This window comes from Desulfosarcina sp. BuS5 (genome assembly GCF_028752835.1).
Taxonomy (GTDB): Bacteria; Desulfobacterota; Desulfobacteria; order Desulfobacterales; family BuS5; genus BuS5.
This window is the reverse complement of the sequence record NZ_CP087952.1, coordinates 1,325,314-1,786,686: the sequence shown is the minus strand read 5'-3', so window position 1 is coordinate 1,786,686 and position 461,373 is coordinate 1,325,314. Positions and strand designations below refer to the sequence as shown.

Here is a 461,373-nt window from a genome sequence, read left to right as displayed (position 1 = left end):
TTCAAAACTTCTTACGGAGAGGGTTTTCGCGCGCCGTCCGTATATGAACTCTATGTATACACTGAAAATTCAAAAGGAGATGTTATCCCGAATCCTGATCTCGATTCCGAAACATCAAAAAGCTACGAAATAGGTTTTGAGGGAGAATACAAAAAGTTAAATGGTAAAATCATGGCTTTTAGAAACGATATCGACGATATGATTTATAAAAAGCCGACAGGAAATTTCCGGATGCAGGGAAAAAAGAGGGTGCTGGAATATCAAAAAATCAATCTTGATGAAGCTTACACGCAAGGTATAGAGATTGAAGCCGGCCTGGCGCTTCCATGTTATTTTAGTGTTTTCGCCAATTCCACTTTTATCGATTCCAAAAATGACGATACGGATGAAGACCTTTTAGAGGTTCCCGAAGTAAAGCTTAATATCCGGCTTTGTTATGATAATCCTGATTTGGGTTTTAGGACTAATATACGTGCCAACTATACCGGCAAGCAATTGATAGCTCCGAAATTTGAAGATGGAAATAAGGATGAAACAGGGGGCTATACAGTGTGGAATATTTATGTTGAAAAAAATATAGGTCAAAATTTAAGTCTGTTTGCCGGAATTGACAATATGTTTAACAGGGAAATGCCCTACAGCGCCTTCAGAGGCGCATTTTTCTATTGCGGGCTTTCAGCCGGTTTCTAAGCTTAAAGACGTTACAAAAAGGAGAGCCGGCATGGCAAGAAAAATGGCAAAATACTTTATTACAGTTGCGATCCTGTTTTTTATAGCAGGATGCTTTGAAGGGATCATGTTTCCGACAAAATTCAGATTCCAATTTTTCTATGCAGCCTTTATGCATATTCCTCCTGAACATCTGAAAAGTTTTTTTTCTCATTTTGTTGTTAAAATTCATACGCATATCAGCCTCGTCGGCTGGGTAACCTCAGCGCTCATGGGCATATTATATTTTATAGTTCCCCAAATAAAAGATCAGGCAAAAGGCCGGGAAAGGTATAGCAAATGGGCGTGTTATGCTAATTTTTGGCTTCATGTTTTTGGAATATTGCTGTTTTGCGTCGGGTTTCATCTAATTGGAATGACCGGACTCAAATCAGGTTATGCGCCCGGAAGCCCCGAATTCAGAGAACTGGAGACCCCTTTTAAATTATTTGTGTTAACAGGCGGTTCTTTTATCTGCCTGTCGTCTCTTCTTTTTTCTTTAAATATTGAAAAAACCCTTTTTGCGACAGAGACATCAAAAGATCACAATGGGTAAGAAGGAATCAATATTGTTGTTTGTACGTTCTTATTTTGGCAGTGTTGATAAAATAGCGCTCTGTCATCTTGAAAAAGTTTGCAGATTTAAAATAATCAAAAAAAAAGGAATTATATTCAATGAAGGACAGACGGGTAATACAGCTTATTTTCTTGCTTCCGGCATGGTCAAACTTTTTAAAACCGATGTTGAAGGCAGGGAAGTGGCTATCAATTTTATAAGGCCCGGACAAATATTCGGGGCGCTTGTTTTATTGTTCGAAGGCCGTTATTCAGTCAGCGCCGTGGCTTTAGAGAAGATAGAAATTTTATCATTTACCACCCGTGAATTTGATGAAATGCTACAAAAATACCCCGGATTTGCACTACGAATGTTTAAATACCTCGCCTCCCGGCACAAATTTTATATCAACAGCATTAAAGACCTGGCGATTTCCACCCCCCGCATACGTCTGTTAAACTATCTTGATTATCTTGCCGAAACCAGCGGGTCCAGAAATTTTTTACTGCCTGTTCCCAAGAAACATATAGCCCTGCTGTTAGGAATAACACCTGAAACACTTTAACGGCTCCTGCACATGCTTGCAGGGGAAGGGGTTATCGAAATGTGCGAAAAAAACATTAAACTGCATGATTCTTTGTCTTAATTTTTCCTTTTTTACATTTAGCCTGTCCGACAGGTTGTTACGGAATGAAAATTTATTCTAAGTTCAAGGCGAAAAATTAATTTAACCGCAGGCATACCCATTGTATTCCGAGGATTAAATTTATTTTTCAACGCAGAAATTGGATAAATTAGCGTTTTGTAACAGCCTGTTGACTTTACATGTCATCTTTGGCCCATTATATTTTGCCGTCAGCGACAAATCGGCAGGGCATACCCAGAACATCCGCCAAATTTGCCAGCACTTCATCACAAGTCACCATGTTTATCCCGGCTCCGAAACAGCATGCCAGGTGCAGGGCATCGAGGGTGCGAAAAGCTGTTTTTCTGGAAGAAATCCATTTTTGCGCCTGTCGATAGTGTTTCGTAGTGATGGAAAGCCGCCTGAATAAACCTGAACGGATATCCTCTGCAAAGGCGTTTTCCACAAGACCGGCCTGCGCCTCAGTGATTTCCTTCATGCGAATCCAACGGGAAAGAGCGGAAGCAAACTCCAATCCGGTAAGATCGCTGATGCCGACAGGAACCCTGAGAGACGACAAAAAATTCTGTATTGCCAGGCTTGTTTTCTCCTCTCTATAATAAGGGAGCAGTGCGCTGGTATCCAGATAGTAGCCGCCACTATCCTCGTTCATCACGCATCTCCCGTATTAATTCTTCTGCCGGCAATTTTGCCGGAGGAAGCATTGCCCTCAAACTGCTGCGGTCAGGGAAACGCATCTTTCCTGTTTCAATCTTTGACGCCGGGAGTAAGCGAGCTGCCGGTTTACCGCGGCGCATGATAACAATTTCTTCTCCAGCCGCCACCGCATCCAGCAGACGGCTGATCTGTTGTCTTGCTTCACGTACATTTACTCTTTGCATTGTTTTTCACCTGTGAAAAATATTATATATTACGACATCCTTTATATCGTTTTAAAAGTACTTTACATTATTTTTTAAAAATAAATTTATTTATGTCCATCAGTGTCCCGTTGTTGTTCCAAAAGTGTAAACTGACAAATGAAGGCTGCCTATATTATTAATGTACACATAAAATGTTGCCACGTCAACATTTTCCCCTTTCCAGCTTCAGTCATTTTGCCGGGGTCTTCAAATAATATTTCGGTTTTACTTTTTACGAGTTTATTAATTTTGCTAAATCTTGATTTTTCAATTTATATTTACTTTGTATAAAAAAGTTTAGTAACCGTTCACGGGTATAAATGCCCCCTTCAAATATTGGAATGGCAGGAAATGGTTGGGCCTATGAATAAACGGTATATAGTATCGCTGTCTTCAAGGATGAAAAAATCTTAGGGATATACTACTACGCCTACCGATTCATCTTTGATGAGGATGTTGGATTATAAAGAGACAAAAAAAGAAATTCTTGCATTTGATCACTACTTAGGAAATCTCGTTCTCATTTCATGATCAGTGTAAGAATAAGCGCATCACCTATGATTGTCCTCTGCGAAATATACACGGAATATTCGAAATCAGTGGCCAGTCGATCACGCAGTGGCGGAATGTCAAATCAACTCCAGGTTTTTTAATAGACTGATTCCGAGGGATTCCTATCGTAAATTCACTATGAGGTATCAGGTATAAGGGATGGGGCGGGATCATTCTTGAAGTACGCCTTAACTGCTTCCAATATAAAATTGAATGCTGATCGGCCTTGTAATGCGCATGTTGCAATTACAGTCCATAACCGTTCGCAACTTTTTCGTCCTTTGATACTGCGTGTACCGTGAGTTACGTAACGATCTATTACGATAAATCGGATTGCCTGTTCTGCCACATTGTTGGTAGGGCCTATTTCGGGAGTTGTGATAAATTCAAAATATTCTTTACCATGCTTGCGGAATCGGTTGGCCATATTTTTGGCTTCCCGTTTTTCTTCTTTACCGTCTTTATTCAGTCGACTCGGAACATCCTCCAAGGCTGCTGTAATAATTCTTGCCTTAGCCTTTTCAAGAGCATTGGTGAAGTCTTCCGGGATTATATTGTCACGATCATGAATAACCTTGAACATATTTCGGACTTCATCCAGAAGTTTTTCGCCATATGCTTTTGTTTCTTTATCTGGCAAAGTTGTTAAAAACCGGATGTCCCGAATCAAGTGGGCGATACAAAACTGTATAGTAACGTTAAAATCCTTCATATACTTGCGATACGCCGAAAAATAATCACAACCCAGTACTCCGTTGAACTCTTTACCCAAAACATCAATTAAAATTTTTGATCCACGGGACTTGTCGATTTTGAACAGCACATACATTTCAGCCTTGAAAACCCATGTCCAAAACTTGTCTTTGTTTTCCTTATGGCCGGTTTCATCGACATTTACTGCTTCCTCGAAAGGTAAACGATTGAGCAATTCACTGTATGGCGCTTCCAGGGACTGACTTACTTTTTCAATTACTTTTCGCAGATATCCACGGGAAACATTTTCTCCAAGGACGTCTCGGATAAATTTTCTGATTGTGGAAAACGATGCATGACAGACATTTTTCATATAGGCAACCAAGGCTGTCAAGCGCTCTTTGAAGAGCCCTTCCTTGACTATATTAGCAGGAAAAGGCATGTAATGAATTTGCTGACATTTCTCGCACCATACCGGATACGAACGATGTTCTTCTTTGATTATCGGCAGCTCCGGCAGTTCCATTTGTTGGATAATACGAGGAGGCGCATCAATTATATGAACTTCCCCATCGCATACAGGGCAAACAGTTAGTATGTATGGATGAGTTTTTTGAAAGCTTGGCAACCTTGACCTCCAAAGCCTTTATCTGTTCTTCCTGAAATTCAATAGTATTGCTTAAATCACACAGGATTTTGACCGTAACTTTCAGCCCGGCATTATACAAAGCCAATGCTTCATCATGCGTCATGACATAACTCCCTGCGAAAGTTTTTAGTCAAGGGATAAACATAAACAGCCTTTTTGGAAAGTAGTGGTTGCTTTGATTTGCTGAGCTTGCCCTGACCGGTTGTCTGCCCCACACAGATCCAATTATCCGCTTTATAACAGGTACCGCGGTAGCGCTCTGTGTCAACAAAGGTTTCAAGCAGATAAACCGGATGATGATATAAAGTTTTCCAATCTTGTAACAAGCGATGACGGTTCAATGCCAATAAATATGATGCCAAACAAGGGACTTGAACCCATGGCAGGATCAAAAAACGGAGATTGTTGGCGATTAGATGAAGATTGTTCTCTCTAATCTTTTTGCTCCAGCCAATGAAACGATCTCGTGCTCCAATATACCATGGCGCTGACCCCCATGCCAAACACGCAATAGGGCGATTATGAGAAAATGCAATATATTTGAGATGCTCCCCAACTGGTTGAGTATAACCAAGATAATGGTACTCACTTACAAGACCATTGAATATCTTCTCAAAAGAAGTTCTGCGAACCTGGTCAAGTTTTATAGGAAACAGGTCTTCGACAGAACAATGAACAGGAGTTTTATCGACTATTACCCAGGATGTTTTTTTTCGCTTTGCAAGAGGGTTGGGAGGGGTACATTTTCGGGCAGGCAGTTTAATAAAACCCTTTGATTCCAAAAGAAGCAGCAGGCTTCGGCAGATCATATCTTTAAGAACACCATTAGACTGTCTCCAGTTCCATTCCCTGCAGACTTCTTGAGAAATGAAGCGTCTGCTTTTGTCAGGATGTGATTCAATAATCCGCCTGACGGTCGCTATATTTTGCCTGGTGACTGATCGCCTCCGATATGTTATGACTGATTCCATTCCTGACACTATAAACCATCAGGCACTGGAACGCAAAATTTTTCTTAAAAAAATTTGCGGTTAGATATTAAATTTTAAACTCAAAACGATTATTGCCCGTGAACGGTTACAAATATTTTAAATTTCAGGCTGTAATTATATTATTTTCCATAGGGGCGAATCTTGTAATTGCCCTAATCAGGGCGATCACAAGGATCGCCACTACATTGTGACCATAAAACAATAACCCTATTACAAAAGGGTGTTGCAAAGATTGCTATTATCGGTAGTTAAAACAAATAGTTACGCCATAATGGAAAAATGGGGTTTTTCTGGGTTAACCAATTGATTTTATTATCAAAGTTTTTTTACTTTGCAACACCCTTTACAAATGATTTTATATTATGAACTTATAAATTTTATTTTTATATAGGATATTTTTTAATGTCAAACAGGAAATTACGATAACAAAACAAGGAAATCTTACATAAAAAATATATAGCCTGACCCGGATAAATCAAAAGGTATGTCGAATTTTATCATTTTCACAGTGACCTGTTCCTTCCTATAGGAAAATTTTAATTGACAAATCGGAAATACCTTGTTAATAATATTTTTTATCATTAAGTCAGTTTATAATTTTTTAATAAATTCTATCTAAAGGTTCACAATATGTTTCAATTTTTCGGCTTTACATGAGTAAAGTTACTACGTTCTGCCAGGATTTGGCAGGCACGGGGTTTGGCCTGGAAATTGAAATACTTCATAGTTTCCATTCCCTTGTTTTTATATCTTTTTTAGTCCTCCCCGTATTTTTCCAGTACATAATTATTTTTATTGGGGGCAATGGCGCTGGGCGCCCCATGGTCTTCAAAACCACTGGCCCGGTCTGCAAAACCGGGAGGAGGTTCGATTCCCCTTGCCCCCTCCAAATTATAATAAAAAATGATCAATCGGAGCCAATGGCCTTGATTTACACTAAAAATGCTTCTTTAAAGCTTAACCCGGCAATGAAGTAATGAAAAAATTTATTACTATCGGAATAGCCGGACATGTGGATCATGGGAAGACCTCTCTGTCGCTCTCTCTGACAGGTATTGATACGGATCGGCTTCAGGAAGAAAAGCGCCGCGGCCTGTCGATTGTCCCGGGCATTGCGCCGCTGGAACTCTCTTCCGGCAAACAAATTGCCCTGGTGGATGTGCCGGGTCATATTGATTTTTTCAAAAACACCATACGTGGTTTAAGCAGTATAGATATGGCTGTCCTGGTGGTCGCGGCAGATGACGGTATCATGCCACAGACCCTGGAACATCTGGAAATACTTAATTTTTATAAGGTCAAAAACGGATTTGTTGTGTTGAGCAAGGCTGACCTGGTGGATGATGAAACACTGGAACTGGCTGAACTGGAAATTGAGGATATGATAAGCGGCACCTTTTTCGAAGGCAAACCGATTATTCCATTTTCAGCGATTGATCTGAGAGGCCTGAATGAAATCCGTCTGACCATGGAGGAGGAGGAGAAAAAAATTGCCGGCAAGGCGATTCAGTCTTCTTTCCGGTTATGGATTGATCAGGTAAGGAGTATTACCGGTTTTGGAACAGTTGTCAACGGAACAGTTCTTTCGGGAATCATCAGGCAGAATGATCTTATTCATCTCCTGCCATCCGGAAAAGAGACAAGGGCACGATTTATAGAGGTTCACCACCAAAAGGTATCCCAGGCCGTTGCAGGTCAGAGGGTCGGAATTAATCTCCACAAGGTCACTCTGAATGAAGTGCAAAGGGGAATGGCCCTGGCAAAGCCGGAATCGGTCAGACCCACCAAGCTTCTCAATGTAGAGCTGCATTTGCTCAAAAGCGCATACAAACCGATCAAAAACCGTCAGAGGGTGAAGCTTTATATAGGAACGTCGATCGTAAACGCTCTGGTGGTTATAATGGAAAAAGAACAACTTGGGCCTGGTGAAAATGGTCTGGTTCAGTTCCGGTTGTTGAAGCATGCGCCGGCCCTTCCAGGAGATACATTCGTGATTTGTCTTCTGAACATACCGGCCGTAATCGGTGGCGGCGCCATCCTGGAGATCCCCCTGGAAAAATATCGGACAGTCAAAGCGAAAAATACTGTTCAATATTTGCAGGCGCTGCAAGAGGGTAACATGAGGGTAGTCATTGATCATTTTTTCAATATGAACCTTAATCATCCGGTAACCGGAGCTGAAATCGCCCAACTGACCGCTTTACCTGATGAAGAGGTTGAGACGGCAATCAGATCAATGGTTGAAAATAGAGAGATACTTTCCTTTGAAGGCCATGGTTTTTTTGGGAAAACACGCTATCAGACCCTGAAAAGAAAGTTGCCGGAAGTTGTTGAAAAAATTTTGACTGAAAATCCATTAAAAATGACTGCAACTCCCGAAGAAATCAAACAACAGTTGGCGCCATCTCTTGATGAAGCGCCTTTTCAAAAGATACTTGCTGAACTTTGTAACGAAAGGAAGCTGATAAAGACCGGCGGAGCCTTTCGAATCCGGAATTTTTCAGTTAAACTCTCTGCTGAGCGTGAGAGACTGATCACCATGTTGCTTGATTATGCACGGGAATCGGATTTTGTCCCTTTCAATGCGCATACGTTCTGGAAACTCCATAAAAGAAAATTCAATAAAAATGAGATACAAAGATTACTTGACTACCTGCATATCAGGAAAAGGCTGATTTGCCTGAATAACAGGCGTTTTTTAACTCCCCAGGCCATGGAGCAAATAAAAAACAGGGTTGAACAAATAATTAAAAAAAACGGAAGCATTACAATTGCAAACTGTAAGGAGATTCTGGGATATGGAAGAACAGTTCCAGGTAGGAGCATCGGTTACCCGACGCCCCCCCTACAGACCCGTACGTGAAGATTTCCCTCATACGGTTCCTCGGTTCAAATCCTTTTTACCGGATTATCAACCAAACAGGCGACACCCCGTTTGGCGTATAACTTTGCAGCCCTTACGGCATCAAATATTATGGACTATTCTGGGTAATGGCAGTGGGTATGTTGTGCGCAAGTCCTCGAACATTACTTCGCCCTTGTGACTTCTTCGGCTTAACCATCGACGCCATGCTTTCTCAGTATATTCAAACACAACTTCCAGCACTTTGTAGTTACTTATTACTCCAAAGTACTGGTAAAAACCTCGCAGTTTACTGCAAAGAATCTCATACTGCTCGGCCATTGGCTTATGACGGTTATCCTTGCACCATATCCATATTCTCTTCATAAAACGGCTTGAACGCTTTCTTGCCGTCTTTTTCTTTATTACCATGTACCCTTTTAATGATTTTGACCAGTAAAATGTAAACCCTAAAAAATCAAACGTCCCGTTTCCCTTTCCGCTAATGCGTTTGGAAAATCGAATCAGTTTTGTCTTTTCCGGGTGAAGTGACAGCTCGAACTGTTCGAACCGCCTGGGTAATACATCCATGACACGCAATGCGTCTTTTTCATACTCGAACCCGAGGATGAAATCATCCGCCCAGCGTATGATGGAGCATCTCCCTTTCATCCGGGGGATCACTTCTTTCACGTACCAGTCATCTAAAACATAATGAAGAAAGATATTACTGAGCACAGGGGAAATTACTCCTCCCTGTGGAGTGCCCGTTTCAGAGTACGTCAGGTTGCCTTCCTCCATTACGCCTGCATTCAACCACTTCCCTATCAGGCGAATCATTCCGCCGTCACTTACTCTCCGACGTATCATGTCTTTAAGTAACTCGTGATTAATATTGTCAAATAGTCCTGTAATATCTGCGCTTACTATCCAGCTGATATTCTGCTTCAAGCATTGCTCACGTAAATCTTTGATTGCCATGTGTTGGCTCCGACCTTTTCTGAATGCATGGGAAAAATTGTAAAAATTCCTGTCAAATATGACATTCAATATGGCTGCTGCTGCTTTCTGGACAATTTTATCCTCAAGTACAGGTATGCCAATTGGACGCTTTTTCCCTCCTTCCTTGTCTATCCAGATACGCTTTACAGGAGACGCAACGTACTGTCCTCTCCGCAGTCGTTCATACAGATTATAGAGGTTTTGATCAAGATTTTCGGCATACTCCTTTGCCGTAACCTTGTCCACTCCTGCAGATTTGCTTTTCCGAATTTTACGAAAGGATTGTTTCAGTAAATCAAAGTCTATCCGATGGACTACTGATGTAAATACCAGTTCAGGATTACTTTGAGCAAGCAGCTCGATTTTGATAAGGGATGACCCACCTGTTAACACCGGTGGTTGTCCCCATTCTATCGGTCTGGAATTGCAAGCGACCGTTCTTGCAATTTCTCGGCTTTTTGTTGATATGGTTTGTGACATCTGTGTATCTCCCATAATTCCTGCCAAAAAAACGTTATACCCTGCTTCACCTTCCCTGCAGTGGGTCGCTTGGGCATCACTTCCCCACCTTTCCGATCAAGATAGTTCAATTCTTAATCATCGGTACTATGATCTGCTAAGACTTCCGAATGTTTATCTCAGGTTCGTTCGCTCTTCGCTATCCTCCCCTGATACCTTGTATCGCCCATCTTTTAATGTTTGTGTTTCTGCCAATGGCAGACTCGTTGCAAGGCGGGACATTCCTATGCAACGCCGGGATTTCGCTTGCGCTGGATTTCCTGTTACCGTTCTTTTTACCCAAGGAAACATCCGGGTCTCCCAAGTTCCCGAGCTACCCCTTTGAGTACATGCCCTGGTCTAAGACCCCGGTGGTGTCCTGAATACTTGCCTTAGCATATTCAGGACTGCTGCCTTCCGCTGTCTCCAAAGCGTCGGCTTTTTCCTGCAAGCAGGATTATCACAATGACCACAACCATACATTTTTCGGGGCTCAATACAGAGCCTGCAATCTTGCTCCGTCCAGCTCCAGACTCCCGTTACCGGGTTTACCTGTGGACTTCGCTACTGACCTGCTGGTTAGTCTTTAGTCAGGTGGGACTATCTTAACATCAATGCCAGAGCAAGCCCTGCAGAGATGAAGGAAACAAACCGTTTCCCGAGCACCCACTTGGTAACAATATCGAGTTTCAAAGACCTTGTGTCTTATCCCAACGATTCGGATTTATCTTGGCACGAGGGGGTGCCGGTTTTTGAATATCTCGACCATACAGGATTTACCATGCGCATGGGAAATAAGCGTATCCTCAAGCATAAGAGCCAATTTCAAAACGCCCCCTTTTGTCCGATCTCTGCGTCAGACAAAAATTTTAATCCTCGAAATACTTAATGTATTCCTGTGGTTAAAATTTTTGCCTTTCTTGACCTCGAACAAAATTGAACATTTTGAAACCGGCTCATAAATAAATATATTTGAAAGGAGTTTTTTATGGCTGAAGCATTCAAGATTACAATTACAGATAAAAACAAATCCATTTTTTTTGAAAAAGTAAAAAAAATGCTGCCCGAAGGCGGAAACCTTAATCTCTGCCTGACCTGTGGAGCCTGCTCTTCAGGCTGTCCGGCTACAGGTCTTGCAAACATGGATCCGAGAAAATTTCTGCGCATGGTTGTCCTGGGGATGGATGAAAAAATCGCAGGCAATCCCTGGGTCTGGATGTGCTCTCTGTGCCAGCGGTGCATCCATGTTTGCCCCATGGAAATCAATATTCCGGGAATGGTTCATGAGGCGAGAAAACTCTGGCCCAGGGATAAAAGACCCAAAGGAATTCTCGGTTCTTGTGACATGGCCTTGAGAAACGACAGTTGCAGCGCGATGGGGGCGCCTCCTGACGATTTTATTTTTGTTGTTGAAGACGTGGCTGAAGAAGTGCGCGAAACACAGCCCGGGTGGGAAAACCTCCATGCCCCAATGGACAAAAAAGGCGCTCGTTTTTTTCTGACCCAGAATTCAAGGGAGCCTGTTACCGAGCCTGACGAGATGATTCCTCTATGGAAAATTCTCAATATAGTCGGTGCCGACTGGACATACGGAAGCACAGGCTGGGGAGGAGAAAACTACTGCATGTTTTTAGCTGATGATGAAAACTGGAAGAAAACCACCGAGTATTCAATCCGCAAAGCAGAAGAACTCGGCTGCGAGGTTTATCTTAACACTGAATGCGGGCATGCTACCTATGCGGTATGGCAGGGAGTAAAAAAATTCGGCATTAAAACCGATCTTGAAATAGCTCCGATTGTGCCATATTACGCAAAATGGATAAGAGAAGGCAAACTTAAGGTAAATTCAGACTGGAACAAGGATTTAAAGATAAAGTTTACAGTTCAGGATCCGTGCCAGCAGGTGCGGAAAAGTTTTGGAGATCCATTGGCCGATGATTTGCGTTTTATAATAAAATCATGCGTCGGCGAAGAAAATTTTATAGATATGACTCCGAACTATTCAAATAATTTTTGCTGTGGAGGAGGAGGAGGATATCTTCAGTCCGGCTATAACAACGAAAGATGGCAGTATGGAAAGCTTAAATATGACCAGATTATTGCTACAGGCGCCGATTATTGTATTACTCCATGCCATAACTGCCATGCGCAAATTCATGACCTGGCCGAACATAACAAGGCAGACTATCACACAATTCATATGTGGACGCTGATTTGTCTTTCGCTGGGAATTCTTGGTGAAAACGAAAGGGAATATCTTGGCGAAGATCTTTTGGAAGTAAATTTGCCGGAAAATTAAGTAACAAGGAATAAAAAATGACAAATAAAGTGATCGGGGCCGTTATTGTAGCAGGCGGCGGCATTGCAGGGATACAGGCAGCCCTGGATCTGGCAAATTCGGGATATTATGTGCATATGGTTGAAAAAACCTCGTCAATCGGCGGAGTTATGGCTCAACTCGATAAAACCTTTCCTACCAACGACTGCTCCATGTGCATTATGTCTCCAAAGCTGGTTGAGGTTGGCCGGAATATAAATATTAAGCTTCATACCTCTTCGGAGATAGAAAAAATAGAAGGGGAAAAAGGTAATTACCAGGTAACCCTTAATACGACTCCGGGATATATTGATTCTGATAAATGCACTGCATGCGGTGATTGCGCTGAAGCCTGTCCTGTTGAAAGGCCGGATGAGTATAATATGAATCTTGTAATTCGCAAGGCAGCTTTTAAATCGTATGCCCAGGCAGTTCCCAATGGTTTTGCCATTGAAAAGCTTGATCGGGCGCCCTGCAGCATGGCTTGCCCGGCAAACCTGAACATTCAGGGTTATGTTGCCATGGTAAAGCAGGGCAAATACAGGGAAGCGATTGAAATCATCATGAAAGACCTTCCGTTTCCAGGCGTTCTCGGCCGTATTTGTCCTCATAGCTGTGAGCAAAACTGCCGCCGGCTTGAGGTAGATTCAGCGATTTCCATTAGGGAGTTAAAACGTTTTGCCGCAGATCAGGTAGATTTAAATGATATTTCCGTTCCTGATATAAAACGGAAAGATAAAACTGTTGCTGTCATAGGTTCCGGTCCTTCGGGTTTGACCTGCGCATACTTTCTTGCCCTGGAAGGATATAGGGTAAATGTATATGAATCAATGCCGGAAGCCGGCGGAATGATGAGATACGGCATCCCTGAGCATCGCCTGCCAAGGCGGGTGCTTAACGCTGAAATTAAAAATCTTGAACGGTATGGAATTGTAATCCATACAAATACAGCCATTGGCAAGGATATTACGATAAAGGAACTTCAGGATAGTGGCGCAAAGGCTGTCTATCTGGCTGCAGGAGCGTGGAAAAGCTTGAAACTGGAAATTTCCGGTGAAAATGTATCTGAAGGTGTTCTGGATGTTACCTCATTTTTGCGTAAAGTTCACCTTGGCAGCCTGAAAAAAATCAGAGGAAAGATTGTTGTTATCGGTGGAGGGCACTCTGCTTTGGACGGTGCGCGGGTTGCTCTGCGTCTTGGCGCGAGCGAGGCTCATATCGTGTACAGGCGGTCCGGCAATGAAATGCCGGCAGAAACTGAAGAAGTGCAGGAAGCTGAAAATGAAGGCGTTAAAATTCATTTTCTTGCAGCGCCTGTTCATATCCTGGCTGAAAACGGCAAGGTTTCAGGTATTGAATGCATTAAGACCAAACTGACCCAGCCTGATTCAACAGGAAGAAGAAAACCTGTCCCGATTAAAGGATCAAATTTTATTATTGAGACCGATTGGGTAATTCCGGCTATCGGCCAGGAACCTGAACTCGATTTTTTGGGTACTGATACCGGTATTAAAGTGTCGAAATGGAACCTGCTCGAAGTAAATAAAGAGACACTGCAAACCAGCATACCCGGAATTTTTGCAGGAGGAGATGTAGTTACAGGTCCGACAACAGTTATAGAAGCGGTTGAGGCCGGGAAACGCTCGGCAAAATATATTGCCCGGTATTTGCGGGGTGAAAAGCTGCCCGAAAAGTGGATAGATGAGTTTCCGATTACTAAAAACTGGACACAGGTACCGGACAATGAGCCTGTCAAAAACCGACTTGATATATCGACCCTGAGTTTTGAAAAAAGACTATCAGGATTTGATGAAGTAAATCTCCGCTCAGATGAAAAGGACGCTCAGGCTGAAGCAGCCCGCTGTCTTGACTGCGGAGGCTGTTGTGAATGTTATCAGTGCGTTGATGCCTGCAAGGCGAATGCAGTCACATTTCCAGGTAGGAGCATCGGTTACCCGACGCCCCCCCTACAGACCCGTACGTGAAGATTTCCCTCATACGGTTCCTCGGTTCAAATCCTTTTTACCGGATTATCAACCAAACAGGCGACACCCCGTTTGGCGTATAACTTTGCAGCCCTTACGGCATCAAATATTATGGACTATTCTGGGTAATGGCAGTGGGTATGTTGTGCGCAAGTCCTCGAACATTACTTCGCCCTTGTGACTTCTTCGGCTTAACCATCGACGCCATGCTTTCTCAGTATATTCAAACACAACTTCCAGCACTTTGTAGTTACTTATTACTCCAAAGTACTGGTAAAAACCTCGCAGTTTACTGCAAAGAATCTCATACTGCTCGGCCATTGGCTTATGACGGTTATCCTTGCACCATATCCATATTCTCTTCATAAAACGGCTTGAACGCTTTCTTGCCGTCTTTTTCTTTATTACCATGTACCCTTTTAATGATTTTGACCAGTAAAATGTAAACCCTAAAAAATCAAACGTCCCGTTTCCCTTTCCGCTAATGCGTTTGGAAAATCGAATCAGTTTTGTCTTTTCCGGGTGAAGTGACAGCTCGAACTGTTCGAACCGCCTGGGTAATACATCCATGACACGCAATGCGTCTTTTTCATACTCGAACCCGAGGATGAAATCATCCGCCCAGCGTATGATGGAGCATCTCCCTTTCATCCGGGGGATCACTTCTTTCACGTACCAGTCATCTAAAACATAATGAAGAAAGATATTACTGAGCACAGGGGAAATTACTCCTCCCTGTGGAGTGCCCGTTTCAGAGTACGTCAGGTTGCCTTCCTCCATTACGCCTGCATTCAACCACTTCCCTATCAGGCGAATCATTCCGCCGTCACTTACTCTCCGACGTATCATGTCTTTAAGTAACTCGTGATTAATATTGTCAAATAGTCCTGTAATATCTGCGCTTACTATCCAGCTGATATTCTGCTTCAAGCATTGCTCACGTAAATCTTTGATTGCCATGTGTTGGCTCCGACCTTTTCTGAATGCATGGGAAAAATTGTAAAAATTCCTGTCAAATATGACATTCAATATGGCTGCTGCTGCTTTCTGGACAATTTTATCCTCAAGTACAGGTATGCCAATTGGACGCTTTTTCCCTCCTTCCTTGTCTATCCAGATACGCTTTACAGGAGACGCAACGTACTGTCCTCTCCGCAGTCGTTCATACAGATTATAGAGGTTTTGATCAAGATTTTCGGCATACTCCTTTGCCGTAACCTTGTCCACTCCTGCAGATTTGCTTTTCCGAATTTTACGAAAGGATTGTTTCAGTAAATCAAAGTCTATCCGATGGACTACTGATGTAAATACCAGTTCAGGATTACTTTGAGCAAGCAGCTCGATTTTGATAAGGGATGACCCACCTGTTAACACCGGTGGTTGTCCCCATTCTATCGGTCTGGAATTGCAAGCGACCGTTCTTGCAATTTCTCGGCTTTTTGTTGATATGGTTTGTGACATCTGTGTATCTCCCATAATTCCTGCCAAAAAAACGTTATACCCTGCTTCACCTTCCCTGCAGTGGGTCGCTTGGGCATCACTTCCCCACCTTTCCGATCAAGATAGTTCAATTCTTAATCATCGGTACTATGATCTGCTAAGACTTCCGAATGTTTATCTCAGGTTCGTTCGCTCTTCGCTATCCTCCCCTGATACCTTGTATCGCCCATCTTTTAATGTTTGTGTTTCTGCCAATGGCAGACTCGTTGCAAGGCGGGACATTCCTATGCAACGCCGGGATTTCGCTTGCGCTGGATTTCCTGTTACCGTTCTTTTTACCCAAGGAAACATCCGGGTCTCCCAAGTTCCCGAGCTACCCCTTTGAGTACATGCCCTGGTCTAAGACCCCGGTGGTGTCCTGAATACTTGCCTTAGCATATTCAGGACTGCTGCCTTCCGCTGTCTCCAAAGCGTCGGCTTTTTCCTGCAAGCAGGATTATCACAATGACCACAACCATACATTTTTCGGGGCTCAATACAGAGCCTGCAATCTTGCTCCGTCCAGCTCCAGACTCCCGTTACCGGGTTTACCTGTGGACTTCGCTACTGACCTGCTGGTTAGTCTTTAGTCAGGTGGGACTATCTTAACATCAATGCCAGAGCAAGCCCTGCAGAGATGAAGGAAACAAACCGTTTCCCGAGCACCCACTTGGTAACAATATCGAGTTTCAAAGACCTTGTGTCTTATCCCAACGATTCGGATTTATCTTGGCACGAAGAGACACACGCCTGGCAGACAGAACATCCTGTAATTAATGTGGGCGCTCTGATATTGGCTCCTGGTTTTAAAAGTTATGATCCGAAAAATCTTGAAAACTACGGATATAAAAATCTTCCTGATGTTATTACCAGCCTGGAGTTTGAAAGGATTCTAAGCGCTTCCGGTCCCTTCGAAGGACATATAGAATGTCTTTCGGACAAATCGCCTCCACGAAAAATTGCCTGGCTCCAGTGTGTGGGATCGCGTGATATGCATAAAGACAGCCATGGATATTGCTCGGGTGTCTGCTGTATGTATGCCATAAAACAGGCTATAATAGCCAAAGAACATGACGCCGACCTTGACTGTTCTATTTTTTACATGGATATGCGCACACACGGAAAAGGTTTTGAAAGCTGCTATAATGAAGCAAAAGATAAACATGGCATCAGATTTATCAGGTGCAGGGTACATTCCGTCTTCTCTCAAACCGGTGAAGAAAAAGGGCAGATTATCGATTATTTTGATGAACAGACAGGTAAAACAATCAGAGAAGTATATGATATTGTTGTACTGTCAGTGGGCATGGAGATAGATAATGAAGTAAAAGCCCTTGCAAAAAAAACAGGAATAAGACTTACTCCCGGCGGCTTTTGCGAAACCGGTTCATTTAACCCTGTATCCACATCAAGAGATGGAATTTATGTGTGCGGAGTTTTTCAGGGCCCAAAGGATATTCCACAGTCGGTTATTGAAGCAGGTTCAGCCGCTCTTTGCGCAGGTTCTGCGCTTATTAAAGCCAGAAACAGTCTTACCAAAGCTTTAATAATGCCTCCTGAAATCGACGTTTTCGGTGAAAGACCAAGGATAGGGGTCTTTATATGTCATTGCGGAATAAATATCGGCGGCGTTGTGGATGTGCCTGCTGTGCGTGATTTTGCGAAAGATCTTCCTTTTGTTGAATTTTCTGATGATAATCTTTATTCCTGTTCACAGGATACACAGGATGCCATTGCCAACATTATCAAAGAGCAAAACCTGAACAGGGTGGTTGTGGCAGCCTGTACCCCGCGCACCCACGATCCACTTTTCCAGGAAACTTTAATGAATGCCGGTTTAAATAAATATCTTTTTGAAATGGTCAACATACGCAATCATGATTCCTGGGTGCATAAAAATTATCCTGAAATGGCCACGAAAAAGGCAAAAGATCTCATAAAAATGGCAGTCGCCAAAGTAGCTCTGTTTGAACCTCTCAGGGAAGCGCAGCTTGAGGTGGATCAGAATGCACTGGTTATAGGCGGAGGCATTTCGGGAATGGCCGCGGCAAAGTCGCTTGCAGATCAGGGATATAAAGTTAGTATGGTTGAAAGGAATGTGAAACTCGGAGGCAATGCAAACAATTTGTATTTAACCTCAAAGGGAGAATCTGTTCAGGACGGTCTTGCCCGCATGGTAAAATCCGTGCAGGATCATGATAATATCACCATATATCTGAACTCTGAGCTTGAAACGGTTGACGGTTTTGTAGGCAATTTTGACTCTGTTGTAAAAACCGGTGAAAAATCGACAACCATTCATCACGGAATTACGATTATTGCCACCGGCGCCCGTGAACATAAACCTGACGAATACCTGTACGGCAAGGATCCAAGAGTATTGACAGGCATTGAACTCGATAAAAGGTTTATTAATAACGAACCGTCGCTGAAAGAGATTAAAACAGCCGTGTTTATCCAGTGCGTTGGATCGCGTGAACCTGACAGGCCGTATTGCTCAAGGATTTGCTGTACCCATTCCATTGTTTCAGCCCTGCATTTAAAGGAGCTTAATCCTGAAATGAAAATCTTTGTTTTGTACAGGGATATAAGAACCTATGGAGAGCGTGAAGAACTTTACACGAAAGCACGCGAAAAAGGTATAATTTTTATCAGGTTCAACATGGAGAAGAAGCCAAAGGTGACGGCTTATGACCATGGCCTTGAGATCGAAGTTATTGATCATGTGTTAAATATGCCGATAACGATTACAGCGGATATTTTAAATCTGGCAGCAGCGGTTGTGCCGTATAAAGACGATAAGCTTGCGCAGTTTTTCAAAATTCCAGTCAATGATGAAGGATTCTTTGCAGAAGCGCATGTAAAACTTGCTCCGTCTGATTTTGCAGTTGATGGTGTTTTTTTGTGCGGCCTGGCGCATTATCCGAAACCGATAGACGAGGCAATTGCCCAGGCCCAGGCCGCAGCATCCAGCGCCACAAGGCTGCTTGCCCAAAAAACCATAAATACCATAGGAACTGTTGCTTATGTGGATACTTCTTTTTGCAGCGGCTGCGGTGTTTGCGTATCTGTTTGTCCTTATAATGCGCCTTTTATTAAAACAGAGGGAGTAAATGCAGAAAAAGCCGAGATCAATCCTGTTTTATGCAAAGGATGCGGTGCTTGTGTGGCATCCTGCAGATCAGGAGCGCTTCATCTTAAAGGTTTTGAGGAATCACAGATAATGGCAATGATAGCCGCTGCATAGGCACGGTTGTCCTTGAACGTATTTTCAATATCAATATTTTTTTCAGGAGGTTAAAATGCTTAAAGTAACTGCAACAGCACAAAAAGAGTTTGATGATTATTTTAAAGGAAAAGAGGTTAAACCGGTCAGGATTTTTTTAGCAAACCAGGGATGTGGGGGGCCTTCAATAGGGCTGGCGGTAGATGAATTAAAAGAGAATGATATTTGTTATGATATAGGGAGCGTTAAGTATATTGTAAATAAAGAGCTTATGTCAGATGCCAGGCCGATTGAGATAGATTATAAAGAAGGAGGCTTTGCAATCACGTCAAACCTGGATTTGGGCGGAGGCTGCTCAGCCTGCGGCACGAAGGGTTCATGCTGTAGTTGAAGGTGAAAGGCTGAAGGTTTTCAGGAACAAACATATGGTCTTGTGAAATTAATTGTCTGAAAATCTGTGTGAAGGAGTTCGGTTATGAAAATCAGGATATCTATTTGGATTTTATCTTTTTTTTACATTATTTTTCTGGCGGATGTTTCTTTGGCAGTTGAAAATAAAAGCGAAAAATTTGCGTCAATTTTTTTACCGTCGGTCATCGGCAGATTTGCACCTGTTGTGGAAGGCGTTACAGTCACACATGATTTTGTTATACAAAATAACGGCGGCGCGCCTTTACAGATAAAAAAAATCAGAACTTCATGCGGATGCACAACCGCTTCATATTCAAAGTCGATTCCGCCGGGCGGCGCTGGAAAAGTTACTGTCAAGTTTAATACAAGAGGCTATGGCGGAAGAAGCGCCCATAAATATATTACATTATATACAAATGATAATAACAGGCCGGAAATCAATTTAACTATTTCCGGCAAGGTTGAAAGATTTGCGGTCATAGAACCACCAAGAGTAATGCTGGCCGGATTTGCCGGTGAATCTGTAAAAGCGGAAGTTTTCATTATTCCTGAAAAAAAATATCCGTTTACTATAGTTGAAACCGGCGCAAAAAACGGGAAAAACTTTAGTTTCAAATTAAAGGAAATTAAAAAATCCGGCAGGTCCGGATATAAGCTTTTAATTAAAAATCTGAAAAAAGAAAAAGGCCGGTACCACGATTATATTTATCTGGAAACCGACAGTAAAATCAAACCGCAGATTAAAATCAGTGTTTACGGCAATATCAAGGCAAAGATGAGGCAAAAAATTCATGCGCAATCAAACTAAAATTTTTATGAATTAAAAATTAATTTTAATTTAGCATAAAGTAGAATAAAATGATTGATATAAAAGACCTGGACCACAGGGAAGATGCCCGCATCGGTGTTTATATATGCCACTGCGGTTTGAATATTGCGCAAACCGTAAACTGCAGTGAGGTGGCTTTATACGCTTCAAATCTTGATGATGTTACTGTTTCAAAAGATTTAATCTATGTTTGTTCCGAGCAGGGGCAGCAGCAGATTAAAGATGATATACTTGAAAACGGATTAAACCGGATAGTTATTGCTTCCTGTTCGCCCAGGCTGCATGAACCGACGTTCCGGCAGATGTTAAAGGACGCGGGATTAAACCCGTATCTTCTGGAAATGGCCAATCTCCGTGAGCAATGCAGTTGGGTTCACATGAATGAGCCTGACGCTGCAACGGAAAAAGCAATAGATCTGGTTAAAATGTCGATAGCGCGGGCGCGGCTCATATGGCCTTTGGAAGAAGAGACTATTCCGGTTACAAAAAGGACACTGGTTATCGGAGGAGGGGTAGCCGGCATACAAACAGCCATGGATCTGGCAAATGCCGGTATAAGTGTGGCTTTAGTGGAAAAAGAACCTTCCATAGGCGGCATCATGGCGCAACTGGACAAAACCTTCCCCACCATGGACTGTTCCATCTGCATACTCGGCCCTAAAATGTCTGATGTAAACAGGCATCCGATGATCAAGCTTTACACAATGAGCGAAGTGGTTGATGTTAAAGGGTATGTGGGCAATTTTGAGGTAAAAATTCTGAAAAAGGCCCGTTATGTGAATGAAAACGAATGCACTGCCTGCGGCGAATGCGCCAAAGTTTGTCCTGTGATCCGGCCGGATGAGTTTAATCAGGGGCTTTCATCGCGAAGGGCGATTTATACCCCTTTTCCCCAGTCTGTTCCTTCTGCATATCTTGTTAATATCAACGAATGCCTTGGGCATAACCCGGCGGTCTGCGCCAAATGTATTGATGCCTGCGAAAAAGGGTGCATCGATTTTCATATGTCTGACGAAGAATTTGTGGAAAAAGCAGGTTCAATTGTGGTTGCCACCGGTCTTGAAGCCTATGACCCGACTGAAATGGACGAGTATGGATATACACGATTTGAAAATGTTTTAACCAGCATTGAATTTGAGCGTTTAATGAACGCCGGCGGGCCTACAAAAGGGGAGCTGATACGTCCCTCAGACAGAAGGCGGCCTGAATCCGTAGGCTTTATACAGTGCGTCGGCTCCCGTTCGACCGGCAAGGGGGGCAAATACTGCTCCAACATTTGTTGTATGAATACGGTGAAAAGCACCTTCATGATTAAGGAACATTATCCCGATATCGATATAAAAGTCTTTTATATTGATATCAGGGCGTTCGGCAAAGGTTTTGAAGACCTGTATATGCGAAGCAAAAAAATGGGAGTCCGATACATAAGAGGATTGCCCGGAACCGTTCAGCAGGAAGATGACGGGAGCATAACGGCAGCCGTTGAGAACACGGTTTCCGGCGGGCTTGAGTTTTTTCATCTGGATATGCTTGTTCTCGCGATTGGGATCAAACCTGCTCCGGCGACCAGAAAGCTCCAAAAAATGTTAGGGCTTCAGCTCAGCCCGGACGGTTTTTTTCTGGAAGCTCATCCAAAGCTTCAACCTGTGGATGCAGCTACCAGGGGGATATATTTTGCAGGGTGCGCGGAAGGACCAAAAGATATCAAGGAGAGTGTAACCCAGGCTTCGGCGGCTGCCGCGCGGGCTATCGGTTTGATGCACAAGGGAGAAATTACAACAGAGCCGATTACCGCTGAAATTTTGACAGATCATTGCAAAGCATGCGGAAAATGTGCGGAAGTCTGCCCGTATAACGCAATTACAGTAGATGTTAAAAAAAAGACTCCAGCGGTTGTAAACAAGGCGGCTTGTTCAGGATGCGGAACATGCGCTGCCGAATGCCCTTTTGGAGCCATAATCATGAACCATTTCACCGATATCCAGATCGCAAGTCAGATCGACGCTCTGCTGGAAGATAAGCCGGAGGAAAAAATTCTCGCTTTTGCCTGCAACTGGTGCTCTTATGCGGGAGCCGATTATGCCGGTGTATCCCGGCTTCAGTATCCTCCCAATGCACGGCTTATCAGGGTGATGTGTTCGGGCCGGGTGGATGAAAAATTTGTCTGGCGCGCCTTTGCCGGGAGAGTCCCTGTTGTTCTTATAAGCGGGTGTCATATCGGAGACTGCCACTATATAAATGCAAACCACTGGACGGAAAAACGGGTTAAAAAGATGCATAAAAAAATGGAGAAATTCAGCATCAACCCGGAGCGGCTTCAACTTGAATGGATCAGCGCCGCAGAAGGAACGCTCTTTGCCGAGACCATGAAAAGGATGGAAACCATCCGCAGGAGCGTGACACAAGAGGAGCTTTCAGAAGCAAGTAATATTTTTTCGAATAAAAAATATATAATGGCATAATTAATAAAAAGGAAAAACCATGGAAAGTTTTGAACCTAAAATTATCACTTTTTTGTGTAACTGGTGCAGTTATGGAGCAGCGGATCTTGCCGGAGTCAGCAGATTCCAGTATCCGCCGAATATGAGGATAATCCGTGTGCCCTGTTCAGGACGTATTACTCCCAAGATGATACTGGCAGCCTTTAGACGCGGCATAGACGGCGTATGGGTGTCAGGGTGTCATCCAGGAGACTGCCATTATTTGACAGGCAATTATTACGCAAGGAGAAAATTTATACTTTTAAAAAATATGCTTGAATACACAGGCCTGGAACCAGGCAGAATCCATTTTTCATGGATATCATCTGCCGAAGGTGTAAAGTTTGCCGAGGTGGCAAACAATGTAATCCAGGAAATCGGGAAGCTCGGGCCTGCAAAATATTTAATGGGACGTAGTTTTTAATTTAAGTTTACTCACCCAGTAAAATAGCATACCCAATTGAGATCATCAAATCAAATAGTTCAAAACCCGCAACATAACCCTTTACATGCCGGTTAAACATATAAGCCCTTGGCGTCAATGCGCTCTTTTTGCAAAGTACCGTCGCTGCTCAGCAGATAAAAATAATCATACAGGTTAAAACAAAGACTTACATTTACAGGGATAATGTTCAGCCGCTGTCCGATCCCGGGGGGGATTCTTGCAATGACTTACATCAAGCCAGCCATATTCTTTGTGAAGGCGAAAAATCCGGGCCTCGGAATAGGCCGGGATATATCCCATTTCAAGGTTATCCCGGCGCAGCAACTGTTTTGCGGAAAACCCTTTTGAACCGACGTCAATGATAACCTGACCTGGAGTCACATCCGAAACAACGGTTGTTACTACCCTGGCGGCACAATTTTCCAGGGCGCAGTGTCCAAACTTTACAACAAAATAATCGTTTAAAAAAGCTGTTCCCACCCTTATGTCATTAACGTGCGAGACAAGATGCGTCTTTTCCAGGGAAGGCGTGGAACCGGATGAAACAATTTGCGGACAGAATCCGGCAGAGTACAGAGCTTCATAGACCGGCTCCCATAACCGATTAATCTGCTTGAAACTTTGCGGATTCCCGGCAGCATCTCCGTACAAATGTCCCAGGCAGAGCCTGTCATTTTTACTTTTATCCTTTATTCATCACTTTGTTTCTGAAAACCAAAATTTAGATAGCGACGTTTGCCACACCGCCGAATAGGTGTTAATTTCTTAATTACCCAATTTCCTTATGATCTTCATGTGGTTTAACGAGATACTCGTAGTGTTCTTGGATGTCGGCAATGTTGTCTTCGTTGTATTGCAGCATCTCATTTGGGTGTTTCTTATTTGCCGTGTTAATTGCTTTTCTTATCTTACCTGTCTTTTCGAGCCAAAGAAGGACTTCGTTGTCATATTTTTTTTCTTCCGGGGTTCGCTCACCAATTATCTCATGAGCTCTGTCAAAATACTGATCTGTCAGGTTCATTGATCTCCTTATTGTTTTATGCACCATAATGACTGAACTCACTGGTTTTTACGGAGCGCAGCGGAGTAAAATTCCAATGAAGTGATTTGGTAGCTCCTCTTGACGACGTAACTAACTACAAAAAACTTATATTTCTGCTTTAAATTCTATCTTCTCGCTGCCAAATGTTGGCTCAATCACTTTCTGTACGCCATGTCCAGGATTGGCCTCTTTAAAAATATTTACCAATTGATATTTTGATAATATTTTTAGATCATTATTCAGACTTACAGGCGTGCGATTCATATCGGACATCAATTCAGAGAAAACAACCCTTCTTTTTTTGCGTAAATATTGAACAAGCTTTGTTCTTTCCGGCTTGAGAATTGACATTAAGTCAACAGGATCGACCCAAATTATATTTTTTCTTGTTACTTTACGTTTCTCATCAATCTCTTTTGCCGTTTCCTTAGCCGAAGAGAAAAAATCTGAAAGTGAGCCTGCTTTTAGTTCGACACTCATTTTATGAACTCCTTTACTTCATTTTCAAAACGTTCCACTAAATCCTGATAGGTTGTGAAATCGAGGACCTCTGATATTTCACCAAAATAGTGTTTGTGATGAAAATCATGGGTATTGTCATAGCCAAGAACCCGACCATTATCTCCTGAAAATATGAGGTGGTTAATATACGCCATGCTGTATTTGACAATTTTTCCTTTTTCATTCTCCCAGGCCTCAATTTTGAGGAGACCGCCACCTCTTTTGGGATTAACGGGGAATTGCTCAGAAACAACTTTTTTAAATTTTATCTTCTTTCTTTTCTTCTTAACCATGTAACTATTATTATCAGGTAGAAAAAATATTGTAAAGCTGTTTTCTTCGTTAATATTTCTATGTTATTCATTGGGCTAATCGCGGTGACGAAGTCAGCGCCGGGAATCATGATTTATACCCACACAGTTAAATCCACAACCGCGAAAGAAGCAAAAAATGGCTTTGAATAAATTTCCTGTTAGTTTGGATCGCTCCCGGCAATATTTCCAATCAGCTTTTGGCTTTGTTAACGCAAAAGACCCCTGCTATGAAAAAGATTACCCCTATTCCTGAGAGAAGAAGATAAGGGAATATATTCGGCATATTGCCGTAAGAAGCATCTCTTATGGCATGGGATGCATGCGTAAGGGGCAAAAGATTTAACAATTTTTGAGCCCGGAAAGGCAAATTTTCAACAGGAAAAAAGGTTCCCCCAAGAAACGCCATGGGAGTTATAATAAAATTTGAAAACAGCGACTGGTCGGCATGAGACTTAACCAGCATCGCCGAACAGATGGCAATGGAGGCGAAGATAAAACTGTTCAGAATTATGATTAACCAGAAAAACAGGCTGTAATGCAGAACTATTCCGAACAGGGCTGCTATCACCAGAATAATGGCCGAAGAGAGCAATGCCCTCGTAATGCCCGCCAGCGTTTCACCGATTACATAAGCGAGATTGGAGACAGGAGCCGATTGAAACTCATCAAAGATGTGCCAGTAAAACCTGGCCACATTAATCTCAACACCGATGGCAAACGCCTGGGTCATGCTGGTCATGGCCACAAGTCCCGGCACCAGAAATTCCATGTAAGAATGACCGTCTACAGTAATGTTCCGCCCCATACCCAACCCAAACGCAATCAGATAAAGCAGGGGAGCAATCGACATGGAGGCAGCCTGCCTGAAAAATTTCCGTCTCAAGATCAAAAGTTCCCTGTAATAGACGGCAAACCAGCCTTTTATCATTTATTTTCCACCTTTTTACCTGTCAGTGAAAGAAAGGCGTCTTCCAGATTAACCCTTCTTAATGTAAAATTTCCTTCCCGATTTCTAATATGATTAGCCGCTTCATCCCTGTTTTTGAAATAGATAGTTTTAATCTTATCGTTCACCATATCATCGAGCGCCCATTTTCCTGTTTGATCCATAAAGTTTTGCGGGGCATCAATTTTCACGATCTCCCCGTTATCAAGAAATGCGACCCGCTCCGCTAAAAACTCCGCCTCTTCTATATAGTGGGTGGTTAAAAAAATAGTTGCGCCATCCTGCCGGATTCTTTTGATCAACGACCATATCCTTCGTCTTATATTCGGGTCGAGCCCCACAGTAGGTTCGTCAAGAAAAAGGATTCCGGGGAAATGCATCATGGCCCTTACTATCACGACCCGCCTCTTCAAACCTCCGGACAGATGTTTTACAAGACTATTTTTACGGTCTCTCATTTCGATATAATCGAGCAATTCGTCAATCCTTTTTTTTCTCTTTTTCCCGGACATGTGAAAGAGCCTGCCGTGGATATCCAGGTTTTCATTGATGGTGAGCTCATTATCAAGGTTTATCCTCTGGGGCACAAGCCCGGCCTGCATTTTTGCCCTTACAGGTTTTTTTTGTATATGAAAATTGTTCAAATATGCATTCCCTGCGGAAAAACCTGACAGTCCCGTTAGAATATTTATGGTTGTTGTCTTGCCGGAGCCGTTAGGGCCGAGATAAGCAAACAACTCGCCTCGAGGAATATGGAGGGTGATCCCTTTCAGCGCCTGAATATTTTTGTAATTTTTTTTGAGACCATCTATTTTTATCAATGCTTCACCTTTTTTAAACAGGATTTTTATCTAAAACCTGATTTCCATGCCGAGCCACCAGCGCCGGCAATTGCCCGGATAACCCCGGTAGATATAATAATCAAAATCGGTTAGATTTTTCACCTCCAGGTGTATATCGACATTTTTTTTCGCGCGATATGTCGCCTTGAGATCCCAATAATGGTACCATAACATTTTATACGTTTCCGCCTGGTCCGCATACCGATCCGCGTAGTAGGTATACCATAGTTGAAGATATAAAAATTCAACAGGCTTTAAAAAAAAGCGGCCCTTAAAGTTATAGGGCGCAAAGTAGGCGAAAGAGCTGTCATGCACCTCATCGCGGGTATACTTGATTGTAAAGCGCGCATCAAAGCCGGTCCATCTGCCATAGATATACTTGAAAATAAGATCGCCGCCGGCCCAATAAGCCTCGTCCAGATTTTCGTACCGGGTGTAATCCACCTTTTTTTTGTTCGTATCAGGATCGACTATCGGCTTTCCATCAGAATCAAGCTTAAAACAGGTGTGGGTATAAAAGCGATTATAGGCCTTATTGAAAAATGGGGCCACCTGCCAGTTGAACCGATTTGAGCCCAGATGGTGTTCTCCGCCGATCTTCAAGGTAACGCAAAGGTTGGTCTGGGGATCAAGATCCGGGTTGGCCCGGCTATAGCTTGTAGAAAAATATTTTTGAAAAAAACTCAGATATTTTTTTGTGGAAGTAAAGGATATATCGAAAAAAAAGGGCTTGAATTGTTTACTGTAAGCTATCTTTGGAAACAAATCAAAGCCGTATTCTTCATGATAGAATATATTGGCGGAAAGGGCAAAACCCCGCCGGCGCCACCCGCTAAATAGATCCAGCAGATATTCATCCGCGTCACCTTTCACGGTTTCACCCGTACTGCCGGTTTTGGAGAAATCAGCGGTATATAAAATAGAGCGGAGTCCATAATCATAGTCCTTCTTTTTGATCCCGACTTTCCCTCCATACTCTTTGACATTCACTTCGTTGCGCCCTTGATATGGAATAGCGCTGACATTTCCAGCGTCGTCCTTTTGATAAATAATGTTCCCTTCTTTGTCCCTGCGAATTCCTGTAGCTTTGTTCTCCTTCCAGTGGTCATTGGTGAAAAATTCAGTATAAAAATCACCTTGACCAAAATTAATCACCCCTCCATACGATTCACGCTTCTTTCTGTAACGGGGTTTGGACGGATCAGGATAATAATCATCGCTTTTTGCGGGGCGCGTCTTTTCCGGCGTGTCATAGCTCCAGATGGCGCTCCCTTTTTCATCTTTGGAATATGAAAATGAACCGTTCAGGAAAAAATCCCTATAATTCTTTATTATATTTATTTATGACACGGATTTCACGGATTTCACGGATTAGGGCTCTTTTATTCGGGCTTTGCAGCTTGAATTTTTGCCTTTACCTCTTTCATCATCTCCCCCCAGTTCTCCACGTCCTCAGACGTGAGGATATCGACTGAGCCGCCCTGGAAGTCTCCTTCAACATCTCCCATTTTTTTTTCTATCCAGCCTTCGACCTCCAGATACTGTTCCTTGAGACCTTCCAGTACCTGCGGGTCTGCATCCCAGAGACCTCTGCTTTCGGCTTCAAGCAGCCTGCGGCCGATCTCCTCAAGAGCCCAGGGATTATTCTCTTCAAAGAATTTGCGGTTTTCCTCGTTTAAAACAAATGTCCTGGTTATATCGTCGAATATCCAGTCGTCCACCTCCTGGGTGGTTGCTTCCCAGCCGTAAACCCGGCCGACCCTTTTTGATATATCCCCGGCTCCTTTATATCCATGACGCTTCATCCCTTCGATCCATTTGGGATTTAAAAGCTTGGTGCGTACGACCCGCCTGACCTCATCGGCCATATCCCTTACTTCCACATGCTCCGGTTCCCGTGTATCTCCATAGTAGGTCTTTACCTTTTTTCCGGAGATGCTTCTCGCTGCAGCGGTCATTCCACCGTGGGTACCAAAATAACAGCAGCAGCCGAACAGGTCGTATTCATCCGAAACCACCTTGTTGTAAGTAACATCGACTGTTTTCAAACTGCCGGCCAACTGGCTCTGTTTTTCTTCGCCGAACACCCCCTTGCCGTAAGCATAGCCGTTCCAGTATACAAAAATATCGGAGAGATCTTTTTCGTCTTTCCAGGCCGAGGCATATACCGCCAGATTTGTGCCTGCCTGATAAGTGCCTGGTTTTGAGGCAAACAGACGGAACGTGGCATCGCGCCAGGTCTTTTCCGAGGTCGGATCATTGCCCGATTCCGCACCTGATTCCGCAATTTGGGCCAGGGTATGTTTTCTGACAAAGTTCATTTCATCAGGTTCGTCCAGAGCCGCTACTGCCTGGACAGCCTCGTCTATGACATCGATACAGTTTGGGAAGTTATCCCTGGTGATGCCGGAAACCCGGATCGTCACGTCGATGCGCGGCCTGCCAAGAGCCTCCAAAGGAATAATTTCAAACCCTTTTAACCTTCCATTGGAGAGCCAGACCGGTTTGACTCCCATAAGGTACATGATCTGGGCCATACCCTCGCCGTCGGCCCACATAATATCGGAGCACATCCAGAAAATTGCCACATTTTCCGGAGTTTTTCCTTCTTCTTTTTCATGTTTCTCAATCACGGCATCAGCCAGTCTCATTCCCACTTTCCAGGAAGCCTTGGTCGGGACCCGATGAGGGTCAAGGGAGTAGAAATTTCTTCCGGTTGGCAGTATATCATCCCTTCCTCTTGTAATCAGGCCGGAGGGTCCGGCCGGAATATATTTTGCTTCAAAACCTGAAAGCAAGGCCTCAACTTCCTTTGAGGCATTCAGCCTTGTATTTAGATCCCAAATTTTGTCTTCAATCAGATGAATTTTGTTTAGATGAGTCTCATCTTTCAGCAAGCCATCCAGAATATTTTTAAGTTTTGTGCCTGCATCATCATCGCCGCCGGCAAGAACCTGGCTGATAAATTTTTTGCTCAAAATATCAATCTCCTCAAGCAGCTCACCATGGCTTTTTTTGTAGAAACAGGAATACGCTCCCCTGTCGCTCAAAAGATCGCCTAACTCCGTACCGATAAGCCTGCAAATAAGCTTACGGAGAGAGATTTCTTCGCCTGCATCATAAGAGAGGATGGAGTTGATAAAATCAACCCGGCGTTCACCCTGCGGCAGCTCGCCGAAGATGTGCATTCCATCCTGTATTTTGGTGTTTCTTGTCAGACTCAGCACATCGTGCGCGGCCCTGGCCTTTTCTTCAAAGGGAGCATCAGGTAAAAGCTTTGCCCCTTCGAGAAGGTTGGTCTTTTGCAAGGAATCGTCGATCAGATGCTCCAGGGCATGGGCGCGGCCTTTATCAATATTTTTTACCTGCTCATATTCACCCAGGAATCGATCAAGTTCCTCCAGATCGTCATAAAGCCCGCCCTGGGTCATCACGGTCTGCATGTGATCAACAAGCGTTGCATAACTGCGGCGCTTGGCGATTGTTCCTTCAGGCGGGTTATCTGCATTATAGATATAGAGGTGGGGCATATCTCCAATGGCTATATCAGGAAGACAGGATTCGGAAAGAGCGGTCGATTTACCGGGCAAAAACTCAAGGTTGCCATGTGTTCCTATATGAACAATGGCATCAGCTCCCCATATATCTTGTAGATAACGATAGGTGGCTATATACTGGTGAGGCGGCGGCACATCAGGATCATGAAGAATTTTGCATACCCGGCCGTCGCATCTCGGCCCGGCGCAGCCCCGTTTGGGCTGGACGCAGACCACTGCATTGCCGTATTCAACCCCTGTAACCAGAATTTTGCCATTATATACCATGGCGGCGGGGACTCCGTTTACTTCCTCGCCCGGAGGATTTCCCCATGCCCCGGATATCCTGTCTCTTACTTTTTCCGGAAACGTGTCGAACCATCTTCTGTACTCATCAACCGAAACATGTGCTAAGACGCCTCCTTTTTTGACGATCTCATCTACAGTAGTCCACCTGAATTCAGAAACAGCCTTTCTCTCCATAATCGTATTGATAAGTTCCTTGCCGTTTTCAGGAGGATCAACCCGATAACCGGCTTCTTTCATCCGGCCCATTATCATGGCAGCGCTCTCGAGGGTGTCAAGATGCGCGCCGCCGCCGACCGTGGCCTCAACCGAGGCGCAGGGATTATTGTGCAGGATAAACGCGATCTTTCGCTCTGCCGGAGGTTTCTTCTTTAACTGCACCCATTTTGCAACCCGCCCGGCAACCTTGCGGCATCTCTCTTCTATCGGCATCCGCACTTGAAGCCCCTCTCCGGTTTTATTCGCGGCCCCGACAATAAAGGGCTCAATCACCCCTTCAAATTCAGGCATGGCCATTGACCACCCTACGCTGCTGCCTATTCCGTCCATCTCGTTTTCCCACTCATCTATGGTCTTGTAGTATGAAGTTACAGGAGATATGACAGGCACGCCGATTTTTTTTAAAATCTCTATGCCTTCCGCCGCGATCTCTTTATTGTCGTGGCCTTTTTCCCGGCTGCTTTGCAAAGGAAAGTTCTGGAGTTTTATCATAATATCTATGCGCGAAGTTCCGTCCGGCCGCAAAAATGTCTCGCAGACCGCCTCCCCGCTCCCCTTGCATCCCCGCTCCTCATCCTTGACCGAATAAGAAAAAACAGGGATAACATCCAGCCCAAGCCGTTCCAGTTCACGGATCAGGGTATCTTCCACCTCCAGATTGTCATTTACCCATTGATGCCGGGTAAAAAGAATGCCCACAGTGGATCTCTGACTTCCGACCTCCGACTTCTGACCTCTGACCTCCGAGCTCAGACCTCTGTATTCTTCGTACCATTCAAGATATTCATCCACAGTAGCAAAATACCCGGTCGGCGCTTCAGGATGATAAAGACCTTCCCAGGGAACGGGCCTGGGTTCCTCTGCCTCTATATCGAGTCCACCGGCCTCGCTGGCAATGTAGCGGAGCATGTTGATAAAGTTCTCCTCGCCGTTGATGACAACGTATGAGTTGACCTCCGCCACTATCTCCGGCCGGACAGTGGAAAGCGTCCAGTATGAAGGATCATACCCGCAGCAGATAACAGGAATATTTTTGCCCAGTTCCTTTAGCTGATTTTCGATAACCTCCCAGAATCCCTCGGATGAGCGGTAAAGAAAGATGATGTCCGCATCCGCAGCCTCTTTCAATACAGCGTCAACCTTTTCCGGGTCTTCTTCAAGAACCTTTGAAGAATAGGCCGAAACCTCCAGAATATCGGCCACATTTTTTGCCGCGCGGACAAGCATGTTGGCATAAGAGCTCCACATTATTGAAACTATTTTCATAATAATTCTCCTTTTTAAAAAAGTGCCTAAAGTCCGTAAAGTGAGCTAAAGTGAGCTAAAGTGCCTAAAGTGAGCTAAAGTGCCTAAAGTTAAAGTATTCTGCCAATTTTTTATATGAAACACACTCCCCTAAAAAAAGCGTAGGGGTACCATTGATTTTAAGGTAATCTTAAAATTATTAATATTATTAGTAAGTTATCAATGTTGTATAAATAAAATCAGTTCCTTGGTTAATAATAAGATTGCGGTAATCAGCTTTTCAATGAATTTAGAAATGTCGGCCTATATCAAAAAAGTTTTATATGCGTAGTTCCTTCTCTGAAGGACTAACAGTTAGTTGTGCAAAAGGCCGACCAGTCATGTTATATTCGCGCTCAAAGGCTTCAGTTGTACTCTCGACTTCATTTTCCAATTCAAAGCAAATCAGATTACTGTAATCCACTCAAACGATTTTATAAATTGCTTATGGCAAAATTAAATTTCACAAGGAACCAGTTTAAGTCCCATTTCTTTGGCTCTTTTGTTTAAATTTCTCAACACTTTTTGTTTGTTTGGAGCTATTAGATAATCTTCGCCAAGATCTCGATAGGTGTCTCCATATTTTATAATGTTAAAAACTGCCTTTCCAATCTTATGCGCTATGGCCACTATGGCCTTTTTTGCACCACGTCTCGCTTTCAGTTTATAGTATTTGGCCTTGTAGTAGGAGCCCTTGGTCTTTATCGCCGCCCATGCGACTTGGACTAAAATGGTTTTCAAAGGATGATTTCTGACACCATTTCTACCATTTTTACGCTTTCCTGCGCTTTCATTATTCCCAGGGCATAAGCCAGCCCAAGACACAAAAGCTGACATGCAGATGAATTCATCCAGTGTAACACCAATTTCGCTTAAAATAGCTTGAGCTGATTTTTTATTTATTCCTGGAATTGCATCTAATCGATCCAATAAACTCTGATGTTCTTTTGTAAGTAAATCCAATCTCTCATTTATTTCATCTATACGTTTTTCAAATGTGCTAATAGTCTCCATCATTCCAATTAGCTGGAAGCGATGGTGCTCTAATTTTAGGCACTTTAAACTTTAGGCACTTTAGGCACTTTAGGCACTTTAGGCACTTTAGGCACTTTCTATTCAATTATAATTAAAAGAAACATAAGAAAAACCACACGGTTGAGCATTCCCAGACCGGTTGAAACAAACAGGATTTTCGATCCCATTAAAAACCCGAAAAGCGATGCATACTTGGCAAAGGAATACCTGACCGCAAAAATCGGGAGCATCAGCAGACTTCCAAGAAGACAGGCTGTAAACCCCTGCAAATCGCTCAGGATGCCGTCTTTAATCATGGCTCCGATTAAGCCGGCGCCTACCAGCGGGCTGAACATATAAGTTCCGACAGGAAGAACAGAGGCCGGGGGGAGTTTAAAAAATTCCGTTAACGGCAGGACATAATCTGCCAATCCTTTTATAATGCCATTATTGATCAACAGAAATATGAAAAAAGTCGTTGATACAAAGATGATGCTTATCTTAAAAAAGATCTTTTTCTGCCGTGCAAAAGATGAAACAAGAGTTTTGCCAAGCTTGCTTCGTGTTATAGTATTCGTATCTACGCGACCCGAATCTACACAATCAGGATCGAATCTATCTGTCCCCGGGTTATTGCTTTGCAGCCTGATTCTTCCATAAATAATAACAAAAAGAACCTTGACTATTCCTGATACGATAAATGTCAAAAAATAAAGGAGCCCTGCCCTGATGCCGAGCAAGGGGATCATTACCGGAATCTGATATGTAAAAGTCTCTTTCAGATAGACAGGGGTTGTGTTGAGGAGGGCGGTCAGCAGTGTCTGGCTGCTGTCTATTTTTTTGTCCTGATAAAGCTTTGCTATCATGGCATTTCCGGCAAGGACAGAGCCGAATGAGGCCACGAACGTTATGCCGGCCTCACGGGGCAGATTGGAAAGGCTTGCCAATGGCTTCCCGATAAATTCAAGTTTTTTGAACAGACCCAATTCTATCAATACCTGAGAAACATACAGGGATATAAACATGATAATTAATACCCTCGGAACAATCCGCCATGTATCGAACAGGCTTTGTATAAAAAGATCAATCATCGAATGTGCCTAAGCTACACGAAAAGGCGGTTGATAAAAAGAAACCAGCAATCACGATAAAAACAAAAAAAGATAAATAAAACCGTGTATTAAAAGCTTGTTTTAAAATATTATCCGTTCCTCCAAAAAAAAAGCCAGAAAGATTACAAGGCATTTTTGCCCTTTAAAACCTTCCTGGCTTTTTTGTTTATATTTTACAGCTTATATATTATAAACTGTTATTAGACCGCTAAAAAAATTTATTTTCGGCTGACTGAACTTTAAACGTGTAACTTAATTTTTTATATAATTTCATATTATATACTTGAATTTATATATTATATTATAGTTGTTATTGTCAATAAGAAATTGGTTTTTTGAAGTCCGAATGAATCATGCTCACCATAATAAATTTTCCCGTAGAACTTCTACCAATGTATCCGCCTTGAGATCTTCAATCTTGAAATATCCGGCCCCCATTCCGACGGATAATTGATGAGACAGTCCAAAGGAGATCAGCCCGGGTTTTTCAACGTCAACCACTACTGTATTGACCCGGGTGTCATTTTTCACCTCCTCGGCCATTTCCATAGCCTCGGCAAAAGGTTTTCCGCCATATTGACTAACATTGGCCTTTCCATCGGAGATAAGTATCAGCAATGGATACGTGTCAGGGTCTTTCCGGAAATGGCCTTGAATAATTTGATAGCCGAGGGATATCCCATGGCAGAGCGGGGTCTTCCCCCCGGTGGGGAGCTCTTCCAAAAGTTTATGGGCAAGCTCCACGCTGCCGGTGGGTGGAAGAAGAACCTCGGCATGATCTCCCCTGAATGCTATCATTGATATCTTGTCCCTTTTCTGATAAGCATCGAGAAGAAGAGAGAGAATAGCCCCTTTTGTTTCAATCATCCGTTTTCCGGCTCCCATGGAGCCGCTGGCATCCACAACAAAGACAATAAAATTTCCGATCCTTTTCTCTCTTACCTTTTCACGAATATCGCTTTCTTCAATGGCAATGGCTACATCTTCTCTTCTTCTTTGTTTCTGATAAGGGGCGGCGGCCCTTATAGTGGCATCCAGGGCCAGATCACTGGTCTTGCGCTGCATTCTGCTCATGATATATCTGCCGGCCTTTGAGGACGACCTTGTCCGGCTTCTTCTGCCCGAACCTTTCCGGAGTACCCTGTCCCTTTCCATCTGAATTCTTTTTGTTTTAAAAATCTCCCCCACAGGGAAGACCATTTCAAGGGGCCGGCCTTTTTCCGGTTTTTCTTTATCTTTTTTTTCTCCCTCCCCCTCATCTGCCTTCTTTCCTTCTTCAGTCTTTTGCTGATTTTGGGTTTCCGGTTTTTCTTCTTCTTTTTCAGGTTCTTTTTCTTCCTCTTTTTCTTCATCGGGTGGAGCCGGCGGATCTTCTTTTTTTTCTTCAGGCTGATGCTGCGGTGGAGAAGGCGGCATCCTTACACGATGAAGCAGCACAAGATCAGCGGCTTCATTAACCTCTTTTTCGGTTACCTCTTTTCTATTTTCACAGGATGCTATGGTGATGGCTGTTTTTCTCATAATAATATCCGCCCGGTGACCGGCCACAAAAGCATCCAGCGCAAGTTTTGAGCAGAGCTTCACCATTTCTTCTGAAATTTTTACATGGGGAAAGCGTTTCCCTGCATGTATAATTTTCTGACAAAGCCTGTCTTGAGAATTTTGATACTCTGCTATAAAATCAGAGCTGTTTTTATCAAAACGGTCTCTTTGTTTGATCAGCCGGATTCTTTCAACCGGGTCTTTTATTCCTTCAACCTGAATGCACATCCCGAACCTGTCAAGGAGTTGCGGCCGCAGTTCCCCCTCTTCGGGATTCATGGTTCCGATCAGGATAAACTCTGCCCTGTGCATGCAGGAAACGCCTTCCCGCTCGACAATATTCATTCCCATACCCGCGGCATCAAGAATAATATCCACTATATGATCATCCAACAGATTGACTTCATCAATATAAAGAATTCCCCTATGGGCTGCCGCCAGCAGGCCGGGTGTAAAAAACGTTTCCCCCTTTTTTACCGCATGTTCAAAATCGAGACTCCCCAATACCCTGTCCTCGGTAGCGCCAAGGGGAAGATCGACAACCTTTATCTTTTTCTTCATTACAGGAAGATTGATGCCCTGTTTCACTTTTTTTCTGCATTCGGCGCACAGGTATTCATATTTATCGGGATCGCAATTAAACGGACATCCGGCAACGATTTCAATCTCCGGTAAAATGGCAGCCAGGCCGCGGACAGCGGTTGATTTTGCAGTTCCCTTTTCCCCCCTGATCAGCAGTCCCCCGATAGAGGGGCAGACCGCGTTTAGAATAAGAGCCCGGGTCATTTTTTCCTGACCCACAATGGCCGCAAATGGATAGATTTCTCTTTTTGTCCAGTCCAAGATATTACCTCTTTTTAAAGTGCCTAAAGTGCCTAAAGTCCGTGAAGTCCGTGAAGTCCGTGAAGTCCGTAAAATGCCTAAAGTTTGTTTGCAATGGAAGTGAAGATAGCCAATAGCTGACTACATTCGTCGTGGGTTCCTTTTACCTGCTCCCATAATAATATTTCGGATTCTACAATTACTTCAAGCCAGTATTGGGTTTCACTGGCTTCACTTTCACAAATCTTAATTTTGTTTTTAAAGTCAGCATTGCTTCAGGCACGATTTGCCTCTCGATAATTAGCGCCAATAGAAGTGCCCGATTTAGTAATTTGATTGCGTATCACATTCCCCTCAGGGGTATTCGGCGACTGTGAAGATAACTGTATGATACTCACCGCAAATTTTCGTGTCCGTTTTTCCAGTTCTTTCGCAAATTCCTTATTCTTCATTTTTGGACATTTCAACTTTAGGCTTTTTTGAAGTTATAAGTGCGCTAAAGTCCGTAACGTGCCTGAAGTTAAGGTATTCTGCCAATCCTATTTAAAAAAATAGAGCGAAGCGATTCATTAACTTTAGGCATTTTAGGCACTTTTTTCATGAGAAATAATTCCAGCTATTTTTTCTTCTTCCACGCCCTGTTTTTGAAACGGTTTTCTACGCATCCTATGCTGAAGGGCCATGTCCGCCGCTGTCTGCACATCCTCTTTTAGGACATCTTTTCGTCCATTTAATGCGGCCAGCGTCCTGGCTGCCTTCATCATTATAATATCCGCACGATGACCGTCCACATTCATTTCAATGGCGATGTGTACGATCAGACGCAGCATATCATCGGAAACGGCTGTCTTTTCCAAAAGTTCTTTGGCCCGGATAACGGAATTTCTGAGTTTTTCCTCCTCCTCTTTCCAGGCATCCTGAAATCCGGCAGGATCATTTTCATAAGATGTTCTTCTTTTTACAACCTCCATTCTCTGCTCAATATCCGCTATCCCTTCAATATGAACACACAAACCAAAGCGGTCAAGAAGCTGGGGCCGCAATTCCCCTTCTTCAGGGTTCATTGTCCCGATAAGGATAAATTCAGCAGGGTGAGAGTATGAAACGCCTTCTCTTTCTATGGTGTTTACACCCATTGCAGCAGAATCGAGGAGAACATCGACGATATGGTCGTCAAGGAGATTCACTTCATCCACATAGAGGATTCCCCGGTTTGCCTCCGCCAGGATCCCTGGCTCGAACCGTTTTTCCCCCTTTTTTATTGCGCGCTCTATATCAAGGGAACCGACAACCCTGTCTTCCGTTGAACCTACAGGAAGTTCGACCACCCGTGTTTTTCTCTTTTTTACGGAAAGCTCTTCCCCGCCATCCTGCCGGGTTATACATTCCATGCACATGCTTCCTTTCTTGTGAGGATCGCATCCGAATTTGCAGTCGGCCACCACCTCTATTTCCGGCAAAAGGGCTGCCAGCGCCCGCACTGCGGTTGACTTTGCGGTGCCCTTTTCACCCCGGATTAAAACCCCGCCGAGTTTCGGATTGACAGCGTTTAAAATAAGGGCCTTTTTCATTATTCCCTGACCAACAATGGCCGTAAAAGGATACGTTAAATTTTTATTTTTCATTTCTCACCTCTTTCATCTTTTCTCCCCAGTTCTTTACGTCCTCAGATGTGAAAATATCGACTGAGCCGCCCTGAAAATCGCCTTCAACATCTCCCATTTTTTCTTCTATCCAGCCTTCAATTTCAAGATAGATCTCCTTTAAATCCTTTAACACCTGCGGGTCGGCTTTCCACAGACCACGCTGTTCCGCCTCCAAAAATCTGCGTGCAAGCTCTTCAAGCGCCCAGGGATTGTTTTGCTCGTAAAACTCCCGCATCTCTTTATCAAGGAGATGTTTTTTTGTCAGCTCATCGAAAATCCAGTCATCTACGACATCTGATGTGGCATCCCACCCGTAAACCGCTGCCGCCTTATGCGCCATGTCCTGCGCGCCTTTGTAGCCGTGCTTTTTCATGCCGTCGATCCACTGGGGATTAAGCAGTTTAACCCTGATAACCCGTTCTATCTCCTCGCTTAACTCACGCACTTTCGGGTTAGCGGGATCTTTGGTATCACCCCAGAGCACTTTTGGTGTTGAATTTGAAAGCGCTCTGACAGCAGCTGTCATACCGCCCTGGAAATCGTTGTAACAACAGCCGAGAGGGTCGGTTTCATCGGTTTCTGTTTTATGAAATACTGTTGTTATAGTCTTTAGATTATGGGCGAACTCGCCGTGAGCCTTTTGACCAAACAGATCTTGGCCGTAAGCAAATCCTCCGTGATCTATAAAAGTCTCGGCTAAATCTTTTATCGTTTTCCACGCGCTTGCCGCTATCATTAGTTTTATACCGTTGCCGTAAGCGCCGGGCTTTGCAGCAAATATCCTGAAAGTTGCAGCGCGGTTCAGCGCTTCATTCGCCAGTTTTGACTTATTTTCTTTTTTTGCGATTTTTTTGTATTCATTTGCATTTTTAAGAATATAATTTTTCGCAGCATCTTCTTTAAGATTTGCTATCATTACAACAGCGCTGTCGAGCAGTTCAACCAGGTTCGGCAATGTGTCCCTGAATATTTCGCTTGTCCTGATGGTAACATCGATACGCGGCCGGTTTAACTCCTGCAAGGGTACGGGTTCAACCCCTGTCACTATGCCGCTTTCGTTCCAGAGAGGCCGCGCGCCAATCAAATGCAGTATCTGGGCTAACTGCTCACCATCCGCCATGTATGCATCCAGACTCCACAATACCATGCCTATCTTTTCCGGATATTTATTTTCTTCCTTGATGTACTTGTTCAGTATTTCATCCGCCAGTTTTACGCCGATTTTATAAGCTGCTTTTGTAGGAATTTTTCTCGGGTCAATACTGTAGATATTTCTACCTGTAGGCAGGACATCTGTTTTGCCGTGCGTCAGTGTTCCGCCGGGGCCGGGACTGATATAGCGTTTGTCCATGGCATTTTCTATCTGCGGTATCTCTCGATCCGTTTTCATCAAGTCCGGATATAGTTTATCTTTTATCCATGTCAGCAGAATAAGCAACCTGTTAATCTTTGATCGATTGAATTTAATATTTTTGAATTGAAGGGCAATAAAGTCTTCATCAACCCGGTTATTCCTTAATAGATTTTCCACAAGCAAGAACGCGATTTTTTCGCATTTATCAAGGAGCTGTGTTTCCCGGGGGTTTTTGATAATCTCATCATAGTTTAAATCCATGATATCAAGGATACATCTCCTGATTGACGGCAGGCTTCCATCATATTTGAGTATCGCCACTATCATCCTGGCTGTTTTTTCATTATCATTGGTTTTGCTCAATATATGCAGCCCGTCGTTTATGCTTGAATCGCGCAGCAAAAACAATTTATCATGAACCTTCTCAACCACCTCGTCGTCCTTCATATTTTCGAGGGGGTGTTTTTCGGAGGCAGTCAACAGCTTTAATTTTACCGCGAGATTGCGTATATCGTCGCATAATATCTTTTTCCTGCCGCTTTCATTTAAAAGGGCCGCATTATTATATTGTAAAAGCAGGTCATCCATTTCACAGAGTTCATCATACAATTTTGCAGACTGCATGTACGGGATAATGTGGTCTGTTATAACAGCGTACGCGCGGCGCTTTGCTATGATCGCCTCGTTGGGGTTTTTGCTTGTATAGATATATATGTGCGGCACATCCCCTGTGATTATCTCGGGAAAACAGTCGGAACTCATGCCGCTTGCCTTGCCCGGGAGAAACTCTATATACCCGTGTGTACCGGTTGAAATAATAATATCCGAATTTTCCTGTATCCATTTGAACACTGCGTAACACTGGTGCGTAGGCGGTATTTCGGGGTTATGCAGTATTTTGCACACTTCGCCGTCACAGCGCGCTCCGTAGCAGCCGCGCTTGGGTTCAGCCATCACTTTTATATTGCCGAAAGTTAAACCTGTAACTACAATTCTATCACCGTACACCATACCCTTGCCTGGCGGCTCTCCCCAGTTTTCAATCATTTTTTTCCTGTTTATTTCGGATAATTGATTGAAATAGTAAGCATATTTATCAGGATCTATAAAAAACGCGGCTCCGCCTTTATCAACTATCTCTTCGACTGTAGTCCACCTGAATTCGCTGACAGCTTTTTTGTCTAAAAATTCATCTGTCAAAGCTTTGCCGTTTTCCGGCATATTTTCTATATGATAGCCCTGGTCAGCGAGATGCTTCATTAGTTTTACCACGCTTTCAAACGAATCAAGCCCGTTGGCTCCACCAAGCGAAGCCTCGGTTCCCGCACAGGGGTTGTTATGAAGCAGAATAGTAATTTTTCTTTTATTTTTCGGCAGTTCTTTCAATTTCAGCCAGTTTTTTATACGCCGCGTAAAAAACTCTATCCGCTCTTTTACAGGCAACAATGAGGCGTATCTGTCTTTGCTTTCCCTGTCCTTTGCGAAGATAACAGTAGGCTCTATTGTGCCGTTAAATTCAGGCTGAGCAACCCAGTAAATCTGGTTCATTGCAGTTATTCCCTGGGGACTGCCACGCCATTCCGCTTCACTTCTGCCGCTTGAAGAGATCGCCTGAAAAACCGGCGCGTCAATTAAATCAAGCACTGTTTTGTTGTTATCGGCTGTCATGTCTGTTTGAAACAGGAAAGATGAAACACAATTGATTATAACGTCGGTGTTTTTCAATTGGTTTAAATCTACATTATACCCCAGACAATCTTCGCTTGCATGTTCCTTTTGCTGCGAAAAGACCGGCACCGGAATTATATTGTATTTTTCAACCTCTTTAATCAAGGCGTCTATACCGCATAAATTTTTTTTTTCAATCTGGTGCCGTGAAAAAAAGATACCTGCTCTATGGCGTTTTTTCTTTTCCGGGTCTTTTAGTTTATTTTTTTCGTACCAATCAATATATCCGGCGATATCTTTATGTATAACCTTGCTGTCCGGATGATAAAATCCTGTATATGGCAAATCCCGGGTCATGATTTTATAACTCCTTTCGTCCTCGTTCCTAATCTCTCAGGAGAATATTTACTGCTCTCTGTTTATTATTGAAAGCGGAATAACGTTCAAACAATTACCTTTACTGCTGCGTCCTATCTCAACTTCTATACCATAAATATCCCTGATATTTTCAATACTGATCACATCTTCCGGCCTGCCGCCGGCAAAAATCCTGCCTTTTTGAAGCATTATTGTTTTTGTGCTGTATCTTGCGGCAAGACTCAGATCGTGAAGCACCATTACTATTGCAAGATTCTCTTCCTCACTCAAAGTCTTAACAAGTTCCAGGATTTCGATTTGATGGTTTATATCAAGATGCAAAGTCACTTCATCTAAAAGAAGAATCTTTGGCTGTTGAGCCAGAGCGCGGGCTATGATAGCTTTTTGGTATTCACCACCCGAAATCTCGGTTATAAGTTTATCTGCCATGTGTGCAAGCCCGATACGGGCAAGGCATTGATGCACAACAGCCCTGTCATTTTCATTTTCTGTGTTAAATCTTCCCATGTGGGAATACCTCCCCATCATAACAAGGTCATAAACCGTAAAGGGGAAAGAAACAGTTGAAACCTGCGGTACAACACCTATGTTTTTTGCCACTTCTTTTCTGTTCATCCGCAAAATATCCATATCATTGACCAGTACGGTGCCGGTTGTCGGTTTCAATTTTTTGTTCATGCATTTAAGAAGGGTTGTTTTCCCGGAACCATTTGGTCCGATAATGCACAGGATATCTCTTCCCTTAATTTTCAGGGCTATACCATCCAGGGTTTTTGCGCTGTTATATGAAAAGCTTAAATCAAGTATTTCCAGTTCCATTGTTTAAAATCCCGATAACTTTTTTCTCTTGCGCAGCAAAAGCAGAAAAAACGGCACCCCGATCATAGCTGTAATAATTCCCACCGGCAGTTCAGTGGGGGAGATAAGTGTTCTTGCAAAAGTATCTATCCATACAAGAAATATACTGCCGCATAAACAGGATGCAGGGAGAAGAATCCTGTGATCAGGGCCTACAACTATTCTCATTATATGCGGAATAATTAATCCGATAAACCCGATAACTCCGCAGGCAGCAACAGCGCCCGCGGTTACCAGGGCGGCAAGCACAAGGATAATTTTTCTTGTTTTCTCAACATTCACACCTACATCCTGCGCCTGTTCTTCACCGAGAAGAAGGATATTCATCTCTTTATAGAAAAAGAGCAGGCATATTGTTCCAAATAAGATTACAGGGATAACAATCTTCACTTTACTCCAGCTGCTTGCCCACAATCCGCCCATAAGCCAGAATATTATCTGACGCAGTTCGCCTTCTTCCGCCAAATATTGTAGAAATGAAGTAGCCGCTGAGAAAAAAAGCGACAGGGCGATGCCTGACAGTAAAAGCGTTTCGCTTGAAACCTTGCTGCCTGTTTTTGCAACATAATAAACAACAAATATCGTAAGCAGGGAAAAGAAAAACGCAACCGGCATTATAAGGCTCTGTGAAACATTAAAAACTATAACTAAAGAAGCTCCGAATGCGCCGCCGGAAGCCACGCCGCATACATACGGAGATGCCATCGGATTTTTAAACAGCGCCTGCATGGAACATCCTGAAACGCTTAATGCACACCCCACAAGAATTCCCAGCAGTATCCGCGGCAGTCTTACATTCAGTATAATCTCCTGAAAATTATCCGGCCATGTTCTATGTATATCAATAATTCCGGAACATAGTATTTTTACTACTGTCAGAACATTTATCCGGACCGGGCCTATGGTTAAAGTTATCAGCAGTGTCAGCAAAAGGCCAAGCCCGAGAAATATTAAAAATAATTTTTTCTTCATTTATTGAACAACTCCGGATAAAAGGATTTTGCATACTCTTCCAGTCCGTCCAGGCAGCGCTGAGTGTATCCGGTATAATATGATTTGCTTTGAAATATCTTGCCTGATTTTACGGCCTTAATATTTTTCCAGCCGTCTCTTTCTTTAACACTGGAAGGTTTGGTGCCCCATTCTTCCAGAATGATGATGTCAGGATTCTTTTTAATTATAAATTCCTGGGAAAGAAGAGGAAAAGGCACCGGCTCGTCTTTTGCTATATTTATCCCGCCGGCCCTGGTGATCAACTCATGGGTCAAAGAACCTTTTGACCTTGTCTTCCCTAATGAGCTTTGTTCAAAATATACCAAAGGCCTTTTTTTCACTTCTTTTACTTTCACTTCAACCCTTTGTATTCTGGCTTTCATTTCAGCGACAATCTTTTTTGCTTCCTTCTCCTTCCCTGCTATCTTTCCTATATCCGTTATAAGTTCCATAATACCTTCGATGTTATAGGTTTTTGTGCAGTATACATTTAATCCTCTGGTTTTTAAAATATCCGCCTGCCCGTACGAGCAAAAAACCAGATCAGGATTGACACCCAGAATCATCTCCAGATTGATATTACTGCCGACACCACCCCCTACAACGGGTTTATTTTTTAAAAAAGTATAGTATGAGTTATGTTTTTGGAACTTTGAAACAGCTGCAATTCTGTCCATCTCTCCCAGATCACAGATTATTTCCGCGGGATAGGTCTCCAGGCAGACAATCCGGCGCGGGTGAGATGGTTCTCCCCCCGCACTTACTATCGCTGCTGTTCCACCAAAAATACCGGCTATTAAAAATATATAAATTACGGCAAATAAGAACTTAAATAATTTAAAGCATTTTGTGCGTATCATTATTAAAACTATTTCCATGATATTTATCTTTTAGGGCACGATGCATCGTGCCCCTACCATAAACCGTGAACGGTTACGTTAAATTTTATTATAGAAATTACCACTTCAGGCTTACCTCTACAAAATAACTACGCTCGCTGCCCACATAATATTCATAATATTCCCTGTCAAAAAGGTTCTCTACGGAAAAGGAGAGTTCAAGATTATCAACAGGCGCCATGCTGATCTTTGTATCCCATAGCCAGTATTTTTCAGTATAGCCGCCGTACACGTCTTTTACATCATCATTCAGCGCACCGCTATAAAACTTCCCCATATACTGGCCTTCCAAGCTCGCGGTAATCCATTTATAAGTGATGTCAACGCCGACATTACCGGTTCTTAAAGGCATATCTTCTATTTTTTTACCCTCGAATTCTGGCTTATAATCGTGTTTTTTGATTTCAGAATCATTATAGGTATAGTTGCCCCAGAGCTTGAGCCAGTTAACAGGTTTTGCGCTGATCCCCAGCTCAATTCCATCGATTTCAGCTTCGCTTGCGTTCTCTTTGTAGTAATGAGTGTGTCCACCAATTTTCTCAGAATGTTTGTAAATCAGATCATCAATATCTGTATGAAAATAGGTGGCGAAGAGTTTTATCCGCCTTGAAAAAAGATACTGATCAACGCCGATTTCATAATTCCACAAGGTTTCAGGATCAAGATCAGGGTTAAAATGATAGGTTTTACTGCCTGACGACCATGAGCTGTAAAGATCATAGATATTAGGAGCGCGAAAAGCCTTGCCAACAGATCCCTTAATTATGGTGTCGGCAACAGGTTTAAATACAAGCGCAACCTTGGGGCTGAAAGCGGAGTCTTCCGGCTCATCGAATTTTTCCACATCACCGACATTGCCCGATTCTCCGTCAAACGCCTCCCAGTAATCAAGACGGATACCCGTAAAAAGGGTAAGCTTGTCTATAATCTGCCATTCATCCTGAAGATAGACCGCATAAAATCGGTCGTTCCCTTCGATGATTGTGGTTTTTTCCGTTTTGCTGTGCTCATCCCGAAAAAAAGAAATATTATAGTTGTCAGTTTCAATATCATCATGCCGGAAATATAAACCGAATGTTAAAAGATGTTCAGCTCCCAAAGGCAGGCTGGCCTGCAGATCAGTAAACCAGGAATCAGAATCGCTTTCGGATAATGTGCCCCTGGCATTATCATAGCTTTGTGTTAATGATGGCTTGGCTGAGGTGTACCATTTCTCCCTTTTTTGATATCCGGCTTTACCGTTAAAGGCAAACGGTCCAAACATCTCTTTGTATACCAGGGAATAGTTGGAATTCTCTTTTTCGCTTATTCCGGAATAGTTGGCATAAATTAACGGCGTTACAGTGGCATACTGGCCTCCGCCAACATCAACGCTTCCGGTGAATGCCGGGTTCCCGTTTTCATCCCGCAAATAAGTATGAGGACTGTCATAGTCATACCGGTGGAGTCCCCTCTGAAAATTAAAAGCAAGACTTCCGGTATCCGTAAGATCGTATTTTGTTTTCAGATTCAAGTTCCATCGTTTGGCTGAATTATCACCCCTGTCGCCGACCACCCATTTGCGGGTTCCCGAGGTGTTTTCAGTTTCCCAGCCGCCTGTAAGGGTTCCTGCTCCGGAACTGATCGAGCTTGTTATTAAACAGGTCGGATAACCGTTTGTCTCTTCACGTTCAAAACCAAGGCCCACGCTAAGTTTGTCCATGAACCTGTCGCCTATATTAATGCTGTACCGGTATGTGTCATCATGGTATGTATCGGAACGGCCGTATCCCAGCTTTGTATTTGCGTAAAACTTATCCGGTGTTTTGGTAATAATGTTAATTACGCCGCCCATGGCGTTGCCGCCGTAAAGAGCGGATGAAGGCCCCCTGATAATCTCGATCCGCTCCACATTTTCCGTGCTGATAGTGTTCCAGTCAACACTTCCGTTGTACCCATCATTCAGCGGCAGCCCGTCCAGCAAAACAAGGGTCATATCCTGTCCGTGCAGCCCCCTGAGTTGAACCTTGGCCATCGATTCGGAAAGTCCCTTGACGCGTTTGGCAAAAACACCGGCTTCATATTTTATAGCTTCATCCAGGGCATAAATCTTATGTTTTTGAATATCCTCACTTGTGATTACGGTAATGCTGCCAGGTGCGCTGTCTACATCCTTTTCTGTTCTTGTTGCCGTGACCACCACTTTGCCAAGCTTGATTACCTCGCCTTCGTTATTATCTTCCGCAATGGCAAGGCCGTGGAGGGTAAAAAACAGAGCGAATATAAATGCCCATAACAAAAAATTTTTCATTTTATCTGTTTCCTTTTTTGAAAATTTTGCTGTTTTTTAACTAGTGTCCATCCATAAATAGGATAGTTTGTTCGAGATCAAGGCGCTCTAAAATTTTAACCACAGGAATACATTGAGTATTTTGAGGATTAAAATTTTAGCGCAACGCAGATATCGGGCAAAATAGCCATTTATGGATGGGCACTAACTATCTTTGACACCGGGCATCCATATCTGTTAAACAGAAAATGGAGGCCCGGTTTGTTTTATGCCGAACCTGTTCTCCGCCGGAAGGGGGATATCTCCATGGCCTGGAACCTCCTTCCGGTTTTTTAAAATCACATCACCTCCTTTTAAAAAGTGCCTAAAGTCCGTAAAGTGAGCTAAAGTGTCTAAAGTTAATGAATCGCTTCGCTCTATCCTTTTGATATAAAATTGCTATAACTATAGATTGTCAGATAATAAATTTCACAAGGCCAGAGGGAGGAAGACGTATTGTAATACTCCGACGACCGATAACGCAGTGAAATTATTTATGTGACAATCTATATATTAATTTCAGGCACGTTCCTTAGCTCACTTGAGGCACTTAGAGATACCTTCCTGCTGATAAAAATAAACCGCCAATCATTATAAATGACAAAAAAAATAAATAAAACAGTATGTTAAAAGATTATTTCAGAATATTACCCGCTCCTCCAAAAAAAAAGCCAGAAAGATTGCAAGGCATTTTTGCCCTTTAAAACCTTCCTGGCTTTTTTATTTATTTATATTTTACAGCTTATATATTATAAACTGATATGAGACCGTTAAAAAAAAATTATTTTCGGCTGAATAAATTAAATACACCACTTCATGTGGCTTCATCTATAATTTCGTATTATATATCAAACTTTATCAGTAGTGTCCGGTTAAGTTTTTGCATATAGCATTTGCTCTTTGATAATCAGATTATTAGACCATACGTTTTTTTCGTCAGTACGTAATTCGTTCTGGATGGTATTTCTAAGCTGACGAATCCTCTTTATTGATACAGGTTCATTAAACTGTTCATGGCAGTATATGGCCATAAGCAGGTAGGTTATTAACCCCGCAAGGATTTGAACCATCAGGCCATATCTACTGTGAGCAATCAAGTGGTACACTTTTAAATGTTTCTTCCACCATTTGAAAAAAGTTTCGATATCCCATCTAAGCTTATAAACGGTTGCAACCTGCTCGGCTGTAAGATCATAACGATCAGTTGCCACAAAATATTTGACACCGGCAATTTTATAACCAACCAGTCGAACCGGCTTTCTGGTCTGGTTTACCCCAGGAGTGCCAAGAAGAACCACAGCATCATAAAAAATATAGCTGTCGGGATCAACAGGCTGCTCTTTGATAATAGTTCTTGTTGTTTTCGCTTTGATGCGGCAAACAAAATGTTTTTTTTCATCCTGAAGAAGATCAAAATCCTTATGTGATTGATACCCCCGATCCATGATTCCTGTTTGGCCTTTTGTAAGGATAGACCTGACAAAGGGGCGTTCAGCGCCATTTCCATTTGTCAGATGAATTTTTATAGGAATCTTGCGATTGACATCAAAGCCGAAATGGCCTTTTGCTTTTTTAGCGCCTTTTCTGTAATCAGCCCAGTACATGGACAGAACTGCATCAATTAAAGATCCATCAATGGAAACGAGTTCACCGAGATCTGAATAATTTGATGGTAAAGCATTTTGTGCCTGGCTGCAAAGAGCTTGAAAAACATATTCAAGCTGTTCAAGCCCTCGAGAATTGATAATTTCGGAAAAACTGCTACGACTGATCCCTCCATCTGGAGCGACACATTCTTTGGCAAAATCGTCTTCTTTAAGGTGTTGAATAAGATCACGAGCTGATTCATGTTCTTGTAGATGGAAAAATATCAGTGCGTGAAGCTGATCTTCAAAAGTCATTTTCAATGGCCTGTGACCTCGGGATTTAAGCTGTGGCGTGTCAGGAAAAATCTTTTGCAAAGGTTTGAGAAATCGAGCATGAGATTGGGGATTAAAATTCTTTTTTGGGATATTGAATATGTCCATTTTTGTCTTAACTCCTTGTTATAATTATATTTTATAACAAAACGATAAAAAATTTTTATTTGGTTTGTCAAGTAAAAAATGAACATTTTTCTAATTTTTTTATCCCATATAACATGCAAAAACCTAACCGGACACTACTGAAACTTTATATATTATATTAATACTTGTTTGTAAATAAGAATATTTCGACAAAGCAATACCGGTTAAATATATAAGCCCCTGGCGTCAATGCGCTCTTTTTGCAAAGTACCGTCGCTGCTCAGCAGATAAAAATAATCATACAGGTTAAAACAAAGACTTACATTTACAGGGATAATGCTCAGCCGCTGTCCGATCCCGGGGGGATTCTTGCAATGACTTACATCAAGCCAGCCGTGTTCTTCATGAAGGCGAAAAATCCGGGCCTCGGGATAGGCCGGGATATATCCCATTTCAAGGTTATCCCGGCGCAGCAACTGTTTTGCAGAAAGCCCTTTTGAACCGGCGTCAATTATAACCTGGCCTGGAGTAACATCAGAAACAACGGTTGCCACTACCCTGGCGGCACAATTTTCCAGGGCGCAGTGTCCAAACTTTACAACAAAATAATCGTTTAAAAAAGCTGTTCCCACCCTTATTTCATTAACGTGCGAGACAAGATGGGTCTTTTCCAGGGAAGGCGTGGAACCGGATGAAACCGTTTGCGGACAGAATCCGGCAGAGCACAAAGCTTCATAGACCGGCTCCCATAACCGATTAATCTGCTTGAAACTTTGCGGATTCCCGGCAGCATCTCCGTACAAATGTCCCAGGTAGATCTGGATGCCTTCATAGCGAAGTCCTGCATGTTTTTCTATATGTTGAGCAAGCCTTATAATTTGTTCCTGATCGGAAACTCCGCACCTGTGAAGTCCGGCGTCGAACATTATATGAATGCCGATGACAGTCTTATGCATGGCCGCTGCTTTTGCAAGCTCGTCGATTCCATATTCGGAATCGACCGCAACTCTTATTTTTTGTTTACAAGAAAGCCCGGCCAATCGCAGCGCACGTTCGTTTCCTATGGCCGGGTAGGCTATGGTAATATCCAGCCACCCAAGTTCCGCCATTTTTTCTGCTTCCCCGACTTTTGCGACTGCAATGCCGACAGCTCCCGTATCAATCTGCAGGCGGGCAAGATAAAGGGATTTGTGGGTTTTAATGTGGGGTCTTACCGCAAATCCATGCAGTCTTGCATAATTATAAATGCGGTTTATGTTTTTTTTTATAATTTTTTCTTCTACAAGGAGAAAAGGAGTCGGAATCGATTTACTGCTATCTAATAATTTTTCCGTCACTTAATCTCCCTTATCTTGCCTGCCGATATCTTTGACCAGAAAGACAGGAGTATTATTAACCGGCGGTTTAGGACGTATGTGTGCATATTCCCTCAATTCATGGGGAATATCCAAAACCGGTTTGTCATCCAGAAGGCGTCTTAAGCCTTTTTCATAGATCCTGTAGGAAAGCTTTGTTCCATTCTCAAGGGTTTTTGCGAGATGTTTAAAAATTTCATCTTTTGGGCAGGCATCAGCGCCGACCATGATCAGTTGAACCTTTTCGTGCGCAGGTAAAGATAAATGGTTTCCTGAAATGATACGAATATAGTCGGTGAGTTCAAGGGCTTTGACAAGTTTTTGGGAAAGATTTGCATATTCCGGAACTTGTTCAATGCCGATGCCTTTAACCCCGTATTGTTTGTAGAGAGAGACAAGACTCATCGGCAAAGGCCCGCTTCCTATAAAAACGACTTTGTCGTCCGGTTTCAGATCCCCTCCCTGATATTCCATACGTGCCAGCTCAAGATAATTGGGATAAAACTTAAAACGCTTAAGCAATCTCCAGGGATCCGGAGCGTCAATAATCGATCGGGCGAACTCAATCTCCATTTTAAGACCGTATATTTTTTTCAGATAGGAGATATGTTTTATGACCGGCTGAAGTTTTTTATCGTAAAGCATTTCTTCAACATCCTGATCATCAACATCCATCGCGGCCAGGCGGTTCAGTCTTTCAAAATGCAAGCGGAAATCATCGTCAGGTTTGCAAAGTATTTCTTCATCCGTAAGATTACAAATTGAAGAATAACTATCTAAAAATTCATCTTTAACGTAATATAGACTGTTTTTTTTCATCCCTCTAATTCCGCAAAAACGGTGGTGTTATTTACCCGCCCGGTGGGAAGAATCTCTTTGACTATTTTAAAGCCTTTGATATCAGCGGGCTGCACAGGCTCATACAGAACAGCGCGCATACCTGTATAAGTTCGAAAAATAACAAAAGCATCTTTCCTCTCTTCCAGGACCCTGCCAAGGCTTTTAAAAATACGCGCCTTAGGTTCCGCCAGGGCAGCGACAAGAGCTATGTCCCAATCTAGTTTTTCAAGATCCAAATCGTCGCTGTGTATGATTTCAACCTCTTTTTCCAGGCCAAGAGCTTGAATCACCTTTGTTGACAGTTTTGCTGTTTCTTTAGAAGACTCCAGACCGATTGAGCGGATGCCGTATAAACGGCTCAACAGGATCAGGCTCATGGGAACAGCACCGCACCCGATGAAGACCAGTCTGCTTTTATTTGTAATATGCCTGGCCTTTACCTGGTTTCTTATCAATGTCTCATAGCGTGGATAAAGCGGAAATGCTTTAAGGATTTCCCACGGGTTGTCGGACTTGAGCAGCTCTTGTGCCAGGTACGTCTCATGAATGTCGAAAAACGTGCTGTAATAGGAACGGATTATCGGAAGCGCTTTATTGATATCAGGTTCTTCAAGAATTAGCCCGGCAAGATGGGTCCCGGTATCCATGTGAGCAAGATCATCTAAAATCTGATAAAGCCTGTAAACTTCATCCGGTTGAAGGGCCGAAAGCATCTCCCTGGTATAACGCTTTATCCGGGCGGCAAACGCCATGATATGCGGTTTAATGATAAGCACGCTTGTATGGCAATCCTTGCAGCAGCCTGAAAAATCATGTTCACCCAGCTCATGCTTGTGTGAATAATTTATATCGTGCATAAGGTATCGATTCGGCTGTTTTTACCCCGTTACCGAAAAATAGAAACGGGGTTGTTTTAATATTGATTAGTATACCCGCTTTTTTAAAGTTTCAAGGGAAATATGCAAGGACGATTGCATCAAAAAGACTTTACCCCGTAAGTTTTTAGTTTTCTTCTAAGGGTGTTTATTCCTATATCCAAAAGTCTGGCTGTTTGTTTCGATATGGTGGTTCTTTCCGTGGGCCTTGCTATCTCGAAATATACCGCCGAATTGGCCGGACGTCTTGATGTGGATCTTGATAAATACAAATTTGCAGTTTCAGAACCGTTTATGCCGGTTAAGACATCACGCCCCGGTGTTTATGCCTGCGGAGTATTTCAGGGACCCAAAGACATTCCGACTTCGGTGATTGAAGCAAGCGCTGCGGCAGGAGCTGCCGGATCTTTTTTGTCGGATGCACGTGATACCCTTACTAAAAGCGTAGAAATTCCCGAAGAAATCGATATCGCCGGGCAAAAACCGAGGATAGGAGTTTTTGTGTGTAAATGCGGGATTAATATTGCCGGGGTTGTGGATGCGGCAGCAGTGGAAGAATACACAAAAACATTACCCAATGTGGAGTATGTCGGTCAAAACCTTTTTACATGTTCCCAGGATACCCAGGAGCAGATGAAAGAAGTTATTGCCGAACATAAGCTTAACCGGATTGTGGTCGCGTCATGTACTCCCAAGACCCATGAGGGTATTTTTATGGATACCCTCCAGGCTTGCGGGCTCAATAAATACCTTTTTGAAATGGCCAATATCAGAAACCAGAATGCATGGATTCATTCAGATCTGCCTGAAGAGGCCATTGAAAAAGCAAAAAGTCTTGTCAAGATGGCGGTTGCACGCGTTGCCACACTCCATCCGCTCCATGAAAAGATAATTCCGGTTACCCGGCGGGCTTTGATTATGGGAGGCGGCGTGGCAGGCATGAATGCCGCTCTTGGTCTTTCCAGGTAGGAGCATCGGTTACCCGACGCCCCCCCTACAGACCCGTACGTGAAGATTTCCCTCATACGGTTCCTCGGTTCAAATCCTTTTTACCGGATTATCAACCAAACAGGCGACACCCCGTTTGGCGTATAACTTTGCAGCCCTTACGGCATCAAATATTATGGACTATTCTGGGTAATGGCAGTGGGTATGTTGTGCGCAAGTCCTCGAACATTACTTCGCCCTTGTGACTTCTTCGGCTTAACCATCGACGCCATGCTTTCTCAGTATATTCAAACACAACTTCCAGCACTTTGTAGTTACTTATTACTCCAAAGTACTGGTAAAAACCTCGCAGTTTACTGCAAAGAATCTCATACTGCTCGGCCATTGGCTTATGACGGTTATCCTTGCACCATATCCATATTCTCTTCATAAAACGGCTTGAACGCTTTCTTGCCGTCTTTTTCTTTATTACCATGTACCCTTTTAATGATTTTGACCAGTAAAATGTAAACCCTAAAAAATCAAACGTCCCGTTTCCCTTTCCGCTAATGCGTTTGGAAAATCGAATCAGTTTTGTCTTTTCCGGGTGAAGTGACAGCTCGAACTGTTCGAACCGCCTGGGTAATACATCCATGACACGCAATGCGTCTTTTTCATACTCGAACCCGAGGATGAAATCATCCGCCCAGCGTATGATGGAGCATCTCCCTTTCATCCGGGGGATCACTTCTTTCACGTACCAGTCATCTAAAACATAATGAAGAAAGATATTACTGAGCACAGGGGAAATTACTCCTCCCTGTGGAGTGCCCGTTTCAGAGTACGTCAGGTTGCCTTCCTCCATTACGCCTGCATTCAACCACTTCCCTATCAGGCGAATCATTCCGCCGTCACTTACTCTCCGACGTATCATGTCTTTAAGTAACTCGTGATTAATATTGTCAAATAGTCCTGTAATATCTGCGCTTACTATCCAGCTGATATTCTGCTTCAAGCATTGCTCACGTAAATCTTTGATTGCCATGTGTTGGCTCCGACCTTTTCTGAATGCATGGGAAAAATTGTAAAAATTCCTGTCAAATATGACATTCAATATGGCTGCTGCTGCTTTCTGGACAATTTTATCCTCAAGTACAGGTATGCCAATTGGACGCTTTTTCCCTCCTTCCTTGTCTATCCAGATACGCTTTACAGGAGACGCAACGTACTGTCCTCTCCGCAGTCGTTCATACAGATTATAGAGGTTTTGATCAAGATTTTCGGCATACTCCTTTGCCGTAACCTTGTCCACTCCTGCAGATTTGCTTTTCCGAATTTTACGAAAGGATTGTTTCAGTAAATCAAAGTCTATCCGATGGACTACTGATGTAAATACCAGTTCAGGATTACTTTGAGCAAGCAGCTCGATTTTGATAAGGGATGACCCACCTGTTAACACCGGTGGTTGTCCCCATTCTATCGGTCTGGAATTGCAAGCGACCGTTCTTGCAATTTCTCGGCTTTTTGTTGATATGGTTTGTGACATCTGTGTATCTCCCATAATTCCTGCCAAAAAAACGTTATACCCTGCTTCACCTTCCCTGCAGTGGGTCGCTTGGGCATCACTTCCCCACCTTTCCGATCAAGATAGTTCAATTCTTAATCATCGGTACTATGATCTGCTAAGACTTCCGAATGTTTATCTCAGGTTCGTTCGCTCTTCGCTATCCTCCCCTGATACCTTGTATCGCCCATCTTTTAATGTTTGTGTTTCTGCCAATGGCAGACTCGTTGCAAGGCGGGACATTCCTATGCAACGCCGGGATTTCGCTTGCGCTGGATTTCCTGTTACCGTTCTTTTTACCCAAGGAAACATCCGGGTCTCCCAAGTTCCCGAGCTACCCCTTTGAGTACATGCCCTGGTCTAAGACCCCGGTGGTGTCCTGAATACTTGCCTTAGCATATTCAGGACTGCTGCCTTCCGCTGTCTCCAAAGCGTCGGCTTTTTCCTGCAAGCAGGATTATCACAATGACCACAACCATACATTTTTCGGGGCTCAATACAGAGCCTGCAATCTTGCTCCGTCCAGCTCCAGACTCCCGTTACCGGGTTTACCTGTGGACTTCGCTACTGACCTGCTGGTTAGTCTTTAGTCAGATGGGACTATCTTAACATCAATGCCAGAGCAAGCCCTGCAGAGATGAAGGAAACAAACCGTTTCCCGAGCACCCACTTGGTAACAATATCGAGTTTCAAAGACCTTGTGTCTTATCCCAACGATTCGGATTTATCTTGGCACGAGGAGACCAGGGGTTTGAAGTTGTTCTGGTGGAAAAAGAGACCAGACTCGGGGGTCTTGCAAACCGGCTGACCACTACCATTGAAGGAGCCAATATCGGAGAATACCTGGATGATCTGACCCATAAAGTTGCTAATCATCCAAAAATCCAGATGCTGGTTCAGTCTCTTATCGTCGGATTTGAAGGGTTCAAGGGTAATTTTACCACAGAAGTGCTGGTGGGGCCTGGGATGTATGAAAGAAAGATCGAGCATGGGGTTATCATCCTGGCAACAGGCGCAAATGAATATAAGCCCCATGAATTTTTATACGGCCAGGACAGCCGTATTATGACACAGATAGAACTCTCGGAGCATCTGGAAAATAATGACACAAAAGATCTTAACCAGGTTGTCATGATTCAGTGCGTGGGCTCTAGAAATGATGATAACCCGAACTGCTCTAGAATTTGCTGCCAGAGCGCGGTTAAAAATGCAATACATATAAAGGAGGATAACCCTGAAACAGATGTTTATATTTTGTACAGCGACGTCAGAATGTACGGTCTTTTGGAAGAATACTACACCATGGCCAGACGTCTTGGAGTTATCTTTTTTAGATACACGCTGGATGACCCGCCGCAAGTGAAATCTTCCGAGGACGGGGTTGAGGTAACTTTTAAAGATCATCTCCTTGGAAAACGGCTTCTTGTTTCCGCAGACCTTCTGGCGCTCAGTGCTGGAATGCGCGCTGAAGATACAGAAGAAGTGGCTTCCATAATAAAACTTGCCCGTAATCCGGAAGGACATTTCATTGAAGCTCACGTAAAGCTGAGACCTGTGGATATGCCTACGGAAGGTGTTTTTTGTATGCGGAACCGCACACAGCCCCTTGTTAATTTCCGAATCGATATCCCAGGCATTTGCCGCCGCATCAAGGGCATCCACATTTTTATCTCAACCGCACCTTACCCTGTCGGCTGTAACGGCCAAGGTTGAAGAAGAAAAGTGCGCAGCCTGTCATGTCTGCGTCAGATCTTGTCCGTACGGTGTGCCTGTAATAAATGATAAAGGTGTTAGTGAAATAGATCAGGCCCTGTACCACGGGTGCGGCGTTTGTGCATCTGAATGTCCGGCCAAGGCTATTGAATTAAACTGGTACGAGGACGATCAAATATTGTGCGAGGTTGAAGCCTTGCTGGAGGGGGTTTTATGAGTAGTTTTGATCCTGTAATTATAGCGTTTTGCTGCAATTTCTGAGGTTACACTGCCGCGGACCTGGCAGGTTCCATGAGATTGAAATACCCGGCAAGAATTAATAGTAAGTTTTCCCCGGCCATCCATCGCATCGGCAGCATTAAGGATCAGGTTCATGCTTATCAAAATCTTTTCCGCCCGCGGAAAGGATTTTAAATTCCGGGGAGATTATCATAATTTTTTTTCTAAAGGCTTCAGACGCTTTTAGCATATAGTAATCAGGATTTTTGTTTGTCTGTTGCATGTTATGGCCTCCATTATAACAAACATTGATCAGCCGACGCTTCTTTAACGGTTGGCTGATTTTGCCTTGTTACGCGCCGGGCACGGCACATATTCTTCAAAGTGAGTCAAACGTATCATTTAGTAAATCGTTTGACAAGTCTTAGGCTTATCCATATAGAGGCTAAGTGTGTAACGGTATTACAATGGGATATCGGTTACGGTACTTCGGAAAGCAGTAGCCCTGCTAAGGACAGGGCGACCTGTTCTGACCGCAGGGGAAAAGTCAGCGGAGGGTTAATATAACCGGAGGAAACGAGATATGAGAGCTATAGACCGTCACATAAATAATTTCACTGCGTTATCGGTCGTCGGAATATTATAATACGCCTTCCTCCCTCTGGCCTTGTGAAATTTATTATCTGACGGTCTATACCTGCGGATGTTGAACAGGGTAATTATGACCTGCCCGGATGTATCTCTTAATTGAGTTGTTCCCGCAATTCAAAATGGTATTGCCAGTACCATACAATAAATAATAAATAAAAAAATGGGGACAACTCAATCTTATTTCAGCAAGGCCCTATGGGTTTTGCTGAGGACGGCCTTATATGTGTACTAAATATATATTTTATACAGATTTTATTATTTAATATAACAATATGCGTAAAAAAGTGCGACCTATATGCGAAAATAACATGTGCTTTTTTACACTTATCGCGGCTGTCGAGTTCCTCCAACGTCCTTGATAGGTTCCCGCTCACGCTCCACCTATCAAGGACGTTGGAGCCGACTGCGATTCTCAGCACTGGCTGAAAAAAAAATGCCTTTTTCAGCCAGTGCCTGCGATTCTCGCGGCTCAACAGCCGCGTTATTAGCCCTAAAAAAATTTCATGACATATCAAATAGATATAAAGATTCCTACATTTTCCCACTATTATTAATTTGACACCAACCCGCTCGTGCCGTATTATATTTAATAAATTACCCGTCACTGTAAAAATGGAGGAAAGCAATGAATACGAAACTCACATTAAGACTTGATGATCATTTAATCGAATCAGCAAAAGAATATTCCGCAAAAACTGGCAAATCAGTCTCAAAAATTGTCTCAGATTTTTTTGTAATTATTAAAAACGAAAAATTAAAAAAGAGTTGTTCAATCACACCAACTGTCCAATCTTTGAAAGGCGTTTTGAAACATTCTGAGTTTTCAGAGAAAGACTACAAAAACTATCTAGAAGAAAAATATTTATGAAAGTGCTTTTTGATACCAATATCATCATAGATGTTCTTCTTGATCGTAAGCCTTTTTCTGAACATGCTTCATATTTAATGTCCAGAGTAGAACGCTCAGAAATTAACGGATTTCTTTGTGCCACTACGGTAACAACAATTCACTACCTCTTGTCAAAGTACCTCGACAAAGAAAAAGCCATTGATAGCATTAATTCTATAATGGCACTATTTGAAATAGCTTCAGTCAATCGATTAGTTATTGAAAATGCATTAAAGTCAAAATTTTCCGACTTTGAAGACTCTGTTTTGCATGAGTCAGCAAGACATGCAGGAGCAGAGTATATTATTACAAGAAATATTAAGGACTTTAAAAAATCCAAAATTCCAGCATACACTGCTACAGAATTTTTAAGTATGCTCGAATCACTATCCTAAAACTGGGCAATTACATTCTCGTGCCAAGATAAATTCGAGACCTTGGGATAAAGATCCAACGATCTTTTGAAATTGGTGATTATTACACTAATGGGTAGTTCGTGTTTTCAGCGAACATCTTTCCCCTGCAAGGCTTGCCTTAGCGTTGGAATTAAGAACAAATCCCATCAAATCAAAGCTTAGCCGGCAGATTTGTAGTGAACTCCGAGGGCAAAACCAGCAATGGAGGTTCGAAGCCGGAGGGAACAAGAATGCTATGATTAGCAATAGTTTCAATTAGTTATGAAAAATCGATATTTTTCTTTAAAAATAACCTATTGATAATAAAGGAAAAAAATTTTGATTTCAAATGTAGTGCCTGTATAAAAAGCTGCGAAATAAAAATATATCTTAACATAATCTATTGCTCTATGGTTAGCTGATATTAATAATATCAGAGGTGGAGCAATGTTTTTCAGAGAAGCAAAATCTAAAAATTCTAAATCACCCGTATTGCAATTAGTCGAAAATATTCGTACTGAAAAAGGTCCCAGGCAACGACTTGTTGTATCTCTCGGAACATATCTCAAAATTCCAAAAGAAAAACGCCGGGAAGTTGCCAGTATAGTAAAGGAACGATTATTTGGTCAACAGAGTTTGTTTGAATATGATTCTCAACTCATTGCTTATGCTGATAAAATTGAAAAAAAAATTCAGACGGAAGGAAAATGGGGTTCAGTTAGAGAGCAGGTAGGTAAATTTAAAAAAGCAATAAAAGACAAAAATACAGCAGAAATTTTCATTGATGATATCCAGCATGGTTATGACAGAGAATTAGGACTGGGGTGTCTAAATCCCCATAATTAGCTTGCTCAGGATTTGCCCCCCCCTTCAGAATATAAGTTATGTATGTCAATTTGCTCCATTTATAAACAAAGCATTAACATGTTGATAATACCCATTATTTATATTTGAATGTGGTTAAACAAATGCTTATTAAGCTGCGGCACGGTTATTATATTCGGCATTATTGGGCGCATAAGGTTGTTTTGTAAACTTATTTACGGGCCCACCTAATTGTTCAAAATTTGCTGTAATATCAGTTACATCTTTTGATTTTTCATCATTTTTTGGCACCGGTAGAAGAGTTAAACCACAGTCAAACTCAGTTGACAAACTATCTGTAAGGCTTCCGGGGGTTGGTAAAATTTTTCGGCGCTGCCGAGTTAAAGACAACAACTTATTTTCAACTTCCTGTTGTTCCTTTACTGTAACGCCCATTGCCATCCGAACGGATTCTCTATTCACAGATCCGCAAAAAGCCGGTAAACGAAGTGCAATTCGGTTTGCATCTTTTACTTCTCCTGTACCATGTGTTTTACCAAGTCCAAACAGGGATTCAATATTATCAGAACAAATAGGCATTCCAGTATTGCCCATGCCCAATGATTCAGCGACTATTAATTGTTTTTCCATCCAGGTAATAAAACCGATACGTACTTGAGAGCTTTGAGGGATATTTTTTAAAAGTTCTTTGCACTCTTTGTAGGTTTTCATATTCAAGCCTTGAGCTTTAAGAATTTCCTGGCTTTTTAAAAGAGGAGATGCATCACGAAGAAATCGCTTGATAAACTGTTTATATTCAGGAAGTTTACCAAGATAATTCCTAAGTTTTGAAACTACAGAGCCCTTTGAAACTCGCCCCCGTGGTGAGTGCTTAAGAACCATTTCAGCCCATTTCACCATTCGATGAATATTCATGAATCGAGCTTTTGTCGAAACCTTTGGGGGTGCAAAAAATGCAAGTACTGTTTGCTTAAATTTTTTTGAGGCTTGTCCGCAAGCAGAGATAAAACAGTCATACGAAGGATGTTTTGTATATTCTTTTTTTAATAGATTGGCAACAACATGAAAAATATCATCAATGGAGAAACTTGAAAATCCTCTTTCATTTAGGAGTCTGACACCTTTTGTTAAGTTCCACGATAAATTGAACAGAAAAAGGGGAAAATTTTCAAATTAATTTGACCAGTTTGAAAATTTTTCATTTTATTTGGCTCATAATTTGGAGTAATTCAACCCCGAATTCTCTGATAAAAGAAAGAAAAAAAGCTTAATATATTTTGGCATGCCGTTCGTTTTTGCTGCAAAGTGCATTATTATGTAAACTTAATTGAACCTAAATATATCAATTAGTGTGAGAATTCCAAAATCTATGACTCTTTCCCCTCTACCCCTTGGAAGGGGGAGCGTGTGTCTTTTAAAAAGTTTTAAAAACAGTAAAAAATATAACAAAACTTATCTCAAATAAAATGGAAAAATCTAAGTCTGGTCAATTTAATTAGGAAATTAATGCCAGAATAATGTGCAACTTAACACTACTCACTGAAGGCGGAAACGACGCAGGAGTAGATGGTATTCACATCAGTGAAGTTGATGACGGAGAATTTGCAGTAACAATTTTTCAGGGAAAATATAAGGTCAAAGACCTGAGAGGGGTTGCTAATTTCCCGGAAAATGGAGTCCAAAAGGCTGTTAACACAGTGGCAACTCTTTTTGATCCGGCAAAAAAAATTGAGTTGAATGACAGAATAGCTCCCAGGGTAGAAGAAATTCGTTCTCTTGTACGTGACGGTTATATTCCAACTGTGCGCGTTGTTTTTTGCAATAATGGTGCAAAGTGGAACGATCAGGCGCAAAACTGGATTGATCAATCAGGCTTTGCTGATGATCAGGTAATTTGGATTCATTACAATCATGACAGTATTGTCGATGTCCTGCAACGCAAAAAAACGGTAGATGATTCTGTTTATTTGCAGGGTAAAGCTGTTATTGAAGACTTCAATTTCCGTCGGGTTCTGGTTGGGAAAGTAGCTGTGACTGAGATTGCTGAATTTTTTAACCGACACAGCGATCTGTTATTGGAACGAAATGTTCGACGTTATCTCGGGTTACATTCCAATCGCGTCAACTCGGCTATTCATGAAACTCTTGTTAATAAAGAAAAAAAGGGGAATTTTTACTTTTTGAATAATGGAATTACGATGATATGCAAAAAATTCCGTCATAATGCGCTGCAAGGAGAAAACTATCAACTAAAACTGGAAGGCATGCAGATTATTAATGGTGGACAAACATGTAAAACAATCCAACAAACGCTCTATCCTTCTCAGAAACAGTTGTTTGATGAATCGTTTGAAAATGTATATGTATTGCTTCATATTTATGAACTGTCAGAGGATGATCAAGACTTTGTTCGTGATATCACTTACGCAACCAACAGCCAGAATCCTGTGGATTTGCGGGATCTGCGGTCTAATGACGAAATTCAGAAACAACTTGAAATAGGCATCAAAGACCTTGGATTCACTTACAAACGCAAACGCGAAGAAGGTGGCGGCGGTTCGTCTGTTATCACCAGTTCCATTGTTGCCGAGTCGGTGCTTGCCATCTGGCGAAAAAGGCCGCAGCAGGCAAAATTTCGCAGAAAAGAACATTTTGGAAAGCTCTACAACGTTATTTTCAATGAGCTAAACGCTGCCCAGGCGCTTTTGGCAACCATGATATTCAGACATGTTGAAAACGAACGAAAGCGCCCAAGTATGGCCAATCCTCCGATTTTTCTTCCATACGCATCCCACTATATTTCCATGCTGGTTGGACGTAAATTGTTGGCGGATAAAAATTTACAACTTTCTGATATTGACCATCGTAATTTTAAAAATATCCATGATCATTTTGAGAGTAAAAAAAGTGACTATCATCTGAAATAAAATACTTAGGCGTAATTAATGCGGCTACAAAAAGAAAATGTCTCCAATTGGAGACAAAGTGCAAATCCTGTAAATTTAGCTTTTTCGAATTTTTTCGACATATAAAGGGTGTTGCAAAGATTGTTATTATCGGTAGTTAAAACAAATAGTTATGTCATAATGGAAAAATGGGGTTTTTCTAGGTTAACTAATTGATTTTATTATAAAAGTTTTTTTACTTTGCAACACCCTTATATAACATGTTATTTTGATCGTTGCAAATATAATTTCAAAAGCCGGGTAATGCGGCGGGATAAGCTGGGTACTTTTTAAATTTCAGCTGGATAAGCGGCGGGATAAAATCCAGCCAAGGCGTTACATTATTTTGTCATTGATTCGGGGGTAAGGCGTTACACTATTTGAATCTTAGCACCAGCATACTATTTTTTAGTAAATAGATATAATTAATTGTATTTATAGTATTTTTATATCCATGACAAAAATAATCATCTTTTACAGAATAAGCGCAGTGTGAGGTTTATTATCCAAATTATGAAAAAAATTATCTTTTTATATAGTAAACTGCATAGTATAATGGGTGTAATGGGTGTAATGGGTAATAGGAAAAAATCTGATGGAGGCGTACTGATATGGGCACGATGCATCGTGCCCCTACGCAGGTTTTGAACGATAACGGAGCGATTAGCTATGGTATTAGCTCTAAAAATGTTTTATAATTAAAATTTGCCCCTGTGCTCGATACTTTTTATCACTTTTTCGGCCTTTTTTTTATATTTTGGATACTTGGCAGCAGATTTAAAGGCATAAGCGGCTTTGGTCATATCTTCCAGATACCATGCGGAATAACCGGCCATTAACCAGGGATAGCCCGGGTGCGGCATTTCTTTTGCTACCCTTTGATAAAGCTGATACGATTCTTTATACTTTTCCTGTTCAAAGAGAATCCGGCCTTTAAGCATGCATATTTTTTTCTCTCTTTTATATTTCAGGGCATGATCAATTATTTCAAGGGCTTTGTAGGGTTTATGGAGCGCCAGGCAGGCTGAAATCAGTTTTTCATATATTTTGGAATCCTTTTTTTTTGCAATCAGTTCTTCGTAATAATTAACAGCCTTTACCGGTATGCCGAGATTAAGATTAAGATCAGCCAGCAACTTTTTTTCCTGTACTGTCAATTCCCGGATATAACTTAAAATTGTTAATGTGGAGAGCGCATCCCGGTAGCGCTCATCCGTCAGGTGAATATGGAGTAATATCTTCCACCACTCCGGTTCTACCGGGTCTTCGTTTATCAGGAAAGTTGCATACTTCAGGGATTTTGATTTCATGTTTAATGATATATACTGATAAAGAAGAATCTTCTGCCACTCTTTCCTGCTTTTACCGGAAACTTCTGCGGCAATCTCTTCGAGATACGGCAGGGCTTTGAGTGCCTGGCCGGTTGACAGGTAAAGCTGCGCCAGGGCCTGCTTCCATTCAAGCTTGATTTTCTCATTATACGTTGCAAAAAGGTTTTCAAATATTTCCAGGGATTTTTTGTTGTTTCCGGCCGCCATAAATGAAACAGCGCTGTAATAGAGTACTTCAGGAGTTTTATCTTCTGCTGTTTCATAACCTTTGAGAAAACAATTTCCGGCCTCATTATAATCTTCCAGGTCATAGTAACATTTTGCAAGGTTCAGCCAGGCAGGTGTAAATTCCGGGTTATTTATTACAGCAGCCCTGTAGAATGTCGATGCTTTTTTTATATTACCCAGAGTGAGCCAGCAGTTACCGATGTTAAAATTAATATAATAATGCTGGTAACCTTTTGGATCCTTGCCGCCCGGTTTTAAATCAGCCGGCTGTTTTGCCTGAAAATCCTCAAGCAGTTTAAGCGCTTCGGAGGTTTTATCCTTTGCCAGCAACTGCTGTGTTTTAAAAAGAATACTGCTTACGGAATACGGAATTTTACCTGCATCTTTACCGGCATATACAGTTATACTCTGCGTTATGTAAAAGAATATAGTGTAAAAGAGTATAATATAAGCAAGTTTAAAAAAACGTACCATCTGTTATTATTCCAGACTAAATCTGATAGTAGTAATAACCTGTGTATTAACAGTTTCTCCTTCAACCGTTCCAGGAGAGAAACGCCATGCGGCCAGGCAGCGTTTAACGCATTTTTCAAAAACACCTTCAGGCACAGCTTTTACTATTTTTATATTTTCGACAAGGCCTTTCCGGTTTACCAGGAATTTTACCTTAACCCATCCTTCAATCCCCATACTTTTGGCACGCATGGGATAAACCGGCTGAACCTGAACTATCGGCACCAGGGTTCCGTCTATTTCTCCAATTTCATAAAAATCTTTCAGGCCTATGTCAGAAAAATCAAACTGCACAGCCGGCGGCGAGGTTAATGTTACCGGACCGGATGGAATTTTGGCATTAATTTCAAAAGGAATCTTTTCAATTTTTATTTTTTTGTGAAATAAAGGCTTTTGTACGCTTAGAAGCTTTGTTTTCGGTTCAATTTTTTTCTTTTGTTTTTCAGGAGGCGGTTTCCTTGGCGGCTTTATCCTGACCATGTTTACGGATAGATACATATCATCCTGAACCCTTTTCAATGAAGATTTACCAACCAGGGAAGGCATGATGCTAAACAGAAAAATATTAAAAACCAGAGATCCCGCAATCCCGGCAAACCATAAAAAAAGCGATCTCTTTTTTGATAAAATATACTCCATCAGTCCCCCGGCAGAGCTGCTGCCAAACTTACATTCTCAGCTCCGGCAAGCCGGCACCCGTCCATAACCATTATAACCGTGCCTGTCAGGCTCTCCTTATCTGCGATGACCAGCACCTGGCTTTCAGGATTTTCAGCAAGCGCTCTTTCCACGTTGGCCCGCACAGCCCGCACATCAATTTCGTGTTTATCAATATAAACCCGTCCGTCGGCAGTTACAGCGACCATGATGCCGGCTTTTTCCTTGCTGACGGCGGAGCCGGCGGTGGGTCTGTTAATATCGACACCGGTTTCCTTTACAAAGCTGGTGGTAACCAGAAAAAATATCAGCAGAATAAATACCATATCTATTAATGGAGCCATGTTAAGCTCCGCGGATTTAATTCTTCCTTTTCTTGCCGCGCTTATGTTTAACATCAAACAAATCTCCTTAAATAATAACCTGTGGAAGCTGCCCTCTGTTTTAGCCGGCCGGCCTTGCGTACAAGAAGGTTATGCATATATAACCCGGGGATAGCCACAAGCAGGCCGGTCTGGGTTGAGATCAGGGCTTCGGAAATACCGCCGGCCATGGCCTTGGCGTTGCCTGTGCCGAACACGGAAATTATGTCAAAAGTAGCCATCATTCCCGTTACTGTGCCCAAAAGACCAAAAAAGGGTGATACGGCAGCCAGAACACCGATATAGGCAAGGTATTGATCGAGCATTGTATTTACCGACATGACGGTTTCATCAAGAATATATTGGTCTATTTCGGATTTCCCGCACCGCTTTTTTAAAAACATTGAGACAAAACGCGCTCTTAATCCTCTGTATTTCCCGGTATCCGGCAGCCTGTCGTGCAGGATGTACTCTTTGGCTTCATGACGTATGATATCGTATTTTTCAAGAGCCCCAAGATAGAGCATCCTGTTGATTATCATGGCCCACATCACTACGGATGATAATAACAGTGGAAGCATTACAATCCCGCCGTCATGAAAATAATTCAGAGTATCCAGCAATTGTTCCCTGATAATCAGTATCAATCTATCCTCCTCAGGAATTGGTTTGTACCCGGCCCTTACAAACGATATTTGTAAGCGCAACCGCCTTTTCTTCCATCTGCCCGATTATGATCTCTGCATTGCGACCTAAAAAAGTATGAAACAGCATAATCGGAATAGCAACCCCCAGGCCCAGCATGGTTGTTGTCAAGGCTTCTGAAATGCCGCCGGACATCATTTTGGGATCCCCGGTTCCGTAAAAAGTTATGGCGTGAAAGGTATTGATCATTCCGGTTACCGTGCCTAATAATCCAAGAAGGGGCGCGATAGCCGCCAGCATACCCAGGGTCGACATGAATTTTTCGATCCTCGGTATCTCCCGCAAAATTGCTTCCTGCAAGACATTTTCCATATCTTCACGGCCTGCGTCTCTTGAATTTATACCGGCCAGAAGGACTCTCGGCACAGGTCTGTTTTGTCCTTTTTCACACAGGTTAATGCATTCGTCCCATTTTTTTTGACTTGCCAGGTTGTTGACCTTTGTCATCATTTTGTCGGCATTTATATGGACTCGCTTTAAAAAGATAAAACGCTCAATGATAATCATAAATGCCAACACCCCTATTCCCAATATAGGCCAGACAATGGGACCGCCGCTCATAATCTGCTGTTTAAGGTCTGCCTTGTGGGTCAACTGCCTTAAGGCCGCTCCATGGGACATGTCTATGGGAACCGCATCTGATTTTCCTTCCATATATTTTTTTATTTTTGAAGTTAAGGAAAAACCTGGGAGTTTTGAAAGGGCAAACAGGCGGCGGCTCTTGTCTGAAAATATGAGAAAACCGGTTTCCTTTTCTTTCCCTTTAAGCCGGTATGCGGCCGTAAAGTTTCCCAGTGTAAGGATATCCGCCTTGACCTCTTCTCCGGATCTGTTAATAATTGTACCTTCCTGTATATTCACTTCCCCTGATTGTTTTATTTCATCAAAGAGAATATCCGTCATGTTTTTTATATCATTCATCCCCGGAAATATGGTTTTATTCAGAACAGGTTTTATTTTTTCAAAAATTCCGGGCGTCAGAGCGGAATGCAGACTCCGGCTCAACAGGTCATCCAGATCCTTGGCTGCAATACGGGTCTGTCCTGTAAGTTCATATATCATGGCTTCCATGCCGGAAAATTTTTCATTCAAATCAGCCCTGATTGGCTCAAGTCTGGTATTTTTTTTTTCAAAATCAGAATTATCCTTTTCCAGGGCTCTGTTCGCGGCTTTAATTTCAGCAATTTTTTTCAGGAGTTCATTTTTATCCGCCAGGATTTTTTTTCTGCTTTCCTCAGCCTCTTTGGCGGCGTTTTCTTTCTCAAGTTTTGCCTTTTGCAGCACTTCCGCTCTTTTTTTTTCAGCCTCCATGACATCAATACGTAAATCTTCTGCATAAGACGGCGCTGCATAAATGAATAGTACAAAAACCACTAATATGAATTTAATAATACCGATAAAAATCTTCATTTGGCTATAATCCTTCCAACCGGCAATGTTACCAGTTCTATTGATCTTCTTCTGGCTGCAATCTCAATAGCATTGCCTATTTCCCGGTTATACTTTTCAGGAAGTTCCACCCATTTGCCTGCGCCGGGATCAAAATATCCTGTCAGCCTGTTATCGGGGGTTTTGAAAAAAAGAGACACCCTGCCCAGCCTGAATATACAGGCCATAATCTGTTTTTCATTTATATCAATTTTTTCACGGTATACTTCCACTGTATTACCGTACTCCGCTTCAACCAGTATTGCTTCCATTATGCGCCTGAACAATTCGGCGCCCGAAGCATCATGTTTTTCTATAAGTTTTCTGAGCGTTTGCAGCCGTGTTTTACGCTCCTGCGCCAAAAAAGGGAGGCTGGTCCGGACTGATGTTTCAAGTCGTTCCAGGGCCTTTGCCAGGTATGGTTCAAGTTCATTCGAGATTACCTCTATAGCCGCTATCTTTGCTTTAAGGGAGGCGATATCCTCCTGGCAGGCCTTGAACTCTTTTTTAAGGTTTCCGTTTTCAATAATCAGGTTTTCGTTTTCCAGGCAAAGATTTTTATATTCAGTTATAAGTTCCGCCTTTTTGTCTGCCCATTGATCTTCTTTTTTTTGAGTTTTCTGCCTTATCTCTATCGATTTTTTAACCGGCTTTTCTATTTTGTCAGCAATGCCTGCCCACGCGACATCCTGTGCAAAAACAGACAACAGAAAACCGCACATTATAGTAATGACCATTAAGATGTCTTTGTTCATTGAATCTCCCTGCCCCTTACTATAGGGGCTGCCTCCATAAAATTTTAAACAGGGGATGAAATGGGGCATGATCCTTTTGATATATCAGATAGAAAATATCACTTTGTATGGATCACTTCCCGCTCCTGTAATTTGCTGCGCCATGGATGATTTGCCTGCAAACTTTTTAAGTTCCGAGATGTAGCTCATCTGTTCATCAAAACCGAGGCCGGCCAGATAATGAGAAACTTTGGTTCTGGAAAAACCGAAAAGAGGACTGGATTTGAGTCCCATTGGAAAGAATGTTTCAAAATCGACCCCGGCATCCCTGGATGCTTTTTTTATATCAAATCCCAAAATGACCCCTTCACAGGTATCCTGAACCTGGTTAACGCGAATTACGGTGGCAAAAGTGACAACATCTTCAGAGATATAATCTGCAAGTTTATCTGCCCCGAACTGCATGGAAAACATCTGTTTTTGTCCGGCAGATGAGGCATAGATCAGTTGGAGGATATCCATCCCGCATGTGGGAGGAGCAAAAACAAAGAGGTAATGATCACTATTGCCCAGCGGTAAATTTTGTTCCAGATATTGATGAACAAAAAAACCTGCAAAATTTCCGGGACAGGCGCCGCCGTGCAGTTCGGCTCCTTTCAGCACATACCAGGGCACCTTCCGGAACCAGAGAGAACCAATGCTGCCGACCTGGTTTAAAGTCTTGGGGCCGATCAGTCCTTTGGCAATGTTTTTCCAGTTTTCGTACTCCAGAAGTGCGGCCGGAGAGGCATCAAAAATCTGGCTTTTGAATTCCGTATTTTCCCATTTGATAAAAATCGTGTTGCCGGTATTCTTTCGGATGGAAAACCAGACCGGTGTATCACAGTCAGTCAATGCCCCCAGCAGAGAGCCTCTGCCCGGGGTGCAGCCGGTTAACTCCGAGACTGTATCTATTAACGGAACAGATCGATTATTATCAATCTGTCCATATACTGCATTGGTAATAACAAGCATTCCGGAATCGCCTTTTTTCGATCCCAGTTTGTCAAGAGCCTCCATAATTGATTTGTTTGCCATCTTGATAAAATTATCCATATTTTATTTACCACCTTGTATGGTCAGTAGGGGCAACCCTTGTGGTTGCCCTTTATAAATTAATCATGCGATAAGGGGCAACCACAAGGGTTGCCCCTGCAAGTATCAACAATTTTTTCTATTTTTCAGTATTACCTGAAGTATGAAAAATGATCGTATAATTGTTTTTCTATTTCCAGGATATCGGGGTTACGCAAATTACGTTCGCCGAGGGGCACCCTGTTTTGAATATATTTTTGAATCCGGGCCGGCTTTTCACTTAAAACAAAAATGTCATCTCCCAGTATCAAGGCAGCGTGGATGTCATGGGTTACAAAAAAAACAGAGCGCTGGTTTATGCCCCAAAGTGCGGTAAAAGATTTAATCAGGGATGCTTTCAGATCAAGGTCCAGGGACTTGAAAGGCTCATCCATCAACATTATTCCGGCAGGAAAGGCAAATGCCCGCGCAATTGCAACCCTTTGTTTCATGCCGCCGCTTAATTTGGAAATATAAAAATCCCGGTACTCCCATAGTCCTACAATTTCAAGGTTTTTTCTGATAACATCCCTTCTTTGTTCCGGTGTCATTTTATCCTTTAATACAAAATCAATATTTTCCTCAACGGTCTTCCATTTCAAGAGCCGCGGTTCCTGAAAAAGATAGCAGGTATTATCCGGCGTAAACCCGGTCAGGCTGCCGGCATCTGGTGTTGTAATTCCTGAAAAAATATTGAGCAGGGTGGTCTTGCCGCAGCCTGACGGCCCCAGCAAACAGACAATTTTGTTATCGTCTACATCAAATGAAATATCTGCCAGCACTTCAAGCTCGTCATAACGCTTGCTTATTTTATTTACAGTAAAAGGCATTATTGATTTGTCCTGATTATTTCCATTTTTCTATTTTTTGTCAGTAGTGTCCGGTTAGGTTTTTGCATGTTATATGGGATAAAAAAATTAGAAAAATGTTCATTTTTTACTTGACAAACCAAATAAAAATTTTTTATCGTTTTGTTATAAAATATAATTATAACAAGGAGTTAAGACAAAAATGGACATATTCAATATCCCAAAAAAGAATTTTAATCCCCAATCTCATGCTCGATTTCTCAAACCTTTGCAAAAGATTTTTCCTGACACGCCACAGCTTAAATCCCGAGGTCACAGGCCATTGAAAATGACTTTTGAAGATCAGCTTCACGCACTGATATTTTTCCATCTACAAGAACATGAATCAGCTCGTGATCTTATTCAACACCTTAAAGAAGACGATTTTGCCAAAGAATGTGTCGCTCCAGATGGAGGGATCAGTCGTAGCAGTTTTTCCGAAATTATCAATTCTCGAGGGCTTGAACAGCTTGAATATGTTTTTCAAGCTCTTTGCAGCCAGGCACAAAATGCTTTACCATCAAATTATTCAGATCTCGGTGAACTCGTTTCCATTGATGGATCTTTAATTGATGCAGTTCTGTCCATGTACTGGGCTGATTACAGAAAAGGCGCTAAAAAAGCAAAAGGCCATTTCGGCTTTGATGTCAATCGCAAGATTCCTATAAAAATTCATCTGACAAATGGAAATGGCGCTGAACGCCCCTTTGTCAGGTCTATCCTTACAAAAGGCCAAACAGGAATCATGGATCGGGGGTATCAATCACATAAGGATTTTGATCTTCTTCAGGATGAAAAAAAACATTTTGTTTGCCGCATCAAAGCGAAAACAACAAGAACTATTATCAAAGAGCAGCCTGTTGATCCCGACAGCTATATTTTTTATGATGCTGTGGTTCTTCTTGGCACTCCTGGGGTAAACCAGACCAGAAAGCCGGTTCGACTGGTTGGTTATAAAATTGCCGGTGTCAAATATTTTGTGGCAACTGATCGTTATGATCTTACAGCCGAGCAGGTTGCAACCGTTTATAAGCTTAGATGGGATATCGAAACTTTTTTCAAATGGTGGAAGAAACATTTAAAAGTGTACCACTTGATTGCTCACAGTAGATATGGCCTGATGGTTCAAATCCTTGCGGGGTTAATAACCTACCTGCTTATGGCCATATACTGCCATGAACAGTTTAATGAACCTGTATCAATAAAGAGGATTCGTCAGCTTAGAAATACCATCCAGAACGAATTACGTACTGACGAAAAAAACGTATGGTCTAATAATCTGATTATCAAAGAGCAAATGCTATATGCAAAAACTTAACCGGACACTACTGATTTTTTGTCGCAAAAAATTTAACGAGTAATCAAAAAAGGAGGATATCAGAATAGCAATAATCGTCCAGGCAAATACTCCGGCCGTATTCAGGTTGATCTGCTCCATATGCAGGCTGGTTCCGATACAGTTTTTGGGCTGGCTTAATACTTCCGCTGCGATAATGACTTTAAGATTCAATCCAAGAGCCGTAGCCGCACCCGCAGTCAGATAGGATGAAAGCGAGGGCAGGTAAAGTTCAGCTATAATTCTTTTCTTTTTAACCTGATACATCCTTGCCATTTCAAGTAATTTACCATCCACGTTTCTGATACCCTCCACAATGTTGGTATAGAGCAGGGGGAAAATAACCAAAAAGCCCACCAGGATCGGCGCAATTTCAGTATGCAGCCAGATCAGTGCCAGGAGAATAATCGACATGGTCGGCGTAGCCTTGGTGATACTCACCAGCGGCTTGAAAAGAATAAACGCGGGTCTGCAAGCACCCCCGATAATTCCCAGAAAGAGCGCTGAAAAAAGAGCAACAAAAAATCCGGTCAGGCTTCTTGCAACCGTATGCCAAACCCTGGTAAGAAAATCGGGTTGAACCAGCAGCGTAAAACAGGCTTTAAGTGTCTCTTCCGGTGAGGGTATGATAATCGCTGCATCCACCAATAAAGAGAGTATTTTCCATAGCGCAAGTAAAACCAGCAGAGAAAAAGCAACAGTAAGATTATTTTTGTAAATAGAAATCCGCATCAGGTATCCTGCCGCCGATGGTTTCCGGAGAAAATTCAAATAGAATCTGAAAAAAGGTCTCCAAATCCTTTTTGGCAGCCAGGGTTGGAACAAATCTCAAACTGCATCAAGGAACCCCTTTATTATATAATTTTGCCCCCATATTGGTGGGCATAATTATAAAATCAACCTCGCCCGAGATGGCTTTGGCCGCGATCAGGTCCGGGGATCTGACAGATTCATATTCAGCAACAACATTTTTTCCCAACGTTGGGTGTTCCACAAACATTTTGATCATGCTTATGGTGCTGTGTCCGTCAACTGCGGCAATTTTCAGGTGTAATGGAGCCTGCAAGGAAGAAGCCATGGCAAATTTAGATATCCCGGCAGGATTTAAGAAAAACAAAAATAAAAAAATCACCTTAAAGACAAGGCATGCCTTGGCTCTAGTGTTTGTTAAATAACAATCTCTTTTTTTCATTATGTTCTATTTTTTTTACCTCAATTGTGTCATTTTTCAGGAGACTCAGGGAATTGGTACCCTTCCATGGGTATAATTTCTATTACGCCCTCAGGAGTTTCCATCAGGACTTTTTCTACCATGGTATTAAGTATGCTCCAGTTTTTTTCTTTTTCCCGGGGTGAAGCATTGCCTTGTAATATTTTTTTTGAAATTTTTTTTATTTTTTTTATTTTTTTTTCAGGAATGAGTTTAAATTTATTATAAACTCCTTTTACTGCTTTTCCTGTATCTTTGCGTTGAAACACCATTACATATTGACCGTATTTTTTTGGTTTTAAAGAAGGATCAATCACCAGGTCGCAAGCATTGATTTCACCACGGCCGTAAAGCGGACGTACTCCTGTGATGTATGAGGTAACCTCCATAAGCTCAGTGGCAGCAGCCGTTGCGGAAACACGGATTTGCCCACGTTGAGGGATGCTGTTCGGATAAAGAGCATCCATGGCCTTTTTTGTAAGCATATATCCGGCAGCCATGCTGGGACAGATACGACCACTGTAAAGAGCCACATCTGTCAATTTAATGGTAAGCATGTTTGCCCCTTCGGGCATTGAACCTGCCATCACGGCCATGGGATCAATGATCAGAATTTCAGGCGCCTGACTGTAAAATTCAGGCCATGGATTGGCAGCCATGGAATAAACAGTTGTTGATATTGCTGATAACGCAATTGCAATTATTGTTAATAGACATTTTTTTAACATAATAAATCCTTTTAAAATTCAATCTTGAGGCCGGCCAGGATATTCAGGCCGGGGCAAGGACTATGGTTATCTTTCACTTTCAGATGCTCATGATATTGTTTATTAAAAAGATTTTCAACATTTAAGGTAAGGGTAATATTTTCAAAATAACCGGCAGGGAGTTTCATTCCGCTTCTTATATTGAAAACGGAATAGCCTGCTGTATCATCCTCCCAGGGAGCCGTGTGATCCTGCTTGTCAAAAATCTGTGCTTCCAGTTCCAGCCAGTATTTTTTCTTGCCATTCTCCAAATGAAACCTTACACCTGCCAAACCATTTAAAGGCGGAATATCTATTAAATAGTCATCGTTCTCAGTATCTTCACCTGTAACGTAGGCCAGGTTGCCGAAAAGCGTCATCCATTCGAGAAGATCATATTCGGAGGAAGCTTCAAAACCATAGAGTTCCGCATCGGCTATATTGATATAGATTTCTTTTTTCTTGCCCATCCAGAAGTCATTGGGAAATATTTTTGCACTTATAAGGTCTTTGACCTGATTGTAATAAATATTAAACATGCCTCTGAATCTCTGATAATTCAGTTTAACGCCAAGGTCAAAATTATATGATTGTTCCGGATCAAGCTCCGGGTTTCCATAATAAGCCGTTGTTGCTCCCCAGCGGATGGCATACAGCTCCATAATCGTAGGCGCCCTGAATCCTGAGTTGGCATTGGCCGTAAGATGAATATTGGGGGTCAATGCGTATAACAGCCCAAGATTATAAGTAAATGCATCGAATTTTTCATCCGACACCTCAATATTATCCAATGTTTCTACAGGCCCTCCCGGGGTATATTTTACAACTTTAAACGGCAAGTCCTTGCTGGACGTTTCAATATGATCATATCTAACTGCAAGGGTCAGGGTGGTTTTATCACCAATGAAAATTTCATCCTGGGCAAAAATGCCATACAAATCAGTTTCTGCATCGGGTATCGGTTCAAAATCCAGATTTAGTGCTTGCGCATCATTTGCAATTTTAAAGCTCTTTAAGGTTTCGTCTGAGTTTGATGTTTCATGTGAATAAGTAAAACCTGTAAGCAGCCTTTGGTTTCCCTTTATATTAATAAAGTTATGCATGTTGACACCGCTTGAGTGTGTATTAACATGGCTTGTTTTCAAAGAATACATCGGCTTGGCATCTGAAAAGGCCTTTCCCTCAACTCTTCTTTCCTGCTCTGTATGGAAAGCATCAAAATGGATGGAATCAAAAAAACCTATATTTTTTCCATCATAGGCTAATTTATAGGTCTGGTTATCATATTCGGTATAACGGAAATAAGGAGAATCCGGTTTAAACGTAACTCCCATATCATCAATCTCATTATCCCTTATGGTCAAGGTTACAAAATGATCCGGATTAAAATAATAATGGGATTTCAAATCAAAAGACTGGTTTTTAAATTGTGAATTATTTACATCATCTCTATTGCCATCCTCATAATTATCATTGTCCCGGCCCGCAGCGCTCAGCATAAAATCAAATCCGTATCCGCCTCCGCTCAAGCGGTATCTGCCGTACCAGCCTTCGTTAACTGAAGAATAGAGGCCTTCCGCTGAATTGCTGAAAGTCCATTCATCCTTAAGCGCAAAAGAGGGCTTTTTGGTAATGATATTTATCACGCCCCCTAAAGCATCGGTGCCATACAAGACCGAAGCAGGGCCTTTTATTACTTCTATTCTTTCAATTTCTCCCATATCAATAATAGGAGCCATCGGATCTGATTGCCTCCAGATATTATTGCTTTCCCGAACTCCATCAATCAAAACAAGTGTCCGGCTCAGACCTAATCCCCTGACGGTGGGAATGGTTGTCCATATCCCCGATGTTGACATGGAAACACCTGGCAGTCTTTGTAAAACCTGTCCCGGAGTTGTTGGTGTGTTTTTCTCAATTTCCCCTGATGTAACCACCTCCATAGGCGCTGCCACATCAAATACTTTTTTTTCATCTTTGGTGGCGCTTACCACCATTTCGTCCATGACATAAGCCTGCTCACCCGCAAAGACGTCAGCAATTATCATGGTACTGATGACTCCGCTGAAATATAAAATTTTCAACCAATTACCACACATACTTGCCTCCTTAATAATTGTGAAAAATTAAACCTGTACCCTGAAACAAAAAATCCCGAAGTCCGGTTAATAAACCAGGCTTCGGGATTCCCATCTTTACCCGATAGCTTATGTTCGGTTCTTACTATTCCCCTTAAAAACCAAACCTATATTCTGTATATCATGAGCAGGTCTTCTGACTTCCGGATCATCCTACTTCCTGCGCCTTCCCGGAATTTATCCAGTGGCCGATTGCAGGTTTCGTTCCCGGTTACAGAGGTGGGTCCGTCCCCGATTCACACGAGGTTCCCTATTAATTCAACACGAAACTCAAGATAAAAAAACGCCCAAATATTATAGGCTATATATTTTACAATATTTTTATAACAAATATCTGTAATTTTGTAAAATAATTTAATAGGATGCGGCTAAGCGGCATAAAGCAGCTTTTTACGAGTGCATCAAAATTAAATTAAGTCCTTAACTTAAGTCAAGTTTATCAGCCAGGCGCGATTTAAGGAATCTCCCATAGGGCTCGATAAAAAATAACTTGGCATTTTTGCATCTTTGCATCCCAACTTCACCCGCCGGCGCCTAAAATCAGCTCAAAATCGACCCTGTCCTGAAAACTTTTTTTCCTGGTTTTGACCGTATCAATTTCGCATGAAAATATTCCAGTACCCTTGAATAATTTTTTTTTCCATAGCAGGTGCCCCTCTGGCGGCATATAAAACGCTGCCCCGTTATTGGCGCAAACAGCCACGGCAATATTTTCGGTGGTTTTAATTCTTGCTGAAAGTCTCTTTTTAAAATCAAGCTGATCCAGGGGCAAGAGAACCAGATCACACCCGGTCTTGGCCAGCGCAAGGGCAAGCTCCGGATGTTTAAAATATTCAAAAGGGACTATTGCAATTTTGGCTGTTCCGGATTTAATAACAGGAAAAGGAATTTCGGTATTCTGCCCGGAATCTCCAATAGTATATTTCAGGATTTCATCATAGGTAACCAGGATATAATCTACCAAACCCTTGCTGCGTTTTACTGCAACTGCAAAGCCGGTTTGATATTTTTCAGCCAGTCTTTTCACTTTGCTCAAATTAAAATCACCGGCGTTCATTTCCGGCAGCAGATAAAAAATCGGGCCTTTATTTCTATATTTTACCATATTCTTTTCAATCGATGCCGCGTCAAATTTTCCATCTTCAGGCACAACAAGTTCAAGATTCAAGGTTCCGGGCTGCGGAAGTTCATAATAATCCGTCAGATCACTGACAAGCCGGCGGTCAAGATAGATTGACCGGTAAAACAATAGGTTCCGCTTTGCCAGAATAGTTTGCCGTTTAATTCCTGCAAGTTTTCCGTTTTTATCAAGAGGAATTTCAGCCATAAATAAACGGGAATCTTCATGCCTCCCTTCAAAAAGAAGATCACCTGCCGGATCAAAAAGATATGAGGCCGATTTACGGCAATCCATTACAAGATCTTGCCCGGTGCGGTTGCATGCAGCCAGGAAAAATCCGTTTTCCATAGCTCTGGCACGCCATAAATCTCCGGGATCAAGATCACCCGGCGGCCAGTTAGCAGGTACCAGCAGCAGGTCAACACCTTTTAAAGCCATGGAACGGGGCAACAGGCCATAATAAGTATCAGAGCAAATCAGCAGCCCTACCCTGCCCCAGCGTGTATCAAAAAAACCCTTCTGGTCCGCGCGGCCAGGACATGACCAGCGTGATTCAGCATTTATCTTTCTATAGGTGCATATCCGGCGGCCGGCCGGATCAATAACAATGGCGCTGTTGTAATAAATCCATGTTGCGTCATCACGTTCTGCCAGGCCGATTATAATATAGGCGCTATGCGCCTTTGCTATCTCAGATAAAGAGGTCAGCAGGCAATCGTCTTTTGATATTGCATATTCGGCAATATCATCCCTGGATGAAAAAGAATATCCGGAAACCGCCAGTTCAGGATTTAAAATCAGATCAGCGCCCCGGTTGGCTGCTTTCCGATTCAACTCAATAATATTTTGGCGGTTTGCCTCCAAATTCTTGTGCCGGACATTCAAATGGATAAAGGCAATTTTCAACTTATTTTCAGTCCGTTGTTTTTTCGAATCATGATCAATAGCCTCAACCTTGGACTTGCTTTGCATGCAGCCACCGGCAAGAATAAAAATTATAAATATTACCAACTTTATTTTTGAAATAGGGGTCAAAAGGCTTACCATATTGCTTTTTCATAATTTTTTAAAATATTTTGATCTTTTGTCACCAAAATATTTTGATTTATCATTGCATTAGCAACAATAATGCGGTCAAATGGATCACGGGTCCAGGAAAAATTTAAAGCGCTGCTTACAATGGTATTAAAGCTTTTGTCGCATATTTTAAGTCCGATTCGATCTGATAGATCAAATACGATTTCATTGGCCTCATCTGTGATACGTTGAATTTCAAACAAATATTGTAACTCCAAACGTACTACAGATGAAATAAAGACTTCATGGTCATTTATCAGTTCCTTGGCCGGTTCACTTAACTTTTCTACTTTTCCTGCATACAGCCATACGACTATGTGAGTATCAAGGTAAATCAAGATTTATCTCCTTTTCCCAACTAATACTTACAAGATCGTTCGGATTTCCTTTAATCACATTTGGCCTTGAAACTAAATTTTGCAGTTTGTTTGTCTTGCCTGCGGGCACGATTCTCAGTTTTCTGCCTCCCTTATTAATTTCAATCGGGATGCCCGTGTTTAATACTTCATCAAGCAGATTGTATATATTTCCTCTTAATTCAGTTGCTGTAATTGTTTTCATCGCTATCCTCCTTACGAAAGGTACGTACGCTACATTGTATAGATACGTTCATCATGAAAGAAAAGTCTATTTAAGTCAAGAAAAAATGGATTAATTCAAAGGAATATCTATGATGCCTCCCGAATTGCCTGACCGGCGCACTTGTCTAAATCCGGATGGTTTCTCATTTTTTTTCCATTTTTCCTCAAACCCCATAGCCATGCAGCAATAAATAAACTCCAGGAAAGCCGACTTTTCCAGCCTTATTTTTTTGTTAGGCAACCTGTTTTTATACAAGATGAACCGGTCGTATTTTCCTGATACCGCTGCTGCCAGGTGTGCTCCGTAAGTGGTAAATATTTCCACAAGGCAGGTTACCGGCAGAATCCGCTGGATAAACTTGTCCCGCATATGCACGAGAGCGGCCGCAGCCGCTACGGTTATGGGATCAGAATTAATGCAATCAAAATTATTCATTAAAAGCGCAGCCTGCTCTTTGGAAAGAAATACGGACATCCCTTCTTTTATACCTTTTTCATCAGCGCCGAACCTCTCAATATGTACCAGTACTGATCTACGGTTTAAAGGAGTAATTCCATTTTGAAGCTCCAGGGCGCCGGCCACCGCCATTTTTACAGTTCTTCCGATCAATTCACCCAGTTTTGTATGTTTGCCGGCTCCGGTAAGAGGTGTTTTTCCGGTCAGCCGGGAGGCCACCGCTATCTGATCTGTGCCGGTACCGGTGGCAAGACCGTCCGAATAGCAGGAATTAACATTAAGATCCTGAAGTGCCGCAGTTTTGGCTTCGGTGGCCATCATAACAGACCGAACCATGGCGCCTGGGGTTAGTTCCATATTTATGCAGAGAATAGTGTTAATTGTGCCGCATGGCTCTTTTGCCTCTAGACCCGCTGACTCAAATTTACCCTCCATTTCGTATAAAGTATAAAAATCTTGAAATAGCTTGCTATTCCTGCAACTTTTATACTTTTAGATCGAACAAACCTAACCTAAATCTGTGCGCCTACTTGTGGAAGTTATTTCGTCCCCGTTCCTTAACGGCGCCGGCATCTTTTCTGATATAATGATATTTTTTTATACTACCCTGTTTATCACCTCCTTTTCTTATCGGCTCTCAATCCCTTGCCTGGTTCAAGAAAAGCGACCCTATCTGCTAAAAATTCCGCCTCTTCAATATAATGGGTCGTCAGCAATTCCCGATGAGGTCATAGCTACTTGATATTATTGCTTTTTTTCAAAAAAATTTTTGCGAGTCCTAATCAGAAAATACTAATAATTTAAATATATTATCTTACTTTTGGTCGGGAATTGCTGATGGGTCGTTAAAAGGATGGTGGTACCTCTATTTTGAATTTTTTTTATCAATCCCCAGATCCGCCTGCGGATTTCGGCATCCAATCCTACTGTAGGCTCATCTAAAAAAAGAATCCGTGGGGAATGAACCATCGCTCTTGCAATCATCAAGCGCCGCTTCATACCTCCGGAAAGCTGTTTTACAAGACTCTTTTTACGGTCAATAAGGTCTACATAGGCCAGGAGTTCGTCTATTTTTTTTCTCCGTTTAGCAGAAGACATATTAAAAAGCCGACCGTGAATATCCAGGTTTTCAAAAATCGTGAGTTCCTGGTCCAAATTAATCGACTGCATGACCATACCGAAATGTTTTTTGGCCTTGAGGCTTTCTTTTTCAATATGAAAACCGCCCAGCCAGGCATCGCCTCCAGAGCGCCTGGTAAGTCCGCTTAAAATCCGGATGGTTGTTGTTTTGCCGGCCCCGTTAGGACCAAGATATGCAAATAGTTCACCTGGAGGAACCCTGAAGCTAACCCCTTTTAAAGCATGAATATTTTTGTATGATTTTTTCAAATTTTCTATCCGGATCATTTTGTTCCCCGCAGGTTTTTCACATTTTCTCCAATCTCCTGGAGCGGCTGACGCCGCACCCTGTGCGGCAAAACCAGTTCCGCTGCAAGCTCGATGTCTGCGGAAACTACTTCCCTTCGGCCATTCCAGGCGGAAAGTGTCTTGGCTGTTTTCAGCATGATGATGTCTCCCCGATGACCGTCGACACCCACGTCAAGGCAAAAAGAAGTGATTTCAAACAAAAGCCGGCGTTCAATGGTTACCTTTGGATAGAGTGTAATTGCCTGCTCAATCTTTTTGGTCAGTTCTTTTGAAGCGGTCTCCCACTCTTTACAAAAAGCAGCAGGTTCTTCATCAAAGGCCGCCCGCCTCTCCATAATAGCCACCCGGTCTTCGGGTTCCCTGGCTCCTTCGATCAATACGCACAGCCCGAACCGGTCCAGAAGCTGGGGCCGCAGCTCTCCTTCTTCAGGATTCATGGTTCCCACCAAGGTAAAGCGTGCGGGATGAGAAAATGAGACCCCCTCCCGTTCAATGGTGTTGACCCCCATGGCCGCAGAATCTAACAGCACATCCACCACGTGATCATCCAGAAGGTTTACTTCATCCACATAGAGGATTCCCCTGTGGGCTGCTGCGAGAATACCCGGTTCAATCTGTTTTTCACCTTTTTTAAGGGCCTGCTCCAGATCCAGGGTCCCTACGACCCTGTCTTCGGTGGCGCCAACCGGCAGCTCCACCACGCGCACTTTGCGTTTCACTTTTTTTATCGATTCCAGCGAAGAAATATTTTTGCCGTACGCGGCCAGCATACATTCCCTGTATAGATCGGATTCATCCTCTGGGGCAAATTGGAACGGATCATTTTCAAAGACCTCGATCTCCGGCAAAACATCTGCCAGCGCCCGCACCGCAGTCGACTTTGCAGTCCCCTTTTCTCCACGGATCAAAACTCCTGAAAGGGTTGGATTTATAACATTTAAAATCAGGGCAAGTTTCATGTTTTCCTGTCCGACAATCGCTGCAAATGGATAAACCAGTTTGTTTTTTCCCATTATTTCTCCTTGATAATATTAACCAGTTGGTCAGCCTTAAGCTCTTCGATTCTAAAATACCGTGCCCCCAGCGCTCCGGCAAGACGACCGGCCAAACCAAAATTAACGAGTCCGGGTTCCTCGGTATCGACTACAATATAGACCACACGCTTATCCGCGGCCATTTTAACGGCAAAGTCAAAGGTCTCTTCAACCGGTTTTTGATCCCCTATGGCCGCATTGCTTTTGCCGTCTGTGATGATAATTACAATCGGCCGGGCAGAAGGATCCCGTAAAAGATAGTTCCTGACCTGTTCATGGGCTGCGGCCAATCCCGCTGAAAGTGGCGTCCTGCCGCCCACGGGCATTTCCGCCAGAAGTTTTCCTGCAAGCTCCACGGAAGAAGTGGGCGGTAAATTGACAAAAGCCTCGTTTTTACGAAAAGAGATCATTGCCACCTTGTCCCGTTTCTGGTAGGCATCGAGAAGCAAAGACATAATTGCGCCCTTAGAGGCCGCCATCCTTCCCCTTGCCCCCATGGAACCGCTGGCATCCACGGCAAAAAGAAGAAAATTTCCGATCCGCTTTTCTCTGACCTTTTCCTGGATATCCTCTTTTTTTAAAACTACTGCCAATCCGTTTTCCTTTTTTCTTGCAAGCTGATGCGGAGCAGCAGCGCGCAGCGTGGCATCGAGAGCAATATCATCGTTCCTGTTTCCGGATACACTCTTGATGTAACGCCCCTGTTTTAAGGAAACACGGGTACGGGATCGTCGTCCTGACCCACGGCGGGAAACCCTGTCCCTTGGGGATACAATTTTTTTTACCGCAAAGGTAGAGCCTACTTCAAATATCTGCTCTGGAGATGTTGTTTCTCCAGGCTGCTCATGATCATCTGTTTTATCCGGGTCGTCCGGCTGTTCGCCGGAAGATTGCAGTTCTTCATTTCTTCCTGTTTCAGACTGCTCATTCTGTTCGCTATCCGATTCGTCAGTTTCAGGCATCTGATCCTGTTTCCGTTCATTTTCATCAGTATCGGCATTCGTCTCTTCAGACGATTTTTCTTCAGACTGATCCGGTGGAGGCGGCGGAGGAGGAGACTGTTGCGCATCCCGTGTCCGATGGACAAGCACAAAAGGGGCAATCTTTACAATATCATCCGTGGTGATTTCAAAATGCCCCTGCAATGCGGCATAGGCCCTGGCCGCCTGCTCCATGACAAGATCTGCCCTATGGCCTGCCACCATATTTTTTGTGCACAGCTCGGAAATAAAAGTTCTTAAGTGTTTAGGACACCTGACTCCGGCAAGAGATTCCATCGCCGTTGCGATCTGCTTTGCGACCTGATGATTTTCTTTTTTAAACCGATTCATAAACCCTTTAAAATCAAGATCAAAGCTCTCACGCCTCTGGATCAGCTCAACCCGTTTTTCAATTTCCGGTTCCCCTGCAACATCAACGCAAAGGCCGAATCTGTCGAGAAGCTGGGGCCGCAGATCTCCCTCTTCAGGATTCATCGTTCCTATCAGAACAAATGAAGACGGATGTTTAAATGAGATTCCTTCCCGCTCAATCCGGTTTTCTCCGGAAGCAGCCGCATCCAGAATGATGTCCACGATATGATCGTCTAAAAGATTTACCTCATCCACGTAAAGGATCGACCGATTGGCTTCAGCCAGAAGTCCAGGAAGAACAGAACGTTTCCCTTTCCTGACCGCCAGGCTGAAATCAATTCCACCGACAACCCTGTCTTCCGTGGCATTAAGGGGCAGGGTTACCACCCTGACTTTACGGTGTTGAATTTTATGTTCGGATTCTTGTTCCCTGCATTTTTCACACATTTTGTCCCGGTCATCCGGATCGCAAAAACAGGGGCATCCCGCAACCACCCTGATATCGGGCAGCAACGCTGCCAGCGCCCGGACCGCAGTCGACTTTGCAGTACCCTTTTCTCCACGGATCAGTAGACCGCCAATCTTCGGGTTAATCGCATTCAGCAGCAACGCAAGCTTTAAATCTTCCTGTCCGACAATGGCTGCAAATGGATATGTTTTTTTAACTTTCGATCTCATAATCATTTTTTTCCGTGTCCCTAACAGTTTTTATTCCGGAATTGCCGTTACATATCCATCTAGCCTGTAAAGTTTGATCCGGATACCAAAAAGGGCTGACAAGTTATCCGGGGTAATCACCTCCATCCCGCCGGAAGCCATGACCCGGTTGCCCTTCAATAAGGTAAAACTGGAAGCATAGCGCAGGGCCAGATTGATATCATGCATAGCAATGACAGTGGTCAGTGCGTACTCGGCGGTTTCCTGCCGTATAATCTCCATAACTTCAATTTGATTTTTCAGATCCAGATTACTGGTGGGTTCGTCCAGGAGCAGAATCTCCGGCTTTTGGACCAATGCCCGGGCAATAATCGTTTTCTGCAGTTCTCCACCACTCAAGTGAGCCAGAGGCCGAAGGGCCAGGTCCCCAAGATCCAGTTTTTTCATAACGGCAAAGACAATTTTTTCATCCTTAATTCCGAAGTTCCATTTCAGATGGGGTTTACGGCCAAGCAAAACATAATCCGTAACCGTTAATTCACATCTTTGCTGTTGCTGCGCGACATAGCTTATGCGCTTGGCAATCTGATTCAAAGTTAGATCGGCCAAGTCTTTACCTGCCATCAGAATGCTACCGGATCGGGGTTTCAATAAACGGTTTAACAATTTCATCAAAGTCGATTTTCCTGCTCCATTGACCCCCAGGATAATATGTACCTGACCTGCATTTAAGCAACAGGTCAAATCTTCCAAAACTACCTTCTGCTCATATCTATAAGCAAGACTATCGATTTCAATTCTCATCAGTTATTCCCTTTGCCAAAAAGCAGAAAGAGAAAAACAGGCGTTCCAAAAAAGGAAGTTACAACCCCGGCCGGCAGCGCCACAGGGTCAAGAACAAACTGGCCGAGCAGGTCGGCGGCCAGCAACATTACAACCCCTGAAACGGCGGCCAGAGGAAAAAGCAAACGATTATCAGAACCGATCAGGCGGCGTCCAATATGAGGAGCAACCAGACCGACAAAACCCAGGATGCCGAAAAACGTAACGATTACCGCAGTTGTCAGGGAAGCCATAAACATGCTGATCAGTCGCAGCCGGTTAACATTGACCCCAAGACTCCGGGCGACATCACCACCAGCCAGCAAAGCATTATAATTATGGCGGTTAAAGAAAAAATAGATAGAGGTTAGAAAAATTACACCAGCCATCAATCGCAGATCGGACCAGGAAGCCCGGGCCAGGTCACCAAAGGTCCAATGAACAATTAAAGCCAATTGGGTTTCATCGGCAAAATATTGAAGGAAAGTAGTACAGGCCATGAACAGAGAGCTTAAAGCCACCCCGGCCAGGATAATTGATTCCGGCCCGGCCCGGCGGAGCCGGGCCAGCAGGATAATGGCAAAGGTTGTCAGCAGGGAAAAAACAAAAGCCGACAGGTTGATAAATGTCGTAGAATCCAGAAAATTGAGATAACCCGGTAATCCGGAAACAGTACCTATTAAAGTAATGCCCAGAGATGCCCCGAAAGCTGCCCCCTGGGCAATCCCTAAAGTCGTTGGTGCAGCCAGTGGATTATGCAGAACCGCCTGGAGCACGGCCCCGGCCAAGGCCAGACCGGTTCCCCCCAGCAACGCCCCTATTAGACGAGGCAGACGGATCTGCCAGACAACCAAAAAGGCCGAGCCGGAATCTTCAAAAAACAGAATATTGAAAATTCTATTTACAGAAATATCGGTAGTTCCGCTCAAGATTACCATAGCAAAAGCAGGCAGCAAAAGCACTGCACCAGCCACTACAATCATTACAAGGCGCCGACGGTTAGAATGATAGGCAATTCTTATCGAGTTCATTGAAGTTCCGCCAGAGGTTTAAATCCGCCAAAGATCTTTGCCATTTTTTTGTAAAGCGGACATCCGACAAAAAAAGTATAGAGTGCATCAGACAACGCCGGGATCCCGATATCCTGAAAACGATCAGGGTATAAGGTCTTGCCGATATAGTAGGTTTCTGCCAATACAGTGGCCGGAGCGGTAGCATAATAATGGGGCATGAGACCGTAGACCTTTCCGGCCCTGATCGCAGGAAGTTCCCGGTATAAAGGCTCTTTCAACTCCCGGGAAACAAGCTCAATGCCGCTTTCACAGATAAAAACCACCTCGGGAGCGAGGTTGATAAAAATCTCTCGTTTGATTGACAAACGTCCTTTAACCAGTTTTTTTGTAATCGGTAGAGCATCAACAACATTATCGGCATGGATCAGTTGAAAAGGAGGATACTCCCGGCTGGTGCCCAGAATGCCGTGCGCCACCTTAAACTGGATACCCCCAAGATAAACCTTCTTTCTCTTTCCCAGAGCAATACCACCAGTCCGCTGTTCAAGATCAACCAGACATTCCTTAATTTTTCCTGTCAAGGAGTTAGCGCGCTTCTCTTTTCCGCAAAGCTCTCCAACCAGTTGCAATGATTTGAGAAATCGTTTACGACCCGCGCCCAAATCACCAAGATCAAGCACAACCACAGGAATTCCAGTCTGACGCTGCAATTGTTTCGCCATTCGCACCGCCCCGCTGCCGATAAAAATTATATCAGGATGCAGCTTGATTATCTTCTCGGGTTGGGGTTTATTACGGGAGCCGATAACCGGGAGATTCCCCAGTTGCGGGTTGGCCATGCGGTAAGGACGGCCCTGGGATCCAACCCACCGGTTAGAGACCGCTTCATGATGTTCAACCCCGACAACCCGGTCGACCAGATCAAGATAGCATACAATACTCAAAGCTCCACGCAGGGCGATAATCTGCCCCACGTTGTCCGGAACCTTAATGGTTCTTCCAGCAAGATCCGTAACGGTCTTAGCCATAACAGGTACCACAGAAAAAATTATCATCATTGCCCATATCAGCAAAACACTGAACCAGACAGATTTAAACCTGGATATCAACATTTAAAAAACCTCCATTATTCGATTTTATTTGATTTAAAAATATATTTTTAACGAAGTGATTACATTAAGTCCCGGTTCAGTAAGAAAGTCCTTATAGTTTAAATGACTGCGATATTTTTTATCGAAAAAATTTTCCACATTCAGTGACAAAGTAATATCTTTCATACCGGCATAATCAAATTTGATTCCACTACGCAGATTAAAAAGGGTATAACCCGGGGTTTTTTCTTCACCATCTGCTGGATGATCTTGGGAATCATACATATTGCTGCTGAATTCAAACCAGTATTTCAGTCCCCTGGATACACCCTTCCAGCGGAGTCCCAAAAGTCCGTTCAGCGGAGGAATCTTGTTGAGACGGCTATGGGTATGACGTTCCCGACCTTCAACATAAGCCAGATTGCCGAAAAGAGTTAGTTGTTTCAGAATATCGAACTCAAGGGAACCGTCGGCGCCATAAAGTTCGGCATCAGAAATATTGACATATTCATGAGCTTCCAGGCCGGCAAATGTTGCCCCCCGATTTACCAAATCAATATAGTCATTGACGCGGTTGTAAAAAGCGCTGAAAGAACCCCGCAAACGGAGATAATTCAGTTTAAACCCTGTATCGACATTATAGGAGTATTCCGGATCCAAATTCGGATCTCCCAACAAGATATAAGATCCTCCCCTGGTAGAATAGAGTTCAAAAATATCGGGGGCCCGGAAACCTGAGGAAAAATTCGTAGTCAAATGAATATTTTCGTTCAAAGCATAGAGCATACCCAGATTGAAAGTGACAGCATCATCGCTTTTACTCTTAAAATGGTTGGGATCACTTTTGACTTTTTTAACGGTTTGCCCAGTCGGATTATACGATTCGGTTTTAAAAATTACATCATCAGCATCAGCGGAAAAATAATCATAACGCAAACCGGCCAGAATTGTAAATGAATCACCCAAATCCAGCTCATCCTGGGCAAAAACACCAAAATGGTCACGCTTGGCATCGGGCAAGGGCTTAAAAGTTAAAATTTTAGCGGTAATATCTTTGTTATTTTTTTTCTTGATCTGCTCTTCATCACCATCACAGTCTTCATGGACATACTCGACTCCAGTGATCAAACGATTATTTTTCCCCAAATCAATACGTGTCTGTAAACTCGAACCCAGAGCGGATGAATCAATATCATTGCTTTTTAAGGTATGCATGGGTTTGCTTGAGCTAAACATTTTACCCTTATATTTTCGTTTCTGATCAACATACCAGGTACGCAACTGCAAATCATCAATCAAGCCCAGATTACGACCATGATAAGCCAATTTGTAAGTATCTGTGTCAAATTGGGTAAAGTGTGAATACTCAGCCCCTTGTTTGAACGGCACTCCCATATCATCTATATTATTACTCCTTACGGAAAAGCTTAAGTCGTTATTATCGTTAATAAAATAACGGCCCTTGAAATCTATGTTAACGGCTTCATATTGACTGTTATCAATATCGTGACCGTCACCATTCTCATAGTCATCGGCGTCCCGCCCTGATACAGCCAGTCCAAAATCAAAACCATAACCACCCCCACTGAGGCTGTAACGGCCAAACCGGCCATCATCAACAGATGAATAACGGCCTTCCGTAGAATTCAGAAAAGTCCATTTATCTTCTTGAGCAAAATCTGGTATTTTGGTAATAATATTGATTACTCCACCCAGAGCATCTGTGCCGTAAAGCACCGATGCCGGGCCTTTAATAACCTCGATCCGTTCAATATTGCCAACATCAACGAAAGGTGTTAATGGAGCACGGCCGGCCCAAAGATTATTTTCCCGGTCACCATCAATTAAAACCAAAACCCGATTACCACCCAGCCCCCGGATTACCGGAACCACCTCCCACATTCCGGCACTGGAAAGGGATACGCCAGGCAGATCTTCAAGAGGTTGAGCTGCCGTTGCCGGGTTGTTAATCTCCAATGTCCGGGGTGTCACTACTTCCACCGGGGCTGATACATCAAAGCTTTTTTCTTTTATCCGGGTTGCAGTCACCACAATCTCATCCAGTGTTGTTTCCCCTCCAAACAACCCGTTGACACCCAAAAATGAAAATAGCACAAATATGACAAAAACATTTACCAAAAAACTTTTTTTCAACCAGTTACCACACATTTCTTTTCTCCTTTTAATAATTGATTAATTCAGCAATCCCTTCTCTTAACTATTGCCTGAAGGAAAACTATCTATCACGTTGATAAAATAACTATTTCCAGCTTTTTTTCTAAACGAAGATTTAAAGCGATTAGCTTTTATGCGTTAGATATTAGCTCTAAAAATGTTCTATTTTTCCTTTAACATTTAAAACCTATAATTAAGACCGCAAATCCAGGTTAGGGGCGGCGCAAGCCAGCCGTCGCCGTAAAGGTATGTTTTGTCCCCGATATTCCTGACCTCTCCAAAAAATTCCACCTGACCGTACCTGCCCGCAGCCCTGACCGGGCTGTACTCAATCCTGATGTTTCCGATAGTCCGTTCCGGCACCGAATTTTTATTGTCAGTGCGGGTGTACTGTTTTGTTTCATACTTCAGGTTAAAAATTATGGAGAGTTCCTTTACCGGTCTATAAGACAAGTCTGTATACACCCGGTGTCTTGGCTTACAGGGCATCCAAAGCCCGGTATCCTCGTTTATGGCTTTAAGATATGTATATGTCGTTTTTAAATACAGATTCTCCATAATCTTTACATTCAAAAAAATATCTCCGCCCTTGTAAGTCACCTCCCCGAAATTTTCATACCTGCCGATGCCGTCGTCTCCCAGCACATAGGCGATTCGATCTGTAATCCGGTTATTAAACAAAGACGTTCCGAAGGAGAGGCGGGGTGATATTTCGGTAAAAAACGAAAGGCTGAAATTGTCGGCGATTTCCATGTCAAGACCCGGATTAGGTTCCTTGGTGGCGGTTTTATCATAGCGCTGGTAAAAAGAAGGGATGTTATTGGTCCGGCTGTAGATAAATGAAAGAGACCATTTATCTTTTTTATATGAAATTTTTGCTTCCGGATTGACGGTATTATCAAATTCCGAATAGACGCTTCCCCGAAGTCCGAAAGAAAAGGTTACCGGCAGCGTTTCAAATGAAACAGCATCTGTGGCAAACAGGGAAGCCGAATGCTCATTTGTGGTGGCAAAACGGCTGCTTTCCGCTTCTCCCCATCTAAAAGCAGCGCCGTAATTTACAGTTCCCAGTTTGTCGAACCGAATCGAAGTGGAAATATCTTCACCAAATTTTTTAACGGTTATGGTGTTGTCAACTGCCCTGTCCGGATCCCGGTTTTTGTTTTCAGCCTTATTATAAAAAGTTTCGCTCGCTATCTCTTTTACTTTTGCAATCAAGGCATAAGAGAACATTTTACTTTTTTTTCGTGAATGGGGGGTAGGGTATTCAGGACGGCCGCTCAGGCCGCGGTCATCTTTCAGATAATCGGCTGAAAGCGCCAGGCTGAATTCATTTCCCGGGGTATATTCAAGTTTGCCGCCGGCCCGTTTTTTTTTCCGATCACCATTATCCTGATATCCTTTGGTGTAATCATATCCCGAGGATAGGGCAACTCCGAAAGCGCCCTTCCTTGCCCGGCAATTACCACTGTAGCTGGAGGTGTCATAATTCCCCCGGTATGACTTTACATTTCCATGGAGGGTATCAATTTTTCCTGTAGTAATCAAAATAACGCCGCCGCTTGCATCATCACCATATTTTAAAGCGCCTTTTCCTTTGTGAATTTCAATTTTTTCTATGGTTTCAATAGATACAAGGTCGAATTTAACAGAGCCGTGACTGGAAGTGGGGTCATTAATCGGCCTGCCGTCAAGCATAACCTTTACTTTATAGGAACCGCGGATCGACACGGAAGTATCCCCGGCCTTTAACCCGGAAACCTGGTTGAGTACGTCGGAAATCTTGCGTACATTCATTTTTTTTATCTCATCGGCAGTTATGACAATAGAGTCCGTATGCTCAAGCGCAAAAACCGGCATGCAACTCCATGAAAAAATCCCAAAAAAAACAACTGCAAACGCACATGACACACGGCCGGGCTGATAGTTCCATCTCCTGTTCCGCAAGTTCTTCAATCTCCCCTTCCATCTTTAGATATGCCTCGCACCTTTATTGTCCTAATACAAAAAACCAAACAACCATAACGGAATTTTATTGCCGATTCCTGCTTCTATGTCATCAATTGCAAGAAAAGAATCGTTTATATTTTTTATCTGCTTAAAGCTTTTATTTTTGCCCCCGATTTCAAAGGTATATTTATTGTCAATATAAAAATCTCCCTTTGGGGGCATTGAAACTTTATGCATAACTGAAAGCATATTGATAAAAAATGTTTCGCGTATGGTTCCCCTGTTTTCTTTATCTTTGCCGCTTATTGCATATATCTGATTCGGGTTGTTAAGATATATTTTTTCCGGTTTTTCCAACGCTCCAAGTCTAGTCCCTTTTTTTGTAAGAGATAAAATTACTCCTCCGTCTTCAAGGTACTTAAGATAATTTTTGAGAGTACGTTCATCTCCAATTTCGACGATTCTTTTGAGTCGTTTTAAATCAGGTGTAAATGGAACGGATTCTGCGATAACGGCAAGGAGTCTTTTGATTTTTTTTATACTGCTTCCATTTAATGTCGGGTATATGGATAAAAGATCGCTTTCTATTGTTGTGCGGATACTTTGTTCCAAAGTTATATAATATAGCGAAATATCGTCAAATTCCGTGAAATAGGGAAAATATCCAAACTGAAGATACTCTTTGAAAAGCGCTAAAATTTTTTTCTTTTTGCTTTCCACTGCTTCAATAATATCGTATGAAAATTTTTCATGCTCTTCTAATATGCTTTTTAAAACAAACGCTTCAATTTTAATGCCTGTTGCCAGGTCTATGTATTCTCTGAAGGAAAGCCCTGTCATTGAATAAACTACGGCTCTTCTGCTCAAATCGTGGCTGCCCTTCTGAATTTCCATGGCGGAACTTCCTGAAGCAAGAATAATCAATTTTTGAAAGCTGTCATAAACACTTTTCAATTCACCTGACCAGCCTGCATATTTATGAATTTCATCAAAACATATCATTTTACCGCCAAGGTTATAAAACTCTTCAGCAATTTCATAAAGACTTCTGCCTCCTACAATAAAATGATCGACAGGAACATAAAGCGCATTTTTGGTAAAAATATCATCATTATTTGCTGATAATATTTTTTGAATCATTGCTGTGGTTTTGCCGACGCCTCTCTGTCCGATAATAATGGAAAACCTGCTCGCAAGCGGATATTTTTCAATAAAATACCGTTTGTAAGGCTTGTTGAAAATTTTTAAAAAATTTCTGCTAAGTTTGAAAACATCATCTAACATTTTTGGGTCCTGAAGTTTTTCCTAAACCGATCAATAGGACTATCATACTATAATAAATAAAAAATAATAGTAACACAGTACTATTATTACCCTATAATTAATGTAATGCAATACGTTTTTAATTTATCTTTCATATACTGTCATTCGGTAAGCTCTTCAATTTCACCTTCCATCTCTAGATATGCCTCACGCAGCTCGTTTTCCATCTCCTTTATCAGCATCTATCATGCCCTATTGGGTAAAACTTTTCTTTGACACGTTATTTATGACTATGATATTATGGTCATAATTTCAATTTGACACAGATAAAATGACACAAATAAAACAGGAGAAATTATGGCAAATTTTATTTCTAAATCTTCTTTCAAACCCCAGGCTCTTAAATATTTTCGTCAAATTCAAGAAGATGGCCGGGAATTAATCATCACTGACCATGCAAAACCAGTGATTAAAATAATTCCTTTCAGGGAAGAACCACATGTCATTTTAAAGGAATTACGAAATTCCATAATACGTTATGATGATCCATTCAAACCAGTCGGCCAGGATGACTGGGAGGCCCTGAAATGATTGTGCTGGACACCCATGTTTGGCTCTGGTGGATCAGCAACCCGGAAAATCTTTCAACCTGTGCTAGTCAAGCTATTGATAAGGCCGTTACAGAAAAAGGCATTATCATATCATCCATATCAACATGGGAGGTTGCCCTCCTGGTTGATAAGGGAAGATTAGAACTTTCGATTGATGTCCGTGATTGGGTGCGCAAAACAGAGGGCCTGCCTTTCGTTAATTTCATACCGGTTGACAACACTATAAGCCTGCGTTCCGTAACTCTGCCGGGCCAATTCCATACCGACCCCGCGGATCGCATTATCACAGCAACCGCGATGACTATGGGATTGCCTCTTGTCACCAGGGATGATAAAATTCTTGATTACCAACATGTCCGGACTATCTGGAAGGAACAGGTATAATTCGCCTGTCCCCTTTTTCCTGTTTTATTCCGTAAGTTCTTCAATCTCCCCTTCCATCTCCAGGTATGCCTCCCGCAGCTCGTTTTCCATCTCCTTGTCAGCATCCCACATGCCCCGGCTGATCGCCTCCAGGAGTTTGTCCAGTATGTTTTGCAAAGCATACGGATTTACTTCCTTCATCCATTCCTGCATTTCCGGATCAAGGGCATATTTTTCCGCAATTTTCTTGTACATCCAGTCGTCTATTACTTCTGCTGTGGCATCCCAGCCGAGAACCACATCCATCATATGGGAAATATCCCCGGCGCCTTTGTAACCGTGGCGTTTCATTCCCTCCAGCCACTTGGGATTGACAAGGCGGGAGCGCAGAACATGCTTTGCCTCTTCAAATGTGGTGCGCATCTTTACCCTTTTGGGGTCGGCGCTGTCGCCCACCATGGCAAAGGGGAGTTTGCCGCGCACGGTTTTTGACGCCACGATAAGACCGCCGTAGTAGTTGTAAAAATCGGTGCATGACATCATGTCGTATTCCCGGGAATCCTCGTTTTTAACAGTCAGATCCATACGGGAAAGGAGGTTGCGGAACGCAGCCGGTTTCTGCTTGCCGTAGCTCCCCTTGCCGTATGCGTGGGCTGTATAGCGGATGTAGTTATTCCCCAGATCTTCCCGGGTCTTCCAGTTTTTGGATTCAACCAGCTCTGAGACTCCTGCTCCGTATGTGCCCGGCGGACAGCCGAATACCCTGAATGTGGCCTCTCGCATAGCCTCTTTTTCCGTCATTCCCTCTTTTATATAGCTGTTAACATCCCGCAAAACATTGCGCCGCAGAATATTCGACTCCGGCGATTCCTTTAACGCGGCCACCATTCTGACAGCCTCATCAATCCGCTCCACGAGGTTTGGAAACGAATCCCGGAAAAATCCCGAGATCCTTGGCGTCACATCAAGGCGGGGGCGGCCCAGTTCAGATAAGGGGATCACCTCAAGACCGGTTACATTTCCGCTTCCCCCGGCCCAGACAGGCTTTACTCCCATGAGGTAGTAAATTTCTGCAATATCATCACCTTTGCTCCGCATGGTGGAACCGCCCCAGACAATGATCCCGATGTTTTCCGGATATTTTCCGGTCTCTTTTAGACACCTTTCAATCAGGGCGTTGCCAAGTCTTTTACCCACATCCCATGCTCCAGGTGTGGGAATCTTGTTGGGATCGACAGAATAAAAATTTCTCCCGGTCGGCAGAATGTCGGCCTGACCACGGGTAGGCGCTCCTGATGGTCCAGGTAAAACAAACCCGCCGTTAAACCCGGTAAGGCTTGAATCAATTTCCTCGGTAACCAGCCTGATATTGGGCGTCAATACTTCACAAATGTAGCTCAAAGATGCGGCCACATTTATATTACTGCGGCCCAGGCAGGATTCAACAATCGTATCAATAAAGGCAGTGTCAAACCGGTTTTCTTCCAGCTTTTTTACCATCTCCAGGCATGCTTCATGGGCGCTCTGTATAATCCGGCCTCCGGTTTGTTCTTTAAAATGGGGAAGTACCCTGCCCTTATTGACCAGAAGTTCATCATAGTCATACCCCAAAGCGCCCAGAACAGATTCACGTAAAGAAGGGACGTCTCCGCTGGAAAGACGGGTGAGCTGCACAAGAAACTCCACCAGCCGGTCATTTTCCGGAGCCTTACCCATAATATGCAGGCCATCGTTGATCATGGTGTCCCCAAGTTCAGACAGGTAAGAGTGAAGTTTTTCCAGAAACAGGTCAAAATCTGAAAATGCCTCTTTTTCATCCAGTTCCAGATCTTTATCAAGATCCGCCTGGCAGACCGCCTCCCAGATCATGGAACGAAGAATCGATATTTTCCCCGGATCCTCTATTTTTGCGTCGGCATATTCTTTCAAGACATTTTCCACCTTTGCCAGATCTTCATAAAGATCGGCATTGGTAAAGACAGGGGTAAGATGATCGATTATGCAGCAATAAGACCGGCGTTTGGCCTGGGTTCCTTCACTCGGGTCGTTGATGATATAAGGATAAATATTCGGCAGATCCATGATGGCAAGATCAGGATAACACTCATCGGAAAGCCCCAGCGCCTTTCCGGGAAGCCATTCCAGGGAGCCGTGTTTGCCCACGTGCATTACGGCATCCGCTCTAAAAACATCCTTGATCCACCGATATTGGGCAAGGTAATGATGGGGCGTGGAAAGATACATATCATGATAAATCTTTTCTATATTTTCAAAATAACCGCGGGGTGGCTGGATGGTAATAAAAAGATTGCCGTTGATCAAACCTGCAAAATGCATCTTTTCTTCATGCACAAAAAGATCTCCGGGAATTTCGCCCCAGTCTGCCGTCATTTTTTTTCTTATGGATGGAGGCAGAGCCTCGTGCCATGGCAAAAACAAATCTCTTCCCGCGTGGGCTTCAGCCTTTTCTGCCATACGGTCGGATGTCAGCCAGCGCTGATCACAGGTCATCCTGTCGAGCAGATCCTTTGCCAGCTCATCGCCGGTTTCATAGGTTTGATCGACCTGAAAGCCTTCTTTTTTCATCCTGTCCAAAAGAAGCTTTACACTCTCAAAACTGTCCAGACCCGCGGCGCAGCCGATCCTGTCGTTCCTTGGTGGATAATGATGAAAAATTATGGCAATCCGCTTATCCTGATTTTTTATTTTACGTAATTTTGCCCAGTTCAAAGAAAGAGAAACCATCTTTTCAACACGGTCGGGTATCGGCATATTTTTCGACAGAAGAGCGCCGGTGAGCGGATCAATCTCTTCTTCTTCACGCGTGGCAACGGGCACGGTAATAAGCGCTCCGTCAAATTCAGGCTGGGCCACTGAATAGGAAACATCCATGGTGGATATCCCTTGCAGGCTCTCTTTCCATTCCGCATAAGGATTCATGGTGGTTATGGCCTGGATAAAAGGAACATTCAGCCACGGCAGCAGGTCTTTATACTCGGGCGCAGACAGGGTCAGGGAAAACATCATGGGACTGATCAGAACATCTATAACAGATTTTCCGTTTTCCATAAAAAATTGTTCCACAACATAGTCAGCTCCCCGATTACCACGATCAGCATCCTTATACCTGAGATGAAACACGCATATAACGTTGGCTCCGCAGCGTTCTACCTCACGGATAACAGCGTCTATGTAGCGCAGGTTATCATTAAGCCAGTAGGATTGATAAAACCAGAGACCGACCGTGATCTTTTTTGGATCTATTTTCTCTTTAAGATACTCTTTCAGATCCGGAATTTCCTGGAAATCAGGATGATAAATCCCCTCCTGAGGAAGAGTTTCCGGAGGATTACAAGGAGCTTTATCCTGGAACAGTAAATTATAAAGATAGCAAAAGAGGTTATAAAAGTTCATCCGCCCGCCGTGCATCAGGTAACGGTTCAAGGTATCCCATCTGTCTGTGCCGAAATCATGGTCATACTCTTTTGCAGCAATAAGGCCGTCTTCATCACTTCCCTGGGGATAAATATGAAAATAAGGTATTTTCTCGCCGTTATTTTTCTTTTTCAAAACAGCTTCCATCAAAGGATCAAAAGCAGGGCAGGATGCCTTGCCGCCATGAAGAATGATCAGAACAACGTCGGACGCAAGGGCATCTTTTACAAAGGCTTTTATGCGCGATTCATCAAAAAGCTGCCGGCCTGTCCTGGCAATAACCCTGATTTTGCCGCACTGTTTTTCATATTGCCGCACACCGGCGCTCAAAGATGGAATCTCCATGGAATGAGCCGTAAAATAACAAAGGGTAAAAGGTTTCATTTAAAACTCCTTGATGCCTAAATTGAGCTATTAGCAGTTAGCCTTATTGACCTGTTGATTAAGTTCTATATATGTTTCATTTCCACCACTTTTCAATGCTAACGGCTAAACGCTAATGGCTAAAAGCTAATCCCAGGTGATACATTTTTTCCATAGGGTCTGATACATAACACATGCCAGACCCCGGGTTTGCTCGTCATTATAATAAAGCCTGCTGAGGCAATCACCGGGACAAAATCCGGAAACAGAACAATCATTACATTGTTCGCTCCGCAAGCTGTATTTTCCCAATACATCAAAACTTTCTTTATTCGGCGCCTCAACGGTTCCGCAGGCAAAACAGGGATCACCCACTGTCTGCGCGCACGGATAAATCGTGCCGTCCGGATGAACTGCCATTGCTTCTCCTTTAGACGCATGACAGAAATGGAACTGATTATCTTTATGGGCAGCCTGCTTTAGTGATTCCAGTTCCCGCAGCTTGATCTGATGGGAACGGTTTACATTGATCCAGCCCAATGTTTGCACCAGTTTTTTTAATCCGTTTTTCAGTTCTGCGGGAGACGGAGGGCTTACACAATCACCTTTAAGTGCATGCCCTTTGCAAACCAGAAGATCTAACGCAATGCCCCTGGCAGTAGGAAAAAAACCGAGAAGCAGCGCCAGTCGATCCATTACAGCTACATTTTGCCCTGTTACTACGCACGTCACCCGAAAGGGGAGATCATGATCCGACAAAAGTTTTAATCCCTTTATGGTTGGGCCTGATTTCCCCCGGAGTTTTTCATGAAAATCCGGGGGCCCGTCCAGACTGACTCCCACCTGAATGTCGTAACGCTTGAACATTCTTATCAGCGAGGCATCCAGAATGGTTCCATTGGTTTGGATTCCGATGGTGGCGGGCAGGCTCTTTTTTCGGATAAACGATGCAATCCATTCGATTAATTCCGGTTCAAGGGTGGGCTCACCGCCTGTCAACTGCACATGAAAAGTATGTCCGGTTGCAGCGGCAAGACGCAAACCTTTTTCAGCGACCTCCCGGGTCATGCTCTGAACAGGGCCGCGTTCTTCCCTGTAGCAATATACACAGTGAAGATTACATTCCGTTGTCAGCAAAAGCACAAGATATCGGGGATATTTACCCCAGGTATACGTAGACATCAAACCTTTCTTTATTCAGCAGATCAACGGTTCCACAAGCAAAACAAGGATCACCCACTGTTTGTTTGCACGGATCAATCGTGCCGTTTCCCTCGTTTCCAGGCTCTGCCTGGGAATGCATACCACAAGGCTCTGCCTTTTTTAGATCAGCGGTTTTACTGCCACCAATCCTTTTAACCCGATATAGTCACGGCCGCTTTACACTTTTTCTCATTAACAAATAAACCTATCTGTGTTTATCTGTGTGCATCTGTGTTCCTTCTTCTTTTTTTCTTGACAATATGTACAAAACAAAATATTTTTTATTAAAATCTGTACATCATAAAGGAGGTTCCAATGAAACAGTCTTTAATAAAACTTAGTATGAGCGAGACTCGCTCCAAACTGACCCGGTTGCACAATCTGCTTGAGCCCGGCCAGATTTTGCAAATTACCAAAAGGGGCAAACCGTACGCCAACATCGAATTGGTGGGTGACACAGACCATTTCGATTCTGTTTTAAAATCCATTGATGCTCTGCCGGAGCCGGAAGAAAAAACACAATCAGTTGCTGAAAATTATAAATCCCTCCTCTATGGAAACAATGATGAAAACATTACAAGGTTTTAACTCTGTCTTTTGTGACGCCAGCTTCTTTGTTGCACTGTTTTCAAAAAAAGACTCAAAACACAAACGCGCTTTAGAACTTTTTAAAGAGATCAAAGAATATCGAATACTGATCTATACGTCATGGTTTATTATTTCAGAGACCATGACCGTTCTTCTTTATAGATACGGTTACACTGAAGCCCTGACGTTCAACCAGTCGATTGATCTTTACAGAATACTCAACTCAAGTGAAAGTCAGCATCATAAGGCCATTGCATTATTCGATCTCTTTGCCGGTGATAAAAAAATTTCTTTTGTAGATGCCCTTTCATATATCCTTATAAAGGCTAAACTCGCAGACATCCCTGCCATCTCTTTTGATAAAGATTTTAAAACTCTTGGACTGACTACCATCTCATGAGCAACTAAAACTTGTACGCCACTCCCCAAAACCAGGTTACTCCGGCGGCAGGATAGAAATAATCCTTGCCATAGCTGGCATATGAATAATTGTCATATTGATAGTCAAACAAATTTTCAGCAGCAACAAAAATATCAAAATGCTTATGGCTCAAATTTAATTTGGAATTAAACAATGTATAGTCCTTATATTCCGAATCATTGGCTTTATCCATTTTATACTTGTCCTGGTACTGCATGTTGACATTCCAGAGCAACTTGTAACCGTTAATATTAAATAAAGTTGTATCCAGATCAGCGCTCACTCTATTAAACGGGATTTTTGTAAGCCTGTTATCACGAATGGAAACCACATTTTTATTGGCATCTTTCACAAGAGTATCACTTTTATAACGCGCATCCGTATAGGTATAGGCAAGCTTGTAACTGAGCCATTTTAAGGGCGCTCCTGTAATTGCCGCTTCAAAACCTTTGATAGTGACTTCACTGATATTCTGTTTACCCTGATATGTGCCGCCCTGATCATAAACCGTATCAAGCATGTCATCAATTTCGATTCTGAAAAGACTCATATCCAGATTGAACCATTCTGTGAAAAACCATCTATATCCGATTTCATATTGAGCAAATTTCTCGGGCTTTAATGTATAGGCGCTTTTTGCTGAATATGACGCACTGTAATAATAATCATATACATTGGGAGCGCGATAGGATTTATTATAGCTTCCATAAATACTAAAATTATTTAACGGTCTGTAATTTATTGCGAATCTCGGATTCCATTTGTCATAATGCGGAGTATCCTCATAATTCAGGGCGCCACCTTTACTAAAATCATAATCCGAATCATTATCATACTCAAAATAATCATAACGGATGCCGGCCGTTAAGGTTAAATTTTCAATAACGGAAAACTCATTCTGTAAAAAGATTCCGAATTCTTCCCTTTTAAAATCACCCGATTTTTTTGGATCAGCGATTGTATATGGCAACCCGACAGTTTTTGAAGCCGCTTTTTTATTTTCAATGTCTATCTGATCATTATCATAATCAAATCCTGCGGATAGCAGGTTTGGTTTGCCTGCAACGGGTTGTTTTAAGGTAAATATAAATTTGGCGCCAAAAACATCTTCATCCAGCTCTTCCTTGTAAGGAGTCTTTGTTGCCATTTTATAGTTTTCGTAATCTTTATCCCTATTTTTGTAATAAAGGGTTGTGGTTAAATCAAAAATATCCTGGTTTACCTTAAGATTCAGACCTGTGATAACATCAGTATTTTCAGTATAACTGTAATCCGTGGCCTGATTGCGATCCTCCTTTACTTCAGCTTCAGTCAGTCTCCTGGCAAGGGTTCGCTCCTTGTCAGCCACGTTGAAATTAAACGCAAGACTGACAGTATCCGCCAGATAAACACCGAACTCACCATTATAGTAATCATTGTCCACCTGAGATTTATTGGAGTATGCGCGTGATCTTCTTGTTTTAGCGTTAAGATTATAAAAAAATTTGTCCCGGCTGCCGTAGATCAAAGCATTATAACGCCTGTCATGGAAATCTCCGGCAGCAAAGCTTACCTTTCCGGCAACAGATTTATCACTTTTTTTGGTTACGATGTTTATAACACCGCGAGCCGAATCACCGCCATACAGGGACGAGAGCGGTCCTTTCACAACTTCAACCCGCTCGATATTTTCCACAGGAATGCTTTCCCAGTCGGTATAACCGAATTTACCCATGGATACCGGAATGCCGTTAAGGATCACCATAGCGCCTCCGCTCATCCCTATTCGTGTGCCGCGCAGGGACAAGTGGGGCTCAAGACCGGATGCATTTGAATAAAAAGCGCCCGGGAGTTTTTTTATTACTTCAGGAAGTGTTTTGGCGTCCATGGATGCAATATCCTTTGAGGTAATAACGGATATATTGGATGGTGTATCGAGCATGCTATGTTCGGTACGGGTGGATGTGACAACCATTTCTTCCATTTTTACAGTTTCTGTATCCTGCCTTCCTGTTTGATCTTCGGCATACAAAGAGCAGTTAAATATCAATACAAATAAAAGACTGAACATTAATACTAAAATTTTATTATAATACTTTTCCATAATACTTTTTTCTCCTTAGGAACGGGGACGAAATAATTTCTTACAATAAAAGCTCCATCTTTTCCAAAATTTCAGTTTCACCGAAGCATTTAATCAATTCTTCGCAATTAAAGCCCTCAAACAAACCATTGCTTTGCCGGCGCATTGTAATAACCCTTTTACTCTGCACCAGGGCATATTTAAAAAGTTCTATATTCCTTTGATTCAAATCTCCGGCCGCGAATCCTGTATCAATTATAAAATCAGCCTGCTTTACCAATGCTGCGGCCATATTAAACTGATCTTCGGAGACCGGTTCCATGGGGGCCTGGACCACACATTCCGCTCCTAATGATCCGGCCACGTAATAATCAAGATCATTGGTATGCAGGACCCCGGTTGCAATCCTGAAACCTTTTTTGGCCAGCAGCCTGTACAATACTGCTCCGGTTCCCATGCCGGCAGCCACAAAGACTTTGCCCCGCCGGCCGTTGCCGCGGATTTCGATACTCCCCAAAGCAGGATTAAAATCAGCATCGTCAAAATCATACAGATCTGCTACGGCATTGCCGCTAAGCATCTTTTCAGGGGGACCCCAGCCTGTTACAGCTCCGTTTTTTACCAGGGCCACACAATCCGAAATCTTGGAAGCAATATCGACATCATGCAGTGAGGCAATAATCGTAATCCCTTTTTTTTGGCACATTCTTCGCAGGATACTCATCACATCCATACGGTGCTTTAAATCGAGATGCATGGTCGGTTCATCGAGAATTATCACCTCAGGCTCCTGGGCCAGCGCCCTGGCAAGATATGTTTTTTGGCGCTCACCGTCACTTAAGCTGCCCAACTGCCGATCAGCAAGATCTGCGGCGTTAACCATCTCCAGGGCGGAACTGACCACGTCCAGATCTTTTTTTTGCAGCCTCCCGAAAAAATCCGTATGCGGGTAGCGTCCCTGAGCAACGAATTCAACAACACTGAAAAGCCCGGGTGAGACTTTTTCCGTCAGAACCACGGCTATGATTCCGGCCAGCTCGGTTCTCTTGAAGTCGGCAATATCTTTTCCGTTTACCAGGACTCTTCCTCTCACCGGGGCCAATAAGCCGGCCAGAGTTTTAAGCAGGGTGGTCTTGCCGGCTCCATTAGGTCCCAAAAGGGAAATAAAGATGCCTTTCCCAAAAGACAGGTTGACCGAATTAAGAACCGGAATATTTTTATAACCAACAGACAGATTCTGAATATCAAGGACAGGGGCGCTATTCTTCATAGGGAGGAACTCCTTTTCAAGAGCAGGATAATGACAATAGGCGCCCCGAAAAAAGATGTAATTGCGCTTATTGGAAGTTCAACCGGAGCAAAAAGAGATCTGGCTATCAGATCACAGAAGCAGGTTATGGCCCCTCCCAATAGTACTGCGCCCGGAATAAGAATCCTGTTATCGGAAGTGGAAAAAATCAGGCGGGTTATATGCGGAACCGCCAGTCCGATAAATGCAACCGGTCCGGCAAAGGATGTTACAAGGCCAGCCAGCCCGCAGGAGCATAACAGGATTAAAATCCGAAACAGCTTTATATTAACGCCCATGGAGCAAGCATACTCTTCACCCAGAAGAAAAGCGTTTAAAGGCTTGCTTAATCCAAAGGCTAAAATCAGCAGTATCCCTCCGGCAAAGATCATAATATTAAGTTCCGATCCTTTGAATCCTGAAAAGCTGCCGAGCTGCCACAGAGTAAAGCCTTTAACGTTTTCAGCCTCCGCAAAGGCGATAATTACACTTGTAACAGCATGGCAAAGATACCCGATCATCAAACCTGCGATGAGCAAAGTCACCCCGCTTTTTACTTTGGAGGCGATGCTCATAATAATAAGCATTGCGCCTCCTGCGCCGATAAAGGCCGCCATGGTAATAAGAAACGGGTTCAACCCCGGTATACCAAATCCCAGTGCCGTCAGCATTACAAGTGACACAACCAGGGTCGCACCGGATGATATCCCCAGGATAAACGGCCCGACAATCGGATTACGGAAAAAAACCTGGAGCAGCAACCCGGCAACAGCGAGGTAAGCGCCGCCCAGGATTGATGCCAGGGCCCTTGGAATTCTTATTTTCCAGACAATGAACCCCTCTGTTGTCCCTGTAAAATGTTTAAAAATAATATTAAAAAAATCAGGCAGGCTTATATTCATTGAACCGGTTGTCATGTTAATTCCACCGGCAGCAATCAAGAAAAAAAGCAGGAGAGAAAAAAAGAGATAGAGTCTCTTCCTGTTATAAAAAATTATTTCCCGTGTCATATTATCCATTTGTTTCAGCATCTTGCGGCAGTTTTTTAAAAAATTTATAGTCAAAACCCCTAAAAAGTTCAGGATGGAGCATGGCCGCCACTTCCATTATAATTTCATCCAGCCGGTCGGCTGACTGGGAATAATTTTTCAATGGAGAAAATACTTTCCCGGAGTTTAAAGGCCTGATCTTGCCGACAAGGGGATTTATCCGTGCAATGGCAGCCTTGGAGGTTGCGCCTGCTTCCGGAGAACGGTAGGTGATAAGGCAATCCGCATCCATTCCGCTGGAAATAAACTTTTCCAGTGTAATCTCAATTCAGGCCGCCCCTGAAACATCATCAAAAATATATTCACCGCCGGCATGCCGAATAATTTCCGCCACCCATGAATTTCCAGGTTCAATCAAAACCCTTTTTTCATAAATATCGCCCCAGATAACTTTGGGGCGCCGGCTGACCGAAGCCGTTATTTGACTTATCTGATCCACTGTTTTATTAACCCGTGCAATGAATGCATCCGCTTCTTTTTCCCGGCCAAACAGATAGGCCAAAAACCTTGTAAAGCCTAAACGGGTCTCAAGATTCATGGCAGTGCCGGATGTGGTTATAATAGCTGGAATTTCCAGTTCATTAAGCATCGGAATTGCAGCTCTGTCCCAGGTCAGGACAAGCTCCGGTGATATTTCCTTGATTTTTTCATAATCAACCGCGCCGGCTTCCCCCACATAAGTGATTCTACCGGCTTCGAACCCTTCTCTGACTTCAGGCATTACCCAGTCCTTATATTCCCTGGTAACCCCGACAAGTGTATCATCCAGAACACCCAGGACCTTCAGCATGGCAATATTATAGGTGGAATAAGCTATTACCCGTCTTACCGGCACCTGGATAATCCGGTTTTTATTATAACCCGCAGGAGCTTTTTTACCTCTTCTGACCAGCACAAATATGCTCCCGTCTCCGTCTCTTATTTCATGGATACCTTCACCTGTTTCTTTTACTGAAAATTCACCAAAAGATTGAAACGAAGGGCTGCATCCTGAAAAAAGGATAATCGTCACCAAGGCCAAAAAGGCTGCCGCAATATTTTTATAAATTAGTAGTATTTTCATTATTATTTTCCATTCAAGTTTTATATAGACTTAAGGTCTATATAAACGGTAAAGATACATCAGCATACCAACCGCAAACATAATCATCCCGCAAAAGTAAAGATGGATGCCTGGATCGCTATGAATAATAAGGTTTACATATTCCTGTTTTTGCATACCTGTACGTGATTTAGGGGCAAAATCATCTAAATGGATACTGTAACCTTTAAACCGTGCCGGCCTGTTAACAGAAACAGTTTTTTTAATGGTAATTCCATTTTTATCCGTCAGTAATATTTCAGCTTCAGGATTGATTGCGCGATCCTGAAAAAAATCGAGCCGCTGCCCTTTATAATATTCTATATTTAATTTATTCAGTTTTATTTTATATCCCGTACCGGGAATAGGTATGCTTTTTTCGGGCAACAGGATATTGGCGGGCAGATTAACGGCAAAGATATAGCTCACAAGATAACCTGCCAGGATAACGACAAAAGAATAATGAATAATGTGGGGCGCAAAATTCAATATAAACTTGATTTGGCTTCGATAACAGGATCTGTTTCCAAAAAGGGTTATAACTTTATCGGTAGTACACACAAAAGTATTGACTGCCAGTAAAAACAGCAAAAATAGAAGCAAAAAAAACCAGGCTGTATATTGCAAATAATTTATTCCGTAAGTATCGAGCCATGCTATCAGCCCTACATCGTTGAGCGGAATAAAGATGCTGATATTAGATTCCAGACAGATAAAACCGGCCGACAAATCAACAACGAGGAGTATAAGCAAGGCGATTGTCAGATTAATGCCACCAGCCAGCTTCCATACTGCTTTTAAAAAATTAACCATCTTAGCCATTTTAAATCGGGCATCCTGAATATCCCCATTTCAGGGTAACAATTAAGAATAAAAACTAAAATTCCGCCGGCAGCAGCAAAGATAAGCCTCTTGTTCAGATTCCAGACCCGGCGCAGGTAGAGATGCAGAAAGCAGGTATAATAAAACCAGGTGGCCATAGTAGTAGTAATTGCGGGATCTTCCCAAACCACGGGGCTGCCCCATCCCAGATATGACCAGATTCCGCCCGCAAACATGGAAATTGTCCAGAATACAAAGCCCCAAACTACAAACTCTACCGTTCCGGCATCGCGTCCCGGGCCATTCTCCTTTGCCTGCTTGTTGGCAGAGATCAGCGCCTGCAATGCTTTCAGGGCAGCGATAAAAAAAAAACTCCGGCCGATAACTCCGCTGACAAAAAAAATATACGAAAAAATGGTCTTGGACATGATAAAAGGAAGGTAGTAGTCCTTGGGGAAAAAGAGCGCCGCAAGTGACATCAGACAGATCAGAACAGGCAGCATGGCTGACCACTGCTCATTCTTGAGCTTTGTCAAAAACAATATCACACCCAGACAGAGCGGAAGCAGATACATGCCGGTATTTAGGGGAAGCATGGGCCAGGCATGGTAATACTTGCCAAGGCAGGCTGATAAATTCGCTGCAAGTCCAACCCCTAAAAGAAATAGAGCAGATTTTTTTTGCTGCATTATTGCCGGAAAAGAACTTGCGGCATAAAAAAATACTGCGATTTGAAAAATGTTTTGTGAAATAAACAATGTTAATAATGCAAAAAAAAACCCGAACCGATATAATATCGATCCGGGGATTCCCTTTTTTATCCTTATAGATCCTGCCAGGCACTTCTGTCCACGAAGTTTGGCGTATATTACCAGGCAGGTCTTCTGACTTACGGATCATCCTACTAACCGCGCCTTCCCATCAAATTGCGACAGTGGCATTAATACGGTGTTCGTCCCCGATTACAGCGACGGGCTCGTCTCCGACTTTAACGGAGTTCCCTTTTAATCTTTAAAAAAGCACCTGAATTATAAAAAATTATATACCGAAATTAAAATAAAATGTCAAGAAAACAATTTATACCACCCCAATTCATGGCTGCAATTTCCTGCCGGATGAGATATATATACCCCTTGCCTTGTTCTTGAAATTACTTATGTGAACATCTATAGCTATTTTTCATCTTGTTCAGGCCTTACAGGAATAAATAATGCTTTTATCTCCGCCAGGCGCATATCCGCCTCTTTACCCAAAGGGCCGGGGGCAGTGGCGACTTTACGGATAATTTCAAAAAATTTCTGCCCCGCTTCTTCTCTTCCCACAAGCAGTTGCGGGATGGCTTCAACAGCACGACGTGCATCCAGCAGGATCATAAAAAACTGTTCACGGCAGGTTTTTTTGAATTCGGACAGATGGTTATCATGATGCTCGGCGCGGATGCGGCGGATCATTTCAAAACCGCGTTCGTCGCATGCGCCCTCCGGTATACGCACATAAATAAATCCGCGAATCAAAGCCTCTCGCGGACCTCCCTTGTCCATACCGGCCAAAATCTCTTTTTTGCGCTGCTCAATAAACGCCAGATGAACCGGATCGTGTCCTGGATGTTTGCGGGGCGGAGCGTCCGATGCGCGCAACCCCATGAGGGCTTGCAGCCAGTCTTGGCTGTAGATGCCAAAAAACATCTGTTCAGTCATCATATCACGCCAGTCCCGAAAAATGTTGAGACTTGTCGCCAAAAGATCGGAATATAGCGTCTGCCACTGAAGAAAGTGGTTATCCGGTTTAACCGGCTGACGATGCTCACTCACCCACTTTGCAGCCCATTCCAGCGGTTTCATCATAGGATTATGATCTGATAGTAGTTCATATCCCAGACGCAGCGGATGCAGACGACGCATCAGTTTGGCATTTTCTTCAGTGGTCATTGCACGCACCATCGGCTGTACCATTATTCGGTACAGACCATAATTGACATCCGAGAGCCGCTTAACTGTGGCGAAACAACGATTATCTTCCAAAGTGTTGCAACCCAAAGAGTGAATATCGTCCAACGTTCGTTTTTCAAAGCGTGAGATGTAGTTGCCTGTCACCAGATCCGGATTGACGGTGTCATAGTTTATTTTTTCGATCACCGCCTCGTACAGACCGGGTGGCAAACAGTCGATGAGATCAATATTGGAGGCAAACTCAAAATATTCCTTGCGAGCTACGTTGCTGGATACGAAGATGCCCAGATGGCCGGTATGTTCATGCACGCAGTAGACGATGGTCTGATTGGAGGCGTAAATATCATCAACACTCTGATACAGGTCTAAAATCCATCCGAGAGCTTGTTGGGGCGGGGTTATATCGTCGCCTTTAGAGCAAAAACAAACGATTGGCGAACTAATTTTGCGCAGATCGACGCTTATGTTATCGGAAGTGACGATCTCAGAACCGCTGAGTTTGTTGCCCAGAAAAAGATTGTCAACTATATACTGGATCTCCGCAGCGCTCAAAAAGACGTGGTCGCCCCACCAGCACTCAAATTCCAGGTAGCGCTTTGCTTCGGTGTCGATCCGGGAATAAAGATTATATTGTTTTTTCCAGAGCGTGTTGGCCGGATTCAGCCCCTCAAAATTTTGCACTAGCCAGGCGCCGTCGAAATTGCCATGTCCCAGATCACTTAATAATGCAGCCATCCAGCTTCCGCCCATCATGCCGCCGGTGTACCGCATGGGATTTTGACCGTGCACGCCTTCCCAATAAGAAAGCGGAGCCCCGGCCACAATTATCGGGCCGCAAAGCTCCGGCCGCGTCGCCGCCAGCAGCATAACCGCCCAGCCCGCCTGACAGTTGCCTATAACAACCGGTTTGCCATCCGCTTTAGGGTGCAGTTCGTTCACATGCGCTAAAAAATGGGCCTCGCCGCGTATAACCGCTTCAATGGTCTGATTCGGTTCAGGCATCGGTGTAAACCCTATAAAATAACAGGGATACCCTTCCGATAAAGCCACACCTATTTCGCTATCCGCCTTAAAGCCGGCAATACCGGGACCGTGGCCGGCGCGCGGATCAATCACCACAAACGGACGCTTACGATTGTCGATAGCGACGCCCTTGGGAGGAAGTATTTTAAGCAAACCGTAGTTAACCGGTTCAGGTAGTGATCGTCCGTTAATAAGCAGTTCATAGTCAAATTTCAGCACATCCGGAATATTTTTCGCCATGTGCTCCAAATACTGGTTCCCACGCCGGCGCATTATATCCCAGTACAAAACCGACCGTTGACCTGCGTCAATCATATATTCGGTCATAGAATTGAAAATTGAAAATAAGTTATCACCTATATTTGCTCCCATTATTTTGACCTCCTGTTAATCAGGAATTTATAAATTCAAAAACATTGTTTCTTTAATCTTATGAATATAATTTCAATGCGCTATGGATAATGTAGAAATCTATATTGATTCCCAAAAAAAATCAAATCCGGGTATATTGAAAGTGTAGTTTCATTATGATAACATTAAAGATAACAGAAAATTCAGTTTTGTAAAGGATATCCGGAAAGGGATAAATATGATAGAAAAAGCGATCATCATGGGAGCGGCCGGCAGAGATTTCCACAATTTTAATGTATATTTCAGGGATAATCCCCGCTACAGGGTCATATGTTTCACAGCAGCCCAGATTCCGGATATTGAAGGAAGACTTTATCCTCCGGAACTGGCAGGCGACTTATATCCCAAAGGGATTCCGATATATCCTGAAGAAAAGCTGGCCGGGCTGATACGGAAACATAAAGTAGATCTGGTTGTATTTTCCTATTCCGATGTTACGCATGAGGATGTAATGCACAAGGCTTCTATTGTTATGGCTGAAGGCGCTGATTTCACCATGATCGGGGCCGCCTACACCATGCTTAAATCAAACAGACCGGTTGTGTCGGTTTGCGCTGTGAGAACCGGATGCGGTAAATCACAGACCTCGCGCAAAGTCTGCGAAATACTGCAAAGAAAGGGCAAAAATGTTGTAACCGTCAGGCATCCCATGCCGTATGGAGATTTAAGGCTCCAGGAAGTTCAGCGATTTTCCGAATACAGCGATTTTGAAAAACATAGATGCACAATTGAAGAAAGAGAAGAGTATGAACCCCTGGTGGAACAGGGAATTGTGGTTTATTCAGGTATAGATTACGAAAAAATTCTCAAAGCTGCGGAAAAAGAGGCTGATATAATTGTATGGGACGGAGGGAACAATGATACCCCCTTTTACGCACCCGCTGTGCATATTGTACTCTTTGACCCTCACCGGGCCGGCCACGAACTTCTATATTACCCTGGTGAGACCAACATGATCATGGCCGATATAGCAATAATAAACAAAGTGGACACCGCCCCCGAGGAAGGGGTGCGGCAGGTTATGAAAAACATCAAGATTCATGCGCCGGAAGCTGAAATAGTCCTGGCTGAATCACCAGTACTGGTTAAGCGGCCCGAAATGATCCGTGATAAAAAGGTTCTGGTAGTGGAAGACGGTCCAACCCTGACCCATGGTGAAATGAAATTCGGAGCAGGCTATATTGCCGCCAAAATGCATAAAGCTTCAAAAATTGTTGATCCCAGGCCTTATGCCGTCGGCACTATTAAAGATACTTTCAAAAAATATCCGCATATTGATTCCGTCCTGCCGGCCATGGGATACAATCCGGAACAGATTCACGACCTGGAACGTACCATTGACAAGGCTGAGTGCGATCTTGTTATTTTTGCCACACCGATCCACCTGCGCCGGATCCTGGATATAAAAAAGCCTGCTCTGCGTGTCCGTTATGAATACAGGGATCATGGTTTTCCAACCCTGGAAGAGGCGCTTATCGGTCAACTGAATATCATGATGAGATTGCCATGAATATTAAAAACAAACAAAAAATTCTGCTGATTGCACTTGGCGGCAACGCCTTGATAGGCAAAGGTCAGGAAGGCAGCATAGAACAGCAGTTTGATAATTTAAAGATACCTGTGCGCCAGATTGCCGGGCTTTCAAAAAAGTTCAGGATCATAATAACCCACGGGAACGGTCCCCAGGTCGGCAATCTGTTGTTACAGCAGGAATCTTGTGCAGAAGTCCGGCCTTTGCCTTTGGAAATCCTGGTTGCACAAACCCAGGGCCAGCTCGGTTATATGATAGAATCGACCCTCGACAGTCAGCTTATGAAACTGGGTATTCATGCTCAGCCCCTGGTCAGTCTGATCAGTTATGTGGTGGTTGACGAGAAAGATCCTGCTTTTCAGAATCCATCCAAGCCGATCGGCCCGGTATACTCCAGGGAGGAGGCGGCCTCAACCCCTTATACTACTCGCAAAACAGCAAAAGGGTACCGCCGGGTTGTTGTCTCACCCAGGCCGGTAAGCATAGTAGAAAAAAATGAAATAAAAAAACTTATTCAAATGGGTTTCATCGTTATCTGCTGCGGGGGCGGGGGTATCCCGGTGATACGTGAAGGCCGCACTTTTTGTGGTGTTGACGCAGTTATCGATAAAGACCTGGCCAGCGCCAAACTTGCCGATGAGGTGGGAGTGGATATTTTTATAATTGCCACTGATGTCAGAGGCGCAGCGCTGAATTACGGCCGGGCCAATGAAAAATTTCTTCGCAAACTAACCCCGGAAAAAGCGGATAAATATATGCAGGAGGGACATTTCCCTGCCGGCTCAATGGGGCCTAAAATTGAGGCGGCCGTGCAGTTTATCATTAATCAGGGGAAGAGGGCTGTTATATGTTCCGTTCAAGAGATTGACGCCGCCGTTGCCGGTGATGCCGGCACAGAGATAAAAACGGTATAAGTGGAGGACGAAAGGGGTCAAGTCTACTTTTGACCCTTATTAATATTGATCTGCTTTTTACATGTATGGTTTTAGTTTTCCAGTTATATTTTTAAGCCTCGAAACTCTCTTTTGATAAGACAAAATCAATGTTTAATCCTTCTCTTTTATCATCAAGGGTCAAACATAGACTTGACCCCATTTTTTGTAGCGTTGGAGTTATTTTTGCGCGAGCCCTTATTTGGCAAAGACTGTCTTAAGCAGATCAGTGACCCGTGCAGCAGGATCGGTCCTGATTTTCTTTTCTTCCTGGCCTACCATGTAGAAAAGCCCGCTTATGGCCTTGTCGGTTACATAGTCATCCAGGTCAAGAGAGTCTTTTTTGATAAAAGGCATGGTGGTGGTGATGATGGATTGATACTTATTCATCATCTCTTTGTATGAGCGTGTCACACCAACTGTATTCATGCTGGATGAAACTGTTGGTTTAAATGCCTCATAAAGTTTGTCCGAGGTTTTATTTTTAAAATAGTCTGTCGCTGCGGTATCTCCTCCGTTAAGGATATTCCCGGCATCTTTAACGGACATCTCTTTTATGGCATCAACAAACAAAGGGGCTGCCTTTGGACCTGCCTTTTCTGCGGCCCGGTTCATGCTGAGTATGAAATTGTCGACATGGTCCTTAAATCCGGCTTGTTTTAAAATATTAGCTACCATCTGAATCTTTTCGGGCATCAGAATCTCAATATCCTTGTTGCCGAAATAACCGTCTGTTTTTGAAACAGTATCGATTGCGTTGCGTGTTCCTATTGTAAGAGCTTCTTTTAAGCCCGGAATTATTTTGCTATTATCTATTGGAGTGGTATTTGTATCTGTTTCCTGACTGGATTTGCCCACTACTCCTTTAAAAATAAAATCAAACAATCCGGCTTGGGCAATGCCGGCAAAGGATAGTATAACCACAATCGTAAAAATATAAATTTTTTTCATTTTCTACTCCCTCATAACTTATTAATCTCAAATCTTTTTTGATTATTTAAAACAACTTAAGGGCTCGCGCCTTGCCAGCCAAGTGCCTCATATTATTACTCACTACCCGTGTTTAGTATACACATATCCAGCATAGCCATGTCAAGGCTTTTAACGGTCTGATATAATTCATTGATAGCGAATGAAGTTTATTATTGTCCGGATAAAAATTTTTAAATTCGTTGACTTGTCTGCCTTATTTAGTATATTAAAAAAATAATGACTGGCTGAAGCCTGTTTTAGTTTTCAATATTTTTTACAATAAATAAAACCAGACCACGAAGGAATGGGTATCACAAAGATGCCACAGGCTCGTGGTTTTTTTTTGCTCTTTTTTGCTCTATAGGGAGGCTCTTATGATAAAAAAACAGGTGGCTTTGATTACTATTTTTTGCGCATTATCTTTCTTTTTTGCAGGAACCGGCCTTGCTCATTTCGGAATGATTATTCCTTCCGACTCAATGGTAATGCAGGATGATAATAAAAATATAAAAATCAGACTTTCTTTTTCGCATCCTTTTGAATTATCCGGTATGGAACTGGTTAAGCCGGATATCTGCAAGGTAATGGCTAATGGAAAAAAGATTGATCTAATAAACGAACTTAAAAAAACCGAGGTGATGGGCCATACCGCCTGGATTATTGATTATAGTGTAAAAATGCCGGGGGTCTACATGTTTTACATGACGCCCAAGCCTTACTGGGAACCGGCTGAGGATTGCTATATCATCCATTACACCAAGACTGTAGTAACCGCATTCGGCGATGATGAGGGCTGGGACGAAGAGATTGGCCTTAAAACGGAGATTATACCCCTTTCAAAACCTTTCGGACTTTATACCGGCAATATCTTTCAGGGCATAGTAAAATTAGACGGGAAACCTGTGCCGTATGCAGAAGTAGAAGTAGAATATTATAATAAAGACGGCAAAATAACAGCCCCAACGGATTATATGGTAACCCAGACTATCAAGGCCGATAAAAACGGAGTCTTCACCTATGCTGCTCCAAAAGGGGGATGGTGGGGTTTTGCCGCGTTAAACACCTCGGATAAAAAGATGTTATTCAAGGGTGTTGAAAAGGATGTCGAGATAGGCGCTGTTATCTGGGTCAAATTTCACGATATGAAATAATGGTAAAGTAACTCAATGCATATTTCAGAAGGCGTATTATCCCCCGGCATACTGGCGGCAGGAGCTGTACTTACTGCCGTCGGTGTGATTATCGGGTTAAAAAAAATTGATACCCAGGAGATTCCTTCAGTTGGAATCATGTCCGCCGCTTTTTTTGTAGCATCCCTGGTACATGTTCCCATAGGACCTGCTTCTGTGCACTTAATCCTGAACGGACTGCTGGGTCTTATTCTCGGATGGCAGGCCTTCCCGGCCATTATGACAGGTTTACTGCTCCAGGCCCTCCTTTTTCAATTTGGAGGAATCACATCTCTCGGAGTGAATACTTTTAATATGGCTTTTCCTGCGATAGTCTGTTTTTATATGTTCGGATGGTGTATCAAAAGTAACAGAAACAGGACTTTATTTATTATGGCTTCATTCGGGTCAGGTTTTTTCGCTGTTTTCTTTTCCGCTATACTCGTAGCCCTGTCTCTTTATCTTACAGGCGAAGCATTTTTACCGACATCGAAACTGATACTTGCCGCTCATCTGCCGGTAATGTTTATCGAAGGCGGATTAACCTCCATATGTACTTTATTCCTTAAAAGCGTAAAACCCGAACTTCTGGAGGGTAGGACTGATGTATTTTAACTTTAATCTTTTCAACAAAAAACTTATCCTTAACTTTACTGCCATCGGGCTGTTGATGCTGCCCTGTTTCAGCGCCACCGTATTTGCGCACAAGGTTATGGTATTTGCGTGGGTCGATGGAGACACAATCCATACCCGGAGCAAGTTCAGCGGCGGCAAAAAAGCAATCAACGCAGATATCCTGGTCTATAACAAGGATAATGAGTTGCTCCTGCAGGGTAAAACAGATCAAAAAGGAGAATTCTCTTTTCAGATACCTGCCCGGACAGACCTGCGGATTGTCTTAAATGCCTCCATGGGACATAAGGCGGAATGGAAAATATTATCTGATGAAATAACAGGCGCTCCGGCTCCGGACCAAAAAAAGTCTGAACATTCAGGTGGTGAACCTTCTGCCGACAGTTTTGTTTATAACGGATCTGATTTGCAACACCGCTCTACATCTTTCACAAAGGAAGAAATCAGAGATATTATCGAAAAAACATTAGACCGTAAGCTTGATCCTGTGATTAAAATGCTGGAAGACTCATATACAAAGGGACCGGAAATAAAAGATGTAATCGGCGGCCTGGGCTATATCTTTGGGCTTGCAGGCGTTGCACTCTATTTCAGCAATGGAAAAAAGAATAAAAATGATTGAAGAATTACTAATACCGGACTCCTTTTTACAACGTGTTGATCCGCGTGTTAAGTTTATTGGTCTATTGGTTTTTTCGATTGTTGTAGCTGTCTCATACAAGTTTGCAACCCTGGTTACAGCACTGTTTGGCAGCCTTATAATTCTACTGCCGGCCGGGGTTTCCCTGAAGGAGATCTGCAAAAGACTGATCCCGGTAAATATACTAATTATATTATTATGGCTGACGCTCCCTTTTACCGTTAAGGGTGATCCCATTTTTTTCATGGGCCCCCTGGCCGCAACAAAGGCCGGAGTGCTTTATGCCGCGCAGATCACTATTAAATCTAATGCCATGATGCTCATGTTTATAGCCGTTATAGCCTCAACCAGGATATTTACTATCGGACATGCCATGCATAAACTGGGCGTTCCAACAAAGCTGGTGCAGCTCTTTTTTTTTACTTTCCGCTATATTCACGTAATTTACCGAGAATATTTACGGCTTGTAAATGCCATGAAAATTCGTGGATTTGCACCCCGCACAAATCTACATACTTATAAAACATTTGCCTATCTTGTGGGTATGCTGCTGGTAAAAAGCTCGGATCGTGCCAAAAGAGTTCACAATGCCATGCTTTGTCGCGGTTTTAACGGGCGCTTTTACAGCTTGAGCACTTTTTCCATGACAAAAAAAGACTTATTCGCTTTTCTATTAATAATCTCTTTTATTATTATCTTGGGTGTAATGGAGTGGACCGGAACAATCTTGTAATCAATCTTACCGATATCTGCTACTCATATCCGGGCGGGAAAAAGGTTCTCGACAATCTTAATCTTGAATTATGCCAAGGCCGGAAACTGGGACTGGTCGGGCCGAACGGAGGAGGCAAAACAACCCTGTTGCATATTATCATGGGTCTGCTGAAGCCTTCCTCAGGCAGTATTGAAATTTTCGGCCAACCGGTTGTTGATGAAAAAGATTTCAAAAAAATACGTCAAAAAACAGGACTTCTTTTCCAGGATTCCGACGACCAGTTGTTCTCACCCACAGTTTTAGAAGATGTTGCCTTCGGCCCCCTAAACTTGGGAAAAACCAAAGAAGAAGCTGTGGAAACAGCCAAAAAAACCTTAAATTTTCTTGGGTTATCCGGTTTTGAAGATCGGGTAACCTACAAACTCTCCGGTGGCGAAAAAAGGCTTGTATCCCTGGCCACCGTCCTTGCCATGGAGCCGGAAATCCTGCTCCTGGATGAGCCGACAACAGGTCTTGACGATGCAACAAAGGCTCGCATTGTAGACCTGCTTGAAAAACTACCACTCTCCCTGATAATGATATCACATGAAAGCGATCTTCTTGAAAGGATAACCGATTCCATTATTAATCTTGAAAATGGCCGCATCATTACCGACAAGGAATTCCATATTCATCAGCATACCCATCCCCACCTCTCACATCTTTAGGGACGTTATTAACGGGTGCAATATGAAAAAGTTATTCGATTATCAGCCCGTAGGGGCGGATTCCATGGAGAGCAGCCCGGTTGCAGATAGATGTTTTGAGGCCGCCTGGGAAAAAACAGATGAATCAATTTCGCGGATAAGATGTAAATCATTTTCGGCATGGCGTATCTGATAATAAAGTCCAAGCATTATTATTGTACCTGAAATCTTTTCTCCTTCAACAACGATTGTCACCTGGCTCTCCCCTACCCCGTCAAGAAATCCGATCCAGGCAAAACCACCGGACGGACTTCTTTCGATTTGACTTAAAATGGCTTTAAGGCGGACATCGTCAAAAAGATTCAGATTAAGGAGTTTTGGAATTTCATCTTCCATGGAAAATATGTCGTAACCGTTCACGGGCAATAATCGTTTTGAGTTTAAAATTTAATATCTAACCGCAAATTTTTTTAAGAAAAATTTTGCGTTCCAGTGCCTGATGGTTTATAGTGTCAGGAATGGAATCAGTCATAACATATCGGAGGCGATCAGTCACCAGGCAAAATATAGCGACCGTCAGGCGGATTATTGAATCACATCCTGACAAAAGCAGACGCTTCATTTCTCAAGAAGTCTGCAGGGAATGGAACTGGAGACAGTCTAATGGTGTTCTTAAAGATATGATCTGCCGAAGCCTGCTGCTTCTTTTGGAATCAAAGGGTTTTATTAAACTGCCTGCCCGAAAATGTACCCCTCCCAACCCTCTTGCAAAGCGAAAAAAAACATCCTGGGTAATAGTCGATAAAACTCCTGTTCATTGTTCTGTCGAAGACCTGTTTCCTATAAAACTTGACCAGGTTCGCAGAACTTCTTTTGAGAAGATATTCAATGGTCTTGTAAGTGAGTACCATTATCTTGGTTATACTCAACCAGTTGGGGAGCATCTCAAATATATTGCATTTTCTCATAATCGCCCTATTGCGTGTTTGGCATGGGGGTCAGCGCCATGGTATATTGGAGCACGAGATCGTTTCATTGGCTGGAGCAAAAAGATTAGAGAGAACAATCTTCATCTAATCGCCAACAATCTCCGTTTTTTGATCCTGCCATGGGTTCAAGTCCCTTGTTTGGCATCATATTTATTGGCATTGAACCGTCATCGCTTGTTACAAGATTGGAAAACTTTATATCATCATCCGGTTTATCTGCTTGAAACCTTTGTTGACACAGAGCGCTACCGCGGTACCTGTTATAAAGCGGATAATTGGATCTGTGTGGGGCAGACAACCGGTCAGGGCAAGCTCAGCAAATCAAAGCAACCACTACTTTCCAAAAAGGCTGTTTATGTTTATCCCTTGACTAAAAACTTTCGCAGGGAGTTATGTCATGACGCATGATGAAGCATTGGCTTTGTATAATGCCGGGCTGAAAGTTACGGTCAAAATCCTGTGTGATTTAAGCAATACTATTGAATTTCAGGAAGAGCAGATAAAGGCTTTGGAGGTCAAGGTTGCCAAGCTTTCAAAAAACTCATCTAATTCCAGCAAACGCCCTTCTTCTGATGAGATCACAAAGCCAAAAAATCAAAAAGAAGGAAATCGTAAGATCGGAGGCCAACCCGGACATGAGAGGCATCTTCGTACTCCCTTCACCGAGGATGAGATAAACAAAACTCATCCATACATACTAACTGTTTGCCCTGTATGCGATGGGGAAGTTCATATAATTGATGCGCCTCCTCGTATTATCCAACAAATGGAACTGCCGGAGCTGCCGATAATCAAAGAAGAACATCGTTCGTATCCGGTATGGTGCGAGAAATGTCAGCAAATTCATTACATGCCTTTTCCTGCTAATATAGTCAAGGAAGGGCTCTTCAAAGAGCGCTTGACAGCCTTGGTTGCCTATATGAAAAATGTCTGTCATGCATCGTTTTCCACAATCAGAAAATTTATCCGAGACGTCCTTGGAGAAAATGTTTCCCGTGGATATCTGCGAAAAGTAATTGAAAAAGTAAGTCAGTCCCTGGAAGCGCCATACAGTGAATTGCTCAATCGTTTACCTTTCGAGGAAGCAGTAAATGTCGATGAAACCGGCCATAAGGAAAACAAAGACAAGTTTTGGACATGGGTTTTCAAGGCTGAAATGTATGTGCTGTTCAAAATCGACAAGTCCCGTGGATCAAAAATTTTAATTGATGTTTTGGGTAAAGAGTTCAACGGAGTACTGGGTTGTGATTATTTTTCGGCGTATCGCAAGTATATGAAGGATTTTAACGTTACTATACAGTTTTGTATCGCCCACTTGATTCGGGACATCCGGTTTTTAACAACTTTGCCAGATAAAGAAACAAAAGCATATGGCGAAAAACTTCTGGATGAAGTCCGAAATATGTTCAAGGTTATTCATGATCGTGACAATATAATCCCGGAAGACTTCACCAATGCTCTTGAAAAGGCTAAGGCAAGAATTATTACAGCAGCCTTGGAGGATGTTCCGAGTCGACTGAATAAAGACGGTAAAGAAGAAAAACGGGAAGCCAAAAATATGGCCAACCGATTCCGCAAGCATGGTAAAGAATATTTTGAATTTATCACAACTCCCGAAATAGGCCCTACCAACAATGTGGCAGAACAGGCAATCCGATTTATCGTAATAGATCGTTACGTAACTCACGGTACACGCAGTATCAAAGGACGAAAAAGTTGCGAACGGTTATGGACTGTAATTGCAACATGCGCATTACAAGGCCGATCAGCATTCAATTTTATATTGGAAGCAGTTAAGGCGTACTTCAAGAATGATCCCGCCCCATCCCTTATACCTGATACCTCATAGTGAATTTACGATAGGAATCCCTCGGAATCAGTCTATTAAAAAACCTGGAGTTGATTTGACATTCCGCCACTGCGTGATCGACTGGCCACTGAATTCAAATATTTCGTGTGTATTTCGCAGAGGACATAGGTGATGCGCTTATTCTTACACTGATCATGAAATGAGAACGCGATTTCCTAAGTAGTGATCAAATCCAAGAATTTTTTTTGTCTCCTTATAATCCAACATCCTCATTAAAGATGAATCGGTAGGCATAGTAGTATATCTCTAAAATTTTTTCATCCTTGAAGACAGCGATACGATATACCGTTTATTTATAGGCTCGACCATTTTCTGCCATTCCAATATTTAAAGGGGGCATTTATACCCGTGAACGGTTACAAATTATATAAAAATGATCCATTCGGCCTGTTTGTTTCAAACAGGATGGTATGTTTACCAAGAACCGTAATTTTTTTGATATCCAGCAAACCATGCAGCCGTTTGTTGAATACAGGGCTGTTTTTATCCGTTATTCTGTCAAAAGTCCATTTAACGGCAGTTGCATCAAAAGAGCTGTTGTCGTGAAACCGCACCCCTTGTTTTAATTTAATCTCCCAGGCCAGGGGAGTTACGTTTTTATATGACTCGGCCAGCCACGGCGCCAGGTTTAAGTCAAAGTCGAGAATAAAAAGGGTTTCCGTAACTCCCGCCTCATTGGTATACCACCCGTTATAACCCTTGGCCGGATCAACAGCTTTTACTGAAGGCCCGAAAGGCATGGCTATAACCAGTTCATTCGCTAAATCCTGTGCATACACGGGTAAAGAGACAAACAAAACCACTAAAAATAAAATTTTATGCTTTTGCAGATGCAATAAAAAATAACGGCTCAATATTGTTCATCCGTTTCTTTTTAAGATAAGGATTTGTGCCAAAGCAGGATGTGTCATGCACTTTGATCTCTTTAAACCGGGCCTCCTGCAAAAGCGAGTCAGCATCTTCAAAACATATCCCCTCATAAAAAGGAAGGCGCTTTTGAAAAGCAGCATAACTTAAGAAAAAACGCGCGGAAATCATACTATCGTTTCTGAATATATTTTTAGCCAGGTTCAAAACAAGATGATGGAGCCGTTTCCATGTATAATTCATCCAGAATCCGTCTGATACTACAAGAACGCCTCCGGGTTTCAGAATTCTGCGCCATTCTTTGACAGCCTTATTCGGATCAGGGAGTGTCCACAAAAGATTTCTTGATACTACAACATCAAAAGTGTTGTCCTTAAATTGCAGATCTTCCGCATCCTGAATTTTAAAATCTATAGCAAGGGCATTCTTTTTTGCATGTTCCATTGCCTGGGATATCATATTTTCGGAAAGATCAATTCCTGTTACACAGAAACCGAGCCGCGCAAGATATATCGCAAACTGTCCCCGCCCGGTACCTATGTCGATAGCACGTTTTCCCGGATCGCCAGGAACCAGACCCTTTAATACCGATTCCCAGCTTTCTGCTGTTTTAATTGATTTATCCTTATCAAAGCCATAGCTCCGGCTTCTCCAGTTCCAGTATTTTTTAATCGAAGTTTTTATTTTTTCCATAAAGAGTATATTTTCCTTAAAAAGAAAGAGTTATATTATACAGCCAGAAACGTCCCGGAGCACGGTAATATTCATAATATTTTTCATTAAAAGATCCGCCACTCCCCCTGGTCTTTATCAGCAGCAGATGAAAACCGTTTTATCTATTCTCACGTTTACCACAGATGGCAATACGGGTAATAATACCATGGCGGATAATACCTGTGGGGATAAGGGTATTTATAAAATTTTTCCTCTTTTTTTGGTCTTAAAAGATGAATTTTCCTGATCATAATAAGAGGATAATGATACTCTATCTCATCAAGCGGAAGGGTTCTTTTCCCTTTTTCCTCTCCATAGAAATAAAACCCCGGAAATTCCAAAAATGATACAGATACCCATAAGAGCCTTTTTATATTTCGACAAGGAGCTGCCTGATGATCTTCCTGTCTGCTCATTTGTTTTCAATTCCATTGCCTCATTCACAGAAACAGGGACATCGAGCCTGTGTCCCATCTCATCATCCACCACGACTTTCCACTCTCCCGGCATATCCGGAAAAAAACAGAATCGGCCGTTTCGATCTGTTCTCCCCGACTGAAAGGTTAATTTTGCGGCAGGGGCTGAAATTTTTACCGTGGCATAGCTCATAGGTTCTCCTGTGTCGTATTCGGCCGTAACTACGATGCCGCCGGAGCTTATTTTTCCTTTTACGCCGTGAGCGCGCGCTAAAACCGGGAGCAAAAAAAATATGGCCCACAAATAAATCGTTAATTTTTTATATTTCATAGCGTTGCTTCCTCTTTTCTTATAGCTGCCCGTTCAAAAGCGCCCTTTATCGCCATTTTCAGCACCTTGATTTTTACAGGTTTAAACAGGTAACCGTTAAACCCGATCTCCTCAAATCTTTCAGGCTTAAATTCAGCAGCATGTCCTGATAATGCATAGATTACAGATTTAGAATCGGTTTTCCTGATACGTTTACACAACGCCATGCCGTCTACTCCCGGCATATTTAAATCCATTATTATAAGCGAGTATTTTTCACTTTCCAGGATTTGCATCGCTTCTCCGGAATCAGCGGCAGTCTTTACAGCATATCCAAACCTTTTAATTATATCATTAATCATTTGCCTTTGAGATTCATCATCGTCAATAAACAGAATTTTTTTTTCATACATTACACCTTTTTCGCTTCACCAATCCCTTACTAAAATTTCTTCAAAAATCTTCTTGCGGTTGAGCTCCAGCCAGTAATCAATGGATAGTTTTCGAATATGGACAAAATATTCCCGATTTACTCCGCCGAATTCTAAAACAGCCGAGTCAATATCCTTTTTTATCATTTCAGATACTTCTTTTTTTATCTTTAATGTCAATTTTCTGCCTTGATATACAAACTCGGCAGCAGGGAAAACTGCTGTGTCTAAAATCCGGATTGCTCCCCTTCCAAGGCTGGCGCCGGTTGCAACCTGGAGTCCGTCATTCATGCAGCTTAAGGGCGGTCTGTTGCCAGCCTTTGAAACAACATGGATGCCGTCCATAGGCGCATGCAGGATCTCTCTGGCCCTTATTCCCATCTTGGCGCCTATGATTGAATATATCCCCAGATGCCGGTGAAACTCATTTGTTAAAAGAGCGGCTTTCCATTCTTCAAGACCATGTTTTTTTATAATTTTTTTTACAAAGGGCTGGATATCCTCTCTAAAAAAAGAAGGATCAGACGGAATCTCCTTTAAGAGCACCGGATGTCGGGAGAGTATATGAGAGTCAGCCGCAAATCCCAAAAGCTTCAGATAGGCGCTATGGACACCTTTTCTGTCATAGGATGAAAGATACATTATCAGGGGATTTTTTTCTGCCGGGATAAATTTGAACAAAGGTGGCCGGTTCATGAAAATTACCGCCAATTCGTCCCACACGTAAAAATGATTTTCAGTCAGCAGCTTTTGTGCGGCAGCGGTTTTATGAATACTCGTTACAAGCCTGGAAGCCGGTGTGTTCAATGCCCCAATCTGTTTATAAAGTTTTGAGTTAAAGTGCGGCAATTTTTTATTCTGAAGACCGAAACAGTAGATTTGCAGACCTGAATTAAATACTACACTGGCCGAGTTCATATCCCTGATTGTATTCCAGCCGAGATATGGGCTTTCAGGAGAAGCGCCAAAATAGATGATCCTCGATATTCTGCTTTTAATCTCAGGCTCTATCAAGAGCGCGTCAGCAAGATTTGTCAACGGACCGAGACACAGGTAAACCACATCGCTATTTCCTGCTTTCAAGCATTTTGCAATCTGATGAGCGCCATTGGCCGGTACAGAATTCAAAACAGAGCGCCTGGTCTTTTCGGGCAGGCAAATATCCTCTGATAAGGTGCGCCATTGCGGAGCGCTCTTTTCCAAAATCCGTCCCGCAACGATTTTTGTATTATTTATCTCAAACTGATCAAGGAGCCGGCGCAAATTTACGGCTCCTGCCATTGGTGACGCCGCTCCGTCGGATGTGACAATCAGCGGGATATCAGCCATACCGGAATTAATCAGCATTATAACCGCCCGAATATCATCAAGAGCAGCGTCAGTATCAACAATAACGGAAATTTTATAAGTGTGTGAATGCGCAAAACACGGGAAGAGGAAAAAAAACAAGATAATAAAAAGACCTGCTTGTTTTCCTGGAAATTTTACAAACTGTATTCTCGTAAAAAATTTAAACATTTCAAGCCATTGCTTTATTTAACGGCCTTGCCGATTATCAAAAGCCCCATCCATTTTTCATCAGTCTTTTTCAGATCATCCAAAATCTTGCCCAATGAGCTCTTTAAAACCTTTTCTTTTTCCGAATACCCCGCATAATAGACAATAGCCATGGGAAGCTCAGCCGGATAATATTTGCTGAATTTTTCCACAAGCCTGTCCATTGATGAAATGGCCATGTAAAAAACCATGGTAACATTATATTTGGAAAGATCCTTTAAAAGCTCATCGCCCTTTTCAAATGATCTTCCGAATATGGAGTGGGGAGCGGTAAGCATGACAAAGTTAATCCCTTCCCCTATCATCGGTTTTTTCAGGGCGGCGCTTGCCGCATTAAATGCGCTTATTCCGGGAATCACTTCAAGATATTGATAATCAAACCCTTTTAAGAGCCAGTAAAGGGAGGGGCCGTAAACACAAGGGTCTCCGCTGTCCAGCATAACCACGGTTTTTTTCTTGTTAATGGCATCCATTACAAAGTTGAAAACCTTTTTCTTTCGTTTTTCCACCCTTTGCAGCCATTTGCCGTGATCGGTTTTACGCAGCTTTATTGCTTCTTCGTCATGAATGCCTTTCCAGGGGTCGAAAGCAACTTTTGCGGGATTGATATACTGTGGAAAATTTTTCTGAATATAAGGCGGACATAAAAAAATATCCGCCTTTTCAAGAACCGCCAGCCCCCTTGGGGCCGTGAGATCAGGCCCTGACGGCCCCATCCCTATTACGTAAAGTTTTCCCTCCTCTTTTGCATGAGCCGGAGGCGCCAAAGAATAAACAAAGATAAATATCGCAAAAAGTAAAACTGCTATAAATTTTGACTTAATCATTTTTCTCCTGAAATTATTTTACCTCAAAGGTCAAAATGGCGGCATATTGATCAACATCACACTCTGATGTCTCTTCGCGCACTTTTTTTAACGGAATTTTTACCCACCAGATACCCGGCTGTGTGATACGGATGTTCACTATTCCATCCGTGTCTGTTTTGGCAGTGAACGGGTATTCCGCCCTTGTTGAAAACCCGACATAAGTGGCATAAACAAGCTCCCCTGCCAGGGGTTTTCCCTTAAAAAGCACTTTTAGCGGAAAATAATCGCCGGCTTTAAGCAGGCAGGGATCTTTTTGCGGAATCATTTCAATGGCATGTCCCAAAACTTTGTTATAGGCGGAGCCGCCCGGCTTTCCCGCATAAAAAATTGCTTTGGTAAAAAATTCCACGTGCCGGCAAGATATCGCGTTTGAAAGCTCTTTTTTACTTTTTCTTTTCTTGCCTTCCGTAGTTTTGCTGACAAATATAGGCTTCATGGCCGCAACAGCAAGATAAGTCCCCTCTTTGCGGATGTTCAAATCGACTCCCACCTCATTAAAAAAGGATTCTGGATCATATTTTTTTAATATAAAATTTTTCTTTTTTCCGGTCGGCTCCAGATAAAAAAAGTCCTTCATTTTTTCAGGCCTTGAAAAATCGGAAAAGGGAAGGGAGTGTCCCATATGCAAAAAGACCTTTGCGGTATCTCCAACCTTTTGATCATAATGATCAAGCCCCAACCACAGGTCGTGCGCGTTTGCCTGTGGCGCAAATATTAACAATGAAAGGATTAATATATACCCTTGCAACCATCTTCTTTTCTCTTTTTCTGTTTTCATTTTTGTTCTCCTTTTTTAAGAAATCATGAAAATTTTGGCATCCTTTATTTGTTCTTGACACTTTTGAAACAACAATGGAACATAGATGCACACAGATAAACACAGATAGGTTTATTTGTTAAAAAAAGTGTAAAGTACTTTTGAAGTGATATGAAGGATGTCAAAATTTTATTTAATTTTTAAAACCACGTCATCTAAAACTTTCCGCTTACTGTGAATATCGCCGTAAAAGGCGATCCGGCAAAGTAGTCTGCACCTGTTCCGGTATCACTTGCTTCAATTGCGCCAACGTATCTTTCATCAAATAAATTACTCAGTTCAAGGCCAACCTTTGCTTCTCTTAATCCCCCAAAATCATCTATTCTATATCCGAAATTCAAGTCAACAACCGCATAATCATCAATTCTTTCTTTGTTCAAGGCATCGCCATATCTGCTGCCAATCCATTTGACTGTGGGGCTGATCTCAAAATTGTTAATCGTGTAGATCAAGCCTGACTTAACAATCCATTCCGGGGTATCGGGAATCTGGTTGTCTTCAATTTTCAGGATATTATCATCTCTCTTAAAGTCATCGTCAAAACTCATATCCGTGTAACTGGGATTAAAATAGACAATCAAATTTTTTGATGGATAAAAATTCAGCTCCAATTCAAATCCATATGAGGTGGCATCGCCGACATTCTGATAATAAGCAACCGGCTTATTGTTTTTAATTATTCTTGGGTCATCAATGCTGGCCAATAAGTCATTATGTTTGCTGTAGAAAAAGACAGGAGCTATGGAAAAATATTTATGACTGTATCTAAAACTCAAGTCAAAATTGTCGGATGTCTCCATTTCCCAATCATCAAATATATCCTGCAATGTCATATTGGCCTTCTTAAACAGTTTTTTCTTCATAGCGTATAGATTTGTAGTGGGGACGTACGCATAAGGTCTCATGTAATTTCTGCCATAATTAAAATACATTCTGGTGTTTTCAGTAAACTCATAGCCGATGCCAAGCGTAGGCAAAACTTCATCGTAATCTGTTTCTTTTAAACTGATGTCAGGGTCTTCTTTCAGGTTAAGCGCTGCATCTGAAGTGTATCCGGTGCTTGCCGGCTCCTCATAATAAAAATATTTCAGCCCTGCCTGAAATTTGAATTTGTTCAGTTCGTAAGATACCTTGGCGTAAGGACTGTGAATTTCCCCGTGCCCGTCATTTTTTGCATAGTACATATACCCATTGTATTCCAATCCAGAGGGAGTAGTGACATATCTTTTAACGTATTTTTCTAAATCGTGAGATTCAAACCAGTAACCGGCTGTTATTCCAAATCCTGAAATATCAAAATTTATTTCAGGTATGACGCCATATCGTTCTAATTCTCTAATTTTCTTTAATACACCAGGCTTCTTTGGTTGGGTATATCCCATCACCGGGAAGCCTTTTCTCCCTTCCCAAAAATTTGCGTCTTCACTGGAATAGTAAGGTTTCAAAGACAAATTAAATTTTTCGGAAATATTTATATCAATAATTGACATAAAGTCTCTGTTTATAAATTTTCCGCGATTGTAATCATAATAATTTATATCTTTCTTAGGGTCTGACGTAAGTTCATTATTGTAATGGTGATAAAAATTATCGTCACGGTTTATATGATCAGCCTGCTCGTAACTAAGATTTTTTAAAAAATGTCTCTCACTTTCATTGAAATTGTAAAACAGGTCTATATTCACCGCATCACCAAATTGCTGATTTAGTCCCAATGTTACATGATCTCTTCCCCCAAGATCCCCTTTCCCTTTCCATTTATCTGCATCTGTATAAGAATATGATCCGAAAAATTTTGTTTTTGTTGGTAATTCTCCTGAATCAATCCTTAAAAATGTTCTGACAAAGTCTTTAGAACCAAAACTTTGACCCAGCTCAATTCCTGCCTTATTTTCGGGTCTTCTTAATTGCAATTCTATTGAGCCGCCTCTATTACCGGAGCCTGTACCCAAATCAGCAGGGCTTGCTCCCTTATAAAGGCTGACGCTTTCCATATTCTCCATATCATATATATCTTCTCTCGCTCCAATAGGCATGATCCCATAATTCGGAATACCTTCAACTGTCATGCCGATATAATATCCTTTTGCCCCCCGTATACGTATGTCTGTGCCGCTTAGCCCGTAAGGGTCTTTACTTTCCACATTAAGACCCTGGATAATATCCAACACATTATAAACGCTTGTTTTGGCAGGTGTGCCCATAAGCTCGATTCCTTTTTTGGTTACAGATGTTCCTGTATAAAGAGAATCCCCCGTTTGTTTGGTTGGACGGATCAATTTGCCGGTAACTGTAATGTCTTCCAATACATATACATCACTTTTTTTATCGCCAGCCATCAAAGCATTCTTCTTTTCTTCTTCCGCATGGCCTGCATATGCAAAAAACAGCCAGACTATCCCTGTGATTATAATCGATAACCTTCTTTTTTTAATACTGCATCGTTGCTTCATTCTTTTTGCTCCTTAGGGCTCACTTAAAAATAAAAAAAGCCAGAAAAATTTTAAAGGTATTTGTACCTTTTAAAACCTTCCTGGCTTTTTTATTTTACAGCTTATACTGAAAGTGATTATTTAAAAATAATAACTTTTAGTTGAATAAATTTAAATACGCCACTTCATGTGATATGATTATATAATTTCATATTATATATTTATATTTATATACTTATATTATCGTTATTTTGTCAATAAAAAATTAATTTTTCGGATTAAGCAGAGATGCCTTTCCTGCCGGATACAGACCGAATATCACGCCAATCATCATGGAAAAAAAGAAGGATAAGCATCTGGTGTCACATCTTGCATAGTGAATAAAATAGTTGATTTTGATCTGCATTTCTTATAAATTTGTCCTCATGGGAAGAGCATGGCGAATAGAATATGAGGGCGGATTGTATCATGTGTTATCTCGTGGAAATGAACGAAAGGACATTTTTCATCCGGAAAAGGTGTTGGAAAAAGCAGCCGGGATTTTGAATTGTGGCCTTGATGAGATCCGCCGTTCACGAAGAATATCCAAGTCAATAAAGGACGACCGCTATTTGCTGGTCTATCTGGTTTGGAAAGAATGCATGCTGCCCAACGAAGAAACAGGTCGGTTGTTTGGTATTACCTATTCAGCTGTAAGTCACATTTTAAAATCCATGCGAGGCAGAATGCAAAAAGAGCATGATTTGCGGGCTAAATACAAGCGCATATATTCACTATGCAAGATGTGACACCATCCCGTATGAGATGTGACACCATCCCGTATGGAATAGGATCAATCGTGTCATTTCTTGCCCCCTTTCTGGTATTTGCTCATGCCACTGGTTTTTATTTTCAAATTCTGAATAGCATATAATATCATGTTCATATCCACTTCCAATCTTAAAATCCCAAGCACTCATTTTCCGGGAGAACCGGAATTGTTTGACCATCACCACAGCCGGATGATTCTTTTCCCGTCTTTAAGTTCACCTCTTATCTTCTCCATGTGTCGGAGGGCTGCAATTTCCCTTTCAAGATCCGATGGTTTTATTTGAAGCTTCTCAGAGATGACCTTTAGCTCTGTCCCTCCGGTCTCCTCCAATATTTTGAGTATCTTCGCCTGGATCTCATTGATTTCAGGGCCAGCAGCCCCCTTTTTTAATAAGGACTTGGCACTGTACACTGCCCATGGATCACAGGCGCGCGCCTGGGAAAGGGCATCCATGTAGCAATCCTCGCATAAGATCTGCCCGTGCAATTCCCTTTCTTCTCCCTCTTCTATCTTAGCTTTACACCTCTCACATTCCATTTCTCAACCTCCTGGCTCAATGAAAATCTTTACCTGGATAAGTAATTTAAGGTTTTTTGAACAATTAAAAATCAATTTTTTGACCAATATTTTTTGGTTACCTCCGTCATTTTACTCTTTGCCCTTAGCCATGGGACAAACATAGGCGTTCCTTTCTTGTATTCAAGATATTCTTTACCAAGACGCTTTTCGAGTTCTGGCTCCTCAATTGCTTTTAACTCCAGCACGCTTAACAGAATAAAAAGTGGAGTAAATATAAAAGTAAGAGAAATAGATTTCAATAAAGTCCCGAGCCCAAGCAGTAAGATGAATACACCAGTGAGCATAGGATTTCTAGCATGAGCATAGGGACCGGTTTTAACTAACGTTGATGGCGGATTGAAAGGTACGGGTGTTCCTTTTACCCTAAAAAAATGAAGAATTGACCATAGCGCCAGGAACAGCCCCACAGTAAGAACAGGAAGAGATATCATTACATTCAATGGGTTATGGAGAAACTGAGGAAGCTTCAGAATGTTATCTATTTGAAAGGAAACCAAAATAAATAGCCCCACAAAAATAAAAAAGAAAAAGCCTCCTATTGGAGTAAGGAGAGTTCGGGCTTTTCTACTGCTTGTCGCTCCCTGATAGAAAAGGTTGATTAATTTGTCGCGTAAGCTCATATTATTCTCCTTTTTAAAGTCGCTTTCAGCATTAACACTTAAGTTCAGCCGATTGCTTGCTTTGTTAAAAGAAAATTGCTCAAGTTGTCAAATCAAAACAGTTAGGTTTAAGTATATAAATCCTCCCCAACCTTCTTCAAATAGTCAGAAAGAAGCATTCCAACGATAGCCAGACATTCCATATCAAGATAATTTTCTGCACGTCTTTCAAAAAGCACAGAGCATTGGGCCGGAAATTCGTCATCTTCATCGTTGAAAAGCAAAAGGATTGGAACTTTCGGTAGAGGGGAAAACTTTATTGAGAGCTGATAGGGAAGCTCAATACCGGCAGGGCGGCCCCCAAGCCCTTTACACGCTTGCTCAAGTTCATCAAGCCTGCATGCAAAATTCCTGGCGATTGGAGCCTCTACGTTATTCACAAATCCACCCACAAAAGGGGCTGCATCTCTGAAATTTTTATAAGAAACCCAATCGTCCTCCTTTGGGTAATCATCCGGGCATAAAAGAAGGTATTTACAAATAACAACAATTACAGAGTGATTCGGCTTATTTCCGTATGGATCAATAATGCCATTTGCAGAGACTTTGTGTGGTCTGCCAAAAAAAGGGATTATAACTTCATCTCCATTTATCTGCACTCCAAGTTTTTCAGTTTTAGATTTAAAATCTATCATGGCAACCTGAGCCAAATATTCTCTATAAATTTTTTCAAATACAGGAGATTTTTCAACCATATTTATAGCTTTATCTATCTGGATTAGTTTCAAGTTTATGTTCAAGGCTAAGATGGAAAGAATCCTTTAAAACTTTATCGAAGCGGTTTCTTCCTCAAATTCTTCCCTTTTTGCCACCCTTTCTCCTATTAACCTGAAATCGGGGATAAGCAATACCATGGGGGGGTCGATAAGTCTTTCCCCATCTAAATAGAGGTCGTTTATCTCTGAGCAGAGTACTTTTCCAATGATAAGAGAATATCTCTCTCCAGTGACTTCCTTTTCCACCCTCGCCTCAATCCAGCCAATAGCGTCTTTAACCCGAGGAGGAGATACCTTCTTTGAAGAAATAGTTTCGAGATCCACCTCCTCAAGTTCATTGATCTCCGGCGGGTAGCTTTTAGCACACTTAATCGCTTTTCTAAAAGAAGGATTTCCTATCACATTGACCACAAACTCATTTGTTTCCCGGATGTTTCTCAACGTATCGCGAGGCAGGGCCGAAGCCAGAGCAATAAGATCAAGTGGCCTCAGTATTGGCATTACGCAACTGTAAGGAGCAGCATTGGGTATACCTTTCTGGTCAACGGTGGTGATGAGTGTAACGGGCAACGGCAAAAATCTTTTAAACATTTCCGGTTTTAGTTCCATAAATTCCTCCTTGATTGTCTAAATATTCCATTTCAATTCTCTATAAGATCAAGTTCTTTCAACACATCAAAAGCAAAGGAAAAAAATGGGGTGCCTCCAATAATCCCTCCGGCAAATAAAGCGTCTTTTATCTCCACTTCAGTCATTCCTCTCTCCAATGCTTCCAAAATATGAAACTTTAAGCAATCTCTGCACTTAGGGTTCGCTCAAAAATAAATTAGCAATTTTAAGTGTTGAGGCGCTTGGCTGGCAAGGCGCGAAAACGCAGGAATATCAAGATATTTCTGCGTTTTCGGAACGTAGCCAGGTGGGATGCATCGGCGCTTAAAATGTAAAGTTATTTTTGAGCGAGCCCTTATAAGCGGATGAAAGAGCTATCCCTATAAGCGCTTTTGTTCCATCCTCGAGAGAACTTGTTTTCCCCTGAATTTCCTTTAGCTTTTTAAACGCGCCGAGAAAATCAGTATTTTCTGACATAAATTTTAGGGCATTTGGTGTAAATTCAGATGGATATTTGTTCTCCCCAACCGATTTTATCTTTTGGAGAAGATTTTTTACTTTTGTCTCCACATTCAAAAGATCATTTTCGTCAGGCCTTCCCTTGATATCTCCCAATGTCCCCTGGGTAGAAAGAACCTCGTTCCCTCTAAATTCTCCCACAATGTACCATTCTCCCAACACCGAAAACCTTAAATGTTCAAAAAACTGTTCCATATTCCCGGGCGCAAACTCACTCTCAGGCCCTTTCCTGTGGTTCTCTCTACAAAGGTGAAAACCTGCTTTCCGTAATCCTTAAAAAGGAGATTCCCTTTTCCAAATGTACAGCTCAGAAAGAACTGGATAGCATCGACACTACAGGAGTTATTTTCTACAATGGCAATCAATTCCTCATTTCTGGCTTTTTTAAAACCACCTTTTTCAATTGCTACCTCGACTACCCGATAACCAATAGCAAGCCCGGGACAAGAATGCCCATGAAACCTTATTAGTTTTTTATAGTCTTCTGAATAAATGATCATCCTTCCTCCTTCCATAAGGTTCATTAGAACTGATAAAAAATTTATTTTTTAAGACCATTAACCAACAATTGAATCATGGTTTCAATGGTGGACATGAACGTATTTCTGTCAGGAATATCCTCGACAGTTACCTCCTGAAGCAGCAGTTGGGTTAACATGGCTCCAAAACCAACCGCTGCATGGTATGGATTAATCTCTATAAAAACACCCTCCTCGATTCTTTTTGAGATGTATTCCTCCAAAATGCTGAACAATCAGGGCCCGGCTCACCCCTGCCTCCCGGGCGATTTCATCCAGAGTTGTTCCGGCAAAGCCCTTTTTGGCACACAATTTCTGGGCTTGCACCAGTATTTGGCGCCGTCGCTCAGGACCCGCAAGCCTGTTTTTTCCTAGTTTGCCAGGGCAGTCTTTAATCTCGCGTTTCCTTCTTCCAAATCACTTTTATACAGTTCCGGTTCTATTTTTGCGACTATATCTCCCTTTTTGACAATAGAATTATAATCAGCAAATAAAAAAATTAATAACACATTCACCTGGTTGATAAAATTGTTTTTCATGATAATGGACTACATACCCCATACAACAATTTCTTTGTCTTTATATATTTCTGAACGCCGAAATATCTTTTTATCCCAACTTATATCTTTTCTTTTATCAAATATAACCAGATGACCATCCGATGTTCCGCATCGATCCATATATTCAGCGGTTTGAAAAGCGCCATCTTTTATAGTCGCCTCAAGGCTCTTGTGTAATACTTTAAGTTCAATAACTATTTTTTGTGTTTCTTTTGCCTCAAGGCTTTGAGCTTTTACCGGCCATATCACAAGGAGATCCGTTCTCATCCGGCCCAATCCGTATTCCCGTTCAACTCTTCCTCCGCTGTTTACTATCCTTTGCAGAAATGCCTGAAGCAAAAGCTGTGGCCCGGCCTCCTTGTACTGAAACCTTTCTATCCAATGCTCTGAATGCTCACGGAAAAATTCCTGAAAAGAGGATAAAAGCTTATTCATATCAAGCAAACCATAAGGGGTAATATACCAGGCGGTTTTCTCCTGAATCCCCATTTGAGCGTTCCAGGTGAGTTCCCTTGGAATTACTTCATGATATATCCTGTTGGCTATATTAAGCTCGCCATTTTGCTCAAGGGATATCAGACCAAGGTCAACCACATATTGAACATCATCGGAACAGAATCCTGTTTCTACTCTTTTGCCTGTTAAAATCGGCTCTACAACCCGTTTGACGCGATTTTCTTTCAGCTTGTCCGTAAGCTGATCAATATGTGTTTCACGTCTTATGATAATGTTTTCCTTTGCCTGCTCAATCATGGAAGATGTGATATGATTTTTTCGATCCCGGCCATTTTTCATTTCAAAGCAAACTTCATAACCGAGTGCATTTACGAGCCAGGGTTGCCCGGAGGTAAGCTCCCAGATAAAATCAATACATCCGGATTCAAACTTCTGGCCTGTTTCCACTGTATGCTGGTTATATAAGTTTCTGATTTCATTTTTGGTGAAATTATCCAAACGAAGAGATTTGGCCTTTATGTTAAAGGCGCTTCCGCCTGTGATTATCACTTTTTCTCGTGACGAATGAATCCTGTAATCACGGACATCCCTGATACCGCATAGTATAATAGATTGAGGAAAGGCATGAGGACGTTTGATATATCCCGAACGAATCTGTCGAAGAACTGAAATGAGAGTATCTCCTACCAGACTATCAATTTCATCAATAAGAAGGATAACCGGTTTTTCACTCCTTTCACACCATTGCCTCAAAAGGCTGTTAAGGGCATGATCCTCCCCTCTCTCCTCCAGGACTTGAGCAAAAATCTTCTCGAGAAAATCATCTTTCAAAAAGAGTTGAGCCCCATCAGCAAGCTCGCTGAAGATCGCCTGGATCCCCCTGTACACATTCTCCCTTGCACCCTGGGCTGATTCCACATTGATGTAGAGGCACTTATATTCTCCTTTTTTGTTCAGATAATCCATTAATGCCAGCAGGCAGGTTGTTTTGCCGGTTTGTCTTGGGGCATGGAGAACAAAATATTTCTTTTGCGCAATCAAGGAGAGAATTTCTTCCAGATCAAACCGATCAAGCGGAGAAAGAGAGTAATGGTCATCGCAATTAACAGGGCCTGCTGTGTTGAAAAATCGCATCTTTATATTCCTCCCTTCTTTTTGAATTAGCGCCATTCGGGCGAGCTTTCAGGCTGTAAATATATTGTTTTTTGTAGGGACGATCCTTGTAATCGCCCTGATTAGGGCGAACACAAGGATTGCCCCTAATGCCATCTAACCTATTAATAATATTGATCAAAAAATGAAAATTCCTATATTATTAATATTATACTACTTCCGTACTGCAAGAAACAACCAGAATTTTCTCTTAGATCTCACGGTTTCAATACTGACCCGCGTGCCCTCACCTTTTTCTATTCATATCTCAGCGCCTCTATCGGATTCAGCATAGAGGCCTTTCTCGCCGGATACAGGCCGAATATCACGCCAATCATCATGGAAAAAAAGAAGGATAAAAATATTGATTGAATAGAGACCACCGAGGGCCATTTTGCAAATATCGATATAAGTTCCGATACGGTAACCCCTGAAAGAATACCCAGAATACCGCCGGCCGAGCAGAGTACCAGGGACTCGATCAGGAACTGAAAAAGAATGTCCCTGGTCCTTGCCCCCACCGCCATCCTGATCCCGATCTCCCTGGTTCGTTCAGTTACCGAGACGAGCATTATGTTCATTATCCCTATTCCGCCGACAACAAGGGAGACCGAAGCGATACTTGCCAGGACAATGGTCATTATCTTCATGCTGGATGCAGCGGCATCCTGGATGTCGGCCATATTCCTGATGATAAAATCATCATCTTTTCCTCCCCTGATGCGATGCCTTTCGCGCAAGAGCAGGGTGATCTCCTCCTGGGCGCTCTTCATCAGCGTTTCGTCTTTAGCTGAAATAACGATCCTCCCCAGTCGGCTGTGCTTGCCGAAGAGCCGCTTTTTGGCGGTTGTAAAAGGGACCAGAATTACATCATCCTGGTCAGTTCCAAGAGCTGATTGCCCCTTTTCCTTTAAAAGACCGATCACCTTAAAGGGAACCCGTTTTATCCTGATAATTTCTCCAATGGGAGATGTTAGTTGAAACAGGTTTTCGGCCACTGTTTTTCCAATTATCGCTACTTTGGTTGCGTACCTCACATCCGTATCGTAAAAAAAATTTCCTGATGCCTTTTCCCATTTCCTGATAGTCATATAATCAGGAGTTGTGCCCTGGACGCGGGTGGACCAGTTCAGGTTCCCATAAACCACCTGGGCAGTAATACGTGCTGCCGGAGACGCCAATGCCACCGAGGGGCATTTTTCAACTATGGCCAGGGCATCTTCCGGCACAAGGGTATTTATAGTTCCCCTTCCGCCCCTGATCCCTCCCCGGGTCAGACTGCCCGGCTCGACATGAAGCATATTACTGCCCATTCCGGCAATCTTGTCCGTGATACTGATCCTTGCCCCCTGACCTATTCCGACCATGACAATTACAGCGCTCACCCCGATGATGATGCCGAGCATGGTCAATAATGACCGGATCTTGTTTCTCAACAAGGCCCGGCAGGAGATCTTAAGGCCGGCAATGAGATTCATGAATTCACCTTGTTTAAGGAATTATCCTCAATGATTACACCATCTTTTAATTTGATCCGCCTTTCAGCAAAACAGGCGGTATCCTGGTCATGGGTAACAAAGATAATGGTTTTTTTTAGATTTTGATTCAGGTTTTGAAAAATCTCCATGATTTCTCCGCCGGTCCTGCTGTCCAGGTTGCCTGTAGGTTCATCCGCCATGATGATGGAGGGTTTGTTTACCAGCGCTCTTGCTATGGCCACCCGCTGCTGCTCTCCCCCTGAAAGCTGGCTGGGATGGTGTTTTTCCCTTCCTTGCAGGCCGACCATTTTGAGCATCTCTTTTGCCGACTCCTGCCTCTGCCTTGAGGATATGTTTTCCATGTAATAAAGAGGCAGCTCCACATTCTCCAGGGCTGTTGTCCGGGGGAGAAGATTGAAGTTTTGAAATACAAAGCCTATTTTTTTGTTTCGGATTCCTGCCATTTCATCCCGTGTCAGATGCCCCACATCAACATCTTCCAGCATGTACATTCCCGCAGTGGGCCTGTCAAGGCATCCGAGTATGTTCATAAGCGAAGATTTTCCGGAACCTGAAGCGCCCATCAGGGCGATAAACTCACCGCCTGAGACAGCAAGAGATATCCCTTTAATTGCTGAGACCTCAACACCGCCAAGAAAATAGGTTTTGCAAAGGTCTTTTACAACAATCTGTTTATTCCTGTCCGGCATTTATGGACGAAATCCTCTGAATCTGACTTTAAGTGGAGGCCCGGCTCCAGGTAACGCCCCCGCTTTTTTGGATATAACCGGTTTGCCGTTTTTGTCCAGCGCCCCTGTCGCCAGTGCATCTCCTTCCTGCACAGCCCCCCGGACAAGTCCGGTATATTCTCCATCCGATATTCCGGTTTTTATCGCAACAGACTCCAGGCTTCCATTTTTGTTCATCCGCCATACATATCTTGAATGCTTGCTTCCAGGCTTTTTCCCGGCCTTTTTGCCTGGTTTTCTATCTTTTGGTTTTCTATCTTCCGGTTTTAAATTTCCAGGCGGGATAAATCTCAAGGCCTCATTCGGTATTTTGATAACATTGCTCTCATGCTCAACCATTATGGTTACATTGGCCGTCATTCCGGGCTTCAGCTTTAGTTCCCTGTTTTCAACTTCTATTATAACGTCATAGGTAACCACATTCTGCACTATTATGGGGGCTATTCTCACCTGCTTCAGAATTCCTTCAAATATGGTATATGGAAAAGCATCGACTGTAAATAATGCCTGCTGCCCTGCCTTGATGCGGCCGATGTCGGCCTCGTCAATACTGGCATTGACCTGCATTTTGGTTAAATCCTCCGCTATCTTGAAAAGGAGGGGAGTCTGCATCCTGGCGGTCAGGGTCTGGCCTTCATCCACCTCTCTTGACACGACTGTCCCATCCACCGGGGATCTGATAATTGTGTAATCGAGATTGGTTTTATCCCTGTCCAGAGCCGCCTCCGCGCTTTTAACCTGAGAAAAGGATGCCTCGTAATCAGCCTTTTTGGAAGAGAGGTTTGCTTTTTGGCCGTTCAGTTCGGCATTTGCGCTCTCAAGCCGGGCAAGCGCTTCTTTATATGCCAATTCTTTTTGATCTCTTTCGCTTGCTGATACAAGGTCTTTTTGAAAGAGTTCAACATATCTTTTATACTCTTTTTGGGCATAGGCAAGACCGGCCGTCTCCTTTTTTATTTCAGCGCCCGCGTTTTTGACCTTTGCTTCAGCATAACTTATATTTTTAGAAATACTTTCCAGATTTGCCAGGGCAGTCTTTAATCTCGCGTTTCCTTCCTCTATATCACTTTGATACAGTTCCGGGTCTATCTTTGCGACTATATCTCCCTTTTTGACAATAGAATTATAATCGGCAAATAGTTTCAAGACCTTGCCTGTTACCTGGGCTCCTACATTTACAATTATTACAGGATTCACCGTTCCGGTGGCAGATATAGTCTGCGCAATATCTCCTTTTACCACTTTCATGGTCTTGAAGGTAAAGCGATCCTCTGATTTTAAATGTATATAAACGCCCAAAAATATTGCTGTAATAATAAAAAACGAAATACTGATAATAATGCTTTTTTTCAATTTTCAGTCCTGATTTTAATCTTAAAGGGGATGGTTCCGACAGCCTTTTTAATTGTTGCCTCTCCAATCTTGTAATCATATAATGCCGTTATCGAATCGGTATTAGATTCAAGAAAGAGTACCCGCGCATCAGTCAGGTCGATAATTGTTGCAAGTCCTACCTTATATCTCCCTTCGGCCAGCTTCAGGTTTTCTTTTGCCTGTTTAACGGCCGATTTTGTGGCAATTACTCTTTCTTCCGCCTCTTTCAGGTTTAGAACCCCCTGCTCCACTTCTTTTTTTATTTTTAATTTCAAGCTGTCAATCCTGCTTTTCAAGCTTATCAGATTTTCGCGGGCCTCCTTTAATTTATACGAAGTATCAAGACCGCTGAATAACGGTACATTCAGGGTTATCCCGGCCCGCCATTCCCTGTCCGGGGGGGATGAATCGCCTTTCCAGTCATAAGACATTTTGCCGGAAATTTTGGGGAGGTATTCACTTTTGAAAAACTTTATTTTTTGCTCACCGGCCCTCAGTCCGGCATTAAGTTCAAAAAGCTCCGGTCTGTTCCGGCAGGCAAGGAAAAACAGGTCATCTATATTATAATCCTGTTTTACAAACTCCGGCTCATCCTTTATTTGATAAAATTCCGGCCCGTCAATCCCGATCCCCATTGCATTATTCAGGCCGACCACGGAAAGTCTTACCCCGTTTTTTGCCTTGATAAGCTCTACCTTTGCCTTTGACAGATCCACCTCTGCCCGGGCTACATCAATTTTCGGCCTGGTGCCGGTCTTATAAAATCCCCTTATCTGCTTCAGATAAAATTCTGCCAGAGCAAATGATTCCTGGTTGACTTTTTTCAGTTTCAATGCCTTGAGATGATCGTAAAATGCCTCTATTACCTGATATACTTTTTCCTGGCCGGTGGTATTCAATACGTATGCTACCGCCTCGGCCTCATTCTTGCTCATTCTCCAACTGGAAAGAGACCGGCCAAAGTCAAAAATATTCTGGGAAAGAGAAAAACCGACAGTATAATTATTTCTGGAATTGACGCCGGTAAGGCCCTGAGTCCTGTCGAATCCTGATTTTGAATAACCGGAAGAGAAATCGAGCTCAGGGAGAAAGCTGGAAAAAGACTGTCTTACTCTTAATTTGCCGGCTTTTGCCTCAGCCATCTTTGACCTGATGTCAGGATGCTGCTCAACTGCAATTCTTATACAATCTTCCAGGGTTAATGTCTTTCCTGTTATATCCGCCGTCTTTTCACCTTGTTGACCCCATGCGATACTCAACATGAAATAGAAAAAAATCAGGCAAACGCTGATAATCAATTTTACAGCATGCATATTTTATTTGACCATTCGATACTGGTAACTGTTCATGGTTAACAGTTGACTGTTTACAGTTATTTTAAGATAAATTTTGTACCAATCAAAGCATTTTTGGCATTCCAGGAAGTTAAGTAATTAATCTGATCAGACAATTACCTTTAATTCCTGATTCTTACTAATTTTTAATTGAATATTCCTATGGGAATGCATACCATATAGGAGTTCCCACGCTGGAGCATGGGAACCAGGCAAAATTGGTTCTTACATATATAGACCTCTTGTTGCTTAAAATGGTAACATTTTTTAGGTTTCCAGGCAAAAATCAGTAAACCAGGATTTGAAACAAAAAGTATTGTCTTTCTACTCTTATACATCTATAAAATTAAGTGATCGTAAATATGAATTAGGATTTAATATGGGTACACATGACAAGCTTTTAATAAAAATCCTTCGAGGCGCTTCAGATGCCAACATTCCATTTCCCGGATTATGCAATTTGCTGAAGGTATTTGGATTTGACGAACGGATACGAGGTGACCATCATATCTTTACTATGAGTGATGTTGAAGAAATTTTGCATTTACAGCCAATAGGTTCAGAAGCACTTTCAAATGTTGATATCATTATAAATGAATGGATTGAAACTGCAAAAAAAATGGGTCGCGAAATCCCACAGGCAAAAGGTCGATTACTGTTTGCATGACATATTATTTCCTGGCGTGAAGTTACTGCAGGATATATAAGTCTATCATGGCACGAATCGCAAAAGTAGTGGCGCCTGCTATGCCTCGTCATATCATCGCTTTATCAAGCAAGGTGTCTTCCTCAATTCCCTCAAAGAAAATTTTTCTTATGGTATTATCATAGAGTTTAAGTCTGCCTTTGAGGGTCTTTTGCTCGCCAAAGATACTGACCAGATAGATCTCATCCTCCCCTTCCCATTTTATGAGATCAACACTTTCCAGGAATTTCTCTTCCTTCCCGTTTTTTAGGATAAAAGCATCGGCTTCACACATAAAAAAATCTCCTTATTTTCTTGATACACTGATTAAATCGTTTAATTTTTAACCAGTAAAATGCGATGATCAACCAGATTCATTTCCTTGATGCGAGCTTTTATCTCAAGTTTTTCTCCAAATATATTCTCAAAATATATATTTTCGCCTTCCGGTTTCATAATATCCACATTCTCCATAATAACCTTTTGGCTTCCATTTTTAACAAGATATACACTTGCTTCGCACATGAAAATTCACCCCCTTTCAATGAAGGCTGCATCTTGCACATCCGGTGTTGATCTGCTGAAAGCACCGCATGCAATAAAGATTATCATGATATTCAACGGCAAAATCAGCCAGCACTTCCTGACCGCAGCTCAGGCAGGTGCAATATAGCGAAGGCATCTCGGCAAACGCCTTTTTCCACTCAACTTCATTTAGATCAAACAGTTCATCAAAGTTCAATTCAAGCAACGTCCGGCTTCGATGGTCAAGAAGTCTTTGGAAATCCACGACTTCATCAATCGTCGCCTCTGAACTTCTGATTTTATTAGAGAGTATCCGGTATTCGTCTCCATCATTATATCGAAGCTTTTTCAAAGAGAGCATGAAAGCTTTTTGTTTATCTTTTAGCGTGAAAGTATAGTTATGTTTGCCAAAGTCCATGACTTTAAGCCGCTGATTTCCTATTGTAATTCCAAGCAGTATCTGGATAGCGTCTATTGCGGACGTGCTGTTTTCCGCAATTAATGAAAAACCGCGGCCAGGAAGAAGTTTTTGGGCATACTCGCTTACCTTTGCTCCGACTACAAGCTCGGGACACAAATGTCCATGAAAATCAACCACTCTTTTAAGGGTCATATTAAGCAGCATTTTTCTTTCCCTCCTGTATAAGGCCATCAATTCGTGATCATGCAAGATCCTGAAACTCAAAACCCAACAGCCGATATTAAAAGGACTTCTAGAGATACTATCCATAAAATGAAAATAGAGGAAATAAACCTCTTCATCCCCGGTTTTTACCAAAAAGGCATTGATGGGCAGGTTTGACCGTGTTCTGAAAAAACCGATCACCTTATTAATATTATGTTTTTTTCTTTTGCGGGCAAATTCAACAGGCAGTCTGCCGTCATTGTCGAAATCTACAATTACTTTTTCCTGAATATATTCAAGCAAATCAAACCGTATAGATCTCAATGCTTCGGCTGCATCCATGATAGCCACCTTAGGGAGTTGGAATAAAATAATTGTCCAAATTTTGTGCAGGATTTTTGTTCGTTTTCAAGGCGTGATGACAGGTTCATAGTTGAACTATGTGCCTGTTATCACAACGTAGAAGACGGGCAAAAAGACAAACAAAATGGGTAATTATTTTATTCCATCTCCCTTATATATTTACAAAAACAAAAAGCCGGAAAGAATTAACAGATTTTCAAACCTGTCAAAGCCTTCCCGGCTTCATTGAATGGTATAATTATTTTTTAGAATTTATGATAAAAGCAGCTTCTTGCTGACTATTTTTTATATAATATATATTTAACTTAAAATCCAAATTGTCAAGAAAAATATAATCCTTTGCCCTTTTCTCCATGTCCGCTACTAATTGTCCCCTTTACGAGATTTAAAATATAGACCGTCACATAAATAATTTCACTGCGTTATCGGTCGTCGGAGTATTACAATACGCCTTCCTCCCTCTGGCCTTGTGAAATTAATTATCTGACGCTCTATAGATTGCAATCCCGGCAAGATCGAGTATGTACCCGCCTCCCCGTTTCTAATCTTTTCACCTTTTTAAAATTAATAATTTAAACTATCCTTTTATTTTGTCCTCGTTCCTTACACTTGAACTTGTTTTCATATAAAAAAAACCTACCAGTTAATGGTAATACCTCCCCAGAACGTTCTTGACCAGGAGACAGCATAATTATTTGTTCCGTAACCATTCCAGGCGGCCTGACTGTAATGTTCATCAAATAAATTATCTACCCGGAAGTTAATTTTATACTCAGTCCCTTTCGAATCGTGGAGAGAATAAAAGAGACTCAGATCAACAACATCGTATCGGGGCTGTCAGAGATAGGCGGAGAGCTTGCTGATTATGTCGGAACGACAGTGCAGAAATCGCAAAACCTCTATGTCGGCATCGATACTGCGGTAGAAAATATAATGTTTACCTTCCACCACATATCGGAAATCGCTGCGCAGCATTGGATGGTTTCTCCCCAGTTCGGGGAATTCAATCAAAAAATTCAGCCGCTTTTCGAGGCGATGCCGGTAAATCTCCAGTTGCTTTTCGCCCCAGGTTTCGAGCGTGTACTTCGTAATATCGGTCAAATCATTCTCAGCCGACCGAGTTAACCAATATCGACCTGAATTCATTCGTCACTCCCGCGGCGCATCCGTGAGATTATATCTCTGACAGAGTGCGGGCTTCGACCACTTGCAACAGATGCTTCCAGGGTGTCATTCAACTCGCCCCAGGCTGCGTCAACGATCGCACGTTCATCCATACGTCGAAGGGCATCCCGGACTACTTCGCTGGCATTTCCGTAGAGACCGGATTGAACCTTGCGTTGAACAAGTTCGTAAAGCTCGGATGTTACTGAAACATTCATCTGCATGACAAGGACTCCTTTCTTCTTTAAATTATAACAAACATAGCGTGATTTTTTATATTAGTCAATAATATAAGAAAAAGTGAGAAAAAGAAGGGGTCAGATACCTTTGCTCCGACTACAAGCTCGGGACACAAATGTCCATGAAAATCAACCACTCTTTTAAGGGTCATATTAAGCAGCATTTTTCTTTCCCTCCTATATAAGGCCATCAATTCGTGATCATGCAAGATCCTGAAACTCAAAACCCAACAGCCGATATTAAAAGGACTTCTAGAGATACTATCCATAAAATGAAAATAGAGGAAATAAACCTCTTCATCCCCGGTTTTTACCAAAAAGGCATTGATGGGCAGGTTTGACCGTGTTCTGAAAAAACCGATCACCTTATTATTATTATGTTTTTTTCTTTTGCGGGCAAATTCAACAGGCAGTCTGCCGTCATTGTCGAAATCTACAATTACTTTTTCCTGAATATATTCAAGCAAATCAAACCGTATAGATCTCAATGCTTCGGCTGCATCCATGATAGCCACCTTATATATTTACAAAAACAAAAAGCCGAAAAGAATTAACAGATTTTCAAACCTGTCAAAGCCTTCCCGGCTTCATTGAATGGTATAATTATTTTTTAGAATTTATGATAAAAGCAGCTTTTTGCTGACTATTTTTTATATAATTATATTTAACTTAAAATCCAAATTGTCAAGAAAAATATAATCCTTTGCCCTTTTCTCCATGTCCGCTACTACTTGTCCCCTTTGCGGGATTTAAAATAGATAGCAATCCCGGCAAGACCGAGTATATACCCGATTCCGCCGAATATCTCCGTGGCTAACATTCCTGTTTTGCGCTGCGATTTTGCAACAAGTTGAATAAGAGGATGGAGTCTTTTTTGTATGACCCTGTCAACAATTAATTCAATCTCTTTGGAATCTATTCGTGCAACAGTTTCCGTTTTTCCCCGGGGTTCAGCGCTTTCAGCGGCAATTCCAGGCAGTTCATCTGCAGACAACAGGTACTCGTCCATATGCCCCATACCCGCGTCAAGCGCTATCTTTAAGTCTGTCTTTTGAGGCGGTTTGAAAGAAAACCCGCCTTTTTCATCGGTTTTACCTTCCAAAAGTTTCTTGCCTGATGGATCAAAGACCTCAATCGCAAAGTGCTTGCAGAGTGTGCCGTCGCTGAAGCCGGCTTCCACAAAAACAGCGTCTCCCTCCACGTAGGCGGTAAGAAATACCCTGTGGGCAATGGTCAGGGAAGGCGTTACGAATAAATACAGCATAACAAAAAGAATAAGTTTTAGTATCCTTGTATGCTTTTTATTTGCAGTATTTAATCTGATCAGAAAATTACCTTTAATTCGTAATTCGTAATTCGTAATTTTACACTGTTTTTCCGCTACCAGGGGTACCAGTACGGATAGCAGCCCCATGGTGGATACCACCAGTAAGGATAGGGATAAGGATGGAATCTTTCCTCTTTTTTGGCCTTAAAGAGATGGATTTCCCTGATCAAGATCAGAGGATATGCATATTCTATCTCACCAAGAGGAAGCGTCCTTTTTCCCTTGATCTCTCCTGCAACAATCGCCTCCCTTCCCCGGCTGTATATAGCTGTATCCAGGTATCCATCGTATAACGCCAGAAACCTTCCCTTAGATTCATCAACGTCCTTCGGCCTTCCTTCCATATCCGCCGGTTTTTGAAGCATCTCGATCAGGGTTCCTTCCTTTCTGTTTTTGGAGTCGAGAATTACCCCGCTTAAAAGGACTACCTTCCCTTTATAAGTTTTCGAATTTTTAATAACCTCTTTAAAGGTTATATCTCTTGATGCCTCTCTTCTAAGTTGCCTGGAGATTATCGGTGCGCAACCGGCGGAAACCAGAAAAAACAGCATTAATGAACAGGAAATCTTTTTCATTTTGAATAACCCTTTCCGGCGTTTTTATTGCTTCTCTTAAGCTGTGAGTAAAGTATACTTGGAGCATAGTATTACTTACGGCGATATGTAAGAAAATCGCCCACATAGATCAGATGTTCAAAGGGAAGCTTTTCATCGTCAACTTTCTCCGCAATGTTCTTTAACGTTCCCCTGATCACCTCTTCTTTTTCCTTATATCCGGCATGGACTACGATGGCTACCGGCGTCATTAACGGATAAACCTCCTTAAGTCTCTTTATAATATCCTTGAATTTACTCCCCATTGTAAAAATAACCATGGTGGGCTGGTGACCTGACATCTTTTCTATGTCGCGTCTTGAGGTTAAAACAACGGAATGAATTTTCTCCCCTGAAGTTATACACTTGCGCAAGGCCGCATTTGCCGCATTAAAACAGCTTACACCCGGAATGACTACCGGGTTTAAATCTTTAAACTCCTCCAGATACCAGGCCATTGGGCCGTAGATAAGGGGATCGCCGCTATCGAGCACCGCAATCGTTTTCCCCCTGGCAATCTACAAGCGAATCCGGGAGACAAGTTTCTCCCGCATTTTTCGCCTTTCTTCCAACCTTGCTTTTTTCTCTTTATCCGTCAGTTTTAAACGGTTTTTTTTAGAATAGTGCCGGCCCCTGGAGCTATCTATAAACTCCTTTCTTTTAAGATACCGGGCAAATTTTTCCTTTGTCTTTTCCCTGCATACGATTACATCCGAATTTTTTATCGTATCTATCGCCCGCACGGTGATCAGGTCGATATCGCCGACCCCAACGCTTACAAGATGGAAAACCGATTTTCCTTTTGCTCCATAAGCATCACTCACAATGCCGAGTTGAAAAACAAAAAACATCATTAAGAGAAAAATTATAATTGCCGGTAATCCTGTCCGAACATGAATCTCTTTTTTATAGGTGTTCAACATAAGTATTTTCTCCTTTCTTAACTTAAGGATATTATTATTTTATCAGTTTTTTTCTATCACCTCCCTGCATATTGCAATTATCTTCATTCGATTTCTGCCGACGTGGATACCGGTATGGATAGTGCCGCCGCTTTTTTTGAAATATAAGTAAATTAATCCGCCGAGCCCTATTGTTCCCAGGCCGAAGAGAGAGACAACAGGCTTTTCCTTGATCGAAAAAAAGATAATCCACAGGTTGCCCAGGATAAAGAAAAACGGTGTAAAGGGATACCCGAATGTTTTGTATCTGCGCTCCAGGGAAGGTTTTTTTATCCTGAGCGCTATCATTCCGGCTACTGTCAGCATGGCAAAAACCGCCAGGGTAAAACCGATGTATAAAAGCAGTTTATCAAACGCGGAGGTGACAACCATGATAATGGCAAGCGTCGCCTGCAGGAAAATGGAATACGCCGGTGTTTTGTGAATACTGTCTATTTTGCCGAAAAGCTTAAAGAATACCCCGTCTTTTGACATGGCGTAATAGACCCGCGGGCCGGTCATGATCATGGCGCTGACAGCGGATAGAATGCCGATGGCAATCGCTGCTGCAAAATATCTGCTGATATTATTCCCGAATAATGAAACCGCCGCTGTTTTCCCCACTTCCAGAACCCCGCTCATCTCTTTTACAGGAAGGGCGTAGATATAGACCATATTCAAGAGAAGATAAAGACCCAGCACCAGAAACGTGCCGGCAAAAAGAGAAAGGGGAATATTTCTGCCGGGGTCTTTGATCTCTCCACCGAGATAAGCGACTACGTTCCAGCCGCTGTAAGCAAAGGAGATGTAGATCAGGGAGACGGCAAAGCTGTCGGAAAAGATCGAGCCCAGGTTCAGTTCCCCTGACAGGTTGGCGGCTGAACCGCTGCCAAAACAGAATCCTGCTATTATAAAGACGCAGATAAGGGTTGTTTTAAAAATGGTTAAACCATTCTGGATGCGGGTTCCCAATAAGAGGCTGTGATAATGAACCAGGGAAAGGATAATAATAATTGCCGCAGCCAATATGGTAACCGGCGATATTATAATGATATCTATCCCCCCCAGGGAAACCGCGGTTTTAAAACTGAACGAGACCGGCAGGGCGCGCAAAAGATAGGTGGCAAAGGCAATGGCCGCGGCGGCAATCGGGGCTGAGAATCCCACGATCAGAGATATCCAACCGGAGAGAAAGGCCATGCCTTTACCATAACTTTCCCGCAAAAAAATGTATTCTCCGCCTGCCTTTGGAAACATGGCGCCGAGTTCTCCATAGCAAAGGGCGCCGGAGAGAGCAAAAAGCCCCCCGACCAGCCAGCAAAGAAGCATGGTCTGAGGGCTGCCGAGTTCTTCCATTATAAAACCGGAGGTGGTAAATATCCCGGTGCCGATTATGTTGGCAACCACTATGATTATTGCTGAAAAAAGACCGATCTCTCTCGTCAGGTTATGGTTATTTAAGTGATTTTTCAGAATTATTTCCTTTATTAGTTTTGTCATATCGGTTTGTTAAAAAATCTCCAACATAGATCAGATGTTCGAATGGAAGTTTTTCCCCCCTGGTTTTTTCCAGGATCGTACCAAGGGTAGCCCTGATAATTTTCTGCTTGTCTTTGTAACCCGCAAAGAGCACAATCGCTACGGGTGTATCCTTTGGGTAATGAGTCTTTAATTTTTTTACTACTTTTTTCAGATCCAGGAACATTGTAAAAAAAACCATGGTCGCCTGGTTCTGCGCAAGTTTTTCAATGCTGTCCAGGCCGATATATTCCTTACGTCCAAACGCGGCAGTAAGGATAACCGAATGCGCCTTTACTCCTGAAGTAACCCCTTTGCGTAAAGCGGCATTGGCCGCATTAAAGCAACTGACACCGGCAATAACCTCAGGGTCAAGATCTTCAAACGCTTCCAGGTACCACATATTCGGCCCGTAAATTGTGGGGTCGCCGCTGCAGAGAACAGATACAACCTTCCCTTCTTTTATTCCATTTCGGATGATTCTTGTGATCTGGTTGAGCTGCTTTATTTTTTCTTCATAATTAAACCGTTTGCTCTTTTTTGCTTCTTCGGGCTTTTTTCCGTATATGGCGAAAAGTCCGAATCCCGGATCGTGAATTTCCTTGCCCTGCAAAAGAACGGGGAATTTGTCGCGTGTCCTTTTGCTGCAAAAAATAATGTCGGAATCCTTTATTGTATTGACTGCCCTCAGGGTAATATTATCCGGATCACCGTTGCCTGTGCTGACCAGGTAGAACTGTGTCCTGTTTCGATTTGCAGCGCCGGCGTCTTGGATAAATTCATCCATAGAGATAAACAGCATAATTACGACAATACTGATCCATATTCTTTTGCACCTAAAAAAATTATTCATGCAGATCTCCTTTATGTAATTAAAATCGGTTTAGGGTTCGCTCAAAAAAATTCTTAAAAACTGAAACTTAAGGCAGCGCCGCAAATGCAGTCGGTCATCGGGTATCCGCGACTGTTTTCATACTCTTCATCAAAAAGGTTATTCACATAGACTTTTAGAACCGCATCTTTGATAAAACCGTACTTTTTGACAAGTGTCTGTTCTATGGCAAAATCGAATACGTGAGAGGCCGCCATCTGATTGTCGTAACAATCCCAGAAATCTGAGCCGGGTGGATTTTCCTCGCATACTTCAGCAATCTGTTCATCCTGAAATTTATAATCCAAAAGGAGCAGTGTTTTTTCAAAAAGATTATACCGAAGCCCTGCATTAACCCTGTTTTTGGCCCGATCTCCCAGTTTTTCACCCGCAACCCCCGCAGGTCCCGTACTTGGGCCTCTATATCTCCAATAATTATAAGCATAACTGACATAGAACGAGAGTGGATCGATAATATGTCCATTCAGTTCCACCTCAACGCCTTCCTTGATAACTTTATCAAGATTGATCTTTCTGCGGCCCCAGGGAGAATTTTTGTAATAGTCGCTGCTTCCGTCAGCAGAAACCACGTAATCTTTTATTTCATAATGGGAATAATCGACCTTCAAGCTGATGTCTTTCCAGATTCTTCTTGTAAGCACTAAATCATATCCAATGCCGTGTATGGAATCGACCTCGACCCCTGATCCCCAACTTCAGATCTGGCAATAGGACTTTGGAGTCCATATCCTGCTGACACCTGCGGATATGGAAGTATCTCTTAATAGATCAGATAAATCATCAAGTTCATATGTAAGAAAAGATTTTGGGACAAATTGATGATAACCTTTTCTTATTTCGTCTTTTTGTATTGCCGGATTGCAGTACTTACCTGTTTTATAATTTTTATTGTTCCACCAGATGTTGATATCCTCATACCTGAGACCGGCGGTCAGGGTAAGCCTCGGTATGATATTCCATCTGTCCTGGATGAATCCTGCATAACTTTCATCCATTTTTTCCCATCCATAGCGAAGCTGCATAAAGTCAAATCCCACAGTTACTAGATGATCTTCGAAAAGCCGGAACTCATTTTGAATATTTGTGCCGTATGAATTCCATTCCGTTTTATAGCGCCATTTCTCCCCTTGCTCGTAATGATATATCTGATCCTCATGACTATAATATGCTCCTATCTTCCATTCGCCGATAGTGGTGGGCTGCTTAATGTTTAATCGAAAAGAATACGGTTCTTTATCGCGCCGGGGTTCATCCAGTGGATTGGAGCCGGATTCGGTTCTGGGATAACTTCCGTCATAATAGTCTTTGTATTTTCCTTTTGGATCGTTATTTATTGGTCGTTCACGTTTTGCGTCCTGATAAGTTACATTCAGACTGATGTATCCATCAGAAGGAAGAATATAACCAAACCGTCCGGATACTGTATCTATATCAGCTCTGTTGTTCCTGAGATAACCATTGGTACGATACTTTTCATATGAAAAATCATAAATAAATGAGTCTGCCCCGCCATCTACATTAAATCGGTGGGTCTGGGTGTTATATGAGCGATAGCTTGTCATCACCTTAAAATTCGGTTTCAATGTTTCACATCTTTTCGGGGTCCTGGTTTTTATGTTAAGCACCCCTCCGAGAGCCCTGCTTGAATAGAGCGCTGAATGAGGCCCGGAAATTATCTCGACACTCTCTATCTGTCCGAACGGGATAGTGGAGAAATCTACAAAATGTCCGCCCTTATATCCGCCGACTTTTTCAACGGATAAACCATCCGTAGCAGTCACAAAGCCGCGAGTGTCAAATCCCCGCATATAGACATTGTCGTTTGTTTCAACCAGATCGCTGCTTCCGCGAAAATCTATTATGGCCCGGTCTTTTAAGATATCGACGATATTTTGCGGAGTGCCGGGTGTTTTGTACTTTTCCACATGTACAATTGTGCTTTGGGGTGTTATTGTAATACCCTCCTTTTCTCCCGGCGCTGTTACGGTTATCTGTTCGAGCCTGACCGCCTTTTTTTCTTCCTGGGCATGGGTTAGGCATGGAATGAGAACAGTTATGAATAAAATAGCTAAATATGGATATCCGATCTTAAGTCTCTTCTTCATGGTTAAGTTTTGTCTCCTTTGACAATGAACTAAAAGGTTAAATATTAAAGGAGATCGCCCTAAAGGTAGTAAACGGAATGGATCTGAATTGACGAGGAAATACTTCGGTGGTATAAAGATGACCGAAGCATTCCTCACCCCGAGGGAGAGCTTCACTCTGGAAGGTAGCCCGCAAACTCTGGCCGAGGGAAAGGCTGCCTTCCTTTTTCAAGATTTTGTAAAAATTATTTTTTTCTGTTCGCCTCCTTTCAACAATTTTTTTTCATTACGTCAACTCAAACAAAATGGTTATTTCAACATTAAGCGGCTCTTTAAACAGGTTCGGCGGCGGCCTTGGAAAGGGGGCCGCTTTTTTCACCGCATCCAGGGCCGCAGTGCCGAGGCTGCTGTGTCTTGCTTGTTTTACGATTTTTAAGGACGATATCTGTCCGTTTGCTGCGATCACAAACCGAATCATAACTCTTCCTTCAATATGTTTTGATTTGGCGGATTCAGGATATTTTTTGCAGCTTTCTATTTTAAGTCTCACCATGTCAAAATAGTCGTTTGATGTTACAAACTCCTCGGATCCGCCTGGATTCCAGCCGGGGTTCCAGTCTGAAATGCTGGGGCCGGCATTGTCGGGGATGTCGGGCGCGCTGATATTTTCCATGAGCGTATTTACAAGGCTGTTTTTAACCGGATCGATTTTTATGCGTGGAACAAGCCGCTTTTGAATGCTCAGCTTTTTAACATTCCTGACTTTCGGGGCATGATGCCTTATCCTGGGTCTTGGGATTGCTCTGCTGAACGGTTTTGAAATATCGCGCATTGCCAGTTCTATACAGGTTAGAGCGTTGGATCGATATATCCCGGCAATATGCATGAACAGCGCTATATGAATAACCAGGGAGATGCCGATCATGGACTGCATTAGCCTGTTGGTTTTTTTTTTGTTTTTAGACACGGATTTCATTTTTTTTAGACGCGGATTACACGGATTTCACAGATTCCTTTTACTAAATACTTTTCGCTTTACTTTGACTGAATGGCCGAAATTGATTAACAGGCCAACTTCAATGTCTGTGGCCTTTAAATAGTTTACAAGTTGGACTTCATGAATTTCGGATAGTTGTTTAACCGCTTTCAATTCGAGAATAACCTTACCTTCAACAATAATATCCGATACATATTGACCAACGATTTTATCCTCATAATATACGCTTATGGGAAACTCGGTCCCAATATCCAGTCCCGTTTTTTTCAATTCGATCGCCAATGCATTTTGATATACCTTTTCAAGAAAGCCGAATCCAAGGGCATTGTGGACTGTATATGCCGCTTTGATTATTTTTTCAGTAAGTTCGGAATATTTCATTGGATCTCCTGCTATTTTTTAGTTTTTAGACACGGATTACACGGATTATAATATTTTTTTCTTAAAAATCCGTGAAATCCGTGTCTAAAAAAATTAAAAATCCTTTTCAGTAGCCAAACACAATCTTGCAGCGCCGGCAGCCTTGGCAAGATCCATAACCTTGACCGCCTTGTTTAATACCACCGACCGGTCAGCCTTCACCACCACCAGCCGGTCTTGCTGCCCGCCGATCATTTCCTTCAGCCTTTTAAATAGCATCTCCTGCGGAACCTCTTTGTTCTCTAAAAAAGCGCGTCCTTCCCGATCCACATAAACCGTAATCTCCTGCTGCGTCTGTGGCGCGGCGGCCTTTGCCTGGGGAAGTTTGATCTTGATGCCCTCATCCACCATAAAGCTGGTTGTCAGCAAAAAATAGATAAGCAGCATAAAAACAATATCTATCAAAGAAGTAAGCGGAGCCTGCATCTGATAGCGGTCCCTTTTTTTTCTGTGAACCAGCATTCCGGCCTCCTATTTCCTTGTAATGGCTTTCATAAAGACTACAGAACCGTTTTGCAGCCTGGCCTCATATTTATCAACTCTGGCCGTAAGATAACTGTGAGCCACCATGACCGGCAAAGCCACGGCAAGACCGAGAGCGGTGGTAAGCATGGCCTCCCAGATGCCGCCTGCCAAAACCGCCGCATTGACCTTGCCGCCCATTTGCTGGATCACCATAAAGGCCTTGATCATTCCGATGACGGTCCCGAGCAGACCTAAAAGCGGCGCGATATTGCCGATTGTGGCAAGGGCCTGAATACCTGATGAAAGACTTCTCACTTCCTCATCGGTTGTATTAACAATCACCGTTTCCAGCATTTCACGATCAAGATTCCCGGCGTCAATAGCCTGAACAAGTATACGCCCCATTGGAGAATCGCTTTCCCCGGCAGATTTCAGCGCCTCCTGTTCACTCCCGTTTAGAAGCAGCCCGGCAACTTTTTCCGCAAGGCCCGCGCCCCGGCTTCGCATCCTTGCAAAACGGATTATCCGCTCGGAAAATATGGCCAGGGCCAGAACCGAACAGAACAGAATCGGAACCACAAGCGCTCCGCCTTTTGATAAAAACTCAAACATATGAACTTTCCTTTTTTAGTTTTCAGACACGGATTTCACGGATTTAGGAAAAATATTATAATCCGTGTAATCCGCGCAATCCGTGTCTAATATAGACTTTAGGATAATGGTTTTGGGAAGGCCAGAGGGAGGAAGGCGTATTGTAATACCCCGACGACCGATAACGCACCCAAAATCTTTATATTAAAGTCTATAAAAAAATTACTGATCAGTCATATCCGGCCGGCCGTCAAAATCAAGATCCTTTTTCCGGCTGACCAGAGCTTCCGCGTCATCATACTCTTCCCAAATATCCGGCTTACCGTCTCCGTTTGTATCCTCTTCGACCGATGTAAGCCTTCCCTGATCATAAAAATACCACGTATCTATCCGGCCATCGCCCTTATTATCCTTTTCCGCCCGCACCGGATTTTTCGAATCATCATAATACCAGACAATATTCAACCGGCCGGTATCTCCATCGTCTTCCTCGCTTTTAAAGAGTTTGCCGTCTTTGGTGTAATGCTCCTTTAAATTTAAACGGCCGTCTCCGTCTTCGTCGATCTCTTTCAGCCTTAAAACTCCATCCTTATAAAAAAAGCGGGCTTCAATATTGTTATCCCGGTTTGCATCCTGCTCCATCACCATAGACCATTCCGGGCGGTCAAACCACTCGGTTATCTCAAAATACCCGTTATGGTCGCTGTCTTTAACCAGTTTTTTCTTTAAACCTTTTTTAAAAAAGACCCTTAAATCGACAATGCCGTTTCCGTTCTCATCTTTTTCAAGTTTAATAATTTTATTATTCTTATAAAACTGCCATGTGTCGGTTTTACCGTTTAAGTCTGTGTCGCTCTCAACCCTTTGCTTTTCTTCTTTTTTGGTGAAAAATATTTTGACATCCGGCTTTTTGTCCCTGTTTTTATCTTCTGTTTGAAGATACAGCTTCCCGTTTTTAAAAAGCGAAACAGTCTCCAGGAAGCCGTCCCCGTCGGCATCATATTCCACCCGGGCAGGCGCTCCCTTTTTAAAAAACCTGATCCGGTCGATCTTTCCGGAATTCCTTGTGTCTTCTTTTATCTCTTTAACCAGGCCGGCCTGATCAAACCGGCTGAAATAATCAATTTTACCGTCAAAATTCGTATCCTTGTTCCGGGTAAAAGCTTGGCCTTGTTTAAAGGTTGTGAAGATGTCAAACTTTCCGTCAAGGTTTGAATCCTTTTCCTGATTGATCGGCCGGGAATCTTTAAAATTTGTGACGGAATCGATCAGCCCGTCAAGGTTGATATCCTTTTGCTGTTTTTTGATCTCGCCATTTTGATAAAAACGAAAGGTTTCCATTTTCCCGTCTATATCAAGGTCGTGGCTGCTTTTTTCCGGAAGCCCTTCCTGGTCATACATGACTATTCTTTCAAGCCTTCCGTCTTCATCAGCGTCCGTCTTTTGCTCTACCGGCTTGCCGTCTTTATATTTTAGCCAGACATTTACCTTTCCGTTTTCATCCGTATCCCTGGTGGAAGATGCAAGCTTCCCTTTTTCAAAATAATAAATAGTGTCAAAACCGCCGCTGTCTGTGGTATCCTTTTTGATCAAAAGTGGCTGTTCGTTTTCATCAAACAGGATGATCCGGCAGACTTTTTCCAACTCGTTAATTTTTTTTTGCCGGATCCTTTTTTCATCTTTAAAATAGTCAATACAGTCAATCTTCTGATCAAAATCAGTATCCCTTTCGAGCCGGATCAGTATTTCATCCTTATAATACTGAAAACGATCCATCAGGCCGTCATTATTGCTGTCGTTTTCAAGCCTTGCAATTTTGCCTTTGGCATCAAAAAACGCGATCCGGTCAATCTTCCCGTCACCGTCAGTATCCTTTTCAACCTGCTTTGCTTCTTTTGCAAAGGCGGTTGATAAAAAGAGACCGCCAATCACTATAAAGACAAAAAAAGATAAATAAAACCGTATGTTAAAAGCTTGTTTTAAAATATTATCCCTTCCTCCAAAAAAAAAGCCAGAAAAATTTTAAAGGCATTTGTGCCCTCTAAAACCTTCCTGGCTTTTTTATTTATATTTTACAGCTTATAAACTGATATGAGACTGCTAAAAAAAATTACTTTCGGCTGAATAAATTAAATACACCACTTCATATGGCTTTATCTATAATTTCGTATTATATATCTAAGTGTTATAATATAGCATATTAATATTTGTTTGTAAATAAGAATCTTTGACAAATTAATCCCGGTTAAACATATAAGCCCCCGGCGTCAATGCGCTTTTTCGACGTAATTAACTAAAAAAACTTATATTTCTGCTTTAAATTCTATTTTCTCGCTGCCAAATGTTGGCTCAATCACTTTCTGTACGCCATGTCCAGGATTGGCCTCTTTAAAAATATTTACCAATTGATATTTTGATAATATTTTTAGATCATTATTCAGACTTACAGGCGTGCGATTCATATCGGACATCAATTCAGAGAAAACAACCCTTCTTTTTTTGCGTAAATGTTGTATTTGACAATTTTTCCTTTTCCATTCTCCCAGGCCTCAATTTTGAGGAGACCGCCACCTCTTTTGGGATTAACGGGGAATTGCTCAGAAACAACTTTTTTAAATTTTATCTTCTTTCTTTTCCCCGTCCCTTTTCTATATCCTGAAAGGAAAGCATGTTTCAGTCGACATAATAGCCACCGTAAACACCTGCCCCGGAAAGAGGCCTTCCGTCAAGATTTACCATATACCTGTCTTCACTCAATCCTCGAATTTTTATCATATTTCGATCCGGTGTGCCGAGACTCGACCTGCTGATATCAATAAGGGAGAAAATTACTTGTAAATTTTTTTTATATGTAATAAATATATACAAATATTACAAAATTTCATAAATGAAATTCTTGTTTTTTGTGACAGAATTTCAGGAGTAAGGTACTAGTATTGCTCTCAAGAAACTGAGAAAACAAAGGGTCTATGTTTGACCCCATTTTGCCCTTACATCCCCCACACTTTTATCTTTCTTTGCCGGTATATTTCTTCTTGCTGAAATATCTTTTTATCCCAGGATTTTTTTTTGGTTCGATCAAAGATAATCAGATGTGCTTCATCTGTTCCGCATTTATCCATATATTTTGAGGTTTGGCTCAGGCCATCCTTAATAGTTTGTTCCATGGAGTCATACAGTATCTTTAATTCCAGCACAATCTCCTGTACACCGTCAGGATACGGCCAGATCACAAGCAGATCCGTTCTCATGCGTCCTATGCCGTATTCTCGTTCTACACGGCCTCCGCCATTAATAATTCTCTGAAGAAATGCCTGGAGCAAAAGTTGAGGCCCGGCTTCTTTGTAATCGAATCTCTCGACCCAGTGTTCTGAGTGCTTTCGAAAGAATTCCTGGAAAGCAGTTAAAAGCTTATCCATATTCAGACGACTGTCTTGAGAATAAATATACCATATTGGATCATGGCTGATAGTCAACTGTGTGCTGTAAGTCAGTTCTCTTGGTATAATCTCCTGATATATCCTGTTGGCAATCCGTATCTGCCCTTTTGTCCGAATCAGCCCCAGGTCGCGAACATAGTAAATATCATCCACTGGAATCTGCTCGGGCTGCTCACCACCTGCCAATATCGGCTCAATAACACGCCTTACACGCTCTTCCTCGAGTTTGTCTGCCAGTTGATCGATATGCGTATCTCTCCTCAGAATGATATTTTCTTTGGCTTTCCTGATCATATCTTTTGTAATCGGTCCGGTTCGATCCCGCCCGTCCTTCATATCAAAACAGACCTCATAGCCAAGTGCGTTTACTAACCATGGCTGCCCCTGTGTCAAGTCCCACACCAAATCCAGCGCTTTGTCTTCAAACACCTGACCGGTCTCCTTTGTATGCTGACTATAAAGGAGAGACACCTCTTTCCTGGAAAAATCTCCCAACATCAGGGATTTGGCTTTGATATTAAAGGCGCTTCCACCGGTAATAATCGCCTTTTCCTGTGTTGAGTGTATCCTGTAATCCCGCACATCCCTAACACCGCACAATACTATGCTTTGAGGAAAGGATGCAGGACGTTTGGAATATCCTGTTCGCAATTGTCGTAAAATCGAAATCAGGGTATCTCCTACAAGCGAATCTATTTCGTCTATGAGAATCACAAGCGGCAGTGAACTTTCCTTGGCCCAAAGGGATAGCATTTTGTTCAGGGCTCCATATTCACCACTTTTTTCCAATACCTGCAGCCAGTGGGATTCAGGAAAATCATCATTTAGAAAATAAATGGCGCTGGATGCCATTTCATCCAGGATTGCCCTCATGCCTTGCCGCACATCCTCTCTTGCAGCCTGGGCGGATTCTACATTAAAGTAGAGACATCGATATTGACTGCCGGCATTCAGATATTCCATCAACGCGAGCAGGCACGTTGTTTTACCGGTTTGTCTCGGAGCATGCAAAACAAAATACTTCTTCTGATTGATCAGAGAAAGTATTTCATCCAGATCAAATCTATCCAATGGAGATAAACAATAATGGTCTATAGAAACAACGGGTCCGGCAGTATTGAAAAAACGCATAGTGGTTTCCTTATTTTAATGTTTGGTTTTCTCTCATTGCTCCAGCGTAAAAACTTACATTTCGTCCTCGTTTTTTAGGGTTCGGCAAAAAACAAGAAGTTTATTGATTGAAAAGCCTAAAACTCAAAACTGCGGTTTTGCCACTTTAGCCATACCAATACCAAGGTCTCTTATCGCCCAATAGCATAGTAAACTTTTTGCTGCAACCCGTTTGCGCTCTTTGCATAAAACGAAGGGGTTTGCTTTGCAAACTCTACTTATACTCTACTTAGAGATGCGGAAAAAAATAATCACCCCAATTATCATCCCGTCTTCAGGCTGCTTTGATTCGATCCCAAATTCCAACATCTTGAAATAGCTCGCTATTCCTGCAACTTTTTTTACTTTTAGATCAAACAATCCTGACCTAAATCTGTGAGCCTGCTCGAGGAAGTTATTTCGTCCCCGTTCCTAAGTTATTTAATCCACGTGCCCTATCCAGTTCGTATATCCTTTTACAGAACAGTCTGACCAGATCCGGATCATGGCTGATAAAGAGGTAACTTACTCCTTTTTGCTTTTGGATTTTTTCCAGCAGCCTAATTATCTGGGCCTGGGTTATATTATCCAGCATGCTTGTAGGCTCATCCAGCACAATAATTGCGGGATTAAGGCTCATAACCCTGGAAATTGCGATTCTCTGGAGTTCTCCGCCGGAGAGTTGTGACGGGTATCGGTTTAAAATTTCGGTGTTAAGTCCCACGCGGGAAAGATGTTTTAAAATAATTTTTTCTGAAAATGGAATCCTGTGAATTTTAAAAGGCTCAAGAAAACTTTGTTTCATCTTCCATTTTGGATTAAAAGTGCTTTCCGGATGTTGAAAGACAACCTGGATTTGACGCCGGTACTCTTTTTTTTCCTCCTTTGTCAGGGAATCGATTTTTTTTCCTTTAAATAAAATTTGCCCTTTATCAGGTTTAATGAGCCCTGCCAGAATTAATCCCAGGGTTGTTTTTCCTGCGCCGCTTTCGCCCACAATTCCAGTTGTTTCACCTTTACGGAGAATAAGATTAATTTTTGATAGAACTACAGCCTGCTTTTTTTTCAGCCGGCCGGTCTTAAATCTCTTTTCCAGATTTTTGATTTCAAGGAGCATAAAGCCAGCACCTTACCTGATGGTCGCCAATTTTAAAAAAGGGAGGCTTTTTAAAGCATTTATCAAAAGCCTTGCCGCATTTTATACGAAAGTTGCACCCTTGTTCATTGCATCTGTTTTGCATTGGAGTAAATCCGGTTAAAACCTGTAAACCATGAGAGGGCATCGCTGCTATCATGGCCTGAGAAAAAGGATGGAGCGGGTTTAAAAAAAATGACTCTTTGGGAGCAGTTTCAACAAGTCTTGATGCATACATAACGGCAATACGATCAGCAAATTTTTCCGCAAACAAGAGGTCATGCGTAACCGCAAGAATGGTTTTTTGGTTTAAATTTAAAAAAATTTTTAAAATATCGTTACATTTATTCCTGTCAAGCCCTTTTGTCGGTTCGTCAGCCAGCAGCAGGTCCGCCTGACCTGCCAGGGCCATTGCGATCAATGCCCGCTGCTTCATCCCGCCGCTGTAATGATGCGGATAATCAAAGGCCCTTTTTTCGGCATTTTCAATCCCCATTTTATCCAAAAGAGCAACAGCTTTTTTAATGGCAGCTTTTTTTTTAAATCCCTGGCCAATCCTGAAAGGCTCGGCCACCTGGAATGCGATTTTTTGCACCGGGTTTAAGGCATTCCCAGTACCCTGGGGAATATACGCTATTTTGCGTCCCCGGACTTTGCGCATTTCTTCATCTGAAAAATTGAAAATATTTTTATTTTTAACCATAATTTTGCCTGAAACCCTTGCATCGGAAGGCAGCAGCCTGAGCAGGGCCAGAAGCAAAATACTTTTCCCGCTTCCCGTTTCTCCTATCAGGGCGATTTTTTCATTTTTCTTTATACCAAAATTAATATTATCAAGTACTTGTAATGTTGCGCCATCACTGTTTTGAAATTTAACATTAAGCTCCTTTACAAAAACCGGATTGTTTTTTTCCGAATCAATTTCGGGTTTGTTGCTTTTACTGATGAACTTGTTCAAACAACCGGATTGAGAAAAATAATGTTCATCATTTTTATGCAAAACAACATAACCTGAAAGCGTAAAACCCAGAACCGAAAGGCAGATACAAAAAATCGGGGGAAGATACCACCAAAAGCGCCCGCCTACCACACCGCCATTTGAAAAAGCATCATTTAACATCATTCCCCAGCTTTTATGAACAGGATCCCCCAGCCCCAGAAAACTTATGCCGGCCTCGGTTAACATGGCGCCGGCAACAGCGAGGGAACCTTTGGCAAATAGGATTTCCAGGGTGTTTGGAAGGATATGCTTAAACATTATGGAAAAATTTCCGGCGCCCAGGCTTTTTGCGCTCATGACAAAGGCTGCTTCGCGTACTTGGAGTACGCGCGCCCTGACTACCCTGGCTGTAGCAGGCCATGACAAAAGAGAAATAACAATAATAATTTTTCCAATTCCAGGTCCAATATAAGCGGACAGGATAATAATAAGGGGCAGACCCGGGATAAGAAGGAATATATCTGTAATACGCATAAGAATATCGTCTATGATTTTTCGGAAAAATCCTGAAACTATGCCGATAAAACCGCCAATAAGCGTAGCGAGAATTGCCGCTGCCAGACCGATAAGCAGGGATACCCTTGCGCCGAATATCAGTTCGCTGAAAATATCCTGCCCAATATCGTTTGTCCCTAAAAAATGGGTGTTTCCCGGAGAAAGAACAGGAGAAAGAAAAGAATCATTCAAGGTTTTTAAATCAAAAGGAGCAATCCATGGCGCGAAAATGGCCATTATAAAAAAAGAGAATAGTATAAACGGACCTATCATTCCTTTTAAATTTTTGTGAAGCCGGATTTTATTAAGCATTGTTAAGCGCTCCATCCCTGATTCTTGGATCAACAACGGCATTAAAAAGATCGGCAGCGGCATTTGCCAGAATTACACAAAGAGTGAGGATAAGAAGGGAACCGGAAAGTAGCGGATAGTCACGGGAAAGAAGGGCATCATATATGAGTGTGCCCATCCCCTGCCATGAAAATAGAATCTCGACAAGAAGCGCGCCTCCTGCCATAAAACCGAAATTTAAAGCAATGACCGCTGCGTATGACGGTAAAGCATTTTTTAAAACATGATAAAACAATATATGTCTTTCTTTTAATCCCTTTGAAACTGCGGTTAATATATAATTTTCTGTTTTAACCTGCATCACGGCGCTGCGCATTATCGGATAATTATAAGCAGTATTATGGCATACCAAGACTGCCAGAGGCAGGGCCAGGTAACGCAGGGTATCTGCAAGATTATGCCCGGCCATACCCCCCAAGGGGAAAAAACCGGCATAAAAACTGAATATAAGCAGAAATAAAAGTCCAACCCCATAACTGGGCATTGCATAAATAACAAGAAAAAGCGGTGTTAATATGCGGTCTGTTTTTTGACCGGATCTCCAGCCGGACACAGCGCCCAGCCATGCGCCGAGGAGAGTGGAGATACAGATTGAAGGAATCAGCAAAATCAGTGTCCATTTCAGTCTAAAGAGAATCACCTGGAATACCGGCCTGCTGTAATGGTATGACCAGCCTAAATCGGCTTGCAAGGTATTTGCAAGAAAAGTTGTATATTGTTTAAATAAGGAACCTTCTAATCCGTATTTGGTTTTTAATTTTTCCATTTCCTGCGGGGTTTGATTATTGATACGCAGATAACCCTCTTCACCGAGAAGATGAACCAGGGGATCTCCGGGCATCAGGTGGATAAGGAAAAAATTCAAAGTTATGACGCAGATAAAGGCGAAAAAATATTGAGATAATTTGTATGAAAAAGATTTCACTCAGTTTTTGAATCCTTTGATTTTGATGAAAGCGACGGTTCTAATGAGTTCCAGGAAAACCGGTTTGCCAGACCGCCTTCCAGTTGATTTATTTTAAAGCCTTGCCGGTTTTCATGGAAAGGATAGATGTTTTTGCTCCAGCAGAGGGGAATGGCAGGCAGATGCCGCGCATAATAGCTTTGCAGGTCATGGTATAGTTGTTCTAAAATTAAAGTATCGGTTGTCGATAATATTTGATCACATAAAAACAGAAAATCCGGATCACTTATATTCCCTATCACACCGCCTCCTTTTCTGCGGGAATCAAAATATCCACTGGAATATCCGGCATGCATCATCATCCCCCATGGTGTAGTCCTGAACAAAACCAGATCATATTTGTCTTGATCAAGAAAATTTATCCATGTGGATAAATCCACGTATTGGACAGCAATATGCAGGCCTACAGCTTCAAGATCGTGGGTCAGCAGCTTTACAAGCTGGTTGTTTCCGGGCAAATTTCCCCTGACCAAAAGATCCAGGGAGATTTTATTGCCACCGGTAAATTCCAGGATTCCATCGCCGTCACGATCTTTAAACCCGCAAGATTCAAGAAGTTTCCTGCTTTTTCCAGGGGTATAGGTTAAGTCAGAAAAATTTTTGTGAAAAGGAAATGCCGGGGGAACAAAACCGGGTCCGGGAAGATAACCATTTCCTCTTAAAAAGCATTGGGTAATCCTTTCATAGTTTATGGCAAGGGAGATGGCTTTGCGGACATCTATCATGTCAAATGGCGTATGCTTCAGATTAAAGCCGAGGGCTGCGGGAACGCCGAGAGCATCAGCCTCAAGCATCTTGAGGCCGTTGGTTTTCTCAAGCTGCTTGATATATTGCAGGGGATAACCGGAAGCATATTTATAAAAAAAATCAACCTTATTTTTGATAAGCGCCATGGTTAATATATCCATGTTTTGGTACAGGTGAAATTCTATCCGGCCGATTTTTGGTATTACGCCGTGATAATCATTATTTACATCAAAAAAAATCCTTCCGGCTTCCCTGTTAAAAGAATTAAAAATATAAGGGCCGCAGCCGATGGTCATTCCATCAGCCGCGGCTTTTTGAGGATCATTTATTTTTTCCCATATATGTTTTGGCAGAATACGGACTATAAAACCGGCATTAATCAAAAAGCGGCTATACGGTTTTTTAAGCCTGAAAATTATTTCACTGCCGTTAATACGTATATCTTCTATCAGATCCGCGGCCCAGCCCGATGTTATGTTATGTCCGGCAAGATAATTAAATGTAAATTTAACGTCTTCGGCTGTAACCGGATACCCGTCATGCCATCTTGCATCGGAAACCAGCCTGAATTTCCATATCTTCCCATCTTTACTGCAAGACCAGGTTTCAGCAAGCTGTGGAACCACATCAAGATCCGGCCCAAAGCGGACAAGCGTGTCATGAGTCATCAGCATTGCCAATATATTATAATAATAATCGGCAAGCGGATTGATTTCTTTTATCTTCATGAAGGCTCCGATCCTGAGCCGGTCTGTTTCAGGCGAAGAAACATCTTCTTTTTTTGAATCTGAACAACCTGAAACAAAGCATGCATAAAGCAACAGGATAAATGCAACGATGTATCTGCAAAAATAATTAAAATATTTACAGTTTTTCATATTTTAAAAAGTAATTTTTACCTCGCCGAAAAATACTGTTCCGGGATCTTCATATATATATAAAGTCCTGTAGTTTTCATCAAAAATATTATCTATACTAAGCGAAAGATCTATGTTTTTCAGATACCCTTTTGAAATCGGGAAATGTTTGACAGCTTTAAGATCCATAACAAAAGACTCTTCCATATACCTTTTTTCTCCTGTGGATGTATATTTTGTATTGTCGTTATTGGTATATTGGTCATCTATATATCTTCCGAATATACTTATGGTAAAATTATCTTTCCGGTCATAAGTAATACCCAGGTTGGCTTTATGCTCCGGGCTGAAAGAGAGCCGGTTATCTTTTTGGTCAGGATTCGATGAATTCTTGTCGATTCTGGCCGTGTTCCAGGTGTAATTTGCATTTATCAACCAGTTTTCAAGAATATGAAGAGCAAAATCAAGTTCAACACCGTAAGATTTTGCGCGGCCGATATTTTTATTAATCCAAATATTATCAGCATTAAACCAGGATACAATCTTGTCATCTGTGATGCTGTAATAACCTGTAATACTGGTTTGCAGGCTCTCTCCAAACCATTGTTCAACACCAAGTTCATACGATTCGGTCTCTTCCGGATCAAGATTCGGGTTTGCCTCCCTGGGATTTCCGCCTGAAGTTCGATCATCATAGAGTTGCGCGGATGACGGAGGCTTAAACCCGACGCTGTAATTCCCCCATATAGAGGTTTTATCAGTAAAATTATACCTTATGCCGAATTTCGGACTCCAGTTATCATCCGTCCTGTCCTTTGGATTCGGAGTATTAAAGTTGCTAAAATAATTGTCATAATTTTTCCAGTGATCATAACGAAGACCTGCGGTAATTATTAATTTTTCAACAGGTTTCCACACATCCTGCAGGTATCCTGCCTGGGTCTCCACTTTATATTTACTCGATGTTCAAGTTTTTGATGATGAACTTGCCAAAAGCACTTAGCAAGGACAATATTTACGTGATAGAGAAGGTGTTGGCCCCAATCTACCTATAGTTCTTCCGCTCATATGTTTTCCCGATGGCATAAGTCGGAAAACTTTTTTGATAACTTGGCCCATTTCTTTAAGTTTTTCACCGGGATCTTGTTGTTGCAGCAAAGATTTGACACATTCCATCAAAACATCCATTTGAGTTTTTCTTTGCAGACTTCCCACGGTAAACACGGGAGTTTTGTTCTCTATGCAGGCCTCCTGCTCAGGGTGAAGGAGGAGGCAATGGTCTAGCAACAGACTCAAGATCAGGCCTCGGCTTGATCCTTCTTCGTCATATTGTTTGGCCTCTTGTCCCCATCCTTCATAAAGCTTCCAGTCTTCAAAAAAAACCTCTACAAGCCATCTCAAAGAATATGCTTGAATAATGTCAACTGTGCGCCAACTCACATCAGTGGCAGCTAAGTAACGGTATTCATCTTCCCCTTCATATTTAAGAGCTATCACAAAAAGCACATTGCCATCGTGTGCATCAACCTTAAGGCGGGCACTGCTCACTGTTGCATTGACTTTTTCACCGCCTCGCACACGAATGGTGCAATTTACACCTTTGTTAATCATGTTGAAATAATCCGTAATTGTCTTTTTTTTACCTTTGTATCGTATATTTTGATTTGACTTTAATTGGCTGATAATTTGCACTCCTCCCAAAATATTAGAGGCTCCATTCATAAATTCTTTTGAACCGTATAAAGCGTCAGCCAATACACATTTAACAGTAATTTTAGGATAATATTTTTTAAAATTCTCAAGTAAGAGCAGGGCTAATTGAATTTTTTTCGGATACTCAGGGTTAAATGCTGGTTTGACAGGACGCTTACTCTTCGGGAGTCCCTTTTTTTTCAATCTCTCTTCTTCTTTTTTCCAGGCACTAACAACTGGATCAGGCATGTAAAACTTAAAACCAATAGGTACGGTTATAGAGTCTGTGACCAAAAGAAGCAAAACAACTGTTTGCCCATTAACATAACCTCCGCTTGCTTTGTGTTTTTGCTTATGAGCCTTGTATATTCGCTTTGTATTCTTAGAACGGGCACGATCAGACTCATCAAAAACAATTACACCATTTGTGATACCATATTTTTTCAAAATACGCCTGACGCTTCCAACAAGTAAATTGTCCCATGAAATCTTACCCTTACGAAACATCCAAGATAGAGCTGCTAATTTATAATTGCCCAGACTCGCCCGTTCAAATTTTGCCCAACATACAGCATTTACCATTAATATACCGGTAAGACAAAAGCTTAGCCATGCTTTCTGGGTAAATGTTAATCCCGCACCAGGTTTGTATTGCTCCAGGCTATTGTTGAGATCTTCAATGTACTGTTTGATAAATGGTGCAGATTCAGTTAATAGCATTATGAATGGACTCTTTCAAAATTATTAATATTTTTCAATGGCCGTGATTATACTCTCAAGCTTAAAATTTAGCTAATCATAAAAACTTGATCATCGAGATTTATTTTCCCGCCAGGGAGTCCCTGTATTCCAGTCAAAATAGTCCTGATCCGTTTTTTGCTTGTTATAAAAATAACCGCCTGTAAGTGTGTGCCCCCAGCCTACATCACCGGTTAACTGTAATTCTGCAGGCATTTCATAATAATCGGTATACCGTTTCCGGTTTTTGGCATAGTTGGTTCCACCCTTGTCATAAAGGTGCAGTAGATCATCATAACGGTATCCTATGGAACCTTTAAAATCAAACCGTTCACCTATGGCCTGATCATAAATGATGCTGGCAAAATGTCGGTCCCAGTCACCTCCGTGATTGGGGCGGCCTCGTGTATATTCATCATGAAAAAAATTATACAGAATCGATATTTTGGATATGTCGGTAAATCTATAATCCGTATTTATCGAAAAAGCATGCTTGTCATAATCGCAGGTATCTATCATATGGATACTCGAAATGATATTATTAGGCACAACCTTGTCACCATCGGAATCTTCATAAGATGCCGCAAGCGAATAACCGAATTTATCTGCACGCCCGCCAAAATAAGCATTTAACCGATACGTATCAAAGGTGCCGTAACCGGCGCTGACACTGTTTTCAAACTCATCTTTTCCTTCTTTTATTATAACATTGATAACGCCGCCGCTGGCATTAGCGCCGTAAAGGGCTGAAGCCGGGCCGCGAATTATTTCGATCCTTTCTATGTTTTCAGGCGGTATGGCCTGGGTGATTTCCCAGTTTGTAGGGATCCCGTTAACCAGGACAACCGTTGCTCCACTGCCGGCGCCACGGATATTGGGATAAGCGGGAAAAGGCCCGTATGCACGGCGCAAAGTAATGCCGGGAACCGAACGTACCACATCTCCTATATCCCCGTTGGGCATGTTTTGATTTTCGATTTCTTTTGATGTGATTACTGTAATGGAAGCCGGAACATCCTTTACAGAAGTCTTGTATTTGGTTGCAGTCACAACCACATCTTCCAGTTTTGTAATTTTTTCCTCTGCCCAGCTTAAAGGAAGCAGTAAAATAAGATTAAAAACGCTAAACAAACAAAAAGAACATAGAATTTTCATATTTGAATCCCCTTTTTTAAAAAAAAATATTTTAAAAACAGAGAAAACCTATCGAAGTTTTAGGCATTGCATCACTTTCTTGATTTTATCTTTACATTTTAGTAAAATAAAAAAGCATGGCGGAAAGTGGAATTCTCTGTCGTGTTCATGGAAGGCAGCCGGGAACCCTTGGCCGGGGGGGCTGCCTTCCTTTACTGCCGGTAAATTTGAGTGTTCACCTCTTTTTTTATGATTTTCCAACAAAAAAAGCCAAGAATGCAAAGTCGGATTTTATTCCGATCAAGCCTTCCTGACTTTTTTATTAAAATGAGTTTTTATATTTTTTTATACAAGCGCAGTTTCATACTGCGCATTTAAATTTAAACAATTCAAATGATAATTAGATAAAATTCATTTATTTGCCAATGCAAATAACTAATTCATTCAGGGTAAGGGCGCACTCACATCAGTAGTTGAGAAGGAAGTCAATACTCTTATAAACCCATTGCATCCTGACATCAAATTTGTAAATCTATCAAATATTGATAAATTTTCATTTGCCTCAAGACTTTTTAAACAACAATAACAGGTTGCTATAGATTGTCAGAAAATAGCCGAAAAGACAGGCGTTTTATTGGCCATGCAGGCGGTCGGAGAAAAAATGAATTATAAAAAACCGAAACGGTACTTTGAAAAGTCAGGTGTGGTTGATCCACGTGCATCCTATTATGTTCCACTGGAGAACGTTACCAATATGGATAATCAGGATATTAAAACCATGGTTGACCTGGGAAGGTACTTTTCCATATTTGCTCCCAGACAGAGCGGCAAGACCACATTTTTTGAGGATTTTTGCGATGAACTTGAAAAAGATACTACCTATGTGGCCATCCTTCTTAGTTTCCAGGATTACAAAAACATCAATCCAAAAAGATTTTATCAATTGATTCAAAAAGATATATATGAGCAACTGCTAAACAGGCTGGATCATGTGAATTGCTCTAAGCTTGATGCTGTGAAGGCATACCTGAATTCGCATAATATTTCCGACCATACCTGCTTTCGCGAATTATTTGAAGAGCTGAACTGCATGGTAAAATTGAAAAAAATAGTTATTTTTATAGACGAGTTTGACGGCATCCCCATAGGCGAATTGGAAAATTTTCTGACCACCCTAAGGAAACTTTATCAAAGATACAAAAAGCAGATCGACAAAGCTCTTTACTCCGTAGGACTAGTGGGCATACGCAATATCACCAAGTTGATTGTAGGGGGTGTTTCGCCTTTTAACATTGCCGATCAGGTAAAACTTCCACCCTTCACCCTAAAAAATGTCCGTGACCTTTATAACCAATACACGGAAGAAACAAACCAGCCATTTACTGAAGAAGCAGTAAAAAAAGTATTTGATGAGACAGCCGGCCAGCCATGGCTGGTGAACCGCATAGCCACTATTCTGACGATTAATATAAAACCCGAAACCACGAATCCGATCACCGCACAAGATGTAGAAAAGGGAATAAGACTTCTTCTTAAGGAAAGAAACAGCCACTTTGACAATCTTCTTGAAAAAGCAAAATTGTACAAAGAAACCTTTGTCAGGATTACATTCAACGGGGTGGACTATAATCCCGATGATAAAGATCAATCCTGGCTTGAACAATACGGTTTGATCAATGAAAAAAATGATAAGGCTGTTGTGGCCAACGCAATATATAAGAAACGATTCTTAAAGGCTTTTTTTCAGGAATCCGGGGCAACCGCAGATACTTCACTTAATGCCTATTTTACTTCTGATGGTTTTTTAAATATGGAAGCCATTCTTTCTGATTTTGAGGAATACATCATCCAGATCGGCGTAAACGCTTTTTACAAAAGCCAAAAGCCATATGAGAAAACAGGACAGTTTCTGCTCACCGCCTGGTTATATCAGTTTGTAGAGGGCAAAAAAGGAGAGCTTCGTTACGAGGTGCCAAGCGGACTGGGAAGAATGGATATTCTTTTGATCTACCATGGTCATAAATACATTATCGAAACCAAGATAAATCGTTCAAACCTTGATAAGACTGTTGAAAAAGCGATTGATCAGCTTTGCAGTAAATATCTTTTAACCGAACGAGCCAATGAGGGATATGCGGTAATTTTTGATCTTAAGACGATGGTGGGTGAGTTATGCACGCCGCAAAAACGCCTGGTAGAGGGAAAAGAGATATTGATTTTTAACATCGGGATAGGAAATGGGGGACATTATAAGTAAAAAATTTGGTAACCGTTCACGGGCAATAATCGTTTTGAGTTTAAAATTTAATATCTAACCGCAAATTTTTTTAAGAAAAATTTTGCGTTCCAGTGCCTGATGGTTTATAGTGTCAGGAATGGAATCAGTCATAACATATCGGAGGCGATCAGTCACCAGGCAAAATATAGCGACCGTCAGGCGGATTATTGAATCACATCCTGACAAAAGCAGACGCTTCATTTCTCAAGAAGTCTGCAGGGAATGGAACTGGAGACAGTCTAATGGTGTTCTTAAAGATATGATCTGCCGAAGCCTGCTGCTTCTTTTGGAATCAAAGGGTTTTATTAAACTGCCTGCCCGAAAATGTACCCCTCCCAACCCTCTTGCAAAGCGAAAAAAAACATCCTGGGTAATAGTCGATAAAACTCCTGTTCATTGTTCTGTCGAAGACCTGTTTCCTATAAAACTTGACCAGGTTCGCAGAACTTCTTTTGAGAAGATATTCAATGGTCTTGTAAGTGAGTACCATTATCTTGGTTATACTCAACCAGTTGGGGAGCATCTCAAATATATTGCATTTTCTCATAATCGCCCTATTGCGTGTTTGGCATGGGGGTCAGCGCCATGGTATATTGGAGCACGAGATCGTTTCATTGGCTGGAGCAAAAAGATTAGAGAGAACAATCTTCATCTAATCGCCAACAATCTCCGTTTTTTGATCCTGCCATGGGTTCAAGTCCCTTGTTTGGCATCATATTTATTGGCATTGAACCGTCATCGCTTGTTACAAGATTGGAAAACTTTATATCATCATCCGGTTTATCTGCTTGAAACCTTTGTTGACACAGAGCGCTACCGCGGTACCTGTTATAAAGCGGATAATTGGATCTGTGTGGGGCAGACAACCGGTCAGGGCAAGCTCAGCAAATCAAAGCAACCACTACTTTCCAAAAAGGCTGTTTATGTTTATCCCTTGACTAAAAACTTTCGCAGGGAGTTATGTCATGACGCATGATGAAGCATTGGCTTTGTATAATGCCGGGCTGAAAGTTACGGTCAAAATCCTGTGTGATTTAAGCAATACTATTGAATTTCAGGAAGAGCAGATAAAGGCTTTGGAGGTCAAGGTTGCCAAGCTTTCAAAAAACTCATCTAATTCCAGCAAACGCCCTTCTTCTGATGAGATCACAAAGCCAAAAAATCAAAAAGAAGGAAATCGTAAGATCGGAGGCCAACCCGGACATGAGAGGCATCTTCGTACTCCCTTCACCGAGGATGAGATAAACAAAACTCATCCATACATACTAACTGTTTGCCCTGTATGCGATGGGGAAGTTCATATAATTGATGCGCCTCCTCGTATTATCCAACAAATGGAACTGCCGGAGCTGCCGATAATCAAAGAAGAACATCGTTCGTATCCGGTATGGTGCGAGAAATGTCAGCAAATTCATTACATGCCTTTTCCTGCTAATATAGTCAAGGAAGGGCTCTTCAAAGAGCGCTTGACAGCCTTGGTTGCCTATATGAAAAATGTCTGTCATGCATCGTTTTCCACAATCAGAAAATTTATCCGAGACGTCCTTGGAGAAAATGTTTCCCGTGGATATCTGCGAAAAGTAATTGAAAAAGTAAGTCAGTCCCTGGAAGCGCCATACAGTGAATTGCTCAATCGTTTACCTTTCGAGGAAGCAGTAAATGTCGATGAAACCGGCCATAAGGAAAACAAAGACAAGTTTTGGACATGGGTTTTCAAGGCTGAAATGTATGTGCTGTTCAAAATCGACAAGTCCCGTGGATCAAAAATTTTAATTGATGTTTTGGGTAAAGAGTTCAACTCCAGGTAGGAGCATCGGTTACCCGACGCCCCCCCTACAGACCCGTACGTGAAGATTTCCCTCATACGGTTCCTCGGTTCAAATCCTTTTTACCGGATTATCAACCAAACAGGCGACACCCCGTTTGGCGTATAACTTTGCAGCCCTTACGGCATCAAATATTATGGACTATTCTGGGTAATGGCAGTGGGTATGTTGTGCGCAAGTCCTCGAACATTACTTCGCCCTTGTGACTTCTTCGGCTTAACCATCGACGCCATGCTTTCTCAGTATATTCAAACACAACTTCCAGCACTTTGTAGTTACTTATTACTCCAAAGTACTGGTAAAAACCTCGCAGTTTACTGCAAAGAATCTCATACTGCTCGGCCATTGGCTTATGACGGTTATCCTTGCACCATATCCATATTCTCTTCATAAAACGGCTTGAACGCTTTCTTGCCGTCTTTTTCTTTATTACCATGTACCCTTTTAATGATTTTGACCAGTAAAATGTAAACCCTAAAAAATCAAACGTCCCGTTTCCCTTTCCGCTAATGCGTTTGGAAAATCGAATCAGTTTTGTCTTTTCCGGGTGAAGTGACAGCTCGAACTGTTCGAACCGCCTGGGTAATACATCCATGACACGCAATGCGTCTTTTTCATACTCGAACCCGAGGATGAAATCATCCGCCCAGCGTATGATGGAGCATCTCCCTTTCATCCGGGGGATCACTTCTTTCACGTACCAGTCATCTAAAACATAATGAAGAAAGATATTACTGAGCACAGGGGAAATTACTCCTCCCTGTGGAGTGCCCGTTTCAGAGTACGTCAGGTTGCCTTCCTCCATTACGCCTGCATTCAACCACTTCCCTATCAGGCGAATCATTCCGCCGTCACTTACTCTCCGACGTATCATGTCTTTAAGTAACTCGTGATTAATATTGTCAAATAGTCCTGTAATATCTGCGCTTACTATCCAGCTGATATTCTGCTTCAAGCATTGCTCACGTAAATCTTTGATTGCCATGTGTTGGCTCCGACCTTTTCTGAATGCATGGGAAAAATTGTAAAAATTCCTGTCAAATATGACATTCAATATGGCTGCTGCTGCTTTCTGGACAATTTTATCCTCAAGTACAGGTATGCCAATTGGACGCTTTTTCCCTCCTTCCTTGTCTATCCAGATACGCTTTACAGGAGACGCAACGTACTGTCCTCTCCGCAGTCGTTCATACAGATTATAGAGGTTTTGATCAAGATTTTCGGCATACTCCTTTGCCGTAACCTTGTCCACTCCTGCAGATTTGCTTTTCCGAATTTTACGAAAGGATTGTTTCAGTAAATCAAAGTCTATCCGATGGACTACTGATGTAAATACCAGTTCAGGATTACTTTGAGCAAGCAGCTCGATTTTGATAAGGGATGACCCACCTGTTAACACCGGTGGTTGTCCCCATTCTATCGGTCTGGAATTGCAAGCGACCGTTCTTGCAATTTCTCGGCTTTTTGTTGATATGGTTTGTGACATCTGTGTATCTCCCATAATTCCTGCCAAAAAAACGTTATACCCTGCTTCACCTTCCCTGCAGTGGGTCGCTTGGGCATCACTTCCCCACCTTTCCGATCAAGATAGTTCAATTCTTAATCATCGGTACTATGATCTGCTAAGACTTCCGAATGTTTATCTCAGGTTCGTTCGCTCTTCGCTATCCTCCCCTGATACCTTGTATCGCCCATCTTTTAATGTTTGTGTTTCTGCCAATGGCAGACTCGTTGCAAGGCGGGACATTCCTATGCAACGCCGGGATTTCGCTTGCGCTGGATTTCCTGTTACCGTTCTTTTTACCCAAGGAAACATCCGGGTCTCCCAAGTTCCCGAGCTACCCCTTTGAGTACATGCCCTGGTCTAAGACCCCGGTGGTGTCCTGAATACTTGCCTTAGCATATTCAGGACTGCTGCCTTCCGCTGTCTCCAAAGCGTCGGCTTTTTCCTGCAAGCAGGATTATCACAATGACCACAACCATACATTTTTCGGGGCTCAATACAGAGCCTGCAATCTTGCTCCGTCCAGCTCCAGACTCCCGTTACCGGGTTTACCTGTGGACTTCGCTACTGACCTGCTGGTTAGTCTTTAGTCAGGTGGGACTATCTTAACATCAATGCCAGAGCAAGCCCTGCAGAGATGAAGGAAACAAACCGTTTCCCGAGCACCCACTTGGTAACAATATCGAGTTTCAAAGACCTTGTGTCTTATCCCAACGATTCGGATTTATCTTGGCACGAGGAGTACTGGGTTGTGATTATTTTTCGGCGTATCAGCAAGTATATGAAGGATTTTAACGTTACTATACAGTTTTGTATCGCCCACTTGATTCGGGACATCCGGTTTTTAACAACTTTGCCAGATAAAGAAACAAAAGCATATGGCGAAAAACTTCTGGATGAAGTCCGAAATATGTTCAAGGTTATTCATGATCGTGACAATATAATCCCGGAAGACTTCACCAATGCTCTTGAAAAGGCTAAGGCAAGAATTATTACAGCAGCCTTGGAGGATGTTCCGAGTCGACTGAATAAAGACGGTAAAGAAGAAAAACGGGAAGCCAAAAATATGGCCAACCGATTCCGCAAGCATGGTAAAGAATATTTTGAATTTATCACAACTCCCGAAATAGGCCCTACCAACAATGTGGCAGAACAGGCAATCCGATTTATCGTAATAGATCGTTACGTAACTCACGGTACACGCAGTATCAAAGGACGAAAAAGTTGCGAACGGTTATGGACTGTAATTGCAACATGCGCATTACAAGGCCGATCAGCATTCAATTTTATATTGGAAGCAGTTAAGGCGTACTTCAAGAATGATCCCGCCCCATCCCTTATACCTGATACCTCATAGTGAATTTACGATAGGAATCCCTCGGAATCAGTCTATTAAAAAACCTGGAGTTGATTTGACATTCCGCCACTGCGTGATCGACTGGCCACTGATTTCGAATATTCCGTGTATATTTCGCAGAGGACAATCATAGGTGATGCGCTTATTCTTACACTGATCATGAAATGAGAACGAGATTTCCTAAGTAGTGATCAAATGCAAGAATTTCTTTTTTTGTCTCTTTATAATCCAACATCCTCATCAAAGATGAATCGGTAGGCGTAGTAGTATATCCCTAAGATTTTTTCATCCTTGAAGACAGCGATACTATATACCGTTTATTCATAGGCCCAACCATTTCCTGCCATTCCAATATTTAAAGGGGGCATTTATACCCGTGAACGGTTACCAATGGCTTAGCTCTTTGCATGCTCCAAAGTTTTCCAAGAGTTACGTCTTTCAGCATACGGTAATTTTTAATCCTGAATCCTTCTATTTTTGCCATAGTTATTCTTCTTCCATTTTCGTTACCGCCTGCTCGTAACCGATAAAAAAAATTGGTCTTTTCCCTGATCCTATTCAGATTCCAGGTGTTTCCGGTAGGCCAGCATCATTCTGATTTCTCCATAAGAATAGTCATCTCCCAGGGCATTTTTTACTTCTTTGAGGGAATTATTGTGATCTACCGCAAGTTCCTTTTCAATGGCCTGTTGTTTTTCAGGTGAAAGGAGCTTGTTGATATCCAATTTGCCTTTTTCTACAAAAAAAGCCAGATGCCCTTCAATTGTAGATTGTACCAGGCCTCTTTCTTGTGCAATCCGGTCAACAGTTAATCCTTTATTGAACATATCAAGGCTTGTCTGTTTCGTGTCGGAAGGCGAAGCCTCTTTGTTTGTAGTGGTATTTTCTCCCGAAAGTGTTTTAATATCCGGCAGTACGACTTCCTTTATCCCGTGTTTTTTGCGATAGGCTGAAACCAGTTTCACAAGTTCTTCGCCGTATTTCTGAATAGTTTTTTTGCCGACCCCATTTATTTTTCTTAAATCAGCAGTATTGTCGGGCAGACATACCACAATCAGGATCAATACCCGTTGATGTAAAACCTGAAAAAGGGCAACTTCTTCCTCCCTGGCCTTGCGGAAACGCCAGTCCTTCAGGGTCTGGAACAGCTCTGGATGGGCAATGTCCGATTCGGTGTAGGCCGGGGTGGTATGTTTTTTTTCTTTTTCAGGGGTAAAGTCAATTTCAGCGCCTGAAACAGCGCGCAGGAAACTGGACGGTGAAAATCCTTTTTCACAGCATTCTACTCCAGCTACCTTTACGGCAACTTCTTTTTTAAGTTTGCCCAAAGCATCCCCAATTTTTTTGCGGAGTTCGGTATTGTCTGTTTCGACATGCAATTTTTGCACTGACTCCTCAAAAATTTCGGCAAACTTTTTCTGAAACCATACGGACGCCTTGCGGATCCGTTCCAAAATAACTGCATCTGACTCGGGCAGGCCTCCATCCGCAAAAATTGTGCGTAATTGCCGCTTAAAATTTTCACTGGTAATAAAAATATCTTTGGCAGCCTTTTGTTCCAGTTGGCGAATATCTTCAACTCCTGATACCTGAACTACTCTGGCGTTACCCAGCAAAAGCCGGGCAAGATAATTGAGAAGGTTACGCAATCGTGAAAAATCAAAACAATCAAGCAATAGCTGCTGCTGGTAGCTGATTTTAGCTGCCTGAAGCCGGCTTTCCGAGGGAGGGTTTTGCTGATTTTTTTCGTCAAAGCTCATTATTGCTTCGTCTGTTTTTATTCCCCTGGATGAGATGGGAGAGCTCAGCACCATGCCCTCGATAGTTTTACAACGGCTCAAGGCCACGTAAATCTGACCATGGGTAAAGGCTGCTTTGGCATCAATAATGGCCTTTTCAAAAGTCAGCCCCTGACTCTTGTGGATGGTGATTGCCCATGCAAGTTTCAGTGGGTATTGCTTGAATGTGCCGATTATATTCTCTTCAATCTCCTTGTTTTTTTCGTTCACTGTATATTTGATATTTTGCCACTCGACCGGTTCAACCACGATTTCCTGCTTGTCGTCGGGGCAGATAACGCTGATGTTTTTGCTCGAAATTGTGCTTATTTTACCGATTTTACCATTATAATAGAGTTTTTCAGCAGAGGGATCATTCCGCACAAACATCACCTGCGCCCCCTCTTTAAGCAGAAGAGTGGATAAGGTCGGGTGTATATGTTCAGAAAAATCTCCGGAAATTTCCGCTTTGAAACGGTGTTCTTTTTTGGTCAGGGCCTTAAGTTTGGTACGATTGATGGATTCTGCGCTACGGTTGTGGGTGCTCAGGGTAATATAGCCCTGATCTTCGCCCGGTTTAAAATCCTGAATGTAACGCTTATTAAAATCCGCTATGGATGATTCATCAAGCCGGTTGTCACGTACCCGATTCAGGAGCTTGATAAAATTGGCGTCTGACTGGCGATAAATATGCTTCAGTTCAATAGTAAGAAATTCAGTAAGAGCAAGCGCTTTGCTGCTGAAGAAATAAACCGAGTCATAATGTTGATTTAAAATATCCCATTCATTTTGCCTTGCCACCGGAGAAAGCTGATGCAGATCACCTATCAGAAGAAGCTGCACCCCGCCGAATGGCTGGTTATTACGGCGATGACGACGCAGCACAGCATCCACCGCGTCGAGTAAATCGGCCCGTACCATACTTATTTCGTCAATCACAAGCAAATCAAGGCTTTGTATAATCCTCTTTTTTTCTTTGCTGAATCTGAACTGGCGCTGCTTATTACTCTCATATGCCTCGCTGCCAGGCACAAACGGGCCAAAGGGCAACTGAAAAAAAGAATGGAGTGTTACCCCGCCGGCGTTGATCGCCGCAACACCGGTTGGAGCGGTGATAACCATCCGCTTAGCCGTGTTCTTATGCAGATTATATAGAAAGGTTGTTTTGCCGGTGCCGGCTTTACCTGTCAGAAAAATATTGGAGCCTGTGTACTGGACAAAGTCGTTGGCGAGTTGCAGTTCATGGTTTACTTGGGACATGGTTTTCCTGGTCATGCGCTTTGTTATCGTTTTTTAGTAATCTGACAGACCCAAACCGGTGCTTCAAGCATGGGCCGGTGATACTGACACTATCAATTCTCTCCATGGGGTTGCTTTGCGGCAAAGATGGTTAATTTAAGTTCCGCATCATCCAAAAGAAGATATTCCGGCCTGCGTCCGGAAAGCTTTGCACTTTCAGTGATGATAATCGGTACTCCTTCGCCGCGTTTATCCATAATAAAACTGCGCTGGCTGCCCATGGCATTAACATTCATTGGGCAGCGGGCCAGGAGAGAGCTGAGCAATTCGTTGCGCGATGATTGCCGTTCTGAAAGGCTGCCCACGGTCATTGTATTGGAAATGCTTCCCGGCGAGAAAATTTCCAGCCTGTCTGCAAAAAGATGCAGCCTGATTTTTGACCCGTAAATGGAGTAGTCCCGATGAACCACAGCGTTCACGACCGCTTCAAATACGGCGTTCATGGAAAATTGAGGAGTTTCGATTCGATTCGGCGCTTTGATGGCATAAATTCGCATGTTACGTTCAATAAATTTGCAAGCTTCTTTAATCTGAACATCTAAAGGTCCGGTAATATCTTTGGCATCCAGTTGATAGGACGCGTTCCGCTCGGTGCCGCGATAGCAGACAGCCTGTATAAAAGCGCTCGACATAAACGATTCTGGAGCATCACTTGCCATCAATACGCCGCTTACCGTAGGGCAAAGAATATTCTCCTCATCCCCGGAAATCAGTTTCATTTTTTCCAAAAACTCTTGATCATCTGTTGGGGAAATAACCGTTCTAAACCGTTTCCATAGTTTAGGGTCCAAGTCATCAAGTTTTGCATTTGGTACCGTCTGCTCGTCGAATCGAATCAACCGGGTCTGGCTGCGTTGTTGAAACAAACGCGCCAACACATCCGGCTTCATCTGACGTTTTGAACTGCCGATCCGTCTGAAATAGCCACCCGGACTTTGATGCACAAAAAGGCTTCTGGGGATATCGACGCGAATAATCACCTTTTCACTGCCATCTTTCGCCGTGATTGGCATCTTGCGAATTACACAATCCAATGGCGGCTCAACCAGATCATTACAAATACTCCGCAACCATGTTTCAACGATATCCAGCTTGTTCTGTGGTATGCCATGTATGGTCTTTGATTTATCATCCACACCCAGCAGGACGACACCTGTATGAGTATTGGCCATGGCCGCGAGTTCATCTGCCATGCTGTTTCGGTGCGGACCGGTGATCTTATCTCCACTGAATTTAACGGTTTTCAGTTCGAGAACGGAATCTTCACCGAGGGAGATTTGTTTTATGATATCTGCCGTATTTTCAAGCATGAGACACCTTCACGTATGCTTTGCTTCCGGAATTCAGGGAAATTCAGGGGACACCATACCTATTTCTTCGGTTTTCGCCCCGGTTTTTTAAGTTTTAGCGTCACACCCAACGATTTTTCCAATTTTTCAATAAATTGGATATTCCCGGCTGGCCGACCGGTTCTCTCATGTTTTTGCAATCGACTCCGCATTTTTGCTGTAATACTTTCCGACAAGAATTGAGCCCAATCCTTATTTACCAATTGAATTAAAGATTGTGTTTTCGCGAAGCTTATTTTCGCCACCATTAATATGAGCGAAAGCACTGCTCTATGTCCAATGTGTTGGATCTTTTACAAGGTTTGCCCTGACTGGATTCATTTCAATATAACGGGCACATGCCAACAAATGAATTTCATCCAAAACATAAGAAGCAAACCTGCCTTGCTACAAATGTCCCTTCCAGCCTTCACGAAAATTGATCATTCGCGAATACCGCCTATGGGCCTCTCCAATTGCAAGCATTAACGATTCTTTGGTTTCAGGGACAGCAATTAAATGGACGTGATTAGGCATCAGGCAGTAGGACCATATTTCTACTCCATGGGCATCGCACCATTCCTTCATCAAATCGATATAGGCAATATAGTCCTTATCAGAAAAAAAGGTTTCTAACCGTCTGTTCCCTCTTTGAGTGATATGATGTGGCATCCCCGGTGCCACTATTCTTGCTATTCTTGGCATAGCCTTCCATAGGATAATTGCAATTTATAGTCAACAATAAATAGGTATGGTGTCCCCCTAATTCTGTCCCCCTAATTCAGAAAAAGATCGGTGCTTAAATATCTTTCTCCTGTACTCGGAAGAATGACGACAATCTGTTTTCCGGTGATTTCCCTGCGTCCAACAACGCTAAGTGCAGCCCAAACTGCAGCTCCGGATGATATCCCGCATAAAATACCTCTTGTTTTTGCAAGCATTCTCGAGGTATCAAACGCGTTATCATTGGTCACAGTGACTACTTCGTCGATAACAGATAGATCAAGTATTTCAGGAATAAAGCCTGCACCGATACCCTGTATTTTATGTGAGCCCGGCTTTCCCCCGGATAAAACAGGAGAATCCGCCGGCTCCACAGCAATAACTTTGAAATCAGGCTTACGTGACTTTATCACCTGCCCTATTCCAGTAATAGTACCGCCGGTACCCACACCTGAAATAATCATATCGACCTTGCCGTTTGTATCATTCCATATTTCTTCCGCGGTGGTTTTCATGTGAATCTTGGGATTTGCGGGATTTGTAAATTGATTCGGCATGAACCCCTTATCTTCAGAAGCAATAATATTATTTGCTTTTTCAATAGCGCCTTTCATACCGTCTTTACCCGGTGTAAGAACGAGTTCGGCACCGAGATGTTTCAAAAGCTTTCGTCTCTCAATGCTCATGGTGTCAGGCATTGTAAGGCAAAGGCGATAACCCCGTTCCGCACATATAAATGCCAGGGCAATGCCGGTATTTCCGCTTGTGGGCTCAACAATAAGCGTTTCCTGATCCAGCAGTCCTTCTTTTTCTGCCGCATCGATCATGGAAGCAGCTATCCTGTCTTTTACACTCCCCAGGGGATTAAAGTATTCCAGCTTGAGAAGGATATTATTATTAAAGCCTTTTTCTTCCTTATTGAGCTGTACCAATGGTGTTGAACCGATGGTGCCTGCGAGATTTGAAAAGATTTTCATAAGCATCCCTCTTTATTAAAATCCTGCAATGATATATGCATAATGTGCTGAATCCCTGCGACACTTTCAATTGGTAATAACCGATAAAAAAGCGATGTTCAGGATTTATATATCAGCTTCGGTTCCTCGAGAATCACTTTTGTATCCTTGGGAACCGATTTTGTAATCCAGACATTACCTCCTATGACAGACCTGGCTCCTATAGTGGTTGAACCTCCAAGAATTGTGGCTCCTGAATAAATAATGACATCGTCTTCTATGGTCGGATGGCGCTTTCTTCCTCGATACCTGTTCCCTGCATCTGCTGGAAGCGAATGCGCTCCAAGGGTTACGCCCTGATAGATGCGCACATTTGTTCCTATTGCCGCAGTTTCACCGATGACAATGCCGGTGCCGTGGTCTATGACAAATCTTTCTCCTATATCAGCCCCGGGGTGAATATCAATTCCTGTGATGCTGTGAGCATATTCGGTCATAATTCTAGGGAAGAGAGGAACATCATATTTAAAAAGCATATTGGCAATCCTGTAAACCGTAATGGCAAAAATCCCCGGATAACTGAATATGATTTCATCATGGCTTTTTGCAGCCGGATCACCTTCATATGCTGCGCGGACATCTGTTGCAAGAATTCTTCGCAAAGCCGGTGTAGCTTTAAAAATCTCAAGGCTGATACTCTGCCCCCTTTCATTACAGTCGGAACAATCTTTATCATATCTTAAACAGTCGCGCCTGATACTGTTTGTGATCTGTTCAGCAAGAATATCAAAAAGTACTGAAACAGATTGCCCGATTCTATACTTAAGATTTGAGGGGTCAAGTTTTCCCACGTTAAAATATCCCGGGAAAAGAATTTCCTTAAATCTGTTTATAATCTCAACAACAGAGTTGTTTGGAGGAATGGGATCATAGTCAATGTAGGTATAGCAGGCTTTATCTTCACAGGTTGCTATAATGGTTTCAGCAATTGACGGTAGCTGTTTTCTATATATTGAAGCATCATATATATCTGTCTTGCATCGCATTTTCTTTTCTGTAGTATGATCATTCATGACACACTATCTCCTATTTATGGCAGTGCGAGTACCGAATATTTTCGGCGATTCGAGGTATCCTATTAAAATTTCGGGGTAAACGCCGTTTAATCTCAAAAATCAAATTTTGAGCATTAATAAAAACAGTAAGTTATAATTTCAACTTTCTGGTTTGCGGTTAATTCGGTAGTCAAAACCCTGAAGGGGGGTTAAATATACCAGCCCAGGGCAACGCCCTGGGAAATATTATATTGTGCCCTTTCAGGGCTAAAAAGCTTTTATAAACTCAACTTTCGGGGTTAAAATGTGCTTCAATAATTTCAATATGTTAGATGTCTAAAATCGCAAATTTTATAGCATTAAAAAGAGTTTTTATAAACTATATTTTAGAGATATTTCTACATAACATCTTGAAGTTATATAAAATTATATATCTGCATCAAGTCCGAAAGTTGAGTTATAATAATATATCATTGATATCATAAAATTCTACCCCGGAATTTGAATAGGATACGATTCGAGTTTAACCTACCATGTTTTATCCAGTAATATATTTTACCATAAACGGAAACGCCTGCATAGACCGGATTTACCAAGACAAAGTTAATAGTCTTACAACTGGCTGTAACTCATTTAATTTTCAATAAAAGATTTGTAACGGACAAAGGAATTTTTCTGATCGAAGAGCCTATCCGGATTCGTACATGAGGCCGGAATGAAAAATCGACTTTTGTCCTCGTTCCTAAGGTGTAACCGGCTGAGAACATCAAGAGATTTTCCTTGTAATAGGTTATTGTTTTGGATAATTATTAATTTTGAAGGGAAGCCCTTGATGTGGGTATTTTAATAACAAGTATGCCGATAAATACATTTATTCCGAATGATCCTGAATTCAGATGACAAAAAAAATCGGGGGATACGGGCATTTGACAGCCGATCAGCTACATTTTACAATTTCCGATAATGCTGAATCCGGCGGAAGAGATTTTCTCAGTCTTTATATCCCATCACGCACAGGGATTGTTCTACAGCCAATATGAAAAAAATTTTTGGGAACATTGCCGGACTTAAGGCAAATCAAATCAAAAAGCTTGAAAGGCTATATCGGCGCCGTGTACCCGTTGAGTTTCTTGTTACGCCGGAACTTGCCCGGGAAATATGCGATCTTTCATTTAAGATTAAAAGACAGGTTGGAATTCTTGTTAACCGGCTCGGAAGGATAGATTATATAATAGTTGGTGATCACCAGCAGATTTTTATTCCCGATTTAAGTGATTATCGAACATATCCTGGGCGCTTAAAGGGACTGAGATGTATACATACTCATTTTGATAATGAGCCCCTTACACGGGATGATATCACCGACCTTCTGCTTCTGAAGCTGGATATAATGGCTACCGTAAATATTTCGGAAGAAGGCCGCCCGGCTATAGTTCATATCGGTCATATCCTTCCGAACAGTACTGACGGTAATTTTTATCGAATCCAGACATTAAGATCTGAACAGCTTAATATAGGATGCCTTGATCTTATTAATGCGGTCGAAGATGAACTCGCCCATGCAAGAACTTTATATGAAGCGGATAAAAACAGGGAGCGCGCTCTTCTTGTCAGCATTACAACAGACTCCTCGGTACATAAAGCCGAAGAAGGTCTGGATGAGCTGCGTGAGCTTGCCAGGACAAGCGGCATTGAAGTTGTGGAGACTGTAATACAAAGGCGCAAAAGAATAGATCCCCGCTTTTTGATGGGACTCGGCAAGCTTCAGGAAATTATTATTATTGCTCTTCAGAATGCTGTTACCATGATCATTTTTGATCAGGAATTGAACCCCTCCCAGACACGCTCATTAACAGATAAAATTGATCTGAAAGTAATAGACAGAACCCAGTTGATTCTTGATATATTTGCCCAGCGCGCTCAAACAAGAGAGGGCAAACTGCAGGTTGAACTGGCGCAGCTCAAGTATCTGCTTCCGCATCTTGTTATAAAAAACAGGGCAATGTCACGCTTGACCGGGGGAATAGGTGGGAGAGGACCGGGTGAGACAAAACTGGAGATCAACAGGAGAAGGGTACGGGACAGAATTGCACGCCTTGAAAAGGAGGTTTCCCGTGTAAAAAAACAGCGCCGCCAGCAAAAAGCCAGGCGCAACAAAAAGGGTCTGCCGATTATATCGATAGTAGGTTATACCAATGCAGGCAAATCTACCCTGTTAAATACCCTTACAAAGAGCAAAGTAATAACGGAAAACCGCCTTTTTGCAACCCTCGATCCTGCCAGCCGGCGCCTTAAATTTCCAAGGGATGTGGAGGTAATTTTAACCGATACGGTCGGTTTTATAAAAGATCTGCCCAAGGAGCTTATGGTGGCTTTTCGAGCAACCATGGAGGAACTGGAGAGCGCCGATCTGCTTTTGCATGTTATAGATATCAGCAACCCGTATTATAATGATCATATCGAATCTGTTGAAAAAATACTTGTCAGCTTAAAACTGGAACATATTCCAGTAATTAATGTGCTTAACAAAAAAGACCTGGTTGACAATGAGACCCTGCTGAACATTAAATCCAGGCTTGACGGAATCCCTATTACCGCCAAATCCGATTCCACCCTGACATCACTTATTAACAAGATGCAGGCTGCTGTTAAGCAGAGAGCCTTTCCAGTATAGTGGATCCCAAAAATATAACAATCATAAAGCATAAAAAGTATTTCACACTTTTTACATTTAAACCGGATTCCCCTGCGGCTATCGTCTCTCTCTGAACCGTCGCTGCTTTCCCTTCGCCCCGTTCTTGAGCGGCATGCGCGGCTCGCCACCACCGGGTGGCAGGATAAGCTTGTCCTCCGAGGCGACCCATACAAAACGTGACTGCGATTTACCCCCCTTATAGGCGGGAACCCGGAAACGGCGCACATGGAAGCTGCAACTCATCAAAATCTGTTCGAATTCCTTACTCGGCTCAGCCGACCACACAGCCAGACAACCCTGTTTGCGCAGCGCTCGGCGACAAGCCAGAATTCCTTCACGATAGTACAAACGGCGGTTAGATGAATCGGTCATCGCGCTGGGATCATTATCGATATCCAGCAGGATCGCATCAAATCTGTCCTTGGAATGTGAAATAAGCTCGACGATATCCCCCGTCTTCAGGTCAACTCGTTGGTCCCCCAACGGCTGGCCGTTGAGTTCCCCGAAAAACTTCCGATTCCACTCGACTACATCAAACCGGCAGAAGACCTTGCAGCGGGAATTGGAATGGATCAACATGTCACCAAAAGGCCGCCAGGCAAAGGGAAAGGCACGCGTTAATGCTTATGAAACACTCTTAAGCCAGAATTATGAAAAAGGGGCCAAGGATCTTGAAATATATATTCCACCAGGACCACGTCTTGGAAAGGTAGTTATTCAAGCAGAAAATCTGAGCAAAGCATATGACGATCGTATTCTCTTTGAAGGAATGACATTTGCTTTACCTGCGGTAGGTATTGTCGGCGTTGTCGGTCCTAACGGCGCAGGCAAAACAACACTCTTTAAAATTATAACCGGTTTTGAAAAACCTGATTCCGGAAGCATTAACATCGGGGAGACTGTTCAACTCGCCTGGGTTGATCAGGAACGTGATATTCTTAAACCAGACAAGACAGTATGGGGATTGATTTCCGGGGGTAGGGATATGGTTGAGCTTGGGAAAATAGAAGTGAATTCAAGGGCATATGTTGCCCGTTTTAATTTCTCGGGATCAGATCAGCAGAAAAAAGTAAAAATGCTTTCAGGGGGCGAGCGCAATAGAGTCCATCTTGCTTGTACGCTCAAAGAGGGCGCCAATGTGTTGCTTTTAGACGAACCTACAAATGATCTTGATGTGAATACAATGCGTGCCCTTGAAGAAGCGTTGGAACATTTTGGAGGCTGCGCAGTTATTATCACTCATGATCGCTGGTTTCTCGATCGCATAGTCACCCATATTCTTGCTTTTGAGGAAAACAGTACTGTCATCTGGTTTGAAGGAAATTATTCAGATTATGCAGAGGACAGAAAAAACAGGCTTGGCAAGGCATCTGAACAGCCCCATCGGATCAAATACAGACAGTTGACAAGAGGATAATACAGAACTGGATGCTGAAAATTGCTATTATTATCGTTTCCTATTTAAATTTCGTGGTAAACGCTGCTCAATACAAAAAGTTAAATTTGAAGTATAAATAAAAACAATGAATAGCTTGGTGGATTCGTAGCTTACGCTCCTTAATCCACCCTACGATTTACAAAATGGAAAAATTTGTAGTTTGTAGGGTGGATTAAGCGTAGCGAATCCACCAAAATTGATCCAACAATCGAAAACGAAATATCTGCTATGGGAAATTATCGTCGCGTTACCACGAAATTTAAACAGGATACGAATTATAAACGATTTCAGTTAGGACGATTTCTTGCAAAGGACAGGCTTTTGTTTTCCGGATTTGCCTTTTCTCTTTTTTTTCCAGTTTTCATTGGCCTCTATCAAGGCCATTACATCATGTTGCCGACTGTGAAGTTCCAGGGTTGCGGTGTAGTCCCGTTTACTCACAGTCATCTGTTCAATGGGCGCGTTCAAAAAATGTTCAATGGCGTCAAGGCCCTCTTTTTCCCCCGGGCTGCAAAAGGATATGGCTATGCCCTTATTAGTGCCCCGGCCGGTACGCCCCACCCGGTGGACATAATACTCGGGTTCTGTGGGAAGGTCGTAGTTGATCACGACGGTTACGTCCGGGATGTCGATACCCCTTGCGCTGACGTCCGTGGCGATCAGAATCCTGCAGGTGCCCTGCCTGAATGCGGCCATGCCTTCGGAACGTTCCGCCTGGTCTTTGTCTCCATGGATGGTTACCGTGGGAATGCTCACCCGTTCCATGGCCTTATATACTCTTTCGGCACGGACTTTGGTCCTGACGAACACGATGATCTTGGCGTCCGGGTTATCGTTGATATAACGTTCCAGGAAAAAGCGTTTGTCATCCATATCCACAAACACCACTGCATGAGACACATTTTTCGACACCCGATCCTCAGGCGAAACTTGAATCCGGATGGCCGAACTTTTCACTTGGGAAAAAGCCAGTTTTTTGATTTTTCTGTTGATGGTGGCTGAAAAGAAAAGAGTCTGATGCTTGCGGGTGAGTTTGTTTTTGATCTGTTTGATATCTTCGATAAAGCCCAGGTCCAGCATGCGGTCCGCTTCATCCAGGACCAGGGTGTTGATGCTGTTAAGCCGGATGTGACCCTGGCTGATAAGATCGAACATACGACCCGGCGTGGTAACCAGAACATCAATGCCGTCCTGAAGTTTTTTTATCTGGGCATCCTGTTCGACCCCTCCGTAAAGGGCGAAAATTTTCACCCGGGTATGTATGGCCAGTTGGTTGAAGACCTCGCCGATCTGCATTGCCAGTTCACGGGTGGGCACCATAACCAGGCATTTTATTCCCATGGACCGTTTGCTGGTTTTGGCCGTATGGATTTTTGCGATCACCGGAATGGCAAAGGCCGCAGTCTTCCCGGTTCCCGTCTGGGCAATGGCCAGCACATCCTCTCCTTTCAGGATTGAGGGAATGGATTTAAACTGGATATCCGTAGGCCGTTTAAAACCCATCCGGGTCAGATTTTTCTTTATTTCGTCTGAAATCGAATATTTGTCAAACTTCATGATACCCTTCCCTCTTTTAAATGTATATCAAATTTAACGCTGAATGCCGATAAATGCAATGTTAAAGTCAAGGTTGAGCCACAACTGTTTTTTAGTATAATTCCTGCACGTGTTGACAGGTATGCACCTTTACATGAAATATTTGAGGATTTGCATTGGGTTGATATTTTTTGGCCTTGTGCAAAATTTTAAAATCAGGTAATTATCTGACAATCTATAAATAATACAGCATAACTTTTTCCATTCTCCCCGGCATAGCCGGAGGTTCAGCCTGGGAATCAATGATCTGACCATATAATAAACAGGAAAAAAAGCATTATCAAAAAAGGAAATAAAAAAAACAGACTTATCACTGCCATTGTGGCGAATCACAAGGGTGAAATCTTCGATCTTGAAGGTTATGCGGCAGTAGGGATGGCAGGATCATCATTTGTTCCACTAAGCACTGATAATACCATCGAGATGCCTTATGGGGGCGAACTTATGCTGCTCCCAGACAGAGGGCCGGTCTTGTATAATATTGAGAAAGGCAGGCTCGAAACCCTTTATGAAAACCCATTTGAGCCGAACAGGCCGATATTTCCGGTGGCAGCATTTAACTCACCCGGATATGTAATATCCTATATAAGCGCTTATCAGGAGAATGAATCCGCCGAATACCTGCCTCTTTTTTCATATGGAGCGGCAGGATGGCATAATGGCGTTTTCAGATCCGCGGCCATCCTTGTGGACAGTGAGCGACGCCAGGATATCAGACTGATGAAACATGAGGATGTAGTCAGCGGAGTCAAAAAAATGCAAATAACGATGCCAGGCAACAGATTGCGGAAGCATCTTGAAAAATGCGCCCTGGAATACGGATGTCCGGCCGGTAAAAATTTTTTTTTAGAAAGATTTGAAGCGCCCTTACCTGTTTCTCAATATTGCAATGCCAGGTGTCTGGGATGTCTCTCTTTACAAAAAAACAGCCAAATTCCATGCAGCCAGAACAGAATAGCCTTTACCCCTGCCCCTGAAGAAATAGCGGAAATAGCAATTACACATATTAAGCGTGTCAACCATAGTGTTGTCAGCTTTGGGCAGGGCTGTGAGGGTGACCCCCTGATGGCGGCAGATGTAATCGAACGGGCAATAAGGATAATTCGCTCAGCCACATCAAAAGGGACAATCAATGTGAATACAAACGGAAGCAAACCGGACGCGGTTAAACGGCTTATAAACGCTGGGCTTGACAGTATCCGAATCAGCATAAACAGTTTTCAAAAAAAATGCTATACTACTTATTTCAGGCCTGTAGATTATTCTTTCTCAGACGTAAAAAAGAGTATAGATACAGCCTTGGGGAAAAAAAAGTTTATATCTGTTAACTATTTAAACTGCCCGGGCTTTACAGATACGCCGGAAGAAATGGAGGCCCTGACCCAATTCATGGAAGAACACCCGGTCAGCATGATACAGTGGAGAAACCTTAACTTTGATCCTGCCCGATACTGGAAAAAAATGTGCAGTAATTCACGGCAGGGTATGCCGGCTGGCGTTGAAAGAGCATTAAGCCGAATTAAAAAAAAATTTCCCAACTTAAAATATGGCTATTTTAACCCTCCCAAAGAACGTTTTAAATGATCAATCTTAATAAAAAAATTTTTTCCACCCTCTTCCTGTCAATCTTTGCTGCCGTAACCGGAGTAGGCATTGTGGTTCCGCTGCTGCCGGTATACGCCCATGACCATGGCGCCGGAGGTTTTTATATAGCGGCAATATTCGGGTCCTTCTCATTTTCAAGAACAATTCTGCTACCCTATTTCGGCAGGCTGTCCGACAAAAAAGGACGTAAAAATATTATTGTAGCCGGTCTCTTCGCCTATGCCCTGGTCTCCGTAGCATTCTTGTTTGCCGACAGTATAAACGCACTTATTATTATACGTCTTTTGCAGGGTATGGGATCAGCCATGATAATGCCAGTCACCCAGGCCTATGTTGGAGATATTACGCCTCAGGGCAAAGAAGGCTGGGTCATGGGATTGTTTAACATGTCGGTATTTTTCGGCCTCAGTTTCGGGCCTTTAATAGGTGGTGTAATTAATGATGCCTTCAGCATTAATGCCGCCTTTATCTGCATGGGATTTCTTGCCCTGGCAGGATTTTTCCTAAGTCTTTTTCTGCTCCCGCCTGTCAAATCTGAAAAAATATCCTGCCGCAAAAAAAAACCTATAGCATGGAAACTTCTCCTTAAAGACCAGGATATTATCGGTCTCTCTTTTTTCAGATTTTCCTATACAACCTGCATTGGAATTATATGGGGATTCCTGCCGGTTTTTGCCGATTTTGAATTTTCCCTCTCCAGTTCATTAATCGGAGTCCTGGTAATGCTGGGAGTAATGGTCAGCGGATTGCTGCAGATCCCCATGGGTTATCTTGCAGACAGGATGAACAAAAAAATAATGGTTGCCTCCGGAGGGATTATAACCATCTACGCTCTCTTGTCTTTTACCTGGGCAAACGGGTTCAGAGATCTTTTTATTGCCGATGCCCTTTTCGGGCTCGGCGGGGGAATCTCCACGCCGGCCTTGATGGCAATGATAGTAATCAAAGGGGAAGAATCAGATGCAATGGGCTCTGTTATGGGCCTGGTAACAATGGCGCACAGCTCCGGTATGCTGGCAGGGGCTTTTCTGGCAGGTTTGATGATGGACTATTTTAAATTGAGTCAGTCTTTCACCCTGGGCGCTGTTGTCATGCTGGCGGGAATTACCCTTTTTACAATTAATACGCAGAATGTCAAGAAGCAAAACCGTATGGCGCCTATCCATGGTAACGTCAAAGTTTAATTACATATCCTCATAACCACGCACCAGCACTTCACGTGGTTTGGCGCCATCTGAAGGTCCGACAATCCCTTCCCGTTCCATCATCTCGATGATTCGGGCTGCCCGGTTATATCCTATACGCATCTGGCGCTGAATCATCGAAATTGAGGCGCGTCCTGTTTTTGTTACAAAAGCGACGGCATCATCATACCGCTCGTCATGCTCCTCGTCATCCGCAAGATCCTCTCCTTCCGGTGAAACTTTGGTAACTTCCATATTGTAGTCCGGTTTTTTCTGACTTTTTAGAAAATCAACAATCCTTGTTATCTCACCTTCCGAAATATAGGCGCCATGAACCCTTTGCATTTTTGAGGTACCTGGAGGCAGAAGGAGCATATCACCGTCTCCCAGGAGAGTCTCTGCCCCGTTTGCATCAAGGATTGTCCTTGAATCGGTTCGGGAGGAGACCTGAAAAGTCAGCCGAGCCGGAAAATTTGCCTTGATAATACCTGTCAGCACGTCCACCGAAGGCCTTTGTGTGGCAAGGATTAAATGCAGACCGGCGGCCCTTGCCATCTGCGCCAGACGTGTCAAGGCAATCTCGACATCTTTGGATGTGACCATCATCAGGTCTGCCAGCTCATCAATAATTATGACAATAAAGGGTAGTTTTTCAGGAGGCTCACCGTCCTCATTTTTATCTTCCTGGTTAATTTTATGGTTATACTGCCTAATATTCCTGACCTTTTTTTCCGCCAGAAGTTCATATCTTCTTTCCATTTCCTGAACAGCCCAGAAAAGAGCATTGGTGGCTTTTTTCACGTCCGTTACCACCGGGGTAATCAGGTGTGGTATGCCATTATACATGGAAAGCTCAATTCTTTTGGGATCCACCATAATCAGTTTGACTTCATCCGGATTAGCCTTGTACAGCAGGCTGCAAATCATGGCATTCAAACCTACGCTCTTACCGGTTCCCGTTGCGCCGGCTATTAAGAGATGCGGCATTTTTGCAAGATCAGTGACAACCGGATTGCCTACAATATCCTTGCCCAAACACAGCGCAAGACCGTTGCTCATCTTTTCAAAATTCTTTGATATCACCACATCCTTAAATATAACCATCTGTCTTGAAGCATTAGGCACCTCAATTCCTATTGCCGCTTTGCCGGGAATAGGGGCCACAATCCTGATGCTGATTGCTTTCAGCGCAAGGGACAGATCGTCTCCCAGATTGACTACCTTGCTGATCTTGACGCCTGGAGCCGGTTTATATTCAAAAGTTGTAACCACGGGCCCCGGAGATACTGTAACAACACTGCCATGCACACCAAAATCTTCCAGTTTTTTTTCAAGCAGTTTCGACTGCACCCGCAGGTTTTCATCATCGCATGACACGAACTTATCTTTAGAATCATCCAGAAAATTTATAGATGGCAGCTTAAAACTATTATCATCGCCCATAAAACCGAACATTTCCTCTTTATTAGGCGGAGCTGTCTTAACCGGCCTATCATCATTTACCCTTATTGTAATTTCCCGCTCTTTGTTAGCGGCCTTGTTATTTTTATCTGTTTCTCTTTTTTTTTTCTTTTCTCTTTTTACCGGCCTGTTTACATAAAAGGTCTTAATTCTATCAGCAACGGCAACGGCCGCCTGCCGGCACTGTTTTATAAAATTAATCATGGAAAAACCGGTAGACATTATTATTCCAATAAGCCACAAAAGTATAAGGACCAATGCGGCTCCAAAATTATTGCAAAACTTTACTAAAAATAATTTCAAGGGAATGCCTATAATTCCCCCGGATGAGAACTCACTTCCGAAGATCGAATAATAATTACCGTAAATCGCAAATAGACTCCCGGTAGTTATAACCAGCAAAAACCCCCCGAACAAGGTGGGAGCCATGCTTTTTGCAGAATGACCGCCAAAGAAATGTATACTCGCAAATAGCAGGATAAGGGGAAACCAGAAAGCTCCCAATCCAAAGAGACCCACCAGGATTCCAGCAAAGTGGGCGCCGAAAAGCCCAAAAAAATTTTTGATATGTTTTGAAGATGTTACGTGGTGAATGGAAGGGTCATGCGGGCTGTATGACAACAGGCTTATCAATGTAAGCACAACTAGAAAAAAATATATAATTCCGATTATTTCTTTACGCATATTGGAAACCGGCTATGGAACGGGGGAATTATTTCGTTCCCGTTCCTATACTTCAATTATAAAAGGCAATATAACGGGGCGGCGCTTTATGGCATAGTAAAAATACTTTTTCAGTGTTTTTTGTATATTCCGTTGAATCTGCTCAACCCTGTCAGGCACATCAGGTCCGATCTCTTCCACGATCTCCAGGATTACACATTCGGCATCCTGAAGAAGATGACCTGTTTCAGTCTCAAACACAAAACCACGGGAGAATACTTCCGGCCCATAAACTATGAAGCCTGTTTCCTCATCCAGAGCCATAGTTACAGCCACAAAGCCTTCCCGGGACAGACTCCTTCTCTCTTTAAGCACGCTTTTCCCCACATCTCCCACGCCCTTGCCGTCAATCAGCACCCTGCCTGTTGTAACTTTCCCACCAAGCATTACGCCGTTTTCATCAAATTCGATTATCTGACCATTTTCTGCAAGCAAAACATTCTCTTTTTTGATCCCCACCTCTTCCGCCAGCCGCGAATGGAGTACCAAATGCCGGTATTCTCCATGAACAGGAATAAAATATTCCGGCTTGGTAAGGTTAATCATCAGCTTCAGCTCTTCCTTAAAAGCATGACCGGAGATATGAATCATGGAAATCTTTTCATAAATAACATCTGCCCCGCGTCTGTAAAGCTTATTAATAATATTTGTTATGTCCCTTTCATTTCCTGGAATGAATTTTGAAGAAAGAATAATTGTATCATCCCTCTTGATCTTTACCCCGGAATGCCTCCCTTCGGCCATACGCGTAAGGGCGGACATCGGCTCTCCTTGACTTCCTGTCATAATCATCAAAATCTTGTTGTTTGCAAGGCTGTTGATCTGTCCCACATCGATTTCCATATTATCAGGCACATTCAAGTAACCTAGTTCACGGGCTATTTTTACATTGGTCTCAATGCTTCGCCCTATGAAGGCTACTTTTCTTCCTCTATATCCCGCTATATCGATTATCTGCTGTATCCTGGAGATATTTGATGAAAAAAGGGCAACAATCACACGCCCCTTAAGGCCTGCGGTAATTGCTGAAAGCGTCTTGGCAATCTCCTGGGAAGATTTTGTATATCCTTCTCTTTCAACATTGGTGGAATCCGAGAATAATGCCAGCACACCTTGTTCGCCGCATCTGGCAAACCGGTTTACATCGGTTTTGATTCCGGCCAGAGAGGAACTGCTGATTTTAAAATCTCCTGTATGAATAATGCGGCCATAAGGAGTCATAATCGATATGCCGACCCCGCCTACAATGCTGTGGTTGACGCTGATGAATTCAAGTTCAAAGTCACCGATTTTAAGCGTTTCATTCGTTGTAATTACATGCAGCAAGGCGGATGCAATCAAACCATGGTCTTCGAGTTTATTCTTTACAATACCTATGGTAAAACTGGTACCGAAAACGGGTACATTAATCTCCTTAATAAGATACGGCAAAGCTCCTATATGATCTTCATGCGCATGGGTTAAAACAATTCCCAGTAATTTTGACCTGTTCGCTCTAATATAGCTCATATCCGGTATGACCAGATCGACTCCCAGCATATAATCTTCAGGAAACATCAGCCCTGCATCTATGATAAACATCGAGTCTTTATACTCAAAGACCATCATATTAAGTCCGATTTCACCGAGTCCGCCCAAGGGAATAACTTTAAGCATAATATTTTTATCTTCTTTCAAGTAGTTATATCAAGCTGTTCGAATATCGAATCTGCAAGCCTGACAATCCAGTTACGCTGTGCCTCGGTTGCATATCCGATACAGTCGCATCTTATCCTGGCTTTAGTGCGCACCAGCAGTTCAAATGATATACAAGTCTCTTCAAGTTCCACAGCAAAAAAGAAAGGCCGGCATTCTGTATGCGCAGCCTGAACATCAGTTAACAAATCATCATCAAGAGGTATCCAGTAAAGACCGCCAAGATCCGAAAAGCTAAAATGATCATCAAAATATCTTTTGATTTTATCGTATTCGACCAGTCTGAGTTCATCAATCCTGTATTGTTTCATGAAAAAATTCCTACCATAATTACTTTTTATATACAAGAAGCATATAGAAATGGTTCATGGTTTGTCTCTTTCCCACGCTTCCAATGTGGACCTGTTACACAAACAAAAAAGCCCCTATGTCTTAAACCGGACACAAGGGCTTTTTTATTACTTTGATAATGGCTTTTTCAGAATAAACGGTTTTACATCATTCCGCCCATTCCACCCATTCCACCGCCCATTCCACCGCCCGGAGGCATCATGGCGCCGCCGCCTGCGCCTTTATCTTCAGGCGTGTCGGCAATCATGGCCTCTGTGGTCAGCATGAGGGAGGCTACGCTTCCGGCATTCTGCAGAGCAAAACGGACAACTTTAGTGGGATCTATTACTCCCGCCTCAATCAAGTCCTCGTATGTATCTGTGGCGGCATTATAACCAAAAGCACCTTCATTCGATTTTACCTTATCGATCACAACTGAACCTTCCAGCCCGGCATTGTTAACAATCTGCCTTAAAGGCTCTTCGATGGCGCGCATAACGACCTTGACACCCATTTTCTGGCTGGCATTGACTTCAATTTTGTTCAAAGCATCAATGCAGCGCACCAGTGCTACACCGCCGCCTGGAACAATACCCTCTTCAACTGCTGCTCGGGTAGCGTTAAGGGCGTCTTCCACACGAGCCTTTTTCTCCTTCATCTCTGTCTCGGTTGCCGCGCCGACATTAATAACGGCTACGCCGCCGATCAACTTGGCCAGACGTTCCTGAAGTTTTTCACGGTCGTAATCGGATGTGGTCTCTTCTACCTGGGCGCGAATCTGTTTTACGCGTCCCTCGAGAGATGCGCGTGATCCGGCACCGTCAACTATTGTTGTATTGTCCTTATCCAGGGTAATACGCTTGGCCGATCCAAGATCATTAATAGTAAGATTTTCAAGCTTAATGCCCAAATCTTCGGATACAACCTGCCCGCCGGTAAGAATGGCAATATCTTCAAGCATGGCCTTTCTTCTGTCGCCGAATCCTGGAGCCTTGACAGCCGCGACATTGAGTGTTCCCCGCAGTTTGTTGACAACCAGGGTTGCAAGAGCCTCACCGTCAACATCTTCGGCCATAATAACAAGAGGCTTGCCCATCTTGGCGATCTGCTCCAGGATAGGAAGAAGATCCTTCATATTGCTGATTTTCTTCTCATTGATCAGGATATAGGGATCTTCGAGAGATGCGATCATTTTTTCAGCATCCGTCACAAAATATGGAGAAAGATAACCGCGGTCAAACTGCATACCTTCAACAACCTCAAGGGTCGTATCCATACTCTTGGCCTCTTCTACGGTAATCACGCCTTCCTTGCCGACCTTGTCCATGGCTTCCGCAATTATATTGCCGATTGTTTCATCGCTGTTGGCTGATATGGTACCGACCTGGGCAATTTCACGCTGATCTTTGGTGAGCTTGCTGATCTTCTGAAGTTCCTTGACGGCAACTTCAATAGCTTTATCTATGCCGCGCTTTATGTCCATCGGATTATTACCAGCCACAACAAGCTTCTGTCCTTCTTTATATATAGATTTGGCAAGTAATGTTGCTGTTGTTGTTCCGTCTCCGGCCATATCACTGGTCTTGCTGGCAACCTCTTTTACCATCTGGGCACCCATGTTTTCAAACTTGTCTTCAAGTTCGATCTCTTTGGCAACAGTTACTCCATCTTTTGTAACTGTTGGTGAACCCCATGATTTATCCAAAACAACATTTCTTCCCTTGGGGCCGAGGGTTACAACAACCGCATCGGCTAATGTTTCAACACCCTTAAGCATGGCTTCACGGGCTTTAACATCATATTTGATCTCTTTAGCCATCTTGTTAGATCCTCCACGATATATTTTAATTGATTTATTATTCGATTATTCCAAGCACGTCATCTTCACGCATGATCAGATACTCTTCACCGTCTATTTTTACTTCAGAACCGCTATATTTTCCGAACATAATACGATCACCCTCTTTAATTTCAACAGGGATCCTTTTTCCATCTTCGTTCATTTTCCCGTTACCAACAGAAATCACCTTGCCTTCGGCAGGTTTTTCCTTGGCAGAATCGGGGATAATTATTCCGCCCTTGGTCTTGGCTTTTTCTTCAACACGTTTTACTAAAATTCGATCATTTAATGGCCGTAGCTTCATTGTGCAAAATCTCCTCTTACTATTAAATTATATTATTAAAAAATCTATGTTCCGCATAAAATATCTATATCCGCATCTGGAATATAAAAAATATAACAGGTGATAATGATATAAATTTTTCCTTCCATAGAAATATCTTTCAAAAAAAATAATCACACTTCTAGGTTTGTAAAGAAAAAAATAAACAAGTAACGTTGATGCTTTTTATGAAGTTTTACCTGAAGATTTTTCAGACTTTTCAGACTTTTCAGACTTTGAAGGCGTCTTTTTCTTAACTGAATTTCCGGAAGAATTATGCTGGGATTTATTTGCATAGTCAGTAACATACCATCCGGTTCCCTTAAGATGGAAGCTGCTGTGCGAAACAAGTTTATGAAGATCCCCTGAACAATGTTTACATTTAATCAGGGGTTTATCAGAAAATTTCTGCAAAACTTCTTCGATTTTACCACATTTTTCACATTCGTATTCATAAAGAGGCATATTCTAAAATCTCCTTCCGGGCTTAAAAAATTTTTATCTCCACGCCCTTTGATAGTTTGTAGTTTGAAAGATAGTCAGTCTTTATATCTTGTCAAGACAGCCTGTTTTAAAATGTTAATTTTGCTTGAAGCCGAGGCTTGTTAATATAAGTTAAGATAAATGATTATGAAAGATTATGCATTCCCTCAACAGGTTCAGACCATTTTTTATAAAACTTCAACACAACATCAATTCCGGGCACCTTCACCCTGTCAAGAATATCACCGGTTTTTTCATGAACCCTGGTTTCTTCCGCCATCTTCTCGGCAGGCGAAGCGTCAAAGCTCTGAAGGAATTTGCTGAAGCGTACTATATGTATCAATTCATGGATTATAATATAAAGGGAAAAAGGGAAAAGCTTCATATCCGAAAACTTTTTCAGAGTGCTTATAATAGCATGATCCTGGATACATATTTTGTAAAAATCATATGTTGATGATCCAAGCAATCTGTTATTACGTTGTCCTTTAAATCGTATGACCTGTGCGAAAGGTCCGTGAACTATCTCATCAAGCTTAAGATCTGTTAAGGTTTTTATATCGTAACGCCGTCTGAGCCACTGGCTTTCCGACATTTTGTAGAAATTACTGACCAGTTCTTCAGCCATGGCAGCCGCATCATTAACAACACCTATATCTTCTGAACTAAATTTTTTCAGCATAGTATTGAAAAAAACATGGACAAACCATAATCAATAATGATAGCAAATAGTTTTCCATATTTCAAATATGATTGGAGGTGATTTGTTGAGCAGCGTCGTAAAAAAACGAAAGAAAAAGATGCGCAAGCATAAACACAGAAAACTTCTGGCACGCACACGTCACCAGAGAAGGAAAGGTAAGTAATGAATTCCGGAATTCTTTCTGCTGTTTTAAAAAAAGCGTCTCTCCCTGTAAAGCAGAGACGCTTACTGATTTATAGATTAATTATAGATTCTCACCTAAATAATTTCATTGCGTTATCGGTCAAAATCTTCTCCAGCAGGGGTTCAAAATCTTGAACCCCTACTATTCGGCATACCCCTTAAAATATTTAAAAAACTCTGAATCGGTTGAAAGTATAATAGAGCTGTTCCGGCCCAAAGCCTGATTATAGATCTCAAGGGTCTTGGTAAAGGAGTAGAATTCCGGATCAACAGAATATGCCTTGGCGAATATCTTTACAGCCCCGGCATCGGCTTTTCCCTTTATTTCCTGAGCGGTCTTATATGCCTGGGATGTTATCTTTTTTAAATCTCTCTCTTTTTCTCCAAAAATCTTCCGCGCTTCTCCCATTCCCTCGGAACGAAACTTTTCCGCTATCTGGTTCCGCTCGGCGACCATTCTTTCATAAACGGAATTTCTAACCTGTTCGACGTAATTAATCCGTTTAATTTGAACATCCACAAGTTTAATACCAAATTTTTCCAGCTTGGGGCTGGCCTGTTTAAGTATCCCCCGGGTTATCTTTTCCCTGCCGGTTGTAACGTTAAACATGGTGCCCTGTTTTTGTTGCGTCTCTTCTAATCCTAACTCATCCATTGTATCAAGCTTGCGGTTACTTGTTCGGACGGTCTCGATCAATCTGTAGGAAGTAATAAAATTTCTCACCGACGGATCTATAATGTCATCCAAACGGCCAAGAGCGCTCACGGTATTATTGACGGTCTGAAAAAATTTTACCGGATCCGTTATTTTCCACCTGGCAAAAGTATCGACCCAGATATATGTTTTATCCAGGGTAGGGATTTGACCGGGATCACCGTCCCATTCAAGGAGATTTTTAGGGAAATAATTGGCCTGCTGAATAATCGGAATCTTAAAATGGAGCCCAGGATCATTAATCGTGTCACCTTTTATCTCTCCAAACTGGGTTATAACCACCTGCTCTATCTCACTGACGGTATAAGCTGAGGCAAAGGCCAAAAGCAACGCTACAATGCAGACAATTATTGCGATATTCTTAATTTTCATTTTTAACACCATTTTTTATACCAAGATTAAGTAAGGGTAAAAGATTCTTCTGGTCCGCATCCAGAATATATTTTTGGCTAAGCTTTGGGAATAAATCTTTCATGCTTTCAAGGTATAGACGTCTTTTGGTAATATCTTTTGCCATGGCATACTCTTTATAGATTGATTCAAACCGGGATGCATCACCCTTGGCGCGGTTTATCCGGTCCAGGGCATACCCTTCAGCCGCCTTTATTGTTCTTTCAGCCTCGCCACGTGCGGCAGGTATGGCCTTATTATAATCCTTCTTGGCTTGGTAAATCATTTTCTCCTTTTCCTGTACAGCCTGATTTACCGCATTAAACGAGGCCTGCACCGGCACGGGCACATTGGTCTTTTTCATCTCTATCGTAACAACATGTATACCGGTTTCAGCCATGTCCAGTTCTTTTTGAAGCGACTCCCGGGCCTCAATCGCAATCTCCTCGCGTTTACTTATAACCTCGTTAATGCTCCGATCACCTACCACCAGCCGCATCGCCGCTTCGGACATATCAATCAGGAGTTTTCTGGGATTCTGGATTTTAAAAAGATAATCACGCGGATTCTTGATCCGATACTGGACAATCCATGGCACCAGCGCCACATTAAGATCGCCGGTAAGCATCAGGGAAACATTTAATTCCTCGCGCCCGTCCGTAAAACGGTTTCTTGTATTACTCCGTTCACCGGTAAAGCCAAATTCTTCTTTATAAACACGCTTTACCTTGACCTTGGTAACCTTCTCTATTCCAATCGGCAGCTTAAAATTAAGACCCGGCTGGCTGGTCCTGGTATATCTGCCGAATCTCTGCACCACGCCAACCTCATCTACCCCAACAGTATAGAAAGTCGAAGAAGCCAGAAAAAGTGCCAGAATAACAATTATAAGAATAGGCCCCCCGGGGAATTTAAAATTCCTGAGCTTGCCGAGTATCTCATCCATTTGCGGCGGCCCTCCGCCACTGTGCTGCTGCTGTTCCTTCAATTTATCCCAGTCCCAGTTCATAAAAAGGATCCTTATCTTAAAAATAAAATTATTAAAAGCAAAACTATTTTTTCTATAAGTTACCTAACACCTCAAGTCAAGGCAATTCTTCTGGATATTTGACATAAGCCCATGCATACCGCGGGGCCAACGATAGTAAAAAAAGTAGCAATCATTTATTATTTCGTTGTTTTTCACTTTTAGTGAATATACAAAGCAATTATCTAAAAAAGGAGGCATATATTGCAACTGGTAATAAACAGCGCCGGCACATATATTACACAAAAAGACGGCATCTTCAGGCTTAAAAATAAAGACCGAAGTTTTGATGTTTCACCTCAAAAAGTGGAATCAATAGTTGTTTCCAACCAGGCCATGATTACCACACAAGCCATTGTTGCCGCTCTCGAAAACAACATAGATATTATTTTTCTTGATGGATATGGAGATCCCATCGGCCGGGTCTGGTTTGCCAAAATGGGAAGCACGGCACTTATACGCAGAAAGCAGCTTGAAATTGCAGAAGATAAAAAAGGGCTTGAACTGGTTACGGATATGATCAGAAAAAAAATAGAAAACCAGACCGGTTTTTTAAAAAAACTTATGTATGCCAGGCCGGGCAAAGAATCTTTTTTTGAAAACCCGATTAAAATTATTGACAGCGCTCTTGCCGGCCTTGATATGTATAACGGAACCGTTGAAGATTCCCGAAACAGCATAATGGGAGTTGAGGGCACGGCATGCAGAGCCTATTTCCAGTGCCTGTCCAGGCTTATGCCGGAAAAATATATTTTCAGAGGCAGATCGCGGCAGCCGGCCAAAGATCCATTTAATGCTGTTTTAAATTACTGCTACGGCATTCTTTACTCCAGGATTGAAAAAGCCTGCATCCTGGCCGGTCTTGATCCTTATGTCGGTTTTCTGCATACCGACAACTACAATAAAAAATCGATGGTATTTGACCTTATAGAGCCTTTTAGAATTTTTGCTGAACAAACGGCCGTTTATCTTTTCACAGGCAAAAAGATTAAAGACGAATATTTTCGCACAACCGACAATGCGGTTTCTTTAAATGACAAGGGCAAACCGCTTGTCATTGACGCGATAAATTCACATATGGATGAAACCGTAAGATACAGAAAAAAAAATGTAAAAAGAAAGTACATCCCCCAGCATGAAGCCCATCGGCTTGCAAATATTCTCCTGGCCGATGAAGGTGAAAAAAGGCCGGAATGGCTGGGGATTAAGGAGTTTTAGTAAAGGATAAAAATGTCCGTTCTTGTATGGGTAATATACGATATTGTCGAGAATAAACCCAGAACCAGGGTTGCCAAAGAGTGCAAAAAGGCCGGCCTTATCAGGGTTCAAAAAAGCGTATTTTTAGGAAAGCTTGAATCAAACCGGTTTGATGAATTATCTGAAAAATGCCTTGACCTGATTGATGAAGAAACAGACAGCGTTTACCTGTTTCCCTTTTGTCAGGAAGATTTTAAAAATATAAGGGTACATGGTCAGGGGTTTGATAAAAAGCTGGTTAATGACGAGATTTTAGCGATGTTTTTTTGAAACAATAATGGGACACAGATGCACACAGATAAACACAGATGGGTTTATTTTTTTAAAAAAGTGTAAAATATTTTTGAAGTGATATGAAGGATGCCTAATATACGGATAAAATGAAAGCCGAAAACATTAATGTTTGCATTATGCTATAAGGCAGATTATCTTAAAAAGTAAGAATATATTAATTTGAAGGGCAAATGTAAAATGTATGCAAAAATATCAAAGAAGGGTCAAATAACGATTCCTAAACCAATCAGGGAAAAATTAAAAATCGAAAAAGATGGCGCTGTGTTGTTTCTTGTTGAAGACAACGAGGTCAAGCTGAAAGGTGTTCCCGGAGTTCAAGCGGAACAATTAGCCGGAAGTCTGAAAAAATATGCAAAGGGATATGTTCCCTTAAAAAAAATAAGAGAGAAAATACAGGATGAAATCGCTGATGAAACAGCAAAAGAAGGTTTATCAGATTGATTTCTATAAAAGTGAATTTGGAAATTTATTATTGATATTTCTATTTTTATAAATATAGTTACTTACAAAATCCAACACAATAAGGATTGAAACTAAATATAGTTTCTTAAAAATAGTTTTTTCATCACATCCATTAAAACAAGGATAAAAAAACATTCTATCTATTTTATGAATTTTATATGACTTCAACAAAAAAAGTGTATCTTATTGATACAAATATTATTCTCAGATACTTGCTTGATGATCATAAAGTGCATAGCCCTAAAGCAGAAGCCTTTATGTCAAAAGTCTTTGAGGGAACAAAAAAGGCCGAAATAAGGTCGTTATTTCATTTGATAACGATATGAAAAAATTAAAAGCGATCTGTGAAACTTTGTAATATCATAAGAAGATATTGATTCCACGCCGATCATTAACATCAAAAATGTGTAAAAATATGAAAAAATCAACTCTGCTGCTGAATAATATCAATTTAAGGCCATCACAGATTCATAAATTCAGAGGGTTTGTGGGAAATGAATTTAAAGAGCATGACCTTATTCATAATCATGATGAAAAAGGGAATCCCATTTATCGTTATCCATTAATACAATTCAAGCTGATCGAAAAAACGCCCGCTATTATTGCAATAACAGACAAGGCTGTAAATATTTTTGCGGAAATCTTCATGAAGCTTGATAAAATTATTATCGAAGATACGGTTATTCCTGTCTACGAAAAGGATCTGAAGGTGGAAGAGGTCGAATTCGGATACTCAGATGAAATATTCATGTATGAGTTTGCCTCGCCCTGGATCGGCCTTAACCAAAAAAATTTTAAAAAATATAATGATGCGGGGAATGATGAAAAGAACGAGATACTGAAAAAAGTAATGACAGGGAATATCCTGTCCATGGCAAAGTATCTTGACTCCTGGCTTTCACAAGATCAAAAAATTAAAATTGCTCACAAATTAAAAGAGATAAAAGTAAACCTTAAAGGCAAAAGCATGACAGCGTTTACAGGAATATTTAAAACCAATTTCTGTTTGCCCGATTATCTGGGGATCGGGAAATCAGTTTCGAGGGGGTTTGGGACTGTAAAGGTGATGATATAAGAAAAGAAGAGAAAAATTAAAATATTTTGAAGTGTGTTAAAAAGATAAAATAAGGTGAATTAAATTATGTCCGAGCTAATTGCAATTGAGGCTGTTGCCAATAAAATATTTTTTATCCGTGGTGTTAAGGTGATAATGGACAAAGATCTTGCAAATATGTATGGGGTTGAAACAAGAGTTTTAAATCAAGCCGTAAAAAGGCATGAAAAACGCTTTCCTGAGGATTTCATGTTTCAGTTTTCAAAAAGCGAATATGATTTTTTGATATCACAATCTGTGACATCAAAAAAGTCAGGCAGAGGCGGTGTCCGGAAAATGCCTTACGCATTCACTGAGCAGGGGGTTGCCATGTTGTCCGGCATTCTAAACAGCGATAGAGCAATTGCTGTTAATATTCAAATCATGAGAACCTTTACAAAGCTTCGTCACATGATTTCTGATAATGAAGATTTGAAGCGAGAACTGGCTGAATTGAGTAAACAGACAGATTAACGGTTTCAAATTGTTTTTGAAATTTTGGATCAGCTTTTGACTGTAGATGTTAAGGAAAAGAAAAAGATTGGATTTATGGTTAAAGAAAAAATCAGCGGATATGGAAAGAAGGAAAATTGATTATAAGGTAACAGAGGTGAAAGTAAACCTTAAAGGCAAAAGCGCGATAGGGTTTAAGGGAATATTTCAAACTAATTTTTTAATCATTGATTGTTTATGGATCAGGAAATAGGTTTCACGGGGGTTTGGGGGCGTGAGGAGGGTAATATAAAAAAATGTGATAAAATAGATATTTATATTGACAATCTCTATATAAACTGGAATCATTTATATGAAAAAGCATATTGATCAATTTGCATATTGATCAATATGCAAATCCAATTAAAGGTGAACTGTGATTTCCATCAAATATCCGGTTAGCGGGAAAGACTTTGTGAATAGAGTTGAACTTCTTCGCAATATCCATAAAATTTATCCTGTTGACAATGTAGCGCTGGTAGGTCCAAGAAGAATAGGCAAAAGTTCCGTTGCAGAACAATTTCTTAAAACATTAACACAGGACAATACCGTAAAATTTCGATTTAATGTTCAAAGGAATATTGGTACTCCAGGAAAATTTGCAATGCGTCTTTTGCGTTCATTTATGTTTGCTTATTATGAATGTTTAAATATTGAATCAGATTTTGCTACAGAGGACATTGTAGTAAATCCCAGAATTTTAATGGATATTTCCGATCACTTGAAGAGTAAAGTCTTTTTAAACCTTTCCCGATTTATAATCTCATATTACCCACCATCGCCTGAAAACGAAAGGGAAGTTTTAGGAAGAATATTAAAATTTATTGATGATTTTTCAATTGAGATGGGAATCAAAAGCGCAATTGTATTGGATGAGTTTCAGGAAATTGTGGATTTGAATAAATATAAAGGGTTTGAAAATGGAAATTTGCTTGGGTTTTTAGAAGATATAATTTCCAGACAAAAAAACACATGGTATCTTTTTACAGGATCGGCTGTTCGATTGATGGAAGATATTATAGCAGGTCATGCTTCGCCATTTCTTGGTAGAATAATAGAGTTTCATGTTAAACCATTTAATAAAGAAGACACAATACAACTTGTTTATAAATGTACTGAAAAACCAATAACATCCGAGGCATTACATTTCTTGTTTACCTTGTCGAAAGGGCACCCGTTTTATACGGTTATTCTTGCTGGAGCGGCATCCGGAAACGCCTCTGATTTTAATATTATTTCAAAACAGCATGTTGAGGAAGCGTTTATCGCAGAGCTTTCAGCCGGAGCGCTCGATATTCACTGTAATTATCTTTTTGAAACATCATTAAGCAGATTAAAAGGACGCGGCACGTTTCTAATGGAGATATTGAGGGAATTGTCAAACGGTAGAGCCACCTTAACTGAGTTGTCAAAAAGGCTTGGAAGGCAGACAGGGTATTTAAGCACTTATTTACGTAATTTGTATACGATAGACCTTATAGATAAAGAAAAAAAAGCCTATTACATTACTGATAGCGTTTTAACATTCTGGCTGAAAAATATTTATGGGAATGAAGAAACAGATTTACAGCATGTAAAAGAGAAAATCCAGGAAAATTATAAAGAGTATTTTGCTTCTTTAAGCTCGGAGGCAGGAATTTTTTTTGAGAGTTATTTGCGGGAGATGATAAGCAGGTTTGACGGCCAATATTATCAGGATATTTGCCTGCCGAAATTTGATGATGTTAACGGAATTAATATGTTTGACAGTAATGGCGATGTGTTTGAACGACCATCAAATATCGAAGTCGATGCTTTATGCAGGGGCGCGAAAAACTGGCTGTTTGAGTTTAAATACAGAAAAAAATCAGTGGGGAAAAAAGATATTGAGCTATTGAAAAGAAAACGGGATTTTGTAGAAAATAAGCTTGAAATCAAGATTCATAAAATTGTTTTTATAGCAAAATCAAGTTTTAGCGAGTATGCATTACAATCAGATGTTTGGTGTTTAACCATGCAGGCTATCAATAACCTTCTATCTTTGCTGAATATGAAAAAAGTATCAGAAATATTTAAGGTGAATGACCTGTAAAGACCATATCAGACAATGGTGGCAAAATGATACAATCTATTATGAAAATCGGCAGATGGGCCAGAAAAAATGATGATTCCGAGGACTTAATCAAAAATTTCATACAAAATCCCAATGAAAAAGGAAATATAAGCAAGGTTTTTGAAATAATTTTAAAACAGCATGAAAAAGACTTTGTTTACGAGAAAGTAAATGTTTCCGAATTCAGTGAAACCAAGCTGATGAAATATCTATACAGGCATGGAAGCTCAAGGGGAAGCGATGTAACCCCTACTTCAAAATTTGCAGGGGACATGGAAAAAACATTTAAGAATAAAATTCATAAATGCATTGGTGATATTGAAAAAGAAAAAACAAGTATTGGTTTAACTTCTGCTGAGCAAAAAATAATTACACAAATCAACAAGGTTCTGTCAGCATCCGAAAAAGATATTATTATAAGCCTGCAAAAACAGTTAGAAGATATTGATCAAAAAGAAGGCTTTATTTTAACACTTGTCTTTTCCGGAAACGAAGACAAGCAATACATAGGCGATATGGAACTGTTCAAAAAAATTCTGCAAAACAAGGGAAAAGAAAAATACTATAAAAAACATGGAAAAAAATCATTGGGTCAGGATCAGACATGTTCGGTCTGTCATGAAAACCAGAAAGAAGTATATGGTTTTGTTAATACATACAACTTTTACACGGTTGATAAACCGGGATTTGTTTCAGGGGGATTCAAGCAGCAGGATGCATGGAAAAACTATCCGGTATGCTGCGACTGCGCTGTAAATATGGAACAGGGAAAAAAATATCTAACTGAAAATCTCAGTTTCAGTTTTTACGGATTTAACTATTTGCTGATTCCCAAATTTATAACCGAAAAGTTAATTAACGAATCAATGGACATCCTTGAAGATGCCTTTGAACAGAAGGCATCGGAAATATTAAAATCCGGATTTGAGAAAAAATTCAGATATTGTCTTACCGATGCGGAGAATGAAATTTTTGATCTCATAAGCGAGCAGGAAGATTACATAAGTTTTGATTTCCTGTTTTATGCGGAAAAGCAGGCGGCTTTCAATATTCTCCTTCACATAGAAGATGTCCTGCCGTCTCGGTTAAAACGGCTTTTTCAAATAAAAACTCATATTGATCAAATTGATATTTTCAAAAGAGTCAAAATAGATAAAAACAATGAGGCTACAAGACTGGTATTTAATTTCGGCATTTTAAGAGATTTTTTTCCGCTAATAAGCAAAAAAAGGACTTATGACAAAAACTTTCTTGAACTTGCCGGTAAAATATTTTCATATAAACCAATAGATTATAATTTTGTTATGCAGGCTATAGTCAGGAAAATAAGGCCGGTATTCATTAATAATAAATCTACAGAAATTTTATGCTTAAAAGGCTACATGCTTTTGAACTTTCTGGCTGAGCTTGGAGTTTTGAGTAAAGGAGGTGTAAAAATGGATATTAAAATTATTGATGATCTTAAGGAAAGTTTTTCTTCTGAAGATAAAACATATTCAGAAAAAATCGAGAGATTCTTTGCTGCTCATGGAGGTTTTTTTGATTGCGCGCCCAAAAAGGCATGCTTTTTAACAGGGGTTTTAGTCAGAAAGGTTTTAAATATTCAGTTCAAAGCAAATAACGCAACTCCATTTCAAAAAAAACTGCATGGTCTAATATTGTCGGAATCAATAATAAAAAATGTTTCCAAAGAAGCTCAGGCTAAACTTGAGCAGTATAAAAAGAATTATTACAGGGAGCTTGAAACAATTATTTCCCAATACATGACTATAGGTGATAAGAATTGGCTAATAACCAATAACGAAATAAGTTTTTATTTTACTACCGGTATGAACCTGGCTGACCTTTTTAAGACAAAAAAAGAGGAGGAAGACAATGACGGACCTGACCAATAAATCCGAGCTGCTTTTTTTATATGATATAAAGGATGCAAACCCCAATGGAGACCCTCTGGATGAAAACAAACCGCGTATTGATGAGGAAACCGGACAGAATATCGTGACTGATGTGCGGTTAAAAAGAACAATCAGAGACTATCTTTTTGCGTGTAAAGGTTATAATGGAAAAAATGATAATAAGGATGATATCTTTGTAAGGGAAATAGCAGATGACGAGGGTAAAATTCAGGATGGAAAGGCAAGAGCAAGAGATTTTGATGGTGATGAGGATACTGTTCTGGAGCGCTGTATAGATATCAGGCTTTTTGGAGCTACTATCCCCAAGGAAAAAGATTCAATAACACTGACCGGGCCTGTTCAATTTAAAATGGGACGATCTTTGCACCCTGTAGTGATGAAGCATATTCAGGGCACAGGCGCATTTGCTTCTAAAGCAGGAGCCAAACAAGCGACTTTTCGTGAAGAGGATATTCTTTATTATTCTTTAATTGCATTTCACGGTATCATTAATCCAACGGCTGCAAAAGAGAGCAACGCTTCAAAAGAAGATGTGAAGCTTCTTCTTGAGGGGATGTGGGAGGGGACTAAAAATTTGATATCAAGGTCAAAATTCGGCCAGATGCCAAGGCTGCTTCTAAAGGTAAATTATAATTCCCCTCTTTTTTTTATCGGTGATTTTGATCGTCTGATAACTTATAAAAGTGATATGCCGTTTGAAAGATTGAGGGATGCACGAGACCTTGCGGTGGATATCAGCAGATTAAATACGGCCTTGGAAGCCAAAGCCGACAGGATATCCTCAATTGAATATATTATTGATTCCAGCCTTGAATTATATGCTGATGGCAAGAAGGTCGGCATCAGTGATTTAGGAAAAGGCATTCAAAAAAATGAAATAGTTTTTGAATTATAGATTGTCAGATAATAAATTTCACAAGGCCAGAGGGAGGAGATAATACTAATCGTATATCTCCGACCGATAACGCAGTGAAATTATTTATGTGACGGTCTATATAAGCGAGGCTGCCATGAACAGCAGAGTACTGATTTTTGATTTATGGGGTGACATAGGCCATTTTAAAAAACCATATTCTACAACTTCGCCCTTAAGTTTTGCCTTCCCCCCAAGACCTACCCTGGCAGGGATTATTTCAGCTCTTATCGGCCTTGGAAAACAAGAATATGCAGATTTTTTTAAAATAAAAAATGCAAATATCGGCCTTGGGATAATAAATCCTGTAAAAAAAATGCGGATAAGTCAAAATCTTATTCATACAAAAAAAGCCATACAGTTTTCCAGAATCAGACGCGGAACCAGGGGCGCCAGGACCAGAATTCGGTTTGAATATGTCAAAGATCCAAAATACAGGGTCTATTTTCAGCATAGCGATCAAAACATTTTTAAACAGGTAAAGACACGACTTGAAAACCATGAGTCTGTTTACTCTGTTTCTTTAGGTTTAAGTGAACTGCTGGCAAATTTTGAATATATCGGGGAGTTCGGTTGCGCAGAAAATTCAAGCACAAGCCCTGTAATGATTAACAGCATTATTCCATCTAATAAGATGAATGATTTCACAATAGAGACTGGAAAAAAATATTTTACAGAGAATATGCCGGTTGAAATGGATAAGCAGCGGATTGTAACCTTGTTTGGCTCGTTTATTTATGAACGAAACGGCAATCCGATTCAAGCGATGATAACAACAAAATACTACAAGGCTGAAAATGGCGACACCTTCCTGTTTATTTAAATTGGAGTCCCGCCCGGGGCAACTCCTTATAGATCATCTTGAAAATACAGCGCAACTTTGTTCGGAAATTCGAAATAAGAGAATCAATTTCAAAGACGCTGATATTGATGTTCTTGGGGATGTTGCATGGTTGATAGGTTTTACTCATGATTTTGGCAAGGCAACTTGTTTTTTCCAAGAGTATCTTAAAGAAAAAGATGAAGACAAAAAACGTTCTTTAAGAAATAAGAAAAAAACCCACCATGGTTTACTCTCGTCTCTTTTTACATATCGTATAGTCAAAGATTTTATTTACAGTAAAAAATTGTCGGAACATCCGATTTACGGTTATTTACCCATAATTTCATATTTAATTGTCAAAAGGCATCATGGCAATCCTCTAAATCTTAAGGATGAGATTATTGACATTGAGCCGGCAAATAACCCTGAAGCGTTTCATGTTATTAAGGAACAGCTTGAAAGTATTGATGCTGATGAGTTTAACCGAATTTTAAAAAAATCCCCAAATACAGCATTGAGTCTAAAAGAGTTCAAATCGCATGTTGATATATTGATCACGGATAACATTTGCAGAGCTGAAAAAAAACAATGGCGAAAATACTGCAAAAATAGTTCCCTGGATATTTATTTTCTGTTTCAGTTTTTTTATTCCGCTCTTCTTGCAGCAGATAAAAATGATGCGGCAGGGCTTAATATACCAAATGGTCATATCTTGCTTTCATCAAATATGGTTGACAGATATATAGAAAAAAAATTTGCAAACAAAGAGAACGATAACCTGATAAACCCTATAAGAAAAGAAATATATGAAACAGTTTGTAACTCTGTATCTTCAATCAATTGCAAGGATAGAATATTATCAATTAACGTGCCTACCGGCACAGGCAAAACTATAACAGGGTTCTCGTTTGCTTTAAAATTGAGAGAAAAGATACTGGCCGAAAAAAAATTTGCGCCGAAAATAATTTATTGTCTCCCTTTTTTAAGTATAATCGAACAGAATTTTGATGTTTTTGAAAATATTTTTATTGTTAACGGCAAAAAGCCTGATAACAGGACAATGCTCAAGCATCATCACCTTGCTGAAATCTCATACAGGTTACATGGCAGCGAAGAGGAATTCCCAACAAATATAAGCCGGTTATTAATTGAGACCTGGGAATCTGAAATAGTTATCACAACATTCATGCAACTGTTTCATACCTTGATATCCAATAAAAACAGAATGCTTAAAAAATTTAACGCGATAACCAATGCAATAGTTATTTTGGATGAAATCCAAACCATCCCCTATAAATACTGGCATTTAATCAGAAAACTATTTACCGGATTTGCAGAGATATTTAATACCCGGTTTATTTTTATGACCGCAACGCAACCCGTTATTTTTAGAAATTTCGAAATCAGGGAACTCGTTCCCCGTGAGAAAAAAAAAGAATACCTTTCCTTTTTTGATAGAATTAAATTCCATAACCGTTCAGATGAAGAATTGGATGTTCCTGCATTTATTCAAATAGTAAAAAAAGATATTGAGAAATATCCTGAAGACGATTTTTTGATCGTGCTTAATACGATTAACTCATCAATAGAAGTTTTCAACGCCCTGAAAAAATTCATGGGGCAAATCGAAAATGAAGGAGTAAAATTATATTACCTTTCGACCAATATCATTCCCATGCACAGGCTTGAGAGGATAGAAGGGAAAGAAGGAATCAAACAAAAAAAATGCAGAAAGATTATTGTATCCACTCAACTGGTGGAGGCTGGTGTGGATATTGATGTGGACAGAGTTTATAGAGACTTTGCGCCCTTTGATTCTCTTAATCAGGTTGCCGGGCGATGTAATCGAAATTTTTCCAAACAACGTAAAAAAGGGGATGTGACTGTTTTTTCATTGTCTAATAAAAAAAAGTATTACCAGTATGTTTACGGAGAAAGAGATCTTTCTATTATAAAGACCAAAGAAACCATAAAAGATGTAGTAGAAATTACAGAAAAACAATTTTTAGAGCTGGGTGACGATTATTTCAAAAGATTAGCTGAGGATAAGGCCGATGATCTTTCTATACAACTTATAGAACAACTGGAAAAATTGAACTTTGCCAATTTGGATGAGTTTAAACTGATTGAAGCAGCTTATCCTGCATGTGACCTTTTTATCGAAATCGATGATAAAGCATCTGTTGTATGGCAAAAATACATATCAATATTTAATGAGGCTGACTTACTTAAAAGAAAGGATTTAATGGACAGCATTAAAGCAGATCTGTATAAATACATTATATCTGTTCCCGCTAAGGGCAGCTATTGTAGTGGATTCGGAAAAAAATCCGAAATTGTTTATATAAATAAAAATCAGGTTGAAAGCGTCTATAATAAAGATACCGGTTTTATCAGAAAAGACCCGGTACAGTGTGTGTTTTGAGATATTAAACATTTATTAAAAAATGCTGAAACAACCCGAAATTGAACCTCTGTCAGATAATCTGATAACCGCGAGCTGGATGCTTGCATATCTGTATTGGCCGAGGTTTGTCTGCTTTGAATATATAATGGATATATCGGAAAAACAGGAAACAAAACACCATGGATTTCAAAGCAGTATTGTCATTACTGTTAAAAAAATTTGACGAAAATAATGTAAATTATGCGCTGATGGGCGGATTTGCTCTTGGTTTGTGTGGAGTTGGAAGAACAACTGTTGATATTGATTTTCTAGTCAGCCGGGACGATGTTAAACAGATTGAAAAAATTATGACGGAAGCCGGGTACGAGTGCAGATACCGTAGTGAAAATGTTTCTCAATATATTTCTCCATTAGCGGTCTTTGGGGAAGTCGACTTTCTCCATGCTTTCAGAAAGACAAGTCTTGAAATGCTGAAAAGAGCTCAAGAAAAGGGAATTTTTAATAATTCCTTGAAAATAAGAGTGCTGATGCCGGAAGATCTTGTGGGATTAAAGCTGCAGGCCATCAAGAATGATCCGAAAAGATTTCAGAAAGATATGACGGACATCGAATCTTTGCTGAATATTTATGGGCGGGAACTTGACCGGTCTTTGCTAAAACAATATTTTTATCTTTTTGATATGCAGGATTTGTATAAAAAATTGATTGAGGAAAAAAACGGATGAATATTTCCGACAAATCCCGGCAGGAACTATTTAAGCTGTCCCAGTCAGATATTTTCAAAAAAGATATAAATACAGTTAACAGGCAAAAACATAATCCTTTTTTAAAAAACGGCAGGGTTGATATTGACGCATATATCGAATTTGTCACCTTGTACAATGAATTTATCAACCACAAACCAAAGCCTTTTGCCCCTATGATAAACAAATTTATGAAACTATAACCCCCGGATATGACTTGACAATATCATAAAATTTATAAAAATTATATTTTAGCAAAATTAAGCGGGACAGCAAATTTTTCCGCATCGTAAATTTTTAAAAAATAATGAGTTTAAATAATTTGGGAAAATGATAAAATAGGATAAACAGATATGGTAATAGATTGCAAGAGAACTACAAGAGAACTAAAGGAGGCGTATCATGAATGTCATAAATGTAGCAGCAAAAGAACTTCAGATGAGCCCGGATATGCTTATAACGGAGGGTGTAAAGACTTATTTACGACAAAGGCTTTCAAAGGTTGAATCTGATATTTTTATTCTTGCTAAAAAATATGGGGTACAAGATGTTTTTGAAATGGACTCCAAAGTAAAAAATGGGTTTATTAGTGAAAAAAATTCATATGAAGATTATTTCGCGCTGGATAACCTTGAAGCAGATAGAGATAAACTAAAAAAATTTTTAAGGGAAATTTGATGGCAACTATCGATGATTTGAGAAGAATAGCTGAAGTAGAATTTTCTGATATTGTTAAAGAAGTTTTCCCAATATCCTATAAAATAAGAATTATTCTGATTGATAATAGCTTTATAGACGCAAATCTTTCAAAAAAGTTACCAGACAGGTTCGGTTATCACTGGGAATGCAAAGATATATCAGACGCTATTTTCAGATACGACAATTTTCCTGACAAAAACTGGGAAAAAATATCTACCTATCCGTTTCACTTTCACAACGGCTCACAAGAAAATGTTGAAGTCACACCTTTTCCTTTAGAGGTTATTGATGGGTTTAGAGCCTTCATGGAATTTGCAAGAAACAAATTAACAGAAAATAAATAAATTTTAAATCAAAGCCTATTTTTCATTTTAACTTTGAAGTTCCTGATTATTAGAAACCGACAAACTATGTTAGCGCGGGTTTAAGTCGCCGAAAAGTAACGGGAAATAATGAATTCATCATACTGTGTAAATGAATCAAGCAGCCAGGCAATGCCGGCGAAATCCGGATGCTCTTTAACCGCCAGCCAGATGATTGAATATATGTATTGCCCCCGCTTCACATACTTTGAATATGTGATGGATATTCCACAAAATGAGGGGCAAAGATTTAAAGTTGAAAAAGGCAGAAATATTCATGAAAAAGTGAGAAAAACGAATTCCGAGTATTTGCGAAAAAAAATTGGGGTAAAAGATAAAAAGTCAGATGTTTACCTTGCATCTCCTTTGGGAATAAGAGGTATCGTGGATGAAGTGCTGTTTATGAATGATGATACGGCAGCTCCTCTTGATTACAAGTTTGCAGAATATAAGGAAAAAATGTTTAAAACTTATCGGTTTCAGCTTGTCTTTTATGCGCGGCTTATAAAAGATAACTTTCATATTCCGGTAAAAAAAGGATTTATAGTTTATACCCGAAGCAAAAACAAGCTCGTGGAGGTTGATATAAAAGATAAAGATTTTATCGAGCTTGAAAAAATTATTAATAATATGGCGAACATTATTAATAATTGCAGATACCCCAAACCGACATCTGTAAAAAGGCGCTGTCCCGATTGCTGCTATAAAAATATTTGCGAAAGCACTATTTAGCAGTGTTCTGCCCGGCCTTATGATATATTTAAAAAGTAATATTGCCGGTATGTTGCTGCCTGGTGACATACACAATATTTAACAATATCTTTGCATGAAAACCATGAATAAAAAAATTAACATGGGATTTTCTCAGCAAACTTTTGCTTTTGAGCAATCCCATGAGCAGAATTCAACAAAAGAAGTTCTTGCCTTTATTGATTCAACGATTGCCGACAACGGTCAAGTTACGTTTGAGCAGGTGGCAAGCCATTTTTCCATGCAATCTGACAGGTGGACAAAACCGCTTATCCGGAATTTGATAAACGACCTGTTTAACGATGATAAAATCCATTTTATCATTGATGGAAAGAAAATTCTGTCTAAAAAGATAAAATCCCTCCTTTCTGAGCATGATCAATCGAAATCAAAATTTATGCAGACGAGAGAGACCCTTTCTATTGTAAAAATTCATCTCTCTGAACCTGCTCAATGGAAATGTATCGAAATTATAAAACCTGAAGTAGTTGAAGAATCTGTTCTGCTAAAAGCACAATATCTGGGCAAAAAACTATTCAAAGATATCGGCCCGGCGAGCCAGAACAGCATGTGCCGAAACCTTCGCAGACATTTACGCATATGGAGAAGCGATCTGGAAGAGTTTCAAAAGGTTGCCGGAACAGGGGGCTATCCCGGGACAAATGAAATCCGGAAGGGACTGGATCTTTTAAATAAGCTTTTGAGTGTCTATGATCCGTATCAATTTATAGAAACTTTTCTCAATAATGAAGACCGGTTTTGCGATGCATATTCTCATTTTGTTATGTTGGAAAATTTTTATGAAAACCAGATTCATATATGGGATGCGTTGATTAAGGCTGTTGATATTTTTAAACTCAACCGGATGCTTCTTGAAAAAGATCCTTATGTGAAAAAAGCGCTTGAAACACTATGTAAAATATTGAAAAATCCGAAACCTTACAGTATGATTAAAAAAATAAGGAGCCTCATATCTATTGTAAAAGCCGCTAATGATCTTATCGTTGAGGAGCAAATAGCTTCTGCAAAAGCTTTGGCCGTTGAAAGGATAGAAAAAAAGATTGATAAGGTCGTTAAAGTTTTGGATGAAAAAAATGCAAATAATGATACCAGGAATAAAGCACTTTTCCCGTTGCAAACTAGCAAGAAAAAAATAAATATGGCTTCAAACTTCCAAACTATTACCGATTATCTGGAAGACGCAATAGATCAATTCTATAATGTCATGGAGATGCTTAACTGATGGAAAAACTTACCGCTCACGGTTTAAAATTCACCGGATGCGTGGGTTTTCCGGAATGTGAAGTTATTTGTGAGCAAGACCTAAGTAATAAAATGGAACAGAAAGATGAAATATTGCGGCTATCCTACACCGACTCCGGTAAAAAAGCACTGCCCAGATTGTTGCTACAAAAATATTTGTAAAAATAGAATTTAGGTTTCTTTGCTAAATAATTACAACCTGTTAATTTTACTCCAGTACGGCATTAAATCACTTTTTCGGTATGATAATTATTAATAAATTAAAAATATCGTTCTTTGATAATCTGCTTAACATGTTGGAATTCAAATATATTTTTGTTATTCCGGCCCAAAGAGCCGCTTCCACCACAACAAGGATTGAAACTCTAATTCAAATTGACTTTTCCCCAAATCCGCATATCCCAAAGAGCCGCTTCCACCACAACAAGGATTGAAACATCGACACGATTGCAACATTGATCCCTTCATTGATTCCCAAAGAGCCGCTTCCACCACAACAAGGATTGAAACCAGAAGAAGGCTATCTGAAGCAAGTAGAGGGAATACCCCAAAGAGCCGCTTCCACCACAACAAGGATTGAAACAAGAAGGAGGGGGAAAATGGAAAACGAAGTGATTGAACCCAAAGAGCCGCTTCCACCACAACAAGGATTGAAACTTAAATAAATCCCGAATCTGTGGGTGCGCTGCTTTACCCAAAGAGCCGCTTCCACCACAACAAGGATTGAAACATGCTTTAATACTGTCAACTATGGTACCGCCAAAACCCAAAGAGCCGCTTCCACCACAACAAGGATTGAAACCGTTCTTAATTTTGCAACAGCGGATAAAACATGGCCCAAAGAGCCGCTTCCACCACAACAAGGATTGAAACAGGAAAGAATATAGGGAAGTCTTTACCGGCAAAGGGCCCAAAGAGCCGCTTCCACCACAACAAGGATTGAAACATACTGCTGATATAGCAGCTTATGGATGCACAAGTGTTAAGTTGCACATTATTCTGGCATTAATTTCCTAATTAAATTGACCAGACTTAAATTTTTTCATTTTATTTGAGATAAATTTTGTTACATTTTTTACTGTTTTTAAAACTTTTTAAAAGACACACCCCCCCCCTTCCAAGGGGTAGAGGGGAAAGAGTCATAGATTTTGGAATTTTCACACTAATTGATATATTTAGGTTCAATTAAGTTTACATAATAATGTACTTTGCGACAAAAACGAACGGCATGCCAAAATATATTAAGCTTTTTTTTTCTTTCTTTCATCAAAGAATTCGGGATTGAATTACTCAAAATGATGAGCCAAATAAAATGAAAAATTTTTAAACTGGTCAAATTAATTTGAAAATTTTCCCCTTTTTCTGTTCAATTTATCGTGAAACTTAACAACAGGTAATGAAGCGCGGCGAAAGCTCACCGTTGGTCAGCCGGGTGACAAATACGAACAGGAAGCAAACGAGGTAGCACGAGCGATTATTCAGAAGGAGCAGCAAGTTGCGCAAAAACATTCAGATGGAGAACTCGTGCGTCGGCAGGTCGAGGAAGAAGTTCAGATGAAGCCTGAATACTCTACGGTACAGCGGCAGGTTGAAGCAGAGGAAAAGGAAGAAGGTTCATCGCGGATTAGTGTAAAAACCAAGTTCTGCAAACACCTGCAATCGAAAATTATTAAAATTTCTGTATCCGAATGCTCTACGGATTATATTTCTTATAGCATTATTTTGCCCTTCAACATAGCCATTGCTTACTCTCTCGATAAAATAATTGAGAATCTCGTCCCACCAATTCTTTAATGTGCCAACAAATTTAATCAGGTATCTATTACCAGTTGCCAAGCATTTTTGTTTTCAGCTATATAAAAATTGCTCTGCTTTTTCTTTGTTATTTATTTTTTTAAAAATAGTTCGGAACTCTTCTTTAAGTAAATATATTTGACGAAGTTCCCGACAATTATCTAATATTTTACAAAGATGGCTTTCTTCTTTAGGTGACAAATCGGATCGGTTCTTTACAAGAAGCCAACGGCTGCCTTTTAATGCCTCTTTCATGTCGGTATCTTTATTTTGAAGTCTTCTACAAACTTGATTCATACGTTCGTTTAATTGTTTCATTACATGAAATCGATCGACAACTACCATTGAACGAGGCAATTTTTTTTTAACGGCTTGTGCGTATGGCCTCCACATATCTATTGATACGTAACGTATAGACTTTTTTTCGATTACTTGATAAGCAAGATTCATAAACATGTCGTTCAAAAGCATGGGTCTGCCTCCGATAGGCATCAATAAAAGACAGCTCCTCAGTGAATACTTTATTACACTGATCACATTTAAAACGGCGGGATATAAAATGAAGAAAGGTTTTCTTCCCCCAAATGTCTAAATGGCGTACACATCGCTTTTCTTCAGCATGTATATTTTCGCAGATTGCCCCACATTTTGGGCAAATAGCAACATCATTTTGATGGATACAGTATAGATGCAATACCTCATAAGTATCTTCACGGCGAACCATGTACATAGTTACAATCAATGCTGAAATACCAAGTAACTCTGTTAATACGGTATCGTTAGCTTTTTTAAATTCTGCTTTACAAATACGTTTCACTGATCGAGCAGCATCCTTAATAAATAAAATTGGCAAAAGTAACATCTGGGAATTACTCCTTATTAGGGTTTTTCCCATTGTTAACTATTACAAATAATTGACTTGGTTTACTTTTTTTTTAAATTTTTTCATATATTTTTCGACATCCTTCATTAAAGGCCAAAAGTAGTTTACACTTTTTAATGTAAAATTGCACTTCTCGTTCCCACGCTGGAGCATGGGAACCAGGCAAGAACCAGCATCTAAAAAGTGTAAACTAAATTTGAAGGATGTCTATTTTTTCACACTATTCCGCGATGAACCATTTTTTTAGCGGCAATTCAGTGTTGCAAGACCTGCAATACATAAAGGTTTTTTGTCATGACCTGCGGAAAACAAGTCTTTCTCCACATTTTACACAATTAATCCGGTATGTTGTCATATCTCTCCGTTGTTAGAATTCTATACTGCCAGGTGTTCTTGGAAAGGGGATTACGTCGCGTATGTTCTTAACGCCTGTCAGCAGCATCAATGTTCGTTCAAATCCGAGTCCGAATCCGCTGTGGGGTACTGTTCCGTATTTTCTGGAGTCGATATACCACCAATAATCTCCAGGGAACTGACCCAGTTCATCCATACGTTCTACAAGAACCTCAGATCTATCTTCTCTCTGGCTGCCGCCTATTATTTCTCCTATGCCCGGCACCAGAACGTCCATGGCCGCGACTGTAAGGTCGTCATCATTCAGCCGCATGTAAAAAGGTTTAATCTCTTTCGGGTAATTGTAAATAATAACCGGTTTTTTAAAATGTTGTTCAGTAAGATAACGTTCATGTTCGGACTGGAGGTCTTTCCCGAATTTCACTTCATATTCAAATTTTTTACCGGATTTTCTCAGGATATCAACGGCGTCGCTGTACGGAAGCCTCAAAAAGGCGCCGGCTCTTATATTCTCAAGGGTTGTCATAAGTTTTTTATCTACAAACTTCGCAAAGAGTTGAATATCCTCGGCACAATTATCGAGTATGTGTGTAATAAGAAAGTTTATCATTTCTTCAGCCAGATCCATATCGTCTTCAAGATCGCAGAATGCCATTTCCGGTTCTACCATCCAGAATTCAGCAGCGTGTCTGCTGGTGTTTGAATTTTCGGCCCTGAAGGTTGGGCCGAAAGTGTAAACATCACCCAGCGCCAGGGCAAACATCTCGGCCGATAGTTGACCGGAGACCGTCAGGTTGGTCTCCTGGCCGAAAAAATCTTCAACATAACCTTTTTTAATCTTTTGATCCGGTTTTAAAGTTGTTACGCGGAACATCTCGCCGGCTCCTTCGCAGTCGGATCCGGTTATGATGGGAGTATGAATATATTTAAAGCCCTTATCCCTGAAAAATTTGTGAATTGCATATGAGAGCTCGGATCTTATGCGGAATATAGCTCCGTACTTGTTTGTTCTGGGACGCAGATGTGCAATTGTTCTTAAAAATTCGTCGGTATGCCGCTTTTTCTGCAAAGGGTAGGATTCCGGAGCAAGACTGATTATCTCGATGCTTTGGGCCTGTATCTCCATGTCCTGGCCCTTACCCTGAGATTTTACAAGTTTGCCTCTTATACCGACGGCTGAACCGATTGTCAGTTTTGTAATCTCCGTATAATTATCTAAAGTACTGTCGGCTATAACCTGGATATTTTTCAGGCAGGAGCCATCATTAATCTCAAGAAATGAAAAGGTTTTTGAATCCCGCCTGGTCCTTAACCAGCCTTTAACCAGAACATTGTCAAGTTGAGATGATCCCTTTAAGAGTTCGCATATTTTCTTGCGTTTCATTTTATTCCTTTGGAAAGTTTTATAATCTGCTCCCTTATATCTTCTGCAGAAGTGCTGTCCGGCATCTGTTGGCCTAATTGCACTGAAACCTTATACGGAATCCTTGCAGGCCAGTCGGATAAAGGTTTTCCTTTATAATAACTGAAGATACTTCCCCAGGTGCCTCCAATATATACAGGTACAACAGGCAGTCCGGTGCCTGTAATTATTCGCTCGCACCCTTTTTTAAATCTGCCTATTTTTCCGGTAAGAGAAACCGTTCCTTCAGCGAAAACACAAACCATACCTTCAGCTTCTATAATTTCCCTTGCCCGGCGTAAAGCATTTTTTATCTGCCCGGGGGTATCTTTTTCCGAAACAGGAACCATCTGCATAAGCCGGAAAAACCAGTTTAACCAGCGAATATTGTAAATTCTTCGTTCAATGAGAAATCTTATTCTGCGCTGCCCGGTCGCCATCAGGATAAAAGGCTCCACCCAGGATGCAATATTGCTTACAAGCAAGACCCCTCCTGCCGTAGGTATGTTTTCAATCCCCTCAATCTTGATTCTATAAAAGATTTTTGTGATGATCAGCATGATAAACCGGACAAAAAAATCGGGCAGCACAATCATGGTGGCAACAGCCAGGATAAAAGTCATAACTCCAAGGAGCATGAAGGCTTGACCAGAAGAGAAGCCCAGTATTTCCTGAAATATTTTGATCATCAGGGTTGCGCCGAGAATCCCCACAAAGTTCAAGAAATTGGACGCCGCCAGCACGGCTCCGCGTCTGTGTCCCGGGGTTTTCCACTGTATAAAGGCATTAAGGGGAAGCAGAAAAAGACCGGCGCTTGTTCCGAGCATAATTATAAAAAAAATGGCCCAGGCAAAAAAATCGGCAGCACTATGGAGCAGTATAAGCGATGCTGATAAACCAAAAGCGCCTATGGGAACAATGCCGAATTCAATATTACGTCCTGACAGCAGACCGGCCAGGATTGCCCCGGTCCCCACGCCGATTGCCGCCACAAGATAAAGATATCCTGCAATATTGCTCTTTTCCGGAGCAAGGTGCATCAGGTCGATGCCGTAAGGGATCAGGTTCATCTGGGCATAGGCCGCCACAAGCCAGAAATAAGATGCAGTCAATACCGACAGAAGCAGATAGCGGTCTTCGGCAACATATTTTACAGTCTTCCATATTCCGACAAAAAATAACGGGTTTATTTTTTCCTTGCCCCCTCCAGGCGATGTTTTATAAATTCTTCGGCTTACAAAAATACCCCCCGTGCTTATAAGGATGCAAGTCGTTCCGCAGATAAGAAATCCATACTCGCCGCCTGCCAGCACGGATGCCATTAAGGTTCCGATGATAATCGACAAAAAAGTGGCCGATACTATATGGCTGTTTGCTTTTGATAGCCGTTCGGCCGGAACCAGTTCAGGAATAATGCCATATTTGGCAGGCCCGAAAAAAGCGCTCTGGGTACACATGAGAAAGAGCACAACATAAAGGCCGTAAGAGGTTTTAAGATAAAAACAAAGTAATCCCGAAGACATAAGGATCAGCTCGATTATTTTTAACCTTGCGATTATAATCTGCTTGCTGATCCTGTCTGCAAGCACGCCGGCTGCATCGGAAAACAAAAGAAAGGGCAGCACAAATATAGCGCCTGTATTGGCCATTACACTGTCGGGATTAATTCCGGGGTTAATGGCTATAAGAAAAAAAACCATCGACAGCTTGTAAAGGTTGTCATTCAAAGCCCCAAAAAATTGGGTGGCATTGAGCCATTTGAAGGTTGCCTGTCTATTATTTTCAGTCATAAAAAATTCTTTTTTTATATATTTCCGGTTCCCATTTTCGGCTTATAGCGGATTAGTGTGAAAAAGATTTATCGCTGTCTTTCAGACTACACGCTTCAAAACTAATATTTTTGTCAAATCAGATATAAATTTGGTAAGTTATCAATGCACTGACCCCATGCCAATACAACAATGTTTTGAAGATTATAGATTGTCATATAATTACACGATTTTAAAATTTGGCACAAGGCCAGAGAAAGGAAGGCGTATTATAATACTTCGACGACCGATAACGCAGTGAAATTATTTATGTGAAAATCTATATGCCGGTTCAACTGCAGTTCGGATAGCATGGGCAATCGCTATGGCAAAAAAGGCATTGGCCTGCAGGCAAATTGTAAACTTTTTTTCAATTGAGGCGACAACTACCTTAACACATAGGGCAGGTGCAGAACCTCTTTCATCGGCCCTGGGCTATCAGGCCTGCCTGAAAGGGAATACCGTACTTTTTATCTCCTCAATCGAAACCATCAATAACCTTTATTCCGCCCAGCAGGTCGGCCGCTTAAAACAGGAGTTAAAAAAATATCTCAAACCGGCTCTCTTGATACTGGATGAATTGGGCTACCTGCCCATTGACAAAATCGGCGCTGACCTGCTCTTCCAGGTTATAAGCCAGCGCTATGAACAAGGTGCCATTATTATAACCACCAATCGCGTTTTTAAAGATTGGCCGCAAATATTTAACAACGACAACATGCTTACTTCTGCCCTGCTGGACCGGCTGCTGCACCACATCGAAGCAGCAGTGGTGGTGGAAGGAAAAGTTACAGGATGAAGGATGTGGTAAAAGAATAAACGCTTGCGGTTCTCCGGGGAAAAAGCCGGTGAACCGCATTTTTTTCTATACATTTTTAAAACGGCGCTTTGGGTACATTTTTACACAGCCGCTAACACTCTTCGTCATATGCTGCTTACAGTACTGTATGCTTTAATATTAAACAGCTCACCTATGTTGTTAAGGTTTTCGCCTCGCATTTGACGTAATAGATAAACTGCAATATTTCGCGGTTCATTAAAAACACCGCGTCTTGTTATCAATAATTCATTAAACGATACACCATAATGTTCACATTTTGATTCAGGTACTTCATAGCATTTTTTCTTAAAATAATATTTTTCTTTTATTCCTGTTATGAAACTTTCCGGATCAAAAAATGATGGAAATTTCTTTAAAAAAAACAGCCTTATAACCTCTTCTGAATCATATTTCAGCATAAACTCAATAAACGGTTTCAGTCGGCCCCGTTTGCAAAGGCAATGGCTGTACGGACAAGTTGGTTGCCTTTAGGAAGACGTTCTTTGAACTCCAGGCGACGGGACTCAGGTTCGTCAAGATATCGGGGGTGTTCTTTACCAATGGATGTCATATAAACTTTCCTTCGGAACCATGGCCTGTGGTCGAAATGTATCAATTACCCAAATGGTCAAAAATCCTGAACTGGGTTTTATCCTTTCCAGGCCCGAAGAGATCCGGGCATAGCCGGGTGCCCCTTCCGATCATCTGTTCAAATTTGGCTCTGGACTTTAATTCTATAAAAAAGGTTTTCTCTGGAACTATAGCCTTGTGCCAAATTTTAAAATCGGGTAATTATCTGACTGTCTATATACCTATAGCCCGGACTATCAAGCCGCTTTCAGCATGAAATCAACATGTACTGATTCAAAGGGGAATTCGATTTGACCTTTACCGGTTTTTTGCAATATTCCAACATTCAAAAGTATGTGTACATCACGATGTACTGCTTTTATGTCTCTGCCCAAACGACGAGATGCTTAACGCATTGATATTGGCCCTGCGTTTGTCATAACTTTAAGTAACTCCCATTGATTGCCCGATAGAATCTTAAAAAGAAGCGCAGGCAACTCGAAGCTGATAAATGTTTCGTGCGGTTTTCCCTCTAAAGCTCCAAGTAATCGTTTGTTAATTTTTCGCGGAAAGAAATCCCCAATATTACGGTACGCATGTTAAAACCCCCGGTTGTCCACATCACTCCAGAAATCTTCAGACAATGCTTTTGGTGTGGTAAAAATGTGTTGTTTTCATCCAAGGTAGTCAATTATTCCCTTTGCGGTTTTTCCGGCGGAATGAATCGCTCTTACAATAAGAGACTGCCCGGTATTCATATCGCCTGCTGTAAAGACTCCTTCCACTTCAGTCATCCTGTTTTTGTTAGACGACAGATTCCCCCGCGTATCTGTTTTTAGTCCAAAATCGTTTATCAGTCTGCTGTTGCCCGCGCCTGTAAAACCCATTGCGAGGATTACAAGATCCGCATCGATTTTAAACTCTGTGCCGGGTATTTCAACCGGTATGTATCTTTCCCCGTTTTTTCCCCATTTAACTTCAGAGCAGTGCAGCTTTTTTAACTTTCCATTAGACCCTTCAAATCTTGTTGTTGTGACGGACCATTTTCTTGTACCACCTTCTTTATGGGCATGGGTGGTCCTGAGAATGGAGGGCCACATCGGCCAGGGGGTTTCGGGCGGCCTTTTTTCAGGGGGCTTTGGAAGAATTTCAAGCTGGGTTACTGTTTCAGCGCCCTGTCTTAATGCGGTTCCAAGGCAATCAGATCCGGTATCGCCGCCGCCGATGATGACCACATTTTTTCCGGTTGCGCTGATCTCATCCTCGAATACAATTTTTTCTCCACTGTTTTTTTTATTCTGCTGAATAAGATAATCGAGTGCAAAATGAATCCCTTTCAGATCTCTTCCTTCAACAGCAAGATCACGTGGTTTTTGGGCGCCGCATGCAAGACAGATTGAATTAAAATGCCTTTTCAGATATCTTGCCGAGATATCCGTTCCTGCTGTTACTCCTGTTTCAAAAACAATTCCCTCCTTCTCCATCAGGCTTATTCTACGTTCGATTATTCTTTTTTCAATTTTAAAATCGGGTATCCCGTATCTCATCAGGCCGCCCGGTTTTTCAGCCGCTTCAAAGACTGTAACATTATATCCGACCCTGTTTATTGTATCAGCAACCGCCAGACCTGCCGGGCCTGATCCTATTACAGCCACTTTTTTGTCGGTCAATCGGACAGGAGAAAAGGGTTTGATATATCCTTTTTCAAAACCTTTTTCAATAAGAGCAAGTTCAATCTGGCGGATTGTTACAGGAGTGCCGTTTATACCTGCGACACATGCAGCTTCGCAGGGAGCAGGGCAGAGTCTGCCTGTAAATTCAGGAAAGTTGTTTGTTGAAAGCAGTATCCTGAGGGCTTCTTCCCAATCACCCCTGTAAAGAAGTTCATTAAACTCAGGGATAATATTGGACACCGGGCATCCGTACCCATGGCAGAAAGGAATTCCGCATTCCATACACCTTGCGGCCTGCTCATAAACATTATCTTCATCCGGTTCCAGTTCGACCGCTCTGTAGTCTTTAAGCCTTTCCTCGCGCGGCCTGTATCCAGGTTCTTTCCTGTTGTATTCTATAAAACCTTTATCTTTACCCATCTTGAACCTCTTGCCTTTCTGTTGCTTCGTCCTCCCTGCTCATTTTACCAAGGACTTTCCGGTATTCCATAGGAAATACCTTAACAAAATAAGGGAGGCTATCCTCCCAGTTTATTAGTATTTCATGCGCTTTTTTGCTTCCGGTATATCCATGATGCTTCTGTATCAGCGTCTTAAGCTCCTCAATATCCTCCTGCTCCCTTATGAGCTCGAGATCTATCATTTCGAGGTTGCAGCGATCATCAAAACGCTGGAAAGGATCGTATACATAAGCTATTCCCCCGCTCATACCGGCCCCGAAATTTATGCCGGTTTCGCCCAGAACCACGACCCTTCCTCCTGTCATGTATTCGCAGCCATGATCTCCTACACCTTCAATGACTGCATTTGCGCCACTGTTGCGTATGGCAAACCTTTCTCCAGCCTTCCCGCAGATATATGCTTCCCCTGAAGTTGCGCCATAGAGGAGAACATTTCCGGCAATGATATTTTCAGAAGGATTAAATGAGGCTCTTTTATCCGGTTTTACAATTATTTTTCCACCGGAAAGTCCTTTTCCGAGATAATCGTTTGCTTCTCCGGTCAGTACAATGGTCAGGCCTTTGGCGGCAAAAGCACCGAAACTCTGGCCTGCTGAACCATTGAAGCTGCAAATAATGGTATCGTGGGGGAGCCCTTCATGCCCATAAAGCGTTGCAATTTTACCGGAGAGCATTGCGCCGACCGTTCTATCGTAATTGTGGACAGGATAGCTGATTTCAACTTTTTTATTTCCTTCAAGGGCATCTTGTGCATCTGCTATCAGTTTCCTGTCTAGTACATTTTCAGTGTCACACGGCTGCGGTTCAATCTGCCTTTTGGGAGAAACCTGATCAGTTTCGTGTGTGTAGAAAATTTTTGAAAAATCAAGTCCTTTTGCCTTCCAGAAGTCTACAGCCCTGTTCATTTCAAGTATATCAGCCCTTCCTGTCAGGTCGTCCATCTTTCGGAATCCGAGTTGAGCCATATATTCACGGGCTTCTTTTGCTACCATATGAAGAAAATTAACGATATATTCAGGTTTCCCCTTGAAAAGATTTCTCAGATCTACATCCTGCGTTGCAATTCCTGCCGGGCATGTGTTTTTGTGGCATTTACGCATCATTACGCATCCCAATGTAACCAGGATGGAGGTTGCAAATCCGAATTCCTCGGCCCCGAGAAGAGCGCCGATGATGACATCCCGGCCGGTTTTAATCTGTCCATCCACCTGGATTCTTATCCGTTTCCGAAGTCCGTTCTGCATTAACGTCTGCTGGGTTTCAGCAAGGCCCAGTTCCCATGGCGCTCCGGCATGCTGGATAGAGGAGAGGGGTGATGCTCCTGTTCCTCCATCACTGCCGCTTATAAGCACCTTGTCAGCCCGTCCTTTTGCTACGCCTGCTGCAACTGTTCCGATCCCTGCCTCTGAAACAAGTTTGACTGAAACATCGGCGGCTGGATTAATATTTTTAAGATCAAAAATAAGCTGGGCCAGATCCTCTATTGAATAAATATCATGGTGGGGCGGTGGTGAAATCAAAGTAACACCCGGTGTTGAATGCCTTACCCTTGCTATCTCCGCATTTACCTTATGCCCGGGCAACTGTCCTCCTTCACCCGGTTTTGCGCCTTGGGCGATCTTGATCTGAAGCTCTTTTGCATTGACAAGATACTGGGCGGTTACACCGAACCTTCCACTTGCAATCTGTTTTATTGCGCTTGACCGGCTGTCCCCGTTTTCCATGGGAATATAGCGGGCAGGGTCTTCACCGCCTTCACCGCTGTTACTTTTTCCTTTAATACGGTTCATGGCAATAGCTATTGTTTCGTGGGCTTCTTTACTGATTGATCCAAAAGACATTGCCCCGGTTACAAAGCGTTGAACAATTTTTTCAGCAGGTTCCACTTCATCAAGGGGTACGGGAGTTCTTTTTTTAAATTTAAACAGCCCTCTCAGGGTCGACTGTTTTTCATTCTGATCATTGATCATATCCGAATATTTGCGGAAGGTATTGTAATCATTATTTCTGACAGCATGTTGAAGCGTACTCAGGGACTCAGGCGTCCACAAGTGCCGTTCACCATCTTTGCGAAACCTGTAATGTCCGCCTGAAGGCAGGATACCTGCGGCCTTGTCCGGCCCTGTTTTGTATGCATTCTGATGCCTTAAATTCGCTTCCTTCGCAATCTCTTCAAGCCCTATACCTTCAATGGTAGAGACGGTGTCTGTAAAATATTTATTAATAATACGACTGTTTATGCCGATGGCCTGGAAAACCTGGGCATTCCTGTAGCTTCTAAGGGTTGATATACCCATTTTTGACATTGTTTTAAGGATTCCCTTACAAACGGCTTTAATATAATTTTCAATTGCTCCTGCTGTGTCATTATTGTTTGAAATTTTGCCGGTAATAGCCATTTCAGCAATCGATTCAAAAGCCAGATAAGGATTTATTGCGGTTGCTCCGTAACCGAGGAGCAGTACAAAATGCATAATTTCTCTTGCTTCACCTGTCTCGACCACAAGACCGGTTTCTGCGCGGGCTCCTTTTTCAATAAGCCTCCTGTTTACTGCTGCAACTGCGAGAAGCGCCGGTATCGGTGTCATATCTTCGGGCAATTCTTTGTCACTGAGAATGATAATCGAATTTCCACTCTTTAAGGTTTTGTTTATCAGGCTGCACATCGATTCAAGAGCTTCTTCAAGATCTCTTCCCGATCCGCCTGCAGGAAACCCGATATGAATAGTGTCACAACTAAACCCTGGTTTTTTAATTTTTCGCAGCCTTTTTAAGTCTTCATTGGTCAAAACAGGGTGCTTCAGTTTTATCAAGCGACTGTCTCCGGGAGTTTCTGAAAGGATATTCCCGCTATTTCCCATGAATGTCATAAGGGACATAACAAGTTCTTCTCGCACCGGATCTATGGGAGGATTCGTCACCTGCGCAAAAAGTTGTTTAAAATAGTTGTACAAAAGCTGGTTTTTTTCGGAAAAAACAGCGAGGGGGCTGTCGTTTCCCATGGAGCCTGTAGGTTCCACACCGCTTGTGGCCATAGGGTTCAATAGAAAATCAAGCTCTTCACGGGTATATCCGAAAAGCTTCTGGCTTTGCAGCAGATTTTTAGAATCAGGTTCAACCCGGTCGACCGCACCGTAAAAACCCCTCAAAGTAATTTGATTCTCAGCAACCCATCTTCTATAAGGCTGCTGCCTGGCACAAAGCGTTTTTACCTCCCCGTTTTTCAGGAGTCGTTTTTTTTCAAAATCGACAAAAATTATGTCTCCTGGTCTTAAAGCACCTTTTTCAGCTACTTCATCAGGGGCAATATCGAGCACACCGGTTTCTGAAGCAAAAACAATAAGACCGTTTTTTGTTAAAGTATAGCGCGCGGGCCGGAGTCCGTTTCTATCTAGCATGGCTCCGGTATGAACGCCGTTTGAGAATACCACTGCGGCCGGCCCGTCCCAAGGCTCCATAATTCCTGAATGATATTCAAAAAACCCTTTGAGATCCGGCCCTATATTATATTTAACTCCCCATGCTTCAGGGATCAGCATCAGCATGGAGTGGGAAATGGATCTTCCAGCGTTAGTAAGAAGTTCCAGTACATTGTCAAGACATGCTGAATCACTCCCGTTTTTATTTATTACAGGCAGCAATTTTTTTATCTCATCGCCGAAAAGATCGGATTTAAAAGATGATTCTTTTGAACAGATCTGATTAAGATTGCCGCGCAGTGTGTTTATCTCACCATTATGCGCAAGATACCTGAATGGCTGGGCCAGCTCCCAGGACGGGAATGTGTTGGTGCTGTATCTCTGGTGGACAAGTGCTAAAGCGCTTTCCATGTCAGTATCATGAAGATCGGGATAAAAGCCGGAAAGCTGGGGAGCTGTAAACATACCTTTGTATATAATGGTCCTGCATGACATGCTGGTTATATAAAAACATCCGGCCTCAGAAGATAAACCGGCGCCCTGTTTTTCGATCAGTCTGCGAACAATATATAGCTTACGCTCAAGGCTCTCTGCATCCAGGCTAGAACCGTCAATAAAACACTGCATCACTTCGGGTCTACTTTTGTAAGCCTGCCCTGAAACTGCTTCACTGTTTACAGGAACATGGCGCCATCCTATAAGGGCAAGGCCTTCGGACACAACAGTTCTTTCAACTATACGGCGGCATTCATCAATAAATTCTGTATCTCGCGGCATAAAGATCATGCCGACACCGTAAGTTCCGCTGTCTGAAAGATTGATGCCTAATGATGCGCATTCTTTTTTTAAAAATTTGTGCGGTATTTGTAAAAGGATTCCTGCACCGTCACCGGTTGCATCGTCACCACCCACAGCACCTCGGTGGATGAGGTTATGCAGGATTTGGATACCTTTCTTAATTATGTCATGATTCCCAACACCATGAATGTTTGCCACAAATCCCACCCCACAGTTGTCATGTTCAAACAGCGGATTATAAAGCCCCTGTGTCTCGGATATGGATCGTGATTGCTTCGATTCCAATTTTTTCATTTGATATTACCTGTATTTTTTTAATTTATTAACACGAAATTAAAACAGCATATTTCAGAAGATGAATATCATACTCTTTTCTTGGTAGTCCCTACAAAACAATGCAGGTTCGAAAAATCAGCTACTTACAAGGTATTGGGACTGTAATGAGATATCTCCAGTTTAGTGGAGAATTCGTAAGTCCCATCTGCATTGCCGGTGTATTATGGTTATACTTTTTTATAAATTTCTCGTTTTCATTGTTAATTCGTATTCGTAAGCTCTTATGAAATTGTATGTAATTATAGTTGAATAAGTTAATCCACATTACATTACTAAAATTCAGCTTGTTCTTGCAATACCCCAGGGTTTTTCTCTGAAGATAGGAGATATGTTGCCTTAGGGTAAGGTTCAGTCTCTCAATAAATGAGGTGTTTTGGCTTTTTCCGGGGAAATCTTTTACAGTACCTTTTACAAAATATTTTTTAACTGTTACAAGCCGACGCTTTATTCGGCGCTTAACAATTTGCAGGTAAGCATAAGGAATTTCAGACATAATGTTTTCGAGCGCATTTTTGTAAGCCGCTAATTTATCTGTAGCGACCTTTAATATATTGTAACCGTTCACGGGCAATAATCGTTTTGAGTTTAAAATTTAATATCTAACCGCAAATTTTTTTAAGAAAAATTTTGCGTTCCAGTGCCTGATGGTTTATAGTGTCAGGAATGGAATCAGTCATAACATATCGGAGGCGATCAGTCACCAGGCAAAATATAGCGACCGTCAGGCGGATTATTGAATCACATCCTGACAAAAGCAGACGCTTCATTTCTCAAGAAGTCTGCAGGGAATGGAACTGGAGACAGTCTAATGGTGTTCTTAAAGATATGATCTGCCGAAGCCTGCTGCTTCTTTTGGAATCAAAGGGTTTTATTAAACTGCCTGCCCGAAAATGTACCCCTCCCAACCCTCTTGCAAAGCGAAAAAAAACATCCTGGGTAATAGTCGATAAAACTCCTGTTCATTGTTCTGTCGAAGACCTGTTTCCTATAAAACTTGACCAGGTTCGCAGAACTTCTTTTGAGAAGATATTCAATGGTCTTGTAAGTGAGTACCATTATCTTGGTTATACTCAACCAGTTGGGGAGCATCTCAAATATATTGCATTTTCTCATAATCGCCCTATTGCGTGTTTGGCATGGGGGTCAGCGCCATGGTATATTGGAGCACGAGATCGTTTCATTGGCTGGAGCAAAAAGATTAGAGAGAACAATCTTCATCTAATCGCCAACAATCTCCGTTTTTTGATCCTGCCATGGGTTCAAGTCCCTTGTTTGGCATCATATTTATTGGCATTGAACCGTCATCGCTTGTTACAAGATTGGAAAACTTTATATCATCATCCGGTTTATCTGCTTGAAACCTTTGTTGACACAGAGCGCTACCGCGGTACCTGTTATAAAGCGGATAATTGGATCTGTGTGGGGCAGACAACCGGTCAGGGCAAGCTCAGCAAATCAAAGCAACCACTACTTTCCAAAAAGGCTGTTTATGTTTATCCCTTGACTAAAAACTTTCGCAGGGAGTTATGTCATGACGCATGATGAAGCATTGGCTTTGTATAATGCCGGGCTGAAAGTTACGGTCAAAATCCTGTGTGATTTAAGCAATACTATTGAATTTCAGGAAGAGCAGATAAAGGCTTTGGAGGTCAAGGTTGCCAAGCTTTCAAAAAACTCATCTAATTCCAGCAAACGCCCTTCTTCTGATGAGATCACAAAGCCAAAAAATCAAAAAGAAGGAAATCGTAAGATCGGAGGCCAACCCGGACATGAGAGGCATCTTCGTACTCCCTTCACCGAGGATGAGATAAACAAAACTCATCCATACATACTAACTGTTTGCCCTGTATGCGATGGGGAAGTTCATATAATTGATGCGCCTCCTCGTATTATCCAACAAATGGAACTGCCGGAGCTGCCGATAATCAAAGAAGAACATCGTTCGTATCCGGTATGGTGCGAGAAATGTCAGCAAATTCATTACATGCCTTTTCCTGCTAATATAGTCAAGGAAGGGCTCTTCAAAGAGCGCTTGACAGCCTTGGTTGCCTATATGAAAAATGTCTGTCATGCATCGTTTTCCACAATCAGAAAATTTATCCGAGACGTCCTTGGAGAAAATGTTTCCCGTGGATATCTGCGAAAAGTAATTGAAAAAGTAAGTCAGTCCCTGGAAGCGCCATACAGTGAATTGCTCAATCGTTTACCTTTCGAGGAAGCAGTAAATGTCGATGAAACCGGCCATAAGGAAAACAAAGACAAGTTTTGGACATGGGTTTTCAAGGCTGAAATGTATGTGCTGTTCAAAATCGACAAGTCCCGTGGATCAAAAATTTTAATTGATGTTTTGGGTAAAGAGTTCAACGGAGTACTGGGTTGTGATTATTTTTCGGCGTATCGCAAGTATATGAAGGATTTTAACGTTACTATACAGTTTTGTATCGCCCACTTGATTCGGGACATCCGGTTTTTAACAACTTTGCCAGATAAAGAAACAAAAGCATATGGCGAAAAACTTCTGGATGAAGTCCGAAATATGTTCAAGGTTATTCATGATCGTGACAATATAATCCCGGAAGACTTCACCAATGCTCTTGAAAAGGCTAAGGCAAGAATTATTACAGCAGCCTTGGAGGATGTTCCGAGTCGACTGAATAAAGACGGTAAAGAAGAAAAACGGGAAGCCAAAAATATGGCCAACCGATTCCGCAAGCATGGTAAAGAATATTTTGAATTTATCACAACTCCCGAAATAGGCCCTACCAACAATGTGGCAGAACAGGCAATCCGATTTATCGTAATAGATCGTTACGTAACTCACGGTACACGCAGTATCAAAGGACGAAAAAGTTGCGAACGGTTATGGACTGTAATTGCAACATGCGCATTACAAGGCCGATCAGCATTCAATTTTATATTGGAAGCAGTTAAGGCGTACTTCAAGAATGATCCCGCCCCATCCCTTATACCTGATACCTCATAGTGAATTTACGATAGGAATCCCTCGGAATCAGTCTATTAAAAAACCTGGAGTTGATTTGACATTCCGCCACTGCGTGATCGACTGGCCACTGATTTCGAATATTCCGTGTATATTTCGCAGAGGACAATCATAGGTGATGCGCTTATTCTTACACTGATCATGAAATGAGAACGAGATTTCCTAAGTAGTGATCAAATGCAAGAATTTCTTTTTTTGTCTCTTTATAATCCAACATCCTCATCAAAGATGAATCGGTAGGCGTAGTAGTATATCCCTAAGATTTTTTCATCCTTGAAGACAGCGATACTATATACCGTTTATTCATAGGCCCAACCATTTCCTGCCATTCCAATATTTGAAGGGGGCATTTATACCCGTGAACGGTTACAAAAAATGAAACCCTTAAAAAGGAAAGATGTATGTTGTAACTTCTCAATAATCTATGGCGGTGAACGTCATTCCCGTGAAGACGGGAATTCAGAAAACCTGTAAAACCGCTGGATTCCCGCCTTCGCGGGAATGACAAGTACCTGATACGATATTTCACGCATAACACGACACTACCAACTTTTATATAAAATTATAGGGTGGATTAAGGAGCCTATCGACGAATCCATCAAAGTTAACAATATCAAACAGTTATTCAGTTTGTAAATTTCTGATAAGTTGTTTTTGAGCGAGCCCTTAACGACTTAACGACATCTGAAGCCCTTTACAACTGAAGAGAATAGATAAGGATTTGTGCAAGATTGACCGCCCAGTATTCCCCAGGCCGGGTAAGATAAAGACATCCGTTGGAAAGTCTTATTAAGCCTACCTTCTCCCACTGGGAGATGAGAGGTCCGACACTGTTTAAAATGTCCAGATTATGCCTTAATGACAGGGTTTTAAGATCACAATAACCAAGCTCTATCTGGCAGGAAATATCTTTGAGCAGCAAGTTCTTTTCACTTCCTTTAAAGCCCATGGCAACAGGCTTTCGATCTGCTTTGACCGCTGCGAGATAGTCTTTAAGATCACCTTCTAAAAAAAACATGTGATTTCCAAGCCATCCACCCGCACCTGAACCAAGCGGTAAACATTCACTGCGTCCACGCGAAAAAATATTGTAAAGGCTCCTTTCCCTGGCATTGTTTGCCCAGTGAGTAAGGGAAAGGCGTCGCTGGTGAGCAGCTTCCATTATCTCTATACCCCGAACAAAATAATCGGCCTGCTCACGCAGGGTGGCCGGTTTTGGCAGCGCCTTTTTCGACACCGATTTTTCCAGAGGTCCGCCGGTAAAAATATTCAGTTGATAAAGATCACAGCCGTCAATATCAAGGGAAAGATATGTATTGATATCCTTTTCCCATATTTCAAGTGTCTGGCCGGGAAGGCCATAGATAAGATCTATAATGGCAGTTGCTTTGCCCATCTCACGAATAAGAGTTAATGTTTCAATTAGTTTTTCTTTGGGCTCTTTTCTGCCGATGGATTTTCTTATCTGAGTGTCAAATGTCTGAACTCCAAGAGAAAAACGGTTTACACCTGCTTCAAGGGCCGCTTCAATCTTATCTTTATCAAAATTAAAAAACCGTCCTTCGAAAGTGATTTCACAGTCATTGGTCAAGGGGTAAAGTTTTTTTACAGTTGAGACCAGTCGTAAAATATCAACGGCGTCAAGAGCGGTCGGAGTCCCCCCACCAAAATATACGGCATGAAATGGTTTAGACTTGATAAAGGATTCCTTTGCTGTAAGTTCCATCTCGCGTATAAGTGCATTTACGTATTGCTTTGCAAGATCCGGTTTATATGCATTTTGATAAAACCCGCAAAAAAGACAGTGCCCCTGGCAAAAAGGAATATGGATATAGATGGTACGTACAGGCTGCCCTTCAAACTTGTTAGACATAGCCTCTGACCAGCGTTTTTGTAATTGATCATTCGGTATAGGATCATTTTTGGGCATGGCATGAACCGCCATTTTACGATCAAACGCTTCATGGAGAGGATCATCGGTTTCATTAGCCAAAAATCTTTGTTCGTCGGTAAGATGCATTGTCTGGCGCCTGTTATAACCGATATTCAGATCTGAGTTTTTACTGTTTTTCCTACCACCAATTCCCATTAAGACATCTTTGGCCTCTTCAAGAATTTCCTGCGTGACAGTGACCATCCCCTTTTTTCTTACATAAGCCTCCACCCCCTTCTGAGCCATATTCTTAACAAACGGAGGCACTTTTTTTAAACCCTCTTTTGCTTCAGGAGTCCATTCCATCAATTTTATCCTTTCATCAAATATCATTCAAACATTTTAAAATCAAAACTCTCGCCGGGTTTTGCGCTGCAACGACCGGTCATGCTATCTATCTTAACTCTGAAAAAGGGCGACCTGTCAGGGTTTATGCAAAACTTTTCTGCGACTTTGCTGTAATCGGTCTGCATAATAGCTCCCAATTTTTCCCAGCCCTGCAAAATCTCCTCTTTATCCTTAATAAAGGAACCTGTACCAAAACAGGAGATCCCCGCCCATCTGGACAGATTTTTATTTGTGAAGGTGATTTTCACCAACACCCTGGGATTTACGGAGACATTTGCCGCCGTAGTCCCTTTAGGATTAATCATAAAACCTATAATATTTTCTTCATAAAGAAAATATGTAGCCTCTATGGCATACGGGCTTTTTTCCGGTGTTACTGAACATATGGTTGCCCATTTGCTTTGTTTCAGAGCCTGATTTATTTCTTCTTGCGTCATTTTTCTCATAAAATTTCCATGCCTGACATTTGCCTGCTGCTTTATGCACCGCTCTCATTAAGTTTATTAACCATAGCCTCAAAAGCTTTCTGCGCATTGAGGCAGTCTGTCTCATCAGGGTGTTTTTTGCCCTCTTCGAGCCTCTCCTTCCTTTCCGGCGTCATTGCGTGATGAGGATCATCTTTCATTCTCTCCTCCATCATCTTTATTAAAGCCGGATCTACCTTGCCCTGGCAAAGAAATGTTCCTAAAATATCGTTTTCCTTCATCAGGTTTTTTATATTGTTAATACAATCTTTTGCGTGGTCTGAATCAGGATAAGCGCCAAGGGTTCCAAAAAGACCAACTTTTTTTCCCTTCATTTTGGCCATGTATTTTCGAGCCGTTGCGTTTGCCGTTCCCTTGTCGATCCAGAAACCCATTGCAATAAAATCATATCCGTCCGCAGGCGGAGCATCCTCAACTTTTTTGATTTCCTTTGGATCAGGCAAGGCTTTATATACAGCTTCAGCCACCTTTTTTGTGTTTCCTGTCCGGCTCGAATATACCACAAGACTTTTCATAGTATAATTTTCCTTTTTTTGGTTAAAGTGGATTTTTCAGGATTCGCTCAAAGAAAAATTAGCTTTGTCAAATCACCAAACTGTTACATTTATTTATAAACTGTTGGAGCTTCCAGTGGAAGTCTTATCTGATAACTGCATGCCTCTGCAATAAGCTCAAGATCATGGGTAATGACAAGGACACATTTCCCCTGCCCTGCAAACTCCTTCATCATTTTAGACATTGTTTTCATATTCATGCCATCAAGACCGCTTGTGGGTTCATCCAGAATTAAGATATCCGGATTCTTGATCAAACCGCAGGCTATTACAAGCCTCTGCTTCTGCCCCCTGATAAAGACTGGGGATGCCGAGTGGCAAGCTCGTCAAGGCTGAAATTATGCATTAAGTCCTTAGCCATTTTTTCACGTTCAGATTTAAACAGGAATCTGGCGGCAACATCAAGTTCGGTACACACGGTCTTCATGTATAATTGATGGTCCATATTCTGCAACACAATGCTCGACTTTTTAAGCAGCGTTTTTAGGGGAATTATTCTGTGATCCAGAAAAATATTCCCCGAAGACATCTTATGAAGACCGGTCAGGAGTTTGGCAAGAGTGGTTTTACCGACGCCGTTACCTCCAACAATAGCAATGACTTCTCCAAAGGGCAGCCTTAACGAAACATTTTCAAACAACGCCTGTCCGTTCCTGCTGTATGAAAAACTCATATCATCAATTTTGAATCCCGGTTTTGAGGTCTCTAACGCATCCGGCAGCATTATTTTTGAGGAAGCGATTTTTGTTTTACGCAAACCATATTTGATGCGAATCGCATCTTCTTTTAAAATTGAGTAATGGCCTGATTCTGCAATCCTGCCGTCCTTGAGAACATAAACCCTGTCAATCAGCTTAGATAACCAGTAAAGCCTGTGATCAACAATTACTATAGCTATCCCTTCCTGTTTCAGTTCTGCAAGAATCAATGCCAGTTCTTCTGTGGCCTTCGGATCAAGATTTGCTGATGGTTCATCAAGAATAATGACTTTGGGTTTCAGGGAAATGATCGAGGCAAGGGCCACTTTTTGTTTTTCCCCTTCCGACAAGTCAAAGATTCGCGAGTAAATGACCTTTTCCAATGAAAAACGCTTAACCATCTTCAGAACGGTAGCGCTGATCTCGGATGGGTCCACACCACGGCATTCATGGGCAAAGGCCAGCTCATCATCGACATTCAGAGCAAAAAACTGATGCTCAGGATCCTGAAACAGGGTCCCCACATCACCGGCAATCTCATGGATCTCCCGGCCGGCATTATCTATTCCGTTGACAAAAGCCTTTCCTGTCAACTCTCCTTTATAATAATGAGGCGCAAGGCCGTTTATAATGCGCACCAGGGTTGATTTACCGCAGCCGCTTAATCCTGTAAACAGAACCGCTTCTCCCGGTCTGAGCTCGAAAGAAACGGACTCCAAAGCCTTTTGGTTTTGAAACGGATATGTATATGATACATTCTCAAGTCGAATCATTTAGACTCTGTGACCTTTCAAACGAAAAGCCTTGCCTGGTATTCCAGCAGGCAGGCAAAGGATAAAAAAATAATGGCCACAGCGCCGATAAAATAATCGACACCTGAAAACCTGTTTGTCTTGTAGTAAGATATCCTTTCATAATAACCGACCCCCTTAAGTTCCGCAGCTACTGCCAGTTCATCGGAAGCACGCAATGCCCTTATTACAGTTGGTACGAACAGCAGCCTTGTGGTCAGAAACGGACGGAAGGTAAGAGTGAACGGATTAATACGATACCCTCTAATTTTAAGACTCTGGTTGATCAGCTTTATGTCGTCAATGAAACTTGGAATAAAGCGAATCATGACCGCAGCAGGCAGATAAATAAACAAGGGCAGGTGAAGAGACCTTAAAGAAGTCAGGATATCTTGAATCTTTGAAGACAGGGCCAATGCCAGAATAACATTTAAAAGTATTACAACCCGAAGAAAGGGAACAAAAAACATTGAAAGATCAAACTGACCCATTTCAGGCATGAAAACAGCCATAATTTTAATACAAAAAAGGGCAATCAATCCCATCAACATGACAGCGCCATAGCAGATAAGCAGGACACCGAATCGTTTTTGAAAGAGCACATAGACAAGGCTTGCAGCAAGAAGAAAAGTCAGCGGGATAACCCCCTTTAAGACAATAACAACAACCGAGCTTAAAAGGCAGATTGCCATTTTCGTGCGGGCATCTAATCTTCGAATACAATTATCAGAATATGTTGTTTTATTATTCCCTGATAATTCCTGCATGCTTTAACTCCTTTACAAAAAAGACGCCGCTTCCCAGACCCAGAAGGCAGCCCAAATAGCCAATAGTTACAACAATAACACCCATAATGAAAAGTTTTGGTTCTTCCCTGAATGTCAGATATGAATAGCCCAGTGTAATAGCCCGCGATAAAAAGTCAAACAGCCCGATACCGGCGATAAGAGACCATGTCCTTTTGTATCCGCCTGCAACAACTATGAGACAGTCGCAGACAAGACCTGCTATGAGCATCCCCGGCACGGTTATCATATTTCCGCCCATTAATAACAAAGAAACAACACTGCTGACCATAACAAACAGGGTAAGCACGCCAAACTTTCTGACTTTGTAGAGAAGCACAACCAGCAAAGATGTTGCGACAATGTTCTTTAAAACCAGTGTAACCGGATTCATACTACCGCCTGCTATGGCAATCAAAAGAGTCGAAACCTTTATCAATGCAGCAAATATTCCGATTACGATTAATTCTCTGACCTGCCAGTATCGTTTTTTAGGCAAATGCTCCGGCATTATCATGCCATCAGAATTGACAGCCGCCGAATCGGATTGTATCATTCTTTTTCTACTCCTTTACGTAGTCAGGCTGAAGCTGTTTAGCTGCCCACCCTCCTATCCTCCCAGCCTCTAAAATGTAGCGCTCAGCTTAACAACAACATGCCGTTCAGCCGCCATAAGGCTTTCAGTCGCATGCGTGTATTCCTTGTCTAATAGATTGTTAAGCTCCAGGCTCAATTTATATTGACTGCGTTTCCCTAAATCAACTCCCAGAGCCAGATTTAGAGTTCCCCATCCGTCAAAATGTTCCACAGTTCCATCGCTTAAGTCTTCTTTATCAGCATCACTGGCTGCCCGAACGAAAAGATCTCCCCACAACGCAGGAATAATTTCAAGATTCTTTTCGTACCGCAATCCAAAGCGGCCATTTAAGTCAGGAAGGCCGGTATCTTTTGTTGGACCAGCATCGGTCTCGAATTTTCTTCGTATCCAGGTACCGTTAATATATGGTGTAATTCCAACAGATTCAAAGGTATATTGCGCCAGCATCTCAACCCCGTATGTAGTGGCTTCATCAACATTATCATACTTATCACCTCCTGTTACCACTACAGTTGTAATATAGTCATCAGCCGATGAATAAAACCCTGTCAGGTCAAGGAGAAACTCTTTGTTGTCAAAACGAACACCTACTTCAAAATTATCGGACGTCTCGGGATCAAGATCAGGATTGGCAAATGTAGGGTCGGAACTCCCGTGCACTGTACCGATAAAAAGCTGCAACAGATTCGGGTACCGGTAACCCTGGGAATACAGAGTGCGAAGTGCCAGGTTATCGATACCTGAATATACCAGGCCAAGGCTTCCTGTGAGATTGGTATCATCACTCGATTCTTCAGTAAGGCCTGGATCGTTTGTTTCTTCCAACTCTGAATCGACCCATGTGTACCTTAAGCCTGCTGTAAGGACAAAGTCATTTATAATATTCCATTCGTCTTGGGCATACAGGGCGTAGGTTTTCATGTTAGCTTCATCATTAAAAAGGTCATCCGTTACAGTTGTAACTGGAAAAGGAAAACTCGTTGTCGTCGTGTCGAACTGGCGTTGGTCAGCATCCAGATAGTCCAGAACAACATCAAGCCCTGTAATGAGGTAGTGTTTTTCAAGGGGAATCCAGTCTAACTGGAGGGTACCGCCATATGCGTCCTGATCGTTTTGCGTTGTAATGCGAAGTTCTTTGTCTATTGTCGCAGGCTTCAAAAAAGACGCCGTACTTTTCCCTGTCCCACTCCGGCAGATCAAGCTGAAATGCTGTGAGCGGCGGGCTTATTGTATCCGGCGATGTATGTACTTCGATTTCGCTGTCATAGCGCTGGTAATTTGCGCCTATCGATATTTTTTCCCAGTCATAGCCTAAAAAAGCGTTCCCGTCTTTAAACTCGTATGCTGAATTATCGAGCTTACCCTTTGGGGTTTCCCTGTCATCATTATCTGAATAATTGCCGGAAAGCCTGTAGCTAAAACCTTTAATTGTTCCAAAAACAGATCCATATCCTGCAACGCCGTCTGTTGATGAGTCGTATGTGCCGCTTAAGGTCAGCCCGACAGGTTTGTCTCCTCCCTTTTTAGTAATGATATTCACAACTCCGCCAATAGCCTCCGAGCCATAAAGCACGGAAGCAGGCCCTTTTACCACTTCGATACGTTCTATATCCCCGGGAGCAATAAATATCGGCGCTCCGTCCATTGATTTTTGTTCAGAAATCTTCTGTCCGTCTATCATGATAAGCACTCTTGATCCGGATTCGCCGCGTATCATCAGTCTCTTTGCACCTGAGGCCGCATTGTCAAAGAGAAACACACCCGGAATATCACGAAGAAGTTCCGGTGTGCTGTTTGTTCCAGTACGATTGATATCCTTTTCATTAACAACAGACATCGAAGTCGGAACATCCATTATATCCTTTTCTGTCCTGGTAGCGGTGACAACCACCTTTTCGATTTTAATTTCTTTCACATCTTTGTTCTGTGCAAAAACTGCTGAAACTGTAAAAACAGTAAAAATCAGCGAAACAAAAACAGGTAATAAACCTCTTGTTTTTTTCATCATTGTCTTATCTCCCATTGTTCTTGGAACCGTTTTATTAAAGCGCAAAAATAAAGGCGCAACCCAAAACCGAATACAAGTTACGCCTTCACTTTCTCCAGCTTTATTATGACGAGAGACCGTAAGACATCCGCACGTATTTCCAATTATTTATTTGTTAGTATCCATCCATAAATGAGGATTTTTGTTCAAGATCAAGGCATGCGAAAAAAATAACCGCAGGCATATGGTTGATATTCCGAGGATTATTTTTTTCGCATAACGCAGAGATTGGGCAGGTAAGCGAGCCTGCGAGACTCCGAAAAGACCATTTATGGATAGACACTTGTTAAATTTCTTCTGCAAGAATACCAGTCAGATGTCTTCTTAACATTTCAATCTTTTTTGATTTGAAGTTCCTGCGAGTTTCTTCAAAAGCTTCTATAGTGCTAATGAGTGTTTCCTTGAACCTGCGCCTGTATGGACAATCGTGACAAAAACATATTTCTCCTTTCTTGCTGATACAGTCCCGAAAAGTTGCGGCACGCAGCAACCGGTGATGCTCATCGAACAGCATTGAAGCTCTTGAGCATTCTTTATAAGTGCATTTTCCGGAGTCATTGAACCAGCTTTATTATCGCCATTCATTTTGAACATAAAAAACCTGGCTAAAACATTTTTTCTTTTTTCCACCCAGGCCGGCACCATTCGTTGGGTAGCCGGTATGCTGCTTGCCCAGGCCGCTCTCATTGCTACCCTGGTAGAACTGCTTTGAGCCGTTTGCCTCCATGCTTTTATTATTTCAGCTAAATCAGATTCCCTTCACCCTTTTTCTTCTTTTTTAAATTATTTGTAATGGTTGAGAAAATGCAATCCATCGCTTCCATGACCATTTTTTTGGTGCCGACAATCTTATTTGGCTTTGCTAAACAAGTTAGGGGCTCTTAACAAATGGGAAGTTCTATGTCAAGGTTTTTTGTTTGAACCCGGAATCGCAGGTAAAGATCGATAACGGGTGAAGGCAGACAAAAGGCAATAAGAGTCAAAAGCTTGCCCTTTACCTGAACAAAGATGGTTTAGAATCTTTGAAAAACTTAACAAGTGTCCGTCCATAAATAGGATGGTTCATTCGAGATCAAGGCACTCTAAAATTTTAACCGCAGGAATACATTAAGTATTTTGAGGATTAAAATTTTAGAGCAACGCAGATACCGGGCGAAATAGCCATTTATGGATGGGCACTAACGAGGTGGTTGGTCTTTCAGATTTTATCTATTGGAAAAGGTGAGCTGGGCTCACAGCCGCAGACTGTACCGTGGGCATGATGATGGCTTGCCTTGCTGAAAAAATTCTTTAGCCTATCGCAAATCGGCCTGACCGACAATGCGAGTAAAATTATGGCACCTGCCAGTTGGCCATAAAAAGGAATGAGTTCAGCCGCCTGGCCGGCCACTGCCCTGGCCGAGAATCCAAACCCTATATAGAGCTGATCCAGGATCAATCCGCAAAACACGGCAAAAACGGCCAGGGTAAGCAGATAGATGGCAGTAGCTCTCTTGCCAAGGAGTCCGAAAAGAACCGATAACGAAGTAATATTGGTTGCCGGTCCGACCAGTAAAAAGACAAGGGCGGCACCCGGGCTTACTCCTTTAAGAATGAATGCTGCCGTAATGGGAGTTGAGGCTGTTGCACATATATAGAGCGGAATGCCCATGGCCAGCATAATAAGCATGGAAGAAAAACCACACCCGAGATATTGGATAAAAAGACGTGAAGGGACCAGCGCAGTAATCAAACCGGCCAAAAGGATTCCTGTAAAAAACCATCCTGCAAGATCTCCCCAAATATCGGTTACTGCAAACTTGAGGCCTGCCTGTAATTTTTCAACAAAGGAATGATGGTGTTTATGCTCATCCGGCGAACAGTCAATCCCGTCACAACACCCATCTATCGGGCAGCTTAAGTCCACCTTTATCTTGTCTTTATCGTTAGCGCTATGAAACAGATTTTCAGTTATTCCGGCGGCAATAGCGGTGAGAAATGCCGCTACCGGTCGGGCCACTGTCATCAGCGGATCAAGCAAAGCATAGGTTATGGCTATGGAATCCACTCCGGATTCCGGTGTTGATATCAAAAAAGCAGTGGTAGCGCCGTTGTTGGCCCCCTGCTTTTTTAGTGATGCTGCCGCCGGCAGCACTCCACAGGATCATAAAGGGATGGGTATTCCGAACAAAGCCGCCTTAAATACGGAAGTAAAGCGTCCCTTTCCCAGATGTCCGGCCACTGTTGCCGGACTGATAAAGACCTTCAGCAAACCACCCACAAGAATACCAAAAAGAATATATATCGATGCTTCCAGTAATAGATGCCAGGACTGTAAAATAATAGTGACTAAAACGTTCATAAGTTTCTCCGTTTTTATTTCCAGATGTAAATAGATTCAAAAGTGACTGACAAGTTTTTCAATAAAAGTGTAAAATTGCTTTGTTTCATCTTCATTCAATGAAGATGTGATTTCACTGGTTAGTTCAAGGTGCAATTTATGGTGTTCTTTAAAATATTTTTGACCCTTTTTCGTGAGGACAAGAACGATGGAACGACGATCGTTTTCATGAGGCTTTCGCAATATCAAATCATTTTGTTCCAGTCGGTCGATCATAACCGTGAGAGTTCCTGTTGTGACACCCAGCTTTTGGGCCAGTTCCTTCATCCGAAGACTCTCCTGATGGCCCATAATTTCGATGGCATGCATTTGGGCAGGGGTTAGACCGCTTTCCTTAACCACGGCATGTTCCCAGGAAGACATCTTTTCATAAAGCTCGATTAAAATTGAAGAAAGTTTTTCTATGTCGGTATGGTGCATGACACCTCGCTTCACCCGTTATTGAAAATTCGTCCACCGCACTGTTTCCCTTTCTTACCACAGTATCGACGGGGATACGCTCGCCAGGTTTAACCAGAAGGATTTCTCCAACCTTAACTTCGTTAATCGGTTTTGTGATCGCCCGGCCATTAATAAGCACTGTGGCTGTTTGCGGTGCGATACCAATTAGAGATTGAATCGACTTTCGTGCTGAACTGCTTGCTGCTTCTTCTATTAAAGCACCCAACATCATAACAAAGCTGACAAAAGCCGCCTCCAGAAAATTCCCCCGAACAAGACATGCTATGATTGCCAGGCTTACGAGTTCATCCACATTCAGTTTGCGCTGTACAAGGCCTTTGATACCACCCCAGATTATGGGAAGTCCGTTTATAGTCACAGATGCCAGGGCAAAGACCATTGCTATTGTGGCTATGGTATCTTCAGATAGGTTAAATGAATGCGTAATTGCCGACGCAGGATATATTCCTCTATCCAGAAGAAAACTCAGCAGGGCAAGAATCCCCGCTAAAATACTCTTAAAAATTCTCCCTGTTGCAGCAGTTCACGATAGACGCCAGGGCGGGAAAAACGACCGATCATGCCTTACCTCCTTATTAGAAAGGTTTTATTGCTTAAAAATTGCGGAAATCACCTTTGTTTGAATCTCAAGCTATTTGAATATAAAATAATTTGAAAATCAAGCTATTATTAAAAAACTTTTTCCTGCTATTTTTTAAAGCTGTCCCGAAAGATTTGGCAAAGTCATGTACCCTTAAAGTGACCCTTAATTTTGTCCTTGATATTGGGGTAAAAAATATGGCAGAATAAACAAAAAATGGGAGGGTGATATGCTGGTTCAGACCAAAGTGCAGATTGACGCAAAAGATCATAATTTCATCAAGAAAACGTATAAGGGCTTTCGCTACAGAAGCCTTAGTGAATATATGCGAGAGGCTATCAACGCCAAGGTTAAAGAAGACCGCAAAAGGCTTCGGGAATTTAAGAGGATGGAAGCCATGGAGATGATCGGCAGGGCACAATATGATAACCTTTTTGAATCGATAGAAGGGGAAGATTTTGAAAGCCGGTGATATCTATTGGGTAAGTCTTGATCCAGCTATCGGGGATGAAATTAAGAAAAGACGGCCTGTACTCGTCTTGAACGGTGGTCATGACAAGCATCTCAAGCTTGCCATTATTTTACCTGTCACTGCCTGGAACCCGTATTGGAAGGAAAATCCTTTTTTCGTTTCTCTGGAACCTTGTACAAACAATGGCCTTCAAAAAAAATCTGTAGTTGACTGTTTTCAGATCAGAGCCATCAGCCACAGGAGATTTGCGGAAAAGATCGGAAACATCTCAAACGATGAAATCAGCCTTGTAAAAAAGTCAATTGCCCTGATTCTTGATATTGAGCCGGAACATTGCGAGTTGGATGATTAGGAATGTTGGCTGGTTTTCATTTCAACAATAGCCACCTGTGATAAAGCGTAAACATACAATTGCTCCTCCCTTCAAAAAAGCTGCAACGCAACATGCTTCCGTACAAAATATACCTTTACAAAACAATATCTTTAGTCTATTTATACCCTTACAAATAAACTAAAAAGGGGACCGCTATGCTGAAAAGATCCGCGTTGCAATATCTCGAAAACTGGAAAGACAAAAAAATAAGAAAACCGCTCGTCATCAGAGGAGCACGTCAGGTGGGCAAATCATATCTTGTTCGCATATTTGCCAAAGAAGCAGGATTAGATCTCATGGAAATCAACCTTGAGCTTAGTGATGATTATGCTGACTGTTTCACCTCAAAAGATCCCAACCAGATTATTACACTGCTTGAGTTAAAAACTTCCCGGAGAATAACGCCCGGCAAGACCCTTCTTTTTCTTGATGAAATCCAGGCCACACCGCAAATTCTGGCATCCCTGCGCTATTTTTATGAATTGATGCCCAGGCTGCATGTCATTGCCGCAGGTTCTCTGCTGGAATTTGTCCTGGAAGAACATACATTTTCAATGCCGGTGGGAAGAATAGAATACCTGCACCTTGGGCCGATGACCTTTAAAGAGTTTCTGACCGGAACCGGCAGAGAGCAACTGAAAGAATTCATTGAGCAGTTCCAGATTCATGATAAATTCCCGTCGGTTATCCATACTGAGCTCATGAAGATGTTCAAGATTTATTGTGCTGTTGGCGGTATGCCGGAAGCTATTCAGGCATATCAGGATAGCGGCTCCATGCTTGATGTGGATACCATTAAGCATTCAATACTTCTCACCTACCGAGATGATTTCAGTAAATATGGTAAACGTGTCAAGCATATCCGACTCCAGAGAGTTTTTCAAAAACTGCCCATGCAGGTGGGACAAAAGCTTAAATACGTCAACCTGGACCGAAACGAAAAAAGTTCCGAACTGAAAAAATCATTGCATCTACTGGCCCTGGCCAGGGTATACGCGCCGGTTTACCATAGCGGGGCAAACGGGGTGCCGTTAAGGGCTGAAAGCAACGAAAAGGTGCAAAAGCCGTTATTCCTGGATGTTGGGCTGCTCACAGCAGCCTGCGGGATGAGCTATGCTGATATTGCAAGCGCGGATAAAGTTAAGCTGGTTAATTCCGGTCCTATCAGTGAGCAGTTTATTGGCCAGCATCTTCTCTACGCCCGGCAATATTATGAAGAGCCGGAACTTTTTTACTGGTGCCGGGAAAAACGGCAGGCATCATCCGAGGTTGATTATGTCCAGGCTTTCCGCAGCATGATCTTTCCGGTGGAGGTGAAGGCGGGAAAAACCGGGACCCTGAAATCTTTGCAGGTATTTATCAAAGAAAAGGGAGTTAAATTGGGAGTCCGCTTCAATGCCGACCTGCCGGCCCTCCATAATGCAAATTTTTCTTTGCCGGGAGCGTCCGGCACATTCAGATTATTCTCTCTTCCCCTTTACATGGTTGAGGAACTGCAAAGAATTCTTGACAGCATGTAACTGTGTTGGGATCTATGGTGGGGTGTCCAAAAACTCAGTTTTGTGGTTACTTTTTTTGCTCAACTTTTGGCCCTATCATGAGTGCGATTAATATCTTGGCACATTGTTGGGGTCATGAAATGCAGCATTAAAATTATCTTCCCCAACCAAATCCCGGCATTCTTTGCACTCCTGCCATATCCCTGAATGGCTGTTATTGTAATGAAAATGGCAGAGACCCTCGTGCTCGTGATGATATTGGCAATAATCTCCACCTTTTATAGATGCAAAAGAAGTGTCACAGCAAATCCATTGGTCACAACATTTTTGTTTTTATTAAAGGAACAGAATCGTTTCCACAAAAGCTACAATGTTTGCCAGGGATTATTTTTGCTTGCAATCTATCGCCGGCTGTTGAGCCGCGAGAATCGCAGGCACTGAATGAAAAAGGCGGTTTTTTTTCATTCAGTGTCGAGAATCGCAGTCGGCTCGAACGCCCTTGATAGGTGGAGCGTGAGCGGAACCTGTCAAGGACGTTCGAGGAACTCGACAGCCGGCGATAAGTTGACCGTGTGCGTAGCGCAGCGGAGCTCACGGTCAACTTATCATATGTCATTCAGGCACCTTCAATATTTTCAGTAAAATTTGCGTAGACCATAACAAAATGCCGTCAATAATTCAAAATTGCTGATTGAAAAAAATTATTATTCCCTATATATTCAAATATTTGTAACCGTTCACGGGCAATAATCGTTTTGAGTTTAAAATTTAATATCTAACCGCAAATTTTTTTAAGAAAAATTTTGCGTTCCAGTGCCTGATGGTTTATAGTGTCAGGAATGGAATCAGTCATAACATATCGGAGGCGATCAGTCACCAGGCAAAATATAGCGACCGTCAGGCGGATTATTGAATCACATCCTGACAAAAGCAGACGCTTCATTTCTCAAGAAGTCTGCAGGGAATGGAACTGGAGACAGTCTAATGGTGTTCTTAAAGATATGATCTGCCGAAGCCTGCTGCTTCTTTTGGAATCAAAGGGTTTTATTAAACTGCCTGCCCGAAAATGTACCCCTCCCAACCCTCTTGCAAAGCGAAAAAAAACATCCTGGGTAATAGTCGATAAAACTCCTGTTCATTGTTCTGTCGAAGACCTGTTTCCTATAAAACTTGACCAGGTTCGCAGAACTTCTTTTGAGAAGATATTCAATGGTCTTGTAAGTGAGTACCATTATCTTGGTTATACTCAACCAGTTGGGGAGCATCTCAAATATATTGCATTTTCTCATAATCGCCCTATTGCGTGTTTGGCATGGGGGTCAGCGCCATGGTATATTGGAGCACGAGATCGTTTCATTGGCTGGAGCAAAAAGATTAGAGAGAACAATCTTCATCTAATCGCCAACAATCTCCGTTTTTTGATCCTGCCATGGGTTCAAGTCCCTTGTTTGGCATCATATTTATTGGCATTGAACCGTCATCGCTTGTTACAAGATTGGAAAACTTTATATCATCATCCGGTTTATCTGCTTGAAACCTTTGTTGACACAGAGCGCTACCGCGGTACCTGTTATAAAGCGGATAATTGGATCTGTGTGGGGCAGACAACCGGTCAGGGCAAGCTCAGCAAATCAAAGCAACCACTACTTTCCAAAAAGGCTGTTTATGTTTATCCCTTGACTAAAAACTTTCGCAGGGAGTTATGTCATGACGCATGATGAAGCATTGGCTTTGTATAATGCCGGGCTGAAAGTTACGGTCAAAATCCTGTGTGATTTAAGCAATACTATTGAATTTCAGGAAGAGCAGATAAAGGCTTTGGAGGTCAAGGTTGCCAAGCTTTCAAAAAACTCATCTAATTCCAGCAAACGCCCTTCTTCTGATGAGATCACAAAGCCAAAAAATCAAAAAGAAGGAAATCGTAAGATCGGAGGCCAACCCGGACATGAGAGGCATCTTCGTACTCCCTTCACCGAGGATGAGATAAACAAAACTCATCCATACATACTAACTGTTTGCCCTGTATGCGATGGGGAAGTTCATATAATTGATGCGCCTCCTCGTATTATCCAACAAATGGAACTGCCGGAGCTGCCGATAATCAAAGAAGAACATCGTTCGTATCCGGTATGGTGCGAGAAATGTCAGCAAATTCATTACATGCCTTTTCCTGCTAATATAGTCAAGGAAGGGCTCTTCAAAGAGCGCTTGACAGCCTTGGTTGCCTATATGAAAAATGTCTGTCATGCATCGTTTTCCACAATCAGAAAATTTATCCGAGACGTCCTTGGAGAAAATGTTTCCCGTGGATATCTGCGAAAAGTAATTGAAAAAGTAAGTCAGTCCCTGGAAGCGCCATACAGTGAATTGCTCAATCGTTTACCTTTCGAGGAAGCAGTAAATGTCGATGAAACCGGCCATAAGGAAAACAAAGACAAGTTTTGGACATGGGTTTTCAAGGCTGAAATGTATGTGCTGTTCAAAATCGACAAGTCCCGTGGATCAAAAATTTTAATTGATGTTTTGGGTAAAGAGTTCAACTCCAGGTAGGAGCATCGGTTACCCGACGCCCCCCCTACAGACCCGTACGTGAAGATTTCCCTCATACGGTTCCTCGGTTCAAATCCTTTTTACCGGATTATCAACCAAACAGGCGACACCCCGTTTGGCGTATAACTTTGCAGCCCTTACGGCATCAAATATTATGGACTATTCTGGGTAATGGCAGTGGGTATGTTGTGCGCAAGTCCTCGAACATTACTTCGCCCTTGTGACTTCTTCGGCTTAACCATCGACGCCATGCTTTCTCAGTATATTCAAACACAACTTCCAGCACTTTGTAGTTACTTATTACTCCAAAGTACTGGTAAAAACCTCGCAGTTTACTGCAAAGAATCTCATACTGCTCGGCCATTGGCTTATGACGGTTATCCTTGCACCATATCCATATTCTCTTCATAAAACGGCTTGAACGCTTTCTTGCCGTCTTTTTCTTTATTACCATGTACCCTTTTAATGATTTTGACCAGTAAAATGTAAACCCTAAAAAATCAAACGTCCCGTTTCCCTTTCCGCTAATGCGTTTGGAAAATCGAATCAGTTTTGTCTTTTCCGGGTGAAGTGACAGCTCGAACTGTTCGAACCGCCTGGGTAATACATCCATGACACGCAATGCGTCTTTTTCATACTCGAACCCGAGGATGAAATCATCCGCCCAGCGTATGATGGAGCATCTCCCTTTCATCCGGGGGATCACTTCTTTCACGTACCAGTCATCTAAAACATAATGAAGAAAGATATTACTGAGCACAGGGGAAATTACTCCTCCCTGTGGAGTGCCCGTTTCAGAGTACGTCAGGTTGCCTTCCTCCATTACGCCTGCATTCAACCACTTCCCTATCAGGCGAATCATTCCGCCGTCACTTACTCTCCGACGTATCATGTCTTTAAGTAACTCGTGATTAATATTGTCAAATAGTCCTGTAATATCTGCGCTTACTATCCAGCTGATATTCTGCTTCAAGCATTGCTCACGTAAATCTTTGATTGCCATGTGTTGGCTCCGACCTTTTCTGAATGCATGGGAAAAATTGTAAAAATTCCTGTCAAATATGACATTCAATATGGCTGCTGCTGCTTTCTGGACAATTTTATCCTCAAGTACAGGTATGCCAATTGGACGCTTTTTCCCTCCTTCCTTGTCTATCCAGATACGCTTTACAGGAGACGCAACGTACTGTCCTCTCCGCAGTCGTTCATACAGATTATAGAGGTTTTGATCAAGATTTTCGGCATACTCCTTTGCCGTAACCTTGTCCACTCCTGCAGATTTGCTTTTCCGAATTTTACGAAAGGATTGTTTCAGTAAATCAAAGTCTATCCGATGGACTACTGATGTAAATACCAGTTCAGGATTACTTTGAGCAAGCAGCTCGATTTTGATAAGGGATGACCCACCTGTTAACACCGGTGGTTGTCCCCATTCTATCGGTCTGGAATTGCAAGCGACCGTTCTTGCAATTTCTCGGCTTTTTGTTGATATGGTTTGTGACATCTGTGTATCTCCCATAATTCCTGCCAAAAAAACGTTATACCCTGCTTCACCTTCCCTGCAGTGGGTCGCTTGGGCATCACTTCCCCACCTTTCCGATCAAGATAGTTCAATTCTTAATCATCGGTACTATGATCTGCTAAGACTTCCGAATGTTTATCTCAGGTTCGTTCGCTCTTCGCTATCCTCCCCTGATACCTTGTATCGCCCATCTTTTAATGTTTGTGTTTCTGCCAATGGCAGACTCGTTGCAAGGCGGGACATTCCTATGCAACGCCGGGATTTCGCTTGCGCTGGATTTCCTGTTACCGTTCTTTTTACCCAAGGAAACATCCGGGTCTCCCAAGTTCCCGAGCTACCCCTTTGAGTACATGCCCTGGTCTAAGACCCCGGTGGTGTCCTGAATACTTGCCTTAGCATATTCAGGACTGCTGCCTTCCGCTGTCTCCAAAGCGTCGGCTTTTTCCTGCAAGCAGGATTATCACAATGACCACAACCATACATTTTTCGGGGCTCAATACAGAGCCTGCAATCTTGCTCCGTCCAGCTCCAGACTCCCGTTACCGGGTTTACCTGTGGACTTCGCTACTGACCTGCTGGTTAGTCTTTAGTCAGGTGGGACTATCTTAACATCAATGCCAGAGCAAGCCCTGCAGAGATGAAGGAAACAAACCGTTTCCCGAGCACCCACTTGGTAACAATATCGAGTTTCAAAGACCTTGTGTCTTATCCCAACGATTCGGATTTATCTTGGCACGAGGAGTACTGGGTTGTGATTATTTTTCGGCGTATCAGCAAGTATATGAAGGATTTTAACGTTACTATACAGTTTTGTATCGCCCACTTGATTCGGGACATCCGGTTTTTAACAACTTTGCCAGATAAAGAAACAAAAGCATATGGCGAAAAACTTCTGGATGAAGTCCGAAATATGTTCAAGGTTATTCATGATCGTGACAATATAATCCCGGAAGACTTCACCAATGCTCTTGAAAAGGCTAAGGCAAGAATTATTACAGCAGCCTTGGAGGATGTTCCGAGTCGACTGAATAAAGACGGTAAAGAAGAAAAACGGGAAGCCAAAAATATGGCCAACCGATTCCGCAAGCATGGTAAAGAATATTTTGAATTTATCACAACTCCCGAAATAGGCCCTACCAACAATGTGGCAGAACAGGCAATCCGATTTATCGTAATAGATCGTTACGTAACTCACGGTACACGCAGTATCAAAGGACGAAAAAGTTGCGAACGGTTATGGACTGTAATTGCAACATGCGCATTACAAGGCCGATCAGCATTCAATTTTATATTGGAAGCAGTTAAGGCGTACTTCAAGAATGATCCCGCCCCATCCCTTATACCTGATACCTCATAGTGAATTTACGATAGGAATCCCTCGGAATCAGTCTATTAAAAAACCTGGAGTTGATTTGACATTCCGCCACTGCGTGATCGACTGGCCACTGATTTCGAATATTCCGTGTATATTTCGCAGAGGACAATCATAGGTGATGCGCTTATTCTTACACTGATCATGAAATGAGAACGAGATTTCCTAAGTAGTGATCAAATGCAAGAATTTCTTTTTTTGTCTCTTTATAATCCAACATCCTCATCAAAGATGAATCGGTAGGCGTAGTAGTATATCCCTAAAATTTTTTCATCCTTGAAGACAGCGATACTATATACCGTTTATTCATAGGCCCAACCATTTCCTGCCATTCCAATATTTAAAGGGGGCATTTATACCCGTGAACGGTTACCGAGAATGTTTCTTTCCTCCTCCGGAACCGCCGTGAACGGATTGATCACCATCTGGCTCGACATGCTCAACACTTGTTCATGATCACCAAGGACGAACACGGTGCCGAGTGGTTTGCCCTCCTTGCCTTCCACTGCCAACTCTAAAACTATCGTTAACAACTGGGGTGTCCAAATCGACAGACATAGTTGCTCAAAAATGGACCCAAGAAAATTGCTTGCAAGGCTCATTCTAGTAAAGCTTTTAAGCAAAATTTAAGGGGTCCAAAAAGTGAGGAAAAACTGATATTGGTATGTTTCAAAAGGCCTTTATACTGTTTAAAGTAAAATATCATTTAAGCCAATAAAATTAAATACATACAACATTTTCAATAGTTGACCGAACGTCTATTTTTTTCAACAATAATATAAATATAACTCGTTGTTTTCATTTAATTTTTTTATAAATAAGTACCATATCCCGTTAATTTTTTGTGAAATTTGTCTAAAAAATATTATCAAATCAACATGTTACCTTTTTAGACACCCCAGTTAACAACCGTTCAAATACCTCCGGTTTTTCCATTTGATCAGCAATATCCAAGCTGCTTGAAGAAAAGAGCTCGAATTCTCTTTCAAGATCGAGAACTGACAAGTTGTCCAAAATGCCGTACTCGGGAGATCCGGACAAGCAGACAATACGTTCCTTGCGATGGATCAAGGCTTGAGATATGGCGATCATGGCGGCAACCTTGACCTGACTGTGGCGGTTGAGCTTCATATAAGGAACTTGGATAATCCTGTTATTGTCGCATTTAAGCATCTTCAATTCTTCCAGAACATTCTTGTCTCGTGCTGCCAAGATGCATTGACTTTCCTGAAGCAAAGATTCTAAGTTATCCTTAGATTTAATTTCATCCACATACACCAGCACCGCGTTGGCTCCGATTTCCTCAGCCACCTGTTGGGCGTGACGAATCATGGACGAGTTTATTTCGTCCATCGAAGCGCTTTTCAATCCACGCTCTGCATTTTTCCTATGCTTCTTATCTTTCGAATTGATCGCCTTAGCCATCTCTTTAGTCCCAAATCAGGTTAGATATCCAACCAAATATCTGCTTCATTGCCGAAGCCTTTCGCACAAACTTGTTTCCGATAGTCGGAATAAGAGGAGGGTATCCCGTCTCCTGTAATGGTGAATATTAACGATGTAGATTTTTCCTTGGGTTGCAAGATGAGGTTTAGCGTCAACTCGTTTTCTTTTCCACAATGTCCACATCTGAATGCCTGTTTGTATTTCATCTGCAATCTCCTATCCATCAACAAACCAGTTTTCCTTCTTAATACCAAATCCCACCAAAACGCCATCTGGGGTTTTTTCGAATCGGGACCGGTGCCGTAGTAAAAGGGAAGGTGCCGTTTCCAAACGCATTCTCCTTGTCCAATGGCTCAAGTTTACCAGGTGAAAGGGCCAAAAGGCGATCAAGCCGCTCCTTGGTTTGGGGGTGGGTTCGCAAAATGGAGGGCTGTCTCTCGCGATACCCAGGGAAAAGCATACGTGTCAGCCATCCCCCTTGATAGCGTTCCATCTTGGCCAGCGCCGAGGCCAGACCTTCCGGATCGCCTGTCAGCAAGGCGGCGTCCAAATCCGCATCGAATTCACGTGTGCGGGAAAGCGCCAATTGAAGTAGTACAACCAGTGTCGGTGCAAAGATCAGCACCAGAATGCCGACCCAGGAGACATGATGGCCCGATGCCAATAAAAGCGGCAGATTTAAAAACAGTAAAAATTGTCCGGACATCGAAAAGAAAGACGTTACCCGGCTGATGGTGTCCGACAGATTCATGATCCATAAGTCGTTATTTTTAAGGTGGGCGACCTCGTGAGCCATAACGGCATTCACCTCACGCATGCTCAGCGTGTTCAGCAAACCGTCCGTTAGGGCGATGGCGGCGTCATCGCGGCTGCCGGTGGTAAAAGCGTTGAGCATTTTTGTCGGCACGTAATAAATAACCGGGAGCCTCGGCAGACCCGCCCGTTGGGTAAGTTCCTGCAACGCGGTATACAGATCCGGCGCCTGGTGTGGGATCAGGGGCTTGGCGGCGTACCAACGCAAGATGACCTTCGGTGACAGGTGTGGGCTAATGATCATGCTTATGACGGTGATAATAACGGCCCAGCGTATTCCCGAAGGACCTGCGAAAATCCAGCCCAGCAGGCCCAGCAGCAATGCCATGCCGGCCAAAAGCATCAGCGAGTGCAACCAGTTGACGATTTTGTGCTTCAATGTATTTATTTGGTAAAAATCATCATGCATATATAAATTCCCAATCCGAAAATTTTTCCCGTTGTCAACAGCGGTTCGATTTCATTGCACTGTTATTCCAGTTTAAATTTTTCCATCCGCAGTTTTGAGATCCGTTTCCCCTGTTGTACCAGGTTTTCCATTTTATCGAATGCATTTCGGTATACCTCAATAACTTCCCAAAAATATTCGTAAAGTGGATCGTCTTTGCCTATCGATTTTGCAATTTCATGCATCAATTCTTGGGACTGCTCAAAATGTTGGGCGATTTGGGTCAGCGCCATTTCACGATTTTTCTGCTGGCTGCACTCCTTTAAAAGGATGGGCAAGAGACGCTGGATGGCATACTCGACCAGGTCATCCCTCGATGCCTCCACCTTACTTAATAAATCTTCAAGAGATGACAGGGACTTTTTGCTGATCACAAACGTCTTTTGGATTCGACTTTTCTTTTCGACATTTTCTCGTGGATTTGAATGGGCAATGGCGATCAGAGAATCAGAATCCTCCAGTAGGTAATCAAACAAGGATTTCTGCTTGAGCCCCAAACGACCCGAAAGAATACTGAGCGCCTCGATGAACTCCGGCGAAATTCGAAAGGTTGCACGGACTGATTTTTGCTCCATCAGCTCTGAAGCGTCTTTCAGGAGTAAAGAACGATTGCTTCTCGACTTGGTGTTCTCGGACATCCTGAACCCCTCAAAGGAAAATAATTGACTAATAAAAGGTAAAGTAATAATATGAATTATTACAATACTTGTCAATTTCAATATCACCACCTGTTTTAGCAGGCCCACCTTATCATATTGCGATAATTTGAAGAATGCTTGCTTTGCATGCGGCAACCCACATTAAAAAAATAATATCTGATTCCTATGTGTATAATTTGCAGGATAACATTTAATAAATTGATATTTTTGTAAATTCTTAGTTTTTGATATGCCTGCGACCTTTTTTAGGACTAAGCGCACAAAAAACAAGCGCCGATTCATTACATAACGCCATAAATTAAAAAAGTAATGTTATTATTGTTCAGCAATTCTAATTATGGCATATTTTTATCTATATATAGATTATGAAGCATAGCGTTGCTACAATATGATGTGCCACAACCTTCCAAAATTAGAATTGCTGATTATTGTTGACAAAAATTGAACATGCCATAATTTTTAGAAAACACAATCCACCCGAAGGAGGGAACGAACTATGGCTAAAGCAATCGGAATAGACTTGGGAACGACCAATTCGGTCGTCGCAGTTTGGGAAGGTGACAAATCGGCGGTGATCCCCAACAGTGAGGGATCTCGCACCACACCATCGGTCGTGGCGTACACTGAAGATGGACAGCGACTGGTGGGCAAAATAGCCCAGCGGCAGGCGGTGATGAATCCGGATTCGACCATCTACTCGGCCAAGCGGTTTGTCGGCCGCAGGTGGGGCGAGGTGGATGAAGAGTCTAAAATCGTATCCTACAAAGTGGTTAAAGACAGCAGCGATGCGGTCCGTTTTGACGTACGCGGTAAAAAGGTCGCCCCGGAGGAAGTCTCCGCCCAAGTGCTGCGCAAACTGGTAACCGACGCCTCCAGCCACTTGGGAGAGAAGGTCACCGAGGCGGTCATCACCGTCCCGGCTTACTTCAATGACGCCCAGCGCCAGGCCACCAAGACCGCCGGCGAAATCGCGGGACTCAAAGTGTTGCGCATCATCAATGAACCCACGGCGGCGGCGTTGGCATACGGGCTCGAAAAGAAGAAAAATGAAACTGTGCTGGTATTCGACCTTGGCGGCGGTACGTTCGACGTATCGGTTCTGGATGTGGGCGACGGCGTGTGTGAGGTTCGCTCCACCTCCGGCGATACCCATCTTGGCGGCGATGACTTTGACAAACGCATCGTGGACTGGGTGGCCGACGAATTCAAGAAAGAAAACGGTATTGACCTGCGCAAGGATCGGCAGGCCCTTCAACGTTTGTATGAGGCTGCGGAAAAGGCCAAGTGCGAGCTTTCCTCGGCGGTGGAGACGGAAATCAACCTGCCGTTTATCACGGCGGATGCGACCGGTCCCAAACACCTGACCCAGAAGATCACACGAGCAAAGTTTGAGAGTTTGATCCACGATCTGGTTCAACGATGCATGAAACCCATCGAGCAAGCATTGGCGGACGCAAAACTGACGGCCAATGACATCGACGAACTGATTCTGGTGGGTGGGTCCACCCGCGTACCGGCTGTTCAGGAGTTGGTCAAGAAGCTTACCGGTGGAAAGCAGCCCAACATGAGCGTGAATCCCGACGAAGTGGTTGCCGTTGGGGCCGCCATACAGGCTGCGGTCATCAAGGGCGAGATGGAGGATGTAGTCCTGCTGGATGTTACCCCGTTGTCCCTGGGTGTCGAGACCCTTGGCGGCGTAATGACCAAGCTGATCGATCGCAACACCACCATCCCCTGCCGGCGGGAAGAGGTCTTTTCCACCGCCGACGACAACCAGACCGCGGTGGATATCGTCGTCCTGCAGGGTGAACGCGAAATGGCGTCGGACAACCGCGTGCTGGGACGTTTCCGCCTCGAAGACATCGCCCCTGCGCCGCGTGGTGTTGCCCAGATCAAAGTGTCTTTTGATATCGACGCCAACGGCATTCTCAATGTGACCGCCAAGGACGAAACTACGGGTAAATCCCAGACCGTGACCATCACTGAATCAACCAATCTGGACAAAAATGAAGCGGATCGCATGGTCAGGGAGGCCGAGCAGCATGCCGCCTCAGACAAACAGCGGCGTGAAACCATCGATGCCCGAAACAAAACCGACAGCCTGGCCAATCAGCTGGAGCGGTTGATGGCCGATATGGGTGACAAGGTGCCGGTGCATGAAAGATCACGGTGCGAACAGCTCGTCTCCGATGCCAGGGAAGCGGTTAAAAACGAAAATACAGACAAGCAGCGTTACATCCAGATCGCCAGCGACCTGCAGCAGGCGTTGAGCATGGTCGGAGCAGCGGCATATCAACAGCAAGGCAGCGCTGCCGGGCAGCCTTCAGAAGGCGGCGGCCGGGCTGACGGTGCAAGTAGCGATGATGATGTGGTGGATGCCGAATTCACCGAGCGAAGCTGATTTTAAAGCTATTGCAGCCGCCCCATAGCGAGGCAGCCGCAATAGAATATTACTCGACTTTACCTTGAGGCAGACGTAGTCGCACTGCATTGGTTCCATTCAGCGGCCGTTAGTGGCCGCGCACTGTAAACAACTATCAAGCAAACCCGAGGTATAAAAGGGAACTATGGCCGTTCAATATAAAGACTACTATGAAATCCTGGGCATTTCCCGCGACGCATCCAAGGACGAGATCCAGCGCACCTATCGCAAGCTGGCGCGTAAATTTCATCCGGATTTGAACAAGGAGGCTGGCTCCGAAGAAAAATTCAAGGAGATCAACGAGGCCTATGAGGTTCTCAAGGATCCGGCCAAGCGGGGAAAATACGACCAGTTCGGCAGCAATTGGCAGCAGGGAGACAATTTTCAGCCACCACCGGGTTGGCAACACCGGTCGAATTCTAGCCAGGGGCAACAGGGCCCCGAGGAGACCTTTTTCTGGAGTTCGGACGGTGGAGAGTACAGCGACTTTTTTGAAGCGCTTTTCGGCGGCCGGTTCCATGAAAATGTTCAGGGCGCCCAAGGCGGCCGGCCCTTTTCAATCAATCGTCGCGGCAGCGATCACGAGGCGGTGTTGCGCATACCCCTGGAAGAGGCGTTTGGCGGTGGCACCAAAACCATCACCATGCAATCCACCGGGCCGGGAATGGATGGAAGCCCATCCAGCCGGGAAAAACGTTATGATGTGAAAATTCCGCCGGGAATCATGTCTGGGCAGAAAATCCGCCTTTCGGGCCAGGGCGGCAAGGGAAGCGGCAGCGGCGGCAGCGGGGACCTGTATCTCAAGGTTGAAATCGAACCGCATCCCAGATTCCGTCTGGAAGGACATGATCTATACACCGAGCTGGCCATTACCCCATGGGAGGCGGCCTTGGGAGCGCAAATCGATGTCCAAACACTGGATGAAACGGTTACCCTTAAGGTCCCTGCAGGTACCCAAAGCGGGCAGAAACTAAGACTCCGCGCCAAGGGCATGCCCAACCCCAAGGGGCGGCGAGGCGATCTTTATGTGGTGATGAAAATCAAGGTTCCGAAAAAATTATCCAAAAAGGAACGGCAACTGTTCGAGGAATTGAGCAAGGTATCATCCTTCAATCCGAGGTAGTGTCGTTTTGAGGGAATCGGAAAAACTAAAAAACAGGTTCCAAGGAGTACAAACGTCCATGAAAAGACGAGCAAATCTACCGGTTCTGGTGAAACACACCGGACCTGATCACTCTTATCTGAGAATCGGTGAGGTGGCCGTGCGCTGCCGAACACATCCGGGCCTGGTCCATCGATTTGTGCGACTGGGCTTGGTTGATCCGATCGATACGAGCGGAACGCCGGAACAATGGCTTTTTGAAAGCGAGGCGGTACCGTTGATCGCCAAAATCATCCGCCTGCGAAATGCACTGGGAGTCAACTATGCCGGTGTTGGTGTCGTTCTTGAACTGTTGGAACGTATCAATATGCTGGAAAACCGTATCCGCGAGTTGGAACGGGGGCTGTAACCCGGCTGTATGACATGACCGTTTTGAAACAGCTTCGTGTGGTTTCGTACTTTTACAATAGGAGGTGAATGATGAGTTTTGATAATTTGGTTGGAAGTCAAGACAGCGGCAATGCAATGCCTTTCTGCTCGCTGGCCGGTAATTGGTGGTTGTTCGTCTTGCGCGGGGCGCTGTCTCTGATTTTTGCGGTTCTGGCCTTCTTGATGCCGACCGGTGCGTTACTGGCATTCACGTTGGTATTCGGCGTCTTTTCGCTTGTCGATGGCGCCTTCGGCCTCATATCAGCAGTGCGCAATATCCGGAAGGATGAGCGCTGGGGTTGGCTTGCCTTCAGCGGCGTTCTTGGCATTCTGGCCGGAATCCTGGTGATCGTCTGGCCACTGGTTGCCACCTTGGTGATTGCCACCTTCATGTGGGCCAGCGTCGCAATCTGGTCGATCTTCACCGGAGTTTTGGAGATTTCGGCGGTCGTTCGCCTGCGCAAGGAAATCAAAGGTGAATTCTGGTTGGCTCTAAGCGGTGCACTTTCGGTCGCTCTCGGGGCTTTCGTGTTTTGGATGTTCCTGACGCGACCAGTTGAATCCTTTCTTGCCGCCGGGTGGCTTATTGGCGCGTATGCCCTGTTTTCCGGCATCGTACTCACGATGCTGGGGCTGAAATTGCGCAAGTGAAACAAAGCAACTGGGTCTGGAGGCGCGACGCCGAACCAGGCCGTGGCATAGTATCAAGTGGTTTCTTGTTAATGCACAGAGAGAATGAAGGATGCAAGGATCGATGGATACAACTATTCGGGAATTAAAACAGCTTTGTCCCGAAAAATTGACAACCGCCGAATCAGCGGTTGAAATGATCAAGAACGGCAGCCGCATCTTCATCGGTTCAGGCTGCGGCGAACCGCAACGGCTGGTCAAGGCCATGGCATGCAATCATCGCATCCAGGATGCCATGATCTACCAGATGTATGCCTTTTCACTCGCGGACCATATAGACGATGCGGATTTTTGGAGGCGGTTTTCCCTAAAGCTTTTCTTTGTCAGCGACTTGATGCGCCAGGCAGCCTTTGAAGGCAAAGTGGATTATATCCCGGCCTATCTTTCCGAAATCCCGCATTTATTCGATATCAAGCAGATCGGGCTGGAGATTGCCTTGATTCAAATCAGTCCCGTTGACCGGTTCGGCTTCGGTAGTCTAGGTGTGTCCGTGGATGTCACCAAAGCGGCGATCGCGAACGCTGATTTGGTTATCGCCCAGGTGAACCCCCATATGCCATCCACGTGGGGGGACAGCTTTGTCCATGTCGATGAAATTGATTATCTGGTTCCCTATCAGGAACCCTGGTGGAATCGCTTCCCCGGATGCCCGATGAAACCGTTGTTGAAAGAATCGGCCACTACGTATCGGAACTGGTTGATGACGGAGCGACGTTGCAAGTCGGATTCGGGCATCTGCCCTACTTCATTCTCCGGCATTTCGATAACAAAAAAAATCTTGGGATCCATACCCAGATGATCACTGATGCCTTTATTCCGCTGTTTGAAAAAGGGGTTGTCACGAACAAAAACAAGAGTTTTCTACCGGGCCGGGCGGTGGCCACGCTTTGCATGGGGACGAAAAAGATTTATGACTACATCGACAAAAATCCCCGGTTTTATTTTCGGTCAGCCGATTTTGTAAACGACCCGCTTGTCATCGCGCGAAACGACAAATTAATTTCCATTAGCTCCGCTCTTGAAGTGGACCTTTCCGGCCAGGTCTGTTCGGATTCCATCGACAAATTGTTTTACAGCGGGTCGGGTGACCAGGCCAATTTTATTCGCGGTGCGGCCATGTCCAAGGGTGGGTTTTCAATCATCGCCCTGCCTTCGACCACCAAAGGGGAGACCCAATCGCGCATTGTGCCCTATCTCAGCAAAGGAGCGGACACGTCGACCTTGAGAGCGGACGTGGATTTCGTCGTAACCGAGTACGGCATCGCGCAACTTCGGGGTAAAAGCATTTTCCAAAGGGCCGTGGAGTTGACCCAGATCGCCCATCCCAAATTCAGGACCGGTCTCATCGAAACCGCGAAAAGGCACCATTTGGTGTTTCCGGATCAGCTGCCACCTCCCGCTATGGATTTGCTGTTCATCGAAAAATACAAAAGCCGGGTGAAGCTGAAAAGCGGCCAATCCCTTTCGGTCCGGCCGCTTCTGCCATCCGATGAAATCGCCTATCGCAACTTTTTTTACAAACTCAAGGAAGAGACTGTTTATTTGCGTTTTTTCAGCAAGATTAAAATCTTTTCCCACCAAATGGCGCAAGCCCACTGGGCGGAACTGGATTACCGCAAAAACATTACGCTGGTTGGCCTTGTTCGCAACAAGGGAAACAAGGAAATCGTGGCCATCGGCACCTATATGGAATCCGAGGAGAACCGGGCGGAAGTTGCCTTTGTGGTGCGGGAGGATTTCCAGTGGCAAGGCATTGCATCATTTCTGCTGGATGAATTGGAAAAACTTGCCATTGAAAACGACTTTCAAGGATTTGCCGCATACATCTTGGCCGACAACAAAGCTATGCTGCACGTTTTAAACAAACGCTATCCTGATGCTAAAAAAAGCCATGAGAATGGAAGTGTTTTTCTCGTCATGGATTTCAACAAGAAAGCCCTTTCATAACAGTTTTAATAATGGAGGAATGACACAATGGATTTAAACAAATTTACCGTAAAATGCCAACAGGCCCTTCAAGAAGCCCAGACCAAGGCCGTCAATTTCAACCACCAGGAGGTTGACGGCGAGCATTTGATCCTGGCCCTTGTGGAACAATCGGATGGATTGGTGCCGCGGCTGCTGGAACGTATGGAGGTTCCGGCAGACGCATTCAGGGAAAAGCTCGTGCAAGCGCTTGAGAAAAAGCCGCGCATCAGCGGGTCGGGCACGGAACCGGGCAAGGTGTACATCACCCAGCGGCTGAACAAACTGTTGGCGCAGGCCCAGGCCGAAGCCAAAAAACTCAAGGACGAGTATGTCTCGGTCGAACATATCCTGCTGGCCTTTATCGATGAAGGCGGCCAAACCCCGACGGGAAATATTCTTCGTGAATTCAACATCACCCGCGATCTGCTGCTGCAAACACTCACTGCCATCCGCGGACATCAGCGCGTGACTAGCGCCGACCCCGAAGGAACCTACGAGGCGCTGCAAAAATACGGCCGTGACCTGGTGGAAGAGGCCCGGTCCGGCAAACTCGATCCGGTCATTGGGCGTGACAATGAGATCCGGCGGGTGATCCGGATTCTTTCGCGCAAAACCAAAAACAACCCGGTCCTGATCGGTGATCCCGGCGTTGGTAAAACTGCCATCGTCGAGGGGTTGGCCCACCGCATCGTGCGCCAGGACGTGCCAGAAGGGCTGAAAGATAAAACTATTTTTTCCCTGGATATGGGCGCCCTGGTGGCCGGCGCCAAGTATCGCGGCGAGTTCGAGGAGCGGCTGAAGGCTGTCTTGCAGGAGGTCAAGGAGTCTGACGGGAAAATCCTGCTTTTCATCGACGAGCTGCATACCATCGTGGGAGCGGGCAAGACGGAGGGCTCCATGGATGCCGGCAACATGCTCAAGCCCATGCTTGCCCGGGGTGAGCTGCACTGCATTGGCGCCACCACCCTGGACGAATACCGCAAGTACATCGAAAAGGATAAGGCCTTGGAGCGCCGTTTTCAACCGGTCGTGGTCGGCGAGCCTTCTGTTGAAGACACCATTTCGATTTTGCGGGGACTCAAGGAGCGCTACGAGGTTCATCACGGTGTAAAGATCCAGGACGGCGCCCTGGTCACGGCGGCGGTATTATCAAACCGGTACGTCACAGACCGGTTTTTGCCGGACAAGGCCATCGACCTGATCGATGAAGCCTGCGCAATGATCCGTACTGAAATCGATTCCATGCCCACGGAACTGGATGAGGTGTCGCGCCGGATCATGCAGCTGGAGATTGAAGAGGCGGCCTTAAAAAAAGAAAAAGACAAGGCGAGCAAGGAACGCTTGAAAAACCTTCAAAAAGAGCTAGCCGAACTTCGAACGGAAGCTGACGCCAAACGTGCCCAGTGGGAATCTGAAAAACAGGCCATTAAAAAGGTGCAGGCTATTCGGGAAGAGCTGGAAAAGATCCGGCATGACATCGAAGTCGCCGAACGGGACTATGACCTTAATCGTGCGGCGGAATTGCGGCACGGCAAACTGCCCGAGCTTGAACGACGGTTAAAGAGCGAAGAAGAGATGCTGACCAAAAAGCAGACCGCTGAACGTCTGCTGCGCGAGGAGGTCACCGAAGATGAGATCGCTGAAATCATTTCCCGCTGGACCGGCATCCCTGTCACTCGGCTGATGGAAGGCGAGCGCCAAAAAATATTGCGGCTCGACGAAGTGCTGCACGAACGCGTTATCGGTCAGGACGAAGCCGTCCAGCTGGTGGCCGATGCCGTTATCCGGGCCCGTTCCGGCATCAAGGACCCGAGGCGACCCATCGGCACCTTTATTTTCCTTGGCCCTACGGGAGTCGGAAAAACAGAGCTGGCCAAAACGCTGGCCGAGGCCCTGTTTGATTCCGAGGAAAACATGGTGCGCATCGACATGAGCGAATACATGGAAAAGCACACGGTCGCCCGATTGATCGGTGCCCCTCCCGGATATGTCGGTTTTGAGGAAGGCGGGCAGTTGACCGAAGCTGTTCGGCGCAAACCCTACGCCGTGATTTTATTCGACGAGATTGAAAAGGCCCATCACGATGTGTTCAACGTGCTGCTCCAGATTTTTGACGACGGCCGGCTGACCGACGGCCAGGGCCGAACCGTGGATTTCAAAAACACCGTCATCATCCTGACCAGCAATATCGGTTCGCACCATCTGTTGGAGGGAATCGACAGGGACGGACAACTGAGCGAGGCTGTTAAAAACCAGGTCATGGGCGAGTTGCGCCAGCACTTCCGCCCTGAATTTCTCAACCGGGTGGACGATATCGTTCTTTTCAAACCGCTGACCCTTGACGAAGTCGAACAGATTGTGGCCCTGCTGACACAAGATCTGTCCAGGCGGTTGGCGGAGCGACAGATCAACATCGAAATCAGCGATGCCGCGCGGCATTTCATCGCCGAGACGGGCTACGACCCGGTGTATGGCGCCAGGCCGCTTCGGCGATTTATTCAAAGGGAGCTGGAGACCCGCATCGGCCGTGCCCTGATCGCTGGGGAAGTGTCGGATGGCGCTACCCTGCGTGTGGATCTGAATGACGGCGAATTGGGTATCACCCATGAGAGTTGACAGCGGAGGAGAGCACGGTAGTCGCATAAACCCGGCAATACGAAATCCGATACGCGATCCTCACAGCCCGATACTGGTAAAAGGGTACAATTCATGGCCGAAATAAACGCATCCGGTGTGCTCCAGGCCTTGTGTATGCTGTCGTGGCTCGCCAGCGCGAACCTCGACATTCGTAGTTTCCGGCTCAATTTCGAATTGAGTACTTTTGTGCACAGTACCGGATTAAACCGTGATATTGAGGCTTGGCTCGACAGGTTGCTGTCTGACGCCGCAGAGGTTGTGGCCGATGATTTTAAGCAGCTGCCGCCTGGAACACGGCTGGTGAACGCGGCGGCGCACTTGTTAAGCCCGCTGTTTTGACCAACCGTCTACAATCTTTCTTTTAGCTTCATTACCTTTTCGTCTCTACTGACCAGTTATGGGCTTTGATTCTCCTATTTTTCGGAAATCGGCAACTCAATATTTTGTCTCCATTTTTCCGATAATAATTATTTTATACTAATATTACTGATACTTATAATGCTAAGATGATTTTGCCAAGCCTCTTGACACAGAAATATTAAGCATTACTTTTTTGTCAAAAGGCTATTTATAATGTTAACATTCAACGATAGGAGGTGCACAATGAACATTAAAAAATGGATTCCCTGGAATTGGTTCAAGAAGGAAGAAGAAGATGCTGGCAAAATGGTGCCGGTGAAACGCGAAAACGCCAAAGATCAAGGCGGCGTGCCGGCTCATCCACTGCAGCAGTTTCATCATGAGATCGACCGGCTTTTCGATCAGGCATTCCGCGGGTTCGGGCTGTCCTCTTTCGGTTTTGACCAGCCTCTGTTTCCGCGACTGGCTGACGGCATCCTGAAGCCCACCCTGGATTTAGGCGCCACTGACAATGAGTACAAAATTACCGTTGAGATACCCGGTGTGGATGAAAAGGATGTCAAGTTGGAGATCGTTAACGACACCCTGACCATCAGAGGCGAAAAAAAACAGGAAAAGGAGCAGAAGGAAAAGAACTACTACCGGATGGAGCGCTCCTACGGCTCGTTTCAGCGGGTGCTTTCCCTTCCGGAGGACGCGGATCAGGACAAAATCAATGCCTCCTTTAAAAAAGGTGTGTTGACAGTGACCATGCCGAGAAAGGCGCTTCCGAAATCGGATGTAAAACAAATCGAGGTTAAAACTACCTAAAGCTTCACAACGATTTTATGAATAATTACAACTTCATACAAAAGTAGGAAACAGTCATGCTTACAAGAAATCTATTTGGTTTACCGTCAATAGGCTGGCGAAATCCGTTTGCGGATCTGGAGAACCTGACCCGCCGGATGGATCTGCTGACCAATACTCTCTCCGGGCGACCCGGAGCAAGAATCCTGACGCCGAAAGTATGCTTGTTCGCCCCTGACAGTGAAGCTGATGCAGAGGGCCTGCGACGGGGTATTGAGCTGACCTTGGGTAAGCTGGCTGCGGTGCTTGCGGATTTCGGCGTTGAAATCATCGACCCACAGGGGCAACCATTTGATCCGGAACGGCACGAGGCCGTTATGACGCTGAAAAGCAGCGAGCTTCCTGTCAATGTTGTGGCCCAAGTCCATCAGAAGGGATGCCTGCTCAACGGGCGGCTGATCCGGCCGGCACGCGTTGCGGTGACGACAGCCTCATAATTTTCTCTATCCAAGAATTGAGGCGTATAAAGACTTTTCCATCTTGGCCGATGACTTCATTTTGTGCAAGCACTGAGGCGGAGTGACGCATCCATGCCCGGGACAAGGGGGATCAAATGAAACTGAGTTTTACATTTGTAAAGAGTGATCCAGTCGATCAAAAACATATCGAGACGACGCTCGAAAACCGGGTTAATCGTCACATTGTACCTCGTTTGACGGGTATCGGGCTAGAACGCAGCGAAATAGCCGCCGTTATCAGAAAGCGGGGTGATGGCCGAGATGCTTATCGAATCAAACTTCGCATGCATGTGCCGCCAAAAACGATCCTGGTATCGGAAAGCAGTGCAGAAAATCTGGAGATAGCCATTGACGGGGCAGTCAAGGCACTTCTCAGAAAGGTTAATAATCACACTGATCGTGTGCGCCGACAGGAGTCCCATAAACGCCAGACGCGCCTGTCGCGTCTTGAAAACTATAGGGCGCATCGAAATACGCTGCCGACCGGTGGCGTCAATGATGCATCCGCACTCACTGATACACTTTTGCCTAATCTCGAACGTGCGGTGAAAAGGGAACTTGCCTTCCTGCATAGTCAGGGTGATTTGCCCCCCGATTACCCCACGGTGCAGGATGTCGTGGGCGAAGTCGTGGCAGCTGTAATCGCTGATTGGGAAGCAGGCATGGACAGCCATGCGGCGTACCTGCGCATGCTCAAGGAAATGCATAGGGTGCTTGACAAAGAAGTGCAGGCAAGCAGGACCTTCGGTGAAATGGTTCCCTTGGAGGAGCCGGTGTTGCTTGATCCTGCGGATCAAACCGAAAGCATGGCCGGTGAAGAATTTTATGAATTCTGGCAGCCGGATGAACTGCTGCGCATCGAAGATGTGATTGCCGGCGAGGCCTCAGAAACCCCTGCTGCAAGCGCGCGTGACGATCAAAAGGTAGGGTATACGCTTCGCTTGTTAAAGGATCTGCCCATCGCCTGGCGCCGTGCTTTGATGCTGCATGAGTTTGAGGATATCGCTGAGGAAGAAATGACAAGCATCTTGGATGTCGATCTGCCCACCGTTACGGCCCGGATCAGCAAGGCCAATCATTATGTTCGAGAAAGACTGCTGGAGGCGGGATTTGAAGCTCAGACCGGTGACCTGCTTTCAGATTTCAGGAACGGGGGACCCGAATGATTCGGTGGATTATTATCATTCTTTTTTCCGTATAATATTGCTTTTTTCAACCTGCTGCGGGCGCGTATGCACAGGAAGAACCGAAAACAGCGCCTTCTGCTCTGAATGGTGCCACCGCGGTGTTGGACGCCTCGAATCGTTCGGCTACACAGCATTCTATCGAGATAGACAATAAAAAAATAAAATACACGGCCACTGCAGCTTCAATCACAGTCCAAAATGAACAGTCAGAACCGGTCGGTCGGATATTTTACATATCTTATTGTGTCCAACAAAAGGGCCAGGATAAGCGGCCGCTTACGTTTGTATTTAACGGCGGTCCGGGTGCGGCATCCGCATACCTTCATATTGGGGCGATGGGGCCGCAACGTGTTGTTTTCAATGAAGACGGCACTGTGCCGCCAATGCCGGCACGTATTGTGGAAAATCCGAAAAGCTGGTTGGCATTCACCGATCTGGTTTTTGTCGATCCTATCGGGACAGGGTACAGTCGTGAGATTAAACAAGACAAAAGCACCCCTGAGAAAAAAACCGAACGTAAACGATAGATCTTTCCGGCAATCCATCAGGTCGCGCCAAAGCTTGGGGCGTGGAGGAAGATATCGACTCACTGGCCCGGTTTATTCGCGCATACCTAACACAGTCCAGGTAGGAGCATCGGTTACCCGACGCCCCCCCTACAGACCCGTACGTGAAGATTTCCCTCATACGGTTCCTCGGTTCAAATCCTTTTTACCGGATTATCAACCAAACAGGCGACACCCCGTTTGGCGTATAACTTTGCAGCCCTTACGGCATCAAATATTATGGACTATTCTGGGTAATGGCAGTGGGTATGTTGTGCGCAAGTCCTCGAACATTACTTCGCCCTTGTGACTTCTTCGGCTTAACCATCGACGCCATGCTTTCTCAGTATATTCAAACACAACTTCCAGCACTTTGTAGTTACTTATTACTCCAAAGTACTGGTAAAAACCTCGCAGTTTACTGCAAAGAATCTCATACTGCTCGGCCATTGGCTTATGACGGTTATCCTTGCACCATATCCATATTCTCTTCATAAAACGGCTTGAACGCTTTCTTGCCGTCTTTTTCTTTATTACCATGTACCCTTTTAATGATTTTGACCCAGTAGTGTCCGGTTAGGTTTTTGCATGTTATATGGGATAAAAAAATTAGAAAAATGTTCATTTTTTACTTGACAAACCAAATAAAAATTTTTTATCGTTTTGTTATAAAATATAATTATAACAAGGAGTTAAGACAAAAATGGACATATTCAATATCCCAAAAAAGAATTTTAATCCCCAATCTCATGCTCGATTTCTCAAACCTTTGCAAAAGATTTTTCCTGACACGCCACAGCTTAAATCCCGAGGTCACAGGCCATTGAAAATGACTTTTGAAGATCAGCTTCACGCACTGATATTTTTCCATCTACAAGAACATGAATCAGCTCGTGATCTTATTCAACACCTTAAAGAAGACGATTTTGCCAAAGAATGTGTCGCTCCAGATGGAGGGATCAGTCGTAGCAGTTTTTCCGAAATTATCAATTCTCGAGGGCTTGAACAGCTTGAATATGTTTTTCAAGCTCTTTGCAGCCAGGCACAAAATGCTTTACCATCAAATTATTCAGATCTCGGTGAACTCGTTTCCATTGATGGATCTTTAATTGATGCAGTTCTGTCCATGTACTGGGCTGATTACAGAAAAGGCGCTAAAAAAGCAAAAGGCCATTTCGGCTTTGATGTCAATCGCAAGATTCCTATAAAAATTCATCTGACAAATGGAAATGGCGCTGAACGCCCCTTTGTCAGGTCTATCCTTACAAAAGGCCAAACAGGAATCATGGATCGGGGGTATCAATCACATAAGGATTTTGATCTTCTTCAGGATGAAAAAAAACATTTTGTTTGCCGCATCAAAGCGAAAACAACAAGAACTATTATCAAAGAGCAGCCTGTTGATCCCGACAGCTATATTTTTTATGATGCTGTGGTTCTTCTTGGCACTCCTGGGGTAAACCAGACCAGAAAGCCGGTTCGACTGGTTGGTTATAAAATTGCCGGTGTCAAATATTTTGTGGCAACTGATCGTTATGATCTTACAGCCGAGCAGGTTGCAACCGTTTATAAGCTTAGATGGGATATCGAAACTTTTTTCAAATGGTGGAAGAAACATTTAAAAGTGTACCACTTGATTGCTCACAGTAGATATGGCCTGATGGTTCAAATCCTTGCGGGGTTAATAACCTACCTGCTTATGGCCATATACTGCCATGAACAGTTTAATGAACCTGTATCAATAAAGAGGATTCGTCAGCTTAGAAATACCATCCAGAACGAATTACGTACTGACGAAAAAAACGTATGGTCTAATAATCTGATTATCAAAGAGCAAATGCTATATGCAAAAACTTAACCGGACACTACTGATTTTGACCAGTAAAATGTAAACCCTAAAAAATCAAACGTCCCGTTTCCCTTTCCGCTAATGCGTTTGGAAAATCGAATCAGTTTTGTCTTTTCCGGGTGAAGTGACAGCTCGAACTGTTCGAACCGCCTGGGTAATACATCCATGACACGCAATGCGTCTTTTTCATACTCGAACCCGAGGATGAAATCATCCGCCCAGCGTATGATGGAGCATCTCCCTTTCATCCGGGGGATCACTTCTTTCACGTACCAGTCATCTAAAACATAATGAAGAAAGATATTACTGAGCACAGGGGAAATTACTCCTCCCTGTGGAGTGCCCGTTTCAGAGTACGTCAGGTTGCCTTCCTCCATTACGCCTGCATTCAACCACTTCCCTATCAGGCGAATCATTCCGCCGTCACTTACTCTCCGACGTATCATGTCTTTAAGTAACTCGTGATTAATATTGTCAAATAGTCCTGTAATATCTGCGCTTACTATCCAGCTGATATTCTGCTTCAAGCATTGCTCACGTAAATCTTTGATTGCCATGTGTTGGCTCCGACCTTTTCTGAATGCATGGGAAAAATTGTAAAAATTCCTGTCAAATATGACATTCAATATGGCTGCTGCTGCTTTCTGGACAATTTTATCCTCAAGTACAGGTATGCCAATTGGACGCTTTTTCCCTCCTTCCTTGTCTATCCAGATACGCTTTACAGGAGACGCAACGTACTGTCCTCTCCGCAGTCGTTCATACAGATTATAGAGGTTTTGATCAAGATTTTCGGCATACTCCTTTGCCGTAACCTTGTCCACTCCTGCAGATTTGCTTTTCCGAATTTTACGAAAGGATTGTTTCAGTAAATCAAAGTCTATCCGATGGACTACTGATGTAAATACCAGTTCAGGATTACTTTGAGCAAGCAGCTCGATTTTGATAAGGGATGACCCACCTGTTAACACCGGTGGTTGTCCCCATTCTATCGGTCTGGAATTGCAAGCGACCGTTCTTGCAATTTCTCGGCTTTTTGTTGATATGGTTTGTGACATCTGTGTATCTCCCATAATTCCTGCCAAAAAAACGTTATACCCTGCTTCACCTTCCCTGCAGTGGGTCGCTTGGGCATCACTTCCCCACCTTTCCGATCAAGATAGTTCAATTCTTAATCATCGGTACTATGATCTGCTAAGACTTCCGAATGTTTATCTCAGGTTCGTTCGCTCTTCGCTATCCTCCCCTGATACCTTGTATCGCCCATCTTTTAATGTTTGTGTTTCTGCCAATGGCAGACTCGTTGCAAGGCGGGACATTCCTATGCAACGCCGGGATTTCGCTTGCGCTGGATTTCCTGTTACCGTTCTTTTTACCCAAGGAAACATCCGGGTCTCCCAAGTTCCCGAGCTACCCCTTTGAGTACATGCCCTGGTCTAAGACCCCGGTGGTGTCCTGAATACTTGCCTTAGCATATTCAGGACTGCTGCCTTCCGCTGTCTCCAAAGCGTCGGCTTTTTCCTGCAAGCAGGATTATCACAATGACCACAACCATACATTTTTCGGGGCTCAATACAGAGCCTGCAATCTTGCTCCGTCCAGCTCCAGACTCCCGTTACCGGGTTTACCTGTGGACTTCGCTACTGACCTGCTGGTTAGTCTTTAGTCAGGTGGGACTATCTTAACATCAATGCCAGAGCAAGCCCTGCAGAGATGAAGGAAACAAACCGTTTCCCGAGCACCCACTTGGTAACAATATCGAGTTTCAAAGACCTTGTGTCTTATCCCAACGATTCGGATTTATCTTGGCACGAGAGGACCGCTGGTTGTCTCCCATCTATTTTTAAAAAAGCATAAATATCCTGTAAATACATATTGTTAGAATTCGCCTTGATGCGATCGTACTGTCTACACACGTATCGTCTGGAGCAAATCGAATGCTTTTTGCTGTTTTTGGTTACGCTTGGTGATCATCGTAAAAGTATTCGATGTATCTTTCTCGCCTGAACAGTGACAAGTGGCACGGACAATTGAACCAAGATGGCCGAGAAGGCTTCGGAAGGAGTGAACTCTTGACCCATCGTCGAGTCGTTTAGTCCTTATTTTTTTCATCGCTGAATCCGAGCGCTTTGCAGGGGCCACTGGATCACGCAGGTTTTTAGCTTTTTGATCTTCGTCGGCATAAAGGAGTGGCCTCCATGCTTCCATCATGTGCCACTGCACATAGTAGGCGAGCATGCACAAAAATATGTGAGCCCGAACGCGATCTTCGAGGCGGTGGCGAATGGGGCGTACCATAAGATCTACGGTCTTGAAGGAACGAAACGCTCTTTCGGCCTGGCTGAGTAACTTATAGCTGCGTACCGTCTCGTTTGCATCCATTCTCTCTTTGGAAAGGCTGGTTCGTACGATGTAGATTCCATCGACTGCAGCCTCTTTTTTGACCTTATCTCGATTGATTCCGAAGCTGAAATCGTTGTCACGAATGTCGAGTTCGAAATGCTTGCCGACCTTGTACTTGTTGATAACCTTGCCGACACGAACACCAATCTTGTCCTGTCCATGCAGCCGGCCTTTGTCGATCTTCCGGCTAAGCTTTGCCAATTGCCTGGAGATAGACTCAATGTGAGTTCGGCTTCTTTTAAGGCGCTTTTCGATTAACTCTTGATTGCCCTTGCTCTTTGCCGTTATTTCGGCAATGAGCTCGTCCTCATTGACTTTGTAAATAAACCCGTCTTCCCGGATATCAAGATTGAAGTGTTTTCCGATTCTGTACTTTTTCAGTATTGTGCGCACCCGATCGTCAATCTCTTTTTTTCCCCTCAATCGTCCTTTTCGAACCATGCCCCTGACTTTATCCAGTTCCTTGACTGTGGCTTTAAGCAAACTATCTCGCTTTATGGCTCGCCTGTGAGCAAGTTCCGCATTCCGGCAAGCAATCAGACGTTCGCCAGAAAAGTCCGGGTGCTTTACTTCAAAAAGGTTACGCTCATCAAAAAGTCCCATTTGGATAGCACCGCTGGTGGCGAGTTTCTTGATTGCCTCAGGACGAAGCGCACCAATCCAGTCAAGGCCATCGATATCATGCAATGCATCAATTTGCTTCTGGGTCAACATCCCGCGATCCCCAACCATCACAAACTTCTCGATACCAAACGCATCCCGCATTTTCTCAACCTGCGGCATAAGTGTCTTCGGGTCGCCCGTGTTACCTTCAAAGACCGACACCGCTACCGGGATGCCCTTTTGATTCGTGAGCAGTCCATAGTTAACCTGAAGCTTACCCCTCTTCCCATCGCGGTTGTGTCCCAAAGCAGCAAGCGGGCACGTACAGCCTTCAAAATAGCTCGATGTCAGGTCATACAGTGCCAAAGCATTATTCTTGAGATGGCGGTCCGCCAACTTTTTTTCAATGCGGCCCTGACGTTCAAACAGCCAGTCCATCGCACCGTAAAGATCGTCTTCATCAGCATCACTGACGTCCAATATCTCAGGCAGTGTTGTATCCGCCCACCAAAGTGTGGTTGCCAGTTTTGATTTGGGCTCAAGAATGCGTGCTGCAACCATCCGCCTCATGGCTGTCATTGCGGCATCAACATGACCATGAGCGGGAGATCCGTCTTCGATGATTTCAAAGGCATCGGTAGAGACAAGATTCTCGCCCTTGAGAGAACGGCGCAGGATTTCAACAGACTGTGGGGGCAAACTGGAAAGGTTTGCCAATGTGCGACTTTTGACCTTTCCTTTCTCGCGATAACTTTCGCGGAGCAAAATGGCCGGTGGCGATTTGCGATTTGGTATTGTGGCGATGTACATGCCTACGTTTTCACACCTTAAATCCAATCAATTACTCAGTATTACCTATATTATCTTAATGTTAAGACTGGCTCAAGGCTTAATTTCGTCAGGAACTTCAGTTTAGAGATTCAAACATCTCATCGCGCCAGACATTATCCGAATTTTTTATGGGAAAGAGTTGAACTGCTTGAGCTGGCATAATATACTCCTTTTAATAATATGTCATTTCCCATAATTAATTATAATAGTTGGACATTTTTGTCTATAATTTTTATCTCCTGTCTTATCAACAGGTTATATAGATTTAAGAAGCACAATACCCTGAGTACTCTCTATCTCGGTCAGAAACTGCGGATGCTCCCCCGAGGGGAGAGTATCAAAACGGAGAATCGGGAAGGATGTACCCGGAGGCGTAAGTCGCCGAAGAAAGAGCAGAAACGACAAAACCACGTGGGGATCAACCCACAGGGTTTTGTGTTAAATAAGAACCGCCGGATTCGGCGGATTGTTTTTTGGCTCCCCAGCACGGACTCGAACCGCGGACTTGGTGGTTAACAGCCACCCGCTCTGCCAACTGAGCTACTGGGGAATATGTAAAAATGTTTATTTAATAATAGTTGCTCTGGAAGTCAAGAAAAAAAATGGTTTAAGAAAAAATCTACAGATTTTTATCAATCTGTTTAACTTTCAGGCAGAGTTCATCCAACTGGGCTTTGCTTGTCCCGGAAGGCGCTTCCGTTAAAAGACAGGCTGCTTTCTGGGTTTTGGGAAATGCAATTACATCACGGATGGACGCCTGCCGGCAGAGGATCATAACCAGCCGGTCAAAACCGAGGGCTATGCCGCCGTGCGGTGGCGCGCCCGAGGCCAGTGCGGAGAGAAGAAATCCGAACTTTTCCTGATAGGTCTTTTTATCCATGCCCAGCGCTTCAAAGACTCTCTCCTGGAGGTCTTTCCTGTGAATACGGATACTACCGCCGCCTATTTCTGATCCGTTTAAGACAAGATCGTAAGCCCGGGATTTTACTTCCAGTGGGTTGTTTTCCAATAAATCATAGTCCTCTTCCAGGGGGGCCGTAAAAGGATGATGCAGGGCATGGTATCTTTTTTCCGTTTCATCATATTCAAGCAGGGGGAAATGGGTAACCCAGATAAAGCTGAATTTCTTTTTATCTATCAAGCCTCTTTTTTTGCCGATATGATTCCTGAGATGGCCCAGGGCTTCATTGGTAACCTTGGGCTGATCGGCCACAAAAAAGACAAGATCTCCGGGTTCCATTTCAATCCGCCGGGATAGTTTTTCTTTCTCCTGATCAGTAAAAAATTTTACGATGGGTGACTGCCAGCCATCTTCTTTTACTTTGATCCAGGCCAGTCCCCTGGCCTTGTAAACAGCCACAAAATCCGTCAGATCATCTATCTCCTTGCGCGACATATCGATGCAGCCTTTGGCGTTCAGGGCTTTTACAATCCCTCCTTTTTTGACAACACTGGAGAATACTTTGAATCCGGAATCCTCGACTATATCGGAGATATCCTTGAGCTCCAGTCCGAATCTGATATCCGGTTTATCAAGGCCGTATCGGTCAAGGGCATCGTCATATAAAATCTGCTTAAAAGGAAGTTCAAGCTCGATATTGAGGAGTTCGCCAAAAAGATCTGCCATCATTCCTTCTGTAATATTTATGATCTCTTCCTCGCCCAGGAAAGACATCTCCATATCTATCTGGGTAAACTCCGGCTGACGGTCAGCCCGCAGGTCTTCATCCCTGAAACAGCGGACTATCTGGTAATAACGGTCAAATCCCGAAATCATTAAAAGCTGTTTAAAAAGCTGGGGAGATTGGGGCAAAGCATAAAAATTGCCCGGATTTACCCTGCTCGGCACCAGGTAATCCCTGGCGCCTTCGGGGGTGCTGCGTGTGAGAACAGGGGTTTCAATTTCAAGGAAGCGATTGTTATTCAGGTAGTTTCTAATAAGGGAAGATGCTTTATGTCTTAAAATTAAATTATTTTGCAGCCTGGGGCGTCTCAGGTCTATATGGCGGTATTTCAGGCGCAAGTTTTCAGATACGTCGATTTTGTCTTCTATTAAAAAAGGGGGTGTTTCGGCCTTGTTCAGAATCTTAAGTTCTGTTACGATGACTTCAATCTCGCCGGTTTTAAGGTTGGGATTGGTCATCCCTTCAAGCCTTTTTTCAACTTTCCCCTTAACTCCGAGAACAAATTCAGACCGGATGTCATGCCCTTTGCGGTGGGCTTCCGGGCTTATTTCCGGGTTGATAACAACCTGGGTCAGGCCTTCCCGGTCACGGAGATCTATAAAAATAACTCCGCCATGATCCCGGCGATACTGTACCCACCCCATCAGCGTTACTTCAGAACCTTCATCTTTCAAGGCGAGTTCATTACAGTGATTAGTCCGCCTCATATTTCCAAGTATGTCTGTCAATGGATAATTCCTTTTAAAGTTTGTTTAATATTAGCGACCAAGCCCTGGACGGGAATAGAGATTTGATCTTTGGTGAGCATATTACGCATTACCACGGATCCCTGCTTAAGCTCATTTTCACCAACTATAATAACATGAGCGGCCCCCAGTCTGTCAGCTCGTTTCATCTGGCTTTTAAGGCTCCGGTCAGTTAAATTGATCTCGGTTTTGATTCCTTCAATGCCCAGCCGGCAGGCCCACTCCAGGGCTGCTGTTCTGCTTTGACTGCCGATGGCAGCTATAAAAATTTCAGGGTTCTGTAACAAATCGTCTGATTTGGCGCTGATTATTTCCGCCAGTCGGTCCAGACCGATTGCAAAGCCGGTGGCGGGATGATCAGGCCCTCCCAGAGATTTGACCAGGCCGTCATATCTGCCTCCTCCTGCCACAGCGCTTTGGGCTCCCAGGGAACCGGTCTGAATCTCAAAGGTTGTACGGGTATAATAATCAAGTCCTCTTACCAGGTTCTTGTCCACATGGTATGGTATTTCAAGATTTTCAAGGGTTGCTTTGACGGTATTAAAATGCTCTTTACATTCAGGGCATAAAAAATCGAGGATTGCCGGAGCATCGGACATGGCATCTCTGCAAGCCGGAACCTTGCAATCGAGGACTCTTAAGGGATTTTTTTTATGCCTTCTTATACAATCGGAACAGAGTTTACCAGATACCGATGATAGCAGGGTTGAAAGCGCTTTTTTGAATTCAGGTCTGCACACAGGGCATCCAAGGGAATTTATATGGGTTGCAATATCCGCAACCTTAAGCCTTGAAAAGATCGTTGTTAGCATAAATATTAACTGGGCATCTATTAAAGGGGAAGCAATCCCAAAGACCTCGGCGTTAATCTGGTAGAACTGCCTGTATCTGCCTTTTTGAGGCCTCTCCCTTCTGAACATTGGCCCTATTGTATAAAATTTTTGAACAGGATCTTTGGCATAAAGTTTATGCTGAATATAGGCTCTTACTACGGATGCCGTTGCCTCCGGCCGCATGGTGATCAAATCGCCTTTTCTGTCCGGGAAGGTGTACATTTCTTTCTCAACTATGTCTGTATCTGCTCCTATACTCCTTGCAAAGAGTTCGGAATGTTCCAGAACAGGCAGCCTGATCTCTTTAAAACCAAAGCTTTCAAAAACATCCACGGCAATTTTTTCTATATACTTCCACAGCTCGGTCTCTCCAGGAAGAATATCTTTAAAGCCTCTGATTAGCTGTATCCCTGCCATGTTTGAATTCCCTCTATAAGGTTTAATATTATAAGATAAATCACATAAACCTTTATTAATATTCTAAAATGAATACTTTAGTCAATAATAATATTTTTATTGCCCCATCTTTAAATTTGCTGGTATTATCAATAATAAATAATCCTACAAAAATGGTACTAGTATGGAATTTAAATTTTGCCCTTATTGCGGAAAATCATTACATATAATATCAGATACAGACAGAAAAAGATTATACTGTAAAGAATGCGATATTATTCATTACAGAAATCCTACTGTGGGTGTTGCGGTTATTCTACTCCAAGGTAAAAAACTGCTTCTTGTCAAGCGGATCGGATCTTATGAAGGTAAGTGGTGTATTCCATGCGGACATTTGGAATGGGACGAAGATGTAAGAGAAGCTGCACAACGCGAGTTTAAAGAGGAGACTGGGCTGGAGGTAGAGATTGGACCGGTTTTTGCGGTTTATTCCAACTTTCATGATTCGGCGAAACAGACTGTGGGAATATGGTTTTTAGGGCAATTAACAGGCGGAGCGCTTAACCCTGATTCTGATGCAAGTGAAGCTGTTTTTTATCCGGTTGACAACCTGCCGGAAGAAATGGCCTTTCCGACAGATCTCCTTGTTTGTCAAAAAATAAAAGGATATATTGAAGGTGATAAAAAATACGCTCTTTTATACTGAAACTATGGCCAAAATCTTTTCTGACCAGGGAAACCTGGAAAAAGCAGCGGATGTTTACAGATATCTGCTTGAAAGCGATCCGGACAGAAAGGATATTTTTGACAAACTATTCTGGATTAATGAACAAATTGCTAAAAAAAAGAGAAAATCCTCAGATCATATTATTTCGTTATTCAGAGAATGGATCAATCTTGCGCTGAAATATAACAATCTGCAAAAACTTAAGAGACTGAGCAAAAGTCTGTAATCCAGTCGAAGGAAATATATAACATTATACTATGATTACAAATATTAAAAAAACTATAACCTGTTTATTCTTCTTTTCCGTCTTTTTATGTTCCGGTTCAGAGACAGCAGCATATATCCTGAGCGGCCCGCATATCCTCCAGTTAATGTTACAAAATATCGGCAAATCCAAAGGGCTTTTAATTGAACAGCGGCTTAAAATCTTAAACGAAATACAACAAGATGATTCTCTATCTGGTTCTCAATCTGATTTTATAGAACTCCCTGAGACATTAAGCTTTTCTTTTCCCCGAAAATTTCGTTCAGATATTATAGCAAAGAATATACAGAGAACCATTATTATTTCACAAAAGGGAGCCTGGTCTTTAACCGACGGCAGTATCTCGGAGTACTTTGAAACCAGATTTGACTTCTACAAAGATATTTTTCTATACAATTCTCGAGAGTTGCTTGAAAAAAGATTATCTTTACTTGGCGTCAATATAGATATTTCCAGTTTTGGACGTTTTCAAGGAAGGACGACATATGTAATAGGAGCTAAATATCCCGATGAATCTGCCCCGCAGGTCTGGTTTGATAAAGAAACTTTCATGCCTTTGCGATGGATTATTACCGGAAAAACGCCTGAAAACCCAGGAGACTTTTTTGAAATCCGCTACCATAACTGGCAGAAAATAAATAAGAGATGGTATCCAATGCTTATAGAATTTTTTCATAACAATAACAAACTGCGTGAAATTAAAGCCGTTAATGTTATTACAGCTCCTTCTTTTAAAAAAAATATTTTTAATATAGAAAGTATAAGATCGGTAAGCGCACCGGTTATGAATAGTCCTAAAGATCTTTCCGGCGGAATGATGGAAATAAAAAAAACCATTGAGCAATTCAAAAAAATATATGAGTAAAAAATAGGATCAGGACAGTTTAATATAGTAATCAGAAATTTACAAACTCATTTTACAGTATCCTAACCATTTGATATTTAAGCTAAAGAAGCAGTTTGAATTTATTACAAAAACATAAAATATTATGATGCGTAAAACGCCTAGCATAATTTCAGTTTGTAAAATTCTGGTAATAAGTAATGCCGAATATCCGGCGTTTTTGAAAGAGTGCCGTGTAGGGGCGGATTCTAATCCGCCAAAAATGATACAGGGGCAGAAATAGATTCTGCTTGCTTAGAAATGGGGGCAGAAATGGATTCTGCCCCTACATAATTAGTATCTGTAATACTCAGATTTATACGGCCCCTCAACCTGAACGCCAAGGTAATCTGCCTGTTCCCTGGTTAGTTTGGATAGTTTTACTCCAAGCCTGTCAAGATGCAGTCGCGCCACCTCTTCATCGAGAAGTTTAGGAAGCATATAAACCTGCTTGCCATACTTTTTGGAGGCCAGTTCAATTTGCGCCAGGCACTGATTGGTAAAACTGCTGCTCATTACAAAACTCGGATGTCCGGTTGCGCATCCCAGATTAACCAGACGTCCTTCAGCCAGCATTATAATACTTCGACCTGATTTCAATCTCCATTTATCAACCTGGGGTTTAATCTCTTCCTTTTTACAATCAGGACTGTTGTCCAGGTAGCGCATTTCAATCTCATTATCAAAGTGACCGATATTGCAGATAATAGCCTCATCCTTCATCCGCTCCATATGCTCACCCCGGATTACCATGGTACAGCCGGTAGCGGTAACAAAAATATCACCAATCGGAGCCGCCTCTTCTATGGTCAAGACCTCATAACCTTCCAGGGACGCCTGAAGAGCGCATATGGGATCAACCTCGGTTACAATCACCCGAGCTCCGAATCCGCGCATAGATTGGGCGCATCCTTTACCAACATCGCCATACCCGCAAACTACTACTTTTTTTCCTGCTATCATGGTATCTGTTGCACGTTTGATTCCGTCTGCAAGGGATTCTCTGCAACCGTAAAGGTTGTCAAATTTGGATTTAGTAACCGAATCGTTTACATTAAAAGCCGGGAAAAGGAGCTGATTATTCTCGGCCAGGCTGTAAAGTCGATGCACGCCTGTGGTTGTCTCTTCTGAAACGCCGCGGATATTAGATGCAATCCTTGTCCAGAAGCCGGGATCACGTTTATAGCCGGCTTTTAATCTTTCTATAAGGCATTTCATGTCCGGACTATCATATTCCTGCTCAAGAAGTTCAGGATTTTTTTCTATCAGTGCACCTTGATGGACATAAAGAGTCGCATCGCCGCCGTCATCAACAATAAGATCCGGGCCGGTCATGTCCGGCCATATAAGCGCCTGTTCCGTACACCACCAGAAATCCTCAAGGGTTTCGCCTTTCCATGCAAATACAGCAGCAGAACCATTTTTGGCAATAGCAGCGGCGGCATGATCCTGTGTAGAAAAGATATTGCAAGTCGCCCATCGTATATCCGCGCCGAGTTCTTTTAGAGTTTCGATAAGCATGGCAGTCTGGATGGTCATATGGAGACTTCCCATGACCTGCAATCCTTTCAGCGGTTTCCGGGGCCCGTATTTTTCACGAACCGCCATTAATCCCGGCATCTCTTTTTCAGATAATTTCATCTCTTTTATGCCGAAATCCGCAAGTGATATATCGGCGACCTTAAAGGGCAAGGTGAGATTTAGTTCCATACAGGGCATATATCCTCCTTATAATCCGGCTTTTTTTCTGATAATGTCGGCCTTGTCCGTTCTTTCCCAGGTAAAATCCGGTTCTTCTCGTCCAAAGTGTCCGTAGGCGGACGTTTTTCTATAAATTGGTCTCAAAAGATTAAGATTTTCTATAATGGCAGCCGGCCTTAGATCAAAGATCTCATAGATTATCTCTTCCGCTTTCTGTTCGGAAATAACGCCGGTTCCCAGAAAATCGACCATCACCGATACAGGTTCCGCCACGCCGATTGCATAAGCCACCTGTAGCTCACATTTTTTTGCTATACCGGAGGCTACGATATTTTTTGCAATATATCTTCCCATATACGCTGCGCTCCGGTCGACTTTTGACGGGTCCTTTCCAGAGAAACATCCGCCGCCGTGGCTCCCCTTCCCTCCATAACAGTCGACAATAATTTTGCGGCCTGTTAACCCGCAGTCGCCCATGGGGCCGCCGATTACAAATTTACCGGTGGGATTGATTAAATATCTTGTATTTTCATCAATCAATTCTTCAGGCACAACAGCGTTTATAATCTCTTCAATCACAGCCTCTTTCAATTGATCATAAGGGATATCAGGTTTATGCTGTGTAGATATTACAATGGTATCTATCCTTTTGGGGATGCCGGCGACATATTCCACCGTTACCTGGGATTTACCGTCCGGCCGCAGAAAATCGAGAATTTTATTCTTTCTTGCATAAGCAAGCCTTTGGGTAAGTTTGTGGGCATACATAATAGGCATAGGCATCAATTCCGGGGTCTCATCGGTTGCGTATCCGAACATAATACCCTGATCACCCGCTCCCTGATCCTTGAACAGTCCCTCGCCGGTATTAACTCCCTGGGCAATATCAGGTGACTGGTGGTCTATGCTGGTAATAACGGAACAGGTTTGCCAGTCAAAGCCCATATTTGATGAATTGTAACCTATATCTTTTAGTGTTTCGCGGACTATTTGAGGCATATCCACATAACATGTAGTTGTAATTTCACCCGCAATAAAAGCTATTCCTGTTGTTACAAGAGTCTCACAAGCTACCCTGCATGATTTATCCTGTGCGATAATAGCATCCAGTATGGAGTCGGATATAGCATCAGCCACCTTATCGGGATGTCCTTCAGTCACCGATTCTGATGTGAAAAATACTTTTTCCCTGTTCATATAATGTCTCCTTATATTTGATGGATAAAATAATTATGGCTCAAGTACCATGTTGTCTATCAGTCGTGTTTTACCGACCTTGACTGCCAGAGCCATTAAGACAGGCTTTTCTATTCTTTTTATGTCTGTCAATGTTTCAGGATCACAAACAGCAATATAGTCGATTACGGTTTCCCTGTATGAATCGATCAGTTCAACTGCTTCGCTGATAATTTTAGAAGCGTCGGTAACCCCGCTTGCAAGAAGTCTTTGTGAATTATTCAAAGCTTTAAAAAGGGAGAGAGCAGGTAAACGTTCAGAGGGGGAAAGATATACATTGCGCGAACTCAGGGCCAGTCCGTCGTCTTCCCTTATAATAGGGGCGCCGATGATTTTAATATCCAAATTCAGATCGGATACCATCTGTTTTATAACGGCAAGCTGCTGAAAATCTTTTTGGCCAAAAACCGCTGCATTGGGCTTGACAATATTAAAAAGCTTGGTGACAATAGTTGCAACGCCTCTGAAATGGTCAGGCCTGGAGATACCGCAAAGATGGTTGGGAAGGTCTTGAAGTGTAACATAAGTTTGAAAGTGTGCTGAGTATATTTCCTTGGCTTCGGGAGCAAAAATTACATTTACCCCCGCTTTTTCGGCAAGAGCGAAATCCCTTTCAAAATTCCGCGGATAAGATTCCAGATCTTCCCCGGGGCCGAACTGGGTTGGATTAACAAAAATACTGATAACCAGAAATTCTGCATGTTTCAGCCCTTCTTTCATCAAGGAGATGTGCCCCTTGTGAAGGAATCCCATTGTGGGGACAAGCGCAATCCTTTTTTCTTCACGTTTAATACGATCGGGAAGAGACTGCATCTCTTTTATTTTATTTATAATTTGAATAATCTTACCTGTTTTAAAAATTATTTTGTTGGTTTTTTTTCATTTTACCAAACATAATCAGTAAACATTATATGTCAAATCAAACATATTTGCATGCCATAATAGATTTTAAACCCTAATGCCAGGTCAAATCCACATCCTTTCTGGCCGGAATGCGATGGTATTCAGCATTGGGATAACCTATCATCACAGCACCGTAGACTGTATGGTTTTCAGGCATGCATAGCGCCTTCATTAGCGGCTCGAATGTCTGGCAGGCACGCAAAAAGTATCCGGCCCAGCAGGTGCCTAGCCCCAAAGCAGGGGCGGCTATTTCAATGTAGGCAATTGCGGAAACAATGGCGGCCGGAGCGGTACGTTCATTTTTCGGTGCATAGGCAACAAGCAAATGTGGTACGTTACGTAAAATCAGATCCTTGCCCTTATCCCACGCAGCAAGCACTTTGTCCATATGAAGCATTGCGGCAAACTCCGGCTGGTCTTCTATCATCCAGCGTAACCAGTCAGCCACAAGTCCGGCCAGCCTGCGGACTTCGTTTGCATCATTAATGACCAGCCATTTGGTCGGCTGAACATTATGACCGCTGGGGGCATAGCCGGCAATAGCAAGCAGCTTTTCGATTTTTTTACCTTCAACCGGTTTTTGCAGATACCGGCGAATGGACCGGCGTGCGCAAAGGTATTGCTCCATCTGTTCGGCGCTGATTTCAAGTTCTTTTTTTAGAGGCACGCAATCGGCGGCTGCCATCTTTCGCTGGTCCAGCGCACCGGAAGGACATACAGCCACGCAATGACCGCAATCAATACAAACCTTGTCGGCATTTTCAACCGGCACAGGATAACCGTCCTTATCCTGCGTAAGAATATTTAACGGGCAGTCAGCAACGCAAAGCCCGTCTTTTAAACACTTTTCCCTTTCAACAGTAATGATATTGCCCATCTGTTTTATCCTTTCATGCTAAAAAAATGACCGGCTGATGTAAAAAATTGTTCTATAAAATGCAAATCCAAAAAAGCTAATGAATTCAACCTAAATCTATTAACCTAAATTTACGTAAAATATCAACTCCTTTTAAATTTGTTTTGTAACTGCAATACTCCAATTCCGATTTTTTTCCGGCACCATATTTGCGTAGTAGCATTTACAGGTTTTCAGAGACAGAGGGAGAAAATATAGGGAAAAACCTTAGGAAACAATAAGGATAGTGGCACATGACTCAAAACAAATTAAAAAAAGAAACGACTATTTTATCTTTTTACAACTTTTTGTTATTTGCAGTCATTCTTGCATCTGCAACGCTCAATTTGAACACAGCTTATGCCGGGTACAAGGATGATATAGAATTCACAAAATTACAGGAAGAACCTGATACGACTCTTCCTGACGGAAATGGAATAGAGGTTGCGCAAATAGAAGCTGGTGTAGATGCCTGGATGCCTGATCCATCTTCAGACCAGTTTGCCGGCAAAGAGATCATCGACAAATCCGGAATAACTCCTGGGCTATATTCCGGGCATGCAACATCGGTTGGAGGGATCTTTTACGGCAACACTTCCTCCATGACTACGGGGATAAAACTTATTGAAAGTTTTTCGGCAATAGATTGGCTGACATCCGGGTTTTTAAATACTGGAAACAATACAAAGAAACCGGACGCCACATCCGCCCGGGTGGCGAACCACAGCTGGATAGGCAGTTTCTCTGGAAATACTTACAATTCCGACGCTCTAAGGCGGCTCGACTGGGTTATAGATCGAGATGAATATATTCATGTGGCGGCTCTTAGTAACGGTTCTACAAACGAACCTTTTTTATCCAGCTCCTTTAACGCCATAATTACTGGGCGTACTGACGACGGCCATGGGCACGGTTTGCCCTATGTAGATGAAACCTACACAGACAACAGGGCCCGCCCGGATATTGTTGCGCCCATGGGAACAACCAGCAGCGCTACACCTGTAGTGGCCTCAGCGGCAGCGCTGCTTGTCCACTTAGGTCATAAAAACCCGAATCTCTCAACAGATCCTGAATCATCTTACTCTGCCAATAGAAATGGAAACACCATATATAATGCGGAACGATCCGAGGTTATCAAGGCCGCATTGATGGCAGGCGCCGACCGTTGCACTTCCAATTTTGGGGACGCCAACATAATCGATTATCGTTCAGACGAGGCAAATATGGCTCCCAACGGTCTGGATTCCCGATATGGCGCAGGCCAGTTAAATATTTATCAAAGTTATTACATCATAGCCGCAGGTGAACAAAACAGTTATGATGATGATCCTGACAACGACCGGGGGGAGATAGGTCTGTCAGGTTTTGATTACGATCCCTGCTTTGGTGGGGAAGATGATTGTAATAATACGGGATCTTATTACTTTTGCACAGACTCAGAACATATCCGTCTTGTGGTTAATTTATCATGGAACCTCATGATCAACGGCGGTGAGACAGGGAGTTTTGACGGCGCCGCCGCTCTTTACAATCTTGACCTAATACTATACGATATAACTGACTCCGACAATCCTGTTATGATCACCAGTTCGGAAAGCCGGACAAATAATTCGGAAAATATATGGATATTACTGGAACAAAATCGTGATTACCTTCTTGAGGTTGTCCCGGGTGAAGGACAAGGCGTGTTCAGATGGGATTATGCGCTGGCATGGCGCCTGACCAATTCATTAGGCGGGGACTTTAAAGCGGATGAAGACGTGGACGGAATGGACCTTGCCGATTATATAAGATCGGAAAGTAACGTAACCCTGAAGCAGTTCGCCTCCGATTTCGGCAAAACATCTGCTGCCGCACAGTAAACTGCCGGAAAGCTATAGATTGTCACATAAATAATTTCATTTTTACCAAAGCCCTTTTCTACTTCCTGGAAAGATTGATAAAAGGCTTGCATCTATACGGAACATACTGATTCCATAAATTATAGGTATTTGATCTATTTATTATAAATTGTAATACAAAATCTCATAAAAGGCGGACTTATGTTAAAAGCTAAAGATATAATGAAAAAGGATGTAATATTTTTTTCCCTGGAAACAGATATAGTTCCTGCGGCAAAATCACTTATTGACAATAATATCAACGGAGCGCCGGTTGTGGATGATATGGGAGTAGTGGTGGGAATATTGTGTCAGAGCGATCTGATAGCGCAGCAGAAAAATATTAAACTACCTTCCATCTTTACCTTGCTTGACGGATACATTCCATTAACTTCATTTAAAAAACTTGAAAAGGATATAAAAAAAATTGCAGCCATCAAAGTTAAAGATGCGATGACGAAAAATCCGGTAACCATAGACCCGGATACTGATGTAGGTCATATGGCAATGCTTATGGTTGATAAAAATTTTCACACGCTGCCGGTTATTGATAATGGAAAACTGGTGGGTATAATAGGTAAAGAGGATGTCCTTAAAACGCTTTTGTAACCGTTTACAGAGTGCAGGGCTCGGGCTTCAGGGTCTGGTACTCTTTTCAAGAGACCCTCGTTCCCAAATTTCTAAAACTCGATAGCCTTTTATTATCACTGACTTTCCTTAATTGTTACGGAGGTACATAATATGGTAACACGAGTCAGTTCCGATATTATGAATATCACGGCGCTGAGCCGGGAAGAAATAAACAAACGAGCCGACGCACCGTTTGAATTTTGGGGGCCGACTCCCGAAGAAGCAAGAAAAGCCGCTGTCGCAAAGACAAAGGGATTAAAAGACAAGCAGTGCACATTAAAAAAAGCGCTTTCTACATATCTGCGCGATGGGATAAATATCGGAATCGGAGGATTTGTGAATACCCGGGCACCGGTAGCCATTATTCATGAAATCATCCGGCAAGGCGCCAAAAATCTGACCCTTTCTTTTCAATCCAATTCCATTTGTTGCGAGCTTCTAGCCGGCGCCATGATCCTGGAACCGGATCATTTGTCCATCCGGCGGATTGAACTGGCATGGTACGGATATGGGGTCATCGGCATCGCACCGCTGTTACGGTATCTGACCAGCAAAGGTATGGTGGAATTGGACGATTACACCAATTACGGAATGTCTGCCCGCTTCAAAGCCGGAGCTATGGGAGTGCCGTTTTTACCGACCCGCGATCACGGCGGCAGCGATATGGAACTGGTCAACCGGGGACAAATGGTGAAATGTCCTTTTACAGACGAAAACGTATACCTGGTACCAGCCTGTCATCCGGATCTGGCCATTATTCATGTTCCCATGAGTGATATGTATGGTAATGCAAGAATTTTCGGTGCCCTCTGCACATGCCCGGAGATCGCTCAGGCAGCAGTTAATTGTATTCTTACCACCGAGCAAATCATACCTGACGGGAATATCCGAAGTTACCCTAATCTGACCGAAATCCCCTACGCGGTTGTAGATGCAGTTGTGGAGCAGCCTTTCGGTGCCACTCCCGGAGCTTGCTACGGATATTATTGGTTTGACATGCCGTATTTTCTTAAGTTTAAAAAAATCTGCGACGAATTCAGAAAAACCGGTAACAAAGACAAACTGCGGGCATACTATGATGAGTACATCTTCGGATGTGAGACTTTTGACGATTTCCTGGAGAAAAAGCCTTACAAACTTTTGAAGGATCTCATAAAACAGGACGGAGCCCAACCGATTGTCAAAATATGAAAAAATTTAAACCGGCTCAAGGAGGATTGTATAATGGCTGGATACGGAGCATTTGAAATGATAGCTTACACCGGATCCGGAGTGCTGGAAGATGAAACTATCGTTTTCGTGGGAACAGGCTTGCCGATTATCTCTGCAATGTTCGCTCAGCTAACCCATGCGCCTAACCTTAACATGATTTTTGAAGCCGGATCTCTGGCATCAATTCTGGAGCAAGGCATGCCTCTTTCGGTGGGCGATACAAGGGCTTTTCGAAAAGCATTGTACGCCAAAGGACTGTGCAATGCCTTTGAGTTGACCCAAAGAGGATATGCGGATTACGCGTTTATCGGCGGAGCACAGATTGATATGTACGGTAATATTAATTCTCACTTCCAGGGCGGAACCTACGGCCGTCCGGTTACAAGATTCCCGGGAAGCGGGGGCGCCGGAGCTATGGCGGCCAATTGTGAAAAAACAATATCCATCATGGCCCTTGAAAAACGGCGGTTTGTTGAAAAACTTGATTTCTGCAGCAGTATCGGTTTCGGAGACGGATCACCTGATTACAGAAGGAAAGCCGGTGTGCTCGGCTCCGGTCCCTACCGTGTGATCACCAATCAGGCCCTGTTTGGTTTTGATCCGGAGTCACATCGGATGATGCTGTTGGAAGTGATCCCCGGTAAAAAACCTGATGATATTCAGAAAATGGTAAGTTTCGAGTTGCTGATATCTCCATATTTGAAAGAAATGAAAGAACCATCCGAAGATGATTTAAGGCTGCTGCGGGAAAAGTGTGATCCGGAGGGTTTCTTTCTGAAACGGAAAGTTTTTGAGTAACTCAAAATATTAAGAAACGTTTTTTTAAAAATTCGACTTTAAAACTGTAAACCAAAACACTCCAACATCTCATTTTCGGGATATCATAATTAATGCTTGCAAAGATACTCAGCAGTGCGGTTATTGGTATAGATGCATACCTGGTTGAAGTGGAAATAGATATTTCCCTGGGGCTTCCGGTATTCACAACAGTCGGGCTGCCGGAAGCCTCCGTCAAGGAGAGCCGTGAGAGGGTAAAATCTGCAATAAACAATTCAGGTTATACCTTTCCTGATGACAGGATTACAGTAAATCTTGCTCCTGCAAATATTAAAAAGGAAGGAACCGGGTTTGACCTGCCGATTGCCTTGGGGATATTGGCCGCAACAGGGCTGTTTCAGCAGGAGTTAATATCAGACTACCTGGTATTGGGCGAACTTTCCCTGGATGGCCGCATTAAGCCTGTGACAGGCTCACTTTCAATGGCCATTGCCGCAAGGGATGCAGGTTATAAAGGAATCTTGATTCCTGATGACAATATAAACGAAGCTTCCGTAGTAAAGGGTATAGAAGTGCTGCCTGTAAAAAATTTGCCCCAGGTGGTCAATTATTTGCAAGGTTTTAACAAGATAGAACCTGCCGTTACTGATATTGAATCGATTTTCGCTCATGTTAACAGATCCGGAAACGATTTTGCCGAAGTTATGGGCCAGGAACATGTAAAACGCGCCATGGAAGTCGCTGCAGCCGGAGGACATAATCTCATAATGATCGGGCCGCCCGGCTCCGGGAAAACCATGCTGGCAAAACGTATTCCCACAATCCTGCCTCCTTTAACTTTTGATGAAGCTATTGAAACAACTAAAATATTTTCAGTAACCGGCATGCTTGAACAAGAGCAGGCCCTTGTAACGGAACGGCCTTTCAGAACACCGCATCACACAATGTCGGATGCGGGTTTAATAGGCGGGGGCCATATTCCAAGGCCAGGTGAAGTCAGCCTGGCGCATAATGGAGTCCTATTCCTCGATGAGCTGCCGGAGTTTAAAAAGCATGTACTGGAAGTGCTGCGACAACCTATGGAGGACCTCAAGGTTACCATTTCTCGGGCAGCATCGACTTTAACATATCCTGCGAGTTTTATGCTTGTTGCAGCAATGAATCCGTGCCCGTGCGGGTATTTGTCCGACCCGAAACACGAGTGCCGCTGCACTTACCAGCAGATCCGGAGATACAGGTCTAAAATATCAGGACCGCTAATGGACAGGATAGATATTCATGTAGATGTGCCGGCTGTTCCATACAAAGATCTCATGCAGGATTCCATGGCAGAAACTTCGGAGAAGATCAGAAAACGTGTTACAAAAGCTCGTGACCTGCAATCGGAAAGATTGAAACGGACTAAAATATACTGCAACGCACAGATGAGCAGCCGCCACATCAAAAAATACTGCAAAATTGATAATAAATGCAGCGCTCTCCTTGAAACAGCTATCGACAAACTCGGCCTTTCAGCCAGGGCCTATAATAGGGTGCTGAAGATTGCGCGTACAATTGCAGATCTGGCAAGGGAAACAGATATAAGAGTTGATCATATTTCCGAGGCAATTCAATACAGAAGCCTGGACCGTGGGAATGTGAAGTACACCTGAAGTAACATTAAATCAAAAAATACATACAGTGTTCGTATGCCGTAACTGGCTCAGGAATCTTATGGAGGAAATGATTATTCACCATACATATCAGTTATGAGCTTTCGCAATTGAGCTGCTTTGATATTAAACAATTTATCAATTTTATTTTTTAATCGCTGCTTGCTATAGACCGTCACATAAATAATTTCACTACGTTATCCCTATGTGTCAGGGTAGCTTAATCCCGTCTTGTTCATAAATTCCGTTTTCCACCAAGGTGGTTGTGCAATTTCTCCAAGCACCAAAACAAGAACGCGCAATTTAAGTACAAATCTTTCCAGACGGTCTTTTAGAAAGCTCCTATTGGTCATCATTTTTCCCTTGGTCATCGCTTAGCGCGTAATTGGTTCCTCCACTGCGAACCCATTCATCAACCTCATATTTTTTAAACTTCCAAAGCCTACCGATTTTGTGCCCCGGCATTTGTTTGTTACTGATCCATTTGTAGACCGTATCCCTTTTAATGCCGAACTGCATACCCGCCAAAAACAATTTTAACCCAGCGTGTGCACTATATCTGAAGCATGAACAAGCTTTACCTTGTTTTTCAGTTTCGGAAGCATTTCAGAGAATACCTTATAAGTTTCATGGTGGGGATGCGCTATACCCACAGCTTCTCCTCGACTCATGGCTGTGTGGATAAGAGCATTAATCTGTTTGCGTATAAAAACGGAATCTGATCTATGATCTATAAATATATCCCTTTGTGCAAAAGGAATCTTAAAAAGACGGGCCGAAGATCTGCACAAGGTGTCCGAAGTCGTGCGGCTATCAATAAAAAAGAGTCCCCTTTTTTTGAGTATGGAAAAGATCTGGTTCATTTTTTCCGATTCCGCCGTCATTTTTGACCCCATATGATTGTTAACTCCTCTTATGCAGGGGATGCAGTCCAGATCTTTATTCAACATACTTATAAGTTGATCAGGCGACATTAAGGTTAAAAGCGCGCCCTTTCCGGGGTCGATTTTCGGATACTCAACAGGTTCCATGGGAAGATGGAGCATTATTTCAACCCCTTTTCTGCGTGCTGAATCGACAATTTGTTTGCCAAAAGGGCTATGCGGAAGCACAGAGAAAGTAAGCCTTGCATCAAGTCTGAGGAATTTCTCGGCTATTAAGCGGTCATACCCTATGTCATCGATAATGATGGCTACACGGGGTAATTTTTTCGGTCTCTTGACTACAGGCAATGAGACCGGTTTATGGACTTGTTTCTTTTCAACCGGAAAGACTTCATAAACAGGCCGTGAATGCATCGGACTTTTTTTGGCGATATGTTGTTTGGCGATATCTTGTTTGGCGATATCTTGTTCCGGCTCCGGGCTTTTTAGATAATAATTCGCAACAAACAGAGCCGAACCGACTATTAATATCATAATAACCAGTCCGGCAATTAAACGTATAGATTGAGTTGCAAGGCTATAGGTTTTTCTTTTAGCCATCTATATTACTTTCGTCCTTTTGTGCCTTGCCGCCGTTCAGGATATCATATCCCACAAGAATATCGAGTGCGCGCATTACCTGGTTATCCATCTTAAGCGTTTCAAGGTTGAGAACGCCATGCCTGCTCTGAATTTCATGCTTTTTCTCTTTTACGGAATCATTGTTTTCAGATTTTTTTTTCTTTTGCTTACCCTTATCAGGTTCCGCATCAAGATGATTTTTCAGGTCTTTCTCCTTAAAATAAATATCTTCCGGTTTATCCTCTTCATCTTCTTCCAGGAATCTTTGCTTAACGACGATATCAGGCTTAATACCCAGGGCCTGGATCGATCTCCCGTTTGGAGTATAGTACCTTGCAATTGTATATTTCAGGCCATATCCGTCACGCAAAGACTCTACTGTTTGAACCGATCCCTTGCCGAAGGTTGTTGTTCCCAGTATTAACGCTCTTCCATGATCCTGCAGCGCTCCGGCCACTATCTCGGAAGCGCTGGCGCTGCCGCCGCTGACCAGAACCACTATGGAATAATTCCTGTCAGTATCATCATTATGAGCCCTGTAGTTTTTTGTATGTTTACCAAGCCGGCCCTTTATAGTTACAATTATACCATCTTTCAGAAAAAGGTCTGAAACCGTTACAGCCTGATCCAGGAGTCCGCCCGGATTATCACGCAGATCGAGTATCAAACCTTTAATACGGTGATTATCGGATTCAAAATCTTTCAAAACCTTCGCAACATCCTTTGTAGTGTTATTCTGAAAATTGGTAATCCTTATATATCCGTATCCGGGTTTTAGAACAATCGATTTAACACTCTCAACAGGTATGATATCACGTACAAGATTAAACTCTATAGGTTCAGGAGTTCCTTTGCGAAAAACGGTTATAACAACCTTTTCGCCCTTGGGACCCCGCATTCTTTTAACGGATTCCCAAAGCATCATATCCTTGGTCGATTCACCGTCTATCTTTATAATTATATCTCCGGTTTTAATCCCGGCCTTATATGCCGGTGTATTCTCTATAGGTGAGATCACCGTAAGAATACCTTTCGGCATGCTGATCACAATACCGATTCCTCCGAATTTGCCCTTTGTATCAATCTTCAAATCTTCGAAAGCTTCAGGCGGCATGAATGAAGAATGTGGATCAAGACTATGGACCATGCCCTGGATGGCTTTTTGTATCAACTCTTTGGTATCGACTTCATCAACATAGTTTTTTTCTATAATATCAAGAACATCGGAAAATGTTTTCAGCCCCTTGTATGTCTCTTCACTGCTTGCGGAAAGATCCCTGGAATAGCCCGCCCCTATTGTCCAGAATATTACAGCACATATCACGACCATCCATAGTTTCAAGTGTCGGTTTTCAGTAAGTTTCATTTTATTTACCCCTTGCGGTCCTTATTAATCCATTCAAGCGGATCGATCGGTTTGCCGTGATGGCGTATCTCAAAATGGAGACTCGAACCAATCATTGATCCGGTATCTCCAACCGTAGCAACAACATCCCCCTCTTCCACAATATCACCTTTTGTAATAAAAATTTCTTCAGCATGCGCATAAACAGTATAATAATTTTCACCATGATCGATGATTATCATATTGCCGTATCCTTTAAACCATTTTGCATATATTGTCGTCCCATTATAAACGGCACGGACCGGCTCGCCTCTTTCAATTTTAATATCTATGCCCTTGCGAAAACTTTTCATGTTGAATTTAGTATCCTGATAAGGGCCGAAAAAGTTTACAATCCTGCCTTTTACAGGCATTCTGAGCAATCCTTTCCTCGAGCTGAATCCATATGTTTGCAAACCGGCAGCCGATTTATGCGCTTTAGGTTCAAGGATTAATGACCTTATCGTATTGTCAAGCGCCTTTGCAGATTTATTTAAGGAAGCAAGAGAGGCTAATTCCAGCGATTTCTTGTTGCGTATATCATCAAGACACTTTGATCGCTCAACCTGTTCGCGGGAGATAAGCCTAACATGCTCATCAATACTTTTTTCAAGCGCCAGTTTCTCATTTTTTCGTGCATTCAGACTATCTTTAACTCTCTTAAGCCGCAACTTGGAATCCAAAAGATTACTACGAACCTCATTATCATAACCAAGTATCTGTTCAAAGGCTCTTTTTCTTTGATAGAGCTCACTAATCGATTCCGAAGAGGCTAAAATATACATCCCGCCAAGGGCATTAAGTTTATACAGGGCCACCAGCCGCAATGAGATGTACTCTTCACAACTCTCGACCTCTGCACTTAATGCATCGTACTCCATTCGGATTTTATCTATCCGCTTTTCGAAGCCTTCAACCTCTTCTTTAAATAAACGGAGAGATCTTCTTGAATCATTGAGGGATCGGTCCAATACGTCAAGTCTTGCCACAATATCAGCCTCCTTTTTTGTATATGACCGAATATTCGCTCTTCTCTGCTCAATCCTCCTGTTAATATTTTCCACTTCATTTTTAGCCAGATCAAGTGTCGAGAGATTATCTTTTTTGTTTCTCTCTATCCCATGCATTTGTATAATTTGAATATAATTCTTACTGTTTCTCACATAACCGGTCAAACCTTCATGTAAAATTTTCAGCCATTTTTTTTCATGATCTATAATTTCCACCCTGGCACCCAGCTTCAGCCGCTTGATAGGAGTATTTTTTCGGTCGGGTGCTGGACGTAAATTAAGATTCTTGACAGTAACAACACCTATCTCACTTAATACATCGGCTTTGGCCAATCCATTATTAACGGTCAAAACCGAACAGAAAAAAATTAAAGCAGAAAAAAAATTTTTTCTATTTATTTGTTTGAAAATACTCATATTCTTTTGAAATGTATAAAAGAAAGAAAACATCCTAACCACCCGACAAACATGCTGCATAAAATAATTGAGCAGAGCACCTTAAAATGGAAAAATCTGAGGCTTAGAAATCCGGTTAACATTCCCTGTGAAAGGTTTGAAGATATAAAAACAAAAGCGATATACAACACAACCACACCTATTATTCCTCCAAGAACTCCCTGTATAATCCCTTCTATAAAAAAAGGTATTTTAATAAACTTTTCAGTTGCTCCCACAAGGCGCATGATTTCGACTTCTTCACGTCTCGAATATAAAACCAGCCGTATGGTATTGGCAACTATAAACACGGATGCTATAAAAAAAAGACCTCCAACGGCAAAGCCTGCCAGCCTAAAGAGGCGCATGATATCAGCAAACTGTCCGATCCATCTCTGGCCGTACTCCAAATCATCCACAAATGGTAGAGACTCAATCACCGTGACAATAGATTCAATTTTTCTCTTATCAGTGCATGAAGGCGTCATCTCTATTTCAAAGGCATCCGGCAGAGGATTCTTACGCAAATTGTCAAGGATCGCCGCCTGCCGTTTCATCTTATTTCTAAGCAACGATAAAGCCTCATCTTTTGCAATAAACTTGGCACTTTTTACCCCATAGATTCCGATTATTTTTTGTTTAATACCGGGAATTTCATTTTTAGAAATATCCGGCCTAAGATATACCATTATCCTTGTGCACTGCTTCCAGGAATCCAGGATATCGTTCGTGTTGATAATAAAAATAGCAAAACTTCCTATAATAATTATGGATAAAGCTATTGTGATAACAGTGATCATATTCAGGATTCTGTTTCTCAAAATATCCTGAACGGCACGTCTGAAAAAAATAATCATCGGATATGTTTTTTGCAGAAATATACCTCGGAAGGTTATAAATTGCGTTTTTTTCGGTGAGCAATGAGCATCAAGAGCAAGACGGGAAGGCTCGTAATAGCGGGCTATTGCGAGCCTGAGCAACGCAGCTATTGATGTTCAGGGCCATTGAAAAAGCGCAATTTATGGCCTTTCGAGGTTATAGTTAAGGGTCCGCTTTATATGTTTGTATGCGTTTGAAGATAGCCATTATTGAGATATACAACACGAGCTCCTGCCTGGGTGATCAAATTCTTGTCGTGTGTTGCAATTATTACAGTAGTACCCCGTGTATGAAACCTCTTAAGAAGATCGAAAACAATACCGGCTGACTCGGAATCGAGACTACCGGTCGGTTCATCGGCCAGTATAATTTTAGGATCACCCACAACAGCCCTGGCAACGGCCACCCGCTGCTGCTCTCCACCAGAAAGACTTGGAGGAAAAAGATCACGTTTATCCTCCATACCTACTATCCTGAGGACACTATTGACCTTTTTTTCAAGAAGCCGGCTCTTTCTTCCTGCAGCCTCAAGAACAAGCGCAACATTTTCAAAAACAGTCTTTGTTTGTATTAGTTTATAATCCTGAAATATTATACCAAACTTGCGCCTTAATGCAGGTATGCGTTTGAAGCTGGTTCTGGACAGGTTCATACCATCCACTATTACCTGCCCTTCAGAGACAGATTCCCCAAGATATAGAAGTTTCAAAAGAGTTGTTTTACCGGCGCCGCTTGGACCGCTTAGAAATAAAACCTCATTCTTGTAAACATCGAGATTTATATCGATCAAGGCTTTTTTTTTGCCGTAATATCTGTAAACATGAAACATTCTGATAATAGGCATCTCAGACCGACCGTTTATCATTAAATGGTTTCCTGATCCGGATAAAATGTAATATTAAATATATGTTTTCATTAATAGCAAATTTTATGCCATTTGCTATTGTTCATCCGGAAATACAAAATTTACTGGTAAGGGAACTTCCAAAAAATAATTTACCCATCCTGCTTGCCCTTTTGCCCGTCTTCTACGTTGTAATAACAGGTACATAGCTCGCTATGTACCTGCCATCACGCCTTGAAGACGAACAAAAGTTCTGCACGATATAGGTATATTATTTTCTTCCAGTTCCCTAAATCTATTTATATTCTCCACAGCCAAGGCAGATTGCCTTTTACAATTCATTTTACAATTGACCAGAATAATTTTTATTGGTATGTGTTTTTTGGCTTAAGGAGTGCTCTAATCAGTTTTCCTTGCTAAATGCCTCCACTGAATCCCATTAACTCGCTTCTTCCATTCCAGTGGAGGTTTTTTTATATGATATTTATTTTAAAATAAACTGTTTTTTTATTATATTATACAAAGCAATACACTCGAACAATCCAAACAAGCTAATGAATCTAAATACTCCGATCAATCAAATGAAACAAGAACTAATCGATATTCTATGCCACAAATCATTTAAATATAGCGAAAAACCGGATTTTAAGCTGGTTTCAGGCAAACTTAGCCGTTTTTATATCAATTGTAAACCGACCACATTAAGCCCGCGAGGAATGTTTCTTGCCGGCCACCTTGTATTTGACGCCATTAAAGACCAAAGGATCCGTGCGGTAGGAGGCCTTACATTCGGCGCCGACCCTGTGTCAATTGCCGCTGCTTTTGCATCCGAATTACAGAATGAGCCTATAAAAGCCTTTTCCATACGCAAAACAAAAAAAGACCATGGTATAGTCAAATGGATCGAAGGAGAGATACTCCCGGGAGAAAGAGTAGCAATCCTTGACGATGTTGCCACGACCGGAGGTTCGACAATAAAAGCAATAGATAGAGCACGTTCAGAAGGATTGGAAGTTGTCAAGGTTGTAATACTTGTAGATCGGCAAGAAGGCGGCATAGCAAATATACGAAAACAAGTTGAAAATGTCTCAGCAATTATTACCAGGAAAGAACTGATGCAATGGCGCGCCTGATCCGAATCTTTCATAAAAAATTTGTTTTTGAGAGAGCCCTGAGGAACGAGGAACTATGCAAAAAAATATAAATTTATATATAAATCTTATTTTTCTTATCATGGTTATGATTACCTGCCCATCTCGCAATTCTTTCGCAACAGAGATCATTTATGGCGAAATAATATCCAGTGTGAACCTCAGGCAGGCGCCGGGGATGAATAAAAAAATTATAACAGGAATCCCGGGCGGGACCCTGGTTATCGTAAAGGATCAGCAGACAGACTGGTACAGAGTAGCCATATCCGGAACAGCATATTCATATGAGGGTTGGATTTACGGAAAATTTTTAAAACTGATCAGCGTTGAAAAAAAAATTCCGAATGACCAAAAAAAAACTATGGTATCAGAAGCTCATGAAACTATTCCTGATGAACAAAGTATTGAAAAACCACCTGTTTATAAAAACATCGACCAGGCGGACCTTAGCAGCAAACAAACAAGTGATCCGACAGTTTATACAAAAGGACCTGTAGAAGCCGCAACAGAGATAAAAACTGAAAAAAAAAAAATAGATGAGAAGAATAATACAAACTCTTTGAATACTGGCAAAGTATCCGGCAAGATTATTTCATCGGTAACAGAACAGAAGAAAGACCCTTTAGCATCCAACGGCAAAATTTACCATGAAGGAATTACAGGATGGCTCCGTCTTCTTCTTAATTTTGCGTCAATAAGTCTCTCTTGTCTTGCCGTTTTGCTGTCATATAAAGCACTGCAATCGGCAGGGGAGACTCGTGAAATGGTTTTGCGTCTCAGAAATAATAATCTTGATCAATAATTCAATAAGGAGAATTTAAATATGATGCAATTAAAATCGGTCGATCTGAAAAAAACATCTGTGGATGCTCTGATTATACCGGTATGTGAAGATAAAGAGATCCATAATTTACGAAAAATATCTTCTCTTATAAAAAAAGCAAAATCTCTGAATGAATTTGAGGGCAAAAAAGATGATTTGGTAATCCTGTATAATCTTCCAGGAATAAAAGCGGAAAGAGTGATATATTTAGGTCTTGGTAAACTTGAGGATATTAATATTGAAGTATTACGGGCTTTTGCAGGTAAAGCTACAAAGGAATCCATTAAGAAAAAATTATCAAATATTTTAATAGCCGCTCCTGCGGGTCAAAACATTACCAGGGGAATTAAGGCTGAGCCACATTTTATTATCAAAGCCCTGCTGGAGGGCGCCTGTCTTGGAAATCATATTTTTGATAAATATAAAGAAGAAAAAAAACTTAAACCTTTAACAGGGATCAATCTTCTTTTAAAACATGACGCAACGGATCAATTCAAAGAATTGCCGGCACAAGTCGAAGCATTATGTAGTGGCACCATTCTGGCACGAGAATGGATAAGCACTCCGTCTAATGACAAGCGGCCGGAACAGTTTACAGAATCTATAGTCGCCAACGCTGAAAAAGTTGACCTGAAGGTTGAAGTCCTGGATGAAACCCAGCTAAAACAAAAAAAATTCGGGGCAATGCTTGCAGTGGCAAAAGGGAGTGAAAGCAAACCATCGTTGATTTGTCTTGAATATAGCCACAATGATGCCCAGGAAACCATTGTGCTTGTGGGTAAAGGCGTTACATTCGACTCGGGAGGCATAAACCTGAAGCCCCAGGGTGCCCTTGAAGATATGAAAACAGATATGTCCGGAGCTGCTGTTGTTGCCGCCACCATGATCACTATTGCAAAACTTAAGCCCAAACTCAAGGTCGTCGGTGTTCTGCCTGTGGTTGAAAACATGCCTTCAGGCAATGCGGCACGGCCTGGTGATATAGTAAAAAGTTATAGTGGTAAAACCGTTGAGATAGGCAACACCGATGCCGAGGGAAGGCTGATATTAATAGATGCCATTTCATACTCCATTGAAAAATATAAACCGGAAATAATTATAGATATCGCCACACTGACAGGTGCTTGCGTTGTAGCGCTGGGTGAAAAAATAGCAGGCATATTTGCCTCTGACGATGAACTTGCTGAAAAAATCCTTCAATCCGGACAAGACACAAATGAAAGGTGCTGGCGACTGCCCCTGCCGGATGATTATCAGAAACTTCTAAAAAGTGGTTTTGCGGATATACACAATATCAGCGATTCAAGATGGGGAGGAGCTATAACCGCCGCCCTGTTTCTTAAAGAATTTACCGACAATAAAAGGTGGGCTCACATAGATATTGCAGGGCCAGCTTATATAAAAAAAGAGGAAGCATACTGCGGGCATGGAGGAACGGGCTTCGGAGTAAGGCTATTCTGTGATCTACTGGAAAAGCTGTAGTAGCAAAATTCGACCTGTTCGATCATAATTAGAATTAAAATATTGACAAAAGCTAAAAATAAGATATTATGTAAAATTCTGTTGTATAATATCATCAGAACACCTTATATGGGCCGTTAGCTCAACCAGGCAGAGCACCTGACTCTTAATCAGTAGGTTGAAGGTTCGATTCCTTCACGGCCCACCAATAAAATAATAAATAATTTGTTATAGTTAAAGAGTCCCTCAGGGTGTCATACTGAGGGACTCTTTTCATTCTGTGTGAGAATTTTTTCGAACTTTCTCATACGTTGCTATAGCCTCACGTTCTTCATCATCGATGCTATAGATTTTCACATAAATAATTTCACTGTGTTATCGGTCGTCGAAGTATTACAATACACCTTCCTCCCTCTGGCCTTGTGCCAAGTTTTAAAATCAGGTAATTATCTGAAAATCGGTACTCTCCCGCTACTACATTGATTATAAATCAGTAGCAATTTTTACAGTTAAGAGTTCTCTAAACGTCCAAACGTGGTCAGTAATTCCGGCTGCCATACCTGGAGTTTTTTGATTCCATTTTTTTTGAAAACGTTCTTCAGAATCACAGATCCTTTCCCGGAGACTCATATGTGGACGAGCAAAGTTATAAAATGCTTGAAAAAAAACAGTTTGTTTTTTAAGATTCTCTCTATTTTTGCTATAGCCAAGAGTCTTTCGTTTCAGAGGAGAGAGAGATTGCCTGATGGTAAGGTTCAATCTTTCAAGGAAACTGGTGCCTATTTTGAACCCCAGTTTAGCAAGTCGTTCTGCTCCACACCTGATGCGGTAAGTGATCTTGAGGAGTTTTCCATTTTTCTTCTCTTTTACCATCTGGCCATATACCAACTCAGAATGAGGCTCTTTAACAGGCTCTTTCGGATGTCCCCTTTGTCCGGTTTTTGGGAAGATTTTTATTTCATGGTAGTATTCAAGCAGAGCATTGAAGTAGCAGCTAAACCCGTCGCTAAAGAAGCAGAGAACTCCCAATACTATGCCAGCAGTCATTGCAATGAGTGAAAGAGCGGTTTCAAATGTCCTGGGGCCAACAACCATAGCCAGAATAAGACGGAATTGCGGAGCATAACTGATTCAGATCCATTGTCGACCATCTTCTGCTTCTTGACTGCTCTCAGGTTTCGTATTCTCAGATTTTTTACTTACTTTTCGCCTGACAAAGCTACACATTTCATCCAATTCCACATGAGTTACAGGAAGTTCCTTGAGAAGCGCTTTGTTAATTGCATCTGCGTTTTTATATGCTTTATCCAACCAGAACAAAACGGTATCCTCTTTAATACCAAGCACGAAAGCGATTCCACTTATTCCAACATTTACCAGGATCATCTTCAATGCCATCATTACCTTTTCTTCTTCAGTTTTTAGATCGAAAAAAGCAGTGTCACGTGTTTCGGAAAATCTTTCGCCACAGATAGAACATTTAAAAATACGCCTTTTACCACTTTTTGTCATATAAGTACTGATAGAACTAATATTTCTTTGATTTACTTGCCCATAGCACTTACAATTTTTGTTCGGGCAAGGTTGATTCCAATCTGATGATTTTCTCATAATCTTTTCCTCCCAAACTGGGTAGCAAGAAGCAAAAATGAGTCCTTGTTTGTTTTAAAAATAAGCATCAAATCAGAATTAAAAATAAACAGTATGTAACAAAAAGCTATGTTAACTTTCAATTAAAACATTAAACATGCTCGGTTTATAATCAATGTAGTAGCGGGAGAGCACCGAAAATCCGGTTCAAAATAAATTCCTGAAACAGACTGAAGTTTTTTTTTGAAACTCAAGGAAAAGGTAACCGGCTTTGAATACTATTATGGAAGACTTGTCGATTCCAAAGCAGCCTGCGACAGACTCAACCTGTTTTTGCAGAACAGAATAATTGATTCTCTTGTTTATCATTATAATAGAAGCAGCAGGCGGCCCGCTAAAACTGCTGTTAAAACCATGCTCATGCCTGTAATGTTATTCGGCTCAAAGGGTAAAGCGTTTCTTGATAAATGGATAATTGACACGGCAAATCAATGTATCAGGAATCTTGACAAATCCCGGCAGGCCAAATCCGCCAAAGAGAAAAACCCTGAAAAAGCAGCCGACCTGGCCGTTAAAAAACAGAAAAACAGGTACAGGAAACTTGAAAATATTAATCGTGAACTGGTTGTTGAAAGTTTTGGCGTCTTTGTTGGAAAGAATCAAAAAAATACAGTAGTGTCCGGTTAGGTTTTTGCATGTTATATGGGATAAAAAAATTAGAAAAATGTTCATTTTTTACTTGACAAACCAAATAAAAATTTTTTATCGTTTTGTTATAAAATTATAATTATAACAAGGAGTTAAGACAAAAATGGACATATTCAATATCCCAAAAAAGAATTTTAATCCCCAATCTCATGCTCGATTTCTCAAACCTTTGCAAAAGATTTTTCCTGACACGCCACAGCTTAAATCCCGAGGTCACAGGCCATTGAAAATGACTTTTGAAGATCAGCTTCACGCACTGATATTTTTCCATCTACAAGAACATGAATCAGCTCGTGATCTTATTCAACACCTTAAAGAAGACGATTTTGCCAAAGAATGTGTCGCTCCAGATGGAGGGATCAGTCGTAGCAGTTTTTCCGAAATTATCAATTCTCGAGGGCTTGAACAGCTTGAATATGTTTTTCAAGCTCTTTGCAGCCAGGCACAAAATGCTTTACCATCAAATTATTCAGATCTCGGTGAACTCGTTTCCATTGATGGATCTTTAATTGATGCAGTTCTGTCCATGTACTGGGCTGATTACAGAAAAGGCGCTAAAAAAGCAAAAGGCCATTTCGGCTTTGATGTCAATCGCAAGATTCCTATAAAAATTCATCTGACAAATGGAAATGGCGCTGAACGCCCCTTTGTCAGGTCTATCCTTACAAAAGGCCAAACAGGAATCATGGATCGGGGGTATCAATCACATAAGGATTTTGATCTTCTTCAGGATGAAAAAAAACATTTTGTTTGCCGCATCAAAGCGAAAACAACAAGAACTATTATCAAAGAGCAGCCTGTTGATCCCGACAGCTATATTTTTTATGATGCTGTGGTTCTTCTTGGCACTCCTGGGGTAAACCAGACCAGAAAGCCGGTTCGACTGGTTGGTTATAAAATTGCCGGTGTCAAATATTTTGTGGCAACTGATCGTTATGACCTTACAGCCGAGCAGGTTGCAACCGTTTATAAGCTTAGATGGGATATCGAAACTTTTTTCAAATGGTGGAAGAAACATTTAAAAGTGTACCACTTGATTGCTCACAGTAGATATGGCCTGATGGTTCAAATCCTTGCGGGGTTAATAACCTACCTGCTTATGGCCATATACTGCCATGAACAGTTTAATGAACCTGTATCAATAAAGAGGATTCGTCAGCTTAGAAATACCATCCAGAACGAATTACGTACTGACGAAAAAAACGTATGGTCTGATAATCTGATTATCAAAGAGCAAATGCTATATGCAAAAACTTAACCGGACACTACTGAAAAAAATATGGTCGTAAAAAAAAGAGGCGTGAAACAGTTGGATTTTCCGCTGCATAAACTGGAAACAATCAATATTATTTCACGGGGGATTACGCTTTCATCGGATCTGATCCTGTATTGCAGTAAAAATAAAATTTCGATATTCTTCAGCGATACCTTTGGAGCGCCTTTATGCGCGCTCCAGAATCCTGTGTACGGCGATATGGATCTCGGTCTTTTGCAATTACAGTTTCTTCACAACGGACACGAAGCATTAGAGCTGGCAAAAAAAATTATTGAAGGAAAAGTAAAAAACCAGATTAATCTTCTTAAATATTACAGCAGACACCGGTCTCCTGATACAGTTTACGGCTCTGCCGCCGCGGAAGAGATTCCGGCCCCAGGCTGTGGATCGGGTTGTTTTCAGCATGCTTACCAAAAATGAAAAACTGGCGATGAACAAGAGAAACGGCTTGATAAACAATGCGAGCAGAAAAAAATTAATTGAATCCCTGCTTGAAAAACAGGGCGCCGCCGTTAAGTATCATGGTGAAAAGGTACTTTTAAAAAATGTGATAAAAAATCAGATTCGCAATCTATGCCGCCATTTAATAAGACTGTTTATAGACAACATACTTCCCACCCGTGGCGGCAGAAGAGAAACCAGGGTCTCAACGCCGTCGATGTCTGAGATTCTGGTCAGATCCCTGATCTCCTCTCTCAGGTACAAGGAGAGGTAATCCTGATGCCACAAGTTTGAAAAGGCTTTGTCGCCTTTCAGCAAAGGCTCGGGGAATGGCCCAAATTCATACATTTGATCCCACAGGTCATACGGAAGGGGTTTTTCACCAGCTATCAGGTCAAAAAGGTTTGACCTATTTTCGTCGGTAATTATTTCATGCCACAGGTGAAGGTTTTTAAATTTTTTTGATCCGGTTTCCGAAAGGGAAATACCTTCCTATGAGCGCATCACCCGTTTTTTTGAACATATCAAGCCTTGCGCTTCCTGATATCACAAAGCGGAAGATTTCATAAAACTGGTCATAATAGCCCTTAAGAATATCCTTCCACATGGTGCGCTTATGGATTTCATCCAACGCTACCCATACTTTTTTCCCCCGCTGCATAACATTCGCGCATCTGATTCAAAAAAAACGGGGTCTTGCCGGTATGCTGCCTTGACCTTTGGCGTGTCCCAGTTAAAAAAAAGGTAACCGTTCACGGTTACAAGCGGCATAATTTCCTGTTTATAAATTGAATCTCAGGCCATCAACGTAAGGCGGGACAGCTACTTTGGTGGATTCGTCGCTTACGCTCCTTAATCCACCCTACGGTTCAAAAGCAACGTAAGTTTGTAGGGTGGATTAAGCGAAGCGAATCCACCGAAACCTGCTGTATTTTTCAACCGTTAACTGTGAACCTATAACCGTGAACGGTTACATCAAAAGCAACCACATATCCTTCATTTACCCGCTCAGTTAAAAGATATTTGTGGCAGAGCTGATCAATTGCTTTTTCAATTATGCGCACTCCGGTCGAACGGTTTATTTTTGTTTCAATTATGTATTTTCGCCCTTTATAGATTAAAAGAATATCTATCCTGCCCAGACCCGTAAAAGGCTCAAAGCGCAATTCACCTTTTCCCCTTTCAACAAACTGATACAGCCATGCTGAAAGGAGGAATTGTCCGGTTTTTTCATATGGCTTCCGGCTGGAATAAAAGGCATTGACTCCGATTTTAATAATATACTCCTCAAAATCAATGAGTATGGATTCCATGTTTAAAAAACCGTCGGCTGTATAGTACTAAAACTCCGATATAAGGATTTAAGCAAAGATAATAGTATGAAATACTAATTATATCAATATGTTAATTAAGTAAACTTGATAGCCACACAGTCATACAAACACCTCTATTTATGCAATTACGCGCCTGTACGCGCTTTAAAACATGCCGAGATGAGCGGTGCTTATCGATTTGCCCTGGCGCAATTACGCGCCTGTACGCGCTTTAAAACCCCTCGTAACGTAAGCGTTGAAAGCTACCTCTTTATTTAAAAATCCTTATATCGGAGTTTTAGATATCAGAATAGTTTTGATCAAAACTACCAGTATTCATTGAACATCTGATTTAGCTTGATGCATATGGGGCAATGCCCACCCTAAATGGCTAATCATCAGTTGTTTGAGCAGATTTTCGTAACTTTTTGAGATTACTTCTGTGACGTTTGCCGTCCAGCATACGCCTTTTTGATGATGCTGAAGGTTTTGTTTTTCTTCGAATTTTCGGTTCTTTCAGGGCTTCCCTGATCAACCCGGTCAAACGATTGATTGCGTCCTGACGATTCAGAGCCTGCGTGCGAAACCGCTCCGCCTTAATGATAAGGATACCGTCGTCGGTAATCCTTCTGCCTGCCAGGAGAACAAGCCTTGCGCGGACTTTATCCGGCAAAGAGGATGAACCCTCGACATCAAAGCGCAATTGTACAGCCGAAGCGACCTTGTTGACATTCTGCCCCCCAGGCCCTGAGGCGCGAATAAAATCGAGTTTAATTTCTTTTTCATCAATTGAGATGTTTGAGTTTACATAAATCATGCCGGTTTATATAATTCCACCGCCTATTTTCAAAATTTAAAATGCGGATTCAATAATTTCAATTTTTCGTTTTCTCTCTAAAATAAGAGATAGTGTCGTTATAATCAGGGCTTCCGAACAAAGCCGAGCCTGTAACAAATGAATCGACGCCTGCAAGGGAAATTTCTTCGATGGTATCCCGGCTGACTCCGCCGTCTATCTGTATAAGTGTGGAAAGCCCTCTATCCTGTATCATTGTACGGAGCCGCCTTAACTTGTCCAGGCTGCTCCTGATAAAAGACTGCCCGCCGAATCCGGGATTAACGCTCATGACCACCACATAATCAAGGTCTTCAAGCAGAGACTCGATTGAAGATAAAGGAGTAGCCGGATTAAGTGCAACTCCGGCGCGTACTCCGGATTCTTTTATAAGCTGAATTGTTCTGTGCAGGTGGACCGTAGCCTCTGCATGCACGGAAATCCAGTTGGCGCCTGCTTTGATAAAATCGGGTATATATCTGTCCGGCTCTTCAATCATCAAGTGAACGTCAATGGGAAGTTGAGTGATCTTGCTTACTGCTTCAACAATAAACGGTCCTATGGTAATATTGGGCACAAAATGACCATCCATAACATCCGCATGAATCCAGTCCGCCCCCGCTTTTTCAACAGCTTTTATTTCTTCGCCTAATTTGGAAAAATCCGCCGAAAGTATAGATGGCGCTATTATTTTCATTTTTTAAAAATCTCCTTTTTTTATCTTTGCCAGGAATCGAATACTTTTGTTTGTACAAGCTCATCATCAACATACAGAAATAGCACCGAATCATTATTTGGGATCAAAATCCGAATTTCATGACCCGGATCTACAAAATCATTGAAAGCATCGTTTGATACGCCATAGCTGTTAATGTTAACCCTTATATGTTTTTTTAAAAAACCGCATTTTACCCTGTATCTAAACAGGCTGCATCCTATGGCAGAATATATATTCCTTCCATAACTTTTCCCGGATTTTCTGTTTATAACAAGGTTTATTGCGGTTCCTTCAAGAACACGATGACCGGATGGCGGCTCCTGGCTTGTGATCGAATTTAACGGCTTATCTGCATCAAATAATGATTTTATTTCTCCTTCAACAAAATTACTTTTTCCGATTAATATAATTGCATCATCGAGTGGAAGGCCATTAAGGTCAGGCATTTTGTAAAAAACAGGCTGCGAGCCGATGCTAACCAGAAGGTTTACGCCGGATCCCCGTTTTATTACCCTGCCCGGGCCCGGCCTCTGTTCGATTACAACATCCTTTTTTACTTTTTTACTATAAGTAATAGAGTGCGCATTTAATATCAAACCATTCTCTTCCAGGATTATGTGAGCAGACTGAAAAAGCATGCCTTTAAGGTCAGGCATAATAATAGTTTCCGGACCCTTTGATATTATTATTCTTACATCCCGCCCTTTTTTTATTTCAGCACCCGGTTCAGGATCCTGATAAATCACATTATTTTTCGTGATTAAAGAACTGTACTCAGATCCCTTAACCTTTGTATTAACGCCGAGATCCGATAAAATTTCAAGCGCATATACAATATCTTTATTAATAAGGTCAGGTACTAATATTGTATCTTCACTTCTGACTATAAGGCTGAGGGTCAGGTATGCACAAATTCCGGCTATCAGGCAAAAGACCATAATCAAACCGGCTGTTTTTATTATGCGGGGTGTCACTATTTCAGCAATTCTTAAATTTAAATTAAACCCAGCATTGTCCCGGGAGGTATATGATTCCCCTGTAAAAAATTTCTTATGGAAAGACGCTTGCCTGATGCGCTCTGAATCTCAAAAATCGAGAGGGCGCCTTTTCCGGTTGCCACGATCAGCTCACCAGGAAAACTCTTAATTACTCTGCCGGGATTTTCGTCAATATCAGTTCTCAGCGCTATGGCTTTAAATATCTTGAGTCGTCTATCATTGTGAAATGTAAAAGCTCCCGGCCATGGGGTTACACCGCGTATAAACGATTCTATGCTTTCAGCCGGCAATTTCCAGTCTATACAACCGTCTTTCTTATTTAATAATGGCGCATAAGTGGCGATAGCATCATCCTGGGGAACAGGCTTTAAACCATCCGATTCAATCCTCCTGAGTGTTTTTATAAGCAGCACGGCCCCCATTTCAGCAAGGCGGTCATGCAGTATGGATGATGTGTCCCCAGGAAGGATCAACGTTTCATCTTTCAAAAGGATACCGCCCGTATCGAGGCCGTTATCCATCAGCATGGTAGTAACACCCGTTTTTTTTTCACCATTGATTATTGCCCATTGTATCGGAGCTGAACCACGATATTTCGGAAGGAGGGAGGCATGGACATTGATCGCTCCTATCCTTGGTATGGCAAGGATATTTTCAGGGAGTATCCGGCCGAATGCAGTCACAACAAAAAGATCAGGGTTAATAGCCGTAATTTGTTCAGCAAATTCATCTGTCCTGACCGATGCCGGCTGAGCTATATCATATCCCAGACTTAAAGCAGCAGATTTCACGGGAGGCGGTATTATCTTGCGACCCCGTCCCTTCGGGCGATCCGGCTGGGTTACAACTATAGATACCTCATAACCATTCTGATTAAGAGCTTTCAGGGACGGGACTGCAAAATCAGGAGTTCCCATAAAAACAATTTTTTCTATCTTATTTTTTTCTATCTTGTCTTTTCCCATCTTATTTTTTTGGGGCATTTATCCTTTTTTCATTTTTTTTTTCACACGCTTTTTATAAAGATTCCTTTTTAAAGCGCTAAGATGATCTATAAAAAGGACTCCATTCAAATGATCAATCTCATGCTGCAGCACCACAGATAACAATCCTTCAGCCTCAATCTCAAGGGAATTCCCTTCCCTGTCGAGCCCTTTAGCAAAGACTGATGCAGCGCGTTTTACATTGGCCCTTAAATCCGGCAGGCTTAGACAACCTTCATTCTCCGATACTTTTTCTCCCTCCATTGAGATGATTTTCGGATTAATCAGCACCTGTAAATCTCTGCTTCCATTATTCTGCTCAACATCATAAATAATAATCTTTTTTTCTATGCCGACTTGTATGGCAGCCAGGCCGACCCCGTCGGATGTGTACATGATATTTGTCATGCTATCTATAAGGCCGATAATTTTCCCATCTATATTTTCTACTGGTTTTGATAAATTGCGTAAACTTTTATCAGGATATGTTAAAATCTCAAGCTTTTCCATAACACCATACTTATTCCTTTTTGGTTTGCTGAATGTTACCTTGTTTATATAACTTTTGAAAAACTTTTACAACATCCGGATCGAACTGTGTACCGGCCGCTTCATTAATAATATCCATTATCCTTTCAATCTCCATCTTTTTTCTGTATGCCCTGTCAGAATCCATTGCATCAAAAGCATCTGCAACTGCAAGTATCCTGGCAAGAAAGGGTATCTTTTCTCCTTTTAATCCTTCAGGGTATCCGGTTCCGTCAAAACGTTCGTGGTGATATTTAATAATCTCCTGTTCCCTGTCCCACATTCCTAACTGCCCTATTATTTTCGCCCCTATAACAGGATGTTTTTTTATCATATCAAATTCTTCATCCGTTAGCTTGCCGGGTTTAAGAAGCACTTTATCCATCACTCCGATTTTGCCGATATCATGAAGCCGTCCCGCAAAATCTATAATATCCATCTCTTCCTTTGAACATCCCATCTCCCCGGCTATGGACACAGAGAGTCGCGCCACCCTGTCCGAATGCTGCCTGGTATAGGGATCCCTTGCTTCAAGAGCCTGGACAAAAGCGTATAAAGTCGAAAAAAGATTATCAAAAATATTATCGTAAAGCGCTATGTTTTCTATTGAAGAGGCGGCATTCATAGTCAAAAAAGACATATAAAAAAGATCTTTTTTATCAAAACGGGTATCTCCACCAATAACATGGAGCACCAATATTCCAAAAACTCTTTCACGAATTTTCAGAGGGACTGCCATAAAAGAGAGAATTTTTTCAGGCAGCCCACGTACATTTTTATTTTCAGCAACAAGAAACGGTATTTTATCATTCACTGTCTCCATTAAAAGCTCTGCAACATCATCCAAACCATCATCACATATTTCACCGGCAGAACCGCAAGAAGCAGCTACCTGAAAGGGTTGTTGAATATCATCATTTATTACATAAAACCTTGATTCATCAGCATTGGTTATTTCCGTAGCCAAATCCGTCACACATTTAAAAATATCTGAACTTGCATCTATGGAGCTCAGATTGCTCATTATCATATTTAAAGTATTGAGCTCTTCAACCTTGTTTGTTAATTCACGGTTGAGTGCCTCTAAGCGTGACTTGCCTTCCAGCTTTTTTTTCAAAAAAATATTATCTATAAATAATCGCCGTTCCCGCAAAACACGTCCAAGGCAGGCCTCCAGCATACTGAACCTTACCGGCTTGACCAGAAAATCGACGACACCATTTTTCAACGTGTTGACAGCGCTGTCGAGCGAAGGATAACCGGTAACCACAATAACGGGAATAGAACTATCCAATTGCCTGATATACCCGGCAAGTTCCAGGCCATCCATGCCCGGCATATTAAGATCGGTAAAGCAGCAGTCTATGCTCTCATGTTTTAAAATTTCAACAGCCTCTGCTCCGTTTTTTGCCGTAAACAGTCTAAAGCCCTTGCGCCGAAAATATTCACCCGCCAACTCCACGAGTCCCTCTTCATCATCCACAAAGAGAATTGTCTCTCGTTCTTTATCATTCATGATATATAAGTTATTTCGTCCTCAGTTCCTAACCAAGCGCATCCGCTCACAGTTTACAATTAACCGTAAATGGATACCAAATAAAAAAAGATGTCTATTATCTTTTTTTCTTGCTTATTTTTCAACACTATTTAATATAATTTTTATTAATATATTAATATAATTTCTTCTGGAAATTATTCAACAAGCATTATCCAAAAAACAAATCAAGAGGAAGATATTGAATGAAAAATATAAAAATCGGGCGGAATGATCCCTGCCCATGCGGCAGCGGGCTTAAATTTAAAAAGTGCTGCTTCGGCAAAAAATTCCAGCCCACAAAAAATATAAAGGAATTATATTTAAAAAAATATAATATCAGGCTTAAAAGTAAAACGGATATTGAGGGCATAAAAACTGCCGGACGGCTTGCTGTAAAAACCCTTGACCTTGTTGAAGCAAAAATAAGGCCGGGAATAACGACAGGCGATATCAACCGGCTTGTGCATGAATTCACCATAAAAAACGGCGCGATACCTGCTCCTTTAAATTACCGTGGTTTCCCGAAAAGTGTCTGCGTTTCTATTAACGAGGTGATCTGCCACGGCATTCCCGGAAAACGTGTTTTACAGGATGGAGATATTGTAAACGTGGATGTAACACCCATTTTAAACGGATATTATGCCGATACAAACAAAACATTCTTTGTCGGGACTCCAGGTGAAAACGCAAAAAAAATTGTCTCTGTAACCAAGGAATCTCTTCGTCTGGGAATTAAAGCCGTGAAGCCGGGAAACACTATCGGAGATATAGGCTGGGCTATTCAAGAATATGCTGAAAAAAACAGATGCTCCGTTGTCAGGGAATTTGTAGGGCATGGAGTAGGTCTGGGTTTCCATGAACCTCCACAGATCCCCCATTATGGAAAAAAGGGAGAGGGTATTGTATTGACGCCAGGCATGGTAATAACTATAGAACCGATGATCAACCTTGGCAGGAAAGAGTTAACAATACTTGAAGATGCATGGACAGCAGTTACTGCGGACGGTTCACTCTCCGCACAGTTTGAACAGACCATCCTGGTTACAGAAGATGGTTTTGAGAGTCTTACGCCTTTTGATCTAAATCCATAAAACGATTTCTCAGGTCTATATTAAAAATAATTTACCGCATTTTGAAACAACAGTATGCCTGTTGTCGGCCCTGAATCCGGTTTTTTATCTTGACGCTTCAGCTTTTCTTTTGTCTTTGTCCAGTCAGGATGATTTGTCCAGTGATTAAATGCTTCAGGATGCGGCATTAATCCGAAAATACGTCCTGCCGGGTCCGAGATGCCGGCAATATCATTAACCGATCCATTTGGATTAAATGGGAATAGTCCTCCGGCCGGCTCACCGTCCGGCAAAGCATATCTTAATACAATCTGATTATTATCAATCAATTCCTCGATGACAGATTCACTGGCATAGAACTTCCCCTCTCCATGCCTCACAGGGAATTCCAGTCTGTCCAATCCTTTTGTAAAAACGCAGGGTGATGCGGTATTAACCTTTAAATGCACCCAGTCATCCCTGAAGTTGCCGCAGTCATTGCATGTAAGCGCAACTGATCTGTTTTTCCCCGGTTCAGTATCGGTGTCTTTTGTTAATGCCGGTAAAAGGCCCATATTCACCAGGGTTTGGAAGCCGTTGCAAATTCCCAGCACAAGATTGCCATGTTCAATAAATTCAAGGATCTGGTCGCCAATATTGGTGTTCATGCGCACAGCCTGGATTACACCTGCCCCGTGATCGTCTCCCCAACTGAATCCGCCCACAAAGACCATGATCTGAAAATCCTTCAGCATCACTGTTCCGTCTATGAGTGAATTAATGTGAACCCTATACGCTTTTGCACCTGCAAGTTTCAAGGCATATGCGGTTTCATAATCACAGTTCAAACCGTAACCGGTTAAGACAAGAGCCTTGACTTTATTCATAACAGTATCCTGTTTTATATCACTGGATGAAAATAGGTGGGAATCTATATTTTAAGGCTTTTGATAAACTCACCCACAACTCCAACCCCTTTATCATCGATCAAACGGATCGTTTCAGAACCGATAACCGCTATATCGACTTTGCCTTTTAAAAAATCTATATCCTTTTGTTCTTTAACCCCAAAACCCAAAGCCAGAGGCAGCTTTGTCGCTTTTCTGCATCTGGCGAGATAGGAATTCAAATCTTTCGAAAAATTGGTATCTGCACCTGTTACTCCTTTTCTGGCCACACAGTATACGAAACCATCTCCAAATGAGTCGAGATATTTCAGCCGTTCATCCGGTGTGGTCGGTGAAAATATAAATATCGGGGCAAGCTGATTTTTTTGCATGGCTTTCAGATAGACGCCCCCCTCTTCAGGGGGCAAGTCAGGAACAATGGCACCATACAGGCCGATTTCGCTCATCTTTTTTGCAAATCTATCGGCTCCGTATTTAAAAAGGATATTATAATAACTCATAAAAAGAAAAGGAATATCAAAACTGCCGGCAACTCTCTCTGCCAGGTCAAAACACTGCTTTACGGTTACCCCGCCTGCCAGGGATTTTTGATTGGCACGGAGAATAACCGGACCATCCGCAACAGGCTCTGAAAAAGGTATCTGTAATTCCATCAGATCGACGCCGGCATTGACCATGGTTTCAATTATCCGGAAAGAATCTTCAAAACTAGGATAGCCTAATACTATATGGGTCATCAACAGGATCTTTTTTTTCTGTAATTTTTTCAGCAGATAAGATTCAAGCATTATACTCCTCCGCTTTACCCTTTATGAATTCCTGCCAGGCCGAATCGTTAAAAGCATCCGCAATCGTAAAAATATCCTTATCTCCCCTGCCGGACTGATTTATAATAATTATATATTCTTTTGAAAGGTGCGGCGCCTCTTTAAATGCTTGAGCAAAAGCGTGCGCAGACTCCAGGGCAGGGATCAACCCCTCCTTTTTCATCGCCAGGGAAAGAGCATCAACGACTTCTCTATCTGTTGCCGATTCAAACCGTACACGGCCCTTTTCTTTAAGTTGAGCAAGAATAGGAGAGACACCCACATAATCAAGTCCCGCTGCCACACTATGGGTCTCTCTCATCTGACCGTCATTATCCTGGAGAAAATATGTTTTATATCCTTGCGCAATGCCTATGCTTGCATCTTTGGAAGAAAGACGGGAAGCATGCCGTCCCGAATCGAGCCCAAGTCCTCCGGCCTCCACGCCCACAAGTTCCACAGGGTCATCAAGAAATCCCTGGAATATGCCCAAAGCATTAGATCCGCCGCCTACACAGGCATAAACCCTGGCAGGAAGCCGGCCCTCCTTTTCCAGGATCTGATTACGCGCTTCTTTGCCGATAATAGATTGAAAAAAAGATACCATCTCCGGAAATGGATGCGGCCCGCAGGCAGTGCCGAGCACATAGTGGGTAGTATCCATATTTGTCACCCAGTCACGGAAGGCCTCATTGATCGCATCCTTTAAAATCCTTGTTCCGTCAAGAACCGGTATGACTTCAGCCCCAAGCCGTTCCATCCAGAATACGTTCGGTCTCTGCCTCATCATATCGACTTCACCCATATATATAGTGCATTTAAAACCGAACCTGGCCGCCATTGTGGCCGTGGCGACCCCATGCTGGCCGGCGCCTGTTTCCGCAATCACCCTGGTTTTGCCCATTCTTTTGACCAACAAACCCTGGCCCATTACATTGTTGGCCTTATGCGCCCCGGTATGATTAAGATCCTCACGTTTTATATATATCCTGGCTCCTCCGAAATGCCGTGTAAGATTTTCTGCAAAGGTCAAAGGAGTGGGGCGGCATGAATAGTCGGACATTATGTCCTTATATTTTTCCCAAAAAGCAGGCTCTTTTTTTGCTTGCGTAAAGACACTGTCGAGTTCATCAAAGGTCGCAACAAGAATTTCAGGGAGAAAGGCTCCTCCGAATCCATCATAATAACCACGGTTGATCATGTTTAATAGCTCCTGTTTGTTACGCAGAAAAAACTAAATGGATAATTTCTAATGAAAAGGGGATCTTGCCGGGAATAAAAAAAGAATTAGATGGAGGCGGCAACCAGATTCGAACTGGTGAATGACGGTTTTGCAGACCGTTGCCTTACCACTTGGCTATGCCGCCAAAAAAATGGAGCGGGAAACGGGATTTGAACCCGCGACTTCGACCTTGGCAAGGTCGCACTCTACCGCTGAGTTATTCCCGCCCAACAAAATAATCTATTTACCTGTTGAAGGCATTCAAGTCAACAAAAAAATCGATAATACAACAATCATAAATTGAGGAGTTTTTTAAATCTGTAAAAATAATCGGCACCTGACCATATCGTAAATATTAAAGCGCCCCACAATAAAACATACCCTATCTCATGAAAATTTATTCCAAAATATTCCGAATGTATCATCAGGGGTATGGTAGCTGCTATCTGAAACCCTGTTTTATATTTACCCAGACTTGATGCCGAAACATCTTCTCCGCTTGCCGCTATTATGCTGCGCAGTCCGGTTACAGCAAGCTCCCTTCCTATTATAATACAAACTATCCATGCCGGAATCCAGCCCAGGGAAACAAGCATTATAAAAGCCGATGATATGAGCAACTTGTCCGCCACCGGATCCATCACCTTACCCAGACTCGTTTCGAGTCCCCTTGTTCTGGCATAAAACCCATCCAGATAATCAGTAATCGCAGCAGCACTGAAAAAAAGCGCTGCCAGAAATGAGCAAAACCTGTTTGGATACATAAGCAGAATGATAATAATTGGTATAACAACTATTCTAAACAAGGTCAAGCTGTTGGGATGGACCATGATCTCTTTTATATTTGTCTTTGAAAGCTTTTTCATAAAATTATTATTTTTGTGACCTGTTCCAGTCATCCAGAAAAGCTTTGATACCTTTATCAGTAAGGGGATGCGCCGCCAGTTTGCCAAGCACGCTAAAGGGTATGGTGGCTATATCGGCGCCTAAAAGGGCTGCGTCCAGCACATGCAGCGGGTTGCGAACACTTGCAACAATCACTTCGGTTTCAAAGGCATAGTTACTGTATATTTCGACCATCTGTTCCACCAAAAGAAGACCTTCCTGGGATATATCGTCAAGCCGTCCCACAAACGGACTCGCAAAAGTTGCGCCTGCCTTGGCCGCCATAAGAGCCTGTAGAGGAGAAAAGATAAGGGTAACATTGGTCTTTATCCCTTCACCATACAGTACCCTGGTAGCCTTTAGCCCTTCCACCGTCATCGGTATCTTGACCACTATATTTTCATGAATTTCAGCCAGGTGCCGGGCCTCTTTTACCATGCCTTCAGTTTCAAGACTGATCACTTCGGCGCTTATGGGGCCATCGACTATTTCGCAGATATCTTTAATAATCTCTTCAAAATCCCGCCCTTCTTTTGCAATCAGACTGGGATTGGTTGTAACACCGTCAACCATCCCCATGCTGTGAGCTTCCTTAATTTCATCAATATTTGCTGTATCTATAAAAAATTTCATTTTTATCTCCTGATTTAATAAGCATACTTAATTTAAACCTGCAATCTATAAATTATTTGGCATCCTTCATTTTTCAGTTTACATTTACTTTGCACAAAAAACTGGATTTAACCGCGGAGAACACAGAGATCGCTGAGATATTAGATTAAAATTCAAGCAGTTTCCTCTGCGCTTTCTGCGTACTCTGCGGTTAAAATACCGATTTTGACATGAAAAAAAGTGTTACCTGCTTTCACGCCCCAATAAAAAGACGTCGATTATTTCTTTGATTCTACAAACTTATTCTTACACTCCTCGCTGCAAAAATAAAGATCTGTGCCGCCGTATTTTAAATGATAAGCATCTCTTTTCGGAAAATATACTTTGCAAAAAGGATCCTGCACCATTACATCATCTATTTCTCCGGCAACTCCCCCATAGCCTGCTTTTTTGCGAGCATTGTTTTTTATATGTCCGGTTCTTTGCAGGCCGGATTTCAACATCCTGAATCCAAAATATATTAGAGCAAGGAATATTAGTAATTTCATTTTATAATTCAGACACCTTCTGCCCTGAGCCATCAAGTTCCGCAAGCAGCGCGCGGATACTTTTTTTTAATACCGGATGCATAATATCCGGGTCTATATCACAAATCGGCATTAAAACAAACCGTCTTTGATGCATCCTGGGATGCGGAATAATCAAATTATCAGATTCTACCACCTGGTCATCAAAAAAAATAATATCAAGGTCAAGAACTCTCGGCCCGAATCTGACAGCATCCTTTTTCCGTCCTGCTTCAAACTCTATCCTTTTTATCTCCGTTAAAAGTTCCAAAGGTTCAAGGGGAGTACTTATTTTGATTGCGCAGTTAACAAACCAGTCCTGATCTGTATAATCAACCGGCTCGGTTTTGTAAAGTTTCGATTCCCCAAGAAGTACGGCACGCTCCGTCCGAATAAGAGCCGAAATACCTTTTTTGCAGTTTCCTGATTTATCGCCGATATTGGAGCCTGCTGAAATCAGAACATTATGTGTTTGCACCTAAAAACCTGTCTCTTTTATTCTCTTTAAGACTTCTTTAATCCTTTCATTATCAACAGTGAGAGCCATCCTTATGTAACCTTCGCCGGCCGTCCCGAACCCATTCCCGGGTGTTGCCACAACTCCCGCTTTTGTCAGCAAATGGCTTGCAAATTCAGAGGAAGTATATCCGTCAGGAACATCTATCCAGACATAAAAAGTGGCTTTAGGTTTTTTAGCCGTAAGTCCAAGTTCCCGAAGACCATCAACCAATAGATCGCGGCGTTCAGTATAAATCCCGTTCATTTCATCAATACAGGTCTGATCACCCTCAAGGGCTGTGATACCGGCAAGTTGCACGGCCTGAAAAGCTCCGGAATCTATATTGCTCTTGACCTGACCCAGGGCCTGGATCACTTCAGCATTGCCGACTGCAAAACCTATACGCCAGCCGGTCATATTATACGTTTTTGAAAGAGAATGGAATTCCATGCCTACTTCCATGGCGCCGTCTGCTTCAAGAAAACTTATCGGCTTATATCCGTCAAAAGCCATCTCTGTGTAGGCGGCATCATGGCAGATTATTATATCATGTTTTTTGGCGTAAGATACCAGCTTGTCAAAAAAACTCATGCCAGCAACAGCAGATGTCGGGTTATTAGGATAATTTATAAACATCAGTTTCGTTTTTTGTGCAACCTCCTCGGGCACAGCATCCAAATCGGGCAGATAATCATTCTCCTTGAGAAGATTCATAAAACAGACATCGCCTCCGGCAAAATTTACGCCTATTTCATAAACAGGATACCCGGGATTGGGAACCAGCGCCATGTCACCAGGGTTGATAAAGGCAAGGGGTATATGAGCAATCCCCTCTTTGGACCCGATTAGCGTAACCACCTCTTTTGACGGATCCAGATCCACCTTAAACCGTTTTTCATACCATCCTGCAACAGCCTTGTTAAAAGCATCCATGCCTGTATAGGACGGGTACTGATGATTAGCCGGATCATTGGCGGCTTTTTCCAGCTCTCTTATTATGTGGGGTGGAGTCGGCATATCCGGATCTCCCACTCCCAGGTCTATTATATCTATACCCCGTGCCCTGGCCTCATCCTTTTGCCTGTCAATCTCCTTAAACAAATACGGAGGCAGGCTTTTCAACCTTTCTGATTTTTCAATTTTCATCTGACTTTATTGCTGTTCCTTTCTTCTTACTCATTCTTACCTTGTTTTGAAGACGGATAAAATCTGTCAGCTTGAACAGTTTTGACCCCGGCAATCAAAGCTTTATATTCAAGTTGACGTTTAAACTCATAAAATCCCATATCCAAAATTGATCCGGCTAATTTATGGTTTTTAGACATCTCGTTCACGTTTAGATCTTCAATCCCGATAATGTCGTATTCACAAACCAGATGATTAGTTGGTTTGTGAAGGGCATCTTTACGGATATTACCAATCTTCATATGTAATCGTGACAACTTTAGCTTTGCTTTTTTCCAGTTATTAGACCCTTTGACCTTTCTGGATAATGATTTGTTCAACCGTCTTAATCTATTCAGTAGGGCATTATGCGGCTTCGGCCCTTCAAAGACTTCACCATTGCTGATAAAATTTTACCGGAAATATTTAAGCATTCCCGCATTCTCACCCAACCTAATTTTGGAATGTAAATTTTCTTTTTTTCAACCTTGAATTTATCATTGGCAATATAAAAACTATCATTTACGCTTTTCTTTTTAAATTGAGGATATTTTGAACTGTTTTTGAAAAACCGGTTAAATGCCGTTTGTAAATTACTGAACGGCTGACTGTTGGCATCTCTTAGCACTTCAAAAGCCCAAGGATATAGTTCTTTTTTAATAGCGTTGAACTGTTTTTTCAGCTCCAATCCGGCTGGCTTCAATCCGTCTTCGTATTGCCGTTTCCATTCAGCCAGTCCCCAATTCCACGTAAACCTTGATATGCCGCACGCTTTTGCAAAATAGCCTTTCTGCGCGTCATTGGGTTTAAGTTCGATTTTATGGGCCAATTGAATGTTCACTATTCAATTTCCTGGATTATTTTTTTTATGTTTTTTTTATACTTGCGTAAGCCGTATAACCTGCAACTAAAAGTATGAATAATTGCCATTAAATCTTCGACCATTTCCTGATGAGGGGACAAAGATTCTTGATTTACCACCTTTATTTTGCATCCATTTTCATTTGCCATATGTTCAAAAAAATCAAATCCAAATCGGCATAATCTGTCTTTATGAGCTACGATTAATATTTTAACCTCCCCGGTAGCTATCCGCGACATTAAAAAAAGAAATTTTTTCCTTTTAAAATTCATCCCGCCGCCAATTTCTTGAATCCATTCATCAACAGCGATTCCGCAGTTCAAACAAAATTGTTCCATTGCTGTTATTTGAGATTTGAGGTCATCTTTTTGGTTAGAAGAGGACACACGACAATACACAATAGTTTTTCGATCAATATCTTTAATACCTAAAATTTTCCTTACATCTGATTCATCGTAATATCTTTGACCTGTAAGTGTCCTCTTGGCTATCAACCTACCCTCTGTGTCCCAACGTCTTAATGTTGAGGCTGATTTTCCTATTCTTTTTGCAAATTCGTTTATTCTATATATTTTACTCATAATAGATAATTATAAATAAAAATGAATAAAATATCAATAACTATTTATAGCTCCTAAACTTTTCCAGGCATCTTCCATAAGTTCGCCTTTATATATTACACGCGCGTCGCCTTCAAGGAAGATATCCGTAAACTTGTCTGCTGTTTTTTTAAAATGAATTACAAGAATACCACCGCTTTTTGTTTTAACCTTTACAGGAGATTCCATTCCTTGAATACCGGCCATTACAAGCGCGGCCGCAATAGAACCGGTGCCGCAGGCGAGAGTTTCATCTTCAACCCCCCTTTCGTAGGTTCTGATTCCAATCAAATCCATATCAAGGCGGACTACGAAATTGACATTGGTTCCCGCCGGAGCATAATCTTTATGGTATCTTATCTCCTTGCCAGTTTTAACTATATCGATATCATCAATGCTATCTTTAATTACAACTACATGGGGAACCCCGGTATTGATGCTGCTAAGCTTCAAGGGGCCGCCTGACAAAGCGAGTGCATAGCCGATTCTCACATCAAAAGGATTCGGCATGCCGATCTTTACAGTTTCCTGATTTACGATTGCGTTCACCCGTCCGGCAATAGTCTCAAAGACCATTTTTTTGCCGGCGATATTATTTAAAAGAGCAAAACGCGCTGCACATCGCGCCCCGTTTCCGCACATCTCCGCACTACTGCCGTCTGAATTGTAAAACCGCCATTTAAAATCAGCAGTCTCAGTATCCTCTATCAGGATTAGACCATCTGCACCCACAGACATCTTGCGGCGGCAGACTTTTTTTATGAATTCCGGCAGATTATTTTCTTCAATAATATTTTTTCTATTATCGATAATTATAAAATCATTACCGCTGCCGCTCAGTTTTAAAAAATTTATTTTTTTCATATATAGTACCACCTGCCTTATCAGGCAATATTTTTCTGTATTTTATGTATATCTTCTTTTAACTGAAACAAACGTTCTTTAATTGTTCGCCGGACAAGATAATAATCCACCAAAGCATGAATCAGCAGGTCTCTCATTCCAGCCATTTCTTTCCATGGCGCATGGGGGGGGTAACTCTTCCTCACAGGGAGCATCCGCATTTTCTGACCGAGCCGGGTTAGGGCTGTATTGAAAATCATTTTTTAGGTTCAATCAACATTAATGACATCATTTACAGGCAAAAATACGTTTTTACAATAGTTTATTGGCTACAAAAACATTTAGAATGACAGCAATCTTGCCGAACGTTTGATCAATTGTTTAATTGCTTACATTGGCCCCGCCGGCATTGGCGGACTTTTATTCTATGGACTTTTATTCTATATCTGGGGCCATGTTCCCCACAGTCATGGGGATGAACCGGTCGTGTGGAATCTGGGCCAATTCGGCCTTAAGTTGATTTTTTTGAAGAAAACCGGTTTAATGGCGTCTACATGTATAAAGCAGGACAGACAGTAACGCAAATTATAACCTTCCGAAGGGTTCGCGTAAAAATAATGAATAAAAAAACAACGGAGGAATTATGCGCACATTATTATTGACGATTTTTTTGGTGACAATCTTTCCTGCTGCCGCGCTCCGTGCCCAGGAAGATATGTTTCAAGATACGGCGGATGAAATCGTAAAAAAGCTGACCCGTCCAGCGGTCAAAACAAGAGGATTTGTCCCGAATTCAAAAATAAAATCCCGTGACATCAAAGTCGTGGAAAAAGATGAACACCAGATTGTGGAAAAAACCATTATTGTTACAAAAAATGACACCTCTCCGCGGGTAAACATGAAAATTGAATTTGACTATAACTCCTATCTTATCCGAAGATCCTCTTTCACCTTGCTGAATGAACTTGCCAAAGCAATTACAGATAAAAAGTTAAGCGATAAAACAATTATAATTAAAGGCCATACAGACTCGGACGGCAGCGATGCCTATAACCTGATACTGAGTTTAAACCGAGCCCTCTCCGTACTAAATTATATCCTGGCAAATTTTCCAGTCGAAGCATCCAGGCTTAGAAGCGTGGGCTACGGCGAAGCCTTACCGCTGGTGCCCAACAACTCAGCGGCAAGCAAACAAGTTAACCGCCGGGTTGAGATTCAGCTTGAAAAATAAGGAAAACATCATGAAACAAAAGATAATCTTTTTTGCGGTGTTACTCTTGCTGGCCTGGTTTGTGCGGCCGGATATCTCTGTTTCCGGACATGATCGGCGTATAGCTCTTGTTATAGGAAATGCCAGGTATCCGGCCGGCGCAAGTCTTGAAAACCCGGTGAATGACGCCAGGGCAATCAAAAAAGCCTTGGAAAATCTGAACTTTACAGTTATCAAATATGAAAATTGTACTCAGAAAGATATAAAAAAGGCAATTGACATATTTGGGAAAAAGCTGAAACAGTATGATGTAGGCCTGTTTTTCTATGCCGGGCATGGTGTCCAGGTAAAGGGAAATAATTATCTGATACCTGCTGACGCAAAACTGGAAAACGAGAATGACGTTGAATACGATTGCGTAAAGGTCGGCCGGGTGCTGGCCAAGATGGAAAACGCGGGCACAAAGACAAATATCGTTATTCTGGATGCCTGTCGTGACAACCCTTTTGAACGTAGTTGGAACAGAGGTTCCAATGGCAACGGATTAGCCTCTATGAACGCTCCCCCAGGCTCGCTCATTGCTTATGCCACTTCACCAGGCAAAACAGCTTTGGACGGTGCGGGAAAACACGGCCTTTACACATCAGCTTTGCTGGAACATATTGATTCACCTGGTATTACGATTCTGGAGATGTTTCAGCAGGTTCGTTCAACGGTAATGACTGAATCAGGCAAAAAGCAAGTACCCTGGGAATCCACCTCTTTAAACGAAAATTTTTATTTTGCATCCGGTTCAAGTCTGATCGTAGATGAACCAGCCGGCAAGAAGTCCGGCCTTTACGTAAAGGCCAATGTTTCAGGAGCCAGGGTCTTTGTGGACGGAGAAATGATGGGCACAACAAATCTGGATAATATTGAAATTTCTCCCGGAGAGCATCGCATCAGGGTGGAAAAGGATGGATATGAACCATACTCCAAAACGGTTCGTATTAAAACAGGGAAAACCTTGAGACTTACCGTATATCTCGAACCTGAATCAGCGCCTAAAAGCAGTCTTTATGTGGATACAAGCCCGTCTGACGCAAAGATAAGGATATTGAACATCAGCCCCGAATTTTACCAGGGCATTGAGCTTGATCCCGGGAAATATCATGTGGAGGTGTCATCAAACGGGTATGAAACAGAAAAAAAATGGATAGGACTTGAAGCCGGTGGAGATGAAAAAATCAGCATAAGATTAAAACCGGTTGCAATTGTTCAGCAGGATAGAGGTATGACAAACGCCATCGGCATGAAGTTTGTATATATCAAGCCAGGCACGTTTATAATGGGCAGTCCACCTGATGAATCCGGCCGTGAGTCTGACGAAAAGCAACATAAGGTAACGCTTGCAAAGGGATTTTACATGCAAACCACGGAGGTGACCCAGGGGCAGTGGGAGGCGGTGATGGGTAATAATCCATCCTACTTTAATAACTGTGGCGATGACTGTCCGGTGGAGCAGGTATCCTGGAATGATGCACAAGAATTCATAAGGAATCTGAATCGGAAAGAAGGGGGGGGGAAATACCGTTTACCAACAGAGGCGGAATGGGAGTATGCATGTCGGGCGGGGAGTATTGGCCGATTCTGCTTTGGTGATAGCGACAACAGGCTTGGTTATTATGCCTGGTATGGAAGTAACTCAAGAAAGAAAACGCATGCTGTGGGACAAAAAAAACCCAACGCCTGGGGTCTGTATGACATGCACGGCAATGTATGGGAGTGGTGTCAGGATAATTTTAATTGGAAAGGGCAATTAATGAGGAAAATATATCGTGATGGTATTGTTGATCCTCTTTGCACTGAAGGCTCCTTCCGGGTGTGTCGCAGCGGCGGATGGTTCAGCAGTGCCCGCTACTGCCGGTCAGCGAGTATTAACTACTATTCGCCGGGCCGCCGCTTCAGCCTTCTGGGCTTTCGCCTTGCCAGGACCCCATAGAGTTGGATGTGTACCCTATACCCTACCCTATTATTCTATTGCAAGATGCTGTCCGGGATATATCTTGTTTCTCGGTTCCAGATTGTTTAGACGCAGGAAACGTTCCAAAGGCAGATTATGTTCTTGGGCGATAGAATAAGGGCTGTCGCCTCTTTTAACAAGATATTGCCCTAATTTTTTCTTATCTATCGATTCGTTCTTTTTACGCTCCGGAATAATCAATGTCTGCCCTATGTGAAGTTTGGAAGAATTGAGATTGTTTAAGGAGCGGATTTCTTTTGTACTGGTTCCGTATTTACCGGCAATAATCCATAAGGAGTCGCCTCTCTTTACATAATATTTAACGGACTTGCCATATTTCTGCGTACGGTACCTTTTCCTTTTTGGAATCACTGTTCCCTTTCGCGGAATCTTAAGGACCTTTCCGGCTCTAATAACACTTTTTTTATATATATTATTTGCCCTTGCAATTCTGCCGATGCTTGTATGGTAGCGTCTGGCAATTGTCGATAGTGAATCGCCTGGTCTTATCCTGTAATAAACAAAGGCTTTGCGTGGTATGGATGCAATTGGTATATTGTCTATCCGGGATAATAGGATTTCGCTTTTACCTGCAGGAATTTTCAGGGGATATTTGTCATCCGGTAATACTTTGTAACGCAGCTCCGGATTAAGCTCTACGAGTTTTGCTTCCGAGACGTCTATCGATTTTGCTATACTCTTAAGATGCATCTTTTTTGATACTATAATGGTTTCAAACTTAAGGGGATTGTCTGTCTTTACAGAATCAAGCCCGTACTGTTCTTTATTTTTAATTATGTGAAGAGTGGCAAGAAACCTGGGGACATATCTGGCGGTCTCTCTTGGAAGACGTTCATAAAGATCCCAGAAATTGTCGAGATAGTTAACATTCTGACTTCTTATTATACGTAAAACCCTTCCTTCCCCACAATTATAAGCCGCAAGGACAGTAGCCCAATCACCGAAAATTTGATGTAATTGCTTTAAATACTGTATCGCAGATTTTGTCGATTTATCCGGATCCATACGTTCATCTATATGAATGTTACGCTTCAAACCGAATTTATAGCCTGTAGAGGGAATAAATTGCCAAAGACCGAGAGCCCTTGCCTTTGAGAAAGCTTTCACCTTGAACCCGCTTTCTATAAGAGGAAGCCAGGATAATTCCATGGGCAGGCCTGCTTTTTTAAGTTCCGCAATAATATAAGGACGATATTTCCCTGAACGTTTATAAGACTCTATAAAAAATTTTCTTTCTCTTTTTTTAGTAAAGTTATCGATTTCTTTTTGAACATATTTATTCAGAACAATCGGAATCTCATTGTGATTCCCGTTTACAACAATATTTTGGGAAGCATAAATTTCAAGGATTCGTTTTGAAATCATGAAGCGAAGATCATCCTTTTGCTGGATAAGCTTTGGATTTTCATCGGTATCTATATTTAATATTAAAGAGTAAGCCTGATCCAGGGATTCAATTGCGTTTTCAAACTCTCCTTTTTGCCAAAAATCCTGGGATACCTGGCAATAATCAAGCGCTTCATCCAGAGATCTTTGTGTATTTTCCGATACATCAATATTGGAGCCGGTTGTAAAAAACTCCTTCAAGTATAATTTTGACGTGGGTTTTTTATGATCTCCGGCGCCGGCTAATGATCTACCCTTCGGGTAAGATTGGGTCTCCAGGGAATCGGGATCGATAGATAACGATGCGGCTTTAATATTGTTTTTATGGGGTATATGATTATTATATTTTAAATCGGAGCTTTTATGCAGGTTTGTGCTGCATCCACAAAAAATGACTGTAATAATATTTAAAATAATTACAAGCTTTATTTTTATCAAACAAAATCCTTTTCGTCGGTGCTATAGTTTTAGAGTCTATGGGTAAGATCAGAATTACACTAAATTTGACTAATTCAATCAACAATTATGCAAAAATTATACCACATGAAAGTTATTTTTTAAGATATTTAATAAATTCCCCATTGTTCGACTACTCTAAAATTAATATCCTTGTCAAGATTTTATTAACCCAGGTTTCTTTGTTATTATTTCGTTTTAAAAATTTATTTGATACGGCTTTACATTTAAGATAACAATATATGCGTCTTGATTTCGTTAACCTGTGCGTAAGGGGCTGCACTAATTTATTGAGAAATTACAAAAAATCAGGCGGAAACTTTGAAAAATAATTTTTTTTTTTTAAATCTGACTTTAATCGTATTGACCGCAATGCTTTCCTCTTGTGTTCTGTTTAAACCGGATTTTAAAAAAAACAGACCTGGAATTTTACCGGAAAATTTTTCACTTTATGAAAATGGTGAATATTTTCCTGGATCATGGTGGGAAACTTTCTCGGCGCCGGAATTGAATTATCTGATCCAGGAAGCCTTATCAGACAATTTTTCTTTGAAGGAAGCTTGGGCGAGACTCGACCAGGTGAAGGCATCTGCAGTAAAGATGGGTTCTTATTTATATCCTGAGCTTAATGTCACCGCTGATTATACGCATACATATCAAAAATCTGACATTTTTTCCCACACGGAACGAACCAGCGTAGATAATTACTCTTTGGGCGTTGCTTCAAGTTATGAAATAGATCTCTGGGGCCGAATACGTTCAGACCGGGAAGCTGCAAAATTAGATGCGGAAGCAGCCAGGGAAGATCTGAACTCCGCCGCCATGACCCTGGCGGCGGAGGTTACCGTGCACTGGCTTAATATAATTTCTCAAAAAATGCAAAAAGACATTTTAGAAAAACAGCTTCAAACAAATAAATTTTTTCTTGAACTTATGGAGCTGAGATACAGAAAATCTCTGGCATCTGCGCTGGATGTTTTCCAGCAAAAACAGATTTTGCATCAAATTGAAGCTGCCATACCCCTGGTAGAGGCAAGAAAACAAGTCATGTTCAATGAACTTGCACTGCTTCTGGGAAAAAGCCCTTATCAATGCAATAAAATTAAAGGTATTAGTTTGCCTGCAATCGGAAATATTCCTTATACAGGGATTCCCGTTGATCTTTTAGCAAAACGGCCGGATGTGCGTTCATCGGGATTACGTCTGAAGGCATCCGACTGGCAGGTTTCGGCAGCGCTTGCAGACCGCTTGCCGGCGATAAGATTAACTGCAAGAGCATCATATGGAGCAGAAGATATAGACAGCCTGTTTGATAACTGGATTCTAAACCTGGCAGCCGGTCTTGCGGGGCCTGTTTTCGACGGCAGGCGCCGAGCCGCAGAGGTAGACAGAGTGCGTGCCGTTGCGGAAGAAAGGCTGGCGTTTTACAGATACACGGTTTTAAATGCCGTCAAAGAGGTTGAGAATGCTATGGTGCAGGAGAAAATGCAGAAAAAGCATATCAAGGCCCTTGAATTACAATTGCATGCTGCAGGCCGGGCCCTACTTGAGGCTCGCGAACGATATAAAAAGGGGATCATTGATTATCTTCCGGTTTTGACTCAAATTATTGCTGTCCAGCGCCTGGAACGGGATCTTATTACCCAGCGCACAATTCTGCTTGTTTATCGTGTAAATCTTTATCGCGCCCTGGGCGGAGACTGGACTGATGAACTTGACAGGGAAGGTTTGAATAATGAACCCTGACACCTCGATTCCCACCCCTAACAAAAAAGAGGGGGAAAAATCCCGTTTCTTCAAAATCATTTTACCATTTTTGATTATTCTTACAGGATCTGTAATTGCTTGGTATCTTTATGAAACAGCGCCTAAAGCACGAAAAAAATCACCTGTCAAACCGGTCGAACATGTGCATGTTATGCCCGCTCACCGCACCACGGAAGAAATCATACTCCATGCAATGGGAAATGTGATTCCGTCACGGGAGATCCTGCTTAAACCTCGTGTAAGCGGAAAGATAATAAATATCAATCAAAAATTCATGATCGGCGGCTGTTTTAACATTGGAGATTTCATTCTTCAGATTGACCCGGAAGATTATGAGCTGGCGGTAAAACGTAAAGAGAGCAATGTTGCAATGGCTGCCAATGATCTGACACTGGAACTAGGTCGTCAGGATGTAGCAAAACGTGAATGGGAACTCTTGAGCCAAAACAAGTTTAATCAAGGTAAGCTTAATCAGAATAACTTTAATCAGAATAGCATAGGAGATGAATTCGACCGGGAACTTGCATTGCGGCAACCCCAACTGGAAAAGGCCCGCGCAACCTTGCTTGCTGCCAGGGCCGAACTTCAACAAAGCATGCTCGACCTTGAACGGACTTCTGTGAAAGCGCCTTTTAACGGGATTGTTCTTGAAAAATTTGTCGACACAGGTTCCCAGGTTTCCACGCAGGACAGCTTAGCAGTCGTGGCGGGTACAGACGCATTCTGGATAAACGTAAATATACCTGTGGATCGTCTAAAATGGCTTCTTATTCCAAAGTCTGATGGTGATATTGGTTCCCATGCCAAAATTATTTACGGTAATAATCCAGGCCGACATTTTGAACGTAAAGGAATGGTTATTAAATTGCTCGGTAACCTTGAAGCCGAAGGACGCATGGCAAGAATTCTGGTATCTGTTGATGACCCGCTTAATTTGCAACTTGATCCTGAAAAGGCTGAAGCAGCAGTTTCTCCACTTCTGTTAGGTGATTATGTGCGTGTTGAAATTTGCGGACTCAGTATAAAAGGAATTTTCAGTATACCCAGGACTGCATTGCATAATAACCGTGTTTGGATTGTAAAGGACGACGGACGGCTTGATATAAGAGATGTTGAGATTATATGGAAGAATGCCAGGACAGTATTCATAGGGGATGGCCTTAATGAAAATGAAAGGATTGTAATATCCGATATTGCCGTGCCGACTGCAAATATGCCGCTTAAAATATTAACGGAATAATTTTATCATATGACCTCATCAACGGAAAACAAAAGAATTAAGGGGCCGATATTCTGGATGGTAGAGCATCCTGTACCGGCCAATCTCTTAATGGTTCTGTTTCTTGTGGGTGGTCTTTGTTTTGGAATGAATATGAAACAGGAACTGTTCCCCTCCTTTGATATGGATCGTGTGATCGTGACGGTTCCATATCCTGGAGCCAGCCCGGCTGAAGTTGAACAAGGCATTGTTCTGGCTGTGGAAGAAGCTGTGCAGGGTCTGGATGATATCGATGAGATCACCTCGAGCGCCCGGGAAGGATCGGGGATGGTAGAGATCGACATGCTTGCAGGTGGAGATTTAAAAAAACTGGCCCAGGATGTTAAAAGCGCGGTCGACCGCATTCTTACATTCCCGGTTGAAGCCGAAGAACCCAGGGTCTCTACGATCTCTCATCACCGGAGGGTAATTTCCCTTGTGCTTTATGGTGATCAGGATGAGCGCGTATTACGTGAAATGATAGAAAAAATTCGTGATCGCCTGCTTCAGGATCCGTTTATTACCCAGGTTGAACTTTTTGGTGTGCGTCCGCTTGAAATCAGTGTTGAAGTTTCTCAGGATATTCTCCGAACCTATAAATTAACCCTGGGAGAAATTGCCCGCAGACTGAGAAAGGCATCTGTTGAGCTTCCCGGGGGAAGGATTAAAACCGATTCAGGTGAAGTCCTGGTGCGCATGATGGAGCGCAGAGATTACGGCCGGGAGTTTGCCGCCATCCCTGTTATCACTAACAACAACGGCACCGAAGTTCTCCTTGAGGACATTTCTACAGTAATTGATGGGTTCAGGGATGTTGACAAGTATGCAACCTATAACGGCAAACGCGCTGTAATGATTGATGTTTTTCGAGTGGGAGATCAGACACCTGTAGAAGTGGCTGAAGTTGTGCACAAACTGACGGCAGAGTTACAAGCAACTTTGCCGCCCGGCCTGGAGGTTGCTACTCTGAACGATTTTTCCAGAATATATCGTCAAAGGTTTGAGCTTTTACAGAAAAACGGATGCATGGGTTTAATCCTGGTATTGATCCTGCTAGGAATCTTTCTTGACCCGCGTCTTGCATTCTGGGTTACCATGGGAATTCCGATATCTTTTTTAGGTTCACTTTTATTTCTTCCTGGTCTTGGCATGAGCATCAACATGGTTTCACTGTTTGCGTTTATAATTGCCCTGGGGATTGTGGTTGATGATGCCATTGTTGTCGGAGAAAGCATATATAAATTTCATGAAAAAGGCCTGCCGTTTATTCAGGCCGCTGTTCAAGGCACCCGGGAAGTAGCCCTGCCGGTAATCTTCAGCATTATGACCAATATTATAGCCTTTTTACCCATATGCTTTGTCCCGGGCAATATCGGAAAGTTTTTCAGGGTAATTCCGATAGTCGTAATTACAATATTTGTAATATCCTTAATAGAAAGCCTCTTTATCCTGCCGGCCCATATAGGTCACCAGAACAAAAAAAACAGACATGGCAGAATCATCAATTTCATCTTGAACCGGCAACAGCGTTTCAGCCATCGACTATCGCGGTTAATAGAAAACAGGTACGGTCCTTTTCTGGAATGCGCGCTAAAGTATAGATACATGACACTTGCCACAGGTATCATTATTCTTGTAATCACTTTATCTTATGTAATGAGCGGTCGTATGGGGATGACCATGTTTCCTAAAGTCGAGGCCGAATATGCTGTTGCAACAGCAGTTTTACCGTACGGCAGCTCAGTAAAAAAAACAGGGGCCGTGCAGCAGAAATTAATCGATGCCGCAAAAAGAGTGATTAAAGCAAATGGTGATGGTCGGCTGGCAGAAGGGATATATGCCGAGATCGGATATGCGCCCGGAAAAGTTTCCGGGGGCCATCTTGCAAGGGTCAAGATGTTTTTGACCTCTCCCGGGGAAAGAACAATCAGTACAAATGAGGTTACTAAACTATGGAGAAAAGAGACCGGCATAATCCCCGGACTGGAATCCCTGGTTTTTCAATCTGATGCAGGAGGTCCAGGATCCGGGCCATCTATAACAATTGAGTTAAGCCACAGGGACCTGAAGGTTTTAGAGGCTGCCGGTACCGCTCTGGCCGAGGCCCTAAGTTATTTCCCGGATGTTGCCGATATTGACGACGGGTTCGAGCCCGGCAAGGAACAGTTCGATTTTAAAATTAAACCTGAAGGCCGGAGCCTTGGGCTTACAGCGCGCGAGGTCGCCAATCAGGTCCGCGATTCTTTTTACGGAGCGGAAGTCCTAAGGCAGCAGCGAGGCCGTAATGAAATAAAAGTTATGGTGCGGCTTCCGGAAAATGAACGTATATACCATTATAATTTTGAAGAACTGATGCTCAGGTCTCCAGGGGGAGTTGAAGTTCCTCTTAAAACAGCGGTAGAAGTTACCAGGGGCAGAGCCTATACTGTTATAGACCGCCGTAACGGACGACGAGTTGTAACTGTAACATGTAATGTAACCCCACAACGTAATGCCGGCCGTATACTTGAATCTCTCAAAAAAGACTTTCTGCCCTCTCTTATCAAACGCTATCCGGGGCTCAACTACGGATTCGAAGGGAGGCAGGCGGATATGGCAGAAAGCATGACTACTCTATGGATGGGGCTGGGGGCCGCCATGATGGTTATGTATGCTTTGCTGGCAGTTCTTTTTAACAGTTACATCCAACCGTCGATTATTATGATGAGCATCCCTTCGGGAATAGTCGGCGCTGTAATCGGCCACATAATAATGGGATACAGCCTCAGCGTCATGAGTATGTTCGGCATAGTTGCGCTGTCCGGGGTGGTGGTTAATGATTCCCTTATACTCATTGACTTTGCCAATCGCAGTCGCAAGCAAGGGATCACTCCCCACAAAGCAATCCATTCTGCCGGTATATACAGGTTCAGGCCGATAGTTCTCACTACCCTGAGCACATTTTTCGGACTTTCTCCCATGATTTTCGAGACCTCCCGCCAGGCCCGGTTCCTTATTCCCATGGCAATCTCTCTAGGATTCGGCATTCTTTTCGCCACATTTATTACACTTATTCTGGTGCCTTCTCTTTACCTTATTGTGGAAGATATTCGCAGAAAAAATTAATATATATGAATTAAAATAATTTTAATTACAAAAACTGGTGATATAATGAAATTCTTACTTTGTTTGATCGGAATGGTAATGATTATAGAAGGCCTACCGTATTTTGCATTTCCTGCAAAGATGAAATTATGGGTGTCAAAAATCCTTGATATCTCAGACGGCGCTTTGCAAAGGTTTGGTTTTACGCTTATGATTATTGGTCTGTTGAGCGTATACTTTGGAAGAAAATAGTAAAATTTTTGCAATTATTTTAAAAAGATTGACAAAATAACCATTTTGATCTGATTATAATTTTTATATTGTTATAATATCATTCTTATTATAAATTTTTTTTATTTTAACCGTGCCTTAAATAACTAGACGCTCAGTATAGATTTTCGGTTTATTCGAGTGAAGGAATTTATTTAAAGTGAATAAAAAAATTAATTTAGAGCAGGAACTCAGTTATTTAGGTCTGCTTGACAAAGCCAGGGAGATTTATTTTGAATTGGGTGAAAGGGCTGTTCTTTCATATATTAAATCGAGTTATCGCCTTTTAAGCAAAGTTTATCATCCGGATCTGAATCCTGAAAAGCAAAATATGGCTAATCTAACCCAGCATAGATTAAACAGGGTGAGCCGCCTGATTAGTAATATGAGCGACATGGAATTAATAGAGGTTATTAGAAAGGGTAATCTAAAAAAAAATGATGGAAAAAAGAAAATATTGGTCGTGGAAGATGAGTTCGGGCTTCAGGATATATTCAGAAATATATTTATTATGGAAGGCTATGATGTGATAGTGGCTATGGACGGTATCGCAGGGTATGATGCCTTTTGCCAGTTTAAACCTGATCTTGTCTTTACCGATGTTGTAATGCCGAATTTGAATGGTATTAACCTGGTGAAAAAAATAAGAAAAATTAAACCCGATATAAAAGTGATATATACCAGTGGTTTTTTTGAAATAGAAGACCTCAAAAACAATCTTAATCAGGAAGTTTTAAAATATAATTATCGTACCCTTGCAAAGCCATTTAAACTTAGTGCGATGCTTACGATGGTTAATGAATATTTCAATGATGCAAAAGAAAACGACTTTATAAGAGGAGTTTAAGGAGTTAATGATAAAATTTTTTGCTTTTTTAAAAAAAGTCAGAAGCATAAGGGGTTAAAATGGTCAGACTGATATTTATTATGGCGATGCTTTTTATTATAGCATGCAGTAATGAAGAAGAGAGTATCAACAAGGAATTTTCCGATAAGGGGACAGTCAAGCTGATGGAGGAGGTTGAGAAAGAGAGTTATACACCTCCCAAGGATGGCAATCTTAGCGTAAAACAGATGGATATGTATATAAAAGTGAAAGAAGCGGCGATAGCATATGCAAAGCAGGCGGCGGATAATCTTAAAAAGAGTTCTGAAAAGATAGATAAGAATGATAAGGCAGAACCCGGAATCGGTGATTATCTGACTGCTTTTAAAAATTTGGACGATGTGGCCGATTTCATGACATCAGATCTAAGGGCAGCTACAAAACTAGGTTATAATCCAAAGGAATACCAATGGGTACAGGAGATTATCCTGAAGACTCAGGCGGCTGAAATTCAAGAAAATGCTGTGAAGTATGCAAAATCAGCATATAGCGGTATGAAGGAACAGCTGGAAAAACAGAGAGACGCGGCCGCCTCAAAAGGAATGCGCGGTATCTTTGACGAACAGCTAAAATCTATTTCTGAAGGCATGAAAGAGATGGAAAAAAATAGTCTTCCAGATGAGGTCATCACGGAGCATAATAAAAATTTGCTGACCAAGTATCGAGACAGAATTATTGGCCTGGATGCTGAAATAAGAAAATGGACAATGCTGGAGAAGGAGTAAATTATAATGCTTGTACTCGGTTTAATGGGAAGTCCTAGAAAAAATGGGAATACAAATTATCTTCTATCTCTTTTCATGAAAGAAGCCGACCGGCTGGGAGCTCAGACAGAAGTCATTATGGTAGCAGACCAGGATATCGTTCCTTGCATGGGTTGTGCTTCTTGTGGAAAAAAAGGTTTTTGTGTTATTAAAGACACGATGAGTAGTGATATTTATCCACTGTTCCGCAAGGCAGATGTTATAGTGGCCTCTACGCCCATATTTTTTTATAATGCAACGGCACAGCTTAAAGCTCTTATTGACAGAAGCCAGGCCCTATGGTCCAGAAAATATATATTACAGGTGTCCGATCCCGGTTGCAAATTCAGACGAGGTTTTCTACTTTCCCTCGGCGCTACAAAAGGTAAAAATCTCTTCGATGGTTTAAGACTTACAACGAAATATTTTTTCGATGCTGCCGGAGCAAGCTTTGATGGCATGCTGACATACAGACACATAGAAAAACCCGGGGATATGGAAAAACATCCGTCTGTTTTAAAGGAAGTAAAAGAAGCTGCCGGAAATCTTCTCAAACCGCTTTTAGCAAGGAAGAAGGTTCTTTTCGCCTGTAAAGAAAATGCTTGCAGAAGCCAGATAGCCGCCGCTTTCGCTCAATATATGGCTGGAGATAAATTTGAAGTATTATGCGGTGGAAGCGAGCCTGCAGATAAAATAAATTCTGTAATGGCAGAGGTGATGGCCGAAAAAGGGATAGATATGGCTTTTCGTATTCCAAAAAGCATAGATGATGCTATTGCTTATGTAAAACCTGATCATATCATAACAATGGGTTGCGAAGAAAAATGTCCTGCCGTTTCCGGTGCCGGGAAAGAAGACTGGGCACTGGCTGACCCTGCAGGTGAATCTATCAGTTTTATGCGCAAGATTCGTGATGAAATCGAAACAAGAGTAATGAAATTGATTGACGAATCCTGAACGGGGTTTTTTGATGAATAAGGCACGCGCTGATCGAGTAAAAAATTGCTCAATATTTAAATAAAATGATAATTTATAATGGAAAATATAACTGGAGCGGAAAAAAGACAAGCAACTCCAAGCCCATAACATGGTGGCCCGGATCATACCGGTTGACAATTATAGATATATCAAAACACCGGCCCGGAGTATATAATCTGAAACCCGTAATAGTACTGATATCGGATACAGGCGAAGGTTATTCTGTTATAAACCACTTCCAAAACCTGGCAAAGAGTATATGCAGGGATTTTAACCTTGATATCTCCAGGACCCTTTGGATTGAATATTTTCCAAAGGAATCGGCCCATATGGAGGTCGCTGTGTTTAAACCTATAACAAGAATCGGCAGTGAGACTCTTTATTCTGTAAAATGGAGACCGATAATGCCAAATGAAATGGAGTTAATAAAAAATAATTTATCCAAAATCGGAGATCTTGCTGATAACCTTGATATTTCGTAAAAAAGTTTATCCTTGTTCACCATTCCTGAGATTTAAAGCGATTAGCTTTGAGGAGTTAGGTATTAGCTCTCAATGCTGTGTTTTGCTTTTAATATTTAAAACTTAACACTGAAAACCTAAATCTTTATTTCAATAAATATATAGTATAGCACGTTCTGGCGCGGGCAGGCAAACGAAGAAAGCCGGTTTATAAAACTGCTTGTTATGAAATATGTTTTACCGCTCTCAACAATTTTATATCTGCTTCTTCCCATAAAAAGTATTATATTTTAGTAAGTTTTGGTGCGTAAGGCAGAGCCTGGGAACGAAGGTAAAATAATTTTTCCATATTTCACCCGTCTATATTAATTTTTTCATGTTGTGATCCGTATAAAGGTTATCCCTGATCGTCATACCCGGTTATAACCGGATCCCGGACTATAAGTTCGATTGCTTTCGATGCATTCCGGGCTGCTATGGAAAAAACGTCTCCAAGAGCCCTGATATGTCTCAGGTTGTCCGCTGTTCTTAATATCAGCATGGCCAGACTTCCCTCATCTGTTGCCGCAACTGCAAGGGCATCTTCCCATGGTTTTTCGCAAGCCCATTGATAAACCGCTGCTGCAGGTTTCAAGAAGAGCTGCCTAACATCAAATCCTTTGGCAATATGTTTTTTTGCAAACGGTTCAAGGGCATTTGTGACCATTTCATAAGTTTCCACAAGATTTTGGGGAAATTTGTTTTTGTCAATATTTTCGTCTGTATCTTTTTCATTAACAAATGATGCGATGATAGCAGCCAGCAGCGCAGGATCGTCTTCCGGAAAGATTCCTATTCTAAGGCCTTCTGCTATTAAAAGAGGATGATCGACCCTCAGCTTTGATGCCCAGAAACCGACCTTTGTCAAGGCACCTTTTTCGGTTACATATCCGTTCTCTTCCAGGAAGTTTAGGTGTCTCTTGAAATCATCTTCCAGGGCTTTATGTCTGAATTTTATTGTGTTTTTCGTGGTTGTTTTTTTTCTGGTTTCTCTGATCAAATAGGTGGCAAAGGATTGTTTAAGCAGGCCTTCAATTTGATCCGGTGTATGGGAAAGGAGAAGATTCAAAACCATGGAAAAATTAATCCTGATCTGGCTGAGTACTTCTGAAGAGTCTGAATTTATGAGCCTGGCCGTAAGCGGCAGGTCCATAAATTTACCGGGAATTACCATCGCGAAACCGATATTGTCCATGCCTCTTCTACCGGCCCGCCCGGTCATCTGGTGGAATTCACTCGGGCTGAGAGAAGCGAATTCCCGACCGTTGAACCTGTCTGAATTAAGCATTACAATGGTGCGTGCCGGAAAATTTACCCCAGCGGCGACTGTGGATGTTGCGAAAATAGCATCGAGCATACCTTCGGCCATTAAGGTTTCGAGAAGCAGCTTCCAGGCCGGAAGCTGGCCGCTGTGATGGGCGCCTACTCCCATACTTTTTAAGTGTTGAAGCTGGGGGTGGAGGGCTATGTGAGCATTTTCGTGCACAAGTTCGCCGATTCTATGCTTTATGGCTCTTTTTCTATCTTGGGGCAGCCCGGAAGCACATAGTTTCAAAGCGTTGTCGCAGTCAGCGCGGGATTTAAGAAAAAAGATGGCCGGCAGGAGGTCGTATTTCTTCATTACCTTCATTATATCGCTGAATGGAGGAAGTCTCCCTGGTATAGCCAGGCGGGGAGGTTTTTTTTCATCTAAAAAGGATATTACCTTGGGGTGCAGCCTGTTTTTGGCTTTACTCCTTTTTTCTGTCCGGCTGCCATGCCTGGTGAGGGGCAGAAGATGGCCGGAGGGATGGAAAAAAAGAGGGGAAAGGGGCACCGGTCTTTTTGTTTCTTCAATAACCGTACATTTTTTAAGGCGTATAGATTCAAGCCAGGCGGCTATCTGTCCGGCGTTCCCGATAGTTGCGGAAAGCATGAGAAGAGGTATGCGGGGCGGCAGGTATATCATTATCTCTTCCCAAACTACCCCACGTTCCTGATCGCCTAGAAAATGGGCCTCATCCAGAATTACCAGATCGGTATTCAAGGTTTCTCCGCGGTGCATGGCATCGTAAAGTTGATTACGCAATATTTCGGTAGTTCCGGTTATAACCGGAGCATCGGGATTTTCCTTTCTGTCACCGGTAAGTATGCCCAGATTATTCGGCCCGAAAATTTTTGCAAATTCATTATACTTCGAGTTGGTCAAAGCCTTTAAGGGAGAAGCATACCAGGATCGCCCCCCCTCTTTCAGGGTTCGCTCTATGGCTTTTTCGGCAATCCAGGTTTTACCTGCTCCTGTTGGAACAGTTACCAAACAGTCTGATGTTTGTATGGCCTGGACGGCATCGAGTTGAAAAGGATCGGGTTTGAATTTAACTTTTTCAGGTACACCGATCCCCGCAAAAATTTTTTTCAAAGCCGAATCTGCCGATGGTTTAATTTTCAAGCGGAGTTTTGCTTTAAATCGCTTGTCGCGCGGCATGGGTTTTTTTTTATACATTAAAGTTCCGATATCATATTGCAGACAATGCTTTTTGCAGGAGAATCTACGTCAAAAGGAGAAATACCGCCCAGATCCGCTTCAATTAAAGCGTCATCATGGGGAATCAGGCCGAGAAATGTGAAATCGGAAAGATTTTTTTTCAAAAACTCTTCATCCTTTTTACCCCGGGTCTTGTTACCGACCATAGCGATATTCTTTAAACCTATTTCAGATGCCAGTTCCCTGATATGAGAAGCGGTTTCTATACTTCTGCGACCAGGCTCCACGACTACAATCAGTTTGTCGACCGCCGAAGCCGTTGCTCTGCCAAGATGTTCTATACCGGCCTCCATATCCATAACAACCACATCATCACGTATCAGCACGATATGCGTAATAAGGGCGCGTAACAGGGTGCTGGCAGGGCATAAACATCCGGAGCCTCCTTTTTTCACACTCCCCAGCCGCATGAGGCTGATGTTTTCAAATTTTGCTGACAATTTGTCCGGTAGGTCATTTACTTTGGGATTCAGCTTAAAAAAACCTCCCACTGTACCGGGCTTTGCTTCCGTTCTTTCATATATCAGTTTTTTCATATCTGATATTGGCGTAATTTTATCAGCATCGGTGATGCCGATGGCCGCAGCCAGGTTGGCATCAGGATCCGCATCAACCGCCAGTATATGCTTCCCTTCCAGGTTTAATGCTCTAATCAAAAGCGCTGCAAAGGTTGTCTTGCCGACCCCGCCTTTCCCGCTTACCGCTATTTTCATTTATATTTCCTTTCAATGTCATAAAAAATATTATCCAAGGTCCCTGACCTTCAACACTTAATAATATATACTATAATTAATATTGTCAATAGAATTGCATGGTTATTACAGAGCAAACGCATTATCTATTTAAGGGATCAACCATAACCATGGGGTATGGGATCACATTTTTGTTTATATCCTTTGATTAAAAAATAGTCGTCCAGTTCATTCATGATAATATAAGATGTTATCCGATTTCCTCGCTTGGTGATGATCTGAATTAGAGATTAAAGAGCTGGTGCTGCAGCAATGTTGCAATTATTGTGAAGTTTATGATAATATTTGTATATTATCATTATGGAAATGGACATAAAAAGGGGCAGGCAATGAAATATCCATACGGAATAGCTGATTTTAGAAGTATTATCAGGGAAAAATATTTTTATTGTGACAAAACAGACAAAATTCCTCTGCTTGAAAATACAAAATCTCAGCTCTTTATCCGTCCCAGACGTTTTGGTAAAAGCCTTGTTCTTTCCATGCTGGAAAATTACTATGATATGGCAAAAAAAAATGAATTCGAAGAGCTCTTTGGTGGATTGAAGATCGGAAAAAATCCCACTGATCTGCATAATTCATATTTTATTTTAAAATTTAATTTTTCATGTGTTGGCCCCACAGGCAGCGCTGAAGATGTAAAAAAGGCTCTTTTTAATCATATTAATGCATGTATTATCGAATTTTATAAAGTTTATAATTATAAAGGATTTGAACTGCCTGCGATTGAGATTGATCGGGAAGATGCCCTTTTTTCAATGAAATCTCTTATTACTTCAGCCCGCATGACCCCATACCCTGTATATCTCCTTATAAATGAATATGATAATTTTGCAAATACAGTTATGATGGGGGTCCAAAGCTCTGAAGGCAGATATAAGGCTTTTGTGCATGAGGAGGGCCCCCTTAGAACTTTTTTTAAAGCAGTAAAAGCCTCAACTTCAAGCTCTATGTTTGATCGTGTATTTATTACAGGGGTTTCACCTGTTGTGATGAGCGATATTACAAGCGGATATAATATTGCCGAAAATATCTATTTTGAGCCGGAGTTTAATGATCTATGCGGATTTAAGCAGAATGAAATTGAAGATGTACTCAAGGAGATTGTTGATAAATGCGGTTTTGAAAAAAAAAGTAAAGAAGCCGTAATTTCGATACAGACTTATTATAATGGTTATACTTTTTCTCATAGAGCAGATGAGCAAATTTATAATCCAACTCTTTCTTTATATTTTTTTAAACAGTTTGAAAAAGCGTGTAGTTATCCCAGGAAAATGCTGGATTCAAATCTTGCTGTAGATGAGGCAAAGCTTGAGTATATTGCTCAGATTCCCAGGGGAAGGGATCTTTTAATGAGTCTGGTGCAAAAAAATCAAGGTGTTGTAATATCAGATATTGAAGATCGTTTTGGTATTAAAGAGATGCTGACGGACAAATCCAAGGATAACACGTTCTTAGTGTCTTTTCTTTATTATTTCGGGGTATTGACTATTGCAGGTGATACTGAAGACTTGCAGGTAATCTTAAAAGTTCCCAATCTTGTCATGCAGAGTCTTTATGTGGAACGGGTTCAAAAAATGCTTTTGCCTGAGCCTGAGCCTGAGCCTGAGCCTGAGCCTGAGCCTGATGACAGGGATGACGGCAAAGATGACGCAGCAAAGGTCTATCAAAAAGGGGATATGGCGCCTTTGTGCAGGTTTATGGAAGAGAGATATTTCAAGGTTTTTCATAACAGGGATTATAGATGGGCCAATGAATTAACTGTGAAGACCGCTTTTCTGACTCTTCTTTATAATGATATTATTTATATCATGGATTCCGAGAAAGAGATTGACCGACGTTATGCAGATCTCGCCATGATCATCAGACCTGACAAGAGGTATGGTAAAGTATTTGATGTTTTGATTGAGTTCAAATTTGTAAAGCTTAAAAGTGCAGGATTAAGTGCCGATCAGGCAAAAAAACTGTCTGAAGATGAGCTTTGCAGCCTCCCTGAGATTGTAAAGCAGATGGAAGATGGCAAAAAACAGGTAAAAGAGTACGGTAAAAAGCTTGAGCAACGGCACGGGAACTTGCGGCTGCAAAAATTTGTAGTGGCGGCGCTGGGGTTTGAGAGGGTATATTTCAAAAAAATATAAGTCAGCTTATTTAGTATCCGCTGAATTTCGATAATAACATAGTATATCAGCATTGTTCATATATTAATCATAGAGAATTTTAATCTAAAATTTTAAGCTCATTTGTGGTATTTTAATTGAATTTTGGTAAAAAACGGCAAATTGTTAACACCTATAGACGCACCTCTCCTATCCGCATATTTTTTAAAATCAACTATTTTTGATAAAATCCTTGTTCGGCTTATGCCAGCCCGAGTTTCATCAGTTTTTTTTCTTCAATCTTTTCTCCCATTAGAAGCTGAATAAACTTTTTAAGATTATAAGCGGTTTGACAAAGCAATGACCATATACGGTCTCCTTCAAATCCTCTATAAAGACTGCATCCAAAACCTCTAATATTTTTTGCAATAGCTATGAAACCTTCTGTTGCTGAACGGGCTTTACAGCAAAAACTCTGTTTTTCTTCGGATACATCTTTTTTACGCCCCAAAAAAACGTTACTGATATTGTCTGCAATTTTAAAATTACCATTGCTTCTGTAACCAAGGTCGGTAATAATATTTTCCGGTTCGCCTTTCATCCGTTTTTTGAACTGTTCGAGTGTTCCAGCAAAAAGCGTTTTATCATTTGGATTACCGATAAAATTTTCAATGGTAATCATGAATCCTTCCCTATTGAAAGTCATTTCCATTGTTGTGCCGAATTCACACTTCGGATGCTCTTTTCCTTTTACAATCGGGCGGGCATCCGGTTCATCAATGGATACAATCCGGTTTTTTATCTGTTTTTTACCTTCGAGTTTTTCTAAGGTTTGTGCTTCAAGAATAGTAAGAATAGCAAACATATTGTCAGCTTTTATTTGTTTTTTCTTTGTGGTCTTTAATGATTCAACTTTTTTATCAAATATTTTTAGAGCAGGAATAAATAATATATTAAATTTGAGTAACCATTCCAAACGGTTTTGTTTTTTGTTCAAAAAAAATTCTCGCCATAATTTTTTTACTTCATTATTGTCCCACCACAAGGAGATTTGATGCAAAACGGCAAATTGTTTCATTTTGTCAAAAGCTTTAAAAATTAAATGTACATCATTTGGATAGATAACGTTATTTTTCAATACGCTTGAATCTATCATAGCATTATCACCCTGTATTATCCCAGCTTTGCGTAGAACCTCAAAAACTTCTTTTTCTATAATTTCAACACCTTCTTCACCTATACGTTTTCGAAATACACATATAGAACTCGGATCCAGGCATGTTTGCAATTCCTCATTTGTGATGTTACAAAAATATTGAATATAGTGGTTTTCTTTTATATGCTTAACCATTTGCCTATCACTTAATTGATAGTATTTTATACAAATCAAAATCGCTGTCATCATCCTGAGAGATTTTCCAAAAGCACCCTGACTGGTGTTATAAAATTTACACAACTTTGTAATCATTTTTTGCCATGGAATTATCCCACGGATAATAACCAATTCCTGAACTGGATTGGTTATATTTGCTTTCACCCATTCATCAGAAAGAACTTCTTCAAAAGTATTTTTTATCATCAGAATACCTCCTATCCTTTTTAGAGTGCTTAAAATACCATTTAGCTGCAATTTAAAAAATGGCATATACTGCTATGGATAGCAAAGCATTTCTTTCATAAAAAAGAAATTCAGCAGATACTATTTAGAGTTACAGTATAAGTTTTTTGAAGGACGAAATCGTTTCCCACGAAAACGGATCACGCCGGCATGGCAGGATTGCATTGTTTGTAAAAATCGGGTCTGATTCAAGGTTGTAACGGGATGAAGCCAAAGCCATGGGCCACATTTTCGTATGAGGTATGGGAGTATAATATGCAATAATAGGGGTTATGCCGGTTTGTTTTACTGTTCTGATTGAATCTTTAACAGAGTCAATGGTTTGTCCGGGCAGGCCGGCCAGCAGGTATGCGCCGGCATGATTCTTTTTGAAGCCTGCGCTTTTTAAACAGGTTACAGCTTTTTTAAAGTCGTATTCCGTAACTTTGTGATCCATTGAGCTTCTATCTTCAAACAAGGTTGTTTCAAGTCCCAAACGCAGAGTCTTGAAGCCGGCCTTGAACATTAATGCGGCATTCGTTTCTGTGATTTCCCTTATGTGAAGTGCATTGGGAGTATGGAAACAGATATTGTATCCTTTTTTTAGTATACCTTCCAGGATAGGGACTGCATGATTCGCGGAATCTACAAGCAGGGCGTCATCATAAAATACAAACTCTTTTACTTTATATTTTTTATACCAGTATTCTATCTCTTGTATCACCGATTCCGGAGAGCGCTGCTTAAAGCCCGGATTTAAAAAATTGGATGCACAGTATGAACATGCAAAAGGACATCCTTTGGAAGTGATCAGCGGGATATAGTTTATCAGGTGTTGGAGGTCAAAGGCAGGATATGGATAAGTGTCAAGGCTGTCGGCGCTGAATTTTGGGCAGCCTTTTTTGTTTACAGGCGTAAAACCCGTTAGTTTTTCAGTCAGTTCAAGGATTTCTTTGATTCCTTCCCCCTTTATAACAATATCGGCTTCGGAGTGTTGCAAGGCATGGGAATAAAAGAGAGTTGCGTATATGCCCCCGAGAATAAGCGGAGTGTTCGGGAAAATTTTTTTTATAATTTTTATTGTCTCTTTAACACCGGGATACCAGTATGTCATCAAAGATGTGACAAGTACAAGATCCGGCCGGGGAATGGTCCTTAGATCTTCCATAAACCATCTTTTTTTTATTCCATATCTGGAAAATTTTCTATCGATATCCTGGAGCCCTTCAGGCCTGGGTGCCCGGGTTTTTAGATAAGGGCCGCGGCCATTCCTGGCATGCGGATCTGTTTTTGGCATATTAGGGTGGAACCTGTCAAGACAGTCCATGTATGAAACGTTAAGCCCGTGCTGCCTCAATATAGAGGCAAGAGATAACAGGCCGACAGGTTTGGCCCAGAAATCATATGCTGCAAAGTCATGGATCCAGGGATTTATCAGAAGGATTTCGGGTGAATTTTTACGCACTGGTAAGCCGCTGATGAACATACATTGTCTTAAAAGTCCGGAAAATAACACATGGATGTTTTTTTAAATTCTCTGCGGGAAAAGAGAATGGTATAATTGTTAATAAAATTGTTCTTAGATATTTTGTGTACTGTTTCCCGGCAAGTTTTTTCATCTTTCCCATGAATCATTGTATAAAGATTATACGGCCATCCATTATGTGGATTTCTTCTGTAACAGTGTGTGATCTGTTTGAATGAAGCCAGCTTCTCGCCCATGGCATTGATATGTGCCTCATCCACGTTCCATGCTACCATGGCATTTGCATTAAAACCTGATTGCTGGTGCCTTATTGTAGCTCCGAAACGACGGATTATACCTCTGGAACAAAGGTCGGTTAGGGTCTCTACGAATTTCTTTTCAGAAACCCCTGTCTTTTCGGCAAGTTCTTTATACGGATATTTGCAGACTGGTATGTCACCTTGAATTGCTGCGATAATTCGTTTTTCAAGTTCTGTTAGCATTTTATAGTTTCTCATATTGTGTCTGTCTGTAAATATAGACCGTCACATAAATAATTAAGGATCATAGCGGATTATTGTGGAGATTCTATTTATTGAGCATATACTAATTAAACTTATGCCATCAGATATTAGCCGTTAGGTATTAGCTTTTAGCAGTTAATACCTAACAGCTAAAAAGCTAAGCGCTAATAGCTGTTCATCATGGATTACCACACTAATCCGTGATGAACCATAATTAATTGTCTGACGGTCTATAGCAATGATGGTTTTACAAATTCTTGATCAGTCCTTTTCCGGAAAAAGTCTAAGAATATTTTTTTCGTCCGCTTTGCATATTCCTCTTTCCGTAATAAAACCGGTAACAAGCCTTGCAGGTGTAACATCAAAGGCAAAGTTTGCAGCAGGACTGTTTTTCGGTGGAACAAGAACATTTTTCGTTACCCCTTGATTCATACCCTGCACATATCTTACCTCGTCGGGGTCACGCTCTTCTATCGGTATCTCTTTTATTCCATCCCTGAAAGTCCAGTCAAAAGTGCTGGATGGCAAAGCTACATAAAACGGGATATTGTTATCTTGGGCAGCAAGCGCTTTGAGGTATGTGCCTATTTTATTGGCAACATCTCCTGTGCATGTGGTTCTGTCCGTACCGACAATGACAATGTCAACCATTCCGTGCTGCATCAGATGTCCACCCGCATTATCCGTAATAACGGTATGTTTAATCCCGTGCTTACCGAGTTCCCATGCTGTGAGTCTGGAGCCCTGGTTTAAAGGGCGTGTCTCATCCACCCAAACGTGTACATCTATACCATTGTCAAAAGCAGTATACATAGGAGCAGTAGCTGTTCCGTATTCAATACATGCAAGCCATCCTGCATTGCAATGGGTTAAAATATTGACTGTTTTCCCATTTTTGGAGCTGCTTATATTTTTTATCAGGGATAAACCGTACTCGCCTATTTTGCGGCAGTTTTCAGCTTCCTCCTCTTCTATATTTTGAGCTTCAATTCTTGCTGTCGTAATTTTATCCTCATTGTTTTTTGTTTTTTTTATTTCCGTCAAAACCCTGTCAACACCCCATGCAAGATTAACTGCTGTTGGTCTGGCCGCCTTAATCCGGTTGCATTCTTTTTTAATATATTCATCCGAAATATTGTTATCAGGGGCATTCAGTGTGGCAAGATATACTCCGTAAGCTGCAGTTACGCCGATAAGCGGCGCCCCCCTTACATACATTTCCTTGATGGCTTGAATATTGTGGTCAACCGTTGTTAAGTCGGCTACAATGAATTCATGCGGGAGCATACGCTGGTCTATAACTTTAACAGTCTTTAAATCTTTATCCAACCAAATGGGTCTGATCTGTTTGCCGTCTACTATCATATTGTCAACCTACCATTGAAATATAGATTTACATATAAATAATTTTACTGCGTTATCGGTCGTCGGAGTAGGGGTTCAAGATTTTGAACCCTTACCCCCTCTGGCCTTGTAGCAAATTTTACAATCAGGTAATTATTTGAAAATCTATGATTATTCAGCAATTCTAATTATGGCATATTTTTATCTATATATAAATTATGAAGCATAGCGTTGCTACAATATGATGTGCCACAACCTTCCAAAATTAGAATTGCTGATGATTCTAAAACTCCGATATAAGGATTTAAGCAAAGATAATAGTATGAAATACTAATTATATCAATATGTTAATTAAGTAAACTTGATAGCCACACAGTCATACAAACACCTCTATTTATGCAATTACGCGCCTGTACGCGCTTTAAAACCCCTCGTAACGTAGGCGTTGAAAGCTACCTCTTTATTTAAAAATCATATCGGAGTTTTAGTGATGATTATTTTGATTTGACTTTTAACTAATAAAATAATATTAAAATTAGTTTTTAATTTTGTTTTATTATAAATTTTCATATAATAATTATCACAAGGATAAAGAGGTACACCCAAGGAAGGCATACTATAGTACCTCTACCGAAGGTTTTTACCGTGAAAATTTATAACAGGTTGTATAATGCCCATATCGTCAGAATACAAATCACAAACAAAGTCGCTATATATTGTACAGGTCGCAGAATATTTAAAGAATCATTTGCAATATCTTCACGAAATAGGATTCAAGGGCTTTGACTGTTCGGAAAAAAGTCTTAACATAATTACAACCTGGGGGCAACCGGTTAAAAAGCAGGCTCCCGATTTAAAAAAAATACAAACAGATATGGAAAACTGCTTTTTATGCAGGCTGTCTGCAAGCAGAAAAAATATTATATTCGGAACCGGTAACCCTGATGCTGACTTGATGTTTGTAGGTGGAAGGCCATCCGGTATGGATGCAGAAAGCACAAGTGAACCTTTTGCCGGAGAGGTAGGCGAGCTGCTGGAGAAAATAATTAATGCTATCAAAATGTCGAAAGATGAGGCGTATTTTTGCAATGTTATAAAGTGCCGTACGCCGGTTGACCAGGATCCGATGCCGGATGAAATAAGTGCTTGCGCTCGTTTTTTGGAACAGCAGATCGATGCTGTAAAACCAGTTTTTATTTGCGCTCTGGGTGAAATAGCAGCAGGGGTTCTTCTTAAAACTGATAAATCCGTATCAGCACTCAGGGGCCGTTTTTATAATTATAAGGGAATAAAGATTTTGCCTACATATCATCCGGCTTATCTGCTTCGTTATGAGTCAAGGAAGCGTGATGTGTGGGAGGACATGAAGATGCTTATGAGAGAAATGAAAAGGAGTGTACACTGACATGGGTTCCAAAGATAAAATGAAAAAGGAAAAACCGTTAGAAAAAATGACATCCAAGGAGCTGACCGTTATAGCTCTTGAAATACCGGAAATAATCGGGGTTCATGGAATGAATAAGCCTGAGCTGATCAGCGCCATCAAGAAAGCCCGGGGCATCACTGAGGATGCACCTAAAAAGAGCGATACGTCTGTAAGGGAAATAAAGAAAAAAATAAGTTCGGTGAAAACTCAACATCAGGCTGCCATTGAAACAAAAGATAAAAAAATGGCCGCAATATTCAGGCGCCGCATTTCCAGGTTAAAGAAAAAAACACGTAGAGCGGCATAAACGTTGCGTATCGTTTACAGTTCGCAGTTAACGATTAAAAAATATATAGATTTCCACTAAAAAACCGGAAACCGTAACCTATTATTAATATTCAGGTATCTTCAATGATAGACCCAAAATTAATTGCTTTTGATATTGACGGTGTTTTGGCGGATATAGCTTCTCTTTTTATTGAGATTGCACGAAAGCGGTACAATATAAAAGGGATAGGGTATAATGATATCACCAGTTATGAATTGGAAGACTGCCTGAGTATTGATACAGGAATTTCTGAAGAGATTATCGGCGGCATTCTTTCCGGCCGTGATGCTGATGACGTTAAACCAATGACGGGAGCACCGGAAGTTCTTACAAAAATTGCAAATAATTCAGGGTCGCTTCTTTTTGTAACAGCTCGGTCGGATTCGAGTTATATATATGACTGGATGCAGAATATTTTATCAGTTGAACCTGAAATGATCGATATCGTTGCGACAGGTGCTTTTGACGACAAGGCCGATGTTCTGTTAAGCAGGAATAAGACCTATTTTGTGGAAGACAGGCTGGAAACATGTTTTCATCTTGAAGAGGCCGGAATCACTCCCCTGCTTTTCAAGCAGCCCTGGAACAGGGGCGATCATACTTTTCTGGAGGTAGAGAACTGGAAAGAGCTTGAATCTATTATAAGATTTTGAAATATTAATGTTATGCCATTCGATGTAACTAATCTTATTGACTCGTTTCTTGAGTCGATATCATCTGAAAAGGGATATTCCGAAAATACATGCCGTGCGTATCGGCACGATCTTGGAGAGTTTGCCGGATATCTGACAGAACATAACGGTCTTGACAAGACTGAAGCAGATGATGATCGGTTTGTTATAGAGGATATGGGTACCCTGATGATCAGGGGTTACCTGGGTTTTCTTTATAAAAAAAATAAAAAGTCTACAATGGCTCGTAAATTATCCGCTCTTAGAACTTTTTTCAGATATCTTGTCAAGAGGGGTTTGCTTACTGATAATCCGGCTGATTCCATACTTACGCCGAAACAGGATCAGAAGATCCCTTTATATCTGCCGGTTGATGAAATGTTCCGTCTGCTTGATTCTGTACAGACAAATACTTTGGCCGGCCTCAGGGACAGGGCGATATTCGAGACCATATATTCGTGCGGTATACGGGTATCGGAGCTTACGGGAATGGATCAAACCGATGTTGATTTTGTAAATTCATCCATTCGTGTTCTTGGTAAGGGGAACAAAGAAAGGATTGTGCCGATAGGTAAAAAAGCTCTGGCAGCAATCATGGCATACAGGGAGAGGCTCAATATGGAATCGGGCATGCAAATGCCCCAGGATGGGCCGCTTTTTTTAAATTTGCGAAAAGGCAGGCTTACAGCAAGGTCCATAGCACGTCTGCTCGAAAAACTTGTAAAAGAATGTGGTCTCTATACTCCGGTGTCACCCCATGTGTTGCGGCACACCTTTGCAACGCATATGCTCGATGCCGGCGCAGATTTAAGAGTGGTGCAGGAATTGCTGGGTCATAAAAGTCTTTCCACAACCCAGCGATATACCCATGTTAGTATAGATAGACTCATGGATACATATGACAAAGCACATCCCAGAAAGTAAGGAACGGATATGAATTTTCACGGTACTACAATCCTGGCGGTAAGACGTAACGAAAAACTGGCTGTTGCCGGTGATGGTCAGGTTACGCTGAATAATACCATTATCAAGCATAATGCTAAAAAAGTCAGGAGGATTTATAATAACAAAATTATTGTCGGTTTTGCCGGTGCCACGGCTGATGCTTTGAATTTATCGGAACGACTTGAAGTCAAGCTCGAGCGATATAACGGTAATCTTACACGCAGCGCGGTCGAACTTGCCAAAGACTGGAGAACCGACAAATATCTCAGACGCCTTGAAGCTCTGATGATTGCTGCTGATGATAAAAGGATGTTTATTATTTCAGGCAATGGCGATGTGATAGAACCGGATGAAGGCGTTATAGCAATAGGTTCGGGCGGTGTCGGAGCTCAGACGGCGGCCATGGCGCTGCTGGAATTTACAGAACTTGATGCGCGGAGTATTGTGGAAGCAGCAATGAAAATCGCAGGTTCCATATGCGTCTTTACAAATGATTCCGTAACCATAGAGGAGATTTAAACAGGTATTTTATATGGCTAATCTTAAACCATCAGAAATCGTAAAGGAACTCGATAAATATATCATCGGCCAGGACAAGGCCAAACGTTCGGTTGCGATCGCATTGAGAAATAGATGGCGTAGGCAGCATGTTCCGGAAGATCTGCGGGATGAAATTGCTCCCAAAAATATTATACTCATAGGCCCCACAGGGGTCGGTAAAACCGAAATAGCGCGGCGATTGTCTTTATTTGCCGATTCTCCCTTTACCAAGGTCGAGGCCTCTAAATTCACGGAAGTCGGGTATATGGGCCGGGACGTGGAATCGATGGTGCGTGACCTTCTGGAACTGACCGTCACCAAGGTTAGAAACCGGGAACAGGAAGCCGTTAAGGATAAAGCCAGCCAGATAGCGGAAGAGAGGATGCTGGACCTGCTGCTGCCAAAACCGCGCGCTGTTCAGCCTGCCCAACAGACGGATAATCAAGAAACATCGCTGGAACTTGTTACAGATAAAGCTGATGAAACCTCCCATACAAAAACAAGAGAAAAATTGCGCAGTATGCTGAGAAATGGCAAGCTTGACAGCAGGTATGTGGATCTTGATATTGCTGATCGCGGCGCCATGCCTGTGGTGGAAGTTTTTTCCAACATGGGAATAGAGGAGATGGGTATAAATATCAGGGACATGATCGGCGGGATGATGCCGAAAAACACCAAAAGGCGCAAGATAAAGGTACCTGAGGCTATGGAGATCCTGGCTACTGAGGAGGCGCAGAATCTTGTTGACATGGACAAGGTGGTTAAACAGGCGATAGAAATGGTGGAACAATCCGGAATTATATTTTTGGACGAGATCGATAAAATTTCCGGTAAAAACGGCGGTCACGGTCCTGATGTTTCTAGAGAAGGTGTTCAGCGGGATCTACTCCCAATTGTAGAAGGGAGTACTGTAACAACAAAATATGGACAGGTTAAGACGGATCATATACTCTTCATTGCGTCAGGCGCTTTTCATATGAGTAAACCTTCAGATCTTATACCTGAACTCCAGGGACGATTCCCTATCAGGGTCGAGCTCGATTCTCTCGGTAAAGATGAATTTGTAAGAATTCTGACTGAACCGAAAAATGCGCTGATTCTTCAATATATTGCCATGCTGAAGACCGAATCAATTGAACTGGAATTTGAGGAAGAGGCTGTGAAAGTTATAGCCGGCATAGCTGAAGATGTTAATAATCTGACTGATAACATAGGAGCCAGAAGGCTTCATACGGTTATGGAATGTCTGCTGGAAGAGATTCTTTTTGATGCGCCTGACATGCAGGATTCTAAAGTTGTTATAGACAGCAAGTACGTTGATGAACGATTAAAAGATATTAAGGATGATGAAGATCTGAGCAGGTACATACTTTAATGGCACAGAACGCTGCAGATATACTTATAGAAGCTCTTCCTTATATACGCTGTTTTTCCGGCATGACCATAGTGATCAAATATGGCGGGCATGCCATGGTGGACAGGCAGCTAAAAGAGGACTTTGCCCGTGATATAACCTTAATGAAGTTTATAGGGATAAACCCTGTTATTGTACACGGAGGCGGACCCCAGATCAACTCGGTACTTGACCAGATGGGTATCTTGCCGAAGTTTGTAAGGGGTATGCGCTTGACTGACGAGCATACCATGGATGTTGTGGAAATGGTTCTGGGCGGGAAAGTTAACAAGGAGATTGTTGCCGGCATAAACCGCCAGGGCGGCATGGCAGTCGGGTTAAGCGGCAAGGATGGCGGGCTCATATCAGCAAAAAAGCTTCGTATAATTCATCAGGAGGATGCGGACAAGCCGCCCGAGATAATTGATCCCGGGCTTGTCGGCAAAGTCACGCGGATCCGCTCTGATGTTATAGATACGCTTGTTGAAAGGAATTTTATTCCTGTTATTGCTCCTGTGGGCGCCGGTGCAAACGGCGAAACTTATAATATTAATGCCGATCTGGTTGCATCATCCATTGCACAGGCTCTTTCAGCCGGACGTCTGATTTTTCTCACGGATGTTGATGGAGTCATGGACGATGGGGGAGACCTTATAGCTTCAATAGAAGCTGAGCGTATAAAAAAAATGGTTGACGACAAGACAATTTCAGGCGGCATGATTCCCAAGATAGAATGTGCTCTTGAAGCTTTGAACAGAGGTGTTGAAAAGGTTCACATAATTAACGGCAGCAAAAAACATGCTGTTATAATGGAGCTCTTTACCGACAAGGGAGTCGGTACGGAAGTTACAGGAGGCTGATTATGTCCGATATGAATATTAAAGAGCAGGCTGAAAAGGTTATTGCAAAGACTTACGCCCGGTTCCCGATTGTAATAAAAAGGGGCAGCGGATGCACCCTGTGGGATGAAGATGGAAAATCCTATACGGATTTTGTTGCCGGCATTGCGGTCTGCAATCTTGGTCATGCTCATCCCGGTATAGCCAAAGCTCTTTGCGACCAGGCAAAGATATTATTTCATGTGTCAAACCTTTACTATACTCAACCCCAGGTGGAACTGGCGGCCTGGCTTGTGGAGCATAGTTTTGCCGACCGGGTATTTTTCTGCAACAGCGGTGCTGAAGCAAATGAAGCCGCATTCAAAATAGCCAGAAAATATTTTAAGGACAGAAATGAACCCGATCGTTTCCGAATAATAGCCATGGAAAAATCATTTCACGGACGAACCATGGCAACACTCTCCGCCACAGGCCAGGCAAAAATAAAAAAGGGATTTGATCCTACCTTGCAAGGTTTCGATTTTGTTCCATTCAACGATATTAAAGCGCTTCGTAAAAAGATTTCCAATAAGGTCTGTGCTGTGCTCATGGAACCTGTTCAGGGTGAAGGCGGTGTCAGATGCCCTGACCCGAAATACATGAAGGCTGTCAGGCGATTGTGTGATGAAACCGGCACCCTGCTGATTTTTGATGAAATCCAGACAGGAATAGGTCGCACAGGGAAATTGTTTGCATATGAGCATTTCGGTATTGAACCTGATGTTATGACACTTGCCAAAGCTCTTGCCAATGGTCTGCCTGCCGGAGCCATGCTGGCCAAAGAGCAGGTTGGAGAAGCATTCGGACCGGGATCGCATGCTTCAACATTCGGGGGAACACCTGTGGTGACGGCGGCTTCCCTGGAGACGCTAAGGACAATAGAAAAAGAGAATATTGTCGAATATTGCAGCTCAACAGGCGTATATTTTAAAAAACGTCTTTATGAGTTAAAAAACAGGTATGATTTTATTGAAGATGTGCGGGGTTTTGGCTTGCTGCTGGGGATGAAGGTCGGCATTGAAGGCAATTCAGTTGTCAACGAATGTATAAATAGGGGCTTTCTTATCAACTGCATCCAGGGGAAAATTTTGCGTTTCATACCACCGCTTATCATCAGCATTGAAGAGATCGATTCACTGGTTGATTGTCTTGATAAAATATTTGCAGGGCATCTATAGGTTTCTATAAAAAAATAATAAAATTTCAGCGTGAGGCTGTTTTGAAAAAAGATATATTGACACTTTTGGATCTGGATAAAGAAGATTATGAACATTTTTTTAAACGATCCATAGAACTTAAAAATAGATACAAAAAAGGAATTTCCGATTTTCCCCTGAAAGGGAAAACCCAGGCGCTTATTTTTGATAAACCATCTACCAGGACACGCATTTCATTTGAAACAGCCATGTCCCAGCTTGGCGGAACGACTATTTTCCTTAACGCCAATGAAACCCAAATGTCGAGAAATGAGCCTGCTAAAGATACCGCCCGGGTACTTTCCCGCTACTTGGACTGTCTTGTTATCAGAACCTACGGGCATGATCTGATAGAAAAATTTGCCGAATTTTCATCAATTCCGGTTGTAAATGCGCTTACCGATCTCTATCATCCCTGCCAGGTATTAAGTGATCTACAAACAATTATTGAACATAAGGGTGGATATGAGAATATAAAAATAGTCTGGCTCGGAGACGGCAACAATGTGGCGCATTCATGGATTAACGCGGCTGCCGTGCTTGGCCTCAACCTGGTGCTGGCATGCCCGGAAGGTTATTACCCTGATCAGGCTATCCTGGATAAGGCTGTTGCAAGACAAAACGGCAGCATAGAGATTCTCCCTGATCCTTTACAGGCCGTAAAACAGGCCGATGTAATTTATACGGATGTCTGGGCCAGCATGGGGCAGGAAGAAGATTTGCAGGCCAGAAAGAAAATATTTGAGAAGTTTCAGGTTAATAAAGAGCTTATATCAAACGCTGCCGATGATGTCATAGTAATGCACTGCCTTCCTGCGCACCGGGGTGAGGAGATCAGCGCCGATGTTCTGGAAGGGCCGAATTCGGTTGTATGGGATCAATCTGAAAACAAGCTGCATATGCATAAAGCCATCCTGGAAACGTTGATTTTGTCCTGATTGTACCTGATTATAGAAAAGGAGAATCTGATTTTGAGTGATAAAATTAAAAAAGTAGTTCTAGCTTATTCCGGAGGGCTGGATACTTCGGTAATATTAAAATGGCTGATTGAAACATACCAGTGTGAGGTAATTACTTTTTCAGCCGATATAGGTCAGGATGAAGAGCTGGATTATATTGAAGAAAAAGCAATGAAGACCGGAGCTTCAAAGGTTTATGTTGATGATCTGACGGAAATCTTTGTCTCTGATTATGTTTTCCCGGCTTTTCGCGCGAATGCAATATACGAAGGCACCTATCTTCTAGGAACATCCTTGGCAAGGCCGTTAATATCTAAGAGGCAGATGGAGATAGCTGCAATCGAAGGAGCGGACGCCGTAAGCCATGGCGCCACCGGCAAGGGCAATGACCAGGTACGGTTTGAACTTAGCTACCTGGCGCTTGATCCGTCGATCAAGATCGTAGCTCCCTGGAGGGAATGGGATCTTAATTCCCGTACGGCCCTGATGGACTTTGCAAAAAAACATGGTATCCCTATTACGGCAACAGTGGATAAACCATATAGTACAGACCGGAATTTGCTTCATATCAGCTTTGAAGGGGGAGTGCTTGAGGATCCCTGGAATGTGCCGCCTGGGGATATGTTTGTAATGTCTGTTTCCCCGCAGGATGCGCCTGATAAACCTGAAAGTATTGAAATCACCTTTGAACAGGGTAACCCGGTGGCAATTAACGGCAAAAAAAATTCCCCCGCAGCTTTGCTGAGAGAGCTGAACAGACTTGGCGGCAGAAACGGCATAGGCCGGGCGGATATAGTGGAAAACCGTTTTGTCGGAATGAAATCAAGGGGTGTTTATGAAACCCCCGGAGGCACAATATTGAGGGCGGCTCACATGGCTATAGAGTCTATAACCATGGACCGGGAAATTACGCATCTTCGAGATTCCCTGATACCTAAATACGCTGAACTTGTTTATAATGGATTCTGGTTTGCGCCTGAGATGAAATTAATGCAGAATATGATTGACGAAACCCAGCAAAATGTATCCGGAGTCGTGGCTCTTGATCTTTACAAGGGCAACTGTATTGTTCGCGGGCGAAAATCGGATAAATCACTTTATAGTGAAGACTTTGCCACTTTTGAAGATGAGACTGTCTTCAGCCAGAAGGATGCCGAAGGATTTATACGGCTTAACGCCCTGAGACTGCGTATTCAGAAGATGATGCATTCGTAGTTTTAGGTTGAAGGCTGAGACTGCGAATTTAGATTTATAAGGATAAATATGTCAGAGAAACTGTGGGACGGAAGGTTTTCCGAAACTACCGAGAAGTGCGTGGAAGCCTTTACCTCTTCGATAGATATAGATAAACGCCTATATGCTTATGATATTGAAGGGAGTATCGCACACTGCAAAATGCTTGCAAGGGTGTCTATTATTACCGAAGATGAGGCTTCTCTGATTATACAGGGCCTTGGCAAAATTAAAAGAGAGATAGAGAGGGGGGAGTTCCATTTTGAGGACAGCCTGGAAGATATACACATGCATATCGAAACCAGGCTGGTTCAGGAGGCCGGCAAAGCCGCTCAAAAACTCCATACCGCCAGAAGCCGCAATGATCAGGTAGCTCTTGATGTGCGAATGTTCCTCAGAGTTGAAACAATCGATATTATTAAAAATCTGACAGAGCTAAGAAAGGTGATCGTTGAATTTGCCAAAAAGCATTCGGATATTGTGCTGCCTGGATATACCCATCTGCAGCGGGCTCAGCCTGTTCTGCTGGCGCATCATTTCATGGCCTATTATGAAATGTTTTCAAGAGATGTTGAAAGGTTTCAATCATGCCTGAAGCGTATCAATGTCATGCCCCTGGGAAGCGCAGCTCTAGCCGGAACCACATACCCAATTGACAGGGAATATACTGCGGAACTTCTGAATTTTCCTGAAATATCTTTAAACAGTATTGATGCAGTTGCGGACAGGGACTTCATACTGGAATTTCTCTCTGCGGCAAGTATATGCATGGTGCATTTCAGCAGAATATCGGAAGAACTTATAATCTGGTCTTCATCCGAATTCGGGTTCGTTGAACTGTCTGATTCTTTTTCAACCGGAAGCAGTATCATGCCGCAGAAAAAAAATCCTGATGTTTGTGAACTCGTACGGGGTAAAACAGGACGTGTTTTTGGAGATTTGATCTCTGCTTTAACCATGATGAAATCCTTGCCGCTTGCCTATAATCGCGACATGCAGGAGGATAAGGAACCGATGTTTAATTCGGTTGATCTTTTGAAGTCGTGCATAGAAATATATGTGCGGATGCTTCCTAATATCGCTGTCAATAAGGAAAGAATGGAATCCGCAGTCTCATCAGGATTTCTGAATGCCACTGATCTGGCCGATTACCTTGCAGGACTGGGTATGCCGTTTCGCCAGGCCCACGCATGCGTTGGGAAGGCTGTAGGCTACGCGCTTGAAAAAGGCTGTGAGCTTCATGAATTGACATTAAAAGAGCTTAACAAATTTGCATCAATCATAAAAAATGATGTGTTCGATTTTCTTACAGTTGAGCAGGTGGTGGGTAGAAGATTATCACTGGGAGGAACAGCTCCTGCAAATGTAAATCAAGCTATTAAAAAAGCAGGGGAAGAGCTGGCTGACGGGGAAACGGGAAAACGGGAAAACGGAGAGAGGGATTGAAGGCGTTGTAGGGGCGCACACTTGTGATCGCCCTTCTAAAAACAAAACTGGGGAGCAGCAGTAAATCGTGAAAACTTGGAGTCTGTTTTTATTTGTTATTCTTTTTTTTACATTTCTGCAATCTTGCGGCAAAAAGGGGCCTCCGGTTCCTCCGAAGATTGCCACTCTTCCTGTGGTGAAGGATTTATCAAAGAACATTGAAGGCGATTTGCTGACCCTTACTTGGCCTATCCCCATGAAGAAAGGTAAAACAACACCTGAAGATCTGGCAGGATTTAAGGTCTTAAGGGCAAGGAAATTGTTAATAGACCCTGATTGTCAAGACTGTCCAGACAGATACAGGCTTGTTGCCGATATTCCTCTTCAGGGGAGGACCTCAAATAACCGGATAATATACCAGGAAAACCTTGGGTACGGATATAAATATAAATTTAAAGTTAAATTATATACGGATAAAGGCAATGATAGTGGGGACTCCAATATTGTTGAATTTTTAAGAGAATAATATGAACCATTTTGAATATATAAATAATGAACTTTATTGCGAAAATGTTCCGATTGCAAAGATAGCGGAAAAAGTCGGAACACCCTTTTATCTTTACAGTCATGCTACACTGAAACGTCATTTTTCGGTTTTTAAGGATGCCTTTAAAAAAATCGACAGTCTTGTATGTTATTCAGCCAAGGCAAACACAAACCTTGCAGTTTTAAAAATATTTGAGCAGGCAGGCAGTGGACTGGATATAGTTTCCGGGGGGGAGTTATTTCGCGGGCTCAAAGCAGGGTTCTCTCCTGACAGAATTGTATATTCCGGAGTTGGTAAACGGGCTGATGAGATCGACTATGCCTTGAAAACAGGTATCCTGATGTTCAATGTGGAATCGCTTGAGGAACTTGAACTAATAAATCAAAGAGCTGAAGCCTTAAATCTTAAAGCTCCTGTGGCTATAAGGGTCAATCCTGATGTGGATCCCAAAACGCACCCTTATATTTCAACAGGCTTGAAAAAAAATAAATTCGGTATAGATGTAAACTCTGCTCTTGAAGGATACAAATACGCTGTTGAAAAAAAGCATATTAACCTGATCGGCATAGATTGCCATATAGGATCTCAACTTACCGAGGTACGGCCTTTTGCAGATGCACTGGAAAACGTCAAAAAGTTGATATACAAATTAAAGGATATTGGTATAGCAATCACCCATCTGGATATAGGCGGCGGTCTGGGCATCACGTATGATGATGAAGTTCCGCCTCAGCCGGTAGAATATGCGGATGCGGTTATCAGTTCTATAAACGGCCTGGATGTAAAACTTGTACTGGAACCGGGCCGGGTTCTGGTAGGTAATGCAGGGATACTGATAGCAAAGGTTCTTTACAGAAAAAGAAATGATCTTAAAGAATTTGTTATTACAGACGCCGGCATGAACGATCTTTTGAGGCCCTCAATATACAAGGCCTTCCATGCTGTGGAGCCTGTCATAAGAAAAGGTACGGAAAAGATTACTGCGGATATTGTAGGCCCCATATGCGAAACAGGAGATTTTCTTGCTACTGATTGCCATATAGAGGATGTCAGGGGCGGAGACCTGCTGGCCGTGATGAGCGCCGGCGCTTATGGTTTTACGATGTCGTCCAATTACTGCTCCAGGGTCAGGATAGCCGAAGTTATGGTCAAGGATGCAGAATTTCAGGTTGTTAATCAGCGCCAGACTTATGAGGATCTTGTAAAGGGGGAGTCAATACCAGCATTTATATGATATCTTTCGACCTGTGCGGTTACATGTTGGATTGTGCAACACACGAAAAATAAAAGAATTATCACGAAAACACGAAAAGAAAGTCAGTAACTTGATTTCTATGCATTATTTCGTCCTCATATCTTTTTAAAGGAGGAAGCTGTACTGGCGGGCTCCATGAATAACACGGCGTATTTGACTGAATCAATGATATCTCTTCGCCGGTAAACTCTCGGCCACAAAATATTTGTCGCTTTATGATTTGCATGCCATATAGCTCCTGCTACCCTTCCATAACGAAAAAAACGTAGTCCAGTAAAAAATAATGCTGCCGGAATCTGCCTCATCACGCAGCCTTGTCATGAGTATTTTTTAAACAATCAGATAAGATAGCCATAGGCAACTGGATTATCTTGCCGGAAAGTAGAGTAAAGCCAATGCTGATAATGCTGAACCCTCTATTTGCAGCTATTTTAACTTGTTTTATAAGAGCCGCACCCCTATGATTTTATGCTTTTCGCCGAAGAAGAGCCTATGTTCTGAGTTTATATCCAGTTTTCAGCATGATTATACAAAGACAGCTTACCAGTAAGAAAAAAAAACCGGAAACCAAAAAACTCAGCAGTGAACATATTTCTGAAACACCAAGAAACCCAAATCTGAAGCCATCTATCAAATAAAAAAAAGGGTTAAAAAAAGATAACCTGCTCCAGAAAGGAGACAGGGATTTTATTGAAAAAAAGACTCCACTTAGAAAAGAAAGCGGCAGAATTATAAAATTCTGAAACGCTGCGATATGATCCCACTTAACTGCCCATATAGAAGCTATAAGCCCAAGCGCGCCCAGAACACCGCTTCCAATAACAGCAAAGCAGAATATAACCAAAATATTATTCACCGGCAGCACGGCAAAAAAACATGAAACTACCCACACCCCAATACCTACGAACAAACCTCTTACTATTGATGAAGCAATATATGCCAAAAAAAACTCAAAACTGGACAGTGGTGCAAGTAAAATAAAAGTAATACTCCCGTTTTGCTTGGACTGAAACAGACTGGATGAGCTGTTGGCAAAAGCATTTTGAAGTACTGCCATCATTATCAGGCCTGGAATAAAGAATTCAGTATATTCAATACCGCTGTAAATTTCCGGATGTTCTTTCATTACCGAAGCAAAAACAAGCATATAAAGCAGAGAAGTCACCACCGGAGCTAAAATAGTCTGAATTGAGACCTTCTTGTCCCCAGCAAATTTTATATTTAATAATTTGTATGGATAAAGTTCAAGCAATGCCCTGGTTTTGTCTATAGCAACAAGACGGCCTTTATCGAGTATGGCGATCTTTTGGCATAAGGATTCTGCTTCTTCAAGATAATGCGTGGTTAAAAGTATGGTGTGGCCTTCCCTGTGCAGTTTTTTGGTGAATTGCCATAAAACCTGGCGCAAACCAACATCAACCCCTGCAGTGGGTTCGTCCAGAACAATAACCTTTGGTTTATGTACAAGGGCCTGGGCAATAAGAACCCTTCTTTTCATGCCTCCGGAAAGCCGATGCAGATTTTCATTGGTTTTGTCGGTAAGATCAAGGGTTTCTATTAATTCATCAATCCATGGATAATTCTCAGTACCGTGTCCGAAATAACCGGACTGAAGGCGTAACATTTCACGCACCGTAAAAAATGAATCATAAATCAGTTCCTGTGGTACAACACCTATAGACTGTCTGGCTTTTTTCCAATTTGAGCGGACATTGTATCCCATTATATCAATAGAACCCCTGGTGGCGTGGGACAATCCGCTCATAATATTTATAAGTGTAGATTTCCCTGCGCCGTTTGGTCCTATCAAACCGAAATAGGTATTTTGATCTATGGTAAAGTTAATATCTTTAAGAGCCTGCAGTGCACCAAAATTTTTATATATATGTGAGATAATTACTGCATGTGTCATAATTATTATAACCTGTTTATTGCGTAGCGCAGATGTATAACCGCGTGTACAATCTTAAACAGTGTCCATCCACAAATGGTCTTTTTGCCCAATCTATGAGTTATGCTCAAAAAAACAATCCTTGGAATATCAGCCAGGTGCCTTCCTCACCCTGGCCTTGTAAAATTATTGATGTGACAATCTATAGCGTGCCCTAAGAAACAGAGACAATATCCTGGCTGGCGTGCGTTAAAACCTGAACACCGCCTTTTTCCATCACAAATGTATTCTCAATACCTATTGCGCCATCAGAAAAAACAAATTTGGGCTCAATGGCAAATGTCATGCCCGGCTCAAGTTTCATTTTAACCCCCTTTGCAAAAATAGGCCATTCATCAAGTTCAAGCCCTACTCCATGGCCAACAAACCTTACCCCTTCGCTTCCCATTCCCATAAAATGTCCGGCCAGGCCAAACCCTTCCGCAAGGCTGACAGCCTTTTCATAAAGTTCTCCGCACTCGACACCGGGCACCGCCATTTTAACAAGTTCATCCTGAATTGCCAGCGCAGCCATAAAAGCATCTTTCAAATCTGAAGAGATATTGCCGATTACAAACATCCTTGTTTCATCTGCTGTATAGCCGTCCACAACACAGGTATAGTCTATGTATATAGGCTCATTCAGGCCAATCTCCTTCCACCCCGCGCCATGGGGCAGATTCGCTGGTGTAAGTCCTGCCCCGCCAACAGGCCCGTCAAAGTATGTGGCTATGGCGCCATTTTTGCCGGAGGTAATATTCCCAAAGGAAAAATCCTGATTAAAGGCGCGCATCCTGCAATTTCCGCCATATCCCCGGCGTCGCATCCCTGCCTCAAAAAGACTTGCAAGCTCAACTTCAGTCATCCCCTGTCTCAGCATACAAGGCGTTTCCTTAAAGACAGCATCAATAACACCACATGCACCCCTTAACAGCCCTACTTCATAAGGAGATTTTATAAGTCTCAACTTTTTAATCAGGTCGGATACGTCCATTATCTCATAATCACTAAAAATCTTCTGATAAAAAAGGCAGTTATTATAAGGGATAACATCAAGTTCCATGCCGATAATACCTGATGTTTTAAAACCCGCTTTTTTTAAAACATCAGGTATTTTTCTAATGCTCCCAATATTAATAATATCTTTTATGGGCGATTCTTCCTTTGCCCTTTGAAAGCTCTTTCTTACCATTAATAAAGGCTCGCCTGAGGCCGGCACAAAAAGATGACTGCTCTGGGATGTACCGCTAAGATAAAAAAGATTTGTATGCTGGGTTATCAATGCTGCATCAAAACCAAGTTGGATCAAACCATCCTGGAATTTCACAATCCTTGCTTCAATTTCTACAGCTGGCGTATATTTTAATCCTGTCATATAATTTAACCCCTTTTTAAATATTTCCATCTCTTTAGATATTGAACTTTTATAAAACTGATAATGCTTAACCCCTCTATTTGCAACTATTTTAACTTGTTTCATAAGAGCCGCACCCTTTCTATTTAGGATCGGAGATTAAATAAACTGGACAAAGATTATGAAGGATTTTGGTTCATCTGCAAGGCGCATTAAAGGTTGAATACTCGAAGTATTCGGCCTTTAATGCAACACAGCAGATGGGCCAAAAGACAAATAATATTGTTCAAGTTATTTAATTTGCGATCCTTAGTGCAACTTTTTAAAGTATACCCTTTCAAACCCCAGGGCCACAACTACAAATTTCTGCAGCCTTAAGTTCCCATACTTTTGTTCAAGCTTTTTTCCATACTCTTGCACCTGCTTTGCACCATCCTTTATCCGGTTTGTAATTTCAGGAATCAGCCTTAATTCATCGTCAGACAGTTTTCGTGCCTTATCAGCGCTCATTCCTGCATCCTTTAACTTTACAAACTTGAATTCGATCAAAACATCAAATACTTTGCCGTATCTTTTATCCGGCCTGATGATCATGACAAGATCTGCATATCTGCGATCAATTTCAGTTTCAGAATCCATGATGTAGATAATATCATTTTAAACCCGCACAGATCATTAAACTCAGGCTCAAAATAAATATTCTGTGCAATATTATACCCGCTTGTAATATCGCTCATAACAACAGGTAAAACACCTGTTATAAAAACACGGTCAAACATGGAACCGGAAGTTTCGGAAGATTTCGGCCGGATTGATTGCCCGTAATAATAGCAGGGTGGGCAATGCCCACCCTGCATGGTTAATCATCAGTAGTTTGAGCAAGTTTTCGTAACTTTTTGAGATTACTTCTGTGACGTTTGCCGTCCAGCATGCGCCTTTTTGATGATACTGAAGGTTTTGTCTTTCTCCGAATTTTCGGTTCTTTCAGGGCTTCCCTGATCAACCCGGTCAAACGATTGATTGCGTCCTGACGATTCAGAGCCTGCGTGCGAAACCGCTCCGCTTTAATGATAAGAATACCGTCCTCTTTAAAATTAAACGGGCTTCGGATATAATGGTGCTCAGGCGGGCTTTGCCCGCAACCCAACTTAGGGTTCGCCCAAAAATAAGTTCGCAATTTTAAGTGTTGAGGCGCCTGCCTGGCAAGGCGCGAAAACGTAGGAATATCAAAATATTTCTACGCTTTCGTAACGCAGTCAGGCAGGATACATCGACGCTTAAAATGTAAAGTTATTTTTGGGCGAGCCCTTAGGGCGTGTCGCAATTGAAAACAAAGGTAAATCAAAATGGCAAAATACAATCCGGACATCCACCGCCGCCGATCCATTCGGTTGAAAGGATATAATTATCCCCAACCGGGATTGTATTTTATCACCATTTGTACCCAAAACCGATCAAAATTATCAGGTGATATTGAATGACGCGCGAATGATGGTCCATCGGATTTGGAACGAAATAACGAATGATTTCCACAATATTCAATTGCATAAATTTGTCATTATATCAAACCATATTCACGGAATCATTGAAATAACCGTAGGGGCGGATATGAAATCCGCCCCTACGTAGGTAAAAATTTCAATTATGGCTTGGTGCTCTGTGCTGTTTTGGTTACACTCCCTGGTTTCCACGCTGGAGCATGGGAACGAAAAAGCAAAAATTGTTAAAAGTGTAATCTATTTTTAATAATATGCTTTAATATCACAAAATTTTACCCCGAAATTTAAACAGGATACCTTGATAGGTTCTAAAATTTTTCCGCAACTTGCACAAAATATTGTACAATTTAAAATAAATTTGGTATATATTAAATAATGCAAATAAGGAGGGTATTATGCGAGTTGTCAATTTTAGTGAAGCCAGAAACAATTTAAAATCCGTTTTAGATCAAGTCGTTGATGATGCTAACTACACTATAATCACTCGGCGGGATTCAGAAAATGCGGTGGTAATGTCCTTAGACACCTTCAATAGTTATATGGAGACATTCCATCTTCTCAGATCGCCTGCTAATGCTGCTCATCTATCAAAATCAATTGAACAATATAAAAATGGAAAAGTTCAAGAAAAGGAATTGATAGTTGAGTAGGATACTTGCTTGGACTGATGAAGCATGGCAAGGATATCTCTATTGGCAATCGCAAGATAGAAAAACACTTAAGCGAATTAATAAACTGATTGAAGATACGAAAAGAGAACCTTTTGTGGGAATAGGAAAACCTGAACCATTGCGTGAAAATTTGTCTGGGTTTTGGTCTCGTCGAATAGATGACACAAATCGTTTAGTATATGCTGTCAATGACAATTTTATCGCTATTATTTCATGTAGATATCACTATTAAACCAAACTTGAAAAAATCGAACAAGCTGCTGGAAGGGGGACAAAAAAAAATACAATTTTACCTTGGAATGAGATAGTACAAGATATCCGATTGATAATGGAAAAAAATATATCATCCAGTTTTTCCTGCAAACTTGTTTGGTTCCGGCTTGTCCGGGTTAGGTGATGCAATTATTGCTGCTACGGCATTAATACACAATTTAAAATTGGCTACTGCTAATATTAAAAATTTCAAGTGGATTGAAAATTTGGGAATTATCAATCCACTTGAAAAGGAAACGGGCTTTTGTGGATATAATGGTGCCAAGGCGGACTTTACCCGCAACCTAACTCAGGGCGTGCCGCAATGGAAAACAAAGGTAAATCAAAATGGCAAAATACAATCCGGACATCCACCGCCGCCGATCCATTCGCTTGAAAGGATATGATTATTCCCAACCGGGATTGTATTTTATCACCATTTGTACTCAAAACCGATCAAAAATATTAGGTGATATTGAATGACGCGGGAATGATGGTCCATCGGATTTGGAACGAAATACCGAATGATTTCCACAATATTCAATGGCATAAATTTGTCATTATACCAAACCATATTCACGAACGTAGGGGCGGATTCCATATCCGCCCTGTCCATATCCGCTCCGCCCCATCCATATCCGCCAAAATGATACAAGGGCAGAAATGGATTCTGCCCCTACCCCAGCAATACCCGAAATTATGCAACTCTTAAATCAAACATTTGTGAGAACCATATCCCCATTTTTAACTACAAACTTTAAACGAAGCAATTCGTAAGGTGGGCATTGCCCACCATTAATGGCAATTACCGCAAATCAGGTAAAACGGTGGGCAGTGCCCACCCTACAATGTAACTCCCTCTTAATCCGGTAGCTGTGTTTTCGACAAAATTATCATTTTGAAGATTTGTTGACAGCTTCTATGAGTGTTACATTTATTATATATGTATGTAACAAAATATATAACAATTGTGAAGTTTATTACATATTTTTCATAAACCGAACTTTCTGTTTTTCGATAACCTGTTGATAAATAAACAAATAATATTTTTTATTAATTTGGCATAATTATTGCATCTTTTATTAAATTTAAAAATTAATGCCGCTTTAAAGCATTCAATTTTATCCATTCCTTAAATTACATTTATTTTAAATTTTTCTTGTTCTCAAACTCAAGTTTAAGAACAGACTTGAACTTGAAGCTCCAGCTTCAAGTTCTGTTTCGGGAAGCCGGAGTTTCCAACGCAATTATGTTCCCAGGCCGGAGCCTGGAAACGAGAAATAAAAATTTATTTTACCGGGGGGGCAGAGCTTTTCCATTAATAAAGCAAAGGAGATTAATGATGAAATTTAAAAGAATTATTATCGTATCAATGTTTTTAATGCTGATGATTCCAGGGGTTTCCCTGGCGGCTTCTTTCCTGGAAGAAGAAGCAGGGATTTCAGCTTATACACATGTAGCCGCGGTTGATTTGGATCTTGCCGCGACAGCTTATAAAAACATTGAAATAAAAACGGCAACATATATTATCGGCTCAGTCAGCCTGGCGGATTATAATGAAACCTATGATGTGCATGTATATCTTGACACAACCGGGGGCATGATTGCCTATTATTGAAATACTGAACCGGCAACCAAAATTATTGACTGGAGGCATTATTCAGGCGGCCACCTTTCGCTTTCAGGATCGAACCTTGAGGATGCTTTAAGCAAAATATGTGATGCAATGTCTGTCAGCCCTGGAGATGTCAACTATTATGATTACCGGGTTCCAAATGCAAAACTGATTAAAATTATTTCCGATGAAGGGAGTAATGTGCCCGAAACATTCAGGATCAATATCCCAGGCGATTATACCATACATAAAGCAATGTGGTCGCTTTATCATTTTACTAATAATTCTTCTTACAACGCAACCTCCAATCTTAAAATTGATGGGGTGGAGCTTGGTGATTTAAGTTTCGCTGGCGGTTGGCGTATTGCAGATGGTGAGATCAATTTTTCCCTGCTTACCCCGGATATGTATCACAAAATATCAGTATATAAGAATAGGTATACAGCATATGCAGCCGTAGTATTATTTTACACTGAACCGGAATAAAGGGAATTTGGGTTATGGGGACCAGGCTTTTAAGCATTATTGGTGTAATTTGTCTTTTGATCGGATTTGCATCAACCGCAAACGCAGAAATCATAGTTTCCAGGTAGGAGCATCGGTTACCCGACGCCCCCCCTACAGACCCGTACGTGAAGATTTCCCTCATACGGTTCCTCGGTTCAAATCCTTTTTACCGGATTATCAACCAAACAGGCGACACCCCGTTTGGCGTATAACTTTGCAGCCCTTACGGCATCAAATATTATGGACTATTCTGGGTAATGGCAGTGGGTATGTTGTGCGCAAGTCCTCGAACATTACTTCGCCCTTGTGACTTCTTCGGCTTAACCATCGACGCCATGCTTTCTCAGTATATTCAAACACAACTTCCAGCACTTTGTAGTTACTTATTACTCCAAAGTACTGGTAAAAACCTCGCAGTTTACTGCAAAGAATCTCATACTGCTCGGCCATTGGCTTATGACGGTTATCCTTGCACCATATCCATATTCTCTTCATAAAACGGCTTGAACGCTTTCTTGCCGTCTTTTTCTTTATTACCATGTACCCTTTTAATGATTTTGACCAGTAAAATGTAAACCCTAAAAAATCAAACGTCCCGTTTCCCTTTCCGCTAATGCGTTTGGAAAATCGAATCAGTTTTGTCTTTTCCGGGTGAAGTGACAGCTCGAACTGTTCGAACCGCCTGGGTAATACATCCATGACACGCAATGCGTCTTTTTCATACTCGAACCCGAGGATGAAATCATCCGCCCAGCGTATGATGGAGCATCTCCCTTTCATCCGGGGGATCACTTCTTTCACGTACCAGTCATCTAAAACATAATGAAGAAAGATATTACTGAGCACAGGGGAAATTACTCCTCCCTGTGGAGTGCCCGTTTCAGAGTACGTCAGGTTGCCTTCCTCCATTACGCCTGCATTCAACCACTTCCCTATCAGGCGAATCATTCCGCCGTCACTTACTCTCCGACGTATCATGTCTTTAAGTAACTCGTGATTAATATTGTCAAATAGTCCTGTAATATCTGCGCTTACTATCCAGCTGATATTCTGCTTCAAGCATTGCTCACGTAAATCTTTGATTGCCATGTGTTGGCTCCGACCTTTTCTGAATGCATGGGAAAAATTGTAAAAATTCCTGTCAAATATGACATTCAATATGGCTGCTGCTGCTTTCTGGACAATTTTATCCTCAAGTACAGGTATGCCAATTGGACGCTTTTTCCCTCCTTCCTTGTCTATCCAGATACGCTTTACAGGAGACGCAACGTACTGTCCTCTCCGCAGTCGTTCATACAGATTATAGAGGTTTTGATCAAGATTTTCGGCATACTCCTTTGCCGTAACCTTGTCCACTCCTGCAGATTTGCTTTTCCGAATTTTACGAAAGGATTGTTTCAGTAAATCAAAGTCTATCCGATGGACTACTGATGTAAATACCAGTTCAGGATTACTTTGAGCAAGCAGCTCGATTTTGATAAGGGATGACCCACCTGTTAACACCGGTGGTTGTCCCCATTCTATCGGTCTGGAATTGCAAGCGACCGTTCTTGCAATTTCTCGGCTTTTTGTTGATATGGTTTGTGACATCTGTGTATCTCCCATAATTCCTGCCAAAAAAACGTTATACCCTGCTTCACCTTCCCTGCAGTGGGTCGCTTGGGCATCACTTCCCCACCTTTCCGATCAAGATAGTTCAATTCTTAATCATCGGTACTATGATCTGCTAAGACTTCCGAATGTTTATCTCAGGTTCGTTCGCTCTTCGCTATCCTCCCCTGATACCTTGTATCGCCCATCTTTTAATGTTTGTGTTTCTGCCAATGGCAGACTCGTTGCAAGGCGGGACATTCCTATGCAACGCCGGGATTTCGCTTGCGCTGGATTTCCTGTTACCGTTCTTTTTACCCAAGGAAACATCCGGGTCTCCCAAGTTCCCGAGCTACCCCTTTGAGTACATGCCCTGGTCTAAGACCCCGGTGGTGTCCTGAATACTTGCCTTAGCATATTCAGGACTGCTGCCTTCCGCTGTCTCCAAAGCGTCGGCTTTTTCCTGCAAGCAGGATTATCACAATGACCACAACCATACATTTTTCGGGGCTCAATACAGAGCCTGCAATCTTGCTCCGTCCAGCTCCAGACTCCCGTTACCGGGTTTACCTGTGGACTTCGCTACTGACCTGCTGGTTAGTCTTTAGTCAGGTGGGACTATCTTAACATCAATGCCAGAGCAAGCCCTGCAGAGATGAAGGAAACAAACCGTTTCCCGAGCACCCACTTGGTAACAATATCGAGTTTCAAAGACCTTGTGTCTTATCCCAACGATTCGGATTTATCTTGGCACGAGGAGGGATATTGGTGTGTACTGTGATGTTAATGAAAGGATTAACGGGCTTGCAGGTGCGTTGAGCAAGATCAGCCAAACGGGTGTTGTAACCTTCTCGGCATCGAGCACGGAAGGCTATTCCCTTGAAAATAAAAAATGGGACGGCGGGGTTTTTACTCATTGCCTGATCAATGGGCTCAAAGGCGCGGCAAACAAAAACGGTGATGAATGGGTAGATATAAACGAAATAGATAACTATTTGAGAAAAAAGATCATGGTATTAACCGGGGGAAAACAGAAACCCAAAATGAATAATAGATTAAGTGGAGAAACACCGCTTTCCAAGGTGAGATAATGGAGTTTATGAGGCAGGCAGGAGGTGGAAGATTCTTATTCCCACGGTTCTCCGTGGAATTGAGGGAAAAACAACTTGTTGCATAACATTGCGTGTTATAAAATCAGCTAAAATAAGTTTGGCAGAGACATTGGAGTCTCTTTGCGCTAATAACTGAAAAAATGAAAATACTGCAGGAGGAATAATGCTCAATATTGATATTGAACAAGCTAAAAACAGTTTTTCGGCTCTTATTGAACAAACTATCGAAGGAAATGAAATTATAATAACAAAACAAGGTCAACCAGTTGTAAAATTGATTGCACTTATGAAAAAGCATAAAAAAAAGCGTTTGTTCGGAAGCGCAAAAGGTTTAATAAAAATGGCCGCCGACTTTGATAAAACACCTGAAGATTTCCGGGATTACATTTAATGCGCGCAATACTTGATACAAAAGTGCCTTTCTGTGGTTTATCGGAGGCAATAAAAAATTAAGCAACGAAGCCAGAAAATTTATAGAGAGTTTTGAAAATGAGCTTGTTATGAGTGTGGCAAGCTTATGGGAAACAGCAATTAAAATCAGTATAGGCAAACTTGAATTCTACAAATGTTTTGAAGTGCTTATTTCTGAAAAAATTGAAGAAAACGAAATTGATATTCTTCAAATAAATCTAAAGCATTTTTCTGAAATGATGAAACTTCCATTTCATCACAGGGATCCGTTTGACAGACTTATTATTGCGCAGGGAATTTCCGAAAGAATTCCTATTATTACCTGCGATTATGCTTTTAAAATTTATCCTGTTGATATTATATGGTAAATAAAATTTCCCCAATTCATCCCGGCGAGGTTCTTTTTGAAGATTTTCTCAAACCGATGAATATAAGCCAAAATCAGCTTGCCGGAGACCTTGCCGTCTCTACGCGCCGTATAAACGAAATAGTCAATTGTAAAAGAAGCATAACCGCGGATACGGCTCTTCGTCTTGCGGCCTGTTTTGGCAATTCCCCATCATTCTGGCCCGGGCTCCAAATGGAATATGATCTTGATGCAGCAGAAGATGCGCTCTCCTCGAAAATCAAAAAGGTAGTCCGGCGTCAAGCTTCGGCATAAGAACGTATAAGGCAGAACTTTAAAACATGCATTATCATGCAGGACAGTGGGAACGAGTGGAAAAATTTCTATAAAACATGAAACCAATACACAAAATCATAATTGCCGCCCTGACCTTGTTTGCAGCGATTTTTATCCCTCTTGCAGCCATGGCCGGAGAACCAAAGTGGCAAAACGTGCCTGAAATAATCAGGACCCGGTCCGGCACGGCGCAAAAAGGAAATTTTTTATTTGCCACCGCTACGGCCGGCGCGGAAAATATCCGGGCAGACAAGGCCCATGAAATCGCCCGCAAAAAATCTTTTCTGCGCGCGCTTCAAATGATTCAGATTGCCTCATCCTGCAAAGACCTGATTGCAGATCTTAAACCTGATGAGCAGCTTCAGTTTATTCAAATTTTTGCCCCGTTTGCGGCCGATGACCATATCAAAGGCATCACCGTCATCCGTCAATGGGAAAAAAAGCGTATTCATTACACGACGCTTGCGGCGCCCCTTGCGGAGGTCAGCAATATAAAATGTAAATTCCCCGATTTATCCTCGGCAATTTTTAGCTATATCGTGATTGACAATCCTTCAATTTCCGGTCTTGCCTTTTGCCTGCGTCACGTGCCGGAGCATTCCTCTTTAAATAATAAAATTAAAAACCGTATAACAAAGTGGTTTAAAGATAATGATCAAAAAGAGTTTGCCCTTTGTACAACGGAAAATGGTTTGCAGGACGGCGGCTGTTTTAAAAACGCGCTTGAACGGAAAGCTGCATATTTAAAAGCTTTGAGCTGCCCGGAAGCCGAGGTTTATCAGTTTATATTATCTCAATACACTGCCCCGCCTGATACTGAATACTACGCATGGTCGGAAATATGGCCTTTGGCGTGGAAAAGCGAGATGAAACGTCTTAAAGACAATCCTGTGTCAAATCTGATTGTCGCAAGCTTTGGGCATGCAGTAACAGGAAAGCCCGCTCCGCCGGCCGCTGAATACATCCAGGCTGTAAACCTGTTTAACCGGGCAAAGACGGACGAAGATGTCGGCAGGGTGATTGATCTGCTGTTTTTGGCATGTGAAAAACAACCTTTATCACCTGAAACATATAATTTAATCGGGGCCTGTTATCGGCATCTAAGAAAATATGAAACAGCGCTTCCGTTTTTGCGGCAGGCGCTTAATCTTGAACCGGAATACGATTTTGCGCTGGTAAATCTGGGATTATGCTGCGGGAAACTGGGTTTGATGCGGGCGGCAGAGTATTATTTTGGGCAGGATGCTGTGAAAAATAGTGGGAATGATTGGGTGCGGGGATGCCGTGAAAAATTTAATCACGAAAACACGAAAGTACGAAAGAACGAAAAAGGGCAAGGGCAAAAGGGAAATAATTATGGGGTATGATTTTGAAGGATTAAGTGAAAAAATAATTGGCGCTGCAATTGCTGTGCATAAAGAGCCTGGACCCGGCTTTTTAGAAAGTATTTATCAAAAATTTACAAACTGAATAATTGTTTGATATTGTTAACTTTGGTGGATTCGTCGCTTTGTTTAATCCACCGGCATTGCAGTCCCAAAGAGATCAAATCTTCTTGACACACAATTTAATTATAGCTACCATAGCAACAAAGTGGCTACAAATATGTAGAGGTGAACGTTATGAAAACAGCAGGGATAAAAGAGCTTAAGAACCGGTTGAGTTCTTACCTCACCCTTGTTAAAAAAGGTGAAGAGGTGCTGATTACCGACAGGGGCAAACCGATTGCGCGTATAATTCCCGAAGATACCCAAAAGACCTCCTTGAGACGAGCGCTTCAGCCTCTGATAATGGAAGGCCTGGTAAATTTACCTGCAGACCGGATCGATAGAGACATCTCCATCCCTGTCGAACTTCCGGGAAAACAGGTCTCAGAAATGGTCAGTGAGGATCGGCGATGATTCTCTATCTTGACACAAGCGCTATAGTTAAAAAATATTTCAACGAACAAGGTTCCGCAGAGGTAATACGTTTGTGGAAAAAAACAAGTTCAATTATAACTTCCACTGCAGCCTATGCGGAAACACTGGCCGCCATCCATAGAAAAAAAAGGGAAACGGCTGATATTGATCAATCCATTTTCAAAGCAATCCGAATAGCGTTTGAAAAGGACTGGAAAAGTTTCATTCATGTCGATGTGACAAGCGCTCTAAACAAAACCATTAAAAGAGTGATAGCCACGCATCCACTTAAAGGATTTGATGCCATCCATCTCGCCTCGGCATTAATTGTGCGGGAAAGAATTGACGAAGAATTTGTTTTTGCATGTTACGACAAAAGCCTGAACAAATCAGCCGGAAAAGAGGGTCTGATAACGTTACCATAAGCGCCCTGTCGCAACAGGGGTAAATTATTCTGCGATTTGCTTTGGCGTGAGATGTTTTGGCGGCTTAAGCGAATCGAATCCACCGCAGGCGCTATTTTTTACTTGATATTATGAAAATCATACGCATAAAAATAATCCTGTTAATACTTTTGACCCTTTCCCTCCCTGCCCTGGCGCAGGAAAAAAAAGACTTTCCGGAGGTTAATATTGAACCCGCATTCCAGGAATGTCTTTATTCCCGGCCTGATTTTATGCAGGAAGGCGGCGCCCGCGTGCTGGAAATAAAAGGCCCGGGCCAGGCCATAATCGGCATCGGCAAGGCTTTTCCTGATCCGTCCGATCTTCATAACACGCCAAAGCTTGCAAGAATCTGCGAGATACAAGCAAAAGCCGCTATCTTTGAGCTTGGCCGGGGCATCGACGTATCAACCGTTCGCGGCGCAAAAGAAGACGCAGCATTTTCTTCTTTTTTTCAAGCCACGGAAACATCTCTGAAAGGAAAAATCGAACAACTTTCCATAATCGGCACATGGTGGTCAAAAAATCACGCAATTTTTTACGCTGCTGTGGGAAAGATAATAACCGGCCCGAATTGCAAGAATTCGGACTGCAAGAATCTTCAGCCTGTGAGCATGGGCACGAACAACTCTTTGCGCATGCGAAACATGAAGGGTGAAGAGCCTTTTCTTTCTATCCTCTGCGCCTCGCCTGTTTTTTGCAAAACCGGCGGAGTACGGGGTTTTATGCTTGAAGATAATCGCAAAGTCCTGCTTGCAGTCGGCTCTGCGCTGATTAAGGATTCATATCACAAGGCGGAAAAAATAGCCCGACTTAAAGCCCTGCGCTCTTTGCTCGGTCTTAAAAAAGGTGTTCAGATATCGTCTGTCGAATACCTCGCTGATCAGGAGTATCTCTCCCTTTCAGAAAAAGGAGAAAAATATCTTCTCCTGTCGCAGTTTTTTTCAGTGAAAGAAGAAAAGGTGAAAGGCATTGTCAAGGCCCTGCCTGTTGTCGTTACCTGGGAGGATGAAAAGGGCGACACGCTTTTTGTTGCAATAGGAAGTACTTTATAGAATATTATTTGCGTTTATTTCTGCACTCAAAGTGTACGAGGATTTTTCGTGTTTTCGTACTTTCGTGCTTTCGTGATAAAATAATCAAAGGAATAAGACATGAAAAAATATCCCATCGGAATCCAGAGTTTTGAAAAAATAAGATCAAGCAATTTCTATTACGTGGATAAAACCGAGTTCGTTTATAATCTAATTAAAGAAGAATCCGGTTATTATTTTCTCTCCCGTCCCAGAAGATTCGGGAAAAGTCTTTTTCTCGATACATTACACCAGGCATTTGCAGGCAGAAAAGAATATTTTAAAGGTCTGTTTCTTGAAAACAACTGGAACTGGGATGAGCAGTTTCCTGTGCTGCATATCAGTTTTGGAGCAGGCGTACTCAGGGATATTGACAGCCTGAATTCGCGTTTTAATTATCTTCTTTCCCGATTTGCAGAAGAATATAAGGTTGAATTAAAAGAAAAAAACATAAGTGACCGGTTTGATGAGCTTGTAAGAAAAATATTTGAAAAACAAAACCGGCAAGTTGTAATCCTGATAGATGAATACGACAAACCGATCCTCGACAACATCGATAAACCTGACCTTGCCATTGAAATCAGGGAAAAACTCAAAAATTTCTATTCCGTTATCAAGGATTTGGACAATTGCCTTAAATTTGTATTTTTAACCGGAGTCTCAAGGTTTAGCAAGGTGAGTATTTTCAGCGGGTTGAATAATCTCAAGGACATTAGCCTTGATAATCGTTATTCAGCAATTTGCGGTTATACCCAAAACGAACTTGAATATGTATTTAAGGAACCTCTTAAACTCGCTGATCTGAATAAAATTCAAGAGTGGTATAATGGTTATAATTTTTTGGGTGAACCTGTTTACAATCCATTTGATGTTTTGATTTATCTTGATACAGGTGAATTCCGAAATTACTGGTTTGAAACCGGAACCCCTTCTTTTTTGATAAAACTTATTCAGGAGAGAAGATATTATGTCCCGGATCTTGAATCTTTTAATGCGGGAGATGAAATTTTGGGCAGTTTTGAGATTGATAATCTATCCCTTGAGACTGTTTTATTTCAGACAGGCTATATTACCATAAAAAATCAGGCTGAACTTGATACTGAATATGTTTACACGCTTTCATACCCTAATCTTGAAGTTAAAAAAAGCCTGAACAGATATATTCTTAAATCTCTCAGCCAGGTCTCCATATCCGATAGAACAAAAACCTGGATTAATATCAGAAAAGCTCTTGCTGCAGGTGATCTTGAAATAGTAAATGAAAATTTTCACTCCTTTTTTGCCTCAATCCCCCATGACTGGTACAGAAAAAACAGAATTTCAGAATATGAAGGATATTACGCATCAATTTTTTATGCATATTTTACTGCAACGGGTCTTGATGTAACAGCCGAAGATACCACAAACAAGGGAAGAATTGACTTAACAATAAAACTTGACGATAAAATTTATATAATCGAGTTCAAGGTAATTGAGGTTGATAAAACCAAAGGGCCTGCCCTTGAACAAATAAAAAGAAAAAAATATTCTGAGAAATATCAGCAAAAAGGGAAAAAGATTTATCTTGTCGGCATAGAATTCAGCAGGGATGATAAAAATATAAAAAATTTTATGTGGGAGGAGGAAATTTCAGGGTAAAAAAACTGAAACCCGGAAATGAGTAAAAAAAGAGTATGATAGTCGCAAGATCAAGGAATCGGATAATAGATGAGAGGAGAGTAAAATGGCACAATTTGTTACAGAAACTTCAATCAGGCACGGTCAATTGGCATTAAATAAGATTCCATTTAAGGACAACACGAAAGTTAAGGTAGTTTTGATTCCAAAGGTTGAACTATCGCAGATGTCCTTTGAAAAAGCGCAGGAATTGACCAAAAAAATCAAGGGTAATCTTTCTAATGATATAAGTGAAGAGAGGGATTAAGAACGCTTGATTCGTTGCAATTATCAACTGCTATTATCACAAATCAGATTTTTCAGTTTGAGTATTTTGTGACTTCCGACAAAATCCTTTCTAATATTGCAAAGGATTATTTCCCAATTTTTGATCCGGAGTCTGTTATGTAGCAAAACAGGCAATGGGTAAAAGCGCCAGTGGGATTTAATTCTCATTCCCACGTTGGAGCGTGGGAACGAGGGTATATATTTTTCGTGTTTTCGTACTTTCGTGATAAAACAGGGATAAGGAGAATAATCGATGAAAAAATATCCCATCGGAATCCAGAGTTTTGAAAAAATAAGATCAAGCAATTTCTATTACGTGGATAAAACCGAGTTTGTTTATAATCTAATTAAAGAAGAATCCGGTTATTATTTTCTCTCCCGTCCCAGAAGATTCGGGAAAAGTCTTTTTCTTGATACATTACACCAGGCATTTGCAGGCAGGAAAGAATATTTTAAAGGCCTGTTTCTTGAAAACAACTGGAACTGGGATAAGCAGTTTCCCGTGCTGCATATCAGTTTTGGAGCAGGCGTACTCAGGGATACTGACAAACTGAATTCGCGTTTTAATTATCTTCTTTCCAGATTTGCAGAAGAATATAAGGTTGAATTAAAAGAAAAAAATATAAGTGACCGGTTTGATGAGCTTGTAAGAAAAATATTTAAAAAACAGAACCGCCAGGTTGTAATCCTGATAGATGAATACGACAAACCGATCCTTGACAACATCGATAAACCTGACCTTGCCATTGAAATCAGGGAAGAGCTTAAAAATTTTTATTCCGTTATCAAGGATCTGGACAATTGCCTTAAATTTGTATTTTTAACCGGAGTTTCAAGGTTCAGTAAAGTGAGTATTTTCAGCGGTCTAAACAATCTTGAAGATATCAGCCTTGACAATCGTTATTCAGCAATTTGCGGCTATACCCAGAACGAGCTTGAATCTGTATTCAAAGAACCCCTTAAACTCGTTGAGCTGAATGAAGTCAAAGAGTGGTATAATGGTTATAATTTTTTTGGTGAACCTGTTTATAATCCATTTGATGTTCTGCTTTATTTAAAATCAGGTGAATTTCGTAATTACTGGTTTGAAACCGGAACACCGTCATTTCTGATAAAACTGCTGAAAGATAATCAATATTATATTCCTTCGCTTGAATGTTTCGAGGCAGGAGAAGGACTCTTGGGAAGTTTTGAGATTGAGCATCTTGAACCTGAAACCCTGCTGTTTCAAACCGGCTATCTAACTATCAAGGAAGAAATAAGACTTGGCTCAAGAAAGAGCTATCTGCTTGGATTTCCCAACCTTGAGGTTCGAATGAGTTTTACCGATGTTATTCTTAATCATTATTCCTGTCCCCCTGCAAAAAAAGAAAAACGCCTGACAGCGATTTACCGTGCATTACTTGAAGCAAGGCTGGATGATATGGAAGAAATATTTCTCTCTTTTTTTTCATCCATTCCCCATGACTGGTACCGAAAGAATAAAATAGCCGAGTATGAAGGATATTATGCTTCAATTTTTTACTCATACTTTACAGCCGCAGGTCTTGATGTAACTGCCGAAGATACAACCAATCAAGGAAGAATTGATTTAACTGTAAAGCTTGACGATAAAATTTATATAATAGAGTTCAAGGTAATTGAAGTTGATAAAACCAAAGGGTCTGCCCTTGAACAGATAAAAAGGAAAAAATATTCTGAAAAGTATCAGCAAAAAGGAAAGAGGATCTATCTTGTCGGCATAGAATTCAGCAGGGATGATAAAAATATACAAAATTTTATGTGGGAGGAGTTTGTTTAAGGTGTTTAGGTGGAAGGTGGAAGGGTATGCATTCCAACGCTGGAGCGTGGGGAAGAGGGGTGTGGGGGTCAGGGAACGAGGGTAAAAATCTTGACAATATACAAAATTTGTATGATATTAAAGGCAGGAGGTAAAACATGAGCACAGTCACAGTAAATATATCTTTCCAGGATAGATTCCTTGACAGCATTGATCAAATTGCCCGGCATGAGTCCCGTTCCCGCTCTGAACTTCTTCGTGAAGCCGCTCGTATCTATATAGAAAGAAAGGAACGCTGGAATCAAATTTTTGCTGAAACATCAATACAATCAAGCAAACAGGCTTTTACTGAAAAAGATGTTCTGGACGAAATTAGTCTATATCGCAGTGAAAAAAGAAAATAAAAAATGCCAAAAATAAAGGCAGTCCTTGATACAAATGTATTGATATCCGGAATTTTATTCGGCGGTAATCCGCGACAAATTTTTGAATTGGTTATTCAGGGCAAGATTGACGCTTATATTTCTCCCGCAATATTCATTGAATTTAAAGAAGTTCTTATAAGACCAAAATTCGGCATTACTCATGAGAAGTGTTTTTTAATTAACAAAGAGATAGAAAATTTATTTTGCTTTGTGTTCCCTCAAATCAGGGTTGATTTAATCAAGGATGACCCGGACGACAACATCATCCTTGAATGTGCTTTAGCGGCGGATGTTGAATATATAATAACCGGAGATTCGCATTTGTTGACTTTGAAGTCGTTTGAAAAAATCCAAATTATTTCACCTGTGATGTTTATCGCTGGATTTTAGATTGAAGGTTAAAGACTGAAGGGCTGGAGCGTGGTAACGAGGGCTCATAGATTTTTCGTGTTTTCATGATAAAATAAAAAGATAAGATATGAAAAAAGGTTCTTTAATAAAAGTTGTTTCACTGATTATTGCGCAGCTTTCCTGCTTCAGGGCTGCGCGCATACCTATAAAGTAGATACAAGATTAGATGAACTTTCAAGAACTCAAGATAGGGTTGAAATCTCCAGAGAAAACAGAATTGAAACCCTGTCGCCTTCCTCTGTCAGGGTTTATCATGATGTGAGCACGGGGCAAAAGGTGAAGTATGAAAAAATGAAAGTAAAGCATCAGAGACGGGCGAGTGTTTTTAGGGAAATTTTGTATGATATTATGGGGCGTTATCTATACCTTGTGTTTTCACCGATTTTTATTTTAGTGGGAGAATCTCCGAAGGAAGATTGTAAAGAAGCGTTTTTGGCTGTTTTTTCCCCAGATGCACTATCACGCTTCGGATGTAGCGATAACGATGATTGCACAGAAACAACCATAACCAACCCCACAGGCGAAACAATAACCAAAAACGAAAACATAACCATCAAACAAATCCCCATCACCTCCGGCAAAGTAGCAGTTTATGTAAACAACAACCACACAGCAGATATCCCCATAAAAAGCAGAAAATAAAAAAACTATCCGTATAAACAGATCCCCGACAAAATCCGAAATATGGGCGGCTGTAATCGGGATAAACGATTATCAGAATTCCGGCATTCCTGATCTTGATTATGCGGTTGCAGATGCCGGGGCAGTGTATGATTATCTGCATAATAACATGAAAGTACCGCAGGACCATATCTTTACCCTGTATAATAAACAGGCTGGCAAGCAGGAGGTGGAAAAAATTTTGGGCGATATCCTCCCTAAAAAAGCCAGGCCCCAGGACACGGTTATCATCTACTATTCCGGGCATGGGGCGCCTTACCCGGATCCTTCCAGTCCTGACGGAGATGGTGTGTCAAAATATCTTCTTACAAGCGACACCGACCCTGAAAGCATGTGGGCTACGGCGGTAGAGATGGAAAGCATCCGCAAAATTTTCAACAGGCTCTCATCCGAAAGGGTAGTCTTTCTGGCAGACACCTGTTACAGCGGCGCTTCAGGCGGAAAATCTTTTGCATGAAGCACCCGCACGGTCATGAACAACGGTTTTCTTGAACGCCTTGCAGAAGGCCGCGGCAAGGTAATTATCACCGCATCCGGCGCCGGAGAACTTGCAACCGAGGACCCGGATCTTGGCGGCGGCCATTTAAAAGCGGGATAGAGGAAAGACCTATTATACTTGGGGTGATGAAATAGGAACAAAAGTAAAAGCCGGGGTAGGGGCAGAATCTATTTCTGCCCCTGTATCTTTGACGGATATGGACAGGGCGGATATGAAATCCGCCCCTACGGACTGTAGCATCGTCTTGCTCAACAGTCTGCCAGAATAGGCAAGCGCAGAGAGTTTTATGTAATTATTTTCAAGTAAAAGGCGTTGCAAAAATTGCTATTATCGGTAGTTAAAACAGGTAGTTACGCCATAATGGAAAAATGGGTTTTTTTGGGGTTAACTAATTGATTTTATTATAAAAGTTTTTTTTACTTTGCAACACCTTAAGTAGTCATAATTTTTGTAATTAAACACAAAAAAATGAATATTACAGAGTTTACATTAGAGCAATTGGCCGGCCAGAGAATAATGGCCGGATTTGAAGGCACTGAACTTAACAGCGAGCTGAAATTCCTGATCGACACGGTCAAGATAGGCGGTCTTATTCTCTTTTCAGGGAATTTATCTGATCCCGAACAGATCAAAGAGCTTTGTTCATCTACCCAGGCGTATGCTGCATCCTGCGGGCAGCCACCCTTATTTATTGCAATCGATCAGGAAGGTGGGGAGGTTGCCAGATTAAAGAAGCCATTTACTCAATTTCCTGGAAATCCGTATATAAAATCTGAAAAGGATGCGGAAGAGTTTGCCGTTATTTCTGCGAAAGAACTTTCCGGCGTCAGGATCAACATGAATATGGCGCCTGTTATGGATGTGGCTTATAGAGGTGTTGAAAGTGTTATAAAGGGCAGGGCTTTTGGTGATAATCCGGCGTGGGTGTCAAAAATGGGGATCACAGTAATAAAGCATTTGCAGGGTAACGGCATTATGGCTGTTGCAAAGCATTTTCCAGGCATTGGCCGCACAACACTCGATTCGCATATTGATATGCCTTTTCTGGAAGTCGATTCTGAAGCGCTTTTTGCTTTTGACTTGCCCCCTTTCGAAGCAGCAATCAGAAACGGTGTTGCCGGTATAATGCTCTCCCATATACTTTACAGCGGAATTGACACAGAATGGCCTGCAAGTCTTTCCCCCGTTATTGCAAAAGATTTGCTGAGGGCAAAAATGGGGTTTGACGGCCTAGTCATGACGGATGATCTTGATATGGGATCAATCGCAGGGCGTTATGATATCAAAACAATTATTAAACAGATTCTTTTGGCAGATATCGACCTAGTTCTTATTTGTCATAAAGGGCCGTGGATTGAGAACGCCTTTGACGAAATCTTACGTTCCATTGGAACGTCTCGGGCTGTTGCAGGAGCGGGAATGGAATCTGTTTCAAGAATAATGCGGCAAAAAAAGAATTTTTTATTTTGATTTACGAATTTATCGATCTTGAATATACGTCCTGATTGATGTCCGAGGTTATTCCTTTTATCAGGTAGTGGTAACCTGTGGCGGCAATCATGGCTGCGTTGTCCCCGCAAAGGTCCATAGGCGGGATATGGGGCGGGATATGAACATGGAAACCTTCAGCAGAAGCATCTTGCATGAGTCTTGCGCGTAACCTGCTGTTTGCCGCAACACCGCCTACAAGGGCTATATGGCGGCATTCTTTTTTTTTGGCGGCGTTTATTATTTTATAAGTCAGTACGTCGACTACCGCCTCCTGGAAACTCGCTACAATATCCGGTACTTGTTCTTTATATATATCACCATGAGTCTGAATATAACGGTTTACTGATGTTTTAATCCCGCTGAAGCTGAAATCGAATGCGGATTTATCAAGATATGATCTTGGAAATCGAATGCTTTGACAATTGCCTTGTTTTGCGAGCCGGTCTATTATGACTCCTCCGGGATACCCTAATCCAAGCATTTTGGAGACTTTGTCAAAAGCCTCTCCGGCTGCGTCATCGCGTGTTTGTCCCATAAGTACGGATTCTGTATGGGATTTAACGTGGTATATGCTTGTATGTCCGCCTGACACCAGCAGCGCAACAAAAGGAAATGGTGGGGGGGTATCGGTCAGGAATACTGAGTTTATATGGCCCTCAAGATGGTTAATGCCTATCCATGGCAGATCAAGGGCATAGGCAAAGCCTTTAGCAAAGCAGAAACCCACCAGCAGAGATCCCACCAGCCCAGGTCCCTGTGTAACAGCCACTGCATCTATCCGGTTCAAGCTGATGCCGGATTGATTGATAGCATCGTTAACAACATAATCGATTGCTTCTATATGTTTGCGCGAGGCAAGTTCCGGAACAACGCCTCCATAGGGATGATGCACTCCGATCTGGGATGAGATTACGGAAGATAAAATTTTAGTTCCTTCCGAAACCAGGGATGCGGCAGTTTCGTCACATGATGTTTCAATGCCGAGTATTATCACAGATAATTCCGAACCCTAAACCCATATAATTCTATCGTCTGTCTCTTTTCGTTCTACTATTTCCCCTATCAGAAAGGCCTTCTCATCCATGGCATTTAAACGCTCCAGGAGTTCCTGGGCAGTATCCTCCGGGAGAATGCCCACCAGTCCGATGCCGTTATTAAATGTACGCCGCATCTCTCTGGCTGATATTTTGCCTGCATCTTTAAGAAAATGAAAAATAGGAGGCACATCCCATGAATCTGTTTGTATGACTGCCTGGCAAGTCTCAGGAAGAACACGAACCACATTCTCTGCAATCCCCCCGCCGGTTATGTGGGCAAGTCCATGAATCGGCAAATCTTTAATAAAGCTGTGAATGATTTCTGAATATATTTTTGTGGGTATAAGAAGCTCCTCTCCTATGGTTTTGCCTATTTCCGGAACATAAGTATCGATTTTCATTTTAAGAATATTAAAACATAGCTTCCGCACCAGGGAATATCCGTTGCTGTGAAGGCCGCTGGATGCAACTCCGATAAGTTTATGACCAACTCCGATCCCTGAACCGTCGACAATTTTGCTGTTATCGACTATACCTACAACAAACCCTGCCAGGTCATATTCATTTTTTTTATACATACCCGGCATTTCGGCGGTTTCGCCGCCTATTAAGGCGCAGTTTGCTTCTATGCATCCGTTTGCTATTCCCTTAATTATATCAGTAGCGGTCCTGGTCTTTAATGTTCCCATGGAGAGGTAGTCCAGGAAAAAAAGCGGTTTGGCCCCTTGCACGGCTATATCATTAACGCACATGGCAACAAGATCTATACCGATTGTGTTGTGTATATTCATCATGCCGGCTATTTTCAACTTTGTACCGACTCCATCAGTAGAACTAACAAGAACAGGTCTTTCAAGATGGGTAAGGTTAAGGGAAAACAAGCCTCCGAATCCACCTATTTCACCCATTACACCTGAGCGCGGCGTTTCCTTTGAAATTTTTTTTATGATATTGACGAACCTGTCCGCCTTGTCGATATCAACCCCAGCGCCCGCATAAGTTAAGGGTTTGTTCATGTTAATCTCCTGAAATAATACAGTTGCAATGTGGATGTTATTTCATCCTCATTCCTTAAAGCTTATCAAACTTAAAAAAAATAGTCTTATTCATGATAAAAGTCAAAACAATTTTTTTGACTTAAGTGCCTTTGTATTATAATTGGTAATGTTTAATGTAATTGAAGTAACTTTTCAATAAAATCCTGTTTTCAATAAGGTCAGGGGAATTATATGATAAAAGATTCGCTCCATAGAGCTCCAGTAGTTATTGAGAAGTTACGAATTAAATTTTCACGATGAGGTTATAATTATGACACCGTTTGCCAGGCTATATCGTCTGCCTCCTTATGTATTTGCAACTGTAAACAAGATAAAAATGGATGCCAGACATGCTGGAGAAGATATTATTGATCTAGGCATGGGAAATCCTGACCAAGGAACTCCGAAACATATTGTAGATAAGATGATTGAGGCTGTTCAAAAACCACATAATCATCGCTATTCGGCCTCCATGGGCATAAAAAAGCTCAGGATGGCAATTTCAAGCTGGTATAAACGAAGATATGATGTGGATATTGATCCGGAAAGCGAGGCTATTGTCACAATCGGTGCAAAAGAGGGGATATCACACCTGATATTAGTTACCATACGCCCGGGAGATATTGTTTTTACACCTAATCCTACTTATCCCATCCATCCTTATTCTGCAATTATTTCAGGAGGTAATGTTCGAGGAATACCGGTTGGCCCTGACTCAGATTTTTTTAAAAATCTCGTGGAGGCAACCAAGCAGACATGGCCTAAACCGAAGGTCCTCATAATCAGTTATCCTCATAATCCGACAACAGAAGTAGTCGATCTTGAATTTTTTGAAAAAATCGTGAGTTATGCTAAAGAGCATAATATAATGGTTATCCATGATTTTGCTTATGCAGATCTTGTTTTTGACGGTTATAAGGCACCGAGTTTTTTGCAAGTCAAGGGAGCCGGGGATGTGGGCGTAGAATTTTTTTCAGTATCCAAAAGCTACAATATGCCGGGATGGCGTGTGGGATTTTGTGTAGGCAACCCTGAAGTTATAGCTGCTCTGAGGCGTATTAAAAGCTATCTCGATTATGGGGTTTTTCAGCCGATTCAGATAGCTGCCATTATAGCATTGAACGGCCCCCAGGATTGTGTGGAAGAGATACGCACAATCTACAAGGAACGGCGTGACACTCTGATTTCAGGTCTTAATCGCGCAGGTTGGAGTGTACCCAGTCCCAAGGGAACCATGTTTGTATGGGCGAAAATACCTGATCAATTTATTAAGATGGGATCTGTGGAATTTTCCAAATTTCTTATCAAGGAGGCAAAAATTGCTGTTGCTCCCGGTTTGGGATTCGGTGAGTATGGTGATGAATACGTCCGGTTTGCACTAATAGAAAACAGCATGCGTATTAATCAGGGGATCAGGGGGATCAGAAATGTTATGTGAATTGTATGGGAGCGTCCTTTGGACTATAGAAGTTAGGTACGCTGCGCTTGAGGAACGCGTCCTTCGGACTTTAGGGGTGCTTTGCTTGAGGGATAGAGTTTAAACAAGGGGGGATATCTGCCTGATGGAAAAAATCAATGTGGGACTGCTCGGATGCGGCACAGTTGGAACCGGTGTGGCAAAAATTCTGATTGAAAATAGAGAACTGATTGCATCCCGGGTTGGTGCGGAACTGGTTCTGAAGCGGATTGCGGATATAGATATAAAAAAAGAGCGGGGAATAGTATTTGATGACGGCGTTTTTATTAAAGATGCCCGTGAGATTGTCTCTGATCCCGAGATTGATATTATAGTAGAAATGATTGGTGGGAAAGGTATCGCAAAAGAACTGATACTGGAAGCAATTGAAAATGACAAACAGGTCGTAACTGCAAATAAGGCTCTGATAGCAGATCATGGGAATACTTTAATCAAAACAGCCGAGGCTAAAGGTGTGGATCTTGCTTTTGAGGCCAGTGTGGGTGGCTGCATCCCGATTGTCAAGACCATTCGTGAGTCTTTGGTCGGAGATCGGATAAGATCAATGACCGGCATTCTGAACGGCACCTGTAATTATATTTTAACGAAAATAGACGATGACGGAAGCACTTTTAAAGAAGCTCTTGAACAGGCTCAGGCCATCGGATTTGCTGAAGCTGATCCGACCCTCGATATTGAAGGATATGATACTGCGCACAAACTCGCAATAATATCATCCCTTGCTTACGGAATGGAAATTAATCTTGAAGATATCTATATAGAGGGTATCTCCAGGATTTCTTCGATAGATATTGAGTGCGCCAAAGAGTTCGGTTTTAAAATAAAATTGTTTGCCATAAGTAAAAACAGGGGCGGCACGGTTGAGGCAAGAGTACATCCTGCCATGATTTCATTTGATAATCTTGTATCAAGTGTAAACGGTTCCATGAATGCCGTTGAAATTACCGGTGATGCGGTGGGCAGCATGGTACTGTACGGGCATGGGGCAGGCATGATGCCGACTGCCGGCGCAGTTGTTAGTGATATCGTTGATGTCGCCCGCAACCTTTTATCCCATGTCACAGGGAGAATCCCGATTCTCTCCTGCCGGTCCGACAAGATAAGGAATATTCCCGTGCTGCCGATTGATGAGATTCATACTTATTATTATTTCAGGTTTTCCGTACTGGACAGGGCCGGGGTGCTGGCAAAAATCGCAGGCATACTGGGCGCTTATTCCATCAGCCTGAAGTATGTTAACCAGAAAGGATTAAGGTCGAACGGCTCCATAACAATAGTAATGTTTACTCATCTTGCTAAAGAGGCGGATGTAAAAAAAGCTTTGTCGGAAATCAGCGCTCTTGATGTTGTAACGGATATTCCTGTTTTAATAAGGATAGAGGATGATCTGGAAGAAGAGGAAGAAGCAAAAAAGGAGGAAAGATGTATATAGTTTGTTCTGATCTTGAAGGAGTTTTTGTTTCGGAAATCTGGATTAATGTTGCTGAAAAAACAGGCATAAAAGAGCTCAGGCTTACAACGCGCGATATATCCGACTACGATGTTTTGATGAAAAAACGTCTTTCCATCCTGCATGCCAATCGGCTTAAAATTCAAGATATCCAAGAGGTTATTGCCGGCATGGAACCGCTTGAAGGAGCTGTGGAATTTCTTGACTGGCTTAGGTCTGTCACCCAGGTGGTAATTGTTTCAGATACATTTATTCAATTTGCAGAGCCTCTTATGTTAAAGCTAGGACGTCCGACCTTGCTTTGCCATTCTCTGACTATAGATGCCGACGGCTCGGTTTCCGGGTACAATCTGCGGCAGAAAGATGGTAAGAAAAAGATTGTGCAGGCTTTTAAGGGGTTAAATTACAACGTCATAGCTTGTGGCGATTCATATAATGATATAGACATGTTACAGAAAGCAGACAAGGGGATGCTTTTTAATCCGCCTGATAATGTAAAAAACGAGTATCCTGAACTTTCAGTATCATACACATATAAAGAGATGAAAAAAATTATTACGGGAATTATGGAGGAGGACGGTAGGCCAAAAGCCTCATAGCTTTTTATGTTAATCGATATTGAAGCATTTAACAGGTGCCGGGCACTGGTCATCGGCGACTTGATGATAGATGAATACTTGTGGGGCAAGGTGGATCGTATATCACCGGAGGCGCCGGTACAGGTTGTCACGGTTACGAAGAAGGAGTTTACCCTTGGCGGCGCAGGGAATGTTGTTAATAACATAGTCTCTCTCAGAGCCAAAGTATCTGTGATTGGAGTAGTCGGAACGGGCCCTGACGGCTATCTTCTTTTAAAACAATTCGAAGAGCTTGGGGTCGATATATCGGGCATCGTCCAGCAAAAAGGCCGGACTACAACCAAAAAGACCAGGATTATTGCCGCAAATCAGCATGTTCTTAGAATTGACAGGGAGACCAAAGAAAAACTTTCGGATAATACGGCCGGATTTATTGCTGCATTTATAGAGGAGAAAATTCCGGATGTGGATGTGGTACTAATATCCGATTACGGGAAAGGAATCATTACCCGGGGTTTGCTGTCCGGTCTGCTTTCAGTTGCAAAAAAACACAGAAAGATTGTAATTGCCGATCCAAAGGGCCTGGACTATTCAAAATATTCCGGAATGTCATTGATAACACCCAATAAAAAAGAAGCTGCGCTTGTAGCCGGCCTGGAAATTGTTGATGAGCCCACCCTTTATGAAGCCGGAGAAAAGATACTCGAAAGAATAGCAGTAGAGCGGCTATTGATAACATGTGGAAAAGACGGCATGGTCCTGTTTGACAGAGACAAAAAACCGCATAAAATAATGGCTGAAGCAAGGCAGGTCTATGATGTATCCGGAGCCGGGGATACTGTGCTGGCTGTGTTTGGTCTTGCAACGGCGATTGGTGAATCATTTGAAAATAGTGCATATATAGCAAACAAAGCCGCCGGAATCGTAGTAGGCAAGATGGGAACGGCGACTGTTTCACAAGAAGAATTGTCATGCGCGCTCAATCCTCGCCAGGATCGGCATTCACTGAAACGGAAAAATCTGCCGGAACTGGTTGATCTGGTTAAGGAGTTAAAAAAAAGGGGGAAGAAAGTTGTTTTTGCAAACGGATGTTTTGACCTTCTGCATTCCGGTCATATAAAACTTTTTTCAGAGTCCAGGAGACTTGGAGACGCGCTGATTGTTGCTCTTGACAATGATGAGTCTGTAAGAAGACTTAAAGGCCGGGGCCGGCCTGTGATAAATGAAAAGGAAAGGGTTCAGATTCTATGTGCGCTGGACAGTGTGGATTATGTTACAATTTTCTCTGCCGGAGAATTGGAGAACCTGATAAAACAAATTCAGCCTGATATACTCGCCAAGGGGAGCAATTATTCATCACAAGAAGTGTACGGCCGTGAACTGGTGGAACAATCAGGAGGCCGGGTTGCATTGATTCCGGTTACAGATAAAATCTCATCCACAGGCATTATCAACAATATCAGGAATGGTTGAGCAAGTATGCCTGTTTTTCATGAAAACCGACTCGGATTTGTATTGAAGGTCTTGATCCAGCCGAGATCATCAAAAAATATAATCATAGGGCTGCATGGCGATGCTCTCAAAATCAAGCTGACAGCGCCTCCTGTGGGTGGTGCCGCAAACAAGATGTGTGTTCAGTATCTTGCAAAGCGCCTTAAGATACCCCGATCCTCTTTGGAGATTATATCCGGGCAGACGAGCCGCAAAAAATCAGTTTTAATCAAATATAAAGACGGCGATGATTCTCAACCCGAACGTAAGAGATTAGCGGGATTGATTGAATCGTTATTAGTAACAGGGAAGCGCAAATAGATTGCCGCATACTTTCCAAATACCATCTTCTTTTACAAGATTAATAGTTTCATCGACATGCGTGGTCTCACCAATATTAAATAATTTTGAGACAAGCATATAAAGCGGATTAATTTCAACCTTTTTTTTGCCGGTTATCCTTATTACTGCATTGTCAACATCTTTGCTTATGACACTTGTTCCTATGTTAAACAGACCATATCTGAGATAATCAGTTCCAAAGCCTCTTTTTACCGCTTCAGCAGCTACACTATCTATATATTTATTTACGATATCCACATCATCTACTGTTTTTCGTTCCTCGCAGAGCCTGTCTGCCATTGCTACATTCAGACCGTAATATGCTTTGGCAAATTCAATGGCGGCCTTTTGCGGCGAATCCTTTCCGTCTACCAGGTAAAACAATCCCTGTAATATAGCACCACAAATTATAACTATAGCTATCGTCAGAAACATCCCCTTTTTTCCCAACATATCCCCTCCTTTTCAAAAGTATAATTTTATTTTTTTAAAAAATAAGTAACACTTAACAGGTTAATTCTCAAGTTTTTTTGAAGGAGGGCCGGGTTAACGATTTACAAAACCGAAATTTTTATGATATATTATATTTTTTAAAACAACATTTTGGAACACAGATTTTCACAGATACGCGCAGATATTAAAAATCGTGTTTGTTTGTATCAAGTTTAAAATTTGATACTTTTGAAAGCGTTTTCAAAATTTTAAAGGATAATCTTATGGCATTTTCAATAAAAAAAGAATTGGAGACTACGGATATTACAAATTTCTTACCCCAGGTCTTAACACCTAAACTCTTGGCCTATATTGGCCTGAAAGTAAACGATTTTCTTGACCAGGTTGCCCTTTCGGATTCAACTTCCGAAAAAATTCATAACATCCAATTTGACCCTGAAATTCTTGATATTGTAACAAAAATATACATAACCCAGAATGGGGATCATGATATTGATACCAGCAATATCAGCAATATTATTAAATTTCAGAAAAAAATATCACAGGGCGCTATAAATTATTGTCTTGCTGTATACAGGGAAACAATCGGACGTGATTCGAATATTGAATATGAAAAGCCTAAATTAGAAAATATTCTTACCAAAAAACCCGAATCATACGACTGCAAAAAACTCTTTGAATATCATAAAAAAAATAAGTGTAATAGTTGTTCAAGCAGCCCAAATAGTCCAAGCGGTCCAAGAATCTGCTAAAAATTTTATATAGTGTCCGTCCATAAATAGGATAGTTCGTTCGAGATCAAGGTGCTCTAAAATTTTAACCGCAGGAATACATTGAGTATTTTGAGGATTAAAATTTTAGCGCAACGCAGATATCGGGCGAAATAGCCATTTATGGGTGGGCACTATCTAACCGGTTGCCTGGGTTTTAAAAGGCAACCATCCCCTATTGTTGTGCCTGCCACCAGAACAGCTTGGGAGGTTTCAGGTCCTATTTCGGTAACCTGTATTAGTCCTATTTTATTGTCAGGCAAGAAAAAACTTTTGCCTTGATAACCTTTAATTGTTTTTGTGTCATAAACTTCCAATACATTGCCGAGTTTAAGACCTGTGGTCCGGCCGGATGATATTATAATATTATCTTTATTCATTGATTTAAAAAAACCTGTCCAGCACTGAGCTGTTAATATATCACCTATCCTGGCGACAGACTCTTTGGCAATCCCTTTTAACTGTTTTGTTAAAAGGGCGTTATCAATTGTTTTTTCAGAAGCAAACCTTTTAAAATTAGCTTCATCAACATCAAATTTACTCGTCAAATTTTCGGAAAAGATTTTTGCGCCGGTTTCAGTATCATAACCATCAACAATTACATTGATACTTAAAACATTATAGTTATCTCGAAACCAAAGCATGCCTCTTGTCTCATTTTCCGTAGATATATCAGATATAGTAGCTATGACAATTGCATTAAGCCCCATCTCTCTGCCTATTTTTAACAAGCCACTGCTATTATCAAATTGGCTATCAAATTGGCTATCAAATTGGCTGACCTCATTTCCGGAAAAATTGTTGTTGGCCGATGAATAAGTATCTTGGTTCAGTTTTAAAAAAATTATGTCATCAAATTCTTTAATAGATAATTTCATGAGATAATCATTTAAAAGAGTATTATAATTACTGACTCCGAACTTCTCTTTTTGATCAATAAAAATAATGCCTATTTTATTCTTTAAATTTCCTATCTCGATCTCTTCAGACACTAAAACCGGATCTCCAATGGCCCCTAATTTTGGGACTATCTTTATCCCGTGATCAGGAACTGTTAAAGCCGCTACCATAGTAGAAGCATCATCCCCATCTGCTAAACCTTCAACTTCTACTTTATCAGATTCCTCAGTCACCTCGATCGTCGTTGCCTGCTCCGCATCCGGTTCCCCGGACTCATCAAAAGCCGGCTCTTCCCCAACCTCATCCTGTACAACATCAGCAACAGCAACCTGTGTTGCAGTTGCAGTAATATCACTCTCCGGTTCCTTTGTGGAACCATCTTTTACAACCGCCTTGTTTAAATCATCCTTACTGCTTTTCAATATATTAAATTCAGATGATTTCTTATTGGCAAAAAATATGGCTTTCACACGTTTTTGAGGATCAGCGACAACTTTGACATTGCCTAAGGATCTATTAAAAATTATCTTGCCGCCGGTAATAGAATTCTTTCCATTAGTGATCCTTGCATCCTTGCCGGTTAATATCAGCACTCCGGTTTTGGTCATGTAGTCTGCTTTTTCAGCATTGGCGATTCTACCTTCAGACACGATTGTAACGTTACCTTCAGCGATAATTTTTTTTATAGATTCCTCACCTTGTGCGGAAGGCCCGCTATTTTCAGGTCCTTTGTCATAGTAAATCTTTAACCTGTCGGAATCGATAGTCATATCCTTGTGCACAGCCTTTACGGTACCAATAAATTCAGCATAATTTTCCGCATTATTGATATTAAGGTTATCAGCGGTAATCTGAATCTTGTCGGATTCAGCTCCATCAGCAGCGGCCGAAGATACAATGGCAAAAAAAGAAACATCTATAACATAAATAAAAAACAAGAAAAAAAGAAACTTATAAAGCCTGCCTTTGCAAAAAAATATATCCACAAAAAATCTCCTGCATTATTACGAAAAACACTAAAAAATATTTATAACATTTTTTATTGGTTTAATGAAGTATTTCAAAAAAAAGTATGCGTCAATCGAGAAATATATATTTACTTCATAGGACAGCCTGGTCTTTTTGTGTGGTTTAAAGATTGACAGTAAAATGTACACGATGTTATAAAGATATATGTTTTTTAAAAAGTAAACTCAAAAGGAGAGAATCAATCATGTTCGGTGGAATCAGTATTTGGGAGCTTTCCATTATTCTTGTTATTGTTCTGATTATTTTTGGAGCCGGCAAGCTTCCTGAAATAGGTTCAGGAATCGGAAAAGCTATAAAAAATTTCAAAAGCGCCTCATCAGAGGCGGACAACAAGTCTTCAGAACCAATTGAAGATAATAACAAGGTTTGAATCGGATCCCCGTCTCCTGATTTCGAGGTTCCAAAGCACTATTATAGAACCTCTTCCTTCTTAAAATGCTCCATCTGGCTCTCCAGGCCGGCCACTTGGTCCACCGGCAAAACGAAAGCAATACCGGTGCCGGGTTTTTCAAAGTGCCCGGCTTCGTAGATTGCTTTCATAACCGCTTCCACGAGGTGTTCCTCCAACAGGAATATGATCAAATTTGTTTGTGTTTCGAGAGTTAAGCCAAAAAATGTCTTTGCCTCATGAATGCCTGTGCCGCGCGCTGTAATGCACGTAGCACCAGTGGCCCCTGCCTTTTTTGCCGCATCTATGACGCTGTCGGTCAAATCGGTTTTCACTGTTGTAATGATTAACTTAAAGCGCATTTTATCCCTCCCTGTTGAACTTCAAACGTATTCTTGCCCACAATTCAACAACCTGGGCATAACCCAGCACAGTTATAATTGGGAATAAACTTGCAAACGCGATCAGGCCAAAGCCGTCCAGGGCCGGATTGCGTCCCGGGATGGTTGCTGAAAGACCCAGGCCTAAGGCCGCAACTAATGGAACTGTCACGGTAGATGTGGTTACCCCTCCGGAATCGTAAGCTAGGGGGATGATGGTTTTTGGAGCAAAGATAGTCTGCACCACCACTATAAGGTATCCGGCCGCGATATATAAAAAGAGAGGAGTCCCTGTAATTATCCGGAATGTGCCGATTGCAATCCCGAGCGCTACTCCAAAGGCGACGACAAGCCGAAACCCCCATTGGCTGATGGTGCCGCCGGATACATGATACGCCTTATAAGCAACAGCCATGAGCGCAGGTTCTGCTATAGTTGTGGTAAAACCGATCAGGGCGGCAAACAGATAAACCCAGACATAATCCCGCCATTCAGGATTATCAGGTACCATATCGCTTCCGAACAAAAACTCCTGGGCAGACAGCTGTTTGGCCATAATTTTTCCCACCGGAAAAAGGGCCTTCTCCAATCCCACAAGGAACAAAGATAGACCTGCCAGCACACAACAGAAGCCCACAATCACCTTACGCAAGTGCGGGATGGGCTGGCGCAGAACGATATACTGGAAACCAGCTATAAGCGCCAGAACCGGAAAAAAATCCCTGCATGTAACCATAAATGTCTGTGCAATTTCAATCAGCATATCCATCTACCATGGCACTTTAACACCAAATACTATCATACCAAAGCCAAGAACAAAAATCACAGGAAGCAGTGAGGCAAAGGCAATCATGCCAAAACCGTCCATCATGTGGTTGCGACCCCGGATAGATGAAGCAAGGCCGACCCCCAGGGCGGTGACAAGGGGCACTGTGATCGTGGAAGTGGTGACGCCTCCGGAGTCATAGGCAATACCCACAATTTCCTTAGGTGCTATTAAAGTCATCAAAACGACAATCATGTAGCCGGCGATAATCAGATAATGAACAGGCCAGCCGCGCAGGATACGTATTATGCCAATTGCGATAGCCAGCCCCACTGAGACAGCCACCGTAAAGCGCAAGCCCAGGGCATAGTATGCCCTGTCGTTTGCGCCAGGCGCGATAATGTCCGCTTGAGCCGCCACTTTTGCGGCTTCCTGGGTGATGGCAATCAGGGCGGGCTCGGCCACGGTGGTGGAAAACCCTAAGCCGAATCCAAAGAGCAGCAACCAGACCAGACTCCCTTTTTGTGCAAAAGCGACGGCAAGATTCTCCCCGATCGGAAACAGGCCCATTTCAAGGCCCTGAACAAACAGCATGAGGCCGATTACCACTAAGGTCGTGCCCATAAGCACCTCAAGGAGGTCCGGAAACGGCTGGCGAAGTATGGCAAGCTGAAAAAAGACGATGACCAGGATTATAGGCAACAGGTCTCGGCCGGCTTCTTTCAGCTTTCCAAAGAACCTCCCGGTGATTGTGCGGATAAAATATCGGGGTTCAGTTTTTTGAGGCACTAAGAAAAAAGACCTGTCTTTTCAAATTCTTCCACATCATTTTCAGAATATCCAAGTGACTTCAAAACATCTTTTGTGTGTGTACCTGCCGGTTGGCCGATGGTGTTATACTCAGGCTGAGTCTCGGAAAACTTGATCGGATTTGCAATCTGTTTTACAGTGCCGCCTCCAGGAATTTCAACATCTATGATCAGCCCCCGCTCAATTATATGGGGATCGCTGAAAGCTTCTTCAAGTGTAAAAACAGGCTCAACGCACGCATCGACTTGATCAAAAATTTTCATCCAGTCATCAAGTCTCTTTTGACTGATAATTTTTCGAACCCTCTTCTTGATGTTTTGCACCCCTTCAGGGTTTACACCTCCTTCGATAAAATCATCGCAACCGATTGCCTTGCAGAATGCTGAAAAAAACTTAGACTCCAGCCCTCCGAAACTAAGATACTTATTATCTTCAGTCTGATAAAAATCATAAAGACAGCCGCCATTCAAAAATTCCGATTCTCTTAAGGGTTCATCTCCACCAGCGAGAAATGCCGCACCTGTCATAGCATTAAAGGCGACGACACCGTCCATCATCGAGATGTCAAGATGCTGCCCCTTCCCGGTATTGCTCCTGTAGTAGACTGCAGAAAGAATGGCAATAATCATGTTGTTTGAACCGGATGCTACATCTGCTATCTGCATGCCTGTCAGGCTTGGCCCTGTATCGTTGCGACCGGAATAGCTCATTAGTCCTGAGCGGGAGATGTAATTTATATCATGGCCGGCTTTCTTGCTCAAGGGGCCGGTCTGACCGTACCCTGTGAGTGAACCGTATATAATTGCCGGGTTAACCTTTTTCAGATCGGAATAACCTAATCCCAATCTATCCATGACACCGGGCCGAAACTGCTCAACAATTATATCGTAATCTGCAAGCAGCTGATGCACTATTTTTATCGCCCTTTTATCTTTAAGATTAAGAGTGATGGAACGTTTGCCACGCCCCATCCAGGCTCCGTTTGCTGAAATTTTTGTATTTGGAAGTATCGGGGGCATAAAATCGGTAAGATCCGGTCTGGAACCAGATACAATACGCAAAACATCAGCCCCGAGATCTGCCAGCGCCATTGTTGCATAAGGCCCTGGTAATAAAGTTGAAAAATCTATTATTTTTAATCCTTTTAAAGGTCCTGCCATTTATAAGCTCCTTTTAAAAATTACGGGTTATTCTTTGCAATATCTCTGAATTCAGGTATTAATTCAGTGAATATGTTAAATAAATCCGGATTAAAATGTGATTCTCTTTCTTCATACATCTTGGCAAGAACTGCTTCCTCACTCAAAGCCTTGCGATAAATACGTCCCTGTCCAAGGGCATCATAAACATCAACCAGAGCCACGATACAGACTGCTTCAGGAATCTGCTCGCCGATTAGTCCGCAAGGATAACCGGATCCATCCCATTTTTCATGATGGTACAATGCAATATCATGCGCTATCTGAAGCATGGGAAGTTTTGAATTACCTAAAATCCGTCCACCGATTATTGTATGTGATTTTATAATCTCAAACTCAGCTTCGGTCAGCCTCCCCTTTTTGCATAAAATTGAATCGGAAACTCCTATCTTGCCAATGTCATGCATGGATGCGGCAATGAGAATATCATCAATCTTATCCTGTGTCCATCCCGCAGCTTTTGCTAACCTGGCGCTGTAAAGTCCTATCCTTCTAACATGACCGCCTGTTTCTTTATCTCTTGCTTCGAGGGCACTAAGCAATCTGAAAATTGTTTCTTCCTGGGTCTGACGAATAATTCGAGTCTGCATTCGGACTGTATTTTCCAGGTCATTATTGTACTCCCGTAGTTTTCTCTCCAGCAAAACCGTACGTTCACCCACCCTTACCCGTGCCTGCAACTCTTCGGGATTAAAGGGTTTGACAATATAATCGTCCGCTCCAGCTTCCGAAAGAGCACTTACAAGATCGTCAGTCTCCCTCTTTGATGTTAATAAAATTATATATACATAGCGTTTACTGTTATTATGTATTTCTCTTATCAACTCGGGCCCATCCATTTCAGGCATTATCCAGTCTGTAAGTATAATATCAATATCTTCGGATAAAAATTTTTCCAGCGCCTCAACACCATTTCCGGCGGTCAAGATATTATAACCCCACTTTTTCAGATAATGTTTAACACGGCTCAGCGTTACTGCCTCATCATCTACGGCAAGTATATTCAAACCTTTATATCCTCAACAAACCCGGACAGTTCTTTTGAAAATTTATCTACTACGTATTCAAGTTGCCTGAATTTGTTTTCTGCTTCGCAGAAGTCTCCGTTGGTACCCATTTGTTCAAGATGATAAGCTGCTTCTACAGCTGATTCCGCCTGAAAATTGCCCAAGATTCCTTTTAACGCATGCGCCGAACGTCTAAGGGCATTGGAATTACTTTCCTTTAACGCATTTTTTACAGCCACGATCATATCAGGATAGTCTGCCTGAAACATATCTACAGATTCTTTAAAAAAATTCCAGTCGTTATCAAATATTTCCAGGAGTCTCTCTTTATCAAATATAACATCCTTTTCTGCTTTTTTGTAAGATGGATTTGTTTCAGACAACCTTCCCGGCAAAAGTGCTTTTATTGCTTGATAAAGTATTTCAGAAGAGATGGGCTTTGATACATAATCATCCATACCCGCGTTTATGCATAATTCACGGTCACCTTTCATTGTATGTGCGGTCATAGCAATAATCGGTATATGTCCGCCTTTTTCTTTCTCAATCTTCCTGACAGCCCTGGCAGCTTCCAATCCATCCATCTCCGGCATTTGAATATCCATCAGCAGAAGGTCGTAACTCTTTTTTTTCAAAGCCTCCAGGACTTCATAACCGTTTTCAACTATATCTGCATTAAAACCCCAGCGATCAAGAAGACGGTGGATAAATTTCTGATTAAAGGGGGTATCTTCGGCAACAAGAAAATGTAATAACACATGACTAACCTGGGGATCGGGGTAAAAAGCTTTTTTCTCCGTTCCAAATTCGATTTTTTTTAAATCGAGAGCAATCATTACCGCATCGAGCAGATCTGAGGGCATTACAGGTTTGTTGATTCTGGTCTTTGCATAGGAGTCGAGCAGATCCTTGCAGTTACGATGACATGATGATGTGAGCATCATGATTATGTTTGCACTAACCATATCATCTCTTTTTATCCATTCCGGCAAACTGCTTTTTTCAGAATTCACCAAATCAAAATCGATTATCACAATATCAAAGGGTTCACCATGGTTAGCGGCATCTATTAATATTTTTTTTGCCTCCCCAGTTAATAATGAACTTTTTGCGGAAATATTCCAGCTTTCCAGCATCTCCGTTATGATGTTGCAGCTTGAAGCATTATCGTCAACTACCAAGGCCCTGACGCCGCTTAAATCATTAGACTGAAAATCTGGCTTTTCGTCTGTCGACACATCAAAAGAAATGCTAAAATAAAAGTTGCTCCCTTTGCCGGGGGCGCTTTCCAGCCGGATTGTTCCACCCATCAATTCCACAAGCCGCGCAGATACTGCCAGACCGAGTCCTGTGCCTCCAAACCTTCTTGATGTGCCGCTGTCCGCCTGTTCAAACGGGCTGAATACCTTATCCAGTTTATCTTCGGCAATACCTATCCCAGTATCTATAACAGAAAAAACAAGATCAACTTTAGTCTCTGTAAACATTGCCGCTTCAACCGAGACTATAACCTCCCCTTTTTCAGTGAATTTTACTGCATTACCCGCCAGGTTTAAAAGTACCTGCCTTAATCGGGCAGAGTCTCCCAATATGTAATCAGGAACGTCAGGTGCCACCCGGTAGGCAAGTTCAAGCCCTTTTTCATGAGCATTTTTTGCAATTATTTTTAAAGAATCTCCGATCATGTTCCTGAGGTTTACAGCTATGTTCTCAAGTTCCAGTCTTCCGGCTTCAATTTTTGAAAAATCCAGTATATCATTAATTATGGAAAGAAGCGCATAGGCCGCAGACAGCACAACATCCAGATCTTCTTTTTGTTCAGCATCAAGATTTGAATCAGACATTAACTCAATGAGGCCTATTATTGAATTTAGCGGTGTTCTTATCTCATGGCTCATGTTTGCAAGAAATTCGCTCTTTGCCCTGCTGGCCGCCTCTGCCGCGGCTTTTTCCTGCTTTAAAGCTTCTGTTTGTCTGCGTCTTGTAACATCCCTTATCAGCCCTCTGAATTCTTTTGCTCTGCCTCTGGAATCTTTTTTTAAATAAACTGATGCCTCAACAAAAGATTCCGTTCCTTCAGGTTTTATAAATGTCAAATCTATTAAAGCAGTATCTATGACATTTTGTAATATGTTTTTAAAAGTATCATTTAGTTTTATAAAATTATTATCATCCGTAAAAAGCCTGAAATCGGCAGTCCTCAACTTTTCTTTGGAATATCCTGTAATCCTGCTCATGGAATCATTTACAAAAGAAAAAAAGCCTTCAAGATCAGCTTCATAATAACCATCTTCAATGTTCTCAATAATTGTTCTATATTTTTCCTCGCTTTTTACCAGTGCCTCGTCAAGCTTTCTGCGCTGGTTGATTGTATACTGAGCGTGGGAACCGAATATCAGGAAAAAACAGAATACCAGCAGGCGAGCAAAAATTTCATCGGCACTATACCCAATAAAATTGTATAGAAATGATGTCCCTTCATTCTGCAAGGTAGTCATCAAAGATTCAAGAATCCAATAAATAGCTGCCAGACCGCATCCTATAAAAACCATACGGTCCATCAAACCTGTACTATGTTTCTTTATTTTATTAGTCATCCCGAACCTTTACTCCTGGGTAATCGCCGGCAAGTAAATATTAAAAGTAGTACCTTGGCCTTTTTTACTTGAAAAGTTTATGATACCATAATGATTTTTTATTATACCAAAAGCAGCCGCAAGTCCCAAGCCGGTGCCGATTTCTTTGGTTGTAAAAAATGGCTCAAAAATTCTATCCTTATCCGAATTATCTATGCCGATGCCGTTATCCGCCAAAGACATCTTTACATAGTCCCCCTCTTCAACCTCAAATTGTTCAGTAAAATTTTTTGTTAAGGAAATGTTCTCTGTTTTTATGCTGATCTCTCCTCTTTTTGTCCCAATTGCCTGGGATGCGTTCACGAAGATAGTTTCCAGCACTTGCTCTATCTGTTTCTCATCGGCTTCTATGGCCCATAAGTCATCCTGATACTCTTTATTGAGATTTATAATTCTGTTTGTATCATCAAATATATATATATTCTTTTCGATAAGGTCGTTTAAAGCTATATACCGAACAAGATATTTACCACCTCTGGCAAAACCGAGGAGCTCTTTTGTAAGCTTGGAGCCCTTTTTTACACATCTTTCAATACTTTTAACAGAATTAAAGTGAATATCATCTTTTTCTATTTCAAGCAGCATTAGTGAAGTGTTGCCCTGTATTCCCATAAGCAGATTATTTATATCATGGGCAACCCCCCCTGCCAGGGTCCCTATGGCTTCCAGTCTTCTGAATTCATTAAATTTGGTTTCAAGACGTTTTCTATGGGTAACATCAGTGATCAGAAGGATTGCTGTAGGTTCTGTTCCCACGGGAAAAGACTCGATTAATACTTGCCGGCCGTTCAGTTCCGTGTTTAAATCACGGTTATGAAACTCTGACAAACTGTTGTTAAGATTCATGATGGCTTCAATGTCAGATCGCACACCGTCTTCAAATAAATCAGGTGGATATGATGCAATGATATCTTCATATGACATCTCGAAAAAGGCGATTGCGGCAGAATTTGCATAAACGACTTTATCGAACTGAATTTCCAGGATTCCCTGGGCCATTCTTTCAAGAATCGTCTGCAAATGGCGGTGCCGTGAAAGGAGTTCTTTTGTCATCTGCCTTGCATTTATAGACTCAAGACCCATAATTGCCTTGGGAATGCTGTTTCTATGCGTCATGTCGGACTCCCTGATTGCATCCTTGATATATCCGGCAACAGATTCAAAAGAACCTTTGGCAATGCAGGCATTCGCGCCTACCTTTGTATAGTCAAAATCCAGCTCTGCTGCTGCTGCTGTAATGAAAACGATATAACAATTCTCCATATGCCGCATTTTCCGAACAATCTGGCAGAGTTTATCACCATCAATTGTGGGCATTATAAAATCTATAAACATTACATCAGGAACAAAATCAGTCAGGATGTTCAGAGCTGCAAAAGCGTCGCCTGCGATAGCCACCTCATGCCCTTCCTTTCTCAGCATCCTGTCAATAAAATTTAGCAGTACACGATTATCATCGACTACAAGAATCTTTTTTTTCATTACTAAACTCACTAATTGTACCAGAACGAAAACTATCTATCATGTTGATAAAATAAGTATTTCCAGCTTTTTTTCTCAACGAAGATTTAAAGCGATTAGCTTTTAGGCGTTAGGTATTAGCTCTAAAAACGTTCTATTTTTTCCTTAACACCTAAAACTTCATTTAATAGAAATTTACGAACTGAATAACTGTTTGATATTGTTGACTTTGGTGGATTCGTCGCTACGCTCCTTAATCCACCCTACAATTTTATATAAAAGTTGGTAGTTTGTAGGGTGGATTAAACGAAGCGAATCCGCCAAAAAGTATTGGAAAATATTGATTGTTGACCAATTTTTTACCTTAAATATCAGATAGATAGAATGAGGCAAAATGAGTTGGTAAATTTCTGTTTAAATAAACAAACAATAACGCCTTGTTTTATTTTGATTAATAGTATTTTCGTTCAGGCACTGCTAATTAAACTTATTATTTTTCATCCAATAATTTTTGTTCAGGCTATATTTAACGGGGCAAAAAAAAGGGGGAACACAAAAAATAAAGCAAGCCTGTGCTTGATATCCTTTTAGACATCTTCAACAAGAAAGTCTGATTCGTTTATTTCAAGAGTTTCTCTGTATTTGATATTATTGCTGTCGATTGTATGAAATACCAGTTTTTTATTATCATTATTTTCAACTGAAACGTTACCGCTCAATTCTCCCCGAGGATGAGCTGTCACATTATATTCCATATATTTATCGAAGTTAAAATTAAAAATTTTTTTAACTATATTAGATGTTATCTTTTCCAGGATCGCCTTCTGTTTTCCCGCAGCCGAGATACTGATACGGTCAAAAGTCATTTCCCGGTTGTGCTGTTTTTCCTTTGCGGATTTTTTGTTATTCCTTAGCTGTCTAGTGTAAATATTTAACACATTCCGCATTTGATATCCAGGTATATGCATGGCCCTCTTCCCTGCACTACATATAGAACGTCACATAAATAATTTCACTGCGTTATCGGTCGTCGGAGTAGGGGTTCAAGATTTTGATCCCCTACTCCCTATCGCCTTGTGCCAAATTTCAAAATCGGGTAATTATCTGACGGTCTATAGATTTCCACCTAAACAATTTTAATTTTCCCTGAAGCACTTATCGGCAGTTTTGCCGTAAACTTTAGAATAAAACCGGGAATATTTTATTTTTTTAATTCTTTTATTATTCTGATTGTCTCCTTTGGTGTATCTGCAAAATACAATGCATCATATCCCAAACTCTTGAAAAACTTTTTGCTTTCTACCGTTGAATTAAGCAGTACCACATGTTTGCCTGCTTTAAAGGCAAGGGCGACTTCCGACGCTGTGCCTATACCCATACCGCATGCAATCACCACATCACTCGTTAGAACATTAATGCTGTTTCTCGCGCTCCCCATACCTGTAAAAATGGGGATCTCAACAGAAGGGGATACTGATTCCTTATCGAGTGCCGGCATTATGCCTATAGTAAGACCGCCGACCTCCTTGGCTCCCCTGCTTGCCGCATCCATAACCCCTGCATTTCTTCCTCCGCTAAGCAACGCCCATTCTTCTTTGGCGATAAGGCGCCCCAATTTGTAGGCAGCGGCAATATCCTCTGTCCGGGCCCTGTCACCAGGACCCATAACTCCTACAATAAACTTACTCATGTTTTTTTAAAATTTGAGCCTTTCGCTTAACATTCAAAAGGCCGGGATTATTGTGCAGGTACATTAATGTTGATGAAAAACCAGCATTGATAAAATAAGTTTCAAGATCATCGAAAAGCACCGGCCTGTCAGGCCATTTATACAGTTTTTCCCATCTTTTGAATTCATCCCACATTTCACCCGGACGGGGATTGGCATTGAATACTTCCTGTTTGGCAGTTTTACATAAGAACATCTCGCATACAATCGGTTTTACACGCCACATACATCCATTCTTTCCAAGGTATATACATTTGAAGCCCATGTTGGGTTGTTCAAGTGCCGCAAGAAGGGATATTATTTCATAATCTTGTGATTCAATAAGATTAACGACCACATCTCCGAAAAAAGTTATTATCCCTTCTCGGGAGCAACATGCGCTTAGCTTGCTTTCATAACATTTTCTATTGCATATGGCACTGAAATGTTCAGAAAGAAATTCGCTTACTTTATTACGAAATAGTAGATAATCCGCAATCATATTTTTAAGACCATCTATTGCTGCTGTATCCAAAGCAATAAGATGTCTCCAGACCATGGAAATGGCCTCTGATTGTTCTTTCTGATAGGAATTCATAGGTGCAAACAAAAATTATTAAATCTTTGTTTTTCAATCTTTAAAGACGCCTCTAGTGTTTTGAATATAATCTATAACATAGAGTTCAGGCGTCTTCTCCTTCACACGCTTCAACAGTTCTAGTATATTATCGGGATCTACATTATAAACACGTATGGATACTCTGCGAAAACCATATGAGACTCCATGGTAGGAACATACTATATTCCAGATCCTTCCAGTATAATCTTTTATTATATTGATAATTTCGGTGATACAATTAGCTTTATCCGGCACACTGAAGTTAAGCTGGTAGCCTATTTGATCTCCTCCTGTGACCGACTTCAGGAACTGCAGGATATCGTTGCGGTTGATAATTCCCACTACTTTTCCGTCATCATCTAATACCGGAGCTGCGGATACCTTGTGTTTCAAGAGGATTTCGGCAGTCTCATCCATCGTATGCTCACGAGTAACCGTCAATGGATGATGTGACATTATCTGTCTAACTTTAATCGTAGAAAGAAGATGTTGAACTTCTCTTTTATCCATGGTGAGGAATTCGGAGACCGATGCTTTGGCAAAATCCTTGTCGGCCACAATTCCCACCAGTTTGCTGTTATCAAATACGAGCAGCACTCCGGTATTGTTATCCTTGTGAAGCTTCGCAGCACGCTCTATGGTCTCATCGGCGTTGATTGATCTTATCTCTGTACCCATCCAGTTTTTAACTAACATTTTGTAACCTCTTTTGATTGATTATCTTCTAAGGATCTTATATTCAAAATGTCCTTGCATAATTGAATAGGTCTGCGTCCGCCGATATATTTTTCAACGGTATCAGACAATTTAACTGTTGGTGTCCACTCATGACATTCAGGTTTTGCCTCAACCATCTTTATGACGATATTTAATGGCTCAACTCCGACATCATTTGTAAAATCAGTGCCGATTCCAAAAGAAATATTAATTTTGTTGCGGCAAAAATCAGCAATTTCCTCTACTTTATCCGGATTTAATCCATCAGAAAAAATTATCGTTTTTGAATTCGGATTTATATTAAATTTTTTATAATGCGCTATTGTCCTGTTTGCAAATTCGATCGGATCACCTGAATCGTGCCGCACGCCGTCAAAAAGTTTGGCAAATTTTATATCAAAATCCTTGAAAAAAATTTTTGAAGTATAAGTATCTGATAATGCTATTCCAAGATTCCCCCGATAAATATCGACCCAATGCTCCATGGCCAATCTGTTTGCCATTTTATAACCGTATTTTGCTCCATGAAACATAAACCATTCATGGGCGTGAGTTCCAATAGGAATGAGACTGTATTTCATAGCAAAATGAACATTGCTTGTGCCTATAAATGAGGAAGATCCGTATTGTGATAGTACATTTACAACAATATCCTGATTTTTGTATGAATATCTTCGTCTGGTGCCGAACTCGGCTATTTTAACTCCAAGTTGATTATATTTTAAAGCCTTTTTTTGGGCAATTAGCAATATATCTTTTTGAGAGTATGTCTTTCTGCCGGTCAACCTGAAAAATAACTCAGAAATTATTGCCAGCAAAGGAACTTCCCAGAGGATAGTACGATACCAGTATCCCGCAATTGTTACTTCTAAAGTTCCATCTTTTAAAGCTATCTTTACTTCGTTACTGTCGAACCTGTAACCTTGGAGAAAATCTATATAAGTAGGATCAAGATATGAACATTTTTCTTTTAAAAAAAATAGTTCTGAAGAGGTGAGTTTCAGCTCCGTCAGCTTGTTGATGTTTTCCTGCAGATATTTATCAAAACCATCGGGGAATCTGTTTTTTCCTCTATTAATAAAATTATATCGTACCTTGGCGCGCGGGAAAAGTTTCACAATAGCATTTTGCATTGTGAACTTGTAGAAATCATTATCTAATATTGAGGCAAGCATTTGGGCGCCTTGCAGTTTACATTTACTTTGTATAAAAAACTGGATTTCACCGCGGAGAACGCAGAGTTCGCTGAGATATTACATTAAAAATTAAGCAGTTCCCTTGTGCTTTCTGCGTCCCCTGCGGTGAAAATACCGCTTCTAACATGGGGAAAGTGTTAACTACTTTGACGCCTCAGTGAAAGACGCCGGCATTTGTTATTATACTACCGAGTCGGCAATATCAGCTTTTTGCGTCAGCAGTTTCCAGTTGTCGTCCACCATATTCTGGATTACACGGAGATCTTCCTCTGCGAGGTGCTTAAATCGTCCCTGGGATTTGAAGTATTCATCTACCGGGATTTTATCAGGCATCCGGTTTATTATCCAGGAGACTCCGTCAAACACTTCATACAAAGGAAAAATTCTGGTTTGAACAGCCTGACGCGCTGTTTTAATAGATATTTCCGAAGGGATCTGCCAGCCTGCGGGGCAACTGGCGAAAACATGCAGAAATCGGGTTCCTTTGATTTTTTTGGCTTTTTCCACCTTTGTCATCATATCCCCAGGAAAGGCTATGCTTGCAGTGGCTGCGTAAGGAATATTATGAGCTGCCAGGATCGCCACGATATTTTTTTTGGCCTTTTTTTTCCATGCGTTTCGCGGCGTTGTGGTAGTCCAGGCTCCGTACGGGGTGGATGAGCTTCGCTGGATACCCGTATTCATATAAGCTTCGTTATCATAACATACATAAATTATATTTTCATTGCGCTCAACTGCGCCGCTTAATGCCTGAAAACCTATATCGAATGTGCCCCCGTCACCTGCCCAGGCGACCACTGTGGTTTCTGTATCGCCCTTCATATCAAGCGCAGCGCGAACCCCTGTGGCAACAGATGCTCCGGTTTCAAAAGCTGCATGAATAAGCGGCACTTGCAGGCTGGATTGCGGATATGCGCCGGCGATTATTGACCAGCAGCAGGCTGGAATAACCATCATGGTCTTATTTCCGAGAGCTCTTAAAAAAAAACGCATGGCAATCGCTGCTCCGCATCCGGGACAGGCGGTATGGCCTGAATGCAGAAATTCATTTTCAGCAACATTCAATTTCATAATCCACCTCCCGTAGTTCCATCCAGTGGCTGTCAAGCTTAGGCTTTTCATCTTTTTTAGTTAACCTGTAAATCTCTTGTAACGTATCGAATGTAATATCTCTGCCTCCAAGACCGGCGATATATCCGAAAACAGCAGGGCATCCGGGCATTCCGCTTATGGCCGCGCGTATTTCCTGTGCAAATATCCCGCTTGCTCCGAAGGAAAAATTACGGTCAACAACAGCTACTTTATCTGCCCGGCCTAAAATCCGTCGTATCTCCTCAACCGGAAAAGGTCTGAACATTTTAATCTTCAGCAGGCCGACCTTTTCTCCTTGGTCGCGCAATTTTTGTATAATATTTCTGGATGTACTTGTGACGGTTCCGGAAGTTACAAGTATTATATCTGCATCATCACACATAACAGGTTCAACAGCGCCGTAACGTCGTCCGAATATTTCAAAAAATTTATCCTCCATATCAGGAAAATTTTTTATGGTATGCTCCATTGCCAGTTGCATATTATAGCGCATTTCCATCAAAACATTCGGAGGAGAGAGTTGATTAAAGGCGCAGGGATTTTTGGTATCCATCTGAAACTTGGGGGTAAAACCGGGAAGAAATTGATCCACCTGGTCCTGATCAGGCAGATCGACAGGTTCATATGTATGAGAAAGATAAAAGGCATCCAGAACAATCATAACCGGCAGATTTACCAATTCCGCCAGATAAAATGCCTGAATTGTAGTGTCCAGGGCTTCCTGGCTATTTTCACAGTATAGCTGTATCCATCCAGTATCTCTCTGGGCGAGGCTGTCTGTCTGTTCAGTCCATACATTCCAGGGAGCCCCCAGGGCGCGATTTACTTCCGCCATAACTACCGGAAGCCTTGCTCCGGCAGTCCAGTGGAGCAGTTCGTGCATCAAGGCAAGACCCTGGGATGATGAGGCTGTAAAGGTACGCACTCCTGCTGCTGCAGCGCCGATTAAAGCTGCCATGGCGGAATGTTCACTCTCAACATGAATATATTTAGCCTTAAGTCTGCCGGTGGCACAAATATCGGATAAAAATTCCACTATATGTGTTTGCGGAGTTATAGGATAGGCGGATATTACTTTGACTCTGGCCAGCCTGACAGCTTCCGCCACCGCCTGACTTCCTTCCAGAACCTGCTTCATTGATGTTCCCCCTTTAAAGTCATTGCGCTTCTTGGGCATTCCGCAACACAGAGACCGCATCCTTTGCAGTAATCATAATTTATATGACGTCCCTGCTTTGATTTATCATGTATAACCGCCACATCAGGACAAAAAATAAAACAATTGTCACATTGAGTACAAATTCCGCAATTAAAGCAGCGTGCTGCTTCCTGTACCGCAAAGTTTTCAGGAATATTCAGCGCTGTTTCGGCAAAACTGTTAATCGCTTCCTCTTTGGGAAGCCGCTGAACTGTTATTCTTTGAGCTTTGCTGAAATAATCGGTATTAATCTGCTCGTAACTGACTATTTCAGGTCTGCGAGGCCGGTGGTTCCGGTTCAAATATGTTTCAAACGAAAAAGAGGATCCATTGCCCACAGAGCAAATCTCCATCTTTTTCGTAATCTTGTTTCTGCCTTTGTTAAAAAGAATATCGAGCGCTATGGCTGCATGTTTTCCCGAAGCAACAGCATGCACAACACTTTCGATCTCCGAAGCAAGATCGCCGCCAAAAATAACAGGAAAACCGGCATTATCAAAGCTTAATATAGCGTTACTTAAGTGTAATATATCTTTCCCGGCGACAGGAGGCTTATGCCAGGTTTCGGCTGGTCCGGCGCCTATGGCTTTTACTACCATTTGAGCGCTTATTTTTTTTGTCTTCCCGACGTCAGGTTCAATAGCTGCCCTTTTACCATCTTCCAAACCGGCAACATGCATTTTTTGCAAAGTCAGCAGGTAGTCTTTATTGTTTTTTTCTATCTTTGCCGGTCCATATAACTCCAGAAGTTCGATCCCTTCCTCCAGGGCCATATTCACATCTTGCGGAAAAGCAGGCATATCTTCTCTGCGTCTGCGATATATAACCAGGGGAGTTCCGCCCAGCCGCAGCACGGAACGAGCAACATCGACTGCAGTATTACCTCCTCCTAAAACAACTACCCTGCCATGCAACCGCCGGGTTTTGCCCTGTCGCAATTCGGATAAAAAATTCAAACCATCTACCGCCAGGTTCTCACCCTCAATATTAAGAGACTCGCTTTGACCATGGCCGCATCCCATAAAAACGGCATTATATTTCTTTTTTATATCAGTCAAAAATAAAGCGGAAACAGGCCGGTTGCAATGAATTTCAGCGCCTGCAGCCGCAATAAGATCTATTTCCCCTTGCAGAACCCCTGCAGGCAGCCGATAAGGAGGAATTCCCCAGCGAAGAATACCGCCTGGTTCGGATTTTTCTTCAAATATGTCACATGGGTAACCCATGCGCGAGAGAAACCATGCTGCAGAAAGACCGGCTGGGCCTGCGCCTATAATGGCGATTTTTTCTTTTTTCGTTTCAGGTTTCTCAAAAGAAGGCCTGTATCCATTTTTATCAGCCGTGTCTGACAGAAAGCGTTCTATTGAATTAATAGCCACAGGTTCATCAAACTGTTTCCTGTTGCAAACGGTTTCACATGGATGATAGCAGACGCGGCCGCATACTGCTGGAAAAGGATTCTCCATCAATATCTTTTCCCATGCTTTTTTAAAAAGACCTCTGGTTGTAAACATCTGAATTAAAGCGATATCTTCTCCTGCAGGGCAGGCTGCGCTGCAGGGAGATGTCTTTTCTTCATACTCAGGACACATAACACGCCAACTTCCTGTTTTGTTCACTTCGGTAGTTTGGCGGGAGCGGGCAATATAAACCGGAAATTTGGTTTGACTTACATTTTTATTCATAGAATTCCACTGCATCAAAAGCTTCTTTTGCTGCTTTAACATTTTCATGCTGTTTGGCAGGCGCCTCTTCCATTACAGCCTTCTCAACCGCATCCATGGGTGGTATCTCCAAAATTTTAGACATGGCGCCCATAAGAGATGTGTTGACAATCGGATTAGTCCTGGAGCCTATATGGTTTCTTAATGCTATTCGTGTAGCATCAACAACCGCTATTCTATAACCTGGAAATTGTGACAGCTCTTTCAAGTCTTTTGTTGCGTTAATTAATATTATTCCGCCTGGTTTAAGGCCTCGCGTTATATCTATACTGCCGAGCAGGGTATTATCCAGCACTATAATATGATCAGGAGTATAAACATTGGTTCTGATAAAAATTTTGCTGTGACTTATCCTTAAATATGCCTCAATGGGAGCTCCCCTTCTTTCAATTCCAAAAAAAGGAAAACTCTGGACATAATATCCTGCCTGGAAAAAGGCCTTTGACATAAGTATCGATGCAACCACAGCCCCTTGGCCACCGCGTCCGTGAAAACGTATTTCCAGCATGCTGTTTCCTGTTGTTTTTTGATTAAACCAACTGTTATAAACCCTCTTTAACATCATTAGTATCTTCAAGATCATCGTCAAGTAATTTTATTTTCCGGGCCCTTCTTTTTCTTGCTATAATAAAACAGATTGTAAGCGCTGAAAGAATGGCCATAGGGAGAAGCAATTCGGCCATCATAAAGGTTCTTTCTTCCGGTTTAAGATCTACGGATTCAATCTTGGTTGTTTTAACTTTTCTTTCTTCCCGGGAATTAAGGGTAATAAAGATTGCCCCAAGGTACAGCACTATAAATATGATCGCGAGGACACATATTTTTTTTTCTAATTTGCTCATTATGCAATTTTGCCTTATCTCTTCAATAAGATAATAAAATTGGTTCATCACGGATTATTGTGGTAATCCATGATGAACAGCTATTAGCTTTTAGCTGTTAGGTATTAACTGCTAAAAGCTAATAGCTGATGGCATAAGTTTAATTAGTATATGCTCAATAAATAGAATCTCCACAATAATCCGCTATGATCCATAAAATTTTGATTACCTATCCGAACCCTTATCATGATTGAAAATCAAAAATCATCCCGGTTTTGGGGCGAACTTTCATTGCCCTGGGGGGACATGCCGGGATACAAAGCTCGCATACACTGCATTTTTGTTGATCGAAAACAACCAGCATTTCAGGACGTTGAATATATAGGGCACCTGTGGGGCAGACTGCGATGCATGCACCGCAGTGGGTGCATTTTTTATCGTCACGCTTTATTTCCTGGGAAGCATTCTTTACATTAACTCCCTGATCTTTAAGATACTTCACGCCGTTTTTAAAATTATTTTTTGATCCTGAAAGCTCAAGCACCATAACCCCCTCTTTCCTGGGAAGTATGGTGGCATTAAGTATAGTGAAAGTAAGATCAAATTCTTTTGCAAGGGTGCAGACTACGGGATTATGCACTACCTTGTTTGAAAAGCGAAGAACCAGTATTTTAGAATACACAAAAAAACCTCCAAAAAAAATCTTTATTTTTTTCAAAGAAAATGTCAATTTAAATTTTATCAGGCAGCATGTCAACAATCAATAATTGCAGGGAGAACGCAGATGCAGAAAAAAAGGAGTGTCAGCGCTGAAGACCTTTTGTCAAATCCGGAAGTTAAGAAAATAACCGGAAATATTAATCAGGAGATTATTGAAAGAAGAGGATACATACCCCCGGTATGCAAAGCGTTCACCAAGCCCCTTACGGCTTTAAAGGAAAATAATAATTTCAATTTTAAAATTCATAGTGAAGCGGCTAAGCATTTGCCGAAGATTATCGATAATAAGGCGCAGGATATTGAAGGAATCGATTACCCGGATGAATCCCGGAAAAGAGAATATTCCACAAAACGGATTATCGGCGTTGTTTTCTCAGGAGGCCCGGCTCCCGGTGGGCATAATGTAATTGCAGGTATTTATGATGCCGCAAAAAAAGCCAACCCTGAAAGCATAATATATGGTTTTCTTATGGGCCCGGACGGTATTATTGAAAGTGAAGCTGTTGAGCTTACAGACAATATTATAAATGCCTACAGGAATCTCGGAGGCTTTTCAATGATAAAGACAGGCCGTACAAAAATCGATACACAGGAAAAAATGGCACTGTCAAAAGAAACATGCAGCAAGCTTGATCTCGATGCTCTGGTTATCGTAGGAGGGGATGATTCTAATACAAATGCGGCTTTTCTGGCCCAGGATATGTTTGATGACGGAATTCAAGTCATTGGTGTCCCCAAAACAATAGACGGCGATGTACAGGTAAGGGATGCCGACGGAAATGTTTTATGCGCAATATCCTTTGGTTTCCATTCTGCTGCCAGAGCTTTTGCAGGTTCAATAAGCAACCTTTGCACAGATTGCAGTTCCGATGTAAAATACTGGCACATTTGCAAGGTAATGGGAAGGGTTGCAAGCCATTTGGCTTTGGAGGTAGCGCTTCAGACTCATGCAAATTTGACCCTTATAGGAGAGGACCTTGCCGACTACATAGATGAGTCGCGACTCGAGAAGGCTCGGAAGGAAAACAGAATAGACTATATAGCATACGGTATGACGCTCAGGCATCTTTCCAGGGTAATTTGTGACTGTATAGTGCAAAGAGCTGCTGCAGGCAAAAACTACGGTGTCATAGTACTACCCGAGGGCGTGCTTGAATTTATTAATGAGATTCAAACCTTTATAATCAAGCTGAATACGATTATTGCGGAATATAACGAAATTCACGATACTGACTTTCATACAGAATTTCCCTTTCTTGAGAATAAACTTGAATATTTAAGGAGGCTGGCAAGGCTTTGTGAGGAAGAGAATAAAATGTCATGCTGGAACAGAAGGGATGATGATCTGTTTAGTGATATTCCCGATTTCTTCAAGGAAGGGTTGCTGATGGAGCGTGACAGCCATGGGAATTTCCCCTTTTCCCAGGTGGAGACGGATAAAGTTCTGATGGAAATTGTTCAGGATTATCTGAATATTTTGAAAGAAAAGGGAGTCTACAAAATAGGAATAGACAGAGATTATTTTGTTAAGACTTTGAAAAAGGACGGAGTTGATCCTGATTCTTTCGGGCCTGTAATTTTCAGAAACTATGATGACGGCTCTGCACTGCTGCTTGTCAAAGAAAAAATTACATCAACTAAAATACTTAAGAGTTCCATGACAAAAGGTGGTGTTATAACAGAAAAGGAAGATATTCCTGCATCAGTGAAAAAAATATATAATAAGTCCGTTCCCGATTTTAAAACACAATCACATTTTTACGGCTATGATGGCAGGGGGACTGATCCAACAAGGTTTGACTGTAATTATACATATAATCTCGGTTTAACGGTTTTTAGCCTGATAGCCGGCGGCGTGACCGGCTATATGGCCGCAATCATGAATCTTGATCAAAACTTTGCTGATTGGAAGCCCATCGGAATTCCCATTGCTCCACTTATGCATCTTGAAGAAAGAAAGGGCAGGCTGGCTCTTGTGATGGAGAAGAGTGTCGTAGATATTAATTCAGCAGCTTTCAAGGTAGTCAAGGCTCTAAGGGATAAATGGCTTGCAGCTGAGCCCGGCGCCGATCAATACAGAAACCCCGGCCCTATACGTTTTACTGGCAAGAGCGAGGAGGATAGACCTATCACATTGGTTTTGAATGCAATACCATGATCGGGTCCACAAAATATGGTAAGTAAATCTGTCAAAAAAGGGATTTTTTTTGGTCTTACGTCGGGTGTTATTACAACCCTGGGGCTTATGGTGGGCTTGAATGCAGGCACACACTCCAGACTTGTCGTGATAGGCGGTATATGCACCATAGCTATCGCAGATGCCCTTTCCGATGCGCTTGGCATACACATTTCTGAAGAGTCGGAAAACATACATAGCATAAAAGAGATATGGGCGGCTACCATATCAACCTTTTTATCGAAGTTTCTATTTGCGTTGACTTTTTTACTACCGGTTCTGATTTTTCAACTCCAAACAGCCATTTTTGTCAATATTGCATGGGGGACTGCGGTTCTGGTTCTGCTAAGTTATAAAATGGCGTCGGACAGCGGCTCAAACCCGTGGGCCGTAATTGCAGAACACCTCTTAATAGCCGCACTTGTAATCATACTCACATGCTTAACAGGCCAATGGATAGACGCAATATTTGCATAGAGACTTTATTTGCATAAAAACTTTATTTACATATAGACCTTTGAAAAATGCCTATCCGGCAATGACTGTTTTTTCATATCCAAAAACACCTTCCCCAAGCAAATATATTAACAGAAGATGAAAAAAATAATAATATTGATAATTCTGCTAACTATATTGATTGTTGTTGGCGGCATTCAATTTTTTAATCGGGAAATGTTAATCGAAAAGGATATCGTATATTTAAAAAATGGAAATTTTATACTTGCAGATGATGTGTGGGGGAATGGTGAAATAGTTTATTATAAAAATAATAATAAAGCAGATATGATTTTAAGGGTAGATATAGATCATATTAAAAATAGTGCTTATCAGGAGACCATATCGTATAAAAAGGCCGTCATAAAATATTATTATAAAAAAAAGGAGCAACTCTTTGATTCTTTGGCGTTAAAGAAACAAGAAAATCAGGAGTTTGCAACTTTAATCTTTTTCGGGTTAACAAAAGTTTTGCCGAGTATTATTGTTCTTATTCTGCTGGTATCTGCTTATAAAATGTTTGCCGTGTTATTATATAATTTAAAGAGATCAGGAAAAAACAAAAAAGATGAGATTGAAGGTGCTGAAGAGAATATCAAGCTTTTTAAAATTAATGAAAAGGAATTAAATGAGAATGAAAGGATAGTATATTATTTTTTAAAATTGTACAAAAAGCAGTTAAACGCTCCGGAAGACGCACCTGCGAATTTTTACCTGGCTGATGCAGAACAAGCCGCTCCAAATTCAATTTTTGAACTACGCGTAAGGCAAAACAAAGCGTGGTCAAAAAGACGGGTCACAATTGGTCAAATAGGTCAGGATAGCAGCAGCAAAAGCAGATGTTTTTATGTGATTTATGATATCCACATGGTTATCAAGGTTCCCCCTGAGCCCATTGATGATTTTGGGTTGTACATAGAAAGCATCAAGAAGGAAAAGGATATTATAGATATCCTGGCTCCCAGGGAATGCATTATACCAATGATTTCAGTTATTATGAAACAGACCCATTCTTTTCAGGGAGAATCTCTTTTGACTGCTGAAGAACTTGAAGAAAAATATATTCAATGGGTAGGGAGATATCCAAAGTATCAGGAATATTTGAAAATCGGCGGTTCCTTTGTATATTTTATGAATTTGTCAAAATATTTTTTCCTGGGACATATCTTGAAAAACATGCATGCTGTTAAAGGCAAAATGGAACAGGAAATAAATGAACAACCGGGCGTTATCTGGGATCTGCACGAATTTGAAGGTAAATATGGGATCTCCACCCCTCCTGTTTGTGCCGGGATACAGATTTTATATACTAAATGTGAAAAGGAGGTCAGAGAATTCACAGCCGGGCATGCCAGGTTATCAATTCCTGCATACCAGCTTCGCAAGTGGTTCCTGCTGCATCTGTCCGGAAATTCCATCTCAAAAAACGAGGAAGGCATACCACCTGAATTGACGGATGATTTAAACAAATCGTTTGAAATAATTTTTGAAGCCAACATCAAGGATGTCGAAGCATATAGAAAAATAATCAGAAAATATATTATAGAGATATCATTTTTTCAAAACAAATATCAAATTGAGGGAATTGTTACCAACATGCTTGACCTGTTATCCTGGTTAAAAAAAAAAGGCGTCGCCATGCGGGATCTTAAACCGGATAATTTGATTGTAGCCGGAGAGCAGGCGCATTATCCCCGATTTTTAAGATCACCGAAAGAATTCTCGATTGGGCTGATTGATGTGGAAACATCAGTTTGTTTTAAAGAAAAAGATAATTCTGAAATCGCTCAACCGCAGCTGGGCGGAACACCATATTATGCTACCCCTTCCCAATTGCTGACCAACGAGATGTTGATTTCTACTTTTAGAGATTTACCCCGGATTTTACACCTGCAGGACTGGTTTGCAACGACAGTTATCATCTTCCAGGTGATTACCGGAGAACAACTCTTTAAAAAAACTGTCAGATTGTTTCCTATTATATTGAAAAAAATACAGGCTCCCTTAAATGCAAAGAAGAAATCATCAGTTCTTATTTATGAAATCAGTCAGTTGTTTTGGCGCAACGCGGTTGCGGAGTTTAAAGAAAAAACCGATAAAAAAAAAAGAATATTGAAAGGCATCAATATTATTCTGCCGGAACAGGCTCAAAAAATGCTATGTGAAGAAATTAAATCAGCCAGGGATAATATCGAAAAATCGATTAAAAATTTAATAGAATCTCAAAAGGTTTTTAATAGCCAAAAGATTCGCAGGCAGCTTCTTGTTGCGTCGCCTGTAAAAATTAGAGAGTTAAATTCAAAATGGGAACAAGGAGCCTGGACAAAAGAACTTAATCCCGATGATAAAGTAAAGATTAAAAAATTACTCCAGGATTTGAAATGTTTAAAAGAGCATTCAAAGGAGTTTGCACAGTTAAGTAAAAGTATAGAGCCGCATGGTATAGAAATTCCGGCCGGCACTTTGCTGGAGCTAATGTTCAAGATTGTTTATTCCGGTATGTTTCAGGAAAGATGGGGGGCTTTTTGATCAAACATGTCAAGTTCATGAAAAAAACCGTCAACATCCGATTCGTTGTTATAAAAGTGCGGGGCAAGCCTGATCATGTTGTTCCGCAGGGATAGCATGATATCTCTTTTAACAAGGAACTTATAGCAAGCCTCCGGGTCGCCCTTTGGCCTGAATGTTAAAATCCCCGATCTTTCGTGGTTCTTCAACGGAGATGTTATCTCCAGTTTTCGTTCCTCAAGCCTTTCAATAAAGAGATCGATGACTGCCAGAACCTTTTTGTAAATTTCGGATATCCCAACTTCCTGCAGCAGGGCAAGGGCCGCATCAAGTCCGAAAATACCCGCAAGATTCATGGTGCCTGTCTCAAACCGGAGAGCATCAGGTTTCAGGGTAAAGTCTATATTAAAATCTTCTTCATTAATAACACTCTTCCATCCGGTGCGCACAGGAATAACAAGATTATTTACACTTTTGTCTATAAAAAGAATCCCTATGCCCATAGGCCCTGTCAGCCACTTGTGTCCTCCTGAAGCTAAAAAATGAACCCCGCTTTTTTTCACGTCAATCGGTATAACGCCAAGGCTTTGAATCGCGTCAAGGCATAACAGAATCCCCTTTTTTTTGCAGAAATCTCCAAGCTCCTCAATATTTGCGGCAAAACCGGAAGCATAGTCCACAGAACTTACAGCAATCATTTTTGTATCCGGTTTTAAAGCTTTTTCCACCTCCTTTACACCAAAACGATTCTCTTTACGCTGGGAAAAATGTACATTAACACCACGCTGCTCCAGATACATCCAGGGATAGATATTGGAGGGAAAGTCCGGCGCTGCTACAATAACACCATCGTTCCGCTTCCATTTGAAACCCCATGCAACCGCACTTATCCCGTCTGAAGTGTTCCCCGTAAATGCAATCTCATTTGTTTCCGCATTAATAAGATGGGCAGCCCTTCTTCGGGTTTTTTCTACCCTTTTCATCCATTTGAAATAATTCCTGCTCGCCTGCTCTACGCATTCCCTGTAAAATCCAGTTACTGCATTTAAAACACGCAGGGACGCAGGGGATGCGGCTGCATGATTTAGAAAAATATTTTTCTCTGTAACAGGAAATAATGAGCGATAGTCGTCAAACTTCATCTGACATATTCTCCGTATTCAGCCCTTTGGTCAACGTGTGTCAAGATAATGACGGTAATGTTCAAATTCCGGATAATCCATTATTGCATACCACAAGGCTCTGCCTTTTTTAGATCAGCGGTTTCTATAGTTCCGATCAGCATTTTTTTCATCCGGAATGAGCTTTGGATGAAGACCTTCTTGCCAGACCTGATAGATTTAATCATTTTCATGCTTTTTTTTATAAAACTTTAACTGCTCCAGGAAAAATTTCGGTCCATTGACTTCCGGATAATCGACAATAGATCTTGCTGTATATGATTTAATTTTTCTCATTTCACTGGATATATTTGTAGATGTTACAACAAGATAAAAATGAGTCTCCATTAAAACCCGGGCATGAATTTTGATTCTTTGCTGTTGCTGCAGAAAATTCAACGAATCAATGACAATTCCGGCTGGCGCGGGCAGGGCAAACAAAGAAAGCCAGTTTATAACACTGCTTGTTATAAAATATGTTTTACCGCTCTCAATAATTTTATATCTGCTTCTTCCCATAAAAAATATTATATTTTAGTAAGTTTTGGTGTGTAAGGCAGAGCCTGGAAACGAAGGTAAAATAACTTTTTCATATTGTACCTGTACAATATTAATTATCTATTATCAATATCATTAATTAATAGAGGTTATATGTGCATGAAATTGTATACATTAAAAATGATAAAAATACAGATAGTTATGTGTTATAATAAATTTAGGTAGTTTTTTTGGAGTAAAATCCATTCAGTTTTTTTGCATTATAAACCATACAGTTCAGTTTTTTTGCATTATAAACCATACAGTTCAGTTTTTTTGCATTATAAACCATCCAATTAAAGCTTTCCGGTTTCCCTCTTTCAAACGCAACCTTTTAATATCGTTACATATTTTTCTCATTGCCGTAATTGGCACACATATTGCTTTATCTGTAAACAAATTATTTCAGATTCAAGTTTTTCACAATTTCACTGTCAAGCGCCATATAAACTTAGAAGTTAAATCAAAAAAAAATAAAGAATTGGCGCTCAAATTTAGATTGGATGTGCTATGAAAATATTAATAAACCAGGTTCTGTTATTTTTTTCTTATATGCTTTTTTACATTGCCATTATTCCGGTTATGTCCGATGCGCATGCTTATGATTTAAACCGCAGGGGGATCGCCATGGGTGGATCGGCTGCGTCTGATGGAAAATCATATTATTATGATGTAAATGTAAAAATAAATGACGATGAAGCCGTCTATTTTACAGCAATACCCGCTTACACAAAGGATGCGGACTATCTTTTTCAATATTTCCCCCGCTACGGAAAAACCTATTCCTTTCAAGCAACAGCATACGACAGCCATGGCTATCAAGGAGCAGCATCTGTAGTTTCGGATAACTTAATCTCAAATTTTACGACCTCGGATTGTTCAGCCGTCACAGTGCCGATAGCTGATCCAGGTCCGGATCAACTTGCGCAGGTCGGTAATGAAGTATCTCTTGATGCCGGAGACAGCTATGATTTTTTTTATAATGACAAAGCTTCTATTTTATATTACTGGGAATGTTATGCTTGGCCCGGGGATGGAGAAATTACACTCTCCGATCAGAATGCTGTGAATCCTGTTTTTACTCCTGCAAAAGAAGGCACTTACTATTTCAGGCTGTATATCGCTGATACTGCGGCGGATGTTTCATTTAACCGGAGTCCCGTACGGTATGTTGCTGTAAATGCAGTCAATGATATTGCAGACTATGTTATAGCGAATCCCGGTTCACCTAAAAGTATCCCTTTGGGGGGAAATGTAATCCTTGACGGGAGCCTTTCCTCGGCAACTTCCGAAACAGTTTATTACAAATGGGAGGCGTTGAATAAAACCGTTGACATTCAGAATTCGGATCAGCCGGTTGCATCTTTTACACCTCAGACAACAGGCACTTATGCTTTTCAGTTGACGGTAACCGCGGAACACGATTTTTCATCAAAAATTACTTTTGTATCGGTTTACGACGAGGCCGAAGTCGGAAGCCTTTATTATCAGGATATTGACCATGGTTGTACAGATTGTTCAATATCGGATCAGGATGATGATGGAGATATCGACGGAATAGACCTGGCGGCTTTGGCATTATCATTCAATTCCCAAAAAGGTCTTGATACTTATAAAAAGGAATATGATTTCGACCGGAACCTGCGGATCGATAAAAACGATCTGATGATGACAACCGGTTGTTACGGCAAAATAGTAATTCAAAATTAAAATTTGATAATTATTCCGGAGTATTAAGATGAAAAAAAGTATCCTTATCCTTTTTATAAATATTGCCTTTTTAATGATATTCTCCTTTCATGCTTTCGCTGACTTTATGCTGATTACCTGGAATCAGGCCAGAGAGAGCGATATTAAGGGGTGGAGGATCTATTATGCGGTTCATGCTGACGGCGAAGTGCCTGATCAGCCTGTTTCAGTAACAGATTATGATGGGTTTATAGAACTTGAGGCATTCGATGCTGTGGGAACTCCCCAGACCCCCATGCTTCAAATTGATCTTCCACAGGGATTGAAAGTATATCCTTATCCCGGATTCGAAAAAACATATTGGGAAGGAACCTATCGTTTTTATTTACCTCCATATCCGGCAGCAGATAACAAGAAGTATTATCTGATTTTAACAGCCTACGATTTTGACGGAAATGAGAGTGATATTAGCGATGTCATTAATTTTAGCATAAATCCTCCCGGTCAGGCCGGAGCGCCGGTTCCGGATGATGATCTGTGATTTATGGAAAAATTTGACCAAATAAATACGCCCCTTGCGGGTAAAAATCTTATAGAAGCCAGCGCCGGAACAGGTAAAACATACACAATAGCCGGGATCTTTCTGCGCCTTGTTGTGGAGAAAAAAATTCCGTCTGAAGAGATCCTGGTAGTCACCTTTACCAAAGCTGCCACTGAAGAACTTAAGGACCGGATTCGCAAAAGACTGGTGGAGGCGAAAGAGGCGTTTTTAAGCGGCTCCACGGACGATCCTTTTTTGAATGCTCTTGTTAATAGGCATGAAAATCAACCACAGGCTGTCAGGTTGATAGAAAACGCTCTTTTAGACTTTGACAGGGCCGCAATATTCACAATCCACGGTTTCTGCCAGAGAATCCTGCATGAGAATGCTTTTGAAACCGGAATTTTGTTTGATACGGAACTGATCGTTGACCAGAGTAGTATTATTCAGGAAATAGCCGATGATTTCTGGAGAAAGCATTATTATAAAAAATCTCCGGAGTTTTTAGGAATCGCACTAAAAAAAACATCCAGCCCTGAATATTATGCGGCATTGCTCAATAAAATAAAAAATCCGGAAGTCAGGATAGTACCTGAAGTTACGGAACCTGCCCCTGTAGATATCATACCTTTTAAAAAAAATTTAAAAAAAATTAAGAACATCTGGCCATCTGCAAGGCGCAGGGTTATTGATTTATTGAACGATCCTGTTCTTTACGCTAATGTTTACGGTAACCTGAAACCTTCTTACGCAGTTCACGGTTTTACCAACAGAGAAGCAAAGATTGCTGAACTGGCCGGGGCCATGGACAAATATACAACTGAAAATAATATCGGTATCCCGGTTTTTAAAGGATTTGAAAACTTTACTGCAACAAAAATTCAAAAATCGACCAAAAAGAATTTGAGCCCGCCGGCTGACGAATTTTTCGATATATGCAATGAACTTCTTATTTCCTTTAAACTTATAGAAAAGCAAGTTGATGAGTATTTATTATACCTTAAAACGGATTTTTTTCGTTATGCCGGAACTGAGCTGTTAAAAAGAAAAAAAAACAGCAACATACGGTTTTTTGACGATCTTCTCACAAGGGTGCATGATACCCTTAAACAAGACGGGCGCGATGATCTTCTTTTGCAGGCTGTTAGAGGTCGCTACCGTGCAGCTCTTTTAGATGAATTTCAGGATACTGATCCTGTGCAGTTCAAAATTTTTTCCAGGATTTTTAATTCGGAACAGCACCTGCTTTTTATGATCGGCGACCCCAAACAGTCCATCTACAGTTTCAGGGGAGCAGACATCTTTTCATATATAAATGCTGCTTTAAAAGCCGATTACAAATACACCCTTACCGAAAACTGGCGTTCAAATCCACGGCTTATAACTGCTGTAAATACGATTTTTTCCGGTATCAAGGCACCTTTTGTATATAAAGAAATCGGATTTAACAAGGTAAAGCCCGGCTCCCCAGACTGCGCAGACCGAATATTCGAGGCGCCCCTGGAACTCTGGTATTTATCATCCCGGAAAATTAACGCGCAGGATAAACCCGTAAACAAGAACGATGCTCTTTATCTGATTGCGGAAGCTGTTTCCTGTAAAATCGCAGAACTGGTTCTGTCGGATAATATTCACGAAGGCGATATTGCCGTCCTTGTCAGAACAAACCGCCAGGCGCGTATAATAAAAGAATCTCTATCCGGAAAAAATATACCCTCGGCGCTCTATTATACCGGAAATATATTCGACTCCCACGAAGCATTTGAAATGGAGCAAATTCTGAAAGGGATTGCTGCTCCCGGCCGTGACAGACCTTTAAGAGCAGCCCTTGTAACGGATATCATGGGCGTCACAGGCGACTTTTTAAAATCTGTGGAAGGTGATCAACAATGGTGGGAAACCAGGATAGCAAGCTTTAGCGAATATTATGGTTTATGGAACAAACATGGTTTTATGCGGATGTTCGGAAGGTTTATGGCTTTAGAAAGAGTAAAGGAGAGGCTCTTAAAACTTCAGGATGGCGAACGGAGAGTAACAAATATACTTCACCTGGCGGAGATTCTTCATCATAAGTCCCTTAAACTCAACATTTCAGAGCTGATTAAATGGTTTTCAGCTCAGCGCGATACTACCATCACAAGGCTTGAGGAAGACCAGATACGCCTTGAAAGCGACGAGCAATCAGTCAGGATTGTAACTATGCATAAAAGCAAAGGTCTCGAATACAGAATAGTATTTTGCCCTTATACATGGGAGGGGTCATTACGGAGCGATAAAGAGGTAATGTTCCATGATAACAACGATAACAGATCTCTTGTACTCGATCTCGGTTCCGACGATTTCAGCAGCAATTCACTCCAGGCCTGCAATGAACTTCTGGCCGAGAATATCAGGCTGCTGTATGTGGCCTTGACAAGGGCAAAATCTTTATGCTATTTTGTGTGTGGCAGGATTAATACCGCCGAAACATCTGCGCTCTCCTATATTTTGCATAATAGAAATACCACAGACCCGGAAAACATAGTATCAACACTCAAAGAGACCTTTAAGAAAAAAAACGATGTTGACCTTATAAAGGATTTAAATGACTTGGCGGATAAATCAGAAGGAACCATCAAAGTAGTTCCTCTGCCTGCCGCGGGTAAAACAAAGCCAATTCCCCTGGCTAAGGATGAACAGAATCTTCATTACAGGCATTTTTCGAGGAAGATAGATACTGACTGGAAAATATCCAGCTATTCGTCACTTATATCCCAAAGAGCCCTTAACGCAGTTCATAACCAGACCGGTGAACCGGCATATTCATATTCAGGATCGTCTGACAAGGCAGCCCTTGATAAAGGAAGCATTGCATCTTTTCCCAAGGGAGCACATGCGGGTCTTTTTTTCCATGATATATTTGAACACCTTGATTTTGAGATGGATGCCTCCGGATATCCGGAAGCGCTGGTTGAAAAAAAATTACTTGAATACAGTTTCGATGCGTCATGGAAGGATGCTGTTTGTGGGATGATAAACAGGGTTCTCGCCATTCCTTTGGCAAGCGGAGAAAGCAGGTTTCCCCTATCAACAGTTGCATCAACGGAACGAATAAATGAGATGGAGTTCTATTTTGCCTTAAATCCTGTTTCCGTAGAAATGCTGGGGTCTATATTTGCCGATTATGCCGAAACGGATCTTTCCGGCGATTTTCCGGATTATATTGAAAAACTGACTTTCATGCCCGCCAAAGGTTTCATGAAGGGCTATATTGACATGGTCTTCAGGGCCGGCAACAAATATTACCTCATAGATTGGAAGTCAAACTTTCTCGGGGAAAAAATTAATAACTATGATCAGGATTCAATGCTGAGAGTAATGAAGGCTGATTATTATATACTCCAATACCACCTTTATGCACTCGCACTGCACCAGTACCTGGGCACAAGGGTAAGAGGATATAGTTACACCAAGGATTTCGGCGGGATATTTTATGTTTTTATCAGGGGAGTCGATCCTGCCTGCGGCCATGATTACGGTATATACTTCGACTTGCCGAGCAAAGATATGATGAACAGACTGGGCACAGCTTTAATGCCCGGATTTATGGCCTGCGTTTAATGCGCGTCTCTTGAACAAAGTCTAAATAGTGTGAGCAGCGTGTCGGCAAAAGACATAAACGACTTATATTATGTAATTCATTACACATTGTTGTAAAACTTATTACATAAATTATACATTTTATGTTTTACTTTAAAAACAAATTTTAATATAATAAATATTATTTTTTTATACAAATACAATAAATCAAAGAAGTTGTTTCTCAACTATGGAACATGGTCGGCTTGGCATATTTTTTGCGTTTTCAAATTACATAGTATCTATAGCGAAAAAAATGAGGGCGAGCCAATTCAGCACGGTTTTTATTGATAATGCAAAAGCCACCTTTACAATAGTGACTTCCGCGGTGTTATTCCTTGGATCCGGCTTCATAATAAGCATTTTCCTTACGCGCATAAGAAAAATGTGAAACTTTTTAATAATGATAGTTTTTTGATACAAACCTATCAAGAAGAAAAAAAAAGGGGAAACAAATGGGTAAAAAATTTTTTATTACGATGTTCCTATTGGCTCTATTTATTGCTATGCCGTTTACCAACGTGACGTCCGCCGGCCAACAAACGCAGCCGGATTCTAAAGGCCTGGTTTTTACAGGAGAGCTTACGTTCGATCTTGATGGCCTTTATTTTTTAGGACCGATAGGTTATCCGCTTAATGCTCTAGGTTTGCTGGAAGTTTCCGATGGAGATTTGATACTAGGTGATTTGTCTATTAATGCTCAAAAAACGCCTATTAATGAAGATTGGGATGGGACGTATATCGGCCATTGGGTGTTTGACCCTTTAGGCTGCGGATGTGATTTCAAACTTGGACTTCTAACCAGCCTTGAACTCTTTCCGGATTTTGGGGAGGTAAATCTTACCCTGAACGGCATCAACGAAGTGTTAGGCAAAGAAGGTGAACAGATGTTAATATCAGGTTCAATGGACGGCAACATCTTTAGCGGTTCCATGGTGCCGATTCCCGGAGCTTTGCTGCTTTTTGGGTCAGGTTTGTTGGGTTTGATTTGTATCAGAAGAAAGTAAAAAATTTAAACCGTTATCAATAAAAACGGAGTAAAAGGGAAATGAAAAATAAAATAGTTTGTTTAGCAGTGATACTTTTTTCAATGCTTATCGCGGCCCATTCCACGCTGGCCGGCGTTAATGTTTTTGCAGAAGGTGCCTATACAGACGACGACCTGGCGATATATATCTATGCCAACACCAACGTTGAAGGTCTGACCGTCCTGAGAAGCGCAGGAGTGAAGCTTACATATAATGCTTCGCAATTAGCAGCCGTCAGCGCCGACAAAAACGAAGCCGTCTGGTCACTTGGGGGTGAAGAATACATGAATCCGGAAACAAGCACTCCCGGCGAAGTGGTGATTATCCTGGGCAAGCTCGACCCTGATGATACATCTGCCGGGGTTAGCGGAGAAAGAGTGCTTCTTGGAGTAGTAAAATTCAACCGCATATCAGGCCAATTTGATCCTGAAAACCCTGAATTGAATCTCACTTACGGCAAGCGCGGCACGGAGATTCCCGGGAGTAACCCCACGGAATACAGCTTCAAGAATTTTGTGGATACTGATGCGAACGTTCTGGATGATACGGCTGTATCGTTTACACCGGTTACTGAAATTTACGAACGTGGGGATGCGAATGCGGATGGAAGCATAAATATTTCAGACGTAACTGAAATAAGAAAAATGGTTTTCAATCAAATTCCAAAAACCTGCTATGCTGACTGCAATAATGACGGTGATGTAAACATTTCGGATGTAACGTCTATAAGAGATAAGGTATTTCAATAATAGAGGAATAGGACTATGAAAAAATTTATAGTAGTATCAGTTGCTTTGGCACTCATAATGCTAGGGTTAATACCTTTTGCAAACGCAGCACTTATATCAGTAGCATGGGAGGATACATTCGACAGTGCTGACATGGATAAAGTTGTCATCCCCACACCCGGAACCTACGACATTTCATTAATGGTTAGTGGAATTGACCCTGGTGACGATGGTATATTCGAATTGCAATTTGATTTGGTAGCCTCAGAGGGTTTAGTAGAGTTTAGCCCAATACTTTCTGCTGAACTATCCTATGGACCAGCTGTAACAGGATGGGGGATAAAGATGGGTGGTGCTGTTGCAAATCAACAAAATATCTATAGAGAATTTTCTACAGAATGGGGAAACAGTTCATCTCCCTTGCAAAATGGTCTCTTGGTTAGCGGGATAGCACTAACCATTCCAGAATCCAGCTTTTTACCTGGAGTAACTCACAGCTTGGAATTTGGTAACGCCAAGGGTGACTATGCGAAATTTCTTGAGTTCGCTGATATGGAAGTAACTTGCGTTCCCATCCCCCCCACACTCTTTCTTCTTGCTTCCGGACTTATAGGTCTTGCCGGTATAAGTAAAAATGGGATCAAGTCTACTGTTGACCCATGGAATATAAAATGTTATATATTACAACATATCACGTCCACTTAGAGAGGCGAAAATCTTAACAACATAGGTGAGTTGTTTAATATTAAAGCATACAGTACTGTAAGCAGCATGTTACGAAGAGTTTCGAGGCTTAAAAAATATGACGGAAAAATTAAAAAACGGATAGGTAAAATACAAGACAGTATCAATAAGGGTCAAACGTAGACTTGACCCTTATTTTTTCAATTTAGGTTTTAAAAAGGCTGGTGTCGATTCAGGATAAAGATGCGGCCACCTGTATTTTGTAAAGTTTCTGATTAATTCCTCAAAACTTTTTGGCTTGAATTTATCGAAACTCTCCTCATCTACAAAAATATAATCATACTTGATTTCTGGTTGTGCTTTGTTGATATCAATGCACCACTGCTTCAACCTTTCCATTTTCAAAGGCACATCAAGATCTTCCAGGCCTTTGGTTTCAACAATAAAAATTTCTTTTGCTGATTTTTTGACAATAAAATCCGAATAATAGTTGGATATATCGCCCTTTGCGTTAACATAATCAATCTTGAAATGAACGGCCATATAGTTTTTCACATAGGAAATAATGTCGTCGCACTCTTCAAGAAATGCGGCAAACTGTAATTCCAGATTACTGTCGCCAATGATTTTATTAAAAACACTTTTCTTCGGTACGATATATCCCTGCTCTTTAGCAATAAACGGGCGTGTCTTTGTCAACTTGATCGTATCATGAATTTTTGCGTCTCCCTTGTTCTGCACAGTTAAATCATTAATCTGCTTTTTAAATATTTCCACCAAAGTTTTGTTTGCTTCAAGTTCGGACAGATTTCGCAAGGTATTCAGATTCTCAAGGTCAACCGGTTTTTCAAATAAGTCATCCTGAATAAAATATTTTACTTTTCCGTACAGCACATCATAACCGCTGACCAGCCTTAAATCCTTCATAATAACCCGGGTGAAGTATCCCACCACAGAGCGATAGTCGGTAACCGCTCCTGAATCCAGAATGGTTGCATGATTGATCTCGCCTGTAGTTATATCCTTAAATATAATCTCACGCTGTTCTTCGATGGTGAACGTCTTGTATTCTACTTTTTTGTGGCCAAAATTCCCTGTGTTTAGACTGTCAAGATTCTTGTATTCCCGATAGACCCTCGGAGTTAATACCGGAATCTCGATATCAAGATTATCGATATCCTTTTTTCTGTTTTCATTATCAATTTCAACGACAATCGGTGTGTTCGGCCTGGTGCCTTCACCCATTGCCCTGTGCTCAAGCTCAACACCTTCGGACCGGATGGACTCCACAAAACTTATAAAAGCATCCGTCCCCACAACGCTGACGTATTCTTCCGCATCATAGCCGGAATACATCTTACGCAAGCCCCGTCCCAGGGTCTGCTCCGGTAAAATATTACTTTTAGCGGAATAGGGACGCAAGCCCACGATGGTGGTTACGTTTTTTACATCCCAGCCCTCTTTGAGCATCATCACCGAGACGATAGCCTTAAAAGGGTTGTCCCAGCTATCAATCTCATTGGACTGTCTGCGCAGCTTTTCCAGCTCCTCCTTTTTTTTGCCGCTTTTCGCCTCACTGATTTCACCGTTATTTTTTGTATGAATCACCAGCACGGCATCTTTAAAATCAGGATAGGTTGCCTCGAGATATTCAGCCACATCATCACAGTTTTTTGTATCGTCCGTCATCACAAAGAGAATGGCTTTTTTGCCCATCTTTTCATGTTCTTTATATGCACTGCGCCACTCTTCAACACCCAGGTTCAGGTAATCGGCATATTTTTCCGTATATTTTGAACTTTGCCGTTCACGGAGCTTGGCGCGACTGGCGGAATCCGGCAGTACAGGATGTTTGACTATATTTTGCGAAATGGCCTCTACCAAAGGGTAATCCGAAACCGTCTGTACAAAAATTGCGCCATTATTGTGCCTGGGTGTGGCTGTCATATCCACTTGCAGGGAAAGAAATTTATCCTTCTGTTTCAGCTTGTTGTGAATATCCTCAACCGCTTTAAACCACGCCATTTCAGGATCATGAATATGGTGGGCTTCGTCATTTAAAACTACCAGTTCATCAATATCGCGGACAATATCCCCAAGATCGACTTTGGAATCCGTGGTAGCGCCAGTGGGACGTTTGCCCAGAAAATAATCCATTGTATCTTCATCATCAGGGGACGGCTCCACATCATTTCCGGAATAAACACGATGAATATTGGTTAAAAATATATTGCCTGTCTTGCGGATAACATTAACCTCATCCTGAATATGCAGGGTCAGTTGAAAATCATCGCGCCAGTTTCGTCCCTCAAAACCGCCTGAATATCCATTATGCGGCAGTACCGGGTCTTTAAAGAATATCCGCAACCCGTCAAAGTCGCTGCGGATTCTATCCAGTACAATGATATTGGGTGTAATCAGCAGAAAGTTACGCGCCAGATCCGAATCAGGCTCATAAAGTTTATGGAAATAAGACCACGCCAGCACCAGGCTCATCACCTTGGTCTTGCCGGTGCCGGTCGCCATTTTGACAACAAAGCGTCGCCAGGATTCATCAAACATCCCGGCGGAAACAGCGCCGGATGAATCAAAACGAAGCAGATCATATTTATCCTTTACCTTAACCAGATCATAAAGGTAGATGATGCTTTCAACCGCCTCTTGCTGGGCAAAGTAATATTGAAATTCTTCCATCGTGCCGTCTGATTTCGGCAAAAAATGTTCTTGATTAAACCACCAGTTCAGCAAGGCGATACTGGTATCTGTTGCCCCTTCATAGCCGTTATCCCGCCATGCCCTTACCTTTTTACGCAGCTCATGCACCAGGGGTGGCAGCAGCTTTTCATAGCTTGACTCACGGAGGGCTTCATCTGCCGGAAACCAGCGGATATCCGGGTTGAGGATTGCATGGGGGGATTTTGGAAAGTTTTTATGCAGCGCCATTTTCTAAATCCTCAATTATTTTTTTTATTGTACTTCGTAATGGTTCTAAATGATGGGAACAAATCCAAAAAATTTCTCCAGCATCAATATCAAAATAATGATGTGAAATAATATCTCTAACTCCTTTTGCCCCTTTCCAGTCTATTTCAGGATAATGCGATAGCAGCTTTTTATCTGTAATCTTGTCTATCCTTTTCAAACTCTCACCAATAGCTATCAACAGCATACAAATGCCATCAAGCATATCCATGCCACCTTGTGTATCTGTAAAATCATCAACGCTATTAATCGCTCTGAAACGTCTTTGTATTGTTTTGGTTGCGCCGTAAATCTGCTCAAGAAGATCAATTGCCAGATTTATGTCATACATAAAAAGCCTCTCTTTCTATACGCTGTTTTAGAAAAGAGTTCATTTTATCCCTTAACCTTACAATATCCACATGACAACCCAGGCGTTGTTCAAGAGCTTCTTTAATGTGAACAATAAAATAGGGATCAGGCGTTTTTAGACTGATAACCACATCCACATCACTGCCATCTTTTGCCTCATCTCTTGCAACAGAGCCAAAAACTCCCAGTTCCAGAATCCCATAACGATCGCCTGATTCCTGCATAAATTGTCTTAATATTTCAAGGGCATATTTGCTGCTTATCATCTTGTTCCTCCTATAGTCACTTCAACTATCTTCATGGTATCATTGCCGAAGATATCAACCACTTTTACCGCGATCTTGCGCCGACCCGGCGGGCATTCCCGAAATATGCTTTTAAATTCCAGCGAGCGGTCCTTTTTGGTGCGGAAGGACTGCCACTCGTTTTCAAACACATAATCGCCGGTCCAGACTTCTTCTGTTTCGCCTGTTTCTTCATTCAGTACCCGCACAATCTCCCGCCTGGATTCAAAGTCAAAATCCACGGCCCAGTAGTCTATCCAGTCGGTCCAATTTTGCGTCAACACCTCGCGGTTGACAATACCGTTTTTGTCTTTGCTGATCTTGACCACCTGTCCCCTGTCCACAATCACCTTGCTCTTGCCTTTTTTCAGGCTTTCATCTGCACCCTTGGCATCCTGTGAATAAAAGACGGAAAAATCGGTCAGTTCCACAGCAATACTATGTTTGTTTTTACCCTTGCCAAAATGCGGTTTAACTTCAATAAACGAAACATCATGAAACACCACCTGATTTTTCTCCACGGCCCGCTTGTCAAACACATCCTGAGGGATGTATTTCATTGCCAGATCAATCCCCTTGGTCCTGGCCTCATCCAGAATATTGGGAAACAGCCCCATCTCAAACTCAAACCCGAGAATATCCACGCGGGTGATACGTTTCTGGCGGCATTCCAGAATGATTTCTTCCACAAACAGGCGGGTGACGGGCAGATTCACCGGCCCAACCGCCACCAGACGACCAGACTTTTTGCCCTGAAAGGTTTTGAACTGGCTGACCGCTTCTGCGCGATAGGCGTGAAGAATAAGATTAAGGAAATCTTTTTCCTTGGCTTCCAGTTGTTTCTGCTTTTCCTGCTCCCTGAGATTGGGGTTGACCCCGATGTAATGCTGTCGTTCATATTTTCCCAGATTGAGGATTTCAAAGGCGCGCCAGGATTTGTTCTCTTTTCTGAGCTGCCGCTGCACCCCGATCATGCGCTTTCTAGTTGTGTGGATGGCAAATTTGCCGAGGTCGGAGCCTATCCACTTGCGGTTTAGTTTTTCGGCTACGGCAAGCGTGGTGCCTGAGCCGCAGAAGAAGTCGGCGATCAGGTCATTTTCGTTGGATGAGGCTTTGATGATGCGGTCGAGAAGGGCTTCGGGTTTTTGGGTGGGATAGCCTAAAAATTCTTTACTTGCTTTTTTTGTTGTAGAACTCTGACCAATACGCCAAACATCATCTGCTTTTTTATCGTAATACATCTCATAAATAAGTTTGCCATTCGCGTCACGAGCTGAAATAAGTTTTCCAAGCTCTTTAGACCAAATTCTCTTGTCTCTTTTTGTTGGCTTACCCAAAGGAATCATTACCTTATTTGCAATATAATTTGGTGTTTTTGTATACCATACAATATTATTATGATTTGTAGCGAAACCTTTTACATTTCCTTGAAAATTATCTGAAAAATGCCAGATTATCTCATTAACAAATTTATTTTTTCCAAAAATTTCATCTAAGACAATTCTAATTAAATGAATAACTCTCCAATCAACATGGACAAAAATACTCCCATCATCCGCCAGCAAATCCCGCATCAGCACCAGCCGCTCATATATCATGGCAATAAAGGAATCCGCGCCCTTGCCCCATGTATCCCGGTAGGCAATTTCTTCCAGTATGCCCGGCTTTTTGGTGAGCGTCTCGCCGCCGATTTCAACATTCATGGAAAAATCAGCCCCTACATCAAACGGCGGATCAATATAGATCATCTTGATGCCGCCCTGAGCCTCGATCTCTTCTCTAAATGACCCGTTTTTGAGTGAGGATAGAATCAGCTTGTTATCGCCCCAGATCAGTTTGTTGTTCCAGCCCTTGATCTGCCGGCCGGATTGCCGGTCAAAGAGATCCATCTGCAATTTGACGGCTTCTTCCGCGCGCGGCTCGTCAACCTGCTCGATCACCTGAAACGGCAGCACCACATTGCAAACCTCGCTGGTTTTGCCATTCCAGACCAGCTCCACCTCCCGCTTGTCCCCAAACAGCAAAAAACGGTACTTCTCCGGCAGGGGCTTGCCTTTTTCCAGATAGCGGTTAATATCTCTTATCTCATTATTCGTCAGTTTCATCTACATGCCTTTTTTGGCATCCTTCATTAGTCCAATTTTTTAAAAGATACCCTTTCAAACCCCAGGGCTACGACCACAAATTTTTGCAATCTCAAATTTCCATATTTCCGTTCAAGCTTATTTCCGTACTCTTGCACCTGTTTTTCGCCATTTTTTATCTGTTTTGCAATCTCAGGGATTTTTTTCAGTTCATCTTGAGAAAGTTTTTTTGCCTGATCAGCACTCATTCCGGCATCTTTAAGCTTTACAAATTTAAACTCAATTAAAACATCAAATACTTTACCATATCTTTTATCAGGTCTGATGATCATGGTCAGATCTGCATAGCGTCGGTCAATCTCAATTTCATAATCCATGATATAGATAATATCGTTGTAAAGCAGGGTCAGGAATGCGGTTTTTAATGTCAGTTCATTGGCCCATCTGTAATCACGATTTTTAAATACAGTAAAATAGCTATTTTCCACAAAATCGCACAATGGTTTTATGTCGCCTTTCTGGTATACTTTTTCAGCCGCCAGCTTTCCATCATCTCTAATGCCGGGGTCAGGAAGAAGCATTTGCTGCACTCTTCCGACGTACAAACTTTGTATCACCATGTTTGGAACTTTTAATTTTACTTTTAAATCATCTGTTTCGCCTGCAAGTGTTAACACTCCAAAATAATAAAGAAATGAAACAAGAAATGTATTGTCCTTTGAGTTGTCAGAGAGCATTTCCTTGATACCGAAACGTTTGCTTATTTTACTGATAACAATTTCATGTGCTTTTTGCGTCAAATTTACAAGCAAATCCCGACCTTTGGATAATTGTGCAATATACTCCAGCTTGGATTCATCAGTTGCAAGATTATCATCAAGCATCTCTCTTGGATAACTGCACATTTCATGGAACTGCTCAAAAAAATAAAGGCATAATGTGGGATTATAAATATATTCATCCGACCCAAACGCAAAAAGATATCCATTATAATATGTTTTCATCAATGTAAGAGCTTCATCTGTTTTTTCTGTGCCAAAGTTACATTCAGCCACAATTTGTTCAATTACTTTGCGTACCTCGTTTTCACTAAAACCACATAAATCATTAAATTTTGGATGAAAATAAATGTTTTTAGCGATATTATAGCCGCTTGTAATATCACTTAAAACAACAGGAGAGACACCTGTTATAAATACTCTGTCAAACATGGAACCGGAGGTGGAAGATTTAATTGCCTTAAACAGGGTTCTCAGAATGCCTTCATCATGCACAAGAGCTTCATATCTCTTTCCGGTGCTTTGAACCCCCATCATTATTGTATTTGCAAAATTATCATATTCATCAATGAGAAGATAAACAGGGTATGGAGTCATGCGGACTGCGCTGACTAAAGATTTTAAGGAGTATAGAGCATCATCAAAATTAATTTTTATTTTAGGTAATTCATAACCTTTATATTGATAAAAAGCATAAAATTCTTCAATACAACCATTAATGTGGTTAAATAGAGCTTTTTTTACCTCTTTTGCACTTCCTGTTGGATCAACGCAGGAAAAGTCCAGTTTCAAGATAAAATATGAATTGCGCAAGTCTGTGGGATTTTTTCCAATTTTTAAATTACCGAAAATAGCTTCAAACTCGTCTTTTTTTGCCACATCATAATAATTTTCCAGCATTGAAAGAACAAGACTCTTGCCAAAACGCCTGGGGCGGATAAAAAGTTGAGAATCTGATTGTTCGAGCAGAGGTATTTTATTTGTTCTGTCGCAGTAAAAATAGCCCTGAGTATTAATTTTTTTAAAATCAGATACACCATATGGAAATTTCATTATTAAATCCTTGTTGTTGGCTGTTATTTTGTCTTTGTTCCGTACCATATATAAAATAGAATAAAAACTTATAATTTGTCAGTTGTTTGTTTCCCCCTATTTCACCTGGCTGTATCAGTTTGAGAACATAAAACATAGGGTCAAACCTTGATTATTATAATAAAGCTTAGGAACGGGGACGAAATAAAATAATATTCAGTCTTTCGTGATTTCGTGCTTTCGTGATCATTTTTTTCCTTCAAACTTGTTCAGTTCCGGCTTGTCCGTGTCAGGAAATAACCGTAACAGCGAGATGTTATTTTATATTTTTTATGGAAGATAAGGAGATGCAATAGTAAAAAAAATTACAAAAAGCTAAATGAAATAATCAAGGGTTGACTTAACCTTTAATGGGTGACCCCAAATATTAACTTGAACAAGTGATAAAATAATTATACTGTTTTTTATAAAATTGAGTACAATAATCTGGCTAACTTATTGCCAATTTATTGTAGAGGGTGTTAATACATGCATGTTACATTTTATGGCGCTGCAAGGGAAGTTACCGGTTCGATGCATCTTATTACTACTGAAACCGACCGGATATTACTGGATTGCGGTATGTTTCAGGGACGTCGGAAAGAGACTGCCCAAAAGAACAATGTCTTGCCGTTCGACCCGAATATCATCAGGAACATCGTGCTTTCACACGCACACATAGATCATTCAGGCCGCATACCAATGCTCACAAACCGAAATTTTCAAGGACAGGTTCTTTGTACGCGTGCAACTGCAGACGCGTGTAAATATCTCCTGCTGGATTCCGCTCACATCCAGGAATCCGACGCTAATTACTTGAATTATAAAACCGTGAGGTCGACTTTGCGGGAGTTAAGAGCAACGCCTAAAGGAAAAAATACATCGGCACGCTCGAATAAAAACATTCAAAAGATCTTAAAAACAGATCACAATAAACTAAACACAAACAAGATTAACGAACTTATTGAAAAATATCATCTTGAATTCGTCGAACCCTTATATTCCACCAGTGCCGCGGAACAAGCCCTTGGCTTTTTTAACGGCTATCCTTACAAAAGTCCGGTAACAATAGGACATGATACAACATGCACATTTTATGATGCGGGGCATATTCTAGGTTCCGCGTTCTCCATGATAAAAATCCGCGAAAACGACAGATTGTATAATATTTGCTATACAGGGGATATTGGGAGGTTCGGCTCGCCCATTATCAAAGACCCAACCCTGACTTTCCAGGAAGAAGACCGTGTTGTAGATTTGCTCATAATGGAAAGCACATACGGAAATCGTTTGCATGAACCGGTGCAGGATCAAAAAAAACAGTTAAAAGATGTCATACTTGCCACATTTGAGCGCAAAGGCACGGTTCTTATACCTTCTTTTGCCTTTGGTCGAACCCAGGAGCTCTTATATGTGATACATGAACTATATGATGAAGGCGCGGTTCCGCATCTTCCGGTATACGTGGACAGCCCGCTTTCAATACAACTTACAAAAGTTTACGGCGAACATCCTGAAGTGTACGATAAAAAAACTAATAACATCTTTCTGAAACATGGTAAAAATCCTTTTCTATTTAATCAGATCCATTTTATCAGTTCAGTTGAAGAATCTATGGAGATTATGCGGGAAGAAACTCCTCATATTGTTATAGCATCTGCAGGAATGTGCGAAGCAGGAAGAATTTTGCATCATTTGCGTAACAAAATCCATAATCCAAGACATACGGTTCTTATCGTCGGGTATATGGCCAAAAATACTCTTGGTCGCCGTATCCTGGAACAAGGCAGGAAATATGAAGAATCAGGCAGACGCGGCGACCCGCCGATGTTAAAATTTTTAAGCAAAGTCTACCCACTTAAAGCACACATCGAAACTTTAGGAGGGTTCAGCGCTCATGCCGACAAAAGTGAACTGATACGTTTTGTGACAAATTCAAACTTAAAAATAAAAAAAATAGCCGTTGTGCACGGAGAGGAAGACCAAGCCCTTGCCTTTGCAAAGCATCTCGAAAATAAAGGTTTTACAGCCTTTGTTCCCCGTGCTGGAGATATGGCTTATGTTTGAGTGAACCCTAAGGACTAACTCAAAAAAAAGTATTTTTTGATCTTGCTGCAATGGAAGAGGGAGACAAGCTTAAAATGGAAAAGGCTTTACTTAATATCGGCTATCCGGAGGTATGGTAATGCCATTATCCGTTGTTGATCTTTATAGAGATATACTGCCTAAAACTAATTGTAAAGATTGTGGATTCTCTACTTGCCTTGCCTTCGCAAGCATGGTGGTATCTGAAAAGCATCCAATTGAAAACTGCCCCCACCTGTCAGCGGATATTGTAGAAAAATGCAAAACCGAGCTTGAAAAACAATATTCATCAGGCAAGTGGCTCAAAAAAGACATGGCTGAGGATGCGCTGAAATGGGCAAGGGAACGGTCTGCATCCATGAAAATAGAAGACCTGCCGGACAGGATCGGCGGCAAGTTGATTAAAAAAAGAGAAAAGTATTCTCTTGAACTGCCATATTTTACGGATTTCATCATCATTTCCCGAGACAGCATCACAAATAAAGATGGTTCGGAGCTTACCCGATGGGAACAGGTTTTTATCTATAATCACATGGCCCAGGGAGGAAGCAAGCTCCCCACCGGGAAATGGAAAGGATTTATAGAGTTTCCCAATACTGTCTCAAAGATAAAATCGATGAAAGAACATGTTGAAAAACCTCTTATCGAAAGGTTTAAAGGGAAGTCCGGCGAATTGCTTATTGCGGCTAGACAACTTGGCGGGCTTGATCTGACCGATGAAATCCGATCTGCAGATCTGGCACTTTTATTCAGCCCCCTTCCCAGAATTCCGGTAATACTCATGTTCTGGGATGAAAATTTAGATGATGACTTCGAAGCTGAAGTTAAACTCTTGTTTGACGAGAGTATTTTGAACCATCTTGATATCGAATCGATCATGTTTTTAAGCGAAAGATTAAAACAGCTTCTTTGTGAGCCCTTAGGGTTCGAGCAAAAATAACTTTAAAGAATCGGCGCTCGGATTCAGGTTGAATTTGTGCGTGTAGTACAATGAACTCTAAGGATTATTCTATCATGTCAAATAATAAAAAATCGCTTGAAAAAGGTGATAAGTCTCCCGAATTTACTGCTAATACATATAATGGCAATAGCGTTAGTCTCACAAAACTGCAAAAAGTCGGCCAGGTTGTTCTTGTTTTTATCCGCGGGTTCAGCTGACCATATGAGCGCAGGCATCTGGGTCAGATGCAACAGGATTACAATAAATTTATTGCTAAAAATGCTTCAGTTGTAGTTATAACTCCACACGATGCTGAAAAAACCTTAAAATATTTTTCAAAAAACAATCTCCCGTTTTACGGCATACCGGACCCTGATCATAAGATTGCCAACTTATATAAACAGCAGTGGAAACTCACCAAACTCGGACTCATGCCTGCGCTTTTTATAATAAACAGGGCGGGAAAAATCGTATTCTCATACTATTCAAAGAATATGAAAGATATACCCGCCAATGATTTGATAATAGGTCAGTTGGAAAATTAAGCTATTGATTTGTTATGTCACTTTGCCAATTCAAACAGATTGAATTTGGGTAGTCCCTACAAAACAATGCAGGTTCGAAAAATCAGCTACTTACAAGGTATTGGGACTGTAATGAGATATCTCCAGTTTAGTGAAGAATTCGTAAGTCCCATCTGCATTGCCGGTGTATTATGGTTATACTTTTTTATAAATTTCTCGTTTTCATTGTTAATTCGTATTCGTAAGCTCTTATGAAATTGTATGTAATTATAGTTGAATAAGTTAATCCACATTACATTACTAAAATTCAGCTTGTTCTTGCAATACCCCAGGGTTTTTCTCTGAAGATAGGAGATATGTTGCCTTAGGGTAAGGTTCAGTCTCTCAATAAATGAGGTGTTTTGGCTTTTTCCGGGGAAATCTTTTACAGTACCTTTTACAAAATATTTTTTAACTGTTACAAGCCGACGCTTTATTCGGCGCTTAACAATTTGCAGGTAAGCATAAGGAATTTCAGACATAATGTTTTCGAGCGCATTTTTGTAAGCCGCTAATTTATCTGTAGCGACCTTTAATATATTATCTTTTCCCCATTTGCCCAACTTTTTAATGCCCTTTACTAAACGGTTTGCAGTGTAAGTTGTTCTTGAACCCAACTCGAAACCGATCCAGAATTTTGTTGTTGATTCAAGAGCGATACAAACCCATAATTGTTGACTTTTATTTTTAAGGTAAGACCATAGTTCATCCATTTGGAGAAATACAATGGTAAGTCCGATAGTAAAACAAAGAAATAGATGAAATTGCTGGCTTTTTTGTCCAATAGCTTTTTGCCATTGTTCAATTGTCCTTCGATCTTTTTGAAGTACATCGGCAATTGCATCAGTGCCAAGGCCGTAAGAGTTTAGCTTTGCCGTTTGCTCATATTCTTTAAAACTGCCATGCTTTCCAAAAAGATCGGAATATCCTGTTTCTGAGAATCTATGTTTGCCACCATTGCAGTAAAACATTTGTCTTGGCTCAAAATCGGATTTTGTTATGTAAACTCCATCCTTTGTGATTTTGTTCTCGGTTGATTGATAACATTTGCAGCTTTTCCTGGGACAAAAAAGTGTCAGCAATTCCCGGTCATAAATAGCTTAACTTATTGGAATCATTGAACTTTCAATTTTAGAGTTTGCAAAAACTCTTGTCTGATAACATAATAATATCAGATAGTTAAGACCCGTCCGGGAATTGCTGAAAAAGTGTTAGGGCTGTATTTGCTGTATTTTGCATGGTTGCGATCCTTTGAATAGAGTTTTAACCGTGCTCTACAAAATATATTGCTTTTAGTCTATAGCAATCTTAATTTTTAGTAAAAATCTTTTTTATTCATGTTTTCAGAGACACTTTTTAATCACCTGCATTGTTTTGTAGGGACTACCTGCGTTTGAGCCAATAAATCCAAATATCAGAATTCAAATTTGGGGTTTTATGACTTGGGGGATAACCGCATGCCATAAGAACAGCGTCCTTACTCATGCCAATTTCAACTTCACCTTTTTTTATCCCTGCTTGTTCAGGTGTTGTCAATTTATAAAATTCTCCACCCGCTTCCATTATGTTTTTTTTAGAAAAATATCGATCAAACAATTCTTGCTGTGATATTTTGCAATATTTTTTTGAACGATGCAATATACCCCGAAAACCTGTTTTTGTTACAAACACTATTTTTTTAGAAGTATAATCTGTTATATGCACCTTTCTTCCAATAGGTATCCGTACTCCGCGTTGGTAATTAACGGTTGTCATCGCTTCCGGATTTTCATACCATAAAGGAGCTTTTAAATAAAAATCCTTATTTTTTATCCTTCTACTCGATGTTCAAGTTTTTGATGACGAACTTGCCAAAAGCACTTAGCAAGGACAATATTTACGTGATAGAGAGGGTGTTGGCTCCAATCTACCTATGGTTCTTCCGCTCATATGTTTTCCCGATGGCATAAGTCGGAAAACTTTTTTGATAACTTGCCCCATTTCTTTAAGCTTTTCACCGGGATCTTGTTGTTGCAGCAAAAATTTGACACATTCCATCAAAACATCCATTTGAGCTCTTTTTTGTAGACTTCCCACGGTAAACACGGGAGTTTTGTTCTCTATGCAGGCCTTTTGCTCAGGGTGAAGGAGGAGGCAATGGTCTAGCAACAGACTCAAGATCAGGCCTCGGCTTGATCCTTCTTCGTCATATTGTTTGGCCTCTTGTCCCCATCCTTCATAAAGCTTCCAGTCTTCAAAAAAAACCTCTACAAGCCATCTCAAAGAATATGCTTGAATAATGTCAACTGTGCGCCAACTCACATCAGTGGCAGCTAAGTAACGGTATTCATCTTCCCCTTCATATTTAAGAGCTATCACAAAAAGCACATTGCCATCGTGTGCATCAACCTTAAGGCGGGCACTGCTCACTGTTGCATTGACTTTTTCACCGCCTCGCACACGAATGGTGCAATTTACACCTTTGTTAATCATGTTGAAATAATCCGTAATTGTCTTTTTTTTACCTTTGTACCGTATATTTTGATTTGACTTTAATTGGCTGATAACTTGCACTCCTCCCAAAATATTAGAGGCTCCATTCATAAATTCTTTTGAACCGTATAAAGCGTCAGCCAATACACATTTAACAGTAATTTTAGGATAATATTCTTTAAAATTTTCAAGTAAGAGCAGGGCTAATTGAATTTTTTTCGGGTACTCAGGGTTAAATGCTGGTTTGACAGGACGCTTATTCTTCGGGAGTCCCTTTTTTTTCAATCTCTCTTCTTCTTTTTTCCAGGCACTAACAACTGGATCAGGCATGTAAAACTTAAAACCAATAGGTACGGTTATAGAGTCTGTGACCAAAAGAAGCAAAACAACTGTTTGCCCATTAACATAACCTCCGCTTGCTTTGTGTTTTTGCTTATGAGCCTTGTATATTCGCTTTGTATTCTTAGAACGGGCACGATCAGACTCATCAAAAACAATTACACCATTTGTGATACCATATTTTTTCAAAATACGCCTGACGCTTCCAACAAGTAAATTGTCCCATGAAATCTTACCCTTACGAAACATCCAAGATAGAGCTGCTAATTTATAATTGCCCAGACTCGCCCGTTCAAATTTTGCCCAACATACAGCATTTACCATTAATATACCGGTAAGACAAAAGCTTAGCCATGCTTTCTGGGTAAATGTTAATCCCGCACTAGGTTGGTATTGCTCCAGGCTATTGTTGAGATCTTCAATGTACTGTTTGATAAATGGTGCAGATTCAGTTAATAGCATTATGAATGGGCTCTTTCAAAGTTGTTAATATTTTTAATGGTCGTGATTATACTATCAAACTTTAAATTTAGCTAATCATAAAAACTTGATCATCGAGTTCTAATTTCATTTTGACTTAACGAACCACAAGAGATGAGAAACAAAACGGATAAAGCAACAGATATTGCGAGCTTAAAACCTTTCATTTGTAATCTCTTAAAAAATAGTTATTGAATGTGGTGTAAGTAAACATGTCATCGAACGTTAAAGGTTATAGCATGAAACATACCCCTTATGTCCCCTTATTGCCCCCCAATCAAAGAAGGGCTAACCGATTAACTGGTTAACCCTTTGATTTTATTGGTACGCCCGGCAGGATTCGAACCTGCGGCCTACGGATTCGAAGTCCGGCGCTCTATCCAGCTGAGCTACGGGCGCTGATGTTTAATGGGGTGAGTGAAGGGACTTGAACCCTCGACCACTTGGGCCACAACCAAGTGCTCTACCATCTGAGCTACACCCACCGCAAAAAAAGTATTATTTATCAGATTAATTTTGGTATTTCAAGTGCAATTTCTCTTTAAATCAAAAAATTATTATCCTGAATTAATAAATAAGGGTGTTGCAAAGTAAAAACTTTTATAATAAAATCAATTAGTTAACCTAGAAAAGCCCCATTTTTCCATTATGGCGTAACTACTTGTTTTAACTACCGATAATAACAATCCTTGCAACACCCTTTAAATGTGACATTGAGGTTTATAAACACAAACAGAAAAATATTACACAAAAACTAGTCATTGACCGAATTTATCTTCTGCTATAAGAATATCTGTATTGATCAATCATATAATTAAGGATCTTTGTTGTGACCCGTTTTCATATTTTCATAATCAGAGCAATACTTGGAATTGTAATGGCAGTTGTGCTGACACATTTTTTCTACCCAAAAGCGAATATTTTATATATTGTGGGAATTGGCATTATCCTTGTCGGGCTATCCTATTTTTCAGAATATATACGAAACAAAAATAAGGAACGGTTATAAGTGAAACAGATCATACTTGGTACAGCGGGGCATATAGATCACGGCAAAACTTCACTGATTAAGGCTGTTACAGGCACAGACACAGATCGTTTAAAAGAAGAAAAGCTGCGCGGAATAACTATCGAACTGGGCTTTGCTTCCCTGGAGCTTCCCGGCGGGCAGCATGTTGGTGTTGTCGATGTGCCCGGGCATGAAAAATTTGTAAAAAACATGGTTGCCGGTGCAACCGGAATAGATATTGTTGTGATGGTAATCGCGGCGGATGAAGGAGTGATGCCTCAAACAAGAGAACACCTGGAAATCTGTTCTCTGCTGGATATAAAACACGGTTTTGTTGTTCTAAGCAAGGCTGATCTTGTAGATGAAGAATGGCTGGAACTGGTTAAAGAGGATACAGCTAATTTTTTAAAAGGAACGTTCCTGGAAGACGCTCCCATGATACCGGTTTCATCAGTAACAGGTCAGGGTATCCGGGAATTTATAAAAACACTCGACGATTTAAGCTCTCTAATTCCGGAACGTTCTATATCCAGTCTTTTCAGGCTACCTGTGGACAGGGTCTTTTCCATGAAGGGTTTCGGCACAATAATTACAGGAACTCTTATTTCCGGCCGCATAAGTGTGGGTGACCCTGTCATGATATACCCATCTATGGTCAGTTCCAATGTTCGCGGAATTCAGGTGCATAACAATAGCGTAAATATAGCTGAAGCAGGTATGCGCACTGCCATAAATTTTAAAGGGCTTGAAAAGGCATCTATTAACAGGGGCGAAATTCTTGGGAAACCTGGTGAACTGAAATCGAGCTATATGATAGATGCATCGCTGCAATTTTTAGCCACCAACAAGAAACCTATGAAAAATCGTACCCGTGTCAGATTCCATACCGGTACCAGCGAAATACTCGGTATTATTGCGTTACTTGAAAAGGATGAAATAGCTCCCGGAGAAACATCTGTTGTGCAGATACGTCTCGATTCACCTGTTACTGTTGTAAAGGACGACAGGTTCGTCATTAGAAGTTATTCCCCAATCAGAACTATTGGCGGCGGCCGGATTTTAAACCCGATTCCGAAAAAACATAAAGGTTTTAAACCTGAAATAATAAAAGGTCTGAATGGCCTGATGGATAACACACCTGGGGAGGTTATTGAGTATTGTGTGGATCAATCCGGCCATGAGGGCGTTAATTATTCTGATTTGAGAATCATGACCAACCTTGCGGACAAGCAGCTTAAAAGTATTATCGACGGTCTTTTATCAAAAAGAATTTTAATATGTACAGACAAGGATAATCAGCTTTATATTCACAATAATACTTTTGAAAAGATAAAAAGCAAAATCCTTCAGACCTTAGAGAGTTACCATAAAACCAATCCACTTAAAACCGGCATGTCCAAAGAGGAACTGAAGACCAAATTTCCATTAATAATGGGCTCCAGGCTCTTTAATATCATTATTATGCATATAGAAAAAAAGGGCGAAATAATATCTGAGGATGATACTGTGCGTCTGCCCGGTCATTCTGTTTTTCTGGGCGCTGATCAGGCTGAACGAAAGAAAAAGATACACGAAATATATAAAAAGGCCGGATTAAAGCCGCCCTACTTCAGAGACATCACCAGGCAACTGGATATCGATCCTCAGTCAGCGAAAGATGTGCTCATGCTTCTGATTGAAGAAAGTATAATAATTAAAGCAAAGGATGATCTCTATTTTGACCGGGAGGGTGTAGATATTTTAAAAAAAAAGCTGGTAGATTTTTTTGCAACCAACAAAGAGCTGACCACCCCGGATTTTAAGGAACTGGCCGGTGTATCAAGAAAATATCTAATTCCGTTAATTGAATATTTTGACTCAATTAATCTTACTATCCGTATTGGTGATATACGCAAGCTCAGGCATAAATAACCAGGAGAAATTTTATGGAAAAATTAAAAAGTGTTCCCGGCATAGCAGTTGTTCTGTTATTAGTGATCGTAGTAATATGGATTTTCGCCGCTATATCAGGTTTTTTTGACAAGGATGCCTATGAACATAAAGCTCAAACATACAAAACATCTGATAACCTTATTGCATATAATAATTTCAAATCAGGGGAACAAAGACCTGCTACAAAGCAAGATTCAAGCGTAAATTCAAACTCGGCCAGGCATTTAGATAAGCCCGACACCCAGGTAATTAAAACGGTGGCGGCCACCCAAAAGAATGGAGATACATTTAAGCAGTCAACACAGCATTCGACTGCGCTGCCTAAACAGTTATCAAAAAAGTCCCCTATATCGGTTTTAAAATCATCGCCGCAGGTCAACGGTGTTGCTTTTATTTCTGCTGTTATAAAACCGCTTGCATATGAACTTGATGAACGCTTCTGGGGCTGGAGACCTAATGATATAATAAATATTACAGATAATGTTAATAATTTTCAGCTTGGTGTTCTTGAAATCACACGCCGAACAGTTGTAATTCTTACTGAAAGAATATCCCGCACCGGCTCCAGCGCTGCTTTTAATGCTCACCTTGAGCATGCCATGAACTGGTTCATGATAAAAGCGGACAAATATTGGTTCCCTTCACCCGAATCAAAATATCATGCAGGCTTAAAAGAGCTGGCAGCGTATCGGGATGAACTGGAAAATCACAGGGCTTTTTTTTATAACAGGGCGGATAATCTTTTACCTCTCCTGATGACATATGAAGATTTGCTGGGAAGTTGTGATGAAAACCTGATCAAATCAAAGGAGGATGACGGAACCCGGGTAAGCTTCTTTCAGGCTGATGACTATTTCTTTTATGCCAAAGGTGTTGCAAGCGCCATGGTTACGATGCTGGAAGCTATTGAAAAGGATTTTCATGTAATCATAGCATCCCGCAGCGGTCTGGAAGTTCTTCATCATGCCCATGCAATGTGTGAAACAGCTTCAACTATCTCACCCTGGATAATTACAAATGGCGATATGGACGGGATTCTTGCCAATCATCGTGCCAATATTGCGGCCTCAATAAGCCATGCCCGTTTTTATATCGGGGTGCTGATTAAAATACTGTCGACTTAGGGCAACCATGCCCCTAACAGTATCAAATACTTATTAAAATTTTACCTCTACCTTAAACCATAAAACAATATCTCATAATCCTGATAAATATAATGGCTAAAAAAAAAAAGAAAACTCAACGTAATAAAGATAAACAGGTTCAACCGCAATTTAAAAAACTGAATTTAGATCAGCTTCTTTCACAGGGAAAACAGTTTCTTGCAAACAAAAATCCCAGGAAAGCTTTAAATTATTTTAAGATGGCTTTAAAAAAAGGCGCTTCGGCTGAACAGGTAAATATTTATATTTTCCGCGCTTACCTTTTAAGGGAATCGCAGTTACGTGAAAAAGGTATGGTACGTGAAGCTGAAGCAATAAAAAAACAGGCGAACGGGTATTTCCCTGAAATGGATCAGCTTTCTGGTAACGATATTACATTATATGTATCTACCAGTTCAAATAAAGAAGCTTTAAATGCTTATAATAAATATATTGCTGTACATAAAATTTCACCGGAAACGGAAATAATTTTTGCAAATCGGATTTTTACAGGTCAGAATCCGGATTTCATAAATAATCTCGATGAAGCTTCGCCTTTAAAACGAGACGCGGATACAGCTTATAGAGGAATTTTATTAATGAACGATGGGTTATGGGAAGATGCTCTGAACGTGCTGCGTCCCATACCAAGATCGTCTCCATTTGCCCATATCAGGCTCTTTTGTCGTGCCATGGTTTCTTTTTATAACGAGAATGACGCTGATATGTTTAAAGCTCTTTCGTTAATTCCTGATAATTTTCCTCTTATTTCCATAGTAAAAGGCTTATCTTCTATTTCCAGCGCCGGAATGGAATATAATTCCAAAAAAGAATCATTTCCCCTTCCCCAATGTCTCTGGGAGACGCCTGTAAACCATGAAAGGATTATAGCAGATTTTATCCAAAAATCTGATTTAAACAGCCCGGATCGAACGGCAAAGTTAATCCGCACTATTTCCGACACACTTTATCCTGAATCACCGCAGGTTGTCAGGATGTTATTAATACAATTTATATGGAAAAAAAACAAAGAGGCCGGATTCCAATACGCCTCGTTCAATGATGACAGGTTTAATGCACTTGCAGAAAAAAATTTGACACCCGAAGAAATTAATCAGTTAAATTGTAAAATTAATTTACTATATTCGGAAACACCCTGGGTAAGCGCATCTGAATATATAAAAATTCTAAAGGATGAATTCACTGATGAGCAGGACAGAAAAATAGCTCATTCCATGGTGCTTATACTTACAGTAAACAGAATCTATAATGAGAATATTCATATACCATCAAATAAATATCCCATGGAGCAATATGCTGATTTTCTGGGGATTGAACCTGCCAATCTCCGGAACGATGAAATGATATTAATTGATATGGCTGCCAAAGCCGTGCAGCTCGATCCTTACAATATAAAAGGATATGAAATTCTTGTACAGTTGCAGCGCACTTCACGGTCAGCCAAAGCAAAGGTTGAAGAATCCCTTAACCTTGTCATAAAAGCGCTGCCTGATGATCCTGCTCCATGTCTTGAGCTTGCCACTATTTTATATGAAAAAAATGCCTTCAGAAAAGCTGAAACCATTTTAAAGGAAGCGATTAAAAGAGCCCCCTATGACAACAAGGTTTTAGAGCGGCATGCCCTCTCTTTTCTCATATCAGCAGGAATAAATTTTAATAGGGGTAAATTTCATCTTGTTATAGATGACATTAAAAAAGCAGCGGCCGTTAACTGCAGTAAAATTGCTCCTTTTCTGGCCGAAAAAAAAATATTTTTCCAGATAATGGATGAGCCGAAAAAATCGGACAGCATCATATCTTCCGAAATTAAAGGTCTGGTGCTATATGAAAAATTACGGATATTATCAATTTTGCTTTTGGATTTAACTGCCAGTAACAAAGTTTTTCCAAACAAAGCATTAAACAAAATTACAAAAATATTTAATAAAGAACTGAAGCAGATCAATGAGCTGTCATCTTCGAATATTATCAGTCTCATGGCGCCTCTTGAGCGGGCGTATCTCGCGCTACTGCCGTCAGTCAGGATATCGGATATTTTTATAAAAAGGTGGAAATATCTATCAAAACATATAAAAGATACCGATCTTATCATAATTTTTGATTACATATTTGAAGAAAACACTTTTGGATTAATAGAAAAAGAGATTCATAAAAGAACATCAGGGGCCGTAGAGCCCCAGAGAACCATTATGAATTTTTACCTTGCTGTTATTAAATATATAAATAATGAAAATATTGGTTCATCCCGGTTTAATGCTCTAATCAATAATGCCGACCCAGGTACTCTTAAAGAACTTCAGACAATTTCACGGAAACTTGCAGCCCATACTTCAGGCCCCCTGCAATCAGCCCTCGCCGTATTTAATTTTGATATGCTTGATGGGTTTTGTTTTAACAATATATTTGATGACGACGATTACGACGATTACGATGACGATGATTTTGATAATATTTTTAACATGCTGAATCCGGATTTCGGTTTCGATTTTGATGAAAATGATATGCTTCCTGCGGCTGATATGGCTCTAAAATCAGCAGAGCTTCTGGTTCAATCTTTAGGCATTAAAGGCGCACCGAATGGAATAATTAAGGAATTAAGAAATGCTATGCGTTCCGATTTTAAAATACGTAAGGAGTTTGACGTTATATGCAACATGCTAAAACAAATTAAAGATAAAGAGATATCCCGTGAAGTAAAAATATTGTTTTTAGGAAAGGGGACAAAAAAATAGAATGCTTACTTATTATCTTACCCTTGGTCTTTCACCTGATGTATCGGATGATGATATCCGTAAATCCTATCTGAATTTGGTAAAAAAAAATACACCTGAAAAAAATCCCGGTCGATTCAGACAAATTACAGAAGCTTATGAAAAAATCAGCACCAGAAGAAGACGTATTGAAGCAAAAATTTTTAATGGGCTGGCAATCAGCAATTATGAACAAGCTCTGTATGAACTGGTTACAGCTCGTGAAATGAAAAGAGCACGGGCAGGCTTGCGGGAACTGTTCAAGGCTGAAAAAGAATTGCGTGAAAAATAGGCATCCTTCATTTCTCCGTTGATACTTTTGAAGCTACAAGGGGACACAGATGGGTATGTTTTTAAAAAACATGTGAAGTATTTTTAAAGTGATATGAAGGATGCCAATGTTTCGTAATAAAATACAAAAAAAAATTCAGTTATATTATAAAAAATTCCGAAAAAAAATTATTCTGCCGCTAATTAAGCGGTTTGTAATTTTTTTGTCAAAAATGTTGGAAGAGCGGGATAAACAGGTTGAGTGGAAGGAGCAGGTCATGAACGATTTTGGCTCATGGCTGGCAGAACTACCTGATATACCCCGGGGTAAAAACGAAACCCTGGATCCCTGTGACCTTTTTACGCTTTTATCCGAATTTACAGCGCTGCGACAAGAGATTAAAATGCAGAACCGGGAGCAGTCAAAAACGCTGAATAAATTTACATCTTTTATAGATGCATACCGGGAGACGTCGGAGCTTTTCAGGCAGAGGTCAAGGGAACTGGATGCTTTGGAAGAAAGAATCAGACTTGAATCCGAAAAAAAAACAGTTAAACTTTTTCTGGATTTGCGTGACGCACTTGTTCGCGGATTATCAGCAGCCACAAAGGCAGTAAAATCAAAAAGTTTTTTCCGCCCTCCTCCCAAAGGTATTGAGGAAATTGTGGAGGGATATAAAATGGCTGTACGGCGTTTTGACCGGGCATTATCCATAATTGAGATATATCCCGTTCAGACCGTTGGTCATCCATTTAATCCCAGAACAATGAGAGCGGTGGAAAAAAAAACTGTTGAGGGTATTAAAAAGGAGATTGTGCTTGAAGAGCATGTGTGCGGATTTATACGCAATGATGAACTGCTTAGAATAGCAGAGGTAGTCGTAAATAATTAAGAACTCGCTCAAAGGAGATTTTCAATGGAACCGATAGTTGGCATAGACCTTGGAACAACAAATTCCGAGATTGCTTTTATAATTAATGAGAATGCTGAAATCATCACGGATAACGACAACGGAATTGTCCCTTCGTGTGTCAGCTTGGGAGATAATGAACAAATTATTGTAGGTATGGAAGCGTTGAACAGGGCTATAATTGCCCCTGGGGCCACGATTCTTTCTGTTAAACGCTTGATGGGAACTAATGAAAAAATTGTTTTAAAAGATTTCTCATATCTTCCGCAGGAAATCTCTGCGTTTATTCTAAAGGCCTTGAAAGAAAGGGCTGAAAAAAAAATCAACCAAAAAATATCAAAAGCGGTAATAACAGTGCCGGCCTATTTTACAGATGTACAGCGTAATGCCACAAAAGAAGCCGGAGAAATTGCAGGACTGGAAGTTGTAAGGATAATTAACGAACCAACCGCAGCAGCCCTGGCATATGAAAGCGACAACCCTGATAATCAAAAAATTCTTGTTTATGATCTTGGGGGCGGAACTTTTGATGTATCAATTGTAAGGATAGAAAACGGTATTGTGGAAGTATTGTCCAGCACGGGCGACAATCATCTCGGCGGCGATGATTTTGATATGAAAATTGTTGATCTGCTTGCAAAGCATCTTTCTGAAAAAAATAAAATTTCCGTAACTGATGACAAAACTGTTATGGCAAGGCTTAAACGAGCGGCCACTGCGGCAAAAATAACATTATCAAATTTCCCATATGTTAAAATAGAAGAAGATCATATCGCAAAAAAAAAATGGAAAGATATCCATCTTTCCTATGAGCTTGCGCGCATTGATTTTGAAGAAATGATTGATGAATATCTTTCCAGGACAAACGACTCCATCAGCAAGGCGCTCAAGGATGCTGCCTTGCTGCCGTCTGCAATCGACAAAATCATTCTTGTGGGCGGCTCCACAAGAATTCCTAAAATATCAGAAATGATAGAGGAAAAATTCGGGAAACTGCCACATAGTGAAATAGATCCCGATCTTTGCGTGGCGCTTGGGGCAGCCATCCAGGCCGGCAGGGAAATGGGTATGGATTCATCAAGTATTCTGCTGGATATAACTCCCTATACATTCGGCACCTCGGCCATAGGATATATTGACGGCGTTTACAGCATTACAAAATTTGTTCCCCTGATACGCCGCAATTCCAAACTGCCGGCAGGAAAAAGCGAGGCATTTTATACTGCCGTAGATAATCAGGAAGAGGTGGAGATAACAGTATACCAAGGTGAAAAATCTAATGCCCTCGACAATGTACTTATCGGCACATATTCATTTACCTTGAGCAAAGCGCCGATTGGAAGCGTTATTATTATACGTTTTGAGCTTGACATAAACGGCATCCTGAAAATTGAAGCTGTTGAAAAAGAGACCGGCAAAAAAATAAATGCGGTCGTAGAAAATGCGCTCTCTGAATTTTCAGGCCAGGACCTGGCTGCCTCAAAAGCAAAGATAGAACAGGGCTGGGGAAACAACCCAGAGCCTTTGGATAGCGACAGCCCGGAAACAGGAATACCTACAACAATACCCAAGGAACTTCATAAAATTATAGAACAAGCCGAAGCTGCTCTTGAGGAAGCTCCAGAAGAAGATCGTGATGAGATAATTAATCTTATTGAGGATATCAAGGACGCCGTTAATGCCGACAGACTCGATGATGCCAGGGAGTCAGGCAATGAACTCGAAGAAATTTTATTTTATCTTGGTTGAAGATTATGAAAAGATGTCCAACATGCAATGCTAAATATTCAGGAAAAAGGATTTGCCACCGCTGCAAAACCAATCTGGGACCACTGCTTGATATCAAGGGAATGGCAGCCTCGCACACAGCTAAAGCAAATGCAGCATACAAAGTGGATAATTTCAGCCGGATGCTTTATCATGCCAGACGTTCATATTCCCTTTATCAAACTCCTGAATCTATAAAAATATTTGCATGTGCAGCGTTGCTTAATGAAAAATTCGACCTTGCATTTTTTTTAGGAACGAGGACGAAATAATTCCTGGAAATATATTATATTCCCTATACAATTAGCATATTATGAAACAATCATTGCAATAGTAGAGACAAGGCATGCCTTGTCTCTACCAGGCCATCATAGCCGTTACGCTGTCATGCAGCAGCAAACCCTTTGGCGTGAGAGCACAGCGGGCTTGACCGGCTGCCAGGTACCCCTTTTCTTCAAGATAAGAGACTGTTTTTCCGAATTGATCATAGAAACTCGAACCGAATCGTTGCTCAAATTTTTCAATATCTATCCCTTCAGACGTTCTCAGGCCGAGGAGGATTGATTCCATGATCTGCTGCTCCCTGGTCAAGAGCTCTTTTCCTAAAATCGGAGGTCTGTTTTCAGAAATTAATCTTATATATTCCTCCAGATTCGAAGTATTCCACCAGCGCGCAGGTTCTATATAAGAATGGGCTGAGGGGCCGAGTCCGATATAAGGAATATTCGACCAGTATTTTTGATTGTGCCTTGATCTTCGGTCAGTTCCGGCTATCTTTGCATCTAACGCAAAATTAGATATTTCATATTGCTTATAACCGTTTTCTGCTAAAAAACAGGCTGTTATTTCAAACAAAGTACCAACTGTTGTTTCCGCCAAAGGAACAAAACGGTTATATTTCCGGGCCTGATCCAGGGGAGTTCCTTGTTCATATGTAAGGATATAGCAGGAAAGATGCTCCGGCCTGAATTTAACAGTTTTTTTCAGATCAGCAGTCCAGCTCTCGACACCCTGCTCAGGAAGACCGTAAATAAGATCAAGTCCGATATTATCAAACCCTGCATCACGCGCCGTTTGAATTGCAGATACGCCATCTGCTGCAGAATGTATCCGGCCTAGAAAATTCAGATTATTATCCTGAAACGACTGAATACCAATATTAATCCTGTTTACTCCGGCCTCCTTATATTCTTTTAATCTTTCAAGAGTCACTGTGCCGGGATTCACTTCCATGGTAATTTCTGCAGCTATGCTTATTTTAAATCTTTTATATGCAGCGGAAATAATTTTAGCTGTCTGGGCAGGTTCAAGCAGAGATGGGGTTCCGCCACCCAAATAGATCGTATTAAAAACAAGATCCGAATTGCCTGCCGGCGCCATTTCTCCAAGCAGGGCATTTATAAACTCATCGAAAAGAGTTAAATCGGTAATGGAAAAAAAATCACAATAAGGACATTTTCTCATACAAAAGGGTATATGAATATAGAGCCCGGCAGGCTTACCCGGAGTTTCGGGGTTCATAAAAATCCCTTTTAAAAGCATCAAATGAGTCATCAATAATTGCGGTGCGCATGCGCTGCATGAGGGTTATGAAGTAATAAATATTATGGATTGTGTTTAGGCGGTAAGAGAGAAGTTCCCTGGATGTATAAAGATGACGAAGATATGCCCTTGAATAGTTTCTGCAGGTATAGCACCCGCATTCCGGATCTAAAGGATCGGTGTCATGCCTGAAACGGGCATTTGAAATATTAATAGTTCCGTATCTTGTAAAAAGTTGACCGTTTCTGGCGTTCCTGGTCGGCATAACACAGTCGAACATGTCTGCCCCAAGCGCCACAAGTTCAACAAGATCTTCCGGTGTGCCGATTCCCATCATATATTTCGGCTTCCGGTCAGGCAGAAAAGGCAGGGTCTGTTCCCCAATCTCAAGCATGATTTCTTTAGGTTCGCCCACACTTAAACCGCCCACAGCATAACCAGGCAGGTCTATTTCCATAAGTGCTTGTGCGGAAACTTTTCTTAAATCATCAAACATACCGCCCTGAACAATGCCGAACAATGCATTCTCCGTTCCCGAATCCTCCCAGGCTGTTTTGCACCTGGATGCCCACTTGGTGGTAAGTTCCATAGCATTACCCGCCTCTTCCCTTGACGCCGGATATTTAATGCACTGATCCAAGCACATCATTATATCGGAGTTTAGGCAAACCTGGATTTCAACTGCTTTTTCCGGGGTAAGCATATGGCTTGAGCCGTCAATATGAGACTGGAAAGAATAACCCTCTTCGGTTATTTTAGAGAGTTTAGCCAGGGAAAAGACCTGAAATCCGCCGCTATCCGTCAAAATTGGTCCTTTCCAGTTCATAAAATCATGCATGCCTGAAAAAAGATTGATTGTTTCACATCCGGGGCGCAGATAAAGATGATATGTATTTCCCAGGATAATCTGCACGCCGATATCGAGAAGATCTTCAGGAGAGATCGATTTCACGCTTGCAAGTGTCCCGACCGGCATGAACACAGGCGTTTCGATAATACCGTGGGAAGTATTTATATATCCCGCCCTTGCTTTGGTGGTTGAAGATTTTGAGATAATATCAAAGTTGAACATATTTTAAAGAATCAACATGGCATCGCCATAACTGTAAAATCTGTAATTATTATTGATAGCTTCCCGGTATGCATCAAGTATTCTCCCACGCTCGGCAAAGGCTGAGACCAGCATAAGGAGGGTAGAACAGGGGAGATGAAAATTTGTTACAAGTGCATCAACAACTTTAAACTTGTAACCCGGGTATATAAACATGTCACACTCCCCTCTTCCGGGAGATACTATCCCGCAATTATCAGATGCATATTCCAAAGTCCTTACGCATGTTGTACCTACAGCAACTATGCGCTTTCCGTCGGATTTGGCGCTGTTTATAATATCAGCGCACTCTTTTGAGATGTTAAAACTTTCGGAATGTATTTGATGATCCCTGATATCATTTACCCTGACCGGCAAAAATGTTCCATACCCAACATGCAAGGTAATATTCACCACTCTGATTCCTTTCGATTCAATCTCTCCGAGCAGCTCCCTGGTAAAATGAAGTCCCGCCGTAGGAGCGGCAATGGCTCCTTTTTGTTCCGCATATATGGTCTGGTATGAGACCCTGTCATTATCCCGAATCTCATTATTGTCCCGTTTTATATATGGCGGAAGCGGGGGCCTGCCGATTCTGTAAAGAACTTTTTCAAAGTCAGTATCACACAAAAAACGTAAGGTACAAATTTCATTTTTATATTCAAGCACTTGCGCTGAAAGATCACGACTGAAACTTAGCGTGTCGCCGAGTTTGGGGCGTTTTGAAGATTTGACCAGGCATTTGAAAATCAGATCACCGTTTTTGTGCCCGTTTGCAAAGTCCAAAATCAGTGCTTCCACCTTTCCGCCTGTTTTCTTATGCCCCAAGAGCCGACCAGGTATCACCTCGGTATTATTTACAACTAGAATGTCGGAATCATTTAAAAGACCTCCAAGTTGAGCAAATTCATGATGCTGCAGCGCTCCGGTCTTACGATTCATAAAGAGAAGCCTTGATCTGTCCCTGTTTCCCACTGGTTCCTGGGCAATAAGCTTTGAGGGCAGTTTGTAGCTATAATCTGATATTGCAAACATGTTTCAACAATTGGTGCCTGAACAAAAACCCTATTAATCAAAATAAAACAAGGTAGGGGCGGATTCCATATCCGCCCAAAATGATACAGGGGCGAAATGGATTCTGCCCCTACGCCTCTGCATTTAATAACAAATATCCCCCTAAACATAAAAAAACAATATTTGCTGTACATACAGCAATTACAGGCGGCAGCATCCGGCCATATCCCAGGGAGACACAAAAACTGTAAAAAACCCAGTAGAGGAATGCTGTTCCTATACCAATAGCAATTTTAACCGGCATAGCTTCCTTTGCACCACCCTTGAGCGCAATGCCCGATCCTGTCAGGCACATAATAAAACAGACAAAAGGAAAAACTATTTTTGCATAAAAATCGACTCTGTATTTTTCTGCGTTATATCCTTCTTCCTCTATCTTGTTAATATATGCAAACAGCTCAACTAAACTCATCTCCTCGGATTTTTTTATGACTTTTTTAAGATCTTCAGGCATAATATTAAGCATTCCCTCTTTTTCAGCATTGAATTTTACCCGCCTTTTCTCATCTTTTTCTGTTGGATTCTGTTCCAGAACATCATAAAAAAACCACTTGTCGTCTTTAAAAAGTCCTTTTTTTGCATCTATTCTTTTAATCAAATTGAAATTTTTATCAAAATTATGGATGGTAATTCCAAAGGCAGCCTTGATCGCAGGGTCATAATACTTGATATGAGTTATTGACGATACCCCCTTGATCCAGACATCCTTCTCCTTTGATAGAAGAGTATTCTTCTTCTTAACGTCCGTTAGCCATATCCTGTTTGATCTTTCCGTAGTGACAGGAACAACCACTTCGGAAATTATAAAAAGGAAGAGAGTAAAAAAAAGGCCCAGCAGGAGAACCGGTTTCAAAATGTAAAAAATGCTTGCACCCCCGCTTTTTAGCGCTACCATCTCATTGTTTTTGATCATTATACAGAAGACGATAAGAACGGCCAGAAGAACCGCAACCGGGAGTACCTGGGCAATTATAAAAGGTGTTTTAAGTATAAAAAAGAAGAAAGCTTTGGAAATGGTGACTTTGGCTTCTAAAAAATCATCTATCTTTTCAAAAAAATCGACGACCAGATATATACCAGTAACAACACCCAGTACGATACCGGAAAATTTAATAATCTCTTTCAGGATATATCTGTATATTATAGGCATATTGCAAAATAAGTAATCAACATATAAAGGAACATCCCATCCTTCCCTATTTTCTTTCGATCTATAGATTGTCACATAATTACCCGAAGTTAAAATTTGGCACAAGTCCAGAGGGGGTAGGGGTTCAAAATCTTGAACCCCTACTCCGACGACCGATAACGCAGTGAAATTATTTATGTGACAATCTATATTACTACTTTGGCAAAAATTAAACCGTATGAATCCACTTTGCACGCTTTGGTGAGAGTATGACAAGATGATTTTTAAATTGCTCTGAAGAATGGAGGCGTAAAAATGGTAGAAGAAGCTTTATAGCGTTTTGCGACGTTGTAGGATTGACCTTCAACCGAATTACACCTGAATGCTTGCTAAGAGGGAGGACTACCCAATCACCAAAATGTTCATCAAGAGTCACAAGAATTCGATTTCCAGCAATTGCTTTCTGCAATATTTCATAGTCGTCTGCTCTGGCCTGGCCGACTTCAGCCGCACGAATAACATCATGGCCTTCAACACGCAAAGCCTTAGCTACATCCAGTCGCAACATTTGATCCAGATAAAGCTTAAGAAACTCAGGCACAGGCTGCTCTGATCTCTGTGTGATCAATAAATGCCTTGGCATAAAGCAAGGTTGCCTGAATATCTTCCTTCTTTAATTCCGGATAGCCGGCAAGCAAAATATCCCAAGACTCACTTTCTGCTATCTGTTCTAAAATAACAGAAACAGGAACTCGTGTTCCTTTGATCACAGGCTTTCCATTGCAAACTCTTGGATCAAGCTCAATTCTGTCCATTATAATCATCACAAGTCCTCCTGAAAAGTTTCTCTTATAATAGCTTTCCTATGGCACTGATGTCAATTAATTCGTATCCCATTCATGACATTCGTGGAACTGGTAAATGAAGGATGCCCATATTATTTTTGAAAAATTCTTTTTAAAAAATTGTATAGAAATATAAGATTGACCGGTGAATCTCCAGCGGCTCTCACAAGCAGAAATATAGCGATGCCGCCTATAACAATATCAGGAGCCCACATTCCGATTACAGGTGGATATAGACCAGCCTCGCCAAAAACAAATCCGGCCGACATGAGGAGATAATATAAAAGAATAAACAATAGACCATGCCCAATGCCGTATGAACGTTTTGACGAACTTGTCTGCACTCCTAATGGAACTGCAAGTAACCCCAGGGCAAAGCATGCGAATGGAATTGAAAATTTTTTGTAATATTCCATCTGCGCCTGAATATATTTCTCATCACCGGGAGATTTTTTTTTTAAATAACCTCGCAGTTCTGAAAGGCTCATATCTTTTTCCTTTTTTTTGATCTTTTTAAAATCATAACCGGCCTTGTTAATGTCGAGATTTATATCGTATGTTCCAAAATTAATAGTCTGAACTGATCGTTTGTCAAGATCTACCCTGTTTATCAGGCCGTTATATAAACGAATCTTGAAAAACAGCTTGGCAGGATCACTGAAAATTACACCTTCAGGAGAGAGTATAGTGCTGACAATATCTTTATCTCTCTGATCCTCTATAAACACATCTGCAATGGTTTTGTTTGTAATGTCAACCCTGTTAATATATATCATAACGCCTTTAAACATATCATTAAATGTTCTTTCTTTAAGGCCGATATCAATATTGGATGATGCAATTTCGTATGTCATTTTTTTTAACGCAAGCCTACCCCATGGAACACCGTAGATAGTCATAAAGGTCGTCAAAACCGATCCTATAAGACAAAAAGCCAGCACCGGAGGAAGAAGCCGGTACAGGCTGAAGCCCCCAGCTTTCATGGCGACGATTTCGTTATCACCTGCAAGGCGTAGGAAGGTTACAAGGACTGACACCATAATAGAAATGGGAATTACAAACTCAAGAAAATGGGGAATGGTGTAAAGAAGCAGCATTAAAACAGAGGTGAGACTTATGCTGTAGTTAACTATCATGTTGGTGATATCAAGGATCTTTGCCATCATAAAGACAAAGGTGAAAAACATAAGTGAGATAACAAAGGGTGCCAGCATCTCCTTAAAAAGATACCTGTTCAGTATGGAATTGATATGCATCAATTTATCACCCTCCACTCAAAGCCGAAGGCCGACCCTAAACGAAGCGCTCCTCAAGGCCCTCAGGCCGCTCCTCCAGCGAAGCGCTCCCCCAAAGCCTCCTTAGCCTCACCCACAACATAGAGAGAACCGGCTATACAGACCGCTTCATCCGGCAGTACCGTATCAACAGCATGCTTTACTGCCTCTCCCACATCAGGAATCATACTGACATCAGAGATCATTTTTTCCGCAACCGGATAGAGTTGATCCGGTGATAGAGATCGGTCGATTTCAGGCTGGGTCAGGATTACCCTGCTGCAAACCGGTATCAGACATCTGAGCATATCTTCATATGGCTTGTCATCCAGTATACCGACTACAAGGGTTATCTTTTTGCCTGCCATATTTTGTGATAAATAATCAGCCAGCATTTTTGACGCAACAAGGTTATGCGCTCCGTCCAGGATAACAACAGGAGATTGGCAGACTATCTCGAGTCTTCCTGGCCATTGAGTATTTAAAAGGCCTTCCCGGATTTTTGAAAAGGGAAGATCCAAGCCATTAGATCTCAATATTTCACATACGGCAAGAACAATAGCAGCATTATCTATCTGATGCTCTCCTGGCAAACCGGGACGTATATTGTGCCACTCTTTTTCAAGCCCAAAATATGAAAACATCCCTTTTTGAGTTTTCCTTATCCGAAAATCATCTCCGGAAAAGTATAAAGGAGCTGAGTGTTGTTTTGCGATATCTTTTATTACATCTTTTGCGCTCTTTTGCCTTGCACCGGACACAACCGGAGTCGATTCTTTTATGATACCACCCTTTTCACCTGCTATTTGCGCTATTGTATTACCCAGGTAAAATTGATGTTCAAGGGCTATATTTGATATTATAGAAATCTCGGGATTTAAAATATTGGTGGCGTCCAGCCGCCCGCCCATGCCTGTTTCTATAACAGCCCACTCAACCTCTTCTTTGCCGAATTCATAAAGCGCCATCGCCGTTGCAAACTCAAAAAAAGTCGGCTCCCTGGTTCCGTAGTCGGCATTTTTCACAGCATTATAAGATGCGACAACATTATTGTCGGAAATGTTTTTATTGTTTATCGATATCCTCTCATTGAATTTTACAAGATGAGGGGATGTATAAAGTCCTGCTTTATATCCGGAGGTAAATAATATTGAAGCAATTGCTGAAGCTATCGATCCCTTGCCATTGGTCCCGGCAACATGTATACACGCAAACCGTTCTTGAGGATTTCCAAGATCATCCAGTATAGACCTGATCGTATCAAGGCCAAGCTTGATACCGAATCTCCTGAGCCCAAACATCGACTCAAGACAATTTGCATATATATCCTGTTCGGTCATATAATAAAACCTGAATGAGCTGTATAGATTTTCACATAAATAATTAAATGAAAATCTATAGGTAAAAAAACCCGGTAGATTTAACATTCATACCGGGTTAAATATATTTTACTTAAAAAAAACTACTTATTAGAATCTATTCCTATATCTGGTTCTAGAAGCGGCAATCCTCTGTCTTCTTAAGGCTTCACGCTGTTTACGCCGTTTGTATTCGCTGGGCTTTTCGTAACTTTTTTTTATTTTTAATCGTTTAAAAAGACCGTCGTTTTGAATCTTTTTTTTCAAAATGCGCATAGCCTTTTCAAGGTCATTATCGTAAACCTTGACCTCAATTTCTTTCAAATGTATCGCCTCCTTATTTCCATCGGTTCAAGAGATGGTCATTTTATTAAAAATTACAGACTGTTGGGAAACCATTCCGGCATTTAAGTATATAATGAATCAAGTACATACTACCCATAAACATTATTAATATATTTTGATTGTTTTTTTTGCAAGAGAAAAAAAAAAAATTCACATTATTTGATCTTCCCCTTAGGAACGGGGAAGGAAAATAATTTTTTTTTCAAGTGAAAGGAAGGCGACAAATATTTTCATCAATAACAGGGTGAAACTATTTATGTACGTTCTATATATTCAATTTGTGTTGGTTATTCTTGGCAAATTGCCTGCTATGCCCGTCACGACTTCATAGTTGATTGTACTTGTGATTTTTGCGATCTGGTCGACAGCAATGGATTCATCGCCCTGTTCCCCAAAAACCACCACTTCGTCCCCTGCCATCACATCCGATATGTTACCGGTATCAAGCATTGTCATGTCCATACAGACCCGGCCTGCTATGGGCGCCTTGCAGCCGTGAAGCAGCATATGGCCCCTGGAAGAGAGCAGACGGTTTAGTCCGTCCGAATATCCGATTGAAACAGTTGCAATGGTGGTGGGATTGATCGCTTCATAAGTAGAGCCATAGCTCACCTTAAAACCGGCCGGTACTCTTTTTACATGTGTAACCCTGGTCTTTAATGTCATTACCGGCTTCAGATTTATACGTTCTTTTTTTACTTCACCAGAAGGATAAAGACCGTATATCATAATACCGGCTCGCACCATATCCAGATATGTTTCAGGAAGATCAATTATTGCGGCGCTGTTTGCGGCATGTCGGATAGGAACCTGAAACCCCTTTAATTCAAGCCTGTTTAAAATATCAATAAAAAAGTCAAACTGCCTTTGTGTATAATCCTTGTTCCGCCAGTCAGCACTGGCAAAATGCGTATAAACTCCCTCAATTTCCAGACCTTCCAGGCCGACAGTCGATATAACTTCATTAACAATTCTGTCTATTTTGTCAGACCAGAACCCGAGCCGGCCCATACCTGTGTCGATTTTCAAGTGAACCCTGATTTTTTTCCCGGCTGCCTGGGCGGTTTCGGACAGGGCCTCGGCGCTTTGAAGCGAAAAAACAGTCTGGGTAAGATCGTATTCAATTAGTTTTAAAGCATGAGATTGATGGGTAAAACCAAAAATTAAAACAGGCAGATCAAGCCCCGCTTTTCTGAGTTTTATCCCTTCATCAATCCTTGCAACCCCCAGCATATCTGCACCGCTTTTTTTAGCCTGTTGAGCAACCTCAATCATTCCATGGCCGTAAGCATTGGCCTTAACCACAGCCATCAGACGCGTCTTGGAACTAATAATCTGCCGTATTTCCAACAAATTATAACATAATCTTTCAGTATTTATTTCAACCCATGCAGAGGGAGCAATCAAACTGTCACCTTAAAAAAACAAAAAAAGATTTCTGTTGCTTGTAAACAACTGAAATCTTTTTTTTACCTGCCTTCATTTCTGTAGATTGTCAGATAATAACCCAATTTTAAAATTTGGCACAAGGCCAGAGGGAGTAGGGGTTCAAAATCTTGAACCCCTACTCCGACGCCCGATAACGCAATGAAATTATTTATGTGACAATCTATCTTCGAGGTATTAATTCAAAAATCAAAGATAGTAAGCTTTTCTATAGTGGAATATTTCCATGTTTCTTTTTAATAGTTCTATGAGTAATATCCTGTCTTTTAGTTGAAAGATATTCAAGGCTTCTGATCAAGATCTTTCTTGTATCCCTTGGCTCAATAACATCCTCAAAGCTCCAGTTGCCGGAGGCTTCACGCATTGGATTGGCATATTGTGTAATATATTCTTCCAACTTTTGCGCTCTCATTGCTTGTGGATCTTCCGCCGCCCTTATCTCCTTGCCAAAATGGAGTTCAACCGATGCAGGAGCTCCGAGTACGCCTGCTTCCGCAATGGGCCAATAGTAAACCATATCGGTTTTCATACCCGGGATTGTCCCCATGCCGAGATTCCCGCCACCGTATGATTTTCTCATTACGAGAGATATACGTGGAACAGACATTTCACAAAGTGAATATAATACTTTAGCACCATGACGAATGATGCCGCTATGTTCCTGATCGCTTCCGGGCATGTATGCCGGAGTATCTATAAGCAGTACGACAGGAATATTAAAACAGTCGCAAAATCTCATAAACCTGGTCTGCTTATCAGAACTGTCGACTGTAAGACTGCCGGCGTAAACCATAGGCTGATTTGCAACTATACCAACTGTTTTGCCGTTCAACCGAGCAAATCCGACAACCATCTCTTTGGCAAACTCCGGTTTTATTTCAAAAAATTTGCCATTATCCACAATGACCTCAATAACTTTATGAACATCATAGGCCCTGCTAGCTTTGGAGGATACAATATCAGTCAATTCATCAACAGTTCTATTAGGATCATCGCCGGTATTGACTACAGGAGGCTGTTCATCCGCATTCTGGGGTAAATAACCAAGCAGTTCCTTTAGATTATCCATTAATGCTTTTTCGCTCTCAAATCTTCCATCTGCTACGCCGCTCTTCGTACAGTGAACCTCGGCTCCTCCCAGCTCATCGTGGGTCAGATCCTCGCCGGTAACAGTTTTAACCATGGCCGGTCCGGTGATATACATATGACTCTGTTTATCTACCATAAATATAAAATCTGTAAGAGCCGGGGAGTATACAGAAAGGCCGGCACAGCTTCCCATCATACCGCAGATCTGGGGAATAACTCCGGAACCCTGGGTATTAGGATAAAAGATTGAGCCACCGTTTTTTTCCATCAGCATTCCTATCGCGGTTTTACTTTCGGTTAGCTTGGGAAGTCTTGCTCCTGGTGAATCATGCAGCCCGATAAAAGGGATTCCCAACTGCAGCGCCTTTTCGACTGTTTTGTACATCCTGTAACCACTTAAAACCCCAACCGATCCTCCCCTGATCGTAGGGTCTTGTGAATATACACTAACTTTTTTTCCGTTTACAGTGCCGTATCCGCATATTATTCCGTCAGTCGGGCTACCGTCTTCCAGGCCGATCAAGACAGAATGTTCATGAAAACTACCATCATCTAAAAAATATTCGATCCTTTCCCTGGCAGTCATTCTTCCTTTTTTACGCTGCGCTTCCAGTTTTTTTTGACCACCACCCAGCTTTGCAGCCTTTTTTTTCTCTCTTAACTCATTGATTCTATCTTCAGTAAATTTATCCATAATAATAATCACTCCCAAACTAAATAAAAAATTAATTACCTTTGAAAGATACCGGTCTTTTTTCTCTAAACGATGCTACGCCTTCAATAAAATCTTTTGAGGCAAGGGTAATCGATTCACAAACTGCCGCTTCATCCAAAGCCGTATCCAGATCAGTGCCGAACCCCTTATAGACCTGTGCCTTCATAAATCTTAAAGCTATTGGAGGGCCGTTTACAATCTTTTGCACCATCTCCATTGTAACTGACTCAAGCTCTTCCGGCGGCGCAATTTTATTAAGCATACCTATTTCTTTGGCCTCCTGAGCTTTAAGCATATCACCAGTATAAAGCATCTCGAAAGCTTTTCCCAGGCCCATGGTTCTAGGATAAAGCCATGCAGCTCCAAAACCTGGAAAAATACCCAGCTTGACAAACCCGCACATGAATTTTGATTTTTCACTGGCAATTCTGATATCACAAGCCAGGGCAATATCAAAACCGGCTCCCACACAAGCGCCGTTGATCATGGCGATAGTAGGTTTTTCCATCTTCTGGATCCCGGAAATTATCCTTTTAGCGGTTTTAAACAGGAATGAACGCCGCAAGATTTCAACCCCCAGCTCACCCATATCACTGGCGCCACCGCCCGGCATAATGTCAAGGTCGGCGCCGGCGCAAAAGGCCTTGCCAACTCCTGTCAAGAGCAAAGCCCTGATCTCGTCATCCGCAGCAACATCCTCAATAGCAGCAGACAGCTCAGTCATCATGGTCCGGTTCAAGGCGTTACTCTTGTCCGGCCTGTTAAATCTTAACGTGGCTAGGCGTTCTTTCTTCTCCAGTTGAATTGTTTCAAAATCCATGTCATATTCTCCTGTTATTTTTTCATATTAAATTTCGGCGTCTTTCAATGAGGCTTAAAAGTAGTTAACACTTTTCCTCATATAATAACCGGTATGTTCACCGCAGAGTACGCAGAAAGCGCAGAGGAACTGCTTAATTTTTAATGTAATATCTCAGCGAACTCTGCGTTCTCTGCGGTGAAATCCAATTTTTTATACAAAATAAATGTAAACTAAATCTGAAAGATGCCTAAATTTCAATGACGACCTCACAAAAACCATCATTATCAGCCACGGTTTTATCGATTTTCAGCTTGACTGGTACGCCGGCAGCAGCCTCAAAAATACCCCGATCACAACCCATGGCAGCCTTGCAAATTTCCCTGCCCCTTCCTTTTAAGCCTAGACCGCAACTGTATCCTTTAATATGAAATTTTTGATCGGTCAATTCAATGATATCTATTTTGGTTCCGCGCTTTCGTCCCGAATCGACAAAAAGTTGTCCCACAGCCGCAAGACCGTTTTCAGGAAGGCTCTTTTTCATCTTTTTACCGATGGATAAACCGAGCTTATACCATACTTCTTCAATATCCGATAGCGCTTCTTCGCCGAATTTGTTATACATTTTAATGGTTAACAAGGAAAGAGCATCTCTGGCGGTGTTGACTTCAAATTGATCGTTATTCCCCATTATTATTACCTCCCTTTAAAAACTGGTTTCCTTTTCTCAAGCATGGCATTAATTCCTTCCCCGGCATCCTCACTCTTGTTAATCTCTTCCACTAATTTGTGAAGATCATTACCCAATTCAGAATTTATAGAGGTCGTTTCAAACAGTTTCCTGATTGTGTATTTAGTAACTTTAACTGCCATAGGGGCAGTCTTTTCAGAAAGTTCGACGGCCAGATCGAATATAACGGATTCAATCTCATCCAGGCTTACCACCCTGTTTACAAGACCTAACTCTACGGCTCTGGCCGCATCGATAAGTTTTCCGGTAAGCAGCATCTCTTTGGAACCGGCCAGACCGACAAGCCGGGTTAAACGCTCTATGGCCGTGTAATAGTAAGTCCGGCCCAACCTGACCAGGGGAGCGCCGAAACGTGCGTTATCGGCAGATATACGAAAATCCGAAATCACCGCAAAATCCAGACCGGCTCCAATAGCAGGGCCGCAAATCATGGCAATTATCGGCAAAGGATACTCCATCATACTGTTGAGAGAATAGTCAAGGGCTTCAATCGTCCGCTTGAACTCTTTTTTACCGCCTGCCAGATCAACCCCGGATGTAAAAACTTTTTTCCCCGTTCCTCTTAAAATAATAACTCTTGACTGCTTCTCTTTTTCAATCGCTTTAATGGTATCACCAAAAAGAAAAAGGGCATCAGCATCTAAAGCATTCCTTTTTTCGGGACGATTGAATATAATCGTACTTACATATCCCTTGTCATCTCTTATGATTCCCTTTTCCATTTTTGAATTTTCCTTTTATGAATGAGAACAAATAACAGCTATCGCATCAGACTCGGCAACCATAAACTGATTTGCGGAAAAAATATCAGTAGCAGCAGACCGACAAACTCGACGATCACGTATGGTAAAGTCCCTTTTAAAATCGTCTCCATACTAACTTCCTTAGTGATGCTGGCCAGGGTATACAAATTTAAACCGACAGGAGGAGTTATAACAGCTATATTGATATTGGTTATCATCAAAACCC

Annotated in this window: 425 protein-coding genes, 7 tRNA genes, 14 pseudogenes, 1 CRISPR repeat array and 2 riboswitches (2 of these 449 cut by a window edge); of the genes and pseudogenes, 175 read left to right on the top strand and 271 right to left on the bottom strand. The window is 41.9% G+C overall.

What is annotated here, in order from left to right; genetic code table 11:
* The 3 genes in view from BuS5_RS08810 to BuS5_RS08800 are tightly spaced (at most 31 nt apart) and all read left to right on the top strand, a layout consistent with a single transcriptional unit that may run on beyond the window.
* Positions 1 to 690, top strand: the 3' portion of a protein-coding gene (locus tag BuS5_RS08810) for a TonB-dependent receptor plug domain-containing protein (RefSeq protein ID WP_027354772.1). It extends 615 nt beyond the left edge of the window; only the last 690 of its 1,305 coding nucleotides appear in the window; its start codon lies off the left edge, out of view; it ends in the stop codon at positions 688 to 690.
* A 31-nt stretch (positions 691 to 721) separates the two neighbouring features.
* Positions 722 to 1,264, top strand: coding sequence for a cbb3-type cytochrome c oxidase subunit I (locus tag BuS5_RS08805; protein WP_027354771.1), 543 nt, complete (start codon positions 722 to 724; stop codon positions 1,262 to 1,264).
* On the top strand, positions 1,257 to 1,829 hold the full coding sequence (locus BuS5_RS08800) for a Crp/Fnr family transcriptional regulator (protein WP_084446228.1): 573 nt from the start codon (positions 1,257 to 1,259) through the stop codon (positions 1,827 to 1,829). The genes BuS5_RS08805 and BuS5_RS08800 overlap by 8 nt, the downstream gene beginning before the upstream one ends.
* Positions 1,830 to 2,106: 277 nt before the next feature.
* On the opposite strand, the gene BuS5_RS08795 is transcribed toward BuS5_RS08800, so the two are convergent.
* The 4 genes and pseudogenes from BuS5_RS08795 to BuS5_RS08780 form a co-directional block, all read right to left on the bottom strand.
* Positions 2,107 to 2,562, bottom strand: a complete 456-nt coding sequence (locus BuS5_RS08795) for a type II toxin-antitoxin system VapC family toxin (RefSeq protein ID WP_035266182.1) — start codon at positions 2,560 to 2,562, stop codon at positions 2,107 to 2,109.
* Positions 2,549 to 2,791, bottom strand: a complete 243-nt coding sequence (locus BuS5_RS08790) for a type II toxin-antitoxin system Phd/YefM family antitoxin (protein ID WP_027354768.1) — start codon at positions 2,789 to 2,791, stop codon at positions 2,549 to 2,551. Before BuS5_RS08790 ends, BuS5_RS08795 begins: the two co-directional genes overlap by 14 nt.
* Positions 2,792 to 3,500: 709 nt before the next feature.
* A pseudogene (tnpC, locus tag BuS5_RS08785) lies at positions 3,501 to 4,809 on the bottom strand (IS66 family transposase).
* Positions 4,799 to 5,677, bottom strand: a complete 879-nt coding sequence (locus tag BuS5_RS08780) for a DUF4338 domain-containing protein (protein WP_274427795.1) — start codon at positions 5,675 to 5,677, stop codon at positions 4,799 to 4,801. Before BuS5_RS08780 ends, tnpC (BuS5_RS08785) begins: the two are co-directional and overlap by 11 nt.
* Before the next feature lie 818 nt (positions 5,678 to 6,495).
* On the opposite strand from BuS5_RS08780, the gene BuS5_RS08775 reads away from it, so the two are divergent.
* Positions 6,496 to 6,587: transfer RNA gene (locus BuS5_RS08775), tRNA-Sec, on the top strand.
* A gap of 87 nt (positions 6,588 to 6,674) precedes the next feature.
* Complete coding sequence (gene selB / locus BuS5_RS08770; RefSeq protein WP_051375209.1) at positions 6,675 to 8,561, top strand: selenocysteine-specific translation elongation factor; 1,887 nt, start codon at positions 6,675 to 6,677, stop codon at positions 8,559 to 8,561.
* A gap of 102 nt (positions 8,562 to 8,663) precedes the next feature.
* Here selB (BuS5_RS08770) and ltrA (BuS5_RS08765) read toward each other — a convergent pair whose 3' ends face one another.
* Positions 8,664 to 10,037, bottom strand: a complete 1,374-nt coding sequence (ltrA, locus tag BuS5_RS08765) for a group II intron reverse transcriptase/maturase (RefSeq protein ID WP_036019348.1) — start codon at positions 10,035 to 10,037, stop codon at positions 8,664 to 8,666.
* Positions 10,038 to 10,677: 640 nt separating this feature from the next.
* Here ltrA (BuS5_RS08765) and BuS5_RS08760 point away from each other — a divergent pair.
* From BuS5_RS08760 to BuS5_RS08750, 3 genes are all read left to right on the top strand, one after another.
* Positions 10,678 to 10,929 carry a SelB domain-containing protein gene (locus BuS5_RS08760; protein ID WP_274428150.1) on the top strand — a complete coding sequence of 84 codons (252 nt, stop codon included), beginning with the start codon at positions 10,678 to 10,680 and terminating at the stop codon, positions 10,927 to 10,929.
* Between the two features lie 99 nt (positions 10,930 to 11,028).
* A complete protein-coding gene (locus BuS5_RS08755) occupies positions 11,029 to 12,339 on the top strand; it encodes a (Fe-S)-binding protein (protein ID WP_027355049.1) in 1,311 nt (436 codons plus the stop codon).
* Between the two features lie 17 nt (positions 12,340 to 12,356).
* Positions 12,357 to 14,342 carry an FAD-dependent oxidoreductase gene (locus BuS5_RS08750; protein WP_051375196.1) on the top strand — a complete coding sequence of 662 codons (1,986 nt, stop codon included), beginning with the start codon at positions 12,357 to 12,359 and terminating at the stop codon, positions 14,340 to 14,342.
* Between the two features lie 102 nt (positions 14,343 to 14,444).
* Here the strand turns inward: BuS5_RS08750 and ltrA (BuS5_RS08745) are convergent, their stop codons facing one another.
* Positions 14,445 to 15,818, bottom strand: coding sequence for a group II intron reverse transcriptase/maturase (ltrA, locus tag BuS5_RS08745; protein WP_036019348.1), 1,374 nt, complete (start codon positions 15,816 to 15,818; stop codon positions 14,445 to 14,447).
* Positions 15,819 to 16,458: 640 nt separating this feature from the next.
* Here ltrA (BuS5_RS08745) and BuS5_RS08740 point away from each other — a divergent pair.
* From BuS5_RS08740 to BuS5_RS08720, 5 genes are all read left to right on the top strand, one after another.
* On the top strand, positions 16,459 to 19,068 hold the full coding sequence (locus BuS5_RS08740) for an FAD-dependent oxidoreductase (RefSeq protein WP_084446173.1): 2,610 nt from the start codon (positions 16,459 to 16,461) through the stop codon (positions 19,066 to 19,068).
* A gap of 55 nt (positions 19,069 to 19,123) precedes the next feature.
* Positions 19,124 to 19,438, top strand: a complete 315-nt coding sequence (locus BuS5_RS08735; protein ID WP_027354600.1) for an IscA/HesB family protein — start codon at positions 19,124 to 19,126, stop codon at positions 19,436 to 19,438.
* An 84-nt stretch (positions 19,439 to 19,522) separates the two neighbouring features.
* Entirely contained in the window at positions 19,523 to 20,266 is a 744-nt protein-coding gene (locus BuS5_RS08730; RefSeq protein ID WP_051375030.1) for a DUF1573 domain-containing protein, read from the top strand.
* A 50-nt stretch (positions 20,267 to 20,316) separates the two neighbouring features.
* Positions 20,317 to 22,749, top strand: a complete 2,433-nt coding sequence (hdrA2, locus tag BuS5_RS08725; protein ID WP_084446175.1) for a CoB-CoM heterodisulfide reductase HdrA2 — start codon at positions 20,317 to 20,319, stop codon at positions 22,747 to 22,749.
* A gap of 19 nt (positions 22,750 to 22,768) precedes the next feature.
* Entirely contained in the window at positions 22,769 to 23,191 is a 423-nt protein-coding gene (locus BuS5_RS08720) for a hydrogenase iron-sulfur subunit (RefSeq protein ID WP_027354602.1), read from the top strand.
* A gap of 174 nt (positions 23,192 to 23,365) precedes the next feature.
* On the opposite strand, the gene BuS5_RS08715 is transcribed toward BuS5_RS08720, so the two are convergent.
* The 23 genes and pseudogenes from BuS5_RS08715 to BuS5_RS20435 form a co-directional block, all read right to left on the bottom strand.
* The gene (locus BuS5_RS08715) at positions 23,366 to 23,863 is read right to left on the bottom strand and encodes a hypothetical protein (protein WP_027354603.1); all 498 of its coding nucleotides are present in this window, start codon (positions 23,861 to 23,863) and stop codon (positions 23,366 to 23,368) included.
* Positions 23,864 to 23,981: 118 nt separating this feature from the next.
* Positions 23,982 to 24,233 carry a hypothetical protein gene (locus BuS5_RS08710; protein ID WP_027354604.1) on the bottom strand — a complete coding sequence of 84 codons (252 nt, stop codon included), beginning with the start codon at positions 24,231 to 24,233 and terminating at the stop codon, positions 23,982 to 23,984.
* A 126-nt stretch (positions 24,234 to 24,359) separates the two neighbouring features.
* Entirely contained in the window at positions 24,360 to 24,734 is a 375-nt protein-coding gene (locus BuS5_RS08705; RefSeq protein WP_027354605.1) for a hypothetical protein, read from the bottom strand.
* Positions 24,731 to 25,048: a toxin-antitoxin system TumE family protein gene (locus tag BuS5_RS08700; RefSeq protein WP_035265967.1), complete on the bottom strand. Its 318-nt coding sequence runs from the start codon at positions 25,046 to 25,048 to the stop codon at positions 24,731 to 24,733. The genes BuS5_RS08705 and BuS5_RS08700 overlap by 4 nt, the downstream gene beginning before the upstream one ends.
* A gap of 211 nt (positions 25,049 to 25,259) precedes the next feature.
* The gene (locus tag BuS5_RS08695) at positions 25,260 to 25,997 is read right to left on the bottom strand and encodes an ABC transporter permease (RefSeq protein ID WP_035265968.1); all 738 of its coding nucleotides are present in this window, start codon (positions 25,995 to 25,997) and stop codon (positions 25,260 to 25,262) included.
* Entirely contained in the window at positions 25,994 to 26,836 is an 843-nt protein-coding gene (locus tag BuS5_RS08690) for an ABC transporter ATP-binding protein (RefSeq protein WP_027354608.1), read from the bottom strand. Before BuS5_RS08690 ends, BuS5_RS08695 begins: the two co-directional genes overlap by 4 nt.
* A 30-nt stretch (positions 26,837 to 26,866) precedes the next feature.
* Entirely contained in the window at positions 26,867 to 28,012 is a 1,146-nt protein-coding gene (locus BuS5_RS08685; RefSeq protein ID WP_027354609.1) for a TonB-dependent receptor domain-containing protein, read from the bottom strand.
* Positions 28,013 to 28,239: 227 nt separating this feature from the next.
* Entirely contained in the window at positions 28,240 to 32,184 is a 3,945-nt protein-coding gene (gene cobN / locus BuS5_RS08680; RefSeq protein WP_035265970.1) for a cobaltochelatase subunit CobN, read from the bottom strand.
* A 474-nt stretch (positions 32,185 to 32,658) separates the two neighbouring features.
* On the bottom strand, positions 32,659 to 33,219 hold the full coding sequence (locus tag BuS5_RS08675; RefSeq protein WP_274428149.1) for a transposase: 561 nt from the start codon (positions 33,217 to 33,219) through the stop codon (positions 32,659 to 32,661).
* Between the two features lie 95 nt (positions 33,220 to 33,314).
* Positions 33,315 to 34,307 (bottom strand): hypothetical protein, encoded by a 993-nt coding sequence (locus BuS5_RS08670; RefSeq protein ID WP_027354644.1) that lies wholly within the window; start codon positions 34,305 to 34,307, stop codon positions 33,315 to 33,317.
* Between the two features lie 378 nt (positions 34,308 to 34,685).
* Entirely contained in the window at positions 34,686 to 36,713 is a 2,028-nt protein-coding gene (locus tag BuS5_RS08665; protein ID WP_027354645.1) for a putative cobaltochelatase, read from the bottom strand.
* A 77-nt stretch (positions 36,714 to 36,790) separates the two neighbouring features.
* A pseudogene (locus BuS5_RS20440) lies at positions 36,791 to 37,144 on the bottom strand (four helix bundle protein).
* Between the two features lie 132 nt (positions 37,145 to 37,276).
* On the bottom strand, positions 37,277 to 38,317 hold the full coding sequence (locus tag BuS5_RS08660) for an ATP-binding protein (RefSeq protein ID WP_027354646.1): 1,041 nt from the start codon (positions 38,315 to 38,317) through the stop codon (positions 37,277 to 37,279).
* Positions 38,307 to 41,717 (bottom strand): cobaltochelatase subunit CobN, encoded by a 3,411-nt coding sequence (locus tag BuS5_RS08655; RefSeq protein ID WP_051375044.1) that lies wholly within the window; start codon positions 41,715 to 41,717, stop codon positions 38,307 to 38,309. The genes BuS5_RS08660 and BuS5_RS08655 overlap by 11 nt, the downstream gene beginning before the upstream one ends.
* A gap of 48 nt (positions 41,718 to 41,765) precedes the next feature.
* Positions 41,766 to 42,557 carry an ABC transporter ATP-binding protein gene (locus BuS5_RS08650; protein WP_027354647.1) on the bottom strand — a complete coding sequence of 264 codons (792 nt, stop codon included), beginning with the start codon at positions 42,555 to 42,557 and terminating at the stop codon, positions 41,766 to 41,768.
* Positions 42,558 to 42,560: 3 nt separating this feature from the next.
* Positions 42,561 to 43,568 (bottom strand): FecCD family ABC transporter permease, encoded by a 1,008-nt coding sequence (locus tag BuS5_RS08645; protein ID WP_027354648.1) that lies wholly within the window; start codon positions 43,566 to 43,568, stop codon positions 42,561 to 42,563.
* The gene (locus BuS5_RS08640; protein ID WP_027354649.1) at positions 43,565 to 44,467 is read right to left on the bottom strand and encodes an ABC transporter substrate-binding protein; all 903 of its coding nucleotides are present in this window, start codon (positions 44,465 to 44,467) and stop codon (positions 43,565 to 43,567) included. Before BuS5_RS08640 ends, BuS5_RS08645 begins: the two co-directional genes overlap by 4 nt.
* Positions 44,468 to 44,546: 79 nt before the next feature.
* Complete coding sequence (locus BuS5_RS08635; protein WP_027354650.1) at positions 44,547 to 46,778, bottom strand: TonB-dependent receptor; 2,232 nt, start codon at positions 46,776 to 46,778, stop codon at positions 44,547 to 44,549.
* Between the two features lie 890 nt (positions 46,779 to 47,668).
* On the bottom strand, positions 47,669 to 48,823 hold the full coding sequence (locus tag BuS5_RS08630) for an IS4 family transposase (protein WP_036019371.1): 1,155 nt from the start codon (positions 48,821 to 48,823) through the stop codon (positions 47,669 to 47,671).
* A 203-nt stretch (positions 48,824 to 49,026) separates the two neighbouring features.
* Positions 49,027 to 50,139, bottom strand: a complete 1,113-nt coding sequence (locus tag BuS5_RS08625) for an alanine racemase (protein ID WP_274428148.1) — start codon at positions 50,137 to 50,139, stop codon at positions 49,027 to 49,029.
* On the bottom strand, positions 50,140 to 50,976 hold the full coding sequence (locus BuS5_RS08620; protein ID WP_027355035.1) for a nicotianamine synthase family protein: 837 nt from the start codon (positions 50,974 to 50,976) through the stop codon (positions 50,140 to 50,142).
* Positions 50,973 to 51,854 carry a nicotianamine synthase family protein gene (locus tag BuS5_RS08615; RefSeq protein WP_027355036.1) on the bottom strand — a complete coding sequence of 294 codons (882 nt, stop codon included), beginning with the start codon at positions 51,852 to 51,854 and terminating at the stop codon, positions 50,973 to 50,975. The genes BuS5_RS08620 and BuS5_RS08615 overlap by 4 nt, the downstream gene beginning before the upstream one ends.
* A gap of 119 nt (positions 51,855 to 51,973) precedes the next feature.
* On the bottom strand, positions 51,974 to 52,036 hold the full coding sequence (locus BuS5_RS20435) for a hypothetical protein (RefSeq protein WP_369707432.1): 63 nt from the start codon (positions 52,034 to 52,036) through the stop codon (positions 51,974 to 51,976).
* Positions 52,037 to 52,052: 16 nt separating this feature from the next.
* Here BuS5_RS20435 and BuS5_RS08610 point away from each other — a divergent pair.
* Positions 52,053 to 52,832: pseudogene (locus BuS5_RS08610) on the top strand (4Fe-4S ferredoxin); the annotation flags it as partial.
* 154 nt (positions 52,833 to 52,986) lie between these two features.
* Here BuS5_RS08610 and ltrA (BuS5_RS08605) read toward each other — a convergent pair.
* Positions 52,987 to 54,360 carry a group II intron reverse transcriptase/maturase gene (ltrA, locus tag BuS5_RS08605; protein WP_036019348.1) on the bottom strand — a complete coding sequence of 458 codons (1,374 nt, stop codon included), beginning with the start codon at positions 54,358 to 54,360 and terminating at the stop codon, positions 52,987 to 52,989.
* Positions 54,361 to 55,092: 732 nt separating this feature from the next.
* On the opposite strand from ltrA (BuS5_RS08605), the pseudogene BuS5_RS08600 reads away from it, so the two are divergent.
* A pseudogene (locus BuS5_RS08600) lies at positions 55,093 to 56,293 on the top strand (CoB--CoM heterodisulfide reductase iron-sulfur subunit A family protein); the annotation flags it as partial.
* 141 nt (positions 56,294 to 56,434) lie between these two features.
* On the opposite strand, the gene BuS5_RS08595 reads toward BuS5_RS08600, so the two are convergent.
* Positions 56,435 to 56,578: a hypothetical protein gene (locus BuS5_RS08595; protein ID WP_157487485.1), complete on the bottom strand. Its 144-nt coding sequence runs from the start codon at positions 56,576 to 56,578 to the stop codon at positions 56,435 to 56,437.
* Positions 56,579 to 57,571: 993 nt separating this feature from the next.
* On the opposite strand from BuS5_RS08595, the gene BuS5_RS08590 reads away from it, so the two are divergent.
* The 3 genes from BuS5_RS08590 (at position 57,572) to BuS5_RS08580 (ending at position 59,076) form a co-directional block, all read left to right on the top strand.
* Positions 57,572 to 57,814 (top strand): DUF6364 family protein, encoded by a 243-nt coding sequence (locus BuS5_RS08590; RefSeq protein WP_027355029.1) that lies wholly within the window; start codon positions 57,572 to 57,574, stop codon positions 57,812 to 57,814.
* The gene (locus tag BuS5_RS08585; RefSeq protein ID WP_027355028.1) at positions 57,811 to 58,230 is read left to right on the top strand and encodes a PIN domain-containing protein; all 420 of its coding nucleotides are present in this window, start codon (positions 57,811 to 57,813) and stop codon (positions 58,228 to 58,230) included. The genes BuS5_RS08590 and BuS5_RS08585 overlap by 4 nt, the downstream gene beginning before the upstream one ends.
* Before the next feature lie 447 nt (positions 58,231 to 58,677).
* Positions 58,678 to 59,076 (top strand): hypothetical protein, encoded by a 399-nt coding sequence (locus tag BuS5_RS08580; RefSeq protein WP_027355027.1) that lies wholly within the window; start codon positions 58,678 to 58,680, stop codon positions 59,074 to 59,076.
* Positions 59,077 to 59,205: 129 nt separating this feature from the next.
* On the opposite strand, the gene BuS5_RS08575 is transcribed toward BuS5_RS08580, so the two are convergent.
* The gene (locus BuS5_RS08575) at positions 59,206 to 59,970 is read right to left on the bottom strand and encodes a hypothetical protein (protein ID WP_274428147.1); all 765 of its coding nucleotides are present in this window, start codon (positions 59,968 to 59,970) and stop codon (positions 59,206 to 59,208) included.
* A gap of 602 nt (positions 59,971 to 60,572) precedes the next feature.
* On the opposite strand from BuS5_RS08575, the gene BuS5_RS08570 reads away from it, so the two are divergent.
* Positions 60,573 to 61,982 carry an AIPR family protein gene (locus tag BuS5_RS08570; RefSeq protein WP_274428146.1) on the top strand — a complete coding sequence of 470 codons (1,410 nt, stop codon included), beginning with the start codon at positions 60,573 to 60,575 and terminating at the stop codon, positions 61,980 to 61,982.
* A gap of 716 nt (positions 61,983 to 62,698) precedes the next feature.
* On the opposite strand, the gene BuS5_RS08565 is transcribed toward BuS5_RS08570, so the two are convergent.
* From BuS5_RS08565 to BuS5_RS08530, 8 genes are all read right to left on the bottom strand, one after another.
* Positions 62,699 to 64,033, bottom strand: coding sequence for a tetratricopeptide repeat protein (locus BuS5_RS08565; protein ID WP_027354807.1), 1,335 nt, complete (start codon positions 64,031 to 64,033; stop codon positions 62,699 to 62,701).
* A gap of 6 nt (positions 64,034 to 64,039) precedes the next feature.
* On the bottom strand, positions 64,040 to 64,711 hold the full coding sequence (locus tag BuS5_RS08560; protein ID WP_051375100.1) for an energy transducer TonB: 672 nt from the start codon (positions 64,709 to 64,711) through the stop codon (positions 64,040 to 64,042).
* The gene (locus BuS5_RS08555) at positions 64,711 to 65,127 is read right to left on the bottom strand and encodes an ExbD/TolR family protein (protein ID WP_027354806.1); all 417 of its coding nucleotides are present in this window, start codon (positions 65,125 to 65,127) and stop codon (positions 64,711 to 64,713) included. The genes BuS5_RS08560 and BuS5_RS08555 overlap by 1 nt, the downstream gene beginning before the upstream one ends.
* On the bottom strand, positions 65,127 to 65,738 hold the full coding sequence (locus BuS5_RS08550) for a MotA/TolQ/ExbB proton channel family protein (RefSeq protein ID WP_232223112.1): 612 nt from the start codon (positions 65,736 to 65,738) through the stop codon (positions 65,127 to 65,129). The genes BuS5_RS08555 and BuS5_RS08550 overlap by 1 nt, the downstream gene beginning before the upstream one ends.
* Before the next feature lie 10 nt (positions 65,739 to 65,748).
* A complete protein-coding gene (locus tag BuS5_RS08545; protein WP_035266265.1) occupies positions 65,749 to 67,206 on the bottom strand; it encodes a MotA/TolQ/ExbB proton channel family protein in 1,458 nt (485 codons plus the stop codon).
* Positions 67,203 to 67,979, bottom strand: a complete 777-nt coding sequence (locus tag BuS5_RS08540) for a DUF3450 domain-containing protein (RefSeq protein WP_027354803.1) — start codon at positions 67,977 to 67,979, stop codon at positions 67,203 to 67,205. Before BuS5_RS08540 ends, BuS5_RS08545 begins: the two co-directional genes overlap by 4 nt.
* Positions 67,980 to 68,063: 84 nt before the next feature.
* Complete coding sequence (locus BuS5_RS08535) at positions 68,064 to 69,053, bottom strand: hypothetical protein (RefSeq protein ID WP_027354802.1); 990 nt, start codon at positions 69,051 to 69,053, stop codon at positions 68,064 to 68,066.
* A 131-nt stretch (positions 69,054 to 69,184) separates the two neighbouring features.
* Entirely contained in the window at positions 69,185 to 69,901 is a 717-nt protein-coding gene (locus BuS5_RS08530; RefSeq protein WP_027354801.1) for an ABC transporter ATP-binding protein, read from the bottom strand.
* Between the two features lie 181 nt (positions 69,902 to 70,082).
* Between BuS5_RS08530 and BuS5_RS08525 the strand changes: the two genes are divergently transcribed.
* Positions 70,083 to 71,237 carry an IS4 family transposase gene (locus tag BuS5_RS08525; RefSeq protein WP_036019371.1) on the top strand — a complete coding sequence of 385 codons (1,155 nt, stop codon included), beginning with the start codon at positions 70,083 to 70,085 and terminating at the stop codon, positions 71,235 to 71,237.
* Here the strand turns inward: BuS5_RS08525 and BuS5_RS08520 are convergent.
* From BuS5_RS08520 to BuS5_RS08440, 17 genes are all read right to left on the bottom strand, one after another.
* On the bottom strand, positions 71,220 to 71,987 hold the full coding sequence (locus BuS5_RS08520) for an ABC transporter permease (RefSeq protein ID WP_035264975.1): 768 nt from the start codon (positions 71,985 to 71,987) through the stop codon (positions 71,220 to 71,222). The two genes, BuS5_RS08525 and BuS5_RS08520, sit on opposite strands and share 18 nt — an antisense overlap.
* Before the next feature lie 106 nt (positions 71,988 to 72,093).
* On the bottom strand, positions 72,094 to 72,333 hold the full coding sequence (locus tag BuS5_RS08515; RefSeq protein WP_035264979.1) for a hypothetical protein: 240 nt from the start codon (positions 72,331 to 72,333) through the stop codon (positions 72,094 to 72,096).
* A gap of 143 nt (positions 72,334 to 72,476) precedes the next feature.
* The gene (locus tag BuS5_RS08510; RefSeq protein ID WP_027353590.1) at positions 72,477 to 73,193 is read right to left on the bottom strand and encodes an FmdE family protein; all 717 of its coding nucleotides are present in this window, start codon (positions 73,191 to 73,193) and stop codon (positions 72,477 to 72,479) included.
* An 11-nt stretch (positions 73,194 to 73,204) separates the two neighbouring features.
* Positions 73,205 to 75,259: a TonB-dependent receptor plug domain-containing protein gene (locus tag BuS5_RS08505; protein WP_274428145.1), complete on the bottom strand. Its 2,055-nt coding sequence runs from the start codon at positions 75,257 to 75,259 to the stop codon at positions 73,205 to 73,207.
* 199 nt (positions 75,260 to 75,458) lie between these two features.
* A riboswitch (cobalamin riboswitch) is annotated at positions 75,459 to 75,638 on the bottom strand.
* Positions 75,639 to 75,869: 231 nt separating this feature from the next.
* Positions 75,870 to 77,441 (bottom strand): carbon-nitrogen hydrolase family protein, encoded by a 1,572-nt coding sequence (locus BuS5_RS08500; protein ID WP_198012222.1) that lies wholly within the window; start codon positions 77,439 to 77,441, stop codon positions 75,870 to 75,872.
* Positions 77,442 to 77,509: 68 nt separating this feature from the next.
* Positions 77,510 to 77,884 (bottom strand): type II toxin-antitoxin system VapC family toxin, encoded by a 375-nt coding sequence (locus BuS5_RS08495; protein ID WP_027353593.1) that lies wholly within the window; start codon positions 77,882 to 77,884, stop codon positions 77,510 to 77,512.
* Positions 77,871 to 78,107 (bottom strand): type II toxin-antitoxin system Phd/YefM family antitoxin, encoded by a 237-nt coding sequence (locus tag BuS5_RS08490; protein ID WP_027353594.1) that lies wholly within the window; start codon positions 78,105 to 78,107, stop codon positions 77,871 to 77,873. Before BuS5_RS08490 ends, BuS5_RS08495 begins: the two co-directional genes overlap by 14 nt.
* Positions 78,108 to 78,197: 90 nt before the next feature.
* Entirely contained in the window at positions 78,198 to 79,019 is an 822-nt protein-coding gene (locus BuS5_RS08485; RefSeq protein ID WP_051374687.1) for an adenosylcobinamide amidohydrolase, read from the bottom strand.
* 357 nt (positions 79,020 to 79,376) lie between these two features.
* Positions 79,377 to 79,991, bottom strand: coding sequence for an ABC transporter ATP-binding protein (locus tag BuS5_RS08480; protein WP_084445798.1), 615 nt, complete (start codon positions 79,989 to 79,991; stop codon positions 79,377 to 79,379).
* Entirely contained in the window at positions 79,988 to 81,025 is a 1,038-nt protein-coding gene (locus BuS5_RS08475) for an ATP-binding protein (protein ID WP_027353595.1), read from the bottom strand. Before BuS5_RS08475 ends, BuS5_RS08480 begins: the two co-directional genes overlap by 4 nt.
* Positions 81,025 to 83,076, bottom strand: a complete 2,052-nt coding sequence (locus BuS5_RS08470; protein WP_027353596.1) for a putative cobaltochelatase — start codon at positions 83,074 to 83,076, stop codon at positions 81,025 to 81,027. The genes BuS5_RS08475 and BuS5_RS08470 overlap by 1 nt, the downstream gene beginning before the upstream one ends.
* A 30-nt stretch (positions 83,077 to 83,106) precedes the next feature.
* Positions 83,107 to 83,808, bottom strand: a complete 702-nt coding sequence (locus BuS5_RS08465) for an ABC transporter ATP-binding protein (RefSeq protein WP_274428144.1) — start codon at positions 83,806 to 83,808, stop codon at positions 83,107 to 83,109.
* A 50-nt stretch (positions 83,809 to 83,858) separates the two neighbouring features.
* Positions 83,859 to 84,908, bottom strand: coding sequence for a FecCD family ABC transporter permease (locus BuS5_RS08460; RefSeq protein WP_035264983.1), 1,050 nt, complete (start codon positions 84,906 to 84,908; stop codon positions 83,859 to 83,861).
* Positions 84,905 to 86,002: an ABC transporter substrate-binding protein gene (locus BuS5_RS08455; protein WP_051374688.1), complete on the bottom strand. Its 1,098-nt coding sequence runs from the start codon at positions 86,000 to 86,002 to the stop codon at positions 84,905 to 84,907. Before BuS5_RS08455 ends, BuS5_RS08460 begins: the two co-directional genes overlap by 4 nt.
* A 33-nt stretch (positions 86,003 to 86,035) precedes the next feature.
* Entirely contained in the window at positions 86,036 to 88,150 is a 2,115-nt protein-coding gene (locus BuS5_RS08450) for a TonB-dependent receptor (RefSeq protein WP_051374689.1), read from the bottom strand.
* 186 nt (positions 88,151 to 88,336) lie between these two features.
* Positions 88,337 to 90,016: a TonB-dependent receptor plug domain-containing protein gene (locus BuS5_RS08445; RefSeq protein ID WP_035264985.1), complete on the bottom strand. Its 1,680-nt coding sequence runs from the start codon at positions 90,014 to 90,016 to the stop codon at positions 88,337 to 88,339.
* 138 nt (positions 90,017 to 90,154) lie between these two features.
* Complete coding sequence (locus BuS5_RS08440) at positions 90,155 to 91,390, bottom strand: ATP-binding protein (protein ID WP_027353599.1); 1,236 nt, start codon at positions 91,388 to 91,390, stop codon at positions 90,155 to 90,157.
* A gap of 336 nt (positions 91,391 to 91,726) precedes the next feature.
* On the opposite strand from BuS5_RS08440, the gene BuS5_RS08435 reads away from it, so the two are divergent.
* Positions 91,727 to 91,960 carry a type II toxin-antitoxin system Phd/YefM family antitoxin gene (locus tag BuS5_RS08435; protein WP_035264989.1) on the top strand — a complete coding sequence of 78 codons (234 nt, stop codon included), beginning with the start codon at positions 91,727 to 91,729 and terminating at the stop codon, positions 91,958 to 91,960.
* Positions 91,957 to 92,364 carry a type II toxin-antitoxin system VapC family toxin gene (locus tag BuS5_RS08430; protein ID WP_035264991.1) on the top strand — a complete coding sequence of 136 codons (408 nt, stop codon included), beginning with the start codon at positions 91,957 to 91,959 and terminating at the stop codon, positions 92,362 to 92,364. The genes BuS5_RS08435 and BuS5_RS08430 overlap by 4 nt, the downstream gene beginning before the upstream one ends.
* 24 nt (positions 92,365 to 92,388) lie before the next feature.
* Here the strand turns inward: BuS5_RS08430 and cobN (BuS5_RS08425) are convergent, their stop codons facing one another.
* Together cobN (BuS5_RS08425) and BuS5_RS08420 are read right to left on the bottom strand one after the other, a co-directional pair.
* Positions 92,389 to 96,162, bottom strand: a complete 3,774-nt coding sequence (gene cobN / locus BuS5_RS08425; RefSeq protein ID WP_027353602.1) for a cobaltochelatase subunit CobN — start codon at positions 96,160 to 96,162, stop codon at positions 92,389 to 92,391.
* Positions 96,163 to 96,288: 126 nt separating this feature from the next.
* Positions 96,289 to 97,323 carry a radical SAM/SPASM domain-containing protein gene (locus BuS5_RS08420; RefSeq protein WP_035264995.1) on the bottom strand — a complete coding sequence of 345 codons (1,035 nt, stop codon included), beginning with the start codon at positions 97,321 to 97,323 and terminating at the stop codon, positions 96,289 to 96,291.
* Positions 97,324 to 97,659: 336 nt separating this feature from the next.
* On the opposite strand from BuS5_RS08420, the gene BuS5_RS08415 reads away from it, so the two are divergent.
* The gene (locus BuS5_RS08415) at positions 97,660 to 97,932 is read left to right on the top strand and encodes a hypothetical protein (protein WP_027353604.1); all 273 of its coding nucleotides are present in this window, start codon (positions 97,660 to 97,662) and stop codon (positions 97,930 to 97,932) included.
* Positions 97,907 to 98,332, top strand: a complete 426-nt coding sequence (locus tag BuS5_RS08410; RefSeq protein ID WP_198012223.1) for a type II toxin-antitoxin system VapC family toxin — start codon at positions 97,907 to 97,909, stop codon at positions 98,330 to 98,332. Before BuS5_RS08415 ends, BuS5_RS08410 begins: the two co-directional genes overlap by 26 nt.
* Before the next feature lie 4 nt (positions 98,333 to 98,336).
* On the opposite strand, the gene BuS5_RS08405 is transcribed toward BuS5_RS08410, so the two are convergent.
* The 8 genes from BuS5_RS08405 to BuS5_RS08370 form a co-directional block, all read right to left on the bottom strand.
* Positions 98,337 to 100,436, bottom strand: coding sequence for a TonB-dependent receptor (locus BuS5_RS08405; RefSeq protein ID WP_027353606.1), 2,100 nt, complete (start codon positions 100,434 to 100,436; stop codon positions 98,337 to 98,339).
* Between the two features lie 40 nt (positions 100,437 to 100,476).
* Positions 100,477 to 101,685 carry an ABC transporter ATP-binding protein gene (locus BuS5_RS08400; protein WP_027353607.1) on the bottom strand — a complete coding sequence of 403 codons (1,209 nt, stop codon included), beginning with the start codon at positions 101,683 to 101,685 and terminating at the stop codon, positions 100,477 to 100,479.
* Complete coding sequence (locus tag BuS5_RS08395) at positions 101,682 to 102,722, bottom strand: FecCD family ABC transporter permease (RefSeq protein WP_157487355.1); 1,041 nt, start codon at positions 102,720 to 102,722, stop codon at positions 101,682 to 101,684. The genes BuS5_RS08400 and BuS5_RS08395 overlap by 4 nt, the downstream gene beginning before the upstream one ends.
* On the bottom strand, positions 102,715 to 102,984 hold the full coding sequence (locus BuS5_RS08390; RefSeq protein WP_051374691.1) for a hypothetical protein: 270 nt from the start codon (positions 102,982 to 102,984) through the stop codon (positions 102,715 to 102,717). Before BuS5_RS08390 ends, BuS5_RS08395 begins: the two co-directional genes overlap by 8 nt.
* A gap of 36 nt (positions 102,985 to 103,020) precedes the next feature.
* Positions 103,021 to 103,815, bottom strand: a complete 795-nt coding sequence (locus tag BuS5_RS08385; protein WP_051374692.1) for an ABC transporter substrate-binding protein — start codon at positions 103,813 to 103,815, stop codon at positions 103,021 to 103,023.
* A gap of 30 nt (positions 103,816 to 103,845) precedes the next feature.
* Complete coding sequence (locus BuS5_RS08380; protein WP_027353609.1) at positions 103,846 to 104,655, bottom strand: cytochrome c biogenesis protein ResB; 810 nt, start codon at positions 104,653 to 104,655, stop codon at positions 103,846 to 103,848.
* Positions 104,631 to 105,344 (bottom strand): cytochrome c biogenesis protein CcsA, encoded by a 714-nt coding sequence (ccsA, locus tag BuS5_RS08375; protein WP_084445807.1) that lies wholly within the window; start codon positions 105,342 to 105,344, stop codon positions 104,631 to 104,633. Before ccsA ends, BuS5_RS08380 begins: the two co-directional genes overlap by 25 nt.
* Before the next feature lie 168 nt (positions 105,345 to 105,512).
* Positions 105,513 to 105,696: riboswitch (cobalamin riboswitch) on the bottom strand.
* Between the two features lie 131 nt (positions 105,697 to 105,827).
* Positions 105,828 to 107,999 (bottom strand): DUF3141 domain-containing protein, encoded by a 2,172-nt coding sequence (locus BuS5_RS08370; RefSeq protein ID WP_051374693.1) that lies wholly within the window; start codon positions 107,997 to 107,999, stop codon positions 105,828 to 105,830.
* A gap of 217 nt (positions 108,000 to 108,216) precedes the next feature.
* Between BuS5_RS08370 and BuS5_RS08365 the strand changes: the two genes are divergently transcribed.
* Positions 108,217 to 109,548 (top strand): cyclic 2,3-diphosphoglycerate synthase, encoded by a 1,332-nt coding sequence (locus BuS5_RS08365; RefSeq protein ID WP_035264999.1) that lies wholly within the window; start codon positions 108,217 to 108,219, stop codon positions 109,546 to 109,548.
* Positions 109,545 to 110,483, top strand: a complete 939-nt coding sequence (arcC, locus tag BuS5_RS08360; RefSeq protein WP_027353612.1) for a carbamate kinase — start codon at positions 109,545 to 109,547, stop codon at positions 110,481 to 110,483. Before BuS5_RS08365 ends, arcC begins: the two co-directional genes overlap by 4 nt.
* 216 nt (positions 110,484 to 110,699) lie before the next feature.
* On the opposite strand, the gene BuS5_RS08355 is transcribed toward arcC, so the two are convergent.
* Positions 110,700 to 111,452 (bottom strand): DUF4197 domain-containing protein, encoded by a 753-nt coding sequence (locus tag BuS5_RS08355; protein ID WP_027353613.1) that lies wholly within the window; start codon positions 111,450 to 111,452, stop codon positions 110,700 to 110,702.
* 395 nt (positions 111,453 to 111,847) lie between these two features.
* Between BuS5_RS08355 and BuS5_RS08350 the strand changes: the two genes are divergently transcribed.
* The 5 genes from BuS5_RS08350 to BuS5_RS08330 are packed head-to-tail and all read left to right on the top strand — an operon-like array spanning position 111,848 to position 115,337.
* Positions 111,848 to 112,624 carry a DUF4198 domain-containing protein gene (locus BuS5_RS08350; RefSeq protein ID WP_035265003.1) on the top strand — a complete coding sequence of 259 codons (777 nt, stop codon included), beginning with the start codon at positions 111,848 to 111,850 and terminating at the stop codon, positions 112,622 to 112,624.
* Positions 112,625 to 112,639: 15 nt separating this feature from the next.
* On the top strand, positions 112,640 to 113,257 hold the full coding sequence (gene cbiM / locus BuS5_RS08345; protein WP_027353615.1) for a cobalt transporter CbiM: 618 nt from the start codon (positions 112,640 to 112,642) through the stop codon (positions 113,255 to 113,257).
* Positions 113,247 to 113,897, top strand: a complete 651-nt coding sequence (locus BuS5_RS08340; protein WP_051374694.1) for a hypothetical protein — start codon at positions 113,247 to 113,249, stop codon at positions 113,895 to 113,897. Before cbiM ends, BuS5_RS08340 begins: the two co-directional genes overlap by 11 nt.
* Positions 113,890 to 114,648: a cobalt ECF transporter T component CbiQ gene (gene cbiQ, locus BuS5_RS08335; protein WP_027353616.1), complete on the top strand. Its 759-nt coding sequence runs from the start codon at positions 113,890 to 113,892 to the stop codon at positions 114,646 to 114,648. Before BuS5_RS08340 ends, cbiQ begins: the two co-directional genes overlap by 8 nt.
* Complete coding sequence (locus BuS5_RS08330) at positions 114,627 to 115,337, top strand: energy-coupling factor ABC transporter ATP-binding protein (RefSeq protein WP_027353617.1); 711 nt, start codon at positions 114,627 to 114,629, stop codon at positions 115,335 to 115,337. Before cbiQ ends, BuS5_RS08330 begins: the two co-directional genes overlap by 22 nt.
* A 42-nt stretch (positions 115,338 to 115,379) precedes the next feature.
* Here BuS5_RS08330 and BuS5_RS08325 read toward each other — a convergent pair whose 3' ends face one another.
* Positions 115,380 to 115,736 (bottom strand): hypothetical protein, encoded by a 357-nt coding sequence (locus BuS5_RS08325; protein ID WP_157487356.1) that lies wholly within the window; start codon positions 115,734 to 115,736, stop codon positions 115,380 to 115,382.
* Between the two features lie 98 nt (positions 115,737 to 115,834).
* Here BuS5_RS08325 and BuS5_RS08320 point away from each other — a divergent pair, with 98 nt between their 5' ends.
* Positions 115,835 to 116,713 carry a DUF4338 domain-containing protein gene (locus tag BuS5_RS08320; RefSeq protein ID WP_274427795.1) on the top strand — a complete coding sequence of 293 codons (879 nt, stop codon included), beginning with the start codon at positions 115,835 to 115,837 and terminating at the stop codon, positions 116,711 to 116,713.
* Positions 116,703 to 118,154, top strand: coding sequence for an IS66 family transposase (gene tnpC, locus BuS5_RS08315; protein ID WP_274427794.1), 1,452 nt, complete (start codon positions 116,703 to 116,705; stop codon positions 118,152 to 118,154). Before BuS5_RS08320 ends, tnpC (BuS5_RS08315) begins: the two co-directional genes overlap by 11 nt.
* A gap of 377 nt (positions 118,155 to 118,531) precedes the next feature.
* Here the strand turns inward: tnpC (BuS5_RS08315) and BuS5_RS08310 are convergent, their stop codons facing one another.
* The 9 genes from BuS5_RS08310 to BuS5_RS08270 form a co-directional block, all read right to left on the bottom strand.
* Entirely contained in the window at positions 118,532 to 119,029 is a 498-nt protein-coding gene (locus BuS5_RS08310) for an ABC transporter substrate-binding protein (RefSeq protein ID WP_027353651.1), read from the bottom strand.
* Positions 118,992 to 119,735: a class I SAM-dependent methyltransferase gene (locus BuS5_RS08305; RefSeq protein WP_027353652.1), complete on the bottom strand. Its 744-nt coding sequence runs from the start codon at positions 119,733 to 119,735 to the stop codon at positions 118,992 to 118,994. The genes BuS5_RS08310 and BuS5_RS08305 overlap by 38 nt, the downstream gene beginning before the upstream one ends.
* A gap of 155 nt (positions 119,736 to 119,890) precedes the next feature.
* Positions 119,891 to 120,097, bottom strand: coding sequence for a Slp family lipoprotein (locus BuS5_RS20430; protein WP_198012225.1), 207 nt, complete (start codon positions 120,095 to 120,097; stop codon positions 119,891 to 119,893).
* Complete coding sequence (locus BuS5_RS08295) at positions 120,036 to 120,503, bottom strand: carboxypeptidase-like regulatory domain-containing protein (protein ID WP_051374704.1); 468 nt, start codon at positions 120,501 to 120,503, stop codon at positions 120,036 to 120,038. Before BuS5_RS08295 ends, BuS5_RS20430 begins: the two co-directional genes overlap by 62 nt.
* A complete protein-coding gene (locus tag BuS5_RS08290; protein WP_027353653.1) occupies positions 120,500 to 120,895 on the bottom strand; it encodes a response regulator in 396 nt (131 codons plus the stop codon). The genes BuS5_RS08295 and BuS5_RS08290 overlap by 4 nt, the downstream gene beginning before the upstream one ends.
* 15 nt (positions 120,896 to 120,910) lie before the next feature.
* Complete coding sequence (locus tag BuS5_RS08285; protein WP_027353654.1) at positions 120,911 to 122,431, bottom strand: nucleoside hydrolase; 1,521 nt, start codon at positions 122,429 to 122,431, stop codon at positions 120,911 to 120,913.
* A gap of 14 nt (positions 122,432 to 122,445) precedes the next feature.
* Positions 122,446 to 123,297 (bottom strand): SAM-dependent methyltransferase, encoded by an 852-nt coding sequence (locus tag BuS5_RS08280; protein WP_027353655.1) that lies wholly within the window; start codon positions 123,295 to 123,297, stop codon positions 122,446 to 122,448.
* A 13-nt stretch (positions 123,298 to 123,310) separates the two neighbouring features.
* A complete protein-coding gene (locus tag BuS5_RS08275) occupies positions 123,311 to 124,117 on the bottom strand; it encodes a DUF4198 domain-containing protein (protein ID WP_027353656.1) in 807 nt (268 codons plus the stop codon).
* 194 nt (positions 124,118 to 124,311) lie between these two features.
* Entirely contained in the window at positions 124,312 to 126,609 is a 2,298-nt protein-coding gene (locus BuS5_RS08270) for a TonB-dependent receptor (RefSeq protein ID WP_051374705.1), read from the bottom strand.
* 440 nt (positions 126,610 to 127,049) lie between these two features.
* Here BuS5_RS08270 and BuS5_RS08265 point away from each other — a divergent pair, with 440 nt between their 5' ends.
* Entirely contained in the window at positions 127,050 to 127,376 is a 327-nt protein-coding gene (locus tag BuS5_RS08265; RefSeq protein WP_157487361.1) for a hypothetical protein, read from the top strand.
* A gap of 200 nt (positions 127,377 to 127,576) precedes the next feature.
* Here the strand turns inward: BuS5_RS08265 and BuS5_RS08260 are convergent, their stop codons facing one another.
* The 15 genes and pseudogenes from BuS5_RS08260 to BuS5_RS08195 form a co-directional block, all read right to left on the bottom strand.
* Entirely contained in the window at positions 127,577 to 127,936 is a 360-nt protein-coding gene (locus BuS5_RS08260; protein WP_027353659.1) for a hypothetical protein, read from the bottom strand.
* 71 nt (positions 127,937 to 128,007) lie between these two features.
* Complete coding sequence (locus BuS5_RS08255) at positions 128,008 to 128,598, bottom strand: methyltransferase family protein (protein ID WP_027353660.1); 591 nt, start codon at positions 128,596 to 128,598, stop codon at positions 128,008 to 128,010.
* 107 nt (positions 128,599 to 128,705) lie between these two features.
* Positions 128,706 to 129,365 carry a DUF3786 domain-containing protein gene (locus BuS5_RS08250; RefSeq protein WP_232223033.1) on the bottom strand — a complete coding sequence of 220 codons (660 nt, stop codon included), beginning with the start codon at positions 129,363 to 129,365 and terminating at the stop codon, positions 128,706 to 128,708.
* A 33-nt stretch (positions 129,366 to 129,398) separates the two neighbouring features.
* Positions 129,399 to 129,962 carry a flavin reductase family protein gene (locus tag BuS5_RS08245; RefSeq protein WP_051374706.1) on the bottom strand — a complete coding sequence of 188 codons (564 nt, stop codon included), beginning with the start codon at positions 129,960 to 129,962 and terminating at the stop codon, positions 129,399 to 129,401.
* A 32-nt stretch (positions 129,963 to 129,994) separates the two neighbouring features.
* Positions 129,995 to 130,147, bottom strand: a pseudogene (locus BuS5_RS08240) (carboxymuconolactone decarboxylase family protein); the annotation flags it as partial.
* Between the two features lie 139 nt (positions 130,148 to 130,286).
* Positions 130,287 to 130,622 (bottom strand): hypothetical protein, encoded by a 336-nt coding sequence (locus BuS5_RS08235; RefSeq protein WP_157487362.1) that lies wholly within the window; start codon positions 130,620 to 130,622, stop codon positions 130,287 to 130,289.
* A 29-nt stretch (positions 130,623 to 130,651) separates the two neighbouring features.
* Positions 130,652 to 130,981, bottom strand: a complete 330-nt coding sequence (locus BuS5_RS08230) for an FmdE family protein (RefSeq protein ID WP_051374707.1) — start codon at positions 130,979 to 130,981, stop codon at positions 130,652 to 130,654.
* A gap of 41 nt (positions 130,982 to 131,022) precedes the next feature.
* Positions 131,023 to 131,235: a hypothetical protein gene (locus BuS5_RS08225; RefSeq protein ID WP_027353663.1), complete on the bottom strand. Its 213-nt coding sequence runs from the start codon at positions 131,233 to 131,235 to the stop codon at positions 131,023 to 131,025.
* Entirely contained in the window at positions 131,171 to 131,326 is a 156-nt protein-coding gene (locus BuS5_RS20425) for a TetR/AcrR family transcriptional regulator (RefSeq protein WP_198012227.1), read from the bottom strand. The genes BuS5_RS08225 and BuS5_RS20425 overlap by 65 nt, the downstream gene beginning before the upstream one ends.
* 44 nt (positions 131,327 to 131,370) lie before the next feature.
* Entirely contained in the window at positions 131,371 to 131,538 is a 168-nt protein-coding gene (locus BuS5_RS08220) for a hypothetical protein (RefSeq protein ID WP_157487363.1), read from the bottom strand.
* A 9-nt stretch (positions 131,539 to 131,547) separates the two neighbouring features.
* Complete coding sequence (locus tag BuS5_RS08215) at positions 131,548 to 133,149, bottom strand: ATP-binding protein (RefSeq protein ID WP_027353664.1); 1,602 nt, start codon at positions 133,147 to 133,149, stop codon at positions 131,548 to 131,550.
* Positions 133,150 to 133,424: 275 nt separating this feature from the next.
* On the bottom strand, positions 133,425 to 134,645 hold the full coding sequence (locus BuS5_RS08210; RefSeq protein WP_027353665.1) for an ABC transporter permease: 1,221 nt from the start codon (positions 134,643 to 134,645) through the stop codon (positions 133,425 to 133,427).
* The gene (locus BuS5_RS08205) at positions 134,642 to 135,355 is read right to left on the bottom strand and encodes an ABC transporter ATP-binding protein (RefSeq protein WP_027353666.1); all 714 of its coding nucleotides are present in this window, start codon (positions 135,353 to 135,355) and stop codon (positions 134,642 to 134,644) included. The genes BuS5_RS08210 and BuS5_RS08205 overlap by 4 nt, the downstream gene beginning before the upstream one ends.
* Positions 135,356 to 136,747, bottom strand: coding sequence for an efflux RND transporter periplasmic adaptor subunit (locus BuS5_RS08200; protein ID WP_051374708.1), 1,392 nt, complete (start codon positions 136,745 to 136,747; stop codon positions 135,356 to 135,358). It lies immediately after the preceding gene.
* Positions 136,744 to 138,081: a TolC family protein gene (locus BuS5_RS08195; protein ID WP_027353667.1), complete on the bottom strand. Its 1,338-nt coding sequence runs from the start codon at positions 138,079 to 138,081 to the stop codon at positions 136,744 to 136,746. The genes BuS5_RS08200 and BuS5_RS08195 overlap by 4 nt, the downstream gene beginning before the upstream one ends.
* A gap of 322 nt (positions 138,082 to 138,403) precedes the next feature.
* On the opposite strand from BuS5_RS08195, the gene BuS5_RS08190 reads away from it, so the two are divergent.
* Positions 138,404 to 138,769: a hypothetical protein gene (locus tag BuS5_RS08190; RefSeq protein ID WP_232223035.1), complete on the top strand. Its 366-nt coding sequence runs from the start codon at positions 138,404 to 138,406 to the stop codon at positions 138,767 to 138,769.
* 88 nt (positions 138,770 to 138,857) lie between these two features.
* On the opposite strand, the gene BuS5_RS08185 is transcribed toward BuS5_RS08190, so the two are convergent.
* The 26 genes and pseudogenes from BuS5_RS08185 to BuS5_RS08060 form a co-directional block, all read right to left on the bottom strand.
* The gene (locus BuS5_RS08185) at positions 138,858 to 139,082 is read right to left on the bottom strand and encodes a CooT family nickel-binding protein (protein WP_027353668.1); all 225 of its coding nucleotides are present in this window, start codon (positions 139,080 to 139,082) and stop codon (positions 138,858 to 138,860) included.
* Positions 139,083 to 139,123: 41 nt separating this feature from the next.
* The gene (locus BuS5_RS08180; RefSeq protein WP_027353669.1) at positions 139,124 to 139,312 is read right to left on the bottom strand and encodes a CooT family nickel-binding protein; all 189 of its coding nucleotides are present in this window, start codon (positions 139,310 to 139,312) and stop codon (positions 139,124 to 139,126) included.
* A gap of 16 nt (positions 139,313 to 139,328) precedes the next feature.
* The gene (locus BuS5_RS08175) at positions 139,329 to 140,279 is read right to left on the bottom strand and encodes a formylmethanofuran dehydrogenase subunit E family protein (RefSeq protein WP_274428142.1); all 951 of its coding nucleotides are present in this window, start codon (positions 140,277 to 140,279) and stop codon (positions 139,329 to 139,331) included.
* Positions 140,280 to 141,137: 858 nt separating this feature from the next.
* A complete protein-coding gene (locus BuS5_RS08170) occupies positions 141,138 to 141,446 on the bottom strand; it encodes a type II toxin-antitoxin system RelE/ParE family toxin (RefSeq protein ID WP_084446307.1) in 309 nt (102 codons plus the stop codon).
* Positions 141,443 to 141,682, bottom strand: a complete 240-nt coding sequence (locus tag BuS5_RS08165; protein WP_027355155.1) for a type II toxin-antitoxin system ParD family antitoxin — start codon at positions 141,680 to 141,682, stop codon at positions 141,443 to 141,445. Before BuS5_RS08165 ends, BuS5_RS08170 begins: the two co-directional genes overlap by 4 nt.
* Before the next feature lie 26 nt (positions 141,683 to 141,708).
* Positions 141,709 to 142,209 carry a hypothetical protein gene (locus tag BuS5_RS08160; protein WP_274428141.1) on the bottom strand — a complete coding sequence of 167 codons (501 nt, stop codon included), beginning with the start codon at positions 142,207 to 142,209 and terminating at the stop codon, positions 141,709 to 141,711.
* A 221-nt stretch (positions 142,210 to 142,430) separates the two neighbouring features.
* Complete coding sequence (locus BuS5_RS08155; protein WP_051374709.1) at positions 142,431 to 143,117, bottom strand: hypothetical protein; 687 nt, start codon at positions 143,115 to 143,117, stop codon at positions 142,431 to 142,433.
* On the bottom strand, positions 143,084 to 143,605 hold the full coding sequence (locus BuS5_RS08150; protein ID WP_051374710.1) for a Slp family lipoprotein: 522 nt from the start codon (positions 143,603 to 143,605) through the stop codon (positions 143,084 to 143,086). The genes BuS5_RS08155 and BuS5_RS08150 overlap by 34 nt, the downstream gene beginning before the upstream one ends.
* A gap of 71 nt (positions 143,606 to 143,676) precedes the next feature.
* A pseudogene (locus tag BuS5_RS08145) lies at positions 143,677 to 144,474 on the bottom strand (SAM-dependent methyltransferase).
* 114 nt (positions 144,475 to 144,588) lie between these two features.
* Positions 144,589 to 146,064, bottom strand: coding sequence for an APC family permease (locus BuS5_RS08140; protein WP_084445839.1), 1,476 nt, complete (start codon positions 146,062 to 146,064; stop codon positions 144,589 to 144,591).
* On the bottom strand, positions 146,018 to 146,935 hold the full coding sequence (locus tag BuS5_RS08135; RefSeq protein ID WP_051374713.1) for an SAM-dependent methyltransferase: 918 nt from the start codon (positions 146,933 to 146,935) through the stop codon (positions 146,018 to 146,020). Before BuS5_RS08135 ends, BuS5_RS08140 begins: the two co-directional genes overlap by 47 nt.
* 53 nt (positions 146,936 to 146,988) lie before the next feature.
* Positions 146,989 to 149,079: a TonB-dependent receptor, FCYXU motif-type gene (locus tag BuS5_RS08130; protein WP_419836696.1), complete on the bottom strand. Its 2,091-nt coding sequence runs from the start codon at positions 149,077 to 149,079 to the stop codon at positions 146,989 to 146,991.
* Between the two features lie 265 nt (positions 149,080 to 149,344).
* Positions 149,345 to 150,025 (bottom strand): energy transducer TonB family protein, encoded by a 681-nt coding sequence (locus BuS5_RS08125; RefSeq protein WP_274428140.1) that lies wholly within the window; start codon positions 150,023 to 150,025, stop codon positions 149,345 to 149,347.
* A gap of 36 nt (positions 150,026 to 150,061) precedes the next feature.
* Complete coding sequence (locus BuS5_RS08120; RefSeq protein ID WP_027353674.1) at positions 150,062 to 150,436, bottom strand: GxxExxY protein; 375 nt, start codon at positions 150,434 to 150,436, stop codon at positions 150,062 to 150,064.
* A 93-nt stretch (positions 150,437 to 150,529) separates the two neighbouring features.
* Complete coding sequence (locus BuS5_RS08115; protein WP_027353675.1) at positions 150,530 to 150,937, bottom strand: ExbD/TolR family protein; 408 nt, start codon at positions 150,935 to 150,937, stop codon at positions 150,530 to 150,532.
* A gap of 9 nt (positions 150,938 to 150,946) precedes the next feature.
* The gene (locus BuS5_RS08110) at positions 150,947 to 151,552 is read right to left on the bottom strand and encodes a MotA/TolQ/ExbB proton channel family protein (protein WP_027353676.1); all 606 of its coding nucleotides are present in this window, start codon (positions 151,550 to 151,552) and stop codon (positions 150,947 to 150,949) included.
* A gap of 201 nt (positions 151,553 to 151,753) precedes the next feature.
* Positions 151,754 to 153,463, bottom strand: coding sequence for a hypothetical protein (locus BuS5_RS08105; protein ID WP_051374716.1), 1,710 nt, complete (start codon positions 153,461 to 153,463; stop codon positions 151,754 to 151,756).
* Between the two features lie 371 nt (positions 153,464 to 153,834).
* Complete coding sequence (locus BuS5_RS08100; protein WP_198012229.1) at positions 153,835 to 154,002, bottom strand: hypothetical protein; 168 nt, start codon at positions 154,000 to 154,002, stop codon at positions 153,835 to 153,837.
* Between the two features lie 519 nt (positions 154,003 to 154,521).
* Entirely contained in the window at positions 154,522 to 156,102 is a 1,581-nt protein-coding gene (locus BuS5_RS08095; protein WP_027353678.1) for an AAA family ATPase, read from the bottom strand.
* Between the two features lie 433 nt (positions 156,103 to 156,535).
* Positions 156,536 to 157,237 carry an ABC transporter ATP-binding protein gene (locus BuS5_RS08090; protein ID WP_051374717.1) on the bottom strand — a complete coding sequence of 234 codons (702 nt, stop codon included), beginning with the start codon at positions 157,235 to 157,237 and terminating at the stop codon, positions 156,536 to 156,538.
* Positions 157,227 to 159,062 carry a dipeptide/oligopeptide/nickel ABC transporter permease/ATP-binding protein gene (locus BuS5_RS08085; protein WP_198012230.1) on the bottom strand — a complete coding sequence of 612 codons (1,836 nt, stop codon included), beginning with the start codon at positions 159,060 to 159,062 and terminating at the stop codon, positions 157,227 to 157,229. Before BuS5_RS08085 ends, BuS5_RS08090 begins: the two co-directional genes overlap by 11 nt.
* Entirely contained in the window at positions 159,055 to 160,026 is a 972-nt protein-coding gene (locus BuS5_RS08080) for an ABC transporter permease (RefSeq protein ID WP_027353679.1), read from the bottom strand. Before BuS5_RS08080 ends, BuS5_RS08085 begins: the two co-directional genes overlap by 8 nt.
* A complete protein-coding gene (locus BuS5_RS08075; protein WP_274428139.1) occupies positions 160,023 to 161,540 on the bottom strand; it encodes an ABC transporter substrate-binding protein in 1,518 nt (505 codons plus the stop codon). Before BuS5_RS08075 ends, BuS5_RS08080 begins: the two co-directional genes overlap by 4 nt.
* Positions 161,541 to 161,693: 153 nt before the next feature.
* On the bottom strand, positions 161,694 to 162,617 hold the full coding sequence (locus BuS5_RS08070; protein ID WP_027353681.1) for a TonB-dependent receptor: 924 nt from the start codon (positions 162,615 to 162,617) through the stop codon (positions 161,694 to 161,696).
* A gap of 51 nt (positions 162,618 to 162,668) precedes the next feature.
* Positions 162,669 to 164,081: a transposase gene (locus BuS5_RS08065; protein WP_274427895.1), complete on the bottom strand. Its 1,413-nt coding sequence runs from the start codon at positions 164,079 to 164,081 to the stop codon at positions 162,669 to 162,671.
* A 90-nt stretch (positions 164,082 to 164,171) separates the two neighbouring features.
* A complete protein-coding gene (locus BuS5_RS08060; protein WP_027355053.1) occupies positions 164,172 to 165,254 on the bottom strand; it encodes a TonB-dependent receptor plug domain-containing protein in 1,083 nt (360 codons plus the stop codon).
* Positions 165,255 to 165,894: 640 nt separating this feature from the next.
* Here BuS5_RS08060 and BuS5_RS08055 point away from each other — a divergent pair.
* From BuS5_RS08055 to BuS5_RS08045, 3 genes and pseudogenes are all read left to right on the top strand, one after another.
* Positions 165,895 to 167,490: an AAA-like domain-containing protein gene (locus BuS5_RS08055; RefSeq protein ID WP_198012338.1), complete on the top strand. Its 1,596-nt coding sequence runs from the start codon at positions 165,895 to 165,897 to the stop codon at positions 167,488 to 167,490.
* A gap of 118 nt (positions 167,491 to 167,608) precedes the next feature.
* A complete protein-coding gene (locus BuS5_RS08050) occupies positions 167,609 to 168,487 on the top strand; it encodes a DUF4338 domain-containing protein (RefSeq protein ID WP_274427795.1) in 879 nt (292 codons plus the stop codon).
* Positions 168,477 to 169,310: pseudogene (locus BuS5_RS08045) on the top strand (IS66 family transposase); the annotation flags it as partial. The gene BuS5_RS08050 and the pseudogene BuS5_RS08045, both read left to right, overlap by 11 nt.
* Positions 169,311 to 169,464: 154 nt before the next feature.
* Here BuS5_RS08045 and ltrA (BuS5_RS08040) read toward each other — a convergent pair.
* Complete coding sequence (gene ltrA / locus BuS5_RS08040) at positions 169,465 to 170,838, bottom strand: group II intron reverse transcriptase/maturase (protein ID WP_036019348.1); 1,374 nt, start codon at positions 170,836 to 170,838, stop codon at positions 169,465 to 169,467.
* Between the two features lie 741 nt (positions 170,839 to 171,579).
* On the opposite strand from ltrA (BuS5_RS08040), the pseudogene BuS5_RS08035 reads away from it, so the two are divergent.
* A pseudogene (locus tag BuS5_RS08035) lies at positions 171,580 to 172,198 on the top strand (IS66 family transposase); the annotation flags it as partial.
* 355 nt (positions 172,199 to 172,553) lie between these two features.
* Here the strand turns inward: BuS5_RS08035 and BuS5_RS08030 are convergent.
* The 6 genes from BuS5_RS08030 to epsC form a co-directional block, all read right to left on the bottom strand.
* Positions 172,554 to 172,682: a hypothetical protein gene (locus BuS5_RS08030; protein WP_255342837.1), complete on the bottom strand. Its 129-nt coding sequence runs from the start codon at positions 172,680 to 172,682 to the stop codon at positions 172,554 to 172,556.
* Positions 172,683 to 172,752: 70 nt separating this feature from the next.
* Positions 172,753 to 175,236, bottom strand: a complete 2,484-nt coding sequence (locus BuS5_RS08025; RefSeq protein WP_027355003.1) for a helix-turn-helix domain-containing protein — start codon at positions 175,234 to 175,236, stop codon at positions 172,753 to 172,755.
* A 92-nt stretch (positions 175,237 to 175,328) separates the two neighbouring features.
* On the bottom strand, positions 175,329 to 176,585 hold the full coding sequence (locus BuS5_RS08020; protein ID WP_027355002.1) for an ATP-binding protein: 1,257 nt from the start codon (positions 176,583 to 176,585) through the stop codon (positions 175,329 to 175,331).
* A gap of 426 nt (positions 176,586 to 177,011) precedes the next feature.
* A complete protein-coding gene (locus BuS5_RS08015) occupies positions 177,012 to 177,308 on the bottom strand; it encodes a transposase (RefSeq protein ID WP_232223040.1) in 297 nt (98 codons plus the stop codon).
* Between the two features lie 71 nt (positions 177,309 to 177,379).
* A complete protein-coding gene (gene cysK / locus BuS5_RS08010; protein WP_027353802.1) occupies positions 177,380 to 178,303 on the bottom strand; it encodes a cysteine synthase A in 924 nt (307 codons plus the stop codon).
* 98 nt (positions 178,304 to 178,401) lie between these two features.
* The gene (epsC, locus tag BuS5_RS08005) at positions 178,402 to 179,355 is read right to left on the bottom strand and encodes a serine O-acetyltransferase EpsC (RefSeq protein WP_027353803.1); all 954 of its coding nucleotides are present in this window, start codon (positions 179,353 to 179,355) and stop codon (positions 178,402 to 178,404) included.
* Positions 179,356 to 180,233: 878 nt separating this feature from the next.
* Between epsC and BuS5_RS08000 the strand changes: the two genes are divergently transcribed.
* Both BuS5_RS08000 and hflX read left to right on the top strand, forming a co-directional pair.
* On the top strand, positions 180,234 to 180,377 hold the full coding sequence (locus BuS5_RS08000) for a hypothetical protein (RefSeq protein WP_157487376.1): 144 nt from the start codon (positions 180,234 to 180,236) through the stop codon (positions 180,375 to 180,377).
* Positions 180,374 to 182,011, top strand: a complete 1,638-nt coding sequence (gene hflX, locus BuS5_RS07995) for a GTPase HflX (RefSeq protein ID WP_027353804.1) — start codon at positions 180,374 to 180,376, stop codon at positions 182,009 to 182,011. The genes BuS5_RS08000 and hflX overlap by 4 nt, the downstream gene beginning before the upstream one ends.
* A gap of 78 nt (positions 182,012 to 182,089) precedes the next feature.
* On the opposite strand, the gene BuS5_RS07990 is transcribed toward hflX, so the two are convergent.
* Positions 182,090 to 182,611 (bottom strand): hypothetical protein, encoded by a 522-nt coding sequence (locus tag BuS5_RS07990; protein ID WP_084445901.1) that lies wholly within the window; start codon positions 182,609 to 182,611, stop codon positions 182,090 to 182,092.
* Between BuS5_RS07990 and BuS5_RS07985 the strand changes: the two are divergent.
* A pseudogene (locus BuS5_RS07985) lies at positions 182,565 to 183,449 on the top strand (ATP-binding cassette domain-containing protein); the annotation flags it as partial. The gene BuS5_RS07990 and the pseudogene BuS5_RS07985 overlap by 47 nt on opposite strands.
* A gap of 312 nt (positions 183,450 to 183,761) precedes the next feature.
* On the opposite strand, the gene BuS5_RS07980 reads toward BuS5_RS07985, so the two are convergent.
* The gene (locus tag BuS5_RS07980; protein ID WP_027353805.1) at positions 183,762 to 185,027 is read right to left on the bottom strand and encodes a DEAD/DEAH box helicase; all 1,266 of its coding nucleotides are present in this window, start codon (positions 185,025 to 185,027) and stop codon (positions 183,762 to 183,764) included.
* A gap of 414 nt (positions 185,028 to 185,441) precedes the next feature.
* On the opposite strand from BuS5_RS07980, the gene BuS5_RS07975 reads away from it, so the two are divergent.
* Positions 185,442 to 186,650, top strand: a complete 1,209-nt coding sequence (locus BuS5_RS07975; RefSeq protein WP_084445908.1) for a radical SAM protein — start codon at positions 185,442 to 185,444, stop codon at positions 186,648 to 186,650.
* On the top strand, positions 186,647 to 187,855 hold the full coding sequence (locus BuS5_RS07970; RefSeq protein WP_051374753.1) for an MFS transporter: 1,209 nt from the start codon (positions 186,647 to 186,649) through the stop codon (positions 187,853 to 187,855). Before BuS5_RS07975 ends, BuS5_RS07970 begins: the two co-directional genes overlap by 4 nt.
* Here BuS5_RS07970 and BuS5_RS07965 read toward each other — a convergent pair whose 3' ends face one another.
* From BuS5_RS07965 to BuS5_RS07935, 7 genes are all read right to left on the bottom strand, one after another.
* Positions 187,856 to 190,000: a DNA translocase FtsK gene (locus BuS5_RS07965; protein ID WP_027353808.1), complete on the bottom strand. Its 2,145-nt coding sequence runs from the start codon at positions 189,998 to 190,000 to the stop codon at positions 187,856 to 187,858. It abuts the gene before it with no gap.
* Positions 190,001 to 190,045: 45 nt separating this feature from the next.
* On the bottom strand, positions 190,046 to 191,695 hold the full coding sequence (locus BuS5_RS07960) for a ribonuclease J (RefSeq protein WP_027353809.1): 1,650 nt from the start codon (positions 191,693 to 191,695) through the stop codon (positions 190,046 to 190,048).
* A gap of 17 nt (positions 191,696 to 191,712) precedes the next feature.
* A complete protein-coding gene (locus BuS5_RS07955) occupies positions 191,713 to 192,045 on the bottom strand; it encodes a hypothetical protein (protein WP_027353810.1) in 333 nt (110 codons plus the stop codon).
* 182 nt (positions 192,046 to 192,227) lie between these two features.
* Positions 192,228 to 193,883 carry a chaperonin GroEL gene (groL, locus tag BuS5_RS07950; protein ID WP_027353811.1) on the bottom strand — a complete coding sequence of 552 codons (1,656 nt, stop codon included), beginning with the start codon at positions 193,881 to 193,883 and terminating at the stop codon, positions 192,228 to 192,230.
* Between the two features lie 37 nt (positions 193,884 to 193,920).
* Entirely contained in the window at positions 193,921 to 194,208 is a 288-nt protein-coding gene (gene groES, locus BuS5_RS07945) for a co-chaperone GroES (protein ID WP_027353812.1), read from the bottom strand.
* Positions 194,209 to 194,412: 204 nt separating this feature from the next.
* Positions 194,413 to 194,691, bottom strand: a complete 279-nt coding sequence (locus tag BuS5_RS07940) for an FmdB family zinc ribbon protein (RefSeq protein WP_027353813.1) — start codon at positions 194,689 to 194,691, stop codon at positions 194,413 to 194,415.
* Between the two features lie 163 nt (positions 194,692 to 194,854).
* Positions 194,855 to 195,391, bottom strand: a complete 537-nt coding sequence (locus BuS5_RS07935; protein ID WP_027353814.1) for a hypothetical protein — start codon at positions 195,389 to 195,391, stop codon at positions 194,855 to 194,857.
* Positions 195,392 to 195,458: 67 nt separating this feature from the next.
* On the opposite strand from BuS5_RS07935, the gene BuS5_RS07930 reads away from it, so the two are divergent.
* On the top strand, positions 195,459 to 195,575 hold the full coding sequence (locus tag BuS5_RS07930; RefSeq protein ID WP_084445906.1) for a 30S ribosomal protein bS22: 117 nt from the start codon (positions 195,459 to 195,461) through the stop codon (positions 195,573 to 195,575).
* A gap of 162 nt (positions 195,576 to 195,737) precedes the next feature.
* On the opposite strand, the gene hflC is transcribed toward BuS5_RS07930, so the two are convergent.
* On the bottom strand, positions 195,738 to 196,682 hold the full coding sequence (gene hflC, locus BuS5_RS07925; RefSeq protein ID WP_027353815.1) for a protease modulator HflC: 945 nt from the start codon (positions 196,680 to 196,682) through the stop codon (positions 195,738 to 195,740).
* Positions 196,672 to 197,709, bottom strand: coding sequence for an FtsH protease activity modulator HflK (gene hflK / locus BuS5_RS07920; RefSeq protein ID WP_035265312.1), 1,038 nt, complete (start codon positions 197,707 to 197,709; stop codon positions 196,672 to 196,674). Before hflK ends, hflC begins: the two co-directional genes overlap by 11 nt.
* A 222-nt stretch (positions 197,710 to 197,931) precedes the next feature.
* Between hflK and cas1 the strand changes: the two genes are divergently transcribed.
* The 17 genes from cas1 (at position 197,932) to BuS5_RS07835 (ending at position 213,455) form a co-directional block, all read left to right on the top strand.
* A complete protein-coding gene (cas1, locus tag BuS5_RS07915; RefSeq protein ID WP_027353816.1) occupies positions 197,932 to 198,945 on the top strand; it encodes a CRISPR-associated endonuclease Cas1 in 1,014 nt (337 codons plus the stop codon).
* Positions 198,946 to 198,957: 12 nt separating this feature from the next.
* On the top strand, positions 198,958 to 199,254 hold the full coding sequence (cas2, locus tag BuS5_RS07910; RefSeq protein ID WP_027353817.1) for a CRISPR-associated endonuclease Cas2: 297 nt from the start codon (positions 198,958 to 198,960) through the stop codon (positions 199,252 to 199,254).
* Positions 199,255 to 199,455: 201 nt separating this feature from the next.
* Positions 199,456 to 199,719 carry an AbrB/MazE/SpoVT family DNA-binding domain-containing protein gene (locus BuS5_RS07905; protein ID WP_035265317.1) on the top strand — a complete coding sequence of 88 codons (264 nt, stop codon included), beginning with the start codon at positions 199,456 to 199,458 and terminating at the stop codon, positions 199,717 to 199,719.
* Positions 199,720 to 200,155: 436 nt separating this feature from the next.
* A complete protein-coding gene (locus BuS5_RS07900) occupies positions 200,156 to 200,815 on the top strand; it encodes a CRISPR-associated endonuclease Cas6 (RefSeq protein WP_027353818.1) in 660 nt (219 codons plus the stop codon).
* Positions 200,816 to 200,881: 66 nt separating this feature from the next.
* The gene (locus tag BuS5_RS07895; protein WP_232223041.1) at positions 200,882 to 201,307 is read left to right on the top strand and encodes an ORF6N domain-containing protein; all 426 of its coding nucleotides are present in this window, start codon (positions 200,882 to 200,884) and stop codon (positions 201,305 to 201,307) included.
* A 433-nt stretch (positions 201,308 to 201,740) separates the two neighbouring features.
* The gene (locus tag BuS5_RS07890) at positions 201,741 to 203,396 is read left to right on the top strand and encodes a hypothetical protein (RefSeq protein ID WP_157487378.1); all 1,656 of its coding nucleotides are present in this window, start codon (positions 201,741 to 201,743) and stop codon (positions 203,394 to 203,396) included.
* A gap of 26 nt (positions 203,397 to 203,422) precedes the next feature.
* Positions 203,423 to 205,312: a TIGR02556 family CRISPR-associated protein gene (locus tag BuS5_RS07885; protein ID WP_027353820.1), complete on the top strand. Its 1,890-nt coding sequence runs from the start codon at positions 203,423 to 203,425 to the stop codon at positions 205,310 to 205,312.
* Positions 205,293 to 206,228 carry a type I-B CRISPR-associated protein Cas7/Csh2 gene (gene cas7b / locus BuS5_RS07880; RefSeq protein WP_027353821.1) on the top strand — a complete coding sequence of 312 codons (936 nt, stop codon included), beginning with the start codon at positions 205,293 to 205,295 and terminating at the stop codon, positions 206,226 to 206,228. The genes BuS5_RS07885 and cas7b overlap by 20 nt, the downstream gene beginning before the upstream one ends.
* A gap of 115 nt (positions 206,229 to 206,343) precedes the next feature.
* Positions 206,344 to 207,069 carry a type I-B CRISPR-associated protein Cas5b gene (gene cas5b / locus BuS5_RS07875; RefSeq protein WP_027353822.1) on the top strand — a complete coding sequence of 242 codons (726 nt, stop codon included), beginning with the start codon at positions 206,344 to 206,346 and terminating at the stop codon, positions 207,067 to 207,069.
* Positions 207,044 to 209,494 carry a CRISPR-associated helicase/endonuclease Cas3 gene (locus BuS5_RS07870; protein WP_027353823.1) on the top strand — a complete coding sequence of 817 codons (2,451 nt, stop codon included), beginning with the start codon at positions 207,044 to 207,046 and terminating at the stop codon, positions 209,492 to 209,494. The genes cas5b and BuS5_RS07870 overlap by 26 nt, the downstream gene beginning before the upstream one ends.
* A gap of 131 nt (positions 209,495 to 209,625) precedes the next feature.
* Entirely contained in the window at positions 209,626 to 210,201 is a 576-nt protein-coding gene (locus BuS5_RS07865) for a nucleotidyl transferase AbiEii/AbiGii toxin family protein (RefSeq protein WP_255342812.1), read from the top strand.
* The gene (locus BuS5_RS07860) at positions 210,198 to 210,422 is read left to right on the top strand and encodes a hypothetical protein (RefSeq protein WP_027353826.1); all 225 of its coding nucleotides are present in this window, start codon (positions 210,198 to 210,200) and stop codon (positions 210,420 to 210,422) included. The genes BuS5_RS07865 and BuS5_RS07860 overlap by 4 nt, the downstream gene beginning before the upstream one ends.
* Positions 210,423 to 210,621: 199 nt before the next feature.
* Positions 210,622 to 210,897 carry a hypothetical protein gene (locus BuS5_RS07855; RefSeq protein ID WP_027353827.1) on the top strand — a complete coding sequence of 92 codons (276 nt, stop codon included), beginning with the start codon at positions 210,622 to 210,624 and terminating at the stop codon, positions 210,895 to 210,897.
* Positions 210,897 to 211,262, top strand: coding sequence for a toxin-antitoxin system TumE family protein (locus tag BuS5_RS07850; RefSeq protein WP_027353828.1), 366 nt, complete (start codon positions 210,897 to 210,899; stop codon positions 211,260 to 211,262). Before BuS5_RS07855 ends, BuS5_RS07850 begins: the two co-directional genes overlap by 1 nt.
* Before the next feature lie 108 nt (positions 211,263 to 211,370).
* Positions 211,371 to 212,012 carry a CRISPR-associated protein Cas4 gene (cas4, locus tag BuS5_RS07845; protein WP_232223042.1) on the top strand — a complete coding sequence of 214 codons (642 nt, stop codon included), beginning with the start codon at positions 211,371 to 211,373 and terminating at the stop codon, positions 212,010 to 212,012.
* Positions 212,013 to 212,115: 103 nt separating this feature from the next.
* Positions 212,116 to 213,273, top strand: a complete 1,158-nt coding sequence (locus BuS5_RS07840; protein WP_157487379.1) for a hypothetical protein — start codon at positions 212,116 to 212,118, stop codon at positions 213,271 to 213,273.
* On the top strand, positions 213,273 to 213,455 hold the full coding sequence (locus BuS5_RS07835; protein ID WP_027353831.1) for a hypothetical protein: 183 nt from the start codon (positions 213,273 to 213,275) through the stop codon (positions 213,453 to 213,455). Before BuS5_RS07840 ends, BuS5_RS07835 begins: the two co-directional genes overlap by 1 nt.
* Before the next feature lie 165 nt (positions 213,456 to 213,620).
* Positions 213,621 to 214,239: direct repeats of the CRISPR family, unit length 37 nt; unit sequence CCCAAAGAGCCGCTTCCACCACAACAAGGATTGAAAC.
* Positions 214,240 to 214,907: 668 nt separating this feature from the next.
* Here BuS5_RS07835 and BuS5_RS07830 read toward each other — a convergent pair.
* From BuS5_RS07830 to BuS5_RS07815, 4 genes and pseudogenes are all read right to left on the bottom strand, one after another.
* Positions 214,908 to 215,537 (bottom strand): annotated as a pseudogene (locus tag BuS5_RS07830) (ISL3 family transposase).
* Entirely contained in the window at positions 215,452 to 215,949 is a 498-nt protein-coding gene (locus tag BuS5_RS07825; protein WP_274428138.1) for a transposase family protein, read from the bottom strand. The pseudogene BuS5_RS07830 and the gene BuS5_RS07825 overlap by 86 nt, the downstream one beginning before the upstream one ends.
* Before the next feature lie 388 nt (positions 215,950 to 216,337).
* Positions 216,338 to 217,708, bottom strand: a complete 1,371-nt coding sequence (gene asnS, locus BuS5_RS07820) for an asparagine--tRNA ligase (protein ID WP_027355026.1) — start codon at positions 217,706 to 217,708, stop codon at positions 216,338 to 216,340.
* Positions 217,705 to 219,516 carry an MFS transporter gene (locus BuS5_RS07815; RefSeq protein WP_051375189.1) on the bottom strand — a complete coding sequence of 604 codons (1,812 nt, stop codon included), beginning with the start codon at positions 219,514 to 219,516 and terminating at the stop codon, positions 217,705 to 217,707. Before BuS5_RS07815 ends, asnS begins: the two co-directional genes overlap by 4 nt.
* Positions 219,517 to 219,859: 343 nt before the next feature.
* Here BuS5_RS07815 and BuS5_RS07810 point away from each other — a divergent pair, with 343 nt between their 5' ends.
* Positions 219,860 to 220,333: an ATP-binding protein gene (locus BuS5_RS07810; protein WP_232223122.1), complete on the top strand. Its 474-nt coding sequence runs from the start codon at positions 219,860 to 219,862 to the stop codon at positions 220,331 to 220,333.
* Between the two features lie 125 nt (positions 220,334 to 220,458).
* On the opposite strand, the gene BuS5_RS07805 is transcribed toward BuS5_RS07810, so the two are convergent.
* The 6 genes and pseudogenes from BuS5_RS07805 to BuS5_RS07785 all read right to left on the bottom strand — a co-directional run bounded on the left by BuS5_RS07805 (position 220,459) and on the right by BuS5_RS07785 (position 228,176).
* Positions 220,459 to 220,773 (bottom strand): helix-turn-helix domain-containing protein, encoded by a 315-nt coding sequence (locus BuS5_RS07805; protein ID WP_274428137.1) that lies wholly within the window; start codon positions 220,771 to 220,773, stop codon positions 220,459 to 220,461.
* A gap of 17 nt (positions 220,774 to 220,790) precedes the next feature.
* A complete protein-coding gene (locus BuS5_RS07800; RefSeq protein ID WP_232223116.1) occupies positions 220,791 to 220,925 on the bottom strand; it encodes an ATP-binding protein in 135 nt (44 codons plus the stop codon).
* 256 nt (positions 220,926 to 221,181) lie between these two features.
* Positions 221,182 to 221,421: pseudogene (locus BuS5_RS20420) on the bottom strand (HVO_A0114 family putative DNA-binding protein).
* 177 nt (positions 221,422 to 221,598) lie between these two features.
* Positions 221,599 to 223,017, bottom strand: a complete 1,419-nt coding sequence (locus BuS5_RS07795; RefSeq protein ID WP_027354906.1) for a glutamate synthase subunit beta — start codon at positions 223,015 to 223,017, stop codon at positions 221,599 to 221,601.
* A complete protein-coding gene (gene gltB / locus BuS5_RS07790) occupies positions 223,010 to 227,569 on the bottom strand; it encodes a glutamate synthase large subunit (protein ID WP_027354907.1) in 4,560 nt (1,519 codons plus the stop codon). The genes BuS5_RS07795 and gltB overlap by 8 nt, the downstream gene beginning before the upstream one ends.
* Before the next feature lie 121 nt (positions 227,570 to 227,690).
* Complete coding sequence (locus tag BuS5_RS07785; protein WP_274428136.1) at positions 227,691 to 228,176, bottom strand: hypothetical protein; 486 nt, start codon at positions 228,174 to 228,176, stop codon at positions 227,691 to 227,693.
* Between the two features lie 98 nt (positions 228,177 to 228,274).
* On the opposite strand from BuS5_RS07785, the gene BuS5_RS07780 reads away from it, so the two are divergent.
* On the top strand, positions 228,275 to 229,153 hold the full coding sequence (locus BuS5_RS07780; protein WP_274427795.1) for a DUF4338 domain-containing protein: 879 nt from the start codon (positions 228,275 to 228,277) through the stop codon (positions 229,151 to 229,153).
* On the top strand, positions 229,143 to 230,594 hold the full coding sequence (gene tnpC, locus BuS5_RS07775) for an IS66 family transposase (protein ID WP_274427794.1): 1,452 nt from the start codon (positions 229,143 to 229,145) through the stop codon (positions 230,592 to 230,594). Before BuS5_RS07780 ends, tnpC (BuS5_RS07775) begins: the two co-directional genes overlap by 11 nt.
* 712 nt (positions 230,595 to 231,306) lie before the next feature.
* Here the strand turns inward: tnpC (BuS5_RS07775) and hutW are convergent.
* The 14 genes and pseudogenes from hutW to BuS5_RS07705 form a co-directional block, all read right to left on the bottom strand.
* Positions 231,307 to 232,851: a heme anaerobic degradation radical SAM methyltransferase ChuW/HutW gene (gene hutW, locus BuS5_RS07770; RefSeq protein ID WP_198012300.1), complete on the bottom strand. Its 1,545-nt coding sequence runs from the start codon at positions 232,849 to 232,851 to the stop codon at positions 231,307 to 231,309.
* Positions 232,852 to 232,874: 23 nt separating this feature from the next.
* Positions 232,875 to 233,339 (bottom strand): pyridoxamine 5'-phosphate oxidase family protein, encoded by a 465-nt coding sequence (locus BuS5_RS07765; RefSeq protein ID WP_027354691.1) that lies wholly within the window; start codon positions 233,337 to 233,339, stop codon positions 232,875 to 232,877.
* Positions 233,340 to 233,371: 32 nt separating this feature from the next.
* Complete coding sequence (locus tag BuS5_RS07760) at positions 233,372 to 233,893, bottom strand: flavodoxin family protein (RefSeq protein ID WP_027354692.1); 522 nt, start codon at positions 233,891 to 233,893, stop codon at positions 233,372 to 233,374.
* 89 nt (positions 233,894 to 233,982) lie between these two features.
* Positions 233,983 to 234,189 (bottom strand): hypothetical protein, encoded by a 207-nt coding sequence (locus BuS5_RS07755; RefSeq protein ID WP_198012301.1) that lies wholly within the window; start codon positions 234,187 to 234,189, stop codon positions 233,983 to 233,985.
* A 15-nt stretch (positions 234,190 to 234,204) separates the two neighbouring features.
* Positions 234,205 to 235,403, bottom strand: a pseudogene (locus tag BuS5_RS07750) (ABC transporter ATP-binding protein); the annotation flags it as partial.
* 17 nt (positions 235,404 to 235,420) lie between these two features.
* Positions 235,421 to 236,188 carry an energy-coupling factor transporter transmembrane component T family protein gene (locus tag BuS5_RS07745; protein ID WP_051375057.1) on the bottom strand — a complete coding sequence of 256 codons (768 nt, stop codon included), beginning with the start codon at positions 236,186 to 236,188 and terminating at the stop codon, positions 235,421 to 235,423.
* Positions 236,166 to 236,762, bottom strand: a complete 597-nt coding sequence (locus tag BuS5_RS07740) for an MptD family putative ECF transporter S component (protein ID WP_198012302.1) — start codon at positions 236,760 to 236,762, stop codon at positions 236,166 to 236,168. The genes BuS5_RS07745 and BuS5_RS07740 overlap by 23 nt, the downstream gene beginning before the upstream one ends.
* A gap of 69 nt (positions 236,763 to 236,831) precedes the next feature.
* Complete coding sequence (locus tag BuS5_RS07735; RefSeq protein WP_198012303.1) at positions 236,832 to 237,962, bottom strand: TonB-dependent receptor; 1,131 nt, start codon at positions 237,960 to 237,962, stop codon at positions 236,832 to 236,834.
* On the bottom strand, positions 237,865 to 238,812 hold the full coding sequence (locus BuS5_RS07730; RefSeq protein ID WP_027354695.1) for a TonB-dependent receptor plug domain-containing protein: 948 nt from the start codon (positions 238,810 to 238,812) through the stop codon (positions 237,865 to 237,867). The genes BuS5_RS07735 and BuS5_RS07730 overlap by 98 nt, the downstream gene beginning before the upstream one ends.
* A 417-nt stretch (positions 238,813 to 239,229) precedes the next feature.
* The gene (locus BuS5_RS07725) at positions 239,230 to 239,538 is read right to left on the bottom strand and encodes a hypothetical protein (RefSeq protein ID WP_027354696.1); all 309 of its coding nucleotides are present in this window, start codon (positions 239,536 to 239,538) and stop codon (positions 239,230 to 239,232) included.
* Positions 239,539 to 240,049: 511 nt separating this feature from the next.
* Complete coding sequence (locus BuS5_RS07720) at positions 240,050 to 240,985, bottom strand: SO_0444 family Cu/Zn efflux transporter (RefSeq protein WP_232223108.1); 936 nt, start codon at positions 240,983 to 240,985, stop codon at positions 240,050 to 240,052.
* A gap of 9 nt (positions 240,986 to 240,994) precedes the next feature.
* Positions 240,995 to 241,192, bottom strand: a complete 198-nt coding sequence (locus BuS5_RS07715) for a hypothetical protein (RefSeq protein ID WP_232223109.1) — start codon at positions 241,190 to 241,192, stop codon at positions 240,995 to 240,997.
* A gap of 36 nt (positions 241,193 to 241,228) precedes the next feature.
* Positions 241,229 to 241,651, bottom strand: a complete 423-nt coding sequence (locus tag BuS5_RS07710; protein ID WP_027354697.1) for a MarR family winged helix-turn-helix transcriptional regulator — start codon at positions 241,649 to 241,651, stop codon at positions 241,229 to 241,231.
* Positions 241,599 to 242,072 carry a P-type ATPase gene (locus BuS5_RS07705; RefSeq protein ID WP_027354698.1) on the bottom strand — a complete coding sequence of 158 codons (474 nt, stop codon included), beginning with the start codon at positions 242,070 to 242,072 and terminating at the stop codon, positions 241,599 to 241,601. Before BuS5_RS07705 ends, BuS5_RS07710 begins: the two co-directional genes overlap by 53 nt.
* Positions 242,073 to 242,502: 430 nt before the next feature.
* Here BuS5_RS07705 and BuS5_RS07700 point away from each other — a divergent pair, with 430 nt between their 5' ends.
* The 3 genes from BuS5_RS07700 (at position 242,503) to BuS5_RS07690 (ending at position 244,638) form a co-directional block, all read left to right on the top strand.
* Entirely contained in the window at positions 242,503 to 242,745 is a 243-nt protein-coding gene (locus BuS5_RS07700) for a crotonobetainyl-CoA--carnitine CoA-transferase (protein WP_027354700.1), read from the top strand.
* Positions 242,732 to 243,097: a type II toxin-antitoxin system PemK/MazF family toxin gene (locus tag BuS5_RS07695; protein WP_027354701.1), complete on the top strand. Its 366-nt coding sequence runs from the start codon at positions 242,732 to 242,734 to the stop codon at positions 243,095 to 243,097. Before BuS5_RS07700 ends, BuS5_RS07695 begins: the two co-directional genes overlap by 14 nt.
* A 176-nt stretch (positions 243,098 to 243,273) precedes the next feature.
* Entirely contained in the window at positions 243,274 to 244,638 is a 1,365-nt protein-coding gene (locus BuS5_RS07690; RefSeq protein WP_027354702.1) for an ATP-binding protein, read from the top strand.
* A 295-nt stretch (positions 244,639 to 244,933) separates the two neighbouring features.
* On the opposite strand, the gene BuS5_RS07685 is transcribed toward BuS5_RS07690, so the two are convergent.
* The gene (locus tag BuS5_RS07685) at positions 244,934 to 245,233 is read right to left on the bottom strand and encodes a hypothetical protein (RefSeq protein ID WP_274428135.1); all 300 of its coding nucleotides are present in this window, start codon (positions 245,231 to 245,233) and stop codon (positions 244,934 to 244,936) included.
* Between the two features lie 223 nt (positions 245,234 to 245,456).
* Between BuS5_RS07685 and BuS5_RS07680 the strand changes: the two genes are divergently transcribed.
* The gene (locus tag BuS5_RS07680; RefSeq protein ID WP_274427795.1) at positions 245,457 to 246,335 is read left to right on the top strand and encodes a DUF4338 domain-containing protein; all 879 of its coding nucleotides are present in this window, start codon (positions 245,457 to 245,459) and stop codon (positions 246,333 to 246,335) included.
* Positions 246,325 to 247,158, top strand: a pseudogene (locus BuS5_RS07675) (IS66 family transposase); the annotation flags it as partial. The gene BuS5_RS07680 and the pseudogene BuS5_RS07675, both read left to right, overlap by 11 nt.
* 154 nt (positions 247,159 to 247,312) lie before the next feature.
* Here the strand turns inward: BuS5_RS07675 and ltrA (BuS5_RS07670) are convergent.
* Positions 247,313 to 248,686: a group II intron reverse transcriptase/maturase gene (gene ltrA / locus BuS5_RS07670; RefSeq protein WP_036019348.1), complete on the bottom strand. Its 1,374-nt coding sequence runs from the start codon at positions 248,684 to 248,686 to the stop codon at positions 247,313 to 247,315.
* Positions 248,687 to 249,427: 741 nt separating this feature from the next.
* Between ltrA (BuS5_RS07670) and BuS5_RS07665 the strand changes: the two are divergent.
* A pseudogene (locus BuS5_RS07665) lies at positions 249,428 to 250,046 on the top strand (IS66 family transposase); the annotation flags it as partial.
* A gap of 368 nt (positions 250,047 to 250,414) precedes the next feature.
* On the opposite strand, the gene BuS5_RS07660 reads toward BuS5_RS07665, so the two are convergent.
* The 5 genes from BuS5_RS07660 to BuS5_RS07640 all read right to left on the bottom strand — a co-directional run bounded on the left by BuS5_RS07660 (position 250,415) and on the right by BuS5_RS07640 (position 253,406).
* On the bottom strand, positions 250,415 to 250,663 hold the full coding sequence (locus BuS5_RS07660; protein ID WP_274428134.1) for a hypothetical protein: 249 nt from the start codon (positions 250,661 to 250,663) through the stop codon (positions 250,415 to 250,417).
* A gap of 271 nt (positions 250,664 to 250,934) precedes the next feature.
* Positions 250,935 to 251,486, bottom strand: coding sequence for a hypothetical protein (locus BuS5_RS07655; protein WP_027354631.1), 552 nt, complete (start codon positions 251,484 to 251,486; stop codon positions 250,935 to 250,937).
* A gap of 20 nt (positions 251,487 to 251,506) precedes the next feature.
* Positions 251,507 to 251,713: a hypothetical protein gene (locus tag BuS5_RS07650; protein ID WP_027354632.1), complete on the bottom strand. Its 207-nt coding sequence runs from the start codon at positions 251,711 to 251,713 to the stop codon at positions 251,507 to 251,509.
* 38 nt (positions 251,714 to 251,751) lie between these two features.
* Positions 251,752 to 252,729 (bottom strand): zinc metalloprotease HtpX, encoded by a 978-nt coding sequence (locus BuS5_RS07645; protein WP_027354633.1) that lies wholly within the window; start codon positions 252,727 to 252,729, stop codon positions 251,752 to 251,754.
* A 62-nt stretch (positions 252,730 to 252,791) separates the two neighbouring features.
* The gene (locus tag BuS5_RS07640) at positions 252,792 to 253,406 is read right to left on the bottom strand and encodes a hypothetical protein (protein ID WP_027354634.1); all 615 of its coding nucleotides are present in this window, start codon (positions 253,404 to 253,406) and stop codon (positions 252,792 to 252,794) included.
* Positions 253,407 to 253,923: 517 nt separating this feature from the next.
* On the opposite strand from BuS5_RS07640, the gene dnaK reads away from it, so the two are divergent.
* The 12 genes from dnaK (at position 253,924) to BuS5_RS07585 (ending at position 266,056) form a co-directional block, all read left to right on the top strand.
* On the top strand, positions 253,924 to 255,828 hold the full coding sequence (gene dnaK, locus BuS5_RS07635; RefSeq protein ID WP_027354635.1) for a molecular chaperone DnaK: 1,905 nt from the start codon (positions 253,924 to 253,926) through the stop codon (positions 255,826 to 255,828).
* A 166-nt stretch (positions 255,829 to 255,994) separates the two neighbouring features.
* The gene (locus tag BuS5_RS07630) at positions 255,995 to 256,972 is read left to right on the top strand and encodes a DnaJ C-terminal domain-containing protein (protein WP_027354636.1); all 978 of its coding nucleotides are present in this window, start codon (positions 255,995 to 255,997) and stop codon (positions 256,970 to 256,972) included.
* Positions 256,973 to 257,030: 58 nt separating this feature from the next.
* Positions 257,031 to 257,360: a chaperone modulator CbpM gene (locus BuS5_RS07625; RefSeq protein WP_051375039.1), complete on the top strand. Its 330-nt coding sequence runs from the start codon at positions 257,031 to 257,033 to the stop codon at positions 257,358 to 257,360.
* A 68-nt stretch (positions 257,361 to 257,428) separates the two neighbouring features.
* Positions 257,429 to 258,031 carry an HdeD family acid-resistance protein gene (locus BuS5_RS07620; RefSeq protein ID WP_274428133.1) on the top strand — a complete coding sequence of 201 codons (603 nt, stop codon included), beginning with the start codon at positions 257,429 to 257,431 and terminating at the stop codon, positions 258,029 to 258,031.
* A gap of 103 nt (positions 258,032 to 258,134) precedes the next feature.
* Complete coding sequence (locus BuS5_RS20235) at positions 258,135 to 258,869, top strand: hypothetical protein (protein WP_338000284.1); 735 nt, start codon at positions 258,135 to 258,137, stop codon at positions 258,867 to 258,869.
* Complete coding sequence (locus BuS5_RS20230) at positions 258,866 to 260,017, top strand: GNAT family N-acetyltransferase (RefSeq protein WP_338000288.1); 1,152 nt, start codon at positions 258,866 to 258,868, stop codon at positions 260,015 to 260,017. Before BuS5_RS20235 ends, BuS5_RS20230 begins: the two co-directional genes overlap by 4 nt.
* A gap of 27 nt (positions 260,018 to 260,044) precedes the next feature.
* Positions 260,045 to 262,654: an ATP-dependent chaperone ClpB gene (gene clpB / locus BuS5_RS07610; protein ID WP_027354638.1), complete on the top strand. Its 2,610-nt coding sequence runs from the start codon at positions 260,045 to 260,047 to the stop codon at positions 262,652 to 262,654.
* A 93-nt stretch (positions 262,655 to 262,747) separates the two neighbouring features.
* Entirely contained in the window at positions 262,748 to 263,014 is a 267-nt protein-coding gene (locus tag BuS5_RS07605) for a hypothetical protein (protein ID WP_027354639.1), read from the top strand.
* Between the two features lie 264 nt (positions 263,015 to 263,278).
* On the top strand, positions 263,279 to 263,845 hold the full coding sequence (locus BuS5_RS07600; RefSeq protein ID WP_027354640.1) for an Hsp20/alpha crystallin family protein: 567 nt from the start codon (positions 263,279 to 263,281) through the stop codon (positions 263,843 to 263,845).
* A gap of 56 nt (positions 263,846 to 263,901) precedes the next feature.
* Positions 263,902 to 264,321: a nucleotide exchange factor GrpE gene (locus BuS5_RS07595; RefSeq protein ID WP_051375041.1), complete on the top strand. Its 420-nt coding sequence runs from the start codon at positions 263,902 to 263,904 to the stop codon at positions 264,319 to 264,321.
* A 116-nt stretch (positions 264,322 to 264,437) separates the two neighbouring features.
* Entirely contained in the window at positions 264,438 to 265,508 is a 1,071-nt protein-coding gene (locus BuS5_RS07590; RefSeq protein ID WP_027354641.1) for an RNA polymerase sigma factor, read from the top strand.
* A 119-nt stretch (positions 265,509 to 265,627) separates the two neighbouring features.
* Positions 265,628 to 266,056, top strand: a complete 429-nt coding sequence (locus BuS5_RS07585) for a S10 family serine carboxypeptidase-like protein (protein WP_027354642.1) — start codon at positions 265,628 to 265,630, stop codon at positions 266,054 to 266,056.
* A gap of 249 nt (positions 266,057 to 266,305) precedes the next feature.
* Here the strand turns inward: BuS5_RS07585 and BuS5_RS07580 are convergent, their stop codons facing one another.
* Positions 266,306 to 266,614: a group II intron maturase-specific domain-containing protein gene (locus tag BuS5_RS07580; protein WP_274427764.1), complete on the bottom strand. Its 309-nt coding sequence runs from the start codon at positions 266,612 to 266,614 to the stop codon at positions 266,306 to 266,308.
* Between the two features lie 163 nt (positions 266,615 to 266,777).
* On the opposite strand from BuS5_RS07580, the gene BuS5_RS07575 reads away from it, so the two are divergent.
* Positions 266,778 to 267,932: an IS4 family transposase gene (locus BuS5_RS07575; protein ID WP_036019371.1), complete on the top strand. Its 1,155-nt coding sequence runs from the start codon at positions 266,778 to 266,780 to the stop codon at positions 267,930 to 267,932.
* On the opposite strand, the gene ltrA (BuS5_RS07570) is transcribed toward BuS5_RS07575, so the two are convergent.
* The 5 genes from ltrA (BuS5_RS07570) to hisS all read right to left on the bottom strand — a co-directional run bounded on the left by ltrA (BuS5_RS07570) (position 267,929) and on the right by hisS (position 275,441).
* Entirely contained in the window at positions 267,929 to 268,996 is a 1,068-nt protein-coding gene (ltrA, locus tag BuS5_RS07570; protein ID WP_274428132.1) for a group II intron reverse transcriptase/maturase, read from the bottom strand. The genes BuS5_RS07575 and ltrA (BuS5_RS07570) overlap by 4 nt on opposite strands.
* An 835-nt stretch (positions 268,997 to 269,831) precedes the next feature.
* Positions 269,832 to 271,739: an IS1634 family transposase gene (locus tag BuS5_RS07565; protein ID WP_274428131.1), complete on the bottom strand. Its 1,908-nt coding sequence runs from the start codon at positions 271,737 to 271,739 to the stop codon at positions 269,832 to 269,834.
* 495 nt (positions 271,740 to 272,234) lie between these two features.
* Positions 272,235 to 272,310: transfer RNA gene (locus BuS5_RS07560), tRNA-Asn, on the bottom strand.
* Between the two features lie 69 nt (positions 272,311 to 272,379).
* Entirely contained in the window at positions 272,380 to 274,173 is a 1,794-nt protein-coding gene (aspS, locus tag BuS5_RS07555) for an aspartate--tRNA ligase (protein WP_027354139.1), read from the bottom strand.
* Positions 274,170 to 275,441, bottom strand: coding sequence for a histidine--tRNA ligase (gene hisS / locus BuS5_RS07550; RefSeq protein WP_035265569.1), 1,272 nt, complete (start codon positions 275,439 to 275,441; stop codon positions 274,170 to 274,172). The genes aspS and hisS overlap by 4 nt, the downstream gene beginning before the upstream one ends.
* A gap of 163 nt (positions 275,442 to 275,604) precedes the next feature.
* Between hisS and BuS5_RS07545 the strand changes: the two genes are divergently transcribed.
* Genes BuS5_RS07545 through BuS5_RS07535 form a run of 3 tightly spaced genes read left to right on the top strand, consistent with a single transcriptional unit; the run spans position 275,605 to position 277,277 of the window.
* Positions 275,605 to 276,126 carry an NUDIX hydrolase gene (locus BuS5_RS07545; RefSeq protein WP_035265571.1) on the top strand — a complete coding sequence of 174 codons (522 nt, stop codon included), beginning with the start codon at positions 275,605 to 275,607 and terminating at the stop codon, positions 276,124 to 276,126.
* Entirely contained in the window at positions 276,098 to 276,373 is a 276-nt protein-coding gene (locus BuS5_RS07540; protein ID WP_027354141.1) for a hypothetical protein, read from the top strand. Before BuS5_RS07545 ends, BuS5_RS07540 begins: the two co-directional genes overlap by 29 nt.
* 31 nt (positions 276,374 to 276,404) lie before the next feature.
* Positions 276,405 to 277,277 carry a hypothetical protein gene (locus BuS5_RS07535; RefSeq protein WP_027354142.1) on the top strand — a complete coding sequence of 291 codons (873 nt, stop codon included), beginning with the start codon at positions 276,405 to 276,407 and terminating at the stop codon, positions 277,275 to 277,277.
* Between the two features lie 312 nt (positions 277,278 to 277,589).
* On the opposite strand, the gene ahcY is transcribed toward BuS5_RS07535, so the two are convergent.
* The 4 genes from ahcY to BuS5_RS07515 form a co-directional block, all read right to left on the bottom strand.
* Positions 277,590 to 279,014, bottom strand: a complete 1,425-nt coding sequence (ahcY, locus tag BuS5_RS07530; protein WP_027354143.1) for an adenosylhomocysteinase — start codon at positions 279,012 to 279,014, stop codon at positions 277,590 to 277,592.
* A gap of 9 nt (positions 279,015 to 279,023) precedes the next feature.
* On the bottom strand, positions 279,024 to 280,193 hold the full coding sequence (metK, locus tag BuS5_RS07525) for a methionine adenosyltransferase (protein WP_027354144.1): 1,170 nt from the start codon (positions 280,191 to 280,193) through the stop codon (positions 279,024 to 279,026).
* A 33-nt stretch (positions 280,194 to 280,226) separates the two neighbouring features.
* Complete coding sequence (panC, locus tag BuS5_RS07520; protein WP_443112709.1) at positions 280,227 to 281,063, bottom strand: pantoate--beta-alanine ligase; 837 nt, start codon at positions 281,061 to 281,063, stop codon at positions 280,227 to 280,229.
* Between the two features lie 124 nt (positions 281,064 to 281,187).
* The gene (locus BuS5_RS07515; protein WP_027354146.1) at positions 281,188 to 282,012 is read right to left on the bottom strand and encodes a nitroreductase family protein; all 825 of its coding nucleotides are present in this window, start codon (positions 282,010 to 282,012) and stop codon (positions 281,188 to 281,190) included.
* A gap of 272 nt (positions 282,013 to 282,284) precedes the next feature.
* On the opposite strand from BuS5_RS07515, the gene BuS5_RS07510 reads away from it, so the two are divergent.
* The 5 genes from BuS5_RS07510 (at position 282,285) to BuS5_RS07490 (ending at position 288,181) form a co-directional block, all read left to right on the top strand.
* Positions 282,285 to 283,892, top strand: a complete 1,608-nt coding sequence (locus tag BuS5_RS07510) for a S8 family serine peptidase (protein ID WP_051374831.1) — start codon at positions 282,285 to 282,287, stop codon at positions 283,890 to 283,892.
* Between the two features lie 180 nt (positions 283,893 to 284,072).
* Entirely contained in the window at positions 284,073 to 284,519 is a 447-nt protein-coding gene (locus BuS5_RS07505) for a CBS domain-containing protein (protein WP_027354147.1), read from the top strand.
* A 132-nt stretch (positions 284,520 to 284,651) separates the two neighbouring features.
* Entirely contained in the window at positions 284,652 to 285,731 is a 1,080-nt protein-coding gene (locus BuS5_RS07500; protein WP_027354148.1) for a CoA transferase subunit A, read from the top strand.
* Between the two features lie 33 nt (positions 285,732 to 285,764).
* A complete protein-coding gene (locus BuS5_RS07495) occupies positions 285,765 to 286,550 on the top strand; it encodes a CoA-transferase subunit beta (protein ID WP_027354149.1) in 786 nt (261 codons plus the stop codon).
* A 92-nt stretch (positions 286,551 to 286,642) separates the two neighbouring features.
* Positions 286,643 to 288,181, top strand: a complete 1,539-nt coding sequence (locus tag BuS5_RS07490; protein ID WP_027354150.1) for a YifB family Mg chelatase-like AAA ATPase — start codon at positions 286,643 to 286,645, stop codon at positions 288,179 to 288,181.
* Positions 288,182 to 288,523: 342 nt separating this feature from the next.
* Here the strand turns inward: BuS5_RS07490 and BuS5_RS07485 are convergent, their stop codons facing one another.
* From BuS5_RS07485 to ftsE, 6 genes are all read right to left on the bottom strand, one after another.
* Positions 288,524 to 288,700 (bottom strand): helix-turn-helix domain-containing protein, encoded by a 177-nt coding sequence (locus tag BuS5_RS07485; RefSeq protein ID WP_084446028.1) that lies wholly within the window; start codon positions 288,698 to 288,700, stop codon positions 288,524 to 288,526.
* 17 nt (positions 288,701 to 288,717) lie between these two features.
* Positions 288,718 to 289,665, bottom strand: a complete 948-nt coding sequence (locus tag BuS5_RS07480; RefSeq protein WP_051374834.1) for a divergent polysaccharide deacetylase family protein — start codon at positions 289,663 to 289,665, stop codon at positions 288,718 to 288,720.
* Positions 289,658 to 291,052, bottom strand: a complete 1,395-nt coding sequence (locus BuS5_RS07475) for a S41 family peptidase (RefSeq protein WP_027354152.1) — start codon at positions 291,050 to 291,052, stop codon at positions 289,658 to 289,660. The genes BuS5_RS07480 and BuS5_RS07475 overlap by 8 nt, the downstream gene beginning before the upstream one ends.
* 5 nt (positions 291,053 to 291,057) lie before the next feature.
* Positions 291,058 to 292,530, bottom strand: coding sequence for a peptidoglycan DD-metalloendopeptidase family protein (locus BuS5_RS07470; RefSeq protein WP_027354153.1), 1,473 nt, complete (start codon positions 292,528 to 292,530; stop codon positions 291,058 to 291,060).
* Positions 292,494 to 293,372, bottom strand: coding sequence for a permease-like cell division protein FtsX (ftsX, locus tag BuS5_RS07465; protein ID WP_027354154.1), 879 nt, complete (start codon positions 293,370 to 293,372; stop codon positions 292,494 to 292,496). The genes BuS5_RS07470 and ftsX overlap by 37 nt, the downstream gene beginning before the upstream one ends.
* Before the next feature lie 197 nt (positions 293,373 to 293,569).
* Positions 293,570 to 294,259 carry a cell division ATP-binding protein FtsE gene (gene ftsE / locus BuS5_RS07460; RefSeq protein ID WP_027354155.1) on the bottom strand — a complete coding sequence of 230 codons (690 nt, stop codon included), beginning with the start codon at positions 294,257 to 294,259 and terminating at the stop codon, positions 293,570 to 293,572.
* 560 nt (positions 294,260 to 294,819) lie between these two features.
* On the opposite strand from ftsE, the gene pyrE reads away from it, so the two are divergent.
* The 4 genes from pyrE (at position 294,820) to BuS5_RS07440 (ending at position 297,881) form a co-directional block, all read left to right on the top strand.
* Positions 294,820 to 295,371: an orotate phosphoribosyltransferase gene (gene pyrE / locus BuS5_RS07455; RefSeq protein WP_027354156.1), complete on the top strand. Its 552-nt coding sequence runs from the start codon at positions 294,820 to 294,822 to the stop codon at positions 295,369 to 295,371.
* Between the two features lie 55 nt (positions 295,372 to 295,426).
* Positions 295,427 to 296,191: an SH3 domain-containing protein gene (locus BuS5_RS07450; RefSeq protein ID WP_027354157.1), complete on the top strand. Its 765-nt coding sequence runs from the start codon at positions 295,427 to 295,429 to the stop codon at positions 296,189 to 296,191.
* 21 nt (positions 296,192 to 296,212) lie between these two features.
* The gene (locus tag BuS5_RS07445; RefSeq protein WP_051374838.1) at positions 296,213 to 297,694 is read left to right on the top strand and encodes a leucyl aminopeptidase; all 1,482 of its coding nucleotides are present in this window, start codon (positions 296,213 to 296,215) and stop codon (positions 297,692 to 297,694) included.
* A 110-nt stretch (positions 297,695 to 297,804) separates the two neighbouring features.
* Positions 297,805 to 297,881: transfer RNA gene (locus BuS5_RS07440), tRNA-Lys, on the top strand.
* A gap of 275 nt (positions 297,882 to 298,156) precedes the next feature.
* Here BuS5_RS07440 and BuS5_RS07435 read toward each other — a convergent pair.
* Together BuS5_RS07435 and BuS5_RS07430 are read right to left on the bottom strand one after the other, a co-directional pair.
* On the bottom strand, positions 298,157 to 298,702 hold the full coding sequence (locus BuS5_RS07435; protein WP_274428129.1) for a hypothetical protein: 546 nt from the start codon (positions 298,700 to 298,702) through the stop codon (positions 298,157 to 298,159).
* Between the two features lie 102 nt (positions 298,703 to 298,804).
* The gene (locus BuS5_RS07430) at positions 298,805 to 299,284 is read right to left on the bottom strand and encodes a hypothetical protein (RefSeq protein WP_274427834.1); all 480 of its coding nucleotides are present in this window, start codon (positions 299,282 to 299,284) and stop codon (positions 298,805 to 298,807) included.
* Positions 299,285 to 299,506: 222 nt separating this feature from the next.
* Between BuS5_RS07430 and BuS5_RS07425 the strand changes: the two genes are divergently transcribed.
* The 4 genes from BuS5_RS07425 to BuS5_RS07410 all read left to right on the top strand — a co-directional run bounded on the left by BuS5_RS07425 (position 299,507) and on the right by BuS5_RS07410 (position 301,962).
* Positions 299,507 to 299,950 carry a hypothetical protein gene (locus tag BuS5_RS07425; protein WP_274428128.1) on the top strand — a complete coding sequence of 148 codons (444 nt, stop codon included), beginning with the start codon at positions 299,507 to 299,509 and terminating at the stop codon, positions 299,948 to 299,950.
* 124 nt (positions 299,951 to 300,074) lie between these two features.
* Positions 300,075 to 301,229 (top strand): IS4 family transposase, encoded by a 1,155-nt coding sequence (locus BuS5_RS07420; protein ID WP_274427886.1) that lies wholly within the window; start codon positions 300,075 to 300,077, stop codon positions 301,227 to 301,229.
* 21 nt (positions 301,230 to 301,250) lie between these two features.
* The gene (locus BuS5_RS07415) at positions 301,251 to 301,667 is read left to right on the top strand and encodes a CRISPR-associated endonuclease Cas1 (protein WP_027354611.1); all 417 of its coding nucleotides are present in this window, start codon (positions 301,251 to 301,253) and stop codon (positions 301,665 to 301,667) included.
* Positions 301,651 to 301,962: a hypothetical protein gene (locus BuS5_RS07410; RefSeq protein WP_027354612.1), complete on the top strand. Its 312-nt coding sequence runs from the start codon at positions 301,651 to 301,653 to the stop codon at positions 301,960 to 301,962. The genes BuS5_RS07415 and BuS5_RS07410 overlap by 17 nt, the downstream gene beginning before the upstream one ends.
* 177 nt (positions 301,963 to 302,139) lie before the next feature.
* On the opposite strand, the gene BuS5_RS07405 is transcribed toward BuS5_RS07410, so the two are convergent.
* The 8 genes from BuS5_RS07405 to BuS5_RS07370 all read right to left on the bottom strand — a co-directional run bounded on the left by BuS5_RS07405 (position 302,140) and on the right by BuS5_RS07370 (position 308,579).
* The gene (locus BuS5_RS07405) at positions 302,140 to 302,349 is read right to left on the bottom strand and encodes an AAA family ATPase (protein ID WP_084446177.1); all 210 of its coding nucleotides are present in this window, start codon (positions 302,347 to 302,349) and stop codon (positions 302,140 to 302,142) included.
* 274 nt (positions 302,350 to 302,623) lie between these two features.
* Positions 302,624 to 303,001, bottom strand: coding sequence for a hypothetical protein (locus BuS5_RS07400; protein WP_027354614.1), 378 nt, complete (start codon positions 302,999 to 303,001; stop codon positions 302,624 to 302,626).
* 391 nt (positions 303,002 to 303,392) lie between these two features.
* Positions 303,393 to 303,818, bottom strand: a complete 426-nt coding sequence (gene arfB, locus BuS5_RS07395) for an alternative ribosome rescue aminoacyl-tRNA hydrolase ArfB (protein ID WP_027354615.1) — start codon at positions 303,816 to 303,818, stop codon at positions 303,393 to 303,395.
* Between the two features lie 58 nt (positions 303,819 to 303,876).
* Positions 303,877 to 304,533, bottom strand: coding sequence for a ribulose-phosphate 3-epimerase (gene rpe, locus BuS5_RS07390; RefSeq protein ID WP_027354616.1), 657 nt, complete (start codon positions 304,531 to 304,533; stop codon positions 303,877 to 303,879).
* Between the two features lie 20 nt (positions 304,534 to 304,553).
* Positions 304,554 to 305,528 carry a PASTA domain-containing protein gene (locus BuS5_RS07385; RefSeq protein WP_035265983.1) on the bottom strand — a complete coding sequence of 325 codons (975 nt, stop codon included), beginning with the start codon at positions 305,526 to 305,528 and terminating at the stop codon, positions 304,554 to 304,556.
* A gap of 20 nt (positions 305,529 to 305,548) precedes the next feature.
* Positions 305,549 to 306,535, bottom strand: a complete 987-nt coding sequence (fmt, locus tag BuS5_RS07380) for a methionyl-tRNA formyltransferase (protein ID WP_232223099.1) — start codon at positions 306,533 to 306,535, stop codon at positions 305,549 to 305,551.
* On the bottom strand, positions 306,536 to 307,045 hold the full coding sequence (gene def / locus BuS5_RS07375) for a peptide deformylase (protein ID WP_027354619.1): 510 nt from the start codon (positions 307,043 to 307,045) through the stop codon (positions 306,536 to 306,538). It lies immediately after the preceding gene.
* Between the two features lie 10 nt (positions 307,046 to 307,055).
* Complete coding sequence (locus BuS5_RS07370; protein WP_027354620.1) at positions 307,056 to 308,579, bottom strand: HD domain-containing phosphohydrolase; 1,524 nt, start codon at positions 308,577 to 308,579, stop codon at positions 307,056 to 307,058.
* Positions 308,580 to 308,803: 224 nt separating this feature from the next.
* Between BuS5_RS07370 and map the strand changes: the two genes are divergently transcribed.
* Entirely contained in the window at positions 308,804 to 309,691 is an 888-nt protein-coding gene (map, locus tag BuS5_RS07365; protein WP_027354621.1) for a type I methionyl aminopeptidase, read from the top strand.
* Positions 309,692 to 309,711: 20 nt separating this feature from the next.
* Here map and purQ read toward each other — a convergent pair whose 3' ends face one another.
* The 15 genes from purQ to BuS5_RS07290 form a co-directional block, all read right to left on the bottom strand.
* The gene (purQ, locus tag BuS5_RS07360) at positions 309,712 to 310,536 is read right to left on the bottom strand and encodes a phosphoribosylformylglycinamidine synthase I (protein WP_027354622.1); all 825 of its coding nucleotides are present in this window, start codon (positions 310,534 to 310,536) and stop codon (positions 309,712 to 309,714) included.
* Between the two features lie 44 nt (positions 310,537 to 310,580).
* On the bottom strand, positions 310,581 to 311,345 hold the full coding sequence (gene trpA / locus BuS5_RS07355) for a tryptophan synthase subunit alpha (protein ID WP_027354623.1): 765 nt from the start codon (positions 311,343 to 311,345) through the stop codon (positions 310,581 to 310,583).
* Complete coding sequence (trpB, locus tag BuS5_RS07350; protein ID WP_027354624.1) at positions 311,338 to 312,564, bottom strand: tryptophan synthase subunit beta; 1,227 nt, start codon at positions 312,562 to 312,564, stop codon at positions 311,338 to 311,340. Before trpB ends, trpA begins: the two co-directional genes overlap by 8 nt.
* 91 nt (positions 312,565 to 312,655) lie before the next feature.
* Positions 312,656 to 312,730 (bottom strand) — tRNA-Cys (locus BuS5_RS07345).
* Between the two features lie 7 nt (positions 312,731 to 312,737).
* Positions 312,738 to 312,812 (bottom strand) — tRNA-Gly (locus tag BuS5_RS07340).
* Between the two features lie 66 nt (positions 312,813 to 312,878).
* Positions 312,879 to 313,484 (bottom strand): CDP-diacylglycerol--glycerol-3-phosphate 3-phosphatidyltransferase, encoded by a 606-nt coding sequence (gene pgsA / locus BuS5_RS07335; protein WP_274428126.1) that lies wholly within the window; start codon positions 313,482 to 313,484, stop codon positions 312,879 to 312,881.
* Entirely contained in the window at positions 313,459 to 314,103 is a 645-nt protein-coding gene (gene fsa / locus BuS5_RS07330) for a fructose-6-phosphate aldolase (protein WP_027354626.1), read from the bottom strand. Before fsa ends, pgsA begins: the two co-directional genes overlap by 26 nt.
* 257 nt (positions 314,104 to 314,360) lie before the next feature.
* Positions 314,361 to 314,630 (bottom strand): YHS domain-containing protein, encoded by a 270-nt coding sequence (locus tag BuS5_RS07325; protein ID WP_051375035.1) that lies wholly within the window; start codon positions 314,628 to 314,630, stop codon positions 314,361 to 314,363.
* 1 nt (position 314,631) lies between these two features.
* A complete protein-coding gene (folK, locus tag BuS5_RS07320; protein ID WP_027354627.1) occupies positions 314,632 to 315,126 on the bottom strand; it encodes a 2-amino-4-hydroxy-6-hydroxymethyldihydropteridine diphosphokinase in 495 nt (164 codons plus the stop codon).
* Entirely contained in the window at positions 315,127 to 316,293 is a 1,167-nt protein-coding gene (locus tag BuS5_RS07315; protein WP_027354628.1) for an LL-diaminopimelate aminotransferase, read from the bottom strand.
* Between the two features lie 26 nt (positions 316,294 to 316,319).
* Positions 316,320 to 316,670 carry an RNA-guided endonuclease InsQ/TnpB family protein gene (locus BuS5_RS07310; protein WP_232223100.1) on the bottom strand — a complete coding sequence of 117 codons (351 nt, stop codon included), beginning with the start codon at positions 316,668 to 316,670 and terminating at the stop codon, positions 316,320 to 316,322.
* The gene (locus BuS5_RS07305; RefSeq protein ID WP_274428125.1) at positions 316,667 to 317,152 is read right to left on the bottom strand and encodes an RNA-guided endonuclease InsQ/TnpB family protein; all 486 of its coding nucleotides are present in this window, start codon (positions 317,150 to 317,152) and stop codon (positions 316,667 to 316,669) included. The genes BuS5_RS07310 and BuS5_RS07305 overlap by 4 nt, the downstream gene beginning before the upstream one ends.
* Positions 317,152 to 317,754, bottom strand: coding sequence for an IS607 family transposase (locus BuS5_RS07300; protein WP_274428124.1), 603 nt, complete (start codon positions 317,752 to 317,754; stop codon positions 317,152 to 317,154). Before BuS5_RS07300 ends, BuS5_RS07305 begins: the two co-directional genes overlap by 1 nt.
* Positions 317,755 to 317,787: 33 nt before the next feature.
* Entirely contained in the window at positions 317,788 to 318,636 is an 849-nt protein-coding gene (dapF, locus tag BuS5_RS07295; protein ID WP_027354458.1) for a diaminopimelate epimerase, read from the bottom strand.
* A 20-nt stretch (positions 318,637 to 318,656) separates the two neighbouring features.
* The gene (locus tag BuS5_RS07290; protein ID WP_274428169.1) at positions 318,657 to 318,830 is read right to left on the bottom strand and encodes a HepT-like ribonuclease domain-containing protein; all 174 of its coding nucleotides are present in this window, start codon (positions 318,828 to 318,830) and stop codon (positions 318,657 to 318,659) included.
* A 428-nt stretch (positions 318,831 to 319,258) separates the two neighbouring features.
* Between BuS5_RS07290 and BuS5_RS07285 the strand changes: the two genes are divergently transcribed.
* Together BuS5_RS07285 and BuS5_RS07280 are read left to right on the top strand one after the other, a co-directional pair.
* Complete coding sequence (locus tag BuS5_RS07285; RefSeq protein ID WP_027354460.1) at positions 319,259 to 319,846, top strand: OmpA family protein; 588 nt, start codon at positions 319,259 to 319,261, stop codon at positions 319,844 to 319,846.
* Between the two features lie 10 nt (positions 319,847 to 319,856).
* On the top strand, positions 319,857 to 321,806 hold the full coding sequence (locus BuS5_RS07280; protein ID WP_051374967.1) for a caspase family protein: 1,950 nt from the start codon (positions 319,857 to 319,859) through the stop codon (positions 321,804 to 321,806).
* 30 nt (positions 321,807 to 321,836) lie between these two features.
* Here the strand turns inward: BuS5_RS07280 and BuS5_RS07275 are convergent, their stop codons facing one another.
* Positions 321,837 to 323,672, bottom strand: a complete 1,836-nt coding sequence (locus tag BuS5_RS07275) for a LysM peptidoglycan-binding domain-containing protein (RefSeq protein WP_027354461.1) — start codon at positions 323,670 to 323,672, stop codon at positions 321,837 to 321,839.
* Between the two features lie 339 nt (positions 323,673 to 324,011).
* On the opposite strand from BuS5_RS07275, the gene BuS5_RS07270 reads away from it, so the two are divergent.
* From BuS5_RS07270 to BuS5_RS07235, 8 genes are all read left to right on the top strand, one after another.
* Complete coding sequence (locus BuS5_RS07270; protein WP_051374969.1) at positions 324,012 to 325,436, top strand: efflux transporter outer membrane subunit; 1,425 nt, start codon at positions 324,012 to 324,014, stop codon at positions 325,434 to 325,436.
* Positions 325,426 to 326,697, top strand: a complete 1,272-nt coding sequence (locus BuS5_RS07265) for an efflux RND transporter periplasmic adaptor subunit (protein ID WP_051374971.1) — start codon at positions 325,426 to 325,428, stop codon at positions 326,695 to 326,697. Before BuS5_RS07270 ends, BuS5_RS07265 begins: the two co-directional genes overlap by 11 nt.
* A gap of 9 nt (positions 326,698 to 326,706) precedes the next feature.
* Entirely contained in the window at positions 326,707 to 329,820 is a 3,114-nt protein-coding gene (locus BuS5_RS07260; protein ID WP_027354462.1) for an efflux RND transporter permease subunit, read from the top strand.
* 45 nt (positions 329,821 to 329,865) lie between these two features.
* Positions 329,866 to 330,051 carry a DUF2065 domain-containing protein gene (locus tag BuS5_RS07255; RefSeq protein WP_027354463.1) on the top strand — a complete coding sequence of 62 codons (186 nt, stop codon included), beginning with the start codon at positions 329,866 to 329,868 and terminating at the stop codon, positions 330,049 to 330,051.
* A gap of 178 nt (positions 330,052 to 330,229) precedes the next feature.
* A complete protein-coding gene (locus BuS5_RS07250) occupies positions 330,230 to 330,916 on the top strand; it encodes a response regulator (protein ID WP_027354464.1) in 687 nt (228 codons plus the stop codon).
* Between the two features lie 59 nt (positions 330,917 to 330,975).
* A complete protein-coding gene (locus BuS5_RS07245; RefSeq protein ID WP_027354465.1) occupies positions 330,976 to 331,680 on the top strand; it encodes a hypothetical protein in 705 nt (234 codons plus the stop codon).
* Positions 331,681 to 331,686: 6 nt separating this feature from the next.
* The gene (locus BuS5_RS07240; RefSeq protein WP_035265817.1) at positions 331,687 to 332,655 is read left to right on the top strand and encodes an NAD(P)H-dependent oxidoreductase; all 969 of its coding nucleotides are present in this window, start codon (positions 331,687 to 331,689) and stop codon (positions 332,653 to 332,655) included.
* 152 nt (positions 332,656 to 332,807) lie between these two features.
* Positions 332,808 to 333,158, top strand: a complete 351-nt coding sequence (locus BuS5_RS07235; protein ID WP_274428123.1) for a hypothetical protein — start codon at positions 332,808 to 332,810, stop codon at positions 333,156 to 333,158.
* A 376-nt stretch (positions 333,159 to 333,534) separates the two neighbouring features.
* Here BuS5_RS07235 and BuS5_RS07230 read toward each other — a convergent pair whose 3' ends face one another.
* Together BuS5_RS07230 and BuS5_RS07225 are read right to left on the bottom strand one after the other, a co-directional pair.
* On the bottom strand, positions 333,535 to 335,658 hold the full coding sequence (locus tag BuS5_RS07230) for a DEAD/DEAH box helicase (protein ID WP_051374973.1): 2,124 nt from the start codon (positions 335,656 to 335,658) through the stop codon (positions 333,535 to 333,537).
* Complete coding sequence (locus tag BuS5_RS07225; protein ID WP_027354467.1) at positions 335,658 to 336,413, bottom strand: ATP-binding protein; 756 nt, start codon at positions 336,411 to 336,413, stop codon at positions 335,658 to 335,660. Before BuS5_RS07225 ends, BuS5_RS07230 begins: the two co-directional genes overlap by 1 nt.
* Before the next feature lie 368 nt (positions 336,414 to 336,781).
* Between BuS5_RS07225 and BuS5_RS07220 the strand changes: the two genes are divergently transcribed.
* Positions 336,782 to 338,590 (top strand): AAA family ATPase, encoded by a 1,809-nt coding sequence (locus tag BuS5_RS07220; protein WP_274428122.1) that lies wholly within the window; start codon positions 336,782 to 336,784, stop codon positions 338,588 to 338,590.
* A gap of 220 nt (positions 338,591 to 338,810) precedes the next feature.
* Here the strand turns inward: BuS5_RS07220 and BuS5_RS07215 are convergent, their stop codons facing one another.
* The 4 genes from BuS5_RS07215 to mtnA all read right to left on the bottom strand — a co-directional run bounded on the left by BuS5_RS07215 (position 338,811) and on the right by mtnA (position 343,499).
* Positions 338,811 to 340,127 carry a transposase gene (locus tag BuS5_RS07215; protein WP_274427662.1) on the bottom strand — a complete coding sequence of 439 codons (1,317 nt, stop codon included), beginning with the start codon at positions 340,125 to 340,127 and terminating at the stop codon, positions 338,811 to 338,813.
* A gap of 130 nt (positions 340,128 to 340,257) precedes the next feature.
* Positions 340,258 to 341,610 carry a B12-binding domain-containing radical SAM protein gene (locus tag BuS5_RS07210; RefSeq protein WP_027354351.1) on the bottom strand — a complete coding sequence of 451 codons (1,353 nt, stop codon included), beginning with the start codon at positions 341,608 to 341,610 and terminating at the stop codon, positions 340,258 to 340,260.
* 29 nt (positions 341,611 to 341,639) lie between these two features.
* Positions 341,640 to 342,113: a siroheme decarboxylase subunit beta gene (gene ahbB / locus BuS5_RS07205; RefSeq protein ID WP_027354352.1), complete on the bottom strand. Its 474-nt coding sequence runs from the start codon at positions 342,111 to 342,113 to the stop codon at positions 341,640 to 341,642.
* A 282-nt stretch (positions 342,114 to 342,395) separates the two neighbouring features.
* Positions 342,396 to 343,499 carry an S-methyl-5-thioribose-1-phosphate isomerase gene (gene mtnA, locus BuS5_RS07200; protein WP_027354353.1) on the bottom strand — a complete coding sequence of 368 codons (1,104 nt, stop codon included), beginning with the start codon at positions 343,497 to 343,499 and terminating at the stop codon, positions 342,396 to 342,398.
* A 649-nt stretch (positions 343,500 to 344,148) separates the two neighbouring features.
* On the opposite strand from mtnA, the gene BuS5_RS07195 reads away from it, so the two are divergent.
* The 13 genes from BuS5_RS07195 (at position 344,149) to lysA (ending at position 356,253) form a co-directional block, all read left to right on the top strand.
* Entirely contained in the window at positions 344,149 to 344,883 is a 735-nt protein-coding gene (locus tag BuS5_RS07195; protein WP_051374899.1) for a uracil-DNA glycosylase, read from the top strand.
* Between the two features lies 1 nt (position 344,884).
* Positions 344,885 to 345,211 carry a hypothetical protein gene (locus BuS5_RS07190; RefSeq protein WP_027354355.1) on the top strand — a complete coding sequence of 109 codons (327 nt, stop codon included), beginning with the start codon at positions 344,885 to 344,887 and terminating at the stop codon, positions 345,209 to 345,211.
* Positions 345,212 to 345,315: 104 nt separating this feature from the next.
* Positions 345,316 to 345,885: a 5' nucleotidase, NT5C type gene (locus BuS5_RS07185; RefSeq protein WP_035265707.1), complete on the top strand. Its 570-nt coding sequence runs from the start codon at positions 345,316 to 345,318 to the stop codon at positions 345,883 to 345,885.
* Between the two features lie 12 nt (positions 345,886 to 345,897).
* Positions 345,898 to 346,827 (top strand): tyrosine recombinase XerC, encoded by a 930-nt coding sequence (locus tag BuS5_RS07180; protein ID WP_027354357.1) that lies wholly within the window; start codon positions 345,898 to 345,900, stop codon positions 346,825 to 346,827.
* 9 nt (positions 346,828 to 346,836) lie between these two features.
* Complete coding sequence (gene hslV / locus BuS5_RS07175) at positions 346,837 to 347,367, top strand: ATP-dependent protease subunit HslV (protein ID WP_027354358.1); 531 nt, start codon at positions 346,837 to 346,839, stop codon at positions 347,365 to 347,367.
* Between the two features lie 13 nt (positions 347,368 to 347,380).
* Positions 347,381 to 348,763 carry an ATP-dependent protease ATPase subunit HslU gene (gene hslU / locus BuS5_RS07170; RefSeq protein ID WP_027354359.1) on the top strand — a complete coding sequence of 461 codons (1,383 nt, stop codon included), beginning with the start codon at positions 347,381 to 347,383 and terminating at the stop codon, positions 348,761 to 348,763.
* Positions 348,763 to 349,641 carry an acetylglutamate kinase gene (gene argB, locus BuS5_RS07165; protein ID WP_027354360.1) on the top strand — a complete coding sequence of 293 codons (879 nt, stop codon included), beginning with the start codon at positions 348,763 to 348,765 and terminating at the stop codon, positions 349,639 to 349,641. The genes hslU and argB overlap by 1 nt, the downstream gene beginning before the upstream one ends.
* 2 nt (positions 349,642 to 349,643) lie before the next feature.
* The gene (locus BuS5_RS07160; RefSeq protein WP_027354361.1) at positions 349,644 to 350,837 is read left to right on the top strand and encodes an aspartate aminotransferase family protein; all 1,194 of its coding nucleotides are present in this window, start codon (positions 349,644 to 349,646) and stop codon (positions 350,835 to 350,837) included.
* A gap of 41 nt (positions 350,838 to 350,878) precedes the next feature.
* Positions 350,879 to 351,793 (top strand): ornithine carbamoyltransferase, encoded by a 915-nt coding sequence (argF, locus tag BuS5_RS07155; protein WP_027354362.1) that lies wholly within the window; start codon positions 350,879 to 350,881, stop codon positions 351,791 to 351,793.
* 33 nt (positions 351,794 to 351,826) lie between these two features.
* A complete protein-coding gene (locus tag BuS5_RS07150; RefSeq protein ID WP_027354363.1) occupies positions 351,827 to 353,029 on the top strand; it encodes an argininosuccinate synthase in 1,203 nt (400 codons plus the stop codon).
* 48 nt (positions 353,030 to 353,077) lie between these two features.
* Positions 353,078 to 354,493, top strand: a complete 1,416-nt coding sequence (gene argH, locus BuS5_RS07145) for an argininosuccinate lyase (RefSeq protein ID WP_051374902.1) — start codon at positions 353,078 to 353,080, stop codon at positions 354,491 to 354,493.
* Between the two features lie 235 nt (positions 354,494 to 354,728).
* Positions 354,729 to 354,998 (top strand): hypothetical protein, encoded by a 270-nt coding sequence (locus BuS5_RS07140; protein ID WP_157487424.1) that lies wholly within the window; start codon positions 354,729 to 354,731, stop codon positions 354,996 to 354,998.
* A 1-nt stretch (position 354,999) separates the two neighbouring features.
* Positions 355,000 to 356,253 (top strand): diaminopimelate decarboxylase, encoded by a 1,254-nt coding sequence (gene lysA / locus BuS5_RS07135; protein WP_027354365.1) that lies wholly within the window; start codon positions 355,000 to 355,002, stop codon positions 356,251 to 356,253.
* Positions 356,254 to 356,764: 511 nt separating this feature from the next.
* Here lysA and BuS5_RS07130 read toward each other — a convergent pair.
* From BuS5_RS07130 to BuS5_RS07110, 5 genes are all read right to left on the bottom strand, one after another.
* Positions 356,765 to 358,186: an ATP-binding cassette domain-containing protein gene (locus BuS5_RS07130; RefSeq protein WP_084446077.1), complete on the bottom strand. Its 1,422-nt coding sequence runs from the start codon at positions 358,184 to 358,186 to the stop codon at positions 356,765 to 356,767.
* A gap of 193 nt (positions 358,187 to 358,379) precedes the next feature.
* Positions 358,380 to 359,684, bottom strand: a complete 1,305-nt coding sequence (locus BuS5_RS07125) for a M24 family metallopeptidase (protein ID WP_232223083.1) — start codon at positions 359,682 to 359,684, stop codon at positions 358,380 to 358,382.
* A 183-nt stretch (positions 359,685 to 359,867) separates the two neighbouring features.
* The gene (locus BuS5_RS07120) at positions 359,868 to 360,197 is read right to left on the bottom strand and encodes a hypothetical protein (RefSeq protein ID WP_084446082.1); all 330 of its coding nucleotides are present in this window, start codon (positions 360,195 to 360,197) and stop codon (positions 359,868 to 359,870) included.
* Complete coding sequence (locus tag BuS5_RS07115; protein WP_274428121.1) at positions 360,149 to 360,415, bottom strand: AAA family ATPase; 267 nt, start codon at positions 360,413 to 360,415, stop codon at positions 360,149 to 360,151. Before BuS5_RS07115 ends, BuS5_RS07120 begins: the two co-directional genes overlap by 49 nt.
* 2 nt (positions 360,416 to 360,417) lie before the next feature.
* Complete coding sequence (locus BuS5_RS07110) at positions 360,418 to 360,705, bottom strand: hypothetical protein (protein ID WP_198012277.1); 288 nt, start codon at positions 360,703 to 360,705, stop codon at positions 360,418 to 360,420.
* A gap of 747 nt (positions 360,706 to 361,452) precedes the next feature.
* On the opposite strand from BuS5_RS07110, the gene BuS5_RS07105 reads away from it, so the two are divergent.
* The 5 genes from BuS5_RS07105 to BuS5_RS07085 all read left to right on the top strand — a co-directional run bounded on the left by BuS5_RS07105 (position 361,453) and on the right by BuS5_RS07085 (position 364,081).
* A complete protein-coding gene (locus BuS5_RS07105) occupies positions 361,453 to 361,707 on the top strand; it encodes a type II toxin-antitoxin system Phd/YefM family antitoxin (RefSeq protein ID WP_027354371.1) in 255 nt (84 codons plus the stop codon).
* Positions 361,700 to 361,960 (top strand): Txe/YoeB family addiction module toxin, encoded by a 261-nt coding sequence (locus tag BuS5_RS07100; protein WP_027354372.1) that lies wholly within the window; start codon positions 361,700 to 361,702, stop codon positions 361,958 to 361,960. Before BuS5_RS07105 ends, BuS5_RS07100 begins: the two co-directional genes overlap by 8 nt.
* Positions 361,961 to 362,093: 133 nt before the next feature.
* Entirely contained in the window at positions 362,094 to 362,387 is a 294-nt protein-coding gene (locus BuS5_RS07095; protein ID WP_027354373.1) for a hypothetical protein, read from the top strand.
* Between the two features lie 932 nt (positions 362,388 to 363,319).
* Positions 363,320 to 363,598, top strand: a complete 279-nt coding sequence (locus BuS5_RS07090) for a hypothetical protein (protein ID WP_157487425.1) — start codon at positions 363,320 to 363,322, stop codon at positions 363,596 to 363,598.
* A 108-nt stretch (positions 363,599 to 363,706) separates the two neighbouring features.
* Positions 363,707 to 364,081, top strand: coding sequence for a hypothetical protein (locus BuS5_RS07085; RefSeq protein WP_027354376.1), 375 nt, complete (start codon positions 363,707 to 363,709; stop codon positions 364,079 to 364,081).
* A 252-nt stretch (positions 364,082 to 364,333) separates the two neighbouring features.
* Here BuS5_RS07085 and ltrA (BuS5_RS07080) read toward each other — a convergent pair whose 3' ends face one another.
* On the bottom strand, positions 364,334 to 365,707 hold the full coding sequence (ltrA, locus tag BuS5_RS07080; RefSeq protein ID WP_036019348.1) for a group II intron reverse transcriptase/maturase: 1,374 nt from the start codon (positions 365,705 to 365,707) through the stop codon (positions 364,334 to 364,336).
* Positions 365,708 to 366,462: 755 nt separating this feature from the next.
* On the opposite strand from ltrA (BuS5_RS07080), the gene BuS5_RS07075 reads away from it, so the two are divergent.
* The 18 genes from BuS5_RS07075 to nagZ all read left to right on the top strand — a co-directional run bounded on the left by BuS5_RS07075 (position 366,463) and on the right by nagZ (position 378,524).
* On the top strand, positions 366,463 to 366,783 hold the full coding sequence (locus BuS5_RS07075; RefSeq protein ID WP_027353189.1) for a hypothetical protein: 321 nt from the start codon (positions 366,463 to 366,465) through the stop codon (positions 366,781 to 366,783).
* Positions 366,784 to 366,967: 184 nt separating this feature from the next.
* The gene (locus BuS5_RS07070; protein ID WP_027353188.1) at positions 366,968 to 367,195 is read left to right on the top strand and encodes a type II toxin-antitoxin system Phd/YefM family antitoxin; all 228 of its coding nucleotides are present in this window, start codon (positions 366,968 to 366,970) and stop codon (positions 367,193 to 367,195) included.
* 31 nt (positions 367,196 to 367,226) lie between these two features.
* The gene (locus BuS5_RS07065; protein ID WP_027353187.1) at positions 367,227 to 367,583 is read left to right on the top strand and encodes a type II toxin-antitoxin system VapC family toxin; all 357 of its coding nucleotides are present in this window, start codon (positions 367,227 to 367,229) and stop codon (positions 367,581 to 367,583) included.
* The gene (locus BuS5_RS07060) at positions 367,577 to 367,876 is read left to right on the top strand and encodes a HigA family addiction module antitoxin (RefSeq protein ID WP_027353186.1); all 300 of its coding nucleotides are present in this window, start codon (positions 367,577 to 367,579) and stop codon (positions 367,874 to 367,876) included. The genes BuS5_RS07065 and BuS5_RS07060 overlap by 7 nt, the downstream gene beginning before the upstream one ends.
* Before the next feature lie 77 nt (positions 367,877 to 367,953).
* Positions 367,954 to 369,264 carry a tetratricopeptide repeat protein gene (locus tag BuS5_RS07055; protein ID WP_027353185.1) on the top strand — a complete coding sequence of 437 codons (1,311 nt, stop codon included), beginning with the start codon at positions 367,954 to 367,956 and terminating at the stop codon, positions 369,262 to 369,264.
* Positions 369,254 to 369,367, top strand: coding sequence for a GxxExxY protein (locus BuS5_RS07050; protein WP_157487324.1), 114 nt, complete (start codon positions 369,254 to 369,256; stop codon positions 369,365 to 369,367). The genes BuS5_RS07055 and BuS5_RS07050 overlap by 11 nt, the downstream gene beginning before the upstream one ends.
* Positions 369,368 to 369,519: 152 nt before the next feature.
* Positions 369,520 to 369,798 carry a type II toxin-antitoxin system Phd/YefM family antitoxin gene (locus tag BuS5_RS07045; RefSeq protein ID WP_027353184.1) on the top strand — a complete coding sequence of 93 codons (279 nt, stop codon included), beginning with the start codon at positions 369,520 to 369,522 and terminating at the stop codon, positions 369,796 to 369,798.
* Positions 369,795 to 370,223, top strand: coding sequence for a type II toxin-antitoxin system VapC family toxin (locus tag BuS5_RS07040; RefSeq protein ID WP_051374606.1), 429 nt, complete (start codon positions 369,795 to 369,797; stop codon positions 370,221 to 370,223). The genes BuS5_RS07045 and BuS5_RS07040 overlap by 4 nt, the downstream gene beginning before the upstream one ends.
* A gap of 110 nt (positions 370,224 to 370,333) precedes the next feature.
* A complete protein-coding gene (locus BuS5_RS07035) occupies positions 370,334 to 371,296 on the top strand; it encodes a hypothetical protein (protein WP_027353183.1) in 963 nt (320 codons plus the stop codon).
* Positions 371,297 to 371,395: 99 nt separating this feature from the next.
* Positions 371,396 to 372,952, top strand: coding sequence for an ATP-binding protein (locus tag BuS5_RS07030; RefSeq protein ID WP_027353182.1), 1,557 nt, complete (start codon positions 371,396 to 371,398; stop codon positions 372,950 to 372,952).
* An 85-nt stretch (positions 372,953 to 373,037) separates the two neighbouring features.
* Positions 373,038 to 373,238 carry a hypothetical protein gene (locus BuS5_RS07025; RefSeq protein WP_027353181.1) on the top strand — a complete coding sequence of 67 codons (201 nt, stop codon included), beginning with the start codon at positions 373,038 to 373,040 and terminating at the stop codon, positions 373,236 to 373,238.
* A gap of 273 nt (positions 373,239 to 373,511) precedes the next feature.
* Positions 373,512 to 375,059: an ATP-binding protein gene (locus BuS5_RS07020; protein ID WP_027353180.1), complete on the top strand. Its 1,548-nt coding sequence runs from the start codon at positions 373,512 to 373,514 to the stop codon at positions 375,057 to 375,059.
* A gap of 137 nt (positions 375,060 to 375,196) precedes the next feature.
* On the top strand, positions 375,197 to 375,442 hold the full coding sequence (locus tag BuS5_RS07015; RefSeq protein ID WP_027353179.1) for a ribbon-helix-helix protein, CopG family: 246 nt from the start codon (positions 375,197 to 375,199) through the stop codon (positions 375,440 to 375,442).
* 3 nt (positions 375,443 to 375,445) lie between these two features.
* Complete coding sequence (locus BuS5_RS07010; RefSeq protein ID WP_035264511.1) at positions 375,446 to 375,853, top strand: putative toxin-antitoxin system toxin component, PIN family; 408 nt, start codon at positions 375,446 to 375,448, stop codon at positions 375,851 to 375,853.
* Between the two features lie 312 nt (positions 375,854 to 376,165).
* Positions 376,166 to 376,516 carry a hypothetical protein gene (locus BuS5_RS07005; protein WP_027353177.1) on the top strand — a complete coding sequence of 117 codons (351 nt, stop codon included), beginning with the start codon at positions 376,166 to 376,168 and terminating at the stop codon, positions 376,514 to 376,516.
* Between the two features lie 7 nt (positions 376,517 to 376,523).
* Entirely contained in the window at positions 376,524 to 377,012 is a 489-nt protein-coding gene (locus BuS5_RS07000; protein ID WP_084445651.1) for a caspase family protein, read from the top strand.
* Between the two features lie 15 nt (positions 377,013 to 377,027).
* Complete coding sequence (locus tag BuS5_RS06995; protein WP_255342796.1) at positions 377,028 to 377,153, top strand: hypothetical protein; 126 nt, start codon at positions 377,028 to 377,030, stop codon at positions 377,151 to 377,153.
* A 369-nt stretch (positions 377,154 to 377,522) separates the two neighbouring features.
* A complete protein-coding gene (gene nagZ, locus BuS5_RS06990; protein WP_027353175.1) occupies positions 377,523 to 378,524 on the top strand; it encodes a beta-N-acetylhexosaminidase in 1,002 nt (333 codons plus the stop codon).
* A gap of 1 nt (position 378,525) precedes the next feature.
* Here the strand turns inward: nagZ and tsaD are convergent, their stop codons facing one another.
* Entirely contained in the window at positions 378,526 to 379,539 is a 1,014-nt protein-coding gene (tsaD, locus tag BuS5_RS06985; RefSeq protein ID WP_027353174.1) for a tRNA (adenosine(37)-N6)-threonylcarbamoyltransferase complex transferase subunit TsaD, read from the bottom strand.
* Positions 379,540 to 379,554: 15 nt separating this feature from the next.
* Positions 379,555 to 380,598 (bottom strand): phosphoribosylformylglycinamidine cyclo-ligase, encoded by a 1,044-nt coding sequence (purM, locus tag BuS5_RS06980; RefSeq protein ID WP_027353173.1) that lies wholly within the window; start codon positions 380,596 to 380,598, stop codon positions 379,555 to 379,557.
* 292 nt (positions 380,599 to 380,890) lie between these two features.
* On the opposite strand from purM, the gene BuS5_RS06975 reads away from it, so the two are divergent.
* The 5 genes from BuS5_RS06975 (at position 380,891) to BuS5_RS06955 (ending at position 385,936) form a co-directional block, all read left to right on the top strand.
* Entirely contained in the window at positions 380,891 to 382,057 is a 1,167-nt protein-coding gene (locus tag BuS5_RS06975) for an aminotransferase class I/II-fold pyridoxal phosphate-dependent enzyme (protein ID WP_027353172.1), read from the top strand.
* Positions 382,058 to 382,181: 124 nt separating this feature from the next.
* Positions 382,182 to 383,528, top strand: coding sequence for a homoserine dehydrogenase (locus BuS5_RS06970; protein ID WP_027353171.1), 1,347 nt, complete (start codon positions 382,182 to 382,184; stop codon positions 383,526 to 383,528).
* Positions 383,519 to 384,145 (top strand): bifunctional phosphoserine phosphatase/homoserine phosphotransferase ThrH, encoded by a 627-nt coding sequence (thrH, locus tag BuS5_RS06965; RefSeq protein ID WP_027353170.1) that lies wholly within the window; start codon positions 383,519 to 383,521, stop codon positions 384,143 to 384,145. Before BuS5_RS06970 ends, thrH begins: the two co-directional genes overlap by 10 nt.
* A gap of 6 nt (positions 384,146 to 384,151) precedes the next feature.
* Positions 384,152 to 385,597, top strand: coding sequence for a D-glycero-beta-D-manno-heptose-7-phosphate kinase (gene rfaE1 / locus BuS5_RS06960; RefSeq protein WP_035264506.1), 1,446 nt, complete (start codon positions 384,152 to 384,154; stop codon positions 385,595 to 385,597).
* 6 nt (positions 385,598 to 385,603) lie between these two features.
* The gene (locus BuS5_RS06955; RefSeq protein ID WP_027353168.1) at positions 385,604 to 385,936 is read left to right on the top strand and encodes a DUF167 domain-containing protein; all 333 of its coding nucleotides are present in this window, start codon (positions 385,604 to 385,606) and stop codon (positions 385,934 to 385,936) included.
* On the opposite strand, the gene BuS5_RS06950 is transcribed toward BuS5_RS06955, so the two are convergent.
* Entirely contained in the window at positions 385,913 to 386,410 is a 498-nt protein-coding gene (locus BuS5_RS06950) for a hypothetical protein (protein ID WP_027353167.1), read from the bottom strand. The genes BuS5_RS06955 and BuS5_RS06950 overlap by 24 nt on opposite strands.
* 263 nt (positions 386,411 to 386,673) lie before the next feature.
* Here BuS5_RS06950 and BuS5_RS06945 point away from each other — a divergent pair, with 263 nt between their 5' ends.
* The gene (locus BuS5_RS06945; RefSeq protein WP_157487323.1) at positions 386,674 to 387,162 is read left to right on the top strand and encodes a hypothetical protein; all 489 of its coding nucleotides are present in this window, start codon (positions 386,674 to 386,676) and stop codon (positions 387,160 to 387,162) included.
* Between the two features lie 152 nt (positions 387,163 to 387,314).
* On the opposite strand, the gene BuS5_RS06940 is transcribed toward BuS5_RS06945, so the two are convergent.
* Entirely contained in the window at positions 387,315 to 389,066 is a 1,752-nt protein-coding gene (locus BuS5_RS06940) for an LptA/OstA family protein (RefSeq protein WP_027353165.1), read from the bottom strand.
* Between the two features lie 227 nt (positions 389,067 to 389,293).
* On the opposite strand from BuS5_RS06940, the gene tatA reads away from it, so the two are divergent.
* Positions 389,294 to 389,479: a twin-arginine translocase TatA/TatE family subunit gene (tatA, locus tag BuS5_RS06935; protein ID WP_027353164.1), complete on the top strand. Its 186-nt coding sequence runs from the start codon at positions 389,294 to 389,296 to the stop codon at positions 389,477 to 389,479.
* A 41-nt stretch (positions 389,480 to 389,520) separates the two neighbouring features.
* Here tatA and BuS5_RS06930 read toward each other — a convergent pair whose 3' ends face one another.
* The 18 genes from BuS5_RS06930 to BuS5_RS06845 all read right to left on the bottom strand — a co-directional run bounded on the left by BuS5_RS06930 (position 389,521) and on the right by BuS5_RS06845 (position 407,513).
* A complete protein-coding gene (locus BuS5_RS06930; protein ID WP_027353163.1) occupies positions 389,521 to 389,859 on the bottom strand; it encodes a P-II family nitrogen regulator in 339 nt (112 codons plus the stop codon).
* A 1-nt stretch (position 389,860) separates the two neighbouring features.
* A complete protein-coding gene (locus BuS5_RS06925) occupies positions 389,861 to 390,640 on the bottom strand; it encodes a DUF1538 domain-containing protein (protein WP_304412905.1) in 780 nt (259 codons plus the stop codon).
* Between the two features lie 6 nt (positions 390,641 to 390,646).
* Positions 390,647 to 391,432, bottom strand: coding sequence for a DUF1538 domain-containing protein (locus BuS5_RS06920; RefSeq protein WP_232223016.1), 786 nt, complete (start codon positions 391,430 to 391,432; stop codon positions 390,647 to 390,649).
* On the bottom strand, positions 391,432 to 392,613 hold the full coding sequence (locus tag BuS5_RS06915) for a CaiB/BaiF CoA transferase family protein (protein WP_027353160.1): 1,182 nt from the start codon (positions 392,611 to 392,613) through the stop codon (positions 391,432 to 391,434). The genes BuS5_RS06920 and BuS5_RS06915 overlap by 1 nt, the downstream gene beginning before the upstream one ends.
* Positions 392,614 to 392,633: 20 nt before the next feature.
* The gene (locus BuS5_RS06910) at positions 392,634 to 393,659 is read right to left on the bottom strand and encodes an HD-GYP domain-containing protein (RefSeq protein ID WP_027353159.1); all 1,026 of its coding nucleotides are present in this window, start codon (positions 393,657 to 393,659) and stop codon (positions 392,634 to 392,636) included.
* Positions 393,656 to 396,256 (bottom strand): PAS domain-containing hybrid sensor histidine kinase/response regulator, encoded by a 2,601-nt coding sequence (locus BuS5_RS06905; RefSeq protein ID WP_051374605.1) that lies wholly within the window; start codon positions 396,254 to 396,256, stop codon positions 393,656 to 393,658. The genes BuS5_RS06910 and BuS5_RS06905 overlap by 4 nt, the downstream gene beginning before the upstream one ends.
* A gap of 9 nt (positions 396,257 to 396,265) precedes the next feature.
* On the bottom strand, positions 396,266 to 397,777 hold the full coding sequence (locus tag BuS5_RS06900; RefSeq protein WP_051374604.1) for an ATP-binding response regulator: 1,512 nt from the start codon (positions 397,775 to 397,777) through the stop codon (positions 396,266 to 396,268).
* A 566-nt stretch (positions 397,778 to 398,343) separates the two neighbouring features.
* Positions 398,344 to 398,724: a DVU0524 family FlgM-associated protein gene (locus tag BuS5_RS06895; protein ID WP_027353157.1), complete on the bottom strand. Its 381-nt coding sequence runs from the start codon at positions 398,722 to 398,724 to the stop codon at positions 398,344 to 398,346.
* Between the two features lie 233 nt (positions 398,725 to 398,957).
* Positions 398,958 to 399,446: a TIGR00725 family protein gene (locus BuS5_RS06890; RefSeq protein WP_027353156.1), complete on the bottom strand. Its 489-nt coding sequence runs from the start codon at positions 399,444 to 399,446 to the stop codon at positions 398,958 to 398,960.
* A complete protein-coding gene (locus BuS5_RS06885; RefSeq protein WP_027353155.1) occupies positions 399,439 to 400,062 on the bottom strand; it encodes a hypothetical protein in 624 nt (207 codons plus the stop codon). Before BuS5_RS06885 ends, BuS5_RS06890 begins: the two co-directional genes overlap by 8 nt.
* A gap of 33 nt (positions 400,063 to 400,095) precedes the next feature.
* On the bottom strand, positions 400,096 to 400,779 hold the full coding sequence (locus tag BuS5_RS06880) for a CBS and ACT domain-containing protein (RefSeq protein ID WP_027353154.1): 684 nt from the start codon (positions 400,777 to 400,779) through the stop codon (positions 400,096 to 400,098).
* The gene (pncB, locus tag BuS5_RS06875; RefSeq protein ID WP_051374603.1) at positions 400,773 to 401,975 is read right to left on the bottom strand and encodes a nicotinate phosphoribosyltransferase; all 1,203 of its coding nucleotides are present in this window, start codon (positions 401,973 to 401,975) and stop codon (positions 400,773 to 400,775) included. The genes BuS5_RS06880 and pncB overlap by 7 nt, the downstream gene beginning before the upstream one ends.
* Before the next feature lie 201 nt (positions 401,976 to 402,176).
* Positions 402,177 to 403,067 (bottom strand): 3-methyl-2-oxobutanoate dehydrogenase subunit beta, encoded by an 891-nt coding sequence (locus BuS5_RS06870; protein WP_051374602.1) that lies wholly within the window; start codon positions 403,065 to 403,067, stop codon positions 402,177 to 402,179.
* Positions 403,048 to 404,226 (bottom strand): hypothetical protein, encoded by a 1,179-nt coding sequence (porA, locus tag BuS5_RS06865; protein ID WP_027353152.1) that lies wholly within the window; start codon positions 404,224 to 404,226, stop codon positions 403,048 to 403,050. Before porA ends, BuS5_RS06870 begins: the two co-directional genes overlap by 20 nt.
* Positions 404,223 to 405,971: an FAD-dependent oxidoreductase gene (locus BuS5_RS06860; RefSeq protein WP_027353151.1), complete on the bottom strand. Its 1,749-nt coding sequence runs from the start codon at positions 405,969 to 405,971 to the stop codon at positions 404,223 to 404,225. Before BuS5_RS06860 ends, porA begins: the two co-directional genes overlap by 4 nt.
* Positions 405,964 to 406,518: a 2-oxoacid:acceptor oxidoreductase family protein gene (locus tag BuS5_RS06855; protein ID WP_027353150.1), complete on the bottom strand. Its 555-nt coding sequence runs from the start codon at positions 406,516 to 406,518 to the stop codon at positions 405,964 to 405,966. Before BuS5_RS06855 ends, BuS5_RS06860 begins: the two co-directional genes overlap by 8 nt.
* A gap of 34 nt (positions 406,519 to 406,552) precedes the next feature.
* On the bottom strand, positions 406,553 to 406,852 hold the full coding sequence (locus BuS5_RS06850; protein ID WP_027353149.1) for a hypothetical protein: 300 nt from the start codon (positions 406,850 to 406,852) through the stop codon (positions 406,553 to 406,555).
* 223 nt (positions 406,853 to 407,075) lie between these two features.
* Positions 407,076 to 407,513 (bottom strand): NIL domain-containing protein, encoded by a 438-nt coding sequence (locus BuS5_RS06845; protein ID WP_035264518.1) that lies wholly within the window; start codon positions 407,511 to 407,513, stop codon positions 407,076 to 407,078.
* 102 nt (positions 407,514 to 407,615) lie between these two features.
* On the opposite strand from BuS5_RS06845, the gene BuS5_RS06840 reads away from it, so the two are divergent.
* From BuS5_RS06840 to BuS5_RS06830, 3 genes are all read left to right on the top strand, one after another.
* Positions 407,616 to 409,709 (top strand): 6-phosphofructokinase, encoded by a 2,094-nt coding sequence (locus BuS5_RS06840; protein ID WP_027353148.1) that lies wholly within the window; start codon positions 407,616 to 407,618, stop codon positions 409,707 to 409,709.
* Positions 409,710 to 409,724: 15 nt separating this feature from the next.
* Positions 409,725 to 410,204, top strand: coding sequence for a membrane protein (locus BuS5_RS06835; protein ID WP_027353147.1), 480 nt, complete (start codon positions 409,725 to 409,727; stop codon positions 410,202 to 410,204).
* A 117-nt stretch (positions 410,205 to 410,321) separates the two neighbouring features.
* A complete protein-coding gene (locus BuS5_RS06830) occupies positions 410,322 to 412,751 on the top strand; it encodes a hypothetical protein (RefSeq protein WP_027353146.1) in 2,430 nt (809 codons plus the stop codon).
* Here the strand turns inward: BuS5_RS06830 and BuS5_RS06825 are convergent.
* Together BuS5_RS06825 and BuS5_RS06820 are read right to left on the bottom strand one after the other, a co-directional pair.
* Positions 412,727 to 413,872, bottom strand: coding sequence for an aminotransferase class V-fold PLP-dependent enzyme (locus BuS5_RS06825; RefSeq protein WP_027353145.1), 1,146 nt, complete (start codon positions 413,870 to 413,872; stop codon positions 412,727 to 412,729). The genes BuS5_RS06830 and BuS5_RS06825 overlap by 25 nt on opposite strands.
* Positions 413,873 to 414,070: 198 nt before the next feature.
* Positions 414,071 to 414,409 (bottom strand): hypothetical protein, encoded by a 339-nt coding sequence (locus BuS5_RS06820; RefSeq protein ID WP_051374601.1) that lies wholly within the window; start codon positions 414,407 to 414,409, stop codon positions 414,071 to 414,073.
* 528 nt (positions 414,410 to 414,937) lie between these two features.
* Here BuS5_RS06820 and BuS5_RS06815 point away from each other — a divergent pair.
* The 6 genes from BuS5_RS06815 (at position 414,938) to BuS5_RS06790 (ending at position 422,736) form a co-directional block, all read left to right on the top strand.
* Positions 414,938 to 416,137: a PKD domain-containing protein gene (locus BuS5_RS06815; protein WP_027353144.1), complete on the top strand. Its 1,200-nt coding sequence runs from the start codon at positions 414,938 to 414,940 to the stop codon at positions 416,135 to 416,137.
* Positions 416,138 to 416,165: 28 nt separating this feature from the next.
* Positions 416,166 to 416,657, top strand: coding sequence for a hypothetical protein (locus tag BuS5_RS06810; protein ID WP_027353143.1), 492 nt, complete (start codon positions 416,166 to 416,168; stop codon positions 416,655 to 416,657).
* A 3-nt stretch (positions 416,658 to 416,660) separates the two neighbouring features.
* Positions 416,661 to 420,257 (top strand): exodeoxyribonuclease V subunit beta, encoded by a 3,597-nt coding sequence (recB, locus tag BuS5_RS06805; RefSeq protein WP_027353142.1) that lies wholly within the window; start codon positions 416,661 to 416,663, stop codon positions 420,255 to 420,257.
* Positions 420,258 to 420,730: 473 nt separating this feature from the next.
* On the top strand, positions 420,731 to 421,282 hold the full coding sequence (locus BuS5_RS06800; RefSeq protein WP_027353141.1) for a hypothetical protein: 552 nt from the start codon (positions 420,731 to 420,733) through the stop codon (positions 421,280 to 421,282).
* Between the two features lie 41 nt (positions 421,283 to 421,323).
* Complete coding sequence (locus BuS5_RS06795) at positions 421,324 to 422,052, top strand: dockerin type I repeat-containing protein (protein ID WP_027353140.1); 729 nt, start codon at positions 421,324 to 421,326, stop codon at positions 422,050 to 422,052.
* Positions 422,053 to 422,067: 15 nt separating this feature from the next.
* Entirely contained in the window at positions 422,068 to 422,736 is a 669-nt protein-coding gene (locus tag BuS5_RS06790) for a hypothetical protein (RefSeq protein WP_027353139.1), read from the top strand.
* 171 nt (positions 422,737 to 422,907) lie between these two features.
* On the opposite strand, the gene BuS5_RS06785 is transcribed toward BuS5_RS06790, so the two are convergent.
* Genes BuS5_RS06785 through BuS5_RS06765 form a run of 5 tightly spaced genes read right to left on the bottom strand, consistent with a single transcriptional unit; the run spans position 422,908 to position 430,248 of the window.
* Positions 422,908 to 425,658 (bottom strand): DEAD/DEAH box helicase family protein, encoded by a 2,751-nt coding sequence (locus BuS5_RS06785; protein WP_051374600.1) that lies wholly within the window; start codon positions 425,656 to 425,658, stop codon positions 422,908 to 422,910.
* Positions 425,645 to 426,028, bottom strand: coding sequence for a HepT-like ribonuclease domain-containing protein (locus BuS5_RS06780; protein WP_027353138.1), 384 nt, complete (start codon positions 426,026 to 426,028; stop codon positions 425,645 to 425,647). The genes BuS5_RS06785 and BuS5_RS06780 overlap by 14 nt, the downstream gene beginning before the upstream one ends.
* Positions 426,021 to 426,314: a nucleotidyltransferase family protein gene (locus BuS5_RS06775; protein WP_027353137.1), complete on the bottom strand. Its 294-nt coding sequence runs from the start codon at positions 426,312 to 426,314 to the stop codon at positions 426,021 to 426,023. Before BuS5_RS06775 ends, BuS5_RS06780 begins: the two co-directional genes overlap by 8 nt.
* Complete coding sequence (locus BuS5_RS06770; RefSeq protein WP_027353136.1) at positions 426,311 to 428,437, bottom strand: site-specific DNA-methyltransferase; 2,127 nt, start codon at positions 428,435 to 428,437, stop codon at positions 426,311 to 426,313. The genes BuS5_RS06775 and BuS5_RS06770 overlap by 4 nt, the downstream gene beginning before the upstream one ends.
* Before the next feature lie 26 nt (positions 428,438 to 428,463).
* A complete protein-coding gene (locus BuS5_RS06765; protein ID WP_274428117.1) occupies positions 428,464 to 430,248 on the bottom strand; it encodes an AAA family ATPase in 1,785 nt (594 codons plus the stop codon).
* 507 nt (positions 430,249 to 430,755) lie between these two features.
* Between BuS5_RS06765 and BuS5_RS06760 the strand changes: the two genes are divergently transcribed.
* The 4 genes from BuS5_RS06760 to BuS5_RS06745 all read left to right on the top strand — a co-directional run bounded on the left by BuS5_RS06760 (position 430,756) and on the right by BuS5_RS06745 (position 433,836).
* The gene (locus BuS5_RS06760; protein ID WP_027353134.1) at positions 430,756 to 432,333 is read left to right on the top strand and encodes an MBL fold metallo-hydrolase RNA specificity domain-containing protein; all 1,578 of its coding nucleotides are present in this window, start codon (positions 430,756 to 430,758) and stop codon (positions 432,331 to 432,333) included.
* A 118-nt stretch (positions 432,334 to 432,451) separates the two neighbouring features.
* Positions 432,452 to 433,291: a DUF3786 domain-containing protein gene (locus BuS5_RS06755; protein ID WP_027353133.1), complete on the top strand. Its 840-nt coding sequence runs from the start codon at positions 432,452 to 432,454 to the stop codon at positions 433,289 to 433,291.
* A 74-nt stretch (positions 433,292 to 433,365) separates the two neighbouring features.
* Positions 433,366 to 433,509 (top strand): hypothetical protein, encoded by a 144-nt coding sequence (locus tag BuS5_RS06750; protein WP_157487322.1) that lies wholly within the window; start codon positions 433,366 to 433,368, stop codon positions 433,507 to 433,509.
* An 18-nt stretch (positions 433,510 to 433,527) separates the two neighbouring features.
* A complete protein-coding gene (locus BuS5_RS06745; protein ID WP_051374599.1) occupies positions 433,528 to 433,836 on the top strand; it encodes a peroxiredoxin family protein in 309 nt (102 codons plus the stop codon).
* A gap of 86 nt (positions 433,837 to 433,922) precedes the next feature.
* Here the strand turns inward: BuS5_RS06745 and BuS5_RS06740 are convergent, their stop codons facing one another.
* The 5 genes from BuS5_RS06740 to BuS5_RS06720 form a co-directional block, all read right to left on the bottom strand.
* Positions 433,923 to 434,936 (bottom strand): IS1 family transposase, encoded by a 1,014-nt coding sequence (locus BuS5_RS06740; RefSeq protein WP_274428116.1) that lies wholly within the window; start codon positions 434,934 to 434,936, stop codon positions 433,923 to 433,925.
* Between the two features lie 301 nt (positions 434,937 to 435,237).
* Positions 435,238 to 435,609: a hypothetical protein gene (locus BuS5_RS06735; protein ID WP_274428115.1), complete on the bottom strand. Its 372-nt coding sequence runs from the start codon at positions 435,607 to 435,609 to the stop codon at positions 435,238 to 435,240.
* 105 nt (positions 435,610 to 435,714) lie between these two features.
* Positions 435,715 to 437,127 carry a transposase gene (locus BuS5_RS06730; protein ID WP_274427660.1) on the bottom strand — a complete coding sequence of 471 codons (1,413 nt, stop codon included), beginning with the start codon at positions 437,125 to 437,127 and terminating at the stop codon, positions 435,715 to 435,717.
* A 340-nt stretch (positions 437,128 to 437,467) separates the two neighbouring features.
* Positions 437,468 to 437,544 (bottom strand) — tRNA-Arg (locus BuS5_RS06725).
* A 10-nt stretch (positions 437,545 to 437,554) separates the two neighbouring features.
* Positions 437,555 to 437,630 (bottom strand) — tRNA-His (locus tag BuS5_RS06720).
* Between the two features lie 524 nt (positions 437,631 to 438,154).
* Here BuS5_RS06720 and selB (BuS5_RS06715) point away from each other — a divergent pair.
* The 7 genes from selB (BuS5_RS06715) (at position 438,155) to BuS5_RS06685 (ending at position 447,219) form a co-directional block, all read left to right on the top strand.
* Positions 438,155 to 440,065, top strand: coding sequence for a selenocysteine-specific translation elongation factor (gene selB, locus BuS5_RS06715; RefSeq protein ID WP_027352825.1), 1,911 nt, complete (start codon positions 438,155 to 438,157; stop codon positions 440,063 to 440,065).
* 14 nt (positions 440,066 to 440,079) lie between these two features.
* On the top strand, positions 440,080 to 441,210 hold the full coding sequence (locus tag BuS5_RS06710) for a DUF2333 family protein (RefSeq protein WP_027352824.1): 1,131 nt from the start codon (positions 440,080 to 440,082) through the stop codon (positions 441,208 to 441,210).
* A gap of 92 nt (positions 441,211 to 441,302) precedes the next feature.
* A complete protein-coding gene (locus tag BuS5_RS06705; protein ID WP_027352823.1) occupies positions 441,303 to 443,981 on the top strand; it encodes a hypothetical protein in 2,679 nt (892 codons plus the stop codon).
* Between the two features lies 1 nt (position 443,982).
* Positions 443,983 to 444,291, top strand: a complete 309-nt coding sequence (locus BuS5_RS06700) for a J domain-containing protein (RefSeq protein WP_035264147.1) — start codon at positions 443,983 to 443,985, stop codon at positions 444,289 to 444,291.
* A gap of 256 nt (positions 444,292 to 444,547) precedes the next feature.
* Complete coding sequence (locus BuS5_RS06695) at positions 444,548 to 445,162, top strand: nucleotide exchange factor GrpE (protein ID WP_198012171.1); 615 nt, start codon at positions 444,548 to 444,550, stop codon at positions 445,160 to 445,162.
* A gap of 24 nt (positions 445,163 to 445,186) precedes the next feature.
* On the top strand, positions 445,187 to 446,929 hold the full coding sequence (locus BuS5_RS06690; protein WP_027352821.1) for an Hsp70 family protein: 1,743 nt from the start codon (positions 445,187 to 445,189) through the stop codon (positions 446,927 to 446,929).
* Positions 446,930 to 446,934: 5 nt separating this feature from the next.
* Complete coding sequence (locus tag BuS5_RS06685; RefSeq protein ID WP_027352820.1) at positions 446,935 to 447,219, top strand: hypothetical protein; 285 nt, start codon at positions 446,935 to 446,937, stop codon at positions 447,217 to 447,219.
* 85 nt (positions 447,220 to 447,304) lie between these two features.
* Here BuS5_RS06685 and hemW read toward each other — a convergent pair whose 3' ends face one another.
* The 15 genes from hemW to BuS5_RS06610 all read right to left on the bottom strand — a co-directional run.
* Positions 447,305 to 448,468 carry a radical SAM family heme chaperone HemW gene (gene hemW / locus BuS5_RS06680; RefSeq protein WP_027352819.1) on the bottom strand — a complete coding sequence of 388 codons (1,164 nt, stop codon included), beginning with the start codon at positions 448,466 to 448,468 and terminating at the stop codon, positions 447,305 to 447,307.
* Positions 448,446 to 449,561: a tRNA guanosine(34) transglycosylase Tgt gene (gene tgt, locus BuS5_RS06675; protein WP_027352818.1), complete on the bottom strand. Its 1,116-nt coding sequence runs from the start codon at positions 449,559 to 449,561 to the stop codon at positions 448,446 to 448,448. The genes hemW and tgt overlap by 23 nt, the downstream gene beginning before the upstream one ends.
* A gap of 3 nt (positions 449,562 to 449,564) precedes the next feature.
* Positions 449,565 to 450,614 (bottom strand): tRNA preQ1(34) S-adenosylmethionine ribosyltransferase-isomerase QueA, encoded by a 1,050-nt coding sequence (gene queA / locus BuS5_RS06670; protein ID WP_027352817.1) that lies wholly within the window; start codon positions 450,612 to 450,614, stop codon positions 449,565 to 449,567.
* Between the two features lie 109 nt (positions 450,615 to 450,723).
* A complete protein-coding gene (lptG, locus tag BuS5_RS06665; protein WP_157487296.1) occupies positions 450,724 to 451,878 on the bottom strand; it encodes an LPS export ABC transporter permease LptG in 1,155 nt (384 codons plus the stop codon).
* 133 nt (positions 451,879 to 452,011) lie between these two features.
* Complete coding sequence (locus tag BuS5_RS06660; protein ID WP_274428114.1) at positions 452,012 to 452,383, bottom strand: DUF5615 family PIN-like protein; 372 nt, start codon at positions 452,381 to 452,383, stop codon at positions 452,012 to 452,014.
* Positions 452,376 to 452,606, bottom strand: a complete 231-nt coding sequence (locus tag BuS5_RS06655) for a DUF433 domain-containing protein (RefSeq protein WP_027352815.1) — start codon at positions 452,604 to 452,606, stop codon at positions 452,376 to 452,378. Before BuS5_RS06655 ends, BuS5_RS06660 begins: the two co-directional genes overlap by 8 nt.
* 113 nt (positions 452,607 to 452,719) lie before the next feature.
* Positions 452,720 to 453,883: an LPS export ABC transporter permease LptF gene (gene lptF, locus BuS5_RS06650; protein ID WP_027352814.1), complete on the bottom strand. Its 1,164-nt coding sequence runs from the start codon at positions 453,881 to 453,883 to the stop codon at positions 452,720 to 452,722.
* Between the two features lie 62 nt (positions 453,884 to 453,945).
* Positions 453,946 to 455,241 carry a bifunctional folylpolyglutamate synthase/dihydrofolate synthase gene (locus tag BuS5_RS06645; protein ID WP_027352813.1) on the bottom strand — a complete coding sequence of 432 codons (1,296 nt, stop codon included), beginning with the start codon at positions 455,239 to 455,241 and terminating at the stop codon, positions 453,946 to 453,948.
* Between the two features lie 129 nt (positions 455,242 to 455,370).
* Entirely contained in the window at positions 455,371 to 455,583 is a 213-nt protein-coding gene (rpsU, locus tag BuS5_RS06640; RefSeq protein ID WP_027352812.1) for a 30S ribosomal protein S21, read from the bottom strand.
* A 294-nt stretch (positions 455,584 to 455,877) separates the two neighbouring features.
* Positions 455,878 to 457,011 carry an alanine racemase gene (alr, locus tag BuS5_RS06635; RefSeq protein ID WP_027352811.1) on the bottom strand — a complete coding sequence of 378 codons (1,134 nt, stop codon included), beginning with the start codon at positions 457,009 to 457,011 and terminating at the stop codon, positions 455,878 to 455,880.
* Between the two features lie 247 nt (positions 457,012 to 457,258).
* Complete coding sequence (locus BuS5_RS06630; protein WP_035264178.1) at positions 457,259 to 458,833, bottom strand: acyl-CoA carboxylase subunit beta; 1,575 nt, start codon at positions 458,831 to 458,833, stop codon at positions 457,259 to 457,261.
* Positions 458,834 to 458,864: 31 nt separating this feature from the next.
* The gene (locus BuS5_RS06625) at positions 458,865 to 459,674 is read right to left on the bottom strand and encodes an enoyl-CoA hydratase/isomerase family protein (protein WP_027352809.1); all 810 of its coding nucleotides are present in this window, start codon (positions 459,672 to 459,674) and stop codon (positions 458,865 to 458,867) included.
* Positions 459,675 to 459,903: 229 nt separating this feature from the next.
* On the bottom strand, positions 459,904 to 460,344 hold the full coding sequence (locus tag BuS5_RS06620) for a hypothetical protein (RefSeq protein ID WP_027352808.1): 441 nt from the start codon (positions 460,342 to 460,344) through the stop codon (positions 459,904 to 459,906).
* A gap of 5 nt (positions 460,345 to 460,349) precedes the next feature.
* Positions 460,350 to 461,126, bottom strand: coding sequence for an enoyl-CoA hydratase/isomerase family protein (locus tag BuS5_RS06615; protein ID WP_027352807.1), 777 nt, complete (start codon positions 461,124 to 461,126; stop codon positions 460,350 to 460,352).
* A gap of 38 nt (positions 461,127 to 461,164) precedes the next feature.
* Positions 461,165 to 461,373: the 3' portion of a TRAP transporter large permease gene (locus tag BuS5_RS06610; RefSeq protein WP_027352806.1), read on the bottom strand. The gene runs 1,111 nt beyond the window's last position; only the last 209 of its 1,320 coding nucleotides appear in the window; the start codon falls outside the window, past its right edge; it ends in the stop codon at positions 461,165 to 461,167.

What these genes read in the sequence shown, in the direction of transcription:
- BuS5_RS08185 (WP_027353668.1), bottom strand. Translation starts at nt 139,082, where the DNA reads ATGTGTGAAGCCGATGCTTTTATCCTAAAAAACGGGAAGGAAGAGAAA.
- BuS5_RS07740 (WP_198012302.1), bottom strand. Translation starts at nt 236,762, where the DNA reads ATGATACAATCCGATTCGGCGGCTGTCAATTCTGATGGCATGATAATG.
- BuS5_RS08635 (WP_027354650.1), bottom strand. Translation starts at nt 46,778, where the DNA reads ATGAAAAATTTTTTGTTATGGGCATTTATATTCGCTCTGTTTTTTACC.
- groL (WP_027353811.1), bottom strand. Translation starts at nt 193,883, where the DNA reads ATGGCTAAAGAGATCAAATATGATGTTAAAGCCCGTGAAGCCATGCTT.
- ahcY (WP_027354143.1), bottom strand. Translation starts at nt 279,014, where the DNA reads ATGCCCTGTATGGAACTAAATCTCACCTTGCCCTTTAAGGTCGCCGAT.
- BuS5_RS07090 (WP_157487425.1), top strand. Translation starts at nt 363,320, where the DNA reads ATGATGAAATTTAAAAGAATTATTATCGTATCAATGTTTTTAATGCTG.
- BuS5_RS08510 (WP_027353590.1), bottom strand. Translation starts at nt 73,193, where the DNA reads ATGTTAAAAAAATGTCTATTAACAATAATTGCAATTGCGTTATCAGCA.
- BuS5_RS08740 (WP_084446173.1), top strand. Translation starts at nt 16,459, where the DNA reads ATGAAGGAAACAAACCGTTTCCCGAGCACCCACTTGGTAACAATATCG.
- ftsX (WP_027354154.1), bottom strand. Translation starts at nt 293,372, where the DNA reads ATGATTATTTTTTTCAGACGTGCCGTTCAGGATATTTTGAGAAACAGA.
- BuS5_RS06835 (WP_027353147.1), top strand. Translation starts at nt 409,725, where the DNA reads ATGGTAAGTAAATCTGTCAAAAAAGGGATTTTTTTTGGTCTTACGTCG.
- ahbB (WP_027354352.1), bottom strand. Translation starts at nt 342,113, where the DNA reads ATGCTAACAGAACTTGAAAAACGAATTATCGCAGCAATTCAAGGTGAC.
- BuS5_RS07415 (WP_027354611.1), top strand. Translation starts at nt 301,251, where the DNA reads ATGGTCGTAAAAAAAAGAGGCGTGAAACAGTTGGATTTTCCGCTGCAT.
- BuS5_RS06750 (WP_157487322.1), top strand. Translation starts at nt 433,366, where the DNA reads ATGTCAAATAATAAAAAATCGCTTGAAAAAGGTGATAAGTCTCCCGAA.
- clpB (WP_027354638.1), top strand. Translation starts at nt 260,045, where the DNA reads ATGGATTTAAACAAATTTACCGTAAAATGCCAACAGGCCCTTCAAGAA.
- BuS5_RS06895 (WP_027353157.1), bottom strand. Translation starts at nt 398,724, where the DNA reads ATGCATATACCTGGATATCAAATGCGGAATGTGTTAAATATTTACACT.
- BuS5_RS06810 (WP_027353143.1), top strand. Translation starts at nt 416,166, where the DNA reads ATGAAAAAAAGTATCCTTATCCTTTTTATAAATATTGCCTTTTTAATG.
- hslV (WP_027354358.1), top strand. Translation starts at nt 346,837, where the DNA reads ATGAATTTTCACGGTACTACAATCCTGGCGGTAAGACGTAACGAAAAA.
- BuS5_RS06880 (WP_027353154.1), bottom strand. Translation starts at nt 400,779, where the DNA reads ATGTTAGTTAAAAACTGGATGGGTACAGAGATAAGATCAATCAACGCC.
- cysK (WP_027353802.1), bottom strand. Translation starts at nt 178,303, where the DNA reads ATGAAAATCTTTTCAAATCTCGCAGGCACCATCGGTTCAACACCATTG.
- BuS5_RS06780 (WP_027353138.1), bottom strand. Translation starts at nt 426,028, where the DNA reads ATGTATGACATAAATCTGGCAATTGATCTTCTTGAGCAGATTTACGGC.
- BuS5_RS08640 (WP_027354649.1), bottom strand. Translation starts at nt 44,467, where the DNA reads ATGGAAATAGTTTTAATAATGATACGCACAAAATGCTTTAAATTATTT.
- BuS5_RS07640 (WP_027354634.1), bottom strand. Translation starts at nt 253,406, where the DNA reads ATGTCCGAGAACACCAAGTCGAGAAGCAATCGTTCTTTACTCCTGAAA.
- BuS5_RS08675 (WP_274428149.1), bottom strand. Translation starts at nt 33,219, where the DNA reads ATGATGGAGACTATTAGCACATTTGAAAAACGTATAGATGAAATAAAT.
- BuS5_RS07680 (WP_274427795.1), top strand. Translation starts at nt 245,457, where the DNA reads ATGGAATCAGTCATAACATATCGGAGGCGATCAGTCACCAGGCAAAAT.
- BuS5_RS08570 (WP_274428146.1), top strand. Translation starts at nt 60,573, where the DNA reads ATGTGCAACTTAACACTACTCACTGAAGGCGGAAACGACGCAGGAGTA.
- BuS5_RS07410 (WP_027354612.1), top strand. Translation starts at nt 301,651, where the DNA reads ATGCTTACCAAAAATGAAAAACTGGCGATGAACAAGAGAAACGGCTTG.
- hemW (WP_027352819.1), bottom strand. Translation starts at nt 448,468, where the DNA reads ATGAACCCCGAAACTCCGGGTAAGCCTGCCGGGCTCTATATTCATATA.
- BuS5_RS08560 (WP_051375100.1), bottom strand. Translation starts at nt 64,711, where the DNA reads ATGGAGTATATTTTATCAAAAAAGAGATCGCTTTTTTTATGGTTTGCC.
- BuS5_RS06945 (WP_157487323.1), top strand. Translation starts at nt 386,674, where the DNA reads ATGGCATTTTCAATAAAAAAAGAATTGGAGACTACGGATATTACAAAT.
- BuS5_RS08065 (WP_274427895.1), bottom strand. Translation starts at nt 164,081, where the DNA reads ATGCTATTAACTGAATCTGCACCATTTATCAAACAGTACATTGAAGAT.
- BuS5_RS08150 (WP_051374710.1), bottom strand. Translation starts at nt 143,605, where the DNA reads ATGAAAAAGATTTCCTGTTCATTAATGCTGTTTTTTCTGGTTTCCGCC.
- BuS5_RS07595 (WP_051375041.1), top strand. Translation starts at nt 263,902, where the DNA reads ATGCTTACAAGAAATCTATTTGGTTTACCGTCAATAGGCTGGCGAAAT.
- BuS5_RS07850 (WP_027353828.1), top strand. Translation starts at nt 210,897, where the DNA reads ATGGCAACTATCGATGATTTGAGAAGAATAGCTGAAGTAGAATTTTCT.
- BuS5_RS06620 (WP_027352808.1), bottom strand. Translation starts at nt 460,344, where the DNA reads ATGGGGAATAACGATCAATTTGAAGTCAACACCGCCAGAGATGCTCTT.
- BuS5_RS08490 (WP_027353594.1), bottom strand. Translation starts at nt 78,107, where the DNA reads ATGAAAACAATTACAGCAACTGAATTAAGAGGAAATATATACAATCTG.
- BuS5_RS07990 (WP_084445901.1), bottom strand. Translation starts at nt 182,611, where the DNA reads ATGTTGATCCATTCCAATTCCCGCTGCAAGGTCTTCTGCCGGTTTGAT.
- pyrE (WP_027354156.1), top strand. Translation starts at nt 294,820, where the DNA reads ATGAAACAAGAACTAATCGATATTCTATGCCACAAATCATTTAAATAT.
- BuS5_RS06820 (WP_051374601.1), bottom strand. Translation starts at nt 414,409, where the DNA reads ATGGGAAGAAGCAGATATAAAATTATTGAGAGCGGTAAAACATATTTT.
- BuS5_RS08630 (WP_036019371.1), bottom strand. Translation starts at nt 48,823, where the DNA reads ATGGACATATTCAATATCCCAAAAAAGAATTTTAATCCCCAATCTCAT.
- BuS5_RS06950 (WP_027353167.1), bottom strand. Translation starts at nt 386,410, where the DNA reads ATGTTGGGAAAAAAGGGGATGTTTCTGACGATAGCTATAGTTATAATT.
- BuS5_RS07745 (WP_051375057.1), bottom strand. Translation starts at nt 236,188, where the DNA reads ATGCAGGAATTATCAGGGAATAATAAAACAACATATTCTGATAATTGT.
- BuS5_RS08505 (WP_274428145.1), bottom strand. Translation starts at nt 75,259, where the DNA reads ATGATAATTGCTGACGTCTTTGCGGGTGAGCAGGCTTATGTCATGGAC.
- BuS5_RS08735 (WP_027354600.1), top strand. Translation starts at nt 19,124, where the DNA reads ATGCTTAAAGTAACTGCAACAGCACAAAAAGAGTTTGATGATTATTTT.
- BuS5_RS07470 (WP_027354153.1), bottom strand. Translation starts at nt 292,530, where the DNA reads ATGTTTTCTTTCTTTTATACATTTCAAAAGAATATGAGTATTTTCAAA.
- BuS5_RS08415 (WP_027353604.1), top strand. Translation starts at nt 97,660, where the DNA reads ATGAAACAGTCTTTAATAAAACTTAGTATGAGCGAGACTCGCTCCAAA.
- ltrA (WP_036019348.1), bottom strand. Translation starts at nt 54,360, where the DNA reads ATGGGAGATACACAGATGTCACAAACCATATCAACAAAAAGCCGAGAA.
- BuS5_RS08555 (WP_027354806.1), bottom strand. Translation starts at nt 65,127, where the DNA reads ATGTTAAACATAAGCGCGGCAAGAAAAGGAAGAATTAAATCCGCGGAG.
- BuS5_RS08140 (WP_084445839.1), bottom strand. Translation starts at nt 146,064, where the DNA reads ATGACAAAACTAATAAAGGAAATAATTCTGAAAAATCACTTAAATAAC.
- BuS5_RS08340 (WP_051374694.1), top strand. Translation starts at nt 113,247, where the DNA reads ATGTATTTTAACTTTAATCTTTTCAACAAAAAACTTATCCTTAACTTT.
- BuS5_RS08085 (WP_198012230.1), bottom strand. Translation starts at nt 159,062, where the DNA reads ATGCTTAATAAAATCCGGCTTCACAAAAATTTAAAAGGAATGATAGGT.
- BuS5_RS08620 (WP_027355035.1), bottom strand. Translation starts at nt 50,976, where the DNA reads ATGAAAAAAAACAGTCTATATTACGTTAAAGATGAATTTTTAGATAGT.
- BuS5_RS06755 (WP_027353133.1), top strand. Translation starts at nt 432,452, where the DNA reads ATGCCATTATCCGTTGTTGATCTTTATAGAGATATACTGCCTAAAACT.
- BuS5_RS07265 (WP_051374971.1), top strand. Translation starts at nt 325,426, where the DNA reads ATGAACCCTGACACCTCGATTCCCACCCCTAACAAAAAAGAGGGGGAA.
- argH (WP_051374902.1), top strand. Translation starts at nt 353,078, where the DNA reads ATGTCAGAGAAACTGTGGGACGGAAGGTTTTCCGAAACTACCGAGAAG.
- BuS5_RS07485 (WP_084446028.1), bottom strand. Translation starts at nt 288,700, where the DNA reads ATGCAGTTCGGCATTAAAAGGGATACGGTCTACAAATGGATCAGTAAC.
- BuS5_RS08370 (WP_051374693.1), bottom strand. Translation starts at nt 107,999, where the DNA reads ATGGGAGCAAATATAGGTGATAACTTATTTTCAATTTTCAATTCTATG.
- BuS5_RS06890 (WP_027353156.1), bottom strand. Translation starts at nt 399,446, where the DNA reads ATGAGTAAGTTTATTGTAGGAGTTATGGGTCCTGGTGACAGGGCCCGG.
- BuS5_RS06685 (WP_027352820.1), top strand. Translation starts at nt 446,935, where the DNA reads ATGAAAAGATGTCCAACATGCAATGCTAAATATTCAGGAAAAAGGATT.
- BuS5_RS07180 (WP_027354357.1), top strand. Translation starts at nt 345,898, where the DNA reads ATGCCATTCGATGTAACTAATCTTATTGACTCGTTTCTTGAGTCGATA.
- BuS5_RS08755 (WP_027355049.1), top strand. Translation starts at nt 11,029, where the DNA reads ATGGCTGAAGCATTCAAGATTACAATTACAGATAAAAACAAATCCATT.
- BuS5_RS07050 (WP_157487324.1), top strand. Translation starts at nt 369,254, where the DNA reads ATGGGGTATGATTTTGAAGGATTAAGTGAAAAAATAATTGGCGCTGCA.
- BuS5_RS08455 (WP_051374688.1), bottom strand. Translation starts at nt 86,002, where the DNA reads ATGTTGATATCCAGGTTTAAATCTGTCTGGTTCAGTGTTTTGCTGATA.
- BuS5_RS08050 (WP_274427795.1), top strand. Translation starts at nt 167,609, where the DNA reads ATGGAATCAGTCATAACATATCGGAGGCGATCAGTCACCAGGCAAAAT.
- BuS5_RS07480 (WP_051374834.1), bottom strand. Translation starts at nt 289,665, where the DNA reads ATGGCTAAAAGAAAAACCTATAGCCTTGCAACTCAATCTATACGTTTA.
- cobN (WP_027353602.1), bottom strand. Translation starts at nt 96,162, where the DNA reads ATGAAACCTTTTACCCTTTGTTATTTTACGGCTCATTCCATGGAGATT.
- BuS5_RS06785 (WP_051374600.1), bottom strand. Translation starts at nt 425,658, where the DNA reads ATGGCGCTGCATAAAAACTTTCCAAAATCCCCCCATGCAATCCTCAAC.
- BuS5_RS06775 (WP_027353137.1), bottom strand. Translation starts at nt 426,314, where the DNA reads ATGATAAGCAGCAAATATGCCCTTGAAATATTAAGACAATTTATGCAG.
- BuS5_RS07450 (WP_027354157.1), top strand. Translation starts at nt 295,427, where the DNA reads ATGCAAAAAAATATAAATTTATATATAAATCTTATTTTTCTTATCATG.
- cas7b (WP_027353821.1), top strand. Translation starts at nt 205,293, where the DNA reads ATGACGGACCTGACCAATAAATCCGAGCTGCTTTTTTTATATGATATA.
- BuS5_RS08760 (WP_274428150.1), top strand. Translation starts at nt 10,678, where the DNA reads ATGAAGGAAACAAACCGTTTCCCGAGCACCCACTTGGTAACAATATCG.
- BuS5_RS07300 (WP_274428124.1), bottom strand. Translation starts at nt 317,754, where the DNA reads ATGAGTAAAATATATAGAATAAACGAATTTGCAAAAAGAATAGGAAAA.
- BuS5_RS07825 (WP_274428138.1), bottom strand. Translation starts at nt 215,949, where the DNA reads ATGTTACTTTTGCCAATTTTATTTATTAAGGATGCTGCTCGATCAGTG.
- BuS5_RS07660 (WP_274428134.1), bottom strand. Translation starts at nt 250,663, where the DNA reads ATGAGCCTTGCAAGCAATTTTCTTGGGTCCATTTTTGAGCAACTATGT.
- BuS5_RS07255 (WP_027354463.1), top strand. Translation starts at nt 329,866, where the DNA reads ATGAAATTCTTACTTTGTTTGATCGGAATGGTAATGATTATAGAAGGC.
- BuS5_RS08055 (WP_198012338.1), top strand. Translation starts at nt 165,895, where the DNA reads ATGAATTATAAAAAACCGAAACGGTACTTTGAAAAGTCAGGTGTGGTT.
- ltrA (WP_036019348.1), bottom strand. Translation starts at nt 248,686, where the DNA reads ATGGGAGATACACAGATGTCACAAACCATATCAACAAAAAGCCGAGAA.
- BuS5_RS06705 (WP_027352823.1), top strand. Translation starts at nt 441,303, where the DNA reads ATGGCTAAAAAAAAAAAGAAAACTCAACGTAATAAAGATAAACAGGTT.
- BuS5_RS06995 (WP_255342796.1), top strand. Translation starts at nt 377,028, where the DNA reads ATGAACAACGGTTTTCTTGAACGCCTTGCAGAAGGCCGCGGCAAGGTA.
- hutW (WP_198012300.1), bottom strand. Translation starts at nt 232,851, where the DNA reads ATGGAATGGACTCCTGAAGCAAAAGAGGGTTTAAAAAAAGTGCCTCCG.
- BuS5_RS08440 (WP_027353599.1), bottom strand. Translation starts at nt 91,390, where the DNA reads ATGTTAGATGATGTTTTCAAACTTAGCAGAAATTTTTTAAAAATTTTC.
- BuS5_RS07280 (WP_051374967.1), top strand. Translation starts at nt 319,857, where the DNA reads ATGAAACAAAAGATAATCTTTTTTGCGGTGTTACTCTTGCTGGCCTGG.
- BuS5_RS08790 (WP_027354768.1), bottom strand. Translation starts at nt 2,791, where the DNA reads ATGCAAAGAGTAAATGTACGTGAAGCAAGACAACAGATCAGCCGTCTG.
- BuS5_RS08420 (WP_035264995.1), bottom strand. Translation starts at nt 97,323, where the DNA reads ATGTCTACGTATACCTGGGGTAAATATCCCCGATATCTTGTGCTTTTG.
- BuS5_RS08535 (WP_027354802.1), bottom strand. Translation starts at nt 69,053, where the DNA reads ATGGATAATTTTATCAAGATGGCAAACAAATCAATTATGGAGGCTCTT.
- BuS5_RS08450 (WP_051374689.1), bottom strand. Translation starts at nt 88,150, where the DNA reads ATGTGTGGTAACTGGTTGAAAAAAAGTTTTTTGGTAAATGTTTTTGTC.
- lptF (WP_027352814.1), bottom strand. Translation starts at nt 453,883, where the DNA reads ATGCATATCAATTCCATACTGAACAGGTATCTTTTTAAGGAGATGCTG.
- BuS5_RS06850 (WP_027353149.1), bottom strand. Translation starts at nt 406,852, where the DNA reads ATGAGCAAATTAGAAAAAAAAATATGTGTCCTCGCGATCATATTTATA.
- BuS5_RS07765 (WP_027354691.1), bottom strand. Translation starts at nt 233,339, where the DNA reads ATGAGAAAAATGACGCAAGAAGAAATAAATCAGGCTCTGAAACAAAGC.
- purM (WP_027353173.1), bottom strand. Translation starts at nt 380,598, where the DNA reads ATGAACAAACCCTTAACTTATGCGGGCGCTGGGGTTGATATCGACAAG.
- BuS5_RS07475 (WP_027354152.1), bottom strand. Translation starts at nt 291,052, where the DNA reads ATGAAACTTACTGAAAACCGACACTTGAAACTATGGATGGTCGTGATA.
- BuS5_RS08320 (WP_274427795.1), top strand. Translation starts at nt 115,835, where the DNA reads ATGGAATCAGTCATAACATATCGGAGGCGATCAGTCACCAGGCAAAAT.
- BuS5_RS08480 (WP_084445798.1), bottom strand. Translation starts at nt 79,991, where the DNA reads ATGATCCGGATAGAAAATTTGAAAAAATCATACAAAAATATTCATGCT.
- BuS5_RS08075 (WP_274428139.1), bottom strand. Translation starts at nt 161,540, where the DNA reads ATGAAGATAAAAGAAATCAATCCGCTTGCCGATTATTATTATAATATA.
- BuS5_RS08230 (WP_051374707.1), bottom strand. Translation starts at nt 130,981, where the DNA reads ATGATCATTTATTCAGAAGACTATAAAAAACTAATAAGGTTTCATGGG.
- BuS5_RS08720 (WP_027354602.1), top strand. Translation starts at nt 22,769, where the DNA reads ATGGAAAGTTTTGAACCTAAAATTATCACTTTTTTGTGTAACTGGTGC.
- nagZ (WP_027353175.1), top strand. Translation starts at nt 377,523, where the DNA reads ATGAATATTACAGAGTTTACATTAGAGCAATTGGCCGGCCAGAGAATA.
- BuS5_RS06630 (WP_035264178.1), bottom strand. Translation starts at nt 458,833, where the DNA reads ATGGATAAATTTACTGAAGATAGAATCAATGAGTTAAGAGAGAAAAAA.
- BuS5_RS07705 (WP_027354698.1), bottom strand. Translation starts at nt 242,072, where the DNA reads ATGGTCTTTGCCCTGGCATCTGTGACTATAAACGGACTTCCCATAATC.
- BuS5_RS07185 (WP_035265707.1), top strand. Translation starts at nt 345,316, where the DNA reads ATGATAGACCCAAAATTAATTGCTTTTGATATTGACGGTGTTTTGGCG.
- ltrA (WP_036019348.1), bottom strand. Translation starts at nt 15,818, where the DNA reads ATGGGAGATACACAGATGTCACAAACCATATCAACAAAAAGCCGAGAA.
- BuS5_RS08435 (WP_035264989.1), top strand. Translation starts at nt 91,727, where the DNA reads ATGGCAAATTTTATTTCTAAATCTTCTTTCAAACCCCAGGCTCTTAAA.
- BuS5_RS08025 (WP_027355003.1), bottom strand. Translation starts at nt 175,236, where the DNA reads ATGTCCCAAGTAAACCATGAACTGCAACTCGCCAACGACTTTGTCCAG.
- BuS5_RS08655 (WP_051375044.1), bottom strand. Translation starts at nt 41,717, where the DNA reads ATGACCCGGGATTTGCCATATACAGGATTTTATCATCCGGACAGCAAG.
- cas2 (WP_027353817.1), top strand. Translation starts at nt 198,958, where the DNA reads ATGTCCGTTCTTGTATGGGTAATATACGATATTGTCGAGAATAAACCC.
- tatA (WP_027353164.1), top strand. Translation starts at nt 389,294, where the DNA reads ATGTTCGGTGGAATCAGTATTTGGGAGCTTTCCATTATTCTTGTTATT.
- BuS5_RS08090 (WP_051374717.1), bottom strand. Translation starts at nt 157,237, where the DNA reads ATGCTCCTTGAAATCAAAAATCTGGAAAAGAGATTTAAGACCGGCCGG.
- BuS5_RS07810 (WP_232223122.1), top strand. Translation starts at nt 219,860, where the DNA reads ATGGCAAAAAAGGCATTGGCCTGCAGGCAAATTGTAAACTTTTTTTCA.
- tnpC (WP_274427794.1), top strand. Translation starts at nt 116,703, where the DNA reads ATGACGCATGATGAAGCATTGGCTTTGTATAATGCCGGGCTGAAAGTT.
- pncB (WP_051374603.1), bottom strand. Translation starts at nt 401,975, where the DNA reads ATGCTTGCCTCAATATTAGATAATGATTTCTACAAGTTCACAATGCAA.
- epsC (WP_027353803.1), bottom strand. Translation starts at nt 179,355, where the DNA reads ATGAATGATCATACTACAGAAAAGAAAATGCGATGCAAGACAGATATA.
- BuS5_RS06900 (WP_051374604.1), bottom strand. Translation starts at nt 397,777, where the DNA reads ATGAAAAAAAAGATTCTTGTAGTCGATGATAATCGTGTACTGCTAAAT.
- BuS5_RS06860 (WP_027353151.1), bottom strand. Translation starts at nt 405,971, where the DNA reads ATGAATAAAAATGTAAGTCAAACCAAATTTCCGGTTTATATTGCCCGC.
- queA (WP_027352817.1), bottom strand. Translation starts at nt 450,614, where the DNA reads ATGTTTGCAATATCAGATTATAGCTACAAACTGCCCTCAAAGCTTATT.
- BuS5_RS08175 (WP_274428142.1), bottom strand. Translation starts at nt 140,279, where the DNA reads ATGGATGCAGCCGAAGCATTGAGATCTATACGGTTTGATTTGCTTGAA.
- BuS5_RS07010 (WP_035264511.1), top strand. Translation starts at nt 375,446, where the DNA reads ATGCCAAAAATAAAGGCAGTCCTTGATACAAATGTATTGATATCCGGA.
- BuS5_RS07975 (WP_084445908.1), top strand. Translation starts at nt 185,442, where the DNA reads ATGGCAGGATCATCATTTGTTCCACTAAGCACTGATAATACCATCGAG.
- BuS5_RS08285 (WP_027353654.1), bottom strand. Translation starts at nt 122,431, where the DNA reads ATGTTTAAATTTTTTACGAGAATACAGTTTGTAAAATTTCCAGGAAAA.
- BuS5_RS07290 (WP_274428169.1), bottom strand. Translation starts at nt 318,830, where the DNA reads ATGCTCCCTGTGAGGAAGAGTTACCCCCCCCATGCGCCATGGAAAGAA.
- BuS5_RS08705 (WP_027354605.1), bottom strand. Translation starts at nt 24,734, where the DNA reads ATGAGTGTCGAACTAAAAGCAGGCTCACTTTCAGATTTTTTCTCTTCG.
- groES (WP_027353812.1), bottom strand. Translation starts at nt 194,208, where the DNA reads ATGAAGCTACGGCCATTAAATGATCGAATTTTAGTAAAACGTGTTGAA.
- BuS5_RS08700 (WP_035265967.1), bottom strand. Translation starts at nt 25,048, where the DNA reads ATGGTTAAGAAGAAAAGAAAGAAGATAAAATTTAAAAAAGTTGTTTCT.
- BuS5_RS08245 (WP_051374706.1), bottom strand. Translation starts at nt 129,962, where the DNA reads ATGGAACTAAAACCGGAAATGTTTAAAAGATTTTTGCCGTTGCCCGTT.
- BuS5_RS07240 (WP_035265817.1), top strand. Translation starts at nt 331,687, where the DNA reads ATGCTTGTACTCGGTTTAATGGGAAGTCCTAGAAAAAATGGGAATACA.
- BuS5_RS07840 (WP_157487379.1), top strand. Translation starts at nt 212,116, where the DNA reads ATGAATAAAAAAATTAACATGGGATTTTCTCAGCAAACTTTTGCTTTT.
- BuS5_RS08710 (WP_027354604.1), bottom strand. Translation starts at nt 24,233, where the DNA reads ATGAACCTGACAGATCAGTATTTTGACAGAGCTCATGAGATAATTGGT.
- BuS5_RS07630 (WP_027354636.1), top strand. Translation starts at nt 255,995, where the DNA reads ATGGCCGTTCAATATAAAGACTACTATGAAATCCTGGGCATTTCCCGC.
- BuS5_RS08795 (WP_035266182.1), bottom strand. Translation starts at nt 2,562, where the DNA reads ATGAACGAGGATAGTGGCGGCTACTATCTGGATACCAGCGCACTGCTC.
- BuS5_RS07505 (WP_027354147.1), top strand. Translation starts at nt 284,073, where the DNA reads ATGTTAAAAGCTAAAGATATAATGAAAAAGGATGTAATATTTTTTTCC.
- ccsA (WP_084445807.1), bottom strand. Translation starts at nt 105,344, where the DNA reads ATGCAGCAAAAAAAATCTGCTCTATTTCTTTTAGGGGTTGGACTTGCA.
- BuS5_RS07030 (WP_027353182.1), top strand. Translation starts at nt 371,396, where the DNA reads ATGAAAAAATATCCCATCGGAATCCAGAGTTTTGAAAAAATAAGATCA.
- BuS5_RS07215 (WP_274427662.1), bottom strand. Translation starts at nt 340,127, where the DNA reads ATGATAAAAAATACTTTTGAAGAAGTTCTTTCTGATGAATGGGTGAAA.
- BuS5_RS08215 (WP_027353664.1), bottom strand. Translation starts at nt 133,149, where the DNA reads ATGCGATTTTTCAACACAGCAGGCCCTGTTAATTGCGATGACCATTAC.
- BuS5_RS07935 (WP_027353814.1), bottom strand. Translation starts at nt 195,391, where the DNA reads ATGCTGAAAAAATTTAGTTCAGAAGATATAGGTGTTGTTAATGATGCG.
- BuS5_RS06790 (WP_027353139.1), top strand. Translation starts at nt 422,068, where the DNA reads ATGAAAAAATTTATAGTAGTATCAGTTGCTTTGGCACTCATAATGCTA.
- BuS5_RS08525 (WP_036019371.1), top strand. Translation starts at nt 70,083, where the DNA reads ATGGACATATTCAATATCCCAAAAAAGAATTTTAATCCCCAATCTCAT.
- BuS5_RS08405 (WP_027353606.1), bottom strand. Translation starts at nt 100,436, where the DNA reads ATGGAAAAGTATTATAATAAAATTTTAGTATTAATGTTCAGTCTTTTA.
- BuS5_RS08095 (WP_027353678.1), bottom strand. Translation starts at nt 156,102, where the DNA reads ATGCGTTTTTTCAATACTGCCGGACCCGTTGTTTCTATAGACCATTAT.
- BuS5_RS08000 (WP_157487376.1), top strand. Translation starts at nt 180,234, where the DNA reads ATGACAAAAAAAATCGGGGGATACGGGCATTTGACAGCCGATCAGCTA.
- BuS5_RS08280 (WP_027353655.1), bottom strand. Translation starts at nt 123,297, where the DNA reads ATGATTAAGTCAAAATTTATAGCAGTTTTACTTTTTGCGATATTTATC.
- argB (WP_027354360.1), top strand. Translation starts at nt 348,763, where the DNA reads ATGGCACAGAACGCTGCAGATATACTTATAGAAGCTCTTCCTTATATA.
- BuS5_RS07510 (WP_051374831.1), top strand. Translation starts at nt 282,285, where the DNA reads ATGACTCAAAACAAATTAAAAAAAGAAACGACTATTTTATCTTTTTAC.
- ltrA (WP_036019348.1), bottom strand. Translation starts at nt 10,037, where the DNA reads ATGGGAGATACACAGATGTCACAAACCATATCAACAAAAAGCCGAGAA.
- BuS5_RS06770 (WP_027353136.1), bottom strand. Translation starts at nt 428,437, where the DNA reads ATGAAACTGACGAATAATGAGATAAGAGATATTAACCGCTATCTGGAA.
- BuS5_RS08650 (WP_027354647.1), bottom strand. Translation starts at nt 42,557, where the DNA reads ATGGAACTGGAAATACTTGATTTAAGCTTTTCATATAACAGCGCAAAA.
- BuS5_RS08100 (WP_198012229.1), bottom strand. Translation starts at nt 154,002, where the DNA reads ATGTCCGATATGAATCGCACGCCTGTAAGTCTGAATAATGATCTAAAA.
- BuS5_RS07700 (WP_027354700.1), top strand. Translation starts at nt 242,503, where the DNA reads ATGCTGGTTCAGACCAAAGTGCAGATTGACGCAAAAGATCATAATTTC.
- BuS5_RS08580 (WP_027355027.1), top strand. Translation starts at nt 58,678, where the DNA reads ATGTTTTTCAGAGAAGCAAAATCTAAAAATTCTAAATCACCCGTATTG.
- BuS5_RS08545 (WP_035266265.1), bottom strand. Translation starts at nt 67,206, where the DNA reads ATGAAGATTTTTATCGGTATTATTAAATTCATATTAGTGGTTTTTGTA.
- trpA (WP_027354623.1), bottom strand. Translation starts at nt 311,345, where the DNA reads ATGCTTGAATCTTATCTGCTGAAAAAATTACAGAAAAAAAAGATCCTG.
- BuS5_RS07885 (WP_027353820.1), top strand. Translation starts at nt 203,423, where the DNA reads ATGATACAATCTATTATGAAAATCGGCAGATGGGCCAGAAAAAATGAT.
- BuS5_RS06655 (WP_027352815.1), bottom strand. Translation starts at nt 452,606, where the DNA reads ATGATTATAATGGACAGAATTGAGCTTGATCCAAGAGTTTGCAATGGA.
- BuS5_RS08030 (WP_255342837.1), bottom strand. Translation starts at nt 172,682, where the DNA reads ATGGCAAAAATAGAAGGATTCAGGATTAAAAATTACCGTATGCTGAAA.
- BuS5_RS08540 (WP_027354803.1), bottom strand. Translation starts at nt 67,979, where the DNA reads ATGAACAAAGACATCTTAATGGTCATTACTATAATGTGCGGTTTTCTG.
- BuS5_RS06825 (WP_027353145.1), bottom strand. Translation starts at nt 413,872, where the DNA reads ATGAAGTTTGACGACTATCGCTCATTATTTCCTGTTACAGAGAAAAAT.
- BuS5_RS08180 (WP_027353669.1), bottom strand. Translation starts at nt 139,312, where the DNA reads ATGTGCGAAGCAAGTGTATATCTTGTTAAAAATGGAAGCCAAAAGGTT.
- BuS5_RS06730 (WP_274427660.1), bottom strand. Translation starts at nt 437,127, where the DNA reads ATGCTATTAACTGAATCTGCACCATTTATCAAACAGTACATTGAAGAT.
- BuS5_RS08355 (WP_027353613.1), bottom strand. Translation starts at nt 111,452, where the DNA reads ATGAAAAAAATTTATATTTTTACGATTGTGGTTATACTATCCTTTGCC.
- BuS5_RS06970 (WP_027353171.1), top strand. Translation starts at nt 382,182, where the DNA reads ATGGAAAAAATCAATGTGGGACTGCTCGGATGCGGCACAGTTGGAACC.
- BuS5_RS07005 (WP_027353177.1), top strand. Translation starts at nt 376,166, where the DNA reads ATGAAAGTAAAGCATCAGAGACGGGCGAGTGTTTTTAGGGAAATTTTG.
- BuS5_RS08380 (WP_027353609.1), bottom strand. Translation starts at nt 104,655, where the DNA reads ATGGCTAAGATGGTTAATTTTTTAAAAGCAGTATGGAAGCTGGCTGGT.
- BuS5_RS06615 (WP_027352807.1), bottom strand. Translation starts at nt 461,126, where the DNA reads ATGGAAAAGGGAATCATAAGAGATGACAAGGGATATGTAAGTACGATT.
- BuS5_RS07225 (WP_027354467.1), bottom strand. Translation starts at nt 336,413, where the DNA reads ATGAAAATAGCGGTAAGCGGGAAAGGCGGGGTCGGCAAGACAACCTTT.
- BuS5_RS07495 (WP_027354149.1), top strand. Translation starts at nt 285,765, where the DNA reads ATGGCTGGATACGGAGCATTTGAAATGATAGCTTACACCGGATCCGGA.
- BuS5_RS07795 (WP_027354906.1), bottom strand. Translation starts at nt 223,017, where the DNA reads ATGGGTAAAGATAAAGGTTTTATAGAATACAACAGGAAAGAACCTGGA.
- BuS5_RS07490 (WP_027354150.1), top strand. Translation starts at nt 286,643, where the DNA reads ATGCTTGCAAAGATACTCAGCAGTGCGGTTATTGGTATAGATGCATAC.
- hdrA2 (WP_084446175.1), top strand. Translation starts at nt 20,317, where the DNA reads ATGATTGATATAAAAGACCTGGACCACAGGGAAGATGCCCGCATCGGT.
- BuS5_RS08195 (WP_027353667.1), bottom strand. Translation starts at nt 138,081, where the DNA reads ATGCATGCTGTAAAATTGATTATCAGCGTTTGCCTGATTTTTTTCTAT.
- BuS5_RS07800 (WP_232223116.1), bottom strand. Translation starts at nt 220,925, where the DNA reads ATGACATCCATTGGTAAAGAACACCCCCGATATCTTGACGAACCTGAG.
- BuS5_RS06690 (WP_027352821.1), top strand. Translation starts at nt 445,187, where the DNA reads ATGGAACCGATAGTTGGCATAGACCTTGGAACAACAAATTCCGAGATT.
- BuS5_RS08730 (WP_051375030.1), top strand. Translation starts at nt 19,523, where the DNA reads ATGAAAATCAGGATATCTATTTGGATTTTATCTTTTTTTTACATTATT.
- purQ (WP_027354622.1), bottom strand. Translation starts at nt 310,536, where the DNA reads ATGAATAAAGTCAAGGCTCTTGTCTTAACCGGTTACGGTTTGAACTGT.
- BuS5_RS08750 (WP_051375196.1), top strand. Translation starts at nt 12,357, where the DNA reads ATGACAAATAAAGTGATCGGGGCCGTTATTGTAGCAGGCGGCGGCATT.
- BuS5_RS07685 (WP_274428135.1), bottom strand. Translation starts at nt 245,233, where the DNA reads ATGACATATGATAAGTTGACCGTGAGCTCCGCTGCGCTACGCACACGG.
- BuS5_RS08590 (WP_027355029.1), top strand. Translation starts at nt 57,572, where the DNA reads ATGAATACGAAACTCACATTAAGACTTGATGATCATTTAATCGAATCA.
- BuS5_RS07970 (WP_051374753.1), top strand. Translation starts at nt 186,647, where the DNA reads ATGATCAATCTTAATAAAAAAATTTTTTCCACCCTCTTCCTGTCAATC.
- BuS5_RS07160 (WP_027354361.1), top strand. Translation starts at nt 349,644, where the DNA reads ATGTCCGATATGAATATTAAAGAGCAGGCTGAAAAGGTTATTGCAAAG.
- arcC (WP_027353612.1), top strand. Translation starts at nt 109,545, where the DNA reads ATGAATATTAAAAACAAACAAAAAATTCTGCTGATTGCACTTGGCGGC.
- BuS5_RS07965 (WP_027353808.1), bottom strand. Translation starts at nt 190,000, where the DNA reads ATGCGTAAAGAAATAATCGGAATTATATATTTTTTTCTAGTTGTGCTT.
- BuS5_RS07805 (WP_274428137.1), bottom strand. Translation starts at nt 220,773, where the DNA reads ATGCTGAAATATGATTCAGAAGAGGTTATAAGGCTGTTTTTTTTAAAG.
- BuS5_RS06735 (WP_274428115.1), bottom strand. Translation starts at nt 435,609, where the DNA reads ATGACAACCGTTAATTACCAACGCGGAGTACGGATACCTATTGGAAGA.
- BuS5_RS06795 (WP_027353140.1), top strand. Translation starts at nt 421,324, where the DNA reads ATGAAAAATAAAATAGTTTGTTTAGCAGTGATACTTTTTTCAATGCTT.
- BuS5_RS08445 (WP_035264985.1), bottom strand. Translation starts at nt 90,016, where the DNA reads ATGCCGGTTTTTGCGCTTGAGCATACGGACTCTATTGTCATAACTGCC.
- arfB (WP_027354615.1), bottom strand. Translation starts at nt 303,818, where the DNA reads ATGATTTATGTAAACTCAAACATCTCAATTGATGAAAAAGAAATTAAA.
- BuS5_RS07035 (WP_027353183.1), top strand. Translation starts at nt 370,334, where the DNA reads ATGAAAATCATACGCATAAAAATAATCCTGTTAATACTTTTGACCCTT.
- BuS5_RS07015 (WP_027353179.1), top strand. Translation starts at nt 375,197, where the DNA reads ATGAGCACAGTCACAGTAAATATATCTTTCCAGGATAGATTCCTTGAC.
- BuS5_RS07715 (WP_232223109.1), bottom strand. Translation starts at nt 241,192, where the DNA reads ATGAACGTTTTAGTCACTATTATTTTACAGTCCTGGCATCTATTACTG.
- BuS5_RS20235 (WP_338000284.1), top strand. Translation starts at nt 258,135, where the DNA reads ATGGATACAACTATTCGGGAATTAAAACAGCTTTGTCCCGAAAAATTG.
- BuS5_RS06765 (WP_274428117.1), bottom strand. Translation starts at nt 430,248, where the DNA reads ATGAAATTTCCATATGGTGTATCTGATTTTAAAAAAATTAATACTCAG.
- mtnA (WP_027354353.1), bottom strand. Translation starts at nt 343,499, where the DNA reads ATGATAGTAGACGGCAAACAGATCAGACCCATTTGGTTGGATAAAGAT.
- BuS5_RS06915 (WP_027353160.1), bottom strand. Translation starts at nt 392,613, where the DNA reads ATGGCAGGACCTTTAAAAGGATTAAAAATAATAGATTTTTCAACTTTA.
- hflC (WP_027353815.1), bottom strand. Translation starts at nt 196,682, where the DNA reads ATGAAAATTAAGAATATCGCAATAATTGTCTGCATTGTAGCGTTGCTT.
- ltrA (WP_274428132.1), bottom strand. Translation starts at nt 268,996, where the DNA reads ATGGGAGATACACAGATGTCACAAACCATATCAACAAAAAGCCGAGAA.
- BuS5_RS08260 (WP_027353659.1), bottom strand. Translation starts at nt 127,936, where the DNA reads ATGGAATGTGAGAGGTGTAAAGCTAAGATAGAAGAGGGAGAAGAAAGG.
- BuS5_RS06830 (WP_027353146.1), top strand. Translation starts at nt 410,322, where the DNA reads ATGAAAAAAATAATAATATTGATAATTCTGCTAACTATATTGATTGTT.
- BuS5_RS07070 (WP_027353188.1), top strand. Translation starts at nt 366,968, where the DNA reads ATGCTCAATATTGATATTGAACAAGCTAAAAACAGTTTTTCGGCTCTT.
- BuS5_RS08670 (WP_027354644.1), bottom strand. Translation starts at nt 34,307, where the DNA reads ATGATTGATCTTTTTATACAAAGCCTGTTCGATACATGGCGGATTGTT.
- BuS5_RS06645 (WP_027352813.1), bottom strand. Translation starts at nt 455,241, where the DNA reads ATGACCGAACAGGATATATATGCAAATTGTCTTGAGTCGATGTTTGGG.
- BuS5_RS08470 (WP_027353596.1), bottom strand. Translation starts at nt 83,076, where the DNA reads ATGAGATCGAAAGTTAAAAAAACATATCCATTTGCAGCCATTGTCGGA.
- cbiM (WP_027353615.1), top strand. Translation starts at nt 112,640, where the DNA reads ATGCATATTTCAGAAGGCGTATTATCCCCCGGCATACTGGCGGCAGGA.
- BuS5_RS08170 (WP_084446307.1), bottom strand. Translation starts at nt 141,446, where the DNA reads ATGAATTCAGGTCGATATTGGTTAACTCGGTCGGCTGAGAATGATTTG.
- BuS5_RS07710 (WP_027354697.1), bottom strand. Translation starts at nt 241,651, where the DNA reads ATGCACCATACCGACATAGAAAAACTTTCTTCAATTTTAATCGAGCTT.
- ltrA (WP_036019348.1), bottom strand. Translation starts at nt 365,707, where the DNA reads ATGGGAGATACACAGATGTCACAAACCATATCAACAAAAAGCCGAGAA.
- BuS5_RS08410 (WP_198012223.1), top strand. Translation starts at nt 97,907, where the DNA reads ATGATGAAAACATTACAAGGTTTTAACTCTGTCTTTTGTGACGCCAGC.
- BuS5_RS07605 (WP_027354639.1), top strand. Translation starts at nt 262,748, where the DNA reads ATGGCCGAAATAAACGCATCCGGTGTGCTCCAGGCCTTGTGTATGCTG.
- BuS5_RS08210 (WP_027353665.1), bottom strand. Translation starts at nt 134,645, where the DNA reads ATGAATCTCATTGCCGGCCTTAAGATCTCCTGCCGGGCCTTGTTGAGA.
- BuS5_RS08205 (WP_027353666.1), bottom strand. Translation starts at nt 135,355, where the DNA reads ATGCCGGACAGGAATAAACAGATTGTTGTAAAAGACCTTTGCAAAACC.
- BuS5_RS07125 (WP_232223083.1), bottom strand. Translation starts at nt 359,684, where the DNA reads ATGAAACAAGTTAAAATAGTTGCAAATAGAGGGGTTAAGCATTATCAG.
- BuS5_RS08020 (WP_027355002.1), bottom strand. Translation starts at nt 176,585, where the DNA reads ATGCTTGAAAATACGGCAGATATCATAAAACAAATCTCCCTCGGTGAA.
- BuS5_RS07625 (WP_051375039.1), top strand. Translation starts at nt 257,031, where the DNA reads ATGAAAAGACGAGCAAATCTACCGGTTCTGGTGAAACACACCGGACCT.
- BuS5_RS08365 (WP_035264999.1), top strand. Translation starts at nt 108,217, where the DNA reads ATGATAGAAAAAGCGATCATCATGGGAGCGGCCGGCAGAGATTTCCAC.
- BuS5_RS08255 (WP_027353660.1), bottom strand. Translation starts at nt 128,598, where the DNA reads ATGAGCTTACGCGACAAATTAATCAACCTTTTCTATCAGGGAGCGACA.
- BuS5_RS07960 (WP_027353809.1), bottom strand. Translation starts at nt 191,695, where the DNA reads ATGCTTAAAGTTATTCCCTTGGGCGGACTCGGTGAAATCGGACTTAAT.
- rpe (WP_027354616.1), bottom strand. Translation starts at nt 304,533, where the DNA reads ATGAAAATAATAGCGCCATCTATACTTTCGGCGGATTTTTCCAAATTA.
- BuS5_RS07980 (WP_027353805.1), bottom strand. Translation starts at nt 185,027, where the DNA reads ATGAAGTTTGACAAATATTCGATTTCAGACGAAATAAAGAAAAATCTG.
- BuS5_RS07500 (WP_027354148.1), top strand. Translation starts at nt 284,652, where the DNA reads ATGGTAACACGAGTCAGTTCCGATATTATGAATATCACGGCGCTGAGC.
- hflK (WP_035265312.1), bottom strand. Translation starts at nt 197,709, where the DNA reads ATGAACTGGGACTGGGATAAATTGAAGGAACAGCAGCAGCACAGTGGC.
- thrH (WP_027353170.1), top strand. Translation starts at nt 383,519, where the DNA reads ATGTATATAGTTTGTTCTGATCTTGAAGGAGTTTTTGTTTCGGAAATC.
- BuS5_RS06885 (WP_027353155.1), bottom strand. Translation starts at nt 400,062, where the DNA reads ATGAATTCCTATCAGAAAGAACAATCAGAGGCCATTTCCATGGTCTGG.
- BuS5_RS07325 (WP_051375035.1), bottom strand. Translation starts at nt 314,630, where the DNA reads ATGAAATTACTAATATTCCTTGCTCTAATATATTTTGGATTCAGGATG.
- BuS5_RS07600 (WP_027354640.1), top strand. Translation starts at nt 263,279, where the DNA reads ATGAACATTAAAAAATGGATTCCCTGGAATTGGTTCAAGAAGGAAGAA.
- BuS5_RS08275 (WP_027353656.1), bottom strand. Translation starts at nt 124,117, where the DNA reads ATGAAAACAGAAAAAGAGAAAAGAAGATGGTTGCAAGGGTATATATTA.
- BuS5_RS08395 (WP_157487355.1), bottom strand. Translation starts at nt 102,722, where the DNA reads ATGGATAATATGACACGGGAAATAATTTTTTATAACAGGAAGAGACTC.
- BuS5_RS07230 (WP_051374973.1), bottom strand. Translation starts at nt 335,658, where the DNA reads ATGTATAAAAAAAAACCCATGCCGCGCGACAAGCGATTTAAAGCAAAA.
- BuS5_RS07020 (WP_027353180.1), top strand. Translation starts at nt 373,512, where the DNA reads ATGAAAAAATATCCCATCGGAATCCAGAGTTTTGAAAAAATAAGATCA.
- BuS5_RS07430 (WP_274427834.1), bottom strand. Translation starts at nt 299,284, where the DNA reads ATGAGAAAATCATCAGATTGGAATCAACCTTGCCCGAACAAAAATTGT.
- BuS5_RS07105 (WP_027354371.1), top strand. Translation starts at nt 361,453, where the DNA reads ATGCGAGTTGTCAATTTTAGTGAAGCCAGAAACAATTTAAAATCCGTT.
- BuS5_RS07190 (WP_027354355.1), top strand. Translation starts at nt 344,885, where the DNA reads ATGGGTTCCAAAGATAAAATGAAAAAGGAAAAACCGTTAGAAAAAATG.
- BuS5_RS08060 (WP_027355053.1), bottom strand. Translation starts at nt 165,254, where the DNA reads ATGAAAATTCTATGTTCTTTTTGTTTGTTTAGCGTTTTTAATCTTATT.
- BuS5_RS08645 (WP_027354648.1), bottom strand. Translation starts at nt 43,568, where the DNA reads ATGAAGAAAAAATTATTTTTAATATTTCTCGGGCTTGGCCTTTTGCTG.
- BuS5_RS07370 (WP_027354620.1), bottom strand. Translation starts at nt 308,579, where the DNA reads ATGAATGATAAAGAACGAGAGACAATTCTCTTTGTGGATGATGAAGAG.
- BuS5_RS08115 (WP_027353675.1), bottom strand. Translation starts at nt 150,937, where the DNA reads ATGCTGGTTCACAGAAAAAAAAGGGACCGCTATCAGATGCAGGCTCCG.
- BuS5_RS07055 (WP_027353185.1), top strand. Translation starts at nt 367,954, where the DNA reads ATGAAACCAATACACAAAATCATAATTGCCGCCCTGACCTTGTTTGCA.
- BuS5_RS08110 (WP_027353676.1), bottom strand. Translation starts at nt 151,552, where the DNA reads ATGTTTGAGTTTTTATCAAAAGGCGGAGCGCTTGTGGTTCCGATTCTG.
- BuS5_RS08460 (WP_035264983.1), bottom strand. Translation starts at nt 84,908, where the DNA reads ATGAACTCGATAAGAATTGCCTATCATTCTAACCGTCGGCGCCTTGTA.
- BuS5_RS08520 (WP_035264975.1), bottom strand. Translation starts at nt 71,987, where the DNA reads ATGCGGATTTCTATTTACAAAAATAATCTTACTGTTGCTTTTTCTCTG.
- BuS5_RS06800 (WP_027353141.1), top strand. Translation starts at nt 420,731, where the DNA reads ATGGGTAAAAAATTTTTTATTACGATGTTCCTATTGGCTCTATTTATT.
- BuS5_RS07260 (WP_027354462.1), top strand. Translation starts at nt 326,707, where the DNA reads ATGACCTCATCAACGGAAAACAAAAGAATTAAGGGGCCGATATTCTGG.
- BuS5_RS07730 (WP_027354695.1), bottom strand. Translation starts at nt 238,812, where the DNA reads ATGATGAAAAAAACAAGAGGTTTATTACCTGTTTTTGTTTCGCTGATT.
- BuS5_RS08400 (WP_027353607.1), bottom strand. Translation starts at nt 101,685, where the DNA reads ATGAAGAATAGCGCCCCTGTCCTTGATATTCAGAATCTGTCTGTTGGT.
- BuS5_RS07025 (WP_027353181.1), top strand. Translation starts at nt 373,038, where the DNA reads ATGGCACAATTTGTTACAGAAACTTCAATCAGGCACGGTCAATTGGCA.
- BuS5_RS07420 (WP_274427886.1), top strand. Translation starts at nt 300,075, where the DNA reads ATGGACATATTCAATATCCCAAAAAAGAATTTTAATCCCCAATCTCAT.
- hslU (WP_027354359.1), top strand. Translation starts at nt 347,381, where the DNA reads ATGGCTAATCTTAAACCATCAGAAATCGTAAAGGAACTCGATAAATAT.
- BuS5_RS08585 (WP_027355028.1), top strand. Translation starts at nt 57,811, where the DNA reads ATGAAAGTGCTTTTTGATACCAATATCATCATAGATGTTCTTCTTGAT.
- selB (WP_051375209.1), top strand. Translation starts at nt 6,675, where the DNA reads ATGAAAAAATTTATTACTATCGGAATAGCCGGACATGTGGATCATGGG.
- BuS5_RS08695 (WP_035265968.1), bottom strand. Translation starts at nt 25,997, where the DNA reads ATGATAAAAGGCTGGTTTGCCGTCTATTACAGGGAACTTTTGATCTTG.
- BuS5_RS07940 (WP_027353813.1), bottom strand. Translation starts at nt 194,691, where the DNA reads ATGCCTCTTTATGAATACGAATGTGAAAAATGTGGTAAAATCGAAGAA.
- BuS5_RS08595 (WP_157487485.1), bottom strand. Translation starts at nt 56,578, where the DNA reads ATGCAACAGACAAACAAAAATCCTGATTACTATATGCTAAAAGCGTCT.
- BuS5_RS07895 (WP_232223041.1), top strand. Translation starts at nt 200,882, where the DNA reads ATGTCCGAGCTAATTGCAATTGAGGCTGTTGCCAATAAAATATTTTTT.
- asnS (WP_027355026.1), bottom strand. Translation starts at nt 217,708, where the DNA reads ATGAAACGCAAGAAAATATGCGAACTCTTAAAGGGATCATCTCAACTT.
- BuS5_RS08290 (WP_027353653.1), bottom strand. Translation starts at nt 120,895, where the DNA reads ATGTATGAAAAAAAAATTCTGTTTATTGACGATGATGAATCTCAAAGG.
- BuS5_RS07645 (WP_027354633.1), bottom strand. Translation starts at nt 252,729, where the DNA reads ATGCATGATGATTTTTACCAAATAAATACATTGAAGCACAAAATCGTC.
- BuS5_RS06815 (WP_027353144.1), top strand. Translation starts at nt 414,938, where the DNA reads ATGAAAATATTAATAAACCAGGTTCTGTTATTTTTTTCTTATATGCTT.
- BuS5_RS20230 (WP_338000288.1), top strand. Translation starts at nt 258,866, where the DNA reads ATGATCACTGATGCCTTTATTCCGCTGTTTGAAAAAGGGGTTGTCACG.
- BuS5_RS08270 (WP_051374705.1), bottom strand. Translation starts at nt 126,609, where the DNA reads ATGAAGCAACGATGCAGTATTAAAAAAAGAAGGTTATCGATTATAATC.
- BuS5_RS08565 (WP_027354807.1), bottom strand. Translation starts at nt 64,033, where the DNA reads ATGGTACGTTTTTTTAAACTTGCTTATATTATACTCTTTTACACTATA.
- map (WP_027354621.1), top strand. Translation starts at nt 308,804, where the DNA reads ATGAAAAATATAAAAATCGGGCGGAATGATCCCTGCCCATGCGGCAGC.
- BuS5_RS07060 (WP_027353186.1), top strand. Translation starts at nt 367,577, where the DNA reads ATGGTAAATAAAATTTCCCCAATTCATCCCGGCGAGGTTCTTTTTGAA.
- BuS5_RS07245 (WP_027354465.1), top strand. Translation starts at nt 330,976, where the DNA reads ATGGTCAGACTGATATTTATTATGGCGATGCTTTTTATTATAGCATGC.
- BuS5_RS07650 (WP_027354632.1), bottom strand. Translation starts at nt 251,713, where the DNA reads ATGAAATACAAACAGGCATTCAGATGTGGACATTGTGGAAAAGAAAAC.
- BuS5_RS06975 (WP_027353172.1), top strand. Translation starts at nt 380,891, where the DNA reads ATGACACCGTTTGCCAGGCTATATCGTCTGCCTCCTTATGTATTTGCA.
- BuS5_RS07515 (WP_027354146.1), bottom strand. Translation starts at nt 282,012, where the DNA reads ATGGGCAATATCATTACTGTTGAAAGGGAAAAGTGTTTAAAAGACGGG.
- BuS5_RS08575 (WP_274428147.1), bottom strand. Translation starts at nt 59,970, where the DNA reads ATGAATATTCATCGAATGGTGAAATGGGCTGAAATGGTTCTTAAGCAC.
- BuS5_RS07760 (WP_027354692.1), bottom strand. Translation starts at nt 233,893, where the DNA reads ATGAAAAGTCTTGTGGTATATTCGAGCCGGACAGGAAACACAAAAAAG.
- BuS5_RS06625 (WP_027352809.1), bottom strand. Translation starts at nt 459,674, where the DNA reads ATGGATTTTGAAACAATTCAACTGGAGAAGAAAGAACGCCTAGCCACG.
- BuS5_RS08350 (WP_035265003.1), top strand. Translation starts at nt 111,848, where the DNA reads ATGATAAAAAAACAGGTGGCTTTGATTACTATTTTTTGCGCATTATCT.
- BuS5_RS07870 (WP_027353823.1), top strand. Translation starts at nt 207,044, where the DNA reads ATGGCGACACCTTCCTGTTTATTTAAATTGGAGTCCCGCCCGGGGCAA.
- BuS5_RS08120 (WP_027353674.1), bottom strand. Translation starts at nt 150,436, where the DNA reads ATGAAATATTCCGAACTTACTGAAAAAATAATCAAAGCGGCATATACA.
- BuS5_RS07085 (WP_027354376.1), top strand. Translation starts at nt 363,707, where the DNA reads ATGTCTGTCAGCCCTGGAGATGTCAACTATTATGATTACCGGGTTCCA.
- porA (WP_027353152.1), bottom strand. Translation starts at nt 404,226, where the DNA reads ATGAAGCAGGTTCTGGAAGGAAGTCAGGCGGTGGCGGAAGCTGTCAGG.
- BuS5_RS07655 (WP_027354631.1), bottom strand. Translation starts at nt 251,486, where the DNA reads ATGGCTAAGGCGATCAATTCGAAAGATAAGAAGCATAGGAAAAATGCA.
- BuS5_RS07815 (WP_051375189.1), bottom strand. Translation starts at nt 219,516, where the DNA reads ATGACTGAAAATAATAGACAGGCAACCTTCAAATGGCTCAATGCCACC.
- BuS5_RS07725 (WP_027354696.1), bottom strand. Translation starts at nt 239,538, where the DNA reads ATGAGAGCGGCCTGGGCAAGCAGCATACCGGCTACCCAACGAATGGTG.
- BuS5_RS08155 (WP_051374709.1), bottom strand. Translation starts at nt 143,117, where the DNA reads ATGGGGCTGCTATCCGTACTGGTACCCCTGGTAGCGGAAAAACAGTGT.
- BuS5_RS07860 (WP_027353826.1), top strand. Translation starts at nt 210,198, where the DNA reads ATGAATATTTCCGACAAATCCCGGCAGGAACTATTTAAGCTGTCCCAG.
- BuS5_RS06710 (WP_027352824.1), top strand. Translation starts at nt 440,080, where the DNA reads ATGGAAAAATTAAAAAGTGTTCCCGGCATAGCAGTTGTTCTGTTATTA.
- BuS5_RS08800 (WP_084446228.1), top strand. Translation starts at nt 1,257, where the DNA reads ATGGGTAAGAAGGAATCAATATTGTTGTTTGTACGTTCTTATTTTGGC.
- BuS5_RS06700 (WP_035264147.1), top strand. Translation starts at nt 443,983, where the DNA reads ATGCTTACTTATTATCTTACCCTTGGTCTTTCACCTGATGTATCGGAT.
- tgt (WP_027352818.1), bottom strand. Translation starts at nt 449,561, where the DNA reads ATGTTCAACTTTGATATTATCTCAAAATCTTCAACCACCAAAGCAAGG.
- BuS5_RS07780 (WP_274427795.1), top strand. Translation starts at nt 228,275, where the DNA reads ATGGAATCAGTCATAACATATCGGAGGCGATCAGTCACCAGGCAAAAT.
- BuS5_RS07400 (WP_027354614.1), bottom strand. Translation starts at nt 303,001, where the DNA reads ATGGAATCCATACTCATTGATTTTGAGGAGTATATTATTAAAATCGGA.
- BuS5_RS07905 (WP_035265317.1), top strand. Translation starts at nt 199,456, where the DNA reads ATGTATGCAAAAATATCAAAGAAGGGTCAAATAACGATTCCTAAACCA.
- BuS5_RS08805 (WP_027354771.1), top strand. Translation starts at nt 722, where the DNA reads ATGGCAAGAAAAATGGCAAAATACTTTATTACAGTTGCGATCCTGTTT.
- gltB (WP_027354907.1), bottom strand. Translation starts at nt 227,569, where the DNA reads ATGAAAAAATTGGAATCGAAGCAATCACGATCCATATCCGAGACACAG.
- dapF (WP_027354458.1), bottom strand. Translation starts at nt 318,636, where the DNA reads ATGAAAAAAATAAATTTTTTAAAACTGAGCGGCAGCGGTAATGATTTT.
- pgsA (WP_274428126.1), bottom strand. Translation starts at nt 313,484, where the DNA reads ATGACTGGAACAGGTCACAAAAATAATAATTTTATGAAAAAGCTTTCA.
- BuS5_RS08530 (WP_027354801.1), bottom strand. Translation starts at nt 69,901, where the DNA reads ATGCCTTTTACTGTAAATAAAATAAGCAAGCGTTATGACGAGCTTGAA.
- BuS5_RS08430 (WP_035264991.1), top strand. Translation starts at nt 91,957, where the DNA reads ATGATTGTGCTGGACACCCATGTTTGGCTCTGGTGGATCAGCAACCCG.
- ftsE (WP_027354155.1), bottom strand. Translation starts at nt 294,259, where the DNA reads ATGATAAACGGTCGGTCTGAGATGCCTATTATCAGAATGTTTCATGTT.
- BuS5_RS07115 (WP_274428121.1), bottom strand. Translation starts at nt 360,415, where the DNA reads ATGCAGGGTGGGCATTGCCCACCCTGCTATTATTACGGGCAATCAATC.
- BuS5_RS07590 (WP_027354641.1), top strand. Translation starts at nt 264,438, where the DNA reads ATGAAACTGAGTTTTACATTTGTAAAGAGTGATCCAGTCGATCAAAAA.
- BuS5_RS06955 (WP_027353168.1), top strand. Translation starts at nt 385,604, where the DNA reads ATGCCTGTTTTTCATGAAAACCGACTCGGATTTGTATTGAAGGTCTTG.
- BuS5_RS07315 (WP_027354628.1), bottom strand. Translation starts at nt 316,293, where the DNA reads ATGAAAATTGAAAAATCAGAAAGGTTGAAAAGCCTGCCTCCGTATTTG.
- BuS5_RS07120 (WP_084446082.1), bottom strand. Translation starts at nt 360,197, where the DNA reads ATGGATTCTGAAACTGAAATTGATCGCAGATATGCAGATCTTGTCATG.
- BuS5_RS08780 (WP_274427795.1), bottom strand. Translation starts at nt 5,677, where the DNA reads ATGGAATCAGTCATAACATATCGGAGGCGATCAGTCACCAGGCAAAAT.
- BuS5_RS07930 (WP_084445906.1), top strand. Translation starts at nt 195,459, where the DNA reads ATGATTGGAGGTGATTTGTTGAGCAGCGTCGTAAAAAAACGAAAGAAA.
- trpB (WP_027354624.1), bottom strand. Translation starts at nt 312,564, where the DNA reads ATGATCAACCGTGGTTATTATGATGGATTCGGAGGAGCCTTTCTCCCT.
- cobN (WP_035265970.1), bottom strand. Translation starts at nt 32,184, where the DNA reads ATGAAAATAGTTTCAATAATGTGGAGCTCTTATGCCAACATGCTTGTC.
- lysA (WP_027354365.1), top strand. Translation starts at nt 355,000, where the DNA reads ATGAACCATTTTGAATATATAAATAATGAACTTTATTGCGAAAATGTT.
- BuS5_RS08220 (WP_157487363.1), bottom strand. Translation starts at nt 131,538, where the DNA reads ATGAAAAACAATTTTATCAACCAGGTGAATGTGTTATTAATTTTTTTA.
- BuS5_RS08295 (WP_051374704.1), bottom strand. Translation starts at nt 120,503, where the DNA reads ATGAAATATAAAAAATTAACGATTTATTTGTGGGCCATATTTTTTTTG.
- ltrA (WP_036019348.1), bottom strand. Translation starts at nt 170,838, where the DNA reads ATGGGAGATACACAGATGTCACAAACCATATCAACAAAAAGCCGAGAA.
- BuS5_RS08385 (WP_051374692.1), bottom strand. Translation starts at nt 103,815, where the DNA reads ATGAAAATACTACTAATTTATAAAAATATTGCGGCAGCCTTTTTGGCC.
- cas4 (WP_232223042.1), top strand. Translation starts at nt 211,371, where the DNA reads ATGAATTCATCATACTGTGTAAATGAATCAAGCAGCCAGGCAATGCCG.
- tnpC (WP_274427794.1), top strand. Translation starts at nt 229,143, where the DNA reads ATGACGCATGATGAAGCATTGGCTTTGTATAATGCCGGGCTGAAAGTT.
- def (WP_027354619.1), bottom strand. Translation starts at nt 307,045, where the DNA reads ATGGAAAAGCTTGAGATTTTAACATATCCTGATAAAAGTTTACGCAAT.
- BuS5_RS07565 (WP_274428131.1), bottom strand. Translation starts at nt 271,739, where the DNA reads ATGTACATCGCCACAATACCAAATCGCAAATCGCCACCGGCCATTTTG.
- cas5b (WP_027353822.1), top strand. Translation starts at nt 206,344, where the DNA reads ATGAACAGCAGAGTACTGATTTTTGATTTATGGGGTGACATAGGCCAT.
- fsa (WP_027354626.1), bottom strand. Translation starts at nt 314,103, where the DNA reads ATGAAATTTTTTATAGATACAGCAAATATTGATGAAATTAAGGAAGCT.
- hflX (WP_027353804.1), top strand. Translation starts at nt 180,374, where the DNA reads ATGAAAAAAATTTTTGGGAACATTGCCGGACTTAAGGCAAATCAAATC.
- BuS5_RS07835 (WP_027353831.1), top strand. Translation starts at nt 213,273, where the DNA reads ATGGAAAAACTTACCGCTCACGGTTTAAAATTCACCGGATGCGTGGGT.
- recB (WP_027353142.1), top strand. Translation starts at nt 416,661, where the DNA reads ATGGAAAAATTTGACCAAATAAATACGCCCCTTGCGGGTAAAAATCTT.
- BuS5_RS08485 (WP_051374687.1), bottom strand. Translation starts at nt 79,019, where the DNA reads ATGGAGGGTAAATTTGAGTCAGCGGGTCTAGAGGCAAAAGAGCCATGC.
- BuS5_RS08390 (WP_051374691.1), bottom strand. Translation starts at nt 102,984, where the DNA reads ATGGATGCGGATTGCCTTATCACCTACCGTTCTCCGGAAGCAGGCGCA.
- BuS5_RS07045 (WP_027353184.1), top strand. Translation starts at nt 369,520, where the DNA reads ATGAAAACAGCAGGGATAAAAGAGCTTAAGAACCGGTTGAGTTCTTAC.
- BuS5_RS06695 (WP_198012171.1), top strand. Translation starts at nt 444,548, where the DNA reads ATGAACGATTTTGGCTCATGGCTGGCAGAACTACCTGATATACCCCGG.
- BuS5_RS08660 (WP_027354646.1), bottom strand. Translation starts at nt 38,317, where the DNA reads ATGAAAAATAAAAATTTAACGTATCCTTTTACGGCCATTGTTGGTCAG.
- BuS5_RS06930 (WP_027353163.1), bottom strand. Translation starts at nt 389,859, where the DNA reads ATGCGCTTTAAGTTAATCATTACAACAGTGAAAACCGATTTGACCGAC.
- BuS5_RS07140 (WP_157487424.1), top strand. Translation starts at nt 354,729, where the DNA reads ATGAAGAAAGGTAAAACAACACCTGAAGATCTGGCAGGATTTAAGGTC.
- cbiQ (WP_027353616.1), top strand. Translation starts at nt 113,890, where the DNA reads ATGATTGAAGAATTACTAATACCGGACTCCTTTTTACAACGTGTTGAT.
- BuS5_RS07285 (WP_027354460.1), top strand. Translation starts at nt 319,259, where the DNA reads ATGCGCACATTATTATTGACGATTTTTTTGGTGACAATCTTTCCTGCT.
- BuS5_RS07535 (WP_027354142.1), top strand. Translation starts at nt 276,405, where the DNA reads ATGATTACAAATATTAAAAAAACTATAACCTGTTTATTCTTCTTTTCC.
- BuS5_RS08500 (WP_198012222.1), bottom strand. Translation starts at nt 77,441, where the DNA reads ATGCAAAGCAAGTCCAAGGTTGAGGCTATTGATCATGATTCGAAAAAA.
- BuS5_RS06905 (WP_051374605.1), bottom strand. Translation starts at nt 396,256, where the DNA reads ATGACTAATAAAATAAAGAAACATAGTACAGGTTTGATGGACCGTATG.
- BuS5_RS08160 (WP_274428141.1), bottom strand. Translation starts at nt 142,209, where the DNA reads ATGGATGCAGCCGAAGCATTGAGATCTATACGGTTTGATTTGCTTGAA.
- BuS5_RS07130 (WP_084446077.1), bottom strand. Translation starts at nt 358,186, where the DNA reads ATGACACATGCAGTAATTATCTCACATATATATAAAAATTTTGGTGCA.
- BuS5_RS07900 (WP_027353818.1), top strand. Translation starts at nt 200,156, where the DNA reads ATGAAAAAATCAACTCTGCTGCTGAATAATATCAATTTAAGGCCATCA.
- BuS5_RS07195 (WP_051374899.1), top strand. Translation starts at nt 344,149, where the DNA reads ATGCCCATATCGTCAGAATACAAATCACAAACAAAGTCGCTATATATT.
- BuS5_RS07575 (WP_036019371.1), top strand. Translation starts at nt 266,778, where the DNA reads ATGGACATATTCAATATCCCAAAAAAGAATTTTAATCCCCAATCTCAT.
- BuS5_RS07855 (WP_027353827.1), top strand. Translation starts at nt 210,622, where the DNA reads ATGAATGTCATAAATGTAGCAGCAAAAGAACTTCAGATGAGCCCGGAT.
- fmt (WP_232223099.1), bottom strand. Translation starts at nt 306,535, where the DNA reads ATGCCCCAAAAAAATAAGATGGGAAAAGACAAGATAGAAAAAAATAAG.
- BuS5_RS08015 (WP_232223040.1), bottom strand. Translation starts at nt 177,308, where the DNA reads ATGCCAAGAATAGCAAGAATAGTGGCACCGGGGATGCCACATCATATC.
- BuS5_RS07955 (WP_027353810.1), bottom strand. Translation starts at nt 192,045, where the DNA reads ATGAAACAATACAGGATTGATGAACTCAGACTGGTCGAATACGATAAA.
- BuS5_RS08165 (WP_027355155.1), bottom strand. Translation starts at nt 141,682, where the DNA reads ATGAATGTTTCAGTAACATCCGAGCTTTACGAACTTGTTCAACGCAAG.
- rfaE1 (WP_035264506.1), top strand. Translation starts at nt 384,152, where the DNA reads ATGTTAATCGATATTGAAGCATTTAACAGGTGCCGGGCACTGGTCATC.
- BuS5_RS06760 (WP_027353134.1), top strand. Translation starts at nt 430,756, where the DNA reads ATGCATGTTACATTTTATGGCGCTGCAAGGGAAGTTACCGGTTCGATG.
- BuS5_RS07620 (WP_274428133.1), top strand. Translation starts at nt 257,429, where the DNA reads ATGATGAGTTTTGATAATTTGGTTGGAAGTCAAGACAGCGGCAATGCA.
- BuS5_RS06925 (WP_304412905.1), bottom strand. Translation starts at nt 390,640, where the DNA reads ATGCTGATTGAAATTGCACAGACATTTATGGTTACATGCAGGGATTTT.
- dnaK (WP_027354635.1), top strand. Translation starts at nt 253,924, where the DNA reads ATGGCTAAAGCAATCGGAATAGACTTGGGAACGACCAATTCGGTCGTC.
- BuS5_RS07405 (WP_084446177.1), bottom strand. Translation starts at nt 302,349, where the DNA reads ATGCAGCGGGGGAAAAAAGTATGGGTAGCGTTGGATGAAATCCATAAG.
- BuS5_RS06870 (WP_051374602.1), bottom strand. Translation starts at nt 403,067, where the DNA reads ATGAAATTGAATGTTGCTGAAAATGAATTTCTGCATTCAGGCCATACC.
- BuS5_RS06855 (WP_027353150.1), bottom strand. Translation starts at nt 406,518, where the DNA reads ATGCTGGAAATACGTTTTCACGGACGCGGTGGCCAAGGGGCTGTGGTT.
- BuS5_RS07445 (WP_051374838.1), top strand. Translation starts at nt 296,213, where the DNA reads ATGATGCAATTAAAATCGGTCGATCTGAAAAAAACATCTGTGGATGCT.
- hisS (WP_035265569.1), bottom strand. Translation starts at nt 275,441, where the DNA reads ATGGCAGGGATACAGCTAATCAGAGGCTTTAAAGATATTCTTCCTGGA.
- BuS5_RS08615 (WP_027355036.1), bottom strand. Translation starts at nt 51,854, where the DNA reads ATGCACGATATAAATTATTCACACAAGCATGAGCTGGGTGAACATGAT.
- BuS5_RS08515 (WP_035264979.1), bottom strand. Translation starts at nt 72,333, where the DNA reads ATGGCTTCTTCCTTGCAGGCTCCATTACACCTGAAAATTGCCGCAGTT.
- BuS5_RS07580 (WP_274427764.1), bottom strand. Translation starts at nt 266,614, where the DNA reads ATGGTAATAAAGAAAAAGACGGCAAGAAAGCGTTCAAGCCGTTTTATG.
- BuS5_RS08475 (WP_027353595.1), bottom strand. Translation starts at nt 81,025, where the DNA reads ATGGGAAAAAACAAACTGGTTTATCCATTTGCAGCGATTGTCGGACAG.
- BuS5_RS06840 (WP_027353148.1), top strand. Translation starts at nt 407,616, where the DNA reads ATGCAGAAAAAAAGGAGTGTCAGCGCTGAAGACCTTTTGTCAAATCCG.
- BuS5_RS08305 (WP_027353652.1), bottom strand. Translation starts at nt 119,735, where the DNA reads ATGGAAAAAATAAAAACTTCGATTAAAAAATACTGGAACTGGAGAAGC.
- BuS5_RS07545 (WP_035265571.1), top strand. Translation starts at nt 275,605, where the DNA reads ATGGAATTTAAATTTTGCCCTTATTGCGGAAAATCATTACATATAATA.
- BuS5_RS07690 (WP_027354702.1), top strand. Translation starts at nt 243,274, where the DNA reads ATGCTGAAAAGATCCGCGTTGCAATATCTCGAAAACTGGAAAGACAAA.
- metK (WP_027354144.1), bottom strand. Translation starts at nt 280,193, where the DNA reads ATGAACAGGGAAAAAGTATTTTTCACATCAGAATCGGTGACTGAAGGA.
- BuS5_RS08135 (WP_051374713.1), bottom strand. Translation starts at nt 146,935, where the DNA reads ATGAATAATTTTTTTAGGTGCAAAAGAATATGGATCAGTATTGTCGTA.
- BuS5_RS07220 (WP_274428122.1), top strand. Translation starts at nt 336,782, where the DNA reads ATGAAATATCCATACGGAATAGCTGATTTTAGAAGTATTATCAGGGAA.
- BuS5_RS07040 (WP_051374606.1), top strand. Translation starts at nt 369,795, where the DNA reads ATGATTCTCTATCTTGACACAAGCGCTATAGTTAAAAAATATTTCAAC.